At 59.4% G+C, this 455,182-nt stretch carries 404 protein-coding genes, 2 tRNA genes, 5 pseudogenes and 2 riboswitches (2 of these 413 only partly in view); of the genes and pseudogenes, 205 read left to right on the top strand and 206 right to left on the bottom strand.

Annotated elements, in window-relative coordinates:
* The 3 genes in view from AC3IUE_RS19055 to AC3IUE_RS19045 are tightly spaced (at most 11 nt apart) and all read left to right on the top strand, a layout consistent with a single transcriptional unit that may run on beyond the window.
* On the top strand, positions 1 to 239 hold the 3' portion of the coding sequence (locus AC3IUE_RS19055; protein ID WP_489263310.1) for a phage tail protein. 103 nt of this gene lie to the left of the window's left edge; only the last 239 of its 342 coding nucleotides appear in the window; its start codon lies off the left edge, out of view; its stop codon occupies positions 237 to 239.
* Positions 240 to 250: 11 nt separating this feature from the next.
* Entirely contained in the window at positions 251 to 1,003 is a 753-nt protein-coding gene (locus AC3IUE_RS19050; protein ID WP_489263309.1) for a phage minor tail protein L, read from the top strand.
* A gap of 2 nt (positions 1,004 to 1,005) precedes the next feature.
* Entirely contained in the window at positions 1,006 to 1,770 is a 765-nt protein-coding gene (locus AC3IUE_RS19045) for a C40 family peptidase (RefSeq protein WP_489263308.1), read from the top strand.
* Positions 1,771 to 1,947: 177 nt separating this feature from the next.
* Here AC3IUE_RS19045 and AC3IUE_RS19040 read toward each other — a convergent pair whose 3' ends face one another.
* Positions 1,948 to 2,202 (bottom strand): hypothetical protein, encoded by a 255-nt coding sequence (locus tag AC3IUE_RS19040; RefSeq protein ID WP_489263307.1) that lies wholly within the window; start codon positions 2,200 to 2,202, stop codon positions 1,948 to 1,950.
* Positions 2,203 to 2,395: 193 nt separating this feature from the next.
* Between AC3IUE_RS19040 and AC3IUE_RS19035 the strand changes: the two genes are divergently transcribed.
* Together AC3IUE_RS19035 and AC3IUE_RS19030 are read left to right on the top strand one after the other, a co-directional pair.
* Entirely contained in the window at positions 2,396 to 2,800 is a 405-nt protein-coding gene (locus AC3IUE_RS19035; protein WP_489263306.1) for a hypothetical protein, read from the top strand.
* Positions 2,801 to 2,964: 164 nt separating this feature from the next.
* A complete protein-coding gene (locus AC3IUE_RS19030) occupies positions 2,965 to 3,210 on the top strand; it encodes a hypothetical protein (RefSeq protein ID WP_489263305.1) in 246 nt (81 codons plus the stop codon).
* A gap of 403 nt (positions 3,211 to 3,613) precedes the next feature.
* On the opposite strand, the gene AC3IUE_RS19025 is transcribed toward AC3IUE_RS19030, so the two are convergent.
* Complete coding sequence (locus AC3IUE_RS19025) at positions 3,614 to 4,030, bottom strand: Arc family DNA-binding protein (protein ID WP_489263304.1); 417 nt, start codon at positions 4,028 to 4,030, stop codon at positions 3,614 to 3,616.
* A 124-nt stretch (positions 4,031 to 4,154) separates the two neighbouring features.
* Between AC3IUE_RS19025 and AC3IUE_RS19020 the strand changes: the two genes are divergently transcribed.
* From AC3IUE_RS19020 to AC3IUE_RS18960, 13 genes are all read left to right on the top strand, one after another.
* The gene (locus tag AC3IUE_RS19020; RefSeq protein WP_489263303.1) at positions 4,155 to 4,310 is read left to right on the top strand and encodes an Arc family DNA-binding protein; all 156 of its coding nucleotides are present in this window, start codon (positions 4,155 to 4,157) and stop codon (positions 4,308 to 4,310) included.
* A gap of 68 nt (positions 4,311 to 4,378) precedes the next feature.
* Positions 4,379 to 5,233: a BRO-N domain-containing protein gene (locus AC3IUE_RS19015; protein ID WP_489263302.1), complete on the top strand. Its 855-nt coding sequence runs from the start codon at positions 4,379 to 4,381 to the stop codon at positions 5,231 to 5,233.
* Positions 5,230 to 5,448 carry a hypothetical protein gene (locus tag AC3IUE_RS19010; protein WP_489263301.1) on the top strand — a complete coding sequence of 73 codons (219 nt, stop codon included), beginning with the start codon at positions 5,230 to 5,232 and terminating at the stop codon, positions 5,446 to 5,448. The genes AC3IUE_RS19015 and AC3IUE_RS19010 overlap by 4 nt, the downstream gene beginning before the upstream one ends.
* Positions 5,445 to 5,942, top strand: coding sequence for a KilA-N domain-containing protein (locus AC3IUE_RS19005; protein ID WP_489263300.1), 498 nt, complete (start codon positions 5,445 to 5,447; stop codon positions 5,940 to 5,942). The genes AC3IUE_RS19010 and AC3IUE_RS19005 overlap by 4 nt, the downstream gene beginning before the upstream one ends.
* A gap of 95 nt (positions 5,943 to 6,037) precedes the next feature.
* Positions 6,038 to 6,376, top strand: a complete 339-nt coding sequence (locus AC3IUE_RS19000) for a hypothetical protein (protein WP_489263299.1) — start codon at positions 6,038 to 6,040, stop codon at positions 6,374 to 6,376.
* A gap of 55 nt (positions 6,377 to 6,431) precedes the next feature.
* Positions 6,432 to 7,031: a tail assembly protein gene (locus AC3IUE_RS18995; protein ID WP_489263298.1), complete on the top strand. Its 600-nt coding sequence runs from the start codon at positions 6,432 to 6,434 to the stop codon at positions 7,029 to 7,031.
* Between the two features lie 58 nt (positions 7,032 to 7,089).
* Entirely contained in the window at positions 7,090 to 10,647 is a 3,558-nt protein-coding gene (locus AC3IUE_RS18990) for a TipJ family phage tail tip protein (protein WP_489263297.1), read from the top strand.
* A gap of 51 nt (positions 10,648 to 10,698) precedes the next feature.
* Complete coding sequence (locus tag AC3IUE_RS18985; RefSeq protein ID WP_489263296.1) at positions 10,699 to 11,007, top strand: hypothetical protein; 309 nt, start codon at positions 10,699 to 10,701, stop codon at positions 11,005 to 11,007.
* A gap of 152 nt (positions 11,008 to 11,159) precedes the next feature.
* Positions 11,160 to 11,663, top strand: a complete 504-nt coding sequence (locus tag AC3IUE_RS18980; protein ID WP_489263295.1) for a hypothetical protein — start codon at positions 11,160 to 11,162, stop codon at positions 11,661 to 11,663.
* A 39-nt stretch (positions 11,664 to 11,702) separates the two neighbouring features.
* Positions 11,703 to 12,722, top strand: coding sequence for a phage tail protein (locus AC3IUE_RS18975; protein ID WP_489263294.1), 1,020 nt, complete (start codon positions 11,703 to 11,705; stop codon positions 12,720 to 12,722).
* A complete protein-coding gene (locus AC3IUE_RS18970; RefSeq protein ID WP_489263293.1) occupies positions 12,722 to 13,057 on the top strand; it encodes a hypothetical protein in 336 nt (111 codons plus the stop codon). The genes AC3IUE_RS18975 and AC3IUE_RS18970 overlap by 1 nt, the downstream gene beginning before the upstream one ends.
* The gene (locus tag AC3IUE_RS18965) at positions 13,054 to 13,419 is read left to right on the top strand and encodes a phage tail protein (protein ID WP_489263292.1); all 366 of its coding nucleotides are present in this window, start codon (positions 13,054 to 13,056) and stop codon (positions 13,417 to 13,419) included. The genes AC3IUE_RS18970 and AC3IUE_RS18965 overlap by 4 nt, the downstream gene beginning before the upstream one ends.
* A 62-nt stretch (positions 13,420 to 13,481) precedes the next feature.
* Positions 13,482 to 14,021 (top strand): glycoside hydrolase family 19 protein, encoded by a 540-nt coding sequence (locus AC3IUE_RS18960; RefSeq protein WP_489263291.1) that lies wholly within the window; start codon positions 13,482 to 13,484, stop codon positions 14,019 to 14,021.
* An 18-nt stretch (positions 14,022 to 14,039) separates the two neighbouring features.
* Here AC3IUE_RS18960 and AC3IUE_RS18955 read toward each other — a convergent pair whose 3' ends face one another.
* The 6 genes from AC3IUE_RS18955 to AC3IUE_RS18930 all read right to left on the bottom strand — a co-directional run bounded on the left by AC3IUE_RS18955 (position 14,040) and on the right by AC3IUE_RS18930 (position 16,880).
* Positions 14,040 to 14,360, bottom strand: a complete 321-nt coding sequence (locus AC3IUE_RS18955) for a hypothetical protein (protein ID WP_489263290.1) — start codon at positions 14,358 to 14,360, stop codon at positions 14,040 to 14,042.
* A gap of 258 nt (positions 14,361 to 14,618) precedes the next feature.
* Positions 14,619 to 14,882 (bottom strand): hypothetical protein, encoded by a 264-nt coding sequence (locus AC3IUE_RS18950; RefSeq protein WP_489263289.1) that lies wholly within the window; start codon positions 14,880 to 14,882, stop codon positions 14,619 to 14,621.
* Positions 14,883 to 15,026: 144 nt separating this feature from the next.
* Entirely contained in the window at positions 15,027 to 15,719 is a 693-nt protein-coding gene (locus AC3IUE_RS18945; protein WP_489263288.1) for an SOS response-associated peptidase family protein, read from the bottom strand.
* A gap of 28 nt (positions 15,720 to 15,747) precedes the next feature.
* Entirely contained in the window at positions 15,748 to 16,098 is a 351-nt protein-coding gene (locus AC3IUE_RS18940) for a hypothetical protein (RefSeq protein ID WP_489263287.1), read from the bottom strand.
* A gap of 279 nt (positions 16,099 to 16,377) precedes the next feature.
* Positions 16,378 to 16,587, bottom strand: a complete 210-nt coding sequence (locus AC3IUE_RS18935) for a hypothetical protein (protein WP_046048531.1) — start codon at positions 16,585 to 16,587, stop codon at positions 16,378 to 16,380.
* A 205-nt stretch (positions 16,588 to 16,792) separates the two neighbouring features.
* Positions 16,793 to 16,880 (bottom strand) — tRNA-Ser (locus tag AC3IUE_RS18930).
* A gap of 122 nt (positions 16,881 to 17,002) precedes the next feature.
* Here AC3IUE_RS18930 and AC3IUE_RS18925 point away from each other — a divergent pair.
* Positions 17,003 to 17,674, top strand: a complete 672-nt coding sequence (locus tag AC3IUE_RS18925; RefSeq protein WP_046048530.1) for a Bax inhibitor-1/YccA family protein — start codon at positions 17,003 to 17,005, stop codon at positions 17,672 to 17,674.
* Positions 17,675 to 17,738: 64 nt separating this feature from the next.
* Here the strand turns inward: AC3IUE_RS18925 and AC3IUE_RS18920 are convergent, their stop codons facing one another.
* Positions 17,739 to 18,176, bottom strand: a complete 438-nt coding sequence (locus AC3IUE_RS18920) for an Lrp/AsnC family transcriptional regulator (protein ID WP_056740694.1) — start codon at positions 18,174 to 18,176, stop codon at positions 17,739 to 17,741.
* Between the two features lie 135 nt (positions 18,177 to 18,311).
* Here AC3IUE_RS18920 and AC3IUE_RS18915 point away from each other — a divergent pair, with 135 nt between their 5' ends.
* Entirely contained in the window at positions 18,312 to 19,208 is an 897-nt protein-coding gene (locus AC3IUE_RS18915) for a DMT family transporter (RefSeq protein ID WP_489263286.1), read from the top strand.
* Positions 19,209 to 19,222: 14 nt separating this feature from the next.
* On the opposite strand, the gene AC3IUE_RS18910 is transcribed toward AC3IUE_RS18915, so the two are convergent.
* Positions 19,223 to 20,263 (bottom strand): FUSC family protein, encoded by a 1,041-nt coding sequence (locus tag AC3IUE_RS18910; protein ID WP_489263285.1) that lies wholly within the window; start codon positions 20,261 to 20,263, stop codon positions 19,223 to 19,225.
* Positions 20,264 to 20,310: 47 nt separating this feature from the next.
* Positions 20,311 to 21,936 (bottom strand): NADP-dependent glyceraldehyde-3-phosphate dehydrogenase, encoded by a 1,626-nt coding sequence (locus tag AC3IUE_RS18905; RefSeq protein WP_489263284.1) that lies wholly within the window; start codon positions 21,934 to 21,936, stop codon positions 20,311 to 20,313.
* A 357-nt stretch (positions 21,937 to 22,293) separates the two neighbouring features.
* Between AC3IUE_RS18905 and AC3IUE_RS18900 the strand changes: the two genes are divergently transcribed.
* The 17 genes from AC3IUE_RS18900 (at position 22,294) to AC3IUE_RS18820 (ending at position 39,898) form a co-directional block, all read left to right on the top strand.
* Positions 22,294 to 23,181 carry a Dyp-type peroxidase gene (locus tag AC3IUE_RS18900; RefSeq protein WP_150655614.1) on the top strand — a complete coding sequence of 296 codons (888 nt, stop codon included), beginning with the start codon at positions 22,294 to 22,296 and terminating at the stop codon, positions 23,179 to 23,181.
* A 16-nt stretch (positions 23,182 to 23,197) separates the two neighbouring features.
* Positions 23,198 to 24,163, top strand: a complete 966-nt coding sequence (locus tag AC3IUE_RS18895) for a Gfo/Idh/MocA family protein (RefSeq protein ID WP_489263283.1) — start codon at positions 23,198 to 23,200, stop codon at positions 24,161 to 24,163.
* Positions 24,164 to 24,443: 280 nt separating this feature from the next.
* Positions 24,444 to 25,196, top strand: a complete 753-nt coding sequence (locus AC3IUE_RS18890) for a GntR family transcriptional regulator (RefSeq protein WP_033061603.1) — start codon at positions 24,444 to 24,446, stop codon at positions 25,194 to 25,196.
* Positions 25,197 to 25,207: 11 nt separating this feature from the next.
* Positions 25,208 to 26,938 (top strand): fumarate reductase/succinate dehydrogenase flavoprotein subunit, encoded by a 1,731-nt coding sequence (locus tag AC3IUE_RS18885; RefSeq protein WP_223432528.1) that lies wholly within the window; start codon positions 25,208 to 25,210, stop codon positions 26,936 to 26,938.
* A gap of 26 nt (positions 26,939 to 26,964) precedes the next feature.
* On the top strand, positions 26,965 to 27,210 hold the full coding sequence (locus AC3IUE_RS18880; protein WP_007946457.1) for a 4Fe-4S dicluster domain-containing protein: 246 nt from the start codon (positions 26,965 to 26,967) through the stop codon (positions 27,208 to 27,210).
* A gap of 249 nt (positions 27,211 to 27,459) precedes the next feature.
* Complete coding sequence (locus tag AC3IUE_RS18875) at positions 27,460 to 28,866, top strand: ABC transporter substrate-binding protein (protein WP_489263282.1); 1,407 nt, start codon at positions 27,460 to 27,462, stop codon at positions 28,864 to 28,866.
* A 226-nt stretch (positions 28,867 to 29,092) separates the two neighbouring features.
* Positions 29,093 to 29,875 carry an ABC transporter permease gene (locus AC3IUE_RS18870; RefSeq protein WP_489263281.1) on the top strand — a complete coding sequence of 261 codons (783 nt, stop codon included), beginning with the start codon at positions 29,093 to 29,095 and terminating at the stop codon, positions 29,873 to 29,875.
* A complete protein-coding gene (locus tag AC3IUE_RS18865) occupies positions 29,875 to 30,723 on the top strand; it encodes an ABC transporter ATP-binding protein (RefSeq protein ID WP_489263280.1) in 849 nt (282 codons plus the stop codon). Before AC3IUE_RS18870 ends, AC3IUE_RS18865 begins: the two co-directional genes overlap by 1 nt.
* Positions 30,720 to 31,682 carry a HEAT repeat domain-containing protein gene (locus tag AC3IUE_RS18860; protein ID WP_489263279.1) on the top strand — a complete coding sequence of 321 codons (963 nt, stop codon included), beginning with the start codon at positions 30,720 to 30,722 and terminating at the stop codon, positions 31,680 to 31,682. Before AC3IUE_RS18865 ends, AC3IUE_RS18860 begins: the two co-directional genes overlap by 4 nt.
* The gene (locus AC3IUE_RS18855; protein ID WP_489263278.1) at positions 31,679 to 31,966 is read left to right on the top strand and encodes a DUF971 domain-containing protein; all 288 of its coding nucleotides are present in this window, start codon (positions 31,679 to 31,681) and stop codon (positions 31,964 to 31,966) included. Before AC3IUE_RS18860 ends, AC3IUE_RS18855 begins: the two co-directional genes overlap by 4 nt.
* Positions 31,967 to 32,133: 167 nt before the next feature.
* Complete coding sequence (lexA, locus tag AC3IUE_RS18850) at positions 32,134 to 32,751, top strand: transcriptional repressor LexA (RefSeq protein WP_489263277.1); 618 nt, start codon at positions 32,134 to 32,136, stop codon at positions 32,749 to 32,751.
* On the top strand, positions 32,751 to 33,368 hold the full coding sequence (gene imuA / locus AC3IUE_RS18845; protein ID WP_008155007.1) for a translesion DNA synthesis-associated protein ImuA: 618 nt from the start codon (positions 32,751 to 32,753) through the stop codon (positions 33,366 to 33,368). Before lexA ends, imuA begins: the two co-directional genes overlap by 1 nt.
* A 7-nt stretch (positions 33,369 to 33,375) precedes the next feature.
* Complete coding sequence (locus tag AC3IUE_RS18840) at positions 33,376 to 34,791, top strand: Y-family DNA polymerase (protein WP_489263276.1); 1,416 nt, start codon at positions 33,376 to 33,378, stop codon at positions 34,789 to 34,791.
* Entirely contained in the window at positions 34,767 to 37,865 is a 3,099-nt protein-coding gene (locus AC3IUE_RS18835) for an error-prone DNA polymerase (RefSeq protein WP_489263275.1), read from the top strand. The genes AC3IUE_RS18840 and AC3IUE_RS18835 overlap by 25 nt, the downstream gene beginning before the upstream one ends.
* A 297-nt stretch (positions 37,866 to 38,162) precedes the next feature.
* Positions 38,163 to 38,837: a CsgG/HfaB family protein gene (locus tag AC3IUE_RS18830; protein WP_162247434.1), complete on the top strand. Its 675-nt coding sequence runs from the start codon at positions 38,163 to 38,165 to the stop codon at positions 38,835 to 38,837.
* Positions 38,838 to 38,897: 60 nt separating this feature from the next.
* The gene (locus tag AC3IUE_RS18825) at positions 38,898 to 39,242 is read left to right on the top strand and encodes a DUF4810 domain-containing protein (RefSeq protein ID WP_371925536.1); all 345 of its coding nucleotides are present in this window, start codon (positions 38,898 to 38,900) and stop codon (positions 39,240 to 39,242) included.
* Positions 39,239 to 39,898: a DUF799 domain-containing protein gene (locus tag AC3IUE_RS18820; protein WP_056740716.1), complete on the top strand. Its 660-nt coding sequence runs from the start codon at positions 39,239 to 39,241 to the stop codon at positions 39,896 to 39,898. The genes AC3IUE_RS18825 and AC3IUE_RS18820 overlap by 4 nt, the downstream gene beginning before the upstream one ends.
* A 42-nt stretch (positions 39,899 to 39,940) precedes the next feature.
* Here the strand turns inward: AC3IUE_RS18820 and AC3IUE_RS18815 are convergent, their stop codons facing one another.
* The 7 genes from AC3IUE_RS18815 to AC3IUE_RS18785 all read right to left on the bottom strand — a co-directional run bounded on the left by AC3IUE_RS18815 (position 39,941) and on the right by AC3IUE_RS18785 (position 47,305).
* Positions 39,941 to 40,603, bottom strand: coding sequence for a flavin reductase family protein (locus AC3IUE_RS18815; RefSeq protein ID WP_095129640.1), 663 nt, complete (start codon positions 40,601 to 40,603; stop codon positions 39,941 to 39,943).
* Positions 40,604 to 40,615: 12 nt separating this feature from the next.
* Complete coding sequence (locus AC3IUE_RS18810; RefSeq protein ID WP_489263274.1) at positions 40,616 to 42,103, bottom strand: amidohydrolase family protein; 1,488 nt, start codon at positions 42,101 to 42,103, stop codon at positions 40,616 to 40,618.
* The gene (locus AC3IUE_RS18805) at positions 42,100 to 43,296 is read right to left on the bottom strand and encodes an amidohydrolase family protein (RefSeq protein WP_489263273.1); all 1,197 of its coding nucleotides are present in this window, start codon (positions 43,294 to 43,296) and stop codon (positions 42,100 to 42,102) included. The genes AC3IUE_RS18810 and AC3IUE_RS18805 overlap by 4 nt, the downstream gene beginning before the upstream one ends.
* A gap of 130 nt (positions 43,297 to 43,426) precedes the next feature.
* Positions 43,427 to 44,479, bottom strand: coding sequence for an extracellular solute-binding protein (locus tag AC3IUE_RS18800; RefSeq protein ID WP_489263272.1), 1,053 nt, complete (start codon positions 44,477 to 44,479; stop codon positions 43,427 to 43,429).
* A gap of 36 nt (positions 44,480 to 44,515) precedes the next feature.
* On the bottom strand, positions 44,516 to 45,304 hold the full coding sequence (locus AC3IUE_RS18795; RefSeq protein WP_046048507.1) for an ABC transporter permease: 789 nt from the start codon (positions 45,302 to 45,304) through the stop codon (positions 44,516 to 44,518).
* Positions 45,301 to 46,218, bottom strand: a complete 918-nt coding sequence (locus AC3IUE_RS18790; protein WP_123368127.1) for an ABC transporter permease — start codon at positions 46,216 to 46,218, stop codon at positions 45,301 to 45,303. Before AC3IUE_RS18790 ends, AC3IUE_RS18795 begins: the two co-directional genes overlap by 4 nt.
* Position 46,219: 1 nt before the next feature.
* Positions 46,220 to 47,305: an ABC transporter ATP-binding protein gene (locus AC3IUE_RS18785; protein WP_489263271.1), complete on the bottom strand. Its 1,086-nt coding sequence runs from the start codon at positions 47,303 to 47,305 to the stop codon at positions 46,220 to 46,222.
* 140 nt (positions 47,306 to 47,445) lie between these two features.
* Between AC3IUE_RS18785 and AC3IUE_RS18780 the strand changes: the two genes are divergently transcribed.
* The 5 genes from AC3IUE_RS18780 to AC3IUE_RS18760 all read left to right on the top strand — a co-directional run bounded on the left by AC3IUE_RS18780 (position 47,446) and on the right by AC3IUE_RS18760 (position 54,231).
* Entirely contained in the window at positions 47,446 to 48,135 is a 690-nt protein-coding gene (locus AC3IUE_RS18780; protein WP_008154995.1) for a GntR family transcriptional regulator, read from the top strand.
* 347 nt (positions 48,136 to 48,482) lie between these two features.
* Entirely contained in the window at positions 48,483 to 50,594 is a 2,112-nt protein-coding gene (locus AC3IUE_RS18775) for a hybrid sensor histidine kinase/response regulator (RefSeq protein ID WP_489263270.1), read from the top strand.
* Positions 50,595 to 50,646: 52 nt separating this feature from the next.
* On the top strand, positions 50,647 to 53,283 hold the full coding sequence (gene uvrA / locus AC3IUE_RS18770; protein WP_489263269.1) for an excinuclease ABC subunit UvrA: 2,637 nt from the start codon (positions 50,647 to 50,649) through the stop codon (positions 53,281 to 53,283).
* Positions 53,284 to 53,638: 355 nt separating this feature from the next.
* Entirely contained in the window at positions 53,639 to 53,881 is a 243-nt protein-coding gene (locus AC3IUE_RS18765; RefSeq protein ID WP_056740730.1) for a DUF465 domain-containing protein, read from the top strand.
* Between the two features lie 110 nt (positions 53,882 to 53,991).
* Positions 53,992 to 54,231: a hypothetical protein gene (locus AC3IUE_RS18760; protein WP_056740731.1), complete on the top strand. Its 240-nt coding sequence runs from the start codon at positions 53,992 to 53,994 to the stop codon at positions 54,229 to 54,231.
* Positions 54,232 to 54,393: 162 nt separating this feature from the next.
* Here AC3IUE_RS18760 and AC3IUE_RS18755 read toward each other — a convergent pair whose 3' ends face one another.
* From AC3IUE_RS18755 to AC3IUE_RS18745, 3 genes are all read right to left on the bottom strand, one after another.
* On the bottom strand, positions 54,394 to 55,485 hold the full coding sequence (locus AC3IUE_RS18755; protein WP_489263268.1) for an SMP-30/gluconolactonase/LRE family protein: 1,092 nt from the start codon (positions 55,483 to 55,485) through the stop codon (positions 54,394 to 54,396).
* The gene (locus tag AC3IUE_RS18750; protein ID WP_489263267.1) at positions 55,482 to 56,627 is read right to left on the bottom strand and encodes an SRPBCC family protein; all 1,146 of its coding nucleotides are present in this window, start codon (positions 56,625 to 56,627) and stop codon (positions 55,482 to 55,484) included. Before AC3IUE_RS18750 ends, AC3IUE_RS18755 begins: the two co-directional genes overlap by 4 nt.
* 106 nt (positions 56,628 to 56,733) lie before the next feature.
* Complete coding sequence (locus AC3IUE_RS18745; protein ID WP_489263266.1) at positions 56,734 to 57,597, bottom strand: LysR family transcriptional regulator; 864 nt, start codon at positions 57,595 to 57,597, stop codon at positions 56,734 to 56,736.
* A 130-nt stretch (positions 57,598 to 57,727) separates the two neighbouring features.
* Between AC3IUE_RS18745 and AC3IUE_RS18740 the strand changes: the two genes are divergently transcribed.
* Entirely contained in the window at positions 57,728 to 60,358 is a 2,631-nt protein-coding gene (locus AC3IUE_RS18740) for an MGH1-like glycoside hydrolase domain-containing protein (RefSeq protein ID WP_489263265.1), read from the top strand.
* A 77-nt stretch (positions 60,359 to 60,435) separates the two neighbouring features.
* On the opposite strand, the gene AC3IUE_RS18735 is transcribed toward AC3IUE_RS18740, so the two are convergent.
* The 3 genes from AC3IUE_RS18735 to AC3IUE_RS18725 all read right to left on the bottom strand — a co-directional run bounded on the left by AC3IUE_RS18735 (position 60,436) and on the right by AC3IUE_RS18725 (position 63,680).
* On the bottom strand, positions 60,436 to 62,283 hold the full coding sequence (locus AC3IUE_RS18735) for an amidohydrolase (RefSeq protein ID WP_489268879.1): 1,848 nt from the start codon (positions 62,281 to 62,283) through the stop codon (positions 60,436 to 60,438).
* Between the two features lie 307 nt (positions 62,284 to 62,590).
* On the bottom strand, positions 62,591 to 62,905 hold the full coding sequence (locus tag AC3IUE_RS18730; protein WP_008154977.1) for an SCP2 sterol-binding domain-containing protein: 315 nt from the start codon (positions 62,903 to 62,905) through the stop codon (positions 62,591 to 62,593).
* A 64-nt stretch (positions 62,906 to 62,969) separates the two neighbouring features.
* Complete coding sequence (locus tag AC3IUE_RS18725) at positions 62,970 to 63,680, bottom strand: histidine phosphatase family protein (protein ID WP_056741495.1); 711 nt, start codon at positions 63,678 to 63,680, stop codon at positions 62,970 to 62,972.
* Positions 63,681 to 63,884: 204 nt separating this feature from the next.
* Here AC3IUE_RS18725 and sohB point away from each other — a divergent pair, with 204 nt between their 5' ends.
* Positions 63,885 to 64,907 carry a protease SohB gene (gene sohB, locus AC3IUE_RS18720; protein WP_489263264.1) on the top strand — a complete coding sequence of 341 codons (1,023 nt, stop codon included), beginning with the start codon at positions 63,885 to 63,887 and terminating at the stop codon, positions 64,905 to 64,907.
* Between the two features lie 199 nt (positions 64,908 to 65,106).
* Positions 65,107 to 68,907: a dermonecrotic toxin domain-containing protein gene (locus AC3IUE_RS18715; RefSeq protein WP_489268877.1), complete on the top strand. Its 3,801-nt coding sequence runs from the start codon at positions 65,107 to 65,109 to the stop codon at positions 68,905 to 68,907.
* Positions 68,908 to 68,959: 52 nt separating this feature from the next.
* Here the strand turns inward: AC3IUE_RS18715 and AC3IUE_RS18710 are convergent, their stop codons facing one another.
* Complete coding sequence (locus AC3IUE_RS18710; protein WP_038982933.1) at positions 68,960 to 69,454, bottom strand: DUF934 domain-containing protein; 495 nt, start codon at positions 69,452 to 69,454, stop codon at positions 68,960 to 68,962.
* The gene (locus AC3IUE_RS18705) at positions 69,438 to 71,096 is read right to left on the bottom strand and encodes a nitrite/sulfite reductase (RefSeq protein ID WP_489263263.1); all 1,659 of its coding nucleotides are present in this window, start codon (positions 71,094 to 71,096) and stop codon (positions 69,438 to 69,440) included. Before AC3IUE_RS18705 ends, AC3IUE_RS18710 begins: the two co-directional genes overlap by 17 nt.
* Before the next feature lie 525 nt (positions 71,097 to 71,621).
* Between AC3IUE_RS18705 and AC3IUE_RS18700 the strand changes: the two genes are divergently transcribed.
* On the top strand, positions 71,622 to 72,695 hold the full coding sequence (locus AC3IUE_RS18700; protein ID WP_489263262.1) for an ABC transporter substrate-binding protein: 1,074 nt from the start codon (positions 71,622 to 71,624) through the stop codon (positions 72,693 to 72,695).
* Here the strand turns inward: AC3IUE_RS18700 and AC3IUE_RS18695 are convergent.
* Positions 72,692 to 72,910, bottom strand: a complete 219-nt coding sequence (locus AC3IUE_RS18695) for a DUF2970 domain-containing protein (protein ID WP_056741500.1) — start codon at positions 72,908 to 72,910, stop codon at positions 72,692 to 72,694. The two genes, AC3IUE_RS18700 and AC3IUE_RS18695, sit on opposite strands and share 4 nt — an antisense overlap.
* 152 nt (positions 72,911 to 73,062) lie before the next feature.
* Here AC3IUE_RS18695 and AC3IUE_RS18690 point away from each other — a divergent pair, with 152 nt between their 5' ends.
* Entirely contained in the window at positions 73,063 to 80,139 is a 7,077-nt protein-coding gene (locus AC3IUE_RS18690; protein ID WP_489263261.1) for an NEL-type E3 ubiquitin ligase domain-containing protein, read from the top strand.
* Positions 80,140 to 80,202: 63 nt separating this feature from the next.
* Here the strand turns inward: AC3IUE_RS18690 and metH are convergent, their stop codons facing one another.
* Positions 80,203 to 83,913 carry a methionine synthase gene (metH, locus tag AC3IUE_RS18685; protein WP_489263260.1) on the bottom strand — a complete coding sequence of 1,237 codons (3,711 nt, stop codon included), beginning with the start codon at positions 83,911 to 83,913 and terminating at the stop codon, positions 80,203 to 80,205.
* Between the two features lie 155 nt (positions 83,914 to 84,068).
* Between metH and AC3IUE_RS18680 the strand changes: the two genes are divergently transcribed.
* The gene (locus AC3IUE_RS18680; protein ID WP_489263259.1) at positions 84,069 to 86,363 is read left to right on the top strand and encodes a fatty acid cis/trans isomerase; all 2,295 of its coding nucleotides are present in this window, start codon (positions 84,069 to 84,071) and stop codon (positions 86,361 to 86,363) included.
* A gap of 198 nt (positions 86,364 to 86,561) precedes the next feature.
* Complete coding sequence (gene nfuA / locus AC3IUE_RS18675) at positions 86,562 to 87,146, top strand: Fe-S biogenesis protein NfuA (RefSeq protein ID WP_008150988.1); 585 nt, start codon at positions 86,562 to 86,564, stop codon at positions 87,144 to 87,146.
* Between the two features lie 160 nt (positions 87,147 to 87,306).
* Here nfuA and cobM read toward each other — a convergent pair whose 3' ends face one another.
* The 4 genes from cobM to AC3IUE_RS18655 all read right to left on the bottom strand — a co-directional run bounded on the left by cobM (position 87,307) and on the right by AC3IUE_RS18655 (position 89,469).
* Positions 87,307 to 88,053: a precorrin-4 C(11)-methyltransferase gene (cobM, locus tag AC3IUE_RS18670; RefSeq protein WP_489263257.1), complete on the bottom strand. Its 747-nt coding sequence runs from the start codon at positions 88,051 to 88,053 to the stop codon at positions 87,307 to 87,309.
* An 83-nt stretch (positions 88,054 to 88,136) separates the two neighbouring features.
* Positions 88,137 to 88,550, bottom strand: coding sequence for a cobalamin biosynthesis protein (locus AC3IUE_RS18665; protein ID WP_489263256.1), 414 nt, complete (start codon positions 88,548 to 88,550; stop codon positions 88,137 to 88,139).
* A complete protein-coding gene (locus AC3IUE_RS18660; RefSeq protein ID WP_489263255.1) occupies positions 88,547 to 89,254 on the bottom strand; it encodes a CbtA family protein in 708 nt (235 codons plus the stop codon). The genes AC3IUE_RS18665 and AC3IUE_RS18660 overlap by 4 nt, the downstream gene beginning before the upstream one ends.
* Positions 89,255 to 89,265: 11 nt before the next feature.
* Positions 89,266 to 89,469, bottom strand: coding sequence for a CbtB domain-containing protein (locus AC3IUE_RS18655; RefSeq protein ID WP_008150980.1), 204 nt, complete (start codon positions 89,467 to 89,469; stop codon positions 89,266 to 89,268).
* Positions 89,470 to 89,590: 121 nt separating this feature from the next.
* Positions 89,591 to 89,819, bottom strand: a riboswitch (cobalamin riboswitch).
* Between the two features lie 176 nt (positions 89,820 to 89,995).
* A riboswitch (cobalamin riboswitch) is annotated at positions 89,996 to 90,208 on the top strand.
* 98 nt (positions 90,209 to 90,306) lie between these two features.
* On the opposite strand from AC3IUE_RS18655, the gene cobW reads away from it, so the two are divergent.
* The 5 genes from cobW (at position 90,307) to AC3IUE_RS18630 (ending at position 98,736) form a co-directional block, all read left to right on the top strand.
* Positions 90,307 to 91,368, top strand: coding sequence for a cobalamin biosynthesis protein CobW (cobW, locus tag AC3IUE_RS18650; RefSeq protein ID WP_046048481.1), 1,062 nt, complete (start codon positions 90,307 to 90,309; stop codon positions 91,366 to 91,368).
* Between the two features lie 3 nt (positions 91,369 to 91,371).
* Positions 91,372 to 95,235: a cobaltochelatase subunit CobN gene (gene cobN / locus AC3IUE_RS18645; protein WP_489263253.1), complete on the top strand. Its 3,864-nt coding sequence runs from the start codon at positions 91,372 to 91,374 to the stop codon at positions 95,233 to 95,235.
* Positions 95,236 to 95,403: 168 nt separating this feature from the next.
* Complete coding sequence (locus tag AC3IUE_RS18640) at positions 95,404 to 96,402, top strand: magnesium chelatase ATPase subunit I (RefSeq protein WP_056741509.1); 999 nt, start codon at positions 95,404 to 95,406, stop codon at positions 96,400 to 96,402.
* A gap of 119 nt (positions 96,403 to 96,521) precedes the next feature.
* A complete protein-coding gene (locus AC3IUE_RS18635; protein WP_489263252.1) occupies positions 96,522 to 97,061 on the top strand; it encodes a vWA domain-containing protein in 540 nt (179 codons plus the stop codon).
* Between the two features lie 28 nt (positions 97,062 to 97,089).
* Positions 97,090 to 98,736 (top strand): phospholipase D-like domain-containing protein, encoded by a 1,647-nt coding sequence (locus AC3IUE_RS18630; protein WP_489263251.1) that lies wholly within the window; start codon positions 97,090 to 97,092, stop codon positions 98,734 to 98,736.
* A 137-nt stretch (positions 98,737 to 98,873) separates the two neighbouring features.
* Here AC3IUE_RS18630 and AC3IUE_RS18625 read toward each other — a convergent pair whose 3' ends face one another.
* Complete coding sequence (locus AC3IUE_RS18625) at positions 98,874 to 100,100, bottom strand: NADH:flavin oxidoreductase/NADH oxidase family protein (RefSeq protein ID WP_489263250.1); 1,227 nt, start codon at positions 100,098 to 100,100, stop codon at positions 98,874 to 98,876.
* A 77-nt stretch (positions 100,101 to 100,177) separates the two neighbouring features.
* On the opposite strand from AC3IUE_RS18625, the gene AC3IUE_RS18620 reads away from it, so the two are divergent.
* Complete coding sequence (locus tag AC3IUE_RS18620; protein WP_150655653.1) at positions 100,178 to 100,591, top strand: MerR family transcriptional regulator; 414 nt, start codon at positions 100,178 to 100,180, stop codon at positions 100,589 to 100,591.
* On the opposite strand, the gene AC3IUE_RS18615 is transcribed toward AC3IUE_RS18620, so the two are convergent.
* A complete protein-coding gene (locus AC3IUE_RS18615) occupies positions 100,572 to 102,122 on the bottom strand; it encodes an MFS transporter (protein WP_489263249.1) in 1,551 nt (516 codons plus the stop codon). The two genes, AC3IUE_RS18620 and AC3IUE_RS18615, sit on opposite strands and share 20 nt — an antisense overlap.
* Before the next feature lie 103 nt (positions 102,123 to 102,225).
* Here AC3IUE_RS18615 and AC3IUE_RS18610 point away from each other — a divergent pair, with 103 nt between their 5' ends.
* Positions 102,226 to 103,092 carry a LysR family transcriptional regulator gene (locus AC3IUE_RS18610; protein ID WP_489263248.1) on the top strand — a complete coding sequence of 289 codons (867 nt, stop codon included), beginning with the start codon at positions 102,226 to 102,228 and terminating at the stop codon, positions 103,090 to 103,092.
* A gap of 97 nt (positions 103,093 to 103,189) precedes the next feature.
* Here the strand turns inward: AC3IUE_RS18610 and AC3IUE_RS18605 are convergent, their stop codons facing one another.
* Positions 103,190 to 103,633: a thioredoxin family protein gene (locus AC3IUE_RS18605; protein WP_489263247.1), complete on the bottom strand. Its 444-nt coding sequence runs from the start codon at positions 103,631 to 103,633 to the stop codon at positions 103,190 to 103,192.
* Between the two features lie 234 nt (positions 103,634 to 103,867).
* Here AC3IUE_RS18605 and AC3IUE_RS18600 point away from each other — a divergent pair, with 234 nt between their 5' ends.
* From AC3IUE_RS18600 to AC3IUE_RS18560, 9 genes are all read left to right on the top strand, one after another.
* Positions 103,868 to 104,704: a DUF6216 family protein gene (locus tag AC3IUE_RS18600; protein ID WP_489263246.1), complete on the top strand. Its 837-nt coding sequence runs from the start codon at positions 103,868 to 103,870 to the stop codon at positions 104,702 to 104,704.
* Between the two features lie 378 nt (positions 104,705 to 105,082).
* Positions 105,083 to 105,931, top strand: coding sequence for a transporter substrate-binding protein (locus AC3IUE_RS18595; RefSeq protein WP_033061661.1), 849 nt, complete (start codon positions 105,083 to 105,085; stop codon positions 105,929 to 105,931).
* A gap of 51 nt (positions 105,932 to 105,982) precedes the next feature.
* Complete coding sequence (locus AC3IUE_RS18590; RefSeq protein ID WP_008015908.1) at positions 105,983 to 106,645, top strand: amino acid ABC transporter permease; 663 nt, start codon at positions 105,983 to 105,985, stop codon at positions 106,643 to 106,645.
* 8 nt (positions 106,646 to 106,653) lie between these two features.
* Positions 106,654 to 107,316, top strand: a complete 663-nt coding sequence (locus tag AC3IUE_RS18585) for an amino acid ABC transporter permease (RefSeq protein ID WP_489263245.1) — start codon at positions 106,654 to 106,656, stop codon at positions 107,314 to 107,316.
* A complete protein-coding gene (locus tag AC3IUE_RS18580; RefSeq protein ID WP_461998118.1) occupies positions 107,313 to 108,119 on the top strand; it encodes an amino acid ABC transporter ATP-binding protein in 807 nt (268 codons plus the stop codon). Before AC3IUE_RS18585 ends, AC3IUE_RS18580 begins: the two co-directional genes overlap by 4 nt.
* A gap of 44 nt (positions 108,120 to 108,163) precedes the next feature.
* A complete protein-coding gene (locus AC3IUE_RS18575) occupies positions 108,164 to 108,553 on the top strand; it encodes a RidA family protein (protein WP_489263244.1) in 390 nt (129 codons plus the stop codon).
* A gap of 82 nt (positions 108,554 to 108,635) precedes the next feature.
* Positions 108,636 to 109,400, top strand: coding sequence for an IclR family transcriptional regulator (locus tag AC3IUE_RS18570; protein ID WP_033061664.1), 765 nt, complete (start codon positions 108,636 to 108,638; stop codon positions 109,398 to 109,400).
* Positions 109,401 to 109,439: 39 nt separating this feature from the next.
* Positions 109,440 to 110,657 (top strand): amino acid deaminase, encoded by a 1,218-nt coding sequence (locus AC3IUE_RS18565; protein ID WP_489263243.1) that lies wholly within the window; start codon positions 109,440 to 109,442, stop codon positions 110,655 to 110,657.
* Positions 110,658 to 110,787: 130 nt separating this feature from the next.
* Positions 110,788 to 111,720: a sugar kinase gene (locus tag AC3IUE_RS18560; RefSeq protein WP_489263242.1), complete on the top strand. Its 933-nt coding sequence runs from the start codon at positions 110,788 to 110,790 to the stop codon at positions 111,718 to 111,720.
* Between the two features lie 125 nt (positions 111,721 to 111,845).
* On the opposite strand, the gene AC3IUE_RS18555 is transcribed toward AC3IUE_RS18560, so the two are convergent.
* On the bottom strand, positions 111,846 to 112,121 hold the full coding sequence (locus AC3IUE_RS18555) for a peptidylprolyl isomerase (RefSeq protein WP_007898282.1): 276 nt from the start codon (positions 112,119 to 112,121) through the stop codon (positions 111,846 to 111,848).
* Positions 112,122 to 112,186: 65 nt separating this feature from the next.
* Positions 112,187 to 114,724: a hybrid sensor histidine kinase/response regulator gene (locus tag AC3IUE_RS18550; RefSeq protein ID WP_489263241.1), complete on the bottom strand. Its 2,538-nt coding sequence runs from the start codon at positions 114,722 to 114,724 to the stop codon at positions 112,187 to 112,189.
* 120 nt (positions 114,725 to 114,844) lie between these two features.
* Between AC3IUE_RS18550 and AC3IUE_RS18545 the strand changes: the two genes are divergently transcribed.
* Positions 114,845 to 115,954: a PilT/PilU family type 4a pilus ATPase gene (locus AC3IUE_RS18545; protein ID WP_489263240.1), complete on the top strand. Its 1,110-nt coding sequence runs from the start codon at positions 114,845 to 114,847 to the stop codon at positions 115,952 to 115,954.
* Between the two features lie 116 nt (positions 115,955 to 116,070).
* On the opposite strand, the gene AC3IUE_RS18540 is transcribed toward AC3IUE_RS18545, so the two are convergent.
* The 11 genes from AC3IUE_RS18540 to AC3IUE_RS18490 form a co-directional block, all read right to left on the bottom strand.
* Positions 116,071 to 118,026 (bottom strand): acetoacetate--CoA ligase, encoded by a 1,956-nt coding sequence (locus AC3IUE_RS18540; RefSeq protein WP_489263238.1) that lies wholly within the window; start codon positions 118,024 to 118,026, stop codon positions 116,071 to 116,073.
* A gap of 146 nt (positions 118,027 to 118,172) precedes the next feature.
* Entirely contained in the window at positions 118,173 to 118,946 is a 774-nt protein-coding gene (gene hbdH / locus AC3IUE_RS18535; RefSeq protein ID WP_489263237.1) for a 3-hydroxybutyrate dehydrogenase, read from the bottom strand.
* Between the two features lie 7 nt (positions 118,947 to 118,953).
* Positions 118,954 to 120,345: a GntP family permease gene (locus AC3IUE_RS18530; protein WP_046048463.1), complete on the bottom strand. Its 1,392-nt coding sequence runs from the start codon at positions 120,343 to 120,345 to the stop codon at positions 118,954 to 118,956.
* Positions 120,346 to 120,631: 286 nt separating this feature from the next.
* Positions 120,632 to 122,047: a sigma-54 interaction domain-containing protein gene (locus tag AC3IUE_RS18525; RefSeq protein ID WP_489263236.1), complete on the bottom strand. Its 1,416-nt coding sequence runs from the start codon at positions 122,045 to 122,047 to the stop codon at positions 120,632 to 120,634.
* A 128-nt stretch (positions 122,048 to 122,175) separates the two neighbouring features.
* On the bottom strand, positions 122,176 to 123,750 hold the full coding sequence (locus tag AC3IUE_RS18520) for an ABC transporter ATP-binding protein (protein ID WP_489263235.1): 1,575 nt from the start codon (positions 123,748 to 123,750) through the stop codon (positions 122,176 to 122,178).
* A gap of 14 nt (positions 123,751 to 123,764) precedes the next feature.
* The gene (locus AC3IUE_RS18515; RefSeq protein ID WP_046048461.1) at positions 123,765 to 124,787 is read right to left on the bottom strand and encodes an ABC transporter permease; all 1,023 of its coding nucleotides are present in this window, start codon (positions 124,785 to 124,787) and stop codon (positions 123,765 to 123,767) included.
* On the bottom strand, positions 124,787 to 125,848 hold the full coding sequence (locus tag AC3IUE_RS18510; protein WP_056741528.1) for a microcin C ABC transporter permease YejB: 1,062 nt from the start codon (positions 125,846 to 125,848) through the stop codon (positions 124,787 to 124,789). The genes AC3IUE_RS18515 and AC3IUE_RS18510 overlap by 1 nt, the downstream gene beginning before the upstream one ends.
* Positions 125,848 to 127,716 carry an extracellular solute-binding protein gene (locus AC3IUE_RS18505; protein WP_489263234.1) on the bottom strand — a complete coding sequence of 623 codons (1,869 nt, stop codon included), beginning with the start codon at positions 127,714 to 127,716 and terminating at the stop codon, positions 125,848 to 125,850. Before AC3IUE_RS18505 ends, AC3IUE_RS18510 begins: the two co-directional genes overlap by 1 nt.
* Before the next feature lie 135 nt (positions 127,717 to 127,851).
* The gene (locus AC3IUE_RS18500) at positions 127,852 to 128,133 is read right to left on the bottom strand and encodes a peptidylprolyl isomerase (RefSeq protein ID WP_056741530.1); all 282 of its coding nucleotides are present in this window, start codon (positions 128,131 to 128,133) and stop codon (positions 127,852 to 127,854) included.
* A 108-nt stretch (positions 128,134 to 128,241) separates the two neighbouring features.
* The gene (locus AC3IUE_RS18495; RefSeq protein ID WP_489263233.1) at positions 128,242 to 129,123 is read right to left on the bottom strand and encodes a lipase family alpha/beta hydrolase; all 882 of its coding nucleotides are present in this window, start codon (positions 129,121 to 129,123) and stop codon (positions 128,242 to 128,244) included.
* Between the two features lie 289 nt (positions 129,124 to 129,412).
* A complete protein-coding gene (locus tag AC3IUE_RS18490) occupies positions 129,413 to 130,501 on the bottom strand; it encodes a 3-deoxy-7-phosphoheptulonate synthase (protein WP_489263232.1) in 1,089 nt (362 codons plus the stop codon).
* A gap of 625 nt (positions 130,502 to 131,126) precedes the next feature.
* On the opposite strand from AC3IUE_RS18490, the gene AC3IUE_RS18485 reads away from it, so the two are divergent.
* The 6 genes from AC3IUE_RS18485 (at position 131,127) to AC3IUE_RS18460 (ending at position 135,653) form a co-directional block, all read left to right on the top strand.
* A complete protein-coding gene (locus AC3IUE_RS18485) occupies positions 131,127 to 131,885 on the top strand; it encodes a carbon-nitrogen hydrolase family protein (RefSeq protein WP_489263231.1) in 759 nt (252 codons plus the stop codon).
* On the top strand, positions 131,885 to 132,328 hold the full coding sequence (locus AC3IUE_RS18480; RefSeq protein WP_489263230.1) for a GNAT family N-acetyltransferase: 444 nt from the start codon (positions 131,885 to 131,887) through the stop codon (positions 132,326 to 132,328). Before AC3IUE_RS18485 ends, AC3IUE_RS18480 begins: the two co-directional genes overlap by 1 nt.
* A 126-nt stretch (positions 132,329 to 132,454) precedes the next feature.
* The gene (gene gacA, locus AC3IUE_RS18475) at positions 132,455 to 133,096 is read left to right on the top strand and encodes a response regulator transcription factor GacA (RefSeq protein ID WP_008015884.1); all 642 of its coding nucleotides are present in this window, start codon (positions 132,455 to 132,457) and stop codon (positions 133,094 to 133,096) included.
* A gap of 2 nt (positions 133,097 to 133,098) precedes the next feature.
* Positions 133,099 to 134,922 carry an excinuclease ABC subunit UvrC gene (uvrC, locus tag AC3IUE_RS18470; RefSeq protein ID WP_056741535.1) on the top strand — a complete coding sequence of 608 codons (1,824 nt, stop codon included), beginning with the start codon at positions 133,099 to 133,101 and terminating at the stop codon, positions 134,920 to 134,922.
* 32 nt (positions 134,923 to 134,954) lie between these two features.
* Positions 134,955 to 135,515 carry a CDP-diacylglycerol--glycerol-3-phosphate 3-phosphatidyltransferase gene (gene pgsA / locus AC3IUE_RS18465; protein ID WP_008150904.1) on the top strand — a complete coding sequence of 187 codons (561 nt, stop codon included), beginning with the start codon at positions 134,955 to 134,957 and terminating at the stop codon, positions 135,513 to 135,515.
* 62 nt (positions 135,516 to 135,577) lie between these two features.
* Positions 135,578 to 135,653 (top strand) — tRNA-Gly (locus AC3IUE_RS18460).
* Positions 135,654 to 135,870: 217 nt separating this feature from the next.
* Here AC3IUE_RS18460 and AC3IUE_RS18455 read toward each other — a convergent pair.
* The 3 genes from AC3IUE_RS18455 to AC3IUE_RS18445 are packed head-to-tail and all read right to left on the bottom strand — an operon-like array spanning position 135,871 to position 138,917.
* Positions 135,871 to 136,221 carry a RidA family protein gene (locus AC3IUE_RS18455; protein ID WP_489263229.1) on the bottom strand — a complete coding sequence of 117 codons (351 nt, stop codon included), beginning with the start codon at positions 136,219 to 136,221 and terminating at the stop codon, positions 135,871 to 135,873.
* 28 nt (positions 136,222 to 136,249) lie between these two features.
* Positions 136,250 to 137,494, bottom strand: coding sequence for an NAD(P)/FAD-dependent oxidoreductase (locus tag AC3IUE_RS18450; protein ID WP_489263228.1), 1,245 nt, complete (start codon positions 137,492 to 137,494; stop codon positions 136,250 to 136,252).
* 4 nt (positions 137,495 to 137,498) lie between these two features.
* The gene (locus AC3IUE_RS18445) at positions 137,499 to 138,917 is read right to left on the bottom strand and encodes an aminotransferase-like domain-containing protein (RefSeq protein WP_489263227.1); all 1,419 of its coding nucleotides are present in this window, start codon (positions 138,915 to 138,917) and stop codon (positions 137,499 to 137,501) included.
* Between the two features lie 348 nt (positions 138,918 to 139,265).
* Here AC3IUE_RS18445 and AC3IUE_RS18440 point away from each other — a divergent pair, with 348 nt between their 5' ends.
* From AC3IUE_RS18440 to AC3IUE_RS18420, 5 genes are all read left to right on the top strand, one after another.
* Complete coding sequence (locus tag AC3IUE_RS18440; protein WP_489263226.1) at positions 139,266 to 140,699, top strand: amino acid permease; 1,434 nt, start codon at positions 139,266 to 139,268, stop codon at positions 140,697 to 140,699.
* Positions 140,700 to 140,782: 83 nt separating this feature from the next.
* Positions 140,783 to 141,748 carry an ABC transporter substrate-binding protein gene (locus AC3IUE_RS18435; RefSeq protein ID WP_489263225.1) on the top strand — a complete coding sequence of 322 codons (966 nt, stop codon included), beginning with the start codon at positions 140,783 to 140,785 and terminating at the stop codon, positions 141,746 to 141,748.
* Between the two features lie 32 nt (positions 141,749 to 141,780).
* Complete coding sequence (locus tag AC3IUE_RS18430) at positions 141,781 to 142,557, top strand: amino acid ABC transporter ATP-binding protein (protein ID WP_489263224.1); 777 nt, start codon at positions 141,781 to 141,783, stop codon at positions 142,555 to 142,557.
* Positions 142,558 to 142,560: 3 nt separating this feature from the next.
* Positions 142,561 to 143,241 (top strand): amino acid ABC transporter permease, encoded by a 681-nt coding sequence (locus tag AC3IUE_RS18425; RefSeq protein ID WP_489263223.1) that lies wholly within the window; start codon positions 142,561 to 142,563, stop codon positions 143,239 to 143,241.
* A gap of 1 nt (position 143,242) precedes the next feature.
* The gene (locus tag AC3IUE_RS18420) at positions 143,243 to 143,890 is read left to right on the top strand and encodes an amino acid ABC transporter permease (RefSeq protein WP_458959981.1); all 648 of its coding nucleotides are present in this window, start codon (positions 143,243 to 143,245) and stop codon (positions 143,888 to 143,890) included.
* 5 nt (positions 143,891 to 143,895) lie between these two features.
* Here AC3IUE_RS18420 and AC3IUE_RS18415 read toward each other — a convergent pair whose 3' ends face one another.
* On the bottom strand, positions 143,896 to 144,810 hold the full coding sequence (locus AC3IUE_RS18415; protein ID WP_489263222.1) for a LysR substrate-binding domain-containing protein: 915 nt from the start codon (positions 144,808 to 144,810) through the stop codon (positions 143,896 to 143,898).
* A 109-nt stretch (positions 144,811 to 144,919) separates the two neighbouring features.
* Here AC3IUE_RS18415 and AC3IUE_RS18410 point away from each other — a divergent pair, with 109 nt between their 5' ends.
* The 4 genes from AC3IUE_RS18410 (at position 144,920) to AC3IUE_RS18395 (ending at position 148,481) form a co-directional block, all read left to right on the top strand.
* Positions 144,920 to 145,732, top strand: a complete 813-nt coding sequence (locus AC3IUE_RS18410) for a phytanoyl-CoA dioxygenase family protein (RefSeq protein ID WP_489263221.1) — start codon at positions 144,920 to 144,922, stop codon at positions 145,730 to 145,732.
* Between the two features lie 87 nt (positions 145,733 to 145,819).
* Positions 145,820 to 146,788 carry an ABC transporter substrate-binding protein gene (locus AC3IUE_RS18405; RefSeq protein ID WP_489263220.1) on the top strand — a complete coding sequence of 323 codons (969 nt, stop codon included), beginning with the start codon at positions 145,820 to 145,822 and terminating at the stop codon, positions 146,786 to 146,788.
* Between the two features lie 98 nt (positions 146,789 to 146,886).
* Positions 146,887 to 148,005 (top strand): S-(hydroxymethyl)glutathione dehydrogenase/class III alcohol dehydrogenase, encoded by a 1,119-nt coding sequence (locus AC3IUE_RS18400; protein ID WP_489263219.1) that lies wholly within the window; start codon positions 146,887 to 146,889, stop codon positions 148,003 to 148,005.
* A 92-nt stretch (positions 148,006 to 148,097) separates the two neighbouring features.
* Positions 148,098 to 148,481, top strand: a complete 384-nt coding sequence (locus tag AC3IUE_RS18395) for a VOC family protein (RefSeq protein WP_046046560.1) — start codon at positions 148,098 to 148,100, stop codon at positions 148,479 to 148,481.
* A gap of 191 nt (positions 148,482 to 148,672) precedes the next feature.
* On the opposite strand, the gene AC3IUE_RS18390 is transcribed toward AC3IUE_RS18395, so the two are convergent.
* Positions 148,673 to 149,542, bottom strand: a complete 870-nt coding sequence (locus tag AC3IUE_RS18390; RefSeq protein ID WP_489263218.1) for an AraC family transcriptional regulator — start codon at positions 149,540 to 149,542, stop codon at positions 148,673 to 148,675.
* Positions 149,543 to 149,892: 350 nt separating this feature from the next.
* On the opposite strand from AC3IUE_RS18390, the gene AC3IUE_RS18385 reads away from it, so the two are divergent.
* Positions 149,893 to 150,519 (top strand): LysE family translocator, encoded by a 627-nt coding sequence (locus AC3IUE_RS18385; RefSeq protein ID WP_489263217.1) that lies wholly within the window; start codon positions 149,893 to 149,895, stop codon positions 150,517 to 150,519.
* Between the two features lie 404 nt (positions 150,520 to 150,923).
* Here AC3IUE_RS18385 and AC3IUE_RS18380 read toward each other — a convergent pair whose 3' ends face one another.
* Entirely contained in the window at positions 150,924 to 151,052 is a 129-nt protein-coding gene (locus AC3IUE_RS18380; RefSeq protein ID WP_489263216.1) for a hypothetical protein, read from the bottom strand.
* Positions 151,053 to 151,520: 468 nt separating this feature from the next.
* On the opposite strand from AC3IUE_RS18380, the gene AC3IUE_RS18375 reads away from it, so the two are divergent.
* Positions 151,521 to 151,790, top strand: a complete 270-nt coding sequence (locus AC3IUE_RS18375; protein ID WP_461998135.1) for a hypothetical protein — start codon at positions 151,521 to 151,523, stop codon at positions 151,788 to 151,790.
* 134 nt (positions 151,791 to 151,924) lie between these two features.
* Here the strand turns inward: AC3IUE_RS18375 and AC3IUE_RS18370 are convergent.
* From AC3IUE_RS18370 to AC3IUE_RS18355, 4 genes and pseudogenes are all read right to left on the bottom strand, one after another.
* Positions 151,925 to 152,792: pseudogene (locus tag AC3IUE_RS18370) on the bottom strand (patatin-like phospholipase family protein).
* Between the two features lie 287 nt (positions 152,793 to 153,079).
* Positions 153,080 to 154,339: a cation:dicarboxylate symporter family transporter gene (locus AC3IUE_RS18365; RefSeq protein ID WP_489263215.1), complete on the bottom strand. Its 1,260-nt coding sequence runs from the start codon at positions 154,337 to 154,339 to the stop codon at positions 153,080 to 153,082.
* A 93-nt stretch (positions 154,340 to 154,432) separates the two neighbouring features.
* Positions 154,433 to 155,641 (bottom strand): pyridoxal phosphate-dependent aminotransferase, encoded by a 1,209-nt coding sequence (locus AC3IUE_RS18360; protein WP_489263214.1) that lies wholly within the window; start codon positions 155,639 to 155,641, stop codon positions 154,433 to 154,435.
* An 11-nt stretch (positions 155,642 to 155,652) separates the two neighbouring features.
* On the bottom strand, positions 155,653 to 156,318 hold the full coding sequence (locus AC3IUE_RS18355) for an RraA family protein (protein ID WP_489263213.1): 666 nt from the start codon (positions 156,316 to 156,318) through the stop codon (positions 155,653 to 155,655).
* Between the two features lie 127 nt (positions 156,319 to 156,445).
* Here AC3IUE_RS18355 and AC3IUE_RS18350 point away from each other — a divergent pair, with 127 nt between their 5' ends.
* Positions 156,446 to 157,342, top strand: a complete 897-nt coding sequence (locus AC3IUE_RS18350) for a LysR family transcriptional regulator (protein ID WP_489263212.1) — start codon at positions 156,446 to 156,448, stop codon at positions 157,340 to 157,342.
* 34 nt (positions 157,343 to 157,376) lie between these two features.
* Here the strand turns inward: AC3IUE_RS18350 and AC3IUE_RS18345 are convergent, their stop codons facing one another.
* The 7 genes from AC3IUE_RS18345 to AC3IUE_RS18315 form a co-directional block, all read right to left on the bottom strand.
* Positions 157,377 to 157,586, bottom strand: coding sequence for a hypothetical protein (locus AC3IUE_RS18345; protein WP_489263211.1), 210 nt, complete (start codon positions 157,584 to 157,586; stop codon positions 157,377 to 157,379).
* A 178-nt stretch (positions 157,587 to 157,764) separates the two neighbouring features.
* A complete protein-coding gene (locus tag AC3IUE_RS18340; protein ID WP_489263210.1) occupies positions 157,765 to 158,757 on the bottom strand; it encodes a LacI family DNA-binding transcriptional regulator in 993 nt (330 codons plus the stop codon).
* A 75-nt stretch (positions 158,758 to 158,832) separates the two neighbouring features.
* Entirely contained in the window at positions 158,833 to 160,335 is a 1,503-nt protein-coding gene (locus AC3IUE_RS18335) for a glycoside hydrolase family 32 protein (protein WP_489263209.1), read from the bottom strand.
* The gene (locus AC3IUE_RS18330) at positions 160,332 to 161,477 is read right to left on the bottom strand and encodes an ABC transporter ATP-binding protein (protein WP_489263208.1); all 1,146 of its coding nucleotides are present in this window, start codon (positions 161,475 to 161,477) and stop codon (positions 160,332 to 160,334) included. The genes AC3IUE_RS18335 and AC3IUE_RS18330 overlap by 4 nt, the downstream gene beginning before the upstream one ends.
* A gap of 27 nt (positions 161,478 to 161,504) precedes the next feature.
* Entirely contained in the window at positions 161,505 to 162,347 is an 843-nt protein-coding gene (locus AC3IUE_RS18325; RefSeq protein WP_415760421.1) for a carbohydrate ABC transporter permease, read from the bottom strand.
* Entirely contained in the window at positions 162,344 to 163,306 is a 963-nt protein-coding gene (locus tag AC3IUE_RS18320) for a carbohydrate ABC transporter permease (protein ID WP_489263206.1), read from the bottom strand. Before AC3IUE_RS18320 ends, AC3IUE_RS18325 begins: the two co-directional genes overlap by 4 nt.
* Before the next feature lie 21 nt (positions 163,307 to 163,327).
* A complete protein-coding gene (locus tag AC3IUE_RS18315) occupies positions 163,328 to 164,602 on the bottom strand; it encodes an ABC transporter substrate-binding protein (RefSeq protein ID WP_489263205.1) in 1,275 nt (424 codons plus the stop codon).
* A 167-nt stretch (positions 164,603 to 164,769) separates the two neighbouring features.
* Here AC3IUE_RS18315 and AC3IUE_RS18310 point away from each other — a divergent pair, with 167 nt between their 5' ends.
* From AC3IUE_RS18310 to AC3IUE_RS18300, 3 genes and pseudogenes are all read left to right on the top strand, one after another.
* Positions 164,770 to 166,335: a carbohydrate porin gene (locus tag AC3IUE_RS18310; RefSeq protein ID WP_056741546.1), complete on the top strand. Its 1,566-nt coding sequence runs from the start codon at positions 164,770 to 164,772 to the stop codon at positions 166,333 to 166,335.
* Between the two features lie 294 nt (positions 166,336 to 166,629).
* The gene (locus tag AC3IUE_RS18305) at positions 166,630 to 166,845 is read left to right on the top strand and encodes a hypothetical protein (RefSeq protein ID WP_056741547.1); all 216 of its coding nucleotides are present in this window, start codon (positions 166,630 to 166,632) and stop codon (positions 166,843 to 166,845) included.
* Between the two features lie 4 nt (positions 166,846 to 166,849).
* Positions 166,850 to 166,933, top strand: a pseudogene (locus AC3IUE_RS18300) (LysE family translocator); the annotation flags it as partial.
* A gap of 30 nt (positions 166,934 to 166,963) precedes the next feature.
* On the opposite strand, the gene AC3IUE_RS18295 reads toward AC3IUE_RS18300, so the two are convergent.
* Positions 166,964 to 167,275, bottom strand: a complete 312-nt coding sequence (locus AC3IUE_RS18295; protein ID WP_226299650.1) for a hypothetical protein — start codon at positions 167,273 to 167,275, stop codon at positions 166,964 to 166,966.
* 317 nt (positions 167,276 to 167,592) lie between these two features.
* Here AC3IUE_RS18295 and AC3IUE_RS18290 point away from each other — a divergent pair, with 317 nt between their 5' ends.
* The gene (locus tag AC3IUE_RS18290; protein WP_489263203.1) at positions 167,593 to 168,630 is read left to right on the top strand and encodes a GGDEF domain-containing protein; all 1,038 of its coding nucleotides are present in this window, start codon (positions 167,593 to 167,595) and stop codon (positions 168,628 to 168,630) included.
* A 55-nt stretch (positions 168,631 to 168,685) separates the two neighbouring features.
* Here the strand turns inward: AC3IUE_RS18290 and AC3IUE_RS18285 are convergent, their stop codons facing one another.
* Entirely contained in the window at positions 168,686 to 170,155 is a 1,470-nt protein-coding gene (locus tag AC3IUE_RS18285; protein WP_489263202.1) for an efflux transporter outer membrane subunit, read from the bottom strand.
* An 87-nt stretch (positions 170,156 to 170,242) separates the two neighbouring features.
* Here AC3IUE_RS18285 and AC3IUE_RS18280 point away from each other — a divergent pair, with 87 nt between their 5' ends.
* From AC3IUE_RS18280 to AC3IUE_RS18270, 3 genes are all read left to right on the top strand, one after another.
* Positions 170,243 to 170,863: a TetR/AcrR family transcriptional regulator gene (locus tag AC3IUE_RS18280; RefSeq protein WP_489263201.1), complete on the top strand. Its 621-nt coding sequence runs from the start codon at positions 170,243 to 170,245 to the stop codon at positions 170,861 to 170,863.
* Positions 170,864 to 171,041: 178 nt separating this feature from the next.
* Positions 171,042 to 172,163, top strand: coding sequence for an efflux RND transporter periplasmic adaptor subunit (locus AC3IUE_RS18275; protein ID WP_489263200.1), 1,122 nt, complete (start codon positions 171,042 to 171,044; stop codon positions 172,161 to 172,163).
* Entirely contained in the window at positions 172,160 to 175,246 is a 3,087-nt protein-coding gene (locus AC3IUE_RS18270) for an efflux RND transporter permease subunit (RefSeq protein ID WP_489263199.1), read from the top strand. The genes AC3IUE_RS18275 and AC3IUE_RS18270 overlap by 4 nt, the downstream gene beginning before the upstream one ends.
* Positions 175,247 to 175,277: 31 nt before the next feature.
* Here the strand turns inward: AC3IUE_RS18270 and AC3IUE_RS18265 are convergent.
* The 4 genes and pseudogenes from AC3IUE_RS18265 to AC3IUE_RS18250 form a co-directional block, all read right to left on the bottom strand.
* Positions 175,278 to 175,478 (bottom strand): annotated as a pseudogene (locus tag AC3IUE_RS18265) (beta-propeller fold lactonase family protein); the annotation flags it as partial.
* A gap of 398 nt (positions 175,479 to 175,876) precedes the next feature.
* On the bottom strand, positions 175,877 to 177,292 hold the full coding sequence (locus AC3IUE_RS18260; protein WP_489263198.1) for an amino acid permease: 1,416 nt from the start codon (positions 177,290 to 177,292) through the stop codon (positions 175,877 to 175,879).
* Positions 177,293 to 177,454: 162 nt separating this feature from the next.
* A complete protein-coding gene (gene ocd / locus AC3IUE_RS18255) occupies positions 177,455 to 178,507 on the bottom strand; it encodes an ornithine cyclodeaminase (protein WP_489263197.1) in 1,053 nt (350 codons plus the stop codon).
* Positions 178,508 to 178,557: 50 nt separating this feature from the next.
* Complete coding sequence (locus tag AC3IUE_RS18250; RefSeq protein ID WP_489263196.1) at positions 178,558 to 179,592, bottom strand: histone deacetylase family protein; 1,035 nt, start codon at positions 179,590 to 179,592, stop codon at positions 178,558 to 178,560.
* Positions 179,593 to 179,711: 119 nt separating this feature from the next.
* Between AC3IUE_RS18250 and AC3IUE_RS18245 the strand changes: the two genes are divergently transcribed.
* The 9 genes and pseudogenes from AC3IUE_RS18245 to AC3IUE_RS18205 form a co-directional block, all read left to right on the top strand.
* Entirely contained in the window at positions 179,712 to 180,212 is a 501-nt protein-coding gene (locus AC3IUE_RS18245; protein ID WP_046048637.1) for an Lrp/AsnC family transcriptional regulator, read from the top strand.
* Between the two features lie 249 nt (positions 180,213 to 180,461).
* Positions 180,462 to 181,739, top strand: coding sequence for a cystathionine gamma-synthase family protein (locus AC3IUE_RS18240; protein WP_489263195.1), 1,278 nt, complete (start codon positions 180,462 to 180,464; stop codon positions 181,737 to 181,739).
* Positions 181,740 to 181,889: 150 nt separating this feature from the next.
* Positions 181,890 to 183,320 (top strand): amino acid permease, encoded by a 1,431-nt coding sequence (locus AC3IUE_RS18235; RefSeq protein ID WP_056741599.1) that lies wholly within the window; start codon positions 181,890 to 181,892, stop codon positions 183,318 to 183,320.
* A gap of 60 nt (positions 183,321 to 183,380) precedes the next feature.
* The gene (locus tag AC3IUE_RS18230) at positions 183,381 to 184,271 is read left to right on the top strand and encodes a LysR substrate-binding domain-containing protein (RefSeq protein ID WP_056741600.1); all 891 of its coding nucleotides are present in this window, start codon (positions 183,381 to 183,383) and stop codon (positions 184,269 to 184,271) included.
* Positions 184,272 to 184,287: 16 nt separating this feature from the next.
* Complete coding sequence (gene thrC, locus AC3IUE_RS18225) at positions 184,288 to 185,667, top strand: threonine synthase (RefSeq protein WP_489263194.1); 1,380 nt, start codon at positions 184,288 to 184,290, stop codon at positions 185,665 to 185,667.
* 22 nt (positions 185,668 to 185,689) lie between these two features.
* A complete protein-coding gene (locus tag AC3IUE_RS18220) occupies positions 185,690 to 186,127 on the top strand; it encodes an Lrp/AsnC family transcriptional regulator (protein ID WP_489263193.1) in 438 nt (145 codons plus the stop codon).
* Between the two features lie 176 nt (positions 186,128 to 186,303).
* Positions 186,304 to 187,347, top strand: a complete 1,044-nt coding sequence (locus tag AC3IUE_RS18215) for a homoserine dehydrogenase (RefSeq protein WP_489263192.1) — start codon at positions 186,304 to 186,306, stop codon at positions 187,345 to 187,347.
* 10 nt (positions 187,348 to 187,357) lie between these two features.
* Positions 187,358 to 188,770: an aldehyde dehydrogenase family protein gene (locus AC3IUE_RS18210; protein WP_489263191.1), complete on the top strand. Its 1,413-nt coding sequence runs from the start codon at positions 187,358 to 187,360 to the stop codon at positions 188,768 to 188,770.
* 288 nt (positions 188,771 to 189,058) lie between these two features.
* Positions 189,059 to 189,277: pseudogene (locus AC3IUE_RS18205) on the top strand (acetoin dehydrogenase dihydrolipoyllysine-residue acetyltransferase subunit); the annotation flags it as partial.
* A gap of 1 nt (position 189,278) precedes the next feature.
* Here AC3IUE_RS18205 and AC3IUE_RS18200 read toward each other — a convergent pair.
* Positions 189,279 to 190,010, bottom strand: coding sequence for a hypothetical protein (locus AC3IUE_RS18200; RefSeq protein ID WP_489263190.1), 732 nt, complete (start codon positions 190,008 to 190,010; stop codon positions 189,279 to 189,281).
* A gap of 113 nt (positions 190,011 to 190,123) precedes the next feature.
* Positions 190,124 to 190,789, bottom strand: coding sequence for a type 1 glutamine amidotransferase (locus AC3IUE_RS18195; RefSeq protein WP_489263189.1), 666 nt, complete (start codon positions 190,787 to 190,789; stop codon positions 190,124 to 190,126).
* A 191-nt stretch (positions 190,790 to 190,980) separates the two neighbouring features.
* Here AC3IUE_RS18195 and AC3IUE_RS18190 point away from each other — a divergent pair, with 191 nt between their 5' ends.
* On the top strand, positions 190,981 to 191,889 hold the full coding sequence (locus AC3IUE_RS18190) for a LysR family transcriptional regulator (protein WP_489263188.1): 909 nt from the start codon (positions 190,981 to 190,983) through the stop codon (positions 191,887 to 191,889).
* Here the strand turns inward: AC3IUE_RS18190 and AC3IUE_RS18185 are convergent.
* Positions 191,886 to 193,241, bottom strand: coding sequence for an amidase (locus AC3IUE_RS18185; RefSeq protein WP_489263187.1), 1,356 nt, complete (start codon positions 193,239 to 193,241; stop codon positions 191,886 to 191,888). The genes AC3IUE_RS18190 and AC3IUE_RS18185 overlap by 4 nt on opposite strands.
* 13 nt (positions 193,242 to 193,254) lie before the next feature.
* Positions 193,255 to 194,586 (bottom strand): MFS transporter, encoded by a 1,332-nt coding sequence (locus AC3IUE_RS18180; protein WP_046047403.1) that lies wholly within the window; start codon positions 194,584 to 194,586, stop codon positions 193,255 to 193,257.
* A 211-nt stretch (positions 194,587 to 194,797) separates the two neighbouring features.
* On the opposite strand from AC3IUE_RS18180, the gene AC3IUE_RS18175 reads away from it, so the two are divergent.
* Positions 194,798 to 195,835, top strand: coding sequence for a LacI family DNA-binding transcriptional regulator (locus AC3IUE_RS18175; protein ID WP_489263186.1), 1,038 nt, complete (start codon positions 194,798 to 194,800; stop codon positions 195,833 to 195,835).
* 72 nt (positions 195,836 to 195,907) lie between these two features.
* On the opposite strand, the gene AC3IUE_RS18170 is transcribed toward AC3IUE_RS18175, so the two are convergent.
* Positions 195,908 to 196,822 (bottom strand): LysR family transcriptional regulator, encoded by a 915-nt coding sequence (locus AC3IUE_RS18170; protein WP_489263185.1) that lies wholly within the window; start codon positions 196,820 to 196,822, stop codon positions 195,908 to 195,910.
* A gap of 329 nt (positions 196,823 to 197,151) precedes the next feature.
* On the opposite strand from AC3IUE_RS18170, the gene AC3IUE_RS18165 reads away from it, so the two are divergent.
* The 3 genes and pseudogenes from AC3IUE_RS18165 to AC3IUE_RS18155 all read left to right on the top strand — a co-directional run.
* On the top strand, positions 197,152 to 198,645 hold the full coding sequence (locus tag AC3IUE_RS18165; RefSeq protein ID WP_489263184.1) for a purine-cytosine permease family protein: 1,494 nt from the start codon (positions 197,152 to 197,154) through the stop codon (positions 198,643 to 198,645).
* A gap of 50 nt (positions 198,646 to 198,695) precedes the next feature.
* The gene (locus AC3IUE_RS18160) at positions 198,696 to 199,532 is read left to right on the top strand and encodes a nitrilase family protein (protein ID WP_489263183.1); all 837 of its coding nucleotides are present in this window, start codon (positions 198,696 to 198,698) and stop codon (positions 199,530 to 199,532) included.
* Positions 199,533 to 199,579: 47 nt separating this feature from the next.
* Positions 199,580 to 200,103, top strand: a pseudogene (locus AC3IUE_RS18155) (transposase); the annotation flags it as partial.
* Positions 200,104 to 200,335: 232 nt separating this feature from the next.
* On the opposite strand, the gene AC3IUE_RS18150 reads toward AC3IUE_RS18155, so the two are convergent.
* The 4 genes from AC3IUE_RS18150 to AC3IUE_RS18135 form a co-directional block, all read right to left on the bottom strand.
* On the bottom strand, positions 200,336 to 201,994 hold the full coding sequence (locus AC3IUE_RS18150) for an arylsulfatase (RefSeq protein ID WP_489263181.1): 1,659 nt from the start codon (positions 201,992 to 201,994) through the stop codon (positions 200,336 to 200,338).
* Between the two features lie 864 nt (positions 201,995 to 202,858).
* The gene (locus AC3IUE_RS18145) at positions 202,859 to 203,479 is read right to left on the bottom strand and encodes a glutathione S-transferase family protein (RefSeq protein ID WP_489263180.1); all 621 of its coding nucleotides are present in this window, start codon (positions 203,477 to 203,479) and stop codon (positions 202,859 to 202,861) included.
* Between the two features lie 98 nt (positions 203,480 to 203,577).
* Entirely contained in the window at positions 203,578 to 204,459 is an 882-nt protein-coding gene (locus AC3IUE_RS18140) for an NmrA family NAD(P)-binding protein (RefSeq protein WP_489263179.1), read from the bottom strand.
* Between the two features lie 58 nt (positions 204,460 to 204,517).
* Entirely contained in the window at positions 204,518 to 205,159 is a 642-nt protein-coding gene (locus tag AC3IUE_RS18135) for an HD domain-containing protein (RefSeq protein WP_223512505.1), read from the bottom strand.
* Between the two features lie 105 nt (positions 205,160 to 205,264).
* Between AC3IUE_RS18135 and AC3IUE_RS18130 the strand changes: the two genes are divergently transcribed.
* Together AC3IUE_RS18130 and AC3IUE_RS18125 are read left to right on the top strand one after the other, a co-directional pair.
* Positions 205,265 to 206,308 (top strand): GlxA family transcriptional regulator, encoded by a 1,044-nt coding sequence (locus AC3IUE_RS18130; protein WP_489263178.1) that lies wholly within the window; start codon positions 205,265 to 205,267, stop codon positions 206,306 to 206,308.
* Positions 206,309 to 206,590: 282 nt separating this feature from the next.
* Positions 206,591 to 207,463, top strand: a complete 873-nt coding sequence (locus tag AC3IUE_RS18125) for a DNA/RNA non-specific endonuclease (protein ID WP_489263177.1) — start codon at positions 206,591 to 206,593, stop codon at positions 207,461 to 207,463.
* Positions 207,464 to 207,701: 238 nt separating this feature from the next.
* Here the strand turns inward: AC3IUE_RS18125 and AC3IUE_RS18120 are convergent, their stop codons facing one another.
* The 3 genes from AC3IUE_RS18120 to AC3IUE_RS18110 form a co-directional block, all read right to left on the bottom strand.
* Positions 207,702 to 209,282, bottom strand: a complete 1,581-nt coding sequence (locus AC3IUE_RS18120; protein ID WP_489263176.1) for an aldehyde dehydrogenase (NADP(+)) — start codon at positions 209,280 to 209,282, stop codon at positions 207,702 to 207,704.
* 72 nt (positions 209,283 to 209,354) lie between these two features.
* Positions 209,355 to 210,902 (bottom strand): UxaA family hydrolase, encoded by a 1,548-nt coding sequence (locus AC3IUE_RS18115; RefSeq protein ID WP_489263175.1) that lies wholly within the window; start codon positions 210,900 to 210,902, stop codon positions 209,355 to 209,357.
* 165 nt (positions 210,903 to 211,067) lie between these two features.
* Positions 211,068 to 212,027 carry a LysR family transcriptional regulator gene (locus AC3IUE_RS18110; protein WP_489263174.1) on the bottom strand — a complete coding sequence of 320 codons (960 nt, stop codon included), beginning with the start codon at positions 212,025 to 212,027 and terminating at the stop codon, positions 211,068 to 211,070.
* 120 nt (positions 212,028 to 212,147) lie between these two features.
* Between AC3IUE_RS18110 and AC3IUE_RS18105 the strand changes: the two genes are divergently transcribed.
* A complete protein-coding gene (locus AC3IUE_RS18105) occupies positions 212,148 to 213,344 on the top strand; it encodes a fumarylacetoacetate hydrolase family protein (protein ID WP_489263173.1) in 1,197 nt (398 codons plus the stop codon).
* A gap of 67 nt (positions 213,345 to 213,411) precedes the next feature.
* Positions 213,412 to 214,779, top strand: a complete 1,368-nt coding sequence (locus tag AC3IUE_RS18100; protein ID WP_489263172.1) for an MFS transporter — start codon at positions 213,412 to 213,414, stop codon at positions 214,777 to 214,779.
* Between the two features lie 121 nt (positions 214,780 to 214,900).
* Here the strand turns inward: AC3IUE_RS18100 and AC3IUE_RS18095 are convergent, their stop codons facing one another.
* The 18 genes from AC3IUE_RS18095 to AC3IUE_RS18010 form a co-directional block, all read right to left on the bottom strand.
* Positions 214,901 to 215,689, bottom strand: a complete 789-nt coding sequence (locus tag AC3IUE_RS18095) for an SDR family oxidoreductase (RefSeq protein WP_489263170.1) — start codon at positions 215,687 to 215,689, stop codon at positions 214,901 to 214,903.
* 59 nt (positions 215,690 to 215,748) lie between these two features.
* Complete coding sequence (locus AC3IUE_RS18090; RefSeq protein WP_489263169.1) at positions 215,749 to 217,296, bottom strand: amino acid ABC transporter permease/ATP-binding protein; 1,548 nt, start codon at positions 217,294 to 217,296, stop codon at positions 215,749 to 215,751.
* 64 nt (positions 217,297 to 217,360) lie between these two features.
* Positions 217,361 to 218,155: an ABC transporter substrate-binding protein gene (locus tag AC3IUE_RS18085; RefSeq protein ID WP_056741660.1), complete on the bottom strand. Its 795-nt coding sequence runs from the start codon at positions 218,153 to 218,155 to the stop codon at positions 217,361 to 217,363.
* A gap of 47 nt (positions 218,156 to 218,202) precedes the next feature.
* The gene (locus AC3IUE_RS18080; RefSeq protein WP_489263168.1) at positions 218,203 to 219,273 is read right to left on the bottom strand and encodes an isopenicillin N synthase family dioxygenase; all 1,071 of its coding nucleotides are present in this window, start codon (positions 219,271 to 219,273) and stop codon (positions 218,203 to 218,205) included.
* A gap of 14 nt (positions 219,274 to 219,287) precedes the next feature.
* Positions 219,288 to 220,139 (bottom strand): sugar phosphate isomerase/epimerase family protein, encoded by an 852-nt coding sequence (locus AC3IUE_RS18075; RefSeq protein ID WP_489263167.1) that lies wholly within the window; start codon positions 220,137 to 220,139, stop codon positions 219,288 to 219,290.
* A 510-nt stretch (positions 220,140 to 220,649) separates the two neighbouring features.
* A complete protein-coding gene (locus tag AC3IUE_RS18070) occupies positions 220,650 to 221,174 on the bottom strand; it encodes a hypothetical protein (protein WP_330219783.1) in 525 nt (174 codons plus the stop codon).
* A 173-nt stretch (positions 221,175 to 221,347) separates the two neighbouring features.
* On the bottom strand, positions 221,348 to 221,722 hold the full coding sequence (locus AC3IUE_RS18065; protein ID WP_489263166.1) for a hypothetical protein: 375 nt from the start codon (positions 221,720 to 221,722) through the stop codon (positions 221,348 to 221,350).
* Positions 221,723 to 222,153: 431 nt separating this feature from the next.
* Positions 222,154 to 222,822 carry a polysaccharide lyase family 7 protein gene (locus AC3IUE_RS18060; RefSeq protein WP_489263165.1) on the bottom strand — a complete coding sequence of 223 codons (669 nt, stop codon included), beginning with the start codon at positions 222,820 to 222,822 and terminating at the stop codon, positions 222,154 to 222,156.
* A 239-nt stretch (positions 222,823 to 223,061) separates the two neighbouring features.
* On the bottom strand, positions 223,062 to 223,217 hold the full coding sequence (locus AC3IUE_RS18055; protein WP_489263164.1) for a hypothetical protein: 156 nt from the start codon (positions 223,215 to 223,217) through the stop codon (positions 223,062 to 223,064).
* A 418-nt stretch (positions 223,218 to 223,635) separates the two neighbouring features.
* On the bottom strand, positions 223,636 to 225,060 hold the full coding sequence (locus tag AC3IUE_RS18050) for a GGDEF domain-containing protein (protein ID WP_489263163.1): 1,425 nt from the start codon (positions 225,058 to 225,060) through the stop codon (positions 223,636 to 223,638).
* 194 nt (positions 225,061 to 225,254) lie between these two features.
* Positions 225,255 to 225,545, bottom strand: a complete 291-nt coding sequence (locus tag AC3IUE_RS18045; RefSeq protein WP_489263162.1) for a hypothetical protein — start codon at positions 225,543 to 225,545, stop codon at positions 225,255 to 225,257.
* Between the two features lie 207 nt (positions 225,546 to 225,752).
* Positions 225,753 to 226,670 (bottom strand): bifunctional helix-turn-helix transcriptional regulator/GNAT family N-acetyltransferase, encoded by a 918-nt coding sequence (locus AC3IUE_RS18040; protein WP_489263161.1) that lies wholly within the window; start codon positions 226,668 to 226,670, stop codon positions 225,753 to 225,755.
* Between the two features lie 334 nt (positions 226,671 to 227,004).
* Positions 227,005 to 228,789: an IlvD/Edd family dehydratase gene (locus AC3IUE_RS18035; protein WP_056741668.1), complete on the bottom strand. Its 1,785-nt coding sequence runs from the start codon at positions 228,787 to 228,789 to the stop codon at positions 227,005 to 227,007.
* 16 nt (positions 228,790 to 228,805) lie between these two features.
* Entirely contained in the window at positions 228,806 to 229,690 is an 885-nt protein-coding gene (locus AC3IUE_RS18030) for an NAD(P)-dependent oxidoreductase (protein ID WP_489263160.1), read from the bottom strand.
* A complete protein-coding gene (locus AC3IUE_RS18025; protein ID WP_461998723.1) occupies positions 229,687 to 231,060 on the bottom strand; it encodes an MFS transporter in 1,374 nt (457 codons plus the stop codon). The genes AC3IUE_RS18030 and AC3IUE_RS18025 overlap by 4 nt, the downstream gene beginning before the upstream one ends.
* A 70-nt stretch (positions 231,061 to 231,130) precedes the next feature.
* Positions 231,131 to 232,105 carry a D-erythronate dehydrogenase gene (gene denD / locus AC3IUE_RS18020; RefSeq protein WP_461998722.1) on the bottom strand — a complete coding sequence of 325 codons (975 nt, stop codon included), beginning with the start codon at positions 232,103 to 232,105 and terminating at the stop codon, positions 231,131 to 231,133.
* Positions 232,106 to 232,150: 45 nt separating this feature from the next.
* Positions 232,151 to 232,999: an ureidoglycolate lyase gene (locus AC3IUE_RS18015; protein ID WP_489263159.1), complete on the bottom strand. Its 849-nt coding sequence runs from the start codon at positions 232,997 to 232,999 to the stop codon at positions 232,151 to 232,153.
* A 30-nt stretch (positions 233,000 to 233,029) separates the two neighbouring features.
* Positions 233,030 to 233,770 carry an SDR family oxidoreductase gene (locus AC3IUE_RS18010; RefSeq protein ID WP_489263158.1) on the bottom strand — a complete coding sequence of 247 codons (741 nt, stop codon included), beginning with the start codon at positions 233,768 to 233,770 and terminating at the stop codon, positions 233,030 to 233,032.
* Positions 233,771 to 234,038: 268 nt separating this feature from the next.
* Between AC3IUE_RS18010 and AC3IUE_RS18005 the strand changes: the two genes are divergently transcribed.
* Entirely contained in the window at positions 234,039 to 235,325 is a 1,287-nt protein-coding gene (locus AC3IUE_RS18005) for an MFS transporter (protein ID WP_056741674.1), read from the top strand.
* Positions 235,326 to 235,369: 44 nt separating this feature from the next.
* Here the strand turns inward: AC3IUE_RS18005 and AC3IUE_RS18000 are convergent, their stop codons facing one another.
* A complete protein-coding gene (locus AC3IUE_RS18000) occupies positions 235,370 to 236,293 on the bottom strand; it encodes a LysR family transcriptional regulator (RefSeq protein WP_056741675.1) in 924 nt (307 codons plus the stop codon).
* A 138-nt stretch (positions 236,294 to 236,431) separates the two neighbouring features.
* On the opposite strand from AC3IUE_RS18000, the gene AC3IUE_RS17995 reads away from it, so the two are divergent.
* Both AC3IUE_RS17995 and AC3IUE_RS17990 read left to right on the top strand, forming a co-directional pair.
* Positions 236,432 to 237,487 (top strand): tartrate dehydrogenase, encoded by a 1,056-nt coding sequence (locus tag AC3IUE_RS17995; protein WP_489263157.1) that lies wholly within the window; start codon positions 236,432 to 236,434, stop codon positions 237,485 to 237,487.
* A gap of 87 nt (positions 237,488 to 237,574) precedes the next feature.
* The gene (locus AC3IUE_RS17990; protein WP_461998716.1) at positions 237,575 to 238,888 is read left to right on the top strand and encodes a dicarboxylate/amino acid:cation symporter; all 1,314 of its coding nucleotides are present in this window, start codon (positions 237,575 to 237,577) and stop codon (positions 238,886 to 238,888) included.
* A gap of 10 nt (positions 238,889 to 238,898) precedes the next feature.
* Here the strand turns inward: AC3IUE_RS17990 and AC3IUE_RS17985 are convergent, their stop codons facing one another.
* A complete protein-coding gene (locus AC3IUE_RS17985) occupies positions 238,899 to 239,384 on the bottom strand; it encodes an adenosine-specific kinase (protein ID WP_489263156.1) in 486 nt (161 codons plus the stop codon).
* Between the two features lie 14 nt (positions 239,385 to 239,398).
* On the bottom strand, positions 239,399 to 242,887 hold the full coding sequence (locus AC3IUE_RS17980) for a hypothetical protein (protein ID WP_489263155.1): 3,489 nt from the start codon (positions 242,885 to 242,887) through the stop codon (positions 239,399 to 239,401).
* 126 nt (positions 242,888 to 243,013) lie between these two features.
* Between AC3IUE_RS17980 and AC3IUE_RS17975 the strand changes: the two genes are divergently transcribed.
* Both AC3IUE_RS17975 and AC3IUE_RS17970 read left to right on the top strand, forming a co-directional pair.
* Complete coding sequence (locus tag AC3IUE_RS17975; RefSeq protein ID WP_489263154.1) at positions 243,014 to 243,946, top strand: GlxA family transcriptional regulator; 933 nt, start codon at positions 243,014 to 243,016, stop codon at positions 243,944 to 243,946.
* Positions 243,947 to 244,050: 104 nt separating this feature from the next.
* Positions 244,051 to 245,025, top strand: coding sequence for a nitrilase-related carbon-nitrogen hydrolase (locus AC3IUE_RS17970; RefSeq protein WP_489263153.1), 975 nt, complete (start codon positions 244,051 to 244,053; stop codon positions 245,023 to 245,025).
* A 52-nt stretch (positions 245,026 to 245,077) separates the two neighbouring features.
* On the opposite strand, the gene AC3IUE_RS17965 is transcribed toward AC3IUE_RS17970, so the two are convergent.
* The 3 genes from AC3IUE_RS17965 to AC3IUE_RS17955 form a co-directional block, all read right to left on the bottom strand.
* Positions 245,078 to 245,776, bottom strand: a complete 699-nt coding sequence (locus AC3IUE_RS17965) for a dienelactone hydrolase family protein (protein ID WP_489263152.1) — start codon at positions 245,774 to 245,776, stop codon at positions 245,078 to 245,080.
* Positions 245,777 to 245,870: 94 nt separating this feature from the next.
* Positions 245,871 to 246,386 carry an HvfX family Cu-binding RiPP maturation protein gene (locus AC3IUE_RS17960; protein ID WP_008151486.1) on the bottom strand — a complete coding sequence of 172 codons (516 nt, stop codon included), beginning with the start codon at positions 246,384 to 246,386 and terminating at the stop codon, positions 245,871 to 245,873.
* Positions 246,387 to 246,443: 57 nt separating this feature from the next.
* Positions 246,444 to 246,647: an HvfA family oxazolone/thioamide-modified RiPP metallophore gene (locus AC3IUE_RS17955; protein ID WP_489263151.1), complete on the bottom strand. Its 204-nt coding sequence runs from the start codon at positions 246,645 to 246,647 to the stop codon at positions 246,444 to 246,446.
* Positions 246,648 to 247,035: 388 nt separating this feature from the next.
* Here AC3IUE_RS17955 and glsB point away from each other — a divergent pair, with 388 nt between their 5' ends.
* Positions 247,036 to 247,944 (top strand): glutaminase B, encoded by a 909-nt coding sequence (gene glsB, locus AC3IUE_RS17950; RefSeq protein ID WP_149630625.1) that lies wholly within the window; start codon positions 247,036 to 247,038, stop codon positions 247,942 to 247,944.
* Here glsB and AC3IUE_RS17945 read toward each other — a convergent pair whose 3' ends face one another.
* Positions 247,945 to 248,736, bottom strand: a complete 792-nt coding sequence (locus AC3IUE_RS17945) for an N-acetylmuramidase domain-containing protein (protein ID WP_489263150.1) — start codon at positions 248,734 to 248,736, stop codon at positions 247,945 to 247,947.
* 166 nt (positions 248,737 to 248,902) lie between these two features.
* On the opposite strand from AC3IUE_RS17945, the gene AC3IUE_RS17940 reads away from it, so the two are divergent.
* On the top strand, positions 248,903 to 250,405 hold the full coding sequence (locus AC3IUE_RS17940; protein ID WP_489263149.1) for an aldehyde dehydrogenase family protein: 1,503 nt from the start codon (positions 248,903 to 248,905) through the stop codon (positions 250,403 to 250,405).
* Between the two features lie 167 nt (positions 250,406 to 250,572).
* Positions 250,573 to 250,923 (top strand): BON domain-containing protein, encoded by a 351-nt coding sequence (locus tag AC3IUE_RS17935; protein ID WP_056741684.1) that lies wholly within the window; start codon positions 250,573 to 250,575, stop codon positions 250,921 to 250,923.
* Positions 250,924 to 251,001: 78 nt separating this feature from the next.
* On the opposite strand, the gene AC3IUE_RS17930 is transcribed toward AC3IUE_RS17935, so the two are convergent.
* On the bottom strand, positions 251,002 to 251,664 hold the full coding sequence (locus tag AC3IUE_RS17930; RefSeq protein ID WP_489263148.1) for a carbonic anhydrase: 663 nt from the start codon (positions 251,662 to 251,664) through the stop codon (positions 251,002 to 251,004).
* A 188-nt stretch (positions 251,665 to 251,852) separates the two neighbouring features.
* Entirely contained in the window at positions 251,853 to 252,320 is a 468-nt protein-coding gene (gene cynS / locus AC3IUE_RS17925; RefSeq protein WP_489263147.1) for a cyanase, read from the bottom strand.
* Between the two features lie 124 nt (positions 252,321 to 252,444).
* Here cynS and cynR point away from each other — a divergent pair, with 124 nt between their 5' ends.
* Positions 252,445 to 253,350: a transcriptional regulator CynR gene (gene cynR, locus AC3IUE_RS17920; RefSeq protein WP_489263146.1), complete on the top strand. Its 906-nt coding sequence runs from the start codon at positions 252,445 to 252,447 to the stop codon at positions 253,348 to 253,350.
* Here cynR and AC3IUE_RS17915 read toward each other — a convergent pair.
* The 6 genes from AC3IUE_RS17915 to AC3IUE_RS17890 form a co-directional block, all read right to left on the bottom strand.
* Positions 253,336 to 253,638: a hypothetical protein gene (locus tag AC3IUE_RS17915; RefSeq protein ID WP_489263145.1), complete on the bottom strand. Its 303-nt coding sequence runs from the start codon at positions 253,636 to 253,638 to the stop codon at positions 253,336 to 253,338. The two genes, cynR and AC3IUE_RS17915, sit on opposite strands and share 15 nt — an antisense overlap.
* A 124-nt stretch (positions 253,639 to 253,762) precedes the next feature.
* Entirely contained in the window at positions 253,763 to 254,092 is a 330-nt protein-coding gene (locus AC3IUE_RS17910) for a hypothetical protein (protein ID WP_056741809.1), read from the bottom strand.
* A gap of 520 nt (positions 254,093 to 254,612) precedes the next feature.
* Positions 254,613 to 255,116, bottom strand: a complete 504-nt coding sequence (locus AC3IUE_RS17905; RefSeq protein WP_489263144.1) for a GNAT family N-acetyltransferase — start codon at positions 255,114 to 255,116, stop codon at positions 254,613 to 254,615.
* 44 nt (positions 255,117 to 255,160) lie between these two features.
* Positions 255,161 to 255,793: a glutathione S-transferase family protein gene (locus AC3IUE_RS17900; protein ID WP_489263143.1), complete on the bottom strand. Its 633-nt coding sequence runs from the start codon at positions 255,791 to 255,793 to the stop codon at positions 255,161 to 255,163.
* 78 nt (positions 255,794 to 255,871) lie between these two features.
* Positions 255,872 to 257,821 carry a DNA topoisomerase III gene (locus tag AC3IUE_RS17895; RefSeq protein ID WP_489263142.1) on the bottom strand — a complete coding sequence of 650 codons (1,950 nt, stop codon included), beginning with the start codon at positions 257,819 to 257,821 and terminating at the stop codon, positions 255,872 to 255,874.
* 118 nt (positions 257,822 to 257,939) lie between these two features.
* The gene (locus AC3IUE_RS17890) at positions 257,940 to 260,171 is read right to left on the bottom strand and encodes a C1 family peptidase (RefSeq protein ID WP_489263141.1); all 2,232 of its coding nucleotides are present in this window, start codon (positions 260,169 to 260,171) and stop codon (positions 257,940 to 257,942) included.
* Between the two features lie 316 nt (positions 260,172 to 260,487).
* On the opposite strand from AC3IUE_RS17890, the gene AC3IUE_RS17885 reads away from it, so the two are divergent.
* Entirely contained in the window at positions 260,488 to 260,856 is a 369-nt protein-coding gene (locus AC3IUE_RS17885) for a DUF427 domain-containing protein (RefSeq protein ID WP_046048949.1), read from the top strand.
* Between the two features lie 68 nt (positions 260,857 to 260,924).
* Here AC3IUE_RS17885 and lldD read toward each other — a convergent pair whose 3' ends face one another.
* The 3 genes from lldD to AC3IUE_RS17870 form a co-directional block, all read right to left on the bottom strand.
* Positions 260,925 to 262,067, bottom strand: a complete 1,143-nt coding sequence (gene lldD, locus AC3IUE_RS17880) for an FMN-dependent L-lactate dehydrogenase LldD (protein ID WP_056741692.1) — start codon at positions 262,065 to 262,067, stop codon at positions 260,925 to 260,927.
* A 101-nt stretch (positions 262,068 to 262,168) separates the two neighbouring features.
* The gene (locus AC3IUE_RS17875) at positions 262,169 to 263,791 is read right to left on the bottom strand and encodes an MFS transporter (RefSeq protein ID WP_489263140.1); all 1,623 of its coding nucleotides are present in this window, start codon (positions 263,789 to 263,791) and stop codon (positions 262,169 to 262,171) included.
* A 166-nt stretch (positions 263,792 to 263,957) separates the two neighbouring features.
* Positions 263,958 to 265,607, bottom strand: a complete 1,650-nt coding sequence (locus tag AC3IUE_RS17870) for a GMC family oxidoreductase (protein WP_489263139.1) — start codon at positions 265,605 to 265,607, stop codon at positions 263,958 to 263,960.
* 121 nt (positions 265,608 to 265,728) lie between these two features.
* On the opposite strand from AC3IUE_RS17870, the gene AC3IUE_RS17865 reads away from it, so the two are divergent.
* Together AC3IUE_RS17865 and AC3IUE_RS17860 are read left to right on the top strand one after the other, a co-directional pair.
* Complete coding sequence (locus AC3IUE_RS17865) at positions 265,729 to 266,613, top strand: LysR family transcriptional regulator (RefSeq protein ID WP_489263138.1); 885 nt, start codon at positions 265,729 to 265,731, stop codon at positions 266,611 to 266,613.
* 76 nt (positions 266,614 to 266,689) lie between these two features.
* Positions 266,690 to 266,905, top strand: coding sequence for a DUF4287 domain-containing protein (locus AC3IUE_RS17860; RefSeq protein ID WP_489263137.1), 216 nt, complete (start codon positions 266,690 to 266,692; stop codon positions 266,903 to 266,905).
* A 34-nt stretch (positions 266,906 to 266,939) separates the two neighbouring features.
* On the opposite strand, the gene AC3IUE_RS17855 is transcribed toward AC3IUE_RS17860, so the two are convergent.
* Complete coding sequence (locus AC3IUE_RS17855) at positions 266,940 to 268,037, bottom strand: DNA alkylation repair protein (RefSeq protein WP_489263136.1); 1,098 nt, start codon at positions 268,035 to 268,037, stop codon at positions 266,940 to 266,942.
* 35 nt (positions 268,038 to 268,072) lie between these two features.
* Positions 268,073 to 269,881 (bottom strand): monovalent cation:proton antiporter-2 (CPA2) family protein, encoded by a 1,809-nt coding sequence (locus tag AC3IUE_RS17850; protein ID WP_056741698.1) that lies wholly within the window; start codon positions 269,879 to 269,881, stop codon positions 268,073 to 268,075.
* A gap of 277 nt (positions 269,882 to 270,158) precedes the next feature.
* Here AC3IUE_RS17850 and AC3IUE_RS17845 point away from each other — a divergent pair, with 277 nt between their 5' ends.
* Positions 270,159 to 271,064 (top strand): LysR family transcriptional regulator, encoded by a 906-nt coding sequence (locus tag AC3IUE_RS17845; protein ID WP_056741699.1) that lies wholly within the window; start codon positions 270,159 to 270,161, stop codon positions 271,062 to 271,064.
* Here AC3IUE_RS17845 and AC3IUE_RS17840 read toward each other — a convergent pair.
* From AC3IUE_RS17840 to AC3IUE_RS17830, 3 genes are all read right to left on the bottom strand, one after another.
* Positions 271,054 to 271,830, bottom strand: coding sequence for a substrate-binding domain-containing protein (locus tag AC3IUE_RS17840; RefSeq protein WP_489263135.1), 777 nt, complete (start codon positions 271,828 to 271,830; stop codon positions 271,054 to 271,056). The two genes, AC3IUE_RS17845 and AC3IUE_RS17840, sit on opposite strands and share 11 nt — an antisense overlap.
* A 21-nt stretch (positions 271,831 to 271,851) precedes the next feature.
* Positions 271,852 to 273,156 carry an MFS transporter gene (locus tag AC3IUE_RS17835; RefSeq protein ID WP_056741700.1) on the bottom strand — a complete coding sequence of 435 codons (1,305 nt, stop codon included), beginning with the start codon at positions 273,154 to 273,156 and terminating at the stop codon, positions 271,852 to 271,854.
* Between the two features lie 156 nt (positions 273,157 to 273,312).
* Positions 273,313 to 273,918 carry a DJ-1/PfpI family protein gene (locus AC3IUE_RS17830; RefSeq protein WP_489263134.1) on the bottom strand — a complete coding sequence of 202 codons (606 nt, stop codon included), beginning with the start codon at positions 273,916 to 273,918 and terminating at the stop codon, positions 273,313 to 273,315.
* A 151-nt stretch (positions 273,919 to 274,069) separates the two neighbouring features.
* Between AC3IUE_RS17830 and AC3IUE_RS17825 the strand changes: the two genes are divergently transcribed.
* On the top strand, positions 274,070 to 274,378 hold the full coding sequence (locus AC3IUE_RS17825; RefSeq protein ID WP_489263133.1) for an RcnB family protein: 309 nt from the start codon (positions 274,070 to 274,072) through the stop codon (positions 274,376 to 274,378).
* A 12-nt stretch (positions 274,379 to 274,390) separates the two neighbouring features.
* Here the strand turns inward: AC3IUE_RS17825 and AC3IUE_RS17820 are convergent, their stop codons facing one another.
* Positions 274,391 to 275,464, bottom strand: a complete 1,074-nt coding sequence (locus AC3IUE_RS17820) for a diguanylate cyclase domain-containing protein (RefSeq protein WP_489263132.1) — start codon at positions 275,462 to 275,464, stop codon at positions 274,391 to 274,393.
* Between the two features lie 164 nt (positions 275,465 to 275,628).
* Here AC3IUE_RS17820 and AC3IUE_RS17815 point away from each other — a divergent pair, with 164 nt between their 5' ends.
* A complete protein-coding gene (locus AC3IUE_RS17815) occupies positions 275,629 to 275,967 on the top strand; it encodes an FKBP-type peptidyl-prolyl cis-trans isomerase (RefSeq protein WP_046048935.1) in 339 nt (112 codons plus the stop codon).
* 104 nt (positions 275,968 to 276,071) lie between these two features.
* Here the strand turns inward: AC3IUE_RS17815 and AC3IUE_RS17810 are convergent, their stop codons facing one another.
* The 3 genes from AC3IUE_RS17810 to AC3IUE_RS17800 all read right to left on the bottom strand — a co-directional run bounded on the left by AC3IUE_RS17810 (position 276,072) and on the right by AC3IUE_RS17800 (position 278,796).
* Complete coding sequence (locus AC3IUE_RS17810) at positions 276,072 to 276,407, bottom strand: hypothetical protein (protein WP_489263131.1); 336 nt, start codon at positions 276,405 to 276,407, stop codon at positions 276,072 to 276,074.
* A complete protein-coding gene (locus tag AC3IUE_RS17805) occupies positions 276,404 to 277,642 on the bottom strand; it encodes an S-type pyocin domain-containing protein (RefSeq protein WP_489263130.1) in 1,239 nt (412 codons plus the stop codon). The genes AC3IUE_RS17810 and AC3IUE_RS17805 overlap by 4 nt, the downstream gene beginning before the upstream one ends.
* A 122-nt stretch (positions 277,643 to 277,764) precedes the next feature.
* Complete coding sequence (locus AC3IUE_RS17800; protein ID WP_489263129.1) at positions 277,765 to 278,796, bottom strand: D-cysteine desulfhydrase family protein; 1,032 nt, start codon at positions 278,794 to 278,796, stop codon at positions 277,765 to 277,767.
* Positions 278,797 to 278,935: 139 nt separating this feature from the next.
* On the opposite strand from AC3IUE_RS17800, the gene AC3IUE_RS17795 reads away from it, so the two are divergent.
* The 3 genes from AC3IUE_RS17795 to dmeF all read left to right on the top strand — a co-directional run bounded on the left by AC3IUE_RS17795 (position 278,936) and on the right by dmeF (position 281,142).
* Positions 278,936 to 279,817, top strand: coding sequence for a LysR substrate-binding domain-containing protein (locus tag AC3IUE_RS17795; RefSeq protein WP_489263128.1), 882 nt, complete (start codon positions 278,936 to 278,938; stop codon positions 279,815 to 279,817).
* A gap of 116 nt (positions 279,818 to 279,933) precedes the next feature.
* Positions 279,934 to 280,209, top strand: a complete 276-nt coding sequence (locus AC3IUE_RS17790; RefSeq protein ID WP_033054491.1) for a metal/formaldehyde-sensitive transcriptional repressor — start codon at positions 279,934 to 279,936, stop codon at positions 280,207 to 280,209.
* 12 nt (positions 280,210 to 280,221) lie between these two features.
* Positions 280,222 to 281,142 (top strand): CDF family Co(II)/Ni(II) efflux transporter DmeF, encoded by a 921-nt coding sequence (dmeF, locus tag AC3IUE_RS17785; RefSeq protein WP_461998675.1) that lies wholly within the window; start codon positions 280,222 to 280,224, stop codon positions 281,140 to 281,142.
* A 7-nt stretch (positions 281,143 to 281,149) separates the two neighbouring features.
* Here dmeF and AC3IUE_RS17780 read toward each other — a convergent pair whose 3' ends face one another.
* Positions 281,150 to 282,271, bottom strand: coding sequence for a cytochrome P450 (locus AC3IUE_RS17780; RefSeq protein ID WP_489263127.1), 1,122 nt, complete (start codon positions 282,269 to 282,271; stop codon positions 281,150 to 281,152).
* Positions 282,272 to 282,353: 82 nt separating this feature from the next.
* Between AC3IUE_RS17780 and AC3IUE_RS17775 the strand changes: the two genes are divergently transcribed.
* Positions 282,354 to 283,118 (top strand): ArsR/SmtB family transcription factor, encoded by a 765-nt coding sequence (locus tag AC3IUE_RS17775; RefSeq protein ID WP_489263125.1) that lies wholly within the window; start codon positions 282,354 to 282,356, stop codon positions 283,116 to 283,118.
* On the opposite strand, the gene AC3IUE_RS17770 is transcribed toward AC3IUE_RS17775, so the two are convergent.
* Positions 283,115 to 283,723, bottom strand: coding sequence for a LysE family translocator (locus AC3IUE_RS17770; RefSeq protein WP_489263124.1), 609 nt, complete (start codon positions 283,721 to 283,723; stop codon positions 283,115 to 283,117). The genes AC3IUE_RS17775 and AC3IUE_RS17770 overlap by 4 nt on opposite strands.
* Before the next feature lie 105 nt (positions 283,724 to 283,828).
* Here AC3IUE_RS17770 and AC3IUE_RS17765 point away from each other — a divergent pair, with 105 nt between their 5' ends.
* The gene (locus AC3IUE_RS17765) at positions 283,829 to 284,746 is read left to right on the top strand and encodes a LysR substrate-binding domain-containing protein (protein ID WP_489263123.1); all 918 of its coding nucleotides are present in this window, start codon (positions 283,829 to 283,831) and stop codon (positions 284,744 to 284,746) included.
* On the opposite strand, the gene AC3IUE_RS17760 is transcribed toward AC3IUE_RS17765, so the two are convergent.
* The 7 genes from AC3IUE_RS17760 to AC3IUE_RS17730 all read right to left on the bottom strand — a co-directional run bounded on the left by AC3IUE_RS17760 (position 284,731) and on the right by AC3IUE_RS17730 (position 291,694).
* Positions 284,731 to 285,258, bottom strand: a complete 528-nt coding sequence (locus tag AC3IUE_RS17760; RefSeq protein ID WP_489263122.1) for a serine acetyltransferase — start codon at positions 285,256 to 285,258, stop codon at positions 284,731 to 284,733. The two genes, AC3IUE_RS17765 and AC3IUE_RS17760, sit on opposite strands and share 16 nt — an antisense overlap.
* 162 nt (positions 285,259 to 285,420) lie before the next feature.
* Positions 285,421 to 286,440, bottom strand: coding sequence for a branched-chain amino acid aminotransferase (locus AC3IUE_RS17755; RefSeq protein WP_046048924.1), 1,020 nt, complete (start codon positions 286,438 to 286,440; stop codon positions 285,421 to 285,423).
* Positions 286,441 to 286,516: 76 nt separating this feature from the next.
* A complete protein-coding gene (locus AC3IUE_RS17750) occupies positions 286,517 to 286,651 on the bottom strand; it encodes a hypothetical protein (RefSeq protein WP_489263121.1) in 135 nt (44 codons plus the stop codon).
* Between the two features lie 89 nt (positions 286,652 to 286,740).
* Positions 286,741 to 288,123: a dihydrolipoyl dehydrogenase gene (gene lpdA, locus AC3IUE_RS17745; protein ID WP_489263120.1), complete on the bottom strand. Its 1,383-nt coding sequence runs from the start codon at positions 288,121 to 288,123 to the stop codon at positions 286,741 to 286,743.
* Positions 288,124 to 288,126: 3 nt separating this feature from the next.
* Entirely contained in the window at positions 288,127 to 289,398 is a 1,272-nt protein-coding gene (locus AC3IUE_RS17740; protein ID WP_489263119.1) for a dihydrolipoamide acetyltransferase family protein, read from the bottom strand.
* Positions 289,399 to 290,457: an alpha-ketoacid dehydrogenase subunit beta gene (locus tag AC3IUE_RS17735; protein ID WP_033054499.1), complete on the bottom strand. Its 1,059-nt coding sequence runs from the start codon at positions 290,455 to 290,457 to the stop codon at positions 289,399 to 289,401. It abuts the gene before it with no gap.
* A 1-nt stretch (position 290,458) separates the two neighbouring features.
* Positions 290,459 to 291,694, bottom strand: a complete 1,236-nt coding sequence (locus AC3IUE_RS17730) for a 3-methyl-2-oxobutanoate dehydrogenase (2-methylpropanoyl-transferring) subunit alpha (RefSeq protein ID WP_046048921.1) — start codon at positions 291,692 to 291,694, stop codon at positions 290,459 to 290,461.
* A gap of 185 nt (positions 291,695 to 291,879) precedes the next feature.
* Between AC3IUE_RS17730 and bkdR the strand changes: the two genes are divergently transcribed.
* Entirely contained in the window at positions 291,880 to 292,368 is a 489-nt protein-coding gene (bkdR, locus tag AC3IUE_RS17725) for a Bkd operon transcriptional regulator BkdR (protein WP_033054503.1), read from the top strand.
* 154 nt (positions 292,369 to 292,522) lie between these two features.
* Here the strand turns inward: bkdR and AC3IUE_RS17720 are convergent, their stop codons facing one another.
* Positions 292,523 to 293,386 (bottom strand): MBL fold metallo-hydrolase, encoded by an 864-nt coding sequence (locus AC3IUE_RS17720; protein ID WP_489263118.1) that lies wholly within the window; start codon positions 293,384 to 293,386, stop codon positions 292,523 to 292,525.
* 160 nt (positions 293,387 to 293,546) lie between these two features.
* Here AC3IUE_RS17720 and AC3IUE_RS17715 point away from each other — a divergent pair, with 160 nt between their 5' ends.
* The 4 genes from AC3IUE_RS17715 to nahK all read left to right on the top strand — a co-directional run bounded on the left by AC3IUE_RS17715 (position 293,547) and on the right by nahK (position 299,632).
* On the top strand, positions 293,547 to 294,353 hold the full coding sequence (locus tag AC3IUE_RS17715) for a sulfite exporter TauE/SafE family protein (RefSeq protein WP_489263117.1): 807 nt from the start codon (positions 293,547 to 293,549) through the stop codon (positions 294,351 to 294,353).
* 209 nt (positions 294,354 to 294,562) lie between these two features.
* On the top strand, positions 294,563 to 295,747 hold the full coding sequence (locus AC3IUE_RS17710; RefSeq protein WP_056741718.1) for a porin: 1,185 nt from the start codon (positions 294,563 to 294,565) through the stop codon (positions 295,745 to 295,747).
* 155 nt (positions 295,748 to 295,902) lie between these two features.
* A complete protein-coding gene (gene nosP, locus AC3IUE_RS17705) occupies positions 295,903 to 297,069 on the top strand; it encodes a nitric oxide-sensing protein NosP (RefSeq protein WP_461998662.1) in 1,167 nt (388 codons plus the stop codon).
* Positions 297,038 to 299,632: a hybrid sensor histidine kinase/response regulator NahK/ErcS' gene (gene nahK, locus AC3IUE_RS17700; protein WP_489268875.1), complete on the top strand. Its 2,595-nt coding sequence runs from the start codon at positions 297,038 to 297,040 to the stop codon at positions 299,630 to 299,632. Before nosP ends, nahK begins: the two co-directional genes overlap by 32 nt.
* 113 nt (positions 299,633 to 299,745) lie before the next feature.
* Here the strand turns inward: nahK and AC3IUE_RS17695 are convergent, their stop codons facing one another.
* The 6 genes from AC3IUE_RS17695 to AC3IUE_RS17670 all read right to left on the bottom strand — a co-directional run bounded on the left by AC3IUE_RS17695 (position 299,746) and on the right by AC3IUE_RS17670 (position 304,947).
* Complete coding sequence (locus AC3IUE_RS17695; RefSeq protein WP_008149733.1) at positions 299,746 to 300,408, bottom strand: response regulator transcription factor; 663 nt, start codon at positions 300,406 to 300,408, stop codon at positions 299,746 to 299,748.
* A 56-nt stretch (positions 300,409 to 300,464) separates the two neighbouring features.
* The gene (locus AC3IUE_RS17690; RefSeq protein ID WP_056741721.1) at positions 300,465 to 301,022 is read right to left on the bottom strand and encodes a PQQ-dependent catabolism-associated CXXCW motif protein; all 558 of its coding nucleotides are present in this window, start codon (positions 301,020 to 301,022) and stop codon (positions 300,465 to 300,467) included.
* Positions 301,023 to 301,249: 227 nt separating this feature from the next.
* Positions 301,250 to 302,041 (bottom strand): ABC transporter permease, encoded by a 792-nt coding sequence (locus tag AC3IUE_RS17685; RefSeq protein ID WP_046048912.1) that lies wholly within the window; start codon positions 302,039 to 302,041, stop codon positions 301,250 to 301,252.
* The gene (locus tag AC3IUE_RS17680; RefSeq protein ID WP_150657491.1) at positions 302,038 to 302,769 is read right to left on the bottom strand and encodes an ABC transporter ATP-binding protein; all 732 of its coding nucleotides are present in this window, start codon (positions 302,767 to 302,769) and stop codon (positions 302,038 to 302,040) included. The genes AC3IUE_RS17685 and AC3IUE_RS17680 overlap by 4 nt, the downstream gene beginning before the upstream one ends.
* Complete coding sequence (locus tag AC3IUE_RS17675; RefSeq protein WP_489263116.1) at positions 302,766 to 303,725, bottom strand: YVTN family beta-propeller repeat protein; 960 nt, start codon at positions 303,723 to 303,725, stop codon at positions 302,766 to 302,768. Before AC3IUE_RS17675 ends, AC3IUE_RS17680 begins: the two co-directional genes overlap by 4 nt.
* A gap of 37 nt (positions 303,726 to 303,762) precedes the next feature.
* Positions 303,763 to 304,947 carry an ABC transporter substrate-binding protein gene (locus tag AC3IUE_RS17670; protein WP_489263115.1) on the bottom strand — a complete coding sequence of 395 codons (1,185 nt, stop codon included), beginning with the start codon at positions 304,945 to 304,947 and terminating at the stop codon, positions 303,763 to 303,765.
* A gap of 158 nt (positions 304,948 to 305,105) precedes the next feature.
* Here AC3IUE_RS17670 and AC3IUE_RS17665 point away from each other — a divergent pair, with 158 nt between their 5' ends.
* The 14 genes from AC3IUE_RS17665 (at position 305,106) to AC3IUE_RS17600 (ending at position 318,912) form a co-directional block, all read left to right on the top strand.
* Positions 305,106 to 305,228 carry a hypothetical protein gene (locus tag AC3IUE_RS17665; protein ID WP_008149743.1) on the top strand — a complete coding sequence of 41 codons (123 nt, stop codon included), beginning with the start codon at positions 305,106 to 305,108 and terminating at the stop codon, positions 305,226 to 305,228.
* 149 nt (positions 305,229 to 305,377) lie between these two features.
* The gene (gene pedF, locus AC3IUE_RS17660; RefSeq protein ID WP_489263114.1) at positions 305,378 to 305,839 is read left to right on the top strand and encodes a cytochrome c-550 PedF; all 462 of its coding nucleotides are present in this window, start codon (positions 305,378 to 305,380) and stop codon (positions 305,837 to 305,839) included.
* Positions 305,840 to 305,842: 3 nt separating this feature from the next.
* Positions 305,843 to 306,718: a substrate-binding periplasmic protein gene (locus tag AC3IUE_RS17655; RefSeq protein WP_489263113.1), complete on the top strand. Its 876-nt coding sequence runs from the start codon at positions 305,843 to 305,845 to the stop codon at positions 306,716 to 306,718.
* Positions 306,718 to 307,479 carry a quinoprotein dehydrogenase-associated SoxYZ-like carrier gene (locus tag AC3IUE_RS17650; RefSeq protein ID WP_489263112.1) on the top strand — a complete coding sequence of 254 codons (762 nt, stop codon included), beginning with the start codon at positions 306,718 to 306,720 and terminating at the stop codon, positions 307,477 to 307,479. The genes AC3IUE_RS17655 and AC3IUE_RS17650 overlap by 1 nt, the downstream gene beginning before the upstream one ends.
* 16 nt (positions 307,480 to 307,495) lie before the next feature.
* Positions 307,496 to 308,431, top strand: coding sequence for a quinoprotein relay system zinc metallohydrolase 1 (locus AC3IUE_RS17645; protein ID WP_489263111.1), 936 nt, complete (start codon positions 307,496 to 307,498; stop codon positions 308,429 to 308,431).
* A 259-nt stretch (positions 308,432 to 308,690) separates the two neighbouring features.
* Complete coding sequence (locus tag AC3IUE_RS17640; protein ID WP_046048904.1) at positions 308,691 to 310,466, top strand: PQQ-dependent methanol/ethanol family dehydrogenase; 1,776 nt, start codon at positions 308,691 to 308,693, stop codon at positions 310,464 to 310,466.
* Positions 310,467 to 310,704: 238 nt separating this feature from the next.
* Positions 310,705 to 312,225, top strand: coding sequence for an acetaldehyde dehydrogenase ExaC (gene exaC / locus AC3IUE_RS17635; protein WP_046048903.1), 1,521 nt, complete (start codon positions 310,705 to 310,707; stop codon positions 312,223 to 312,225).
* Between the two features lie 257 nt (positions 312,226 to 312,482).
* Complete coding sequence (gene pqqA, locus AC3IUE_RS17630; protein ID WP_003253598.1) at positions 312,483 to 312,554, top strand: pyrroloquinoline quinone precursor peptide PqqA; 72 nt, start codon at positions 312,483 to 312,485, stop codon at positions 312,552 to 312,554.
* 55 nt (positions 312,555 to 312,609) lie between these two features.
* Positions 312,610 to 313,524 carry a pyrroloquinoline quinone biosynthesis protein PqqB gene (gene pqqB, locus AC3IUE_RS17625; RefSeq protein WP_489263110.1) on the top strand — a complete coding sequence of 305 codons (915 nt, stop codon included), beginning with the start codon at positions 312,610 to 312,612 and terminating at the stop codon, positions 313,522 to 313,524.
* A gap of 126 nt (positions 313,525 to 313,650) precedes the next feature.
* Entirely contained in the window at positions 313,651 to 314,403 is a 753-nt protein-coding gene (pqqC, locus tag AC3IUE_RS17620; protein ID WP_489263109.1) for a pyrroloquinoline-quinone synthase PqqC, read from the top strand.
* Entirely contained in the window at positions 314,400 to 314,672 is a 273-nt protein-coding gene (pqqD, locus tag AC3IUE_RS17615) for a pyrroloquinoline quinone biosynthesis peptide chaperone PqqD (RefSeq protein ID WP_095128187.1), read from the top strand. The genes pqqC and pqqD overlap by 4 nt, the downstream gene beginning before the upstream one ends.
* Entirely contained in the window at positions 314,650 to 315,792 is a 1,143-nt protein-coding gene (pqqE, locus tag AC3IUE_RS17610) for a pyrroloquinoline quinone biosynthesis protein PqqE (RefSeq protein WP_046048899.1), read from the top strand. Before pqqD ends, pqqE begins: the two co-directional genes overlap by 23 nt.
* Before the next feature lie 245 nt (positions 315,793 to 316,037).
* Positions 316,038 to 317,201 (top strand): alcohol dehydrogenase-like regulatory protein ErcA, encoded by a 1,164-nt coding sequence (gene ercA, locus AC3IUE_RS17605; RefSeq protein ID WP_008149766.1) that lies wholly within the window; start codon positions 316,038 to 316,040, stop codon positions 317,199 to 317,201.
* Positions 317,185 to 318,912 (top strand): hybrid sensor histidine kinase/response regulator, encoded by a 1,728-nt coding sequence (locus AC3IUE_RS17600; protein ID WP_489263108.1) that lies wholly within the window; start codon positions 317,185 to 317,187, stop codon positions 318,910 to 318,912. The genes ercA and AC3IUE_RS17600 overlap by 17 nt, the downstream gene beginning before the upstream one ends.
* On the opposite strand, the gene AC3IUE_RS17595 is transcribed toward AC3IUE_RS17600, so the two are convergent.
* The 6 genes from AC3IUE_RS17595 to copC form a co-directional block, all read right to left on the bottom strand.
* Complete coding sequence (locus AC3IUE_RS17595) at positions 318,897 to 319,772, bottom strand: aldose 1-epimerase (RefSeq protein ID WP_489263107.1); 876 nt, start codon at positions 319,770 to 319,772, stop codon at positions 318,897 to 318,899. The two genes, AC3IUE_RS17600 and AC3IUE_RS17595, sit on opposite strands and share 16 nt — an antisense overlap.
* A gap of 195 nt (positions 319,773 to 319,967) precedes the next feature.
* Positions 319,968 to 320,855, bottom strand: a complete 888-nt coding sequence (locus AC3IUE_RS17590; RefSeq protein ID WP_489263106.1) for an SMP-30/gluconolactonase/LRE family protein — start codon at positions 320,853 to 320,855, stop codon at positions 319,968 to 319,970.
* A gap of 53 nt (positions 320,856 to 320,908) precedes the next feature.
* Positions 320,909 to 321,733 (bottom strand): NAD-dependent epimerase/dehydratase family protein, encoded by an 825-nt coding sequence (locus AC3IUE_RS17585; RefSeq protein WP_489263105.1) that lies wholly within the window; start codon positions 321,731 to 321,733, stop codon positions 320,909 to 320,911.
* Positions 321,734 to 322,010: 277 nt separating this feature from the next.
* Complete coding sequence (locus AC3IUE_RS17580) at positions 322,011 to 323,309, bottom strand: OprD family porin (RefSeq protein WP_489263104.1); 1,299 nt, start codon at positions 323,307 to 323,309, stop codon at positions 322,011 to 322,013.
* A 250-nt stretch (positions 323,310 to 323,559) separates the two neighbouring features.
* Entirely contained in the window at positions 323,560 to 324,420 is an 861-nt protein-coding gene (copD, locus tag AC3IUE_RS17575; RefSeq protein ID WP_489263103.1) for a copper homeostasis membrane protein CopD, read from the bottom strand.
* A 3-nt stretch (positions 324,421 to 324,423) separates the two neighbouring features.
* Complete coding sequence (gene copC, locus AC3IUE_RS17570; RefSeq protein WP_489263102.1) at positions 324,424 to 324,789, bottom strand: copper homeostasis periplasmic binding protein CopC; 366 nt, start codon at positions 324,787 to 324,789, stop codon at positions 324,424 to 324,426.
* A gap of 140 nt (positions 324,790 to 324,929) precedes the next feature.
* Between copC and AC3IUE_RS17565 the strand changes: the two genes are divergently transcribed.
* Positions 324,930 to 325,550 carry a TetR/AcrR family transcriptional regulator gene (locus AC3IUE_RS17565; protein ID WP_008149783.1) on the top strand — a complete coding sequence of 207 codons (621 nt, stop codon included), beginning with the start codon at positions 324,930 to 324,932 and terminating at the stop codon, positions 325,548 to 325,550.
* A 116-nt stretch (positions 325,551 to 325,666) separates the two neighbouring features.
* Here the strand turns inward: AC3IUE_RS17565 and preA are convergent, their stop codons facing one another.
* From preA to hydA, 3 genes are all read right to left on the bottom strand, one after another.
* The gene (gene preA, locus AC3IUE_RS17560) at positions 325,667 to 326,941 is read right to left on the bottom strand and encodes an NAD-dependent dihydropyrimidine dehydrogenase subunit PreA (protein WP_489263101.1); all 1,275 of its coding nucleotides are present in this window, start codon (positions 326,939 to 326,941) and stop codon (positions 325,667 to 325,669) included.
* The gene (locus tag AC3IUE_RS17555; protein ID WP_489263100.1) at positions 326,942 to 328,309 is read right to left on the bottom strand and encodes an NAD(P)-dependent oxidoreductase; all 1,368 of its coding nucleotides are present in this window, start codon (positions 328,307 to 328,309) and stop codon (positions 326,942 to 326,944) included. It abuts the gene before it with no gap.
* 156 nt (positions 328,310 to 328,465) lie between these two features.
* Positions 328,466 to 329,905 (bottom strand): dihydropyrimidinase, encoded by a 1,440-nt coding sequence (gene hydA / locus AC3IUE_RS17550; RefSeq protein ID WP_489263099.1) that lies wholly within the window; start codon positions 329,903 to 329,905, stop codon positions 328,466 to 328,468.
* Between the two features lie 551 nt (positions 329,906 to 330,456).
* Between hydA and AC3IUE_RS17545 the strand changes: the two genes are divergently transcribed.
* The 6 genes from AC3IUE_RS17545 (at position 330,457) to AC3IUE_RS17520 (ending at position 336,780) form a co-directional block, all read left to right on the top strand.
* Positions 330,457 to 331,941, top strand: a complete 1,485-nt coding sequence (locus AC3IUE_RS17545) for an NCS1 family nucleobase:cation symporter-1 (protein ID WP_046048889.1) — start codon at positions 330,457 to 330,459, stop codon at positions 331,939 to 331,941.
* Positions 331,942 to 332,093: 152 nt separating this feature from the next.
* Positions 332,094 to 333,377: a Zn-dependent hydrolase gene (locus tag AC3IUE_RS17540; protein ID WP_489263098.1), complete on the top strand. Its 1,284-nt coding sequence runs from the start codon at positions 332,094 to 332,096 to the stop codon at positions 333,375 to 333,377.
* Positions 333,378 to 333,471: 94 nt separating this feature from the next.
* Entirely contained in the window at positions 333,472 to 333,906 is a 435-nt protein-coding gene (locus AC3IUE_RS17535) for a carboxymuconolactone decarboxylase family protein (RefSeq protein WP_489263097.1), read from the top strand.
* 3 nt (positions 333,907 to 333,909) lie between these two features.
* Positions 333,910 to 334,803, top strand: a complete 894-nt coding sequence (sigJ, locus tag AC3IUE_RS17530) for an RNA polymerase sigma factor SigJ (RefSeq protein WP_489263096.1) — start codon at positions 333,910 to 333,912, stop codon at positions 334,801 to 334,803.
* 102 nt (positions 334,804 to 334,905) lie between these two features.
* Positions 334,906 to 336,402 carry a helix-turn-helix transcriptional regulator gene (locus tag AC3IUE_RS17525; protein ID WP_489263095.1) on the top strand — a complete coding sequence of 499 codons (1,497 nt, stop codon included), beginning with the start codon at positions 334,906 to 334,908 and terminating at the stop codon, positions 336,400 to 336,402.
* A 129-nt stretch (positions 336,403 to 336,531) separates the two neighbouring features.
* Complete coding sequence (locus AC3IUE_RS17520; RefSeq protein WP_489263094.1) at positions 336,532 to 336,780, top strand: DUF1652 domain-containing protein; 249 nt, start codon at positions 336,532 to 336,534, stop codon at positions 336,778 to 336,780.
* A gap of 406 nt (positions 336,781 to 337,186) precedes the next feature.
* On the opposite strand, the gene AC3IUE_RS17515 is transcribed toward AC3IUE_RS17520, so the two are convergent.
* From AC3IUE_RS17515 to AC3IUE_RS17490, 6 genes are all read right to left on the bottom strand, one after another.
* On the bottom strand, positions 337,187 to 338,302 hold the full coding sequence (locus tag AC3IUE_RS17515; protein WP_489263093.1) for a Gfo/Idh/MocA family protein: 1,116 nt from the start codon (positions 338,300 to 338,302) through the stop codon (positions 337,187 to 337,189).
* Positions 338,303 to 338,620: 318 nt separating this feature from the next.
* Positions 338,621 to 339,388: an SDR family oxidoreductase gene (locus tag AC3IUE_RS17510; protein ID WP_489263092.1), complete on the bottom strand. Its 768-nt coding sequence runs from the start codon at positions 339,386 to 339,388 to the stop codon at positions 338,621 to 338,623.
* Between the two features lie 45 nt (positions 339,389 to 339,433).
* Positions 339,434 to 340,501 (bottom strand): phosphotransferase family protein, encoded by a 1,068-nt coding sequence (locus AC3IUE_RS17505; RefSeq protein ID WP_489263091.1) that lies wholly within the window; start codon positions 340,499 to 340,501, stop codon positions 339,434 to 339,436.
* A gap of 144 nt (positions 340,502 to 340,645) precedes the next feature.
* Positions 340,646 to 341,605: a 2-hydroxyacid dehydrogenase gene (locus AC3IUE_RS17500; protein WP_056741753.1), complete on the bottom strand. Its 960-nt coding sequence runs from the start codon at positions 341,603 to 341,605 to the stop codon at positions 340,646 to 340,648.
* 254 nt (positions 341,606 to 341,859) lie between these two features.
* Positions 341,860 to 342,477, bottom strand: coding sequence for a TetR/AcrR family transcriptional regulator (locus AC3IUE_RS17495; protein ID WP_461998632.1), 618 nt, complete (start codon positions 342,475 to 342,477; stop codon positions 341,860 to 341,862).
* A gap of 31 nt (positions 342,478 to 342,508) precedes the next feature.
* Positions 342,509 to 342,892, bottom strand: coding sequence for a tautomerase family protein (locus tag AC3IUE_RS17490; protein ID WP_046048875.1), 384 nt, complete (start codon positions 342,890 to 342,892; stop codon positions 342,509 to 342,511).
* Positions 342,893 to 343,161: 269 nt separating this feature from the next.
* On the opposite strand from AC3IUE_RS17490, the gene AC3IUE_RS17485 reads away from it, so the two are divergent.
* Together AC3IUE_RS17485 and AC3IUE_RS17480 are read left to right on the top strand one after the other, a co-directional pair.
* Positions 343,162 to 344,442: a serine/threonine transporter gene (locus AC3IUE_RS17485; protein ID WP_056741756.1), complete on the top strand. Its 1,281-nt coding sequence runs from the start codon at positions 343,162 to 343,164 to the stop codon at positions 344,440 to 344,442.
* Positions 344,443 to 344,787: 345 nt separating this feature from the next.
* Positions 344,788 to 346,449, top strand: coding sequence for a SulP family inorganic anion transporter (locus AC3IUE_RS17480; RefSeq protein ID WP_489263090.1), 1,662 nt, complete (start codon positions 344,788 to 344,790; stop codon positions 346,447 to 346,449).
* A gap of 171 nt (positions 346,450 to 346,620) precedes the next feature.
* Here the strand turns inward: AC3IUE_RS17480 and acnB are convergent, their stop codons facing one another.
* Positions 346,621 to 349,230: a bifunctional aconitate hydratase 2/2-methylisocitrate dehydratase gene (acnB, locus tag AC3IUE_RS17475; protein ID WP_056741758.1), complete on the bottom strand. Its 2,610-nt coding sequence runs from the start codon at positions 349,228 to 349,230 to the stop codon at positions 346,621 to 346,623.
* A gap of 408 nt (positions 349,231 to 349,638) precedes the next feature.
* Here acnB and AC3IUE_RS17470 point away from each other — a divergent pair, with 408 nt between their 5' ends.
* Positions 349,639 to 350,109 carry a DUF1289 domain-containing protein gene (locus tag AC3IUE_RS17470; RefSeq protein WP_046048871.1) on the top strand — a complete coding sequence of 157 codons (471 nt, stop codon included), beginning with the start codon at positions 349,639 to 349,641 and terminating at the stop codon, positions 350,107 to 350,109.
* A gap of 94 nt (positions 350,110 to 350,203) precedes the next feature.
* On the opposite strand, the gene AC3IUE_RS17465 is transcribed toward AC3IUE_RS17470, so the two are convergent.
* Positions 350,204 to 351,067, bottom strand: a complete 864-nt coding sequence (locus tag AC3IUE_RS17465; protein ID WP_056741759.1) for a universal stress protein — start codon at positions 351,065 to 351,067, stop codon at positions 350,204 to 350,206.
* A gap of 160 nt (positions 351,068 to 351,227) precedes the next feature.
* Between AC3IUE_RS17465 and AC3IUE_RS17460 the strand changes: the two genes are divergently transcribed.
* The 3 genes from AC3IUE_RS17460 to AC3IUE_RS17450 all read left to right on the top strand — a co-directional run bounded on the left by AC3IUE_RS17460 (position 351,228) and on the right by AC3IUE_RS17450 (position 353,986).
* Positions 351,228 to 351,836, top strand: a complete 609-nt coding sequence (locus AC3IUE_RS17460) for a MiaE family protein (RefSeq protein WP_095128217.1) — start codon at positions 351,228 to 351,230, stop codon at positions 351,834 to 351,836.
* Positions 351,837 to 351,991: 155 nt separating this feature from the next.
* Entirely contained in the window at positions 351,992 to 352,699 is a 708-nt protein-coding gene (locus tag AC3IUE_RS17455) for a winged helix-turn-helix domain-containing protein (RefSeq protein WP_489268872.1), read from the top strand.
* Positions 352,700 to 353,986, top strand: a complete 1,287-nt coding sequence (locus tag AC3IUE_RS17450) for an ATP-binding protein (RefSeq protein WP_489263089.1) — start codon at positions 352,700 to 352,702, stop codon at positions 353,984 to 353,986. It begins immediately after the preceding gene.
* Positions 353,987 to 354,099: 113 nt separating this feature from the next.
* Here the strand turns inward: AC3IUE_RS17450 and AC3IUE_RS17445 are convergent, their stop codons facing one another.
* The 3 genes from AC3IUE_RS17445 to AC3IUE_RS17435 all read right to left on the bottom strand — a co-directional run bounded on the left by AC3IUE_RS17445 (position 354,100) and on the right by AC3IUE_RS17435 (position 355,928).
* Positions 354,100 to 354,888 (bottom strand): MipA/OmpV family protein, encoded by a 789-nt coding sequence (locus AC3IUE_RS17445; protein ID WP_489263088.1) that lies wholly within the window; start codon positions 354,886 to 354,888, stop codon positions 354,100 to 354,102.
* 100 nt (positions 354,889 to 354,988) lie between these two features.
* On the bottom strand, positions 354,989 to 355,477 hold the full coding sequence (locus tag AC3IUE_RS17440) for a GFA family protein (protein WP_489263087.1): 489 nt from the start codon (positions 355,475 to 355,477) through the stop codon (positions 354,989 to 354,991).
* A 46-nt stretch (positions 355,478 to 355,523) separates the two neighbouring features.
* Complete coding sequence (locus AC3IUE_RS17435) at positions 355,524 to 355,928, bottom strand: PaaI family thioesterase (protein ID WP_489263086.1); 405 nt, start codon at positions 355,926 to 355,928, stop codon at positions 355,524 to 355,526.
* Positions 355,929 to 356,177: 249 nt separating this feature from the next.
* Between AC3IUE_RS17435 and AC3IUE_RS17430 the strand changes: the two genes are divergently transcribed.
* The 3 genes from AC3IUE_RS17430 to AC3IUE_RS17420 all read left to right on the top strand — a co-directional run bounded on the left by AC3IUE_RS17430 (position 356,178) and on the right by AC3IUE_RS17420 (position 359,387).
* Positions 356,178 to 357,062, top strand: coding sequence for a LysR substrate-binding domain-containing protein (locus AC3IUE_RS17430; protein ID WP_489263085.1), 885 nt, complete (start codon positions 356,178 to 356,180; stop codon positions 357,060 to 357,062).
* A gap of 100 nt (positions 357,063 to 357,162) precedes the next feature.
* Entirely contained in the window at positions 357,163 to 358,287 is a 1,125-nt protein-coding gene (gene aguA / locus AC3IUE_RS17425) for an agmatine deiminase (RefSeq protein ID WP_489263084.1), read from the top strand.
* A gap of 2 nt (positions 358,288 to 358,289) precedes the next feature.
* Positions 358,290 to 359,387: an extracellular solute-binding protein gene (locus tag AC3IUE_RS17420; RefSeq protein WP_489263083.1), complete on the top strand. Its 1,098-nt coding sequence runs from the start codon at positions 358,290 to 358,292 to the stop codon at positions 359,385 to 359,387.
* A 169-nt stretch (positions 359,388 to 359,556) separates the two neighbouring features.
* On the opposite strand, the gene AC3IUE_RS17415 is transcribed toward AC3IUE_RS17420, so the two are convergent.
* The 5 genes from AC3IUE_RS17415 to AC3IUE_RS17395 all read right to left on the bottom strand — a co-directional run bounded on the left by AC3IUE_RS17415 (position 359,557) and on the right by AC3IUE_RS17395 (position 364,062).
* On the bottom strand, positions 359,557 to 360,213 hold the full coding sequence (locus AC3IUE_RS17415) for a DNA-3-methyladenine glycosylase family protein (protein WP_489263082.1): 657 nt from the start codon (positions 360,211 to 360,213) through the stop codon (positions 359,557 to 359,559).
* A gap of 4 nt (positions 360,214 to 360,217) precedes the next feature.
* On the bottom strand, positions 360,218 to 361,021 hold the full coding sequence (locus AC3IUE_RS17410) for an isocitrate lyase/PEP mutase family protein (protein WP_489263081.1): 804 nt from the start codon (positions 361,019 to 361,021) through the stop codon (positions 360,218 to 360,220).
* A gap of 43 nt (positions 361,022 to 361,064) precedes the next feature.
* A complete protein-coding gene (locus AC3IUE_RS17405) occupies positions 361,065 to 362,147 on the bottom strand; it encodes a bifunctional transcriptional activator/DNA repair enzyme AdaA (RefSeq protein WP_489263080.1) in 1,083 nt (360 codons plus the stop codon).
* Positions 362,148 to 362,228: 81 nt separating this feature from the next.
* A complete protein-coding gene (locus tag AC3IUE_RS17400) occupies positions 362,229 to 363,269 on the bottom strand; it encodes a DMT family transporter (protein WP_489263079.1) in 1,041 nt (346 codons plus the stop codon).
* A gap of 172 nt (positions 363,270 to 363,441) precedes the next feature.
* A complete protein-coding gene (locus tag AC3IUE_RS17395; protein ID WP_489263078.1) occupies positions 363,442 to 364,062 on the bottom strand; it encodes a LysE family translocator in 621 nt (206 codons plus the stop codon).
* A gap of 170 nt (positions 364,063 to 364,232) precedes the next feature.
* On the opposite strand from AC3IUE_RS17395, the gene AC3IUE_RS17390 reads away from it, so the two are divergent.
* Positions 364,233 to 364,820 (top strand): LysE family translocator, encoded by a 588-nt coding sequence (locus AC3IUE_RS17390; RefSeq protein ID WP_489263077.1) that lies wholly within the window; start codon positions 364,233 to 364,235, stop codon positions 364,818 to 364,820.
* A gap of 10 nt (positions 364,821 to 364,830) precedes the next feature.
* On the opposite strand, the gene AC3IUE_RS17385 is transcribed toward AC3IUE_RS17390, so the two are convergent.
* From AC3IUE_RS17385 to AC3IUE_RS17375, 3 genes are all read right to left on the bottom strand, one after another.
* A complete protein-coding gene (locus AC3IUE_RS17385; RefSeq protein ID WP_489263075.1) occupies positions 364,831 to 368,514 on the bottom strand; it encodes a hypothetical protein in 3,684 nt (1,227 codons plus the stop codon).
* Positions 368,515 to 368,780: 266 nt separating this feature from the next.
* Positions 368,781 to 369,614 (bottom strand): AraC family ligand binding domain-containing protein, encoded by an 834-nt coding sequence (locus AC3IUE_RS17380; protein ID WP_489263074.1) that lies wholly within the window; start codon positions 369,612 to 369,614, stop codon positions 368,781 to 368,783.
* Positions 369,615 to 369,649: 35 nt separating this feature from the next.
* On the bottom strand, positions 369,650 to 370,153 hold the full coding sequence (locus AC3IUE_RS17375) for a VOC family protein (RefSeq protein ID WP_223430838.1): 504 nt from the start codon (positions 370,151 to 370,153) through the stop codon (positions 369,650 to 369,652).
* Positions 370,154 to 370,333: 180 nt separating this feature from the next.
* Between AC3IUE_RS17375 and AC3IUE_RS17370 the strand changes: the two genes are divergently transcribed.
* Positions 370,334 to 371,692 (top strand): XAC2610-related protein, encoded by a 1,359-nt coding sequence (locus AC3IUE_RS17370; protein ID WP_489263073.1) that lies wholly within the window; start codon positions 370,334 to 370,336, stop codon positions 371,690 to 371,692.
* A 72-nt stretch (positions 371,693 to 371,764) separates the two neighbouring features.
* Here the strand turns inward: AC3IUE_RS17370 and AC3IUE_RS17365 are convergent, their stop codons facing one another.
* Entirely contained in the window at positions 371,765 to 372,685 is a 921-nt protein-coding gene (locus AC3IUE_RS17365; protein WP_489263072.1) for a LysR family transcriptional regulator, read from the bottom strand.
* Between the two features lie 114 nt (positions 372,686 to 372,799).
* Here AC3IUE_RS17365 and AC3IUE_RS17360 point away from each other — a divergent pair, with 114 nt between their 5' ends.
* The 5 genes from AC3IUE_RS17360 to AC3IUE_RS17340 all read left to right on the top strand — a co-directional run bounded on the left by AC3IUE_RS17360 (position 372,800) and on the right by AC3IUE_RS17340 (position 377,851).
* The gene (locus AC3IUE_RS17360; protein WP_489263071.1) at positions 372,800 to 373,645 is read left to right on the top strand and encodes an oxidoreductase; all 846 of its coding nucleotides are present in this window, start codon (positions 372,800 to 372,802) and stop codon (positions 373,643 to 373,645) included.
* Between the two features lie 302 nt (positions 373,646 to 373,947).
* On the top strand, positions 373,948 to 374,403 hold the full coding sequence (locus AC3IUE_RS17355; protein WP_046048854.1) for a (2Fe-2S)-binding protein: 456 nt from the start codon (positions 373,948 to 373,950) through the stop codon (positions 374,401 to 374,403).
* A gap of 25 nt (positions 374,404 to 374,428) precedes the next feature.
* Positions 374,429 to 376,597 carry a xanthine dehydrogenase family protein molybdopterin-binding subunit gene (locus AC3IUE_RS17350; protein WP_489263070.1) on the top strand — a complete coding sequence of 723 codons (2,169 nt, stop codon included), beginning with the start codon at positions 374,429 to 374,431 and terminating at the stop codon, positions 376,595 to 376,597.
* A gap of 1 nt (position 376,598) precedes the next feature.
* Positions 376,599 to 377,177, top strand: coding sequence for a hypothetical protein (locus tag AC3IUE_RS17345; RefSeq protein ID WP_489263069.1), 579 nt, complete (start codon positions 376,599 to 376,601; stop codon positions 377,175 to 377,177).
* 74 nt (positions 377,178 to 377,251) lie between these two features.
* On the top strand, positions 377,252 to 377,851 hold the full coding sequence (locus AC3IUE_RS17340; protein WP_489263068.1) for a GGDEF domain-containing protein: 600 nt from the start codon (positions 377,252 to 377,254) through the stop codon (positions 377,849 to 377,851).
* Here the strand turns inward: AC3IUE_RS17340 and AC3IUE_RS17335 are convergent.
* Positions 377,820 to 378,245: a VOC family protein gene (locus AC3IUE_RS17335; RefSeq protein WP_489263067.1), complete on the bottom strand. Its 426-nt coding sequence runs from the start codon at positions 378,243 to 378,245 to the stop codon at positions 377,820 to 377,822. The two genes, AC3IUE_RS17340 and AC3IUE_RS17335, sit on opposite strands and share 32 nt — an antisense overlap.
* Positions 378,246 to 378,356: 111 nt before the next feature.
* On the opposite strand from AC3IUE_RS17335, the gene AC3IUE_RS17330 reads away from it, so the two are divergent.
* Entirely contained in the window at positions 378,357 to 379,223 is an 867-nt protein-coding gene (locus AC3IUE_RS17330) for a LysR family transcriptional regulator (protein ID WP_489263066.1), read from the top strand.
* Between the two features lie 181 nt (positions 379,224 to 379,404).
* Here the strand turns inward: AC3IUE_RS17330 and fabI are convergent, their stop codons facing one another.
* The 8 genes from fabI to gloB form a co-directional block, all read right to left on the bottom strand.
* Positions 379,405 to 380,199, bottom strand: a complete 795-nt coding sequence (gene fabI / locus AC3IUE_RS17325; protein WP_008152082.1) for an enoyl-ACP reductase FabI — start codon at positions 380,197 to 380,199, stop codon at positions 379,405 to 379,407.
* Between the two features lie 21 nt (positions 380,200 to 380,220).
* The gene (locus AC3IUE_RS17320) at positions 380,221 to 381,831 is read right to left on the bottom strand and encodes an ABC transporter ATP-binding protein (protein WP_489263064.1); all 1,611 of its coding nucleotides are present in this window, start codon (positions 381,829 to 381,831) and stop codon (positions 380,221 to 380,223) included.
* A gap of 1 nt (position 381,832) precedes the next feature.
* Complete coding sequence (locus tag AC3IUE_RS17315; protein ID WP_046048847.1) at positions 381,833 to 382,852, bottom strand: ABC transporter permease; 1,020 nt, start codon at positions 382,850 to 382,852, stop codon at positions 381,833 to 381,835.
* Between the two features lies 1 nt (position 382,853).
* Entirely contained in the window at positions 382,854 to 383,927 is a 1,074-nt protein-coding gene (locus AC3IUE_RS17310; RefSeq protein ID WP_056741785.1) for a microcin C ABC transporter permease YejB, read from the bottom strand.
* A 4-nt stretch (positions 383,928 to 383,931) separates the two neighbouring features.
* Positions 383,932 to 385,773 carry an extracellular solute-binding protein gene (locus AC3IUE_RS17305; protein ID WP_489263063.1) on the bottom strand — a complete coding sequence of 614 codons (1,842 nt, stop codon included), beginning with the start codon at positions 385,771 to 385,773 and terminating at the stop codon, positions 383,932 to 383,934.
* Positions 385,770 to 387,602 (bottom strand): extracellular solute-binding protein, encoded by a 1,833-nt coding sequence (locus tag AC3IUE_RS17300; RefSeq protein WP_489263062.1) that lies wholly within the window; start codon positions 387,600 to 387,602, stop codon positions 385,770 to 385,772. Before AC3IUE_RS17300 ends, AC3IUE_RS17305 begins: the two co-directional genes overlap by 4 nt.
* A gap of 299 nt (positions 387,603 to 387,901) precedes the next feature.
* Positions 387,902 to 389,356, bottom strand: a complete 1,455-nt coding sequence (locus tag AC3IUE_RS17295) for a transglycosylase SLT domain-containing protein (protein WP_056741788.1) — start codon at positions 389,354 to 389,356, stop codon at positions 387,902 to 387,904.
* 99 nt (positions 389,357 to 389,455) lie between these two features.
* Entirely contained in the window at positions 389,456 to 390,223 is a 768-nt protein-coding gene (gene gloB / locus AC3IUE_RS17290; protein WP_489263061.1) for a hydroxyacylglutathione hydrolase, read from the bottom strand.
* Between the two features lie 65 nt (positions 390,224 to 390,288).
* On the opposite strand from gloB, the gene AC3IUE_RS17285 reads away from it, so the two are divergent.
* The 5 genes from AC3IUE_RS17285 (at position 390,289) to AC3IUE_RS17265 (ending at position 395,576) form a co-directional block, all read left to right on the top strand.
* Positions 390,289 to 391,047 carry a methyltransferase domain-containing protein gene (locus tag AC3IUE_RS17285; protein ID WP_008152097.1) on the top strand — a complete coding sequence of 253 codons (759 nt, stop codon included), beginning with the start codon at positions 390,289 to 390,291 and terminating at the stop codon, positions 391,045 to 391,047.
* A 92-nt stretch (positions 391,048 to 391,139) separates the two neighbouring features.
* The gene (gene rnhA / locus AC3IUE_RS17280; RefSeq protein ID WP_008152099.1) at positions 391,140 to 391,592 is read left to right on the top strand and encodes a ribonuclease HI; all 453 of its coding nucleotides are present in this window, start codon (positions 391,140 to 391,142) and stop codon (positions 391,590 to 391,592) included.
* Positions 391,593 to 391,806: 214 nt separating this feature from the next.
* The gene (gene dnaQ, locus AC3IUE_RS17275; protein ID WP_489263060.1) at positions 391,807 to 392,565 is read left to right on the top strand and encodes a DNA polymerase III subunit epsilon; all 759 of its coding nucleotides are present in this window, start codon (positions 391,807 to 391,809) and stop codon (positions 392,563 to 392,565) included.
* Positions 392,566 to 392,691: 126 nt separating this feature from the next.
* Positions 392,692 to 394,947 (top strand): Orn/Lys/Arg family decarboxylase, encoded by a 2,256-nt coding sequence (locus AC3IUE_RS17270; RefSeq protein ID WP_489263059.1) that lies wholly within the window; start codon positions 392,692 to 392,694, stop codon positions 394,945 to 394,947.
* Between the two features lie 14 nt (positions 394,948 to 394,961).
* Positions 394,962 to 395,576: a GNAT family N-acetyltransferase gene (locus AC3IUE_RS17265; RefSeq protein WP_056741791.1), complete on the top strand. Its 615-nt coding sequence runs from the start codon at positions 394,962 to 394,964 to the stop codon at positions 395,574 to 395,576.
* Here the strand turns inward: AC3IUE_RS17265 and AC3IUE_RS17260 are convergent.
* Both AC3IUE_RS17260 and AC3IUE_RS17255 read right to left on the bottom strand, forming a co-directional pair.
* Complete coding sequence (locus AC3IUE_RS17260; protein ID WP_489263058.1) at positions 395,542 to 396,435, bottom strand: LysR family transcriptional regulator; 894 nt, start codon at positions 396,433 to 396,435, stop codon at positions 395,542 to 395,544. The two genes, AC3IUE_RS17265 and AC3IUE_RS17260, sit on opposite strands and share 35 nt — an antisense overlap.
* Positions 396,436 to 396,523: 88 nt before the next feature.
* Positions 396,524 to 396,784 (bottom strand): hypothetical protein, encoded by a 261-nt coding sequence (locus AC3IUE_RS17255; protein ID WP_046048837.1) that lies wholly within the window; start codon positions 396,782 to 396,784, stop codon positions 396,524 to 396,526.
* 176 nt (positions 396,785 to 396,960) lie between these two features.
* On the opposite strand from AC3IUE_RS17255, the gene AC3IUE_RS17250 reads away from it, so the two are divergent.
* Positions 396,961 to 397,521 (top strand): NADPH-dependent FMN reductase, encoded by a 561-nt coding sequence (locus AC3IUE_RS17250; RefSeq protein WP_489263057.1) that lies wholly within the window; start codon positions 396,961 to 396,963, stop codon positions 397,519 to 397,521.
* Between the two features lie 125 nt (positions 397,522 to 397,646).
* On the opposite strand, the gene AC3IUE_RS17245 is transcribed toward AC3IUE_RS17250, so the two are convergent.
* The gene (locus AC3IUE_RS17245; protein ID WP_489263056.1) at positions 397,647 to 398,300 is read right to left on the bottom strand and encodes a TetR/AcrR family transcriptional regulator; all 654 of its coding nucleotides are present in this window, start codon (positions 398,298 to 398,300) and stop codon (positions 397,647 to 397,649) included.
* Positions 398,301 to 398,355: 55 nt separating this feature from the next.
* On the opposite strand from AC3IUE_RS17245, the gene AC3IUE_RS17240 reads away from it, so the two are divergent.
* Together AC3IUE_RS17240 and AC3IUE_RS17235 are read left to right on the top strand one after the other, a co-directional pair.
* Positions 398,356 to 399,459, top strand: coding sequence for a DUF2855 family protein (locus AC3IUE_RS17240; protein ID WP_489263054.1), 1,104 nt, complete (start codon positions 398,356 to 398,358; stop codon positions 399,457 to 399,459).
* A 262-nt stretch (positions 399,460 to 399,721) separates the two neighbouring features.
* Positions 399,722 to 401,005, top strand: coding sequence for an arsenic transporter (locus tag AC3IUE_RS17235; RefSeq protein ID WP_489263053.1), 1,284 nt, complete (start codon positions 399,722 to 399,724; stop codon positions 401,003 to 401,005).
* Between the two features lie 113 nt (positions 401,006 to 401,118).
* Here the strand turns inward: AC3IUE_RS17235 and AC3IUE_RS17230 are convergent, their stop codons facing one another.
* Positions 401,119 to 402,069, bottom strand: coding sequence for a DUF1853 family protein (locus tag AC3IUE_RS17230; RefSeq protein WP_489263052.1), 951 nt, complete (start codon positions 402,067 to 402,069; stop codon positions 401,119 to 401,121).
* 107 nt (positions 402,070 to 402,176) lie between these two features.
* Between AC3IUE_RS17230 and AC3IUE_RS17225 the strand changes: the two genes are divergently transcribed.
* The 7 genes from AC3IUE_RS17225 to AC3IUE_RS17195 all read left to right on the top strand — a co-directional run bounded on the left by AC3IUE_RS17225 (position 402,177) and on the right by AC3IUE_RS17195 (position 410,254).
* Positions 402,177 to 403,067, top strand: a complete 891-nt coding sequence (locus AC3IUE_RS17225; protein WP_007906781.1) for an NAD(+) kinase — start codon at positions 402,177 to 402,179, stop codon at positions 403,065 to 403,067.
* Positions 403,064 to 404,038, top strand: coding sequence for a metallophosphoesterase (locus tag AC3IUE_RS17220; RefSeq protein WP_409201471.1), 975 nt, complete (start codon positions 403,064 to 403,066; stop codon positions 404,036 to 404,038). Before AC3IUE_RS17225 ends, AC3IUE_RS17220 begins: the two co-directional genes overlap by 4 nt.
* Positions 404,035 to 404,904 carry a rhomboid family intramembrane serine protease gene (locus AC3IUE_RS17215; protein ID WP_489263051.1) on the top strand — a complete coding sequence of 290 codons (870 nt, stop codon included), beginning with the start codon at positions 404,035 to 404,037 and terminating at the stop codon, positions 404,902 to 404,904. The genes AC3IUE_RS17220 and AC3IUE_RS17215 overlap by 4 nt, the downstream gene beginning before the upstream one ends.
* A 33-nt stretch (positions 404,905 to 404,937) precedes the next feature.
* Positions 404,938 to 405,198 (top strand): YeaC family protein, encoded by a 261-nt coding sequence (locus tag AC3IUE_RS17210; RefSeq protein ID WP_008152127.1) that lies wholly within the window; start codon positions 404,938 to 404,940, stop codon positions 405,196 to 405,198.
* Positions 405,195 to 406,025 (top strand): DUF2797 domain-containing protein, encoded by an 831-nt coding sequence (locus AC3IUE_RS17205; protein ID WP_046048829.1) that lies wholly within the window; start codon positions 405,195 to 405,197, stop codon positions 406,023 to 406,025. The genes AC3IUE_RS17210 and AC3IUE_RS17205 overlap by 4 nt, the downstream gene beginning before the upstream one ends.
* Positions 406,026 to 406,035: 10 nt before the next feature.
* Positions 406,036 to 408,693, top strand: a complete 2,658-nt coding sequence (gene pepN, locus AC3IUE_RS17200) for an aminopeptidase N (RefSeq protein ID WP_489263050.1) — start codon at positions 406,036 to 406,038, stop codon at positions 408,691 to 408,693.
* Between the two features lie 256 nt (positions 408,694 to 408,949).
* Positions 408,950 to 410,254, top strand: a complete 1,305-nt coding sequence (locus AC3IUE_RS17195) for an IS4 family transposase (protein ID WP_489268870.1) — start codon at positions 408,950 to 408,952, stop codon at positions 410,252 to 410,254.
* 645 nt (positions 410,255 to 410,899) lie between these two features.
* Here the strand turns inward: AC3IUE_RS17195 and AC3IUE_RS17190 are convergent.
* Positions 410,900 to 412,204: an IS4 family transposase gene (locus AC3IUE_RS17190; protein ID WP_489268870.1), complete on the bottom strand. Its 1,305-nt coding sequence runs from the start codon at positions 412,202 to 412,204 to the stop codon at positions 410,900 to 410,902.
* A 405-nt stretch (positions 412,205 to 412,609) separates the two neighbouring features.
* Here AC3IUE_RS17190 and AC3IUE_RS17185 point away from each other — a divergent pair, with 405 nt between their 5' ends.
* Positions 412,610 to 413,677: a WD40/YVTN/BNR-like repeat-containing protein gene (locus tag AC3IUE_RS17185; RefSeq protein WP_489263049.1), complete on the top strand. Its 1,068-nt coding sequence runs from the start codon at positions 412,610 to 412,612 to the stop codon at positions 413,675 to 413,677.
* A 28-nt stretch (positions 413,678 to 413,705) separates the two neighbouring features.
* Positions 413,706 to 416,090, top strand: coding sequence for an efflux RND transporter permease subunit (locus AC3IUE_RS17180; protein WP_046049562.1), 2,385 nt, complete (start codon positions 413,706 to 413,708; stop codon positions 416,088 to 416,090).
* Positions 416,091 to 416,299: 209 nt separating this feature from the next.
* Here AC3IUE_RS17180 and AC3IUE_RS17175 read toward each other — a convergent pair whose 3' ends face one another.
* Together AC3IUE_RS17175 and AC3IUE_RS17170 are read right to left on the bottom strand one after the other, a co-directional pair.
* Positions 416,300 to 417,019 carry a FadR/GntR family transcriptional regulator gene (locus AC3IUE_RS17175; RefSeq protein ID WP_489268868.1) on the bottom strand — a complete coding sequence of 240 codons (720 nt, stop codon included), beginning with the start codon at positions 417,017 to 417,019 and terminating at the stop codon, positions 416,300 to 416,302.
* A gap of 185 nt (positions 417,020 to 417,204) precedes the next feature.
* Complete coding sequence (locus AC3IUE_RS17170) at positions 417,205 to 418,941, bottom strand: IlvD/Edd family dehydratase (RefSeq protein WP_008157040.1); 1,737 nt, start codon at positions 418,939 to 418,941, stop codon at positions 417,205 to 417,207.
* A gap of 193 nt (positions 418,942 to 419,134) precedes the next feature.
* Between AC3IUE_RS17170 and AC3IUE_RS17165 the strand changes: the two genes are divergently transcribed.
* The 9 genes from AC3IUE_RS17165 (at position 419,135) to AC3IUE_RS17125 (ending at position 426,102) form a co-directional block, all read left to right on the top strand.
* Positions 419,135 to 420,457, top strand: a complete 1,323-nt coding sequence (locus tag AC3IUE_RS17165) for an MFS transporter (RefSeq protein ID WP_489263048.1) — start codon at positions 419,135 to 419,137, stop codon at positions 420,455 to 420,457.
* A gap of 150 nt (positions 420,458 to 420,607) precedes the next feature.
* The gene (araD1, locus tag AC3IUE_RS17160) at positions 420,608 to 421,600 is read left to right on the top strand and encodes an AraD1 family protein (RefSeq protein ID WP_056745812.1); all 993 of its coding nucleotides are present in this window, start codon (positions 420,608 to 420,610) and stop codon (positions 421,598 to 421,600) included.
* A 10-nt stretch (positions 421,601 to 421,610) separates the two neighbouring features.
* On the top strand, positions 421,611 to 423,191 hold the full coding sequence (locus AC3IUE_RS17155) for an aldehyde dehydrogenase (NADP(+)) (protein ID WP_489263047.1): 1,581 nt from the start codon (positions 421,611 to 421,613) through the stop codon (positions 423,189 to 423,191).
* 201 nt (positions 423,192 to 423,392) lie between these two features.
* Positions 423,393 to 423,689, top strand: coding sequence for a DUF5629 family protein (locus tag AC3IUE_RS17150; RefSeq protein WP_056745816.1), 297 nt, complete (start codon positions 423,393 to 423,395; stop codon positions 423,687 to 423,689).
* Positions 423,682 to 424,851 carry a lactonase family protein gene (locus AC3IUE_RS17145; protein ID WP_489268866.1) on the top strand — a complete coding sequence of 390 codons (1,170 nt, stop codon included), beginning with the start codon at positions 423,682 to 423,684 and terminating at the stop codon, positions 424,849 to 424,851. Before AC3IUE_RS17150 ends, AC3IUE_RS17145 begins: the two co-directional genes overlap by 8 nt.
* 155 nt (positions 424,852 to 425,006) lie before the next feature.
* Positions 425,007 to 425,186, top strand: coding sequence for a hypothetical protein (locus AC3IUE_RS17140; protein WP_008030101.1), 180 nt, complete (start codon positions 425,007 to 425,009; stop codon positions 425,184 to 425,186).
* Positions 425,187 to 425,394: 208 nt separating this feature from the next.
* Positions 425,395 to 425,520: a hypothetical protein gene (locus AC3IUE_RS17135; protein WP_489263046.1), complete on the top strand. Its 126-nt coding sequence runs from the start codon at positions 425,395 to 425,397 to the stop codon at positions 425,518 to 425,520.
* A gap of 115 nt (positions 425,521 to 425,635) precedes the next feature.
* Positions 425,636 to 425,848: a hypothetical protein gene (locus AC3IUE_RS17130; protein ID WP_489263045.1), complete on the top strand. Its 213-nt coding sequence runs from the start codon at positions 425,636 to 425,638 to the stop codon at positions 425,846 to 425,848.
* The gene (locus tag AC3IUE_RS17125; RefSeq protein WP_489263044.1) at positions 425,845 to 426,102 is read left to right on the top strand and encodes a hypothetical protein; all 258 of its coding nucleotides are present in this window, start codon (positions 425,845 to 425,847) and stop codon (positions 426,100 to 426,102) included. Before AC3IUE_RS17130 ends, AC3IUE_RS17125 begins: the two co-directional genes overlap by 4 nt.
* A gap of 165 nt (positions 426,103 to 426,267) precedes the next feature.
* Here the strand turns inward: AC3IUE_RS17125 and AC3IUE_RS17120 are convergent, their stop codons facing one another.
* The 10 genes from AC3IUE_RS17120 to AC3IUE_RS17075 all read right to left on the bottom strand — a co-directional run bounded on the left by AC3IUE_RS17120 (position 426,268) and on the right by AC3IUE_RS17075 (position 439,462).
* Positions 426,268 to 426,864, bottom strand: a complete 597-nt coding sequence (locus tag AC3IUE_RS17120) for a glutathione S-transferase (RefSeq protein ID WP_489263043.1) — start codon at positions 426,862 to 426,864, stop codon at positions 426,268 to 426,270.
* On the bottom strand, positions 426,861 to 430,502 hold the full coding sequence (locus AC3IUE_RS17115) for an AAA family ATPase (protein WP_489263042.1): 3,642 nt from the start codon (positions 430,500 to 430,502) through the stop codon (positions 426,861 to 426,863). The genes AC3IUE_RS17120 and AC3IUE_RS17115 overlap by 4 nt, the downstream gene beginning before the upstream one ends.
* Positions 430,499 to 431,743, bottom strand: a complete 1,245-nt coding sequence (locus AC3IUE_RS17110) for an exonuclease SbcCD subunit D C-terminal domain-containing protein (RefSeq protein ID WP_489263041.1) — start codon at positions 431,741 to 431,743, stop codon at positions 430,499 to 430,501. The genes AC3IUE_RS17115 and AC3IUE_RS17110 overlap by 4 nt, the downstream gene beginning before the upstream one ends.
* 254 nt (positions 431,744 to 431,997) lie before the next feature.
* Positions 431,998 to 433,638, bottom strand: a complete 1,641-nt coding sequence (locus tag AC3IUE_RS17105) for a BatD family protein (protein WP_489263040.1) — start codon at positions 433,636 to 433,638, stop codon at positions 431,998 to 432,000.
* Positions 433,635 to 435,374, bottom strand: a complete 1,740-nt coding sequence (locus tag AC3IUE_RS17100; protein ID WP_489263039.1) for a tetratricopeptide repeat protein — start codon at positions 435,372 to 435,374, stop codon at positions 433,635 to 433,637. The genes AC3IUE_RS17105 and AC3IUE_RS17100 overlap by 4 nt, the downstream gene beginning before the upstream one ends.
* Positions 435,371 to 436,447 carry a vWA domain-containing protein gene (locus AC3IUE_RS17095; protein WP_489263038.1) on the bottom strand — a complete coding sequence of 359 codons (1,077 nt, stop codon included), beginning with the start codon at positions 436,445 to 436,447 and terminating at the stop codon, positions 435,371 to 435,373. Before AC3IUE_RS17095 ends, AC3IUE_RS17100 begins: the two co-directional genes overlap by 4 nt.
* Positions 436,440 to 436,934 carry a DUF4381 domain-containing protein gene (locus AC3IUE_RS17090; RefSeq protein WP_461998577.1) on the bottom strand — a complete coding sequence of 165 codons (495 nt, stop codon included), beginning with the start codon at positions 436,932 to 436,934 and terminating at the stop codon, positions 436,440 to 436,442. The genes AC3IUE_RS17095 and AC3IUE_RS17090 overlap by 8 nt, the downstream gene beginning before the upstream one ends.
* Positions 436,931 to 437,875 (bottom strand): DUF58 domain-containing protein, encoded by a 945-nt coding sequence (locus AC3IUE_RS17085; RefSeq protein WP_046046923.1) that lies wholly within the window; start codon positions 437,873 to 437,875, stop codon positions 436,931 to 436,933. The genes AC3IUE_RS17090 and AC3IUE_RS17085 overlap by 4 nt, the downstream gene beginning before the upstream one ends.
* A 5-nt stretch (positions 437,876 to 437,880) precedes the next feature.
* Positions 437,881 to 438,840, bottom strand: coding sequence for an AAA family ATPase (locus tag AC3IUE_RS17080; protein ID WP_008150800.1), 960 nt, complete (start codon positions 438,838 to 438,840; stop codon positions 437,881 to 437,883).
* Between the two features lie 268 nt (positions 438,841 to 439,108).
* The gene (locus AC3IUE_RS17075; protein WP_489263037.1) at positions 439,109 to 439,462 is read right to left on the bottom strand and encodes a hypothetical protein; all 354 of its coding nucleotides are present in this window, start codon (positions 439,460 to 439,462) and stop codon (positions 439,109 to 439,111) included.
* Between the two features lie 503 nt (positions 439,463 to 439,965).
* Between AC3IUE_RS17075 and AC3IUE_RS17070 the strand changes: the two genes are divergently transcribed.
* On the top strand, positions 439,966 to 444,873 hold the full coding sequence (locus AC3IUE_RS17070) for an NAD-glutamate dehydrogenase (protein ID WP_489263036.1): 4,908 nt from the start codon (positions 439,966 to 439,968) through the stop codon (positions 444,871 to 444,873).
* 171 nt (positions 444,874 to 445,044) lie between these two features.
* Here the strand turns inward: AC3IUE_RS17070 and AC3IUE_RS17065 are convergent, their stop codons facing one another.
* The 4 genes from AC3IUE_RS17065 to pdxR all read right to left on the bottom strand — a co-directional run bounded on the left by AC3IUE_RS17065 (position 445,045) and on the right by pdxR (position 448,435).
* Positions 445,045 to 445,755, bottom strand: a complete 711-nt coding sequence (locus AC3IUE_RS17065) for an ATPase (RefSeq protein WP_489263035.1) — start codon at positions 445,753 to 445,755, stop codon at positions 445,045 to 445,047.
* A gap of 228 nt (positions 445,756 to 445,983) precedes the next feature.
* A complete protein-coding gene (locus tag AC3IUE_RS17060; RefSeq protein ID WP_489263034.1) occupies positions 445,984 to 446,394 on the bottom strand; it encodes a cupin domain-containing protein in 411 nt (136 codons plus the stop codon).
* Between the two features lie 190 nt (positions 446,395 to 446,584).
* Positions 446,585 to 446,878 carry a putative quinol monooxygenase gene (locus AC3IUE_RS17055; RefSeq protein WP_008150809.1) on the bottom strand — a complete coding sequence of 98 codons (294 nt, stop codon included), beginning with the start codon at positions 446,876 to 446,878 and terminating at the stop codon, positions 446,585 to 446,587.
* Between the two features lie 123 nt (positions 446,879 to 447,001).
* Positions 447,002 to 448,435 (bottom strand): MocR-like pyridoxine biosynthesis transcription factor PdxR, encoded by a 1,434-nt coding sequence (gene pdxR, locus AC3IUE_RS17050; protein ID WP_056745840.1) that lies wholly within the window; start codon positions 448,433 to 448,435, stop codon positions 447,002 to 447,004.
* A 207-nt stretch (positions 448,436 to 448,642) separates the two neighbouring features.
* Between pdxR and AC3IUE_RS17045 the strand changes: the two genes are divergently transcribed.
* From AC3IUE_RS17045 to AC3IUE_RS17035, 3 genes are all read left to right on the top strand, one after another.
* Complete coding sequence (locus AC3IUE_RS17045; protein WP_489263033.1) at positions 448,643 to 449,083, top strand: carboxymuconolactone decarboxylase family protein; 441 nt, start codon at positions 448,643 to 448,645, stop codon at positions 449,081 to 449,083.
* An 87-nt stretch (positions 449,084 to 449,170) separates the two neighbouring features.
* Positions 449,171 to 450,151, top strand: a complete 981-nt coding sequence (locus tag AC3IUE_RS17040) for a LysR family transcriptional regulator (protein ID WP_489263032.1) — start codon at positions 449,171 to 449,173, stop codon at positions 450,149 to 450,151.
* 174 nt (positions 450,152 to 450,325) lie between these two features.
* The gene (locus tag AC3IUE_RS17035) at positions 450,326 to 450,847 is read left to right on the top strand and encodes a GNAT family N-acetyltransferase (protein ID WP_489263031.1); all 522 of its coding nucleotides are present in this window, start codon (positions 450,326 to 450,328) and stop codon (positions 450,845 to 450,847) included.
* Position 450,848: 1 nt separating this feature from the next.
* On the opposite strand, the gene AC3IUE_RS17030 is transcribed toward AC3IUE_RS17035, so the two are convergent.
* Positions 450,849 to 451,541, bottom strand: a complete 693-nt coding sequence (locus tag AC3IUE_RS17030; protein WP_056745848.1) for an aspartate/glutamate racemase family protein — start codon at positions 451,539 to 451,541, stop codon at positions 450,849 to 450,851.
* 95 nt (positions 451,542 to 451,636) lie between these two features.
* On the opposite strand from AC3IUE_RS17030, the gene AC3IUE_RS17025 reads away from it, so the two are divergent.
* Together AC3IUE_RS17025 and AC3IUE_RS17020 are read left to right on the top strand one after the other, a co-directional pair.
* The gene (locus tag AC3IUE_RS17025; RefSeq protein ID WP_489263030.1) at positions 451,637 to 452,413 is read left to right on the top strand and encodes a helix-turn-helix domain-containing protein; all 777 of its coding nucleotides are present in this window, start codon (positions 451,637 to 451,639) and stop codon (positions 452,411 to 452,413) included.
* Between the two features lie 69 nt (positions 452,414 to 452,482).
* On the top strand, positions 452,483 to 452,977 hold the full coding sequence (locus AC3IUE_RS17020; protein WP_046046933.1) for a hypothetical protein: 495 nt from the start codon (positions 452,483 to 452,485) through the stop codon (positions 452,975 to 452,977).
* 129 nt (positions 452,978 to 453,106) lie between these two features.
* On the opposite strand, the gene AC3IUE_RS17015 is transcribed toward AC3IUE_RS17020, so the two are convergent.
* Both AC3IUE_RS17015 and ccoN read right to left on the bottom strand, forming a co-directional pair.
* Positions 453,107 to 453,328: a cbb3-type cytochrome c oxidase subunit 3 gene (locus AC3IUE_RS17015; protein WP_489263029.1), complete on the bottom strand. Its 222-nt coding sequence runs from the start codon at positions 453,326 to 453,328 to the stop codon at positions 453,107 to 453,109.
* A 15-nt stretch (positions 453,329 to 453,343) separates the two neighbouring features.
* Positions 453,344 to 454,771, bottom strand: a complete 1,428-nt coding sequence (gene ccoN, locus AC3IUE_RS17010; protein WP_489263028.1) for a cytochrome-c oxidase, cbb3-type subunit I — start codon at positions 454,769 to 454,771, stop codon at positions 453,344 to 453,346.
* Between the two features lie 301 nt (positions 454,772 to 455,072).
* On the opposite strand from ccoN, the gene AC3IUE_RS17005 reads away from it, so the two are divergent.
* A protein-coding gene (locus AC3IUE_RS17005) for a nitrite/sulfite reductase (protein ID WP_489263027.1) crosses the window boundary here: on the top strand, positions 455,073 to 455,182 show its start. It continues 1,564 nt past the right edge of the window; the window shows 110 of its 1,674 coding nt (coding positions 1–110); it begins with the start codon at positions 455,073 to 455,075; the stop codon falls past the right edge of the window.

Below are 455,182 nucleotides of genomic sequence, written 5' to 3'. Positions count from 1 at the left end.
TCTCTGACGGGATAAACAACAAGGTGCAGTCCTGGCCCATTAGCCATACCGGCAGTGCGGAGCGGATCAAGGAAATTATCACCTTCCTCGATCGTCACAAGGGCGCGAAAGCATTCCTGTGGACGCCGCCTCTCGGCGAGCTTGGTCTCTACAAGTGCCCGAATGGCTACCAGCCTTCACATAAGGGCGGTTCGGTTTACACGCTGACCGCCACCTTCGAACAAACCTTTCACCCCTAAGGGAAACCCTGATGGCTTTGATAACAGACATCCAGAAGCTGGAGCCCGGCGGCGAGATTCGTCTGTTTGAAATCGACGGCACGGAATATGGCGCGGATTTCTTGCGCTTCCATGCTCACGCGATCCCGCACACACCAGAGGAATTGCTGGCGTATGAAGGTTCGGTCGAAGAGCTTCCTGCGAAATCGATCTGGTGGCAGGGAAATGAGTACGCGGCCTGGCCGGTGCAGATCGAAGGCATCGGCGCCGACAGTAATGGCAGCGCGACTCGGCCCACTTTCATGGCCGGTAACGTGAACGGTCGCATCACCGCGCTGTGCCTGGCCTTCGACGACCTGCTGAAATTTCAGCTGACCGTGCGCGAGACCATGGCGCAGTACCTGGACGCCGTGAACTTTCCTGAAGGCAATCCGACCGCAGACCCGACACAAGAGGCACTGGAAATCTGGTTCATCGACCAGAAGACCGGTGAGGATGGCGAGGTCGTGCAGTGGGATCTGTCGTCACCCGGTGAGATCGATAACCACGGGTTGCCCGGGCGCCAAATGACGACCTTCTGCCACTGGGCAATGACAGGCGGTTACCGCGGCCCTAACTGCGGCTACACCGGCGGCGCGATGTTTGATGACGACGACAATCCTACTGACGACCCCAGCAAGGACGAGTGCAAAGGCGGGCTCAAATCCTGCAAATTGCGCTTCGGCGAGAACAACCAACTTCCCCACGGTGGGTTCCCCGCTGTTTCCCTGATCGCACGGAGCTGACCATGCGCAAGCACATCTTGAGCGCCATGGAGGCGCATGCGGCCGCCCAACACCCAAAGGAAGCATGCGGCCTTGTGGTGGTGATCGGGCGCAAGCAGAAGTACTTCCCGTGTCGGAACGTCGCGACCGAGCCGACCGAAGAATTTCGGATCGAACCGGAGGATTACGCTGCGGCGGAAGACATGGGCGAGGTGATTGGGATCTTTCATTCGCACCCAGACGCCACCAGCAGGCCTTCGCCGCGCGACCTCGCGATGTGTGAAGCGACAGCGATGCCGTGGCACATTCTGAGCTGGCCCGAAGGCGACCTGCGCACCGTGTTGCCTACCGGCGATGTCCCTTTGCTGAAGCGACCTTTCGTGCACGGTGCTTGGGACTGCTGGCAGGTCTGCGCCGATTGGTACAAACGCGAGTGGAATCTTGAGTTCGAAGCCTTCAAGCGCGCTGATGGTTGGTGGGAAAGCACCGACAACGCCAGTCTTTACGAGGCGAACTACGAGGCGGCCGGGTTCTATAAGGTCGACCAGCCGCAACGCGGCGACATGATCGTAATGGAAGTTGGGCGGACGGTTTACCCCAACCATGCCGGGATTTTCCTCGGAGCTGAGCCGGAGTTACCAGGTGAGGAGTCGGCCACCTTCGGGCCAGGTCCGTTCCTACTGCACCATCTATATGGGCGTCCGAGTGAAATAATCGTTTTTGGCGGCCCGTGGTTTGATCGCACACGCCTGATCCTCAGGCACCAAGACGCACAAACAGCCACATGATGCGGCCAGGCCGCGAGAGAGAAAATATGAAAAAGAAAATTGATCGAGCCCAGATTGGCAGTGTTATTTGTGCAAAAGAATCCAAAGATGGAAAGCCTGCGTGGATATTGATTGAGGATGGAAGCATCCTTATCTCCGAGCAGGCAGTAACGGACGCAACCATCCAATCGTTACGAATCAGAGCTTAGATTTGCTCGCCATGCTTTCCAGTTCCTCGCTCGAAACAATGGTGGGTAAAGGCTTACCCGGGAAACATGTCTCCCAGACCTGCATGGCAATCTCATCTCCGCTTCCGTCTCGGCGAGATGCATATACGGCCGCGCCCAAAAATGCTTGGGCCGCATCAGGTTGGGTGTATGCGAGTGCGCGCGCCAAGGCGAGCACCAGATTTGCCAGCTGAGGAACTGCTTTCTCTTCAGTGTTACCAGTCACATTGACCTCCTAGGTCCTATCCGCGCCGAAATTGGCGCAATCCCAGTCCTTGGGCTTGCAGGCAGAGGACGGGGAAATCCGTTGCGTGGAGGCAGGAGGCTACTACGGAGGGAGATGGGGTGTTACTGGCGTTACATCCACGCTGGATGGACTAACAGCAATGAGATAGATTGTGTGATTTTTTGGGGGAGGCATGGAAGAACAACGCATTCACTTGGATCTGACCCATGGTCATGAGAAAGCAGACAAGCTAAATGAATCCGATCCGAAAGATCGTTTCGATGATACGAAGTGGAGTGGATGCTACGAACTGCATATCATAAAGCGGGGTGCTGACCAGATAGGTTTTTGTGTGATCGCCCTCAATGGGCGCCCCGAAGTTGCCAAGTTTTTTATCTGCCCGCTTTTTCGCAAATCCGGTTTTGCTGTCGCTGCAGCGCACTCAGTGTTTTCGTATATTGAGAGAACGCACGGCACCATTTATTCTCTCCAGGTGCGACAAAACGATGATCGTGCGTGGAGCTTCTGGAGCAAAGCAGTGGTAGGGCGAAAGGCTACGCAGTCCGGTTCGAATATTTTGATTGGTGACTGGGAGTGAGTCTGGCGCTCCAGATGTCATTGTGCTGGCCCAGCCCCCCCCCCCCCCGCTGGGCTTTTAGCATCTGGCGTTATCAGCCTCAGTAGCCGCAATGAGTCAGGGGTTGTTGACTTGAGCATAATCCTTCACCCTCTGAGCCTGATGATTCCGCATAGGATATTGAGATGATCCAAACGTATTTGCAGGGGCGCTGGGGAGTATTCAAGAATAATTCAGACGAAGAGCCGATTGCGCTTCTTATAGACGGGACTGGCGTGCCTTTTAAGGCGGGAGGTCCAGTCTTTCAAGTGGTTGACAGTCGCTTGGTTGATTCAAAGGGTTTCGGCGGGCCCTTGGCCGCGTTCAATACTGGGTGGGTGGTAAACTACGGCGTTAATGATTTGGGGCATTTCCTGAAGATGCTGCCCTGATAGACAAGAAAGAAAAAAGAAGCCCGCTGATGCGGGCTTTTTCGTTTCTGACGGGCATGAAAAAATCGCGGCTGACCGGGCTATTCTTGGATTACTTCAGGCTGCTTATCGAGAAGTGCGAGAAGCATCTGGTCGTGTGACGCCCGTGTTGCCCTATAGAACATGCACCGATCTAGAAGTATCCGTTTCATGCTCCGAGCCGACGCAAGGTGCCTGGGCTCGACGGAGAACGTCGCGGTCTTGCCGCTGCTACTGTCGGTCACTTCCAGGTTGTATCGCCCAATCAAGCCGTCGTCTCGTTTGGTGTGGCCGAGGCATTTGAAGTTGAAAGGGGTGTCTGTCATGCCGTTCTCCCAATTCAGAGTGTGGATGTTCCTATCTTCGGCTCGTAAGGGGCTGGGCTCTAACTTTTCGTCGCGGGAAAACGCTTACGCGGCTTTGGCCCTTTAGGGGTAGCGGTTAAGCCCACCATCGTGTCGAGATCCTGAAGCGCTTTGAAGGCCCGGTGTAATGCTTCACTAACATTTTTGTCCAGGCCAGAAGCTGGCATCTGGTGCGCTTCATCGACAGCAATGAGCTTTTGCTTGTCGATCTTGAAGGTGACTCCAGGATCGCCAGCAGGCTGGGTATAAAAGACGCTTTCAGGGTCCATCCGGTCGAGATCACATACACCCATATCGTCCGGCTCAGTAAAGCTTCGCTCCAGTCGCGCAAGTATTTCTGCGGTAGCAGACCGTTTGTTCTGTTTTGCGGCTGTCATTACCCAATCGCGAAGTGACTCGGGTATGCGCAAATTGAATTGCGGGTCGGTTCGGCTCATGTCAACTCGGTCAATCAAATGTTTACTGGGTTTACCGAGAGAATGCATCACCGTGGTATTGACGGCAATGCATCACCGTTATACATTTGATTGTGCACAACGGTGATGCACACGGAGTTTTGATATGGCGAGAAAAGATCCGCAATTCAATTTACGGCTTCCAGAGGAGTTGAAGCAGTGGCTGGAAAACCAAGCGCAAGAAAACTGCCGCTCACAAACAGCGGAAATCGTTTTTCGATTGATGGAGGAGAAGAGGCGGCAGGAGCAGGCGGCAGCCTGAAACGAAGAAGCCCCGGCTTGCAGGCCAGGGCTTCAGGTAACGAGTTCAACTACCAGGAAGAAAACGTCATGTCGAATAATAGCACAGCAGTATCCAATGTCATCCCGTTCGATTTCCGCGGGCACAGCGTCCGCACCGTGACCATCGCCGGTGAGCCATGGTTCGTGGCATCAGATGTGTGTCGGGTGCTGGAAGTCGTCAACACCACCCAAGCTATGCAGGCACTGGATGATGACGAACGGTCTATGTTCAACATAGGCCGTCAAGGCGAAGCCAATATAGTCAATGAATCCGGTCTGTACACGCTGATCCTGCGCAGCCGTGATGCCGTAAAGAAAGGTAGTAAACCGCACGCTTTTCGCAAATGGGTTACCGCTGAGGTGCTGCCAGCGATCCGCAAACACGGCCGATATGAAGACTCAGAGGGCGTAATGACGCCGATGGTTGATGATCTTCTTGGTAAGCCTGGCGCTATGCGACTGAGCAACGTGATGCGCTGCCGTGTTGCCAAGCTGGATGCTGAGCATCAGCGTAGTGCGACCGCCAAGTTGGCATCAGCTGTACATGCTTGCTTCGGTGTTCCTCGAATTGAGTTGATACCGAACTCTCAATTCGACGCTGCCGCCAACTTCGTTGCCAGCTACGCCATTGAGGGCGAATACATCGCTCGGCAGTCGAGCGTGATCCCGGAGAAGCTTGGCGAATGCGAGCGCTATTTGATCAGCGCCGATCCTAGCGGCAATAAGCAAATCACCGCTGTGCCAATGGATGCGTTCGTTCTCTCGCGGCAGCAATTCATGAAATCGATGCTGGTGGACGGGGACATGCCAGTCTCGACGGCTGAGATGTTCGAGTTCGTAGCGCTTGCGACCGAGAACCTACGCCGCCGCTCACTTTTTCGTGCAGTGAAGGTGGCAGCGTGAATTTCACACTCAACGCTGGCGGCCGCGCCCTGATCCTAATGCCGGAGCGGCAAATTCTGGTCGGTCGCTCCGGCCAACTGATCCGCAAGATCGAAGAAAACTGGCTGATGTTCGTCGAGGGCAAGCGCTACTCGGTCAGCGAGAAAAGCTTGATGCCGCTGGACGGCTTCAATCCTGGCGCAGCAGTCTCGGTTGAGTGGAGGAAAACAGCATGAGCAACATTATTCCGTTCGACTTTCACGGTCATGCTGTCGCCTTTAACGGGGGAGGCTGGATTAATGCCACGCAGGCGGCCAAGCAATTCGGCAAGCTGCCAAATGAATGGCTTCGACTTCCAGAGACGATCGAGTATCTGAAAGCCATGGCGCGTACATGCGGGGAAATCCCGTATGTAAAAACCAGCCGGGCTCGCATGGATCGCGGTGGCGGGACTTGGATTCATCCAAAGCTGGCTGTTGCATTCGCGCGCTGGCTTTCCGCAGATTTTGCAGTTTGGTGTGACCTTCAGATTGACACGCTATTGCATGGTGATCTTGGGATTCGCCAAGAGTACGAGGGTGCATGTCGCGCCCTGGACGATCGGAAAAATCTCGCCAGCGCCCAAGGGAAGGGGCTCGCGGCGTGGCGCTGGCAGAGGCCTGTGCTTGAGCATCGCGTCGAGCATTTGCTGGAACAGCTTCAACTGACGCTGCAGCTCGACGCCGCATAATCTTTCGCGAACCCGAAGAACCCCGCCCATGCGGGGCTTTCGTGTTGCTCCCTTGTTGGTGATAAAGTCTCGCGAAATCACAACGAGGGAACGACATGAAACTGTTCGTAGGGGCTCTGGCCATTGCGTTGTTGGCGGGGTGCTCGTCGGTATCCTCACTAGAGGATGGGGCGCCACAGCTTTCAGCCAACTCAGCAAAAAGCCCAAGGGTTTATGCAAAATGCCTCAATCCAAAATGGCAAGAAATCAATGCTTCAACCACGTCTACAGAAACAGAGAACGGCTACCGTCTTCTCCTCAATCTTGATTTTGTAGGTGCGGCTGTACTGGCTGAAATTGTTCAGTCGAAGACCGGCTCCAATGTGAAAGTCTACAAATCAAGCGCGATACTGGGCTCAGGAAAGTGGGTAGAAGCTGCCCGATCTTGCCTCTAACGGAATTCGAAACGCCGCCGCCTACGGGCGGTTTTTTTATACCTGGAGAAAAGTAATGGCTGCACTCGCTATCGAATATCAACCGATGACTACGATTCTTCTTTACGGACAGCTTCGCCAGTTCGGTCGATCTTTCAGGCTGTCCGTAAGATCGCCTGCCGAAGCAATCAAGGCGCTTTGCGTCCAGATTCCAGGTTTCGAGCGCTTTATCTCGAATGCAAAGTCCAGAGGTATGGAGTTCGCAGTCTTCCGGGGATCGAAAAATCTGGAAGAGAAGGAACTGGGTTACGGGGGCTCTGGCGAGATTCGAATCGCGCCGATTGTTACCGGCAGCAAGCGGGCCGGCATTATCCAGACAGTGGTTGGCGCGGTTTTGATCGCTGCCGGCTATCTTTTAGCTGCACCTACTGGCGGGGCTAGCTTGGCGCTTGTTCCGGTTGGTATCGCGATGGTCGCCGGCGGCGTAATCCAAATGCTCAGCCCTCAACCGAAGGGGCTGAAGACAAGTGCTGCCCCCGAGAACACCCCCGGTTACGCCTTCGGATCTGCAAAAAACACCACTGCCAGCGGCAACCCTGTCCCACTGTGCTACGGCAAGCGTCGGGTGGGTGGGGCGATCATCAGCGCCGCGATTTACGCCGAAGACCAGATGTAGCCACATCACGCACAACATAGCCGCCCATGAGGCGGTTTTTTATTGCCTGGAGAAAAGCATGGGCGCAGCACAGCAGCTTGATATTTACGGTGCCAAAGGCGGATCAGACAAGCCCAAGACCCCGACCGAAGCACCAGACAGCCTGCGCTCGGTGGCCGTGGCCAAGATCCTTATCGCGATGGGTGAAGGGGAGTTTGCCGGCAATCCGACCGCGCAAGACATTTATCTCGACAACACGCCGCTGCAAGACCCTCAGGGCAACATGAACTTCCCGAACGTGAAGTTCGAGTATCGCAACGGCTCTGTTGAGCAGAACTATATCCAAGGCATCCCTTCGGTAGAGAACGAAGCCACCCTAGGCATTGAGCTGCGCAGCGGCACCCCCTGGGTACGGGCGATCAACAATACTGAGCTGTCTGCGGTGCGCCTGCGGTTCGCCTGGCCGGCGCTGCAATCGGTTGATGCCAGCGGCAACGTGAACGGTTACCGGATTGAGTACAAGGTTGAACTGGCCACCGATGGCGGCGCCTATCAGCAGGTGCTGAGCGAGGCCGTCGACGGTAAAACCACCAGCACCTATGAGCGAACCCGCCGCATTGATCTGCCCGCAGCTACCAGTGGCTGGCTGATCCGCGTCACCCGCATTACGCCGAACCAGAACAACAACAAAATCGCCGACACCATGCAGATCGCCGGCTTCACCGAAGTCATCGATGCCAAGCTGCGTTACCCGAATACCGCGCTGCTCTACATCGAATTCTCGGCCGAGCAGTTCCGCAGTATTCCCGCGGTGACTGTCGATACCAAACTGAAAATTATGCCGGTGCCGAGCAACTACAATCCGGAAACTCGGAGCTATACCGGGGTCTGGGACGGCACCTTCAAGCAGGCCTGGACGGACAACCCTGCGTGGATGACCCATGACATCACCGTCAGCGATCGATTCGGTCTTGGCCGGCGGATCAAGCAGTGGCAGGTCGATAAATGGGAGCTGTACCGGATCGCTCAATATTGCGATCAACTGGTACCCGATGGAAAGGGCGGCCAGGAGCCGCGCTTCATTTGCAGTCTGAACCTGCAAGCAAAGGCCGACGCCTGGTCACTGCTGCGCGATATTTCGGCGATCTATCGGGGCATGACCTACTGGGCCCAGGGCCAAGTCTTCACGCTGTCCGATATGCCGCGCGCCACCGACTTCGACTTCGCCTACACCCGGGCTAATGTCATCGACGGCAAGTTCACTTACTCGAGCGCATCGGAACGCACTCGCTACAGCCGAGCCCTGATCAGCTACGACAACCCAGCCAACAACTACGACACTGATGTCACTGCGGTGACGGATGCCAAGCTTCAGCGGCGCTACGGCGACAATCCGCTGGAGATCAGCGCGATAGGTTGCACCCGAGAGTCAGAAGCACAGCGCCGAGGCAAGTGGGCGTTGCTGACCAACTCTAAGGACCGCGCCGTTACGTTCCGGGTCGGTCTCGATGGTCGAATTCCATTGCCTGGCTACGTCATTCCTATTGCTGACGAGCTTCTGGCTGGCCGAGCGATCGGTGGGCGCATTTCGGCTGCGGCTGGCCGTGTCGTTACTTTGGATCGTGATACCCAGGCCAAGACAGGCGATCGGCTGATCCTGAACCTGCCCAATGGCAAGTGTGAGGGGCGCACCGTTCAGTCCGTTGCCGGCCGCGTAGTAACAGTCACTACTGCTTATTCGGTCACGCCCGAGGTGGAACTCGTCTGGGCGCTCGACGCGGACGACCTAGCCGTGCCTTTGTACCGCGTGACGGCCGTGTCTCGGCCTGAACCTGGCGTGTTCGAAATTTCGGCTGTTCAGTACGACCCGAGCAAATTCGCCTACATCGACACCGGCGCGCGCCTGGAAGAACGCCCTATTAGCGTGATCCCGATCACCGTTGTTCCGGCGCCCGCCAGCGTAACGGTCACGTCAAACTCGGTTGTGTCCCAAGGCATCGCCGTCGCCACCATGACCATCGCCTGGCCGGCGGTGAACGGCGCAGTTGGCTACGACGTGGAGTGGCGCAAGGACAGCGGCAATTGGATCAAGCTGCAGCGCAGTGGCATGACCAGTGTCGACGTGGTGGGCATTTACGCCGGGGCCTACGTGGCGCGCGTGCGGGCAGTCAGCGCCTTCGACATCTCATCGATCTGGCGCAACTCGATCCTGACTTACCTCAAGGGCAAAGAGGGCCTTCCACCGGCGCTCAGCTATCTGACGGCCGCGCCGCTGCTGTTCGGTATCTACCTGAAGTGGGGCTTCCCGGCTGGCGCAGAGGACACTCAGCGGACAGAGATTTGGCACGGCCCAACGACCAGTCTTGAGGCTGCGACCAAGCTGACAGACCTGTCGTACCCGCAAAGCGATTTCTCGATGCTGGGCTTGCGTGCGGGGGTGACGCTCTACTTCTGGGGGCGCCTGGTGGACCGAATCGGCAACATCGGCCCGTGGTACCCAATTGGTATGGGTGTGCAGGGCCAGTCGAGCGCCGACGCCTCGGCCATTCTGGAAATGATCTCGGGACAAATCACTGAAACAGAGTTGGGCCAGGACCTGCTGGACCAGATCGAGAAGATTCCTGGTCTTCAGGATCAGCTCGATGAGCTGGACGAAAGCTACGACCCCACAAAGACCTACGTGAAGAACGCGATCGTGCGCTCTGGTCAGCTGCTTTTTCAGGCCAAAGGTCCGGTTCCAATCAACACGCCACCGCCGAACGTCACCTATTGGCTGGACGTGGGGCAGTCGGTTGAAACTGCAAATGGGTTAGCTCAGCAGGTGGCCACCAACACGACTGACATCATCGAGATTGACGGCGCGGTCACTGCACAGGCGACAGCGTTTCAAGCTCTGCGCGCTTCTTTCCGTGATGACGACGGGGAGGGCGAACTGGCTGACGCCCTAAAGGGATGGACCAGCACCGCTGCAATCGCCATGGAAGAAAAGGTGAGGGCGTCGGAAAACGAGGCAACAGCAGGCCGTCTGACCACTTTCGACGCGAAGATCGGCCAGAACGCGGCCAACATCACTGAGCTGGAAGAGGTGGTGGCCACGAACGAGTCTGCGACGGCCACGAAGATCAATCAGCTGAACGTGTCGGTGGGACAAAACACCGCCGCGATTCAGCAGACGTCGACGGCCTACGCCGACACCGCCGGCAAGCTGTCCACGATGTGGTCGGTGAAGATGCAGATCACCGCAGGGGGGCAGTACGTTGCAGCAGGAATCGGCTTGGGCATCGAGAACACCGGTGCCGGCCTGCAAAGCCAGTTCCTGGTGAGTGCCGATCGCTTCGCCATCGTCAACACCATCGCCGGCGGCGCCATCTCGGTTCCGTTTGCGGTACAGGGTGGTCAGGTGTTCATGAACTCGGCGTTTATCGCGGACGGCACCATCACCAACGCCAAGATCGGCAGCTACATCAGCTCGACCAACTACATCGCCGGCCAGCAAGGCTGGATTCTCAATAAAGACGGAACGCTTGAGATCAACGGCATCGTCCCCGGTCAGGGACGGCTGGTGATCAACTCGCTGAACGTCTCGGTCTACGACGCCAACAACGTGTTGCGTGTCCGACTCGGCTATCTGGGGTGAACCATGGCTTCATTTGGCCTACGTGTTTTTGATGAAAGCGGTGGCCTATCCATGGACACCAACAGTTTCACTTACCAGGTGATCTGGCAGGGCGTGATCGACTTCAGTGGAGTCGCGCCCGACTACACGCTGAGTATTCCGGGCTTCAACCCGGCCAACTGCGTGTTCATGATCATTCCGACACGGGCACAGGATGTGCAGTCATCCGAAACCGACGGGAGCGGGAATCAAAAGTCCTATCCGTTTGTCACGACGGCGGTGGGCCAGGTGGTTGTCAGGAGAAAAAATCCATCCGCGAGCGCCGGCACTATCGGCTCAACGGTTGCCGCCAAGGCCTACGCGATAAGGTATTCGACATGACGTATGGGTTTCAGAGCATCAATGACAATTCATTTGTCCAGATCGACTCCGAGGCCCCCAGACTTTGCATGCTCACCAAGGGGGCGTATTCGGGGACTACCAATGCGTCAGGAGTGTTTGCCAGAGCGATCACAAGCCAGGACCCACCGATAGTGTTCATTCGCCCGGATCAGGGGGCGATTCAGGTTCCGATATCGGTGTGGTTCACCGGCGGTCCCGGAAACTGGACCGGGTTCACCATGAAGGCATCCAACGTCAACGCAACGTTAAGTGGTCAGTATTTCGCGGCCGCCTGGGCGTCCATGGGCACAGCAGCCTATGGGTTGCGGTTGTGGGATCAGAACGCGGCGCTTGTTTACGACAGTGGCGCGCCAGCGGTTGTCGTGACCTTCGCGGCAGGAAACTGGACGTACCTCGGAGAGGAGCAACTGACCGTTGGCCACCGGTATTTCTGGGGGATCAACAAGGTGCTCGGCTCAGGCGAGTATGTATCCCTGAACCCTTTCGCCATGAACTGCCACAACAATGCGTCGGGTGGCGGTTGCGCATTGGGCGTCGATTACGCCAACGGCCGGATCATGATGTACAGCCTCGCCACAACTGCCTGGACTGACCAAGGTCACCGCCCATTCCTCTGCGCCAAATTACTGGCCTGACCTCTTCCGCTTCGCACACATTCTTTCTGGAGATACTCAATGCCCTGGTACAAATCAGGAACGGTCTCTGTCGTCCTAAATTCGAACGCCGTTATCGGCGCGGGTACCGCATTCATTGCCAACAGCCGAGTCGGTGATGCCTTTCGCGGTCCGGACGGCGGCTGGTATGAAGTGACCAACATTGCCAGCGACACGGCCTTGTCGATCTCGCCGAACTACCAAGGTGCGAGCAATGCCGCCGGGGTCTACGCGCTGGCGCCCATGCAGGGCTATGTCAAGGATTCAGCTGATGCGCTGCGGGCGCTGGTTAATCAATTTGGCGGCGTTTTAGCGGTACTGGGGACTACCCCAACGGTGCCCGGGGTACGAAGCGCGCTCAGCCTTTCGAATACTGACGGTTTGTCCGAGGGGGTCACCAACAAGTACTTCACCAGTGCAGCAGTTCGCACGACTGCGCTGACAGGACTGGATCTTTCGACTGCTTCCGCGGTGGTCGCGACCGACACAGTTTTGGCTGCGCTCGGCAAACTTCAAGCCGCAAAGGCGGGAAAAGGTGCGAACAGCGACATCACGTCTCTGGCCGGGCTTACGACTGCATTGAGCTTAGTGCAAGGCGGTACTGGCGTTACTTCAATCGCCGCGCTGCTGTCTGCGTTGCAAGCGGCCGGTGCATATGCCAAAGGCAATATTCTCGGAACGGTTTCGCAAACTGGCGGGGTGCCTACTGGGGCTGTCATCGAAAGGGGCAGTAACGCCCAGGGGGAGTTCGTCAAGTTCGCTGACGGAACGATGATTTGCACCTACTCAGGGACGGTGAACTACAGCCTTACCAGCCAGTACGGCAACAACTACCTTGCGGCGGGATCGTGGAATTTCCCTGCTCAGTTTGTGGCCAGCCCCAACCCATGCGGGGCCGCATTCCTCAGTGGCAGGGTCACTTATTTAGCAGCGGCACTCACAAGTTCGAGCTCTTGGAGCTTCTCGGTTGTTGACCCGAACGGAACCCAGGCCTCGGGCTTGTATACGGTCAAACTTACCGCTATCGGGAGATGGTACTAATGAGAATCAAGCTATTGCCGCAGAGACGTGAGGATACCCTTATCGTCAAGAAGACAGGCCGTGTTCTAACGATCAATGGCGAGGACTTCGATTTCTCGTCAATGACGGAAGGTGCCACATTGCCACGCGCTGCGATCATTTCTGAATGGTTCTCGGGTGATGTTGAGATGATCAATTCAGAGCTGATCGTCTCGCTACTGCTTCCGCTGCCGGTTAATTACAGCCCCGAGCAGGCGTTCCCGGTGCCGTTGGAAAATGTGCCGGATGGCCCTGTGGAGTTTCCTGGTCCATTGCCGGGACCGGTAACCGAAACGGAAGCGGAGGGAGAGGTATGAACATCGACTGGTCGCTACTCATCACCAAAGCTATGAAGGACGCTGCTGCTCAAGCAGCTCAACTGGTTGCAGCCAAAGCGGAGTTGTCAGCCAGAAACATAAAAGCGCTGGCGCAGATTGCCCATATCCAGGAGCGCATAGACACGATCGGGTTTGGCATCGAAGTAGGCGAAGCGACCGAGGAAGATGAGGCAGAGCAGGCCGCGCTGCTGATCAATCTCAAAGCGTGGAAAACCTACAAGTTCGCACTGGGCAAAGTCACCGTGCAGCCGACCTGGTACGCCGCGCCGGTTTGGCCAGTTGAGCCCGTGGTACCGGTAATCGTGGCCGACCCCCAAACTGTGGCCGCCGACCTGATCTGACGCGCCACCGCAGCACAACGCAACCCGCCATCGAGCGGGATTTTTTTGTCTGGAGAAAAGTGATGCCTGTCAATCAGCTACAACTTTTACAGATTCTCCCGAACGCCGGCTATAGAGCCGGCGTCTTTGCACCGCTCCTCAATACGGCGATGGGGCGGTTCCAAATCATCGGGACGGAGCGCGTTGCTGCATTCATCGCGCAGATCGGTCACGAGTCCGGTCAACTTCGCTATGTTCGCGAAATCTGGGGGCCCACTCCGGCGCAGATCAGGTACGAGGGACGTACCGATTTAGGTAACACCTTAACCGGCGACGGCTTCAAGTACCGCGGGCGGGGGCTTATTCAAATCACGGGCCGTACCAACTATGCTGAATGCGGCGAAACGCTAGGCGTGGACCTAACTAGCCAGCCGGAGTTACTAGAGCAGCCGCAATACGCTTGCCTGTCAGCTGCATGGTTCTGGGCAAGTAAAGGGCTTAACACTTTGGCTGATGCAGGAAAGTTCGAAACGATCACCCGCCGGATAAATGGCGGGCTCAATGGGCAACAGGATCGGCTGAAGCTATGGGCGAAAGCTTCGGCCGTGCTAATGACGCGCTAATTGGAATACGTCGGCCGTCTAAGCGCTTTGTTTATATTTTACCTTCATCGTGATCGTTCCCTCAGCCCCCGCCTTCATCGAAATATTTACACCTTCTATCGGCGCTTTAAAGTTTAAGCCAGCTTCGTGACTCATGGTGATTTCCATCTCATCTACACCTGAGTCTTTCCCCTCCCGGATTACCTTGGCGGCTGCTTCTGCCTGATTTTCGGGAGTTGCCACGGCACCACCAAAAGCATCCAAACCTTTGCGCATCAGCCAACCTACAGGGTTGAACATTGCAACCTGTTTTAGTGTATTTCGTAGCGTCGCGGGGTCTGTCAGATCGTAATTTTTCATGTGCGGCCTCTGAGTTATGCCTAATGTATCTGCACGGTTGCAGGGAACATTAGCCCACAGTAAGGGTAAGCGAGTGTTCGCGGAGGACGCCAAACAGACGCTGAAGCTCGGGCACCACGTATTCTTCAAGGATGCACCGTGATGACGCCGGTGACCAAGGGTTGATTGCGCTGGCTGCTTGTCAGGCGTACGTCCGGGAGGTCACTGTTGGGAGGTTCATTGACAGTTCTGCTGTTGAGCAGCAGAAGTCGGATGGGGTCAATGAGTTGCCGAGGACCTGGGTACTGGGACGTGATCAAATTTTGAAATCTCTTTGATCCAGAAGCGACGATACTTAGTTTGGTCTGGCGATAGCGGTTTGTGATTTGACCAGGGATGCTCAGTTTTCAAGCTGGCGCGGTACACCTCCCACTCCTTCTCCTCGGCCACTTCCTTGGCCCTTTTCTCATCATCGAACCAGCCAAGTACGTAAACTTCGCCCTGATCCATACCGTGCTCGATCAGTAGATAGATATCTTTCATAAGCTTGAACTCGCTACTACACGTTCTAAAATCCCCTGATGTTGGGGCATTGTTTTGACTATCGGCAGGCACTATCGGGTATTGAGTATTGTCGATGAACGGCGCGACGTCGATCTTGAGTCTGATCGCCTAGCCCATTGCCGATCATCCTGCGTTATCGTTCAAAGGGGTGATGAGTTCCTGCCTCTGATTCCGCACGTTGCCCACCGCGTTGTCAACCTTGAACCACTCGAAGGCCTCAATAGGCTCTCCCTCGAGAAGCACCATTTGCTCGGCGCGTTCTTTCGGAGTGGCCGGGTCAAGCCATTCGCGAGCGAGTTCGGGCGACAGTGCCACCGGGCGGCGATCATGAATGTCCACCATACCTCCGGCGCTGTCGGCGGTGATGATGACAAAGCCGTCATGCTCGCCTGGCTCATGTTCGCCGATTGGATACTGGCCAATAGCAGCACAGAGGATCGGCGTCCGGTCGCGGTGGCGAATCAGGTAGGGTTGTTTCTTCGGACCGCCTTCATAAACCCACTCAAACCAGTTGTCGATCGCGATGATTGCTCGGTGCGGCCATATTGCTTTGAAGAATGGGCCATGGGCGACCTTTTCGACTCGAGCATTGATCGGCGCGGCGCGGTCTTTGGCCCAGTGCGGGCGCCAACCCCAACGAACCATGTCAGCGCGCAGGTATTCACCATCACGGTGAAATAGGGCGAGCTGAGTGGTCGGCGCGGCGTTATAGCGCTCGAAAGGCTCGTCACCGGCATAGTTGATCAGTGCGTTGGGGATGCTGAGCGCCGCGACGAAGTCATGAATGCCCCGGTACTGTGAAAGGCGTCCGCACATGGCTAAACCCTCAATCTGAATACTGAGCTTAGATGATCGTCTTTGAGTCAGGGATCAGGCCATCCAGTAACCCGCGCAGCCGGTCAGCTTCCTGCTTGTAGCCTCTCGCTGCTATGTCGAGGTCGTACAGCTCCTTGCGGACTTTTGCGAGCTGCCCGGATCGCTCCCGAAGATTGCTCATTGCTTCGTCACGCTGCGTGGAGGCCTCGTCGTACATTTTCACCAGGCCGAAGATGTTTTCCCGTGCGGTGCGCAGTTGCAGATTCAACTCCTGGACTTCGTTTTCCAGCATCTGTTTGTAGTGGGTGATGGTTTCCAGTTCGGTCGGGCATCCAAGCCAGTCGCTGGTATCTTCGATGTCGAGGGGGTCCACAGTCATGCCTTATCTGTACTGTTCGGATATACAGTAATCGAGGCGCAGGAGTCGGGCGAGGGTAAGGCGACGAGCTGCAGGATTTGGGGCGGTGTACGGTCGGCAGGACGCCGGGATGCAGGGACTTTCTTGACGAAAGCCTGTAGGGACTTTTGCGGGGATTCGTAAAGCACAGTTAGTCACGGTACGGCATCGATTGCAGTGGGCGCCGTTCCAAAGGACTGAGCTGTTTAGTGCCCCTGCAAGCAAGGGGTGCTAGGGGCTTAGCGTGGCGATCGATTGCTGTCACTCGGGAGTCATCAGCACCGCGAGCGTAAGCTTGATGAACTCCTCGTTCTTGTCGATGGTGTCCAAGGCGCCGCGCACGTTGTCTGCGACGTCAGCCGAGCCGCGGGCCTCGACCCAGTTTGAAAGCTCCAGGATGGCAGCCTCCAGGGCGAGTTGGTTTTCGTTGATCTTGTACAGCAGGGAAGGGAGCAGGTCTGAATGTGGCATCGTAAATCCTCAGTTTTGAGGACAGCGTAGCATCGCGTTACATGAAGGATGTTTAACGATCGGCAGGACGCCGGAGGAGGGTAAAAGCGGGTTAGTTCTGGAACGTTTCCAGAATAGTTATGGAACACATGCCGAGCGGCGCTGATTTCTTCAAACCCCAGAAACGACAAAGCCCTGAATAATCAGGGCTTTGTCGTTACAAATATGGCGGAGGCGATGGGATTCGAACTCATGGACCTGTTACAGTCGACGGTTTTCAAGACCGTTGCCTTAAACCACTCGGCCACACCTCCGTTGCGTTGCGGGCGCCATAATACCTGAATGAAACACACTGTCAAACTCTCTGCATAGCTTGTTACAGAGCGTCTGTTATGATCTTTGCGACTGAACGTTTCAAACCAACAGGAGTGTCGCCATGCGCGAACAGGATTACGCAGTTAATAACAGCGTGCAGGCTGAGCAGCTAGAGGTTAGCCGCGTCCTGCGCAACACTTACGGCTTACTCGCTCTCACTCTCGCATTCAGCGGCGTGATGGCGTTTGTCGCTCAGCAGATGCGTGTCGGCTACCCGAACGTTTTCGTGGTGCTGATCGGTTTCTATGGCCTTTTCTTCCTCACCAACAAACTCCGTGATTCGGCTTGGGGCCTGGTGTCGGCATTTGCCCTGACCGGTTTCATGGGTTTCCTGCTCGGCCCGATCCTCAACCGTTACCTGGGTATGCAGGGCGGCGCCGAGGTGGTCAGTTCGGCCTTCGCGATGACTGCGCTGGTGTTCGGCGGTCTGTCGGCTTATGTGCTGATTACCCGCAAGGACATGAGCTTCCTGGGTGGTTTCATCACCGCAGGCTTCTTCGTGCTGCTGGGTGCGACGCTGGCGAGCCTGTTCTTCCAGATCAGCGGTCTGCAACTGGCGATCAGCGCAGGTTTCGTGCTGTTCTCCTCGGTCTGCATTCTGTTCCAGACCAGCGCCATCATTCACGGCGGCGAGCGCAACTACATCATGGCGACCATTAGCCTGTATGTATCGATCTATAACCTGTTCATCAGCTTGTTGCAGATCTTCGGCATCATGAGCCGCGATGATTAATCGCCAGGCTTGAAATAAAAAACCCGCGAAAGCGGGTTTTTTTTGCCTGCGATTTGGAAAAAATTCACGCCATCGGTGGCAAGCGGCGCTTGACCGGGGTTTTCTTGACGATTGCGGTGTTGGTTTCGGCATGGGTATTCAGGCGGTCGAGCAGGGTGTCCAGTTGCTCCATCGAACGCACATGCAGGCGGGCAATGAAGCAGTCGTCGCCGGTGACCTTGTCGCACTCGGTGAATTCAGGGATGGCCTGAATCTGCCGCTCCACTTCCTGCAACTGGCCCGGCAGTGGGCGAATACGCACGATGGCCTGGAGTTGATAACCGAAGCTCTTGGGATCAATCTCGACGGTATAGCCCTTGAGCACGCCGCGTTCCTCAAGGCGCCGCAAGCGTTCGGCAACGCTGGGCGAGGACAGGCCGCTGATCTGCGCCAAGGCCTTGAGCGAGCGCCGTGAGTCTTCCATCAACGCCGTGATCAGTACTTGGTCGATATCGTCAGTCATGGCGAAACCTCAATTAGGCAATTATTCAAAACCACCTTGATAAAAAAGGCAGATTTCGAGTTTAGCCTGCTTTTTGCGCTGGAGAAGCCCCTCGGCGGATTGGCATACTTTGGGCTCAAACACAGGAGTCTGATGATGGACAAAACAATACGTCACGGGTCATTCGAAATGACCGCCGCCATGCTGATTTCCGGGACCATCGGCTGGTTCGTGCTGGTGTCCGGGCAACCGGTGCTGGACGTAGTGTTCTGGCGTTGCGTGTTCGGCGCCGGCACGTTGTTGCTGATCTGCGCGGCGTTCGGCTTCCTGCGCCCCGGCATTCTGACCCGCACCACGTTCTTGCTGGCCGTGCTCAGCGGCGTGGCGATTGTCGGCAACTGGGTGCTGTTGTTTGCTTCTTACTCCCGCGCCTCGATTGCCATCGGCACGGCGGTTTACAACGTTCAGCCGTTCATGCTGGTGGGGTTGGCCGCGTTGTTCCTCAATGAGAAAATCACCCTGCAAAAACTGTTCTGGCTGGGCATTTCGTTTCTCGGGATGCTGGCGATTGTCAGCGCACATGGTGGGCAGGGCGAGAGCGGCAATGATTACCTGATAGGCATCGCGCTGGCGCTGGGGGCGGCATTTCTTTACGCGATTGCCGCGCTGATCATCAAACGCCTGACCGGTACACCACCGCATCTGATCGCGTTGGTCCAGGTCACCACCGGCGTGCTGTTACTCGCGCCATTCGCGCACTTTTCGGCGCTGCCGCAAGCGCCGAGCGCGTGGGCCAGTCTGGTAACGCTGGGCATTGTCCACACTGGCGTGATGTATGTGCTGCTCTACGGCGCGATCCAAAAACTGCCGACGGCACTGACCGGTGCGCTGTCCTTCATCTACCCGATTGCGGCGATTTTCGTCGACTGGTTTGCCTTCGGCCATCGCCTGGAGCCACTGCAATGGATCGGTGTTGCCGCGATTCTGTTGGCCGCTGCTGGCATGCAACAGGGTTGGAGCCTTAAGTTTCGTCGGACGGTGACAACGCAGTAAGCCGCAAAGAAACGTCAGATGTTCCAGCGCGGTGCCGTCTTGGCCAAGCGCTGGCGCATCTCGCCGATGTTGGCGACTAATTGCCGGACCAATAACCGATAGCCGTCCAGCGGATTGTAAACCGGCGCGGTCAGGCTTGAATCCGATGGCAATTCGACGGGGCGACTAAGCCGCTGGGACGCACCGGATTTCAGCGCCCGGGCCATACCGATCAGTTGCACCCGAATCAGCCGATGCTCGGCTTTCAAGGACGATTGCAGATGGGCCATGGCGTCCGGGTCACTGGCATCAGGTCGGGTGTTTCCGAGGATTTCCAGGGTGCTGACGCACATCCGCAAGTGGCGCTGAATGGCATCGAGTTCGGTCATGGAGATCCGCACTTCCTTGGACACCGACGGCATCAACGAACGCAGTTGCACCATCACGGTGTTCAAGCGGCCCACCAGTTTATGGTGTTCGTCATCAGTGACCGATTGGCCATTGATGATGCGCCCGTAGATTGTCGCGCAGTCGCGCAAGGCATCGGCCAGGTTGTAGCGCCAGGAATAAACCGCGTAGAGCGGCAGGGCGAAAGAAAACGCCAAGGCCAGGGCGATGCCGATCAGGATGTCCACCCCGCGCCACAACCCGTCGGTGATCGGATTATCGCCATGCCCCGCGACGATAAACACGGTAATCGCCGAGAGCAGCGCGGTGTAACCGCCCTTGCCGATGGCGTGGTACGAGAAGAACCCGCAAACCACCGCCATCGCGAAATAGGTCAACCACGGCATCCCCAGCCACGCCTGTTGCGCCACCAGCAGCAAGCCGACGCCGGCACCGATCAAGGTGCCGATGGCGCGTTCGGCGGCTTTTTTGCCAATGTTGCCGTGGTGTTGCAAGCCGCCGATCACCACCAGCATCGTCACCGACGCCCACTCACCGTGGGGCAGATGGATGCCGGTGGTCAGCAGGATCGTTGCCAGCAACCCCAGCGACACGCGCACCGCGTGGATCACCCTGGCGTGGCGATAACGCCGGTACGGGTCCAGCAACGGACGCAGCAGTCGGCGCATTAGTGGTGGCAGTCGGCTGTCTCTGAATGTACTCAGGCTCGGTCTCCTCAGAAGATGTAATCGGTGGTCAGGAAGCTCGAACTGCGTCCGCTGATGATCTCGCTGATGAGTTCTTTGTTGGTTTCCTGGAACTTGGTCGCTACCAGTGTCCGGATCGAAAACACCCGTAACGCATCATGCACCGACAACGTGCCTTCGGCGGAGTTCTTGCGGCCGTTGAACGGGAAGGTGTCCGGGCCGCGCTGGCACTGCGCGTTGAGGTTGATCCGGCCGACCTGGTTGGCGAAGGTGTCCACCAGCCGGCCGACCGCCACCGGGTTGGTGCCGAAGATACTCAGCTGCTGGCCGAAGTCCGATTCCAGGACGTAATCAATCACCGTGTCCAGATGCCGGTAAGGCACGATCGGCACGACCGGGCCGAACTGTTCTTCCTGATAGACGCGCATCTGCGGCGTCACCGGGTACAGCACGGCGGGGTAGAAGAATGAAGCGCGGGCTTCACCGCCGTTGGGGTTGACCACGGTGGCGCCTTTACTGACAGCATCCGCCACCAGCGAGTGCAGGTAATCGACCTTGCTCGCTTCCGGCAACGGCGTCAGCGCCACGCCGCTGTCCCACGGCATGCCGGGTTTCAGGCTGGCGAGTTTGGCGTTGAATTTCTCGATGAACGAGTCGACCACGTCTTCATGGACGAAGAGGATTTTCAACGCGGTGCAGCGCTGACCATTGAACGACAACGAGCCGGTGAGCGCTTCGCTGACCGCGTTGTCCAGATCCACCTCAGGCAGCACGATGCCGGGGTTTTTCGCATCCAGGCCCAACGCCGCGCGCAAACGGTGCGGTTTTGGATGGAGTTTTTTCAGGTCGCTGGCGGCTTTGTTGGTGCCGATAAACGCAAAGATGTCGATCTTGCCGCTGGCCATCAGTGCGCTGACGGTCTCGCGGCCGCTGCCGTAGATCACGTTGATCACCCCGGCCGGGAAGCTGTCGCGGAACGCTTCCAACAGCGGACGAATCAGCAGCACACCCAGCTTGGCCGGTTTGAACACCACGGTGTTGCCCATGATCAGCGCCGGGATCAGCGTGGTGAAGGTTTCGTTCAACGGGTAGTTGTAAGGTCCCATGCACAACGCTACACCCAGCGGTACGCGGCGGATCTGGCCGAGGGTGTCCTGTTCCAGTTCGAAGCGACTGGAGCGGCGGTCGAGTTCCTTGAGCGCGTTGATGGTGTCGACGATGTAATCGCAGGTGCGGTCGAATTCTTTCTCCGAGTCCTTGAGGTTCTTGCCGATTTCCCACATCAGCAACTTGACCACGGCTTCGCGCTGTTCACGCATGCGTCCGAGGAAGGTTTCGACGTGCTGGATGCGTTCGGCCACGCGCATTGTCGGCCACAGACCCTGGCCCCGGTCATAGGCGCGGACGGCGGCGTCGAGGGCGGTTAAGGCGGTGTCGGCGTCGAGCAGTGGTGTACTGCCAAGGATCACTTGTTCGTCGCCATTTTCGCCGGTCAGGTACACCGGGCTGCGGACTTGGGCGAGGGGCCCGGACCAGGTTTTCAGCTCGCCGTCGACCAGGTATTCACGCTGCTCGGTCTGGCCGTCGAGGCGGTATTTTTCCGGGATGTCGGTGGCGTCGGGAAACAGGTTGCCAAGGATGTGTGCTGTGGTCATGTCGCTACCCCGTCTGGATTGGGTGATGCACTGATGAATCGTTTTAGCAGACCTCGGACTCGCTTGTCATGGCTCATCTTATGATTTTTTGGCTCGACGTTGCGGGTCGTCGTAGCAGCTGCCGAGCTTGCGAGGCTGCGTTCGGCGGCGAAGCCGTCGTGAATCGGATATTGCGGTGTGTCAGGAAAACCTTGCATACAGGGTTTGCGACGGCTTCGCCCGAACGCGGCCCGCACCGAACGCAGCCTCGCAGGCTCGGCAGCTGCTACAGGGTTACGAGGTTGCGACCTTTTGCCCTGAAAACACACAAGTAACGATCCTCCGGTTAAACTTCGCGCTCTTACTGAAGGAGTTCATATGAGTTACTACCAGCCGGGCATTCTCGCCACCCCAGTTCCGCCTCAAGCCCGTCATATGTTCTTCGCACTCGAATCCGCCGCTGCCTTGCCGGCCGCGCTGGAGAATCTGAAAGGGCTGATTGACGGTAAGTCGGCAGTGGTCGGTTTCGGTGAGTCCCTGGTCAAGGCCCTCATGGGGCAAATCGAAGGCCTGCGCACCTTTCCAGCGTTGACCGGTGTCGGCGTCGACAACCCGTCGACCCAGCACGCGCTCTGGTGCTGGTTGCACGGTGTCGACCGTGGCGAATTGCTCAACCGCAGCAACGCCATCGAAGCCGCACTGGCCCCGGCCCTGCGCCTGGTGCAGATGAACGAAACCTTCCGCCACCTTACCGGCCACGACCTGACCGGTTACGAAGACGGCACCGAAAACCCTCACGACGAAGCCGCCGTTGCCGCTGCGCTGGTGAGTGACGGCGCTGACGGAATGGTCGGCGGCAGTTTCGCTGCGATTCAACAGTGGCAGCACGACCTGAAGGGCTTCCATGCGATGCCGTCCCATGAGAAAGACAACATCATGGGGCGTCGTTTGAGCGACAACGAAGAGATCGACGACGCGCCGATCTCCGCTCACGTCAAACGCACCGCCCAGGAAAGCTTCGCCCCTGAGGCGTTCGTGGTGCGCCGTTCCATGCCCTGGATCGAAGGCGATCGCGCCGGCCTGATGTTCCTGGCCTTCGGTTTCTCCCTCGATGCCTTCGAAGCCCAACTGCGCCGCATGAGCGGTCTGGAAGACGGCATCACCGACGGTTTGTACCGCATCAGCCGGCCGATCACCGGCGGCTACTACTGGTGCCCGCCGCTCAAGGATGGTCATCTGGACCTGCGCGCTCTGCGCATCGGCTAAACATCAGGGAGTGAGTATGAACGTGGTGCGCTGGGGCATGATCGGGTGTGGCAGCGTCGCTGAACGCAAGAGCGGGCCGGCCTTCTACAAGGCGCCCGGCTCGGCGCTGGTGGCGGTGATGGGCCGGCGTCTGGAAGCCGTGACCGATTACGCCGCGCGCCACGGCATCGCTCGGGTCTACACCGATGTCGACGCGTTGATCAATGATCCCGAGGTCGACGCGGTATACATCGCCACGCCGCCTGACAGTCATCATGCTTACGCCTTGAGGGTGGCCACCGCTGGCAAACATTGCTGCGTCGAAAAGCCGATGTCGCTGAATGCCGGGCAAAGCCGTGAGATGCAAAAGGTCTTTGCCGATGCCGGGCTGCACCTGTTTGTTTCCTACTACCGGCGTTCGCTGCCACGCTTCCAGCAGGTGCGGCACTGGCTGGAGGAAGGGCAGATCGGCGAGGTCCGGCACCTGTCCTGGACCCTGACCAAAGCGCCATCTCCGACCGATCTTGGCGGTACAGATAACTGGCGCACCGACCCGGCCATTGCTGGCGGCGGTTATTTCGCCGACCTGGCCAGCCATGGCTTCGACCTGTTCCAGTACCTGCTCGGTGACATCGTCGAAGTCGCCGGGTTTACGGCTCGGCAAGCCGGTTTGTATGCCGCCGAGGATGCCGTCAGCGCCAGTTGGCGATTTGCCTCGGGCGCCCTGGGTATGGGCTGCTGGAATTTCGTTGCGGACCGCCGCGAAGATCGGGTCGAGCTGATCGGCAGCAAAGGCCGGATCAGTTTTTCCGTATTCGATGAGCATCCGGTTCAGCTTGAAGCCGATGAAAACCTCAGCCTGCACATCGACAATCATGAGCACATCCAGTGGCATCACGTACTGGGCATGAACGCGCACATTCGGGGCGAGGTGCAGCATCCGGCCGTGGCCGAACAGGCATTGAAAACCGATTGGGTGATGGACCAGATCCTCAAACGCTAACGTAGTTCTGTAGCAGCTGCCGAGCACCGCGAGGCTGCGTTCGGCTGCGGAGCAGTCGTAAACCCTGCATGCAAGATTACCCTGGCACACCGCGCTACCTGATTTCACGACGGCTTCGTCCGAACGCGGCCCGCACCGAACGCAGCCTCGCGCTGCTCGGCAGCTGCTACAAAGTCCGCGGTCGTTCGGCGAATCTAACCTTATGCTCAAACAGTATTTCTCAAGCCTGTCATTAGAACTTTAAGATCACGTCATAACTCGTTATAACAAGTGATCTTCCATGACCGATAACGTTCTCTCCCTCAGTAGCGTTCCGCTGCACACCCAACTGCGGGATGTGCTGCGCGCCCGCATCCTCGACGGCGAATACCCGCAAGACAGCCAGATGCCTTCCGAAAGCGAACTCGGCGCGCTGTTCAAAGTCAGCCGCATCACCGTGCGCCAAGCCTTGGGGGATCTGCAGAAAGAAGGGCTGATCTTCAAGATCCACGGCAAAGGCACCTTCGTCGCCAAGCCGAAAACCTTCCAGAACGTCAGTACCCTGCAAGGCCTCGCCGAGTCCATGACCGGTCGCGGCTACGAGGTGATTAACCGCCTGCGCAGTTTCAAATTCATACCGGCAGACAAGCTCGTCGCCGAGCGTTTACAGGTCGCCGAAGGCGAGACCGTGGCGCAGATCAAACGCGTGCGGCTGATCAACCGTGAGCCGATTTCGCTGGAAATCACTTACCTGCCCAAGGCCATCGGCGAGCGCCTGGAGAAGGCCGATCTGGTTACCCGTGACATTTTCCTGATCCTGGAAAACGACTGCGGCCTGGCCCTTGGTCACGCGGATTTGGCCATCGACGCGGTGCTGGCCGACAGCGACCTGACCCAGGCGCTGAACGTCGAGCCCGGCTCGCCGATCATGCGCATCGAGCGCCTGACCCACGACGCCAGCGGCCAACCCGTGGACTTCGAACACCTTTACTACCGCGGCGATGCCTTCCAGTACCGCCTGCGGATCGACCGGCAAAAAGGGGCGCAGGCATGACTCACGGCTCAATGACTAGAAAGACGCTCGAACAGGAATACGACATCGTCGTGATCGGCGGCGGCACCGCTGGACCGATGGCGGCGATCAAGGCCAAGGAACGCAATCGCGATTTGCGCGTGCTGCTGATCGACAAGGCCAACGTCAAACGCAGCGGCGCGATCAGCATGGGCATGGACGGCCTGAACAACGCGATCATTCCCGGTCACTCGACGCCGGAGCAATACACCAAGGAAATCACCATCGCCAATGACGGCATCGTCAATCAGGCGGCGGTGTATGCCTACGCGACCCACAGCTTCGAAACCATCGAGCAACTGGACCGCTGGGGCGTGAAGTTCGAGAAGGACGAGACCGGCGACTACGCGGTGAAAAAGGTCCACCACATGGGCGCCTACGTGCTGCCGATGCCGGAAGGGCATGACATCAAAAAAGTCCTGTATCGCCAGTTGAAACGGGCGCGGGTGAGCATCACCAATCGGCTGGTCTGCACGCGTTTGCTGACGGACGAAGAGGGCGCGGTCAACGGTGTGATGGGCTTCGATTGCCGCACCGCCGACTTCCACGTGATCAAGGCCAAAGCCGTGATCCTCTGCTGCGGCGCCGCCGGGCGTCTCGGTTTGCCGTCCTCGGGTTACCTGATGGGCACCTACGAAAACCCCACCAATGCTGGCGACGGTTACGCCATGGCTTATCACGCCGGGGCAGAGCTGGCGAACCTGGAATGCTTCCAGATCAACCCGCTGATCAAGGATTACAACGGCCCGGCCTGCGCCTACGTCACCGGTCCGTTGGGCGGCTACACCGCGAACAATAAGGGCGAACGCTTCATCGAATGCGATTACTGGAGCGGCCAGATGATGTGGGAGTTCCACCAGGAACTCGAAAGCGGCAACGGCCCGGTGTTCCTCAAACTCGATCACCTAGCCGAGGAAACCATCCAGAACATCGAAGAGATCCTGCACAGCAACGAACGCCCGAGTCGCGGTCAGTTTCACGCCAATCGCGGCACTGACTACCGCACGCAAATGGTCGAGATGCACATCTCTGAGATCGGCTTTTGCAGCGGTCACTCGGCCTCCGGAGTGTGGGTCAACGAGAAGGCCGAAACCTCGGTCAAGGGTTTGTACTCGGCGGGTGACATGGCCGCGGTGCCGCACAACTACATGCTCGGCGCGTTCACCTACGGCTGGTTTGCCGGCACCAACGCGGCGGACTTTGTCGCCGGTCGCGAGTTTTCAGCGGTCGATGCCCAGCAGATTGAAACGGAAAAGGCTCGGGTCTACGCGCCGCTGGACCGCGAACACGGTCTGCCGCCAGCGCAAGTGGAGTACAAGCTGCGACGTTTTGTGAACGACTACCTGCAACCGCCGAAAGTGACCAAGAAGATGCAAATCGGCCTGCAACGCTTCAGCGATATCCAGCGCGATCTCGATCAGATCAAGGCCCACAACGCCCACGAACTGATGCGCGCGATGGAAGTCAGCATGATTCGCGACTGCGCCGAAATGGCCGCCCGCGCTTCGCTGTTTCGCGCCGAAAGTCGCTGGGGGCTTTACCACTATCGGGTCGACCACCCGCAACGCAACGACAGCGACTGGTTCTGCCATTGCCACCTGAAGAAGGATGAAAACGGCGTGATGAGCAGTTTCAAGAAAGCCGTCGAGCCTTACATCATCCCGCTGGACGCCGATGAAATGCAGGCCTACGACCGGCTGCGGGTCGGTGCCTTTGCAGCCTGAGCATCACAAAAAAGAGAGACCGCGAAATGGCCTATCAACCCCAGGAAATCTTCTTCCGCTCCAACGCGCCCGTCACGGTCGATGAGGACCTTTGCATTGCCCACAAAGGCTGCACCGTGTGCGTCGACGTGTGCCCAATGGACCTGCTGGCGATCAACCCGGCCACACAAAAGGCCTACATGGCGTTCGACGAATGCTGGTATTGCATGCCGTGTGAAAAGGACTGCCCGACCGGGGCGGTGAAGGTCGAAATTCCCTATTTATTGCGCTGACTGACAGGACGCCATCGTCGGAACGCCGCCCGGAGCAAGCTCGCTCCCACAGGTTTCGTGGTGTTGGCAGGATTTGCGGCTGGCTTCGATCCAATGTGGGAGCGAGCTTGCTCGCGATGAGGCCGGCCCAGACAACAAAAAAGCTATCCGGCAACCACCGGACGCCTGATTCAAACACCCCTCGTTTCCCACCGCGCCCTGATCGTGGCGGAGACGAACATCCTAAAAATGATTCGAGGGGATACATCTATGTTATTGCGTGCAGCGTTCGCCGGTCTGGTACTGGTCTCATTCACCTTGTCTGCTCAAGCGGAAACCATCCGCATTGCCATCGGCACCCAGGACACCACGATCAACTGCGCCGCCGGCGGTCTGTTGATTCGCGAGCTGGGCCTGCTGGACAAATACCTGCCCCACGACGGCCCCTACAAAGACGCCAAGTACGAGGTGGAGTGGAAGAACTTCACCAGCGGCGCGCCCCTGACCAATGAGATGGTCGCCGGCAAACTCGACTTCGGCGCCATGGCCGACTTCCCCGGTTCGTTCAATGGTGTGGCGTTCGAAACCGCGGGCAAGCACAGCCTGTTCATCAGCGTGCTCTCGGGCAGCATCAAGGGCAGTGGCAACGGCATCGTGGTGCCGAGCGCCTCGAACGTGCAGTCGCTGGCCGAACTCAAGGGCAAAACCATTTCCGTGCCGTTTGCCTCGACGGCCCATGGCATGTTGCTGCGAGCGGTCGCGGCCCAAGGCTGGGATCCGCTCAAAGACGTGAACATCATCGCCCAGCCGCCGGAAGTTGCAGGCTCCGCGTTGCAGGCCGGGAAGATCGATGCCCACGCTGACTTCGTGCCGTTCGCCGAACTGTTCCCCAGCCGTGGTTTCGCTCGCAAGATTTATGACGGCGCCCAGGCCAATGCACCGACCTTCCACGGTGCGCTGGTGGATCAGGCCTACGCGAAGAAGTACCCGGAAATTGTGGTGGCTTACCTGCGGGCGAGCATCGAAGCCAACCAGTTGCTGGCGGCTGAGCCGGAGAAATACAGCGAGTTGATCGCCAAGGTCACTGGCGTCGATGCCGAGGTCAATTACCTGTTCCACGGTCCGCTCGGCGTGCAGACCCGCGACCTCAGCTGGAAGCCGGAATACCGTCAGGCTGTCGGGACTGCCATCGATACCCTGAAGCTGTTGAAGAAGGCGGATCGCGGGTTGGACCTCAATACCTTCATCGACGACCAATACATTCGCGCTGCGTTCAAGGCCTCGAAGCTGGATTACACCGCGCAACTGGCCAACTACGGGCAGACGCCGCTCAAGGCGGTGGATGCGTCGAGCGGCAAAGCGATTACCGATTTCAGCCATGTGGCGGAGATCTGGGTGCGGGGTGAGCCAAAGGTTCGGCAGTACGCCTCGGCAGAGTCGGCGTTCACCGCGTTGGCCGGCCTGAAGCAGGAAGGCAAAAACATCCGCGCGGTGTATGCCCAGGCGAGTGACAGCGGGATCAAGTTGCTGGCGGATCAGGCGTGGTTTGCCAGTGATGCGAAAGGGCGGCTGAGTGCGTTTCTGCTCAAAGACCAGGCCCAGCAATTTGCTGCGGCCCAAGGCGGAAAAGTCTTCGACTTCACCGATGCCACCACCCAGGCCGTCGCCAGCCGCTGAGTTGTGGGGTGGACTCAAGAACCACCCCTCACCCTAACCCTCTCCCCAGAGGGGCGAGGGGACTGACCGAGGTGTTTGGGCGATGTACTGCGACCTGCGACCTCGAGTCGAACTCAGGCTTTGAAAAGCATGGAGATCGGCTCCCTTTCCCCCTCTCCCCACTGGGGAGAGGGTTGGGGTGAGGGGTGGTTCCCCCGTCCTACACTATCTACAATTGGAACCCGACATGCCCAAATCGCTAACCCGCTGGATCCCCCGAGCCGCGTCACTGCTGCTCTGCCTCCTATTCTGGCAACTCGCCGCCAGCCACCACTGGAACCTCGGCCTGGTCACCTTCGCCAACGTCCCGACGCCACTGGCGGTCATCGAAGCCGCCCTCGGCCTCGGCGACTCCGGCAAGCTCGCGCAACACCTCGGCAGCAGCCTCAGCCGGGTCTTCGCCGGTTACCTCGTGGCGCTGATCATCGGCATCGCTTTGGGCCTGGCCATCGGTCGCTCGAAATGGGCGGAAGACCTGCTGCTACCACCGCTGGAAGTCCTGCGCCCGATCCCCGCCGTCGCCTGGATTCCGCTGGCGATCCTGATGTTCCCCTCGTCGGAGCTGTCGATGGTTTTCATCACCTTCACCGGCGCGCTGTTCCCGATTCTGCTCAACACCGTGCATGGCGTCGAAGGCGTCGACCCACGGCTGATTGCCTCGGCGAAAAGCCTCGGGGCAGGGCGCCGGGCGATTCTGCTGGAGGTGATCCTGCCAGGCGCTGCGCCGAGCATCATCACCGGCCTCGCTATCGGTATGGGCACCTCATGGTTCTGCCTGGTGACCGCCGAAATGATCTCCGGCCAATACGGCATCGGCTATTACACCTGGGAGTCCTACACCATCCAGAACTACGCCGACATCGTGGTCGGCATGTTGCTGATCGGCGTTCTGGGGATGGGCAGCAGTCTGCTGATCAAACGTCTGGGCGGGCTGTTCACGCCTTGGCACCGACCACGAGGAAAAGCCTGATGAGCGTGATGCAAACCCCTGAAGGGCGGATCGACATCCGCCAACTGTCCATTGTCCTCGGCGAACACAAGCAAGCCTTCGAAGCCGTGCAAGGTCTGGATTGCCAGATCGAGCCGGGGCAATTCGTGTGCATTCTCGGGCCGTCCGGTTGCGGCAAATCGACCCTGCTCGGTGCCCTGGCCGGTCACCTGCAACCGCGAACCGGCACCCTGAAAGTCGACGGTGCGCCAGTCTCGGGCCCGTCCCCGCAGCGGGGCATGGTGTTCCAGCACCACACGCTGTTCCCTTGGCGCACCGTGCGCGACAACGTGGCTTTCGGCCTGAAAATGCGTGGCATCGGCAAAGCCGAACGGCACCAGGCTGCCGACGAAATCCTTGCCCTGGTGGGCCTCGAAGGGTTTGCCGAGCGCTGGCCTGATCAACTCTCCGGTGGCATGCAGCAACGGGTAGAAATCGCCCGGGTGCTGATCAACCGCCCGCGCCTGTTGCTGATGGACGAACCCTTCGGCGCTCTCGACGCGCTGACCCGGCTGAACATGCAGGAGCTGCTGCTGGACATCTGGACGCGAATTCGCACCACCGTGGTGTTCGTCACCCATGACATCGATGAAGCGCTGTTCCTCGCCGATCGGCTGCTGGTCATGAGTTCGCGGCCGGGGCGGATCATCGAAGACCTGCGCCTCGATTTTCCACGGCCACGCACCACCGAACTGGTCACCAGCCACGAGTTCTCCCGCTTGAAGCGTCATTGCCTCGAGTTGCTGCGTCACGAAGACGGTCGGCAGTTACCGCGCCTGAACCCTCTCGGACTTCCCCTTGAAAACAAACTGCCGCGATTTGCCCTATGACCTCTCTATTCGATGTAACCGATAACGACGACATTCTCGCCCTGCAACCACGTCTGACGGATGAAGATCCCGGCGTGCGCAGAATTGCCCTGATCGAACTGGCCGACCTTGAAGAACCGGACGGTTTGCTGTGGCTGGTCAATCGCCTGGCGCAAGACCCGACCGCAGAAGTCCGCGCCGAGGCCGCTCGATTGCTCGAAGCCTGGGAGGACGAACCGGTGGTGGAAGCGCTGTGCCAGGCGCTGACCGATCCTTCCCAAGCCGTGCAAGCGGCCGCCGCGCAAAGCCTTAGCCTGCTCAAGACCGAGGCAGCGGGCAGGGTGATTCTGCCGTGGACCGGGCATGCCGACATCAACGTGCGCATCGCCGCGTTCAGAGCCTTGCGTGAGTTGCGCTTTCCCGATGCCGCCGCTGCCGCTTTAGGGGCATTGACCGATGAGGACGCCAGTGTTCGCCGCGAAGCCGTCGGCGTACTCGGCTGGCTCAAGCAGCTCGATGCCTTGCCGGCGCTTGCTCGATTGGCCAGTGACGACCCGGACACCGAAGTCCGCCGCGCCGCCACCGGTGCCCTGGGCCTGGCCTCCAACGCCGACGTGCTGCCGGCGCTGCGCCACGCCTTGCAGGACGAGGCCTGGCAAGTGCGCGAAGAAGCCGCCACCACGCTGGGTAAAGTCGGTCACGTCGACGCCGGCCCGGCCTTGGTTGAAGCCTTGAGCGACGATTACTGGCAAGTGCGCCTGCGCGCCACCCGTAGTCTCGGCCGTTTGCGTTACGTCCCGGCCCTTGAAGCGTTGATCGAAACCCTCGGCCACCGCATCAGCAACCTGCGCAAGGAAGCCGCCCTAGCGCTCGGAGAGTTGAACGACCGAGGCGCCATCGCGCCCTTACAGGCTGCGCAGGATGACGGCGACCCGGAAGTGCGCAAAGCCGTGCGCATCGCCTTGAGTCAGCTGCAATGAACCCGGTGGCGATTGGCAATTCCCAAGGTAAACAGCAGCTGCGGTTGAGCTGGCCGGATGGTCGCGAGCAGTTGCTTGATCACGCTGAGTTGCGCCGCCAATGCCCGTGCTCGCAGTGCCGGGCGTTTCGGTTGCAGGGGTTGAGGGTGAAAGTCGATGAGCGCATCCGCGTGATCGAACTCAATTCCCAGGGCTACGGCCTGCAACTGATCTTCAGCGACGGCCATGAGCGCGGGATCTACCCCTGGCCCTACCTGGCACAACTCACCCCTGAAAACGACTGAGGTCTCCTGTGGGAGCGAGCTTGCTCGCGATAGCGGACTGACATTCAACATTGATGTTGACTGTTATGACGCCATCGCGAGCAAGCTCGCTCCCACAGGGGAAACCACAAGGTCTGGGAAGTGAGGTGACTGGTGGTTCTTGCCAGAAAAAAGCCAAAAGAGTACAAATGTACTCCATGACGACTTTAACTCCCCGCCGTACCGCCATCCTGACCTTTATCCGCGATCGAATCGCCGAGCACGGTCAGTCCCCGAGCCTCGCTGAAATCAGCGAGGCGTTCGGTTTCGCCTCCCGTAGCGTGGCGCGCAAGCATGTGCTGGCGCTGACCGAGGCCGGTTTTATCGAGGTCAATGCGCATCAGGCCCGGGGCATTCGTTTGCTCGGGCAACCGGCGCGGCCCGAATTGCTGGACATTCCGGTACTCGGTCGGGTGGCGGCGGGTGCGCCGATCGGCGCCGATGCCGAGGTTCACAGCCGCTTGCTGCTTGACCCGTCGATCTTCTCGCGGGTGCCGGATTACATGCTGCGGGTCCAGGGCGACTCGATGATCGAGGACGGCATTCTCGACGGCGATCTGGTGGGCGTGCACCGCAATCCCGAGGCGGTCAACGGCCAGATCGTCGTCGCGCGACTCGACGGGGAAGTCACCATCAAACGTTTCGAGCGGATCGGCGAAGTCGTCCGATTGCTGCCACGCAATCCGGCCTACAAGCCGATCATCGTCGAAGCCAATCAGGACCTGGCCATCGAAGGGGTGTTCTGCGGTCTGGTGAGGCAAGGGTGATGGGCGCCGTCGTTGCGCTGGATACGCTGTTCAATGGCGGCCAGGTCTGGAAGGGCCGGCCTGCGCCACCGGCCGTCAGCCCGCAACCCACCGGGCATGCCGCGCTGGATGCGGCGTTGCCTACGGGTGGCTGGCCGGAAGCGGCGCTGACCGAAATCCTTTTGGCCGGGCAGGGCGTCGGTGAGCTGCAACTGGTGTGGCCGGCGCTGGCGCGGTTGTCCGCCGCGGGCGAGCGCATCGTGCTGGTGGCACCGCCTTACGTGCCCTATCCCCAGGCCTGGCAGAACGCCGGGGTCGATCTGCGTCAGTTGTCGATCATCCAGGCCAGCGAGCGCGATGCCTTGTGGGCTGCGGAACAATGCCTGCGTTCGGGCAGTTGCGGCGCAGTGCTGTGCTGGCCGCACAAGGCCGATGACCGGGCGTTGCGGCGCTTGCAGGTGGCGGCGGAAACCGGCTCGACCCTGGCGTTCGCCTACCGCTCGATCAATGAGGCGATCAACCCTTCGCCCGCGGCTTTGCGCATCGCCATCGATGCCAAACCTGCGCAATTGCGCGTGCTCAAGTGCCGGGGCGGGTTGGCGCGTTCGGCGCCGATTGCCTTCCCTGTGGGACATTGAGGTTGCCATGCGCTGGGTCTGCATTCTCTTCCCGCAATTGGCGCTGGACGCGGTACTGCGTCAACGCGTCGATCCCGATGAGCCGCTGGCGTTGCTGACCGGCCCGGCCCAGCGTCGGGTGTTGCAAGCGGTCAACGCTTCGGCGCGGGCGCTGGGCTTGCGTCCGGGCCAGTCGATGACCGCTGCCCAGGCCTTGAGCAAAGGGTTTGTCACGGCGGAATACGACGCTGCCGAGATCGAGCACTGGCAGCAGTTTCTGGCCGCCTGGGCTTATCGATTCAGTTCACAAGTCAGCGTGCATTACCCGCGTGCGGTGGTGTTTGAAATCGAATCCAGTCTGGGATTGTTCGGCGCCTGGCCGCAATTCGAGGCGCGGTTGCGGGCCGAGCTTGGTGAGCTGGGGTTTCGCCATCGGATTGTTGCCGCGCCCAACCCGGTGGCCGCACGGGTGCTGGCCAACGCGTATGACGGTCTGGTGGTGCCCGACGACCAAGCCTTGCAACATCATCTTGGGCAGTTGCCCATCGACCGGATCGGGCTGGAAACCAGCGTTGCCACCGCGCTGTCGCGCATGGGGTTGCGCACCTTGAGTCAGGTTCAGGCGTTGCCTCGCCATAGTTTGGCCCGGCGTTTCGAGGCACCGGTGCTCAAGCATCTGGACGCCTTGCTCGGGTTACGGCGGCTGGCGCTGGCGTTCTACTTGCCGCCGGACCGCTTCGATGTGCGCATCGAGCTCAACTTCGACGTGCAGTCCCATCAGGCGCTGCTGTTTCCGTTACGCCGGCTGACCGGTGACCTGTCGGCGTTTCTGTGCGGTCGGGACAGCGGCGTGCAGCGTTTCGACCTGCACCTGGAACACGCCGGGTTGCCGGACACCGTCATCAAGGTCGGCCTGCTCAGCGCCGAACGTAATCCGGCGATGCTCTTTGAACTGGCCCGGGGGCGGTTGGAGCACGTCCAGGTCGAGGCCCCGGTGCGCGGTTTTCGCCTGCGCGCCGAAGACTTGCCGGCCTTCGTTCCCCAGCGCCAGGAACTGTTCGACGACCGCCCGCAGCAGTCCTTGCCCTGGGAGCAACTGCGCGAACGCTTGCGCGCGCGGTTGGGGGATGACGCGGTGCAGGGCTTGCGGTTCCAGGCCGATCACCGGCCGGAATGCGCGTGGCAGGCCAGTGTCGACAGTCAGCGCTGTGCAGGGCTGCCTGCGGTGCAACGTCCGGGCTGGCTGCTGACTGAACCGCTGGCGGTGCATGAAGGTTCGACGCGCATCCTCATGGGCCCGGAACGCATCGAGTCCGGTTGGTGGGACGGTGACGATGTGCGCCGCGACTACTTCCTGATCGAAACCCGTTCCGGCCAGCAGGGCTGGGCCTATCGTGCGGTTGGTGAGGACGGCCCGTTGTGGCTGCAAGGCTGGTTCGCATGAGCATCGACTATGCCGAGCTGCACTGCCTGTCGAACTTCAGTTTTCAGCGCGGTGCTTCCAGCGCGCTTGAGCTCTTTCAACGAGCGAAAAAGCAGGGCTATCAGGCCTTGGCGATCACCGATGAATGCACCCTGGCCGGTATCGTCCGCGCCTGGCAAGCGGCCAAATCCGTGGAGCTGCCGCTGATTATCGGCAGCGAAGTGCGCATCGAGAACGGTCCGAAACTGGTGTTGCTGGTGGAAAACCTCGAGGGTTACCAGACCCTGTGCCGACTGATTACCCGAGCGCGGCGCCGCACGCAGAAAGGCCAGTATCAAGTGCTGCGGGAAGACTTCAGTGAACCCTTGCCGGGGCTGTTGGCGTTGTGGGTGCCGGACGCGGTCGATGACTTCGAACAGGGCCACTGGCTGAAACAGACCTTCGTCGATTGCCTGTGGCTGGCCGTCCAGCTGCATCGTGGCCAGGACGATACCCGGCGACTGGCTGCGCTGCTGACCCTGGCGGGCGAACTGCGAATCCCTGCGGTGGCCAGCGGCGATGTGCACATGCACGCTCGTGGGCGACGCGCCTTGCAGGACACCATGACCGCGATCCGTCATCACCTGCCGGTGGCGGAGGCCGGGCTGCGCCTTCATCCCAATGGCGAGCGGCATGTGCGCAGCCTCCATGCACTGCAATCGATCTACCCGCAAACACTGCTCGACGAAACGCTGAACATCGCCCGGCGCTGCACCTTCGACCTCGGTCAGTTGCGTTATCAATATCCCCGGGAGTTGGTGCCGGAAGGCCAGACAGCCACGTCCTGGCTGCGTCATCTGACCGAAGAGGGCATCGCGTGGCGCTGGCCAAAAGGCCCGCAGGCCCAGGTGCTGACGCAGATCGACAAGGAACTGGAGCTGATCGCCGAACTGGGCTACGAAAGCTATTTCCTGACGGTTCACGATATTGTGCGATTCGCCCGTGAGCAAAAAATCCTGTGTCAGGGCCGTGGTTCGGCGGCCAACTCGGCGGTGTGCTTTGCCTTGGGCATCACGGAAATCGACCCGGATCGCACCACGCTGTTGTTCGAGCGCTTTCTCTCCAAAGAGCGCAACGAACCGCCGGACATCGACGTCGATTTTGAACACGAACGCCGTGAAGAAGTCTTGCAGTACGTGTTCCAGCGTTATGGCCGGACCCGCGCGGCGCTGACGGCGGTGGTCAGCACGTATCACGCGGCCGGCGCGGTGCGTGATGTGGCCAAGGCCTTGGGTTTGCCGCCGGATCAAATCAACGCCCTGGCCGATTGCTGTGGCCACTGGAGTGACGAAACACCGCCCGTGGAACGCCTGCTTGAAGGCGGGTTCGATCCCGAGAGCCCGGTGCTGCGCCGGGTGCTGAGCCTGACGGAACAACTGATCGGTTTCCCCCGACACTTGTCCCAGCACCCCGGTGGTTTCGTGATTTCCGAGCAGCCTCTGGACAGCCTGGTCCCGGTGGAAAACGCCGCCATGGCCGAGCGCACCATCATCCAGTGGGACAAGGACGACCTCGATGCCGTCGGGCTGCTCAAGGTGGATATCCTGGCGTTGGGCATGCTCAGTGCGATCCGCCGCTGTTTCGATCTGTTGCGCCGTCATCGCCATCGGGACCTGAGCCTGGCGACGATCCCGTCCGAAGATGCGCCCACCTACGAAATGATTGGCCGTGCCGACACCATCGGTGTGTTCCAGATCGAGTCCCGGGCGCAGATGTCGATGCTGCCGAGGCTCAAACCGGTGAATTTCTACGATCTGGTGATTGAAGTGGCGATCGTCCGTCCGGGGCCGATTCAGGGCGGGATGGTGCATCCGTACCTGCGACGCCGAAACAAGGAAGAACCCGAGATCTATCCGTCCCCGGCACTGGAAACCGTGCTCAAGCGCACACTGGGCGTGCCGCTGTTCCAGGAACAAGTGATGCAGATTGCGATTGTCGCCGCCGACTACAGCCCCGGCGAGGCCGATCAGTTGCGCCGCTCCATGGCCGCCTGGAAACGCCACGGCGGGCTGGAGCCGCACAAGGATCGCCTGGCCGCCGGGATGAAGAAAAACGGCTACACGGCCGAGTTTGCCGCGCAGATCTTCGAGCAGATCAAAGGCTTCGGCAGTTATGGTTTTCCCGAGTCCCACGCCGCCAGTTTCGCCTTGCTGACCTACGCCAGTTGCTGGTTGAAATGCCACGAGCCAGCGGCCTTCGCCTGTGCGCTGATCAACAGCTGGCCCATGGGTTTCTATAGCCCGGACCAGATTCTGCAGGACGCGCGCCGGCATCATTTGCAAATTCGCCCGGTGGACGTGCGCGCCAGTGACTGGGATTGCAGCCTCGAGCCGATCACCGGAGCCCAGCCGGCGATTCGCATGGGGTTGCGGATGATCAAGGGCTTTCGCGAGGACGATGCCCGGCGCATCGAAACGGCGAGGTCGAAGGGGGCGTTTATCGACATTGCCGACCTCGGCGAACGGGCGCGACTCGATGCCCGCGCCCAGGAGCAACTGGCCGATGCCGGTGCACTGCGCGGCCTGGCCGGTGACCGTCATCGGGCGCGCTGGGAAGTGGCGGGGGTGCAGAAACAGCTCGGCTTGTTTGCCGGTCTGCCGAGTCAGGAGGAGGGCGCGGTGTCGTTGCCCAAACCCACCGTCGGCGAGGACCTGCTAGCCGATTACAACAGTGTCGGCACCACGCTCGGTCCGCATCCGCTGGCATTGTTGCGAGGTGAATTGAAAGCCCGGCGCTGCCGCAGTTCGAAGGAACTGCTGGAGGTCGAGCATGGACGACCGGTCAGCGTCGCCGGGCTAGTGACCGGTCGACAACGCCCGGGCACCGCCAGTGGCGTGACCTTTGTCACCCTTGAAGATGAGTTCGGCAACGTCAACGTCATCGTCTGGCGCGACCTGGCCGACCGGCAGCGCCAGGTGTTGGTTGGCTCGCAATTGCTCAAGGTCGATGGGCGTTGGGAAAAGGAAGGCGAGGTGCGGCATTTGATTGCCGGACGTTTGAGTGACCTGAGTCCATTGCTCGACGGCATCAGTGTGCGCAGCCGGGATTTCCGCTGAACCCGACCTGATCGTTCGCACGCTCTGCGTGGTAACGCCTCCCGTGACGCTCTGCGTCACAGCGGACGCGGAGCGTCCGTGGCTGCATTCCCACGCAGAGCGTGGGAACGATCAAAACCACCCCTCACATTTAATACTGTCTTCGATGATGGCACTTTGGCATAATGCCGGCCGCCGACGTCCCGCACGTCGATTGTCGATTTGATTCCCCCTCGCTTTTTCGGGCGCTGCAACCTGCAGTGGCTGGCTATTGCCGTGTCGGGATAAACCGTTTTTCAAAAGGAATGCGCAGTGAGAATGATCTCTCGAATGTTGGTATCGACGGCAGCGATTGCCCTCTTCGGCGCGATGGCCGGGTGTGCGACCGAAAGCTCGCGCACCTTGCCGGTAGAAAAGGTCGAAAGCGCCAGCCTCGCTTATGCCGGCGTTCGCGTACCCATGGCGGTCGGCAAGTTCGACAACCGCTCGAGCTACATGCGCGGGATCTTCTCCGACGGTGTGGATCGCCTCGGCGGTCAGGCCAAGACCATCCTGATCACTCACTTGCAGCAAACCAACCGCTTCAGCGTGCTGGATCGCGACAACATGGACGAGATCCAGCAAGAAGCCGCGATCAAGGGCCAGTCCCAGCGCCTCAAGGGGGCTGATTTTGTGGTCACCGGTGATGTCACCGAGTTCGGCCGCAAAGAGACTGGCGATCACCAGTTGTTCGGCATTCTCGGTCGTGGCAAGACTCAGGTGGCCTACGCCAAGGTCAACCTGAACATCGTCAATATCAGCACGTCCGAAGTGGTTTATTCGACTCAGGGCGCGGGCGAATACGCCTTGTCCAACCGTGAAATCATCGGCTTTGGCGGCACTGCTGCCTACGATTCGACCCTCAACGGCAAAGTGCTCGACCTGGCCATGCGCGAGGCGATCAATCGTCTGGTGGACGGCATGAATGCCGGTGCATGGAAACCGGGCAACTGATCAAGGTCGATGACAAGGAGCGGTACAAGCATGTTCAAGATTTATGCGAAATGGGCGCTGATGGCGTCGACCGTGCTGGTCAGTGGCCTGTTGGCCGGCTGCAACAGCGGCCCGAAAACCCTTTACCAGTGGGAAAGCTACCAGCCGGAAGTTTACGAGTACTTCAAGGGTGAAGAGCCCAAGGAAGCTCAGGCCGAAGCGCTGGAGCGCGACCTGCAGAAAATCAGGTCCACCGGCAAGACGCCGCCGCCTGGTTACCACGCTCATTTGGGGCTGTTGTACCTGAGCATGGGCAAGGACGATCAGATGGTGCAGCAATTCAGAACCGAGAAGACGTTGTTCCCCGAGTCGACGCCGTACATGGACTTTCTGCTTAAAAACGCCAAGACCGGAGACACCCAATGATCGCGCGCTCATTGAAACTGATGGCCGGGCTACTGGCTCTGGCGGTACTCGGCGGTTGCGTCAGCCCCAAGACCGTGGACTATTCGGCGTACAAGCAAAGTCGTCCGAAAACCATTCTGGTGCTGCCGCCGCTGAACAACTCGCCGGACGTCAAGGCGTCCTACAGCCTGTTGTCGCAGGTCACGTACCCGTTGGCTGAAGCCGGTTACTACGTGCTGCCGATCGCCCTGGTCGATGAGACGTTCCGCCAGAATGGCTTGACCACACCGGCGGATATCCATCAGGCACCGGCCAACAAACTGCAAGAAATCTTCGGTGCCGATGCTGCGCTGTACATCACCGTGACGGACTACGGCACTCGCTACATGATCATCAGCAGTGAAACCGTGGTGACGGCCAGCGCGAAACTGGTGGACCTCAAGAGCGGCACCACCCTGTGGACCGGCTCGGCTCGGGCTTCGAGCGAGGAGGGCGGTAACAACGGTGGCGGTGGTTTGGTTGGCATGCTGATTACGGCGGCGGTGAAGCAAGTGATCAACAACTCCACCGATGCCGGTCACCCGATTGCCGGGGTGACCAGTGCACGACTGCTGTCGGCCGGCCAACCGGCGGGGTTGCTGTACGGGCCGCGTTCGCCGAAATACGGCACTGACTGAACCCTCTGTGCAGGATCGTTCCCACGCAGAGCATGGGAACGATCATTTACCTGACGGCCAAAACCGTTCCCCACCCCCCGGCGTCTCCGTCCACGCCTGCAACGACCTTGTCGGTAGATCAAAATAATCCCGCGTGCGCGCATACCCATGCCCACCCATCCGGCCAATCGCATCGAGCCCGAGCTGATCGATATACAAGGTTTTCGGGTCGATCAATTCATCCCGCACATGCGCCATCAGCACTTCACCAAAGATAATCTCCCGGGACTGCCCGATGGACAGTGCCATCATCCGTCGACACTCCAACGCCACCGGCGCCTCCCCGATCCGTGGGCATTTGACCGTGGTCCCGGGAATGGCAGTGAGGCCCGCGGCAGTCAGTTCGTCAAAACCGGGGGCGAACGGCACGGCGCAGACGTTCATGGCTTCCACCAGGGCATCGCTGACGATGTTCACGGTGAATTCCTGATTGAGCTGGATATTGCGCGTGGTGTCCTTGGGGCTTTGGTCGCCGTAGTTTTCCACGCCCAACGCGAGGATGGGCGGGTCGGCCGAGAGGGCGTTGAAGAAGCTGAAGGGGGCGGCGTTGATCCGGCCTTCGCCGTCGATGGTGGTGACCAGGGCAATCGGCCGTGGCACCACGCTGCCGATCAGAATCTTGTATTTGTCTCGCGGGCTCAATTGGCTGAAGTCGAAGCTTTGCATGGGCAGAACTCTCTAAAGAAGGGGATCAATCGCGCTCAGCGGCGCGTGTGCGCTGTAGTCGTCAGCGAACGGGATGGCCGGTTTGAACAGGCCTTTCCAGTCCGGTTGACCGAAGGCCCGGTCGCTGTGGCTGCGCATCAGTTTTTCGAATTGTTGTTGGGCCTGGCGTTGCAGGGCGGGGTAGTCGACGCCTTGAACCTGACCGTCCTGCATCACGCAGCGGCCGTCGATGTAGCTGGCGATGCAGTCGTCACCGCGCCCGGCCAATACCAGGTTTTTCAGTGGGTCGAACAGCGGCCCCAAATGCAGGCCGCGAAGGTTGAACACCGTGATGTCGGCTTTGGCGCCCGGTGCCAAACGGCCCAGATCATTGCGGCCCAAGGCTTTGGCGCCGCCGAGAGTGGCGGCGTTGTACAAATCCAGGGTGCTGGTGAGCAAGTTCCCGCCCTCCATCAATCGCGCGATGTTCAGACCCTGGCGCATGTTTTCCAGCAAATCCGCCGGCCAGGTGTCGGTGCCCAAGGCGAAGTTGATGCCCTTGGCCCGATAGCGACCGAAAGAGTTCAGCGCCTCGCCGTCACGGGCAAACACCACCGGGCAATGCACCAGACTCGCGCCGCCATCCACCACGCGTTGCAGATCGTCATCGTCGGAGGTGTAGATGCCGTGGGGCAGCAGACTGCGCGGGGTCAGCAGATTCAATTGTTGCAACCAACCCAGCGGCGAAGTACCGCGCAGTTGCTCGACCATCGCCACCTCACCGAGCCCCTGGCAGCAATGCAAACGCATCGGAGCGTTCAGTTCCCGACTCAGCGCGGCAGTGCGTTGCAGCAGGGCCGGGGTGCAGGTCTGGATACGGTCCGGCAGCAACGCGCCACGAATCAAACCCTCGTGCGCGCCGTCGAAATCATGGAAAAACCGAGCAGCCGCGTCGAGCCCGGCCAGGCCTCGCGCTTCATCCCAGTGATGCCCGAGGCTTCCATCGGCGCGCCAGTAACTCATGCCGCTCATGTAGCAAGGGCCGAGGTAAGTCCGCAGCCCCAACTCGGCCGCCACACCGGCCACCGCAGAAAATTCGTCGTAGGTTTCGGCCCACTCGCGGTAATACATCGAGGTGATCGGCATGGCGGTGGTGATGCCGTTGCGGATCAGCTGAGTGAAGGCGTAGCGGTATTTGAAAACTTCTTCATCGGGGCTGTAACTCTCTCGCGGACCTGCCGTCAGGTAGTCCTCGGACCACATCCGGCCCATGTCGCGTTCATCGCCGTTGTCCAGCGTCAGCACCGTCGAATCAAGATCCCCGAGTGCATCCAGGTCGATGAAGCCCGGACCGATCAACGCGTTGCCGTAATCAATCCACTGATCCACCGGTCCCGGATAATCCCGCCCGACAAACACGATGCGCGAACCTTCAAACACCACTTCGCCGTCGCGCCACAGCACGTGCTGTGTGCCGTCGAAACCAACGACGCAGCCGCTCTTGAGGCCAATGCGCTTCACAAACGGCTTTCCAGCAGACGGCCACCGGAGGCGATCAACTCACCGCCGCGATAAACCTGCCGCACCGGTCGCGACACCACCGCCTCACCCAGCGTCTGCACCGGCATCAGCAAAAAGTCCGCCGGTTGGCCGATCTCCAGCCCATAACCTTCACAGCCCAACGCCCGAGCGCCATTCACCGTCGCGGCTTCGAACGCCGCCGTCAGTTCATCGTCCTTGTTCAAATCGAAACGAAACGCCAGCAGCATCGCCCGTTCCAGCATGTCGCCGTTGCCCATGGGCGACCAGGCATCACGAATGCCGTCCGAACCCAGGCAGACATTCACCCCGGCCTCACGCAAGGCGAGGAACGGCGGCACCGCGCAATCGGCCGGTGCCGAACTCATCAACGAAATGCCCAGCGCCGCCAAGCGTTCGGCCACCGGTTTGACCTGGCTCCACGGCAACATCCCAAGGCAGTACGCATGGCTGATCATCACCCGACCCTGACGCCCGAAACGTTCGGTGTAGTCGGCGATCAGTGCGATCTGCCACAGGCCCAGTTCGCCCTTGTCGTGCAGGTGAATGTCGACGCCACGCTCGAATTCACTGGCCAGCTCAAACACGAAGTCGAGCTGGGCGATGGGGTCGTTGTCGATACCGCACGGGTCGAGGCCGCCGACGTTTTCCACGCCCAGGGCCATGGCTTCGCGCATCAGTTCGGCGGTGCCGGGGCGGCTGATCAGGCCGGTTTGCGGGAACACCACCAGTTGCAGGTCGATCAGGTCGCGGTAGCCTTCGCGCAGCTGTTGCATGGCCTCGACATGGCGCAGGCCGAATTCCGGGTCGATGTCGACGTGACAACGCATCGTCAGCGAGCCGCGGGCGATGCAGTTTTCCAGCAGGGCGCCAGCGCGCAGGGCAATCGGTGCCTGCACTTCACGCAGCACGCGGCGCTCGTTGGCGATGTAGTCCTTGAGCGTCGGGCCGGCGCTGTTCGGGCGCCAGGGTTGGCCCCAGAGGGTTTTGTCGAGGTGGACGTGGCTTTCAACCAGGGCCGGGGTGAGGAGCTGGTTTTGGCCGTCGATGTCGGTGGTGGTCAGGGCAGCGGTCGATGCCGGGCGGCGTTGCTTGAACAGGCCGTTTTCGATCAGCAGGTCTTCGGCGGTTGAACCGTAGGGCCGCACATTGCGCAGCCAGCGGGGTTGATTCATTGCATACCTCGAATTTTGTAGTGTTCAGGCGGGCCTCATCGCGAGCAGGCTCGCTCCCACATTTGAAATGCATTCCCCTGTGGGAGTGAGCCTGCTCGCGATGGCCGCGCCTCGGTCTCAAGTCAGCCGATCAGCCCTTGAGCTTCGACCAGATCCGATCCTGCAGCTCGCGCGCCTTGTTGCTGCACTCTTTCTCCGGCCGCAGGCGCGAGGCGAACTCGTCGGGCATGTTGATCGCGTCCATCACCCGCCATTTGGCGTCGATCAGCTTGTCGCTCTGGATGCCGTTGGCGTAGGCGATGGCGTTGGACACGGCGGCGGCGTTTTCCGGCTTCATCATCCAGTCGATGAAGATCTTCGCGTTGCCAGGGTGCGGGGCGCTTTTCGGTACGGCGAAGTTGTCCTGGAACATCGCCAGGCCTTCGCGCGGGTACACGTACTTGATGGTGCTTTTTTGCAACGTGGCCCGGGCGGTGGAGCCGTTCCAGTTCTGCATCATGATCACTTCACCGGAGGCCATGCGGTCGACGGTGTTGTCCGAGCTGTACATCTTCAAGTGCGGTTTCTGTTTTTGCAGCAGCTCCAGAATGCGCTTGGCGTCCTGCGGGTTTTCGCTGCATTCGTCGACGTTCAGGTAATGGCTGGCGGCGTTGATCACACTGCTGGAGGTGTCGAGGGCGGCGAGTTGGCCTTCGAGTTCCTTGCGCGGTTCGAAGAACTCTTTCCATGAATCGTCCAGTTTGCCGCCGGGCACCCGCGCGCTGTCATAGGAAAATCCGGTGGTGCCCCACAGGTACGGGGCGGAGAACTTGCGGCCCGGGTCGAAACTCGGGTCGCGGAAGGCCGGTTTGACGTACTGGAAGTTGGGCAGGGTCGACGCGTCGATTTCCAGCAACAGGTCCTGTTTGATCAACGTGCGCATGATCGACTGCGACGGCACGATCACGTCATACGCCGCGCCACCGGCCTGCAACTTGGCCAGCAGGGTTTCGTTGCTGTCGTAGCCGTCCATGGTGACCTTGATCCCGGTCTCCTTTTCGAACTTGGCCAACAGATCGACCGGGTAGTAGTCGGTCCAGTTGTAGAAGAACAATTCCTTGGGTTCGGCGGCCTGCGCGGTGAAAACGCTGAAGCAACTGAGGGCCAGACCGGCGACGCCGTAACGCATGCTTTTCAATATCATTGTTTTACGCTCCGAAAGTACCGCGAAGGAAAGTGCTCATTGGTTTTTGCCGCGCTGTCCCAGCCAGAAGGCCAGCACCACCAGCACAATGGAAATCACCAGCATCAGGGTCGAAATCGCGTTGATCTCCGGAGTGACACCGGACTTGATCGCCGAGAAGATGTACACCGGCAACGTCGTCGAACCGGGTCCGGCAACGAAGAAGGTCATGATGAAATCGTCGAGGCTGACCACGAACGCCAACACCGAACCGGACAACACCGCCGGCCACAGCAGCGGCAGCGTCACCCGACGAAACACCTGCCACGGGTTGGCGTACAAATCGTTCGCCGCCTCCAGCAAGCTCTTGTCCAGGTCATTGAGTCGCGCGCGGATCGGCAGGTACGCGAAAGGAATGCAGAAGCCGATGTGCGCGACGATCACCGTCAGCAAACCGAGCTTGATCCCCAGCGCCATGAACAGCAGCAGCGTGGCGACGGCGGTGACGATCTCCGGCAGGATCAGCGGCAGGTTGATCCCGCCCTCGACCATCTTCTGTCCATAGAACGGCCGGTAAGTCGCCAATGCCGCGAGTAAGGCAATGGCCGTGGCGCAGACCGTGGCGATGCCGGCGACGATGATCGAGTTCAGCGCCGCCGTCTGAATCGACGGGTTGGCCAGAATCCTTCCGTACCAGGCAAAGGAAAACTCGGTCCACACCGTCGCCGAGCGGTTGGCGTTGAAGCTGTAGGCGATCAGCACGAAGATCGGCACGTACAGATACGCCAGGATCAGCAGGCTGACTTCGCGGGTCAGCGGTAGTTTTTTCAGGTGCAGGGCGATCATGCGGTGGCTCCCCGGCGTAGAGTTTTGGCGGCGCTGCGGCTGTAGAGGGCGTAAAGCACCAAGGACAGCAGCAGAATTCCCAGCAACAGGAACGACAGCGAACTGCCCAGCGGCCAGTTACGCGCGGTGCCGAACTGTTGCTGGATCAGGTTGCCGATCATCAGCGTCTTGCCGCCGCCGAGAATCGCCGGCGTGATGAAGGCACCGAGACTCGGCACAAACACCAGCAGCGCGCCGGCAATCACGCCGGGCATCGACAGCGGCAGGATGATTCGCCGCAACGCATGCCAGCGATTGGCGCCGAGGTCGTAAGCCGCTTCCACCAGTCGCCAGTCGAGTTTTTCCAGGGTCGAGTAGATCGGCAAAATCATGAACGGCAGGAAGCTGTAGACCAGCCCGACGCTGACCGCGAAGTCGTTGTAGAGCAGGGTGATGCCACCCGCCTGCGGGAACAGTGCGTTGAGGCTCTGAGCAACCCAGCCATGCTCGCGCAGGATGATCAGCCAGGCGTAGTTGCGGATCAGCAGGTTGGTCCAGAACGGAATGGTGATCAGCAAGACCATGAGGTTGCGTCGCTGCGGCGTCAGGCTCGACATCCACAACGCCACCGGGAAGCCGAACAGGAAACACAGCAACGTGGTGCCACCGGCCTGGAACACCGAGCGCAACAGTGCTTGGGCGTAGACCCAGTTCAGTTCCAGTTCACCGTCGAAACCTTCCTGGAAGAACAGCTGCACGTAGCTTTGCAATTGCCAGTTGGCCTGCCAGTCGACGCCGCCATACACGTTGCGCGGCAACAGGCTGATGTAGCCCATGATGCCGAGCGGAATGGCGATCAGCGCCAGCAAAGTCAGAACCACCGGGCTGAGCAACAGCGCGCGGTTGAGGGCGGGAGAAGTGCTGCTGACGCTCATCTCAGGCCTCCATCAACAGGCAGGCGTGGGGCGGCAGGTTGACCGCGACGCGATCGCCGACCACCCGGCCACGGTTCAGGCCTTCGTTGTTCTCGCGCAGCATGACCTTGATGTCGTTGTTCAACCGGCACTGGTAAAGGGTCGCGGTGCCGACATACAACACTGCTTCAATGACGCCGCGCAGGTGATGCGGTTGCGCCGGGTCGACCAATTGCGAGCGTTCCGGGCGGAACGCCAGTTGCACGCTGGCGCCATCGAAGCCTTGAGCCGGGCAAGGGATTTCCACCGGCATGCCGCTCGGCACGAACAGTTTTTCGTTCTGCTGGCCGCGCTTGAGGTGGCCGGGGAGGAAGTTGATGTCGCCGATGAATTGAGCGACGAAGCGGTGCTGCGGCCGTTCGTAGATATCGTTCGGTGTGCCGATTTGCAGGATCTTGCCGGCGGACATCACGGCGATGCGGTCGGACAGGGTAAGCGCTTCTTCCTGATCGTGGGTGACGAAAATGAAGGTGATCCCGGCTTCCTTCTGTACGCGCTTGAGTTCGACCTGCATTTCCTTGCGCAGCTTCAAGTCCAGCGCCGACAGCGGTTCGTCGAGCAACAACACTTTGGGCTTCGGCGCCAGGGCCCGGGCCAGCGCCACGCGCTGCTGCTGGCCACCGGACAACTCGGCCGGTTTGCGCTGGGCCAGGTGTTGCATTTGCACCAGCGCCAGCATCTCATCGACGCGCTGGGCAATTTGCTTGCGATCAAGACCCTGCATCTCGAGGCCGAAGGCGATATTCTGCGCGACACTCATGTGCGGAAACAGCGCGTAGCTCTGGAATACTGTGTTGACCCGGCGCTTGAACGGTGGCAAATCATTGACCGGTTCACCCGCCAGACGAATCTCGCCTTCGCTGACCTGTTCGAAGCCGGCGATGGTGCGTAACAAGGTAGTTTTGCCGCAGCCGGAAGGGCCGAGCAGGGTGAAGAATTCATTGTCGGCAATGTCGACTGAAACGTTGTCGAGGGCTGGAGCCAGCCCCGGATCGTCGGAATACCGCTTGGAGACGTTACGCACTTCGATTGCTGTTGGATGACCCATAATGGTGCATTCCTCTAATTATTGTATGCAATATCTGGATGCAATCTAGAAATAACCGGATTAATCTGCTCGTGCAACCCCCTTTTTCAAAGGCTGCTCATCGCCTGGGGCCGGTTGTTTAGCGCTAAAGGAGTGTTCAGATGACCGAGAAAAAACTCGAGACCACGGTCGACCGCGTCTACCAAGGGGTTTACGAGGCGATCAGCAAACGTTCATTGCGCCCCGGGATGAAGCTCGGCGAAGCGTCATTGGCCGAACTTTTTAATGTCAGCCGGACGTCGGTTCGTGCCGCGCTCAAACAGTTGGAGGCCGATGGCCTGGTCACCACCGAGCCCAACAAAGGGGCGTCGGTGTCGTTGCCCAGTGATGAGGAGATCCGCTCGCTGTTTGAAACGAGGCGCCTGATCGAGATTGGCATCGTCACTGAACTCTGCCGTCGTCGTGATACTGCAGTGACCCAAGACCTGCGCGATCACCTGTTGCTGGAAGATGAAGCGCACCGCAGTGGCGACCATGAACGGTTGATTCATTTGCTCGGCGAATTCCATATCAAGCTCGCGCAAAGCCTCAACAACCCGGTGTTGCTGGACTGGTTCCGCAAGCTGATTTCCCGCGCTTCGCTGTACGCCGCCGCGCTGGATGACGACAGTCACGAGGCGTGCCGCGACGACGAACACCTTCGGCTGATCGAGTACATCGAAGCCGGCAACCAGAGCGCCGCGATCGAACTGACCTGCATGCATTTGAATGGCATCGAGAAGGCCATTCTCGACGTCGCCGCCACGCTGAAAACCGGCTACCACCCGCTCAAGCACCTGATCGAGGTTTAGCCACGCTGAAACCTCGTAGCAGCTGTCGAGCAGCGCGAGGCTGCGTTCGGCTGCGAAGCAGTCGTGAAATCAAACACCTCGGTGTGTCAGGACAAATTCGGATGCAGGGTTTACGACTGCTTCGCAGCCGAACGCAGCCGAACGCAGCCTCGCGCTGCTCGACAGCTGCTACATCTATGGTTACCCCCCAGGGCACGCTTCATTGCCACAAAAGCCTGGATGATGTGAATCAGCTAACCTCTATGAAACCATTGGCGACGGCGATGCTCGAAACAAACGGGCACGCACCGTCCTCATGCCGTTGCGATCCCTTAAGCCAGTCATCTACAGGGATACAGAGTCAGTCGATGCAGTTTCTAGACGATAGCCATGGGTGTGCAGGCTGGAACGGTGAAATGGCCGGGCGCATTCGCGCGTTCGACTGGAGCCTGACTGAGCTTGGGAACATGGACTCCTGGCCCAGAAGCCTGTGCAGCGCGGTGCAGTTGATGCTCGCCTCGCCACTGCCGATGGTGATGCTGTGGGGCAGGCCGGGTTACATGGTCTATAACGACGCGTATTCGAAGTTTGCCGGTGGCCGCCATCCTTACCTGTTGGGTTCTCCGGTGGAGCTGGGCTGGCCGGAAGTCGCCGAATTCAATCGGCATGTGGTCGACACCTGCCTGGCCGGCGGCACCTTGTCCTATCGCAACAAAGTACTGGAGCTGCTGCGCGACGGGGTTCCCGAAGACGTCTGGCTGGACCTCTATTACAGCCCGGTGGCGGATGATGACGGGAAACCGGCCGGGGTTATGGCGATGGTGGTCGAGACCACCAAACATGTGATTTCCGAACGCCGCCGTCAAGCAGCCGAGGACGCCTATCACGCCGACAACGAACGGGTTCGCCTGGCACTCAATGCCGGGGCTTTGCTCGGCTCGTTCGTCTGGGACATCAAGGACAATGTGCTCTCCGGCGATGAGCGTTTCGCCCGCACCTTTTCCTATCCGCCCGAGCAGAACCTGGCCGACTTGCCGATGGACGTCGTCGAAGCACGGATCCATCCCGATGACCGCAGCTGGGTGCAGGAGCAGGTCAATCAATCAGTGAAAACCGGCGAACCGTTTAACGCCGAGTATCGGGTCCTGCGCCCGGATGGCAGTTATCTGTGGGTGCTGGCGAGTGGGGGCTGCGAGTTCAATGAGCAGGGCGAACCGTTTCGTTTTCCTGGGGTATTGATCGATATCCACGAACGCAAGATTGCCGAAGAATCCCTGCTCAAGTTCACCCGTAACCTGGAGCAACGCGTTGCCGACGAAGTCGAAGCGCGGCTGGCCGCTGAAGAGCAACTTCGTCAATCGCAGAAACTCGAAGCCATCGGCGGCCTCACCGGCGGCGTGGCCCATGACTTCAACAACCTGTTGCAGGTGATCGCCGGCAACCTGCACTTGCTGGCGCGGCATGAACCGGACAACGCCAACGTGCAGCGCCGGGTCAATGCTTCGATTGCCGCGGTCGAGCGCGGCGCCAAACTGTCTTCGCAATTGCTCGCGTTCGCCCGCCGTCAGCCCTTGTCGCCAGCGGTCTGCGACCTGCGCCAGGTCTTCGATGGGCTCGGGGAATTGTTGCAGCGGGCGCTGGGGGAAACCATCCAGATCAATGTCAGCGCGGCCGAAGCCCTTTGGCACATCTACGTGGACCACAATCAACTGGAAAACGCCATCCTCAATCTGGCGATCAATGCCCGGGACGCCATGAACGGCGAGGGGACCATTGATTTGAACGCCGAGAACATCGCCCTTGATAGCAAGTTTTGTGCAGGCAAGGGCATCGTCGCCGGCGACTATGTCTGCGTAGCAGTGGCTGACAAGGGGGTTGGCATGTCGCCGCAGGTACTCGCACAGGCTTTCGAACCGTTTTTTACCACCAAGGCCGATGGCCAGGGCACGGGGCTGGGCCTGAGCATGGTGTTCGGTTTCGTCAAGCAAAGTGGCGGACATATCGAGATTTCCAGCGCGGTCGGGCAGGGCACTCGGGTGCAGCTGTATTTCCCTCGCAGCCTGCGGCCGATGCTCAACGAAACGACACGTCATGACCCGCAACAGCGAGGCGGACACGAAACCATTCTGGTGGTCGAGGACAACGAGGCGGTGCGAAGCTCCGCGGTGGAGTTACTGCGCGAAGAAGGTTATCAAGTCCTGACGGCGGCCAACGGTGACGTCGCGATGCAGATGTTGCTGGATGGCGCGGTGGTGGACCTGATTTTCACCGACGTGGTCATGCCCGGCCTGATCAAAAGCGCGGACCTGGCTGCCTGGGCCAAGGTGCAGACTCCGCCGGTGGCCGTACTGTTCACCTCGGGCCACACCCGTGACATTATCTCGCGCAATCACCAACTCAGCCCTGATACCTATTTGCTGAGCAAACCTTATGGTCCCGAGGCGCTTACCCAAATGGTTCGCACCGTCCTCAACGGCTAACCCGATTCACATTGGTTTTGTGTTTTTTCTGCAATTTCATTAAGGCCACCTGATGACGTCCACACGCACCTCCAATCCTCCCTCCGGCATGGTCAGGGTGCGCGGCGCCCGGGAACACAATCTCAAAAACGTCGATGTCGACATCCCCCGGGATGCTCTGGTGGTGTTCACTGGCGTGTCCGGTTCGGGGAAGTCGTCTCTGGCGTTCTCGACCCTCTATGCCGAAGCGCAACGCCGCTATTTCGAATCCGTGGCGCCTTATGCGCGGCGCCTGATCGATCAGGTCGGGGTGCCGGACGTCGACTCGATCGAAGGCTTGCCGCCGGCGGTGGCGCTTCAGCAGCAACGAGGTACGCCGAGCACGCGCTCTTCGGTGGGCAGCGTGACGACGTTGTCGAGCCTGATCCGCATGCTGTACTCCCGGGCCGGCAGTTATCCGCCGGGGCAACCGATGCTCTATGCCGAAGATTTTTCGCCCAACACGCCTCAGGGCGCGTGCCCCGACTGTCATGGGTTGGGGCGGGTGTATGAAGTCACCGAAGCGTTGATGGTCCCGGACCCGAGCCTGACCATTCGCCAGCGCGCGGTCGCCTCCTGGCCCACCGCCTGGCAGGGACAGAACCTGCGCGACATCCTGGTGACGATGGGTTACGACGTCGACAAACCCTGGCGCGATCTGCCGAAAAAACTGCGTGACTGGATTCTCTTCACCGAAGAAACACCCACGGTGCCGGTGTATGCCGGGCTCACCCCCGAAGAAACCAGAGTCGCGCTCAAACGCAACATGGAACCGAGTTACCAGGGCACGTTCACCGGCGCCCGGCGCTACATTCTGCACACCTTCAGCCATTCCCAAAGCGCGTTGATGAAGAAGCGTGTCTCGCAATTCATGCTCGGCAGCCCGTGCCCGTTGTGCGACGGCAAACGGCTCAAACGCGAGGCGTTGTCGGTGACCTTTGCCGGTTACGACATCGGCGAGTTGTCGCAGATGCCGTTGCTGCAAGTGGCCGAAGTCTTGAAACCAGTGGCCGCTCACAGCTACCTCGAACAGACCGAGACGGCGGGCGAAGTATTGACGCACGACCAGACCCGCGAGGCCCGCGAGCAACGAGTGGCCCACGGCGCCAGTGGTCACGCCAACGCGCCGGATGTCCGCCACACACCGAACCTGTCAGTAGAGAAACGCCTGGCCGCGCAGCGGATCGCTCAGGACTTGCTGGAACGGGTCAGCACGTTGACCGATCTGGGGCTCGGTTACCTGGCGCTGGAACGCAGCACGCCGACGCTGTCGTCCGGTGAGTTGCAGCGTCTGCGCCTGGCGACGCAATTGGGTTCGCAGTTGTTCGGCGTGATCTACGTGCTGGATGAACCGTCGGCCGGTCTGCACCCGGCGGATGGCGAAGCGCTGTTCGAAGCCCTGCAACGCTTGAAAGCCGCGGGCAACACCTTGTTCGTGGTCGAACATGACCTGGAAACCATGCGCCGCGCCGACTGGCTGATCGACGTGGGCCCAGCGGCCGGCGAGCATGGCGGCCAAGTCCTGTACAGCGGACCGCCGCCTGGGTTGGCGCAGGTGACGAACTCGCAGACGCGCGCTTACCTGTTCGCCGAGCAGGTCGCTCAGCCCCAAGCCAGCCGTAAGGCGAACGATTGGCTACGGCTGGAAGGCATCACTCGCAATAACCTGAACAACCTCAGCGTCGAGTTTCCGCTGGGCTGTTTTACCGCGGTGACGGGCGTCTCGGGTTCCGGTAAATCAAGCCTGGTCAGTCAGGCGCTGCTGGAACTGGTGGGCGCGCATCTCGGGCGCGCGGCAAGTGACAGCGAGACGCAAGAGTTGAGCCTTGAGGACGACGCACCGCAAGTCAGCGGCGGTCAGGTCATGGCGGGGCTGGAATCGATCAAGCGCCTGGTGCAAGTCGATCAGAAACCTATCGGCCGTACGCCGCGTTCGAACCTGGCGACTTACACCGGGCTGTTCGACAACGTGCGCAAACTGTATGCCGCCACACCCGAGGCGCAGGCCGAGGGTTACGACGCCGGTCAGTTCTCCTTCAACGTCGCCAAGGGGCGGTGCTCGACGTGCGAAGGCGAAGGCTTTGTCAGCGTCGAGTTGCTGTTCATGCCCAGCGTCTATGCACCGTGCTCGACCTGCCACGGCGCACGCTACAACCCCGAGACGCTGGCAATCATCTGGCAAGGGTTGAACATCGCCCAGGTGTTGCAGCTGACGGTAGACGAAGCGGTCACGGTATTCGCCGAACAACCGGGCATTCGCCGCTCGCTGGAGGTGCTGCGCGATATCGGCCTGGGTTACCTGCGCCTCGGCCAACCGGCGACCGAGCTGTCGGGCGGCGAAGCCCAGCGGATCAAACTGGCCACCGAACTGCAACGCAACCAGCGTGGGGCCACGTTGTATGTGCTCGACGAGCCCACCACCGGTTTGCACCCAAGGGATGTCGATCGCTTGCTCGAACAGTTGAATACGCTGGTGACGGCGGGGCATACGGTGATCGTCGTCGAACATGAAATGCGCGTGGTGGCGCAGAGTGACTGGGTGATCGACATCGGCCCGGGGGCGGGGGATCAGGGCGGGAAGATTGTTATTGCAGGCACACCGCAGAAAGTCGCCAAGAGCAAAAAGAGCCGGACGGCACCGTTTTTGGCCAGAACCCTTGGTACGGCTTGATTTTGCCGATGCCTGTGCTGGCCTCTTCGCGAGCAGGCTCGCTCCCACAGGGGATTTGTGAACGCCACAGATCCAATGTGGGAGCGGCGGTGCGACGATTCGACTTGCTCGCGAAGGCGATCTAACAGGCGCTGTCGATCGTGCGCCGCACCTTGTCCAGCAGTTCATTGATCTGGAACGGCTTGACGGAAAGCGCAGACAAAGCGGACAAAGGTTTTATTGCGTTTGCGGAAGGCGACGAACGGGCACCGCTGGTCTGATAGGCGGTCGACAGAACCGGCTAACCGAGGCCATTCTGATAGTTGGTGAACGCAATTGATCGCGTTTGCCTCCGATCAACAAACGGAGGTGTTCCATGCCGGTGCCACACGACCTTTATCAGGATCTCAAGCTTTCAAAGGAAGATATCCAGCAAAAACGCACCAAGGATCCGTTACTGGATTCACTGATCAACAAGTATTCACAGGCGGATGCCGAGGTGGTAAAGGCTGAATCCGCAAAATCGGATGCGCCCACTGATGACGCATTGAAGAAACTCAAGGCGAAGCGCGTGGAGGTTAAGCAAAAGATCGTTGATCGACTCCAGACGCCGTCCTGACGCGCCCTGTCTGGTCACCGACGACCGGTGACTGAAAAATTGGAACGGCGATAAATACCGGCACCTCGAATGTTCAGAGTCCGACTTTACGGCTCCATGCGAGGTGCCCCATGAATCCAAAATTCCCCAGCGAAGAGCAGGGTGGCTACGACCCCATCCCGACACATCCCGAACCCCTGAGTCCAGGACGCACCACCAGCAATCCCGAAGATGAGCCGGGCATCGACGAACTGCCCGACAATGAAGGAGCGCGCCCGATGGACGAGAATGACTCCACCGCCATGGACCCGGAAAGGGTGCTTGAGGAAACGGATAATGCGGTGCGCGATGGTGAGGTGGATCCCCGCTAAATCGAGACCGCCGACGCTTCTGTAGCAGCTGGCGAAGCCTGCGTTCGGCTGCAAAGCAGTCGTAAACCTGAGTACGCGACCTTCCTGACACACCGAGTGAACTGATTTCACGACTGCTTCGCAGCCGAACGCAGGCTTCGCCAGCTGCTACATTATTGAGCTTTACTTATGTAACGCCGTACTGAGTGGCAATCGCGCCATGTTTTTCGCCTTCAACGACCCGAAATACAACCAATCCCCATACTCGCGAACGGTCGTGATCGGCGAGTAGTTGTCGCGGCTACCGTCCTGCAGGTTGGCGATCACTTTACCGTCCAGATCCAGGCCCAGGGCGAAGGCGCGTTTCTCCACCGGTTTAGGCAGAACAGTCATCGCTCGCACGATCATCTTGCGCACGAATGGATGCGGCGCGGTGGCATCGAGCAATGCGTTGCGCGGTGCATAGAGCGCCACCCAGAAGCGGTCGCGACCATTGAACGCGAGGTTGTCCGGCAACCCTGGCAAATTGTCGATGAATAGATCGTGGGTGCCCGCTTTGGGGCCGCTCAGCCAGTAACGACTGATGCGATAGGCGCCCGTTTCGTTGACCAACACAAAGGCATCGTCCGGGCCCAGGGTCACGCCGTTGGCGAATTCCAGCTTATCCAGCAGGACCGCGGTCTTTCCGGTCTGGAAGTCATAACGCAGCAAGCGGCCATCGCCGCCGTGCTCGATGATCGCTTCGCCGTCACTGCCGTAGCCAAAGCGGCTGGAGGCATCACTGAAATAGGCGTAGTGCCCGGGTCTGTCGATCGCCACGTCGTCGGTGAAACCGAAGGGCACGCCATTGGCCGCCGTGGTCAATGCAATCAACCGGCCCTGGGCATCCAGTGACAGCAAGCCCTTGACCCCGTCGGCAATCACCAGCAGACCGTTGGGATGACGGGCCAGGCCCAAGGGTCTGCCGCCCGTATCGGCCAGGACTTTGGTGACCTTGCCGTCGAGGCTGGTACGGATCAATCGGCCGTCATGCAGACCCGTGATGAGGACGTTTTCCTCCAGCAGCAACGCTTCCGGCCCGTCGATATCAGCGGCGCCAACGCGCTCCACGCCTTTTAGGCGCTGATTGTCGGCGTAGATGCCGCTGGTGAGGGAGGGCGCCGGTGGCGGTGTCCAGGCCACGGGTTGAACCTTGGTCGGCATCAGCAGCAGAAAGGCGCCGATGACGACGATTACCAGCAACACCACATGGCGAAACTTGACGGTTCGACTCACGCGCTGACTCCTGCCGGGGCCAACTGTTTTTGCGCCATCTCACGCAACGCCAGCATCGACGCTGCCGACTCACGATCGATGCGACGCTTGAGCAGCAGTCGATTGGCAATGCGCATCGCCAGACCGCTGAACCGATACTCCAGGGTGCGGACAAAGTGTGTGCCATCGCCCCGGGCCTCGCACTCGTAAGTCACCACTAAAGACAACCCGTGATCGTCATGGGCCCAGGCACTCCAGCGGCGTCCTGGCAGGTATTCGTTAACCTCCCAGTGCAAGTGTCCCTCACGCCCGCCCGCCTTGATGTCTTCCTCGAACCGCCCCCCGGCATGCACCGGCCCGCTCTGGCCATCGACCTTGAGGGACGAGGGATGCCACTCCGGCCAACGGGTCACGGTGCTGGCATAGGCGAGCACGTCAATCGGGTCTCCAGCAATGTCGATCTGATGCTGCATGCGGGTCATGGTCGCTCTCGTCGGGTGCAGGTCAGTCGGCTCCGGTTCCCAATAGAGGGTGCCGAACAGGTAGTCCATCAGCGGAAAAACGATATTGAAATTGCGTTCCTGCATCAGCTCACGACGGTGATGCAGTTCATGCAGGCGGCGCATCTGGCGGATCCACGGCAACCGTGTGACGGGGTTCTCCGGTGGCAGGTGCTCGCAGGCATGGAACACTTCATAGGTCAGGTAACCGAGGACCAGACAGCCACCGAACAACCCGGCGACGTTGTTATCGAACTGCTCAAGCAGCCACCAGACGGGCAGGGTGATGACGACCGTGTGCAACACGATCAACCAGGCTGGAAACAGAATCACCCGCCAGTCCCGGGCACTGTTGTAGGTCATGTGGCCAGGGGCGAAAAAGCTGTGATGGTCGCCGGCATGGCGTGCGTAGAACATTCGCGCGAAGCTCTTTTTGTGATGCCCCAGGTGTCGATGGACCATGTACACGCCGAAGTTGAAGAACAACAACGTCAACGGCGTCGCCAGCCATTCCAGTGGCTGAACCTGGTGCACGGTGCTCCAGAATCCGCCAATGGCCAACACCCCGAACAGCAGCACAAAAGCGCCGTGCAGCCATGGGTTGTAGAGCGGATGAATGTCGGCGCGGTAGCGGGCGCGGAATGCTTCGGTGGTCTGCCTCACTGCAATCACCTGTAGTTATTGTTATCTCCAGCAGATTAGACGATCCCGGCGTTTTGGCTGGCCCAACCTTGAGGACGCAACCGCCATGCTTCGGTGCAAACCGGGCTCAGGTCAGCGGATTCCAGCGTTGCGACCAGTCATCGTCGGATTTGATCACTTCGCGCAGCAGGTCGAAGGCTCGTTGCAAGGTCGCGGAGTCGCGGTCGCGGGAGTAAACCAGATAGGTCGGGTAGCTGAATTCCGGGGCTTTTGGCACTTGCTCCAGCACACCGCTTTCCAGATAACTCTGGACCACCCGGGTGCGGAAGTAGCCGCTGCCGCCGTTTTCCAGAATGTATTGCAAGCCCAGTGGGCCGAGGTTGAAGCTCAATGCGGCTTTGGCTTTTTCCGGCAGGGCCGCGTCGTGCTGGCGGCGGAAGTCCGGGCCCCAGTCGATGTACACGTAGGGATCGGGTCTTGCGGCCTGGCGGATGAGGACCAGTTTTTCTTCCAGCACCTGTTCGACTTGCAGGCGCGGCCAATACTCGGGCTGGTAAACCAGCGCCGCATCCAGAACCCCCAGTTCCAGTTGGCGCAGCAGGTTTTCACCGTCACGGATTTCCATGCGCAGGGCGTGGCTGGGGATCTTCTCGCGCAGCGCGCCGGCCCAGCTGAGCATCAGCGGGTTGCACAGACTGACCTCGCCACCGATGTGCAACACGTCGCGGTAACCCTCGGGCAACGGCAAGTCCCGTCGCGCCGCTTCCCAGGTTTCGACCAGTTGATTGGCGTAGACCACGAAGGCTTCACCGTTCGGCGTCAGGCGCGCACCGGCGCGGTTGCGCACGAACAACGTACTTCCCAGCTGGCTTTCGAGTTTCTGTACCCGCGCTGTGATCGCGGTCTGGGTAACGTGGAGTTTTTCGGCGGCTGCGGCAAGGCTGCCGTGGCGGACGATTTCCAGAAAGGTGCGGGCGAGATCGATGTCCATGGGGCAGCCGGTGTCGGGAGTGGACGCATTGTAAGAGCACTCCCCACCTGTGGCGAGGTGTCACAGGTTTCACGTTGCTGGCGGGGCGTGCGCACTACACTGCAACCGTCTCTCGCCCAACGGACTCACCATGACAGCCAAACCCGCTGCGAACATCCAAGGCACTGTCGAAGGCCAGCGCCTGGCCGGCAGCGAGGCCGATGCCTGGCGCGAATGGGGGCCTTATCTGAGCGAGCGCCAATGGGGCACGGTGCGCGAGGACTACAGCGCCGATGGCGATGCCTGGCGCTATTTTCCCCACGACCATGCCCGCAGTCGGGCCTATCGCTGGGGCGAGGACGGGTTGGCGGGGTTTTCCGACAAGGCTCAGCACTGGTGTCTGGGATTGGGGCTATGGAACGAGCGCGATCCGATTCTCAAGGAACGTCTTTTCGGCCTGAACAATGCCGAGGGCAATCACGGCGAAGACGTCAAGGAACTGTATTTCTACGTCGACGGCGTGCCGAGCCATGCCTACATGCGCATGCTCTACAAATACCCTCAGGCCGAATTTCCCTACGCTGACCTGATCGCCGAAAACGCCCGTCGTGGTCTGGCGGACACCGAGTACGAAATCCTCGATACCGGTGTATTTGATGACGACCGATACTTCGACGTGACGGTGGAATACGCCAAACACGCGACGGACGACATCTTGATGCGCGTCACGGTGCACAATCGCGCCGATCAGCCAGCGCGTTTGCACGTAGTGCCTCAGCTATGGGCGCGTAACACCTGGAGCTGGGTGGCCGATGGGCAGAAACCGAGCCTGACGCTGGACGGCGATCAGGTTCTGGCCCGGCACCCGCAACTGGCTGACCGGCAGGCCAGTGTCTGGGGTGAGGAGGACTGCGAATGGCTGTTCTGCGAAAACCAGAGCAACTTCCCCAAGCTCGATGGTGTGGCGGCGAACGGGCCGTTCAAGGACGGGATCAACGATTTCCTGGTCGATGGCGTCAACGACGCGATCCGCCGTGACACGGGAACGCGGGTGGCGGCGCATTTCGTATTGGCATTCGAGGGTGGCCAGCGTCGCAGCGTTTATCTGCGCTTCGCCCCCTCGGGTGCCACTCGGGTGAATGCCAAGGCGCTGTTCGACCGTCGGCGCGCCGAGGCCGACGCGTTCTACGCAGCGCTGCAAATCGGGATCAACGACCCGGATGCGCGCAACGTTCAACGCCAGGCCCTGGCCGGATTGCTGTGGTCCAAGCAACTGTATTACTTCGACGTCAATCAGTGGCTCGACGGTGATCCGGCGCAACCTGCACCTCCACCCGGGCGCTCGCACATTCGCAACACCCATTGGCGGCACCTGTCGAATTTCGACATCGTCTCCATGCCGGACACCTGGGAATATCCGTGGTACGCCTCCTGGGACCTGGGCTTTCAGGCCGTTGCCTTCGCGCTGATCGATCCGGGATTCGCCAAGCATCAGCTGTTGTTGCTGGTCAAAGACCGCTTCATGCACCCCAACGGTCAGTTGCCGGCCTATGAATGGCGCTTCGACGACGCCAACCCACCGGTCCACGCGTGGGCCTGCTGGCGGGTCTATCAGCAGGACAAAACGCTGACCGGGACAGGGGACATGGATTTCCTCGAACGGATTTTCCATAAGCTGCTGCTGAATTTTTCCTGGTGGGTGAACCGCAAGGATGCCGAGGGGCGCAACCTGTTTCAGGGTGGCTTCCTTGGGCTGGACAACATCGCACTGTTCGACCGTTCGGCGATGTTGCCGCCCGGCTACCAACTCGATCAGGCCGATGGCACGGCGTGGGTCGCCGCTTATGCGCTGGATCTGATGCGCATCGCCCTGGAACTGGCCAAACGCAACAGTGTGTACGTCGACATCGCGGTGAAGTTCTTCGAGCATTTTCTCTACATTGCCGGGGCCATTAATCGTGTCGATTCTGAAGCCGAAGGTCTGTGGGACGAGCAGGATCAGTTTTTCTACGACGTGCTGCACCGCCCGGACGGCGTCAACGAACCGCTGCGCCTGCGCTCTATTGTCGGTCTGATGCCGCTGTTCGCCGTGCAGGTGCTGGAGCAGCACGAGCACGAGGGTTTGCCTGGGTTGCGGGAGCGCCTGCTGGGTTTTATGCGCCATCGACCGGATCTGGCCAGCCTGGTCTCGCGCTGGACCGAACCGGGTGAAGGCAACCGGATGCTGCTGGCATTGTTGCGCGGCGAACGCACCAAGAACTTGCTCAAACGCATGCTCGACGAGGGCGAGTTTCTCTCTGAATTTGGCATTCGTTCGCTGTCCAAAGCCTTCGCTGAACGGCCCTTTGGCGCGCAGATCAATGGTGATCGGCTCTGCGCCCGTTACGAACCGGCGGAATCGGGTTCACGGCTGTACGGCGGCAACTCCAACTGGCGTGGGCCGGTGTGGATGCCGATCAACTACATGCTGATCGAATCCTTGCGCGAGTTTCACCGTTACTACGATCAGAACTTCTCGGTGGAATACCCCACAGGGTCAGGTTTCCTGGCCACGCTGGAGGAGGTTGCCGATAGCCTGAGCCAGCGCCTGACCCGATTGTTTTTGCGCGATGAAGAGGGCAGTCGACCGTCGATGGCGGCGTATCCGCAATTGCAGGCTGACCCCGCCAGCCGCGACCTGGTGTTGTTTCATGAGTATTTTCACGCAGAGACCGGGCGCGGTCTGGGGGCCAGTCATCAGACCGGGTGGAGCGCGTTGGTGGCGCTGTTATTACAACCTTGATTTTCCACCCGATGCAAAACCCCTGTGGGAGCGAGCTTGCTCCCACATTTGATTATCGCCGTCTGGGAGCGCTTCGTTCAAAACGCAAAGCACGAACAGCCAAACGCTCCCCAGAATCCCTGAAAGTCGCTGACCGGCGCCGACGACAATCGCGCCCGTTCATGGCTATGGGCATGCACCGCGCAAGCCCCGACACATTGATGAACCTGCGCCGTCAGCGGCGCCAGGGGTTTCCAATGGCCTGGTACTTTGGCGACTGGCGACCATTCAGGCACCACGGGGATGGGAGGCGGCCCGAGTTTTTCAAATTCGACGCTGCCATAGACGATCTTGCCGTCGACGATGGTCAGGACCGATTCGATCCATTTGACCGCTTCATCCTCGATGTGGAAATAGTCCGCCGACAGCGCAATCAGGTCCGCCAGTTGCCCGACCTTGATCTGGCCTTTTTTGCCTTGCTCGGAGGAAAACCAGGCGCTGCCGTGGGTAAAGAGTTCCAGCGCGGTATCGCGGCTCAAGCCTTGCGGGTACAGCGCCAGGCCACCGACGGTGCGGCCGCTGATCAGCCAGTACAGTGAGGTCCAGGGGTTGTAGCTGGACACGCGCGTGGCATCGGTGCCGGCGCCGACCGGAATGCCTTCGGCCAGCATACGAGCGATGGGCGGCGTGGCTTCGGCAGCCTTGGCGCCGTAACGGTCGACGAAGTATTCGCCCTGGAATGCCATGCGGTCCTGGATCGCGATGCCACCGCCGAGGGCTTTGACCCGTTCGATGTTCTGCGGGGTGATGGTTTCCGCGTGGTCGAAGAACCACGGCAAACCGTCGAACGGAATGTCGCGATTAACCTTCTCGAACACGTCGAGCATGCGGCTGATGGATTCGTTGTACGTGGCGTGCAGACGGAACGGCCAGCGCTGTTCCACCAAATGGCGGACCACCGGCTCCAGCTCCTGCTCCATGGTTTGCGGCAAGTCTGGGCGGGGCTCGAGGAAGTCCTCGAAGTCGGCCGCCGAGAACACCAACATTTCGCCGGCACCGTTGTGCCGTAGAAAATCGTCGCCCTGACCGTAGTGGGAGGTGCTGGTCCAGTTTTTGAAGTCGGTCAGCTCTTCCTTGGGTTTCTGCGTGAACAGGTTGTAGGCGATACGCACGGTGAGCTGTTGGTCTTTGGCCAGTTGCTGGATGACTTGATAGTCGTCCGGATAATTCTGGTAACCGCCGCCGGCGTCGATGGCGCTGGTGACACCCAGGCGATTGAGTTCGCGCATGAATTGGCGGGTGGAGTTGACCTGGTATTCCAGCGGCAGTTTCGGCCCCTTGGCCAGGGTTGAGTAGAGAATCATCGCGTTGGGGCGGGCGATCAGCATGCCTGTCGGGTCGCCATTGGCATCGCGCTGGATTTCGCCACCCGGCGGATTCGGCGTGTCACGGGTATAGCCGACCACCTTCAACGCGGCGCGGTTGAGCAGGGCACGGTCGTAGAGGTGCAGGACGAACACCGGGGTATCCGGTGCGGCCTTGTTCAATTCATCAATCGTCGGCAGGCGTTTTTCGGCGAACTGGAACTCGTTCCAGCCACCGACCACCCGCACCCATTGCGGCGTGGGCGTACGGTCCGCCTGATCCTTGAGCATACGCAGCGCGTCGACCAGTGAAGGGACGCCTTCCCAGCGCAATTCGAGGTTGTAGTTGAGGCCACCACGGATCAGGTGCAGGTGCGAGTCGTTAAGGCCCGGAATCACCGTGCGGCCGTGCAGGTCGATAATTTGTGTGCCGGGGCCTTGCAGGGCCATGGCCTGGGCATCGCTGCCGACCACCACGAAGTGTCCGTCCTTGATCGCGACGGCGCTGGCTTGGGGTTTTTTGCGGTCGACGGTGTGCAGGCGTCCGTTGTACAGAATGAGGTCGGCGGGGGCGTCGGGCATGGTTTTACTCCCTGCGATTAACGGGCTGATCCAGGCACCGACGGCGCCTGCCGAAAGGCCTTGCAGTACACGTCGGCGGTTAAATCCGTCGTGGTCGTCAGGTGGGCTCATGGGCAGTGCTCCACGCAAAGGCTCTTGATAAAAAAGCGAGGGCAAACAGCCGATGTCTGACGCATGCGGCCAGAAGGAATATAGACGGCAAATCCACAGGTAGCCGTTTTCCAATGGCGAAAAACGACGAATCCCGCCTCGAGGGGCGGGATTCGTTTGCAGCCAGACGTGCTCCCGAAGATCGGGAGCGGCGCGCTTAGGCCGGGAACAGCTCGGACAGTTTCATGGCCAGCATCATGTCGCCTTCAGCGCGCAGTTTGCCGCCCATGAAGGCTTGCATGCCGTCGGTTTCGCCGCTGACGATGCCTTCCAGGGTTTCGCCGTCCATGACCAGAGTCACCTGGGCGTCCGGGTTTTCGCCTTCCTGGAGCTCGCAGGTGCTGTCCTTGACGATCAGCGAGAAGTTCTTGGTGTCGTCGATGCGGAAACCGAATACCAGGTCCAGACCGGCAGCAGCGGCTGGGTTGAACTTGGCTTTCATTGCTTGTACGGCATCAGCTACGGAGGTCATGGTTCGATCCTTTCTTGGGTAATTAGAGCTGGGTGAATACAGCCAGGGTCACAATAGTCCGGACTCAGCGAAACGTGATGAGTTCCGGGGTCTTCAACAGTTGCAGGTGCGCATGACTGTTGAAAGAAGACAGAGCCACCTCGCGACCGCGAAACTTCAGCAGGTTGAGCGAGGTGTTGACGATTTGCCAGTTCAGTTCAAACGCCTGCTTTGCCGGCATTTGCGTAATGAGGTGGAGCAGGGCCGTGATAGTGCCGCCGGAGGTGAACACGGCGATTTTCTGGGTGTTGTCGGCGCTTTCGAGGATTCGCTGCAGACCGGCCTGCACCCGTTCGACAAACCCCAGCCAGCTTTCCAGGCCCGGTGTGTCATAGGTGCCGGCGAGCCAGCGTTCAATGATCAGGGCGAAGATTCGCTGGAACTCGCCGCGGTTTTGCGCGGCATTGCGCAGGATGTGCAGCGCTTCGGGTTCGTCCGGTAACATGGCCGGCAGCAGCGCGCGGATCACCGCGTCGGCGTCGAACTCATTGAAAGCGCAATCGATCTCCAGGACGGGAACCGGCAGGCCTGCCGCAGCGAACTGTTCCAGTGCGCTGTTGGCCGTGTGCTGCTGGCGGCGCAGATCGCCCGAGAGGCAGCGATCGAAGCTGATACCCAGCTCGGCGAGGTGCTGGCCGAGGACTTCTGCCTGGCGAATACCGGTCGGCGACAGGACGTCATAGTCGTCTGCACCAAAGGAGGCCTGGCCATGTCGAATCAAATAGATACTGCCCACGTCCGCTTCATCCCGCTACGTTGAAGGTTCGGCGAGGTTATGAGGATGAAGGTGGGCTGTCAATGAAAAAACATACGCTTGTTTGAAATGCCCGTTACAGGCGTGTTGCCAGAGGTTTCACGGCTGGCCGCCGAGGCGGCGCATGGGTATGCTGGAGGTATCCCGCGCGCGTTTTTTGCAGCGCATCGTATTAAAGGAGTCCCTGTGGAGTTTTTTGCCGAGTACGCAGTTTTTCTGGCTAAGACCGTGACACTGGTGATCGCCATTCTGGTGGTCCTGGCCAGTTTCGCGGCATTGCGCAGCAAAGGTCGGCGCAAGTCGGTCGGCCAGTTGCAAGTCAGCAAACTCAATGATTTCTACAAAGGGCTGCGCGAACGCCTGGAGCAAACCTTGCTCGACAAGGACCAGCTCAAGGCCTTGCGAAAGGTCGAAGCTAAAACCGAGAAAAAGCAAAAGAAGAAAACCGAGGCCAAGCCACGGGTGTTTGTGCTCGATTTCGACGGCGACATCAAGGCGTCGGCCACTGAAAGCCTGCGCCATGAAATCACCGCGCTGCTGACCCTCGCCACGCCCAAGGATGAAGTGGTGCTGCGTCTGGAAAGCGGCGGCGGCATGGTTCACAGCTATGGCCTGGCGTCCTCGCAACTGGCGCGTATCCGTGATGCCGGAGTGCCGTTGACCGTGTGCATCGACAAGGTCGCGGCCAGCGGCGGCTACATGATGGCGTGCATCGGCGAGAAGATCATCAGCGCGCCGTTCGCGATCCTCGGCTCGATCGGCGTCGTGGCCCAGTTGCCTAACGTCAATCGTCTGCTGAAAAAACACGACATCGACTTCGAAGTGCTGACCGCCGGCGAGTACAAGCGCACCCTGACGGTGTTTGGCGAAAACACCGAGAAGGGCCGCGAGAAGTTCCAGGAAGACCTGGACATCACTCACCAGTTGTTCAAGAACTTCGTTTCCCGCTATCGCCCGCAATTGGCCATCGACGAAGTGGCCACCGGTGAAATCTGGCTCGGTGTCGCGGCGCTGGACAAGCAACTGGTGGACGAACTCAAGACCAGCGATGAATACCTCGCCGAACGTGCGAAGAAGTCCGAGCTGTACCACTTGCACTACGCCGAACGTAAAAGCCTGCAGGAACGCATCGGCATGGCGGCCAGCGGCTCAGTCGATCGTGTGCTGTTGAGCTGGTGGAGCCGATTGACCCAGCAACGCTTCTGGTAATACTCAAAAAGCATCATCGTCAAAAAAATGAAACCGTGGATTCTTCCCCGGTTTCATTTTTTTTTGCGGGTTTTAAGTCCATCCATTTTCCTTACGGCGTTTGCGAATTTTCCTGAGGTCATTGTCGATCGCTCCCGCTTCCGGTTGATCCAGGGTCAGTTAGGGTGGTGTTCCTGAAACGCTTGCAATGGAATGCACCATGACCGACTACCCTCACAAAGACGACGATGCACCGCCCTTTCCCGGCATGCGCGAAGAGCTGAAGTCCGCTGTGGATGCCGCGCTGCCGCAGACTCCCGGCCAGTTTGGCGAACACCTGATCAAGCAAAAGTGGGGTCAAGACATTGACCCGACGACAGCGCAGCTGGTGACGCTCGATTACGACTACGCCGGGCGTTCTGCGCCGAACGGCGTCCATCAGGGGCGGGTGGCGAGTTCCATGTCCCTGGTGCAGGTGCTGATTGGCAACCATCAAACCGTGGGTGACGGACGCTTCGGCGAAACAGTGTTTGGCTTGTACACGCCACCCGATGTCGGGCCGCCCATCGTTGTTACGGAACAGGTCGATGAGTTGGCCGAGCCCGGTAACGACTTTCACTATTCCTACGAAGGCATTTATCGCCAAACCGTTCCGCAGCGCTACGGACCGCAGACCCAGATCGCCGTGAGGCCCGCCGATTTCAAGAAATGGGTCTGGGAACTGGACCTCCAGGACCGATATCAGGCTTACCTCGATCAAGCCTGGCCATCGGATGAAGTGATCGTCGCCCCCAGCCCCCATGCGCTGAAAACCTCGGCCAAAGCGGCCTTCGTCATGGCCGCTTTGCTGCAGCGGCATGAGAACAGTCTGACCCCAAAGGGGAGCGAGCTGGCCATGCAGGCGGCAGGGCTGCCGTCGGATCAGGCATGGGCAACGCTGACGATCGAACAACTGCAGGCGCCCACCAGGATGCCCGCGATGCTCAAGACGGGACGCCTGAAGCTTTATCGCTACACCTCGAAAGACATCTGGGGCTACCGTGACCCCGACGGCAGGATTCTGTTGTACATCCCCGGCAACTCTTCGCCCTTGCACCTGTTTGACGATTCCGGGCAATTGCACAAATGGGTTGTGAAGCAGGGCAGGCGTGACGATACAAAACAGGCCTTGGCCGCCCACTTCGCCGAGGACGATCGCAAGGACGGCACTTTCCATGCCGGTGTGTTGACGGCGCTGGATGGCATGGCGGTCTACCCAAAGGTACACCGGCTGAGGAAAGAGGCGGGGTTCTTCAACGATGACGGCCGTTGGGAGCCGGCCGGATACATCGGTTTCGATGACTCGCCATCAGGCATCGATCCGTTTGCCCAGCTGGTTCTGACCATGAAGGAGGCCTCCCGGGCCAGTGTCAAAACCATTCGTGACGATGCGCAGGTCAACCGGGACAACTTGAGTACCGTCGTCGAACCGGTCGTGCAGTGGATCAACCGTTTCGGTCCGTTGGCGTTGTTCGTGCCCGGTGGTGAAGGATTACTGGTGCTGGCCGGTATCATCGACGCCGGGTATGGCCTTGATCAGGCCGTCAACGGCGCAACATCGAGTGATCGAGCGTCGGGCGTGACCCGCACGGTGTTTGGCTTGCTCAATGCGCTGCCGCTGGCAGGCGCAGGCGTGGCGCTCAAGGGTGAAGCTACCGAGGCCGGTGCCATTGCCGAGAGAGTGCACGAACCTGGTGTAGCACCGAGGGAGGAGGTTGCCAGGCCGACGCCGGATCAGGCTGTTGCCCCGACTCCCGGACTATCGAACCTGACACTGGCGACCCGCGTGGAACTTCTGCGCGGAATCGGCCCGTCGGTGGCGTCTTTCAGCGATGAAATGCTGGTGCAGATCGGCAAGGTCAGTACAGTCGATGACGACATGCTGCGACTGATGCAGGCCGGGCGCCCGCCGACGCCTTTGCTGGCCGATACGATCAGCCGTTTCAGGATTGATCAGGAACTCGGGGAAACTACCGTGGCACAGGGCGAGCGAGTCGAACGGTTCAACAGCCGTTACGAAGCGCTTCAGCACTCGGAACATGAATGGGTCCGGTTGTTTCAGCGCCAATACCCCGGCCTGCCCAAAAGCGCTATTGAGCAGATGCTCGACCGCTATGGCGTGGACATCCAGAGTCCACCCGACGCGGTTCAGGTCCGGCAAGCGTTCAACCGTCTCGACAGCAAGGCCCGCCAGTATCAACAACATGTGCGGCTCAATCGTGCCTATGAAGGCTTGTACCTTCGGTCGGTGGTTAGCCCGGAGTCGGACACACTGGCCCTGCATTCCCTCAAAAATCTCCCCGGATGGCCAAAAAGCCTTCGAATTGAAGTGCACGACAGTTCCCTCGCAGGCCGGGTTCTGGACCGTAGCGGCACGTTTGACGCCATCGATGTTCGACGGTTGATCAAGGTGGGAAACCGTTACCAGAGTCGCGATGTGCCAGCGGGCTTTTATGAGGCAGTGCTTGAAGTCTTGACCGAAGACGAGCGCTCGGCGCTGCAACTTTCATCGCTCGATCCGGCCCGCGAGTTGCGGCTGAAAGTCGGCGAGCAGGCAATGCCTCGATCCGAACTCATGCTCGGTCTGGGCAGGATGGATTCCGGTCTGCACTTTGAGGCGCAAGGGCTACGCGGCGGCGGCTTCCCCGGTACGCCACAGGGCGAAGGGTTGACGCACGAGATGATGAGGTTGCAGCTCAAGGAGATCTATCCGGATTTCTCGAACGCTGAAGCCGATGAACTGTTACAGCGTGCTGGTGGCAATGCTCAGGTACACATCGATCAGATGAAGCAACAGTTTCAGCAACTCAATACTGATTTGAGCAGTTGGATAGATCAGAGCGCCAATGACGTCAACGCTATGGACCTTCCCTTTATTGCCTTGGGGGATGCCGCGGCGCAGGGGTTGAGTCCTGGACAAATCGCGGCCTATAACGTCCAGCTAATCATGGAGGAGATGCAGGACGAACGGGCGCTCAGGACCGAACTGGCCGACGAGCTGGTTCGCATTTGGCAAAAGCGCGGAGGGGCTCCACGTACTACGTTGGATATGACCTTTGAAAACTATCACCGATTACCGGTGTTGAATGTCAGGTTGGACGATGTAACCGAACTATTGATGCGAGGCTTCCACCTCACCGAGGAGGACAGTCTGAACGGGTTTCTCGAGAACTTTCCAAACCTCGAGGTCTTGAATCTGGACAGTGTGGACTTGCGTCATTTCTTCGTGGGCGGCGACGCGGGTCGCTCTTTACCGCCGGCAATCAGCCAATTGAAACACCTTTCCTCACTAAACCTGCGAGCCACACAGCTGGTTTTCAGTGAAAGCGCCGCGTCCCAACTGCGTGACCTGACCCGTTTACAATCGCTGGACTTGAGTGACAACCCGCTGGGCGTACCGCCGCTGGTGTTGGGCATGAACGATTTGCGTCAGCTCAACCTGAGGAATACGCAGATCAGCCGGTGCCCGATCGGTATCAAGGATGAGCCCTATCTGACTATTCTGGATTTACGTGATAACCGTATAAGCCGGGTTCCACCAGCGGTCATGAATCAGGCTGTCGCTGACGACCGCGTGCTTTTATGGGGGAATCCGCTGACGGACGAAGACACGCTTCGCCGGCTTGTCAGTCATCGCGAGGAAACGGGAATCAATGTATGGCTTGACGCCCCCGGAGCCGACTACGGTTCGCCGATGGTGTGGCTGCGAGATTGCGAGGAAGCGTTGCAACAATCCCGGCAAGCGCTTTGGCAGCGATTGGCAGGCAAACCTTCCGGTACGCGATTTTTAGACGTAATAAACAGGCTGAGCCTGACGGCCGATTTTAAGGTGAGTTATCTGTCGCTACAGGCGCGAGTCTGGCGACTGTTGCACGAGGCCGATACTTCGGAGGAAGTGTGGGCTCGATTGAGTCGCAGCAGCGGGCGGTATGATCATCCGATGGCAGCTTTTGGGGCGTTGGAGGATCGTGCCAATCTGTAATTCAGCGAGGAAGGAGCCTTGAGCCCGGAAAACCGGGCTCAAGGCTGGACGATCAACGACGACGGAACAGCGGCAGCGGTTCGTCGGTGGCGGCCTGATAGGTCACCGAGAAGTCCTTGAGACCTTCAAGGGCTTCATACGGGTCTTTATCGGCACGGATCGCAAAGGCGTCGAAACCGCAGCGGTGCAGGTAGAACAGCTGGTCGCGCAGCACATCGCCAATTGCCCGCAATTCGCCTTTGAAACCGTAACGGTCACGCAGCAGGCGGGCGTTGGAGTAGTTGCGGCCATCAGTGAAGGCGGGGAAATTCAGGGCGATGACCTGGAAATTTTCCACGTCGTCACCGATTTCTTCGGCTTCTTCATCGGCATCCAGCCATACGCCCAAGCCGCCATCGCGGGCCTTGAGCATGCGGCTGTGTTCGCGCCACAGCTGCAACGGGACGATCAGGTCGTCACAGTTGCTGATCTCGTCGATGTTGAAGTCCTTGGGCAGCAAGTGCCAGGTTTCGTCGACGACTTCGTTGTTCTTAATTATTCGCTGCATAGACGCGCTCCTTGAAGAGGTCGATGCCAATACGCTGATAGGTGTCGATGAAACGCTCGTCTTCGGTACGTTGTTCGATGTACACGTCGATCAGCTTTTCGATCACGTCAGGCATGGCTTCCTGGGCGAAAGACGGGCCGAGGATCTTGCCCAGGCTGGCGTCACGGCTGGCGCTGCCACCCAGGGACACCTGGTAGAACTCTTCGCCTTTCTTGTCCACCCCGAGGATGCCGATGTGGCCGACGTGGTGGTGACCACAGGCGTTCATGCAGCCGGAGATGTTCAGGTCCAGTTCGCCGATATCGAACAGGTAATCCAGGTCTTCGAAGCGACGCTGGATCGACTCGGCGATCGGGATCGACTTGGCGTTGGCCAGGGAGCAGAAGTCGCCGCCCGGGCAGCAGATGATGTCGGTCAGCAAGCCGATGTTCGGCGTGGCGAAACCCTGCTCGCGCAACTCGCCCCACATCGCGAACAGTTGGGTCTGCTCAACGTCGGCCAGAATGATGTTCTGCTCGTGAGAGGTGCGCAGCTGGCCGAAGCTGTAACGATCGGCCAGGTCGGCAACGGCATCGAGTTGCTTGTCGGTGATGTCGCCCGGTGCAACACCGGTCGGCTTCAGGGACAGGGTCACGGCCACATAGCCCGGCTTTTTGTGAGCCAGGGTATTGCGGGTGCGCCAGCGCGCGAAGCCCGGGTGTTCTTTATCGAGTTCGGCCAACGCCAGGGTCTGGTTGTCCAGAGCCTTGTACTCCGGATCAACGAAGTGTTTGGCGACGCGATGCACTTCGGCGTCGGTCAGCGTGGTCTGGCCACCGCGAAGGTGCTCCATTTCCGCATCGACTTTTTGCGCGAAGACTTCAGGTGTCAGGGCCTTGACCAGAATCTTGATCCGCGCCTTGTACTTGTTGTCACGACGGCCGTAGCGGTTGTAGACCCGCAGGATGGCGTCGAGGTAGCTCAACAGGTCTTGCCACGGCAGGAATTCATTGATGAACGCGCCCACCACCGGGGTACGGCCGAGACCGCCACCCACCAGCACGCGGAAGCCCAGCTCGCCTGCGGCGTTGTGCACCGGCTCAAGGCCGATGTCATGGACTTCGATGGCCGCACGGTCGGACGTCGAACCGTTGATGGCGATCTTGAACTTGCGCGGCAAGTAAGCGAATTCAGGGTGGAACGTGGTCCATTGGCGGACGATCTCGCACCACGGGCGCGGATCGATCAGCTCGTCGGCAGCGACACCGGCGAACTGGTCGGTGGTGACGTTGCGCAAGCAGTTGCCGCTGGTCTGGATCGCGTGCATCTGCACGGTCGCCAGTTCGGCAAGGATGTCCGGGATGTCTTCCAGCGCCGGCCAGTTGAACTGTACGTTCTGCCGGGTGCTGATGTGGGCATAGCCCTTGTCGAAATCACGGGCAATCCTGGCCATCATTCGCGTCTGGCGCGAAGTCAGTTGGCCGTAAGGCACCGCCACCCGCAACATCGGCGCGAAGCGCTGGATATAAAGGCCATTTTGCAGGCGCAGGGGGCGGAATTCTTCTTCGCTCAGCTCGCCTGCCAGATAGCGTCGGGTCTGATCACGGAACTGCTTGACGCGGTCCTCGATGATCCGCTGATCGTACTCGTCGTATACGTACATATAAGTCCTGTTCTCAGGCTTGGGCCGGTCGGATCCAGTTGCGTTTTTCGCTTGCTGAAGTCTCCGATACTGCCTCGGCAATTCTGCGCGCACGGCCGCGCACTCCCAACGGAGCCGGGGCAAGATACCAGTTTGCAGTTATGCGCAAAAGTGATGTTTGAGTATATGTAAAGAACCAAAACGACTAATGAGATCCAATGAGGTAAAACCCACATTTGTGGTGCGGGCAATCATCGTCTTAACTGTGCTCGAGTCTTTATGCAATCACCGATAAAACCGACAAGAGGCGATGCAATGAGCAACCCTACCAAAACGTCAAAACCCGATAGCACGGTCGATGCTTGGGCCATTCTGTTCCTGATCATCCTGGTCGTGAGCACTGCGGTATTTTGGGTCAGTCATCAATAACCGACCCCGTCCGGGCCCCATTCCGACGATTGTCGGACAATAACCGGAATAAACGCCGTTTTCCGGGACTTCGCTGGCTATAATGCGCGGCGAATTGCCGGGGGGCTCGGACGATCCATGTTGAAGTTTTTCTACTCATTCCTGCTGATGTGCGGCGCGGTTTATGGACCCGGTGCGCGCGCGGAATCAGTGCTGTTCCTGAATCCCGGAGCCACTCAGGAAGCCTTCTGGGTCAGTTACTCGCAATTCATGCAGGCGGCAGCCACGGATCTGGGCATTGATCTGCGAATTCTCTATTCCCGACGCATGCCAGAGCTCACGCTGGCGCAAGCCCGCCTGGCGCTGCAAGGCCCTGATCGTCCGGACTATCTGGTTTTCGTCAACGAACAGTACGTCGCTCCGCAGATCATTCGCCTGGCCCAGGGCAGCGGGGTGAAGCTGTTCATGGTCAACGCGTCCCTGACAGCCAACCAAATGAGCCTGCTGGGCGAGCGCCCTGAGCGCTTGGGCAGCCTGGTGCCCAACGACGAGGAGGGTGGCTACCTGATGCTCAAGGAACTGATTCGCCAGCATCCCCCCGCGGTACCCGGTCAGGTCATCGAGTTGCTGGCGTTTTCCGGCCTGAAGATCACCCCTTCGGCGCAATTGCGCGAGCAAGGCATGATGCGGGCCTTGGCCGAACACCCGGAAGTGCGCTTGCGACAGCTGGTTTACAGCGGCTGGACCCGGGAGCGGGCCTATGAACAGGCCAAACTGCTGTTCAAGCGTTACCCGAAAGTCTCGCTGGTGTGGTCAGCCAATGACGAAATGGCGTTTGGCGCCATGCAGGCGTATTCGGAGACGGGTGGGATACCCGGCAAGGATGCGTTGTTCAGTGCGGTCAACACCTCGCCGGCAGCGTTACAGGCGACGGTCGACGGACGTATCAGCGTGCTGCTGGGCGGGCACTTCACATTGGGCGGCTGGGCGCTGGTGGAGTTGCATGATCTTGAGCAGGGCGTGGATCTCACCCATTACGGCGGCCGAGACCGGCGAATCCCGTTGTTGCAACTGATCGACAAGGCACAGGCCAGGCGATTGCTGGCCATGGGGGAATCACCGGATTACGGTGTGAACTTCCGCCGTCTTTCAGCCAAGGGCCGGCCGACGTCGTATCGCTATCCGTTCAGTCTGCAAACCTTGATGCGCTAAACCCCGGCCAGGTGCACCACCAGTTGCACGATGCCATACAGCGTCAACGCGAACACCGCGGTGAACAAAATCCCCAGAATCACGAAATGACTGGGCTTGCCGTGAGTGAAGTCCCGGGCCCGGTTCTTCCCGCTCTGCACCCCGAACGCCGCCGCCATGACGCTTTGCAGCATCTGCCAGAAAGTGGGCGGCTTGTTGTTGGCTGGATCGTCCATAAACCCCTCGTCTCCTGTTTGAGTAAGACAAGCATAGACAACCCACGGAAAGAAGATCGCCCCCGGCGCTACCCGGTATAAATATGTACCACCATGGACGACAAACCTGCTGATTGACTGGTGCTTCATTTGACAGCATCAGGTATTGCCACATGAGTGGAATCCCATCGGCCCAGGAAAAGGGCCTTCACAACCATTTCATCAAAAAAAAGCTGCACGATCGGATACGCCACCTGACCCCGGCAAACATCCGGGCTCTGGATCGGGCGAGAACACCGGGAGGCCTGGCCGAAAATGCCATGCCGGACTGGTTTCAGAAGGCCTCCGGCGACCAACGACACACTGTACGGGACGACCAGAAACGCAGTCGAACCGCCAACGAAACCCTGGCAAAAACACTCACCGGGCTCAAAGGGGTCACCGAATTCGCCCAACCGTTGCTCGAAGCGGCGTTGCAAAAAAAGTTCGGGTTGAAAGTTGATGTTGCGCAGACCTGGCTCTACGAGCCCTTTGCAGGCTCGCTGATCACTCACCAGACACTGCTGCAGTTGGCACTGCGCAATTTTGAAGAAGACCAGGCGTTTAATGAAGGTGACGTCATTGCTGAACGAGGTATACGGGCTGCCTATCTGGAAACTCAAGGAGGACCTTACGGTTGGGACTATCCGCAAAAGGGCCCTTCAACGCGCTACAGGATCAAGAAGCTACCGATAAAGCCCGCCGATTTCGCCTCGCTATGCCGTGAACTGGATATCGGCAAGCAGTATCAGGAACACCTGACGGCGATGTTTGACGCCGCGGACAGGGTGGCCACCGTGCGCACCCAAACGGTCGGCGCGTGGACGGACAGTCTGCGGGTGCATGCCCATATCGCTCACCTCAAATCGCTGATCACGCCATCGGCCTACAGCACATTGCTGGCCGTGCTCAACGGCGACAAGTCGGCAACACTGGACGGTGAGCGCGTCACTTGCAGTCAGTTGCATGTGCTGGGGTCGCCTGTCAGTGAGCTGTTTGTCATTGGCGCAAGCCGGCGCAAAGGTAAAAAGGTCAACTTCAGCTGGACCAATCCGGGTGTAAACCTGTTTGACGTACTGGGTTACCAGGACTCGCGGATCATCGTCTGTATTCCGGGGGACCCGGTGGCGCCGGTCATGGAATATGCCTCGCTCAAGTCCTTTGAAAATGACCTGAGCTACAGGCTGCGCGATGTGAACTACCAGCGCTCTTTCCTCAGGCTCATCCCTCACGGTGATGCGGGCAAGTTCCTCGGCAAGATCAAGACTGCTCTGCAAACACTCAAATGGAACCCGGATTTCCCTTACCGTAAACAGACCCTCTTGGGCCACATAGACGGAATCTACGAACATGTTTACCGGGACGAGCCGGTTCTGGATATCAGTGAAGAATTTTTTGACACGGAGCTGTTCGGCGAGCTCTACATGCGGCACCAGACGCGCCTCAAGGAGACTGCCGAGCAACTGGCGGTGCCGACGGCCAAGGTCGATCATGACGCCTGGTATGAACGACTCGCCCGCTATGCCGAGTGGGGGCTGAACATACTCAACGTGGCGGCATTTTTCGTGCCCGGCCTGGGCGAGGTAATGATGGCCGTGATGGCTGTGCAACTGACCACGGACATTTATCACGGGGTCGAAGCCTGGAGCATCGGGGACACGGATCAGGCCTGGAGTTATTTGAAGTCGGTGGCCGTGAACGTGGCATTCATGGCGGCGGTAGGCGCGGTTGCCAGTAAAGCGCCGAAAGTGCTGTCCACACCCATCGTCGATGGCCTGGTGAAGGTCAAATTGCCGTTTGGCAGCGAACAGTTGTGGCGGCCTGGCTTGACGCCTTACCTGAGCGACCGGGTCTTGCCGGCGGGGCTCAAGCCCGACAAGCTTGGGCAGTATGAAGTGGGCGGCAAGACCTATATCAGGCTCGACAGTAACGTCTACGAAAAAACCTTTGACCCCACGCTGAACAAATGGCGTCTCAAACACCCGACGGCCCCGGACGCTTACTCCCCCGTTCTTGAACACAACGGTGAGGGCGCGTGGCGCCATCGTTTCGAGCGCCCGCTGGGGTGGGATCGTGCCACCTTGTTACGACGTCTTGGCCCGGTCACCGACGGTATTGACGCGGCGACGCTGGAGAAAATCGCCGATATCAGCGGCGTTAACGACGACGCGTTGCGCAAGATCCATACGGATAACCTGCGCTTGCCATCAGCGTTATCCGACACGTTGCGGCAGTTTCAAATCGACCGTCAGCTCAATGAAATGATTGAACGGATTCGTCTCGATCAGCCGGTGCCGGACAGCCGCTACAACGCGATCTTGCCACACGTGATCAATATGCCGCGTTGGCCGCAGGGGCGGGTGATCGACGTGTTCGACAATGCACGCTTGAACGGTGCTTCGTCCCGCTACGGTGAGGCGTCGACATCCGTGAAGCCGAGCATCAGGATTTCCCGTGAGGATGTGTCTGCCGGGAAATTGCCCGAGCGAGTGCTTGCGGCACTGGACGAGGAAGAAATCATTCGCTTGCTGGGGGGTGAAGGTGCGCGGGTCGAGGCAGAGCGTGAAACGGTTTTTCGACAACAGCTCGGCGACCACCTTTCGGGCAACAAAACTTCATTGTTCGACACACTCAGCCAGGATTCCAAGGCAACAACGCGTGAAATTCAGGCGCTGCAACGTACTTTCCCCAGTCTATCGACGGACGCGGCACAAGAAGTCCTGGCCAATGCCACAACCAAGGAGCGGCTGCAGATCAAACAAACCGGCCGACTTCCCACCAGTCTGTTGCTCAAGGGACGTGCGCGCGCCCGGGTGACTCGGCTGAACAAGGCCCTGGCCGGATTGCAGCTGGAGAGCATGGCGTCATCCGACAGCCAGCGCCTGGCGCTGCACAGCCTGGAAAAACTCCCCGGCTGGTCGAAAAACCTGCGCCTGGAAGTTCGTCAGGGCGATTGCGGCGGAAAACTGCTCGACAGCATCGGTAGCGAGACGGCCGAGCAAGTCAAATACCTGGTCAAGGACGGCTATCACCATCATCAAGCCAACCAGTTCCAGGCCTTCGATCAGCAAGAAAACTCGTTGAACAGCGTGCCGAAAGAAGGCGACAACTTTTTCTCTTCGGTCATGCATGCGTTGCCGGACGACGTCCGCACTCAGTTGGGCATGCCCAATGTGACGCAGGGTGCCAAATTACAAAAGACATTGGCCACTTATGCCATGGGCCACCGTGATCAGATGATGGAAACCCTCGTGCCCAACGCCGCCACGCCACGATTCCGTTCGCCGGTGCGACTGGCCGACGGCAGGGTCGGCTACCCATTGAGCGGGCGAGGTGCCGGAGCAACGGTGAATTCCTCATTGGTCTCCAGGTTGCGGGATGTCTATCCGATCTTCTCCGATGAGGTGGCGGAATTGATGGTCATCAAGCTTGCGCTTGATGGCATGACCGAAACGCAGATCGCCCATTTTCTGAACATGCGGGGCCGGGAATACGAGGCACTGACGGCGCAGCTCGAACAATGGATAACCAGCGGCGGCCAGAATACTGGCCGCCATCAAGTCGCACGAAACATTCAATATGTCTGGCAGCAGAGGGGTCTTTACGATGGCGATGCCAGGGTTTCTCTGGACGTGCGCGCTGCAGACAGCCTGCCGGAACTGGTCGGCAACTTTCCTCACGTCAGTGATCTGAATATGAGCGTTGGTGGAGTATTGAGTCAGACACCCGAAGCCTTTCTGCGCCAGTTCCCCAACGCCCGGTCGCTGACGTTGGGAGTTCAGGATGGCGTCGATAGGGTTCAACTGGCCGAGAGGCTGAAGGCACTGCCGGGTATTCGTGAGCTGGAGATGGCAGGGCCGCTGGGTCCGGAATTCACCGAAGTTGCCCAATCGGTGATAGACGCCATGCCACAACTGCAACGATTGGACGTGATCGGCATGGCGGGCGAGCTGGATGTCAGTCGCCTGACTCAACTGCATTCGTTGAGTGTGTACGGTACGACAGAGGCCTGGCCGAAGGGCGCTCTGCAATTGCCGCAGCTCAGGTCGCTGGATCTCACTCACTCAAGCGTCAAGACACTTCCCCCTGAATGGCTATCCGGTCATGAATCACTGTGGCCAGGCATGAAACTCAACTGGGCCAGGCTGAGCACTGAGGACTTCGTGAAGGCATACGAGTATGTGCACGACAATCCTGCGCATTTGCTGGATAGCGGACAAATGCTGGATCGTTATTGCCAAGGCACGCTACACAACGCCCTGGAGACAAGCGACGAGCTTTCGAAGATTGCCCTTGGGCGCATGAAGGCTGAGGGGCTGGCAGGGCAGGCGTTGCTGGCACGGATCAATGCACTGCGCCAGGATGGACAGGCATTGCGACAGCAACTGGAGGCGTGGCAGCAGCGAACAGCAAGAGCCAATGGCCGGCAAGTCAACACTCGGGAACGAGAATCCGTTGCCCGGCGAATTCGTGAGTGCTGGCGTGATGGTCTGTGTAAACGCTATGGCGGTACGCAGGAGGCACAGTCTTCGCAACCTCAGGCCGGACCTTCAACGGTGTGGCCATGGCGTGTCATGCCGCGACAAATCATTTCATCGAATCTTGATTTGTCCGGCTGGGCGCTGGGCGATCTGCCTGAACTGCCAGCGCTGTCAGCAACGAATTTTTCCCATGTGCAAACCCTGCAAATGTCGGGTGTGATGGCCTCATCCGAGGATTTCAGTCGTTTTTTGAGCGGCTTCACCGACATTCGCGGGTTGGATCTGAGTGGTAATCAACTGCAGGATCTTCCGTCGGCATTGGGCAACTTCGGAAAACTCAGTTATCTGGAGCTGAGCCGAAATCACCTGACAATGACCCCGAGTATGCAGCAACGCTTGAACCGGTTGTCTGCCCTTGAAAGCCTGGACTTGCGCTATAACCGGCTCGATTCGCTGGATGTCAGCGCCATGACCCGCTTGAAGACCCTGCGGGTGGGTCATACCGCCATTAAAGACTGGCCAAATGGTGCGTTGGACTTGTCCGGCCTCGGCAGGCTCGAGTTGAACAACAGCGCGATCACGACGATTCCCGAGACTGCCCTGACCGGCCATGACGCTCTAAGGATCGATATGACTGGCTGTCGGTTGACGGCCAAGGCCCGCACCGATTTGCTGGCGAGTACGTCTTCCGAAACACCCATGGGTATCCCCAGAGCCAGCTTGCAGGCGGGCATTACCATGGGTGAGCCAGAGTACTTTCCGGTTCTGGTCGCGCAAAATCCGGACTTGTTATTGCCGCTGCCCGTTGTACCTGGCAATGACCCGACACGCTTGACCCCGCAAGCCCGCTTGCGAAGACTTGACCCGGATCTGCCAGGCACCGAGGCGATACGGATGATTGATGAGCTGACGTTACGCCATGGCGGCGCTGGCCCCCTGTATGAGCAATTGGCCAAATGGGACAGCCAACATCAGGCATTGACGAAGACCCTGAACACATGGATCGAAACCCCACCACAGCGGATGGGTGAATCCTCTCCTCCTGTGTGGATTGCAGCCACCGAGCGTCGTCAGGCGGCTGACCGGATAATGGCGTGCTGGAGGCAGAACCTTCGTGGGGTGCAGGCCGTGGAGAGCGCATCGGGAGGTTATGTCCTTGATCTGTCCGGTAACCCCTTGGGCAATCTCCCGGCTCTACCCGCCGGCTTCGCTCATGTCGGTGCATTGAACCTGAACAACGTGTATCTGAGAGGGGAGGGGCTAAGCGATTTCCTCGGTGCGTTTACTCATGTTCATACCCTGGCGCTGAATGCCAACGCGTTGTATACCTTGCCAGAGTCCGTGACCTCATTGAACCGCCTCAAGCGACTTTCGGCAGTCATGAACCGTTTTTCCAATGCGCCTCAGCTCCAGCGTCAGTTTGCAGGATTGAGCAACCTGGAGTCATTGAACCTGGCGCAAAACTGGCTTGAGTCGCTGGATGTCAGCCCTCTTACCCATTTGCAGGCCCTCGATCTGAGTGGCAATCGCCTGGTCATCTGGCCGCAGGGAGCGCTTCAGCTTCCCTCGCTCAGCGCACTGAATTTGCACGACAACATGATCGAGTCCATTCCGCCGGCCCTGATGGCCGACGAGCACAGGGTATTGCGTGCGGGCACGGATCTGGCCATCAACGATCTGGATGGCGCGAGCCTGCTAATGCTGCGTAATCAGGTGCTGGAGGGCGAGGAGATTGTGGGATGGAGGCCAGAAGAGATTGACGAGGCGCTGGAGCGGTTGAACCGCAGTAGCGACAGCGGCAGCTTTAACGACAGCGATAGAGATGACTCGATCGCAAGTGACGTAGAAGTGGATATGGATGAGGTCACAGGTACCGACGCCCGTGAGCGATGGATCGCTCCGTCAACAGCCGACTCAGAGGAATTGATACGGATATGGAATGACTTCGAGCAAGCGCAAAACAATCAGTTCTTCTTCAATCTGCTGACCAAAATGGAAGGTACGACAGACTTCCTGACGGGACGTTCTGATCTTGTGCGGCGGGTCCATACCGTACTGAGGGTGGCCGATAGCGACGCAGGCCTGAGGGATACGATATTCGAAATGGCGAGGTCTGGCGCAACTTGCGTTGATGGTCAAATCCTGTTGTTCAGCGATATAGAAGTCAAGGCTTTCGAATTTGAGACCACGAAGTCAATTTCCCCGGGCCAACAAGGCAACGTCTTGTTCAGACTTGGCAGGAGCCTGTTTCGCCTTGGGAAAGTCGAGGAAATCGCTAACCGCGACATTGTCCAGCGCCAGGCAAAGCGCCGTTCAACTGATCCGGCGGAGGTGCGGTTAGCCTATCGTATCGGCCTTGCAGAGCGACTTGAGTTGCCGGGGCAACCAAGAGGCATGCGCTACAGCGGCAACGTTACGCCTGTCATGCTGGATGCGGCCCATGCTGAAGTGATCGCGGCAGAACAATCATCGGCATTTATTGATGATTTGGTCAGCCGCAAGTACTGGAGCGACTATTTGAAGGACAAATACCCTGAACGATTCGCTCAGGTGCGAGAGGGTTTTTCAGGCAGAGAGCATGATGTAGACGAGGCGTATCCAAATTACGGCGAAGGCGACGAAGAGCAGTACAAAACCGCCATGCAGGCGATAGAGGCAGACCTTCTCTTCGAGCAAGGAAAGTTGGTGCGCGAATTGTCTGAAAAAGAACGGACGCTGGTAGGGCTGTAACGTCAACCCTGCAGCTTTCACAAGTACCCCGGGAGTCGCGCCAGTCGACTCCCGGGACCACCATCAGTTGTCGTAACCCAGGTTCGGCGCCAGCCAGCGCTCGGTCACGCTCAACTCCTGACCCTTGCGCGATGTGTAGCTCTGCACCTGATCCTTGTCAATCTTGCCCACGGCAAAATACTGCGCTTGCGGGTGAGCGAAGTACCAGCCGCTGACCGCTGCCGCCGGGAACATGGCGTAGTGCTCGGTGAGGAACACGCCGCTGCGGCCGGCTTTCATTTCCGAGGCCTCAGGGTCCAGCAACTTGAACAATGTGGATTTCTCGGTGTGATCCGGGCAGGCCGGATAGCCCGGGGCAGGGCGGATACCGGTGTATTGCTCTTTGATCAGCGCCTCGTTGTCGAGTGTCTCGTCCTTGGCATAACCCCAGTAGTCTTTACGGACCTGCTGGTGCAGCCACTCGGCGCACGCCTCGGCCAGGCGATCGGCCAGTGCCTTGACCATGATCGAGTTGTAGTCGTCGCCGGCATCTTGATAAGCCTTGGCCACTTCTTCGGCGCCGATCCCGGCGGTGGTGATGAAACCACCCACGTAGTCGGTCACTTCGCTGTCCTTCGGTGCAACGAAGTCGGCCAGGGAGAAGTTCGGTTTGCCGTCGGTCTTGATGATCTGCTGACGCAAGTGATGCAGCTTGGCAATCGGCTTGCCGTCATCGCCATAGACTTCAATGTCATCCTCACGCACCTGATTGGCCGGCCAGAAGCCGAACACTGCACGGGCGCTGATGAGTTTCTCGTCGATCAGCTTGGCGAGCATTTCCTGGGCGTCGGCGTACAACGCCGTGGCGGCTTCACCGACCACTTCATCCGTGAGGATGCGCGGGAATTTGCCCGCCAGGTCCCAGGAGATAAAGAACGGCGTCCAGTCGATGTATTCGGCCAGGACTTTCAAGTCGATGTTGTCCAGCACCTTGGCACCGGTAAACGTCGGTTTGATCGGCTCGTATGTGCTCCAGTCGAACTGTGGCTTCTTGGCGATGGCTGCCGGGTAGCTCAGGCGTTCGGTGCGGGCGCTGCGGTTGGCGGTGCGCTCGCGGACTTCGATGTATTCCAGACGGGTCTTCTCGACGAACGCCGGTTTCAACTCCTTGGACAGCAACTGCGTCGCCACGCCCACGGCGCGGGAGGCGTCGGTGACGTAGATCACCGCATCATTGCTGTACTTCGGCTCGATCTTCACCGCTGTGTGGGCCTTGGAGGTGGTCGCGCCGCCGATCATCAGTGGCAGATGGAAGTCCTGACGCTGCATCTCGCGGGCCACGTGGACCATTTCATCCAGCGACGGCGTGATCAGGCCGGACAGGCCGATGATGTCGCACTTCTGCTCCTTGGCTACCTGCAGGATTTTCTCCGCCGGTACCATCACGCCGAGGTCGACGATGTCGTAGCCGTTACAGCCCAACACCACGCCGACGATGTTCTTGCCGATGTCGTGCACGTCGCCTTTTACCGTCGCCATGAGGATCTTGCCCTTGGCTTCCGGTTTGTCGCCTTTTTCCAGTTCGATGAACGGGATCAAATGAGCCACGGCCTGCTTCATCACGCGGGCGGATTTCACCACCTGCGGCAGGAACATTTTGCCGGCGCCGAACAGGTCGCCGACGATGTTCATGCCCGACATCAGCGGGCCTTCGATCACTTCGATCGGGCGAGCGAAGGACTGACGGGATTCTTCGGTGTCTTCAACGATATGCGTGGTGATGCCTTTGACCAGTGCATGCTCCAGACGCTTGTTGACGTCCCAGCCGCGCCACTCTTCGGTTTCGGCTTCCTTGACGCTGCCGTCGCCCTTGTACTTGTCGGCAATGGCGAGGAGGGCGTCGGTGCCTTCCGGGGTGCGGTTGAGCACTACGTCTTCCACGGCGTCACGCAGTTCGGCCGGGATCTGGTCGTAGATCTCCAGCTGACCGGCGTTGACGATACCCATGGTCAGGCCGTTGCGGATCGCATACAGCAGGAACACCGAGTGAATCGCCTCGCGCACCGGGTTGTTGCCGCGGAACGAGAACGACACGTTGGACACGCCGCCCGAAGTCAGCGCGTACGGCAGTTCGTCACGGATGTAGGCACAGGCGTTGATGAAGTCCACAGCGTAGTTGTTGTGTTCTTCGATGCCGGTGGCGATGGCGAAGATGTTCGGGTCGAAGATGATGTCTTCCGGCGGGAAGCCGACTTCGTTGACCAGAATGTCGTAGGAACGTTTGCAGATCTCTTTCTTGCGCTTTTCGGTGTCGGCCTGGCCGGCTTCGTCGAAGGCCATCACCACCACCGCGGCGCCGTAGCGCTTACACAGTTTTGCGTGATGAATGAACTGCTCGACGCCTTCTTTCATGCTGATCGAGTTGACGATGCCCTTGCCCTGGATGCATTTGAGGCCGGCTTCGATCACTTCCCACTTGGAGGAGTCGATCATGATCGGGACGCGGGAGATGTCCGGTTCACCGGCAATCAGATTGAGGAAGGTCACCATGGCCTTCTTCGAATCGAGCATCCCTTCGTCCATGTTGATGTCGATCACCTGGGCGCCGGCTTCGACCTGTTGCAGGGCGACTTCCAGGGCTTCGGTGTAGTTGTCTTCACGGATCAGGCGGGCGAACTTGGCGGAACCGGTGATGTTGGTCCGCTCGCCGACGTTGATGAACAACGAGTTGCGATCGATGGTGAACGGTTCCAGGCCCGACAGGCGGCAGGCCTTTGGAATGTCCGGAATTTCACGCGGCGCATAACCGGCCACGGCGTTGGCGATGGCTTCGATGTGGCCCGGCGTGGTGCCGCAGCAGCCGCCGACGATGTTCAGGAAGCCGCTTTGGGCGAACTCTTCGATGACCTTGGCAGTTTCCGATGGAAGTTCGTCGTACTCGCCGAATTCGTTCGGCAGGCCGGCGTTCGGGTGCGCGGAAACGTAGGTGCTGGCCTTGTTCGACAGCTCTTCCAGGTACGGACGCAATTCGCTGGCGCCGAGGGCGCAGTTCAGGCCGACCGAAATCGGCTTGGCGTGGGCCACGGAGTTCCAGAACGCTTCGGTGGTCTGGCCGGAGAGCGTACGGCCGGAGGCATCGGTAATGGTGCCGGAGATCATGATCGGCAACTCGACGCCGAGCTCTTCGTACACACCTTGCACCGCGAAGATCGCCGCTTTGGCGTTCAGGGTGTCGAAAATGGTTTCGATCAGGATCAGGTCGGCGCCGCCTTCGATCAGGCCTTTGGTGGCCTCGGTGTAGTTTTCCACCAGTTCATCGAAGGTTACGTTGCGGTAGCCGGGGTTGTTCACATCAGGCGAAAGTGAGCAGGTGCGACTGGTAGGGCCGAGCACGCCCGCGACGAAGCGCGGCTTGTTCGGGGTTTCCAGGGTCTTGGCGTCTGCGACCTTGCGCGCCAGACGTGCGCCTTCTACGTTTAGCTCGTACGCCAGGCCTTGCATGCCGTAGTCGGCCTGGGACACCTGGGTGGCGTTGAAGGTGTTGGTTTCCAGAATGTCGGCGCCGGCATCCAGGTAGGCTTTCTCAATGGCGCCAATCACGTCCGGGCGCGTCAGGATCAACAGGTCGTTGTTGCCCTTGACGTCACTTGGCCAGTCGGCGAAGCGTTTGCCGCGGTAATCCTGCTCTTCGAGTTTATAGCTCTGGATCATCGTGCCCATGCCGCCATCGAGAATCAGGATGCGCTCTTTGAGGGCGTGCTTGAGAGCTTGAAGGCGAACACTGCGATCGGACATTTGGACTACTCGGAAAGACCATGACGAAGGGGCGGGATAATAGCAAACCTGTGCGGTTTTAGAGCATGTCCCGGTTTTGCATGAATATCGCTCATGTTGGGGCGGCGGGCAGACCGGTAGAATCGCGGCGTTTTTTCATGATCGGGACCAGGGACATGTCTTATCGCGTCATCAGCATTGTTTTGCTGTTTTTAAGCTGGGGCGCTGCCGCGCAGGATCCGGCCATTTCCTCTGCCATTTCCTACAGCCGCGACATCCAACCGATCTTCACCGAAAAGTGTGTGGCCTGCCATGCCTGCTATGACGCCGCCTGTCAGCTCAATCTGGGCAGTGGCGAAGGGGCTGCCCGTGGCGCAACCAAGATCCCGGTCTACGTTGGCGATCGCCGCCAGGCTGTCGCGCCGACCCGGCTGTTTTATGACGCCTTCGGCAAACGCGCCTGGCAGCAAAAGGACTTCTATTCGGTGCTCGACGCTCAGGGCAGTCAGGCCGCGTTGATGGCGCGGATGCTTGAGTTGGGCCACAAAACCCCCTTGCAACCCAACGCCAGGTTGCCGGAGGACATCGTCCTTGGTCTGAACCGGGAAAACATGTGCGCCCTGCCGGCCGAGTTTGACGGCTACGCCAAATCACATCCCCAAGAGGGCATGCCGCTGGCGGTCACTGGCCTGACCGACCAGCAATACCAGACGCTGCAACGCTGGCTGGCGTCCGGCGCGCCGATTGACGAGCAAGGTCTTGTGCCGAGCGCCAAAGAAGTCTTGCAGGTGGTGCAGTGGGAAAACCTGCTCAATGCACCGGGCGCACGGCAAAGCCTGGTGGGGCGCTGGTTGTTCGAGCATTGGTTTCTCGCTCATCTCTACTTCAAGGACGGCGAGCCGGGGCATTTCTTTCAGTGGGTGCGTTCGCGCACGCCGCCCGGCCAGCCGATCGATCTGATCAATACACGCCGCCCGAATGACGATCCGGGCACTCAGGTGTATTACCGCTTGTGGCCGGTGCAAGGCGTGATTGTGCAAAAGACCCACATCACCTACCCGTTGAGCGCGGCGAAGATGGCACGGATTAAAAGCCTCTTCTATAACGGCAACTGGCAGGTCCACGCCTTGCCGGGCTACGGGCCGGAGCGTCGGGCCAATCCGTTCACCACGTTCGAGGCGATCCCGGCCCAGGCGCGCTATCAATTCATGCTCGATAACGCCGAATACTTCGTCCGTACGTTTATTCGCGGCCCGGTGTGCCGCGGCCAGATCGCCACCGACGTGATCCGCGATAACTTCTGGGCAATGTTCCAGGCGCCTGAGCACGACCTCTACATCATCGATCCGAAGTATCGCGGCCAGGCCACGCCGTTGCTGGCGATGCCGGGGCAGAATGACGATGTCGGCAGCGTCCTGAGCCTGTGGCATGACTACCGCGACAAGCGTAACGAGTACGAGGCGCTGCGCCGTGACAGTTATGCCGATGCGCCGGCGCCGAGCTGGTCGACCTTATGGGCCGGTAACGATAACGCCTTGCTGACGATCTTCCGGCATTTCGACAGTGCCTCGGTGAACAAAGGCCTGATCGGTGACGTGCCGCAAACGATGTGGCTGTTCGACTTCCCGCTGCTGGAGCGCACGTATTACCAGTTGGCGGTCAACTTCGACGTGTTCGGCAATGTTTCCCATCAGGCGCAAACGCGCCTGTACTTCGACCTGATCCGCAACGGCGCCGAGCAGAATTTTCTGCGCCTGATGCCGGCCAATTCGCGCGACGACTACCTCGACGACTGGTACCAGAGCGGCGGCAAATTCAAGATGTGGCTGGACTACGAGGCCATCGACAACGACAAAGAGACGGCGCTGGTACTGGACGAAAAAGACCCGAAACGCGATTTCGCCCTACAGTTGCTCACCCGTTACGGCGACCTCAACGCCAAACCGGATCCGATCAACCGTTGTGACGGCGCTTATTGCTCACGGCCGAACATCGATCTGGCCTTGCAGAGCGCCGAACAGGCGTTGAGTCGCCTGACTTCGCGTCCGGCGGCCGGGCTGAAGGTTATCGATCAGTTGCCGGAAGCGACCCTGCTGCGCATCGAAACGGCGAGCGGCAAGCGCGAGGTCTACAGCCTGCTGCGCAACCGCACGCACAGTAACGTCGCGTTTCTGCTCGGTGAATCCCTGCGTTATCAACCGGGGCTCGACACGATCACCATTTTTCCGGGCGTGCTCAGCAGCTATCCGAACTTCATGTTCAACATCCCGGCCGAGCAAGTGCCTGAGTTCGTGGACGAGATGGAAAACGCCAAGGACGCTGATCGATTCGAAAAAATCGTCGAGCGCTGGGGCATTCGCCGCAGCCATCCGCAGTTCTGGTTCTACTTCCATGACCTGAGCCGGTACGTCCACGAGACCGAACCGGTGGAAGAGGGCGTGCTGGACATGAATAGGTACGAGAATCTTTGAGTCCGACCGCTTCCTCCTGTAGGAGTGAGCCTGCTCGCGATAGCATCCTTACAGTCAGCATCGATTTTGCTGAACTGACGCCATCGCGAGCAGGCTCACTCCTACAGGGGATCTCCGTTTCTTTCCCGACAAAAATACTAGGACTTTGTACGGCGCGATGATTGGCGTAAACTGCGCCCAAGCCTGCGAGGAGTTTCCATGACCGCTATTACCATTACCGACGCCGCCCACGATTATCTGGCTGATCTGCTCTCCAAGCAGAACACCCCAGGCATCGGCATCCGCGTCTTTATCACCCAGCCTGGCACTCAGTACGCCGAAACCTGCATTGCTTATTGCAAGCCGGGCGAAGAAAAACCTGAAGACACGGCGCTGGGGCTCAAAAGCTTCACCGCTTACATCGACTCGTTCAGCGAAGCGTTCCTGGACGATGCGGTAGTCGACTACGCCACCGACCGTATGGGCGGCCAGCTCACCATCAAGGCGCCAAACGCCAAAGTACCGATGGTCAGCGCCGACAGCCCGGTCAATGAGCGTATCAACTATTACCTGCAAACCGAGATCAACCCGGGGCTGGCCAGCCACGGCGGTCAGGTCAGCCTGATCGATGTGGTCGAAGACGGCATCGCCGTGCTGAAGTTCGGCGGCGGTTGCCAGGGCTGCGGCCAGGCAGACGTTACCTTGCGCGAAGGCATCGAGCGCACCTTGCTCGAGCGCATTCCCGAGCTCAAGGGCGTTCGTGACGTCACCGACCACACGCAGAAAGAAAACGCCTACTACTAAGTAAGGTGTTCGCTGCAGACATAAAAAAACGGCACCCGTGAGTGCCGTTTTTTTAAGCGTGAAATTCACTGACGCCTTCGCGAGCAGGCTCGCTCCCACATTGGAATGCGGTCAACTGTGGGAGCGAGCTTGCTCCGGGCGGCGTTCCGACGATGAGGCCCTATGGCCGATACAAATGCGCATGCCCGGCACGGTACAGCGACGACTCACTGAAGTGATCACTGCCCAAAACCCGGCCCACCAAAATCAACGCCGTGCGCCGAAACCCCTTGGCTTCAACCTTCGCGGCAATGTCTTCAAGCGTCCCCACCACCCAGTCCTGATCCGGCCAGGTCGCCCGGTGAATCACCGCAATCGGGCAATCCGCGCCGTAATGCGGCAGCAATTCGGCCAGGATCTTCTCCAGATGATTGACCCCCAGATGGATCGCCATGGTCGCCCCGTGCTGCGCCAGGCTGCCGAGCTCTTCGCCGGCGGGCATCGCGGTCTTGTCGGCGTAGCGGGTCAGGATCACGCTTTGTGACACGTCCGGTAACGTCAGTTCCGCGCCCAGAAGCGCCGCGCAGGCCGCCGTGGCCGTGACGCCGGGAATGATTTCAAACGGGATGTCGAGTTCGCGCAGGTAGCGAATCTGCTCGCCAATGGCGCCATAAAGACTCGGATCGCCAGAATGCACCCGAGCCACGTCCTGACCCTTGGCATGGGCGGATTTGATCAGCTCGATGATCTGTTCCAGGTGCAGTTCGGCGCTGTTGACCACCTGTTCGGCGCGATGGCCTTCCAGCACGGCGGCGGGCACCAGGGAGCCAGCATAGATGATCACCGGGCAGTTGCGAATCAGCCGTTGGCCTTTGACGGTGATCAGTTCCGGGTCGCCGGGACCTGCGCCAATGAAGTAGACGGTCATCGTCGGTTCCTGTGAGAAAAAGGGGCTGAGCAAGGCTTCAGATGAAGATTGCTCATGATCGAAGGCGAGGATTATCGAGGATTTTAGGCGGCGCAGGCCAATGCCAAGGTGGCCTGGGCATATTTTTGTCGTGAAATCAGCAATTTTGCCGGTGCCTGGGCCAGGTGTTCGGCCAGGGCCAGGGCGGCACTTTCCGCGACGCCGTAGCAGCCGGTGCGTTCGAACGCGATGTCCGAATGATGGGTGAGTTGCGGTTGATAGCCGGCCAATTGTTCGCTGCTGAAGTACATCAGTGGCAGTGCTAGTTGTTCGGCCAATTCGATCAAGCCAGGCTCTTCGCGCTTCAGGTCGATGCTGGCCAGCGCCTTGATCTGGTGAAGTCCGATTTTATGAGCCTGTAACGCCTGATCGAGCAGCGCCCGCAGCGTGCTGACGGGGCAGCCGCGCTGGCAGCCCAGGCCGACCACTAAAGTCGGCGCTGCGCTGATCTCAGTCATGCGTGGTATTGACCATCGTTTTTGCGGCGGAACAACCAGGCACTGATCAGGCCCAAGGCCAGCCAGAATCCCATGTTGGTCAGCTGCGAAGCGATTTTGAACTGAGCTTCCAGGGCTTCTGGAGCCAGCATCGAGTGGACTTCCGGTTGTGGTGCGCCGATCACATGAGGAACAGCCAGAATGGCCACGCCGAGCACTTTCATCAGCCAGTGACGGCTGAACACGATTAATGCGATGCCGACCGCGGTGGAGGCAGCCGTGCCGATCCACCAGATCTGCCGTTGCGCCAAATCAGCTGCGGCAGTGCCCGGCAGCTCAGGCGGCAGACCGAGAGTCGGTGCCAGCACGAACGTCGCGTAACCGGCCAGGCCCCAAAGCAGGCCTTGGGAGGTTTTGGTCGGCGCGCGCAAGGTGTAAAGACCGGCCAGCATCAGGGCGAAACCGACCGCTACCACCAGGTTGCCGCCGGTGGTGGACAGCACGCGCTGCCAGCCGTCTTCCGGTTCCCAGGCTTCAGCATCGTGGGTGTGAGCGGCGACAGCACCTGCGGCGTGTTCGTGAACCTCAACAGCAGCGGGCTCGGATTTTTCGTAAGTCTCGGCCTGCAGAATCAGCGGAGCCACCCAGAAGCTTTGCAGCAGAGTCAGCAGCAGGGCGGCCAGCAGCCCGGTGAACCCTGCGGTTTGCGCAATACGCTTGATCATGTCAGCAGGTCTCAATGGCACGGGAATGCAGAGCTGTGGCGGGTATCGTGAGCGGCGTTGTGCACCGCTTCGATGTGCGAGAAACCGGCGAAATACACAAGGCACGCACCCAGGATCGACGCGCACACGGCGGCGGTCAGGCGTTGAGTCAGGGTATTGGTGGTGCTGGCGGTGCTTTTATCGGTGTTGCTGCCGGTGCTGCTGATGATCGACATGGCGCTTCCCTCTGGTCTGTCAGCGGGTGATTTAGAGCGCATGGAAGACCCCTGCGAGTCGGGCACGCAGAGGTTCAAACAGCGCCCGCCCACCGCGGGTTTGTTATTCAGTGATCGTAATGGTCACTTTGTGTTGCGGGCCGGTCTCCGGGCTCACGAGGGGCACTGGCTTTCGCCTTGACCTGCAAGCATCACCTTCCCATGCCGAACTGCTGGCACAGTGGATCTGACGCTTCGCTCGCTTACCGTTGCGGGGGCAGCACCGGACTGACATGACTTTAGAGTAAAGCACATGATTCACCGGTTTCCCGTTTCACCCTGTGAAGGGCACCCGTAACAAGGCGTGTAGGAGAGCATGGGCGGGGGCGGAGAGTCAATTGGCATGGGTTCTCAACTTGGGGCCGAGGCGACTTCATCGCGAGCAGGCTCGCTCCCACAGGGGAATGCGATCAACTGTGGGAGCGAGCCTGCTCGCGATGGGGCCAGTGAGGGCGCCACAAGACATTGACCCGCCCCCACACGATGCGTAGCCTTGCGCTTTCGAGGTTCTTCGGCGTCTGCCGAAGCTAAGAAGGGAACGCGGTCGATGCCGCGGCTGCCCCCGCAACTGTGAACGGTGATGTTCGCTGCCACGCCACTGCAAACCCTGTGCAAAGGGTTCGCGGGAAGGCGCAGCCAACGCCAGTCGAACGATTGGCACACCGTCAGCCAGGAGACCTGCCTCGAAACGAATTCTCACTACAACCGGGCGGGGTGATCCGGTGGCGAAATCTTCCGCGCGCCTATGCAGCAGCGGTCGTCGTCCCGTATGCCCGCCACCTTGCCAAAGGGCATCCGATGAAAACACTGGCCAAACTCCCCGTCACCATCGTTACCGGCTTCCTCGGCTCGGGCAAAACCACCTTGCTGCGGCACATGCTCGACAACGCTCAGGGCCGCCGCATTGCGGTGATCGTCAACGAGTTCGGCGAGCTGGGCATCGACGGCGAAATCCTCAAGCAGTGCTCCATCGGTTGCACTGAAGAAGAAGCCAACGGCCGCGTCTACGAACTGGCCAACGGCTGCCTGTGCTGCACCGTTCAAGAAGAATTCTTCCCGGTGATGCGCGAATTGGTCGCCCGTCGCGGCGATCTCGATCACATCCTGATCGAAACTTCTGGTCTGGCCCTGCCAAAACCGCTGGTGCAAGCCTTCCAGTGGCCGGAAATCCGCAGCGCCTGCACCGTTGACGCGGTCATCACCGTAGTCGACAGCCCAGCGGTCGCCGCCGGCACCTTCGCGGCTTTCCCGGACCAGGTCGATGCCCAGCGCAAACTCGACCCGAACCTGGACCACGAATCGCCGCTGCACGAGCTGTTCGCCGACCAACTGGCCAGCGCCGACCTGGTGATCCTCAACAAGGCCGACCTGATCAGCCCTGAAGACCTGGCCCGTGTGCGCCTGGAAGTGGCTGAAGAACTGCCGCCAGCGGTGAAAGTCATCGAAGCCAGCAGCGGTCGCGTGCCACTGGACGTGCTGATCGGCCTCGGCGCCGGCTCCGAAGAACACATCGACAGCCGTCACAGCCATCACGATCACCACCATGAAGGCGAAGATGATCACGACCACGATGCCTTCGACTCCATCTCCATCGAATTGCCGCAAGCCGACGAAAGCCTGCTGCTGGACGCGTTGACTCAACTGGTGGTCCAACACGGCATCCTGCGCGTCAAAGGTTTCGCGGCGATCCCGAACAAACCAATGCGCCTGCTGATCCAGGGCGTGGGCACACGTTTCGACAAGCACTTCGACCGTCAGTGGGGCGCCGACGAAGCGCGCACCACGCGTCTGGTGTTGATCGGTCAGGAGCTGGACGCCACTCTGCTTGAAGCGCAATTGCGCGCTGCGCTCAGCGTTTAAGCCATGCACCTGCTCAGGACCCAGCCCGGCGGTTTCGTGTCGGATGACAACATTGCCGACCTTGGACAAACCCCCGCCGAGCTGGTGATCCTGTGCAGCGGCGACTCCAGCCTCGCGCTGCTCGCCGAAGCCGCGCAGCAACTGCCCGACGACTACCCGAGCGTGCGCCTGGCCAACCCGATGCAGGTGCAGAACCACGCGTCGGTCGATCTCTACTTCGACGAAGTGCTGCGCCACGCCAAGGTGATTCTGATTTCGCTGCACGGCGGCATCGCCTATTGGCGGTACGGCGTCGAGCAACTGGTGCAACTGTCGGAACGCGGCGTGCAGCTGATTCTGGTGCCCGGCGATGATCGCCCGGACCCGGAACTCAGCGAGCTAAGCACGGTGGGCGCGGAAGACCGCGACCGGCTCTGGCAGTTTCTGCGTCAGGGCGGCATGAGCAATGCCCTGGATTTTTTCCGCTGCCTCGCCAATCGCTGGCTGGATCGCGACTACGCCTGGGCCGAGCCGCAAACCCTGCCGCGCACAGCGATTTACCACCCGCAAAAAAGCCCCGCTGAACTGAAGGATTGGCAAGCCGACTGGCAGGCCGATCAACCGGTCGCGGCGGTGCTGTTCTACCGCTCGCATTTGCAGGCGGCCAATACTGGATTCATCGATATTTTCTGCCAGCGCTTGCAGGCGGCGGGGTTGAACCCTTTGCCGATTGCCGTGGCCAGTTTGAAAGAACCCGGCTGCCTGACGGTGGTCGAGGACCTGTTGGATGAAGTCGAGGCCGGCGTAATTCTCAACACCACCGGTTTCGCTCAATCCAGTCCTGAAGCACCGCACTTGCGACCGTTTCGCCGCAACATCCCGGTGATCCAGGCGATTTGCGCCCAGGACAACGAACCCGGTTGGCGCGCCAGCGAACAAGGCCTAGGTCCGCGTGATCTGGCGATGCACATCGCGCTGCCGGAACTGGACGGGCGGATCATCAGCCGACCGATCAGCTTCAAAGACCTGGCCTGGCGCAGCGAGCGCAGCCAATCGGACGTAGTCTGCTATCGGCCACAACCGGAGCGCATGGATTTTGTCGCCGAACTGGCGCGACGCTGGATCGATCTGGCGCGGGTGCCCAACGCTGAAAAACGTATCGCCCTGATCCTCGCCAACTACCCGACCCGTGACGGTCGCATCGGCAATGGTGTCGGCCTCGATACCCCGGCCGCTGCGCTGAATATCCTCCGTGCGCTGCATAAAGAAGGTTATCCGCTGCCGGCCGAGTTGCCTGATAGCGGCACCGCGTTGATCCAGCAGTTACTCGGCGGCGTCAGCAACGACCTCGACACCCTCGACCAGCGTCCGTGTCAGCAAAGCCTTGCGATGGACGACTACCTGCTGATGTTCAACGCCTTGCCCGAATCCAATCGGCAGGCCGTGCTGGAACGTTGGGGCTCGCCCGAAAACGATCCGATGTGCCGTGGCGGGCGAATGATGATCGCCGGGCTACGCTTTGGCCTGACCTTCGTCGGCATACAACCGGCGCGGGGTTATCAGGTGGACCCGAGTGCGGTGTATCACGACCCGGACCTGGTGCCGCCTCACGGTTACTTGGCGTTCTACTTCTGGTTGCGCAACACTTACGGCGCCCACGGCGTGATCCACGTCGGCAAACACGGCAACCTCGAATGGCTGCCGGGCAAAGGCGTCGGGCTGTCCGAGAATTGCTGGCCGGATGCGCTGCTTGGGCCGTTGCCGAACATCTATCCGTTTATCGTCAACGATCCGGGGGAGGGCGCCCAGGCCAAGCGCCGTACGCAGGCGGTGATCATCGATCACCTGATGCCGCCGCTGACCCGCGCCGAAACTTACGGCCCGTTGCGCAACCTCGAATTACTCGCCGACGAGTATTACGAAGCGCAATTGCTCGATCCGCGCCGTGCTCGGGAATTGCAGCGCGACATCCTGCAACTGGTGCGCGAGACGCACATCGACCGTGAACTGCAACTGGACGAAAAACTCGACAGTGATGCCGATGCGGCGATCTGGTTGCCGCGTCTGGACACCTATTTGTGCGACTTGAAAGAGTCGCAGATCCGCGACGGTCTGCACATTTTCGGCGAATCACCGACCGGGCGTTTGCGCATCGACACCTTGCTGGCGTTGTTGCGCATTCCACGTGGCGATGGGCGGGGGGCGCAATCGAGTCTGCTGCGGGCCTTGGCCAAGGCGTTCACGTTGGGCTTCGATCCACTGGATTGCGCACTCGCCGAACCTTGGATCGGGCCGCGTCCGATTGAACTGCAAACCCTCACCGATGAAGCCTGGCGCACGGCAGGTGATACCCGCGAACGTCTGGAACTGTTTGCCGCTCAACTGATCTCGCAAACGTTGAGTATCGAGGTTGAGCCCGGCCCCTGTGGGAGCGAGCCTGCTCGCGAAAGCGGAGTGTCAGTCGACATTGATTTGCCTGACCCACCGCTTTCGCGAGCAGGCTCGCTCCCACAGGAGGCCACTTGGTCGGACGTCCGCGCCATCATCGACAGCCTGCGCGAAGTCGTCGCTCCGCGTCTGGACGCCTGCGGCCCGGCGGAAATGCGCGGTCTGCTCGACGCTCTCAGTGGTCGCTTCGTGCCCGCCGGCCCCAGCGGTGCGCCGAGTCGCGGTCGGCTCGACGTGCTGCCGACCGGTCGCAACTTCTACTCGGTGGACGTGCGTAACCTGCCGACCACCACCGCGTGGCGCATCGGTTTCCAGTCGGCCAACCTGATTCTTGAGCGACACCTGCAAGACCACGGCGATCACCTGCGCCAGCTCGGCCTGTCGGTGTGGGGCACGGCGACCATGCGCACCGGTGGCGACGACATCGCCCAGGCCATGGCGCTGATGGGCGTGCGCCCGGTCTGGGCCACCGGCAGTCAGCGAGTCGACGACTTCGAGATTCTGCCGCTGAGTCTGCTGGACCGTCCGCGCGTGGACGTGACGTTGCGCGTGTCCGGATTCTTCCGCGATGCCTTTGCCAATCTGATCCGTCTGTTCGACGCCGCCGTGCAAGCGGTCGCCGCCCTCGACGAGCCGGACGACCTCAACCCCTTGGCGGCCAAAGTGCGTGCCGAGCGCGAAGCATTGATGCAATCGGGGCTGGATGAAGACGCGGCCAAACGTCAGGCCGGTTGGCGCATCTTTGGCGCCAAACCCGGTGCCTATGGCGCGGGCGTGCAGGGCGCCATCGATGGTCGTCTGTGGCAAAGCCGCGACGACCTGGCCGAGGTTTATCTGAACTGGGGTGGCTACGCTTACGGCGGTTCTGACGAAGGCACCGCGGCGCGAGCGCAGTTCGCTCAGCGCCTGAGCCAGGTTCAGGCTGTGCTGCAAAACCAGGACAACCGTGAACACGACTTGCTCGACTCCAACGATTATTACCAGTTCCAGGGCGGCATGCTCGCGGCCGTGGAAAGCCTCAGTGGCGAAGCGGCGGCCAGTTACCATGGCGATCACAGTCAGCCGGACTTGCCGAAGATCCGTACGTTGAAGGAAGAGCTGAACCGGGTGATTCGCTCGCGGGCAGCCAATCCGAAGTGGATCGACGGCGTGAAGCGCCACGGCTATAAAGGCGCATTTGAACTGGCGGCGACGGTTGATAATCTGTTTGCCTTCGACGCTACAACGCAGCTGATCGACGATCACCAGTATGCATTGCTGGCGGATGCGTACTTGCTGGATCCGGCGACCCGGGATTTTGTCCGTGAGCATAATCCGCATGCGTTGCGCGACATGACCGAGCGGATGCTTGAGGCGCAGCAGCGTGGGATGTGGAAGGAGCCGGGCGACTACCGTGAAGCGCTGGAGAATTTGTTGCTGGACATAGAAGAAGACAGCTAATGCGCCGCAGAACCCTGTGGGAGCGAGCTTGCTCGCGATAGCGGTGGATCATTCAATATTAATTTTAGCTGACACGCCGCCATCGTCGGAACGCCGCCCGGAGCAAGCTCGCTCCCACAGGGATTAAGGTGCTGCTGATGGATCACCGACCATGACCGAGTATTTAAGATGACCGACACCCCCCATTTCCCTCTCTCCGCCGTGGTCGGCGCCGACGATCTGAAACTCGCCCTGTACCTGACCGCCATCGACCCGAAAATCGGCGGCGTTCTCATCGAAGGCCCCCGCGGCATGGCCAAGTCGACCCTGGCCCGTGGCTTGGCGGACTTGCTCGCCAGCGGCCAATTCGTCACCTTGCCGCTTGGCGCCACCGAAGAACGACTGGTCGGCACCCTCGACCTGGACGCCGCCCTGAGCGAGGGTCGCGCGCAGTTCTCCCCCGGTGTGCTGGCCAAGGCCGACGGCGGCGTGCTCTACGTCGATGAAGTCAACCTGCTGCCCGATCACCTGGTGGACCTGCTGCTGGATGTGGCCGCCAGCGGCACCAACCTGATCGAACGCGACGGCATTTCCCATCGGCATTCGGCGAAGTTCGTGCTGATCGGCACCATGAACCCGGAAGAGGGTGAACTGCGTCCGCAATTGCTCGACCGCTTTGGCCTGAACGTCGCCCTCAGTGGCCACACAGCGCCGACCGAGCGCGGCCAGATCATTCGTCGGCGGCTGGATTTCGACAGCGATCCTCACAGCTTTTGCGTCGAATGGGAAAGCCAGCAGCAATCGCTGCGCGAACGTTGCCAGAAAGCGCGCAGCGCACTGGCAAGCATTCCGCTCGACGATCATGCGCTCGCGCAGATTACCGAGCGTTGCTTTGCCGCCGGGGTCGATGGCTTGCGGGCCGACCTGGTCTGGTTGCGCGCGGCGCGTGCCCATGCAGCGTGGCGTGGGGCAAGCACCATCGCCGAGGAAGATATCGACGCCGTCGCCGAATTTGCCTTGCGCCATCGCCGCCGCGAGCCATCGCCACCGGCGCCGCAACACAGTCAGCCGCCCTCTACGCAAAATGCCAATCCGAGCGAAGGCCAGGGCCAATGGGGTGAAATGCCCGCTCAGGCGCTCCCGGTCGGCGCCCGACGTGACGTGCCGAGCTGGCCAAAAAAGCCCTAGGCATTCGCCCTCGATCTGACGCGGGGGCGAATGCCAGACCCCGCGCCGGACGGCTGGATAACGGCAAACAGGGTAAACGTCACGCGGCGCGCAGCGGCTCGATCAATTGGCCCGGCACCTTGCTGAACGGCCGCCCGCGTCAGCGCGCCGATGTCCTGTTTCACCTGCGCACCCGTTCGCCCCACGAACTGTGGCTGGTGATCGTCGACGCCTCGGCTTCTACTCGTCGCCATCAGGCGTTGAGCGATGCCAAGGGCTTGCTGGCGCAACTGTTCGACGATGCCTATCGTCAGCGTGCACGCCTGGCGTTGCTCACGGCCAGTGGTCATGTGCCGAAGTGGCAAGTGCAAGGGTTGAAAGCCTCCGCGGGTTTGCGCGACTGGCTTGATGGGCTGGGAGCGGGCGGTGGTACGCCGTTGCTGGCGGCACTGGGTGAAGCGGGGCGCTGGCTGACGGCACGGCAAAAACGCTTTCCGGCTGAACATCAGCGTTTGTTGCTGGTAACCGATGGCCGGTTGAAGGACTGGTCGATGTTGCCGGCGCTTGATTGTCCGGGACTGCTGATCGACATCGAACGCGGGCCGATTCGTCTTGGACGGTCTAAAGTATTGGCAACTCAATTGCAGGCGCAGTACCGGCATATCGATGATATGGAGTGAACCGAAAAGATCTTCACAGGAGTGAGTCATGCGCGTTCTAGCCGCCAACATTCAGGATGATTTCCGCGTCAAAGCCTACGCCGGCACCAATGGCGTGCTGTTGGCCATGGACCTGGCCGAACCCCGCCGCAAAGGCCTATTGGGTTTCGCCATCGAAAAACAGCAAGGCCCCAAGCCCTGGCTGTTTCTGTTCAACAGCCTGACCTTCCCCGGCAAGGTGCATACGTTTCCCCAGTTTCACGCGACCCCCAGCGATATCGCGCCGTTGCAGAAATTCCGCTGGGCCGATTACGCGGTCAATCCGGGGATGACGATCCATTACCGAATCCACCTGGCCTACGGCTCCGTTGATGCGCCGCAACTGGGTGAATCCCTGGAAGTGACGGTCACCTCCGACAATGGTCAGCCGGGTAACCAAAGCGTGATCTTCAACCGTGCGGTCGCCGCCAGCCAGGCGTTCCAGCGCAAGTTTCCCGAGCTCGACGCGCTGATCAGCGCCAACAAGAACCTGCCCATCGAAGCGTGGCCGGATGCCCCGCGGCAATGGCTGGAAAACGGTTTGCTCGGACGCTTGCTGGGGTTTATCGAGCGTGCGGTGGATGGCCAGTGGGCGCTGGACATTGCCATCTACGAGTATGAATTGCAGGCCATAGTCGATGCGGTCAATGCCGCGTTCGAACGTGGGGTAAACGTTCGCGTGCTCTATCACGCCCAACTGGGCGATGAGGACACCATCATGAACGAGGCCAGCCTGGAAAAAATCCCGGCAGAGAACAAGCGCGGGCGGGTCACCCACAACATCTTCCATAACAAATTCATCGTCCTGAGCCGGCTCGACACAGCGGGACAGCGTCAACCGGAAGCGGTGCTTTGCGGCAGCACCAACTTCACGCCCAACGGCGTTTACCGACAGGCCAACGTGGTGCATGTGCTGGACGAGACACGCGTCAGCACCAGCTATCTGCATACCTTCGAGGAGGTCTGGGCCAACCCTGCGGATGTCGGCGTCACCCGAAACTGGCTCACGCAAAATAACCCGATGGATCCGCTGCAGCCGATGTTCGCCGGTTTCTCACCGCGCTTGGGCAAAGGGGATCTGGATGAGTTTGTCGAGATCATCAACGCCGCAAAAAAGGACGTGCTGTTCGTCACCGCGTTCGCTTTGCCCGACGACATCCTGAGCGCCTTGCTCGGCCTGCCCCACGATGACATTTTGCGTTACGGCCTGCAAAACACCGCCAGCAGCATCACCGGTTTCCACGCCGACCGCACCGCCGAATTCGCCGCCACCGCGCTGCTCAACACCGGGCTGGAAGGCTGGCTCCGCGAGAACATGAAAGGCCAGAAGGGCAACCTGCTGGTGCACACCAAAGCCGTGGTGACGGACTTCACCAGCGATGCGCCGACGATCATCAGCGGCAGCCATAACCTCAGTGCCGCGGCCAGCAATGGCAATGACGAGAACTACCTGATCATTCGCGGCGATACCGATCTGGCAGACCGTTATGGCCTGGAACTGCTGCGGTTCTACGAGCATTACCGCTTTCGCTATTTCGCCAAGAAACTCGCGCTCAAGCAGGTCCAGCCGTTGGCGGCGGATGACAGCTGGACCGATGACTATTACCTCGACGGGGATTTGCGTCAGCTATCCAGATTGCGTTTTTCCGGACGGTAAATACGCTTGCAGCGCAGACGTACCCCTTGTGGGAGTGAGCCTGCTCGCGATAGCGGAGTGTCAGACAACATCATGGTTGACTGGAAGGCCGCCTTCGCGAGCAGGCTCGCTCCCACATTGGAGCTTTGACAACTTGATTACTTCATTCCCATCGCCTGCCGATACTGGCGGGTACGTTTGGCGATGTACAGCCGGTCGAGAATCAACGCCCATAGCGCCGACACGTCGGGACGGGTCTTGCGCCCACGGCTCAGGCGATTGAGCTGGAATTTCACGACGGCCATGCTCGCCAGTGCCGCCAGGGGTTTGCGTTTCCAGCGAATCGGCGGCAGTTGCGGGTGACTGTTCTGACCTTCGCGCCAGCGTTTGACCAGTTGCGGTTCGAGCGCCAGCGCCGTGCCGATCCCGGCCATAGCGATGCCGCTGTCGAGCACCTGTTCGACGATCGCCAGACGTCGAATCCCGCCCGTCACCATCACCGGCATGTTCGCCACGCTGGCCAGCTCACCGGCCATCTCCAGAAAGTACGCTTCACGCGCCAGGGTCCGGCCATCCCGGGCCTCACCTTGCATGGCCGGGGCTTCGTAGCTGCCGCCGGAGAGTTCCAGCAGATCGATCGGTTGATCGTTGAGCCACTGGATGACTTGCCGGGCATCGTCGGCATCAAAACCGCCGCGCTGGAAATCCGCCGAGTTGAGCTTTACCGCCACGCAAAATTGCGGCGACACAGAGTTGCGCACGGCGCTGACCACTGCCAACAACAAGCGCGCGCGATTTTCCAGGGAACCACCCCAGCGGTCGGTCCGGCGGTTGGTCAAGGGCGAGAGGAACTGGCTGATCAGATAACCGTGCGCGGCATGAATCTGCACCCCGGTGAAACCGGCCTTTTCCGCCAGGGCAGCGCTGGTGGCGAAGCGTTGGATGACGTCTTCGATGTCGCGCTCGCTCATGGGTTTGGGCTCGGCAAACATCTTCGAGAACCCACCCAGGTCCAGCGCCACGGCGGATGGCGCCAACGCTTGCTGGCCGAGGTTGGCCATGGTCTGACGGCCAGGATGATTGAGCTGCATCCAGAACTGCGCGCCACCGGCCCGACCGATGCTGGCCCACTGGCGAAAGCGTTCCAGGTGGCGCTCATCCTCCAGCACCACGCCACCGGGGCCGGTCATGGCGCGGCGGTCGATCATCACGTTGCCCGTCAGCAACAGTCCGGTTTCGCCTTCGGCCCACGCCTGATACAGCCGAAACAAGGCCTCTGCGGGTGCCTGTCCGCTGTCAGCGAGGTTCTCTTCCATCGCGGCTTTGGCGATGCGGTTGCCGATGGTCTGGCCGTTGGGCAAATTCAATACTTGGAAGGGCGACATGCTTGACTCCTCATCAGTGATGAGTAGAGGCTAAGCTTAAAGTTAGCTTTAATGTCAAGCAGGCAAATGAGGCTGAGATGAAGATTGGTGAATTGGCGGAGTTAAGTGGCTTCAACCCGTCGCGTATTCGGTTTTACGAGGCCCAGGGCCTGATCCAGAAAGTGGAACGTCGGGCCAATGGCTACCGGCATTACCCCGAGCAGGTATTGCAGACGCTGTACCTGATCCAATGCGCCCAGCAGGCCGGGTTCAGCCTGGAAGAGTTGAAACAGTTGATGCCGGACACCATCACCGGTGAATTCAAGCACGACGAACTGCTGGCGGGGCTTAAGCGCAAAGTCGATCAGATCGAAGAAATGCAGCTACACCTGGCGCAGAGCAAGGCGAAGCTGCTGGCGGTGATCGACGACATACAGGCGAAACCCGAAGGCATGGGCTGCGATGCGAATGCCGAGCGGGTGCTGGCGTCATTCAAGCATTCGCGCCGATAGCGGCGGTCGACGGAGCGGGGATCGGATTGCGCATCAGCGTGCCCACCACCAGCGCACCCAGTAGCGCCAACAACCCCGCGACCCACAACAGCAGACTGAAGCCGCCGACGAAGGCTTGCCGGGCCAACGGTTCGACCACGGTTCGTGCGGTTTCCGGCAACAGGCCCATCGCTGCCGTCATGTCACCGGCCACCACCCGCGAGGCGATGCCCTGGGTTTGGCCGAGCCATTGCGCACCTTGTGCCGTCAGGCTCGTACGCAACAACAGCTCGGTATGACTGGACAGCAACGCACCGAACACGCCGATGGCCAGTACGATTGCGCTGAAACGCATGGTGGTGCTCATGCCTGAGGCCATGCCGGTGCGCTCCCGTGGCACGCAGGCCATGATGTTCTTTTGCGTATCGCCGTTGAGCAGCCCGGCACCGGCGCCGGTCACGGCAATCGCCAAGGCGAAAGGCAGGTAACCACCGCTGCTGACCGCCCAGGCGCTGAGCAGATTGCCGCTGCCGATCAGGGTCAAACCGGCGGCCATCAATGTGGCGGGGGCAAACCGACTCGCCAGACGTACGCCGATGCGCGGGCAAATCAGCATGGTCAGGGCAAACGGCAACATCCCCAGACCCGAAGCGATGGCCGAGAAACCCAGGCCGTTTTGCAGGTAGAAGGGCAGCAGGGTCATCATCACCTGAGCGCAACCGGCGTAGGCAAACATGCCCAACAGCGCACCGATGAAACGCGGATGCTTGAACAGTTGCAGGTCGACCATCGGCCGCCGCTGCATCCGTTCAATCACCACGAACAGCCCCAGCAACAAAGCACCGCCAATCAGTCGAGCGTAGGTCAGCGGGTTGCTCCAGCCGATCCGGTTCGCCTCGATCAGGCCCCAGATCAGGCACAGCAAACTCGCACTGAACGCCAGGCTGCCCCAGGGATCGAGGCGTGCGGACTGAGTGTCGCGGGACTCCGGCACGGCGCGCCAGACCATCACCATCAGGAACAATCCGACGGGCAGGTTAAGGTAGAAAATCCAGCGCCAGCCCATGTATTCGGTGATCAGCCCGCCGACCGTCGGCGCGGCGGTCATCGCTACCCCCATGCACGCGCCCCAGAACGCCCAGGCCTTGGCCCGTTCCACTTCATCGTGAAAGGTGTGGCCGATGGAGGCGAGGGCCGAGGTCAACAGCAAGGCCGCGCCGACACCCTTGATCGCCCGGGCGATGTCGAGGAACAGTGCGTTGGGCGCGGCACCGCAACCGATGGACGCGAGGATGAAAATGGCCAATCCGCAGAGCAGGGTTTTCTGCCGGCCGAAGCGGTCGGCGATGCTGCCAGCCGGCAACAAAAGGGCCGCGAAGGCCAGCATGTAAGCGCTGACGACCCATTCGATGTCGGCAAAGTTTGCGCCCAGGTCCCGGGCGATCGTGGGCAGCGTCACGGCGACGATGTTGGTGTCGAGAACGATCAGCGAGCAAACGCCTGAGGCTGTGAGTAATGTCAGGCGTGGGCTCACCTTGGGTTTGACGGGCATGGCAGCATTTCTCTACTGTGAAAGTCAGTGCAGCTTATCGTCTGTTGACGCTTCCCTTGTTAGGCGTGCCTTGTCACTTCATTACCTTTGAGCTAACGCACCAATGGACATACGGCATTTCCGCTATTTTCTGGCCGTTGCCCGGCAAGGCAACTTCACCCGCGCCGCCGAACAACTCGGTATCGCACCGCCGACCTTGACTCGACAGATCCAGGACATGGAGAACGAACTCGGCACGCGATTGTTCGTGCGCCAAACACGTGAAGTCAGCTTGACCGAGGCCGGCGCCGCGCTGTTGATCGAGGCCGAGGCGACGGTGCGGCAATTCGAATACGCTCAGTACAACGCCCAGCGTGCCGGGCGCGGGGATATTGGCCATATCGAACTGGGTTACGTGGCTTCGGCGGTGTATTCGGGCTTGCTGCAGAAACAAGTGCAAGCCTTCAGCCGAGAGTGTCCTGACGTCAGCCTGAACGTACGGGAAAGTCCCATGGCGTCATTGCCGATGATGGTGGTCGAGGGGCGTTTCGATATTGGCTATGTCCGCTCACCCATGACCTTGCCCGAAGGCCTGGATGCCATTCGCCTGGACGCAGAAGGCTTTGTGCTGGCGGTGTCGGCCGAGTCCTGGCTGTGCCGATTGCCAGAGATTGGCCCGGAACATTTGCAGAACGAGACGTTCATCCTGCCGGAGCAAATCAGTGGCACCTTGCAAGTCGCCGCCGAGGGTGGGTTTGCGCCGAAACTGGGCGCGCAACCGGGTGGATTGGTGGCGGTCATTGCGTTGGTGTCGTTGGGGCAGGGCGTGGCGGTGGTGCCGGAATCGGTGGTCGGCCATGTCAGTCTGCCCGGTGTCTTGTACCGGCCGATCAATGGGTGTGAGGCGAGCTCCTGGTTGTCGTTGATCCATCGGCGATTCGAAAAATCACCGGCGGTGGCGAGGTATATCGAGCGGGTCAAAAATCGCTAAGCGTAAAAGCTTCGCGAGCAGGCTCGCTCCCACAATTGATCGAGTTACCCAAACAGACACGGTCATCTGTGGGAGCGAGCCTGCTCGCGAAAGCGATCTAACAGCAAACCCGCCGACTCAACTGCCCAGTTGCGCGAGGCACAGTGCGCAACCTTCGCAGGGTCTGGCGCAACCACGCCAGATCGTGAACCGGTTTGCGCTTCCCCATTGCCGGTTTCACCTTGCCGATGTGCCTGGCGAAGTCTTCCTGCAGGGTTTGCTCAGTGCCAATTCCCTTGAGCTTCTTCAGCAACTTCCCATCCTTGTAAAACAGCACGGTCGGAGTGCCGGTGACGTCCGGGTGGCGGGGGGATTCGCTGGTGTTCAGCATGTAGATCTGCGCGTGATGGCGATATCGTTCGCCAATCTGACGAAAAATCGGCCCGGCCGTTTCGCAGGCGGGGCAGTGTTGATTGCCGAAGTACAGGATCACCGGGCGCCAGGTTTTCAGGGCCTTGCGGTAGACCGGGGCCAGCGCTGCAGGGGTGGTTGTCGAGCTCATTGAAGTCTCCTTTTTCGCAGCGGCATTCGACGACGGACAGATGAGTGACAGTAAACAAGTCGCAAGGGACGCGTCTACTGTCAGAAATTACAGGTGTTGGACGGTTTCGAGAGTCAACGGCAGCCCCTCGACTATGAACAAAATGCTATTTTGCGCCGCTGCGTAACGGGCGCGGCGTGGTTTTTATTGTCTGGTTTCATCCAGAGTGCAGGATTGAATTCATAAGGAAATGTGATGGATGTGAACAACTTAGAACCTTTTCTTCCGCAGTTGACCGCGATTCTTGAAGCCTTGAAGTATTGGCTTCCCCTTTTGCTTGTGTTGGTTTTCACCTGGTATGGCTATGTCCGAGCGGCTTCCGGGTTTTTCTTGATCGAACGCATCTGGAGGTTGATTGGCGGTAGCAAGGAGTTTTCCAGCGAGTTCCTGAATCAGCAATGGTCTGCCGTTAAAGATCTGGAAAGTTTCCGGTTCAAGACAGGTATTCGGCTGGACAACTATCAGCAGATGCTGGAGTTGCTTGAGCTGATCAATAGAGAGGGAATCAACATTGCCCAATTGATACGAGGTAGGCAGTACTTTGATGTGGATCGCCTGGTCATGAGAAATCCGGATTTGAATCTCTGGAAATGTCGTCATTTGGTAGGCGTGATGCTGGCGGTCTTGTTCATGGTGCTGTGCACGCTGCCAATGATGCCTGACTACGCCATTCTGACCATGAAAAAAAGCGACATCACATTTTTGGTGCGGGAGGATTCGGCCAGATCCTTCATGTCGTCTGACTGGACGTTAACGCCTGAGAGCTGTATCAGACCGACATCTCTACCAAACAATGAGATCAAACAGCTTGTCTGCGGGGTATTCGCAAGCAAGGCAGATGGGCGATACGTAAGGAATATTATTGTCGAGCAAAGGGCCTTCTCCGGCATATTTATGGCCTTGGGGTTTTACGGATTCATATGCGCCTTGATTGCTGGCAGTAAAGCGCACGCTGCACGTCGTGTGTTCGAACAAACGAACCGCAAGAAGGATCTGCCAGGGGACCAACTCAACCTGTGGATGCGCAACTGAGCACAAGTCAGTCTGTGCACCCGCTCTTTGGCAGGTGCTGATCTATCTGTTGATGGTTGTTAGTACGGTAGATCCCGCAAGGATTTTAAGCCTGCTGCACTTGAGCAAGAGGCGTGGTGCACGGGCATGCCTCATGACGGGGCATTTCGTCCCGGCTTGTGTGGCGGTGTTACCCGTTTTTGTGAAGTTTTGTAGCCCCACCGTACCCGGCTTTTACCGACCAGTACCGCTGCACTATTCCTATCTATCTGATTCCAGACACCTTTCGCTTTGCTACAGATTTCGGCGTAAGTCTGTGGCACACTTTCTGCTGTCTATTCCGCTGTTACATACCAATATCCGGTATAGCGGAATAAACATCACCCTGGAGTGCTTGCCATGCATCGCCGACCTTCCTTGTTTAAAGCGTGTGTTTTTGTTCTCGCGGCTTCGGCTGCTGTTATGGGTGTGGCCCAGGCGGCGGACAGCAAGCTCGATAGCGTGCTGGCCCGCGGGAAACTGATTGTGGGCACGGGCAGTACCAACGCGCCGTGGCACTTCCAGGGAGCGGACGGCAAGTTGCAGGGTTTTGATATCGATATCGCGCGGATGGTGGCGAAAGGGTTGTTCAACGATCCGAGCAAAGTCGAGTTCGTGGTGCAGTCGTCCGATGCGCGGATTCCCAACCTGCTGACCGACAAGGTCGACATGAGTTGCCAGTTCATCACCGTGACCGCCAGTCGTGCGCAGCAAGTGGCGTTCACGCTGCCGTACTACCGCGAAGGTGTCGGCCTGCTGTTGCCGGCCAACAGCAAGTACAAGGAAATCGAAGACCTCAAAGCCGCCGGTGACGGCGTGACCGTGGCGGTGCTGCAGAACGTGTACGCCGAAGAGTTGGTGCATCAGGCGTTGCCCAAGGCCAAGGTCGATCAGTACGACAGCGTGGACCTGATGTATCAGGCGGTGAACTCCGGTCGCGCCGACGCCGCGGCCACCGATCAGTCCTCGGTGAAATACCTGATGGTGCAGAACCCTGGCCGCTATCGCAGCCCGACCTACGCCTGGAGTCCGCAAACCTATGCCTGTGCGGTCAAACGCGGCGATCAGGACTGGCTGAACTTCGTCAACACCGTTTTGCATGAAGGCATGACTGGCGTGGAGTTCCCGACCTACGCAGCGTCGTTCAAGCAATGGTTCGGTGTCGATCTGCCGTCGCCAGCCATCGGTTTCCCCGTTGAATTCAAATGATCCCGTGAGAGCGGGGCGGTTCCGATCGCCCCGTTCAAGGTACTGCTGACCATGAACTATCAGTTGAACTTTGCCGCCGTGTGGCGCGATTTCGACACCTTGCTGGCGGGGCTCGGTCTGGGTCTTGAGCTGGCGCTGGTATCGATCGCCATCGGTTGCGTGATCGGCCTGATGATGGCGTTTGCTTTGCTGTCAAAGCACCGCGCGTTGCGGGTGCTGGCGTCGGTGTATGTGACGGTGATCCGTAACACGCCGATTCTGGTGTTGATTCTGTTGATCTACTTCGCCTTGCCAAGCCTGGGGATCCGTCTGGACAAGATCCCGTCGTTCATCATCACGCTGTCGCTGTATGCCGGGGCCTATCTGACCGAAGTGTTCCGCGGCGGGCTGTTGAGCATTCCCAAAGGCCAGCGCGAAGCGGGGTTGGCAATCGGTTTGGGCGAGTGGCAGGTCAAGGCGTACGTCACCGTGCCGGTGATGCTGCGCAATGTGCTGCCGGCGTTGTCGAACAACTTCATTTCGCTGTTCAAGGACACCTCGCTGGCCGCGGCGATTGCCGTGCCGGAGCTGACCTATTACGCGCGCAAGATCAATGTCGAGAGCTACCGGGTGATTGAAACCTGGCTGGTGACCACAGCGCTCTATGTGGCGGCCTGTTACCTCATTGCCATGATGCTGCGTTACCTCGAGCAGCGTCTGGCGATTCGCCGATAGGAGGCCACATGTACGAATCCCCCAGTTGGTTACATGAGTTATGGGTGGCACGGGAAGTCCTGTGGCAAGGCTTTATGACCAGTGTGCAGGTCTCGGCGCTGGCAATTTTGCTGGGCACGATGGTCGGCATCGTCGCCGGTCTGGTACTGACCTACGGCAAGTTCTGGATGCGCGCGCCGTTTCGGTTTTACGTCGACATCATTCGCGGCACGCCGGTGTTTGTATTGGTGCTGGCCTGCTTCTACATGGCGCCGGCGCTGGGCTGGCAGATCAGTGCCTTTCAGGCCGGTGCATTGGGGCTGACGCTGTTTTGCGGCTCCCACGTCGCCGAGATCGTGCGCGGTGCGTTGCAAGCACTGCCCAGTGGTCAGATGGAGGCGAGCAAGGCCATCGGCCTGACGTTTTATCAAGCGCTCGGTTACGTGTTGTTGCCTCAGGCGCTGCGGCAGATCTTGCCGACCTGGGTCAACTCGTCCACCGAGATCGTCAAGGCTTCGACGCTGCTGTCAGTAATCGGTGTCGCCGAGTTGCTGCTCAGTACGCAGCAGATCATCGCTCGGACCTTCATGACCCTCGAGTTTTACCTGTTCGCCGGATTTCTGTTTTTCGTCATCAACTACGCCATCGAATTACTCGGCCGGCACATTGAAAAGCGGGTGGCCTTGCCATGACTCAACCTTCGCTCTCTAACGTAAAAGCAGCTCAAAACGGTCAGCCCCTGCTGGACATTCGCGGGTTGCACAAAAAGTACGGCCAGCTCGAAGTGCTCAAGGGCGTCGACCTGACGATGCAGCGCGGCAACGTCGTGACGCTGATCGGTTCCAGCGGTTCGGGCAAGACCACGTTGCTGCGTTGCGTGAACATGCTCGAGGAGTTCCAGGGCGGGCAGATCATGCTCGATGGCGAGTCCATCGGTTATGACGAGGTCAACGGCAAGCGCGTGCGTCACCCGGAAAAAGTCATCGCCCGGCATCGGGCCATGACCGGCATGGCGTTCCAGCAGTTCAACCTGTTTCCGCACCTCACGGCGCTGCAGAACGTCACCCTCGGTTTGCTCAAGGTCAAAAAGCTGCACAAGGATGAAGCGGTGGCCCTGGCGGAGAAATGGCTGGAGCGGGTCGGCTTGCTGGAACGCCGCGATCACTTCCCCGGTCAGTTGTCCGGTGGTCAGCAGCAGCGCGTGGCGATTGCCCGGGCGATTGCGATGAACCCGAGCCTGATGCTGTTCGACGAAGTGACCTCGGCCCTCGATCCGGAACTGGTGGGTGAAGTGCTGAGCGTGATCAAAGGCCTGGCCGAGGACGGCATGACCATGCTGCTGGTGACCCACGAAATGCGCTTCGCTTTCGAGGTCTCGGACAAGATCGTCTTCATGAATCAGGGGCGGATCGAAGAGCAGGGGCCACCCAAGGAACTGTTCGAACGCCCGCAATCGCCACGACTGGCGGAATTTCTCAAGAACACGCGCTTCTGATTTTTTTCAGAAGCATATTCACTTTTCAATCAGGAGAATTATTCATGAGCATTACTCGTTACGGCACCGGCAGCACCGCCGGTGGCGGCCAGCCCCGTCCTTTCGCCCGCGCCGTTGAGGCCGATGGCTGGCTGCATGTGTCCGGGCAAGTACCGGCGCTGGATGGCGAAATCATTGTGGGTGGCATCGTCGAACAGACTCACCAGACCATGAAGAACCTGATCGCGATTCTCGAAGAGGCCGGTTACGGTCTTGAGGACGTGGTGCGCACCGGTGTGTGGCTGGAAGACCCGCGGGATTTCTGGAGTTTCAACAAGGTGTTCTCCGAATACTTCAAAAGCGAACACGCCCCGGCCCGGGCCTGTGTGCAGGCGAACATGATGGTCGATTGCAAGGTCGAGATTGACTGCATCGCGTACAAGGAAAAGGCCTGAAGCTAATGATCATTCCCACGCTCCGCGTGGGAATGATCATTAGCGGTAAACTCCCGGCCACTTTGAATGGGAACCTGAAGCAATGACCGAAGACACCATCAAGCGCCGGGCTCGCGGTCTGGACCGGGCGTTCGATATCCTCGATTTCCTCAAGGAAGTCGGCAAGCCCCTGCGCCCGAACGAAATCGCCAGCGGCATCGGCAGCCCGAAATCCACGGTCTACGAATTGGTTGCCTCCCTGCTGGAGCGACGGATTCTGGAGGCCGTGGGCAAGGACGGTCACGTCTACCTCGGCCGTCAGCTGTACTTCCTGGGGCAAGCGCATTTACGCCATTTCGACCTGACCCGCGAGGCCGATCATGCCTTGCAGGAGATCGTCAGCCAGACCCGCGAAACCGCGCAGATGTGCCTGCTCAACGGGCGAAAATACACCGTGGCCTTGATGAAAGAGGGCGAGCGGCATTTCCGCATTTCCTCGGACATCGGCGAGAACGCGCCGATTCCCTGGACCGCTTCCGGACGCCTGCTGCTGGCGCACTTGAGCGACCAGGAAATCGTCGACCTGATTGATCACGACGACTTCATCCTGCCCAACGGTGAACGCCTGCCGCTTGAACAGTTTCTCGGTGAAATCCGTCAGGCCGCTATCGATGGCTTCTTCTCTTTCGATAGCGTTGCCGACACCTTTACCCATTGCTTCGCCGCCCCGGTGAAAGACCCGAACGGCGTGGCCATTGCGACCCTGTGCATCGTCGCCCCACGGGCCGATGCCAAGAACAATTACAACGACTATCGCCGGGTGCTGATTGACAGCGCCAACAGCCTGGCCCGTCGCATCAACGAATAACAGCGGCTGCCTGCGGCCGCGAATGTGAGGAGTTCGACCATGTTTTCTGCCAAAAATACTGCCACCGTGGAAAAGGGCTTTGCCCACACAGGCGCCAATCTGGTGCGCGACGTCAGCCTGCCTGCGCTGGTGCTGCACCGCGAAGCGCTGGAACACAACATTCGCTGGATGCAGGCGTTTGTCAGCAATAGCGGTGCCGAACTCGCCCCCCACGGCAAAACCAGCATGACCCCGGCGCTGTTTCGCCGCCAACTGGACGCCGGGGCCTGGGGCATCACCCTGGCCAGCGCCACGCAAACCCGCGCGGCTTACGCCCATGGCGTGCATCGGGTGCTGATGGCCAACCAACTGGTCGGTACGCCGAACATGGCGTTGATCGCCGATCTGCTCGCGGACCCGACTTTCGACTTCCATTGCATGGTCGATCACCCGGACAACGTCGCTGACCTCGGCGCGTATTTCGCCTCGCGCGGTGTGCGCTTGAACGTGATGATCGAGTACGGCGTGGTCGGCGGTCGTTGCGGTTGCCGCACCGAAGACGAAGTGGTCGCGCTGGCCAAAGCCATTGCCGCACAACCGGCCTTGGCGCTGACCGGGATCGAAGGTTACGAAGGGGTGATCCACGGCGATCACGCGGTGAGCGGCATCCGTGCGTTCGCTGATTCTTTGGTGCGCCTGGCCGTGCAATTGCAGGACAGCGGCGCGTTCGCCATTCCCAAGCCGATCATCACGGCGTCGGGTTCAGCCTGGTACGACCTGATCGCTGAATCCTTCGAAGCGCAGAACGCCGGCGGGCGTTTCCTCAGCGTGCTGCGTCCCGGCAGTTACGTGGCTCACGACCATGGCATCTACAAAGAAGCGCAATGCTGCGTGCTCGACCGCCGCAGCGACCTGCACGAAGGCCTGCGCCCGGCGCTGGAAGTCTGGGCTCACGTGCAGTCGTTGCCGGAACCGGGCTTTGCGGTGATCGCCCTGGGTAAACGCGACGTGGCCTACGATGCTGGGTTGCCGGTGCCGTTGCTGCGTTACAAGGCGGGCGTGGTGCCGGCGACGGGCGACGACGTCAGCGCCTGCAAGGTGACGGCGGTGATGGACCAGCATGCGTTCATGACCGTGGCGCCGGGGGTTGAGTTACGGGTGGGGGACATTATTTCCTTTGGTACTTCGCACCCGTGCCTGACGTTCGACAAGTGGCGTATCGGGTGTCTGGTGGATGAGCAGCTGAATGTCATCGAAACCATGGAAACCTGTTTCTAAGGTTTAGACCGAGGCGCGGCTATCGCGAGCAGGCTCACTCCCACAGGGAAACGCATTCGATTGTGGGAGCGAGCCTGCTCGCGAAAGGGCCCTACCAGACAACACAGAAACACCAGAGAGCCCAAGAACAATGAACACCATCAGCACCCTCGGCCCCAACACCCCGCGCATCGCCCTGATCGGCGAATGCATGATCGAGTTGCAGCAACACGCCGACGGCAGCCTGCAACAGAGTTTCGGCGGCGATACCTTGAACACGGCGGTCTACCTGTCCCGGGAATTGGGCGAGGGCGGCACGGTGGATTACGTCACCGCCCTGGGCGACGACAGTTTCAGCGATGCCATGTGCCAGAGCTGGGCCGACGAAAACATCGGGCTCGGTATGGTCCAGCGCTTGCCCGGCCGGTTGCCCGGCTTGTATTGCATCCAGACTGACGCCGCCGGCGAGCGGCGTTTTCTCTACTGGCGCAATGAAGCGGCCGTCCGCGATTGTTTCACCACCCCGGCCGCCGCGCCGATCCTGGCGGCACTGCCGGATTACGATGTGCTGTATTTCAGTGGCATCACCCTGGCGGTGCTCGGCGCGCAAGGTCGGGAGAAGTTACTGGAAACCCTGGTCGAGGCACGGCAGCGGGATGCACGGGTCGTGTTCGACAACAACTACCGGCCACGTTTGTGGGCGTCGATCGCGGACGCACGGGCGGCCTATCGCAGCGTTCTGCCCTATGTCGACCTGGCGTTGCTGACCGTCGATGACGAACAGGCGCTGTTTAATTTTTCCGATTGCGAGGCAGTATTTGCCGCTTACGAGCAGATTGGCACGCCTGAAGTGGTACTCAAGCGTGGCGCCGAGGCGTGTCTGATTCGTTGCGATGGAGAGTCGTTTGAAGTGCCGGCGCAGGTGGTCGAGCGGGTGGTGGACACCACGGCGGCGGGGGATTCATTTAGCGCGGCGTATTTGGCCAGTCGCCTGAAAGGAGGCAGCCCGGTTGAGGCTGCCGAAGCGGGGCATCGGTTGGCGAGTCGGGTGATTCAGGTGCCGGGAGCACTTACTCCGAGATAAGTGGTGAATGGCCGCCTGCTGCGCAATCGGATCGCGAGCAAGCTCGCTCCCACAGTGGGCTTGTGCACACTGCAGATCCAATGTGGGAGCGAGCTTGCTCGCGATGAGGCCCTCAAACCAACCCATTAATCCCGGTAAAACACCTGCACCAGGTGATAGCCAAACTTGCTCTTGATCGGCCCATGCACCACGCGCAACGGTTTTTTGAAAATCACGGCATCGATGACCCCGACCATTTGCCCGGGCCGCACCTCACCCAGGTCGCCGCCGCGCTTGCCGGACGGGCAGGTGGAATACTTCTTGGCCAGCACATCGAAGGCTTCGCCCTTGGCGATGCGTTGTTTGAGCTGTTCGGCTTCTTCCGAGGTTTTCACCAGAATATGGCGGGCTTGAGCTTTCATGGGCAGTACCTTGCAACGGTGGTGGCTATGTTGGTGCCAGCGGGGCGCGCGATTATGCCTTAACTTCAGTCCGGTGGACCGATCATCGCGCGAATCTTGTTGGCCAACAGGTCAATGGAAAAGGGCTTGGCCACCATGTCCATGCCTTCCTCCAGGAAGCCCTGGCGCTCGGCGGCTTTTTCCGCGTAACCGGTCATGAACAGCACTTTGAGCTCGGGACGGTGCTGGCGCGCAATCTCCGCCAGTTGCCGACCGTTCATCCCCGGCAGCCCGACATCGGTGACCAGCAAATCGATCCGCAGGTCGGATTCCAGCAGGGGCAGGGCGGTCTTCGCATCTTCGGCTTCATGGGCGTGGTAACCCAGCTCTTTGAGCAGGTCGAGCACCAGCATGCGCACCGCCGGGTCATCCTCCACCAACACCACGGTTTCACCGGCAATCGCGGCCGGCGTCTCGCTGGTGACAGGCTTCAGGATGTTTTCGGGCTCTGCGGCGTGCAGCCGCGGCAGGTACAGACGAACGCTGGTGCCCTGGCCCGGCAAGCTGAACAGGCTGACATGCCCACCCGACTGCTGGGCAAAACCATAAATCATCGACAGTCCAAGACCGGTACCCTGGCCGATGGGTTTGGTGGTGAAAAACGGATCGAAAGCCTTGGCCAGCACCGACGGTGTCATGCCGGTACCGTTGTCGCTGACGGCAATCATCAGGTAATCCCCGGCCTTGACCGGTTCCAGGGTATTGATGTCACTGCTGTCGAGGTAAACGTTGGCAGTTTCGATCCGCAACTCGCCGCCATCGGGCATGGCGTCCCGGGCGTTGATCACCAGATTAAGCAGGGCGTTTTCCAGCTGGCTGACGTCGGTGCTGACCGGCCAGACGTCTTCGGCCAGTTGCAGTTTGAGCTCGATGTGGTCGCCCTTGGTCCGGCTGAGCAGATCTTCCAGGGAATGGATCAGATCATTGGCGTTCAACGGTTTTCGGTCCAGTGACTGGCGCCGGGAAAACGCCAGCAGGCGATGGGTCAGGGCGGCGGCGCGGTTGGCCGAGGACACGGCCGCCTCGGTGAAACGGCCCACCTCGGCGGCGCGCCCGTCGGCGATGTAGCGCTGCATCAAGTCGAGGCTGCCGATGATCCCGGTGAGCATATTGTTGAAGTCATGGGCGATGCCGCCGGTGAGCTGGCCGAGCGCTTCCATTTTCTGCGCATGCCGCAACGCCTCTTCGGCGCGCTCGCGTTCGAACATCTCGTTCTGCAGTCGCTGGTTGGCTTCAGCCAATTGCTGGGTGCGGGCGGCGACTCGTTCCTCAAGTGTTTCGTTGAGATTGCGCAGGGCTTCTTCGGTCTGTTTGCGCTCGGTTTCGTCAATCACAAAGATATAGAAACCATTCACCGCACCATCCGCGCCATGGCGCGGCAAGTAGTTCATCAGGGCATGGCGGATGCTGCCGTCACGGTGCGGGGTGCGGATGCTGAAACAACAAGGCTTGCCGGACAGTGCCTGGGCGATGTATTCGGCGCGCAAGGCATAGGCTTCTTCACCCAGTACTTCACGGATGGTTTTGCCAAAGAGCTCCTGAGGCGTCAGCCCGTACCAATCGAGGTAGGCCGCATTGTTCAGGCGAAAGCGTTCTTCGCTGTCCACGTAGCTGATCAGGATCGGCATGGCGTTGATGATCAGTTGCAGCTCGGTCTGACTTTGCCGTAAGGCCTGCTCGGTGTGTTTACGTTCGGTCAGGTCCAGGGCGGCGCCGAGGAAGCGGATCGGCCGGCCATGGTGGTCCTTGTAGCAACGACCCCGGGCAAACACCCAGCGCAGCTGACCGTCGGGTTGCAGCAGGCGATATTCCTCGGCGTACTCGGTGCCGTGGGTGATGGAGTGCTTGATGCTGCGGGCGACCATGGCGCGGTCTTGCGGGTGCACCCCCTGAAGGTAGGCGCTGATGGGCAACTGATTGGCGAGCAGCGGGTCGATACCGTGTAACTGGGCGAAGTGGGTGTCGGCAATGAAGCGGTCTTCGTTTATGTCCCAGTCCCAGGTGCCAACGGCGTCGGTGGCGGCGAGGGCCAGTTGCAGGCGCTCCTCGGTTTCGTGCTGGGCCTTGAGGCTGGCAGCCGAACGCTGTTCGAGTTCGAGGGCGATGCGTCGGCGTTCGTTGGTTTCGATGGCCGTGACCAGAATCCCGGCGACCTGGGCGCTTTCATCGCGGATGGGGCTATAGGTCAGGTCCAGCCAGAAGTCGGAATCATGGCCATTACGCTGCAAGGTGAAGCGCTGTTCGCTGTAGGTCCGTACCTGTCCTTGTAGGACGGCGCTGTAAATGGGGTCGGTAAAGTCTTTTAACTCTGGCCAGATCAGGTGTGTCGGCTGTCCGAATGCGTGTGGATGCTTGCTGCCGGCCAGCAGGGCGAAGCCGTCGTTGTAGATCTGCGTGAGCTGCGGCCCCCACAGCAACAGCATGGGCATCGGCGAATGAATCACGATATCCACGGCGGTTCGCAGGCTTTGCGGCCAGGTACTGGCAGCGCCCAGCGGGCTGCGTCTCCAGTCCAGTCGGGCAATCAAGGCCTGGGCATCGCTGCCGGTCGGTGATGCGTTCATCAAGATGTCCTGCATTTAAGTCGGTGTAGCGGTGTCAACTATCCTTGTACCGCAGTAGACGCTGTATGACCCTTTTTGGGTCATTTTTATTCATTGAATGCTTCGCGGGTGCTTTTTGCCATGGAAATCGATGCACTGTTAAGGCTCCTGGCCAGCCAGAATGGCTCCGATCTTTATCTGTCTACCGGTGCGCCACCCAGCGCACGGTTCGAGGGTGTGCTTAGACCCTTGGCCGATCAGCCGTTAAAACCGGGTGAAATCGCGACCGTTGCCGCGTCCATCATGGACGCCGAACAGCGTCTGGAGTTCGATCGGGAACTGGAGATGAACCTGGCCATCTCTTTGCCAGGTGTCGGGCGCTTTCGGGTCAATATCTTCAAACAACGCAACGATGTGTCAATCGTGGCGCGCAACATCAAGCTCGACATTCCGCGTTTCGAAGACCTCAAACTGCCACCGGTGCTCCTCGAAACGGTGATGCTCAAACAAGGACTGATGCTGTTCGTCGGCGCTACCGACTCGGGCAAGTCAACCTCGCTGGCGGCATTGATCGACTACCGCAATCGCCACAGCAGTGGCCACATCATCACCATCGAGGACCCGGTCGAGTACATCCATCGGCACAAGAAGTCGATCATCAACCAGCGTGAGGTCGGCGTCGATACCCGCAGTTTTCACGCCGCCTTGAAAAATACCCTGCGCCAGGCACCGGACGTGGTGCTGATCGGCGAAATCCGTGACCGCGAGACGATGGAGCACGCGCTGGCGTTTGCCGATACCGGCCATCTGGTTATCTCCACCCTGCATGCCCACAACGCTCATCAGGCGCTGGACCGCATCATCAATTTCTTCCCCGAAGAGCGCCGGACGCAACTCCTGCATGACCTGAGCAACAACCTCAAGGCCTTCGTTTCCCAGCGATTAGTGCGTACCCGCGACGGTCAGCGACGGGCGGCAGTGGAAGTGATGCTCGGGACGCCGACCATTGGCGACCTGATTCGGCGCAATGAGTTATCCGAACTCAAGGGGATTATGGAGAAGTCTGTGGAACTGGGGATGCAGACGTTTGACGGTGCGCTATTCGAGTTGGTCGCAGAAGGGGCTATTGATGAGGAGGAAGCGTTGACGCATGCGGATTCGGTGAACAATTTGCGCTTGCGGCTGAAGCTGCATGCCGAAGCATCATCGAGCCCCCATGCGCCGCCGGGCGAATGGGGACTCATGGACTGACAAAGATCGAATGTGGGAGCGAGCTTGCTCGCGATGGCGCCGGGTCAGTCAATATTGATGTCTACTGACACACCGCTTTCGCGAGCAGGCTCGCTCCCACAGTAGATCCCCGGCGTTCAGTCGTTGAGTTCGGGGCGGTTTCGGAATTGCTCAAGCGCTTCGGGATTGGCCAGTGCATCGGTGTTCTTGACCTTCTGCCCATGCACCACATTCCTCACCGCCAGTTCAACGACCTTGCCGCTGATGGTGCGCGGTATATCGGTCACCGCGACAATCTTCGCCGGCACATGCCGCGGTGTGGTGTTGGCGCGGATGACCTGGCGAATCTGTTGTTGCAGCGCTTCGTCCAGTTCGACGCCCTCGCGCAATCGCACGAACAGCACCACCCGCACGTCATCCTGCCACTGCTGACCGATGGCCACGCTGTCCAGCACTTGCGGGACTTTCTCCACCTGACGGTAGATTTCCGCGGTGCCGATGCGCACGCCGCCGGGGTTGAGCACGGCGTCGGAGCGTCCGTGGATCATCATCCCGCCATGGGGCAATTGCTCCGCGTAATCGCCTTGGGCCCAGACCCCGGGGAACTGACTGAAATACGAGGCGCGGAGCTTTTCCTGCTGAGGATCATTCCAGAACCCGATGGGGATTGCCGGGAAGTGCCGGGTGCACACCAGCTCACCTTTTTCGCCGATCACCGGCTGGCCGTCGTCGTTCCAGACTTCCACCGCCATGCCCAGGCTCTTGCCTTGTATCTCGCCGCGGCGTACCGGTTGCAGCGGATTGCTGTTCACAAAACACGAAACGATGTCGGTGCCGCCAGACATCGAGGCCAGGCAAAGGTCAGGCTTGAGATCGCGGTAGACATAGTCGTAACTCTGCGGCGACAACGCGGAACCGGTGCAGAGCACGGTTTTGAGGCTGCTCAGGTCATGGCTTTCGCGAGGTTTGATGCCGCTGCTTTCGAGGGTCGCGAGGTACTTGGGGCTGGTGCCGAAGACACTGATGCATTCGTCGTCGATCAGGTCGATCAGACGCTCGGGGGCGGGATGAAACGGCGAGCCGTCGTACAGCACCACCGTGCTGTCCACGGCCAGCGCCGAGACCAGCCAGTTCCACATCATCCAGCCGCACGTGGTGTAGTAGAACAACCGGTCGCCGGGGCCGAGGTCGCAATGCAATCCGTGTTCCTTGACGTGTTGCAGCAACACACCGCCGGTGCTGTGAATGATGCATTTCGGCACGCCGGTGGTGCCGCTGGAATAGAGGATGTACAGCGGATGCGCGAAGGGCACCGGGACGAAATCCGGCTCGCCGCCCACGTCGTAGAAATCATCCCAGAGTGTCACGTTGGCCCGGGTATGGAAGTGTTCGATGTGCGCTTGCGGTCGGGCGTAAGGCACGACAATCAACTGCTGCAAGGACGGCAAGCGTTCAAGGATTTCATTGACCTTGGAGGTCTGGTCGATGTCCTTGCCGGCATAGCGGTAACCGGCGCAGGTGATCAGCACTTTGGGCTCGATCTGGCCGAAACGGTCGATTACGCCCTGGGTACCGAAGTCCGGTGAGGAGCAGGACCAGATCGCTCCCAAACTAGTGGTGCCGAGCATCGCCACGAGGGTTTGCCAGGTATTGGGCATGCACGCCGCGACGCGGTCACCGAGGCCGACACCGGCGGCTTTCAAGCTGTTCTGAAACCCGGCGACATGCTCGGCCAGTTCTGCCCAGGTCAGGTGTTCACGCTGGCCGTTCTCGCCGATGGCAATGACCGCTACGGCATCGTCGCGACGGCGCATCAGGTGTTCGGCGAAGTTCAAGGTAGCGCCGGGAAACCATTGGGCGCTGGGCATTTGCGCGCCCTCCACCAGTACAGCGTCCGGTTGGTCGTGGAAACGGATGTCGAAGAAATCGACGATGGCCTGCCAGAATGCGTCACGCTGATCGATGGACCATTGGTGCAGGGCAGGGTAGTCGTCGACATGGAGGTTGTGTCGCTGATTGATGAAGCGCCGAAAGGCCTCCATGCGGGTCTTGCCGATGCGCTTGGCGCTGGGTTGCCAGAGGATGTCGGACATGGCTTGCCTCTTCTTGTTGTTCTCTCGTTCAGATCGTTCCCACGCTCTGCGTGGGAATGCCTCAATGGACGCTCTGCGTCCGCTTTGGGACGCGGAGCGTCCCTGGCTGCATTCCCACGCGGAGCGTGGGAACGATCATCTGTGGGTTACTGCGCCAACCATCCACCATCGATATTCCACGCTGCGCCACGCACTTGGCTACCGGCCTCACTGCACAAAAACAGCACCAGCTCGCCCAATTGCGGCGGTGTCACAAACTCCAGCGAAGGCTGCTTCTCAGCCAGCAAATCATGCTGCGCCTGTTGCGGGTCGATCCCTTTGGCGATGCGGTCATCAATCTGCTTCTGCACCAATGGCGTCAGCACCCAGCCCGGGCAGATGGCGTTGCAGGTGACGTTGGTGGTCGCCGTTTCCAGGCCCACCACCTTGGTCAAGCCGATGACGCCATGCTTGGCCGCCACGTATGCAGCTTTGCCCACGGAGCCGACCTGGCCGTGCACCGAAGCAATGTTGATGATCCGTCCCCAGCCCTTGGCGCGCATGCCAGGCAGGCTTAGACGGGTGCTGTGGAATACCGACGACAGGTTGATCGCAATGATCGAATCCCAGCGCTCCACCGGGAACTCTTCCACCGGCGCCACATGCTGGATACCGGCGTTGTTGACCAGAATGTCCACGCCGCCGAACTCACGCTCGGCGTAGGCAATCATGTCGGCGATCTGCTCAGGGTTGCTCACGTCAGCCGGGTGATGGCCAACCTTGCCACCGAATTGCTCCACCTCGGCAATCACCTTGGACGCATCACCGAAACCGTTGAGGATCAGGTTGGCGCCAGCCTTGGCCAGGCTGAGGGCGATGCCCAGGCCGATACCGCTGGTGGACCCGGTGACCAGTGCAGTCTTGCCCGAAAGAGTCGTCATGAATACCTCACACAATGCCAGTGGCGTAGAAAGTACCGATCACCACAAAAACCGCCAGGGTCTTGATCAGCGTAATACAGAAAATGTCTTTGTAGGCTTCGCGGTGGGTCAGGCCGGTGACCGCCAGCAAGGTGATCACCGCGCCGTTGTGCGGCAGGGTGTCCATGCCGCCACTGGCCATCGCGGCCACCCGGTGCAGCACTTCCAGCGGAATGTTTGCCGCATGGGCCGCTGCGATGAAGTCATTGGCCATGGCCGCCAGCGCAATGCTCATACCGCCCGACGCAGAACCGGTGATGCCGGCCAGCAGGGTTACGGTAATCGCTTCGTTGACCAGCGGATTGGGAATGCTCTTGAGCCAGTCGGCCAATACCAGGAAGCCCGGCAAGGAGGCGATCACTGCGCCAAATCCATACTCCGACGCGGTATTCATCGCCGCCAGCAACGAACCGCTGACCGCACTTCTACTGCCTTCGGCCAACTTGCCGCGGATCGCCTGGAAGCCGAACACCAGCACCATGATGATGCCGACCAGCAAGGCTGCCTGAACGGCCCAGATCGCCGTGAGTTTGGCGATGTCGGTGGTCACCGGCGCGGCCATGCCCGGTAGCGCGAGGCTGTGGGTCTTGCCGTACCACTGCGGAATCCACTGGGTAAACAGCAGGTTCATGATGCCGACGGCCAGCAGCGGCGACACTGCAATCCACGGATTCGGCAGTTTGATGTCGGCAGCGGTTTCAGGCTCGTTGCGCAGGTCGGTGCCATACCCTTCACCGGCGTGCTGCGCCTTGTTGCGCTGGCGCTGCAGAAACAGCATGCCGGCGCAGACCACGAAGATCGCGCCGATCAAGCCCAGCCAGGGAGCGGCCCAGGCGGTGGTGTTGAAGAAGGTGCTGGGGATGATGTTCTGGATTTGCGGGGTGCCGGGCAGGGCGTCCATGGTGAACGAGAATGCACCGAGGGCGATGGTCGCCGGGATGAGTCGTTTGGGAATATTGCTCTGGCGGAACATTTCAGCGGCAAACGGGTAGACCGCGAATACCACCACGAACAGCGACACGCCGCCGTAAGTCAGCAGGGCGCAGACCAGTACGATCACCAGCATCGCCTGACTCGTGCCTAGGAGGCGAATCGCCGCGGCGACGATGGAGCGCGAAAAGCCCGACAGCTCGATCAGCTTGCCGAACACTGCACCGAGCAGGAACACCGGGAAATACAGTTTGATGAAGCCGACCATTTTCTCCATGAACACCCCGGTGAAAGCGGGGGCGACGGCGGAAGGGTCGGTGAGCAGCACGGCGCCGAGGGCGGCAATCGGGGCAAAGAGGATAACGCTGTAGCCACGGTAAGCCGCGAGCATTAGCAGCGTGAGAGCTGCCAAGGCAATGATCACACTCATGGTGTGTCTCCTGGATTGTTATTTTTTTAGGGTGGATCTTGGTGGGAGAGGGCTTTAGCGAGTTTCGTGCCACGTGTTCAACATATTGAAATATAAGGATATTTTTTATGTTTGTAGATTGGGGGTCGCTTGCTTGTCTCTAATGGGAGACTTTAATTGACGGTGCTGGCCTCTTCGCGAGCAGGCTCGCTCCCACAGGTTGAGTGTCCGACCTGTAGAAGTGCGATCAAGAGTGGGAGCGAGCCTGCTCGCGAAGGCCTGTCTATAGATAGAGATTATTGTCTTGTTACAGAGACTCAGCTATCCCCAACGCCACCATCTTCTTGTACAACGTCGACCGCCCCAGCCCCAACCGCGCCGCCGCTTCAACAACCTTCCCGCCGCATTGCACGAGGGTGGCCTCAATCAGCTGCCGATCAAACCGCTCTCGAGCCTCACTGAAAGTCTCATGCGCAACCGGCTCAATCGTTACAGGCGCCACGCGCTCTACCGGTGTGAACGTACCAATCGCCGCGCGGATATCTGCGGCATTCAGCATCAGGTCATCACTCAGCAGTGCGGCGCGTTCGAGTACGTTGCGCAGTTCACGGATATTCCCCGGCCAGGCATGTTGTCCCAGCAGTTCCAGCGCTTCGCGGTTCAATTCGTGCTGACTGCGCAGTTCTTCCAAAATGGCTTCACTGAGAGCCGGAAGATCGTCGAGTCGATCACGCAGCGGTGGGACCTGGATCGGCAGCACGTTGAGGCGGTAATACAGATCGGCGCGAAATTCACCGCGTTTGATCGCGGCTTCCAAATCCGTGGAGGTCGCGGCAATCACCCGCACATCGCTCTGGATCACTTCGTTGGAGCCGACTGGTTCGAATTCCTTTTCCTGTAATACCCGCAGCAATTTGCTTTGCAGTGGCAACGGCATGTCGCCGATTTCATCGAGAAACAGGGTGCCGCCCTGGGCTATCTGCAACTTGCCGGCACGGCCCTTGCGATCGGCGCCGGTAAACGCGCCGGGCGCGGTGCCGAAGAATTCCGCTTCCAGCAACGATTCGGGAATCGCCGCGCTGTTGATGCTGACGAAGGCTTTGTGCGCGCGCGGCGAAGCGCCATGGATCGCCTGGGCCAGCAACTCTTTGCCGGTGCCGGTTTCACCGAGCAGCAACACTGGGGACTCGGCGCTGGCACTGCGTCGGGCACGGCGCTTGACTTCGAGGCTGGCGGCACTGGTGCCGATGAAGTGCGCGAAGTTGTACTTGGTCTGCCGCGCTCGCAGCAGCGAGCGGGTGGAAGCCAATTCTTCCTGCATGCTCATGTAGCGCTTGAGCATCGGCGAGAGGCTGCGCAATTCGTCGAACAGCGCAAACCCGATGGCGCCGATCACCACGCCGGCGTCGTCGTGAATCGGCAGGCGCATCACCACCAGTGGTTCTTTGGGGGTGTCCTGCATGTCGAGCAAAATCGGCCGACCGGTGCGCACCACCTCGCGCAACAGACTGCCGGGGATCACACTTTCGCAGGCCTTGCCGATTGCCACTTCCGCCGATTCCAGGCCAAAGCGCCGGGCATAACGCTCGTTCATCCAGACGATGTTCGCATCGCGGTCGACAATCACCGTTCCTTCACTCGACTGCTCGATGATCTCGAACAATGAACGGATCGCCAGCAAACGAACGCGCTGGTAGTCCTTGAGGCTTTCGGTGGTGTTCATGGGCGTCATGTCCAAAATGTGTAGTGTTTGTGCGGGCCTAATCGCGAGCAGGCTCGCTCCCACAGTTTGAAATGCATTCCAATGTGGGAGTGAGCCTGCTCGCGAAGGCCGCGCCGCGGTTTTAAGTCTTAACCCGGATGCGCCGCCGCCAACAGCTCTTTGGTATACGGATGCTGCGGTGAATCGAACACTTCGTGGCTGGCACCGCTTTCCACGACTTTGCCGTCCTTGATCACGATCATGTCGTGAGCCAGGGCACGGACCACCGCCAGGTCGTGGCTGATGAACAGGTAGGTCAGGCCGTGTTTTTCCTGTAGCTGGCGGAGCAGGGCGACCACTTGTTTTTGCACCGTGCGATCCAGTGCCGAGGTCGGTTCGTCCAGCAGGATCAGCGCCGGTTTCAGCACAAGCGCCCGGGCGATGGCGATGCGTTGGCGTTGGCCGCCGGAAAACTCGTGCGGGTAGCGATGACGGCTTTGCGGATCAAGTCCGACTTCCACCAATGCCCGAATCACTTCGGCTTTGCATTCTTCAGCCGTCAACTGGCTATGCACCTCAAGGCCTTCACTGATGATCTGCGCCACGGACATCCTTGGACTGAGGCTGCCGAACGGGTCCTGGAACACCACCTGCATTTTCTTGCGCCACGGCCGCAGCTGTTTTTGCGTCAGACCGTCCAGCGCTTCACCCTGAAAGCGAATGCTGCCTTCGGAATCGAGCAAGCGCAGGATCGCCTGACCCAGCGTCGACTTGCCGGAGCCGGATTCGCCCACAATACCCAGCGTTTTGCCGCGCTGAATGTTGAGGCTGATGCCGTCCACGGCCTTCAGGTAGGTCTTGCGCTGAAACAGCCCGCCACCGAGGACGAACTGCACCCGCAAGTCATCTACCTCAAGCACGTTCTCGCGCTCGTCCCGGGGCAGTGCTTCACCTTCCGGTTCGGCATTCAGCAAGACGCAGCTGTAAGGATGTTTCGGTTCGGTAAACAGCGTTTCGCAAGGTGCCTGCTCGACGATTTCTCCGGCCTTCATGACGCAGACTCGTTGGGCAATGCTGCGCACCAGATTGAGGTCATGGCTGATCAGCAGCAGCGACATGCCGAGACGCTGTTGCAGGGATTTGAGCAGCAGCAGGATCTTGCGCTGCACCGTCACGTCCAGCGCGGTGGTCGGCTCGTCGGCGATCAGCAGCTCCGGTTCGCAGGCCAGGGCCATGGCGATCATCACCCGTTGCCGCTGGCCACCAGACAATTGATGGGGATAGGCCTTGAGCCGCTCTTTGGGCTTCTGAATACCGACCAGATGCAGCAACTCGAGTATCCGTGCTTGCGCCGCTTTACCGGCCAGGCCCTTGTGCAGCAACAGGGTTTCGCCGATCTGCTTTTCGATACTGTGCAGCGGATTGAGCGAGGTCATCGGCTCCTGGAAGATCATCGCGATGCGGTTACCCCGCAGCTCTCGCAGCACCTTGGACGAAGCGCCGACCAGCTCCTGGCCACGGTAGCGAATACTGCCCGTGGTTTCGGTGCCGGTCTCGGGCAGCAGTTGCAGGATCGAGTGAGCGGTCACCGACTTGCCGCAGCCCGACTCACCCACCAGTGCCAGGCATTCACCGGGGCGGATGTCCAGGCACAGATTGCGCACCACGGTCTGGCCGCTGAAGGCCACGTGGAGGTCACGGATTTCGATCAGGTTGTTACTCATGTCAGCCGTCCGCATCATGATCTCGGGTCGAAGGCGTCACGTAACGCCTCCCCGATAAACACCAGTAAAGAAAGAATCAGCGCCAGGGTGAAAAACGCCGTCAGCCCCAGCCACGGCGCTTGCAGGTTCTGCTTGCCTTGACCGATCAACTCGCCCAGCGATGCACTGCCGGCAGGCATGCCGAAACCGAGGAAGTCCAGCGCCGTGAGGGTCGAGATTGCCCCGGTCAGAATGAACGGCAGGTAGCTCAGCGTCGCGTTCATCGCGTTGGGCAGGATGTGCCGGACGATGACTTTACGGTCGGTCAGGCCCAGCGCCCGGGCGGCTTTGACGTATTCCAGGTTGCGTCCGCGCAGAAACTCGGCGCGCACCACGTCCACCAGGGCCAGCCAGGAAAACAGCGCCATGATCCCCAGCAGCCACCAGAAATTTGGCTCGACGAAACCCGACAGGATGATCAGCAGGTACAGCACCGGCAGCCCCGACCAAACCTCCAGCAACCGCTGACCGATCAGGTCGACCCAGCCGCCGTAGTAGCCTTGCAGGGCGCCGGCAGCGATGCCGATCAGTGCGCTGACAAACGTCAGCATCAAGGCAAACAGGATCGACACCCGAGCACCGAAAATCACTCGGGCCAACACGTCCCGCGCCTGATCGTCGGTGCCCAGCCAGTTGACCTTGGTCGGCGGGCTGGGTGCCGGTTGGTTGAGGTCATAGTTCGGCGTGTCGTCGCTGAAGGGGATTGGCGGGAACAGCATCCAGCCACCGTCCTGGTGAATGAGCTTTTGCACATAATCGCTGCGGTAGTCCGCCTGGAACGGCAACTGCCCGCCAAATTCCTGCTCGGTATGACGCTTCAGGGCCGGGAAGTAGAGGGAGCCCTGGTAGCTGACGATCAGCGGTTTGTCGTTGGCGATCAGCTCACCACCGAGGGTCAACAGGAACAGGCCGACAAACAACCACAGCGACCACCAGCCGCGACGGTTTTTCTTGAACCGCTCGAAACGACGACGACCTAGCGGCGAGAGCTTGAACATCAGGCGTTCCTCGAGGCGAAGTCGATACGCGGGTCGACGAGGGTGTAGCAGAGGTCGCCGACAATTTTTATCAAGAGACCGAACAGGGTGAAGATGAACAGCGAACCGAATACCACCGGATAGTCCCTGGAAACCGCGGCTTCGTAACTCATGCGACCCAGGCCGTCGAGAGAGAAAATCACTTCAATCAACAGTGAGCCGGCGAAAAATACGCTGATAAACGCCTGGGGAATCCCCGAGACCACCAGCAACATGGCATTGCGAAACACGTGACCGTAGAGCACTCGGCGTTCGCTCAGACCCTTGGCGCGGGCAGTGACCACGTACTGGCGCGTGATTTCATTGAGGAAGGAGTTCTTGGTCAGAATGGTCAGCGTGGCGAACCCGCCGATCACCAGCGCCGTCACGGGCAATACCAGGTGCCAGAAGTAATCGGCGATTTTGCCCACGGTCGACAGCGACTCGAAGTTGTCCGAGACCAGCCCGCGCACCGGGAACCAGTTCAGCGAGGTGCCACCGGCGAAGACCACGATCAGGAACATCGCGAACAGAAACGCCGGCATGGCGTAGCCGATGACGATCGCGGTGCTGCTCCAGATATCGAAGTGGCTGCCGTGGTGCACGGCCTTGCGGATGCCCAAAGGAATCGACACCAGGTAGGTGATCAGCGTCGCCCAGAGCCCAAGGGAAATGGTCACCGGCATTTTTTCCAGGATCAGGTCGGTGACGGTCGCGCCGCGGAAAAAGCTCTTGCCGAAGTCCAGGCGCGCGTAGCTGGTGAGCATCAACCACAGGCGTTCGTGCGCTGGTTTATCGAAGCCGTATTGCTTTTCGATGTCCTTGATCAGTTGCGGGTCGAGGCCGCGACTGGATCGGGAGGTGCCGGACATGCGTTCGCCGGAACCGCCGCCGACACTCGCGCCGCCGATGCCTTGCAAGTGCGCGATGGCCTGTTCCACCGGGCCGCCCGGCGCGGCCTGGACGATGATGAAGTTGACCAGAAGAATGATCACCAGCGTCGGAATGATCAGCAGCAGACGTCGCAGTATGTAAGCCCACATCAGTGCGGCCCTCCGGGTTTGCCACGGCTGATTTGCTCAGCGGTCATCTGTTGGTTGGTCAGCGGCGTGGAGCTGATTTCCCACCAGCTCTCGATGGCTTCGTCATTGCTCGCTTGCTCGTTGGGCCTGCCGAAACGATTCCACCACACGGTGGAGCTGCCCGGCGGGTAATAGTTGGGAATCCAGTAGTAGTTCCATTGCAGCACCCGGTCCAGCGCGTGGGCGTAGTGCAGCATTTCAGGTTGGGTGGTGGCGCGAACCAGCCCGGTGATCAGTGTGTCGACCGCCGGATTTTTCAACACCATGTAGTTATTGGCACCAGGGTCGTTGGCCGAGATCGAGCCGAAGTAATTGAGCAGTTCACCCCCGGGCGATGTCGTGACCGGGTAGCCGGTGACGATCATGTCGTAGTCGCGGCTCATCAGGCGATTCACGTATTGGGACGAGTCGATACGGCGGATGTTCATGTCGATGCCGATCTGTTTCAGGGTGCGCTTATAAGGCAGCAGCAAGCGGTCCATGCCGTTCTGGCTGACCAGGAAAGTGAAACTCAGCGACTGGCCTTCGGCATTGACCAGTTGATCGCCATCGGGTTTCCAGCCGGCCTGTTCGAGCAAATCGAGTGCCTGCAACTGTTTGTCGCGTATCAGGCCACTGCCATCAGTTTTCGGTGCCTGGAAAACCTGGGTGAACACCTCGTCGGGGATCTGCCCGCGCAGCGGTTCGAGAATCGCCAGTTCGCCGGCGTCCGGCAGTGTCCGGGCAGCGAGGTCGGTGTTGGAAAAGTAACTCTGCTGGCGGATGTACATGTCGCGCATCATCTGCCGGTTGCTCCACTCGAAATCCCAGAGCATGGCCAGTGCCTGGCGCACTCGACGGTCCTGGAACAGCGGGTTTTGCAGGTTGAACACGAAGCCCTGAGCCGTTTGGGGCGCTTGCGTTGCCAGGTGCGCCTTTTGCAATCGCCCGTCACTCAGGGCCGGGCTGTCGTAGCCAATGGAGTAAGCGGTGGCGGAGAATTCTCGGTTGTAGTCGTAGGCTCCGCCGCGCAGGACCTGACGGGCGACGTCGGTATCGCCGAAGTACTCGATGCTGAAACGATCGAAGTTGTAGAGGCCGCGGCTGACCGGTAAATCCTTGCCCCACCAATCGGCATTGCGCTCGAAGGTGATGCTGCGACCGGAGTCGACCTTGCTCACCCTGTAGGGACCGCTGCCCAGCGGTGGCTCGTAACCGCCACCATTGGCGAAGTCGCGAGTCTTCCACCAATGCTCGGGAAACACCGGCAAGGTCGCGATATCAAGGGGCAGGGTACGGTTTTCATTACTTTTCAAGTCGAACCGAACCGTTAGAGGTGATTCCACTTCGACGCCTTTGACGTCGGCAAATTGGGTGCGATAACGCAGGCTGCCCTGAGTCATCAACAGGTCGAAAGTGTAACGAACGTCTTCGGCCGTGATCGGTTTGCCGTCCGCGAAACGGGCCTTGGGGTTCAGATAGAAGCGCAGAAACAAACCGTCGTCCGAGCGCTCCATCCTCGAAGCCACCAGGCCGTACACGGTGTACGGCTCGTCCAGCGAACGCTGGGCGAGGGGCGAGTAAAGCAGGCCGTCGATCTGTGTGACGCCAATGCCTTTATCGATGTAGGGCAACATATGATCGAAATGACCGATTTCGACGGCCGAGCGGCGCATTGTGCCGCCCTTGGGGGCTTGCGGGTTTGTGTAGGCAAAATGACTAAAGCCGGCAGGATACTTCGCCGGTTCACCGTACACGGTCAACGCATGTTGCGGTGCTGCAGTCACACCGGTGACGCTCAATAACAGGGCCACGGCCGTGAGCAATAAAGTAGGGAACGCCAGTCGCATTGTCAGCCTTAGAGCCGGGTGGTCAATAACCACAATTTGTACGCTAGCGGCGCGTCCCTCGCCACCCGTATCACGTAACTGAAACACAACGGCCCACCAAAAGGCGGGCCGTTGTGCAGAAAACTCAAGGGTTGATCAGTCCTGACGGCTGGTCACTTCCAGCAGGTGGTAACCAAACTGGGTCTTGACCGGGCCTTGCACCACGTTGATCGGTGCGCTGAAGACCACGGCGTCGAATTCCTTGACCATCTGGCCTGGACCGAACGAACCCAGATCACCGCCCTGGCGGCTGGACGGGCAAGTGGAGTTGGCTTTGGCGACTTCGGCGAAATCAGCGCCGCCTTCGATCTGGGTTTTCAATTCGTTGCACTTGGCTTCGCTGGCAACGAGGATGTGACGGGCAGTGGCTTTAGCCATGGTGAAATACTCCTTTCAATGTTCAGTAAAGTGCGGAGCCTACCGGATTCAGTGGTCTATTTCTTCTCAAAGTTCCGTACAGACTATGCAGGACGGTACGGTATTCCTTTATAGGCCGGCATTTCTCAGGCGTTCCGCATGCTGCACATACAGGGCAATCGGGTCGATGCCCTTGCGCAGCGGACCGGCGGTCTGGCTGAGGCTGTCCAGATGATCCAGCGGGTAGTCGGACCGGATGACTTTGCCCAAATGGGAGCTGTAGCGGCCAACCAGGCCATCGTTCTGCTCGGGTTCGGTGGTGAAGTATCGGGAAAAGGCGCGGAGGAACCCGTGCAGCGGACTCAGAGCATCAAGCCCTTTGTCGAGGAGGTCGCCCTGCAGGGTGCCACTCCAGGAGTAATAACGTACGCCGTCGACCCGTTCGCGACCCTTGCCACCCCAGGTTTTCGGCAACCCCTGGGGGTACTTGTCATTGAACGCGCCTACGCCTTCGGTGGTCAGGGCATTCAGCGCGGCGATGGCGTTCTGCGGTAGGTGGCGGTGGCCGCTGAGCAACGATAGAAAGTCTGCAAACAACGTTGCAACCGTCTCGGCGACGTGTTCCGGCAGGCGCCCGGGCGTCAGCGCCTTACGCAAGAAGTCAGCCAGTTCCGAGCCGTGATTCGGTCCGCTGACGGACGTCACCGAAGCGATTGCTTCCGGCGCTGTCGCTGCCGCATAACGTGCAGCGAGTGCGCCTTGGCTGTGGCCGATCAGGTTGACTTTGTTTGCACCGGTTCCTTCCAGTACCCGTTCGATCTGCGCCAGAAGTTGGTCGCCTCGAACTTCATTGCTATGGGTAGCCGACAAGTACGGGATAAGCACTCTTGCGCCTGCACTCCTGAGAGCCTGCTTGACGTCATGAAAGAGTTCGATCTTGCCGATGCGATCGAAGCCGAAGAGCCCGTGGACCAACAGGATCGGATACTGAGTAGTTGCATTCCGTAGCATGTTCTTTCCTTTTTCACAGTCGTTCATAGGGGTGTTGATGGGCTCACTCTAAAGCACACCCGCTGTTCGGCGTTGTATGAAAAAGCCGCTGTAACCTGATGAAAATGGAATAGAAAATGTACGAAAGCTCGAAAGTAGATGAGGTCTTGTTCGGAATATTTGGACATCTTTTTATCTGTAACAGAGCGTTTTCCTGCGATGGCCTACTCAGGGAACACCCTTTGCCTGTTAATCGTGTCTCGATTCCGACGTCCAGTCCTCAATGGGAGGACTGGACGATGGGTGTGGCTCACGCCGATTGTTGATCCTTGCTCTGCGATCTGAGCCGATCGGCGGCCTGGCGCAACAACAATTCCGTCCCGCTCCAGCCAAGGCAGCCGTCCGTGACTGACACGCCGTAACGCATTGACGGGCTCAGCGGTTGGCAGCCTTCGAACAGGTGACTCTCGATCATCATGCCGATCAGTGATCGATCACCTTGCAGGCGCTGTTCAAGCACATCGTTAAACACCGCTGGCTGACGCAACGGGTCTTTGCCGCTGTTGGCATGGCTGCAGTCGACCATGATCCGGGCCGGGATCTTCAGTTTGGTCAAATCGTTGTTCACCCGGGCGACGCTGTCGCGGTCGTAGTTCGGCCCGCGGTGTCCGCCACGCAGCACCAGGTGGGTATCGGGATTGCCCGGCGTTTGAATGATTGCTGGATGCCCCTGGCTGTCGACACCGAAATGGCGATGCGGATGGGCGGCCGAGCGCATGGCGTCGCTGGCCACACCGACACCACCATCGGTGCCGTTCTTGAAGCCGACCGGCATGCTCAGGCCGCTGGCCATTTCACGGTGGATCTGCGATTCGGTGGTGCGAGCGCCAATGGCGACCCAGCTCAGCAGATCGTCGAAGTAGCCGGCAGCCATCGGTTGCAGCAGTTCGGTGGCAATCGGCAGTCCCAGGCGGAGCATTTCGCGCATCAACTCGCGGGACAACGTCAAACCGCCCGCCATGTCATCGCTGCCATCGAGCTGCGGGTCGTAGGCCAGGCCTTTCCAGCCGATGGTGGTGCGGGGTTTTTCGACGTAGGCGCGCATCACCAGCAGCATTTCATCGCTGACGTCGGCGGCGAGGCGGGCGAGGTTGCCGGCGTATTCGAGGGCGGACTGAGGATCGTGAATCGAGCAGGGGCCGACGATGACCAGCAGACGGGAGTCTTCACCGTTGAGGATCGCGCGAACCGCTTGGCGGTGGGCGGCGACTTGCTGGCTCAGGACGTTGCTGAGTGGCAGTTGCTGTTTGAGTTGCAATGAGCTGGGCAGACGCAGGGTCAGCGCTTCATTGGCAGGGCTCAAGGTGGACAGCGGCAGAGCAGAGACGGACGAGTTCATATTCGGGCTTCCTGGGCTGGCGGCGGGTTCGTTCCCGCGCGCTCGGCCCTACTGGGGTGTTCGACAATTGGCCGGATTGGCTGCGTGTGTGTGCTTGCCACCTGTGGGTGACCGATCGGAGGCGGCAGGCTGTCCCGAGCGGAGGCTGCTAAATCGCCAGGCGGTAAAACTGTCGTAACGGTAATAAGTGGCGTAGTTCATTGTTGAATCCTCTGGTTGTCTGGTGTGTCGCTAAAAATGTGCGGGGCTGAAAAAACAAAACCCCCGGTCGGGAAGCCGACCGGGGGTTGAGAATTCTCTGGTGGCGACCCGTTTAAAGTGGGCGCCGTGTGGGTATCAGGCGCGCCAGTGGCTAAACCAATACCCAAAATAAAAGCTGACCGGAGCACAAACGTCATTCACCCGGGCAGCCGCCACCGAGCGCAGGGCGCTGACGGTACGAAGCTGTGAGAGGGGGCTGGACATGGTCTTTCTCCGATGAATGCGCCGAGCTTACTAGAGGCCGGTACACGGATTCAATCAGAAAATGCTATCGATCACCGACGGCATTTTCTATCGCTTGAGTGCGTCGCCGGTTGTGACACACTTTGTGTTTCGCTTACGTACAACGTCACAAGGACGAACCATGACGCCACTGATCATTGCCGCTGCCCAATCGATCTCCATCGCCGGTGACCTTGCCGCAAACATGGTGTGGCATCAGCGCTTCATGCAACTTGCCGCGGAGCAGGGCGTGCAATTGCTGGTGTTCCCGGAGTTATCGCTGACCGGGTACGAGCGTGGACTTGCGGCTGAATTGGCCATTGCGCCAGACGCCGAGGTGCTGCAACCGCTACGGGATTTCGCGCGGGAAGTCGGTGTGACGACTGTCGTCGGGATGCCGATTCGCCTGTCGGAGGATTCACCGGTATTGATTGGGGCGTTGGTGTTGGGCGCTGATGGATCGCTCGGGATCTACAGCAAGCAACATCTACATCCAGGCGAGGAGGTTGCATTTGCACCGGGAACCGGCGGTTCGACCCTGACCATAGGTGCCGATACGGTCGCGTTGGCGGTGTGCGCGGATTTCTCTCACGCCAGTCATGCCGCCGCAGCGGCGCAGCAGGGCGCCGATCTCTATGCGGCGGGCGTGCTGATCACGGAAAACGGCTACGCCCCGGATACCGCGTTGTTGCAAGGCTACGCCAGCACTCATTCGATGGCGGTCCTGATGGCCAACCATGGCGGTGCAACGGGTGGCTGGGAATCGGCAGGACGCAGCGCGATCTGGGCGGCGGACGGCTCGCTGATTGCGTCTGCACCCGGAACCGGTAACCTGATGGTCGTTGCTCGACGCAACGCTGACGGCTGGAAAGGGCAATTAGTGGAGGTTGCATTGGGGTGATGGTATTTGAATTACGTCCGGCGACATCCCGGGACCTCGACTTCGCTCGTGAACTGACCCGCAACAACATGCTCCGCTATTACATTCAGCACGATCTGCTGTGGCAGGACGAAGGGTTCGATGTTGGCTGGGCCGGGCGCAAGAACTGGTTGATTGTAAGTGGCAGTACTGTGTTGGGCTTTTTCAGTCTGAGTCGTGACGCCCAAGCCCTGTACATCCGCGAACTGCACGTCCTCGAAGCGTTTCGAGGGCAGGGCGCCGGTTCCTGGGCGATTGATCAGGTATTCGCCATTGCGTGCCAGGAACGGCGTCCGGCATTGCGTTTGACGGTTTTTGAAAACAATCCCGCGCAAGCGTTGTATGAAAGAAAGGGCCTGAAGGTGGTCGGCACGGACGAGTGTTTCCTGAGAATGCAGCGTGATATCAATGCCTCGCCCGGCTGAAACACGCTTACGACAAGCCTTTCAAGATGTATTGAAACTTTTTATATGACGCTTGCCGCTAGGTCTGCCAGTTGCTTTTTGCTAAGGTGTCGGCAACCCAATAAGACCATTTCGCGAGGTGTCTGCTTGATTAGGGTGCTAGTAGTCGATGATCATGATCTCGTTCGTACAGGCATTACACGAATGCTGGCTGACATCGATGGCCTGCAAGTAGTCGGCCAGGCTGAGTCAGGCGAAGAATCCCTGCTCAAGGCGCGTGAGTTGAAACCCGATGTGGTACTGATGGACGTCAAGATGCCCGGCATCGGCGGTCTTGAAGCCACGCGCAAATTATTGCGCAGTCATCCGGATATCAAAGTCGTCGCGGTCACCGTGTGCGAAGAAGATCCGTTTCCGACTCGGTTGTTGCAGGCAGGGGCCGCGGGCTATCTGACCAAGGGCGCCGGATTGCCGGAAATGGTCCAGGCCATCCGCCTGGTGTTTGCCGGGCAGCGCTATATCAGTCCGCAAATTGCACAGCAACTGGCGATCAAATCCTTCCAGCCGACCAATGATTCGCCTTTCGACGCCTTGTCGGAGCGGGAAATCCAGATCGCGCTGATGATTGTCGGCTGCCAGAAGGTCCAGATCATTTCCGACAAACTGTGTCTGTCGCCAAAAACCGTGAACACTTACCGTTACCGCATTTTCGAAAAGCTTTCGATCAGCAGCGATGTCGAGTTGACGCTGTTGGCGGTTCGTCACGGCATGGTCGATGCCAGTCTCTGAAAATGACTGAAGTCTTCGATCCAAGCGCCTTTCTGTCGACGGTCAGTGGGCGTCCCGGTGTGTATCGCATGTTCGACAGCGAGGCACGCCTGCTCTACGTCGGCAAGGCCAAGAACCTCAAGAATCGCCTGTCGAGTTACTTCCGCAAATCCGGTCTTGCGCCCAAGACCGCGGCGCTGGTCGCGCGTATCGCTCAGGTCGAAACGACGATTACGGCCAATGAAACCGAAGCCTTGTTGCTTGAGCAGACGCTGATCAAGGAGTGGCGTCCGCCCTACAACATCCTGCTGCGCGACGATAAATCCTACCCCTACGTCTTTCTCTCGGATGGTCAGTTTCCACGCTTGAGCATCCATCGCGGTGCAAAAAAGGCCAAGGGCAAATATTTCGGCCCTTATCCCAGCGCCGGTGCGATTCGCGAAAGCCTGAGCTTGCTGCAGAAGACGTTTTTTGTTCGTCAGTGCGAAGACAGCTATTACAAGAACCGCACACGCCCTTGTCTGCAATACCAGATCAAGCGCTGCAAGGCGCCCTGTGTCGGGCTGGTGGAACCTGAGGTATACGCTGAAGACGTACGGCACTCGGTGATGTTCCTTGAGGGGCGCAGCAATGCGCTGACGGATGAATTGTCCGCAGGAATGGAAGAGGCGGCGATCAACCTCGAGTTCGAGCGTGCGGCCGAGTTGCGCGATCAGATTTCATTACTGCGCCGGGTCCAGGACCAGCAAAGCATGGAAGGCGGGACGGGCGATGTCGACGTGATCGCAGCGTTTGTCAATCCGGGTGGTGCCTGCGTTCATTTGATCAGTGTGCGTGGCGGGCGGGTGCTGGGGAGCAAGAACTTCTTTCCGCAGGTGGGTATTGAAGAGGACGTTTCTGAAGTCATGGCGGCGTTTCTCGGCCAGTACTTCATCAGCAGTCCCGAGCGCGACTTGCCGAGCGAACTGATCGTCAACGTGGTTCACGAAGACTTCCCGACCCTGATTGCGGCCATCGATGAGCTGCGCGGTCGCGAATTGACCATCAGTCATAGGGTTCGTGGTACGCGAGCACGTTGGCAACAGTTGGCGGTCACCAATGCCGAGCAGGCGCTGGGAGCGCGACTGGCCAACCGTCAACACGTTGCTGCACGTTTCGATGCCCTGGCGGAGGTGTTGAACCTGGATGAGCCACCGCAGCGCCTGGAGTGTTACGACATCAGTCACTCCAGTGGCGAAGCGACCGTGGCCTCCTGCGTGGTGTTCGGCCCCGAAGGTCCGATCAAGTCCGACTACCGTCGCTACAACATTGAAGGCGTCACCCCGGGTGATGACTACGCCGCGATGCACCAGGCCCTGACCCGACGCTTCAGCAAACTGAAGGACGGGGAGGGCAAGCTACCGGACATTTTGCTGGTGGACGGTGGCAAGGGGCAGCTGTCCATGGCCCGCGACGTGCTCAATGAATTGGCCGTGCCTGATCTGATTTTGCTGGGCGTAGCCAAGGGCGCCACGCGCAAGGCCGGTTTCGAAACTCTGTATCTGAATGATGCTGCCCACGAATTCACCTTGCGCGGTGATTCCCCCGCGCTGCATTTGATCCAGCAGATACGCGACGAAGCTCACCGTTTCGCGATTACCGGGCACCGCGCCCGTCGTGGCAAAACTCGCCGCACGTCTACACTGGAGGGCGTTGCCGGTGTCGGACCGACCCGTCGCCGCGATTTGTTGAAACATTTTGGTGGATTGCAGGAGCTGTCTCGTGCCAGCATCGAAGAGATCGCCAAAGCACCCGGGATCAGTAAAAAGCTCGCAGAGTTGATTTATGCCAATCTGCACAGCGAGTAGAATGCCCCCTCACCTCGTAGCCAGTTGTGCCGATGAATATCCCTAATCTGATTACCGTACTACGCGTCCTGCTCATTCCGATCTTCATTTTACTGTTCTACCTGCCGTATCAATGGAGCTACCTCGCGTCCGCCTCGGTGTTCGCATTTGCCGCTGCCACAGACTGGCTGGATGGGTATCTGGCCCGCCGACTGGAACAGAGCACACCGTTCGGGGCTTTCCTTGATCCCGTGGCTGACAAGCTGATGGTCGCCGTTGCGTTGGTATTGCTGGTGCAAGAACATGGCAACCTGTGGCTCACGCTGCCGGCCGCCGTGATCATCGGTCGCGAGATTGTCGTCTCGGCACTTCGCGAATGGATGGCCGAACTCGGCGCCCGCGCTCACGTCGCGGTGTCGAACCTGGGCAAATGGAAGACCGCCGCGCAAATGCTGGCGCTGGTGATCCTGCTGGCCAATCCGTCGGATTTCACGTTCTGGGTGCTGCTGGGTTACGCCTTGCTGCTGATATCTGCGGGCCTGACGTTGTGGTCCATGGTCCAGTATTTGCGGGCTGCCTGGCCGCATCTGAAGACCGATGTGGAAAAGAAATAAACTTTTTTGAATCAAGGGGTTGACGGGGCATCTGGATTCTATAGAATGCGCCACACCAAGACGCGGGAATAGCTCAGTTGGTAGAGCACGACCTTGCCAAGGTCGGGGTCGCGAGTTCGAGTCTCGTTTCCCGCTCCAAGATTCACAAAAAACGCCACTCAATGAGTGGCGTTTTTTTGTGCGCGATATTTACGTTCAGCGTTGAAAAGAGGGGTTTCGACCTCTATTTTCGTTCCGGTGAGTTCTGCTGAAAACCATACCAGACACGTTTTCGATCATGAACATAGCTGCCCGTCACCAAAGGCAGCTATCGGCTGTACTGGACATTTGAAACCTACGAGAACGCCGTAAGAATTCACCCCCTCGCCGCGCAGACAATGACTTCCACCAACAACCGAGGATCTGCCAGTTTCGCCTCGCCACAGGCGCGTGCCGGTGCATGCCCCGTCGGTACCCAGGCATCCCATACGGCGTTCATCGCCTCAAAGTCTGCCATGTCGGCCAGCCAGATGGTTGTTTGCAGCAAGTGTTCCCGGGCCGAGCCGGCTTCTTTGAGCAAGGCATCGACTTTTGCCAGAGCATCGCGAGTCTGATCGGCGACAGTGTTATGGACCGCGCCGACCTGGCCGGCGAGGAACACGGTGTTGCCGTGAATGACGATTTGACTCATGCGCTGATTGGTGTGTTTGCGCTCGATGGTTGGCATCAATTGCTCTCCTGTGGAATGGCGTGGCTTAAAAACGTTGCACGGAAAAACTGTCGAGCCAGCCTGGGGCCTTGCCGGCGATGCAGTCGGCGACCAACTGACCGGTTGCCCCGGCCAGGGTCAGGCCCAGGTGCTGGTGGCCAAAGGCGTAGATCATCCTCGGTTCGTTCGGCGACGGGCCAATGACCGGTAACGAGTCGGGTAAGGAAGGACGGAACCCGAGCCATTTGCGGGCGACAGGTTCTGTCAGGCCCATAACGTGGCGCACATGTCGCTCCAGATAGTCGAAGCGCTTTGGATTGGCCGGGTCGTCGATCGAGCCGAGCTCCACCGTGCCCGCCACCCTCAGTCGCCCGGCCATGGGCGTCATATAGAACGCGCTTTCCACCGGGCAGCAGGGGCGGTTGAGCAAGGTGTCTTGCAGGTCGAATTCGATGTGATAACCGCGCTCGGTATCCAGCGGAATGTGATCCCCGACCTGACGTGCCAGCGCAGCCGACCAGGCGCCGCCGCACAGCACAACCCTATCGGCGCGGTAGGTCTGACCTTCGGCGCTGCGCAGGTGCAGGCCATCGGTCTGGCGTTGCACACCGGTGATCGTCGCCTGACGCAACGCGCCTTCGGCAATCAGTGGCGCGGCCAGCGCTTCAATGAAGGCTCGCGGGTCATCCATGTGTGACGACTCTGGAAACAGAATGCCCGCCACCGTTTTACCCGCGAGGGCCGGTTCCAATTGGTCCACTTCGGCTGGCTTCAATACCTGTTGCGCAATGCCCAGGGATCGGCGCAACTCGATGGCCGCTTGCGCACCGGCGAAACCTTGTTCGGTTCCGTAGGCGTAGAGGCAGCCGTTGTGACGCAAATGTTGATCAGCCTGCGGGCAGTCGACCAGTAACGGCGCGTAACCGCTGTAGGTGTGCTCGAGTATTTTGGTCAGGGCCAGGGTGTTGGCTTCGCAGCGCGAAGCGCGACATTCGTTGAGAAACCGCAGTAGCCAGGGCATCAAACGGGGCAGGCGCGCCCAGTTGATGACGAAGGGCGACTCCTGCGAAAACAGCAGCGACGGAATCGCCTTCAACAGCGATGGCTGGGCAATCGGCATTACGCCGTAAGGCGCCAGCGTGCCGGCATTGCCGTAGGACGCGCCGCTGGCAATCGCATCGCGCTCGAGCAACAACACCTGGTAACCCTGGCGACGAAGCCAGAGTGCGGTGGCAACGCCGACAACGCCTGCGCCGATTACGGCAATTTCACAATGAACTGGCTGTGTCATGTCCTCAGATCCGGTTGTGCATATAGAGATGACCTTGGCGTGCCAGTTGGCTGATAACGCCCAGGGCTTTGATCAGCTGCTCCCGTGACAGGGCCGCCGAGATGTTGATTCGCACCGCTTGCGGTGAGAGCTCCGGACGCAAGGTGAAGGCGCCTCCGGCGAGCAGCACTACGCCTCGGTCCTGACACAGACGGGCGAAACGCGAGCCGGTCCAGGGTTCCGGCAGGACCAGCCAGGCGTGGGTGCCGGTGGCGCTGTGCTGGAACTCCAGGCCTTCAAGGTGAGTGGCGAGCAGCGCCTGGCGGATATGCAGTTCTTCGCGTTGTTCCGAGACCAGCTGGTCGGCATGACCGTCCTCGATCAACCGGGTGGCGATCAGCGCCGTCAGCGGCGAAGTGCTCCAGCAGTCGATGCGCTGCATGGCGGCGATGTCTTGCACCAGCGGCTGAGGCGCCATGACAAACCCCATGCGCAACCCCGGCGCGATGCATTTGGACAGAGCGGAAATGTAAATCGTGCGCTCCGGCATCAGGGACGCGAAGGAGGGAGGCGACTGATCCAGCAGCGGTCGATACACGTCGTCTTCAATGACCAGCAAGTTGGTTTGCCGAATCACTGCGGCCAGTTCTTCGCGGCGCTCGGCGTCCAGCGTGATGGCAGTCGGGTTATGGATCGACGGCACCAGAAACAACAGCCGTGGCTGATGTTCGGCACACGCCAGGCGCAACGCTTCGGGCGACATGCCGCGTGCATCGGCGTCGACCCCGATCAGGATCAGACCCAGCGAGCGGCACAAAGCATTGATGCCTTGATAGGTCACGCTGTCGGCCAGCACGGTATCGCCGCTGTTGGTCAGGCTGCGCAAGGTATTGGCGATGCCATGCTGGGCGCCTTCGACGATCAGCATCTGCGAGGCCTGAGCCTCGACGCCGGTATGACGCAACCATTGTGCGGCGGCTTCACGGGCCCAAAGCGGGCCTTCGGACGGGTGATAGTCCTTCATGTCGCCAAAGCGCGGGTCGCTGGAAAGACGTGGCAGCAACTGCGCCAGCACCCGATTGAAACCGTCGGTGGCCGGACGGTTGACGCTCAGGTCGACGGTCCCCGGGTCATTGCTCGGTGCCGACTGGAATTGGGCGGCCGGATGCCGTGGCTGCGCGACTTGCGTGCCACGCCCCGGACGGCTTTCGACCAAGCCTTTTTGTTGCAGGACGGCCATGGCTTTGGTCACCGTAGTGATGTTCACCCCCAGCGCACTGGCGAACTCGCGATGAGGCGGCAGGCGCTCGCCCGGCTTGAGTTTGCCGTTGCCGATCGCTTCGGCCAGTGAATCGGCCAATTGGGCGTAAAGGGTTCCCGCTTTGTCGCGCTGCAAAGCCGCATTGGCTTTCAGTTCGTCCAGCAGTTGTTCGAATTGACTCATGGTGCTTTATCCCTGCTTGTCATGCTTGTAGCAAGACAATAAGCAAATTTGTATTGCTTTTTATCCGATACAAAGCCCATTGACAAGCTAAAAAACCGTGATTAGTGTGTTAGTTGTAATGCTTGTCATGCAACACAATAAGAAAATGGCTGCCATGCTCAGCCCAACGGGTACGCACATGACTATCGAAACGTTCCAGCCGGGCTCGCCCTCGGCGCCCCGGCACCACCGACTGTTCAGCCTGTCCGCGGGCGGCACAGAGTATCCGGTGTGTTGTCCCCCTCGTGCAAAGTCTTCGATGAAATTATCCGGTCGATCGACCCCACCCAATAAAGCGGAGGTCATCCTATGAACCACGCCCACCCAACCGATACAAACCCCGGTCAACAACGCCTCAGCGGGGCCTTGCGCCAGCGCCATATCACGATGATCTCCCTCGGCGGGATCATTGGCGCAGGCTTGTTTGTCGGCAGTAGCGCGACGATTCAGGCGATTGGGCCGGCGGCCTTCCTGAGTTATCTCGCTGCCGGCATCGTGGTGATGTTGGTTATGCGCATGCTCGGAGAAATGGCCGTGGCCTTGCCCGGCGTCGGCTCCTTTACCGAATACGCCCGAATTGGCCTGGGAAATTGGGTCGGGTTCACCAGTGGCTGGTTGTACTGGTACTTCTGGGTGATTGTGGTGGCGGTGGAAGCGGTGGTCGGCGCCAACATTCTCCAGCAATGGATACCGTTGCCGGCGTGGATGATCGGTTTGAGCCTGTTGGCGATCATGACCGCCATCAATTGCCTGTCGGTGAAGTCCTACGGCGAATTCGAGTACTGGTTCGCTTCATTGAAAGTGTTCGCGATCATTGTCTTCATCTTCGTGGTCGGCGCCTACCTCTTCGGTTTCGCGCCGAGCACCAGCGACCTGTTGGGCAACCTGGTGAATGACCGCGGCTTCATGCCTTACGGCGTGAGTGCGATTCTGGCCGGTGTACCGACGGTGATCTTCGCCGTGGGTGGCGCCGAGATCGCGACCATCGCCGCCGCTGAATCCGACGACCCCTCGAAGAACGTGGCGAACATGACCCGTTCGGTGATCTTCCGCGTCATCACGTTCTATGTCGGCTCGATCTTCCTGATCGTCTGCGTGGTGCCCTGGGGGCAAATCGTTGCCGGTCACTCGCCGTTCGTGGCGGCGCTTGAAGTCATGCGTATTCCCGGCGCGGCGATGATCATGCAAGCGGTGGTGCTGGTGGCCGTGCTCTCGGCGCTGAACTCCGGGTTGTACGTGTCTTCGCGGATTCTGTTCGGCCTCAGCCAGCGCGGTGATGCACCGGCGAAACTGTCGACGCTCACCGGCCGCAAAGTACCAAGGGCGGCGGTGCTGCTCAGCAGTGTGATCGGCTACATCGCCATCATGGCGGCGATCATTTCTCCGGAAGGTGTGTTCCTGTTTCTGGTCAACGCGTCGGGTGCGGTGATGTTGTTCGTGTACCTCGCAGTAGCGCTCGCGCAAATCAAGGTTCGCCGTCAGGTAGAAGCCACGGCGCCGGCCCGACTGACCCTCAAGATGTGGCTGTTCCCGTGGCTGTCCTATGCTGTGGTGGCAGTCATTGCGAGTGTTTTGGTCGCCATGGCGTTCCAGGAATCCTTGCGTACGCAGTTCCTCGCCAGCCTGGTCAGTCTCGGCGTGGTTTCTGTCGCCTATCTGATACTCAAGCGCCGTCGCCAGCAGCTCAGCAAGCCCCACGTCAACGCCATCGACATCCTGGCGGGCTTGTCGACACGGTCATAGAACACAGGGACATCCAGCCAGGGACGGCGATTGAGTGGTAAGGCTTGTACCGGTCAAAACAACAATTTCTCCATAGGTGATCTATGTCCGACTTCAAGTTTGATACCCAAGGTTTCTCCCGACGCGGTCTCCTCAAGGCCACTGGCTACGGTTCGTTAGCGGCATTGGCGGCAAGCGCGATGGGCCCGATGTCCTTCGCTTTCGCGGCCGGAAAACCGATCAAGACCGTGCGCGAGGGCTACCTGACCGCGGCTTGCCTGGGCGACATGCCCCTGGGCGCGCTGCGCGAAGGCACACCCGTCGGCACCGATCTGGAATTGCTGAAGATCATCGCCGATCGCCTCGAGCTCAAGCTCGACGTGCTGACCATGGGGTTCCCGGCGGTGGTGGAAGCGGTGAGGTCGGGGCGCGCCGACTGGTTCGGTGGCAACTTCGCCTGGAACCCGATGCGCTCCAAGATCCTGCTGTTGACCGACCCGGTGTTCTACACCGGTGCCTACGTGATCATGCGCGACAACGAGCCATTCGATACCGCCATCACCGTGAACGACGTGAAGGGCCGCACCATCGGCGCCATCACAGGCTATTTCACTATCCCGGACATGAAGAAAATCGACGGCGTGAAGGAGGTGAAACTCTACGACAACACCGATTCCTGCCTGCGTGACGTGCGTGCCGGGCGCCTGGATTTTGCCGTGCTGGATGCCCCAACCATCGACTACATGATCCTTCAGGACCCCAGCCTCAAGCTCAAACAAATCCCCATGTCCTACGATGAAAAATTCCCCAGCCTGACCGCCAAGTTCGAGGCGATCTGGGGTGTTCATCCGCAGAACCAGGACTTGTTCGATGGTGTGAACCAGGGGCTGCGCTGGTTGAAAGCCACGGATCAGATCAAACCGATCCTCGCCAAATACGGGATCAAGAACCCCGACTACCTTGTGCCTCCGACCAAGGACCCGCGCATCGGCGTGGACCGGGATGAGAAGGGCAACCTCATCGGCCCGTTCGAACACCCGGCGCGAGATTTCAGTCAGGCCTTTGCCTGAGTCATTACGTCATCTACTTACGGACATTGCTCATGGCTGAATCAACTCCACTGGTGCGGATCGAGGGGCTCTACAAGTCCTTCGGCAACCTGGACGTGCTCAAAGGCATCGACCTCAACGTACAGCAGGGCCAGAAGATCTCGCTCATCGGCCCCAGCGGCTCGGGCAAGACCACCTTGCTGCGCTGCGTCAATTACCTGGAAGAGCCGACCAAAGGCGACATTTACATCGATAACGAACTGATCGGTCAGCGGCTGGTGGGCACCCGAAAAGTGCCCATGAGCGACAAGGAGCTGGCGCGGATGCGCACCGAGATCGGCATGGTGTTCCAGCGTTTCAACCTGTTTCCGCACCTCTCGGTGCTGGACAACATCATCCTCGGCCCACTCAAGGTGCAACAACGCAGCCGCGCGGAAGCGGTGGAACTGGCTGAGGATCTGCTGAACAAGGTCGGTATGTTCGCCAAGCGTGACGTGTACCCGGAACAGCTCTCGGGTGGGCAACAGCAACGCATCGCCATCGCCCGGGCGCTGGCGATGCAACCCAAGTTGATGCTGTTCGACGAGGCCACCTCGGCGCTGGACCCGGAGCTGGTGGGTGAAGTGCTGACCGTCATGCGCAAGCTGGCGGAGGAGGGCATGACGATGATTATCGTGACCCACGAAATGCACTTCGCCGAAAGCGTCTCCGATCAGGTGATCTTCATGGCCGACGGCAACATTGTCGAACAGGGCCCGCCCCGGCAGATCTTCCGCGAGAGCCAGATCGAACGCACCCGGAACTTCATCCGCGCCGTGCAGGAGCACTGATCGATGTTCGATTACACTGCACTGCACAAAGCCGTCGAAATGCTCCCGTACTTTTTGAATGTGCTGGGCATCGGTGCACTGACGACTGTCGGTCTGACGGCTGCCGCGTTTGTGGTCGCGACGTTGCTGGGGTTTTGCCTGGCGTTGATGCGGCTCTCGCGCAGCCGCGTGCTGAGCCTGATTGCCAGCGTGTACCTGGAGGTGTTTCGCAACATACCGATCCTGACCCAGCTGTTCATCCTGTACTTCGGGTTGACCTACATCGGCATCACCTTGCCGGCCATCGGTGCAGCGATTATCGGTTTCGGTCTGAACGGTGCCGCGATTCTTTCGGAGGTGTTTCGGTCGAGCATCCGCACCATCGATCGTGGGCAAAGCGAAGCGGCATTTTCCATTGGCATGACCCGTTCCCTGGCGATGCGCATCATCGTGCTGCCCCAGGCGTTCAAGGTCGCGATTCCGGGGATGGCCAACTTCGCCATCGGCTTGCTCAAGGACACGTCCCTGGCGTCGGCGGCAGCCGTACCGGAATTGACGTTCAAGGCAAAAATGCTGGTTAGCGAAACCTACCAGACCAACCTGATCTACTTCCTGTTGGCAATGATCTACCTGGTGTTGAGTCTTGTGCTTTCCCATTGGGCGGCGCGCACCGAACGCCGTCTCAAAGTCGTCAAGGAGAACTGATATGGGCTATGGCGAGTTGTGGGAAGCAACCCATGTCGAATTGCTGGCCGCGGCCTGGGCCACGCTCCAGTTGGCGTTCGGGGCGTTGGTTATCGGCTTGATCGTCGGTTTACTGGTGGCGCTGGCGCGATTGTCTCGCAGCCGGCCATTGCGCCGTGCGGCGCTGATCTACATCGAGGTGTTTCGTGGCACCCCGGCACTGGTGCAACTGTTCATTGTCTACTTCAGCCTGACCGAAATCGGCGTTCAGTTCAGCTCGTTCCAGGCAGCGATGATTGGTTTGGGGCTGAATGCGGCGGCGTATCTGTCGGAGATTTACCGCTCGGGTCTGGAGGCGGTGCCCAAGGGGCAAGTGGAGGCGGCGAAGGCGATTGGCATGCCGCATCTCAAGGTGTTGCGCTGGGTCGTGTTGCCCCAGGCCATTCGCATCGTGCTCGCGCCGATCGGCAACGTTGCGATCTCGCTGTTGAAGGACACCTCTGTGGCCTCGCTGATCGCGGCGCCGGACCTGATGTTGCGGGCTCAGGACTTGAGTTCCGTGTACTTCATGCCGCTGGAAATCTACATCCTTGTGGGCGCGATCTACTTTGCGCTGTGTTATCCGCTGTCACTCGGCGTGCGATTGCTGGAGCGTAGGACGAGGCATTGAACCATTCAATTTGAGGCAAACGGCAGCCGTTCCTTGAACCAGGTCACGGCTTGCTTTTTGAACGCTTCGGCGGGTGGCGTTAACGGGTAGCGCTGGTCATAAGCCAATACGATGCGCTGCGCGGGCAGTTCTTCGCATATGGGACGACAGACCAGCGGCTGACCATCGTAGCTGTGGTCACCGAACGGCCTGGTATAGGTCAGCGCCACGCCGAACCCATTGGCCACGAGACTGCGCTGAAACTCGAAACTGTGGGTGCGCTGGACGCTGGCGGGCGACAGCCCATGGAAGTTGAACAGGTCCAGCACGTGCTGCCAGCTGTGGATTTGGTCAGTCACCACCAGATTGCATTTGCTGAGTGCTTGCAGGCTGACATGGGTCTCGTTTGCCAACGGGTGATCAGCCGCCAACAGGGCATGGGCCGTCAGCTGGCGCAGCTCGATGCATTCCATGTTTGCCGGCAATCCCAGGTCGTACGTCAGCGCCAACTCCAGGGTGCCTTCAGCGAGACGCTTACCGAGATATTCGAACCCGCCTTCACGCATATCGACAGTGACCTGAGGATGGTCCTGCTGCAGTCGTCTGAGGATCTGCGGCAGGCAATAAGGCGCCAGGTCCTCGTAGCAACCCAGCACCAGCTCCCCGGAAAAGTCGCTGCTATCAGTCCCGATATCCGAAAAGGTTCGAGCCTCGGCCAAGACCCGTTTTGCCTGCGCCATCACCGTGCGGCCGAAGGGCGTCAGGGACACGCCGAGCCCGCGTTGGCGAACAAACAGTGGCTGGCCGAAAAGCTGTTCCAACTCGGTAATGGCCGTGGAGATCGAGGGTTGGGAAACGTGCAACTCCTCGGCCGCCAGCGTGAGGTTGCTGTGTTTGGCCGCAGCGAGTGCGTAACGGAGTTGTCGCAGGCTGAACTTCATAAGATTTTCTTCGGTGATAAATCAATACATATTATTTTATCTTCGTTGAGTGTCATGAAATATTTGTCCTGCGGCCACCTTTATTTCTTGCTTGAGGGAGTTTCAGGTCATGACACACAGCTCTTACACCATTAGTGAAAAAGACATCGAGGCCTTTCAGCGCGATGGGGCGGTTTGCCTGCGCGGGATCTTCAGTGACTGGATCGAAACCATCGCCGCCGGTATCGAGCGCAACCTCGCCGAGCCGGGTGTTTACGCCAGTCGATACGTCGAGAAGGAGGACAAACCGGGCGGCTTTTTCGATGACTATTGCAACTGGCAGCGGATTCCAGAGTTTCGCGCCATGGTGGAGCAGTCACCTGCGGCCTCCGTCGCTGCCGCCGTCATGCGTTCGAAATCGGCACAGTTCTTCCATGATCATGTGCTGGTCAAGGAACCAGGTGCGCAAAAAGCCACGCCCTGGCATCAGGACATTCCCTACTACTTTGTCGAAGGCAGCCAGAACGTCAGTTTCTGGATACCTGTGGACCCGGTGCGCGAGTCAACGCTGCGGCTTCTTGCAGGCTCACATCGTTGGGAGAAAGGGATAAAACCCGTTCACTGGGCCGATCAAAGCGATTTTTACAGGGACGCTGATGGATACCGCGACGCTCCCGATCCGGATTCGGAAGAGGGCATGCAAGTCCTTGAGTGGGAGATGCAACCTGGCGATGCGGTGCTATTCGATTTTCGGACGGTGCATGGCGCCAGAGGCAATGCGTCGGCGCAGCGGCGACGTGTGTTGTCGCTTCGCTGGGTCGGCGACGACATGCGTTACATCGAGCGTCCAGGACGGACCTCTCCACCGTATCCAGGGCATGCGATGCAGACCGGTCAGAGACTGCGCGAAGATTGGTTCCCGACGATACATCAAGAAGCTTGAGTTCTACGTTGATGAAAATTGTTCGCCACTGACGTGGCGAATGCTTGCACTGCCATAACCCTGTTCACTGTGTTGGAGCGTGCGATTGTGAAAATCAAAAAAAACCTTACCGCCACACTGATTTCCCTCGGCCTGTTGGCCGGTAGTGCAACGAGCCAGGCTGCCGGTTGGTGCGAGTCGGGTAAACCGGTGAAGTTCGCCGGGCTCAATTGGGAAAGTGGCATGTTGCTCACCGACGTGTTGCAGGTTCTGCTCAAGGACGGTTACGGCTGTGCTATCGATACGCTGCCGGGCAATTCCATCACCATGGAGAGCGCATTGGGTAGCAACGACATTCAAGTGCTGGCTGAAGAGTGGGTCGGTCGAAGTGAAGTCTGGAACAAGGCTGCGGACAGCGGGAAGGTCGTCGGTGTGGGCGCGCCAATCATTGGGGCAACCGAAGGCTGGTATGTGCCGCGTTATGTGGTCGAGGGTGATGTAAAACGTAACCTCAAGCCCAAGGCGCCCGACTTGAAAAAAATCGCTGATCTGCCCCAGTACGCCGGACTTTTCAAGGATCAGGAAGAGCCGAACAAGGGCCGTTTTTACAACTGCCCGGCCGGCTGGACCTGCGAACTGGAAAACAGCGAAATGCTTAAAAGTTACGGCCTCGAAGCGAGCTACACCAACTTCCGCCCAGGTACTGGCCCGGCCCTGGATGCCGCCGTTCTGTCGAGCTACAAGCGTGGCGAGCCGATACTGTTTTACTACTGGTCACCGACGCCGCTAATGGGGCAGGTCGACCTGGTCAAGCTGGAAGAGAAGCCGGGCATCGACAAAAAGATCAGCATCAAAGTAGGGCTCTCCAGCGTTTTCCATGAGCAGGCGCCAGAACTGGTTGGCGTGCTCGAGAAGGTCAATCTGCCGATCGATCTGTTAAACCGGAACTTGGCCCGGATGACCAAAGAGCACATTGACTCTCCCAAGCTGGCCAGGATTTTCTTCAAGGAACACCCGGAAATCTGGCACACCTGGGTCAGTGAAGCGGCTGCGAAAAAAATCGACGCGACGCTCTAGCGCAACATAGGGCATGGATGCCCTTTCTCTGACACCTATCCCTCGATTTTTCTTCGCCCCGTTGGCGAAGTGCCCCATTGCACCCAGGAAAAAAGACAATGATCAAATCACGAGCTGCCGTCGCCTTCGCGGCGAACCAACCCCTGCAAATTGTTGAAGTCGATGTGGCTGCACCGCAAGCCGGGGAAGTGCTGGTGCGCATCATTGCAACCGGCGTCTGCCATACCGATGCTTTTACCCTTTCCGGTGCTGACCCTGAAGGCCTCTTTCCAGTCATTCTTGGTCACGAAGGCGGCGGCATCGTCGAGGCGGTTGGCGAGGGTGTCACCTCAGTGGCGGTGGGCGATCATGTGATCCCGCTGTACACCCCGGAATGTGGCGAGTGCAAATTCTGCACGTCCGGCAAGACCAACCTCTGCCAGAAAATTCGCGCCACTCAGGGTAAAGGCCTGATGCCAGATGGCACCAGCCGTTTTTCCTACAAGGGCCAACCCATCTTCCACTACATGGGTACCTCGACCTTCTCCGAGTACACCGTGCTGCCGGAAATCTCTCTGGCCAGGATTCCCAAGGAGGCTCCGCTAGAGAAGGTCTGCTTGCTCGGTTGCGGTGTGACGACCGGAATTGGCGCAGTGCTCAACACGGCCAAGGTGGAAGAGGGCGCCAGCGTGGCGATCTTCGGTCTTGGCGGTATCGGCCTGGCAGCCATCATCGGCGCCACCATGGCCAAGGCTGGTCGAATAATCGCGATCGATATCAATCCGGCCAAGTTCGAGATCGCCAGGCAATTGGGCGCCACCGACTTCATCAATCCGAAGGATTACGACAAGCCGATCCAGGACGTGATAGTCGAGATGACCGAGGGTGGTGTGGATTACTCCTTCGAATGCATTGGCAACGTCAATCTCATGCGCGCGGCCCTGGAGTGCTGTCACAAGGGGTGGGGCGAGTCGGTGATTATTGGCGTCGCCGGAGCCGGTCAGGAAATCAGTACTCGTCCTTTCCAGCTGGTGACCGGGCGCGTCTGGCGCGGCTCGGCATTTGGTGGTGTGAAAGGACGCAGCGAACTGCCCAGCTATGTCGAGAAGTCTCAACAGGGTGAGATTCCGCTGGATACCTTCATCACTCACACCATGGGGTTGGAGGCGATCAACAAGGCCTTCGACCTGATGCATAACGGTGAAAGCATCCGCACCGTCATCCATTTTGATCGCTGACTCAACAGGTTTGACGAAGGCCGCCAGGGCGAGTCTCACCTGGGGAAAACTGCAATATCAACCACCGCATTTCTACCAAAGAGAGCACTAAGATGACCATTTTCACTCATGTGACCGTCGGTACTAACAACCTGCAACAAGCGCGCAGCTTCTACGACAGCGTCCTGGGTACACTGGGCCAAAAACGCATCGCCGATCTGGACGACAATGGCTCGATTTGGGGTGAGAGCGCTCCCTCGTTCTTCGTACTGAAACCTGCCAACGGTGCGCCTGCCACCGTCGGCAACGGCGTAACCGTCAGCTTCGAGGCTCCTAGTCGGGCCGCTGTTCAGGCTTTCCATGAAGCCGCGCTGGCCAACGGCGGCACTTGTGAAGGACAACCTGGGCCACGCAGCTGGGCTCCAGACGCCTATGCGGCTTACGCAAGGGACCTCGATGGTAACAAGCTGGCCGCGTACTGCTTCAAGCCAGCCTGAGCTTTATGAAGAGGCATCATTAGATGCCTCGTCATTCATCCTGACCGGCCAGGTTAAGCAAACGAGTGATTACAATGGGTGGCTTGAACACGCCCGTTGAACCGTGGCGTTTGAATGACTGTTATTGGCTGTGACCGACCCTGAGCGGCCACTCGTCAACGTCAGCCCAGGGTCGAAAGCTGCTTGCTCCACTATTGCAGCGGAACATACACATCAGTTTGCCATTGATCCTGCGGTGTCTCGGGATAGACGCTCAGGTAATTGAAAAACAGCGGCTGGTCACGAAGTTCCTCTCCACTGGCAGGAAGCCAATCGCGGTAAATCGGATAGATCGTTTCGCCGATGTGATCCGGTGACCCCGCGTGTCGCACCACGACGCAGCGACCGCCAGGAATAACGATCTCGTGCACGCCGAACTCATTCGGCGCCACGGCCTTGTGAATCTCGCCGCAGATTGCGAAGCGGAATGCTTGTGGAGGTGTCGTATCGGGGTTGCCATAGGGAATGCCAAAGGTGCGACTCGATGCCACCGGCGACTGTCCGCTCTGCATACGCCACTCGATGAACTTGCGCACGCTCTCATTGACGAGCCCGGTTGGTCCGCAGTGTTCAAGCGCTGCTACCCTGACTTCAGGGAATTCCACGATTCGTACTTGCATGATGATAGTCCTGGAAAAGTGAGGGATTGCGAATACCGTGTTCCAGACCCGCCAGTTCGGTTCCTTCCTGAACGCACTCGGCGTCATATCGAACGCCCGCCTGAACGCCCTGCAAAATGCCTCGGGACTTTCAAAGCCAGCACCGAGTGCGGCGTCCAGTACCGAGTGATCGGCGAGGGCGGCCAGGCGATGTGCCGCGCGTCGTAGCCGCATCAGTTGCACATAGCGTGAGACAGGCACTCCTACGAACGCGGTGAATTGTCGATGGAAGTGAAACGCCGAAAAGTTCGCCACATGGCTCAACGTTTTCACCGACAAGTCACCTTCGAGATTGCCATCAATGTAGGCGAGTACGGTGTTGAAGCGTTGTGTGTAAGCGAAGTGGGTCGGCATGTCAGACACTGGGAAAAGCTCCTGGAAGTACGGTCGGCAATAGTGTCGACGATAGCGGCGTGAACGCGCCTAGCCGCGTTTGCTCAAGGCACGTTTTGGGTTAGCCAATTCGATCTCTTCCAAGGCGATGTAAAGGTCGAGGGCATTCCAGGTGTCACTTCTGGCCGATTGCTGCCAGTCGCGAAGGGCTGCAATCGGACTGTGGGTGCCCCCAGGAGTCGCTGCATCTCTACGCCGTAGCTGCGGGTGTTGCTCTGCAATCGCTGCGCCGCGCACAGAGTTGCCTCTGCAAGAGAGGAAGGGCTACAGTTTACGTTACGTGAGGTTGGATGCCTCGATCACGCTCAGGGATAAACGCCGTGTTTCCAATCGATATCTGGCTTGCCTACACCGCAGCGTGTTTGCTTCTGGTACTCGCGCCAGGTCCGGACAATCTGTTGGCCGTGGGCCGCGGGCTCAGCCAAGGGAAAACAGCCGCGATATTATCGGGACTGGCATCCGGCACAGGAATTTTCTTTCATGTGACGGCCGCTTCGTTAGGACTGACGCTACTTATGCAGACCTCCACAGCAGCGTTCTGGATCGTCAAGCTTATCGGTACCGGCTACTTGCTCTGGCTAGGTATCAAGGTGTTGCGCTCTCGTAGCCTGCTCAGCTTTCATCCAGCAACTCGACAATCCCTGCCGAGTATTTTCCTGACAGGCTTCTTCTCCGCAGCACTGAACCCCAAGCCGGGCTTTTTCGTGTTGGCATTCATCCCGCAGTTTGTCGACCCGCACCGTGGCTCAGTGAGTATCCAGATGCTGGTGTACGGCGTGTGGTTTGCCGTACTTACGGCAGTTGGATTCGCACTCATGGGGGTTTTCGCCACGGCACTCTCCGGTTTTTTACGTCAGCGGCCACGACTCGTGAATGGTCTGAACGTGGGAGCAGGGCTGACGTTTGTGGCGTCGGGGGTATCAATCGCGGCGCTCAGCCAAAAGTAGAACATGCTGCTCGGGGGGGGCAAGGGACTCGCCCCGCGAGCAGCACGGTAAACGTCCAACTTGTGAAATCAAGCTGATGAAACGTGGGGCCACTTGGGGCCGGTAACTGCCGGTCATCAAGGGCTGCTATTGGCCGGTTGCGTTCTTTCACGATGCGTTGCCGCCTCCTCATGGGAAACCCGAAGCGTGAACTCTAAGATGGCGGCATTTAGGGCGGGTAGGGCGAGCTGATTTGGGTTGATCTTGAAAAGCAGGCATCGTTCTGGGTGCTCCGGCCCCCAAATGTTGCTGTCGTTGAACCGCTCGGGGCCGAGATATCCAGGGTGCAGGGGCTCGCCGGTGCAGATGTAATCCCGGAGTTTCTTGACCAGATCCTTCTGCGTGCCTCCGTGACTGAACCCCCGCTACTTTCCTCCCCAAACCGTTTCATGGATGAAGATCCGCTTGCCGCTGTAGTCGTCGATGATATGGATCGCCTGATTGACCTGCTCGGTGCGCTGCTGCTTCAGGGCGAGTTTGTTTTTTGTGGGCATGGAGGGAGCCTTGGCCGGTGTTCGGCTACAGTAGGTAGGTCATCGAAAAGGAGATCGAACATGCAATGCTTAATTTGCCAGGCTGCTTCTAAAATTGTTCACATGGCAGGGTGCTGGTCCGAGGTCAAATGCTCGGCCGGGTGTGGGCACTTTAGGGTCTCAGCGAACCTTGTTGCGAAGATGAAGTTCAAGAACGAATTCTTTGACGTTGAACGAACAAGGCAATGGCTCGGGATGGCTCGGAACGAGGGGCCAATGCCGTTGATATCGACCTACGATTACAATGTTTCTTTGTTGCATCGTGCCACTAAAGAGCGATCTGACAGCTTGCCCAGTCGTCCTAGGAAATCGATGGCTTTGGAATAAATGGACTTCTGACTTCGATCCGCCTGGTCATGCCCGGGCGGTGGGTGGGCTGACGGAGGCAGGATCAGCTACAGTTGATAGGTCATTCACAAAGAGGTGCGTATGAGCATCACTGTCTGTGTCATATGTCGCGAGAGCGCCGAGAAAGCTTTTCCGGTGACCAGTTTTGATGAGTTTAAATGTCCGAACTGCGGCTACTACTCAGTCAATCGTCAGTTGATTGAGGAGATGACGGCAGCAAGGCAGGTCTTTGACACCGAGCGCACCCAGCAATACGTGTTGACCCATTCTCAGTCGGGCCAGGTGCCTGCGATTACGCGAATCGAGACTACGAAGCATCGATTGATTGTGGAGAGCACGGGAAAAGGGTGAGGGCGGGTCATGCTGCCAACTGCGGTTGTTCCTGCGATGCACGCAACTACTAGCATCGTCTATCACCATGGTGTTGGATTCTCGCAATATTGCACGGAGTGTTGAAGGCCTCTTTTATAGGTAATTCACATCACTCAATGCTCATGGGCATGTGAATGGATGGTCAGGGCACCCGGTACTTTGGTGCGTTCGAGCCCCCCCACGTTCCAGCCACCGGAGGGTCTGCTCATAGGCACGCTGCAGCAAAGACTCGGTCTGGTCAAAGTTGAACACCGAGACATCCACAGGGCACAAGGGCGGGACGATGTGCAGGCTGGTGAGAGTGCGGAAGTGTTCGATGTCGCTCACCAGTTGGCGCATGCTCATCAGATTGACGGTGTGCAGGGCTAGGGCGACCAGGCCTCGGGGCGGTTGTGTCAGGGCGCAACTTACGCCGGTGGGGATTACCACGACGTTGGTGGCTCCCAAGGCTACGGCAGTCGAAATAGGTGTATTGCTTGCCACGCCGCCGTCAACCAGGAACTGATCGGCGATTTGTACGCAGGGGAACACCAGCGGAATGGCAGCGCTGGCCAGTAACGCCTGCTCGAGTTCGCCACTGGACAGAACCGTCTCGGCACCACTGAGCAGGTCGGTGGTGACGATGTGCAGGGGTAGCGCCGCATCCTCAATGCGATGAATGGGCAGTGCCTGACCCAGCAATCGGTTCAAGGCCGCCGGCTGCAACAGAAAGCCACGCCGTTTGATCAGTCCTCTACAGGTATCGAGCCAAGAGAGGGGGAAGATGTCAGTTTTAGTCAGCCCGAGCCAGAATCCGGCGAGCGCCTCGACGCCATCGGAATCGGGTCTTGCGGCAAAGTAGGCGCCGTTGATAGCGCCTACCGAAGCGCCAACCACCATGTCGAATCGAACATTGGCCTCGACCAAGGCCCGTAACATACCCACCTGCACCGCACCCAAACTGCCGCCGCCAGCGAATACGATTGCGGTTTTGGTCGCCATGGTCGAAGTCTCGGTGCAGAAATGTATCGAATGAGTGTAGCTGGCGGGTCGGCGTTACTTCCGGGTGCTCGCCACATGATCGAGACATCGCAAGCTTGGAGTTCCGGACGATGCCGAATCCCAATGGAAACGGGATCAATGCGTAACGGATCGTGCTTCTACTGTCAGGCTGCACTTATAGGCTTCAACCTCTATGACAATGAGGAGAAGCTTCGTCGAACTTGGTATCTGAAAGAGCTGCCTTAGGCACTTCATGTTAACAGTGCCTAGGGCAGGATTTCTTAAGCTCAGGCTGGCGTAGCCTTCAGACAATGCGCAGCCCGGCCCTCCCATTTGGCGATTACCAACGGAGCCAACGCATTGCCAAGTACGTTCAGGGCAGTCGTCGGCATTTCCATTAGTCGGTAGACCCCAGCAATGAATGCAATGCCCTCCAGTGGTAGCCCAGCACTGGCCAGCGTGGCTGAAAGAATCACAAACATGAACCCCGGTACACCAGCAGCCCCCTTGGATGTCAGAACCATGGTGACCACCAGCAAAGCCTGATCACCAAAGCTCAGATCGATGCCATATAGCTGTGCTACGAACAAGGTGCCGATGCCGAGGAACAGCGAAGCGCCGTCAAGGTTAAAGGAGTAACCCACCGGCACCACGAAGCTGACCAGTGAAGGTGGCACGCCGTAGGTTTCGAGCTTTTTCATCAGCTGCGGCATTACCGCTGCCGAACTCGCACTGGAGAAAGCCAGAATCAGTTCGTCCTTGATATGCCGCATCAGTGCGAACAGGTTGATTCCGCACAGCCGTGCTACCAGGTTGAGCACTATCAGGACGAAGAAAGCAATCGCCACGTAACTGACCATGATCAGCTTGGCCAATGGCAACAAAGAGCTGAAACCAAAGTTGGCCACGGTCACGGAAATCATGCCGAATACGCCAATGGGCGAGTAGGCCATGATCATCGACGTCACCTTGAACATCGCTTCAGATACGCCACGCAGTAGCGCAATCAACGGCTCTTTGCGTTCATTGCTCAGCTTGGAAACGCCCAGGCCGAACATCACGGCAAAGAACAACACCGAGAGCAAACTGCCCTGGGCCATCGCATTGATCACATTGTCCGGGATGATCCCAACGATGATCTGACCCAGACTATGACCGGCGCCATTACTGGTTGGCAGGGTAATGGCGGCGGCTTTGAGACTCGCCAGATCGGTACCGGAACCCGGCTTGAGCAGGTTGCCGATTACTAGACCGACGATGATCGCCAGGGTGGTGATGCTGAAGAAATACGTCAGCGACTTCACCCCGATGCGGCCAAGGGATTTACCGTCACCGTGACCGGCAATGCCGACCACCATGCAGGAAAACACAATAGGCACGACGATCATCTTCATCAGCTTGATGAAAATGTCGCCGGCCGGTTGCAGTAGGTTGTCGATCAGCCAGGGACGGGACTCAGGGAAACGGTGCAGCAGGGCGCCGATGGCGATGCCGGCGAGCAGGCCAATCATGATTTGCCATACCAGCGCGATACGGGGCTTGTGCATGGGGATGCCTCATTTGATGACAATGATTATGAGTGTTGTTCTAGGCAGTCAATGAGCAGCCGTCCGGTGGCTGTCGGGTGTCGCGAATTTCCATCAGCGCAATCGTTGGCACGCTTCTTTGAGGCGACGGCAGCCTTCTTCGATTACATCCAGAGAGCTGGCAAATGAAAGGCGGATATAGGGCGACATGCCGTACGCCGCGCCGCTGACAGTGGCCAGTCCGTACTCCTTGAGCAGATAGGCAACCAGCTGTGAATCACTATGAAGGGGTTCGCCGTTTTCGGTGGTTTTGCCCATCAGGCCACTGACGTTGGCGAACACATAAAACGCCCCGTCTGGTGGGGTAAAACTCACGCCGTTGATTGTTCGCAACAACTCCAACATTCGGTCGCGGCGTTGCTGATACACCTCGCGCATACCGGCAATCGGCGCTTGATCTCCTGCGAACGCGGCCACCGCAGCGGCCTGACTCACCGAGCTCGGACAGGTCGTGGTCTGAGACAATAATTTTCCGATAGCTCCAATCAACCATGCAGGGCCTGCACCAAACCCGAGTCGCCAACCGGTCATGGCATAACCCTTGGACGCGCCGTTAACGATCAGCGTGCGATGCTTGAGATCGGGGGCAAGTCGGGTTAGCGACACATGCACGGCGTCGCTGTATACGAACTGTTCGTAGATTTCGTCGGCCATGATCAGCAGGTGAGGGTGCCTACGCAGCACTGCAGCAAGAGCTAGCAGTTCGGATTCGTTGTATACCGCGCCGCTCGGGTTGTTTGGTGTGTTGAGAATCACCCATTTACTGCATGGTGTGATGGCCTGCTCCAAAGCCTCGGGTGAGAGCTTAAAACCGTTGGTTTCGTCACCAGGGATGATCACCGGTGTGGCGTCGTTCAGTCGGGCGATGTCCGGGTAAGAAACCCAGTACGGCGTATGCACGATGACTTCATCACCCAAGTTTAAGGTCGCGGCCAGGGCGTGATAAATGATGTGCTTGCCACCGCAACCGGCGATCACTTCGTCCAGGGCATAGTGCAAACCATTGTCGCGCTCAAGCTTCAGGCAGATCGCCTGACGCAAAGCCAGTGTTCCGTTGGTGGCTGTGTAATGTGTGTCACCGCTGTGCATCGCGGTACTGGCGGCTCGGAGAATATGCTCCGGGGTGTCGAAGTCCGGCTCACCTAAAGTGAAATTAACGATGTCCCGGCCTTGAGCCCGTAACTCAGTCACCAATGCGTTGGCAGCAATGCTCGGCGAAGGCTCGATGCTCAGCACCCGATTAGACAAAAATGCAGTGCTCATGATTTTCCCCCTCAATCGGCCAGGCCAGCCTGTTGCAAGACCTTGTCCATCCAGCTTTGGCGAACAGCACCGGTAGCGATTTCGGCCTTTACTTCTTCTTCGTGGGCTGCGTGTTGTGCGGCGCGTCGAAGTACCTCAGCGGCATCCGCCTGGGAGAACGCCACAAGTCCGTCTTCATCGCCGACCAGCAGATCACCCGGCTCGATCAACATGCCGCCAATTGAAACCGGAACGTTTATCTCGCCGGGGCCGCTTTTGTACGGGCCACAGTGCACAACGCTACGGGCGTAGCAGGGGGTGTCGTCGAAACTGGCGACATCGCGAATCGCACCGTCGATAACGAAACCAACGCATCCACGCTGCAGGGCGTAAAGCTTGACCAACTCGCCGATCACCGCATTGTTGGTGTCGCCCTGAGCATCAACCACCAGCACGTGACCGGGTTGCAACATGCTCATGGCTTTGTAGATCAGCAGGTTGTCGCCGGGGCGGGTTTTAACGGTGAGGGCAGTACCGACTAATTTTCCTCTGCGGTTGTAGCGGGTGAGTCCGCGAGCGCCGATGTGCCGGCCGAGGTTGTCGCTTATGTGCGGGGTGACCACGTGGGCAAAGGCTTCGAGCACCTCGGCAGCGGCTAGCGGCGGATTGGGAAGAATGCGTGAACCGGGCAAGGACATGGCTGATCTCCGAAAGTTTGAGGTAGCAGCCGGTCAGGGCTGTGTCTCGATCTTAGGAGCGACGAATAAAGAGTTTTAGCGATATTTTATTATGCGTTAACATCGCTTTTTTTCATGTGGTGTTGTCATGATCACCTTCAAGCAGATTGACGCGCTTTACTGGATAGCCGAACTCGGTAGCTTCGAAGCTGCGGCTAATAAGCTCAACATGTCTCAGTCGGCTATTTCCAAGCGCATCCAGGAGCTGGAAGAAACCTTCGATGTGGAGATTTTCGACCGCAGCAAGCGCAACGCTCGGTTGACCGAAAAGGGCGGGGAACTGCTGGATTACGCCAAGGACTTGCTGGAGCGTCGCGACTATTTGCTGGAACGCGTAAGTGCCCGTGAAGTCTTGGTGCGAAGGTTTCGACTCGGTGTCACCGAACTGACTGCGCTGACCTGGTTGCCAGCGCTGGTAGAGTCGCTGCGACAAGCTTATCCCAAGGTGCAAATCGAGCCTTCGGTGGAACTGAGCAGTGAGCTGTTTCGAAAACTGGAAAATGATCAGCTTGATCTGGTCATCGTTCCGGACGTTTACAACGATGCTCGATTCGTAAGTACGCCACTGAAAAGTGTTGAGAATGCCTGGATGTGTGCTCCGCGCCTGATCTCCGATCCGGATCCTGTGAGTCTCGAAGTCTTGGCCGGGTGCACGGTGTTGACCCAAGGTTCACAATCAGGCACTGGCTTGATCTACGAACGATGGTTGGCCTCTCATAACGTGCAGATGCCCAAGACCCTAACCAGCCACAACTTACTGGTGCAGGTAGGGCTCACTTTGTCGGGGGTGGGGGTCAGTTACCTCCCTAAGGCCTGTCTATCTCACTTGATCGACCAAGGTGCGTTGCGAGCATTGGTCACAACACCTGGACTGCCAAGAATTCGCTACACAGCGCTTCACCGCACTGATCGCCAATTTGGATTGAATCAAAACGTGGCGCAGTTAGCGGTCGAATGCTGTGATTTTTCAAAACTATTACTGTGAGCATTTGAAGTGGGAGGAGCTCAGGCTAATCAGCTCACTCAGGCGTCATGAGCACCGCAAGCGTCATGTTGAAGAACTCTTCGTTCTTGCTGATCGTTTCTAGCGCTCCGCGTACGTTGCCGCCAACCTCATCCGCGCCACGCTGTTCGACCCAAGGCGTCGGCTCCATGATCGCGGCCTCGAGAGCCAGTTGATTCTGATTGATTTTGAGGAGTAGGGAAGGGAGTAGGTCTGCGTTCGACATTGTGATTCCTCCGTGGAAGAGGTCAGCGTAGTAAAGGCCTGAATCAGTCGGGAACGGTTTCGACGCTGCGAGTCAGCGCACCAAGCCATCGAAGCTGCCCGCCTAACAACTCTGGTGCGTGACAAACTGGTGGCAAATCGAAAGCCAGTGGGTGTGCTATCACCAAATTAACTAATTCTTATAGTGATGCCCTGACCACCAATGGACAATCAACTGGCTGGGTTCCCGATACTTCAATGGTCTCGATCAGGTGCTGGGCAGCCTTACGACCGATCTCGTAGTACGGCAGTTGCACTGTCGTCAACGGCGGGATGAACAGCTCAGCGATACCGATCATATTGTCGTAGCCGAGCACGGCGACATCGTCGGGGATTTTCAGACCTCGGCCCAACAACAGCTGATAAGCACAAAACGCAATACGGTCATTGCCACAGATCAGAATGTCGAATTGGGGGCGACCTTCGATGATATGTCGGTCGAGGATGGCCGCGGTTTCACCGTAGGCGTCATGATCGGAAAGGTCGTATTGCAGGAGTGCGTCAGGCGCCAGGCCGAATGCCTGACAGGCACGTTGCAGGCCTTTTTGTCGCAAGCCCCAAGCCAGACTCTGTTTTGGCAGATTGATGCACAGAGGGCGCCGATAGCCCTGGCTCAACGCATGATGTACCGCTCGATACTGCCCCGTTTCGTCGTCTGGCACATAACTCACCAGGCGACTGTCATCTGCCAGACAATTGGCGAGTACCAGGGGTTTGCTCTTCAAACGCTCGGGAATGTTCACCTGGCGAAACCCCATGGCGCTGAAGATCAATCCGTCGGGACGGTGCGACAACATCAGGTCGATGTTCTGGTCGGTGGGCGGGTTGCTTAGCAGGTTAAGGATAAATACATTCCAGCCTGCTTGCTGTGCGGTCTGTTCGATGGACAGCAGCAGTTCGACGGCGAACGGTGTTGTCGCGGTGTCCAGCGCGAACACACCGATGGTTCGCGACTGGAGGTTGTCACCGCGCATCCTGCGCGCCGACAGGCTCGGTACGAATTGCAGTTCATCAATGGCGCGACGCACCCGCAGAAGGGTTTCGGGGCTCAGTTTTTCCGGGTTGTTGAGCGCTCGAGAAACCGTCATCAGGGACACGCCGGCCAGCTGTGCAACGTCTTTCACTGAAGTCATGCGAGGCAAGGCCGGTCAGGTTGACGCAGAATCATGACACATCGCCAGCGCTTCTCGCGACTCGAATGAGGCTGCTCATAGCCATCCCGAGGCGAGAGGCCATGCCCTGGGAATCGAGACACGCCCACCACTCCCGCTTGCAAGAAGCTTCACACCCAGACTGTCGGTCTGCGGATAGAGGCGACTGCTGAGGGTGAAGTGTCCGTTTTCGTCGAACACCTCGATGGACGAGCGATCGAGAAACACGCGTAGTTCCAGTCGCTCTTGTGTCGGGTCTATCGACACGCTGCGTTGACCTGTGACTTGCGCACCCGAGCTGCTGCGGTCAAGCACCAGGCGCTGCAGTGACGCATCGTAGTAGAGCAGCGTTTCTTCCTGGCCATCGACGCTGCAGCGCAAGGCGATTCCCAAGTGGCCGTCGGTGCAGCCGAGCAAATCCAGATGCACGTGGATTTCGAGCATAGCTCCATTCACTTCCGACACCCACCGGGTTCCCGCTTCATCCCACCAGGACGTACCCGGTAATGGGGTCTGGCGTAGAGCCGTGAGCTCCCGTGCCGGAAACACGCAAAGGCGATCGGCGCACAGTTCAAGTTCGCGCGGCAAACCGAGCATCCCGCACCAGTGATGGGCCTGGCTCGGCATAGGGCTTTCCCACATGTCGAGCCACGCCCACACAAGGCGCCGACCATCGGCGGCCAGGAGCGTTTGCGCGGCATAGAAATCGTGGCCGTTATCCAACTCGATAAAAGGCCCGCCCGTGAAGTGCCATTCGCTGTCGAGTCGGCCCACTCGATAACCGGTCTGGTACTTGTTGAGCCGTTCGTAACCCTCGGGTTGCATGCCCTGGGGGGAGTACAGCAGCACATCGCGCCCGTTCAGTCGGAACAGATCCGGGCACTCCCACATATAGCCATCGCCCTCGCTGCCGCTGGACACATAATCAAGGAACTCCCAGGCGTGCAGATCCGTGGAACGGTATAGCGGCAGTAGCGGTTTATCACCCAGACGTGCGCCGGCAATGAGGTACCAATAGTCATCCTCCTGCCATACCTTGGGGTCACGAAAGTGCATGATCGTGTCTTGCGGCGCGGTCTCGATGACGGCGCCATGTTTGACGAACCGGATGCCGTCGATGCTGGTGGCCAGGCACTGGACTTGACGGATCAAGCGTTCGTCACCCACGTCCCCCAGCCAGGTGTGCCCGGTGTAGATCAGTGCCAGGGTATCGCCACACACCACCGCGCTACCGGAAAAACATCCGTCACGGTCGAAGTCATCGCCGGGTGCCAGCGCAATGGGCAGGTGCTGCCAATGGACCAGATCGGCACTCTTGGCGTGCCCCCAATACATCGGGCCCCATTTCGCTTCGAAGGGGTAATGTTGATAGAAAACGTGATATTCGCCACGAAAGTACACGACCCCGTTAGGGTCGTTCATCCAGCCTGTCGGGGGGGCGATATGATATCCGGGGCGATAATCCTCGATGACGCGAGACAGGCCGTCACTCAGTGCACGCTGCGCAAGGTCAAGGGAAGAAGACATTGGATCGCTCATGTTATTCGAAGACAAGGTCATAGGGCCGATGCTCGGACTGAGCGCAGAGAAACATCATTCGGCAGGTTTCCAATGGCTTGTGGGTGGCGCTTCAAGGCCGTGCCGGCGGCGTCGAACAGGTGCAGGTTGTCGATGTCCAGTTGCAGCTCGACCCGATCGCCTGCCAGCCAGCCGGCGCTGACCTCGCAACGACAGATCAGTGGCTCGTCCTGACCTGTTTCGAGGTGCACATAGGTCTCGCTGCCCAGGTATTCGACCGCAGTCACGAGGACGCCGGCGGCTCCCTCCGCCGCCTTGAGCGACACATGCTCCGGGCGAATCCCCAGGCTCAGCGCCGTGCCTGCCGCCAGGTTCGAGCTGTCGAAGGGTAGGGACGTGATACCCCATACGAGGGTATCGACCAGGCTGGTTTCGCCTGGCGTCTGCAGGCGCGCCGGCAGAAAATTCATTCTGGGCGAACCGAGAAAACCGGCGACAAAGCGGCTGGCCGGGCGCTCATAGAGTTCGCGCGGTGAGCCGACCTGTTCTACGCGACCGCCATTGAGCACGACAATTTTGTCGGCCAGGGTCATCGCCTCAACCTGATCGTGGGTGACGTAGATCATGGTCGAGCCCAGTCGATCATGCAGTCGGGCGATTTCGTTGCGCATCTGCACCCGCAAGGATGCATCCAGGTTGGAGAGCGGTTCATCGAACAACAAAATGTCCGGCTCCCGCGCCATGGCTCTGCCCATGGCCACACGCTGACGCTGCCCTCCAGACAGTTCCTTTGGCTTGCGTTGCAGCAGTTTGTCCAATTGAAGGATTTGCGCTGTTTTCAGCACGCGCTCGCGCAGGCTGCTCTTTTCAGTCTTGGCCAGTTTGAGACCAAAGCTGATGTTGTCGTAGACGCTCATGTGCGGGTACAGCGCATAAGACTGAAACACCATGCCGACGCCACGCTCGCGCGGCTCCAGGTCGTTGACCCGACGCCCGTCGATCAGCAGGTCGCCGCCGCAGATCGAATCCAGTCCGGCGATCAGGCGCAGCAGGGTCGACTTGCCGCAGCCCGAAGGGCCGACGAACACCACGAATTCACCCGCAGCAATCTCCAGGCTAACGTCGCGAAGAACCCGCACGCCGCCCAATTGTTTGTTCACGTTGTCCAGTTTCAATTTGATCACGATGCTGTTCCTTGTACGTGTTGGGCATCAACCCTTTAACGCGCCGGTAGTGAGACCGGAAACGATTCGGCGCTGGAAGATCAGCACCAGAATCACCAGTGGGACGGTGACCAGCACCGAGGCGGCCATCAACAGCCCCCAAGGCAACTCATGGGGGCTACCGCCGGAAATCAAGGCGATGGCGACCGGTACTGTGCGTTGCGTGTCTGTGAGGGTGAAGGTCAAGGCAAACAGGAACTCGTTCCACGCTGCGATAAAGGCCAACAGGCCAGTGGTGACCAGTGCGGGCCATAGCAGCGGCAACAGCACTCGGGTAAGCGTGACCCAGGGCGAAGCACCATCCATGATTGCCGCTTCTTCCAGTTCATGGGGCAGTTGGCCCATGAACGTGGTCAGCACCCAGACGGTGAAGGGCAGGGTGAAAATCGTGTAGCTCAGGATCAATGCCCAAGACGTGTTGTACAGACCCAGGGCGCGGATCACTTCGAACAGCCCCGACAGTACAGCGACCTGGGGAAACATCGACACGCCGAGAACCATCATCAATACCGTGCCACGCCCCCGGAATTTCACCCGTCCCAAGGCATAGGCGGCGGTCACGCTGAGGAACAGCGCCAGCGTCACCACGCTAAGCGCAACCACCAGGGAGTTACCGATAGCCCGCAGGAATGAGGCTTGATGGAGTACCGCCGCGTAATTGGAGAAGTCGGGGTTTTCGATCCAGTAGCTCACCTGGAACAGGGCACTGGACGGCTTTAGCGAAGTCACGATGGCGTAGTAGAAAGGGAAGACCGCATACAGCAGCAAAACCCCGATCAGGCACCAGAATCCGAGGCGCAACAGCGCTTTTTTCAGTAGGCGCGGGCTCATGATCGAACCTCCATTTGACGGCGTCCGAGGTAGAGATAAAGCATGGCGATTACCGCAACGACCAGAAACAGCAGAGTCGAGGCCGCGCTGCCATAGCCAACATCCTGGAACTCCACCAGGTGTTGGCGGGCATAGACCGACATGCTCATGGTGCTCGAAGAATTCGAGGTCAGCACATAGATGACGTCGAATACCCGCAGGGAATCGAGGATGCGGAAGATCGCCGCCACCAACAATGCAGGCATCAACAGTGGAAGCGTGACGCGCCAGAACACTTTCAGCGGATGAATACCGTCGACCCTGGCGGCTTCGTAACAATCGCTCGGCAACATCTGCAAGGCCGCCAGCATCAGTAGCGTGACAAAAGGTACGGTCTTCCAGACGTCGACGATGATGACCGCCCACATCGACAGATCCGCATCTGCTGTCCAGGCCAGGGGGGCATCAATCAGGCCGACACTCAGCATCATGTGATTGATGATGCCGAACTGGTCGTTGAGCATCCATGACCAGATCTTCGCCGAGACAATGGTAGGAATCGCCCACGGAATCAGAATCAACGCACGCACCAAAGAACGGCCGGTGAACTTGATGTTCAACAGCAACGCCACCAGTAGCCCCAGGACGACTTCCAGTCCCACCGACACCACGGTGAAATGCAACGTGTTGCGCACAGCGTTCCACCATTGTGGATCGACCAGGATGCCCGACCAGCTGGAACCGTTGTGGAACAGATAATTGCTCAAGCCGACGAAGGTTCCGCCACCGGTGTCCGCCAGGGTGGCGTCAGTCAGGCTGAACCAGAATGTACGCAGTAGCGGCCAGGCGGCCACGAGGGCCAGACACATCAACATCGGTGTCAGAAACAGCCAGGCGGCGCGTACTCGGCGGCGCTGTACAGGCGTTTCCCTGGTGAGCAGGAGCTCGTCACAGGGGGCATGGGTAGTAGAGACAGACATGGTGATTTCCTTCCTTGTGGCTTACCAGTTCCGGCGTTTGATGCGCGTGAGTTCGCTTTCCAGTTCGGCCAGCGCCTGATCGACAGGCAATTCGCCCGCCAGCACGCCATGCACTCGATCGAAGAACGCATTGGAGACCCGTGGATAGCGCTCGGCTGTTATTGAGGCGGGGCGCATGACCCCTTCGTTGAGAATACTGAGGAGTTGACTGTAATAAGGCATGGCCGCGAGCAGCTCGGGGTCTTGATAAAGCGACTCGATAACCGGGTTATAGCCGCCTACTAAAGCTCGATGTTTTTGCTGCTGGGCACTGGTCAGGTAGGTCACCAGTTCTGCGGCAAGTTTTGGATGGGCGCTGTAACGCGATACCGCCAGGCCCCAGCCACCGAGGGTGGAGGCATGGGTGCCGGTCATGCCGCCTCGGGGCAGGGGAGCGACGCCGACTTTATCTTTTACGGCACTGTCCTGGCTTTGTACCAAGGCCCAGACATAAGGCCAGTTACGCATGAACAACGCATTTCCCGACTGGAATACGCCACGTCCTTCTTCCTCGGTGTAGTTGAGTACGCCACGCGGGGAGATGTCTCCTACCCAGCTTTTCGCCAGGGTCAAAGCAGTTATCGAGGCCTGACTGTTGACCACGATATCTCCTGCTGGATTGACCAGTCCGCCTTCCGGTTGGCTGCTGATCCACTCCAGCGCATTACACGTCAGCCCCTCGTAAGCGCGTCCCTGAAAGATGTAACCCCATGCATTGGGGTTACCGGCAGTGCGCTCTGCCTGTTGAACATCCCGGGCGGTAGCAGTCATTTCCTCCCATGTCTGGGGAACCTGCTTGGCGTACTTATCGAGCAAGTCCTTGCGGTAATACAGCAGGCCCGAGTCGGTGAACCACGGCATCGTCACCAGCCGTCCATTCACCGTGGCGTTATCCACCTGTGCCTGGAAGTAACCTTGAGTCGCGTTGGCGGGCAGCACCTCGCGCAGATCCATCAGATGTTTGGCCAGCATCCCCGGCCACACCATATCGATTTGAATGATGTCGATGTCGGTGGACTGAGCACTGAGGATCTGTTGGTAGAACGACAACCTCTCGGTCGCCGAGTTAGGCGTGGAAACCACCTCGACGTTGTTGCCGGTCTGTTTCGACCACGCCTCGACAGCCTCCTTGCACAGTTGTAATTCCGCACCCACTGCACCGCACGAAATCGTCAAATCGGCTGCGCTCGAGACGGATGGAAGTCCGGCACAGAGGGTGATTAGTGCTGCTGGAAGGAGAGATTTCAGATGTTTCATTGAGCACCCTTTATTTTTGTTTTTAGAAAAGTTAACGTTAACATCGCCAAATGTAGCAGCGTATTTGCGATGAGGCATCCATTTTTTCGTCGATTGCCACAATTTACAACTCACGAAAAAAGGCTGGTCGCGGGAATTACACAATAAAAACAAAACAGGGAATCCACATGCAGAAAGCATCAAGCTGGCTACTCGCAGGTGTGCTCGGCACCTCGGCGGCGACCTCTCAGGCCGCGACTCTGGAAGAACGCATGGCCGCGTTTGAAGTCCGTGCCAGCGCAGCGGAAAAGCGCGCAGCCGCAGCTGAACAACAAACCCAGGCACTCGCCAGGGAATTGCAGCAGATCAAACTCGCCACTCCCGCCGCGCAGCCTGTTGCGTCCACTGCGACAGCCATTGAGGCGCCTGGGTTGGACACCCGGCTGGCAAAACTGGAAGCCCGTCAGCAAAGCATGGAAAAGCAGGGCAGCAGCGGCCACCTCACGGACGGCTTCAGCTTTAAGGGTTATGCCCGTTCCGGATTGCTGATCAACGATGGGCTAGGTGGTGGTCGTGGCGGCCCTTATACAACCCCGGCCGGTTCAGTCGGTGGCGCCGTCGGGCGACTCGGCAATGAAGACGACACCTACATGCGCATCGACCTGTCGAAAGAGGCCTATGCGCAGAACGGCACCCATTCAAAATTCACGGTGTCCATTGCCGACGGTGTGGAAAGCTCCAATGACTGGACGGCCGACGAAAGCAACCTGAACGTGCGTCAGGTCTTTACAGAACTCGATCATCTCGCCGCCTTCAAGGGCAACTCAGTGTTCGAGAACTCCACCTTGTGGGCAGGCAAACGATTCGACAGAGATAACTTCGATATCCATTGGCTGGACTCTGACGTGGTCTATCTGGCTGGCACCGGAGGTGGTATCTACGATGTGCAGATGAACAAGAACTGGCGCTCGAATTATTCTTTGATCGGGCGTAATTACGGGGATTTCAGTGAAGGCGGCATCAACGCCGATGTGGAAAGCTACATCCTGACCTCAAACCAGTTCTTCGACAGTGGTCAGTGGCAGTGGATGTTCAACGCCATTGGCTCAAAGAAAAACGACATTGGCACTCGCAGCAATGAAGCAGGGCTGACGCCTGCGGATTCCGGCTTGCACAGCATGTTGGCCAATCACCAGAAAAACTTCTTCGGCCGGGAAGGCTTCTTCAAGACAGCGCTGCTCTATGGGCAAGGTCTGGGGGCAGAGGTCAAGAACGTCGGCTCGGATGGTGAGCTGATTGACGATGCCCGCGCTCTGCGTCTGGCACTTTACGGCGAGACTCCCATTGCGCCTGGTTGGCGCATCGGCCCCAGCTTGTTGGCCGAACAAAGCAAGGATAGATACGTCAAGGGTGACAATTACCGCTGGATGACCCTGAACATGCGTTTGGCCAATGCAATCAACAGCAATTTCGAGATGGCCTACGAAATGAGCTGGCAAACCATGAACCTCGACCCGAAGGGCTATCTACAACGTAATGCGGTCGACGGTAACTTCTGGAAATTCACTGTCGCCCCAACATTCAAGCCTGACGTTGGAGACCTGCTCACACGTCCCGAATTGCGAGTGTTCGCAAGCTTCATGAATTGGTCTTCGGATCTGGACAGATACAGTACCTCAGACTCCTTCGGCAAGACGGATTTCAACGCCGGAGGTGTGTGGCAATACGGGATACAAATGGAAACCTGGTTTTAATACTTGAACGCGTCCGGCCAACCCGCCTTCAGCATACCTGCCGGCGGCTGTTGCTCCATTTCGCCCCTCGGCATTAGCTTTCTCGGGAGTTTTTTGGTTTGCTGGATGCTCTGGAGCGAGCCGCTTAGCTTCATCAATGACGGGTTGCTACAAGCGTAATCGACCCCTCAGGTTGTCCCGCCAGCTAGCGTTAAATGAGCCGGAGCCAGTGATTCAAGCCAGTTCGTGCAACTGAAATACTGACGAAACATTCTGGCCATATGATTCGCGTCACTGAAATCCAGGGAGTTGGAGATGAATCGACCATCAAGAAGCATGCGCAAACTGCTCGACTCCGTCGCCACTAACAATGAGGTAGCGGCGCTCGATATGATGCGCGCAGCAGAGCAGCTCCAAGACGAAGTGCTACGCCAACGGTTGCTCAACATGATTCACCGGCTCAACCAGGACGCTATTGACTTACGAGCGGCGCGTGACGATATCCAGGGCGGAGCCATAAAGCTCGCGTGATCGGTCTCGGTGGGTCAGCCGGGTAGTTGGGTCGACGTTCATCTGCTTTGGAGCAGTCATCCTGACCATGCGTCGACAGGTTGCATAAGAGGAGGAGCGCAGAACAGGCGCCAAAACATCACCACTGATTTGATGCAGAGCCTGCCTCTTTCAAGCCAGGGTAATCATTGAGCGCAAGGCTAGACTCACCATCGTCCATTGGCTCGCGCACTGATTTATGTATCACTCCGGCTTCAGCATCCGCACGCATCTGATCGAGCTCCCTGTGAAATGCCTTGTCCTGAACCGTGGGCTTACTGGTGTATGGCTTTCTTTCGGGTTCAGGCTGTGCTGCATAAGTCGTTACTGCATCAGGGTCGTGCTGCAGCTTTTCTTGAACTTGCGATTCCAGCATCGCACGTAGCGCATCTTTGTCGGGGCGAGTCAGCAATTTGTCAATCCTATCAGGAAACCAGGCACCCAGTAATCGACTGGGCCAGTGGTCGGTTGGGGAACATCCAATCGATCGTGTTGAAAATTTGGGCTGCAGATACAGCCACAGGATTTCAGGTCGAAGAGAAGAGGCGGATCATCAATTTCTTCCAACACGGCGATCGTGTCAAATTTGGAACATGCCTGGGATGATTTCGTAATCGACAGGAACGCTGGACGTCTTACTCATGGACTTATGTATGGCTGCTTGGTGTACGTAAGGATATGCTGCCCCCGACTTCATATATGCCAATAAAAACCAACCACAGTGACGTTATGAGCCAATCAGAGACGCGAGCGACTGCCCTAGCGCTGTATCCAGAGGACTCCCGCGAGGCGGCGGCTCTGCTTAAGCAGGCCGTACCACTGATGGTGCGTCACAACATTCCACCCAATCCTGTGCACTATGCTCTCTGGTACACCTACAGCAAAGGTCAGGAGCCAGAGCTTAATCGCCATCTGGACAGGGTGGTCAAAGACTTCGACTGTTTCCCTCCAGAATCCGCCACGAAGCTTTTTCGCGACTACATCATTCGTGACGAATTGGAGGAGGCGCGCGCAGGGCAACAACAAGCGATCGATCTGGTTGACGACATGGAGCGTAATGTCTCGCGTAGCGTGAATGGCAGTTCCAACTTTCAAACCAGTCTTGGCCATTGCATGGAAATGCTCGCGGAGCCGGTCGACCAGAGGTTGCCCGCCATTCTGAGCGAGCTGCAACAGAGCACCCAGGTCATGCAGGATCAGCAAGAGCTTTTCCTCTCCCAGCTGCACTCAGCGCAAAATGAAATCAAGAGTCTGAGAGACAAGCTCGAGCGAGCCCAACTGGCTGCATCTTTGGATGGGCTGACTAAGGTGTTGAACCGAGCTACCTTCACTCGCTTGCTGGAGCATGCATTGATCAACGCTCCTCATGGGGTGGCATTGGTCATGTTGGATATCGATCATTTCAAGCAGTTCAATGACCGGTATGGCCATCCTTTGGGCGACCGCGTCCTTGAGCATGTTGGTCAGGTGTTACGGAACTCAATCCCGCCTCAGGCCCTGGCGGCACGCTATGGTGGTGAAGAGTTCTGTGTAGTCCTGCAGGAGTGTTTTGATCTCACCAGTGCTCATACTTTTGCGGAGCAGCTGCGCCTAAAAATTCAGGCGCTACGGATCAAGGTTCGTGGCACGGATGAGGTGCTAGACACTGTAACTGCATCTTTTGGTGTCGCCCTCGCCAAAGCCGGTGACGATGTGGAAAGCCTTCTGACTCGTGCCGATGATGCCCTCTATCAAGCCAAGCGCAGCGGGCGCAACCGAGTGAACTGAAACTGGCGTTCGGAAGTCACGTTTACACGATGCAAAGCGGGTCGAAACCAAGGCCTTATAGTGCCTTTGAGGCAACATGCGCCCCTGAGTCATCTCGCTGCCAACCGCCGCCCAATGCTTTGAACGTGGCCACTGCAGCGCGAGCCGATTCAGTTTGTGCCTGGGCTCTGCCATCAGATGCCGCTAGGAGATGTTCATCGGCATCCAGCACTTCGATCAAGCTGACCACGCCTTTTTCATAGGCGGCAAACGACGTCGCTCTGGCTTTCGCATACGCCGACTCGCCCTGGGCGAGCTGGGTCGATTGTTGCTCGCGGTTGATCCGTGCCGAAACAGCGCTTTCCACATCTTCGCAGGCCCGCAGAACGGACTGGCGGTAAGCGGCCAAGGCTTCGGCTTCCTGGCCCTTTGCCAAATCAATCTGGGCGTTGATGCGGCCAAAATCGAACAGCCGCCAGCGTAATCCCAGTGCCGCCGAAGCCTGACTGGCGCCGTTGCTGAACAGGTTTGCGCTGGATATCGATGTAGCACTGCCGAGCAGCGCAGCCACAGACAGTTTGGGGTAGTACTCGGACACGGCTTCGCCGATGCGCGCGCTGGAAGCCGCAAGACGGCGCTCCGCGACGATCAAGTCTGGACGCCGACGCAGCAGGTCGGCCGGAGCGCCCATGTCCGAGAGGCCTGGCACCTCAGGGATGGGCGCCAGCTTAGTCAACTGCGCGCTGTAAGTGCCGGGCGCCTTGCCCAACATGACATCCAGCGCATTCATTGCCGCGTCAATGCCTGATTGCAGTACCGGAACGGTGGCCTGCGCTTGGTTCAGCGCGCCTTGGGTCTGGTTCAACTGCAGTTCAGCCGCCAGGCCTTTTGCGTAGAGATGTTCGATGGTGGCGAGCAGTTGTTGTCGTGTGTCTACTTGCTGCCGGGCAATTTCCAGGCGTGCTTGCAGGCCACGGATGCTGATGTAAAGGTCGGCTGTCTGCGCGACCACTGCCAGGCGTGTGGCAATCGCTCCGGCTTGCGAGGCCTGATAATCGGCGAAGGCCGCTTCTTTACCTCGGCGCAGCCCGCCAAACACATCCAGCTCCCAGCCGGCATTCAAGTTCGCCTCATAGGCACTGCCGTAGCGATTATAGGAAGGGTCTGAATTCAACACTTGGCCCAACGGCGTCTCCAATGACTGACGGGCTCGGGCCGCTTGACCATTGACGGTAGCCGACGGCAGGAGGGCTGCGTTAGCTGCGCCCAAACCGGCGCGAGCCTGCTCGATCCTTGCGTTTGCCTGGGCTAAATCGAGGTTCTGTTCAAGTGCTCGATTTATCATCTGACTGAGTATCGGGTCATTAAATGCGTTCCACCAAGCGGCGAGATCGTCATTTGCGGCGCCCAGTTGTCGTGCCTTGGACGTTTGCGCGGAGAAATGCTCGGGCAATTCCACACGGGGTTTTGAGTAGTCGGGGCCCACTGCGCAACCTGCAACCATACCCAAACACAGTAAAACGGCGAAACGAGGAGGAGGGTGCATGCGATACCTGCGAAAGGGTCGGTTTGTGACGATATTACAATTTGGTCACAAGTTGTCAACCACCTTTGGGATGAGTAAGCTGCTCGCATGAATCAGCCATCAGTTTCTTCGCCCAGCGCCCGTGGCCCAGCCGATCACGACATTCGAGACCAGATTGTCGCGGCGGCCAACGAACATTTCCGTCAATACGGTTACGGCAAAACAACGGTTTCTGACCTAGCCAAGGCCATCGGCTTTTCCAAGGCTTACATCTACAAATTCTTTGAATCCAAGCAGGCGATTGGTGAAGCAATCTGTACAAATTGCCTGACTGAAATCGCTGCGGCAGTGGAGCAAGCCATCAATGTAGACGGCATCTCGCCGACTGAACGTTTTCGGCGCCTGGTTAAAACCTTAATCGCTACAGGTGTGAGCCTGTTCTTTAACGACCGTAAACTCTACGACATCGCAGCGTTCGCCGCGTCGGAGCGATGGCCCAGCTCACAAGTCTATGACGCTCAGATCAAGAGCTTCGTGTTGCAAATCGTGCGTGAGGGGCGAGAGCTCGGTGAGTTTGAACGCAAGACTCCGCTGGACGAGACGGTAGAGGCGATTCATCTCGCTCTGCGGCCCTTCATCAATCCTCTGCTATTGCAGTACAACCTCGATTTTGTTGAAGAAGCTCCTTCTCTCATCTCCAATCTTGTTCTGCGCAGCCTGATGCCTTAAACCTCTGCTGACGGATGCGCTGCGCATCCGTATCAGCGTGTGCGCCTGAAAAACTGGATATCAAACCTCTCTCTGCTTTGCTCTGATCAAGTGGGTGATGTTCATTCGTCTCGACAGTGACTATTGACATATTTGGTCACTTGAATAAGCATGGCGCATCCGCTACCGAGAGGTCTCTATGATCCAGCGCCCCCACCTGTCATTCATTTTCATTGGCTTGTTGCCGTTTGCCCTCGCGGCCTGCAACGAGGCCGCGCCTGCAGATCCTCGCCTTCAAGTGCCCTTGGTGCGCATCGGCGTGGTTCAACCCTCCGCGCCTGCGGCACGGGTATTCACCGGTATCGTCGCGGCCCGAGTTCAGAGCGATCTCGGTTTTCGGGTACCTGGGAAGGTCTTGGAGCGTTTGGTGGATGCTGGACAGAGTGTCAAGCGCGGGCAGCCCCTTATGCGAATCGATGCCAACGACCTGACGCTGACCGCGCGGGCACAGCAGGAAGCGGTACTGGCCGCCATGGCCCGAGCTCGGCAGGCCTCCGATGACGAGCTTCGCTACCGTGATCTGGTGTCCGTCGGAGCGGTATCTGCTTCAGCTTACGCAGGGTTCAAAGCAGCTGCCGACTCGGCGAAAGCCCAACTCAACGCAGCCCAGGCCCAGGCTGATGTGGCGAAAAACGCGACCGGTTATTCGACGTTGCTGGCGGATGCTGACGGGGTGGTAGTGGATACCTTGGCGGAGCCGGGGCAGGTAGTTGGCGCAGGGCAGGTGGTGGTACGCGTTGCCCATTCAGGGCAGCGCGAGGCCGTGATCCAGTTACCCGAGACGTTACGTCCTGCGCTGGGCTCGGCGGCGACGGTTGAGCTATACGGCCAGCACCAGACTGCAGGTAAAGCGCGTTTACGCCAATTGTCCGACTCTGCCGACCGACAGACCCGAACGTTTGAAGCGCGTTATGTGCTGGAGGGGGCACTCTCCAACGCCACCCTGGGTTCGACGATCTCGGTGGTTATCGCTGACACGGATGTTGCTGATGCCAAGGAATTACAGGTGCCCATCGGGGCCCTTTACGACGCCGGTAAAGGCCCGGGGGTCTGGGTGGTGGGCGGGGAAGCTGAGCAGGTGGCATGGCGCCCGATCAAGGTTCGCGGCCTGAATAATGAGGCCAGCATGCGCGTGACGGGGGATCTGCAGGTGGGTGATCGAGTTGTCGCATTGGGTGCTCACTTGCTAAGCGAGGGAGAGAAGGTCAGGACTGAACTCGCCGATGCTCCGCAAAATTCAGTGGTTGAGGTAAGTCGATGAGCGGCTTCAATCTTTCGGCGCTGGCCGTACGCGAGCGCTCAATCACGCTGTTTTTGATCCTGCTGATTTCTGTGGGTGGGTTGTACGCTTTCTTCAAACTGGGGCGTGCGGAAGATCCCGCATTCACCATTAAACAAATGACGGTGGTCACTGCCTGGCCTGGGGCGACGGCCCAGGAGATGCAAGACCAGGTGGTAGAAAAGCTGGAAAAACGCATGCAGGAGCTGCGTTGGTACGATCGGACCGAGACCTTTACCCGGCCCGGCTTGGCATTCACTACGGTGTACCTGCTCGACAGTACGCCGCCCTCAGCCGTCCAGGAGGAATTTTACCAGGCGCGCAAGAAAATCCTGGATGAGCAGAAGGGGTTGCCGTCTGGGGTGATCGGCCCGATGGTCAATGATGAGTATTCCGATGTCACCTTCGCGCTCTATGCGCTCAAGGCCAAGGGCGAGCCGCAACGTCTGTTGGTGCGCGAAGCCGAGAGCTTGCGCCAGCGTCTGCTGCATGTGGCGGGTGTGAAGAAGGTCAACATCATCGGTGAACAGGCCGAGCGCATTTTTGTCGAGCTGTCCTACGAGCGTTTGGCGACACTGGGCATTTCCGCACGAGACATCTTCAGTGCGTTGAACACGCAAAACATGATAACTCCGGCAGGTTCGGTAGAAGCGAAGGGCCCACAGGTTTTCATCCGCCTGGATGGCGCGTTTGATGACCTGCAGAAGATTCGTAATACCCCACTGACGGTGCAAGGCAGAACCCTCAAGTTGTCCGATGTGGCTGAGGTCAAGCGTGGTTATGAGGACCCCGCGACGTTCCTGGTACGCAACAACGGCGAGCCGGCACTGGTGCTCGGCGTGGTCATGCGCGATGGCTGGAACGGTCTGGATCTTGGGAAGTCGCTGGAGGCGGAGGCGACAGCGATCAACGAGCAGATGCCTTTGGGCATGAGCCTGACCAAGGTCACGGATCAGGCGGTGAATATTGACGCATCCGTCAATGAGTTCATGGTGAAGTTTTTTGCTGCCTTGGGCGTGGTGCTGCTGGTGTGTTTTCTCAGCATGGGCTGGCGTGTCGGCGTTGTGGTTGCCGCGGCGGTGCCGCTGACCCTGGCGGCCGTGTTCATTGTCATGGCGGCCACGGGCAAGGACTTTGATCGAATTACCCTGGGCTCGTTGATTCTGGCGCTGGGACTGCTGGTGGACGATGCAATCATTGCCATTGAAATGATGGTGGTGAAGATGGAGGAGGGCTACGACCGAATCAAGGCCTCCGCTTATGCCTGGAGCCACACGGCCGCGCCGATGTTGTCGGGAACGTTGGTGACGGCGATCGGCTTTATGCCCAACGGTTTTGCCAAGTCGACCGCTGGTGAGTACACCGCGAACATGTTCTGGATCGTTGGCATCGCGCTGATCACTTCCTGGGTGGTGGCCGTGGTGTTTACACCTTACCTGGGCGTCAAACTGCTGCCGCAGATCAAGGTGCCTGAAGGCGGGCATACGGCGATTTACGGTACACCGAACTACCAGCGTTTCAGGCGCCTGCTGGGCAGTGTGATCCGCCGCAAAGGCCTGGTGGCGACATCCGTCGTGGGCTTGTTCGTTGTTGCGATTTTGGGCATGGGCGTGGTCAACAAGCAGTTCTTCCCCACGTCCGACCGACCTGAGGTGCTGGTTGAGGTGCAGATGCCTTACGGCACCTCTATCGAACAGACTGATGTGGCGGCGGCCAAGGTCGAGGCATGGTTGGCTCAGCAGCCGGAGGCCAAGATCGTCACTGCTTACATTGGCCAGGGCGCGCCGCGCTTCTACTTGGCGATGGCCCCTGAACTACCCGATCCATCCTTCGCAAAAATCGTCGTCCTGACCGCGAATCAGCAAGAGCGTGAGGCGCTCAAGCTCCGCCTCAGACAAGCCGCGGCCGATGGTTTGGCGCCTGAAGCTCGGGTGCGGGTGACGCAGTTGGTATTTGGTCCTTATTCACCGTATCCGGTGGCCTTTCGGGTGATGGGCGCCGACTCCGCGGTGTTACGAGATATCGCCGCGCAGGTGCGTGCGGTCATGACCGCCAGCCCCATGATGAGGACCGTCAACACCGACTTGGGCGAGCGCACACCGGCACTTCATCTCACGCTGGATCAGGATCGCCTGCAAGCATTCGGCTTGACCTCGACCGATGTCGCGCAACAGCTGCAATTCCTGCTTACAGGGGTGCCTGTCACCGAGGTGCGTGAGGACATTCGTTCGGTTCAGGTGGTGGCTCGCTCGGCGGGTGAAACGCGTCTGGATCCGTCGAAAATTGCCGCCTTCACGCTGACCGGCGTCCAAGGCCAGCGCGTGTCGCTGTCCCAGGTAGGGGCGGTGGATGTGCGCATGGAGGAGCCCATCCTGCGGCGTCGTGATCGGACGCCGACCATCACCGTGCGCGGTGACGTGGCTGAAGGTCTTCAGCCTCCCGATGTCTCCAACGCCTTGATAACGCAGTTGCAACCCATCATCGAAAAGCTGCCGGCGGGCTACCGAATTGAGTTTGCCGGCGCGATCGAGGAGTCGGGTAAAGCAAACAAGGCATTGCTGCCGTTGTTCCCGATCATGATCGCGCTGATGTTGCTGACCATCATCATTCAGGTGCGCTCGATGTCGGCAATGATGATGGTGTTCGCCACCGCGCCTTTGGGCCTGATTGGTGTGGTGCCCATTCTGCTGCTGTTCCAGCAGCCGTTCGGGATCAACGCCTTGGTGGGATTGATTGCCTTGTCAGGGATTCTGATGCGCAACACGCTGATCCTCATTGGCCAGATTCACTCTAATAAGCAAGCCGGTCTGTCGCCTTATGACGCAGTGGTCGAAGCCACTGTGCAGCGCGCGAGGCCCGTGATTCTCACGGCGTTGGCGGCGATGCTGGCGTTCATTCCGCTGACCCATTCGGTGTTCTGGGGAACGCTGGCGTACACCCTGATTGGCGGTACGTTTGCCGGCACGGTGCTGACTTTGGTGTTCCTGCCAGCGATGTACGCCCTCTGGTTCAAGATCAAGTCTGAAGCCCCACAGGAACTCTCGACACATGTACGTCCTGCCTGATTGAGCGGGTAAACGTTCGCTTGGGCGAGCGTTACGCCTTCTCAAGGCTGGTCGAAGAACCCGACGCCGCTTCACCGACACGTTTCAAGGCGCCGGTGTTGCTGACCGCGTAAGTGCCGACTTTTTCGCTTTTCTCGCCCGTTACCAGCAACCAGCGCCCGTTGGGTGAAAAAGCGATATTGCGTGGCTGCTTTTCTTCCACCGGATAGTTCTCGAGAAAGCTCAAGCCGCCTGCTCGAAGTTGCACACAGCGACCGTTGCTGCCGGCGAACTTGGCCAATACCACCGCACCACGGCGAGGGATGACTTGCTGCGTGGCATTTTCGATGTCGATGTCGATGTCGATGTCGCCGCCCAAGTCACGCGTATCGAGGTTGATTCGCCTCGGAAAACACCGACCAGATTTCTGCTTCTTTCTACACCACCAAGCCCACTGGATTGAGGATGGGGTGATCGGCAGTGGGGCGCAACGCAGCGCGCAGCACTGAGCGAGTCGTTCATTCGCAGAGTTGGCCGTCAGTAAAATTTGACGGCCTTCGCTTGCCGCTCTTCAACCTCCAGGCGCCCCGCAAATGCCACGTTGCTCAAGCACGTTTCACTGCATCGGCACCTAGAGGCGGCAGGTGAACATCAGCTGTACTGATTTGCCGAACCAGCAGCGGATTTTAGCTTCCTGGAATGGGTCAGCTGATAAGCAATTGCCAACCAAATGAACCACCCTGGCATGACCAGCAAGGCAATACGAGTGTCAGGTCTTAATGCCAGCAGGCAGAGAACAAACCCCAGGAACGCCAGGGAGAACCAGGCCATCGGCACGCCACCAGGCATCTTGTAGGTCGATTGCGCATGCAGGTCGGGTCGGCTTTTGCGATAGGCAATGTACGACGCGAGGATGGTCGACCAAGTGAAAATCACCAGGATCGCCGACACGGTAGAGACGATGGTGAACGCTGTCATGACTTCCGGAACGATGAACAGCAGCAGTACGCCCACCAACATCAACAGTGTCGTGAACGCCAGGCTTAGCAAGGGCACGCTACTGCTCGACAGGCGCCGAAAAAACCCCGGAGCGTTGTCGTGATTAGCCAATCCAAACAGCATACGACTGGATGAAAATACGCCACTGTTAGCCGATGAGGCGGCAGACGTCAGCACCACAAAGTTAACGATACCTGCTGCTGCGGGAAACCCTGCAACCAGAAACAGTTCGACGAAGGGGCTCTTGCTGGGCGAAACCTGCTGCCAGGAAGTCACTGCAATAATGCAGGCCAGTGCCAACACATAAAACAGGATGATTCTCAGCGGTATCGAGTTGATGGCTTTAGGCAGGGTCTTCTCGGGGGAACGGGTTTCGGCGGCAGCGATGCCGATCAGCTCGGTGCCGGCAAATGAGAAGATGGCCATCTGGAAACCGGCGAAGAAACCGAATAAGCCGTTAGGAAAGGTTGCCTGTTTATCCAGCAGGTGGCTCAGGGATGCCGTGACGCCATTGGGTGAGACAAAGGAGCTGGCAATCAGCACCATGCTGACCCCAATCAGGGTGACGACAGCAATGATCTTGATGATTGCGAACCAGAACTCCACTTCACCGAAAAGCCTCACGGTCAGCACGTTCAAGGCAAACAACGTCATTAGCATACCGATGGCCGGTATCCAGGCGGGTACATCGGGGAACCAGTACTGAAAGAATCCGCCGACCACCACGGCATCGCCCACCACCGCGACGCTCCAACTCAGCCAGTACGACCAACCGAGGAAAAATGCCGCTCGCGGGCCGAGGTAAGCACCGGCAAAATCCGCGAAGCTTTTGAAGTTCAAGTTTGACAGCAACAGTTCGCCCATGGCGCGCATGACGAAGTAGACGAACATCCCGATGATCATGTAAATGAGGATGATCGACGTGCCCGAGAGGGCAATGATCTTCCCGGAACCCATGAACAGACCTGTACCGATGGCACCTCCCATGGCCATTAATTGAATGTGACGATTGCTGAGCGTGCGCTGCAGCGCGGGCTGTTCAACCCGCTCGGATGGAGTCGATTTCATTACAAAACCTCTTGATTTTATGTTTTTGAGTTTTGGCAGAAAGTGGGTGTCTAGCGTTCTTGTTAGAGATGCAACGGATACTGACGGTGGTGGTTTGGGGGTGGCAGGGTTTCTCCTCCGCTAACAAGGTGCACGGCCCATTGGCACTTGCTCAGGGGGCTATCAGCTGACTGTGCGCAGGCGCGAGAGAACTGCTGGTTGCTGCCCAAGCAGTTGGTAGAGATTTTTTATGTTGGCAGGCGTCGGCACCAGATGGATGCGCTCACCGATGGCATGCTTGCGCGCCAGGTCGTGCAGGTAGCGCAGTGACGAAAAGTCTTCCAGGGCAAACCCCACCGAATCGAAAACGGTGACCTGTGCGGCGTTCTCGCGGCCAGGGACTTCGCCCTGAACAATCCGGAAGAATTCGACGACGGGAAAGTCGGCCTCCAGTTGTTGAATATCGCCTTCAATCCGGGTTTGAGGTTCAAACTCAACGATGACCCGGGCATTGCGCAGAATGTCGGCGTGCAGTTCGGTTTTTCCCGGGCAGTCACCGCCGACGGCATTGATATGCATGCCGGGCTCGATCATCTCGGGCGTCAGAATCGTCGCATAGGCTTTGTCTGCGGTAACTGTGGTAACGATGTGCGCGCCCTTGACCGCTTCCTGTACCGAGTTGGCCAGAATCACCTCAATATCCGGGAATGCGGACAGGTTGTGCTTCAACTTGAGTGAAGCGTCGCGATCGATATCGAAAATGCGTAGTTCCTTGATGGACAGCATTTCGTGGAAGGCGAGGGCTTGAAATTCGCTCTGAGCGCCATTGCCGATGATTGCCATGATGCTTGCACCGGGGCGCGCCAGAGACTGCGCGACCAAGGCAGAGGTCGCGGCAGTGCGCACGGCTGTGGTCAGCGTCAGTTCACTGAGCAGGGTTGGATAGCCACTGTGGACATCGGCCAGGACACCGAAGGCCATGACCGTCAGCAAGTCCCTTTGACCATTGTCCGGGTGGCCATTCACGTATTTGAACGAGTACTGTTGGCCATCGTCGGTCGGCATCAACTCGATCACACCGACGGCCGAATGATTGGCGGTGCGAGGCGACTTATCAAACTGTGCCCAGCGTGAATAGTCAGCTTCGATGTAAGCCGCCATTTCGCGGATAGCCCGGCGGATTCCCACCTTGGCGAACAGGCGTGCGGCATGATCGACGTCTATAAAAAGAGTCATGTTTTTATTCTCCGATTCAATAGTTGAAGCGCTGCTATTCAGTGGATGACTCAGGCGCGTTTGCTCTCGTAGCCATGCAGCACGTTGACCGCATTGATCCCGATTTCATCGACCATGTAGCCGCCTTCCATCACAAACAGGGTGGGGCAGCCCACGCCGGCTATCAGCTCGCCGATGCCGATGAAGTCTTCGCTTTCCAGCAGGAAGTGGCTGATGGGGTCGTCCTTGAACGTGTCGACGCCCAGTGAAATAACCAGCACTTCAGGGGCAAATTGCTGGAGTTTCTTGCAGGCGTGGAGCAAGGCGTTGCGGTAGCTTTCCCAAGTGGTGTTCTTCGGCAGCGGATAGTTCAGGTTGTAACCTTCGCCGTGGCCAGCGCCGACTTCGTGGCGGTAGCCTGAGTAGTACGGATAGGACACCGTCGGTTCGCCGTGCAGCGAGACAAACATGACGTCACTGCGCCCGTAGAAAATATTCTGGGTACCGTTGCCATGATGAAAGTCGACATCCAGTACCGCGACACGTTTGGCACCTTGGGTAATGGCCTGCTGTGCGGCAATGGCTGCGTTGTTCAGATAGCAATAGCCGCCCATGTATTCACGTGCGGCGTGATGGCCGGGCGGACGGCATAGGGCAAAGGCACTGTCGTGGCCTTCATCGATCAGCGCCAGTCCGGTCAGCGCGATATCGGCACTGGTTTTTACCGCTTGCCATGTGGTGGCGGTAATGGGCGAGCCGGCGTCCATGGCGTAGAAACCCAGTTTGCCGTCGATGAAAGTCGGCACTTGCTCGTTGGCCAGATCACGCACTGGCCATACCAGCGGCAAGGCATCGTGGGTGCGCCCGGTTGCGCACCATTCAGACCAGGCAGATTCCAGAAAAGTTACGTAGCGCTCGCTGTGCGCGTTGACATAGCACGACCGATCAAATGCTTGCGGTTCGATGATCTGGCCAAGCCCTACCTGTTTGACCCGATGATGGACGGTATCGGCCCGACTGGGCTGTTCGAAGGACGGCTTGAGCACGCCGTCTTTCAATTCGGTGCCATGGTGCAAACGGTGGGAATCACTGAAAACTGTAAACATTGTGCGCATCCGTTGATGTGAGCCAGTGCAAATATTCTGTTCCGGCTGGGATGCGCTTTCTTTGCTTTGTTTTCGTGGTTTACTAGATTATTCGGGAATTTTTACTCAGGAATGGCGTAATGCAGAAAAAATCATCCAAACGCATCAGTCTCGACGACACCGACCTGGCGATTCTCGCGTTGCTGCAGGAGGACGCGAGTATTTCCAACGCCGAGCTCAGTGAGCGGCTGTCGTTAAGCCTTACGCCTTGCTGGCGGCGGCGTAAGAGAATGGAGGAAGCGGGCGTGATAAAGGGCTATCAAGCCATCCTTGATCGACGAATGCTGGGGCTGGATATCATGGCGTTCGTGCACATCCGTTTTTCCACCCACGCCGATCACGCTCCGGACGCCTTCGAGGCGGTGATTGCGCAATTGCCCGAAGTGTTGTCCTGTCACAAGATCACCGGGGATGCCGATTACGTGCTGCAAGTGCTGGCAGAGGATCTTGATAGCTACAGTGACTTTATCGAGCAGGTTCTCAGGCGTCAGGTGGGTATTGCATCCATCCAGTCCAGTTTGTCGTTACGCGAAGTCAAGACCAGTAGCCGTATCGCGATACCCCAATCGAGCAGGGGGTAAAACGATTGAGGTAGTCCGGAGCCCCGACGATGGCCCAGGCGACATTGGGCGACAGCCGCCGAACAATCATGTCCTCCTGAAAAACAGATCAGAAGGTGTAAAGCTATTTCAGGACTACACACAGCCATTAAAAAAAGCAGCCCTTTGGCACCGATAACATCGTTTCTCGGGCGCACCGCTTTTCAATATCTTGGCCGCCAGATCTGGTGAATGACTCAACACTCACCACCCTCAGTGCGAGTAGTCTTAATGAACAATAAACCTGACAACGCAGGGCTTGATAACGCCGGAGCGGGGACCCGAGCGGTCTGGGGCGGGGAGCAAGTCAGGCACCCCTACAACGCCACTCAAACACCGATCGTGGTCAGCGCCGCTTACGGTTACGACGACATCGACGTCTGGTACGACGTTGCGTTGGGCAAGACGCCGGGCTTTATCTACAGCCGCATGAGCAACCCGACGGTCGAGATCCTCGAAGCAAAAATTCGTGAGTTGGAAATGGCCGAGTCCGCCGTGGCCTTCAGCAGCGGCATGGCGGCGATCAGCAGTGTGCTTTTCACCTTCCTGGCCAATGGCGATCGTGTGGTGTCAACCAAGGACAGCTACGGTGGCACCAATAAGATTTTCGAAGAATTCCTGCCGCGCACGGGCGTTAAGGTGACCTTGTGCGAGACGTTTGATCACGAGGAGATCGAGCGTGAAATCGCCAAAGGCTGCCAGTTGGTGTACCTGGAGACGCCGACTAACCCGACCCTGAAAATACTCGATATCCAGCGTCTGGTAGCTGCAGCCAAGCGCGTCGGTGCCGTGGTGGTGGCGGACAACACCTTTGCCACGCCATTGAATCAAAACCCTCTGGCGTTAGGTGTGGACGTGGTCATCCACAGCGCGACCAAGTTCCTCAGTGGCCATGGCGATGTGCTCGGCGGTCTGGTGTGCGGTAACGAATCCTTGATGGCCAAGGTTCGTCATTACCGGGAAATCAACGGTGCGACGCTCGACCCGTTCTCGGCCTACATGATCATCCGGGGCATGAAAACGCTGGTGCTGCGCATGCGTCAACAGCAACGCAGTGCCCGTGCCCTGGCGGAGTTCCTCTGCACCGAACCGTTGGTGGAATCGGTCAATTATCCCGGCTTGCCCGGTCATCCGAACCACGCTGTGGCGTGCACGCAAATGTCCGGCTTCGGCGCCATCGTCAGTTTTGTTCTGGTCGGTGGGATGGACACGGTCAAGGTGCTCTTGCCACGTCTGCGATTCGCCCACTGCGCGGGCAATCTCGGTGCAGTGGAAACCATTTACGGCCCGGCCCGGACCACCAGCCATGTCGAGAACACGCTGGAGGAACGACTGGCTCTGGGTATCTCCGAAGGACTGGTGCGGGTCTCGGTCGGCATTGAAGACACTGACGATCTGCTCGACGATTTGAAGCAGGCGTTCGCTTTTGTCAGGTGTTCGCGCGATGAGCCGGCACAGGCAAACACACAGCACTCAAACAACAAAACGTGCATCGAGGCAGCAAGCTGAAGTTTTAACGTTAGTACCTCACGACAAGGCCGTTAGTGAGGCGTTCATGAAGTGGAATAATAATAAAACTAGTGGCGACCTGTTTTTACTCTGCCCCGTAACTCATCGCAGACGTTAATGCGCGCCCTAACAACTTTCATGAGAACAACCATGTCCATAAAAGAAGAACAACTCAACACACGTACCGGTTTTAAACAGGAAATGCAGACGCGCCATATTGTCATGTTGGCATTGGGTGGTGTCATTGGTACCGGGCTGTTTCTCACGTCCGGGTACACCGTGAACCAGGCCGGTCCGTTGGGTGCGGTTATCGCTTACATCATCGGCGCACTCATGGTTTACATGGTCATGATGTGCTTGGGCGAATTGGCGGTACAGATGCCGGAAACCGGTTCGTTCAGCACTTATGCCACGCGTTTTCTCGGACCCGGCACCGGCTATACCGTGGCGTGGCTGTATTGGCTGACCTGGACTGTGGCAATCGGCTCTGAATTTACTGCCGCTGGGATTCTGATGGCGCGTTGGTATCCGGATACACCGGTATGGATTTGGAGTGCGCTGTTCGCAGGCTTGGTGTTTCTGACCAACGTGATATCGGTGCGCTTGTTCGCTGAGACCGAATTCTGGTTGTCACTGGTCAAAGTGGTGACCGTGGTGGTGTTTCTGCTAATCGGTGGTGGCGCGATTCTCGGCCTGCTGCATATCGATCAGGCTCACAGTATCGGGCTGAGCAACTTCACTCGCGAGGGGCTTTTTCCTACCGGTTTCATGCCGATTGCCATGACGTTACTGGCGGTTTCCTTTGCGTTCTCCGGCACTGAACTGATCGGCATCGCCGCGGGTGAAACCAAGGACCCCCAGCGCAATGTGCCGCGTGCCATTCGCACTACCGTGCTACGCCTGGCAATCTTTTTCGTGGGGACCATTTTCGTCCTGGCGACCTTGTTACCCCGTGAACAGGCCGGGCTCGTAGAGAGTCCATTCGTCACCGTGTTCACCTACATCGGGATTCCGTACTCCGCAGACATCATGAACTTCGTGATCATCAGTGCCTTGTTGTCGGCCGCCAACTCCGGTTTGTACGCTGCCTCACGGATGCTCTGGACCCTGAGTGACCAAGGTCACCTGCCCAAGCAGTTCTCGGCCTTGACCCGCATGGGCACACCACTCAACGCCATTATTGTCAGCATGGCCGGTGGTGCTGCCTCGTTGCTCAGCAGCGTGTTTGCCGCCGACACCATCTATCTGGCACTGGTGTCGATCTCCGGTTTGGCAGTGGTGGTGGTGTGGATGAGCATCGCCGCGAGCCAGATTGCTTTCCGCCGTCACTATGTGGCCAATGGAGGCGATGTCCGCGACCTTAAGTTCCGCGTCCGGGGTTATCCGTGGGTGCCGTTGGGAGCGCTGGTCTGCTGCAGCCTGGCGTGTGTCGGGATTGCTTTCGACCCTGAACAGCGGGTGGCTCTGTACTTCGGTTTGCCATTCATCGCCTGGTGCTATTTCGTGTATTACATTACCCGCAAAAGCCGCGAGCGACGCTTGTCGGTTACCCCCTTGGCACAACCGTCCGATGCGTTCTAGGCACTGTCGACGGGGTGGGCAAGCGTGCTCGGTGGAGGGGGCGTCATTGAGGTTCAGACCATGAAGCAAAAGACGTTACCCCCATTGAACTGGTTGCGGGCATTCGAGGTGTCCGCCCGTTGCCTGAACTTCACTCACGCTGCTGAAGAACTGTTTTTGACCCAGGGTGCGGTAAGCCAGCAGATCCGCCAATTGGAAAGCCATCTGGGGGTGGCGCTGTTCAAGCGTTTGCCCCGTGGCCTGGGGCTGACCGAGGAAGGTCAGGCCTATCTGCCGGTCGTGCAGGATGCAATCACTCGACTGTCGGTGGGGACCAACGAGATTTTTGGCCAGCACAAACGCCGGCCGATCAAGGTGCGCGGCAGCCTGGCGTTTTTCGTGCACTGGCTGGCACCCAAGCTGGTGGATTTTCGCCAGGCCCATCCACAGGTCGACATCCGCTACATCAGCAACATCTGGGTTAAAGAACTGGATGGTGAGGACGACATGGAAATTCGCTGGGGCCATGGTCAATGGCCCGGCCTGGTGTCGCAGCGCCTGACTTGGGACACCTTGTTTCCGGTCTGCTCGCCAGCCCTGATGGCGAGCTCGCCGCTGACGGTGCCGGCGGACGTGGCGAACCATCCGTTGTTGCATGTCCTGGGTTACGAAGAGGGTTGGGGTTACTGGTTGAACATGGTTGGTGCGGACACCGTCGATTCGTCGACCGGCATGCAGTTCGACACACTGATTTCCACCTTGCGCATGGCCGAGTTGGGACAGGGGATTGCCCTGGCCCGGTCCTCGATGGTTGAAGAGATGCTTCAGGACGGACGACTGGTCGAGCCTTTCGACCAGCGCATCGAGGCCAGCGAGTCTTTTTACCTCGTACGCGGTTCCGGGGCCGACCAGCACCCTGACGCGGTCATGTTTTCCACCTGGCTGGTCGAGCAGGCACATCGTTTCAAATGAATGGCCGGAGCCAACCATGCGCTATGTAAGTACCCGAAATTCGGCCGTTCAGGTCGATTTCGAAAGGGTCGTGTTGTCTGGGATTGCCGAGGACGGTGGGTTGTTCGTGCCGCTCGAACTGCCACTGTTCGAACCGCAGGACATCGCCAACTGGTCGACGTTGCCCTATGACGAACTGGCCTATCGAGTGATGAGTCCGTTTGTTGGCGAAGCAATCCCCGAGGCAGACCTCAGATGCATGCTCAAGGAGGCTGGCAGCCAATTCAGCCATCGATCCCTGGCACCTTTGCATCAGGTGGATCGCAACGAATGGGTGCTGGAGCTGTTCCATGGACCGACCCGCTCCTCGAAGGATTTTGCCGCCCAGTTGCAGGCACGGCTGGTGCAATACTTTCTGCGCAAACGCGGGCGTCGCGCGGTGGTGCTCGGTGCCACCAACGGCGATACCGGACTCGCCGCCATCGAGGCATTCAAGCACTGCGACGAAACGGACGTGGTGGTGTTTTACCCGGAGGCAGGTGTACCGCAAGACCAACTCCAGCATCTGCAAGCGGTGGCGCATCCCAAGGTTCATCAGTTCGCAGTGAATGGCAGCTTCGACGAGTGCCAGGCCATCGTCACCCGGCTTTTCCTTCAGTGGCCGTACACGCAGCACGAGGCGATCAGTTTCAACTCCAGCAACTGGGTCAGTGTGTTGGCGCAACTGGTGTTTTATTTCCACGCCGTGCTGCAACTGGGGGGCGGTCAGCGTCCGATTGGTTTCAGCGTGCCAGCCGCGAGTTTTGCCGAGGTCTATGCCGGTTACATCGCGCAGAAAATGGGCTTGCCGATCATCCAGATAATCGTTGCGACCAACCAGAATGACGCGTTGCATCAGTTGTTTCTGAAGAACCACTACTCCAGGTTGCGAGCCAACAAGACCTTGTCGCCGGCCATGGACCTGTCGATCTTTTCTAACCTGGAACGTTTTCTCTGGGAGCTCTACGGGCATGACGATCAGGCCGTGAGCGCGCTGATGGCAACGTTCGAATCCAGCGGTGAGATGACCATCGCCAACGAGTTCTGGTTGCAGGCACGGATGTTCATCGACTCTTACGCGGTCAGTGATGAGGAGACGCTGAAGGAAATCACCTCGCTGTATCGCGACACCGGTTACGTCATCGACCCGCATACCGCCACCGGTGTCCTCGCGGCCAGGTTGTATCGCCGAAGCCTGGTGGCGCCGATGGTTACCCTGGGGGAAATCTCGCCGGCCAAATCGGCGGTGCTGCTCGGCGAGCTGGGGATCAGCACGCCGGCGCAACACAGCCCGGTCGCGACGCAAGGGCCGGCGCAGCTTTACCGGATTCAACCGGACGACCTCGACACCATCCATCAGCTGCTCGGCGCGCTGTGAAGGCGCAGCAACAGGAGGCCAAGTGAAGCGAATTCTGGACCCTCTCGATGAACACATCATCGCGGAACTGCGGCTCAATGCCCGGGCTGCCCACGCCGAGCTGGCGGCGAAGGTCAACCTGTCGCGCAATGCCGTGCGCCAGCGCATTGAACGGCTTGAGCGCGACGGGGCGATACAGGGTTATACGATACGCACGGGGGAGGGGCGACAAGCTTCTTCGAACATCAATGCGGTGATTTTCGTCTACCGCTATGACCGCATGCGCGGCGCGGAAGTGCTGCTGGCCCTGCGGGCAATACCGGAAGTCATTCAGTGCGATGTGATGAGTGGCGAGTTCGATCTGATGCTGCGGGTCGGCGCTGCCAGTCCGGAGCGGGTGCATAAGGTCTGGAATGAAATCTCCGCGTTGCCCGGGGTGGAAAACACCGTGACCTCATTCGTGCTGTCGTCCGTCGTTTAACCCCTTTGTCGTTCTGAAAAAAGCCAACCTGTGTTGGCTTTTTTTATGCTTGGCGTTTTGCCCGGGTGCTGGTCAAAACGCCCAAAAAATAGAGCAAATTGGCCTATCTCACTGCCCTGGTCGCGCCCCTAACCTAGAGCCCAACAACCCATCACCCGGATCAAGGGCATAAAAAAATGACTGAATACAAACTGGCGCTGGTCGGCTTCGGCGGTGTGAACCGGGCATTGGCTCAGATGATTGCCGAACGTAACGAAAACTGGAAAACCGAACTGGGTTTTACCCTGAAAATCGTTGGCGTGACCGACCTGTTTCTCGGCTCGGTGATTGGCCGCGAAGGGCTGGACGCCGCGTTGCTGGCCAAGCTGCCGGCAGTCAAAGGTGCATTGGCGCAGTTGCCGGGTGGCGCAGCTGAGGCCCTGAACGAAGCGGTGATCAAGGATTGCGGTGCAGACATCATTGCCGAGGCCACCTTCACCAATCCGGTGGACGGCGAGCCGGCCACCTCGTTCTGCCGTTGGGCGCTGGAACGCGGCAAACATGTAGTCACCACTAACAAGGGACCCATTGCCTTGCACGGCGCCGAGCTGAAAGCACTGGCCCGACGCAATAACGTCGCCTTTGAATACGAAGGTTCGGTGATGAGTGGCACGCCGGTTATTCGCGTAGCCAAGCAGTCGCTGGCAGGCAGTTCGATTGTCGGTTTCGAGGGGATTCTCAACGGCACGTCCAACTTCGTTCTTACCTGTATGGAAGGTGGGTTGGGGTTTGCCGAAGCGGTCAGTAAAGCTCAGGAGTTGGGGTACGCCGAAGCCGATCCGACGGCGGATGTCGAGGGGCATGACGTGCGCCTCAAAGTGGTGATCCTGGCCAATGAACTGCTGGATGCCAAGCTGAACGTCAGCGATGTCAGGTGCAGCGGTATTTCCTCACTCGACCTTGGCGACATCGAAAAAGCCCGGCAGGACGGGGCTCGCTGGAAGCTTATTGGCGCGGCCACGCGGCATGCCGATGGTTCGATCAGCGCCAGTGTCGAACCGCGTCTGTTGAAACACGATCATCCGCTGGCCGGTATTTCCGGCGCGACCAATGCCGTGTCGTTTACCACCCATCTGCTCGGCGCGGTGACGGTTTCGGGGCCGGGGGCAGGGCGCATGGAAACAGCGTTTGCGCTGCTGTCTGACATCATCAGCATCCATCAGTCTGTTGCACACAACTAGGAGAATGCCTGTGAACCTATCGCGTCTGGCCCCGGCTGTTGTGGAGCCACAAATCGAAGTCTTTAACCCCTTTGACGGCACCGTCATCGGGACCGTCGCGGATGTCTGTGCGTCGCAAGTGCCGCAGTTGCTGGAGACCGGGCGCAGCGGTGCGCGAGTGTGTGCCGGGTTACCGCGTCATCGTCGGGCACGCATTCTCGAACAAGCTGCATTGAACATCGAGCGTGATGCCCAAGCGTTTGCCCGGCTGATCGTCGCCGAAGCCGGCAAGACCTTCAAGCAGGCTGAAAAAGAAGTCAAACGCTGCGTCAACACCCTCAAGCTTTCTGCCGAAGAGGCCAAGCGTAATGCCGGGGAAGTGGTGCCTTTCGACGCCTATGAGGGCTCCGAGTCGCGCCAAGGCTGGTTTTCCCGCGAACCCTTGGGCCTGATAGTTGCGATCACCCCGTACAACGATCCGTTGAATCTGGTGGCGCACAAGCTCGGTCCCGCCATTGCCGGCGGCAACGCGGTGATTCTCAAACCGTCTGAGCTGGCGCCGTTGTCGGCCATCAAACTGGTGTCGTATCTGGTCATGGCAGGGCTACCCGAATCGGTGGTCACGGTCGCCACCGGGGGGGCGGAACTGGGCAAGGCCTTAGTGGCCTCACGTGAGGTGCGGATGATTTCCTTTACTGGCGGCTTCGTCACCGGGGAGCAGATTGCGCGCACGGCCGGCCTGAAGAAGCTCGCCATGGACTTGGGCGGCAATGCGCCGGTGATCGTCATGGGCGACTGCGACCTTGAGGCCGCCGTCGAGAGTTGCTTGTCAGGGGCCTTCTGGGCAGCGGGGCAGAACTGCATAGGCACTCAGCGTTTGCTGATTCAGGCGTCGATTTATGAAGCGTTCCGTGAGCGTTTTGTCAGCCAGGCCAAGGCGCTTGTGAACGGCGACCCTATGCGTGCCGACACTGATATCGGCCCGATGATTACCCCGCAAGCTGCGCAGAATGCCGAGCAAGTGGTGAACGACGCGTTGCAAGAGGGCGCCACATTGCTCTGCGGCCATCGGCGCCAAGGCTCGTGCTACGCCGCTACGGTATTGGAAAACGTCGATCATTGCAGTCGGCTGTGGCGCACCGAAGTCTTCGCGCCGGTGGTGGTTTTGCAGCTTTTCGAAACCTTCGATGAGGCCATCGCATTGGCCAACGAGCCCGAATACAGCCTGCATGCGGGGATCTTCACCAATGATCTGGCAACGGCCATGAGCGCCGCACGAAGAATCGAAGCCGGTGGCGTGATGATCAACGACTCCTCCGACTACCGCTTCGATGCGATGCCGTTTGGCGGCTCCAAATACGGCAGCCTGGGCCGGGAAGGGGTGCGCTTCGCCTATGAGGAAATGACCCAACCCAAGGTGGTGTGCCTGAACACGCTGGGTTAATCGATTCGAGGAACATCTAATCAGGTCGTTTTGCATTGGGAAGGTCTGGTCACCCGCCCAATGCATTTTTTTTCTGGCGATAGCTGCATTTATTACCACGAGAACTGGCCGAGTTGTTCCAATTGCTCGCCTGTCTTGTCGCGCAATGCCTGAGCCAGGGCGATCAGCAACTGCGAGCGTTGATCAGCGGGTTTGCTGCGCCAAGTGCAGAAGCCGGCAGCGGCACGGGAAAGAGCGGCGTCCAGTACCGATGCGGATTCGAACGGGTAGCGGCGGATCTACTCACCGTTGGGTGCGTTGCTCGGCATCGTGGTCGACGGCGAGGCTAGCGAGGCGGAGATCGATGCGGTGGTCGAGCAGTTTCAAGCCGCGTTCGTGCCCGGTGACGGTGCCGAGGAAGACAGCGGGCCGAAACCGCAAAAGGTCGAGCTGGACGGACGGTTGATCCGTTACTTCGAGCGCTACGAAGGCAGGGTGCCGTTGGTGCTGATTTACGACGGTGGAGGTGTCACGGATCAGGCGCACAGCGCCAACCGCCAGCTGGAATGAATGTGCCGAGTGAAGACATGACGGCTTCATTGGCGAAAATATCCGGGGCAAACGGGTCCGCCGATGATGGCAGCAGGCATTGGCCAGTTTTGGCGGGGAGCGTTGAGCACTCGATTTTCCATGGGGTTTCTCCGGCGTGATGCCGGCCAAAAGACAGTTCGCAGGCGAACAGGGAAACAGGGTTTATTGAGCTTTCGAGTTGGCTGAACGTTTCGCGCAAATGAGGGCCCGGTGTCAGCGGTGTGGGGCGGCTGGCGGCGAACAGAAAATAGTCCCCGACCAATAGCAGGCAGCCCTGACGCGATGGCTCATTCATCGCTTGCAACCATTGGCCACGACAAACGCCGAGGGAGTCGGGCAAGCGATCCCATATTTCGTAGTAGCTTTCGTCCAGAGCGGTTTCGATCAGGCACTCACTGGTTTCAAAGTGCATGCGACCAATGTCTTCAGCGCCACTGACCGGCTGATAGTCCATTTTGCGATGCCATTGGCAAATGTCGGCGTCTATCTGGGTCACCCCGGCGAAACCTTTCTGTTCGCACAACGCCAGATGTTGAGTGTGGCTGAATTCTTCGAGCGCCAGACTTGGGAGCGGAGTGGAGGGGATTCGCAGGTCGGCAAACAGTCGCGGTGTCTGTAGCCAATACACGGCCGTTTCGCTGTCTGAACGCCCTGAGCGGTGCTGGATCAAACGCCGCTTCCATACGCCTAGATAACATTGCGCAACCTGATGCATTGATATTCCCTGTTTTACGCGTCGCGTTTGGTTCTCCACCTGTCTTCATCGACTCAGTGGTGTCCCTCTCACTTCGACCATGACGCCGACCAACGATCGAGTAATCCGAAGAACCACTGATGCATACGGGCGTAACAGGCTTCATCCGAAGGTGAGGGCATAGGTAGTGGCGACTCGGCAGCAAAACGGCGGTTGAGTGCATTCACAATCTGCGGCGTCCATTCCGGGTGAAACTGCAGCCCAATCATCTCATCGCCGACAGAGTAAGCCTGGTTCTCCCAGTCTGATCCCCTGGCCAGATGCCTGGCCCCAACCGGCAGCGCAAAACCGCGTTCGTGCCACTGCAGCACCTGCATGTTATGCCTGTCATCCTCACCATCCTCAATGAACTCCACCTCGCACCATCCACCCTCAGGGTGGTCGATGGGGGCAACCTGCGCCCCGAGCCGATCAGCGAGCAGTTGCCCGCCCAGGCAGATACCGAGCACCGGCTTAGCCTTGCGCAGCAAGTTGCCAAGCCAGACCTTCTCCTGCTCCAGCCAAGGTGGGCAATCCGCCCCTACCACATTGAATGGTCCTCCCAACAACACGTAGGCATCGTAGTCTTCGTGCGTCGGCAACTGCCCTAGATCACCGCGAAACAGTTCGATGGCGACATCACGACCCAAAGCCCAATCGGCCAGGGCGCCAGGGCCTTCTTCTGCCAGATGCTGAATGCAAGCGATCTTCTTCATGTGGCGTCCCCAAAAATAGCCAATACGAACTCCAAAGCGTGCATAGCAAACTCCTTACCGCAGGTCGGGACAAAGTGGATTGTGCGTATCAGACCCAGCATCGCCTCTCCTTGCCGAGGCAAAAAACGTTCGCTATTCTCCGCCATCAAACTTGCTTTTCAATCCACGAATATTCAACAACTATTGAACAAATGGAAACATTCGATCTAGCGACCCTGCGCCAATTCCTGGCCCTTGCGCGCCACCAAAACCTGTCCGATGCCGCTTCGGAATTGCACCTGAGCCCGAGTGCTCTGTCCAAGGGGCTGAAGAGACTGGAACTAGCCTTGCAGACCACGCTGTTCGACCGCCAAGGGCGCAATCTGCGCTTGAATGCCGACGGAGCGCGCTTGCTTGATCGGGCTGCGGCGCTGATGGCCAATGCCGATCAGATGCGCAGTGAGTTTCTGGGGACTCGCGGTAGTTTCCACTGCCGGATCTCCGGGCCGGCGCTGTTGCAGTTGAATTGGGGACGGCGCATAGCCAGTTTGATCGGCGAACGCTTTCCCGGCGCTCAAGTGGCTTTTGGCAACGAGAAGGAAGACGAAGCGCTCAGTGCCCTGGCCCGCGGTGAGGCGGATCTGGCACTGGTGACCACGGCAGCGCTTGGGGCTCTCGACCCGCGCCATATCGCACTGAACATCGGACTGACCCGCTTTGAAGTGGCCGTCGGCGCAAACCACCCGCTCACCCTCGCAGGCAACGGACCACGCGCCACGGTGACCGAGGTTCTGAAATACCCCTTCGTGGTACCTACACAGCCGCCGTTTCGCGGGCTGCAAGGTGGGCCGGCCACCGACGGCTGGCGTGACGATCAGCAACCGCGCATCATCCGTTACCGCAGCGATGACCTTCTTTTGGTTGATGGCCTTGTACGCGCGGGGTTGGCTCTGGCCTACCTACCGGACTATGCGCTGGCCGAACTTCAGCTGTTACGGCTCGATCTGACTGACAACCCGTTCTCTTGCACCCAACAGGTGGTGCTGGTTTATCGCCCCAGCACCGCCAGCGGTTGGCTCAATTATGTGGTTGAAGCGATGAAGTCCGAGGCGGTTACCTAGTCCCGCACGAATCGCTGCGCCATCACCCGCAACAAACGATCATCCTCTCCCGCAGCGCCAATCACCTGCAGTCCCACCGGTAATCCCCTCAACAGTCCCACCGGCAGGCTGATCGCAGGCAGCCCGGTGAGATTCCAGGCACTGGTATGGCTGAGCAACGCGGCGCGCACATCGATGTCCTGCTCACCCACCCGGACCTCGCGCGAATCGACTGCTGTCGCGGTAATCGGCACGCTGGGCGAGACAAGAAAGTCATAGCGCTCGAACAAGCGCGCCATCGCCCCCTTGAGCCGTGCTTGGCTGGCTTGTGCGCGGATGTATTGCCAGCCCCTGACTTCACGCGACAATTCGAGGCGCTCGCGCACCTCCTGCTCGAACGTGTGCGGTGCATCCTGCATGCGCTCGGCATGCACATCGAAAGCCTCGGCGCGTTGCAGCACCAGCAAAGTGTCTTTCATTTCGGCCGCCAGCGGCACCAGTTCAGCAGTATCTTGCAGCGCCTCGCCAAACAGCTGCTGCGCCGCCTGGTAGACCTGCCGATCCAGCTCGGCGTCGACCGGGCCGAAGCTACCGGTGGTGATCCAGCCAACCCGCAATGGTCGAGAGTTGGCCGCCGGTGCACAAACTCGCCCAGCCACCACTTCGAACAGTAGTCGCGCATCCTCGACGTGGTTGGCGATCGGGCCCACGTGGTCGAGGCTCGACGACAGCGGGAACACCCCCTCCAGCGGCACACTGGCAAACGATGGCTTGAAGCCGACCACTCCGCACAACGCCGCCGGAATACGGATCGATCCGCCGGTGTCGGTGCCCAGCGCCAACGGCACCATGCCGCTGGCCACCGCAGCGGCGCTGCCGGCGCTGGAGCCGCCAGTGATGCAGCTGGCATCCCAGGGGTTACGTGCCGCGCCCTGCAGCGAGCGATCGCCTGTCGGACCGTAGGCGAATTCGTGGGTCAAGGTCTTGCCGACAATGACCGCACCCGCCTCGCGCAGGCGCTGCACGCACAGCGCGTCGCGGCTCGGCTTGAAGCCTGCGAAATGCGCCGAACCGTAAGTGGTGACGTGGTCGAACGTGTCGATATTGTCTTTGACCGCCACCGGTATGCCGTGCAGCGGGCCCAGGTCCAGGCCCTGGGCAAACAGCTCGTCGGCCTTGCGCGCCTGGGCCAGTGCCACGGGTGCATCGACATGAACGAAGGCGTTTAAGGTCGGATTCAGGCGCTCGATGCTGTCCAGGGCTGCTTGGGTCAGCTCGACGCTCGTCAGGCTGCCCGCGCGCAGGCGCTCGGCCAGCGCGATGACCGATTGACCAAAAAAAGATCCAACGTGAGGGGGCTTCGCCAGGCTCATACAAACAACTCCATCAAACTGCTGCGGGTAAAGGGGAAGGGCTGGTTTGCCGACTGCCGGGACGCACCATCAGCATCGCGCTCATGCCCAGTGCAGTGGCCACTGCCGCTGCCACGAACATCGACGAGTAGCCATAGCGCACGGTCAGGTAGCCGGTCAGCATTGGCGCGATGAACGAAGCGGTGTTGGCGATGAAATGGGTCATGCCGCTGTAGGCACCGACCCGGTTGGACGGCGCGGTGTCGATCACCACGGCCCAGTAAACCGAGTTGGGCAGCGCGTTGAGGGCGTTGGCCAGGGTCATCAGGGCAATCACGCCCCACACGGTCTGGGCCTGCGATACCAGTATGAAACAGAGCGTGGTCAACAGCAGGCAGGTCGCGGCCAGCCAGCTGCGTGCCACCTTCAGGTTGCCGGTGCGGCGCAACAGCAGGTCAGAGAGCTTGCCGCCCAGTAGCACGGTGAAGCAGGCGCCGGTCCACGGAATCATGCCCATGTACCACAGCGACGACAGGTTGTAGTGGAACTCGTCCTGCAGGTATTTGGGGGTCCAGGTCAGCAGCAGAAACGTTACGTACACGAACGAGAAGTAACCGACCGCATTGAGTATCAGGTCTTTGTTCTTGAAGAAATGCCATACCGGCGCAACGCTGGTGGTCGGGGTTGAAGCATTGGCTGCCGCGGCGCGTTCCCGTCGCAGGAAGTCGAGCTCGGCCTTGGATACCCGCGGGTTCTCATCGGGGGTGTTGGTGAAGCGCGTCATGAAGAAAATCAGCAGCGCCAGGCTGACCACGCCCAGCACCACGAACATGCTGCGCCAGCCGCCAGTCAGGGTTTGCAGACCTACCGCTACCGGGGCGGTGAGCAGCGCGCCCAGTGGTGTGCTGAGCAGTCCGACCGAGACCACGAAGCCGCGCTCTTTGGGCGTGGCCCAGTTGGCCACGCTTTTGTTGATCACCGAGTAGGCCGGGCCTTCGGCAAAGCCGAACAGCACGCGGATAGTGGCGAAACCGGCCATGGCCGAGCCTCCCATGAATGCCAGCCCGAGGTCACCGGCAAACGCGGTGGCGATCTCGAAAATCGACCAGGTGGCCCCCGCAATCAGCCAGATGCGCTTGGCACCAAAGTGGTCGGCCAGGATGCCGCCGATCAACGCCCCGAGGATGTAGCCGTAACCGAAGTAACCCAGGACTTTGCCCCAGTCGGCCTTGTCGAAACCGTACTCCGGGAGAATGCTCGCCGAGGCATAGGCAATCGCGCCGCGGTCAATGTAGTTGAGCAGTGCCATCAGCATGATCAGGAAGAAAATCTGGTAGCGGAAAGACGGAATAGCTGCGCTCTTCATAGGGATCTGACTCTTCAAAATGATGGCAGAAGTCAAAAAGTCGGCCGCGTCCGGCGTATTTTTATTGTGTTACCCAAACGTTTGGGTTGCCGAAATGTAGATACAGGAAAAGCTTTAGTCAATCGTTTGGGTAAAGGTTTTTTTTCCGGGAAGAGGTCCCGGTTGAGGTAGAATCGCGCGCTGAATAATGCACGGTGGAAGACTCTCAAACATGCCGAATCAATCTCGTCCCGCCACCCTGAAGTCCATGGCGACTGCACTCGGGTTGCACGTCTCCACGGTGTCGCGGGTGCTCAATGGCGACCCGACCGGAGTCGAGCGAGCGGCGTCGGCTGAGGTGGTGGAGCGTATCCGTGCGCTGGCCAAGGAGCTGGATTATCGGCCGAACACGCAGGCATCCAACCTGAAATTGCGCAAAAGTCAGGAGATCTGCGTACTTATGCCACGCCTCACCGACCTGGTGATGGCGACCATTTATGACAGCATCGACAGCGCGGCGGAGGAGGCCGGCTACCTCACGTTCGTCTCCAATACCGACGACCTGCAGCCGCGCCAACTGGCACGTGCCGAGCACGCCTTGCGCCGCTCAGTGGCCGGGCTGATCGTGGGTGACTCGCACGTGGGTGAAAGCCAGCCCCTACTCGATCTGCTCGCACGCAAACACATTCCCTACGTGCTGGTCAGCCGGCAGATTGCAGGACACCTCTCGGCGGCCAGCGACGACGAATTGGGCGGCTGGTTGGCGGCCGAACATTTGTATCAGCTGGGTTGTCGCGATGTGGCGATCCTGGCGGGTGAACGGCATGCGTCCACCGGGGCTGATCGTACCCGCGGATTCATCCGCTACTACCGTGAGCACGGCGTCGCCCTGCGCCCGGAGTGGATCCTCAATGGTCCTTTTGACAGCCACACCGGACACCAACAAGGCGAGTATCTGCTGGGGCTCAACCCACGCCCTCAGGCGTTTTTCGCGGTCAACGACTTCCTTGCCATTGGCCTGATGGGCGCCGCCCGTGACAAAGGGTTGCAGCCGGGCAGGGACATTGCCGTCGTCGGCTTCAACGACATCCCGCTAGCCAATGAACTCATCGTTCCACTGACCAGCGTGCGCCTGCAGATGGCACAGATGGGGCGGCATGCGGTTGAGTTGCTGCTCAAGCGCATCAAGGGCGAGGCCGCAGAGTCGATCATCCTTGCGCCGCAGTTGCAGGTGCGGGCGAGTTCCTCGCTGTTGCGCCGTGATAACTGAGGAAACTGGCGACTGATCGAAGTACAGGTTTCCTTCGGGTAAAACTGAGTCGGAGTTAGTCAGATCAAGTTGTCAGGCGCTTACCGATTTCGCCCCAAAAATGTCGATCAACTCTGTTAAGAAGCTGCTCACCACCTCGCTCTGGCGAGTCGAGTGTCGAACCGCTGCATGAAAGACGACCTCATAGCGCAACTGCTCAGGGTTAAGTGAGTGCAACTGCCCTAACGCTTCATGCTTGGCGCCGTAAAACTGCGGCAGAAAACCCAAGTGTTGGCCCGACAGGATGAGCAAAGCGGCCCCGTCCATACTGTCGGTAAGCGCCGTCAAACGTTCAAGGGACGTGGGTGCCGGCATTTCTGGTAACGGGTGGCTGGGCCAAACCCAGTCGTACTCCCGAACATCCTCGCTATTGATCGCCCCAACCTTTTCAAAAAGAGGATGCGTGGGGCCGCAATAGGCCATTTGTGCTTCGTTAAACAGTGGGAAGTAATCGATGTTAGGTAGTCGGCGCCAGAAATAGCCTATCGCCAGATCGAGATGACCATTGATCAGTTTCTCTTCCAGGAACGATGACGACAGTTCCGTAAAGTGAAAGTAAAGCCCTTCGTGGTCGGATCGTAATCGGGCGATGGCCAAGGCAATTTTTTTATTGACCGCAGGATCGATCTGGCCCAGTAACCCGATATTGATGTTGCCGGTGATCTTGCGATTGATGTGCTGGACTTCAATGCGAAATCCTTCCGTTGCGGCCATCAATCGGCGGGCTGCATCGAGGAACTGGCTCCCCTTGGGCGTGACAGAAAAACCTGCACGCCCTCGCTCGCAAAGGCGAAATCCGAGCCTGGCTTCCAGCGTGGCCAATTGCGCGCTGATGGTCGGTTGCGTGGTATTGAGCGCCGTTTGTGCTGCCGAAATCCCCCCCGCCTCAACGACGGCGAGAAACACCCGGATCAAGCGTAGATCCAGTTCCGATACAGATCCCAGCATACATGCTCCCGATAGATCAGCTACATAGACGAACATCTATGTAAACAGTTGGCCTGCGATATTTAACAGTTTCGATCAAATCCATACATTTCAAAGGCCCGGTACTCAGCCTGAATGCTAGAGAGTGTTAGCGGGTGCGTCGTGGTACTGGCGGGCAATGATAGGTCGTGATTGGGGGCGGTTACCACAACGTTTCATTGACCACATCGCGAGTTTTTTGGAGCGCAATCTGATCTGGAAGTCGAGCAAGGGTAGCCGTCGACACGCACTGACAGCTCTACCCATATAAAAACAATTTCACTATCGATTCCAAGCAAAAGGAGAGTCGTATGTCCGAGACCAAGAGTTCAGCGCGCGCCATCGAGACGGGCGGGGGAATGGCCATCGAAGGCCACTCGATCGATTACATTCCGGAAAACGAACGGCACGCCAAACTCAGCAACCAGGGCCCATTCTGGTTTTTGGGGAACTTCCACTTTTTCACCATTTCCATTGGTTTTGTTGGCCCAAGCCTGGGACTGTCCGCACTGTGGGCTACCTTGGCGGGTACGCTCGGTATCATGTTCGGCACCATTTTTATGGCTTTTCACGGCTCTCAGGGGCCTGAGATGGGCCTTCCGCAAATGATCCAGTCGCGCGCCCAATTCGGCTATCGCGGCGTGATCCTCGCATTGATGGCGACGATGTTTGTGTTCGTCGGCTTCAACGTGGTGAACGTTACGCTCATCATGGGTGGCCTCAAGCATGTCTTCGGACTCGATCCAACCATTGTGGCCGTCACGGTGGTGGTGATCGGTGCGTTGCTGGCGATCTACGGCCACGACATGATGCACAAGGCATTCAAATGGGCGCTGCTGGCCACCTTGCCGGTTTATACGCTCGTCACCATCGCCTTGATGTTTGGCGCAGGCCAAAGTGACGTCGCTCCTGCAACTACCCTCGGCTTCAACTGGGTCGCGTTTGCCAGCATGTTTGCTATTGGTGCCAGCTACAACATCTCTTATGCGCCGTACGTGTCCGATTACTCACGTTATCTGCCTAAAAACACCAGTCGTACCAAACTGATTACCGCCTTGTTTCTGGGGGCATCCTTGTCGGGCGGCTGGATGATCGGTCTTGGTGCCTGGCTTGCGCAGCAGTTGCAGGCGACTGATGCACTGGTTGCGCTGAATCAGGTCGGCTCCTCAATGTTCCCTGGCTTGGGCAACTCACTGGTGCTGTTGTCGGTTGTGGGCTTCCTGCCGATCATCGCGCTCAACACCTACAGCGCTATGCTGACGCTGCTGACCGGTGTCGACTCCATCAAAAAAATCACCCCGACGCCTCGCGCTCGTGTGATGTCGATCTTTGCCATTAGCGTCATCCTGCTGGTTTGCGTGCTGTCGATCAAAGGTGATGGTGTCGCGCTGTTGAATACCTTCCTGGTCGTGCTGTTGTATTTCCTGGTGCCATGGACTGCTGTCAACCTGGTGGATTACTTCTTTGTTCGTAAAGGCCGCTACGCCATCCCCCATTTTTTTACTCCCAAGGGCATTTACGGCGCTTGGCAATTTCGCGGGATTGTTTCGTACCTGATCGGATTCGCCGCCATGGTGCCGTTTTTCTACATCTTTGACGCCACCGCCGGCAAGGAAGTGTTCGTCGGCCCTATGGCGCGCCAGCTCGAAGGCGTCGACATTGCCTGGCTGGTGGGTCTGCTGGTCTCTGGCCTGACCTATTTCATACTCAGTCGTTCGATCGATCTTGAGTCCGAACGCCGGATCATCGATTCAATCACCGAAAGCGATATCGTCTCGATGGCTCAAACGTCGACGGAAAAATGAGCGTTGATAACCGCCAGCGAACGCATGTTCTAACAATGGAAGTCTGCACAATGAACACACCCAAAAGTATCACCGTCGCGTGCTGCCAACTGGCGCCGAAGATCGGCGATCTTGTCTACAACCGGACACTCACCGAACGGGCGATCCGTTCGGCAGCTTCCCTCGGCGCCCAGGTGGTGGTGCTGCCCGAATTGGTGCAGAGCGGTTACCTCCTTGCTGACCGTAACGAAGCGCTGTTCTCGTCTGAATCGACAGATGGGCCGACCATACGCTTGTGGGAAGCACTGGCCCGCGAATTGGAGATCGTTATCGTCGCGGGATTCTGCGAGCGGCTGGAGGGCTATGAGGTGGCCAACAGTGCGGCAATGATCGATGCTCAAGGATTGCGCGCGGTATACCGAAAGGCTCATCTCTGGGGCGCGGAAAACTCGATTTTCAGCGCCGGAAGCGAGCAGCCGCCGGTGGTGGACACTGCTTTTGGGCGAATCGGCATGATGATCTGTTACGACCTGGAGTTTCCTGAGTGGGTACGGCTACCGGCATTGGCGGGTGCGGAGCTGCTCTGCGCGCCCGTCAATTGGCCCGATGGCCCACGACCGGAAACCGAACGTCCAACTGAAGTCATACGCGTTCAGGCCAATGCGGCGGTCAACCGCATGTTCCTCGCCGCGTGTGATCGCCATGGCCACGAGCGCGGGGTCGACTGGGTTCAGGGATCGGTCATCGTCGACGCCGACGGTTATCCTCTGACGGGGCCGATGGAGCTGGCAGGCGAGCAGATTTTGCTGGCGACGATGAACCTCGCCGAAGCGCGTAACAAGCGCATTGGTGACCAGAACGACGTGCATCGCGATCGTCGTCCTCAACTCTATAGCAACCCGCTCTAATAACAGGCAATAGGGGGCGCACGGGCAACTTAGCGTGTGCGCCGCGCCGGCTTAAAGCAAAGATAGAAGCACTGAAAAAGCAGATGCAGAAACTCAAGGAAATCGAGGCGCAGCTCCACGAAAGTCCAGACCAGCAGATCTCCCTCACAGACCCAGATGCACGCTCAATGGCCACGAGCGGCCGAGGCACCGGAACGGTTGGCTACAACGTACAAACAGCTGTCGATGAGCAAGCCGGCATCACTACTTTCGTACCGAAACCCCTGACATCTGGCAGCAAAGCCGAAGGCAGATTCGGCAAGCAGGATTTCATCTATCTTATTGCGTCGGACGAGTATCGATGCCCTGCGGGGCAGTTACCAGGCGGCATTCGTCGACGGAAGACGGCATGTTAATGCATTGTTACTACTTCTCGGGCTGCCAGTCCTGCTCAATGCAAAAGCAATGTACGACGGGTAAGGAACGCCGTGTGAAGCGCTGGGAACATGAGGCGGTAGTCGACGCGATGCAGGTTCGGCTGGAGCATGATCCGGGGAAGATCAAGGTTCGCCGCCAGACTGTTGAGCATCCTTAATGAGATGGTCAGCCCGGCGAGAACCTCGCGACTCTCAGTTTCCGACATTTCTAGCGCGTTTTCACACAGCCTGGACCCATTGCAGACATTCAGAAAACGCCAAGTCATGTTTTAAGTTCTGAGTTTCTAGAAAGTGCACTGGTCAGCCGTTACGTTGAAAAGCTAACCAGATGACATCAGTTCGTAAAGTGGCGACCTCTGATAAGGCCGCCGCTCATTGCCTGGTTAACTAATTACCGGCTGGCATCGGCAGGTGAATCCCCTCCTTCTGCAATTCTTCTCGAACCGACTGGAATTTCTGGTATTTGGACAGTTCGATCGGCCCGTCATAGGTCATGCTTTGCATCTTGCGTGGAGGGTATTTGATATAGGTCTGCATGAGCTTGTTGATTGCCTGACTGATGGGCACCATCGTCCAGGTGCGCTCGGTGACGTTGCTCATGAAGATGTCGTAACGTTCCTGAGGATCTTGTAGCAAATCGAAGACCTGCGGCACCGTTGCCACGTATTTTGTGGCACCTTTCCAGCCCAAGTTGGTGTCCACGGCCAAGCCACCAGTTTGGGCACCATCGTCGCCGCGCAGGTTGAAGACGGCTTTGAAGTTGCCAACACGGGCAGCGCCGGGCGACAGCTCGTTCTCGGTAAAGTAGAACCACTCTTTACGCGGATCAGGGCCGGTTCCGAGTATTACGGGGGTCATGTCGTAACTGTCGAAATAAATGGGCTGACCCTCGCGATCTTTCTCAGGCATCTTTATTCCGGCAACCGAGGCGAATGTGGCCATCAGATCGAGGCCGCCGAGGATGTCGTGGTTTTTCGCATTGGGTTTGATTTTGCCTGGCCAGGCCATGATCGCCGGAACCCGGTTACCACCTTCACGTACTGTGCCTTTGGTGCCACGGAATGGCGTGTAACCGGCATCCGGGTAAACGTCCTGCCAGGCGCCGTTGTCCGTGGTGTAAACCACCAAGGTGTTTTTATCCATCCCCAGTGCCTTGAGCTTGGCCATGATGCGGCCAATGCGGGCATCGAGTTCAACCACCGAGTCGGCGTACTTGGATTTGGAGATCGACTTATGGACGAACTCCGGTGCCGGCATGTTCGGCTGGTGCACTTTCATGAAGTTGATATTAATAAAGAATGGCTTGTCCGATTTGGAGGCCGTGTCGAGGAACTCGAGTGCAGCTTTCTCGACATAACTGTCAAAGAAAGGAATCCCGACCACGCCTGGCTTGCCATCGACCACCGGCGTATCAACATACTGACCATTGATCTTGAACTCTTCGACAGGCTTTTCGCCGGCCTTACCCGAAAGCGCGCCTTTGGTTACCTGGGCGAACATTGCACGGGTGTCCGGATCCATGTCGGGGAACCACTCCGGATCGGCGTAGGTGTAGGCATTGAGGTGATAGAGGCCGACGTATTTCATGACGTCGTAACCTTGGGCATTGGGCATTGCATAGTCGGCTTCGCCCAAGTGCCACTTGCCGGTGAAATAGGTTTCATAGCCACCGGTCTTGAGCACCGAGGCCAGCGTCCACTCCGCCGCTGGCAAACCACCGCCTTGGCCCTGGAAAGCCACGGTTGTCATGCCGCTGCGGTTGGGGATGCGCCCGGTTTGCATGGCAGCCCGGCCCGGTGTGCAGCTGGGTTGGGCATAGAATGAGTAAAAGGTTGTACCTTCTGCGGCCAGTTCATCAATGCTGGGTGTCGGCATGCCTCGACCGACACCTCCACCGTAAGGCCCCAGGTCACCGTAGCCAGTGTCATCGGAGACGATAAACAGGATGTTGGGCTTTTCTGTTTGTGCGGCTTGGGCAAGACTATTGAGCGCTATCAGTAATGAGCAAGCAATGTAAAACCTGGTGCGATGCGGGAGCTGTTTCATAGCGTCGTTCCTTATCGAGAGACGATCCTTGTTGCTGCTACTCAAACATCAAGTACGCAACGACCAGGATCCCGGTGAGTACCACCCCCCAAACCATGCCAATGGACAGTTCAAGGGGGTCAACTAACCCAGCGATAGGACTGTTACTACTCAAGGCGCCCGCAAAAGCCTAGTACGGTTATTTTCATTGCGCGCGTTTCTGGTGAGGAATTTCAACATCGTTGGTTGATAACATCGCTCACTGAAACGTTATTGTCTGGCTTGATATGGATTTGAAGTGTCCAAGCAAAAAAATAGAAAAGCTGCGAATGTCACCTGACAGTGACTGCTTTTGGCTGTGGATTCAACCGGTCGGCACAGGCAGCTTCGCGTCGACACAGTCGATTGTGAATTAACCGGTGAGTGGGATAGGGGGGCTTGTCGGCGGGGACGGATCTCGACCTGAACGTGAGCAATTGATGCGTTCGGGTTAATGACATACTCCCGATGGACTATGAACAGAACCCAATAGCTTGCGTTCGAATTTCTTCTTTTTTTTTGCTCTTGAAACACCCCAAAAACAAGTCCATTCCTGCTTCAGGAACAAAAGAAACCCCTAGATTTCAATGGCTCGGACGCTGGATGCGAGTCTCGTTTCCCGCTCCAAGCATTAAAAAATGGATCTCTGAAAAGAGGTCCATTTTTTTTCGTCCAAAGAAAAGTCTTTCTTTGACTTTTGCCGCGCCCACCTTGGGAAAACTCAGATCCAGTCGCCGATGGGGGCGCGGATCAATGCCCCTGGCGACCAGCGCCCTGGCAACATCACGTAAGGCGCGTGCATCCCGCAAACCTTTAGCGCACACAATAAGGTCTGCCGGGTAGCGCTTAGTGATTTTGAAACGCTTTCAGTCCTCGCTGTACTGCGGGCCTGGCTTCGATCGCGTCGAACCAGCGTGATAAGCGTGAAAGCACTGCCCAATCCAGCCGGTCACGCATTGATGCCGCAATGGTGAAAGCAGAGATGTCCGCCATGGAAAACTGATCTCCGGCCATAAAGTCTCCGGTAAGAAACCGTTCTGCATAGACAAGTTGTTCAATGACGCGCAGATCGATGACTGTGGCCGCATCAATCAATCCCGCTTGGCGCAGGAAAAATGCCGCATGGCTGGGCCCGATTACGTCCGTTACGAAAAAGAAGTAACGATCGAACACCCTGTCGCGCTCTGGTCCAGGATGCGCGGGTACGAGTCGACCGGGAGCTTTGGCATCAGCGAACTGAATGATTGCGTTTGATTGGTTGATGACCAGTGCCGGTGTCGACGTATGGTCGACCAGGGTGGGGACTTTTCCTGCCGGATTAAGCGCCAGGTACGCCAAGTCGCGCTGCTCATTCGCTTGCAGATTCAGTCTCCGTGCCGTGTAGGGGATACCTGCTTCTTCCAAGGCTATCGCAGCCCTCAGACTGTTGCCGGTATGAGCGCCATACAGCTCGATTTTTGGGTTCATCAGGCACTCCATTGGAAATGAATGGGCAATCATTGGATGCTAAGTGAAAAGCGGCGTATGCGTATGTCTTCAAGACCAAGTGCATACGCCCATAGCGATCACACCTCGAACGCTTGCCGGTTTGCGCGTACGAAGTCAGCCACCGTTTGTGGCGCTTGTCCGGTGATTTCGCCGATAACTCTGTCCTCACCGCTAAAGATTCCATTCTGGTAGTCGACCGCGACTGCAAGGAAGTGCTGGATCACAAACTCCGGCAGATCGTAGGTCTGCAGATGCTGGCGATACTCTTCCAGGGTCGAAGGGCTGTAGGTGATGGTGCGACCTGTGATGCCGCTGATTTCGTCGGCAATCTGTTGATGGTTCAGCTCGACAGGGCCGTACAGCGGATAGGTTTTCCCGATATGGCCAGACGGCTGTGTGAGAACGGCGGCGATTAGCCGCGCCTGGTCTTCAGCGGCGATGGGTGCATGTCGGCCGGTGCCGTATGGCAGCGTGATCTTGTTCTCCTTCACGATTTGATCCAGCACCCACGGAAAGATCAGCCACTCGGAAAAGAACGTCGGGCGGATGTGCACGGTGGGTACGCCCGACCAGTCGAGTACGCGCTCTGCAATCCAGTGGTCGCGCGCGGCGTGACTCAGAGAGTCTTCCCGAGCAGAAATCTGCGACATTTCCACAACGACCTCGACGCCGGCTCGCCGGGCGGCATCGGCAAAATAGGCAGTCGCCTGAATGTAGCCAGGACGCACGGGATAGCACAGGTAGGCGCCTGTGACCCCCTCCATCGCACGAATGATGTCGTCATGTTCAAGGAGATCGCCCACAAATATTTCGGCGCCCTCGCTTTGGAGCGCTGCGCTGCGCTCGTCCTCCTGGTGCACAAAAGCCCGAACCGCATGACCTCCGTCGAGAAGGTGGCGAATGGTGTAGACGCCGGTTTTTCCTGTAGCGCCGGTGACGAGGTATTTACGTTGCTGCATGGTGAATACTCCACAGTAAAGGAACACACATTGCTTGCGCCGATATCACGTATCGCCGTCAGCTATCGAAAGGAGCGTGATCAATCAGGTCGCACACATTCGGGCAATCGAACCCGTGCACGTGACGACGTCCGACATCCGCAAGCCCAGTGCCAATCGCCGTGTGAGGTTTCTTCCGGGCCACTTCAGCGACCGCTTGGGTAAACGCGGCTTTCATTCCAATGCGGGGGTAGAGGGCGAGGGTATCCTCGACCAGCGATGGCGTGATTTCTTCCAGCCGTAATCCCATCACGTCGACATGGGCGCCCATGTAGATCAGGGCGATCTCTGGCTGTTTGCGGTCGGCGATGCCGGCGCTGGAGTGAAGTGCGATCGCATCCCAAACCAGCTCGGCTTTCGATTCCGGGTAACCGTTTTCCAGCAGGAAGCGGCTGGCAGCGTCGGCGCCGTCGACCTCAAAACGTTGGTCGGCTGCAAATTCGTACGTCAGACCCAGGTCGTGCAGCAGTGCGGCGAGATAGACGGCCTCGCGGTCGTATTTCAGGCCTCGCTGCTGGCCGAGGAATTCGGCAAACCACCACGTGCGATGCACATGGTGCAGGAGCGCTGTCGAGTGAACGCGTTCGACGAGGAAGGAGGCCTTACGGGCGAGTTCAGAGTCTGGAGCGCTGAAGCCGCCGATAATCACAGGGGTACTCATGTTTGCTCCCGGGGGATGAAGTGGGTTCGCAGTTCATTCTAAATAGTTGCAATTGGCAAAATTGACTATATTAAGATGATTTGTGCCAATATCCGTGCCAGGCCAATGCGGGAGATCGCTGTGAGAACAACGACGAAATCAAAACATTCCTTCCTCGGCGTGACGCAAAAACGAGTGGTGATTTTGGGTTTGCCGCCCGTGGATTCGCTTGATGTGATCGGACCGGCAGAGGTGTTCGCCTATGCAAACAACCTGCACCGCGGCGACTCTGCTCCCTACGTACTTGAGCTCGTTTGCGCGGGTGCCAATGAACACCTGGAGAGCAGCACTGGCATCGCACTCATGGCGCACAAGACGCTTGAACAGGAGCGTCTTGAAAACAAGGCCATCGACACCTTGATCGTGACGTCGGGCTGGAAAGCCATGGATCAGCTGGATCAGACGGCCATCGAGTGGATCCGCACGCGAGCCAAGAGCATCAGGCGTGTGTGCTCGATCTGTGTCGGCGCGTTCGCCTTGGCCGAAACAGGGCTTTTGGACGGTCGAAAGGCAACCACTCACTGGCGGATGGCGCGCAGCCTGGCTGATCGCTATCCCAACGTGCAGGTGGATCCCAACCCGATTTGGGTCAAGGACGGCAACCTGTACACCTCGGCAGGCATCTCGGCGGGAATCGATCTTGCGCTCGCATTGGTCAGCGAAGACCTGGGTGACGACATCGCTTTGGAGGTCGCGAAAAATCTGGTTCTGTTTCTGCGACGTCCAGGCGGCCAGGCACAGTTCAGCGTCGCGCTCCAGTCGCAGCATGCGGCAGGTTCGAACCTGGATGAGTTATGCGTATGGATCAGTGAGCATCTACATTCGGAGCTGACGGTCGAGATACTTGCAGACAGGCTCGCCACCAGTGTGAGGACCTTGATTCGCATGTTTCAGAGGGAGTTCAAGACAACGCCTGCGAAGTACGTCGAGGACGTCCGGGTCGAAGCGGCCTGTCGGCAAATAGAGCTGGGAAGGCGCTCGATGGAAGAGGTTGCGCGCCGATGCGGCTACCACAGCGTCGACGTGCTCAGAAAAGCCTTCGTGCGACGCATGGGGGTAAGTCCGAAGGAATACGCACAACGTTTCGCGCCAGTTAACGAGCCCGCTTAGGCATGCCCAATGCTCATGAGCTTGGTCGAGCGGGCGGCTGATTCATTTGAGTCAGTAGAATGTAAACGCTGCTCAGCACTTATGTGACTTGTCATGGTCAATAAATCCCGCACGACCGTCAGCGGTCGTACTGCTCGGAGCCGACCGGATCCGCATCGGCATTTTGATCAAGGACAGTGAAAGCATGCTCGCCGCAAGATAATCAGCAACCGCCTCCACCCGGTTCCGTGAATCGGGACTCGCCGTACGTTTACCCCTCAATCCAATTCGAAGATTAAAAGCATGCACCTACGCAAAATTGCAGTTGGGCTGTCAGCCCTTGTTTTGCTCTCGACCGGGGCAGAAGCCCGTAGTCTGCTGGATCTCCTCAAGCCACCCACCCAGCATCAGGAACAAGCGTCCCACTCGGGTTCGATCAGCCAGAACGCGGCCCTGGACCTCTATTCAAACAAACAGAAGCAGGCATCGTTTGACGGTTGCGCAGAGCTGTTCCCGGCTGCGAAACCGATCAACATGGCCACAGTGCCTGCAACCATGAAGCCCTTGGCCCTGTGCTCTGACAACTTCGCGGTGCTGTACTCGCAAACCAGCAGGACGCCGCTGGTAGTGGTCGAACGCCTTAATGCCGCCCAGCTGCAGGATGCCAAAGGGGAGGAACGCACCAACCAGTTCTACCCGGACCCACGCATCCCCAAGAGTGGACGGGCAGAGTTGAGCGACTACCGTAGCCAACATCCGGCCGTGGACCGTGGCCATCAATCCCCGGCAGCCGATGCACCGAACCCCAATGCAATGGCCCAATCCTTTGCGCTATCGAACATGGTGCCGCAAGACCCAACCAACAACCGGAAGATCTGGAGCAAGGTCGAGGCGGATGTCAGAAAATTTGCCAAGCGAGCCGATGGCAATGTGTTTGTCTTTACCGGCCCGCTCTTTGACTCAGGCCACACCACCATCGGCGACAACAAGGTCTGGGTGCCGACCCGTTTGTTCAAGCTGGTTTACGACGCATCGTCCAAGCGTGCCTGGGCCTACGTATTACCCAACGCTGAAACCCGTATCGAGAGACCGATGGACTATGACGCTTTCGTGAAGAGTACCGGGCTCCACTTGCTGGGGAATCTACCGGTCACAGGTTCCGTAGGGCGCTCTTGATGGCTTGATGAATTGCACCTCAAAGGCTGGATGCATTTTTATCCATGCAGTCAGGTAAGAGCTCGCGCACACCATGAAAATCAGTTTGCTGTGCGCCGGGCACAAAACCCGAGAGCGCCACACGGCACATGTGGGAGCGGGCTTGCTCGCGAAGGCGGTAGGTCAGCTTGCATCCATGTTGGATGTGCCGCCGTCTTCGCGAGCAAGCCCGCTCCCACAAGGGGAAGGTGCTGGGCTGTTAAAGGGCGTCGCGGGACGGTTGGCCGTCCACTAATCGCTGAATACGCAGCGGATTGGCATTCTTCAACGCATCCGGCAGCAGGCTGTCGGGGTAGTTCTGGAAGCACACCGGGCGCAGAAAGCGGTCGATGGCCAAGGTGCCCACCGACGTACCGCGCGCATCGGAAGTTGCCGGATACGGCCCGCCGTGGACCATTGAATCGCAGACTTCCACGCCGGTCGGATAGCCGTTGAGCAGGATCCGTCCGACCTTCTGCTCCAGCAACGGCGTCAGCTCAGCGAACTGCTCAAAGTCCGCCGGCTCGCCAATGATCGTCGCCGTCAGCTGCCCATGCAGACCGTTCAACGCGGCACTCAGTTGCGCCTGATCGGCGACTTCGACAAACACCGTGGTCGGGCCGAACACTTCTTCCTGCAGCACTTCATCGCCATTGATCAACAGGCTGACATCGGCCTTGAACAGCTGCGGCTGGGCTTGATTCCCTGCCTGCGGGCTGCCGGCCAAGTGCTCGATGCCCGGATGGGCGAGCAACTTTTGCAGACCTTGGCCATAGCTGCTCAAGGTCCCGGCATTGAGCATGGTTTGCGCCGGCTGATCGCCGATCAGGCCCGCCACCTGTTGCATGAAGGCGCTGAACTGCGGTGAACGAATACCGATCACCAGCCCGGGATTGGTGCAGAACTGACCGCAGCCCTGAACCACCGAAGCGGTCAGGTCACGGGCGACCGATTCGGCGCGGGCTTGCAGTGCCTGCGGCAACACGATCACCGGGTTGATGCTCGACATTTCGGCGAACACCGGGATCGGTTGTGGACGCGCGGCGGCCATGTCACACAACGCACGACCGCCCTTGAGCGAACCGGTAAAGCCAACCGCCTGAATCGCCGGATGCTTGACCAGTGCTTCGCCAACCCCACCGCCGTAGATCATGTTGAACACGCCGGCCGGCATGCCGGTTTTTTCTGCGGCGCGGATGATCGCGTCGGCCACCCGTTCGGCTGTGGCCATGTGACCGCTGTGAGCCTTGAACACCACCGGGCAACCGGCGGCCAACGCCGACGCGGTGTCGCCGCCCGCCGTGGAAAACGCCAATGGAAAGTTGCTCGCACCAAACACCGCGACAGGTCCAAGGCCGATGCGGTACTGACGCAAATCCGGACGCGGCAACGGCTTGCGCTCGGGCAACGCCTGATCAATCCGCGCACCGTAGAAATCACCGCGACGCAGTACTTTGGCGAACAGACGCATCTGGCCGCTGGTGCGACCGCGCTCGCCTTGAATGCGTGCCGCTGGCAGCGCGGTTTCGCGGCAGACCAGCGCTACAAAGTCATCGCCCAACAGATCCAGCTCATCGGCAATGGCGTCGAGAAATTGCGCCCGGCGTTCGGCACTCAGGCTGCGATAGGCCGGGTAGGCCGCCGCGGCAGCCTTGGCGGCGGCATCGACTTCTTCGAGGGTGGCCTGGTAAAAATCGTGAGGCAACGCTTCGCCGGTGCTGGCATCAACGCTGTTGACGATGATAGTGCCGGCAGCGCTGCGCTGACCGGCGATGTAGTTGTGGCCGATGATCGTGGGCATTTCTGGCTCCAGAAAAGAATGTTCGAAACCCCCTTTCGGGGATTTCAGGGCAATAGGGGAGGAGAGAGGGGTTCAGGTGACTGCGCCGATCTGCCAGGGCACGAATTCGTTCTGCCCGTAACCGTGCTGCTCGCTCATGCTGCGTTCGCCCGAAGCGATGCGCAGCATGAGTTTGAAGATGGCTTCACCGCATTCTTCGATGGTCATGGTGTCTTCGGCGATCTCGCCGCAGTTGATGTCCATGTCTTCGCGCTGGCGGTTCCACAAGGCAGTATTGGTCGCCAGTTTGATCGATGGCGTGGGGGCGCAACCGTAGGCCGAGCCACGTCCGGTGGTGAAGGCGATCAGGTTGGCGCCGCCGGCCACCTGGCCTGTGGCCGATACCGGGTCGTAGCCGGGGGTGTCCATGAACACCAGACCTTTGGCGCTGACCACTTGGGCGTACTCATAGACATCGACCAGATTGCTGGAGCCTGCCTTGGCCACGGCACCCAGGGATTTCTCCAGGATGGTGGTCAAGCCTCCGACCTTGTTACCGGCCGAAGGGTTGTTGTTCAGTTCTGCGCCCATGCGCGCGCAATACGCCTCCCACCAATGGATCCGGGCGATGAGCTTTTCGCCCACGGCGCGGTTGACGGCCCTACGGGTCAGCAGGTGTTCGGCACCGTAGATTTCCGGGGTTTCGGAAAGGATGGCCGTACCGCCACAGGCGACCAGGCGGTCCACTGCATTTCCCAGCGCAGGGTTGGCGGTGATACCGGAATAACCGTCCGAGCCGCCACATTGCAAGCCAATCACCAGATGCCTGGCACTCACGGGTTCGCGCTTGACCTGGTTGGCCTCCTCAAGCAACGCCTTGACCTGGGCGATGCCGCTGGCGACCGCTTTGGAGGTTCCGCCGCTGTCCTGGATGCTGAATGTACGCAGCGTATCGCTGCGGCTCAGGCCTTGGGTGCTGAGCAGCCCTTCGATCTGGTTGGTTTCGCAGCCCAGTCCGATGACCAGCACCGCGGCGAAGTTGGCATGGGTGGCGTAGCCGGCCAATGTTCGGCGCAGCAAGGTCAGGCCTTCGCCGGCGGGGTCCACGGCGCAACCGGCGGAATGAGTGAGGGCGACCACGCCATCGACGTTGGGGTACGCCAGTAACGCGGCAGGATTGATGTCCCGGCGGAAGTGGTCGGCAACGGCGCGGGCCACGGTGGCCGAGCAATTGACCGAGGTCAGGATGCCGATGTAGTTGCGCGTCGCCACTCGACCATCCTGGCGCACGATTCCCATGAAATGCGGCTCGTCGTTCAAGGGTTTGTCGGGTTTCACATCGACGCTGAAGGCATAGTCACGGGCGAAATCGCCCATGGTCAGGTTGTGTACATGCACGTGATCGCCGGCTTCGATAACCCCGGTGGAAAAACCGATGATCTGTCCGTAACGACGCAAGGGCTGGCCGGCTTCGACACAGCGTGCGGCGATCTTGTGGCCGGCGGGTACCGGCTGGCGTACGGTCACGCCTTCCTGCTCGAGTACTTCACCCGCCACCAAAGGCCGACGGGCGATCAATACATCGTCCAGAGGATTGAGGCGCAGGACGGCAGCTGCACCGGTTTTCATGATCAATTCCATCGCAAACTCTCTGGCTATGAAGCGTGGGAGGTCGCTGGCGAACGAGCCGCGCCTTACCTTTGTCGCTGAACTATAAGAGCCGCCGCCCGTGGCTGCCTAATGAGACCTTTGGATTGATCGATAACCTTTTCTCATTGGTTCAGGGTTTTCTGAGTGAAACATCGCTCAACGGTCGCCAGCTTCCCGTCGCAGCCTGGCGAATTCCAGCAACGTATCGGCGAACTCCCGGGCGGCTTCGCTCAGCGGTTCGTCCTTGCGCGTGATGATGCCGTAGTCCTGGGGCTCGACCTTGAACGGCGTGTTGAGCACCTTGAGCAAGCCGCTCTGAACCTGCGACTGGACCATGGATTCGGGCAACATCGCGAGCATCGGTCCCGATTGCAGCAGTTGCAGGAAGGTTGGCATCGAGATGGTCTCGACCGTGTTGGTGGGCGTGCGCACATTGAACTCGGCGAAGGCACTTTCCATTCGCCGCCGTATGGGGGCATTGAAGGGGTACATGACCCAGGGCCAATCGCCGAGCTGATCGGTCGCCACTTCATCGAACTCCGCCAGGGGATGGCGACTGTTGACCACCAGGCAAAAGGGCTCGGGCCCGAGCGCACGAAACTCGAAGGGCTGCTGATAACGCTCATCGGTGAAGCGGGCAATGATCAAGTCGAGTTTTTTATGCTCGAGCATTTCCAGCAGTTGATTGCTGGTTTGCTCGATCACTTCGATGGACAGCATCGGGCGGTCCAGCTTGATCCGGGTGATGGCCTCGGGCAGCACGACCGAGGTCGCGGCGAAAATCGCGCCGACTTTCAAATGACCATGTCCACCTTTGCGCAGCTTATTGAGCTGATCGACGAAAGATTGCGTGTCGTCCAGGGTCATCCGCGCATAGCGGACCACGAACTCGCCGAGCTCGGTCAGGACCATGCTGCGGGTTTGCCGTTCGAACAAGGCAAAGCCGAGCAACAGTTCGATGTCGCGCAACATTTTGCTGATGGCGGGCTGGGTCAGGTTCATCAGCTCGGCGGTGGTATGCATGTTGCGGGTCCGAGCCAGGGTATCGACCAGCATCAGGTGCTTGATCTTGAGCCATTTGCTGACGCTGGCGTATGAAATCTCGTCGTTTTCCATAAGTCGCTCACATCTGATTGATAACGAAACGATATCAAATGCTGAAAATATGTCATTGGGATTTATCGATCCAGTCCACTAGTTTTGCCCGGTCGTTATCGAACTGACCTGGATCTGCATATGCCCAAGCTGAATTTGACTGGTAAAAACACCCTCCCTATCGATGGCCTGGAAGGCACGCTGATCGGTCGCGCCTGGGTGCCGGGGGAGGCCGCAGGCCCGTCGCCGGTGGTACTGCGCGTCGATGGCGTGTTTGATCTGTCGCAGGAGTTTGCGACATTGAGCGATCTGCTTGAGAGCCCGTCACCGCTCGAAGCTGTTCGCGGCGCCCGGGGTCGATACATTGGCAGTGTTGACGAATTGCTGGCCAATACGGGAGTCGGCTCCGACCCCGCCAAAGCTTTCTTTTTGCCCCCGGCTGACCTGCAAGTGATCAAGGCCGCCGGCGTGACATTCGCTTCCAGTATGATCGAGCGCGTGATTGAAGAGCAGGCTGGTGGTGATGCGGTCAAGGCCGAGAGCGTGCGCAACGTGGTCAAGGCAGCTATCGGCGATAACCTGCGTTCGATCAAACCGGGTTCGAGCGAAGCAGCGCGGCTAAAGGCGGTGTTGATCGGGCAGGGGTTGTGGTCGCAATACCTGGAAGTGGGGATCGGCCCTGATGCCGAGATATTCACCAAGGCGCCGGTTCTCGCTTCCGTCGGCAGCGGCAACGAGGTCGGTATTCATCCCGAGTCCAGATGGAACAACCCAGAGCCGGAAATCGTCCTGGCGGTGAACAGCCATGGCCGGATACTGGGCGCAACCCTGGGCAACGACGTCAACTTGCGCGACTTCGAAGGCCGCAGCGCATTGCTGTTGAGCAAGGCCAAGGACAACAATGCGTCTTGTGCGATCGGCCCGTTTATTCGCCTGTTCGACGAAGGCTTTTCTCTGGATGATGTGCGCCGCTGCGTGGTCGACCTAGTGGTCGAAGGTGATGACGGTTTCATCCTGCGCGGCAGCAGTTCGATGGAGCAGATCAGTCGCGATCCGCTGGAGCTGGTAGCCCAGACCGTGGGCAGCAATCACCAGTACCCGGATGGTTTCATGCTGTTCCTTGGCACCCTGTTTGCTCCGACGCAGGATCGTGAAGAGCAGGGCAGCGGTTTCACCCACAAGCAGGGCGATAGCGTCAGCATCGGCAGCCCGTTGCTGGGCACGCTGCACAATCGCGTCACCTACAGCAATCAAGCCACACACTGGACGTTTGGCCTGCGTGCATTGATGGGCAACCTGGCTGCTCGCGGTCTGGTGGCAGGTAAATCACACCACTGATTTGCCTGCCAGAGGTTCCTGGCAGATGAAAACAGTGGTCGCTGGACAATAATAATAAGGCACACAAATGATGACCAAAAACACAACGAGAGCGGATCACGCGGCAGCCATCGAGAGCGCCATCGCCAAATGCCGGTGGAAGCTGTTGCCGTTCCTGGCATTGATGTTTGCCCTGGCGATGATCGATCGCTCCAACGTCGGGTTCGCCAAGGCGGCACTGCAAACCGATATCGGCTTGAGCAATGCAGCCTTCGCTCTGGGCGCGGGTATTTTCTTTATCGGTTATGCGATCTTCGAAGTCCCCAGCAACCTGATGTTGCACCGGGTCGGCGCACGGCTCTGGCTCAGCCGGATCATGATCACCTGGGGGCTGGTGTCCGCCGCCATGATGTTCACCCGGGATGAAACAACGTTTTACGTCCTGCGATTTCTGCTCGGTGTGGCCGAAGCGGGCTTTTCCCCGGGTGTCATCCTGTACCTGACCTACTGGTTTCCGGCCCAGCGTCGCGGTCAGGCCATCGGGATCTACTATTTCGGCTTGCCAATGGCCCTGATGCTGGGCAGTCCGCTGTCGGGCTGGTTGCTGGAAATGCATGGCATGTTCAACCTGACCAACTGGCAGTGGATGTTCCTGGTGGAAGGCCTGGCGGCTGTCGTCGTGGGGATCATTGCGTTGTTCTATCTCAAGAGTAAGCCAAAGGATGCCCCTTGGCTGACCCGCGAGGAGAAGGCCGCCCTGAGCCAGGAGCTCGAAGCCGAAGACAAGCTCAAACTGGCCCATGGCCCGAACAACCTGTTGGGCCTGATTCGCAACAAGCGAGTACTGAAGTTCATCCTGATCTACTTCAGCGTTCAGGTCAGTGTGTACGGGGTGATCTTTTATCTGCCAACCCGAATTGCGGAGCTGCTGGGGACCAAGGTCGGTTTAGAGGTGGGCATGTTCATTTCACTGCCATGGCTGTGTGCCGCCATTGCCATGTACTTTGTGACGCGTTATGCCGACCGGCATGGGGCGCACCTGAAGATGGCGATGTGCATGCTCGGTATGGCAGCCCTTGGCATTGCCGCTTCGGCCTTGCTCAACAGCTTTGCCCCGGTACTGCTGGCTTTCTGTTTCGCAGCCGCTGGTTTCGTGACTGTTCAACCGCTGTTCTGGACGCTGCCGACCGGCTACCTCGGAGGGGTCGCCGCGGCAGGCGGTATTGCCCTGATCGGTTCCATGGGCAACATCGGCGGCTTTGTCGCGCCAATGCTCAAGGCCAATATGGAGGTCTGGTTCACCGATCCACGGGCAGGGATGTTGTCGCTGTCGGCCGCGGGGTTGGTAGGGGTTTACCTGCTATGGACGTTGCGTGTGCCGAAGGGGCAACTGCAGGTCCATCAAGGTCCGCTGGACGGGGTGGCAAATAACGCCCGGGCACCTTCGAATCCTTGAAACCACAATAGACCGAAAAAAATAGCCGAAGCCTTTTAAGGGCTTCGGCTTTTTTTTGTCCATAAATCCTGCCGGTGTGAGTGCGGTCAGTGCCTTCTCCCGGGTTCAACGCCTGCCGTCTTTATTGGCTGGAGCGAATAGCCCCTCCATCAATCAACAAGTTCTGCCCGGTCAGGTAGCCCGCATGACTGCTGCAAACGAAAGCGCACAGAGCACCGAACTCCTCGGGTGAGCCGAAGCGTTTAGCAGGAATTTCGCGACGGCATTCGCCGAGGAATGCCTCACTGTCTTGCCCCAACTCTTCGGCGGCAGCGACCAGGTTGTCACGCAGTCGATCGGTGTCGAATGAGCCCGGTTGCAGGTTGTTGATCGTCACATTCCGACTGGCAATGTTTTCTTGTCGGGCAAGCCCTGCAATAAATCCCGTCAGACCACTGCGCGCGCCATTGGACAGACCCAGGCTTTCGATAGGGGACTTCACGGCACTCGACGTGATGTTGATGATTCGGCCAAATCCGCGTGCCGCCATACCGTCTACCGTTGCCTTGATCAACTCGATAGGGGTGAGCATGTTGGTATCCAGCGCCTTGAGCCAGGCGTCGCGGTTCCATTCGCGGAAATCCCCGGGAGGAGGGCCTCCAGCGTTATTGATCAAAATATCGAAATGCTCATGGGCCATGAGGGCTGCCGCGCGACCCGCAGGCGTTGAAATGTCTCCGGCTACGGCGATGACAGTCACTTCAGGATTTATCGCCCTGAGCTGACGGGCTGTTTCATTCAGCGTCTGTTCGCCTCGGGCGGTGATCACCACGTTCACGCCTTCGCTGACGAGTGCCTGTGCGCAGGCTTTACCCAGGCCTTTGCTGGCCGCGCACACCAGCGCCCAACGTCCTGCTATTCCAAGATTCATGCGTGTTTTCCTGAAGGAAGGAAGCTCATAGAAAGTGGTTGCCTACTGCCGAACCCTGCTCACGCATGATTCGCAGTGATAGGCAGGTTTGGCGATCGAACACTGATTCCCATAAAGCGCCGCACTCGCTCTCCTTCGGCATCGCAGCGTATGGTTTCAGGTGCGGCATCCAGTTGGATATTGCCGTTCTCCATGAAGACGACCCTGTCGGATATCGACATGGCAAAGTCCATTTCGTGGGTGACGATAATCATGGTCATGCCTTCACTGGCAAGGTCGCGTATGACGTTCAGCACATCGCCCACCAACTCTGGATCGAGCGCTGACGTAGGCTCGTCGAACAGCATGATGTCCGGCTCCATGGCCAAAGCACGAGCGATCGCCACGCGCTGTTGCTGTCCGCCGGAGAGCTGGTGCGGGTACTTGTGGGCGTGGGCGAGCAGGCCGACCTTGTCCAGCAGCGCATAAGCACGGTGTTCGCTCAGCTCGCCCGGGATGCCGTGGTAACGCGGCGCCAGCGTGACGTTGTCGAGAATGGTGCGGTGCGGGAACAGATTGAAGTTCTGGAACACCATGCCAATGTGCCGCACGCCTTTGCGCAGACGGGCGCTGTTGGGTTTGTCCGACGCTTCGATGAATTTTTCACCGAACAACAGAATGTCGCCGGTATCGATGCTTTCCAGACCGTTGACCGTGCGGATCAGCGACGTTTTGCCGGAACCGGATGGGCCAATGATCGAGATCACCTGGCCGTATTCGACCTTCAGATCGATACCCATCAGCACTTGGTGCGTGCCATAGCTCTTCTGGATGTTCTTCAGTTGCAGGATGGGCGTCGCGTTGCTGCCCGCGGCTTTACGCGCATTGTCGGGCAAGGCTTCGGCGCAAGCCTTGAGCTTGACCACGGCGGCGGCATCGAGTGTATGCGGCTTGCGGAAGTTCAGGTCCAGGTAGCGCTCCAGACGCTGCAGGAAATAGCCGAACACGGTGACGATCAGCACGTAGTACACGCCCACCGCAGCCAGGGTTTCCATGACCAGGAAGTTGGTGGCATAGAGGCGTTGGCCGACCGTGAGGATTTCGGTCAGGGAGATGACCGAAACCAGCGACGTCAGCTTGACCACTGTGATGTATTCATTGATCAACGTAGGCAGCGAGATACGGAAAGCCTGAGGGATCACGATCAAGCGCTGCATGCCGAACAGGCCGACACCCAGCGCGCGGCCTGCTTCCTTCTGGCCCTTGGCCACGGAGATCAGACCACCACGGTGGATCTCCGCCATGTAAGCCGCTTCGGTGACCACCAGGGCAAGCAAGCCCGAGTAGAAGGGGTTTGACAGAATCGGTCCGCTACCGGGAAACAATTGCGGCAAGTTGTAGACGAAGACCACCAGCACCAGCAACGGGATGCTGCGGAAGAACCAGATATAGACCGCCGCGGGAATGCGCAGTAAGGGCGACTGGGACAACTTGGCCGTGGCCAGGCCAAAGCCCAGCAGCATGCCGAGGAACCAGGCCAGGGCACTGAGCTGGACCACCGTGACGCAGGCCTTCCAGAAGTCCGGCAGGGAGAACAGGGAGAGGAAATACGACCAATCGAATTGCATAGGGCACCTCGATCTGCCGCCCCGGTGCAGGGGCGGCAGATGACCAGACTACAAGGACACGTTCTTAGTGGGCAGTCGGTTCTTCCAAGCCATATTTCTTGAGAATAGCGGCGTACTCACCGCTCTTTTTGGTCTCCTCGAAGGCTTTTTGCACGGCCTGGAATGTTTCGTCGTTACCTTTCTTGACGAAGATGCCCAGGGTTTGCTGATAGATCGGGTGTTCGGTGGTGATCACTACCCGGCCGTTGGTTTTTTCCGCGATCAATTTTGCGGCGCCAGCGATTTCAACCTGGGCCTGAATGTTCTTGGACAACAGGGCCTGGGTCACTTCGGGTGCCGAGGGGTACTCGCTGACGGTGATGGCGCCTTTGTTGTTCGGCACGCAGTACTCATCGGAGAGCTTCCTGAATTCCTTGACCCAGGTGGTGCCCTGTTCCAGGCCCAGTTTCAAGCCGCACAGGTCTTCAGGTTTTTTCGCATTGATCTCGCTGCCCTTGGGCACCATGACCGCGGCACCGGTGTTGGCATAGGCGATGGTCTGGGCCTGAGTCTGGCGCTCCGGTGTGATGTACATGCCGGAAATGACCGCGTCGTATTTGGCGGAGTTCAGGCCCAGGATCAGGCTCGGGAACTTGGTGTCGACGAACTCCACCTTGGCGTTCATGTGCTTGGCCAGTGCCGCTGCTATCTCGGGGTCCGAACCCACCACGTTTTTGTCCTTGTCATAGGACTCGAAAGGAGGGTAGGTGATTTCCATGCCGACCTTGAACGTGTCTGTCGCGGCCATGCTCACCGAGGCACCGAGCATGCCGGCTGCCAATACAGCCAGGCTCAACAGGTTTTTTTTATTGTTTTTCATTATTTACAGACTCCGGCGTAGGTAAGGGGTGTAGTTGAAAACTTCAATCAGGACGGTTGAACCTGATTTTTCAAATGTCCGAAACTGGCGGGCTTGCGTGCCTTGCCTGGCAGTTGAACGTCCCCATTGGCCACCCTCTGGCGCAGATACTGATAGGTCTGCAGTGCCTGGCCATACATGTGTTCGCCGATCGTGATTTCTTCGTAGTCGTTACCTCCCTGGGCGAACCCGGGCAGTGGTTTGATCTGGGTGTGATAGTCGCAGGCATAAAACAGTGGAAAGGAATAACGCTCCTCCTTCACGCTCCGCACCCGGTGCGCAGTGGCAACGAATGCGCCTGCCGTCATCACTTCCAGCATGTCGCCGATGTTCACCACAAAGGCATCGGCAATCGGTGGTGCATCGATCCATTGTCCAAGGTTGTTCATCACCTCAAGGCCTGGTTTGTCGGCCAGGAGGATGGTGAAGCACTCATAATCAGTATGGGCGCCAAGGCCCGGTGCGTCATGGGCGGCACCGTCGAAGGGGTAGTGGATCAGGCGCAGCTTGGACGGCGGGCGGGTGACCAGGCTGTCGAAATAGTTTTCTTCCAGGCCCAGGGTCAGGGCAAAGCCGCCGAACAGACGCCGGCCCAAGGCGAAGATCGCTTCATAGTAGGCCTGCACCGACGCCTTGAAACCCTGCAGCTGCGGCCAGTCGTTGGGCCCCAGCAGCGGGGTGTTGGCCAACACCAGCGGGTCATCGGCCGGGACTTCGAAGCCAACGTCGAAGGCTTCCTTGTGGTCCGGCTTGCCTTTGGAATAGACCTCTTCGCCTTCGGGTACAAAGCCCTTGTGGGTTTGCGAGGTGCCGATGTAGTGCCGCATTTTGGTGTCGAAGGGCTGGTCGAAAAAGTCCTTGGCAGCCTTGCGCAGGTTGGCGATCAGTTGCGGGTCGATACCGTGATTGGTGATATAGAGGAACCCGACTTCGCTGGCGGCGCGCCCCAAATGTTCGGCCACGGCCAGGCGGTGTTCCAGTTCGACGCTGAACAGACCGGCGATGTTGACCACCGGGATGCTATTGAAGTTGGCTTTGTGTGTGTCAGTGCTGGCGCTGTTGTTTTTATTGTCAGGCATGACGCATCGGCTCCCTAAGGATTGCTTGAGTGGTGGAAACGCTCGAAGTGTTCGCGCTCGGTCTGGCCCATCCACACGTTCAATGACCACAGGTCGGCGACCGGGACATTGGTGAAGGGCAAATGATGCAGGTAGCCGTCGGCGCCGAATTCCGGGGTCAGGGTGCTGACCTGATAACCGCGGGCTTGCTGCGAGCGCCAGATGCTTTCCCAGTGCTGCTGATGGAAAGCCAGTTCCTTTGCATATTCAGGAGCCGCCGGGTGCGGAACCTGCGGGCCCTGGTCGTAACCGACCCGGGCCTGGATATGGTGAACCCGCTCGATGAAAGCGCTCAGATCATCGGCCGGGTCATTCAACAGACGCTCGCAGGTCACGACCCAATGGCTGATGTCACTGGTGAACAACAGATCGGGCAGTTGCCGGATCAACTCCAGGGTCACCCAAGGGTTGAACAGCGACCGCGAGCGGTGGGTTTCGAAACTGCAGACCTGACCGTGCTTGCGCGCCAGTTCCAGTGCCTGACCGAAGAACTCCACTTGTTGTGGCAAGGACCAGCGATCGTTGCCCGCCAGCACGTTGACGAAACGTGGGCCGAGCTCGGCGGCCCCGGCGAGTTTCTGATCGAGGTCATTGAGGTGAACGGCAGGGGTCGCCGACTGGTCTGGCAGCACATCGTACGCCGTGAAGACTGTGCTGATATAACCCAGGCGATTGGCCTGGAGAAAGGCGGCGAACTCAGCCCGTTCACGGGCGTCCAGTGGCAGACGTGCTTCCATTCCATCAAAGCCCACCTGCAGCAGCTCTTCAAGCGCCTGGGCCTTGCTGGCGGTGTAACCCCACAGCGTGCGGAAAATTTCCAGCTTCATCGGTGATCCTCAAAATCTTCAGGCCTACTGCAAAAGCACTTCGACAAAGCCAGTCGGCGATCAAGGGCCAGCAACGGCAGAGGATTGTTGAGCTGTGTCTCTGCCTGATGGGTCCCACTAAGCGCTGCCGTGGCGAGTTCGCTGTGGAGCCGATGTTAGGCATAGGCGGCGGGGTGGAAGAATCCGAAAATTCAAATGAATACTTCAGACTTTCGTCAACAAATAGCTAGCTATTTATCGCGTTTTTCAAGGGGGATTTTATGGGCGAGTAGGTGTCTACGCTGGCTATTAGCGATGGATGCCATTGTTACGGCATCATTTTGAAGAGTCCCAAGCGACACCGGGGCGTTGATGGCTCGCTTCTGGCTGTGGATTCAACCGGTCGATGCAACAGATTGGCTAAATCGTTCTGCGGGCGTTTCGTGGTTTAGTGTTTTTCGAGGGCGGCTATTTAGCTGCCTTGCCACTTCATTGAGCGTGGCGTGCGAAACAGGCCAAAACAGCCTGGGCTCAATGTCCATATTCAACGTAGGGATCCAAGTAGAAACCTTGCGTATCCCAGTTGATTCGATAAATCACTTCTTTCCCAGGCTTGATGTTGGCCGCGAAAGTTTTGATCGCGACACCAGCACATAATCCAGACTCGGCTAGCCCGGTGCCGAGGTTCACTTCACCGCCAGGCAAAACGAAAGATGCCTTCTGGCCGGGACCTATCTTGGCTGCGCGCTGACCGTCAATGTAGAACACGACGTCACATCCCGCACCGACAAGCCCGTCATCACGGAGAATGGTCAGGCGTCCCGGATCTTTCGAACCCTGGCTTTTGAACGCGTACATCTCATAGGCCGGCACTGGCCGCGCTTCAGAAACCCGCATAGGTGATGTTGCGCAACCGCCCAAGGCCAGCAAGAGCGCCCCCGTTGCGATAATCCTTCGCATAATTTTCCCTCCTGAAAAGGGCGAATGTATCAGAGCGTCATACTGCTTTGCTTCATAAAGCCATTCGCCAAAAACACCATCGCCAAGTACTACCAAGAGTGTCTGCTTTTGGCTGGTTTCTGCCCGTCGCGACCTGTTGAATCCACAACCCATTGCGGACATTGACTAACGATTAAACCATTTGTGTGGATGCCCATGGTTTAGTAAGAACCCCAGCGTGTGCTGGATGTTGGCGGTGAGCGTTAGGCAAATGAAGATAAGCCGAATATTCATTCGGCCTGCTCCATCTCGTAGCACTCCCATTTGCTACCCAAGGCTTCACGGTAGGCACCCCAACCAGGCGGAAGGTTTGCAATGTCGATCAATGTTGGATCGTGCTCGACGATGCATTCCATGCTGACTACAAGGGCATCAGATGGGACATTAGTTGTGCCACAGGTGAATGACCAAGAATGATCATCACAGTAATGGACTACGCGCAGGATAGGGAGTCCTTCCCGCAGTGCCTGTCGTGTCGTTACGGCTGCAACATTCTTCGCTTGATCGAACGTCCAATCGTTTCGCATGTGTTTGAGAAGCCTAACTAGAGATATAAGTGACGTAGCGCTTTTTGCCGTTTGGGTCTGATAACGCATCATACCCATGCGTAACTCCTCGTCTACTTGTGAGCGGCTGCTTCTGGCCCAGGCTGTGTGAAAACGTTTTGGAGCAGATTTTACAGTCAGGTCTGGAGCGAAAATCGCGTTCCTACGCAAATTTCCGGTCTACTGATAAACCAAACGCTGGCAGATTTTACGTAGCAACGCAGAGTTCAAAACGGCGCATACGTTTTCACACAGCCTGGGCCGATAGCTGCCCATCGCGAAATCGTGCCGCCACCTTCGACACCCGCCTGCAATAGCAGCGAATCCCACTGTATGCGCACGCAATGGTTTTGAAAGGCTTCGAGGGTACCTGCCGCCCGCGCGGTTGAGTTCACTGATAGCTAGCCACTTGGTAGCCGATCGACGAGGAAATCCACTAAAGACTTCACCCTTCGGATCGGCGTGCCAATGGTAGTGACCTAAAGAAGCAACTAAATGTTGTGTTGGATCTCCAGCATCCTGAACGTCACTTTTCCGCCCTCGGTGGGATAGCCGGTGTTGTCCTGCACATACGCACCCGCTTTGAAATACAGTGGTTTGGTCTTCCAGCTCGGGTCGATGGTGGTTCTCCAGTTGTTTCCTGCTGCGCTGATGCCCAGCGCGCCCTTCGGGCTGAGGTGGATCTGGTAGGAAAAGTTGCAGTCGAGCGGCACACCCGTCGCAATGGTAATGACCTGGCCCTCTTCATCGTCGGGGCGCATGCGCACCTTGACGACAATGTTTCCCGTCGAAGTCGACGTTTTGTATTGGTATTCCAGCTTCACCATGGGGCTGCTGCTGTCCTTGTTGTGAATCTGACCAATCACGATCTTGCCGGTGCTGGGCACCTGATTGACGGTCAGACTCGCCCGCAGAATGTTATCCGCCGCTGAATACTGCCAGTTGCGCAGCGTTCCATCGCTATAGGTTTCCCGCAACTCGCTGCGCGGGTAAATAGCGTTGGCCGTCCTGGAACCGGTCACAGGTGCCCAGAAGGAAAGGGTAGCGGCTTCAGAACTGAAATACTGGTCCTTGAAGCCTTGCGACAGTCGAGGCGTTTCTATGGTGGCCGGTGGGCTGCCTTCAGGGATGCTTAAATTCCAGGTGGCGAGGTCGATCATGTCAATAATCCTGTATGCGGGGAATGTTGCGGCCACAGTTGCGCTCGAACCGACGCTATTGAGCTGTGTCAATGGGGTCTGCTGATTAGGAAATCCGTATGGCGGTAGATTGACGTCAAATGTTCGTCGAGGCGGTCGTTGCAGGCTTTGTGCCTACGGGGGCACCGTTAGTCGGCTATTTTGGGAGTTGATGGAACTAATCCGGGTTCCTGAAACGCACTCAGTGCGAGGCAGGTCACTCAGACCAGCCGAGCGCCACCGTCGATGTTTAGCGTGGCGCCGTTCATAAAGGTGTTGGTCATCAGGAAAACGGTAGCGGCGCCTGCTTCAGCGGCGGTACCGATGCGAAGCCCATATACGCTCTTCGAACGCCCGACGCAGGTAGTTGATTTCAACGTCCAGCACCTTGCCTGCCACAAATGTGCCGGCGAGCAGAACCAGATGATCCACGTGAGGGATGTCCGCCAAGGCGGCGTAGACGGCATCGCCGTTGGTGACATCAGCGGCGCGATCTTTACGAACGGGCGCTACGAATTCTGCGCGAGGTAGAGGACATCGAGCAGGCAGCAGTGGCCTCGCGCGCTGAGCCCTCCGGCACCTTGAAAGTGACCGCGCCGCCGCCTATCGGGCTGAACGAATGTGAAGGCGTTTGTGAGTTTCCTGAACGAGCTGTTTCCCAGCCCTACCGCGTGGGACGAGATCGTAGCGAAGGCGTAGCGCCAGGTTTATTTCTGAACCAATGCTGGACGTCCGCTTTTTCGGCCGATTGCTGCCTGTTGCGATGCGCAAAGCCGGGTATCGGTGCCGACGCTTTCACATAGATTGGAGGCTGGTTTTGATGGTCGTGACCACACGGTTACGGCCTTCGTGTTTAGCGTGATACAGGCGTTGATCGGCTGTACGCAGAATGGCCTCGATGGTGTCGCCGTCGCGGCCGGATTGCGATACGCCGATGCTCACTGTGACCACGGTTAACCGCTGCAGGCCATGAAAAGAATTATTTGCGACGGTGTTTCGCAGTCGCTCAGCGATGACGTGCGCGCCTTCAAGTGAAGTCTGAGGTAGCAGAATCATGAATTCTTCCCCGCCCACTCGGGCTACGCCGTCATACGGCCGGATCGAATCGAGGCATTTCTCCACGAAATCTTTCAGGATGTCGTCGCCAACCTGATGCCCGAAGCGATCGTTGATGGACTTGAAATTATCCAGATCGAGTGCCAACACGGAGAATGGCTCACCGCCACGCTTGGTCCGGCCCATTTCGACTTCGAGCCGCTCCATGAACCGACGCCGATTATCAGCACCCGTCAGTGGATCGGTGGCCGCAAGGTGCCCGAGTTCTTGATTGGTGCGCTGGAGTTCCTGCAGGGCGCTCTCGGTATACGCCATCGCTTCGGCAAGACGCACCATCAGTTCTTCTTGGCTGTAAATCTTCGAGAACGACCGCGTGGTGAGGAACGCTTGCACGACCCCATAGCTCAACATGAAGAATCCACCGGCGAAGATCGCATGAGCGAGCCACCACATGTGGTTCCACGGACGTGCAAGGATGAAGGCAAGCGATGACAGCGCGAACGCGGTGACCGAGACGACAAAAATCATCATCAGCGGCGAACGGATACGGCGCAGCAGGAGTATTGCCACGGTCAATGTGGAAAGAACGAGGGCACCACCTTCCATCGAGAGGCGCACCGCGAGATTGCCGGCGATCGGTGAATTCGCGACGTACGCCACTGCCACATCAACCAGCAGGAACAGTCCTATCCAGGTCAACCACGGGCGGGCCTTCATTCGTTGGTCCGCGGCATCAGGTGGGCGGTGGTACGACAGCATTCCGACTAACAGCAGAATCGACATGACCAGTCGAGAGGCCGGTCCATACAGCAGGAAGAGCCAGATATTGTGGTGTGCAAGCCCGGTGAACGCACCATGCAACGCGTAGATCAGTACAAAACCGAGAAAACCAAGCGTCATCCATCGCAGCAGCGGATCTCCCGATGACTGATAGCAGCGCCACGTGACGTAAGTCACAAACAGGCCCGCCAAGGTGGCTGCCGTGATCGCAATGATATGGAACAGGTGGTTTTCGAAAATAAGGGTGGGGTCTTGAAAGACGTATAAGTAGCCAATCAGATAGGCCGGAACAAACGCGAATCCTGCGAGTAGCAGGTAGGCATAAACCTTGACCATGAGGCGGACGGCTTCAGGTGGCTCGCCGGTGGCGATGAGATTGCTCATGGTTCCCTCCAAGTTGAAATCTATTTAGCCATCACCGGTCCGGTGTTGGCTCCAAAGCCGCCTGCATGCCACCGGTCCCACACATCATTACGCAGATAGGGGATGGACCGACCTATGGCATTTCAATATTAGACTCCTTGCCGATTTCTGCTGCACAAGCAGGTAAAAATGTTCACGCGAACGCAAGGGGCGCGCTAATTGATCTGCACAATGACCGGGCCTTCCGTGACGACCGGCGGGTTCGTGTGGATGTGCGAGGCGTTTTTCTGAATCCAGTCGCGAGCGACTTTCATGCTCTCATCGGTGCCGGCCTTGTCCGTGCAAACAGTCACCGACATACCGCCATCACCGAGCGGTAGCAGTGTGTAGCTTGCCAGGCCAGCCACTTTCCGGAGGGCAGCTTCGACGTCGGCCTTTTGCTTTTCTAAAACATCGAAAAGCTGCTTTGCACCAGGACCTGAGTAGGTTCTTATGACCGCATACATAGTCGTCTCCTTTGTGATTTACCGTCTTGATACCCATCCAGATCCGCTGATGGCCGCTGATTTGTTCAGCTTAGTCAAACGCCGGTGACAAGCGAAATGCAACGACCACCGGCAGCTCCTGGCCGATAGCTGCATAGCAAAGTCGATAGGTCAGATATTGACCCATGCAGAGGGTGGGCAACCCCGCACTTAGTGCCGTCAACGCCACTACAGATCCCGAGCCCAGGTCTGGCTGACGAGGTCTTTTCCGAAACTGCGTACCTGTTCCTCTTCGACCAATTGAAAACCTGCCTTTTGATAGAGCTTTCGTGCATCGGAAAGCACGCTGGTTGTCCAGAGCATCATGCTCCTGTAACCAGCGCCCCGAGCAAATCGCAGACTTTCTTCAAGCAACCGATTGCCGATTCCAATGCCTCGGGCACTTGCATCCACGTAGAGCATTCGCAGTCTGGCGGTCGTCTCGTCATGTCTGACGACAAAGACCGAACCGATGACCTTGCCATCTTTTTCCGCGATCCAGCATCGCTCGCAGGACTGATCGAATTCACGAAGGTATTTGGCGACTATTTCTGCCACCAGCGCTTCGAATTCTGAATTCCATCCGTATTCGCGGGCATATAGTTGAGCTTGCTGCTGAACGACAATCCCCATATCACCCGCTTCAGGATCGCGCAGGAGGTAGGAGGGATCTCTGTCGCCTAATAGCGCCTGTATCCGTTTCATGGCTTGGGTCAATTGCTCTTGCTGTGGCTCAGGCAAGCCTTGCAGCATCAACACAACTTCCTCGCGAGCGGCTTGCTCCAGCGAGGCCAGCACGGTGCGACCAGGATCGGTGAGCTGGATTTGAGATGCTCGGGCATCGCTTGCCGAGCGAGTCCTGCCAATCAAGCCTTTTTTCTCGAATCCACCGATGACTCGGCTGACGTAGCCGGCGTCCAGGCCGAGCTTCTGACAGAGGTCCGAACTCTTCAGGCCAGCACTGGCGCCTAATTCATAAAGAATGCGAGCCTCGGTCAACGAAAATTCGGCCTTAAGCAGGTGCTCTTGCAGCGCGCCGATCTGGTGGGTGTAGAACCGGTTAAAGCGGCGTACCGTTTCGGCGCGCTCAGTAATGGTTGCGGACATGGAAATCCCCATATAGTTGCTTTTGGCAATTATATGGTTGACTTAGGCAAATATGTCAATCCTGCGATGGTCAGTTGCAACGATCGCTTCTGACCCAGGCTGTGTAAAAACGCAGGTCCTGTTTTGAAGTCCGCATCTCTACGTAAAATCTCACAGTGATTGGCAGATCAGAGGTGCTGAAATTTGCGTAGGAGCTCGGTTTTCGTTCTGATTCGGACCTTCAAACCCGCTCTAAAACGTTTTTACACAGCCGGACCCATTGCAGCCATTGAGTCCCTCACCCATGACTGCCGAAGGCTGCTACGGGTCTTGGCTAGCCGAGCAATCCTTGGGCTCAATGGGAATGGCGAGGAGGCCCGTTTTCCGGGATGACGCGCCAGTACAGGGTCGCCGGTTCCAGGCAACCGCCCGTGGACAGCTGGCCGACCAGTTGCCGGTAGAGTTCCTGCCACGGCGTTTGCGAGGGGGCGAGGGCGGGTAGCGGTTCCTGGCGACGTGCGTCCAGTTCGGCTTCGTCCACCAGCAGGTTGACGCTGCGCGCATTGAGGTCGACGCGCAGGCGGTCGCCGGTACGCAGCAACGAGAGGCCGCCGCCCACGGCGGATTCTGGCGACATGTTGAGAATCGACGGGCTGGCTGAGGTGCCGCTTTGGCGGCCGTCACCCAGGCACGGCAGCGCGTCGATGCCGGCTTTGATCAGCGCTGATGGCGGCGCCATATTCACGACCTCGGCGCTGCCGGGGTAGCCGACGGTGCCACAGCCGCGAATCACCAGGATACAGCGCTCATCGATGTCCAGGGCCGGGTCGTTGATCCGTGCCTGATAGTCTTCGGGGCCCTCGAAAACGATGGCGCGCGCCTCGAAACAGTTGGGTTGTAGCGGGTCGCTGAGGTAGGTGCTGCGAAAGGCTTCGCCCACCACCGACATCTTCATGATTGCACTGTCGAAGAAATTGCCGCTGAGCACGATGAACCCGGCGCGATGCTTGAGTGGGTCTTCGCACGAGCGGATCACGTCGCGGTCGCCGGTCACTGCGCTTTCGACGATCTCGCCCATGCTGCGCCCACTGACCGAACGGCAGTCGCGGTGCAGACGGCCAACCTTGTCCAGCTCATGCATCACTGCCGGCACACCGCCGGCACGGTGAAAGCTTTCTCCCAGGTATTCACCTGCCGGCATGCAATTGACCAGCAGCGGCACGTCTTCGCCGACGCGCTGCCAGTCCTCCAGCGACAGGTCGATACCGCTATGGCGGGCAATCGCAATCAGGTGCGGCGGGCAGTTGGTGGAGGCGCCCAGCGCGGAGGCGACGGCGATGGCGTTTTCAAACGCGGCGAGGGTCATGATGTGTGAAGGACGCACGTCTTCGCGCACCAGGTCGACAATCCGCAGGCCGGTGGCATAGGCCATCTGCCCGCGCTCGCGGTAAGGCGCCGGGATGCTCGCGCAGCCGGGCAGCGACATGCCCAGTGCTTCGGCCAAGGCGTTCATCGACAGGGCCGTGCCCATGGTGTTGCAGTGGCCCACCGACGGTGATGAGGCGGTGGTCAGGGTCATGAATCCCTCGTAATCGATCTCGCCGGCGCTGAGCAGATTGCGTGCATGCCACAGCACGGTGCCAGAGCCGATCCGCTGGCCCTTGTGCCAGCCGTCGAGCATAGGCCCGCCGGACAGGACGATTGACGGCAAATCGGTGGTGGCCGCCGCCATCAGGCAGGCCGGGGTGGTTTTGTCGCAGCCGGTGGTGAGTACAACGCCATCGAGCGGGTAGCCGTGCAGCACTTCCACCAGGCCCAGGTAGGCGAGGTTGCGGTCCAGCGCCGCCGTTGGCCGGCGCGATTGCTCGGCGATCGGGTGCACGGGGAATTCCATCGGGATGCCGCCCGCGTCGCGGATGCCGTCCTTGACCCGCTTGGCCAGTTCGATGTGATGGCGGTTGCAGGGGGTCAGGTCACTGCCTGTTTGGGCGATACCAATGATCGGCCGACCCGATTGCAGTTCAGCGCGGGTCAGGCCCTGGTTCATGTAGCGTTCCACGTACAGCGCGGTGAGGTCGGCGTGGCTGGGGTCGTCGAACCACAGCTGACTGCGCAGACGGCGTGGGGTTGAATCGGTCATGACAGGCTCCATCAGGTTATTCAGGCAAATGGTTTTGGCGGCGCAACTGGCGGATCAGTCCGGCGTGGTCGAGTTCGCCGTCGCCGGCGTCGACCATGGCCTGGAACAGTCCGTCGACCAGGCTGGCCACGGGCAACGTCAGGCCCAGTGTCCGCGCTTGCGCGAGGGCAGTGCGGGTGTCCTTGAGTTGCCAAATGGCGGGGCCGCCGGGGGCGAAATCGTTGTCGAGCATGCGCTGACCATGCTGACGCCAGATCGGCGAGTCGACGAAACCGCCCAGCAGCGCCTCGTGGACCTTGGCTGGGTCAGCGCCGCCGCGCTCGGCCAGCAGCAGGCCTTCGGCGACGGTGGCGATGGTGCTGGCGACGATCAACTGGTTGACCAGCTTGGACAGCTCGCCGGTGCCGGCCGGGCCGACGTGCACGGGGCGGCCCATGGCGGCCAGCACGTCGCGGCCCTGTTCGAAGGCCGCCGCTTCGCCGCCGACCATGATCGCCAGGCTGCCTTCGCGAGCGCCTCGTTCGCCGCCGGAAACCGGGGCGTCGAGGTAGCGCAGCCCTCGCGCTGCACACAGGTGCGCCTGCTCGACCGCGGTTTCGACGGGAATCGAACTCATCACGATCACCAGTGCCCCCGCCGCCAATGCCAGCGCGGCGCCGCCTTCGCCGAACAACAGCTGATCACAGGTCGGGCCATCGCTGAGCATGCAGATCAGCACCTGTGCGCCGTCTGCTGCCTGGGCAGCCGTCTCGACGATCTCGGCGCCGTGTGCGGACAGTTCCGTCGTCTTGGCCGCCGACCGGTTCCAGGCCCGCACCGGGTAACCGGCCTGCAGCAGGTTGCGGACCATGGGCTTGCCCATGATGCCTGTACCGATAAACGCTACGGTTTGAAGGGTCATGCCTTGCCTCCCAGTGCTTGAGCCGGAGTGATAGACGCGCCGACCTGCGACACCTTATTGCGTGGCATCAACACCATGCCCAGCCCGCCGGCGCCGACCAGTGCGGCAATGACCAGGAAGCCCGGCGTGTAGCTGCCGGTCATGTTGAACAGGAGCCCTGTCAGGTAAGGACCGACGAAGCCGCTGAGGTTGCCGATGGAATTTATCAGGCCAATCCCTGCCGCAGCCCCGACTCCGGTCAGCACCTGTCCCGGCACGGCCCAGAACACGTTGATTGCGCTGTACACGCCCATGGCCAGCAACACGAAACCGATGACGATGATCCACGGCTGGTTGAGCAGCAGCGCCACGGCGATGGAGACGGCAGCCAGCATCGCCGCGCCGCCCGCATGCCAGTGACGCTCCTGCAGACGGTCTGAGCGGCGGCTCCACCAGATCATCGCGACTGCGGCGACGGCGTAGGGGATGGCAGTGATCAGCCCGTTTTGCATCAGGCCGATCTCCAGCCCAAACGAGGCACGGAACGACGCCAGCACGGTGGGCATGAAGAAATTCATGGCGTTGGAACCCGAGGTGATGCCGAAGTACACCAGCGCCAGCATCCACACCTGACGGCTGCACAGGGCCTTGCGGATCATCTGGCCCTTGGTCGGTTGCACGCCCACCACCAGCGGTTTGCTGCGCTCTTCCTGCTCGAGGGTGTTGATCAACCATTGCCGCTGTTCGGGGGTCAGCCAATGGGCATCGGCCGGGCGGTCGGTGAGATAGAAGTAGCAGACCACTCCCAGGATGATTGCAGGGACGGCTTCGACGATGTACATCAAGCGCCAGCCGACGAAGCCCCAGGCGTCGCCCAGTTGCATCAGCCCCACCGACAGCGGCGCGCCCAGCACCTGGGCGATGGGCACGCCGAGGTAGAAGGTGGCGATCATGCGGGCGCGGTAACGGCTGGGGAACCACAGCGACAGCAGATAAATTACGCCGGGGAAGAACCCGGCTTCGGCAATGCCCAGCAGCACGCGCAGGGTGATGAAGTGCCCGGCCGTCTGCAGAAACCCCATGGCGCCAGCGATGATGCCCCAGGTCACCATGATCCGCGCCAGCCAGACCCTGGCGCCGAAGCGGTGCAGCAGGATATTGCTCGGCACTTCGAACATGAAGTAGCCGAGAAAGAAAATCCCCGCGCCCAGGCCATAGATGGTCTGGCTGATGCCGATATCGTCGTTCATCCGCAACGCCGCGAAGCCGACATTGTTGCGGTCCAGGAAGGCCACCACGAACAGCGTGATGAGAAAGGGAATCAGGCGCTGGGTCACGCGCTTGATAGTCTGTTTTTCAATCTCCGAGACATCGGGGTGTGGAGTCATCATGTCGCACCGCCTCGCATTATTTTTGTTGTTGTTTTCATGGTTGCAAGCGTGAATCGGGCCTTGCCTGCCGCTAGCCTGCGGTGGAGTCCTCAACATGGGCGCGCACGATGGCGTCGAAGTCGGCGTCGGCAGTAAAGCCCAGGGCGCGTGCACGTGGCGCCTCGACCTGGCTCGGCCAGCTTTCGACGATGCGCTGTATGGTGGTGTCCGGCTCCCAGCGAATCAGCTTGACCACCTCAGCGCCTGCCACCCGTTGCAGGGCGCTGACCATGTCGGCGACGGTGGTGGTCACGCCGGGCAGGGGAATGATCCGCTGATTGCCCAGGGTCTGTGGTGACAGGGTCATGCCGAGCAACATCGATTCGACAACGCGGCGTGGCGAGGTGAGGTACACCTGCGTGTCCGGGCGCACCGGGCAGACCGCAGGCTGACCCACCAGCGGTTCGCGGATGATCGAACTGAAGAAGGTCGAGGCTGCCTTGTTTGGCTTGCCGGGACGTACGGCCACCGTGGGCAGGCGCAATACACGCCCGTCGACAAAGCCCTTGCGTGCATAGTCGGCCACCAGCAGTTCGCCGACCGCTTTTTGCATGCCATAGGACGATTGCGGGGTGAGCACGGTGTCGTCGTCGACAACCTCGGGCAACTTGCCGCCAAACACCGCGAAGCCACTGGCGTAGACGAAGCGCGGCGTATTGCCTTGCTTGCGCAGGGTTTCCAGCAGCGTCATCAGACCGTGCAGATTGACCTGCATGCCCAGGTCGAAATCCGCCTCGGCGGCCGAACTGACCACCGCCGCCAGGTGCCACACAAGGTCAACGCCATCGGTGACCCGCGCCATTACCTCGGGGTCGGCAATATCGCCGGTGACGAGTTCGATGCGTGGGTCGCTGGGCAGGTCTTCGCCGGCAAAGGCGTCGAACAGCACAATGCGCTCAATGGGGCGGGGCGCCTGGCCTTCGAGGGTCAGGCTGTTCAGATCCAGCAGGCGCCGGGCCAGTTGCTTACCGATAAAGCCGGTGCCGCCGGTGATGAGAATCCGCATGTCTTGCTCCTGTTTCTTATGATTGTTCGCAAGGCTTGCCCGGAGTCAGTCCGCTTGAACCGTGCGCTGGAGTTGCTCGCCAAGGCCCGCGATGCCCAAGCGCATTTCCTGGCCAGCGCGCAGAAATACCGGGGACGGTTTGACACCCAGACCTACGCCTGGTGGCGTGCCCGTGGAGATGATGTCGCCCGGCTGCAGCGACATGCAGCGGCTCAGGTAGGCGATCAACGCGGGGATCTGGAACACCAGCGTGCGCGTGTTGCCGTTCTGGTAGCGATGCCCGTCGACTTCCAGCCAGAGATCGAGCTGATGGGGATCGGCGATTTCGTCGCGGGTCACCAGCCAAGGGCCGATGGGGCCGAAGGTGTCGAAGCCTTTGCCCTTGTCCCAGGTGCCGCCACGCTCCAGCTGCCATTCGCGCTCGGATACGTCGTTGATCACGCAGTAGCCGGCAACGTGCTCCATGGCGTTGCTTTCGTCGATGTAGCGACCGCCCTTGCCAATCACCACACCCAGCTCGACTTCCCAGTCGGTCTTGGTCGAACCGCGCGGGATCTCGACGTCATCAAAGGGACCGCAGATGGCGCTGGTCCATTTGTTAAACACCACGGGTTCAGTGGGTACCGGCATGTTCGATTCTGCCGCATGGTCGGCGTAATTGAGGCCGATGCAGATGAACTTGCCCACTTGGCCGACGCAGGCGCCGATGCGCGGCGAGCCGCTGACCAGTGGCAGGCTGTTGGGGTCGAGTTTGCCCAGGGCAGTCAGGCTAGAGAGGTCCAGGGCCTTGCCGGCCACATCGGAAATATGGGCAGACAAATCGCGAATATTTCCTTGAGCGTCCAGCAGGCCGGGTTTTTCCTGGCCCTTGTCGCCATAGCGCAGTAGTTTCATACGAGGAATCCTGAATGGGAGAAAAAAGGGTCAGACGCTCATCCCGCCATCGATGATGTGTACGCCACCGGTGGTATAGGCACTGGCGTCGCTGGCCAGGTACAACGCCAGGCGGGCGATTTCTTCGGGCGTGCCGATGCGGCCCATGGGCTGGCGGTCGACAAAGGCCTGATACACCTGCGACTCCGAACGGCCCTGTTCACGCGCCTGTTCGGCAATGCGTTGGCGCAGGGAAGGCGAATCGACAGTGCCGGGGCAAATGGCGTTACACCGAATGCCTTGGCGGACGTAGTCGGTGGCCACTGATTTGGTCAGGCCGATGACGGCGGCCTTGCTGGCCGTGTAGGCAAAGCGGTTGGGCACGCCTTTCACACTGGAGGCCACCGAGGCCATGTTGACAATACTGCCACCGCCCGCCGCCAGCATGCCCGGCAGGAACGCGCGGATCATGTGGTACATGGCGCTGACATTGAGGTCGAAGGAGCGCTGCCAGGCCTGTTCGTCGCAGTCGAGCAATGCTCCGCTGTGCACGTAGCCGGCACAGTTGAACAGCACGTCCAGTGTGCCCACCTGTTGGCAGATCGCATCGATGGCCGAAGGCTGGGTCACGTCCAGTTGCAAGGCCCGGATGCCGGGGATGTCCTTCAGCGCTTCGATGTTCAGGTCGGTGGCGATGACCTGGGCGCCGGCTTCCTGGAAGGCCAGCACCGATGCGCGACCTATGCCTTGAGCCGCGGCGGTGATCAGAACGCGTTTGTTGGCGAGGTTCATGGTGGTTTTCCATTGTTATTGTTTGGCGCAATGGCCAAAACCCTAGTGCTGCTCGCCGATAAGCGCCAATGAGATATTCTCAACCACCAATAACCGGAAGTTATCAAATGGCCGGCGTCGCCTTTAGTTAAACTTCCAGCCGCCGGAGTCGCTGTGATAACCCGTGGTTATCGTTTGATCGAATCATGTCATTGGGCAGCTGGCGATCGGCCTACTAGAGTGCACGACGCCCTACCGTAAGGGCGGCAACCGCTCAGCAGAGGCGCGCATGAGAACAATAAAAAGCTACAAGACGCTGACCATCCTTTTTCTGTTCCTGATTGGCGTGGTCAACTACCTGGACCGCAGTGCGCTGTCCATCGCCAACACCTCCATCCAGAAAGACCTGGCCATCAGCCCGATGCAAATGGGCATCATGCTTTCGGCCTTTTCCATCGCCTACGCCTTCTCGCAGTTACCGCTTGGCGCCTTGATTGACCGACTGGGCAGCAAGCTGGCGCTAGGCGGCTCGCTTATTGTCTGGTCGGTGGCACAAGCGGCCTTCGGCCTGTTCAGCAGCTACGGCCAGCTGGTTGGCTTGCGGGTGCTGCTGGGCATTGGTGAGGCACCGGTCTTTCCCTCGGCAGCCAAGGCGCTGTCGGAGTGGTTCGACACTCAGGAGCGCGGCACGGCAACCGGCTGGGTCTGGTCGTCGACCTGCATCGGCCCATGCCTGGCACCGCCATTGCTGACGGTGTTCATGGTGAACCTGGGTTGGCGTGGCATGTTCGTACTCACCGGTATCATTGGCCTGGTGCTGGCCGCGTGCTGGTTCACCTTCTACAAGAGCAAGGCGCAGTACATGGCCGAGACGGGCCGCGCCGAACCACTGCCAACGCCGGCCCAGCGAAGCGCGGCGCCGCGGGTGCGCTGGACGGCGCTGTTCAAGGAGCGCAATACGTGGGGCGCCTTTCTCGGTTTCATGGGCGTGATCTACATGATCTGGCTCAACCTCACCTGGTTGCCCGGCTATTTTGAACGTGAGCACGGCCTGGACCTGTACCGTACCGCCTGGGTGGTGTCGCTGGCCTATTTGTTCGGCGCGGTGGGCACCATCGTCGCCGGCAAGGCCTGCGACCGGCTGGTAGCGCGCGGGTTGAAGGTACTCGCCAGCCGCAAGCTGATGGTGATAATGGGTTTGCTTGGCGGGGCGCTGTTTACCCTGATCGTGGCATTCACCACCAACGTGGTGGCCTGCGTGGTACTGCTGTGCCTGACGATGTTTTTCATCAATATTTCCAGCGCCACGGCGTGGATGATCGTCAACACCATCGTGCCGTCGGAGCGGGTGGCGTCTTTCGGCTCGATCCAGAATTTTGGCGGGTACCTGGCGGGCTCCATTGCGCCGATTCTCACCGGGTTCAGCGTGCAGCAGAGCGGTTCGTTCAGCGCGGCGTTCGTGATCAGCGCGGTAGTGGCGGCGTGCTCGGCCCTGGCGTATTTCGTACTGCTCAAGGAGCCGACGGCGAAAGCACCACCGTTGGCGACGGTCGACGGCGCTCACGCTGCGGTATGAAACGTTCGTAGCAAGCTGCCCGTCAGGTGATGTCTGAGTCCTGTTCAGTCCCGCGTAGATTCCGGTTCCTCCAGGTGATCGATGTGCTTGAAGCGCTCAACCAAAAAATCGATCAGGCTGCGTACCCGCGCCGACAGGTGCAACTGTTGCGGGTACACGGCGTAGACATCGGCGCGGGTGGGGGTCTGATCCTCCAGCACCAGGCGCAAGCGGCCACTGCGCACGTAACGGGCAATGTCCCATTCGGCCCGCAGCAGAATGCCGTAACCTTCCAGCGCCCAGTTCAGGGCCACTTCACCGTCGTTGCAGCCCAAGGCTCCGCGCACTTTGATGTTTTGCGTGCGACCACCGTTGGTGAAACTCCACACGCCGTAGGGCGTTTCGTTTTGCCGCAGGAAGATGCAGTTGTGTTGCTGTAAATCCGCCAAGCGTTGGGGCACGCCGTGCTTTTCCAGGTACAGCGGCGAGGCGCATAACAGACGGCGGTTGGACGCGATCTTTCGGGCATGGAAGGCGGCGTCCGGCAGCGTGCCGAAACGAATACCCAGGTCAAACCCGTGAGTCGTCAGGTCGAGCGGGTGGTCGCTGATTTCCAGCTGTATTTCCACCTCCGGGTACTGCGCGAAGAACGCGCCCAGGGCCGGGCCGATGTAGCGCCGACCGAATCCCAGCGAAGCGTTGACGCGAATCAGGCCTTTAGGCGTCGCCCGACTGCTGCTGATTAGCTGCTCGACCTCATCGATCTGCGTCAGGATGCGCGCGGCATGGGAAAAATACAGTTCACCTTCCGAGGTCAGGCTCATCGAGCGCGTGGTGCGGTTGACCAGGCGTATGCCCAGCCGTGCTTCCAGCGCGGTCAGGCGTTTGCTCACCGCAGGCGGTGTGACGCCGAGCTCGCGAGCCGTCGCCGCCAGGCTGCCTTTGTTGGCCAGCAGGTAGAAAAAAGACAAATCCAGGGTTTGGCTCATTGGTAACTCAAATTCATCTATGTAGTGATTTGGAGTAATTCACGCTCATTTGTTCACTACATATACTCCGCTCACACCCTGATTGAACACCCCCGTTCGACAGGCACAACAAGAACGTGACGAGAGTGGAGTTAATTGATGAGCACCTACAAAATTGCTGCGGTTCCAGGTGATGGTATCGGTGTAGAAGTGATCGCCGCGGGCGTCGAGGTGCTGCAAGCCTTGTCGACAAAGTCCGGCTTCGAACTGGATTTCAAACACTTCGACTGGAACTCGGACAACTACCTTAAAAACGGCTACTACATCCCGGAAGGTGGCCTGGAAGAGCTGAAAACCTTCGACGCCATTTTCTTCGGCGCTGTCGGTGCGCTCAACGTACCGGATCACATTTCGCTGTGGGGCCTGCGTCTGCCGATCTGCCAGGGCTTCGACCAATACGCCAACGTGCGCCCGGCTCGCGTACTGCCAGGGGTCAAAAGCCCGCTGCTCAATGGTGATCAAATCGACTGGGTCGTGGTGCGTGAAAACTCCGAGGGCGAGTACTCCGGCAACGGCGGTCGCGTCCACCGGGGGCTGCCTGAAGAAGTCGCCACCGAAGTGTCGGTGTTCACCCGTGCCGGGGTCGAGCGCATTCACCGTTTCGCCTTCGAACTGGCGCAAAGCCGTCCGCGCAAGCACCTGACCATGGTCACCAAATCCAACGCCCAGCGTCATGGCATGGTGCTGTGGGACGAGATCTTCTACGAAGTCGCCAAGGACTTTCCGGACGTCAGGATCGACAAGGAACTGGTCGACGCCGTGACCACGCGCATGGTGCTCAAACCGTCGACGCTGGACGTGATCGTCGCCACCAACCTGCACGCCGACATCCTGTCCGATCTGGCTGCGGCGTTGTCCGGCAGCCTGGGCATTGCGCCGACCGCCAACCTCAACCCGTCACGCAAATTCCCCTCGATGTTCGAACCGATCCACGGCTCGGCCTTCGACATCACCGGCAAAGGCGTGGCCAACCCGATCGCCACATTCTGGACAGCGGCAATGATGCTCGAACACCTGGGCGAAGCGGCCGCGGCGAAGCACCTGATGTCGGCCATCGAGGCGGTCACCGAGAGCGGTTTGCATACCCCGGATCTGGGCGGCACGGCCACCACCCGCCAGATCACTGATGCGGTCATCGAATTGATCAAACGCTGATTCAAGCTGCGGCACAACGCCAAGGGGCTGATCACCGATCAGACCCCTTGGCATTTCCTGACAACAATAAAAAATCAGGGCCCTGTCATGAAAAGAATATTCGGCAAACTTTACGTTCAAGTGCTCATCGCCGTGATCCTCGGCGCCATCGTCGGGGTGTTCGTGCCCGAAACCGGAACAGCGCTCAAACCCTTGGGCGACGCGTTCATCAAACTGATCAAAATGCTCCTCGCCCCGGTGATCTTCCTGACGGTGGTCACGGGCATTGCACGCATGGAGAACATGAAGGAGTTGGGGCGCGTCGGCTTTCGTGCGCTGATCTATTTCGAAGTGGTGTCCACCCTGGCGCTGGTCGTCGGTCTGGTGGTGGTCGACGTGTTCAAACCCGGCGCCGGCATGAACATCGATGTCGCCACACTGGATACGTCCAGCCTGGCCACCTACACCAGCGCCGTGAAGCATGCGTCGTTCATGGACTTTGTGATGAACATCATCCCCGACACCATCGTGGATGCCTTCGCCAAGGGCAACGTGCTGCAAATATTGCTGTTCTCCATTCTGTTGGGTATTGCTCTGGCGCATGTCGGGCCTCGTGCCAAGGTGTTCGTCGACACGCTGGACAGCCTGATGCAGGGCATGTTTCGCATCGTCAACATGGTCATGCGTCTGGCACCCATCGGCGCCTTCGGGGCGATAGCCTTCACCATCGGCAAATACGGCTTTGGCTCGCTGTTCTCACTCGGCAAGCTGATGGCCTGTGTCTACCTGACCTGTGCTGTGTTCGTGATTTTTGTACTGGGCCCGATCTGCCGCTACAGCGGATTCAGCCTGTGGAAGTTTCTGAAATTCATCAAGGAAGAACTGTTTACTGTCCTCGGCACCAGCTCTTCGGAATCGGTGCTGCCTCAGATGATTTCCAAGATGGAAAAGGCCGGTGTTTCCAAACCCGTCGCCGGCCTGATCATCCCCTCGGGCTTGACCTTCAACCCGGATGGTCAGGCGATCTACTACACCATCGCCGCCATCTTCATCGCGCAGGCCACGAACACACCGCTGACCCTGACGGATCAGTTGATCGTACTGGCCGTGCTGATGTTTACCTCCAAGGGCTCTGCCGGTGTCACTGGCTCGGGATTCATCATTCTGGCAGCGACGTTATCGTCCCTTGGCACCATTCCGGTGGCAGGCATGGTGCTGCTGTTGGGCGTCGACCGGTTCATGTCGGAAGCGCGTGCGATCACCAACACCATCGGCAATGGCGTCGGGACAATGGCCATTGCCAAATGGGTCGGGGCGCTGGACACCGTGAAAATGCACAAGGCGTTGAATGGTGAGGTCGAAGGGGAGAAGCCCGCGACGGCTCAGGCAGAGGTTATTTCTGCTCATTCAGCGCCTGGTTAACTGAGCGTGTTCAAAGTTTGTAGCCGATCTGCCGCAACAGGTTCTTGCGCCACAGGATGTCTTCCTCGCCTTCAATGCCACGGGCACAGTAGCCATCCACCACGCCCAGAATCGCTCGTCCTTGGTCCGTCTCGGCAAGAATCACTTCAGTCGGGTTGGCCGTTGCACAAAAAATGCGGCACACCTCCGGGACCATTTTGACGGCGTTCAACACGTTTACGGGATAGAAGCCATCGTCGAGGAAAATGATGAAGCTATGGCCTGCGCCGATGGCTTGGGCATTGCTCCGGGCCAGTTCGATCATGGCGGTGTCGGTGCCAGACCAGCGCACCAGGCATTTACCGGAGGCTTCGCAAAAGGCCACGCCAAAGCGGATACCTGGTACGGCATTGACCAACGCTTCGTGGATGTCCTCGACGGATTTGATGAAGTGGGTCTGACCGAAAATGAAGTTCGTCGCTTCCGGTTTGTCGATTTTCAACGTGATGAGTTGCATTTTGAACGCCTCCTCTAGAACTTCGCATAGTTCAATGCATCGACAATGGCCGAGCCGCCGATACCGGTCAGCGACAGCAGCAGCGCCCTGATCAGCGGGTCTTCCGCGTAGCGTGAGAACGAGCCCGTACTGAGCGTCGCGATCCGCTCGCGGATCATCTTGAACTTGGTGTAGCAAGGTGTTGTTTCGGGTGTTTGCAGCAGATAGGCGTCGAGTCGTTGCAAGGCAACGGTGCGGGCCTTTTCCGCTGCGCGTCGTAGTGATAGCGCGGAGATGAGCAGCACCAACGCCGTCAGCAGGTAGGAAATGATCAGGCTGGGCGGTGTCGGCCAGTTATCGAACAGACTGCTGCGCGACGCCAACAGGATCAACAAGACCACGGTCGGCGCATAGATCAGACGGTTAACGGCCGAGGTGCGCTTGGCGATCAGCTGCAAATCCACCCATTCGTCGATGCACGGGTGCCTGAGCATGCCAAAGGTTTTCTTGTGCTCCATCTGCAAGGTGCCAGGCCAGATTGCATGATGTTCGCTGAGGTGGCGGATGAACCGCGTCAGCAGCAGGTTGGCATCCACGACCCAGAACACCAGCACCTGGAAAGTCAGGGAAGGGATCAGCCAACTCAGCATCCACCACATCGATGCGCCGCGAACGGGCATGCCCTCCATGGGCCAGATCACAAACAGCACGCTGGTGACCACGACGTAAACCCACGTGGCGAGCATGGCCCGCAGCATTCGGGCGCCGAAGGAGCCGCAGACGCAGTGCTCACCCCAGAAGCGTGCAATGACGATCATCTTGCGTCCGTCCATGCAAGCGGCCTGTGCCGGTGCGCAGGACTTTGACCATTCGTCGCTGGCGGTCAGTAGCGGGAAGAAAATCTTCAGCAGGCAGTGCCCCAGTTCGTTGCACCAACGACGCAATGGCCAGCCTTTGCCCCGGCGAATCAAGCGTCGAACCTGTCCCCACAAGGTCGTCTCATATTTGCGCATGTGCAGGCGCAAATGGTACGTGGCTTCGATCTCGGCCCGGTTGATGCGCAGGTTGCGCCAGCCCCATGCCAACGCCGAGAGCGATATCAGCACGGCCAGCAGCCGCAAAGCCACGGTCGGCCAGGCACTGATGCCTTCAAACAGGAACATCGGCTCACCCAGTCCGTTGTCCGTCAACGTGCTGCGCATCTGGTACGCCAGCATCAGCGCGAGGATGAACATGACAAGAGGGACCACGATGTACCACGCCCGGGAGTCGTATAAACCCGTGCTCATGCTGGCAGTCGAGTCCTTGGCCATCGCCAATTGCCTGGCGGAGCGTCGGGTCAGGTTCGACGAGATGATACCCAGCAATATCAGCACGAACGTGAACCAGAGAAACTCCACATGCCAGAACCGCGTGGCGATGAATGCGCAGGCCGCCGCCACCATAAACAGCGTCATCGGCACGCCGCGCACCCAGGCCAGCCGTGCGTCATGGTCATCTTTCGGGCCCTCGATGCGCCACCAGACGATGAACCCGGCGAGTATCAGCAGGGTGATCGTCAGTGGCCCGGCCCAGTAGAAGGATTGGGCTTGCTTGAAACGGTCGCGGATGGATTTGGAGGGTTCAGGGTAGGGCGGTGGCGAGGGGTCTTGGAGGCAACGCAGCGCCATCAGGTCGTGCGGACGTACGCCTCGATCGGACTGCGATTGGGTCGGTGCCTCGCAGCTTGCCGGGCGTGAAGCGGTCAGCCGGCTCGCCAGGGGAATGAAGCCACTGATCCCCACTTCGTAGATGCCCGGCGAGAGCAGCTCCGATTTGGAATAGTCGAATTTTGCGCGCTTGGCGTCGAAGGATTGCGGCGCCAGTGCCGCCAGCACCGAGATGAACACCGCACTTTGCAGGCTGTCGCGAAACGGCGGCACGTCCTGTTGCAGGGCGCGGGTCAGGGTGAGTCCGTAGGGGGCGGCGAGTATCAGGTTGCGGGTGGTTTGCGCCTGGCCCCGTTGCAACATGCGGGCATCGAGGTCAGTGGAAAAGTACAGTTTGTATGGCATCCGACTCTTCAGCGCTTGCAGCACCAGAAGCTTGTCGTAGGCATCGACGCCCAGTACACCAATCGCGCCGATGCCGCTTTCGCCGTTGCGTCGATAGGCCGCGTCCTCGTTGGCGATATGGTCGGCGAGACGCCGCAGGTAGTCGAGCTGGGAGTTGCCGTCGGATTTCTCCAGTGGACTGAGATCGAGTTGGGTGGGGTCTTTGTTTTTACCGGGATCGGTACTGGCGCTCTTGTCGTTGCTCGCGGATTCTTCCGGGAGGCGTCCGTCCAGGCCGCGCAGATAGCTGAAGCGCAAAATCCACTGATCGACCACATCCCTATGGTTTTTTTCATCGCTGCCCAGGCGGGCATCCTTGGCCACCTGTGTCTTGAAGCTTTCGATCAGCGCGCGGCTGTAGAAACTGTCCCACTCGGAAATCAAGGCGATGCGGTTGCCGCTGCGACGAAGATCGCGGGTGCACGGTGAGCCGATCCGTTGCAGTTTGCCTTCGCTGCAACGCACGCCCGTGGCCGGGTCCACGCGGCGCAACTTCAGCTCTTCCAGCATCAGTTGCGTCATGGTGCCGTCGTCGCTGACGGTGCGCAGCAACTTCATGGGTTGCCTGATCGCAAGCGGCGGCGACAGCTTCGGGTACCCGCGATCCAGCGTCTCGTTATCGGCCGTGGCCAGCGGTGAGTAGATTTCGACCTTCGGCGTGGCCTGGCCGATGTCCTGGTCCTGGAACATGTCGCGCAGGACAGTTGAGGTAGAAGGGCCGATGACCTTCAGGACAGCCGTGTCGGGTGGCTCGGAACACGGTTTCGGAGCGCACGCCAAAGCAATTTTATTTTTCAGGGTATCGCGTAACGTTTCGAGCAACTGCAGCGGCGTTGAGCCGAGCGCGTCCTGTTTGAACCAGAACACGATCGTTCGATCAGGCGGCGGTGGCGCGCCTTCAAGGGCTGTCGGTGGATCGAAGGGGTTGGAGACGAACACTTCATAGGGCGCGTCGACGAAACCGCTTTTCTGCGGGGGATCCTGCGACAGGTTGGCGGCGAGTCTCAAGCAATGGATGTACTGTTCCTGATCCGGCACCCGGTGGGAATTCTTGAACCCTGCCAGCAGCGCATAACGAATGCGCCGACGCCGTTCGACTTCGTCGGCGTAAGGGCCGCCTTCGGCCAGCGCCACCATGATGTCGGGCGCCGGTTTGTCTCCGGACAGGGGAGAAATATCCGGGCTGCAGACATTTTCGGCATCCGGGTTCTTGCTGTCCGTGAGCTTCTTGCGATAACGCTCGACCGCATCGAAAGGGTCTTGCCATAACCGGGCTTCGATGGGCAGTTGCGCCTGGAACTGTGCACCGATCGGCCGCGGTTCAAGGAACGGTTCGCGGTTGAGGGCGAACATCGATACCACCAGACTCAGGATGACCGCACTGCCTGGCAGCCAGAAGGCCAGGTTAGTGCCAGAACCCTTGTTGTCCATGGCCTGTGCCTCTTGTTCTCGGCCAACTGATTACAGTTATGTATAGACCCAATAAGAGGCTTTAGTGCAAAGTCAGTGGCGGTAAAATCCGTCATGCCACCTTTAAGGTCAAAAGAAGCCGCCACCATGCACACCATCGGACTCATCGTTTACCCCGGGTTTCAGGTGTTGGGCCTGGCCATGTGCGCCACGTTCGAGTTGGCCAACATGGCCACTGACGAACCGGCGTACAACATTGCCTTGCTGTCCGAGCGCGGCGGTACGGTGCAGACCTCCGCCGGGTTTGGCGTGGAAACCTCGGCGTTCGACCAGCGCTCGTTCGACACGCTACTGGTGCTGGGCGACAACCTGATCCGTCCGGTATCACCGGGCATGGTGGCGTTCTTGCGCAACGCCAGCCGGACCACCCGGCGTCTGGGCTCGATCTGCACCGGCGCCATTGCGCTGGCCGAGGCCGGTTTGCTGGACGGTCGACGGGCGACCACGCACTGGTGTCATGCACCGGCGTTGCAGAAGGCGTACCCGAAAGTGAAGGTCGAAGAAGACCGGATCTTCATCAACGACGGCAATATCTGGACGGCTGCGGGCATGAGCGCTTGCGTCGATCTGGCCCTGGCGCTGGTGGAAAAGGATCTGGGCGCGGAGGTGGCGCGGCGGGTGGCCCGGCAATTGGTGGTGTACCACCGGCGCGCGGGAGGGCAGTCGCAGTTTTCGGTGATGCTCGAACTGGAGCCCAAGACCGATCGCATCCAGGCCGCGCTGGCCTATGCCAAGCAGAACCTGAAGTCCGCGCTGTCGGTCGAGGAACTGGCCAGTGCCGCCAACCTCAGCCCTCGGCAGTTCAGTCGCGTGTTCCATGCCGAAACCGGCCAATCACCGGCCAAGGCCATCGAAAACCTGCGGGTGGAAGCGGCGCGCCTGATGATGGAAACCGGTCGGCACCCCATCGACGTGGTGGCGACCGATACCGGTTTTGGCGATAGGGAGCGGATGCGTCGGGCGTTTATCCGTGCATTTGGCCAGCCACCGCAGGTCATTCAGCGAGCCAATCGAGGGTGATGCTCAGGATGTCCTAAAAGGTGGCGTATTCGACATTTCGGCCTAAATATTATTGGCGTAATTTTGATCTCGTTGAAGTCCACTCCCTCAATGAGATCACCGTCATGACCCTCGTAAAAGCCGCCGCCGTACAAATCAGCCCAGTGCTCTATAGCCGTGAAGGCACCGTCGACAAAGTGGTGCAGAAGATTCTCGAACTCGGTGAGCAGGGCGTGCAGTTCGCCGTGTTCCCGGAAACCATCGTGCCTTACTACCCGTACTTCTCGTTCGTTCAGTCGCCTTTCGAAATGGCGGCTGAACACCTCAAACTGCTGGATCAGGCCGTCACTGTCCCTTCGGCTGCCACCGAGGCAATTGGTGCCGCCGCCAGACAGGCCGGCATGGTGGTTTCCATCGGCGTCAATGAACGTGACGGCGGCACGCTGTACAACACGCAGTTGTTGTTCGATGCCGACGGCACCCTGATTCAGCATCGCCGCAAGATTTCCCCGACCTATCACGAACGCATGATCTGGGGCATGGGCGATGGTTCAGGCCTGCGCGCCACCGACAGCGCAGTAGGGCGCATTGGCCAACTGGCCTGCTGGGAACATTACAACCCGCTGGCCCGTTACGCCTTGATGGCTGACGGCGAACAGATCCATGCGGCGATGTACCCGGGGTCGTTTGCAGGGCCGTTGTTTGCTTCACAAATGGAAGTCAGCATCCGCCAGCATGCATTGGAGGCGGCCTGCTTCGTGGTCAACTCCACGGCCTGGCTGAACCCTGAGCAACAGGCACAAATCATGGCCGACACGGGTTGCCCCATCGGCCCGATTTCCGGTGGTTGCTTCACCGCAATCATCAGCCCGGATGGTGTGGTGCAGGGTTCGCTGACTGAAGGCGAAGGCGAGGTGATCCTCGACCTCGACATGAGCCTGATCGACAAACGCAAACGCATGATGGATTCGCGCGGTCACTACAGCCGCCCGGAACTGCTGAGCCTGCTGATCGACCGTACACCGACGAGCCATGTGCATGAACGCAGCGCACATCCGAAATTGGCGGTGACCGATACCGTGGAAGAACTCAGTCGTTAAACGGCAGACACAAAAAAGGGGACTCTGGAAGTCCCCTTTTGCTCGCCAGGCCTTACAGTTCCATACCCAAAAAGATCAGCGTGTTGCCATGTGCCTCAACCGCTGCGCGCTGGTTGTAGCTGTCGCGGTGCGAGCAGTTGAAGCCATGTTCGGCTTCCGGATACACGACAATTTCGACGTTATCGTTGGTATCGAAACGCTCGGCGATTTTCTCCACGGCTTCCAGTGGAATGTGGCTGTCCTGTTCACCGAAGTGCATCAGCAGCGGCACTTCGATTTCATCGGCCCGGTCCAGATGATTCTGGATTCCGCCGCCGTAATAGGCGATGGCCACGTCCACCAGCCCATTGGCGGCGGTGTGGTACGAGAGCAAACCACCGAAGCAGTAACCAATCGAAGCGATTCCGCCGTCCAGGCCGGGCTGGGCTTTCAAGGCGTCGATGGCCAGTTCGATGTCGGTCTGTGCCTTGCCGACGTCGGTGGCGTTCATCAACTCGACGGCGCGTTTCCAGCCGGCCTCGTCGTAACCCAGTTCGATCCGCGCGCCGCTGCGCCAGAACAGGTCCGGTGCAATCACCAGGTAACCGTCGGCGGCGTATTGTTCGGCGACCGAGCGAATGTGTTCGTTCACGCCAAAAATTTCCTGGATCAACACGATCCCCGGGCCTTTGCGGGTGTGCGGAATGGCCAGGTAAGCGCCGAATTTACCGTCGGCGCTGTCGATTTCGATCCATTGGGTGGTCACGCTCATGGTGGCTCCTGTCTTCGCATGTGAGTTGGATGAAGCTGGTTGGGGCTGTCAGTCGTCGATGCTGGGTTCTTGACGTTATCGAGCCCCTGGCGCTTCAGCGGTTATCGCGACGCCAGAAGACTCGAGCCAGCAGCGCATCAAGGCTAAGCTTGCCGGCACCCGAGAGCAACAGCGGCATAAAGGCCGCGAGGTAGATCAGCGGCAGTTTGAAGTTGCCATGACCCTTGTTGCTGATGGCGTAACCCTGAGCAAGCTCACTCAATGTAGACCAATCGGCCGGCCAGTGAACGGCAGCGGTCGCGACAACCGTGACCACGATCAAAATGATCGCCGAGATTCGCGTTCCCAGGCCGACCAGTATGGCCAGGGCGCAGATCAGTTCGGCCCACATCGACAGTTCCCAGTTCAGCGTGGCCGGCACGTGATTGAAGGGGAACGGGAAGCTGTCCTGAATATCGGCGAACCAGTTTTCGCCATTGAATTTTTCCAGGCCTGATTCGAAGAACTCCCAGGCGAGGAACACCCGCAGGGTCAGCGGCGCAATCCAGCTACCGGCACGGTCGAGGTTCAGGTGCAGGCCTTTCACGGCCGATGAGAGTGAGGTGGTCATGGGCTTGATCTCCGTTCAGTCAGGGAGGTGGGGCAACGCGGTGCCCCATGCAAAGGGTTACTCGCTGGCGCCGCACTTGCCTTCGCCGCATTTACCTTCCGCCGGTTTTTCTGCCGTGTCGGCCTGGACCTGGCTGTAGCCGTGGGCCAGTTGTTTCATGGTGAATGCTTCGGACTCGGAGGCGGAAGCCGCGTTGGACAGGGCCAGGCCGCCAGCGATGATCAGGCCGAGGGTCAAAGAAGAAGTCGAGAGCTTGAACATGGTGATACTCCGTAGCATTGAGTGAGTTGGGCGCTTTGATCGGCGTGGCCAATCGACAGGCACAGTTCATCAAGCAGGTGTATCTGCGATGTGTCTTTGGCGTGGGGTTTTAGAGGCGGGGTGTGTCGGGGACGGGGCTGTACACACTGTGATACGTAAACCACTGATCTCTTGTGGGAGTGAGCCTGCTCGCGATAGCGGTGTGTCATTTAACAATGATGTTGACTGACACACCGCTATCGCGAGCAGGCTCACTCCCACAGGGGATCAGTGGGGTATTGGAGATTGGGTTTATCCAATGCCACGGAAAACTGTGATCCGGCCTCGACCGCTGGCGTCTAGCGTCTGTGTCCCCGCAATCCCATGGGGCGTGACTTCGGAACCCGGCATGCAAGCGCTGTTGAACGAGATCCTTGACGCAGTACGTCCCCTGATCGGCCAGGGCAAGGTGGCTGATTACATTCCCGCCCTCGGTACGGTGCCGGCCGATCAGCTGGGCATTGCGGTGTATGGCAATGACGGCGAGCTGTATTGCGCCGGCGATGCCCATACGCTGTTCTCGGTGCAGAGTATTTCCAAGGTGTTCAGCCTGGTGCAGGCCATCGGACACTCCGGCGAAGCCATTTGGGAACGCCTGGGTCACGAGCCTTCCGGCCAACCGTTCAATTCGCTGGTGCAACTGGAATTCGAGCGCGGGCGCCCGCGCAATCCCTTCATCAACGCCGGTGCACTGGTGATCTGCGACATCAACCAGTCACGCTTTGCCGCGCCGGCACTGTCCATGCGCGATTTTGTCCGTCGGCTGTCCGGCAACCCGCAAGTCATGGTGGACGGCAAGGTCGCCGAGTCCGAATACCAGCATCGCGCGCGCAACGCGGCGATGGCTTATCTGATGCAGTCTTTCGGCAATTTCCACAACGACGTCGAAGCAGTACTGCGCAGTTACTTCAGCCATTGCGCGCTGCGCATGAGCTGCGTGGATCTGGCGCGGGCGTTCTGTTTTCTGGCCAATGACGGTTTCTGCAAACACAGCGGCGAACAGATCCTCACCGCCCGCCAGACCCAGCAAGTCAACTCGATCATGGCCACCAGCGGCCTTTACGATGAAGCCGGAAACTTCGCCTATCGCGTCGGTTTGCCCGGCAAGAGCGGCGTGGGCGGGGGGATTGTCGCGGTGGTGCCGGGGCAATTCACGGTGTGCGTCTGGTCACCGGAGTTGAACACCGCCGGCAACTCCCTCGCGGGCATGGCCGCGCTGGAGTTGCTGAGTCAGCGGATCGGCTGGTCGGTGTTCTAGTCAGAGCGGCAACGCTTCGACCCGGCTGCGCAAACACGCCAGTGTTTCATCGTCCAGCACCGTGGTGATGTCCAGGTGCTCTTTTGCCTGAAAGAGGTTCATCGCATCCCGGGTCTGTTTGCCGACAATGCCGTCGACGGAGCCGGGATGCCAGCCCAGGTACGTCAAGTAGGTTTGCGCCATACGAATTCTCAGGTCCGGCGTCCCGCCATAGGAGAACTTCTGATACGCCGCGCTGAGCCGCGCGTCGTAGTTGTTGATCGCGTAGTTGGGGCCGTTGTAGCGGCGTGCAAAGTTGGCCCAGTCCTTGGCCCGTAATGCCGCGACTGACCCGCCTTCGATCAGCGTGCCAACGGTGCACAGCAGTTGTTGGTTTTCGGACACGACCATCCGCTTGATCATCGTCTCGACATCCGCCGAATTTGTCTGCGCAAAATTGAATCCCATGATCTGCCCCAGGCCCCACGATGTACTTTGCAAGGCTGCGTTCCTGTTCAGGCCGACGGCCAGGTTCAGACGGTCATATTGATGCGGCCCCGTTGCACCATAGTTGCCGGGGGTTTTGCTGCTGATATCCGAGTGTTGCGCATCAAACTTCTGCTGGGTCAAACGACTGAATACGTGGCGCTCGTAAAGGATTTTCGGACGGCGATCGGGATAGAACCCGTTGCCGGAGGTTTCTACTGCCAAAACAGCCCAGAGTTGCGCGGCACTGACTTTGGCAAGGTCCAGCGCAGCCGCCAGACCTTCATCGTCAAGGGCCGCTCCATGGCTTGTGAATTCATCGCTCATGACGGCCTCCTGGGAAAACAGGAAACGCTGATGTACCTCTTTTAGCGTAGGAGGGCCGGGTGCAGGGCCGTCGGGTTTTCGATCACCGGTCAGGCGTGCGGTTAATGACGCTCCAGGGATTTTGCTATACATTTTCCGGCCGCCCACTGCATGGTGAAACCGCTTCATGTCTCTTGCGCTCGAACGTCTAGTCGCTGGCACGCCTATCCCTTTCGCCGGGAATCGTGTCTCTGTGGTCAGCCCCGAATTGGCCGCGCGCTTTCAGCCCGGTGACCATTTGCTGGTGGAGCAGGTCAGCGGCGAATTGTTGCTGATTCCGGTGGCCGACCAGCAAGCGGCGGCCATTGCAATCGAGCGTGCCGAAGCGGCGTTCAGCGCAATGTCCGCGGTCTCCGATCAAGCCATCAGCGAGTTCTTTGATCGCTTCGCCCAACGCCTGGAAGACCCTGACTGCTGGGCCTTGATCGAAGCCGCCAACCTGGCCGACATCGAGCGGGCCAAGGCCCGTGGACGCTCCATCACGCGGCTTCTGGCGGATGAACGCATGCGCCGCGACATGATCGCCGGCCTCAGGGCCTGGCGCGATGCGTCGGCCACACGTGGCAAAGTGGTCAGTTGCATCGAGCATGACGGCTGGAAAGTCGAGCAAGTGGTCTCGCCCCTGGGCATCGTCGCGTTCGTCTTCGAAGGTCGACCGAACGTCTTCGCCGACGCCGCCGGTGTGTTGCGCACGGGTAACACGGCGGTGCTGCGCATTGGCAGCGATGCGTTGGGCACAGCGCAAGCCATCGTCACCCACGCGCTGAATCCGGCACTGAGCGACGCCGGGTTGCCGACCGGCGCGGTGTCGCTGGTGGAAAGCGTCAATCACGCCGCCGGCTGGGCGATGTTCGCCGACCGGCGACTGTCGCTGGCGGTGGCCCGTGGTTCGGGTCGCGCCGTCAGTCAATTGGGCAGCATCGCCCAACAGGCCGGCACCGCGGTCAGCCTGCACGGCACTGGTGGCGCCTGGCTGATTGCCGACAAGGACGCCGATGCCCAGCGCTTTGCCGCGGTGGTGCGCAACTCGCTGGATCGCAAAGTCTGCAACACGATGAACGTCTGCCTGATTCACCGTGACCGCGTCGCCGATTTGCTGCCGCTGTTCCTCGATGCGCTGCAACAGGCCGGCACCGCACGCGGGCAGGGCTGCAAATTGCACATCGTCGAGGGTAGCGATCAGTACTTGCCGACCGATTGGCAGACCGCCAGCGTTGAGGTGTACCGCGCCGAAGGCTATCAAACCGAAGCGTTGGCCGAACCGCTGCCCGAGGATCAGTTGGGCCGCGAGTGGGAATGGGAAGAAACCCCGGAAGTCAGCCTGAAAATCGTTGATGACCTGGACCGCGCCATTGCGTTGTTCAATCGCTATAGCCCGCAGTTCACCGTGTCATTGATCAGTGAAGATGCCGCGGCTCAGGAACGCTTCTACAACGCGGTCAACGCACCTTTTGTCGGCAACGGGATTACCCGCTGGGTCGACGGCCAGTACGCGCTGAACAAGCCGGAACTGGGGCTTTCGAACTGGGAGAGCGGTCGCCTGTTTGCTCGCAGCGCGATTCTCTCGGGAGATGGGGTGTTCACGATCCGCAGTCGCATGACCCAGACGGATCTGTCGGTCAAACGCTGATCCAGCGCCACGACCCCAGTCAACGACCGCACTATACTTAATGTGCGTCCGTATGGGCGTGGCGAGCACTCCAAAACGAATCAGATGTCCATAACGCTCGCCTGAGCGTCAAGGCTGCACAGCCAATGGACGGGCAGTGCATCTGATGACGGAGAGAGGGTTACACCATGAAACTTCATTCCTTTCAACAATACTCTCATGATCTGGAAAGGGGCGTTCACGACACGTGGATTACCGCCAGGGTGAAGTCAGCCTTGGCAATGGATGAACCCAGCCTTGGCCTGCAAATCCATGTCAAAACCCACGGAGGCACGGTGGCATTGAGCGGCCGCGTCAACACCCATAAACAGTGTGAGCAGGCTGTAGCTCTGGCCCGTTCGGTTCAGGGGGTCGTCGAGGTCGATGCCAGAGACTTGCTGACTCACGTGTTCACACCAGGCAGTATTCCAGAACCCCCCAACGCCGAAGAGAGCGCTGAAATTCGGCCACAATCTTCAGCAAAGATGGACGATAAATAACCCGGTCGATCGTGTCAGTGCAGCGCGCCCGTGAGTCGGGAGCGCTGCGTCGATCGTCTCTGCCAGTGGATACCCACTTCAGGCGGCTGCTTCTATGGATCGGGCCTGAAGGGCGCAGGTGTCCGGATACTCGGCGAGCGCCACAAAACGGTGGCTGTTGGCATCCAGGGCGTCAATCGAACCGGTCTCGATATCGTAAACCCAACCATGCAAATTCAGCAGGCCTTTCTCCTGAGCCAGGCGCACGCTCGGATGCGTCTGGATATTGGCCAGTTGCGCGATGACATTCTCCCGAACCATTGAACTCACCTTCGCCGCTTCATTGGCGTGAGGGCGGGATTCGTTGATGACTTTCGCTGACTCGGCGTGTTGCAACCAGCCGCTGACGGCGGGCAGGTGGTCCATGCATTTGCACTTGGCGACGGCGGTCATGGCGCCGCAGTCCGAGTGCCCACAGATCACAATGTCGGTGACGCCGAGTACAGCGACCGCATACTCGACCGTGGCCGACACACCACCGGGGTGAGGGCTGTAGGAGGGCACGATGTTGCCGGCATTGCGGATCACAAACAGTTCACCGGGTTCTTGTTGGGTCAGCAGTTCCGGCACCACACGGCTGTCGGAACAGGTGATGAACAACGTGCCCGGATGCTGGGTGGTCGCCAGGTGCTTGAACAGGTCGGTCCGTTGCGGAAAGACGTCTTTCTGGAACTTTAAAAAACCTTCGATGAGCGCTTTCATGGCGATGTCCTCATACGTGAATCGAATGATTATTTTGTAGCAGCTGCCGAGCCCGCGAGGCTGCGTTCGGCTGCGCAGCAGTCGCCTGGGCTGCGAGGACTACGTCCTCGAACGCAGCCTCGCGAGCTCGACAGCTGCTACAGGGGATCGCGTGTCACAGGTGGAAATTCGACTCGCCTGTCATCCACTTAGAAAGGACGCAGTGGCAGGAACTTGCCGTCGAGGGTGATTACTGCGCGGGAGCCGCCTTCCGGGTCTTCGACTTTCTTGATGTCGAGCTTGAAGTTGATCGCACTGATGATGCCGTCGCCGAATTGCTCATGAACCAGGGCTTTCAGGGTGGTGCCGTATATCTGGATCATTTCGTAGAAGCGGTAGATGGTCGGGTCGGTCGGGACACCCGAGAGGCTGCCGCGCAACGGGATGATCTGCAGGCGGGCCACGGTGTCGGCGTCCAGGTCGAGTTTTTCGCCAATCACTTTGGCGGCGCTTTCCGGCAGCGGGTGCTGACCGAGCAGGGCGGCAGTGACGTAGGCCAGACCGAGGCCGGTGCCGTCGGTCAGGTCCTGCCAGGACAGGTTTTTGCGCGCTTTTGCATCGAGGAGCGACGTGGTCAGGGCCAGGCTTGGGTCGTTGTAAGCGTGGGACTGTTGCATGGTATTTCTCCTGTCGGGAGTGATGTTGCTTGGGTGTGGAGCCATCTTCTGCCGATCGATCCATAGCGTCCAAGATCGATATACAATGCTGCGCATAAGCACAGCCTATAGATGGTGATTCCCCATGCTGCTCCGACATTTGCGCTATTTGCTGGCGGTCGCCGACCACGGCGGTTTCACCCGCGCCGCCGAGGCGCTTCACGTTTCGCAGCCGACCCTGTCCCAACAGATCCGGCAACTGGAAGAAACCCTGGGCGTCAGCCTGTTCGACCGAACCTCGCGCACGGTGAAACCCACCGATGTGGGCGAGGCTTACATCGAATGTGCTCGTCGGGTGCTGGTGGAACTGGAGGCAGGCAAACGTGCGCTGCATGACGTAAAGGACTTGTCCCGCGGCACCTTGCGGCTGGCCATGACCCCAACGTTCATGGCGTACCTGGTGGGGCCGCTGGTGCGCGATTACGTGGCGCGGTATCCGAACATCCATCTGCAGATTTTCGAGCTGTCGATGGACGACATCGAGGCCGGGCTGGTGGATGACTCACTGGACATCGCTATCGCGTTTACCCAGGTCAGAAATGCCGATATCGAGTCGATCCCGGCGTTTACCGAGACGTTGGGCGTCATGGTGGGGCGCGATCACCCGTTATACGAAAGCCAGGTCGCGTTGTCCGCGCAAGAGGTCGCGCAACTGGAATTTGCGCTGCTGGCCCCGGACTTCGTTACCCGCACCCGCATTGATGAGTACTTTGCTCAGGAGCAGATCACGCCGAAGGTGGTGATCGAGGTCAACTCGGTGAGCACCTTGCTGGAAGTCATTCGGCACACGGCCATCGCCACCATCCTTCCGGAGCCCATTGCCACCGAGGACCGGGCATTGCGCAAAATCCCGTTGTTGGGGGAGGCGCCCAAACGAGGGGCCGCGCTGCTTCGACGCAAAAACAACTATCACAGTGCAGCGTCGGTGGCTTTTATGGAGCTGGTGTTGGGTGCGGCTGCAGGTGAGTCGACGACATCAGTCTTCTATTAATTGGCACACACCATTGGGCGCCTTTCCCGTGGAGGACACCGTGACCGAGTCGTCATCGGAGAGGAGGATCGAGATGACGACGCCCGAACCCTTGGCTTCGAATCGGCGATCGTCAATGGCTTTGGTCTCGGCTTCCTTGCTGTTGATCAACACCGGTCCGTCCTGATCCGCGTGGACGATGATTTTGCCGGGGCAGTCCGCATCGAACAACGGAACGCCGGTGATGCTGTTTGCATGGGCAGCACTGGCGATTACGAGTAACAGCAAGCCTGTCAGTTGTATATTCATCACAAACCTCCAATGATCCAGTGCACACGGTTAACCATAGCGTTGTTTGGTGCGCACGAGACAAACAAAAAGGCCCCGCTCGATATGACGAGCGGGGCCTTTTTATGGATGGGGTGTGGAGGTATCAGTAGAACCGATCAATCACCCGAACTTCGTTCTGGTTCTGCATCGAGGCCCAGGCCTGTTTCAGCGTTTGCAGAACATTACCGATGAAGTCCTTGTCAGCCGCGGCTTTCTTGCCGACATAGCCTTGGCCGCGACGGTACATCTTCAGTCGGGCGAGCAGGTTCTGGTTGTTCTTGTCGAACTCCGCTTCATCAGCGTGCGTCGACAGGCAGTCGATATGCACCTGGCCCGACTTGCTGATCCACAGAATATGGCTGTCATGGCTGTCTTTTTGTACAGCGAACAGATGAGCCAGTTCATCGATAGTGGGTTGATTGTTCAGATTCATAGTAAGCCCCTTGACCATTTGGTGATCTTTCAAAGTTGATTCGCTAATACAGGTAGCCCATCGGTTAGTTGATCCCTGGCACCGAAACCAGGACGTCAGCGGTCGGCCGCCAAAATGACGGGGTCCCGCGTCTGTTGCATGTAGTCGTGTTGAATAACTGCTACGCAATAGCGTCACAACGAGGAGAAGCGGCGAAAACCTTCTGGCCACTGCCGACGCTTTCAGGGTCGACCACAAGCTTCATGAGGATTGATCGCCAGCGCTTCTCGTCCTTGTACTGGACGTTCAGGCCAGGTCAGCTTCTTCAATCTGCCTTGTGGGCAGCGTGTATCCGGGAAAAACAGCTCGGCGGTCAGACGAGCTTGCTCAAACGTGTTGCCTGTTCTCCCGATCGGGGAGACGTCTGCATCATGCAAGGGCAAATCGGAGGCGTCAACGGTTTTGTAGTGATTATTTTTGGTCACTACATATTGTCGGACAAAGTCGTTTGGAATTAAAAAGCGGAAGGGGAAAGCGCCAGTCAGGACGCTGGCAGCGATGTCTGGAATCGGTAAACGGTGCAGGGATAACCGTCTACCGGCAGCTGATGCAGGGTGAACTCGCCATGGGTGAGATCGGTCAAGACCCGGGCCCAGAACCGCCGCGCAGGCTGATTCGCGTCGAGGTGGAAAATTTGCCATTGACCGGGGAACCGGCTCAAGAGGGTGGAAACGACAAACTTCGCGACGCCTTGGCCACGAAAGCGTCGACTGACAAAGAAGTAGCCGATGTTGTACTCGGCGCCGTGAGTATGGGTTTCATCATCCACCGTCACGAAGCCGGCCAATTCTCCGTCGACCTTGATCAGAAACGGCCGGGTTGCGGGTTTTCGCCAGTAACCCGATTTGGGCTGGGCGTTGAAGAAACCGTGCTCACCGAGCTTCAGCGGCAGCCACTCGCTGAAGTCATACATGTAGAACTGCATCAGGTTTTCAATCGTTTCCAGTTCGTCGCGCTGGGCGGCGTGCAGTTCGATCAAGGGCATGTTGATTGCTCCTGAGGTGCAGGCCATCCGTGGCCCAGGCGTGATCACTCAGTGGGGGCGAAATCGTATTTCCCACCTTTTTTCAGTGCAGCTTGATAGGCCGGGCGAGCCTGAAAGCGTTCAATCCAGGCCGCTATATGAGGATAGTTGCCAAGCTTGCCCTGGGCTCTGGCGATCTCACCGATAAAACTCATCTGGATGTCAGCGGCGCTGAACTCATCGCCCAGCAGGTAATTGGAGTGGCTCAGAGCTGCGTCGAGGTAGCCCAGGTAGTTGACCACCTCCGAATTGATCCGTGGATGCAACGGCGCGCCGGCTTCACCGAGACGCCCCACGTACAGGTTCAACATCAGCGGCAACATCGCCGAGCCTTCGGCGAAATGCAGCCACTGCACGTATTCGTCATAGGCAGGGGTGGATGGATCGGGTTGCAGGCGACCGTCGCCATGACGGCGAATCAGGTAGTCGATGATCGCCGAGGACTCAATCAGCTTCTGCGCGCCGTCTTCGATGACCGGTGATTTACCCAGGGCATTGATCGCTTTCAATTCGGGCGGTGCCAGGTTGGTCTTCGGGTCGCGCTGATAGCATTTCAGCTCGTAAGGGATGGCCAGTTCTTCCAGCAACCAGAGAATCCGCTGGGAGCGGGAGTTGTTCAGGTGATGCACGATAATCATGGTCGAAGCCTTATCAGAAAATGGGGTTGTCGCTGGACTTGAAGAACACTAGACCCTTTTGGCTCGCCCGAAGTGCCCTCAAGCCTTGCTCGCCGGTTTTGCCGCGCGCTTGGTGCCGGTCGAGGGCTTGCGTTTGGCGGGCTTGCGTTTGTTTTTCCACGGTGTGGCACCGCGCCCGGCGGGGCTTGCCGGTCCGCTGATGGTCAGGCTCAGGCCGGCGCAACGGGCGACCTGTTTGCTCATCCACGCGGCTTGCTTGGTAACGAATTCTTCCAGGCTCATCTCGCCGCTCTGCACCATGTCCAGGGCCTGTTCCCAAATCGCCGTGGTCCCGGGGTCGGCGATGGCACGCGGCACCGCGTCGATCAGGCTGAACGCGGCCGGGGTGGCGGCCAGGGCCTTGCCGTTCTTGATCAGATAACCACGGTCGAGCAGGCCCTGGATGATCGAGGCGCGGGTCGCTTCAGTGCCGATGCCGGTGGTGTCCTTGAGTTTCTGCTTGAGCAGCGGATCTTCAACCAGTTTGGCGACGTTCTTCATCGCCTTGATCAGATCGCCTTCGGTGAACGGTTTGGGCGGTTGCGTCCAGAGGTCCTTGAGCTTGACGTCGGCCACTGCGCAGTCACGTCCTTCGGCCAATGCCGGCAGGGTTTGCGGCGCCGGTGCTTCGCGGCCTTTGGCCGGGGCGAGGGCCTCGGGCAGGGCGCGTTTCCAGCCGGGCTCGACAATCTGCTTGCCGACGGCACGCAAGGCTTCACCGGCGCAGTCGAAGTCGGCCTGGGTCCGGTCGTATTCGTGGTTGGGCAGAAACTGCGCCAGGTAACGCGCGCGGATCAGGGTGTAGACCGCCCGCTGTTTGCCCGCCAGCCGCTCGAGGTTTTTCGCCGCAGCGGTGGGGATGATGCCGTGGTGAGCGCTGACCTTGGCATCGTTCCAGGCCCGTGAGCGGCGCTGAGGCTCCAGGAAGTCGTTCAAGGTGTTCAGTGCCGGATCAGCCTGCCTCAGCGCGGCCAGAATGCCCGGTGCTTCGCTGTGCTGACTCACGGGCAGATAACCGCAGTCGCTGCGTGGATAGGTGATGACCTTGTGGGTTTCGTACAGGGCCTGGGCGATGTCAAGGGTTTCCTGGGCGCCGAGCCCGAGCTTCCTCGAGCAGACTTCCTGCAAGGTGCCCAGATCGAAGGGCAGGGGGGCCACTTCGCGCATTCGCTCGGTACGCAGTTTGATCACCCGGGCACTCGCCGCGCTGCCAATCGCCGCTGCTGCTTGCTGTGCCAACGCTTGATTCAGGCAGCGATCCTGATCGTCGCAAACCTCGGAGGCCGCACGCCACTGGGCGGTGAACGCGGTGCCGTCGTGCAGCAGTTGCACGTCGATGGCCCAATAGGCGACCGGCACGAAATCGGCGATGCTGCGGTCGCGATCCACCACCAGGCGCAGGGTCGGCGTTTGCACCCGACCGACCGGCAAAACGCCCTGATAACCGGACTGACGCCCCAGCAGTGTGAACAGCCGACTCATGTTCATCCCGATCAACCAGTCGGCCCGGGAGCGCCCGAGTGCCGAATGGTAAAGGCTAAAGGTCTCGGCCCCCGGCTTCAGGGCTGCCAGCGCCTTGCGGATCGACGCATCGTCCAGCGCCGACAGCCATAGTCGCTGGATCGGCCCGCGATAACGGCAATGCTCCACCAGTTCCCGGGCGATCATCTCGCCCTCACGGTCGGCGTCGGTGGCGATCACCAGTTCAGTGGCCTCGCCGAGCAGCCGTTTGACCGCTTTGTACTGGCTGGCCGTGCGCGGTTTGACGGTCATTTTCCACTTCTCTGGAATGATCGGCAGATCCGCCAGCACCCAGCGCTTGTAACGCGCGTCATAGGCGTCCGGCGGTGCGGTTTCCAGCAGATGGCCGATGCACCAGGTCACCGTGACGTCCGTTCCCAGCCAGCAGCCGTCGCCACGACGCCTGGCGCCGAGGACGGCCGCAATGTCTTTGGCCTGGGAAGGTTTTTCACAGAGGTACAGCCGCATAACCACCATCGCTCATCAACTGTCGAGAGGCGGATAGAATGGCGGCTGATGAGCGATGGAGCAATCTTTATCTGTATGGATGTACAGTTGGTGCGTTGCGATTCATTGCACAGGCTCCTCAGTAGTTCAGGTTAACCACCGGTTGGTCCAGCTTCGCGCCGGGCTCTCGCCTGAGAATGGTCAGCAAGGCAGCGGTAATGACGTTCACATCATTGTCGAACCCGCCGTGGGAGGTGTCCGCTTTGGTGCCCGAGCCGTAGTTCATTTGCGAATCGTTGAAGATATGCAGGGTTTTCGCGAACGCCTCGGGAAGCCCACGGCCTGTGGCGGCGAAACCGGCCGGAATGGTTTTTCCCCAGTAAAACTGGTTCCACTGTTCGGTCATGCTCCTGGCGGCAATGTTCCACTCCGCCACATCGGGATTGCTGAAGTCCTGGAAGTTCTTGTCCAGGCTCTTGGCCATGCCCAGCAGCGGCATGCGTTGCAGTTCTTCGTAGGCACGGGAAACGAGGTACAGCAGTGACTTGTGGTACACGCCGATGACGTTGTCATCCTGTTCGCGGTTGTCGGACATCATGTAGATGTGGAAGTCCTTGCGCTTGAGTCCTCCACCTTCGATGACTTTGCGGTAGGTCTGGTTGGCGAAATCGAGGGTGCAGGCCGGGGCCATCAGCGTCGACGTTTCGATGGCCAAACCTCTGGCTGAGAGCAGTTGAATCAAGTGGCCATTGATCAGGGACCCCGCGGAATGGCCGATCAAATGCAGCTCGACGTTCTTCTTGCCCATGTCGGCGACCAGGTTTTTCAGGTTCTCCGCCATTTCCACCAGCCCGCGCGGGGTAAAACCTGCGACTGAGGCCGCTTCGGCGTTCTGCTTCATCTGGCTCCACTGATCGCCACCGAGTTTTTTGGTGGCCAGTTCCACCGTTCGATCAAAGCCTTCCAGGGCCTTGTCCTTGAGGGTCTTCAACACATCGCTGATGCCGCCAGCCTCGGGAAACAGCCCCGGGAGGGCGTCCTTGACGATGTCGGCAAACGTCTCCAGTGCCCCGGTTCGCCAGGTGACAAACAATGGATAGATGCCGTTTTCAAGAAAGTAGGGCGCCATCGCACAGATTCGATTGATGGAGTCCTGCTCGGAATTGAGCCCGCCGTGGGCGATGACGGCGATGCGCAGCACGGCGGGTTTGTTGGCCGCCGGGAGCTTGTCGTACCAGGCGCGCGGTGACTCGTAGACGATTCGCTTGACGCCCGCGCGGACGTTTTCGACGTCGGTGAGGCGGGGGCCGATACTGCCGTTGTTTTCCATCACGATGGTCAGGCCATACGCCTGATCCATGGTCAACAGGGGAGGTCCTTTGCGAGCGGTATCGCGGGCACCGGCGGTGAACAGCGAGAAACCTTCGCGCTTGGCGCTGGAGCTCGACAGCGCGCTGCGAAACGCTGATTGAACATCGGTCCGGGAACGTGAAGGCCGCGCGTTGTGCGATAACGCGCCGTGTTCAATCGGCACACCGAGGGCCACGGTCCAGGCGTCGGTGCCATTGGCCAGCCAGTCCTCGAACGTCAGGATGGCGAAGCCCGAGAATCCCCAGTCGGTTGACCAGGAATTCTGCACGATGAAGCCCTGACGGGTGTAGCCGATCAAGGCAAAGGCGTGACCGCCCTGGCTGGTTGTCGGCCATTTGATGACGGGCAGCTGAGACATGCTCTGGAACACCGCCGGCGGACGTTTTTTGCCTTTGGGCTGCATCAGTGCCCAGCCCTGATGCACATTGGCGGAAACGTAAAGCGCACCCGCTTCGTACAGCGCCGCCATCATGGCGGTGATGTCGTCTTTCTCGACGCGGTAGTAAACCCCCAGCGGCCGGGTCACGGCGTCTGTTGCCCAGTTTTCGGCGGGCGCTTCAAACGCCGGAACCGATCCGTCGGGCTTGACGGTATAGGGCCACAGTTCCTCCGCGCAGACGCCGTGCTTATGCCATCCCTTCAACGCGCCGCGACAACTGGAACCGGTGTAGTCCTCTCCCGGCCATTCGTCATAAAGTTTGGCCAGATGATAAAGCTGACGCGGGCTCGTCTTGATGGACGCCCGGTCCCGCAGCCACAACAGATAGTTGACCACCGCCGCCAGCCCGAACCCTGTGCACGCACCTTCGTTGCCTTGGTAGAGCACCAGGCCTTTACCCAGGTATGCGGAGAGTTCGGTGGCAATGTCTTTGTCGGCGGGCCAGGAGGGCGGCAGTGACTGGACCCGCGGGGTGAAGATCCGATCACGCAGGTCGAGGCGATCGGGACGGGCATCGAGGGTGATGATTTTCTGGTCGAGGGAAAACTGTGTGGCGGGCATGGTGAGACCCTCAGGTTTCTGAGACTCAAATCCCCACGCCATGCCACGACTGCCTGCCTGGGCAGCAGGGACGTCAACGGTTCTATTGATCGTAGACGATGTTTCACCGGCTCTGAGCGTTTGCCCGCTTATATCGGCATTTCGTTTTTGGCCTCGTCGGAGCGCCGCATCGTCCCGTTCGGCTGCGAAGCCGTCGTGAGTGCAGAATCTGGGTTATACCTGAAAGTCGTGGTCTCAGGTTTTGGGGCTGCTGTGCCGCCCACCGCGGGCAAGCCTCGTTCTCACAGGTTCATCACCGTCATGAGGAACGTATTTCATGAAAAGCACCGGTCCTAGTCCTGTCATCACCATTGCAGAGCAGCCAGGCTGCCTGCTTGTAAAGTTTCACGGTATTCAGGTGGCCGCGTCCGCACGGGCGCTGGTGTTGCTCGAGGCCAACTATCCTCCGGTGTATTACGTACCGCGGGAGGACATCGATGAAAAATACTTTGCCCGCACCGATCACACGAGTTATTGCCCCTACAAGGGCGATGCCAGCTATTTCAGTCTGCAAGTCCCGGGGCATGAGGGCGCTAACGCGGTGTGGAGCTATGAAGACCCCAAAGTGTCGGTCGATCAGATTCGCGGCTACATGGCGTTCTATCCCGATCAAGTCACGTTTGAGGTGCTCAAAGACGTCGAGTGAGGGTCGCTTTCCAGGCATCAACGAAAACGCCGCGCATGGGCGCGGCGTTTTATGGTCAGGTGTTCAGCTCATCGAACAGCATCCACCAGCGTGGATTCATCAATCTGACTAATCGAGGTCACCCCGGTCAAGGTCATGGCGACGCGCATTTCCTTGGCGAAGATATCCAGCATGTTCTCCACCCCGCGTTGACCATCGGCGGCCAGTGCATAGGCCATTGAACGCCCCAGCAATACGCCTTTTGCGCCCAGCGCCAACATCCGCACGACATCAAGTCCCGAGCGGATGCCCGAGTCGACCAGCACCGTCAGATCATTGCCGATGGCTTGCATGATCGGCGGCAAGGCCTTGGTGGTGGAGAGCACGCCGTCCAGCTGTCGCCCACCGTGGTTCGACACGACAATGCCGTCCGCGCCAAAGCTGACCGCGTCTCTGGCATCCTGAGGATCGAGAATGCCTTTGATGATCATCGGGCCTTTCCAGAACTCACGAATCCACTCCAGATCACTCCAGCTGATCGAAGGATCGAAGTTGTTGGCCAACCAGCCCATGTAGTCTTCGAGCGTGACGGCTTTGCCAAGGTACTTCGAGATATTGCCCAGGTCGTGTGGACGTCCCATGACGCCGACGTTGAATGCCCAGTCGGGTTTGGTCATGGCCTGAAGCATTCGCCGCGATGATGCAAAAGGGCCTGACATGCCAGAGTGCGCGTCCCGGTATCGGGCACCGGGCGTGGGCATGTCCACGGTAAACACCAGGTTTTTCACACCGGCGGCCTTCGCCCGCTCCAGTGCATTTTTCATGAAGCCTCTGTCCTTCAACACATACAGCTGAAACCAGATGGACTGTTGGCTTTGTGCCGAGACTTCCTCGATCGAACACACCGAAACCGTTGATAGGCAAAGCGGGATGCCTTTGTTCTCCGCCGCTTTAACCGCCTGCACTTCACCACGGCGGGCGAACATGCCCGTCAGTCCTACCGGCGCCAATATGATCGGCATTGAAAGTGGTTGATCGAAGAGGGTGGTTTCAAGGCTCAGGGTTTCGACGTTTTTCAGAATGCGCTGACGCAGGCTGATGCCGGTCAGATCAGCACTGTTGGCCCTCAGCGTGTGCTCTGCATAAGCCCCACCATCAATGTAATCAAACAAAAAACGTGGGAGTTTGCGACGTGCTGCCTCGCGATAGTCGGATGCCGATGAAATGATCATGGTGCCTCGGTCTGGTGAGTGGCGGGGCGATGGTTGCGTCGAGCGTAGAGTCAGATTAACGAAAACGCCCCGCATTGCGGGGCGTTTTTTTGCCTGTGCTGTCAGTTGGTATCCAGGTCTACGTTCTTGGTCTCACGCAAACAGATCATGCCCACCACCAGACTCACCCCGGTAATCAGCACCGGGTACCACAGCCCGTAGAAGATGTCCCCGGTGTACACCACCAAGGCAAACGACACCGTTGGCAGGAAACCGCCGAACCAGCCATTACCGATGTGGTACGGCAGGGACATCGAGGTGTAGCGAATGCGGGTCGGGAACAGTTCGACCATCAGCGCTGCCAGCGGGCCGTAGCACATGGCGGAGATGATGATCAGCGCGACGATCAGCGCCACGATCATCGGTTTGTTGACCAGCTGGGTGTCGGCTTTTGACGGATACCCTGCCAGGGTCACGGCGCCACGCAGGGCCGCTTCATCGTAACCTTCGAGTTTCACTTCACCGACGCTGACCTGCACGGCGCTGCCGGCCGGTGCGGCTTCGCTGTTGTAAGGAAGGCCCTGTTTCACCAGGAAGGTTTTGACCTTGTCGCACGGGCTGTCAAATTTCGCCTTGCCCACCGGGTCGAACTGGAAGGTGCAGGTGGCCGGGTCTGCCAGCACGGTGATCGGTGCCTGACGGCTGGCCTGGTCGATGGCCGGGTTGGCGTAGTGGGCGATGGACTTGAAGATCGGGAAGTACAGCGCAGTCGCCAGCAACAGGCCGATCATCAGCACCGGTTTGCGCCCGACTTTATCCGACAGCCAGCCGAAGAAAATAAAGAACGGTGCGCCGATGATCACGCTGACGATCAACAGACTATTGGCCAGCGCCGGGTCCATTTTCAGGAACTGGGTGAGGAAGAACAGCACGTAGAACTGCGCCGCGTAGAAGGTCACGGCTTGCCCGGCGTTGATGCTGAACAGGGCGATCAGGACGACTTTCAGGTTTTCCCATTTGCCGAAGGAATCGCGCAGCGGCGACTTGCAGAGCTTGCCTTCTTCTTTCATTTTCACGAACGCCGGCGACTCGTGCAGGCTCATGCGAATCCAGGTCGAGATGCCCAGCAGAATGATCGAGAACAGGAACGGAATCCGCCAGCCCCAGACTTCGAACTGGTCACCGGTGAAGTAGCGGCAACCGAGCACCACCAACAGCGACAGCAGCAAGCCGAGGGTCGCGGTGGACTGAATCCAGCTGGTGTGGAAGCCGCGTTTACCCATCGGCGCGTGTTCCGCGACATAGGTCGCAGCGCCGCCGTATTCACCGCCCAGGGCCAGGCCCTGAAGCATGCGCAGCACCACAAGGATGATCGGCGCAGCAATGCCGATACTCGAGTAGGTCGGTAGCAGCCCGACGCAGAAGGTCGCCAGGCCCATGAGGATGATGGTCGCAAGGAACGTGTATTTACGCCCGATCATGTCCCCCAACCGGCCAAACACCAAGGCGCCGAACGGCCGCACGATGAAGCCGGCAGCGAAGGCCATCAGCGCAAAGATGAACGCCGTGGTGTCATTGACCCCGGCGAAAAACTGTTTGCTGATCACCGCCGCGAGGGCGCCATAGAGGAAAAAGTCATACCACTCGAAGACCGTCCCGAGCGACGAGGCGAAGATGACTTTCTGGGTTTCCTTGCTGGTGCCCGCGCTGCGCACGGCTTCCAGGGGCTGAACATGTTCTGACATATCGGTATCCCTCACAGTGATTGTTTTTTTTGTTCCACTGGTGTTGCGTGTTCCTTAAAGGGGGTTGCCCAACGTCCGCGAATCAAGTGCAACCCCTGTGGGAGCGAGCTTGCTCCGGGCGGCGTTCCGACGATAGCGGTGTATCAGTCAACATTGATGCTGGAAGTCATACCGTCATCGCGAGCAAGCTCGCTCCCACAGGGGGACTGTCGGCAGTAGCGGCAAGGATCAGTTGTGCCGCTTTTTCGGCAATCATCAGCGTAGGCGAACAGGTGTTGCCCGAGGTGATGCGCGGCATGATCGAGGCGTCGGCGATGCGCAGGCCCGGGATGCCGTGGACTTTGAGTTGCGCATCGACCACGGCGTCCGCGTCATTGCCCATGCGGCAAGTGCCGACCGGATGGAAGATGGTGGTGCCGATGCGGGCGGCGGCTTCGTGCAATTGCTCTTCGCTCTGCAAGCTGTCGCCGGGCAAGTACTCGACCGGATTGAATGCTTGCAGGGCCGGTGCCGCGACGATGCGGCGGGTCAGGCGAATGGCATCCGCTGCCACCCGCAAGTCTTCCGGATGGCTCAAGTAATTGGGCTGAATCAGTGGTGCTTCCTGCGGATCGGTGGAGCGAATCTCGACGCGGCCACGGCTTTGCGGGCGTAGATCGCACACTGACGCCGTGAAGGCAGGGAAGGCATGCAGTGGCTCACCGAAGCGCTCCAGCGACAGCGGCTGAACGTGGTACTCGAGATTCGCCGACGTCTGCTCCGGTCCCGAGCGGGCGAAGGCCCCGAGTTGGCTCGGCGCCATGGATAACGGGCCGCTGCGGTCATACAGGTAACGCAGGCCCATGCCCATCTTGCCCCACAGGCTGCCGGCGATCTGGTTAAGGGTGCGGGCGTTTTCCAGCTTGTAGATCAGGCGCAGTTGCAGGTGATCCTGCAGATTGCCACCCACGCCGGGCAGTTCATGGGCAACGCCGATTCCCAAGCGTTGCAGCAGCGGGCGAGGGCCGATGCCGGAACGTTGCAGGATGCTCGGTGAGCCGACGGAACCGGCGCACAGCACGATTTCCTTGCGCGCCTTGAAGGTTTTCGCCTGACCCTGCCAACGCGCACTGACCGCTGATGCACGGCCGTTATCCAGCAGCACGCGGTCGACTTCGACATCGGTCAGCACGGTGAGATTGGGCCGGTTGCGGATCGGTTTGAGAAATGCCTTGGCCGCGTTCCAGCGAATCCCGGCCTTCTGATTGACCTGGAAGTAGCCGCAGCCTTCGTTGTCACCCTGGTTGAAGTCATCGATGCTGGCTATGCCGCTTTGCTCGGCGGCGCTGCGGAAGGCATCGAGAATCGGCCATGACAGCCGCTGACGTTCGATCCGCCATTCCCCGGCGGCACCGTGGAATTCCGAGTCGCCGGCAAAATGGTTTTCGCTTTTTTTGAACAACGGCAGCACGTCGTTCCAGCTCCAGCCGGGATTGCCCTGGGCCGCCCAGCCGTCATAGTCGCCGGCCTGGCCGCGCATGTAGATCATGCCGTTGATCGAGGAGCAGCCGCCGAGCACCTTGCCACGCGGATAACTCAGGGCGCGACCTTGCAGGCCGGGTTGCGCTTCGGTCTTGAAGCACCAGTCGGTGCGCGGGTTGCCGATGCAGAACAGGTAACCCACGGGGATGTGAATCCACGCATAGTTATCGCGGCCGCCGGCTTCGAGCAGCAACACCCGATTCTGCGGGTCGGCCGACAACCGATTGGCCAGCAAACAACCGGCCGGGCCGGCACCGACCACGATGTAGTCGTATTCATCCAGGGAAGTCTGCATCCGTGACCTCATGTTGTTGTTCTTGTTGTCGGTCATCCTAGTTGTTAGCTTTCGTCAAAAGAATGTTAGTTTTTGCGCAGCCGCTGTGCGTTTTTAAACAGCCCCACCTCAAGGACGGTTCATGTTCGACTGGAATGACCTGCGGTTTTTTCTCGAGTTGCAGCGCAGCGGGCGTTTGCTCACCGCTGCCCGCCGTTTGAACACCACCCACGCCACCGTGGCCCGGCACATAGAGGCCATCGAAAAGAGCCTCGGTACTGCGCTGTTTGTTCAACACGCCCAGGGTTATGAGCTGACCCCGGCCGGCGAAGCGCTGCTCAAGCACGCCGAAGCGATGGAAAACGTCGCGTTGCTGGCGCAGGAAGAAATCACTCAGTCGAGTGCACCGTTAGGCAAGATCCGCGTTGGCGTAACCGAAGGGTTGGGCATCATGTTCCTCGCCAGCCGCATGAACGGCCTGTTCGAACGTTATCCGGGGCTAGAAGTGGAACTGGTGGCGGTGCCGCGCTTTGTCAGCATTCTCAATCGCGAGGCCGAGATCAGCATCCACCTCGAACGCCCGGCGGCCGACATGCTGGTCACGCGCAAACTGACTGACTATCGATTGGCGCTGTACGCCAGCCAGGAGTATCTCGACCGCTCGCCACCATTGCGCAGCCGCGAAGACCTCGGTCGCCACGCCTGGATCGGCTATGTCGATGACTTGCTGTTCAGCCAGGAACTGATGTTCCTCAACAGCTTCTGCCGCAATCCGCAGGTGGTCTTTCACAGCACCAGCGTCATCGCCCAGCAACAGGCCGCGCGCTCAGGCCTGGGGATCGCCGTGCTGCCGTGCTACATGGCCAGCGCCGATCCCGGCCTGGTGCCGTTGCTGCCGGATGAGAGTATTCAGCGCAGCTACTGGATCAGCACGCGGCGTGAGCTGCACAAATCCGTGCGGTTGCGGGTGTTGTGGGATTACGTGGTGGGGTTGTGTGAGGCCGAGCAGGCGTTGTTGCTGGGATAAGGTTTGTCGTCCAGTCTATTGAATGACGACAAGGAGCGTTATCCGACACTCCGTCGCGATAAAGGGAGCTTGCAGCATGACCGAAGATACAAAAGTGAAAGGCCCGGCGTCGTACTTCCCGTCAATCGAGAAAAAGTACGGGCAGCCAATCAGTCACTGGCTGGATCTGCTGGGAACAGTGAGCGCAAAGAAGCATATGGAAATGGTGGCGTGGCTGAAGACTGAACACGGTATGGGGCATGGGCATGCGAATGCTTTGGTTGCGCATTATTTAGCGAGCGTTAAAACGTGAGCCACCTGTAAGTGCTCCTACAGGGGTTCGTGTTTCAGGCGAGGATTTCGAATGAGGTGCTGGCCAGGCGCTCCCCATTCACCAGCACGTGCACGGCGTGTTTGCCCACGTAGTGTTTGCGAGTGGTGAGTTCCTTGATCTGCTGGCTATGGGCAATGGCCTCGGTCGCCTTGCCGGGAAGCGTCAGCGCCTTGAGCTTGAACACCTTCGCCGATGTGCTGCCGTTGGCTTTGACGTAATCGATCGCGTAGTCGATCACCAGTCGCTGACTGTCCTGGACCGTGGATTTCACGGCGAAGGACAGGGTGATTTTTTCACCCAGACGAATCACCGCCGGTTCGACCTTCACATCGATGATCTCGACCTCAGGCTTGCCGCCTGCGCCAATGATCGCCAACGCGCGTTGGTTGCCCTGTTTGATCAGGCTGCGCAGCGCGTGTTTGGCGATCCATGCGGTGTGTTTGTTGTCCAGCGACCAGCCTTCGATCAGGTCCAGCACCCATTCGGGATGATCCTTGGTGATGTCGTTGAGGTGGTTGGCCACGGACTTGCGCACGTAAAGGCTGTTGTCGGCCTTGAGGTTGTCGAGGATCGCCGCCGCCAATGTTGGGTCAGCCTGGATCTGTTCCAGTCGGAACGACCATGGCAGGCGCGGTCGGCTGCCTTCGCTGGCCAGGCGGCGGACGTGTTCGTTTTCGTCCAGGGACCAATCGTGCAAGACCGCCAGTGAGCGTTCGATGTCGCTGCGCAAGAAATAGCGGATCGCGAACTCCGAGGAGCCGAACGCAGTGAAGTACTTGAGGGCGTCCATGGACTGTTCGAAGGCATGTCCGCCGTAGGTCGCGACGTAATGCGGCAGTGAGATGCTGACGAAACCGCTGTTCAGCCGCGGAGCGAGGGCGCGCAGCACCTCGAGCGTCTCTTCGTAACTCAACGGCAGCACCGCGTGCAGGCATTCGCTGACCCGGGCCATGCGCTGCATGATCGATAACTCGGCAAGCCCGTCGTTGGCCAGTTTCAGGAAGGCCTTGGCGTTGAACGCGGGGTAGACCGCGGTCATCTCGGTGGCGATGTGCTTGAGGCGGTTGGCGTTGAAGATTTCCTTGAGGGCGGGAGCGGGTTGGTCAGCCATAGTAGGTTCCTATTCCTAAATCGATCGTTAGAGGCTCAAACCTTGTCCGATTGCTCTGCCAGCTGATCCGACTCAAACAACCTCGCCAGTTCCACCCGGGCTTCCTGCGCCGTCTGCAATACCTTCGCCGCATCGTCATAAATCGCATGCTGGGCTTCCAGCACCTGCTCGTCGTGATGCTTGAAGCGCTTGATTCGCGCATCGGCCTGGGCTTGGGTCAAACCCAGGCCAACCAGCGTGCGCCGGCTCATTTCCAGGCTCGAATAATAGGTTTCCCGAATGGCCTCGGCGCCAAGGTCCACCAACCGGTGCACATGCTGACGGTTACGCGCCCGGGCGATGATTTTGATGTGCGGGTAGAGTTTGTGCACCAACTCGGCGGTCTTGATGTTGGTGTCCGGGTCGTCGGTGGCGATGACAAAGTATTCCGCCTGCTCGACCTTGGCCGCACTGAGGATCTCCGGGCGCATCGGGTCGCCGTAGAACACCGGCACACCGCCGAAGCTGCGCGACAGTTCGATGGTTTCCACCGAGGTGTCGAGGGCGACGAACTTGATGTTCTGCGCGCGCAAAATCCGCGCAACGATCTGCCCCATACGGCCCATGCCGGCGATCACCACGCGTGGCGTGTCGGTATCGATCTCGCGGAATTTCTCTGGCACCACCACCGGTTGAACCCTGGGGCTGACCAGTCGCGCGCACAACAGCAACAGCAGCGGCGTCACCGCCATGGACAACGTGATGGTCAGCACCAGCAAGTCGTACAGGCGCGGCTCGAACAGTCCCTGGTCGCGGCCGATCTTGAACACCACAAACGCAAATTCACCACCGGCCGCCAGCACGATGCCGAGGCGAATCGCACTGACCTTGCCCAAGCCACCGGCCAACCGACCGACGACAAACAGCAGCGGCAATTTGATTGCGATCAGCAACAAGGTCAGGCCCAGTACCGTGATCGGCGCGCTCAGGAGCAGGCTCAGATTGGCGCCCATGCCGACACTGATGAAAAACAGCCCCAGCAGCAATCCCTTGAACGGCTCGATTTGCGCTTCCAGTTCGTGACGGTATTCGGAGTCCGCCAGCAGCAACCCGGCGAGGAACGCTCCCAGTGCCATGGACACGCCGACCAGGTCCATCAGCCACGCCGTGCCGATCACCACCAGCAACGCAGTGGCGGTCGAGACTTCCGGCAAACCGGTCTTGGCCACCACCCGGAACACTGGGCGCAGCAGGTACCGCCCACCGATCACCACCACCGCGATGCTGCCCAGCACGCGCAAGCCGTGATTGAGGCCTTCGCCAGCGCTGCTGGTGTGATCGCCACCCGCCAGCAACGGCACCATGGCGATCAACGGGATAGCGGCGATGTCCTGGAACAGCAGAATCGCGAATGCCAAGCGCCCGTGGGGGCTGGTCAGTTCCTTGCGCTCGGCCAGGCTTTGCAAACCGAACGCCGTGGACGACAGCGCCAGGCCCAAGCCCAGCACGATCGCGCTGTTCAACGGTTGGCCGAACACGAACAACGCCAGCACACCAATCACCGAGCCCGTCAGCAGCACTTGCGCCAGGCCAACGCCGAACACCGATCTGCGCATCACCCACAAACGTCGCGGCGACAGTTCAAGACCAATGATGAACAGCAGCAACACCACCCCGAGTTCGGAAATGTGGCTGACGCTTTGCGGATTGCCAATCAAGCCCAGCACCGATGGCCCGATGATCACGCCGGCAAACAGATAACCCAGCACCGCCCCCAGTTGCAGGCGCTTGGCCAAGGGAACGGTGAGCACCGCCGCGAACAGAAACACGACAGCGGCTTGCAACAGGTTGCCTTCATGGGGCATGACAAAAACTCCATTAACTCGGTACGGCGGGGGTGACAAGGATAAAGGCTGGCGCTTGATGCGTCAGCCACGAACATACAGTCCTGTTGACTGACACACCGCCATCGCGAGCAGGCTCGCTCCCACAGTGGATTGATGTACGCCACAGATCCCCTGTGGGAGCGAGCTTGCTCGCGATGGCGGCCTGAAGGGCGACGAAAATGTAGTTATATGTTGCATTAATTAGTTACATTTATGCGATAGGCTGATCAATCTGTCCCATTTCCGAGCGCGCACCATGGCCATCAACTTCGACCTTAACGACTTGCAAGCCTTTCGCGCGGTGGTGGAGCAGGGCAGCTTTCGCAAGGCGGCCGACGCGGTGCGGATCTCCCAGCCAGCGCTGAGCCGGCGCATCGAAAAGCTCGAAGACGCCCTCGGTGTGAGGTTGTTCGAGCGCACCACACGCAAGGTCAGCCTGACCCAGGCCGGACGCGGTTTTATGCCGAGCGTCGAGCGTCTGTTGGACGACCTGGACGTGGCGCTATTGGGCATCAGCGAAGTCGCCTCGACCCGCCTCGGTCATGTCACCGTCGCCTGCGTGCCTTCAGCGGCGTACTACTTCATGCCGCGAGTGATTGCGCACTACCACCGGCAGTTTCCACGGATCAAGGTCAAGGTCCTCGATTCCAGCGCCCATGAGGTGCTGAGCGCGGTGGTCAACGGCGAGGCGGATTTCGGCCTGAGTTTCATGGGCACCCTGGAGGCGGAAGTAGAGTTCGAGCCGCTGGTACAGGAAGGTTATGTGGTGGCGTGCCGGCGCGATCATCCGTTGGCCGGGCGCAGCAGCGTGACGTGGGATGAGTTTTATCAGCAGGACTATATCTCGCTGGACAAGACGTCCGGCAATCGCTTTCTGCTGGATCAGGCGCTCACGGGCATCGTGCCGCAGCGATCGAGCATCTGCGAAACCCGGCATGTGACGACGATGATTGGTTTGGTCGAAGCGGGGTTGGGCGTGGCAGCGGTGCCGTTGATGGCGATGCCGGCGGCGGATCACCCGATCCTGACGCGGGTGCCGCTGACCGATCCGCAGGTGATGCGCAGTGTCGGTTTGATCAAGCGCCGGGGTCGTACCTTGACCCCGGCAGCACTGGAACTGGAACGGCTGGTGGTGGAAATGAAAGTCCAGGTCAGTGACTGACCGAGTCCAGCCCGGTGGCGTTCACATCCGGCTGAACGGCGGAGGAGGCCAGGTAATCCAGCAATGCCTTGGCTTGCGCCGGGTGTTGCGCCCCCACCGGAATGCCGGCGGCGAAACGCGTCACCGACTGCACTGACTCTGGAATCTTCGCCACAAAACTCACGCCCGGCACCGGCAGCAACTCGCTGACCTGCTGGAAGCCCAGTTGATAGTCACCGGTGGCAACCACTGAGCCCACCGGGATTTTCGCAACCATCGTCGACTTGGGTTTGAGCTGGTCTTCGATGCCCAGTCGTTTGAACAGTTGTTCCTCGATGTACACGCCACTGGCGCTGTCGGAATAGGCCACGGACTTCGCGTCGAGCAAGGTCTTTTTCAGGCCGTCGACAGAGCTGATGTCCGGCTTCGGCGCGCCTTCGCGCACCACCAGACCGATCCGCGAGTCAGCCAGCTCGACCCGTGAGGCGGGATCGACTTTGCCTTGCTTGATCAGGTCATCGAGGGCGTAGCCGACCATGATCACCACATCGGCCTTTTCACCGCGAGCCAGACGATTGGGAATCGCTTCCGGCGCCTTGCCCATCGAAGGGCCGAGGGCGGTGTCCAGTGTGTTGCCCGTGGAGGCGGCGAATTTCGGGCCGAGGATTTTGTAGGCGGCGGTGAAACCGCCGGAGGTCATCACGCGAATCTCTTCGGCCTGGGCGACGGAGCTCAGAGCCAGGCTGGCCAGCAACGTCAGGGCAGCAAAATTGAATAACTTCTTCATGGTCATGTGCTCTCAAAGGGTTCAGGACATCGACGGCTGCAAGCGACCGGTCGAACGGCGATAGAGATACAGCGTCGCGCACAGGGCACAGAGCGCGGCAAAACTCATCCAGTAACCGGGCGCAGCCTTGTCGCCGGTGTACTGGATCAGGAAGGTCGATATCGCCGGTGTGAAACCACCGAACACCGCCGTGGCAAGGCTATAAGCCAGGGAGAAACCGGCAACCCGAACTTCCACCGGCATGATTTCCGTCAGCGCGGCAATCATCGCGCCGTTGTACAACCCGTAAATGAACGACAACCACAGCAGCACCAACAGCATGTTGATGAAACTCGGCGCCTGCACCAGATACGTCAGCGCCGGATATGCCGTGGCCAATGTCAGCAGGGCCATGGCGATCAGCACCGGGCGACGGCCGATGCGGTCCGACAGTGCACCGCCAATCGGCAGCCAGAAGAAGTTCGAAACGCCCACCAGCAAGGTCACCAGCAGCGCATCAGATGTACTCAGGTGCAGCACGGTTTTGCCGAAGGTCGGTGCGTACACGGTGATCAGGTAAAACGCAGTGGTGGTCAGGGCGACCATCATCATCCCGGCGAACACGATCACCCAGTTCTGCGCCAACGTGCGGAACACATCGCCCATGCTCGGGCGGTGTTTGCGGGCGGCGAACGCTTCGGTTTCCTCAAGGTTGCGGCGCAGGAAAAAAATGAACGGCACGATCATGCAGCCGACGAAAAACGGAATCCGCCAGCCCCAGTCGGCAATCATCGCCGGCGCCATCCATTGGTTCAGGCCATAGCCCAACGCCGCCGCGACAATGATCGCCACTTGCTGGCTGGCCGACTGCCAACTGGTGAAGAAGCCTTTGTTGCCGGGCGTGGCGATCTCCGAGAGGTACACCGAGACGCCACCCATTTCTGCGCCGGCCGAGAAGCCTTGCAGCAAACGGCCGATCAACACGATGGCCGGGGCGAACAGCCCGATGGTTTCATAGCCGGGCACCAGCACAATCAAAATCGTGCCGCTGGCCATGATCGACAGGGTGACGATCAACCCTTTGCGCCGGCCCACATCATCGATGTAGGCACCCAGCACCACGGCGCCCAACGGTCGCATCAGAAAGCCTGCACCGAACACCGCGAAGGTCATCATCAGTGAGGCGAACTCGCTGCTGGCCGGGAAGAACACGGCAGCGATCTGCGTGGCGTAAAAGCCGAAAAGGAAGAAGTCGAATTGTTCGAGGAAGTTGCCCGAGGTGACCCGGAAAATCGCACTGGCCCGGGAGCGACCGGAAGTCGCGGGCCGTTGGGTTGATGCTGTCATAGACGTGTACTCCACCGCTTTTATGACGTGCACCGTCTGGACGCGGCGCACGGTTCTTATTGGGGCGGATAGTGGAGCAGGGTGATCGATATGTTAATTGCATTGTTGGCATGCATTAATGCGTGAAGCGGATCAATGCATTCGCGGGCTGCGTCGTTACAGACTGGCCTGGATATGAGCAAACGCCCGCGCCACATAGTCTTCTTTCTCGCCGACCGGGGCGAAATAATGCAGCACTTCCCGCGCCGTCTCGGTGCCTTTGAAGCGGGCCAGCAACCACGCCGAAAGGTACTGCGCCGACAAGCAGCCGCCGGCGGTGGCGATGTTGCCATCGGCGTAGAATGCCTGATTAACGATGTTGACCCCCGCTGCCTGCACCCACGGTTTGCTGGTGGTGTCGGTGCAGGCGGGGGCCTGGCCGAGCAAGCCGAGTTTGGCCAACAGGAAGGTGCCGGAACATTGGGCCGCCAGCAGTTGCCGCGCTGGATCAAGGCGTAACTGCGTCATGATCGCCGGATCGCTGGCCACTTCGCGTGTCTTCCTGCCGCTGCCTACCAGCACTGCATCCGCCTGACAGGCCTCGACCAGGTCGACGTGGGCATCGATGGTCAAACCATTCATGGACGTGACCCGCGGCGTTGGCGAAGCAATGCTCACGCGCCAGTCCTTGTCGCCGAGCAGGGAAACCCGGCTGAGCATGCCGAAGGCGATCAGGGAATCCAGTTCGTTGAAACCGTCAAAGGTCAGAATGGCGATGTGCATGGCGAATTCCGATGGTTTTTTTCGCAGCCTACGCTGACGCTGCGCCAAGTCCCCCGTACAGTTCGGCACAGAATCATCGCAACAGTAAGGAATGATTTATCGCGAGCGCAGTCGGAGTTCGGGTACCACGACATCACTGGAGGATCACCCCATGAACAGCAAAACCCTCATCGCCGCCCTGGCCCTGGCCGCAGGCGTTGCCAGTATCAGCCCGATCGTTCAGGCGGATGACCCAGCGCAAAAAACCGTTCAGCCTGGGGTCAACAACTCCCGCCAACTGGTGATGGGTGATCGTGCCCCCGACGTTTACCAGCGCAGCGAAAAAGCCCTGCTCAACTGGAAGCAGAAAGGCCTGAAAGCGCCGAAGGCTCAGGCGCAGTGGGTGCAGATCAATGACAAGTACATGATGGTGATGATCACCAACGGGACGATTATTGATATCACGCCAGTGGAGCGTTAAACCGTCGAAGGGCTATTCGCTGTGAGCGCGCACTGCGCTTTCAGTGCCCAACCGATACTGATTATTCCCACTGCGCTTCGCCTCATACATCGCCAGATCCGCAATGTGAATCAACCGGTCCATGCTCGGCGCATGGTCCGGGAACACCGCGACCCCCAGGCTGGTGCCGATGTGGCGTTGATCATTGCCGATGGTCACCGGTGGCGACAGTTCGACGAATATTTTCTGGCAGATGCTGCGCGCTTCGTCTTGCAGGCTGTTGCCTTGGGGCAGGCCTTGAAGGATGACCACAAATTCGTCGCCACCGATCCGGGCGACGGTATCGGTTGAACGCAGGATTTTTTTCAGTCGGGTGGCGGTGGTGATCAGTACCCGGTCGCCGGCGGCATGGCCGTAATGGTCGTTGATTGCCTTGAAACCGTTGAGGTCGACAAACACCAGTGCAACCCTCGTGGCGCTGATGCGCGCCTGTTCCAGCGCTTCGGACAGACGCTCCTCGAGCACCAGACGATTGGGCAGACCAGTCAGCGGGTCGAAGTGAGCCAGGTGTTGCAGGTAGCTGGCCGAGGCTTTTTCCTCGGTGATATCGCGTACCACGCCCATCATCTTGATCGTTGCATCGTGGACATTCTTGACCACATTGCCGGTTTCCCGAAGCCAGCGGATCGTGCCGTCGGGCCAGACCACCCGGTATTCCTCGTCATGGTTGTCGCCGGTTTCCAGGCAGCGCAATTCCCCGGCCCGGACCTTGGCCCGATCGTCGGGGTGAACACATGAGCAAAACAGGGCGTAGGAGGGCGTTACTTCGTCGATCTTGAAGCCAAACATGCCGTAGATCGCGTCCGACCAGTAGAGCTTGTCGGTGTCGACATCCCAGTCCCACGTACCGATGCGGGCGAAGTACTGGCTGCGCTTGAAGCGTTCGACGTCGCCGTCCTGGCGGATGTTTTGTCCGTCAGTCAGGCTGGTGATCAGCGCGCGATACTCGGCCAGCTGCTTTTGCAGCGAGCGCTCGCGACAGATCAACGTGATGATCAGGGCAAGCATCACTGAGCCGATGGTTGCGCTGGTCCAGACCAGATTCATTCAGGGGTTGCCATCATGGCGTGTTGATCCGTGGGGTTAAGTGTTGCTTATCTTAGTTCACGGTTAATGCCAGAAACAGATCGAATCGGTTGCCAATTGGGCGCATTTCTGGGAAAACGGCGCCCATAACGCCTTTCGGGCAAACGAACTCACGAGTGCATGCAATGAATGACGAGCTTCAGGTAATCGATCTTCAGGTGGGCGACGGCAAAGCCGCCGTCAAAGGCGCGCTGATCACCACGCAGTACCGTGGCTGGCTGGAAGACGGCACAGAGTTCGATTCTTCCTACAGTCGTGGCAAGCCTTTTCAGTGCGTGATCGGCACTGGTCGGGTGATCAAGGGTTGGGATCAGGGGATTATGGGGATGCAGGTTGGTGGCAAGCGCAAGCTGTTGGTGCCGGCGCATCTGGCCTATGGCGAGCGGACGATGGGTGCGATCACGCCGAATTCGAACCTGATTTTCGAGATTGAGTTGCTGGAAGTACTGACGCGGGATGATTGAATTGTTGGGTGTGGGCTGAAATGGCGAACCCCGCCATCTCTGTTAGAAGAAATGGTGGGGTTTTTATGTGTTGGGAGGGTGATTTCTGGTTTTGATTTAGCGAGTCAGGTGAACATTTCAATATCGTCGAGCGTGTCAGCAACTGTGGCTTCAAGTGCAGGGAATTTTCCTTTTACGGAATCAAGGGCGGGCATCACGGCTTGCATTTCAAGTTCACCGAATCTGCGGGCTACATGGCCGAGTGCAGTAATTGCTGCCGCAGCCACTGACTGAGTGCCACTCTCGAGATGATTCAGGCAAATGGTCTGAGCCCAGGCACTGTCTTGCTCATTTAATCCGATGGAAATCAGCGCGGTGACAATGTTTTTTTCTAAGCCGCTATCAAAGAGACTGACTGCTTCGTCATGGCTAATCGACGGATCGTGGTAGATAAGACTCACTGTTTAGCTCCCAGGATGTTTCCCTTGGTGTCGGCTTTTTTTGCCTTGATCAATACATTTTTCATATCTTGATGGAGTTTATTCCATGCTCTGACATGTCCGTGGTAGTCGTCCCCTCCCGTATGATCAAAGACGACAAACTCGTTGGTTTTGGGATCAATACCAATCCTGCGTTCCGATGTAGGTTTTATCTGTACCGAATTATCCAAAGCTTCCTGGCCATTCTCGGGACCCTTACTTTTAACTGGTGTATCCGTCTTTCCATGGTATCTGGCAGCATGAAATCGCAGGGAAAAGACAATGTAAAGAGGCTTGATGCCGGAATCAGCCGGAAAAACAAGGATGAAGTCCTTGTACTCAGGCGGGTAGATTGGGTTAACAATGATGCTGTCAGCCGCTGGTGTAGGCGGATAAATCCAGATTTGCGGAGCTTGTGGAGCTCCTTCTAGCGGCGGGACTCCCGAAGTGCTCGACGGATCTACGGCTGGTGTCCATATCAGCGTTACCCCGTTACCAAAGTCAGCTACTTGCTGAGAGCCTTGAGCTACAAACTGCACGACAGGAATCATTTCCCAGTCGCTGCGCTTTTGAGTGTTGTATCCGTATGCCTTCAAGGTGCCATTGGCCTGGTGTTCAATATGCAGGCGAACTCGGGTCCGACCTTCTTTGATTGATTTGAGCTGTTCTTCCGAATACAGGGAACTGTCCCCGAGCGTCGATGGCCAGAGCAACGCAACGACTCCCGCCAAAGCGCCAGCAACAACACCAGCCGTCACTACCCCCGCACCGCTTGCAGCCGCCCCAGAGCCAGCAGCTCCTACGCCACCCAAAATTAGTGTTCCGAATGAGCGAGGTAATGCGCTACCACTGATTTTTTTGAGAGGTATGTTTCCTGCTTCATCCCTTTCACGGCCACCTAAAAGCGAGAACTTTCCGTAGTCGGCCAATTTCTCGACCGGGACAAACCCGGCTGGGTTGTCGTGATTGATTACGCCGTCCGGGAGGTTGCAGCTTTTGGCGAACACGCATCCGCTGGAGCCCGGAGGGTCATTTTGTTGAGGTTGTCTGACGAAACGGTCTTCATATGCCTGTTGTCGGGCCAACATGTCGTCATATGTTTTTTGTCTGGCGTCCCGCTCAGCCAGTTCGGTGGCGTTCATGTAGCGGCTGGTGACGTGGTGCCCGTCGCCTGACGGTGGGTTTTGAATCCTGGGTATACCTGTTTTGCGAGCCATGAGCGTCCTTGTTTCATCTTTTGAAAACGATGCGGACGCTATATCAACGGACATTTGATAGATGTAGGACGGGTCTGAAACTCTATGAATTTCTGGAAGTGCTGACCAGCGATGATTAACCGTTAGGACTGAAAGGTCTCCCTGTAGGCATAGAGACCCGGCGTTCCACCGGTCATCACGAACAGCACATTGTCCCCAGAACGGTAGCGTCCTTGCCTGAGATCGGCCAACAGGCCAGCGAACGCTTTGCCGGAGTACACCGGGTCGATCAACAAGCCTTCGGCCCGAGCCATCAGGCGCACGGCTTCCTGCATGGCGGACGTCGGCAGACCGTAACCGTCGCCCAACTGACTGCCATCAATGGCGATCTCTTCAGCCTGCACAATGGCGCTACTGCCCAACAGCGACAGTGCGTCCTGGGTCAATTGCCGGGTTCTGGCCGCTGACGTGTCTCGATCGGACAAAACCGAGTACGACTTGACGATCGAGGTACCTCGGCCCAGCAACTGGAAGCCCGCCGCGAGCCCGGCGTGGGTGCCTGCGCTGCCGTTGGGCACCACGACTTGATTGAAGGCGAGGCCGAGTTCCGTCTCCTGCTGCGCGATCTCTGCCGCGCAGCGTGCATAACCGAGACTGCCAAGGGGCGTTGAGCCACCGGTGGGAATCACCAGCACGTTGTGTCCCGAATCCCGAAGTTGTGTGGCCCGTGTTTCGGCCACGGCGAGTGAGTCGCTGCCCCCGGCAAGCACCTGTAGGTTTGCGCCAAACAATTGGTCGAGCAGAACGTTGCCGTTGAGTTCGTAATCCACATCGGTTTTGGGTACCGCGCGGGTCAGGATCAGTTCGCAGGCAAGGCCCAGGCGCGCACACACCGCGGCGGTCAGGCGCGCATGGTTGGACTGAATGCCGCCCACGGTGATCACCGTGTCGACTCCGGCCGACAGCGCTGCGCCGATGTGGAATTCGAGTTTGCGCAGTTTGTTACCGCCACCGCCAATCAGCATATGATCGTCGCGCTTGAAAAACAGACCGATTCCCTGCGGCTTCAAGCCCAGCAGTTGTTCGAGGCGTTCGGCGCGCTGAATGGGCGTGGGGCCTTGCAGAAGGTCTGCCCGCGCAAAAGAGCTCAGTGACGTGTCCAGTAGGGTTTGCATCGGTGGAGCCTCGTTGTTCACTTTATTAACGTGACTCTATGGAGAAAGCCCTTCGTGATAAACGCATTGCCGGTTATTACTCCTTTAACCTGATGTACTTAATCAAGCGTTCCGTTTCCTCCCTTCACAAGGCATGGTCATGAGTAAACTCAGGCAAATGGAAGTTTTCGTCGCCGTGGTCGAAGCGGGCAGCTTTGCCGATGCGGCCAGTGACATCGGGATGTCGGCGGTCATGGTTGGACGGCATATCCAGAGCCTGGAGAAAACCCTCAACACCCAGCTCATTCAACGCACCACCCGACGGCAATCCATCACCGGGGAAGGGCGGTTGTTTTATGAAGAAGCCAAGCGGGCACTGGAGCAGGTGAAGTACGCGTTCAGCCGGGTGGAGGCGTCGAGCCCGGAGCCCAGCGGACTGTTGCGAATCACCGCGCCGATGACCCTCGGCGTGGCATTGGTCGGTCCTCTGGTGTCGGCGTTCATGCAGTGTTATCCGCAGATCCAGGTCGAGCTGATTCTGAGCAACGAAGTGGTGGACCTGTACGAGACGTCATTCGATCTGGCGTTCAGGATCTCCGAACTGATCGGCGTGAACCTGCTGGCCAAGCCATTGCCACCGTATCGAATGGTGATCTGCGCATCGCCCCGGTACCTGGAAAAATGGCAGGAGCCCCAATCCCCCGAAGACCTGCACCGACACAGAATTCTCACCCACACGTCCTGGAACAATCGGTTTGCCTGGCCTTTGAAAAACGGCGCCAGCGAGGTTCCCTGGCCTGAAGGGGCGGTGCTGAAAAGCAATGACGGTCAAGTGCTGTTGCAGGCGGCGGTGGCCGGAGAAGGGATTTTGATGCAGCCCGATTTCCTGGTGTCGGCCGCGCTGGCCAAAGGCGAACTCGTGCGGATCCTCGACGCCTATGCTCCGCCGCCCAAGCCGGTGCAGATGGTTTATCCACGCTCGCGCAAATCACTGCCCAAGCTGAAAGCCTTTATCGATTTTGTTGCGGCGCGTCTGGCGTGACCGTTGCGGATTCGGATTTTTAAGCAGGGTTTCGATAGGCCCTCGCTGATTGTCGCCTTGCCAGTTCTATCGGGATCGGTGATTATGCGCGCCATATAGGGGTAGGGGGTATAGGTATGGCGCACATCCACGAACACAAAGATGACTTGCTCAACCGGGTTCGGCGCATTTCAGGTCAGGTCCAGGCCATAGAGCGGGCGCTTGAGTCCGACGCCGATTGCGCCAAGACCTTGCATTTGGTCGCGGCTGTCCGCGGTGCGGTTAACGGTTTGATGGATCAGTTCATCGACGCCCACGCTCGTGAACACGTCGCACGACCTGGCCTCAGCGACGAAGAGCGCGCCGAAGGCCTGGAAGAGTTGTTGCAAGCCATCCGTCGTTACTCGAAATAGAGATCCGAACACATGACACAAACGCCGCAAGCTTCGAGTTTTTCTCACGACCACATGTTTCTCGCCGCCTCCCATGATGAAAACGCCCGCCGCACGTTGTGGGTGGTGGCGCTGACCTTTGTCATGATGATTGGCGAGATTACTGCCGGTTACATCACTGGTTCCATGGCACTGCTGGCCGATGGTTTTCACATGGCGACCCATGCCGGTGCCTTGGGCATTGCGGCAGCGGCGTACGGTTTTGCCCGACGCAATGCCAACAATGCCCGTTACAGTTTCGGTACCGGCAAGGTCGGTGATCTGGCCGGTTTTGCCTCGGCCATGGTGCTGGGGCTGGTGTCGCTCGGTATCGCCGGTGAATCCATCTTGCGACTGTTTCAGCCGACCACCGTGGCTTTTACGGAGGCGACGATAATTGCGGTGGTGGGGCTTGCGGTAAACATCGTCAGTGCGTTTTTGCTGGCGGGTAATCATGGGCATCACGGCCATGATCACGGCCACAGTCATCACCACCATCACGACAACAACCTGCGCTCAGCTTATGTCCATGTGCTCGCCGACGCCTTGACTTCGGTGCTGGCCATTGCCGCCTTGCTGGCCGGCCGTTACCTTGGTTGGGTCTGGCTGGACCCGGTGATGGGCATCGTCGGCGCCATAGTCATCGCCAAGTGGGCCTATGGTCTGATGCGCACCAGTGCTGCGGTGCTGCTCGACACCACCGATGAGCACGTGGCCGCTGAAATTCGTGAACTGCTGGAGTCATCAGGTGACGTGCACATCAGCGACCTTCACGTCTGGCAGGTCGGGCCTGAGGCGCGGGCAGCGATTGTCAGCGTAGTGGCGGCAGCGGGAGTGAGTGCCGACAACGTTCGCGAGCGTCTGGCGCCGGTTCATGAGTTGTCTCACCTGACCGTCGAGTATCGCAATGCTTGATGCCTCCTCAGGGGCAGTCGCTGAAGAGCGGAATGCGGCCGTTGAGGGAAGGGCGGTAATGCCAGGCCAATCGGTCCAGTGAGGGTTTCATTGCCAGAATCTGACGCAGTGTTGCACTGGCGATCCCCAGCGCCAATCTCTGCCCCGGACATTGATGCCGCCCCGCACCAAAGGTGAAGCTGCGCCGCTCTGGACGATCCAGAAGAAAGACGTCGGGATGGTCATTGAACTGTGGATCACGATTAGCCGAGGCCAGCAGCACCAGAATCACGTCGCCGGGGTTCAGGCTTACCCCGTCGATTTCACAAGGTGCAGCGACAAACCGGCGGGTGTTCTGCACCGATGGATCGAAGCGCTGAACTTCAGCGATCAAGTCGTCAACGGGTGTCGATTCGCTGTGCAGCGACGGGGTTCGAATCAACGCCAACAGCGCATTGCCGATCAGCCCGGCGGTGGCTTCATAGGTCTGGGAGAACAACCCGATCAGGTTGGCGATCAACGTTTCAGAGTCGCCAGAGGTTGCCGCGAAGCGCTGGCGGATCCCAGCGAGCAGGGCGCTCTGATTGTTCGGGTCATCCAGCAACTCAACGAAATAGCCGCTCAAGTGTTCCGCCGCAACGTGCGCTGCATCCCGTTGCGCCTGATCGCCAAGGGGCGACAGGCACGCGACGAAGTCCCCGGTCAGCTCGCTGATAGTCCGGCCCTGAGCCGGAGAGAACCCCAACAATGCAGCCACCACACACACCGGCCCGCGGAACATCGCCTTGTACAGCCCGTCGGCGCCCGGAGTGATCAGGCGAGCGCCGACCAGCGCATTGACTTCATCGACATCGATCAACGCCAACCCTGGCTGAATTGCCGACCTTGGGCAACGCTGCCGTTCGCCCTCATTCATCCGCATCAACTGACCAAAGACTTTGCCGGCCATCCCGCCAACAATCGCCTTGGGCACCGGCTCGTTTGACGGTCGGACATGGCAGTCAGGGTGCGCCAGCACGGCCGCAACGGCTCGGGCGCTACTCGCCACCCACACGTTCAGTCCTTGGTGAAAAACCAGCCCGCCCTCCGCGCGCAGTTGTGCGTAATAGGGATAAGGATCGGCATGAGTCGCAGCGATGATCGGGTCCATGGGTCGCAGCCTTGTTCGTGGTTGGAAAAGTGTTGCTACTATCTCCAGTCCGAAAGGGCCTTGATTCGTCCGGGAGCGAAATATGAACGTAGAACAGCACGACATCGGCGTCTCTCAGGTGGCCGCCGCGATCGCGGAACCGGCCCGGACGAAAATCCTCTGTTCGCTGATGGACGGCCACGCCCGCACCAGCACCGAGCTGGCGGCGATTGCCGAGGTCAGCGCCTCCACCGCCAGCGCGCACCTGGCCAAACTCAAGGATTTGGCGCTGGTGCGGCTGCACGTGCAGGGCCGACATCGCTATTACAGCCTGACGGACAAGCGCGTCGCCCAAGCACTGGAAGCGCTGATGGTGATCGGCCAGAACGCCGCGCCGACCTTCAATTCGCGCACTCCGGATCGCCTGCAATTTGCCCGCACTTGCTACGACCACATGGCCGGCACGTTGGCGGTGCTGCTGCATGACCGGATGATCGAAGCGGGGTGGCTGCTGGAAACCGATGAAACGGTCTATCAGCTGAGCGACAGCGGTGAGGCGTTGTTTGAAGGGTTGGGTATCAAGGTCAAGGACTTGAGCACGCTGCGTCGCCGCTTCGCCTGCCCATGCCTGGACTGGAGCATGCGCCGTCCGCATCTGGGCGGCTCGTTGGGGGCGGCGTTGTTGCAAACGGCGATCAAGCGCAAATGGGTAACTCAGGACCTGGACAGCCGCGCGCTGGCGTTGACGGCGACGGGGCGAAAGGAACTCAGCAGCCGGTTTGCCGTTGAACTGCCGGTTCAGGTAACGACAGCACAACCCGCTTCCACCGAGACCAGACGCCGAGCGATCGCCAGTTCTGCGCCTTAGCGACTGGCCGAGGCCATCAGCACGCCGAAACCGGCGAAGGTCACGCCAGAGACTTTCGCCGCCAGCCAGGACCCCTTCGGGCTGGATAACCAGCCTTTGGCAGCATTGGCGAGCAAGGCATAGCTGCCATGCACCAGGATCACCAGTAAGCCGTAGGAGGCGACCAGCTTGAAAAACTGGCTGGAGAAGTGCGCCGAGGTGTCGATGAATTGCGGGAACACCGCCAGAAAGAAAAACACTGCCTTGGGGTTCAAAAACTGGATCGAAGCCGCTTCAAGGAAACGGTAGCCCGGGCTTGATGGGCGCGTTTCAAGCAGCGTGTTGAAACCAGCCGAGCGCCAGCTTTTGTAACCCAGGTACAACAAATAGGCGGCCCCTGCGTATTTCAATGCGGTAAAGGCGTTCGCGGAGGTGCTGAGGATCAGGCCGACACTGGTGGCGCTGATGGCGGCGACGATAAACGCACCCGATGCGATCCCCAGAATGCCCGGCACGGCCCCGGTCCAGCCGTGGCGCACCGCGTTGGACAGGGTCAGGACCACGCCAGGCCCTGGACTCAAAATGGTCAGGGTGGCAAACAGTAGAAAAAGTCCGTAGCTGTTCATGTCTTGCTCCGTCAGGTGGCGCTGGCTGCGTGCGGGCAGATTGGCGTGGCGACGTGGGCGTGACAAACGCTTTAATTGCGGCGCATATGTGACTAAATTAGACACATGATGAATCCACTACCGCCGCTTAATGCTGTTCGCGCCTTCGCCGTTGCTGCTCGCCATCAGAGTTTCAGCCTGGCGGCCGAAGAGCTGCATGTCAGTCACAGTGCCGTCAGTCGGCACATCAAATTGCTTGAGGAGCACCTGGGTGTGCTGCTGTTCGAGCGGCGTATCCGTCAATCGGTGCTGACGCCGGCCGGTCAGCGCTTTTATGAGCAGGTCAGTGCGGGGCTGGCGCAGATCGCCAACGCCGCGGCTGAACTCAAGCAGCACGCCTCGCTGCCGACCGTGAAGATCAATGTTCGTCCATCCTTTGCGATGCTTTGGCTAGCGCCCAGGCTGGTGGATTTCATTGCGCAGCACCCGGACATCAAGCCGCAGGTGATCACCCAAACCCAGGCTCCCGATCATGCGCGCGACGGGTTCGACATTGTCATTCGCCGTGGTCGTGACGATTGGGCCCCGGCGATTGAGGCGCGAGCACTTTTCGAAGACGAACTGTTGCTGGTCGCGGCACCCTCGCTGATCCACCGCGAGGCCCTTGAAGACCTCGCGTCCCTGAGCCGACACACGTTACTGACCGCCAAGGCGCGTCGCGAAGATTGGCACAACTGGGCCCTGCATTTTGGTCAAGGCAAGTCAGCCACTCAGGTCACCCGGCAGTTTGACAACATGCACCTCGTGCTTGAGGCTGCCGTGGATGGACAGGGCATTGCCTTGTGCCCGACCTCTTTGCTGGCCACCCATCTTTCGAGCGGTCGCCTGATTTGCCCGTTGCCCGAGTTGCGGATGCCATTGCCGCGTTATTACTACGGTGTCGCGCCGGACGTGACGGTGCAGACACGGGTGTTTGTGGAGTGGCTGTTTGCTCAGATAGACCGGGATACCCTCCAGGGACCTCACGATTATCGGGCGTTATAAAAAGTAGCGCCTGCAGGAATGTTTTTATTGACGAAGGACATGGCCCCGATAGTAACGTCATCACCAATTGAGAGAGTGTCCGCGATGATGCAACTATTTGCCCCAACACTTACGTTATCGCCGATCTTGAGGTCATATTCAGCTAACCCCATGGTTTTTATGCCAATGGTGGTATTTTGACGGATAAAGAAATTTCGGCCGATCTGAACATGGCCAGTGATGACGATCCCAGGCAAATGGCCGATACGAAAGCCGGGGCCTATTTTGGCATCAATACTTATGTCAACCCCGTACTTTAGATTGTTCTTTCTTTCCAGTCGTTTCGCATAAACTCGGAACAAACCATTTCGAGCATTTAAATACTGCGCAAGTCTAAATATAAACAAGTACCTGAGCGTGTTGCTCTTTCTGGTTCGTTTAAGAATGTTGGTGATCAGGCCGATGCGACTCCCCGGTTTTTTCTTGTTTGAAACTTCCGATTTCCAATGCATCGTCAAAGTTTCTAAATTCACGGCGCAGTCCCTAGCCTTCGGCTCTGAAAAATGGGTTAGTTTAACAAGTGAGCTATGGAATGGGTACGGACCCCTAATAGCCATTCTTTGTGCAATAAAAAACCCACCCATCGCCAAAGCGATGGGTGGGCTATGTGCCGCTTGGAGTCAGGCCCCGTCAAATCAAACCTTGACGATCCAGCCCGCTGGCGCTTCGATGTCGCCGGTCTGTACGCCCGTCAGCTCTTTGTAGAGCTTCTGGGTGACCGGGCCGACGTCGGTTTCGCTGTGGAACACGTGCAGTTTGTCGTTGTAGCTGATGCCGCCGATCGGGGTGATCACCGCAGCAGTACCGCAAGCGCCGGCTTCCTTGAAGTCGGACAGCTTGTCGATGAACACGTCGCCTTCGACCACTTCCAGACCCAAACGCGATTTTGCCAGCTCGATCAACGACAGACGGGTGATGCCCGGCAGGACCGACGGCGAGTTCGGGGTCACGAACTTGTTGTCGTGGGTGATCCCGAAGAAGTTGGCCGAGCCGACTTCTTCGATTTTCGTGTGGGTCATCGGGTCCAGGTAGATGCAGTCGGCGAAGTGGGCTTTCTTGGCCTGGGAACCTGGCATCAGGCTGGCCGCGTAGTTACCACCGACCTTGGCTGCACCGGTGCCTTGTGGGGCGGCGCGGTCATAGCTGGAGATCAGGAAGTTGTGCGGGGTCAGGCCGCCCTTGAAGTAGGCACCGACCGGGATGGCGAAGATCGAGAAGATGAACTCGGGGGCGGTACGCACACCGATGTTGTCACCCACGCCGATCACGAACGGACGCAGGTACAGCGCGCCGCCGGTGCCGTAAGGCGGGATGAAACGCTCGTTGGCGCGGACCACTTCCTTGCACGCTTCGACGAACTGCTCGGTGGACACATGAGGCATCAGCAGGCGCGCGCAGCTGCGTTGCATGCGTGCGGCGTTCTGATCCGGGCGGAACAGATTGATCGAACCGTCCTTGCAACGATAGGCCTTCAGCCCTTCGAAGCATTGCTGGCCATAGTGAAGGGCAGTAGAGCCTTCGCTGATGTGCAGCACATTGTCTTCGGTCAGGGTGCCTTTGTCCCACTCGCCATTACGCCAGTGCGACAGATAGCGCTTGTCTGTCTTGATGTAGTCAAAACCCAACTTGTCCCAATTGATGCTTTCGTTACCCATGACACCCTCTATCACTTAACAACCGCCGAAACGGTTCAAGGCTTCTGACGTTTTTCTGGATGGGGACAACAATACTTCATTCCGGGCCCAATTCGCAGCCCGCAATTCGATCTCTGCGACCATCGATGCACCCGATGTAGCAGCTGTCGAGCAACGCGAGGCAGCGTTCGGCGACGAAGTCGTCGCAAAACCGGCCATCGCGTTCTTTCATGTAGACCGCGTGGGGCGAATTACGACGACTTCGTCGCCGAACGCTGCCTCGCGGTGCTCGACAGCTGCTACAGGGTTTTGTGTGCGTCTTTACAGGTGCAACGCGTGGCCAAGGGCACGCAACGCCGCTTCCTGCACAGCCTCGCCCAACGTCGGATGCGCGTGGATGGTGCCGGCGATGTCTTCCAGTCGGGCGCCCATTTCCAGGCTCTGACCGAACGCCGTCGACAATTCAGACACGCCCACACCGACCGCCTGCCAGCCGACAATCAGATGATTGTCACGCCGCGCCACGACCCGTACGAAGCCGCTTTTCGATTCCAGAGTCATCGCCCGGCCATTGGCCGCAAACGGGAAGCTGGAAACGATGCAGTCCAGACCCGCCGCCTTGACGTCGTCCGGGGTCTTGCCGACCACCACCAGTTCCGGGTCGGTAAAGCACACGGCGGCGATGGCAGTCGGGTTGAACTCGCGGGATTTACCGCTGATCAGTTCGGCAACCATCTCGCCCTGAGCCATGGCCCGATGCGCGAGCATCGGTTCGCCGCTCACGTCGCCAATGGCATACACGTTGCGCATGCTGGTCTGGCAGCGGTTGTCGATCTTGATCGCCGAGCCGTTCATGTCCAGGTTCAAACCTTCGAGGTTCCAGCCTTGAGTGTTCGGTTTGCGGCCAACGGCCACCAGCACCTGATCGGTTTCCAGGTTCAGGGTGTCGCCATTCGGGTCAAGAACTTGCAGTGTATTGCTAACAGAATCAAAGCCTTGGACGCTGTGCTTCAAGTAAAGCTTTATGCCGAGCTTTTTCAGTTCGTCATGCACAGGCTGCGTCAGTTCGGCGTCGTAGGCCGGCAGGATACGATCCTGAGCCTCGACCACGCTGACCTCGGCGCCGAGTTTGCGATAGGCAATCCCCAGCTCCAGACCGATGTAACCGCCACCGACCACGATCAGCCGTTTCGGCACGGACGTCGGCGCCAGGGCTTCGGTGGAGGAAATGATCGGCCCGCCAATCGGCAGCATCGGCAGGTTCACGCTTTTCGAACCGGTGGCCAGCACCAGGTGCTCGCACTGAATGCGCGTGTCGCCGACTTCTACGGTTTTACCATCGATAACTTTCGCAAAACCTTGAATAACCTGGATTTTGTTCTTTTTCAGCAGCGCTGAAACGCCAGTGGTCAGGCGATCGACGATGCCGTCCTTCCACTCGACACTTTTGCTGATATCGAGCGTCGGCGCCGACACGCTGATACCCAGCGCCGAGTGCTGGCTGTGATGTTGGGTCTGGTGAAACTGTTCCGCGACGTGGATCAGCGCTTTCGACGGAATGCAGCCGATGTTCAGGCAGGTGCCGCCCAACGATTCGCCTTCAACCAGAATGGTCGAGATGCCCAGCTGACCGGCACGAATCGCCGTCACATATCCGCCAGGGCCGCCGCCGATGATCAGCAGTGTGGTGTTCAGAGTTTGCATGCCTTACTCCACAAACAGGGTGGCGGGTTGTTCGAGCAAGCCACGAATGGCCTGGATGAATTGCGCCGCGTCCATGCCATCGACCACGCGGTGATCGAAGGAGCTGGAGAGGTTCATCATCTTGCGAATCACGATCTGGCCTTTGACGACCATCGGGCGTTCGACGATTTTGTTGACGCCGACGATCGCTACTTCCGGCAGGTTCAGCACCGGGGTGCTGACGATACCGCCCAAGGCGCCGAGGCTGGTCAGGGTAATGGTCGAGCCGGACAGTTCATCGCGGCTGGCTTTGCCATTACGGGCAGCGGTAGCGAGGCGAGAAATTTCCTGAGCGCTGTCCCACAAGCTGCGGGTTTCGGCGTGACGGACCACCGGCACCATCAAACCGATATCGGCTTGCGTGGCGACGCCGACATGCACCGCGCCGAGGCGGGTGATGACCTGGGCTTCGTCGTCGTAACGGGCGTTGATCTGCGGGAAGTCGCGCAGGGCGACGACCAATGCGCGGACCAGGAACGGCAGCAAGGTCAGCTTGCCGCGGGTCGCGCCGTGTTTTTCGTTCAGGTGCGCGCGCAGTTCTTCCACGGCGGTGACGTCGATTTCTTCGACGTAACTGAAGTGAGCGGCGCGCTGAGTAGCGTCCTGCATGCGCTGGGCAATCTTGCGGCGCATGCCGATGACCGGGATTTGTTCTTCGTCGTTACGCTGAGCGTAAGCGGCGGCAGCGCTGGATTGCGGCTGTTGACCCTGGGCCAGATAGGCGTCGAGGTCTTCGTGCAGCACCCGACCGGCAGGGCCGGTGCCACGCACCAGACGCAACTGGATACCGAGGTCCAGCGCATGTTTGCGTACAGCCGGGGAGGCCAGCGGACGCTCATCAGCTTCGCGAGCGACCATTGGGCCTTGGCATACGGCAGCTCGCGGCGCTGCAGCAGCGACCGGTTTGCTTTCAACAGCGGCGGCAACTTTTGGTGCCGCAACCGGCGCTTCTTTAACAGGTGCAGGCTGAGCCGACTCTTTAACGTTGCCCGCGCCTTCGACTTCAATGCTGATCAGGATGCTGCCAACTGCCATGACTTCGCCGGGCACACCGCCCAGCGCAATCACTTTGCCGTTCACCGGCGACGGGATGTCGACCATCGCCTTGTCGGTCATGACATCGGCGAGTACCTGATCTTCGACGACCATGTCGCCGACTTTGACGTGCCAAACCGACAATTCAACTTCTGCAATGCCTTCGCCAATGTCCGGCATTTTAATAACGTGCGTGCCCATTCAGACCTCCATAACCCGATGCAAAGCCGCGCCCACTCGGGACGGACCAGGGAAATACGCCCACTCTTGTGCGTGCGGGTAGGGAGTGTCCCAACCGGTGACGCGCTCGATAGGCGCTTCCAGGTAGTGGAAGCAGTGCTCTTGCACCAGGGCGACCAGTTCGGCGCCGAAACCGCAGGTGCGGGTCGCTTCGTGAACGATCACGCAGCGGCCGGTTTTCTTCACCGACTTGACGATGGTGTCCAGGTCCAGTGGCCACAGGCTACGCAGGTCGATGACTTCAGCATCGATACCGGTTTCTTCAGCCGCCACTTGCGACACGTAAACGGTGGTGCCGTAAGTCAGGATGGTCACGTCCTTGCCTGGACGGGTGATGGCGGCGACGTCCAGCGGCACGGTGTAGTAACCGTCCGGTACTTGTGCGGCCGGGTGTTTCGACCATGGGGTTACCGGACGTTCGTGGTGACCGTCGAACGGGCCGTTGTACAGGCGTTTTGGCTCGAGGAAGATCACCGGGTCATCGTTTTCGATGGAGGCGATCAACAAGCCTTTGGCGTCATAAGGGTTGGACGGCATGACCGTGCGCAAACCGCAGACCTGGGTGAACATCGCTTCGATGCTCTGGCTGTGCGTCTGGCCGCCGTAGATGCCGCCGCCGCAAGGCATGCGCAGGGTCATCGGTGCAGTGAACTCGCCGGCCGAGCGATAACGCAGGCGGGCGGCTTCGGAAATGATCTGGTCCGACGCCGGGTAGACGTAATCGGCGAACTGGATCTCGGCAACCGGCCGCAGACCATAAGCGCCCATACCGACGGCGACGCCGACGATGCCGCTTTCGGAGATCGGCGCATCGAACACCCGGGAGGTGCCGTACTTGTTCTGCAGGCCTTCGGTGCAACGGAACACGCCGCCGAAGTAGCCGACGTCCTGGCCGAACACCACGACGTTGTCGTCACGCTCAAGCATCACATCCATGGCCGAGCGCAGGGCCTGGATCATGGTCATGGTGGTCGTGGTCATGGCGGTTTCCAACTCGATTTTGTTGTTGTGATCGTTCATGTCAGATCCCCAACTCTTGACGCTGGCGCTTCAAGTGCTCCGGCATCTCTTTATAAACGTCTTCGAACATGGTCGCGGCGCTTGGAATCTGGCCGCCGGCGAGGGTGCCGTACTGTTCGGCTTCTTTTTGCGCGGCGATCACTTCGGCTTCGAGTTCGGCGCTGACGGCGACGTGTTCCTCTTCGGACCACTGACCGATTTTCACCAGGTGCTGCTTCAGGCGCGCAATCGGGTCGCCCAGCGGGAAGTAGCTCCAGTCGTCGGCAGGACGGTATTTGGACGGGTCATCGGAAGTCGAGTGCGGGCCGGCGCGGTAGGTGACCCATTCGATCATGGTCGGGCCGAGGTTGCGGCGGGCGCGTTCAGCAGCCCAGGCAGAGGCGGCGTAGACCGCGACAAAATCGTTGCCATCGACCCGCAGGGAGGCAATGCCGCAACCGACGCCACGACCGGCGAACGTGGTGGCTTCACCACCGGCAATCGCCTGGAAGGTGGAGATCGCCCACTGGTTGTTGACCACGTTGAGGATCACTGGCGCACGGTAAACGTGAGCGAAGGTGAGGGCGGTGTGGAAGTCGGATTCAGCGGTAGCGCCGTCGCCGATCCAGGCCGAGGCGATTTTGGTATCGCCCTTGATCGCCGAGGCCATGCCCCAGCCCACGCCTTGTACAAATTGGGTGGCGAGGTTGCCGGAAATGGTGAAGAAACCGAAGTCTTTGACCGAATACATGATCGGCAGCTGACGTCCCTTGAGCGGATCACGCTCGTTGGACAGCAGTTGGCAGATCAGGTCCACCAGCGGCACGTCTCGCGCCATCAGAATGCTTTGCTGGCGGTACGTCGGGAAGCACATGTCATCGACGTTCAGCGCCAAGGCCTGGCCGCTGCCGATGGCTTCTTCGCCAAGGCTCTGCATGTAGAACGACATTTTTTTCTGGCGCTGAGCGACGACCATGCGGTTGTCATAGATCCGCGTCTTGAGCATGGCACGCATGCCTTTACGCAGGATCTCGGCCGGTACGCCTTCAGCCCATGGACCGAGGGCATTGCCCTCGTCATCGAGCACGCGAATCAGGCCCTTGGCCAGATCAGCGGTGTCGGCCGGTTCAACGTCGATTGGGGGTTTGCGCACCGTGCCGGCGTCGGTCAGACGCAGGTAGGAGAAGTCGGTTTTGCAGCCAGGACGGCCCGATGGTTCGGGAACGTGCAGTTGCAGCGGTTCGTACGCTTGGTTCATGGCTTCTACGCTCGATCTTGTGAATTTCTTGTAGTGAGCTGACCGTCATTCTTCGATGAAAGAAATCTTGTCCTACAACAATCATAGGCCGGGCCAAGAAGAATATTTCTCTCTGTTTCGTTGCGTTGGCGATCATTTGAGGATAAAAAATCTGCATAAACATAAAAAACAGGTGGTTTTGTCTCATGCGTAAACTGGACCGTACCGATATCGGCATTTTGAACAGCCTTCAGGAGAACGCGCGCATCACCAACGCCGACCTCGCACGCTCGGTTAACCTGTCGCCAACCCCGTGCTTCAACCGGGTCAAGGCGATGGAAGAATTGGGCCTGATTCGTGAGCAAGTGACGCTGCTGGATGCCGAGCTGCTGGGGCTGCACGTGAATGTGTTCATTCACGTCAGCCTGGAAAAACAGGTGGAGGAGGCGTTGCAGCATTTCGAGGAGGCGATCTCGGATCGCCCGGAAGTGATGGAGTGCTATTTGATGGCCGGCGACCCGGACTATTTGATTCGCGTACTGGTGCCTACTATTCAGTCGCTGGAGCGTTTCATGATGGACTTCCTCACCAAAGTCCCCGGCGTTGCCAACATCCGTTCGAGCTTTGCACTCAAGCAGGTGCGCTATAAAACCGCGCTGCCGTTGCCGGCCAATGGCTTGACCCTCAACAACTAAACGCAAATCCCCTGTAGCAGCTGTCGAGCACCGCGAGGCTGCGTCTGCGGTCTGTCAGAAAGAACGCGATTACAGGTTCTACGACTGCTTCGTCCGAATGCGGCCCAAACCGAACGCAGCCTCGCGGTGCTCGACAGCTGCTACGAGGGGAAACTCAGAGTCTGTTGATCGGGATTTTGAGGTAGGTCACGCCGTTGCCCTCGGCCGGCGGTAAATTCCCCGCCCGCACATTCACCTGAATCGCCGGCAGCAACAGCGTCGGCATGCCCAACCCCGCATCGCGCCCGGTGCGCATGGCGACGAACGCGGCTTCGTCGATACTGTCATGAATGTGAATGTTGCTTTTACGCTGCTCGCCCACCGTGCTCATGCACTGAGGTTCACGGCCCGCAGGCGGGTAATCGTGACAGACATAAAGTCGAACGCCGGCAGGGAAGGCCAGCAGTTTGCGAATCGAGGCAAACATCTGGTTGGCGTTGCCGCCGGGAAAGTCGCAGCGCGCGGTGCCCACATCCGGCATGAACAGCGTATCGCCCACTAGAATCACATCGCTGTCGATCAGATAAGCCATGTCCGCTGGCGTGTGGCCAGGAACATGCAGCGCCGTGGCCTTGAGGTTGCCGATCCTGAACGATTCATCCGGCGCGAACAGATGATCAAACTGCGAACCATCGATACAGAATTCCGGTTCAAGATTGAACAGGGTCTTGAACACGCCCTGAACCTTGCTGATGGATTCGCCGATAGCAATCTTGCCCCCCAGTTCCCGACGCAAATACGGTGCGGCGGACAGGTGATCGGCATGGGCATGGGTCTCCAGCAGCCATTGCACCTGCAGCTGATGTTGGCGAACGAAAGCGATGATCTTGTCGGCCTGGACGGTGGCGGTTCGCCCGGCGGCGGGGTCGTAGTCGAGCACCGGGTCGACGATGGCGCAGTGCCCGCCATCGTGCTCGTAGATCACGTAGCTGTAGGTCGATGAGGCAGGGTCTAAAAAAGCTTCAATCAAGGCGGACATGGTGGCCGTTTCTTTCTGGTTAAGCCTTGAGGGTAGTTTCATTTTCCCTGCGCTGACCAGCCCGCATCAATTCAATTAATGAAAAAAACTGTGCGGGCTCTATCCTGTCAGTCATCGATACCGGGCGCTCCCGGCTTTTTTTGCAGATCACGAGTGTTTTATGTTGCTGGCAAGTTTCTTTGGCGTGGTGATGGGGTTGGTACTGGGTTTGACCGGCGCCGGTGGCGGCATTCTTGCGGTGCCGGCCTTGGTGCTGGGGCTGGGTTTGACCATGACCCAGGCTGCACCGGTCGCACTTTTTGCGGTGGGCAGTGCGGCGGCTGTCGGCGCCATTGACGGGTTGCGCCATGGCCTGGTGCGCTACCGCGCAGCCTTGCTGATCGCCCTGTTGGGGGCGGTTTTTTCGCCGGTCGGCATCTACTTCGCCCATCAGTTGCCGGAAAAAATCCTGATGATCCTGTTCAGCCTGCTAATGGTCATGGTGGCCTGGCGGATGCTGCGTCGTGAGCGCCAGGACGAAGGTCCAAGCGACCACGGCCACGCCAACTGGGGCCAGAAGAACTGCATGCTCGATCAGCAGACCGGACGCTTTTCCTGGACCGCCAAGTGCACCGCGACCCTCGCGGCACTGGGCGCGGTGACCGGTGTCGTTTCCGGGTTGCTCGGGGTGGGCGGCGGCTTCCTGATCGTCCCGGCGTTCAAGCAGCTGACCGATGTGCAGATGCGCGGAATCGTCGCCACTTCCTTGATGGTCATCAGCCTGATTTCCGCCATCGGCGTGATCGGCGCGTTTCAGGCCGGGGTGCGAATCGACGGTTTGGGCGTGGCGTTTATCGTCGCGAGCATCGTCGGCATGATCATTGGTCGAAGACTTTGCGCGCGAGTACCGGCCCGGGGATTGCAGATCGGCTTCGCCAGCATCTGTGTCGTGGTCGCCGCTTACATGCTGTTTAGAGCGGGCGTCTAGCAAGTACCGGTTCCTGTGGATGCCAGTCCGTTCCACAGGCGTACACCCTAAGTTCCGGGCCTCGTCGACGGACGGTCTTACACCGAACTTGCCGCGCATCACCTGCCACTCCAAAGCACTTCAAAACCGCCTCCAAGGCAGCGTATGACGCCGCCGGTCAGCTTTCGATAATCGCCTCCGACATCCAGTCCCCCGCTGCGGAGCGCGTCATGCACAACAATAAGAACATCAAGCATCGTTTCTTGCCTGCCTTCATCGCCAGCCTGTCGACCCTCGGATTGAGCTCGATGGCCCAAGCCGAGATCGTGCTGTACGACAAGGACCAGACCACGTTTTCCACCGACGGCTACATCAACGCCTTCTATGTGAACAGCAAAGTGGACCGTGCCGGCGACCAGTTCGACCGGCGGCAGGCGCGTGTGAAGATGGGTTTTCTGCCCAACTATCTGGGCTTCAACATGAGCAAGCAGATCGACGACCTCAAGCTTGGCGCACGGTCTTCCTTCTGGGTGACCATCAACGACAGCGAAACCAACGGCACCGACACCGCTATCGATGTGCGGCAGTTCTACGGCACCGTGGCCAACCCGGAGTGGGGCGAAGTGCTGATCGGCAAGGACTTCGGCCTGTTCGCCCGTTCCAACATCCTGCTGGATGAAATGCTCGCCGGTTACGGTCAGGTCAGCGATTCCCTGGGCCTGGTGGACGGTGGCGGGGTGTCGTTCGGCAACATCGGCACGGGTTATCCGTACCCGTTCCCGACGTCGCAGATTACCTACCGCACGCCGGTGATGGAGGGTTTGCGGGTGGCCGTGGGGATCATGGACCCGGTGGACACCAACGACAGCAGCCCGACAGGCAAGGCTTACCAAGAAAACCCGCGTACCGAAAGCGAGATCACCTATCAGTTCGACCTCGCCGGGGCGAAGATCTACAGCTGGGTCAACGGCAGCTACCAGACGTCGGACAACACCGATTCCACCGTCCAGTCCGTCACCTCCAAAGGCGTCGGCTATGGCGTGCAGGCGAAAATGGGCGGCTTGTCCCTCACCGGTTCCGGCTTCCAGGCCAAGGGCATCAACCCGTTCTTCACCAACAACGCCGGCGAACCGACCCTGCGTAACGTCGACAGCGACGGTTACCTGTTGCAGGGCTCCTACAAACTGGGCAAGAACCGGTTGGCCTTGTCTTACGGCAAGACCAACGACGACGGCAATGGCGTGGTCGGCAGCGGCGCGGACTACGAAACGCGCGGCATCGCGCTGTTCCATGACGTCAACGACAACCTCAAGCTGGTGGCCGAGTACAACCAGTTCGCAATCAACGGCCACGACACCAATGCCCAAGACGAAGACACCGACACCTTTGCGGTGGGGGCGGTGCTGACCTGGTAAGCCTTTGGTGGCGACCTTCGCTGCGCGCATCGCGGCGAGGGTCGACACCGTTCTCATCCCATCGAAGCGGCTACCCGCTACCCAAGTAGCATACGTAGCAGCTCACAGGCTTCGTACACTCGAGCCTCATACATGCGCACCTGCGGGAGGCGACGATGCAGCAGGTCCAGAGTGATGAAGGTGTGGTCAGTGCAATGTCCCAGGCCACCGATGCCCAACAGGTGGCCCAGGAGCTGGCACGACAACTGTTGCACCCGCACTTGGGCTTCGTGCTGTTTTTCTGTTCCGCCGAGTACGACTTGCAGGCGCTAGGCCAGGCCTTGCAACAAAGCTTCGGCGGCATTCGCCTGGTGGGTTGCACCAGCGCCGGGGAAATCACGCCCTTGGGCTACGGCCGCAATTGCGTGACCGCGGTGGGCTTCGACCATCGCCATTTTTCCATCGACGCCGAACTGATCTCCGAGATGGAGCGCTTCAGCCTGATCGACGCCCAGCAAATGGTCGAGCGACTGGTCGGTGGCTGTCGCAGCAACACCCTCGCGCCGATCAAGGGCAACAGCTTTGCGTTGACCTTGCTCGATGGCTTGTCCAGTCGTGAAGAAATGGTCCTTGCCGCCCTGAGTGCGGCGTTGGGCGACATTCCACATTTCGGCGGTTCGGCCGGCGATGACAATTACCTGACCCACACCCACGTCTATTTTAATGGCGAGTTTCACAGCGGCGCGGCGGTGGTGGTGCTGGTCAATACCTGGTTGGATTTCGAGGTGTTCACCACTCACCACATCTTGCCGAGGGCGGAAAAACTGGTGGTCACCGGGGCCGACAGCGCCTCGCGCCGGGTCTTTGAACTGAATGCCGAGCCGGCCGCCGAGGAGTACGCCCGGCACATCGGCGTGCCAGTGGCGGAGCTCGATCATCGGATCTTCGCCGCGCACCCCTTGGCCGTGCGGATCAACGATCAGTATTACGTGCGGGCGATCCAGCAGGTTCACCCGGACCTGAGCCTGAGTTTCTACTGTGCGGTGGAAAACGGCATCGTTCTCACGGTCATGACGCCAGGCCCGATGCTGCCGAACCTGCAAACCCTGTTCGAAGGGTTGCAGGAGCGTCTCGGCGACCTGTTGCTGACCATCGGCTGCGACTGCTTTCTCAGGCGTCTGGAACTCGAAGACGGCGGCAGTCTGGAGCAGATCGGAACGTTTTTGCGTGACCAGCGGGTGATGGGTTTTAACACCTACGGAGAACAGTTCAATGGCATGCACATCAACCAGACCTTCACCGGGGTTGCCATTGCCCGAGGCCGGTCCCCTGGACACCGTTGAGCTCCAGGCGCAGATCGCCAGCCTGCAGCGCGACAACCACAAACTGCAGCGCATCAATGGCGCGCTGATCGAGCGGATCGAGTCTGGCATCACCCGCGGCAATGACCCCTACGCGGCGTTCCAGCATTCGGTGGTGCTGGCCGAGCAGGTGCGTGAACGCACCGACGCATTGAATCAGGCCATGGCCGAACTCAAGTCGGGCAATCACTTGCTCAGCGAGGCACGGCTGCGGGCGGAAACCGCGCATCAGCATTTGATCGATGCGATCGAGAGCATTTCCGACGCGTTTGTGCTGTTCGATGCGGACCAGCGGATCGTCTTGTTCAATAGCCGCTTCAAGGCGTTCTGGGGCAACAGCCGGGTGCGGATCAACGCCGGCATGCGCCTGGCCGAGGTCAAGCGGTTGATGTCCGCCACCGGGCTGTTCACTGAAGAACCGCGTGGGCATGCCGACGAAAATCTGCTCTATCGTCTGCAGGACGGTCGCTGGTTGCAAGTCAGCGAACGACCTACCCAAGAAGGCGGGCGGGTGATCCTGTTCACCGACATTACCGACGTCAAACTCAGCGAAACCGTGCGCCGCGAGCAGGCGGTGGCGCAAAAATCCCATTTGTTGCAACGGGCGGTCGACAACCTCTCCCAAGGCGTGGCCATGGTCAACGCCGAGGGCATTCTGGAGTTGTGGAACCGGCGTTTCCTCGAACTCAGCGGCCTGGCCCCGGTGGCGGCTCATCGTCCGTTTGCCGAAGTGATCGGCGACAGCGAGTTGAACCTGCTGACCCCGGCCAGTCGGGATTTAAACGGGCGGCACGTGCAGGAATGCGAGCAGCGTCTCTACGATGGCCGAGTGCTGGAAATCCGCACCCATCCGTTGCCCACCGGCGGTTTCGTCAACACCTTCACCGACATCACCGAACGCTACCAGCACGCCGAAGCGCTGAGCGAAAGCGAGCGCTGGATTCGCCTGATCACCGACCATGTGCCGGCACTGATTGCCTACCTGAATGCCGATCTGGTCTACGAGTTCACCAACAAGGTGTATGAAGAATGGTACTGCTGGCCTCGGGGCGTGATGCTTGGGCAGAGCCTGCGCGAAGTCCACAGCGAGCAGCATTACCAGCGCCTGGAAGCCTACGTGGCCCGGGCCCTGGCCGGTGAGAGCGTGACGTTCGAGTTCGCCGAAACCAACATCAACAATCAGGAGCGCTACATGCTGCGCTCCTACGTACCCAATCGCCTCGCCACCGGGGAAGTGGTGGGGATTTTTGTGTTGATCCGCGACATCACCGAACGCCGTCGCACCGCTGAAGCGCTGCACCAGGCCTATCAGAATCTTGAGTTGCGGGTGCGCGAACGCACGGCGGAACTGACCACGCTCAATGACCAGTTGCTGCGCGAGATCGACGAGCGTCGGCGGGCGGAATCTCGCCTGCGTGAAGCCAAACTCGAAGCCGAACAGGCCAACCTGTCGAAGACCAAGTTTCTCGCCGCCGTCAGTCACGACCTGCTGCAACCGCTGAACGCCGCGCGGCTGTTTACCAGCGCGTTGCTCGAACGGCGGGAGCCGGTGGCCAATGCCATTTTGGTGCGCAACGTCAGCAACTCGCTGGAGGATGTGGAGAACCTGCTGGGTACGCTGGTGGACATTTCCAAACTGGATGCCGGGGTGATCAACGCCGACATTGCGCCGTTCGCCCTGAGCGAATTGCTGGAGAACCTTGCGGCCGAGTACACCCAAGTGGCTCGCAGTGAAGGCCTGGAACTGCATTTCATCCCGTGTTCGGCACTGGTGCGCAGCGACATTCAGTTGCTGGCGCGGATTCTTCGAAATCTGTTGAGCAACGCCATTCGCTACACCTACAGCGGTCGTGTGGTGCTCGGTTGCCGGCGTCATCACCAGCGCCTGTCGATTGAGGTCTGGGACAGCGGCATGGGCATTGCCGAAAACCGCCTCGAGGAGATTTTTCAGGAGTTCAAACGCGGTGATGTGCAGCGTCCTGATCAGGATCGCGGTTTGGGCTTGGGGCTGGCGATCGTGGAAAAGATCGCCGGGATTCTCGGTCACCGCATTCATGTGCGTTCGTGGCCGGGAAAGGGTTCGATGTTCTCGGTCGAAGTACCGCTCAGCGCCACGGCACCCAAGGCGCTACCGAGTCTGCTGATGAGTGAACCGATGCTTGAACGCCTGCGTGGGGCGCGGGTGTGGGTGCTGGACAACGACGCGGCCATTTGCGCCGGCATGCGCACGTTGCTCGAAGGGTGGGGGTGCCTGGTGGTCACGGCGCTGTCCGAGGAGGACCTGGCGCGGCAAGTGGACAACTATCACGAAGAAGCTGACTTGTTGATCGCCGACTATCACCTGAATGACGATCAGAACGGCGTCGATGCCGTGGCCCGGATCAACGCCCGTCGCGGCTCGGCGATTCCGGCGATGATGATTACTGCTAATTACAGCAACGAGCTGAAGCAGCAGATCCGCGAACTGGGCCACACCCTGATGCACAAACCGGTGCGGCCGATGAAGCTCAAGACGGCGATGAGTCATTTGCTCGGCAGGCCCTGAATCTTCTGGTGTGTTCACTGGCCCCATCGCGAGCAAGCTCGCTCCCACAATTGACCGAGTTCACTCAGATCCAATGTGGGAGCGAGCCTGCTCGCGAAAGGGGCGACTCGGTCTCAACGCCGTAAGTAAGACCCGAAATCTATGTCGCCGGCACTCAAAATCGCCTGCACCCGGTTGTGCACATTGAGTTTGCGCAGGATTGCCGAGACATGCGCCTTAACCGTGGTTTCAGCGATTTCCAGGGTGTAGGCGATCTGTTTGTTCGACTCGCCCTTGGTCATGCGTTCGAGCACCAGCAACTGCTTGCGGGTCAAGGCCTGGAGCAGTTCCGGCGGGAAGCTCGGGGCATCGTTCATGCGCCTTGTACCGCATTTTTGCGTGCGGATGATGTCTGGCGGCAAGTAGACATTGCCATTGAGGATTTGCTGGATGGCTTCGGTCATCTGCACCCGTGGCGAGGATTTGGTGATGAAACCCACCGCGCCGTAAGTGATGGCTTGCAGCACGACTTGTTTGTCCTGTTCGGCCGAGACGATCACCACCGGAATGGTCGGCGCCTCGTTGCGCAGGTTGATCAGGCCATTGAGGCCGTGCATGCCGGGCATGTTCAGGTCGAGCAGGATCAGGTCCAGGTCGTCGTGTTCCTGCGTCAGCACCAGGGCGCTGTCCAGGTCGGCGGTTTCCATCACCTCGCTGCCCGGAAAACCATCGCTGATGACGTTATGAATGGCTTCGCGAAACAGCGGGTGATCGTCGGCAATCAGAATTTTGTACATAGCCTTTCACCTCATTATTTTGATTAGGGTGTGGCAACAACTCGCACGCGTAAAGGTCAGGGGAAGGGCTCGGGCTGGGCCGGCGATACGGGCAGGTTGGCGGCCTGCCAGGCGTCCAGGCCGTCGCGATACCAATACAGAGTCTTATAGCCTATGGCGGCGGCGCGCTTCACGGCGTTCCAGCTCAGCCAGCAATCGGAGCGGCAGTAGAAGACCAGCGGTTGCGTGAGATCGCCTGCGGTCAATGTGTTCAGCTTACGCGCAAAATAGTCCTGCCAGTCGGGCGTCAGGTCACCGTCGCCGGTATTGGCCAGCCAATGGCTGCCGGGCAGGTTTTCGTGGGGCTGGTCCTCGATGAAACGTCCTTGCAACCACTGGCGGCGGTAGACGTCGATCAGCACTGGACGCGGCGTCTGGGTCAGCAGGGTTTGCAGGGCGGCGGTATCGATGATGCCGGCGCCCTGGACTTGATTCGGGGTCGGGCTGCGGTACAGACCGATGCGATAGCCGTCAGCGGAGAACAGCGGTGTTTCGGCCTGCGCGACGCCCAGCAACAGGCTCAGCGAAAGCGCGGCGAGAGAAGGGCGTAGCAGACGACGTCGGGCACGCGGCATGGGGGTTCAATCCTTATAGTTATGAACCTATTACATGCCAGTCTCGGTGCGATTGGAATGCGACGATAGACAGGAAAACCAGTACTAAAGTAGTAATTTCACCCTGTTCAATGGAGATCAACTGTGGGAGCGGGCTTGCTCGCGAAGGCGGCTTCGCATTCAACATTTACGTTGGCTGATACACCGCCTTCGCGAGCAAGCCCGCTCCCACAGGGGGATTTGTGTTGTTAGTTGGTTTTACGCAGGGCGGCGTGTTGCGGGTTGAAGGTGAACACGGCGAGCAGCGCGAATATCAGCGTCAGCCCCACGCACACCGCCAGTGCCAACGGATTGAAGCGTTCATACAAGGCAAACCGCACCAGTTCCACCGCATGGGTGAACGGGTTCAATGCGCACAACCAGTACAGCCACTCGCTGGACTCGCGCATTTTCCACAGCGGATACAGCGCCGACGACAGGAAAAACAGCGGGAAGATCACGAAATTCATCACCCCGGCAAAGTTCTCCAACTGACGGATCGCGTTGGACAGCAACAAGCCCAACGCGCTGAGCATCAACGCCACCAGCAGCAACGCCGGCAAGGCGATCAACAGCCCCATGGCCGGTGGTTGCACGCCGTATACCCAGGCAATCGCCAGAAAGGCGTACACCTGCAACAACGAGATCAGCGAGGTGGCCAACAGTTTGCTGCACAGCAGGAAAGTCCGGGGCAGGGGACTGGTCAGCAACACACGCATGCTGCCCATTTCCCGGTCGTAGACCATCGAAAGCGAACCTTGCATGCCGTTGAACAGCAAGATCATGCAGGCCAGCCCGGGGATGATGTACACCTCATACGGAATGTAGGTGTCATAGGGCTCGATGATCGCGATCCCGAGTGCGGCGCGAAAACCGGCGGCGAACACCAGCAGCCACAACAACGGCCGAACCAAAGCGCTGAGAAACCGCGTGCGTTGCAACACAAAGCGCAGCCATTCACGCAGCACGATGCCGCTGAAACATTGCCAGTAGGCATTCATTGGGCGGCTCCTGAAGTCGTCAGTCGAGTGAAGGCCGAGCCGAGGTCGCCGCCGTGTTCCAGGCTCAGGGCGTCCGCCTGCCCGCTGGCGACCAGCCGACCCTGATGCAGGATCAACAAGTCGTCGCTCGGCTGTACTTCATCGAGTAAGTGAGTGGTCCAGAGCACGCTGATGCCTTGCTCGAGGCACAGGCTGCGGATGTGTTGATTGAGTGCCAGCCGACTGGCCGGATCGAGGCCGACACTGGCCTCATCGAGCAGCAGCAGGCGTGGCTCGTGCAGCAACGCGCGGGCGATTTCCACCCGGCGACGGTGGCCGCCATTGAGTTCGCGGACCCGTTCGCGACGGCGTTCGGTCAAGGCCTGACGAGCCAGTTCGGCGTCGACCCGCAGGCCGGTCTGGCGCCGGGACATTCCATGCAGTGCGGCGTGATAACGCAGGTTTTGCTCGACGCTGAGGTCCAGGTCCAGCGTGCTTTGCTGAAACACCACACCCAATTGCTTGAGCGCCGGACGCGCCGCGTTGCGTAATGAACAGCCACCGACGCGGATGTCACCGCGCTGCACATCGTAGAGTCGAGTGAGCAGGGCAATCAGCGTCGATTTGCCCGCGCCGTTTGGCCCCAGCAACGCAGCGAAACGGCCGGGTGCCAGGCTGAAACTCACCTGACGCAACGCCTCTTTCGCACCATAAGCGAAACTCAGCTCGCTGACTTCGAGTGCGTTCATGGCGTCACCACCACGCCCCACGGATAGCGCCCGACCTTGATCGACTGGGTGACTTTGAGGCTGTCGACATCGATCACCGACACGTCGCCGCTGACGCCGTTGGTGGCCAGCAATTGCTTTTGATCCGGGGTAAACGACATCTGCCAGACACGCCGGCCAACCAGCAGGTAATCAAGGATTTCGAAGGTTTTGGCGTCGATCACCGCCACATGATTGGCAGGGCCGAGGGCGACGAAACCGTACTTGCCGTCGGCGCTGAGCTTGATCCCTACCGGTTGGACTTTGTCCGGGTGTACGCCCTTGATCTGGAAGGTCAGGGTCTTGAGGATCTTGCGGGTGGCGACGTCGAGAATGGTCACCGTGCCGCCAATTTCCGCCGAGGCCCAAAGCTTGGAACCATCGGGCGTGAACTCGACGAAGCGCGGCCGCTGATCCACCAGGGTGCTGTCGGCCAGGGTCTGGGTGCTGGTGTCGATCCAGTGCAGCATGTTGGTGGTTTCGCTGGTGTTCACCGCCCACTTGCCGTCGGGGCTGACGGCCATGCCCTCGGGTTCGACGCCGACGTTGATCTGACTCAGCACCTTGGAGGTTTCGGTGTCGATCACCGTCACCAGCGCATCGTCTTCGTTGGAAACGTACAGCCAACGATTATTCGGGTGCAGGGCAAATTGTTCAGGATCCTTGCCCGACGGCAGCTCCTTGATGATCTTGCGCGTGGCGACGTCCATCACCTGGACCCGGTCCGAGTCGCTGGCGCAGATGTACAGCAGCTTATTGTCGTGGGACAGCAGCAGACCGCGCGGGCGCTGGCCGACGGGCAGGGTGTCGGTGACTTGCAGGGTCTGCAGGTCGATCAGGCTCAGGCTGTTGTCCTTTTCGTTGGAGACCCAGGCGGTGCTGGCCGCGGCCTGCCCGGCGGCAAGTAGCAGGGCGCAAGAGAGCAGGGTGCGGCGCATGGCGGATTCCTTTTTTGTAATTGTTGTGGAGGGAGGATCAGGGAAAGCGGCAGCTGACCTCAGGCTTGTCGTAACCGAGGCTGTCCATTTCGTTGAAGGGGTGCAGGAAGCCGTCTTGCGGTGACGTGCTGACCAGCGCCCGGGGCTGCACGATGGGAATGGGTTGGCGCAACTGGCCGTTCCACGGCCGATAACTGAGCTTGCGACCCTTGAAGCCGTCCAGCGGCAATTGATCGCTGATTTCAAGCGTACGGATCGCCATCGCATCGACCTGACGCAGTTTGCTCACGGCACTGGCGATGCTGCGCACGGCGATCCAGGCGGCGAAATCGCGGTCATTCATCCAGCGTCCGGTCAGGGCTTCGAAGCGTTTCTGCAACTGGGCGGCGCCGTAGGTTTCCACGGTTTTGTGCCAGCCCACCGGGGTCAGCCCCTGAGTGCCGGCGACCGGCCGTGGGTACCAGGTCTGGTAGGGCACGTATTCGCCGAAATCACCGCGTTCATCCGCCACCAGCACCACGTCGTACTCAGCAGTTTGGGTGAACAGCGGCATGTCGGCCTGGGCGCTGCGACGCTGATCGTTGTCGAAACTCCAGGCTTTTTCCGCGACCAGTTTCAGGCCGAAGCGTTTGGCCGCGCGGCGCAGGGCGGCGGCATAGGCTTGATCGTCCGGGGTCGGGCCGACGATCAGCAGCGCCCGCTGCCATTTGCGCACCACCAGAAATTGCGCCAGCGCATCGGCGAGCATCGCCCGACTCGGCAGGCTGTGCAGCACGTTCGGCAGGCAGTCGGTGGTGCGCAGGCTGTCGTCGGGGCTGCCGGCGTTGAACAGCAAACTGTCGGGCAGCACGGCGCTGAGCCGGCGCAGGCTGGCGGCCGGTGCGTTGACGACAAACAGGCGCAGACCTTGTTCATGCTGAGCCTTGGCCGCTTCGACCAAGGCATCTGGATTGTCGACGTTGGTGCTCACCAGGTTGTAACTCTGGTTGAGGAAACGCCCGGTGCTGTTGCTGTCGGTGATTGCCAGTTCGGCGCCACGCAGCCCTGCATCGACCGGCTCGGGAATGACGTTCGACAGCAACGGGCCCGGGTCGGGGCGATAGCCCAGGTAGCCGATCTGCACCTGCAACGGCGCGTCCGCGGCCTGGCTCTGGGTCGCCAGCCCGGCGGCGCAGGCAATCGCCAACAGGTAGATCAGGGCGTAAGGGGCAAGCTGGCGCATAAGGCACTCCATTACAGGTAGCGCCAGCATAGGAACGCTGTGAGGCAGAAGGAAATATGCAGAAAGTACCAATGAGCCAATACCAAGGTAGTAACTCGCCCGGGGCGGCGCGGTTTTAGCATGGGCAATAACGGCCATCACATTGGAGGCGATCGATCATGCGTATTCTCAAAGCGCTGCTCCTGCCGTTGCTGCTGATCCTGACCTTGATCGGCGTCGACAAGCTCCACGGCCCGCGTCCCGCGCCGTTGCTGGTTTTGCCCATGACACCGGGGCGCTAGCCGTGTCGGCGCTGTGGCGCCACAAGCCCTACTACCAAGGAACTAGACGGCGGCCACCAAAGCAGCATGGGGCTTGTGCGAAGCCCTTCCTAAGATGGGTGCCATAGCCTCTTCACAGAGGTTTTGCGTGCAATCAAGAGGGCATAACAATGAAAACAAAACGCAACGCCTTACTCGTTGCCGGACTGCTGGCCGGTTTTATCAGCGCAGGTTCCGTCTGGGCCCACGGCAATGTGGTGCCGCAAGCGGTGGAAACCCCGGGCCTGACCCCGATCAAGGACGCAGGCGTCAAGGTCGATGCCGATGGTTGGGCATCGGTGAACCCTTACCGCACTTCGCCGGAACATGATAAGGCCCTGGAAATCGGCTCCTCGGCGTACAACCAGAATTGTGCAGCCTGCCATGGCCTGGAAGCCAAATCCGGCGGTATCGCCCCCGATTTGCGCCTGCTCGATGTCGCTGATGCCGGTGATGAGTGGTTCGTCGAACGCGTGCGCCATGGCGCCGTGCGTGACGGCCGGGTCTACATGCCGAAGATGGCCGACTACCTGAGCCAGGAAGCTTTGTGGGCGGTGCGCACTTATCTGGACAGCGTTCACGTCGAGGAATAACCCATGCGCCTGCTCGCTGTGTTGATCAGTGCTGTGTTGCTGTGCTGCCAGGCAGCGCAGGCGCAGGTCCGTACCTATGACGAAATGATCGCCGCCAGGGAACTGAAAGTGGCGGTCTACAAGGACTTCGCCCCCTACAGTTTCGAAGACGCCGGCCAGGCCCGTGGCGTTGATGTCGAACTCGCCGAAGCCTTGGCCAAGGCCCTCGGCGTGCGGCTCACTTTGATTTGGGCGCCGGCCGGCGAGAAACTCGACGATGACCTGCGCGATTACATCTGGCGTGCCAGTCAGTTGCACGATCTGCAACTGGCTGACCTGATGATGCGCGTGCCGTACGACCGCGATTACGCGCAGAAGCGCAATGAACTGGGTGAGCTGGAAAACGGCCATGTGGTGATGTTCGGGCCGTACCAGAACGAACAATGGCAGGTTGCCTATGACCGCCGCCGGCTGGACAAAGTCGGTAGCGTCGCCGTGTTCGAGCATCACCCGATCGGCGTCGAAGTCGACAGCGTGCCGTCGTTCTACCTGACCTCGGTGTTCAGCGGGATGCTCGCCGCCAAAACGCATCACTATCCCGGTGTGCCTCAAGCGTTCGCGGCCATGAAGGCCGGTGAAGTCGACGCGGTCATGGCCATGCGCGGCGAGATCGACTGGCAAGTGCATGAAGCGGCGGACCCGCAAGTGGCGCTGGCGGAAAACGCCTACCCGAACATGGGCAAGCAGCTGTGGGAGATCGGCATGGCGGTGCACGAAAGCAACCGTCAACTGGCCTATGCCGTGGAAGAGGCGCTGGAAGCCTTGATCCGTGATGGTTCGGTCAAAACCATTTATGGGCATTACGGCCTGCGCTATGACGTGCCCGAGATGTATCAATAGTGAACTGGCGAGCGGGTTGTCTATTGGCCTGTTGGTTACCCATCGCCGCGCACGCCGTGGACATCGACCCGGGCAAAGACCCGGTGCCCTCGGTGATGTGGGCCTTCTATCACAAGCAGATGCTCGGCGATGCGCCGTTCGTGTTCGACGATCGGGTCAAGCTGTTGGCGCCGCCCTTCGCCGAAGACGCCCGGCAGGTGCCGCTGGAAATCGACGCGCGAGCGTTCAAGGGCGAGGTGGTGAAAATCCTCGCCTGGGCTGAACTCAACCCGCTGCCGAAAATTGTCGATTTTCAGCCGCTGGACCGGGTGCTGCCGTGGCTGTCGATTCGCATCCGTATCGAACAGGCCACGCCGTTGCGCGCGGCAGTGCTGACCCGTGATGGGTTGTGGCATGTCGGCTCGACCCTGATCGATGCGGCCGGCGGCGGTTGCACGGCGCCGAGTGTGGTGCGCACTCAGCCGGGCTGGGAAGAGCGCATCGGCGAAGTGCTGGGCGGTCGTTATCCCCGGGGCGAGTTCAGTCGCGTGCGCTTGCAGGTGGCGCACCCGATGGACAACGGCATGGTCAGCGGAATCCCGGAATTCTTCATCAACCATGCCGAACTGCGGGATCAGAACGATCAGTTGCTGGCCCGTCTTGAGTTGTTTCCCGCTGTCAGTGAAAACCCCAATCTGACCTTCGACATCGAAGGGGCAGGGCAGACGCGCCTGATGCTGCGCGACAACAGCGGCAATCAATTCGATGCGGCCATACCCTGACCCAAAGGAGCGCGTGATGCGCTGGATGCTGCTGTTGTTCCTCGGTTTGAGCCTGCCGGCCTTGGCGGATCTTGAATACACACTCGAGCCCCGGCAGATCGCCGAAGACACCTGGCTGCTGGAAGGCAGCACCGATAATTTCGCCAAGGCCAACGGCGGCAACATCGTCAACACCGCGTTCATCGTCACCGAACGCGGCGTGGTGGTGATCGACACCGGACCGTCGAAACGCTACGGCGAAGCGATGCGCAAGGCGATTGCCTCGGTCACCGACAAACCGGTGATCGAGGTGCTGCTGACCCATCATCATCCTGATCATGTACTCGGTAACCAGGCCTTCAGTGACGTGCCGATTGGCGCGCTGGCCGGCACCACTGAGCTGTTGCAACAGCAAGGCGATGCCATGGCCGAGAACATGTACCGACTGGTGGGCGACTGGATGCGCGGCACCGAAGTGGTGTTGCCGACCCGGACGCTGACGCCTGGCGTGCAAAGTTTTGGGAATCACGATCTGCGTCTACTGGGCCTGGGTGGGCACACGGGCGCGGATCTGGCTATTCTCGACCAGAAAACCGGTGTGCTGTTTGCCGGGGATCTGGTGTTTTACCAACGGGCGCTGACCACGCCCAACAGTCCGGGGCTGGCGGTGTGGCTGGCGGACATCGCCACCTTGCAAGGCTTGCCGTGGACGCTGATCGTTCCCGGCCATGGGCCGGTGGCCAGCGATCAACAGCCGTTCGAGCAAATGCGCGACTACCTCAGCTGGCTCGACCAGTTGATGCGCGATGGCGCCGCCAATGGCAGTGATATGGCCGAGATGATCCGCAGCCCCATTCCCGAACGGTTTGCCGGGATCAGTCTGAGCCGCTACGAGCTGATCCGCAGCGTCAGCCATTTGTACCCGCGTTACGAGCGCGGGCAGATGACCCGTGTCGATTCCGCCGCGAACTAATAACCAACACAAATCCAATGTGGGAGTGAGCCTGCTCGCGATGGCGGTGTTTCAGCCGACATCAATGCTGAGTGTGAGGGCCTCATCGCGAGCAGGCTCGCTCCCACAGGGGACTTGTGTTGATCTCCTCCGACCCGGTACTAAGGAACTAGCAATCTCAGCACTGCGGGCAATTGTTCCAAGGGCGGCGGCGCCCAAGAATCTGCACCAGACCGGGAAAATTTCCCGGGTATAACAAAAAACTGCAGAGGTAGCCGTCATGACCCAACCCGCACGTCGCCAACCCTTCGTCTTGAGCGTGCTGCTCAGTGCCATGCTGTTGTCTGGCTCGGCATTGGCCGGCGTCACTGATCAAGACATCCTCCAGGACCCCAAGAACCCGGGGCAGATCGTCACCAACGGTTTGGGCGTCCAGGGTCAACGCTACAGCCCTCTGGACACCCTCAACGTCAACAACGTGAAGGACTTGCGGCCGGTCTGGGCGTTCTCCTTCGGCGGTGAAAAACAACGCGGTCAGCAAGCACAGCCGATGATCAAGGACGGCGTGATGTACATGACCGGTTCCTACTCGCGGGTGTTTGCGGTGGATGCGCGCACCGGCAAGAAACTCTGGCAATACGATGCGCGCCTGCCCGATGACATCCGCCCTTGCTGCGACGTGATCAACCGTGGTGTCGCGCTGTACGGCGACCTGGTGATTTTCGGCACCCTCGACGCCAAGCTCGTGGCCCTGAACAAAGACACCGGCAAGGTCGTCTGGAGCAAGAAAGTCGCCGACCACAAGGAAGGCTATTCCATCAGCGCCGCGCCGTTGGTGATCAACGGCAAACTGATTACCGGCGTCGCCGGTGGCGAGTTCGGGGTGGTCGGCAAAATCGAAGCCTACGACCCGAAAAACGGCGACCTGCTGTGGACCCGTCCAACCGTCGAAGGCCACATGGGCTACACCTACAAGGATGGCAAAGCGATAGAGAACGGCATCTCCGGCGGTGAAGCCGGCAAGACCTGGCCCGGCGATCTCTGGAAAACCGGTGGCGCCGCCCCTTGGCTCGGCGGTTACTACGACCCGGAAACCAATCTGCTGCTGTTCGGCACAGGCAACCCGGCGCCGTGGAACTCGCACCTGCGTCCTGGCGACAACCTCTACTCGTCGTCGCGTCTGGCGCTCAATCCGGATGACGGCACCATCAAGTGGCACTTCCAGAGCACGCCTCACGACGGCTGGGACTATGACGGCGTAAACGAGCTGGTCTCGTTCAACTACACCGAAGGCGGCAAAGAGATCAAAGCCGCCGCGACCGCTGACCGTAACGGTTTCTTCTACGTGCTGGACCGCACCAACGGCAAATTCATTCGCGGCTTCCCGTTCGTGGACAAAATCACCTGGGCTACCGGCCTGGATAAAGACGGTCGGCCGATCTACAACGAAGCCAGCCGCCCAGGCGCGCCCGGCACCGAAGCCAAAGGCAGTTCGGTATTCGTAGCCCCGGCGTTCCTCGGCGCGAAAAACTGGATGCCGATGGCCTACAACAAGGACACCGGATTGTTCTATGTGCCGTCCAACGAGTGGGGCATGGACATCTGGAACGAAGGCATCGCCTACAAAAAAGGCGCGGCGTTCCTCGGTGCCGGTTTCACCATCAAGCCATTGAATGAAGACTACATCGGCGTGCTGCGCGCCATCGACCCGAAAACCGGCAAGGAAGTCTGGCGCCACAAGAACTACGCGCCGCTGTGGGGCGGCGTGCTGACCACCAAGGGCAATCTGGTGTTCACCGGTACGCCGGAAGGTTTCCTGCAGGCATTCAATGCCAAGACCGGCGAGAAAGTCTGGGAATTCCAGACCGGCTCCGGCGTACTCGGCTCGCCCATCACCTGGGAAATGGACGGCGAACAGTACGTCTCGGTTCTCTCGGGTTGGGGTGGTGCTGTTCCGCTGTGGGGCGGCGAAGTGGCCAAGCGCATCAAGGACTTCAACCAGGGCGGCATGCTCTGGACCTTCAAGCTGCCGAAAGACCTGGTCGCCAAACACTGATTACTGCCACTGATCGTTCCCACGCTCTGCGTGGGAATGCCTCAACGGACGCTCTGCGTCCGCTCTGGGACGCAGAGCGTCCCTGGCTGCATTCCCACGCGGAGCGTGGGAACGATCATCTACTACCAAATAACGAGAGTCCTCCTGCCAACGGCGCATTCGTCTGACGCGCAGGGCTCTCTACTATCGGTTCATCGCCTGTTTGCCCGACAGGCATCGACCCAGACAGAGGCCCACCATGATCTACGCACAACCTGGTACACCTGGCGCCGTCGTTACGTTTAAACCGCGCTACGGCAATTTCATCGGCGGCGAGTTCGTCGCCCCGGTCAATGGTGAGTACTTCACCAACTCTTCGCCGGTCAACGGTGAAGTGATCGCCGAATTCCCTCGCTCCAGCGCCGCGGACATCGAAAAAGCCCTCGATGCCGCCCATGCCGCGGCTGACGCCTGGGGCAAAACCTCGGCGCAGGACCGCTCCTTGGTGCTGCTGAAAATCGCCGATCGCATCGAACAGAATCTGGAAATCCTCGCCGTCACCGAAACCTGGGACAACGGCAAAGCCGTGCGCGAAACCCTGAATGCCGACGTGCCACTGGCTGCCGACCATTTCCGTTACTTCGCTGGGTGCATCCGCGCTCAAGAGGGCGGTGCCGCCGAGATCAATGAGCTGACCACCGCCTATCACTTCCACGAGCCATTGGGCGTGGTCGGGCAGATCATTCCGTGGAACTTCCCGCTGCTGATGGCCGCCTGGAAACTTGCCCCGGCCCTGGCCGCCGGTAACTGCGTGGTACTCAAACCCGCCGAACAGACGCCGCTGTCGATCATGGTCTTCGCTGAGCTGATCGCCGACTTGCTGCCGGCCGGTGTGCTGAACATCGTTCAGGGTTTCGGTCGCGAAGCCGGTGAGGCGCTGGCCACCAGCAAGCGCATCGCCAAGATTGCCTTCACCGGTTCCACCCCGATTGGCGCGCACATCATGAAATGCGCGGCCGAGAACATCATTCCAAGCACCGTTGAACTGGGCGGCAAGTCGCCGAACATTTTCTTCGAAGACATCATGCAAGCCGAGCCGCAGTTCATCGAGAAGGCCGCCGAAGGTTTGGTGCTGGCGTTCTTCAACCAGGGCGAAGTCTGCACCTGTCCATCGCGAGCGCTGGTGCAGGAGTCGATCTACGACGACTTCATGAAAGTGGTGATGCAGAAGATCGTCAAGATCAAGCGCGGCAACCCGCTGGACACCGAAACCATGGTCGGCGCCCAGGCGTCCGAGCAGCAATACGACAAGATCCTCTCGTACCTGAAAATTGCCCAGGAAGAGGGCGCCGAGCTGCTCACCGGCGGCGCGGCCGAGCGTCTTGAGGGCGACTTGTCGACGGGTTATTACATCCAGCCGACCCTGCTCAAGGGCCACAACAAAATGCGCGTGTTCCAGGAAGAAATCTTCGGCCCGGTGGTGGGTATCACCACCTTCAAGGACGAAGCCGAAGCCCTGGCAATTGCCAACGACAGCGAGTTCGGCCTCGGTGCCGGTCTGTGGACCCGCGACATCAACCGTGCCTACCGCATGGGCCGGGCGATCAAGGCCGGGCGTGTCTGGACCAACTGCTACCACCTGTACCCGGCCCACGCCGCGTTCGGTGGCTACAAGAAGTCCGGTGTCGGCCGTGAAAACCACAAGATGATGCTCGACCATTATCAGCAGACCAAAAACCTGCTGGTGAGCTACGACATCAACCCGATGGGGTTCTTCTAACCTCCGCAAGAACACTGAAGAACCTGTGGGAGCGAGCTTGCTCGCGATGAGGCCAGTACATTCAACATTGATGTTGACAGTCACGCCGCCATCGCGAGCAAGCTCGCTCCCACATTGGTTTTGGGTGTGCTGAAAATCTGCCGACACCCCCTACCAATGCACGCCGCCACCTCGTTCGAAAGTAGCATTCGGGTGCCTGGCGTCCCGTGCATTAATGGCTTTACCGGAATCGTCCGGCATAAGAAGAGGATTGACCCATGTGGACTAAACCCGCGTTTACCGATCTGCGTATTGGCTTCGAAGTGACGATGTATTTCGCCAACCGCTGATTGTTCACCCGGCCAGCTGTTGCGTTGGCCGGGCCTGCCTTCTGGAGCATTGCCCATGCACATTCGCGTTCTCGGATCCGCCGCTGGCGGTGGTTTTCCGCAATGGAATTGCAACTGCCGCCAGTGCGCCGCGATGCGCAATGGCAGCCTGCGGGCCCAACGGCGCACCCAGTCCTCGATTGCCCTGAGCGACAACGGTGTGGATTGGGTGCTGTGCAATGCTTCACCGGACATTCGCGCGCAACTCGAGAGTTTCGCGCCGCTGCAACCGGCACGCCGGGTGCGTGACACGGCGATTGCCGGCGTCGTCCTGCTGGACAGCCAGATCGATCATTGCACCGGCCTGTTGAGCCTTCGCGAAGGTTGCCCGCATTCGGTCTGGTGCACCGAACGGGTCCATGAAGACCTCAGCAGCGGCTTCCCGTTGTTCACCATGCTCAAGCACTGGAACGGCGGGTTGCAGTGGCAACCGGTCGGGCTCGACCGCGAGCCGTTCAGCATCCCGGCGTGCGCGCACCTGCGATTTCGCGCGATCCCCTTGGTCAGCAACGCACCGCCATACTCGCCCAATCGCGGCAATCCGCAGCCGGGCGACACCATCGGCTTGTTTATCGAAGACCGACGCAGCGGTGCTTCGCTGTTCTATGCGCCGGGCCTGGGACAGGTCGACGACGAGGTGCTGAGCTGGATGCAACGCGCCGATTGCCTGTTGCTGGACGGCACCTTGTGGCGCGACGACGAGATGCGAGTCTGCGAAGTCGGCCAGAACCTGGGCAGTGAAATGGGTCACCTGTCCCAAAGCGGCCCTGGCGGCATGATCGACATCCTTGAAGGCTTCCCCCGCCAGCGCAAGGTGCTGATCCACATCAACAACACCAACCCGATCCTCGATGAAGACTCGGCCGAGCGGGCGTTGCTGGAGCGGCGCGGGATCGAAGTGGCGTTTGACGGCATGAGTATTGAGCTGTAGCGGATGGCCTCATCGCGAGCAAGCTCGCTCCCACAGGGGATTCAAGTTCGCAACAGATCCACTGTGGGAGCGAGCTTGCTCGCGATGAGGCCAGACCAGACACCGCAGATTCCCCGGAGAACCGCAATGACTGACACCCCAATGTCCCCCGCCGAATTCGAAGCGGCCCTGCGCGCCAAAGGCGCCTACTACCACATCCACCATCCATTCCACCAAGCCATGTACGCCGGCCGATCAACCCGCGAGCAGATTCAAGGCTGGGTCGCCAATCGCTTCTACTACCAGGTGAACATCCCCCTGAAGGACGCGGCGATTCTCGCCAACTGCCCGGACCGCGACGTGCGCCGGGAATGGTTGCAACGAATTCTCGATCACGACGGTGCACCCGGCAGCGAAGGCGGGATCGAAGCCTGGCTGCGGCTGGGCGAAGCAGTGGGGCTGGATCGCGAGCAAATCCTCTCGCAGGAATTGGTGCTGCCCGGTGTCCGTTTCGCCGTGGACGCCTACGTCAATTTCGCCCGTCGCGCCTGTTGGCAGGAAGCCGCCAGCAGTTCGCTGACCGAGCTGTTTGCACCACAGATCCACCAATCCCGGCTCGATGCCTGGCCGGCCCATTACCCGTGGATCGACGTCGGCGGTTACGACTATTTCCGTAATCGCCTGAGTCAGGCACGACGGGATGTCGAGCATGGCTTGCGCATCACCCTGGCGCACTACGTCACGGTCGAAGGCCAACAACGCATGCTGGAAATCCTGCAATTCAAGCTCGACGTGCTGTGGAGCATGCTCGACGCCATGAGCATGGCCTACGAGCTGGAACGCCCGCCGTATCACAGCGTCACCACGGAGCAGGTCTGGCACCGGGGGATTGCCCTGTGAGCCTGATCAACCGCGAGCAATCACCGTCGCTGCGCCAGGGTTTTCGCCTGCAATGGGAACCTCGTCAGGACTGTCACGTGCTGCTGTACCCCGAAGGCATGATCAAACTTAACGACAGTGCCGGGCAGATCCTCGATCTGGTGGACGGCCAGCGCAGCGTTGCGGCGATCATTGATCGACTGTCTGAGAGTTTCCCCGGCGTACCGGGGATCGACGAAGATGTGCTGGCATTTCTGGAGGTGGCCCATGCTCAATTCTGGATCGAGTGACTCGCGTCCGGGTCCGCCGCTGTGGCTGTTGGCGGAGCTGACCTATCGTTGCCCGCTGCAATGCCCGTATTGCTCCAACCCGCTGGACTTTGCCCAATCAGGCGAAGAGTTGAGCACCGAGGAATGGATTCGGGTGTTCCGCGAGGCCCGGGAGATGGGTGCCGCGCAACTGGGTTTTTCCGGCGGCGAACCGTTGGTGCGTCAGGATCTGGTCGAACTGATCAAGGCCGCCCGGGACATGGGTTACTACACCAACCTGATCACTTCGGGCATCGGCCTGACCGAGCAAAAAGTGCGCGATTTCAAGGTCGCGGGGCTGGACCACATCCAGATCAGCTTCCAGGCCGCCGACGAAGCGGTGAACAACATGCTCGCCGGCTCGCGCAAGGCCTTCGCGCAGAAACTGGCGATGGCCCGGGCGGTAAAGGCCCAGGGCTACCCGATGGTGCTGAACTTCGTCACCCATCGGCACAACATCGACCAGATCGCGCAGATCATCGACTTGTGCCTGGAACTGGAAGCGGATTTCGTCGAGTTGGCGACCTGCCAGTTCTACGGCTGGGCCGAACTCAACCGGGTTGGCCTGTTGCCCACTCGTGAGCAATTGCAGCGTGCCGAGCGCATCACCAATGAGTATCGGGAGCGTCTTGAGGCGCAGGGCCACCCGTGCAAGCTGATCTTCGTCACCCCGGATTACTACGAAGAACGCCCCAAGACCTGCATGAACGGCTGGGCCAATCTGTTTCTCGACATCACCCCCGACGGCACGGCGTTGCCTTGCCACAGCGCCCGACAGTTGCCGGTGCAGTTTCCCAATGTGCGCGAGCACAGCATCGAGCACATCTGGACTGATTCTTTCGGTTTCAATCGCTTTCGTGGCGATGACTGGATGAAGGAGCCGTGCCGCTCCTGCGATGAAAAGCACAAGGACCTGGGTGGCTGCCGCTGCCAGGCATTCATGCTGACCGGCGACGCCGCCAACGCGGACCCGGTGTGCAGCAAGTCACCGCACCACGGTGTGATTCTCAAGGCCCGCGAGGAAGCCGAGGCACCGGGGCTAGGCATGGAACACCTGACGTTGCGTAACGAGAAGGCTTCGCGACTGATCTATCGCGGATGAATCCAGACGTTGCGTCCAACGCAAATCCCCTGTGGGAGCGAGCTTGCTCGCGATAGCGGTGGGTCAGTCGACATCAATGTTGAATGTAATGCCGTCATCGCGAGCAAGCTCGCTCCCACAGGGGTATTCCGGTGAATTCAAGATTTGAGTACACCCCAGCCTGCTACCCATTGGTCTGATTGCATTCACAGCCGGATGCTTTAGTGTGGACGTTACCTTCCAAAACAATAAAAACAGGCTTTCCAATGAGCCAGAGTCTCAGCCAGCTGCGTAAATTCGTTTCGCCTGAAATCATCTTTGGTGCCGGCTGCCGGCACAACGTCGGCAATTGCGCCAAAACCTTTGGTGCCCGCAAGGTGCTGCTGGTCAGCGATCCCGGTGTGATTGCGGCCGGTTGGGTTGCCGATGTCGAGGCCAGCCTGCAAGCCCAGGGTATCGAGTACGTCCTGTACAGCGCGGTCTCGCCCAACCCGCGGGTCGAAGAAGTGATGCTCGGCGCCGATCTGTACCGGGAAAACCATTGCGATGTGATCGTGGCCGTCGGTGGCGGCAGCCCGATGGATTGCGGTAAAGGCATCGGCATTGTCGTTGCCCATGGACGCAGCATCCTTGAATTCGAAGGCGTGGACACCATCCGTGTCCCCAGCCCACCGCTGATCCTGATTCCGACCACCGCCGGGACCTCGGCCGATGTCTCGCAATTCGTGATCATCTCCAACCAGCAAGAACGCATGAAGTTTTCCATCGTCAGTAAGGCGGTGGTCCCGGACGTGTCGTTGATCGACCCGGAAACCACGTTGAGCATGGACCCGTTCCTGTCGGCCTGTACCGGCATCGATGCGTTGGTGCATGCCATCGAAGCGTTTGTTTCCACCGGTCACGGGCCATTGACCGATCCCCATGCGCTGGAGGCGATGCGCCTGATCAACGGCAACCTGGTGCAGATGATCGCTAACCCCAACGACATTGCCCTGCGCGAGAAAATCATGCTCGGCAGCATGCAGGCCGGGCTGGCGTTCTCCAACGCGATCCTCGGCGCGGTGCATGCCATGTCCCACAGCCTCGGTGGCTTTCTCGACTTGCCTCATGGGCTGTGCAACGCGGTGCTGGTGGAACACGTGGTGGCGTTCAACTACAGCTCCGCACCCGAGCGCTTCAAGGTGATCGCCGAGACCTTTGGCATCGATTGCCGTGGCTTGAATCACCGGCAGATTTGCGGGCGTCTGGTCGAACACCTGATCGCTCTGAAACACGCGATCGGCTTCCACGAAACCCTCGGACTGCACGGGGTCAGCACTGCGGACATTCCGTTCCTGTCGCAACATGCCATGCACGACCCGTGCATCCTGACCAACCCGCGTGAGTCCAGTCAGCGTGATGTCGAGGTCGTCTATGGCGAAGCCCTCTGACGAACAGCAACGGGCGCTGGCAGGGTTACTGGGATTAGGCAGCCACTCGGCGCGCAAGAGTCATTACCCGGAACTGGCCGCGCGCCTCGACGAGCTGGAAACCGAGCGCAATCGCTATAAATGGCTGTTTGAGAACGCGGTCCACGGCATCTTTCAGGCCAGCCTCCTGGAAGGCATGCGCGCCGCCAATCCGGGACTGGCGCGGATGCTCGGCTACGACAATCCCCAGGAAGTGCTGTTTTCCCTGGCCGATCTGGCGAGCAACCTGTTTGTCGGTGGTGCACAGGAACTGGAAAATATCGGCGAAATCCTCAGGCACCAGGGCAGCCTGCATGGCTATGAAACTCAATTGCGACGCAAGGATGGCAGCAGCCTCGACGTGCTGATGAACCTGTTGCTCAAGCCCGATCAGGAAGGGCTGGTGGAGGGGTTTGTCGCCGACATCACCGAACGCAAACTCGCCCAGCAACGCCTGCAGCAACTCAACGACGAACTGGAGCAGCGCGTCACCGCGCGCACCGACGAGTTGCTGGAAGCCAACCGCAACCTGCAACAGCAGATCACCCAGCGTAAACAGATTGCCGAAGCCTTGCGCGATGCCCGGGACGCCGCTGAGGCCGCCAATCGCAGCAAGGACAAGTACCTCGCCGCCGCCAGTCATGACCTGTTGCAACCGCTCAACGCCGCGCGTTTGCTGATCTCCACCTTGCGCGAGCGCAAGCTGCCTGACGTCGAGCAAGTGCTGGTGGAGCGTACGCACCAGGCGCTGGAAGGGGCGGAAGATTTGCTCACCGATTTGCTGGATATTTCCCGGCTCGATCAGGCGGCGGTCAAACCGGACATTGCGCTGTACCGCCTCGATGAATTGCTCGCGCCGCTGGTGTCGGAGTTCCAGTCAGTGGCCCAAGCTGAAGGGTTGAACCTGCGGGTGCACATGGGCGATTACGCCATCAGCACCGACTTGCGCCTGATGACGCGGATCCTGCGCAACTTCCTCAGCAACGCCTGCCGCTACACCGACGAGGGCAGCATCCTGCTGGGTGCCAGACGCCGGGGCGAAATGCTGCGCCTGGAAGTCTGGGACACCGGGCGCGGGATCGCGGCGGACCGACTGGATTCGATCTTTCTCGAGTTCAACCAACTGGATGTCGGACGCGCCGCCGACCGCAAGGGTGTGGGCCTGGGGCTGGCCATCGTTGAACGGATCGCCAAGATCCTCGGCTATAAAGTCGGGGTTCATTCGTTGCCGGGGCGCGGTTCGATGTTCAGCATCGATGTGCCAATTTCCCATGAGATTCCGCTGCCGATCAGCCTGGCGGCACCACAGCCAGGAGCGGGCAATCCGTTGCCGGGCCGGCGTTTGCTGGTGCTGGACAACGAAGTGAGCATCCTCGAAAGCATGAGCGCGCTGCTCGGGCAGTGGGGCTGCGAAGTGGTGACGGCCACTGATGAGTTTTCCGCACTGGCCGCCTTGCAGGGGCGACCGCCAGAACTGATTCTGGCGGATTACCACCTCGATCACGGGGTGGTGGGCTGTGATGTGGTCAGGCATTTGCGCGAGCATTACCACCAGGCGATTCCGGCGGTCATCATCACTGCCGACCGCACGGATCAATGTCGGCGCTCATTGCAGAGACTCGACGCACCGCTGCTGAACAAACCAGTGAAACCTGGCAAGTTGCGCGCGGTGCTCAGTCAGTTGCTGGGGTAGCGATAGTGCAGGCTGAAACCGAGCTCGGCTGACTCGCCTTGCGCCAGCAATCGCAACCCCGGACGACCGGGCAGGTGATGCGCGTTGACCGGGTGGCTCACCGGTTCGATACAGAAAAAATCCAGGCCCACCGGGCAGTAGAGCAGGAAGTAATCGCTGCCGGTGGCGCGGCATTCCAGCTCATAGCCCAACGCTGGCTGGCGGATCAGGCAGTGGCCGTCCCATTCGCAGAAACCGTTGTCGACCAATGTCTCGGGCAACCCCTTGAGTGACCGGAAATCCCATTCGGCTGGCAACGCACTGAGGTGCGTCGGCAGTTTGGTCCCGTCACACAACCAGACGTGCCGGGATTGCGCCTGCAACTGGGTGCCCGTGGTACGCGGGAAGTAAGGATGCAAACCGAGCCCATGCCAGGCAGGGCTTTCGGCCAGATGGGTGACCTTGAGATCAAGGCTCAGCTTGCCGTCGCTCAAATGGAATCGTTGCCGGGCGCGATAGGCGAAGGGCGTGGTGCTGTCGAGTTGCAGGACGATTTCATCGCGCGTCTGCGAAACCACCTGCCACGGTTGCTGCCAGGCGCTGCCGTGAATCGGCATTGGATCGGTGAGGCTGTTGGGTGTCAGTGCCAGCCAGCCCTCGGGGCATTCAAAGCCGCCTTCGGAAATTCGGTTCGACCACGGCGCCAAGGGAAAGCAGCCGAGCTTGCCGGGCAGGCCGGTATTCAGCGCGTGAGCATCGCTGTGGCGCAACAGCGGCAGACCCGTGCCGCGCACGCTCCAGTTGACGATGCTGCCACCGAGTTGCGGGGCGAGGGTGAGATGGGTGAATTCGTCTTCGAGGTTAAGCAACGCTGGCGTCATTTCAATTGAGCTCTGATGTGAGAACACCGCTGAGCCTTGTAGCAGCTGGCGAAGCCTGCGTTCGGCTGCGAAGCAGTCGTAAAACCTTACTGCGCGGTGTATCAGGAAACCGCATTCACCGGATTGACGACTGCTGCGTCCGAACGCGGCCCGAACCGAACGCAGCCTTCGGCAGCTGCTACATGGGGACCTGGTTCATCCCTGGAACAACGGCTCCGGCAAACCTTTCACCCCGGGATTGAGGGCGAACACACCGCCGGCCAGTGACTGTTCGTCATGGTCGTCACCGGGGCGGATCGAGGTCACGAACAGGGTGTCCAGGCGACTGCCGCCGAAGGCGCACATGCTCGGTTTTTTCACCGGCACGGCGAGGGAACGGTCCAGTCGGCCGTCGGGCGTGAAACGGTGAATCAGCCCGGCGTCATTGGCGCAAATCCAGTAGCAGCCTTCGGCATCGACCGCTGCGCCATCGGGACGACCAGGGAATTGATGCATGTCGACAAACAGCCGGCGGTTGGACGGCGTGCCGCTGTCGATGTCGTAATCAAAGGCCCAGATTTGCTGGACCAGAGGATGAGAGTCAGACAGGTACATCGTTCGCCCGTCCGGGCTGAAACCCAGGCCGTTGGGCACGATAAACCCGCTGAGTTGCGCTTCGAGCGGCCCGCGTTGCCCGGCGCTGTAGCGGTAAAGCGTGCCGTCGGCAGCGTTGGCGCCCATGTTCAGCACCATGCTGCCGGCCCAGAAGCGCCCCTGACGATCGCAGCGACCATCGTTCAGGCGCATATCTGTGCGGGCGTGTTCGACCGGAGCCAGGAGGTTGCTGTCGAGGCTGCCATCGTTATGCGGGTGCAGATGAAAGAACCCGCTTTCCATCCCGGCAACCCAGCCGCCGTTGCTGTGACGTGCAATGCAGGCGAGCATCTCCGGCGCTTTCCAGGCATGGACATGGCCGGTTTCGGCGCTCCAGCGCTGAAGTCCGCCGGCAGGAATATCCACCCAATACAGGGCGTTTTCCTCGGGGACCCAGACCGGGCATTCACCGACTGCGTTACGGGCATCGACAATCAATTCGGCATGCATGACAACTCATCCCCTCGGGTTTTTGTTGTTGGGATCAAGTGATGTGCGCGGGTTCAGTCGCCGAACGGGCCGGACGCGACAAACGCTCCCCCCTGGTAGACCCGTGCCGGGTCATCAGCGGCCGGCATCGGTTGGGCTTCGACTTTTTCGCGGAACACTTCGGAGCTGTCCTGAGGTTCATAACCCAGGCAGGTGGCAAAACGGTTGTCCCACCAGACGTTCTTGTTGTCGGACATGCCGTAGACCACGGTGTGACCGACATTGGGGGCGTACAGCGCGCACTCGAGCAATTGAGTCAGGTCGCCGAAGCTCAACCAGGTGCTCATCATTCGGCGGTTCAGCGGTTCCGCGAAGGAGGAGCCGATGCGCACGCTGACGGTCTCGATGCCGTAGCGGTCGAAGTAGAAACTGGCCATGTCTTCGCCGTAGGACTTGGACAAGCCGTAGTAGCTGTCCGGGCGGCGAGGGGAGTGGGCGTCGATGACTTCATCCTGCTTATAGAAGCCGATCACGTGGTTGGAACTGGCGAAAATAACCCGCTTCACGCCATGGCGGCGAGCGGCTTCATAGATGTGGAACACGCCGCAGATGTTGGCGCCGAGGATGTCTTCGAACGAGTGCTCCGTCGATACGCCACCAAAGTGCAGGATCGCGTCTACGCCTTCAACCAGCTGATGGACTGCTTGCTTGTCTGCCAGGTCGCAGGGCACGACTTCTTCACGGTCATCGATGGCCGGGGCGATGTCGGCGATGTCCGACAGACGAATCACATTGGCGTAGGGCCGCAGGCGTTCGCGCAGGACTTTGCCGAGGCCACCGGCGGCACCGGTCAGGAGGAGACGATTGAAAGGAGCGCGGGCGTTAGTTGTGATGGTCATGGAAGTCCCTGAACAAGCAGTCATTGTTATTGAATTTGTTGTAGGTTGTCGTACGACTGGGTCGAAGTATCGTTAGGGTCTCAGGTCGTTGTCAACGCGTCATCGGTTGAAATTGACGGAGGGTCATCCCCGCATCCGCTGACAACACGAAGCACTTTGTGGGAGCGAGCTTGCTCGCGATGGCTTTATGTCAAATACCTTGATGTTGAATGTAACGCCACCATCGCGAGCAAGCTCGCTCCCACAGGGCTCGTGTTGATCCCCCCGGCCCCTCGGCTTACAGCAACGAAAGCGGGTAGTTGATGATAAGGCGGTTTTCGTCGAATTCATTGGTGCTGAAGTCCTTGCGGATCGACGCGTTACGCCATTTGACGTTGAGGTTCTTCAGCGCGCCGCTCTGTACGGTGTAAGCCAGTTCTGATTCGCGGCCCCATTCCTTGCCGTCGGTGATGGTGCCTGTGTGCACGTTATCGCCGCTGATGTAGCGGTTCATCATCGTCAGGCCGGGAATGCCGAGCGCCACAAAATTGTAGTCGTGGCGCAGCTGCCAGGATCTTTCCTTGGCGTTGTCGTAGCTGGAGTTGTAGCTGTCGTTGGCCAGGGTGCCGCCGCTGGTGCCGTTGACCCGCATCCAGACATCGTCGCCGGTCAGTTTTTGCAGGCCGACAAAGAAGGTGTTGCCGCCGTATTTGGCCGAGAGCATGGCGAACGCGGTTTTGTTGTCGAGGTCGCCCGCCAGGGCGCTGCCGTCTTCCTTGCCGATGAAGTAGCCAAGGTTGGCGCCGAGGGTCCAGTCGCCGATGGGCTGGCTGTGGCTCAGGTTGAAATACTGCTGCTGATAAATGTCGCTGAGCTGTGCGTACCAGACGCCGACCTGGGTGCGCTTTTCGTTGAACGCATATTCACCGCCGCCAAAATTGAAACGGTCCGAGGTGAAGGCCGCTGATTTGCCGTTCATGAACATGTCTTCCATGCTCGCATCGTTGCGCGGACTGTTGGCGCGGAACTGGCCGCCGTAGAGCGTCAGGCCACTGATCTCGGTGGACGTCACCTGACCACCGCGGAAGGTTTGCGGCAGGGAGCGGCCGTCGTCGGAGCGCAGGATCGGCAACACCGGCATCCATTCGCCGACCTTCAATTCGGTTTTCGAGACTTTACCTTTCAGCGCCACACCCAGGCGCCCGAAATTGTCGGCCGGGCGGCCGTCGTCATGAATCGGCAGCAACGAGGTGCCGCCCGTGCCTTTGCCGCCGTCGAGTTTTTCCGAGTACAGGCCCAGCACATCCATGCCGAAACCGACGGGGCCCTGGGTGAATCCGGATTTGGCATCGAGGATGAAGCTTTGGGTCCACTCTTCAGCCTTGCCCTGCGGGTAGGCCGGATTCGTGAAGTTGCGGTTGATGTAGAAGTTGCGCAGGTTCAGCGTGGCTTTGGCGTCATCGACGAAACCTTCGGCATGACTGGTCATGGGCAAGGCGAGGGCCAGGCTGCTGCAACCGATCAGGCTCAGGGTGTGACGGCGTGCGAAAGATGGGCGAGGGGTGCAGACGGAGGAATTGCGGACGAGCTTGCTCACAGTGACGCTCCCGTGTTTCTTGTTGTTTTTATTTTTTGTTATACGTCGTCGTACAACATCGGGGCGGATTATTTGCAAGTGTTACGGGGAATGTCAATCAGAAGTTGTACGATGACTTGGTGCGGTTTTATGGTATGTCGAAGAACCTCTGTGGGAGTGAGCCTGCTCGCGATAGCGGTCTGACATTCACTACAGTGGTGTCTGTTCTACCGTCATCGCGAGCAGGCTCACTCCCACAGGGATTTGTGTTTTAGCTTACGATCATCGGCGGCATCGTGCCGAGTAAAGAAACGGCAGCCACCGCTCCCATCCCCAGCAACCATTCGAAGATGACGCTGCTTTTCAGAGCAGTCGGATGCTGCTCGCAATCGTTGATCCGCAGCCGATTGAACAACGCCAATCCCAGCATCGCGGCGACCAGCACAACCTTGATCAACAGAATCAGCGCAAACCCGGACAGCAACGGCGTCGGCCAGAATTGCCCGGTCAGTACGCGAACGTTGATCAAACCGGTCATCACCAACCCGGCCACCAATACGTAACCAATGCCGCTGAAGCGTTGCAAGGTCGCTTTGATTGAATGCTCTGCCGGCTGCCGCAGGATCATCACCAACAACATCAAGCCGCCGAGCCAGGCGCCGACGCAGGTCAGGTGAATGATTTGATTGAGGATCAGCAATTGGCCGTTGAGGCCGTCGAGCATGGCACCGTGGCCGACCGGGGCGAGGGTGGCCAGCAGCAGGCTGGCGAGGCCGATTCGCAGGGGTAGGTTTGCACGCAAGGGCGTCATCAGCAGCGCGACCAACAACGCATTGAGCAGCAAGTGCCAGCGCCAGACCTGGCCGAAAAATGTATTGCCCAGCACCAGTCGCAGGGTCGACGGATCGAATGCCGCGTCCCACGAACCGGCCATGCTGGCGGTGATCAGCAGCAACCAGCTAACGCCAGTGACCAACGCCACCGCCGCCAGCCAGCGGCTTGTCTTAATCAGTCGCTGATCCAGATTTCCAGCGTCGCCATTGACCAGCAGAGGCCTGAAGACCCAGCCCCCGAATAGCATCAGCACGACAGTGAAATGCAGAAAGCGGCACAGCACCATCGCGCTCGTCATGAATTACTGGCCAACCTTGAAGCTATAGGCGCCTTCGCTTTTGTGGGTATCGACCGACACCGCGTGCCATTCGACTTTGTACGCACCCGCTGCCAACGGTGCGGCCGGGGTGACGATCAGGGTTTTCTTGTCACTGCCTTCGGTGGCGAGGCTTTTCACCGGAACGTCGCTGCCATCTTTGCTGATCGTGACTTTGGAAAAGGTCGCTTCAACGCCTTCGGAAAACACCAGGCGCAGTTCCGACGGCGCGCTCACCGTGCTGTCGGCGGCCGGGGTCTGGCTTTTCAGATGGGCGTGGGCAAACACTGATGAAGCGGCGAACAACGAGCCGAGAAGGGCGACGGTGGTCAGGGTTTTCTTGAGCAGCATCGTGGAATACCTCTGAGGCGGATTCGAAGAGGCGGTTAGTTTACCTGCGAGACGCTGGCTGTACGAAGTTTCGTTTTCCCTTGTCGCCGCGAGATAGAGCGGATGCTAGTCTTGATCAACGCTGTTGTCAGGGAGCCCTCATGGGCAATCACAAGATCGAGATTCGTCGCAGTAACGTCGAGAAAATTCTGTTGGGGGCCGAAAAGGTTTTCGCCGAAAAAGGTTTCGGCGGCACCGCCATGGCCGACATCGCCGCCGAAGTGCAACTGCCGCGCTCCAACCTGCATTACTACTTCAGCACCAAGAGTGAGCTGTACAGCGCGGTGCTGTTGGGTTTGCTGGAAGTGTGGAAACAGGACGCCCTGTGCTTCGAGATGTTCGACGACCCGCGCGTGGTGCTCAGCAGCTACATCCGCGCCAAGATGAACCACTCCCGCAGCCGGCCGTACGGCTCCAAAGTCTGGGCCAACGAAATCATCCACGGCGCACCGACCCTGGGTGAGAAGCTGGACGTGAGCCTGTACGACTGGGCCAAGATGAAAGAAGCGAAAATTCGCCAGTGGGTGGACGACAAACGCATCCTGCCGGTGGAACCTTCGAGCCTGCTGTACATGATCTGGGCGTCGACCCAGCATTACGCCGACTTTGATCATCAGGTGAATATTCTGAATGACCATCAGCCGTTGTCGGACATGCAGTTCGAGCGGGCGGTGCAGACGGTGACGAGTGTGATCTTGCGGGGGATCGGGTTGGAGCCTTGAGGCTTAAGATTTGCGGTGTTGCTGCTGGCCTCATCGCGAGCAAGCTCGCTCCCACAGGGATCTATTGAACACTGAAGATCCAATGTGGGAGCGAGCTTGCTCGCGATGGCGTCCGTTCAGCCTGCCACGTGATACGGGTTGCGCGGATCATGATTCCAATCCAGAAACGGTTTGCCCGTATCCATCGGCACCATCTCGATACAATCCTGCACCGGGCACGTGATCTGACACAGATTGCACCCCACGCACTCATCATCAATCACTTCATATTTGTGCGTCCCGTCCGCCTGCTTAAGGCTGGCAATCGCCTGGTGCGAAGTGTCTTCGCAAGCAATGTGGCAACGACCGCAACCAATGCAGGCCTCCTGATCAATCTTGGCAATCACCTGATAGTTGATGTCCAGGTACTTCCAGTCCGTGGTGTTGCTCACCGCACGCCCGGAAAACTCTGACACGCTGGCGTAGCCCTGACTGTCCATCCAGCGCGATAAACCGTCTTTCATCTCCTCGACAATCCGGAAGCCATGCAGCATCGCTGCCGTACACACCTGCACCGAGCCGCTGCCCAGCGCAATAAACTCTGCCGCGTCGCGCCAGCTGCTAATGCCGCCAATGCCCGAGATCGGCAGGCCTTGCGTCTGTGGATCACGGGCGATTTCGGCGACCATGTTCAGTGCAATCGGCTTCACCGCCGAACCGCAATAACCACCATGAGTGCTTTGGCTACCCACGGCGGGATTGGCGACCATGCGCTCCAGGTTGACGCTGGTGATCGAGTTGATCGTGTTGATCAGCGACACCGCATCCGCACCGCCGCGATGGGCCGCGCGGGCGGCGACGCGAATGTCGGTGATGTTCGGTGTGAGCTTGACGATCACCGGCAGCGAGCAGTACGTCTTGCACCAACGGGTGACCTGTTCGACGTATTCCGGCACCTGGCCGACCGCCGCGCCCATGCCGCGCTCCGGCATCCCGTGCGGGCAACCGAAGTTCAGCTCGATGCCGTCGGCGCCGGTGGCTTCCACCAGCGGCAGGATGAATTTCCAGGATTCTTCGACGCAGGGCACCATCAGCGACACGATCAACGCGCGGTCCGGCCAGTCTTTTTTGACCTGAGTGATTTCCCGCAGGTTGATCTCCAGCGAACGATCGGTGATCAGTTCGATGTTGTTGAAGCCCACCACTTCACGGTTGGCCCCGAAGTGCGCCGAGTAGCGCGATGACACGTTGACCGCCGCCGGGTCCTCGCCCAGGGTTTTCCAGACCACGCCACCCCAGCCGGCCTCGAAGGCACGGACCACGTTGTAGGCCTTGTCGGTCGGTGGCGCGGAGGCCAGCCAGAACGGGTTAGGGGCTTTGATACCGGCGAAGACAATCGAGAGATCGGCCATTTACGCAGCCTCCACGTTGAGCATGAGTTGGGCGTTGATGGCCTCGGCGGCCCGTTTGCCGTGCTGCACGGCCTGCACGGTGAGGTCCTGATCGAGACTGGTGCAGTCGCCGCCGGCGTACACGCCGGGGATGCTGGTGCGCAGGTTTTCGTCCACTTGAATCCGCTCGCCCTGGCGCTTGAGTTCACGGGCCAGCGGATCGGCGAGGGCGCTGCCATCAAAGGCCTGGCCGATGGCTTTGAAGATCGCGTCAGCGGCCAGTTCGAAGGTTTCGCCAGTGGTTTGCAGGCGACCTTCGACTAACCAGGTCCGCGCGAAGCGCATGCCGCGTACTTGGCCTTGAGCATCCAACAGGACTTCTTCGGGTTGTGCCCACGTCAGCAAACGCACTTGATTGGCTTTGGCGATGTCCTGTTCGTGGTCGGTGGCGCCCATTTCCTCGACACCGCGGCGGTACACCAGGTTGACGTCGCGTGCCCCGAGGCGAGCCATTTGCACGGCCATGTCGATGGCGGTGTTGCCGGCGCCCAAAACGATACAACGGTCAGCGAGGGGGAGTTGGGTCAGGTCATCGGCCTGACGCAGTTCGCGGATGTAATCGGTGGCGGCCAGCAGACCGGGCGCATCTTCATGAGCAAGCCCCAGCTGTTTGCTGGCGGCCAGTCCGAGCCCAAGGAACACCGCGTCGAACTGCTGATGCAGCTCGCTTAAGGTCAGGTTTTCGCCGAGTTTCTGCCCGTGGCGGATTTCGATCCCGCCGATTTCCAATAGGAATTCAAGCTCCTTCTGCGCGTAGTCGTCCACCAGTTTGTACTTGGCGATCCCGTATTCGTTGAGGCCGCCAGCCTTTTCCCGAGCCTCGAAAATCACCACGTCATGACCGTGCATGGCACTGCGGTGAGCGCAGGACAAACCGGCTGGACCGGCGCCGACCACGGCGATGCGCTTGCCGGTTGATGCAGCACGCGTGAAGGGGTGTTCGCTGAAGTGTGCGTTGTCGACGGCGTAACGCTGCAACAGGCCGATCAGCACCGGTGCGCATTCATGGTCGTTGTTGCGCACGCAGGCTTGCTGGCAAAGCACTTCCGTCGGACACACCCGAGCGCAACTGCCACCGAGGATGTTCGCCGAGAGGATTTTCTGCGCGGCACCCTGAACGTTTTCCTGATGGATATTGCGGATGAACGACGGAATGTCGATCTCGCTCGGACAGGCATTCACGCAGGGCGCGTCGTAGCAGTACAGGCAACGCGAGGCTTCCAGATGGGCCTGACGGTCGTTGAGTGGCGGCGCCAGATCGGTGAAATGGCCGGCGAGGGCGGCCGCATTCTCGTGCGGATGCGGGAGGTGGTTCAGAGTCTTGATCACGGTGTTGGCCTCACGGTTATTTGAGGTGATGCCTCTATCGGGCATTGGATTTTTTTGTTGTCTGGACTGGCCCTATCGCGAGCAAGCTCGCTCCCACATTTGGAATGCATTCCCCTGTGGGAGCGAGCCTGCTCGCGATGGCCGAAGGCCTCGATCTCAGCGTTTCACAGCTGTCGGCCTGTTCAACTCAGCCCGCTTACTCAGCAAATCAAACACCGCCGGATACGCCGGCCGTTCGACATACCGCCCGGCACCACGCTCGGCCCGCAAATCACCATCGGCCCACACCACCCGGCCCTGGCTGACGGTATGACTCGGAACACCGCGTACGGTCTTGCCTTCGAAGATGTTGAAGTCCACTTGCTGATGGTGAGTCTTCGCCGAAATCGTCCGCGTACCTTCCGGATCCCACAGCACCAGATCCGCGTCCGCACCGACGCGAATCGCGCCTTTGCGCGGGTAGAGGTTGAAAATCTTCGCGGTGTTGGTGGAGGTGAGCGCCACGAAGTGCTGCATCGACAAACGCCCGGTGTTCACCCCTTCATCCCAGAGCACCGCCATGCGGTCTTCGATACCGGCCGTGCCATTGGGGATTTTGCTGAAATCGTCACGGCCGGCGGCTTTTTGCTCGGCGCAGAAGCAGCAGTGGTCGGTGGCGGTGGTGTGCAGGTTGCCCGATTGCAGGCCGTGCCAAAGCGCCTCTTGATGGCCGCGCGGACGGAAGGGCGGGCTCATCACGTAACCGGCGGCGGTCTGCCAGTCCGGGTGTTGATAAACGCTGTCGTCCAGCAGCAAATGCCCGGCCAGGACTTCGCCGTAGACTTGTTGGCCCTTGCTGCGGGCGTAGGTGATTTCGTCGAGGGCTTCCTTGGTCGAGACGTGCACCAGGTACAGCGGCGTGCCCAGGGTTTCGGCGATGCGGATCGCCCGACTGGCCGCTTCACCTTCCACCTGCGAAGGGCGCGACAACGGATGCGCTTCAGGGCCGGTCATGCCTTGGGCCATCAACTTGCGTTGCAGGTGATAGACCAGCTCACCGTTCTCCGCATGCACGGTCGGCACCGCGCCCAATTCCAGGCAGCGCTCGAAACTCGCCACCAGCGTGTCGTCGGCGGCCATGATCGCGTTCTTGTAGGCCATGAAGTGCTTGAAGCTGTTGACCCCGTGCTGGCTGACCAGCTCGGCCATTTCCTCGCGCACCTGTTCGCTCCACCAGGTGATCGCGACATGGAAACCGTAATCCGACGCCGATTTCTCGGCCCAGCCGCGCCACTGATGAAAGGCTTCCATCAAGGATTGCTGCGGATTGGGAATCACAAAGTCGATGATCGACGTCGTGCCACCGGCAAGTCCCGCCGCAGTACCGCTGAAGAAGTCTTCACTGGCCACCGTGCCCATGAAGGGCAGTTGCATGTGCGTGTGCGGATCGATGCCGCCGGGCATCAGGTACTGGCCGCTGCCGTCGAGCACTTCGGCACCCGCCGGAACATCAAGATTTTCGCCGATGGCTTTGATCACGCCGTCGGCGCAATAGACGTCGGTGCGATAACTTTCATCATGGGTAATAACGGTGGCGCCACGGATCAACAGAGACATTCCGAGTTCCTCGCAGGCAATGACCGACTTGTGCCGGTTCTAAATGTTTTATATGAAGCCGACGCAAACAGGTGTATTCCTGTCAGCGCTGTCAGGAATAAACGCTAGTCTGAGTTTGAGGATTGAGCAAGAATATTTTTTATAAGCTTATATCTGTTTTAACGTGTTGATAAATAACGATTAAATACGTAAATCACCAAAATGGTGAGGCCTCTCACCATTTTGACGCACTTGACAGGTTCTAAAAATAGACGAGATTTCTTATGTGAAATCAGCCGGTTGAGGATGGTCTATGGTTGATGCGCGACGTTGAAAAAAAGTGATATGCACCAGATTGAGTCCTGACGGTTCGGACAACTTGCCTGGCATTTGGCCTGAGTGAACAAGCAAGTAACCGGTGACTCATCGGCTATGTAAATAAAACTGATAAACATCAGTTGGTTACAAAGTTTTTATGGAACTGCCCGATGCGCAAACGGGGTAATCGGCACGTTAATTGAAGCCACCAGCCCCTGATGAGCAACAATAATCAAAAGAACAGTGGAGCGGCCATGCAACAGATCAGATCGCAAGTGACCGAACGCGACGGCTTGTTTGAGCTCGAAGCCGGCAGTGACGTCCTCGACAGCCCCCGTTACAACCACGACATGGCACCGACCAAGGTGCGCGAACGAACCTGGAACAAATGGCACATCACCGCATTGTGGATCGGCATGGCGGTCTGTGTGCCGACCTACACCCTCGGCGGCGTGCTCACCGCGTATTTCGGCCTGAGCGTCGGCGAAGCGCTGCTGGCGATTCTGTTCGCCAACATCATCGTACTGATCCCGTTGACCCTGAACGCCTTCCCCGGCACCAAGTACGGCATTCCGTTTCCGGTGTTGTTGCGTTCGTCCTTTGGCGTCCTCGGCTCCAACATTCCGTGCCTGATCCGGGCGCTGGTGGCGTGTGGCTGGTTCGGCATTCAAACGATGTTCGGCGGGCTGGCCATTCACCTGTTTCTCGGCTCGGTGTTCGACGGTTGGAAATCCCTCGGCGGTACCGGTGAAGTGATCGGGTTCATGGTGTTCTGGGCCTTGAACCTGTGGGTGGTGATTCGCGGCGCGGACTCGATCAAATGGCTCGAAACCCTCTCTGCACCGTTGTTGGTGCTGGTGGGCGTGGGGTTGCTGGTATGGGCGATGCCGAACGTGTCGATGACCGAGTTGCTGGCGATCCCGGCCAAACGTCCAGAAGGCGCGAGCGTGGTCAGTTACTTTGCCGCCGGGCTGACCGCCATGGTCGGGTTCTGGGCCACGTTGTCCCTGAACATTCCGGATTTCAGCCGCTATGCGAAAAGCCAGAAGGATCAGATCGTCGGGCAGATTATCGGCTTGCCCCTGACCATGTTTCTGTTCGCCTCGCTCGGCGTGGTGATGACCGCCGCCTCGGTAAAACTGGTGGGCGTCACCGTCTCTGATCCGGTCACCTTGATCGGCCATATCCAGAGCCCGGTCTGGGTCGCACTGGCCATGGCGCTGATCATCATCGCCACGCTGTCGACCAACACCGCGGCCAACATCGTGTCGCCGACCAACGATTTCCAGAACGTCGCGCCCAAGTTCATCAACCGCACCAAAGCGGTAATGCTCACCGGCCTGGTCGGCTTGGCGCTGATGGCCCATGAGCTGTTGAAGAAGCTTGGGTTGATCGTCTCGGATTTGAGCCTGGAGACGGTGTATTCCAACTGGTTGCTGGGCTATTCGAGCCTGTTGGGCCCGATCGCCGGGATCATGGTGGTGGACTATTTCCTGATCAAGAAACAGCAACTGGACCTGGCCGGCCTCTATCGCGATGACGTTTACCCGGCGTGGAACTGGTTCGGGTTTATCGCGTTCGGTGTGCCGGTGGCGCTGACGCTGCTGTCGCTCGGTAGCAATGCATTCAGCTGGTTCTACGACTATGGCTGGTTCACCGGCTCGGCACTGGGCGGGCTGATTTATTACGGGTTGTGTTCGATGCGTCCCAGCCCATCAATCGCGAAATCTGCGGTGTGATTGATGGCCTCATCGCGAGCAAGCTCGGCTCCCACAGGGTTTTGTGAACGCTGAAGATCCCTTGTGGGAGCCGAGCTTGCTCGCGATGGCGGCCTCAAATTCACCGATTCATAGCCTGAAGAAACCTATAACAACTGCCTGAGGAGATCATCATGAACGCTGCCGTAGACGTTCTGCAGTCCAGCCATCAGCACATCAACCGCGACCGCTTGTGGCAGTCGCTCATGGACCTGGCCAAGCTCGGCGCCACGGTCAAGGGCGGCGTCTGTCGGCTGGCCCTGACCGACCTCGACCGCCAGGCCCGGGACATTTTCGTCAACTGGTGCGAGGAGGCCGGTTGCACCGTCAGCATTGACGCCGTCGGCAACATCTTCGCCCGCCGCCCCGGCCGCAACCCGAACCTGCCACCGGTGATGACCGGCAGCCACATCGACACCCAACCCACCGGCGGCAAGTTCGACGGTTGCTTCGGCGTACTGGCCGGCGTCGAAGTGCTGCGCACCCTCAATGACCTGGGCGTGGAAACCGAAGCGCCGCTGGAAGTGGTGGTCTGGACCAACGAGGAAGGCTCACGCTTCGCTCCGTGCATGATGGGCTCCGGCGTATTCGCGGAAAAATTCACCCTTGAAGAAACCCTGGCCAAGGTCGATGCCGAGGGCGTCACGGTCGGTGAAGCGTTGAACGCCATTGGCTATGCTGGCGAGCGCAAGGTCAGCGGCCATGCTGTCGGCGCCTATTTCGAGGCCCATATCGAGCAAGGCCCAATCCTTGAAGACGAACGCAAAACCATCGGCGTGGTGATGGGCGCCCTCGGCCAGAAATGGTTCGACCTGAAACTGCGCGGCGTCGAAGCCCACGCCGGCCCGACGCCGATGCACCTGCGCAAGGATGCTCTGGTTGGCGCTTCGGTGATCGTCGGCGCGGTCAACCGCGCTGCCCTCGGTCATCAACCTCACGCCTGCGGCACCGTCGGCTGCCTGCAAGCCTATCCCGGCTCACGCAACGTCATCCCCGGCGAAGTGCGCATGACCCTGGACTTCCGTCATCTGGAACCGGCGCGCCTGGACTCAATGATTGCCGAAGTCCGTGAAGTCATCGAAACCACCTGCGAGGAACACGGCCTGACCTTCGAACTGACACCCACTGCGGATTTCCCACCGCTGTACTTCGACAAAGGCTGTGTGGAAGCGGTACGCGGCGCTGCTCAAGGGCTGGGTCTGTCGCACATGGACATCGTCAGCGGAGCAGGGCACGACGCAATCTTCCTCGCCGAACTCGGCCCGGCCGGGATGATCTTCGTACCGTGCGAAGGCGGCATCAGCCACAACGAAATCGAAAACGCCGCGCCGGATGATCTGGCGGCCGGGTGTGCGGTGTTGTTGCGGGCGATGCTGGCGGCGTCGGCGGCGATTGCCAACGGTCAATTGGCCGCTTGAAATGCATGACGTGCGCTGAAAAAAACAGCGCACGTCACAAACCCGAATCCTCAATCGTCATCCTGTTGAATCCCCCAAACAGTGGAGCAACACGATGTCGTCCAACACCCAACCGGTCAACCTGCTGCAATCGATTCCTCAGGTGTTCGAGAGCCTGACCCAGGTCCATGTCACCCTCGACAGCCACGACCTGTCCCCGACCCTCAAACACCTGCTGCACCTGCGTGCCTCGCAGATCAACCAGTGCGGCTTCTGCGTGAAGATGCACACCCGCGAGGCCCGTGAAGCCAATGAAACCAACGAGCGGCTGGACCGCCTGATCGTCTGGCGTCACGTCAGCGATTTCAGCGCCTCCGAACGCGCCGCCCTGGCCTGGGCCGAAGCCCTCACCGTACTCGATGAAAAGACCGACTACGCCAGCCTGCGCGGTGACTTGCGTGAGCACTTCAATGACGCGCAAATCGGTGCCTTGACGGCCGAGATCGGCATGATCAACCTGTGGAACCGTTTGCAGGTGTCGAGGCACTGATTGATGAACTCCGCTGAAAACGCCGCCGCTGTGTTCGAGCAGCGCCGGCCCTTTTTGCTTGGTCTGGCGTATCGCATCCTCGGCTCCCGCGCCGAAGCCGAGGATGTCGTGCAAGAGCTGGTCATCAAATGGCTGGAGGCCGACCGCGCCGCCATTGCCACGCCGGCCGCCTGGCTGACCACAGCGTGCACCCGGCACTGCATCGATCTGCTGCGCTCGGCTCACAAGTCGCGGGTTGATTACGTCGGCACCTGGCTGCCGGAACCGATTCACACCACCCACCAGGATTCACCCGAACATAGGCATGAACTGGCCTCGTCGCTGTCCACCGCGTTCCTGTTGTTGCTGGAACGGCTAACCCCCAAGGAGCGTGCGGCGTACTTGCTCTACGAAATATTCGACATGGATTACGCGCAAGTCGCGGATGCGGTCGGGGTTCAAGAGGCTGCGTGCCGCAAACTGGTGTCCCGGGCCAAGGCCAGCCTCGACAGCGGACAAACGCGCTTTCAACCGGAACCGGCGCGTCAGGACCAGTTGCTCAGCGCTTTCCATAGCGCCATCGCCAGCGGCTCGACCGCTTCCTTGACCGCGATGCTGAGCGAAGACGTCGAACTCTGCGCCGACAGCGGCGGCAAGGCCTCGGCCATCCGCGAAACCTTGTCCGGCATTACCCGCGTGCTGGATTTCATTGGTCAGTCGTTGCACGTCTATTGGCAGACTTGCGAATGGCTGCCCAGCGAAATCAATGGCGCCCAAGGCGTGATCATCAAGGCAGATGGGGTCATCACTGCTTCGATGACTTTTGGGTTTGATGAAGCGGGGCGGGTGAGGCGGATTTTTATCATGCGTAACCCGGAGAAGTTGGCGGGGTTGCAGGGTTCGTTGGATGTGCAGTGACTCAGTGCCCGGCGGATGAGTCCTCTGCACTATCCCAACCCCCCGCGGTCGTAATCTTCACAGGCCGGCGCATGTATGCGCCGCCGCACGCGTGGAGATCCAATGAGCCAGGACGTCCTGACCACCGAAACCAATCGCCGTCAGTTGCAGCAGATTATCGCCGGCCTGTCCGATGGGGTGATTCTGCTGGAGCTCGACCAGACCCTCCTCTGGGCCAATGACGCGGCGCTGGCCATGCACGGCGTCGAGCAGCTCAGCGAGCTGGGGGCGAATGCCAAGGAGTACGCCAAGCGCTTCGCCTTGCGTTATCGCAATAATCACCCGGTTCAGGCCGACAATTATCCGATCAGCCGCGTCGCTCGAGGCGAGTCCTTCAGCGATGTGTTGGTTGAGGTGACACCGGCGGACGACGAAGAGCGCACCTGGGTCCACAGCGTGCGCAGCATGGTGCTGGCCGACAGCGCTGGCAAGCCGGAGTCGCTGGTGCTGATCATGAACGACGTCACGGAGTGGGCCAGCGCCGAGCAGCGTTTCGAGAAAACCTTCAATGCCAACCCGGCCCCGGCGGTGATCTGTCGCCTCAGCGATTTGCGCTACATCAAAGTCAACCCGGGCTTCCTGGAGATGACCGGCTATACCCGTGATCAGGTGATCGGCCGTTCGACCTATGAACTGGACGTGCTGGAGGGCGCCGAAAACAAAGACCTGGCCAAGCAGCGGTTGCGTGAAGGGGCGACCATTCCGCAAATGCAGGCGCAGTTGCAGTTATCCGAAGGTGGCAGCAAACAGGTGATCGTCGCCGGCCAGCCCCTTGAACTGAATGACGAAGCCTGCATGCTCTTTTCCTTCGTCGACATCGAGCCTCGGCATAAGGCCGAAGTCGCCCTGCGCCAAAGCGAGGAACGCTTCGCCAAGGCTTTTCGACTGACCCCGGTGCCGATCCTGGTGTGCAACGCCGGCGATCAGGTGGTGATGGACGTCAATGAAGCGTTCCTCGATACGCTCGCGTATGCCAGTGAAGAAGTGCTTGGCAAATCGGTAACGCAGATCGATTTTATCGATGACACTGGCGCGCGCTCGCGACTGTTTGCGGCGCTGGAAAAAACCGGAAGCGTGGATCGTGTCGATGTTCGAGTACGCAAGAAAGGCGCCGGGCTGATCGATTGCGCGGTCTCGGCCGACACCGTGAACATTCAGGACAGTCCCTGCTACCTGCTGGTGTTTATGGACATCACCGAACGTAAACGCACGGAGCTGGAGCTGGTGTCAGCGATCGAAGAGGTGATGAAAGACGCCTCTTGGTTCAGCCGCACGCTCATCGAGAAGCTCGCTAACGTGAAAAACGTCAACTCGCCGCAGTTGCCTAGCGTGTCTTTCACCGACCTGACCGCCCGCGAGCGCGATGTGCTCGGCCTGATCTGTGAAGGCCTGGCCGACAAGGAAATCGCCGCGCGGCTCAAACTCGCACCCAACACGGTGCGCAACCATGTGTCGACGGTGTATTCCAAGCTCGACGTTCACAGTCGTAGCGAGGCGATTGTCTGGGCTCGCGAGCGAGGTTTGTTCTCCAGCGAGTGGCGGCCCAAGGCCCAGCGTTAGGTGCAAATGCACTACTCGAGGGGGTGCAAATTAATGTTCTGAACGGGTGCGGCAGTTCTTAGGCTGTAAGGGTGCGGTACAGGTCTTCGGGTATCGCGTCCCTTTCGAAACAGCTACAGGAACCGCGGGATGATTTATGTGGCGCAATTGCGTTTGCAACTGGAGCGGAGCTTTTCGCCGTTGGCCTGTGACTGCACTGTTACGGGTGATCATTCACTGACGGTGAAGCTCTATCATCCGGTGTCGGGGCAGGTGGATCTGGTGGTCACCGGGCTGAGCGTAACAAACCTCAGAACGCCGGAGTCGGTGGCAGCGTTGATCGAAGAGCTGCGTTATGAACTCGAGAGCAACACGTTGCATCGTCGCGAGACGTCCTAGGAACTGTCGGGTTTTGCCGGCGGTCGTATAAAGAATACGAGAGTATTTTTTCTGTGACCGGTCCGCGGGTACGCGGTGAAGTAGTTGGGTCGCGGAAATATGTCGATCACATACCGCGGGTCAACCTATGAAAAGTCTTGGGAAACGCACTTTTACAACACTGTCGTTCGCACTCTGGATAGCGATTCTGGGTGGTTGCGCCAGTCCTCCACCGCCACCTCCCGCTGCACCGCCTCCACCCCCTGTGCGCACCTGCCAAACCACTGAAAACACCGATGTGCAAGGTGATATGAGGGCTGAGGGGCAGGTGACCCGGGAAACCACGCTCACTCGTTGCGTCACTCAGTAAGCGTCCATCTGCTCACGTTTAACCGCCAGCAGCGCTGTGCTGCTGGCGGGGCTTCGTTCAGACTTCCTCGATCCTGACCCAACGCGACTCCCGCGCTGCCAACCGAATCGCCGTCGCCAGACGTTCGACTTCCCACGCCTGTTCGAAATCTGTTCCACCCTGAGATAAACCTGCCAGCGCCATCACCAGATCATGGACTTCCAATGTCTTGAGTTCGTTGTAGCCGAGCTGATGCCCTGCCGCCGGGCTGAACGCCGCATAACCCGGCAGATTCGGCCCTGCCAGCAAGCGCTGGAAACCGTCCTGACCGGCACGAAACAGACGCAGTTCATTCAGGCGTTCCTGATCGAACACCAACGTCCCTCGGGTGCCGCTGATTTCAAAGCTCAGGTGATTCTTGTAGCCGTGCTTGAGCCAACTGCTGCTGAACGTGCCCCGGGCGCCATTCGCAAACCGCAACAAGGCGTGGACCTGATCGTCGACCGCGATACTGCGTTGTTCCAGGCTGCCAGCCGTGGCGGGGCGTTGCCGGTGCACGGTCTGGGTGTCGGCGCTCACTGCCTCGACATCGCCCACCAGATAACGGGCCATGGCCAACAAGTGGCTGCCCAGATCGGCCAGTGCGCCACCGGCATGATCGGCATCGCAACGCCACGACCAGGGTGACGCGGGATCGGCCATGAAGTCTTCGCTGAATTCACCCTGGAAACTGATGATCTGACCCAAGTCGCCGTTTTCAATCAGCTGCCGGGCGAGCCCGATCATCGGGTTGTGCTGATAGTTGTAACCCACCCGCGTCACCACGCCCGCCGTTTTTGCCGCCAGACGCATGGCATCGGCCTGTTGCAGATTCACCGCCAACGGCTTCTCGCAATACACCGGTTTGCCGGCGGCGAGGGCGGCCATGGCCATGGGGTAATGCAGGTGATTGGGCGTGGTGATGGCGATCAGATTGACCTTGGGGTCATCGATCAATTGCTGCCAGTCGCTATGGGCGGTGTCGAAACCCCAGGCATCGGCGCAGTGGCGGGCACGTTGCGGATCGGCGTCGGCCAAGGCGGCGAGTTTGAGCTTGAGGGGCAGTTCGAAAACCGCACTGACGTTGCGAAACGCCAAGGCATGGGCGCGGCCCATGAAACCTGTGCCGATGAGTCCGATACCGAGTTCGCGCATAGCCGGGGTCCTTTTGGGATTTTGTTTTCAGGAGGGCTATTTATGGAATAAAAATTCCTTATTTGCAAATATTGGAATTAAAATTCCTCTGCGTGATGCCAGAAACAAAAAGGCAGCCCGAAGGCTAATGCCGATCAGATGAGGATTTGAACACCGCAACCTCTGTGGGAGCGAGCTTGCTCGCGATAGCGGCAGGTCAGTCAGCATTGATGTTGAATGTTGCGCCGCCATCGCGAGCAAGCTCGCTCCCACAGGTTTTGCACCTTAACTGATCGGCATTAGCCCGAAGGCTGCCTTTTGCTCATCCGGTAAATCGGATCAGGACAAGAACCCACCATCCACATTCAACGAAACCCCAGTGGTGTAACTCGACGCATCACTGGCCAGATACAACACCGCTCCCGCCATTTCACTCGGATCCGCCACACGCTTGAGCGGAATCTGCTGCAACGCGGTATTCAAAATAGCCTCGTTCTTCACCAGCGCCGAAGCGAATTTGGTGTCGGTCAGGCCCGGTAGCAAGGCGTTGCAGCGGATGCCGAACTGCGCGCATTCCTTGGCGAACACTTTGGTCATGTTGATGACCGCCGCTTTGGTCACCGAGTAGATACCCTGGAAGATCCCTGGCGAGATGCCGTTGATCGAGGCGACGTTGATGATGCTGCCGCCGCCGTTTTCGCGCATCAGCTTGCCGGCTTCCACCGACATGAAGAAGTAGCCGCGGATGTTCACATCGACGGTTTTCTGGAAAGCGCTGAGGTCGGTGTCCAGTACGTTGCAGAACTGCGGGTTGGTCGCCGCGTTGTTGACCAGGATGTCCAGGCGCCCGAACTGTTCGCGGATGCCGGCGAAGACCTGGCTGATCTGTTCCATTTCACCGATGTGGCATGCCACGGCATTGGCTTTGCCGCCGGCGGCGATGATCGCGTCGGCCACGTGCTGGCAGCCGTCGAGCTTGCGGCTCGAGACGATCACATGGGCACCTTGCTGGGCCAGCAGTTTGGCGATGGCTTCACCGATGCCGCGGCTGGCGCCAGATACGAATGCGATTTTGCCGTCGAGGTCGAACAACTGAGTCTTGGACATGGGATTCTCTTATAAAAAGTCTTGTTATTGGGGCCAGTGGCACAATCAGAGGCTGGATTTCTGGATGACTTGCAGGCTCATCTGCTCCAGCAGTTTGTTCATGTGAATGAACTGCGCGAAGCGTTTGTCCTGGGTCTGACCATGGAAGAAGCGGTAGTAGATCTGCTGCACGATGCCGGCCAGACGGAACAGGCCGTAGGTGTAGTAGAAGTCGAAATTGTCGATCTGGATGCCTGAACGCTCGGCGTAGTAATCGACGAACTCGCGGCGGGTCAGCATGCCCGGCGCGTGGCTCGGTTGACGGCGCATCAGTTGCACCGGTGCCGGGTCGTCGGCTTCGATCCAGTAGGCGAGGGTGTTGCCCAGGTCCATCAGCGGGTCGCCGAGGGTGGTCAGTTCCCAGTCGAGCACGCCGATGATGTCCATCGGGTTGTTTGGGTCGAGGATCACGTTGTCGAAGCGGTAGTCGTTGTGGACGATGCTGGAGGTCGGGTGATCGGCCGGCATCTTGTCGTTGAGCCAGGCTTTGACCGCTTCCCACTTCGGCGCGTCCGGCGTCAGGGCTTTCTCGTAGCGATCGCTCCAGCCTTTGATTTGCCGCGCGACATAACCTTCGGGTTTGCCGAGGTCGCCCAAGCCATAGGCGTTGTAGTCGACCCGGTGCAGTTCAACGAACTTGTCGATGAAGCTCTTGCACAGCGTTTCGGTTTTCGTCGAATCCAGACCCAGTTCCGGCGGCAGTTCGGAGCGCAGGATGATCCCCTTGACCCGTTCCATCACATAGAACTCGGCGCCGATCACCGATTCGTCAGTGCAGTGCACGTAGGCTTTGGGGCAGTACGGAAAACCATCACGGAGCTGATTGAGTATGCGAAATTCGCGGCCCATGTCGTGGGCGGACTTGGCCTTGTGGCCAAAGGGCGGGCGACGCAGGACGAACTCCTGCTCGGGGTATTCCAGCAAGTAGGTGAGGTTCGACGCACCGCCTGGAAACTGGCTGATCTGCGGCAAACCACTCAGGCCCGGAATGTGGGCCTTGAGGTACGGATCGATAAGGCTGGCATCGAGTTCTTCGCCGGTGCGGATACGTGTGGACTGGTCAGTAAGCGCCATGCTTATCCCTTCTGCTTATTCTGGAGGCCTGAGACTATTGGCTAATCTAATGCGCACACCCGACACCCACAACCACGAAACGCCCTTATAGGTGAGCGTGTTGCCGGGCAATCATTGTTTTTGATACACCTGTTTGAATGGTGGTCAGATCATGCTTGTCGACGATGGCAGGGCAATCGGGGTCAATACCGGATTGCCGGTGAAGAATGCCACCAGATTGCGACCTACCAGCTCCACGGTGCCTTGAGTGGCTTCCGGGGACAAACCGGCGACATGCGGGGTGAGGATCACATTGGCCAACGCCTTGAAGGCATTGGGTACTTGGGGTTCTGTGTCGAAGACATCCAGTGCAGCGCCGGCAATCCTGCGCTGCTCAAGCGAGCTGATCAGGTCTGCGGTGACGATCACGCTGGCTCGGGCGATATTGACGATGAACCCCTGGGGGCCCAAGGCGTCGAGTACTTGTCGGTTGATCAGGTGTTTGGTGCCCAGCCCGCCGGGGGTGGCGACGACCAAAAAGTCCGATTCCCGTGCCAATTCGGTGGGCGTCGAGCGGAAGCTGTACGGCACATCGCTGCGATGCTGGCGGTTGTGGTAACTGACCGTCATGTCGAAACCGTGGGCGGCGCGTTTGGCGATAGCCATGCCGACCGCACCGAGCCCCAGGATGCCCAGGTGCTTGCCGGCCAGGGACGGGCGCATGATTTTCGGCCACTCACCCCGGCGCACGGCGGCGTCGCAACGGGGAATGTCACGCACCAGCGACAGCAGCATTGCCATGGCATGGTCGGCAACTGAAGAGGCATTGACTCCGGCGCCATTGGTGACCGTAATGCCCCGGTTGGCGGCGGCTTGCAGGTCGACGTGTTCGTAGCCGGCGCCGATCACGCAGATGATCTTGAGATTGGGCAGGGCGGCGATTTCGTCGGCATACAGGCCCAATGGGCCGCGGGTCAGCACCGCATCGATCTGGGCGCCATGGCGTGTGATGGCATCGGCGCGCTCGGCTGGTGTCGGAGCCAGAATCAGGTGAAACCCCTGATGTTCGAGAATCGGCAGGTAATCATTGATGGTTTCAACCAGTACCAGAACGGTTGCGGGCATGCTGGGCTCCTGTGGACATCGGAAAGTCGGGGCTCGAAAGTGGCTTCAAAACGTTGCTTCAAATTGCTGATTGCGCAAAGGTTTGGCATTTACCAAAGATAGCAGGCTTGTGGCGTTCGACCTCAGTGTAGGAGCGTTCCGTAGCGCTTACATATCCACTGTGTTCAACACCTTTGCGAATGCACCGTTCGGGAGAAACAACAAGGCCCCGTCCATTGCTGGTGGGGCCTTGGGCTCGCTGCGCTGTGTTTATCTCAGCCAGACGGCGTCGCGGCCTTTTCAACGACCGTGTCCGAGGTGAGAAACGTCCGGGCGGCGTCGAGAATTTCATCGGACAAGGCGTCACCACGGGTGGCGCGGGCCAGGGTCAGGGCGCCGACCATCAGCGAATAGTCCACCAACGCTTTTTGCCGATTGGTTTCGGACTGATCCGCGCCCATCAGCGGTGCCAGCATCTGCAGCAATGCCTCCAGTCCTTGGGTGTAGGTCTGGTGCAATCCGCTTTCAGCGGTTTCATGGCACATGTCGCCGGCAAACGCGGTCACCGGGCAGCTTTCGCCCGGATTATCGCGATTGGCCGCGGACAGGTAGGGCGCGATGATGCTCTCGCGAGCCGAGAGGCTGTCGTCGTTATCCTCTATTTTCTGCTTCCAGCGTTCCATCGACTGGGTGAACGCCCGGCTGCACGCTTCTTTTGCCAGCGCTTCCTTGGATTCGAAGTGACCATAGAACCCGCCATGAGTGAGGCCGGCCGCACCCATCACATCGACGACACTGATCCCGTGCAGGCCGCGTTCGCGAAACAGACGCGTGGCGGCCTCGACGATGATCTCGCGGTTGAGTTCGGCTTGTTTGCGGGAGACTCGGGGCATTGGCGGCTCACAGGTATATAAAAGGCAGAAATCAGCTGGCGTACTGGGCTATGCCATTGCCAAACGACCAGTTCTCTTTCTTTACCTCCACCAGATTGATGAAGACATCTTCCAGGCGCACCGCCAGTTCCGCGTTAAGGCTCTCGGCGATGGTTTTGTAGAGGAGTTTTTTCTGTTCGATGGTGCGGCCTTCGCTCAGGGTGATCTGAATCACCACCAGATTGTCGGTGCGATTGATGCCCAGGTAGCCGGGATCAAAAATGAAATGCTGTTCGTCGTGCTCGGCAAGAATCTGGAAGTTATCGTTCTCCGGCACGCCAATGGCGCTGTGCATGGCGGCGTAGATCAATTGCCCGACACGTTTGGCGTGAGTCGGGTCTTGATGCTTTTTGATGTCGACGCGAACGAGTGGCATGAGAGGCTCCGTTGGTAAGGGCTGCCGGTCAGCAGTGAGTATCGAAATTACATGACGGCAATCCTTTATTAAATAGATTTTTTAAAACATCTATTTAATAAAGGGTGCCAATGGATCTGATCCGCACAACCACTCCTCAGCTAAGTCTTTGCTTCTGCTCATTAATCCCGGACAATCGCGCCCCTGTTTCGGCCAGGGCGCTGCCTGTCGGATTTTTCCGACTCGTCCTGACCGGGTAGCAACTGACCGGAATGCGGAGATCCCACCGGATGAATGATCAGGCCAATAGCGTCGACGAACGCTATGTATCGACGGCACCAGCGACGCTTGAGAGCTGGAATCGCCATGACACCACCTGGATGCTGGGCCTGTTTGGCACGGCCATCGGGGCTGGCACGCTGTTTTTGCCGATCAACGCGGGTCTGGGCGGCTTCTGGCCGTTGCTGGTCCTGGCGGTGTTGGCGTTCCCCATGACGTTTTACGCACACCGTGGCCTGACACGCTTTGTGTTGTCCGGACGCGAAGGCGCGGACATCACTGAAGTGGTGGAAGAGCACTTCGGGATCAAGGCTGGCGCGCTGATCACCTTGCTGTACTTCTTCGCGATCTTCCCGATCCTGCTGATTTATAGCGTGGCCCTGACCAACACCGTGGGCAGTTTCCTCGAGCATCAACTGCACATCATGCCGCCACCGCGCGCCGTGCTGTCGCTCGTGCTGATCCTTGGCCTGTTGGCGGTGGTACGTTGCGGCGAGCAGGCGATCGTCAAGGCCATGAGCCTGATGGTTTATCCGTTCATTGTTGCGCTGCTGTTCCTCGCGGTGTTCCTGATTCCCCACTGGAACGGCGGCATTCTCGCCACCGCGTCGACGCTACCAGAACCATCGGCACTGCTGCACACGCTGTGGCTGGCGATTCCGGTGATGGTGTTCTCGTTCAACCATTCGCCGATCATCTCGGCGTTCGCGGTGGACCAGAAGCGTCGTTATGGCGATCACGCCGAAGAGCGCAGCTCGCAGATCCTGTCCCGCGCCCACGCCTTGATGGTGGTGATGGTGCTGTTCTTCGTGTTCAGTTGCGTGCTGACCCTGTCGCCCGCACAACTGGCAGAAGCCAAGGCGCAGAACCTGTCGATCCTGTCGTACCTGGCCAACCACTTCAGCAACCCGACCATCGCCTTCGCGGCGCCGTTGATTGCGTTTGTGGCCATTTCCAAGTCGTTCCTGGGCCACTACATCGGCGCCAGTGAAGGTCTTAAAGGTCTGATCGTGAAGAGTGGCAAGCGCCCAGCACCGAAGACTATGGATCGCATGACTGCCGCCTTCATGCTGGTGGTCTGCTGGATCGTTGCCACGCTGAACCCGAGCATTCTGGGGATGATCGAAACCCTCGGTGGCCCGATCATCGCCGCGATCCTGTTCCTGATGCCGATGTACGCAATCCGCAAGGTTCCAGCCATGGCGCGTTATCGCGGTCAGGCTTCCAACGTCTTCGTGACGGCGGTGGGCCTGGTGGCAATTACGGCGTTGATCTATTCGCTGACTGCCTGAGTTTGAATCACCACTGATGTTTCTGTGGGGGCTGTGAGTCCGCTATCGCGAGCAAGCTCGCTCCCACAGGTTCTGCGCGGTCCGTGTGGGAGCGAGCTTGCTCGCGATTGGGGCCACTCGGTCCTCGGGTAAGCAAAGCAGTGAGTCCCACATTTGCTCAGGCATAAAAAAACGCCGCTCATCTCACGATGGGCGGCGTTTTTTATTGCGTTGAAAATGCTCAACACCTGACCCAGAGCCGACATTCCTTGCGCTTAGCGATTAAGCTTGAGGTTGCATAAACGCGTCATAGAGCGTTTGCCGAGGACTTTTCCCGGCCAGTCTATCTTTCTCTGGAGACGCTTCATGGCTCGTGCCCACGGCGCATCGGCGCAACCCCATGCCGACAGCCCCAACCGCTGGCTGGACGTATTGGCCGGATTGTCGATTGCCGGTTTGTTGTTGCCCGAGGCGGTCGCCTATTCAAGCATTGCCGCGTTGCCCCCACAGGCGGGTGTCATTGCGTTATTTGCCGGTCTGCTGTGCTACGGGCTGTTCGGCACCAGTCGTTTTGCCATCGTTTCTGCTACGTCGTCTTCGGCGGCGGTACTGGCCGCCGCCACAGCCACGTTGGCCAATGGTGACTCGGGCCTGCGCATGACCCTGGCGATCGGTCTGGTGCTGGTGACGGGTGGGTTTTTTCTGCTGGCAGGATTGTTCAAACTCGGCAGCGTGACGTCGTTTATTGCCAAGCCGGTGCTGCGAGGCTTTGCCTTCGGCCTCGCAGTGACGATCATCCTCAAGCAAGTAGCGAGCATCGTCGATGTGCACTTGAGCAATGGCAACCTGATCCGTTTCGTACCGCAACTGCTTGAGCAATTACCGCAGTGGAACCGGGTCGGCGCGCTTGTGGCGGCGGTGTCCTTGCTGGTGCTGTGGCTGTGCGCGCGGGTCAGGCGTTTGCCGGGAGGTTTGCTGGTAGTGGCGCTCGGCATCGCGGCCGGCCAATGGCTGAACTTGCCAGCTTATGGGGTGAAACTGATCGGCGTGATCGATCTGAGCCTGGAAGTGCCTCGTCTTCCCGTGTTGCCGTTTGCCGACTGGCTGCGCCTGGGCGAATTGGCGTTTGCCATGGTGATGATTCTGTATGCCGAGTCTTACGGATCGATCACTTCGTTTGCGCTCAAGCACGGCGACCGGGTGTCCTCGAACCGCGATCTGCTGGCACTCGGTGCAGCCAATTTGCTGTCGGGCCTGTTCCATGGCATGCCGGCGGGCGCCGGTTACTCTGCGACGTCGGCCAATGAGGCGGCGGGTGCCGGCTCGCGTCTGGCGGGCGCGGTAGCGGCGGGGGTGGTGTTGCTCATCGTCTTGACGGTGTTGCCCTGGATTGCCCTGACCCCCGAGCCGGTGCTGGCGGCCATTGTCATTCACGCATTGGCGCGTGGCTTGAGCCTGCAGCCCTTGGGCCGGTATTTCGTTTGGCGTCGCGATCGCCTGCTGGTGATTTGCGCGGTGGCGGCGGTGCTGGTGCTGGGGGTACTGGACGGTTTGTTGGTGGCGGTGGTGATCAGTGTGGTGCTGATGCTCAAGCAAATGTCTTCGGCAGATATTCAAGTGCTGGGCCAGATAGGCAGCGGTCATGATTTTGTCGATCTGCAGCGCCACCCTCAGGCCCGCGAGATCCCCGGTGTGCTGATTGTAAGACCGAGCGAAGCGTTATTTTTCGCGAACGTGGAGCGCATTCTCGGTGGTGCATTGCATCTGGCCCGCCACGCGTTAACGCCGGTTCATACGATTATTCTCAGCCTGGAGGAGACGCCCGACCTGGATGGCACGAGTATCGAAGCGCTGGAAACCTTCTTTTTGCAGGTGCGTGCCGAAGACAAATTGCTGATTCTGGCGCGGCTCAAGCATCAGGCTCAGGCCGTTCTCTCGAAGTTGCCGGTGCAGGAGCGAGCACAGATAATTTTCAGTGACTTGAGCGTCGACGGCGCTGTGCAACAAGCCCGCAAGTCGAACGCATAACCTGTGGGAGCGAGCTTGCTCGCGATGGCGGTGTGTCAGTCAATATTGATATTGAATGTACTACCGCCATCGCGAGCAAGCTCGCTCCCACAGGGGTTAGTGCAAACCTTGCAGGCATAAAAAAACGCCGCTCATCTCACGATGGGCGGCGTTTTTTATTGCGTTGCAGCGTTAGGCTTGAACGACCGGGATGTTGGCGTTCGCAGCAGCTTCACGGAACTCGGCGATCTGGTCGAAGGACAGGTAGCGGTAAACATCGGCCGCCATGCTGTCGATCTTGCCAGCGTATTCCATGTACTCCTCGACGGTCGGCAGGCGACCCAGGATGGAAGCAACAGACGCCAGCTCGGCCGAAGCCAGGTAGACGTTCGCGCCGTCACCCAGACGGTTCGGGAAGTTACGGGTCGACGTCGACACAACAGTCGAGTTCGGTTCTACACGTGCCTGGTTACCCATGCACAGCGAGCAGCCTGGCATTTCCATGCGTGCGCCGGCCTTGCCGTAGATGCCGTAGTAGCCTTCTTCGGTCAGCTGGTGAGCGTCCATTTTGGTCGGTGGCGACAGCCACAGACGGGTTGGAAGCTGACCTTTGACCTGTTCCAGCAACTTGCCGGCAGCGCGGAAGTGACCGATGTTGGTCATGCACGAACCGATGAACACTTCGTCGATCTTCTCGCCAGCAACGCTGGACAGCAGACGGGCGTCGTCCGGATCGTTTGGCGCGCAGAGCACAGGCTCTTTGATGTCGGCCAGGTCGATTTCGATGATTTCAGCGTATTCGGCGTCAGCATCGGCAACCATCAACTCAGGGTTGGCGATCCAGGCTTCCATCGCTTGAGCACGACGTTCCAGGGTACGCGCATCGCCGTAGCCTTCGCCGATCATCCAGCGCAGCAGGGTGACGTTGGAGCTCAGGTACTCGGTGATCGACTCTTTCGACAGCTTGATGGTGCAACCGGCAGCCGAACGTTCGGCCGAGGCGTCGGACAGCTCGAAAGCTTGCTCGATGCTCAGGTTGTCCAGGCCTTCGATTTCCAGGATGCGGCCGGAGAAGGCGTTCTTCTTGCCTTTCTTCTCGACGGTCAGCAGGCCAGCCTGAATCGCGAAGTAAGGAATGGCGTGAACCAGGTCGCGCAGGGTGACGCCCGGTTGCATTTTGCCTTTGAAGCGCACCAGGATCGATTCCGGCATGTCCAGCGGCATAACGCCAGTGGCTGCGGCAAACGCTACCAGACCGGAACCGGCCGGGAACGAAATGCCCATCGGGAAACGGGTGTGCGAGTCACCACCGGTACCGACGGTGTCCGGCAGCAGCATACGGTTCAGCCAGCTGTGGATGATGCCGTCGCCCGGACGCAGGGAAACGCCGCCGCGGGTCATGATGAAATCTGGCAGGGTGTGGTGGGTGGTCACGTCGATCGGCTTAGGGTAAGCCGCGGTGTGGCAGAAGGACTGCATTACCAGATCGGTCGAGAAGCCCAGGCACGCCAGGTCTTTCAGTTCGTCACGGGTCATAGGACCGGTGGTGTCCTGAGAACCGACGGTGGTCATTTTCGGTTCGCAGTAAGTACCTGGACGAACGCCTTTGCCTTCTGGCAGACCGCAAGCCTTGCCGACCATTTTCTGTGCCAGGGTGAAGCCCTTGCCGGTGTCGACAGGTGCTTCAGGCAGTTTGAACAGGTCGGTAGGGCCCAGGCCCAATTCGGCACGGGCCTTGTCGGTCAAGCCACGGCCGATGATCAGCGGGATACGGCCGCCAGCACGAACTTCGTCCAACAGCACCGGGGTCTTCATTTCGAAGGTGGTCAGGACTTCGTCAGTGCCGTGTTTGCAGACTTTGCCAGCATGCGGGTACAGGTCGATCACGTCGCCCATGTTCATGTTGGTGACGTCGAATTCGATTGGCAGTGCGCCGGCATCTTCCATGGTGTTGTAGAAGATCGGAGCGATTTTGCTGCCGAAGCAGAAACCACCGGCACGCTTGTTCGGCACGAAAGGAACGTCGTCGCCGAAGAACCACAGCACCGAGTTGGTCGCCGATTTACGCGAAGAACCGGTACCGACCACGTCGCCGACGTAAGCGATCGGGAAGCCGGCGTTGCGCATTTCTTCGATCTGCTTCATCGGACCGGTGACGCCCTGGGCGTCAGGCACGATGCCTTCACGGGCCATTTTCAGCATGGCGAGGGCGTGCAGCGGGATGTCCGGACGGGACCAGGCATCAGGAGCAGGGGACAGGTCGTCGGTGTTGGTTTCGCCGGTGACCTTGAACACGCGCAGGCTGATCTTGTCGGCCAGGACAGGGCGGTTTTTGAACCACTCGCCGTCAGCCCAGGATTGCAGCACGCCTTTAGCGTGAACGTTACCGTTCTTGGCTTTTTCAGCGACGTCGTGGAAAGCGTCGAACATCAGCAGGGTGTGCTTGAGTTCTTTGGCAGCGACTGGCGCCAGCTCGGCGTCTTCCAGCAGATTGACCAGCGTCACGATGTTGTAGCCGCCCTGCATGGTGCCGAGCAGTTCAACAGCGCGTTTCTTGTCGATCAGAGGGGATTTTGCTTCGCCTTTAGCGAGGGCAGACAGGAAACCGGCCTTTACATAGGCTGCTTCGTCCACACCTGGCGGAATGCGATTGGTGATCAGGTCAACGAGGAAAGCTTCTTCGCCAGCCGGGGGATTCTTCAGCAGCTCGACCAGGCCTGCAGTTTGTTCGGCGTTTAGCGGCTGGGGAACGATACCCAGTGCTGCACGCTCTTCGATATGTTTGCGGTAGGCTTCAAGCACAGTTATTACCCTCATCAGTGGTCCCAAATGGGTGTCCGGGACGCTCATCCCGAAATTGCCGTACTCATGCGCTGCGTGGCGTTGTGGGCCACTTAGCCAGAATTACCGACAATTCCTTACAGAAGCTGCTTTCAAAGTTTTACGCCTGCAGAACGGGGAGCTGATGAGGGTTGGCGTTGGGCTTTTCCCCGCTGGAAAAACCCTTCGCCAACACCGCTCTGAAGGAACGACTGTGCTCGTGACGCTTTGAAAACAGCTTCTAACGGACATTGGCGCCTTAAAAGGCTGGCTGATTCTACGGCAAAAAAAAATTAAAGGTAAGTTAGGCCCTGAACTTTGAGGGGTGATGAATGTTAGACAAAGGGCTAACATGCCGACCTGTTCTGCTTTCCCGTGCTCTCCCAACCTATGCCCAATCAGACCATCAAGACCCCCTGCGTCGGCCTCTGCTCCACTGTTTACGGTGATTTGGTGTGCCGTGGCTGCAAGCGTTTCCACCATGAAGTGATCAACTGGAATGGTTACAACGAGGAGGAAAAACGCGCGGTGTGGCTGCGTCTTGAGTTGCTGCTGTCCCAGGTGATGGCCAGCAAGCTTGAAGTTTTCGATCCCCAGCGCCTGCGTCTGCAGCTGGAGCAGCGCAAGATCCGCTTTGTGCCGCATCAGTCGGAATATTGCTGGGCCTATCAGTTGATCGCCCGGGGGGCGCGAGTGATCAACAACCTGGAAGCCTACGGAATGGTGCTGATGCCGGAGTTTCGCGACTGGAACCTGCCGGAACTGCGGGATGCCATTGATCGGGAGTTCTTTTTGCTCTCCGAGGCGCATTACCAGCGCTACATTGCACCGGGCTTCCTAAAAGACGCCTTCGGCGCCTAAAAGCTTCGCGAGCAGGCTCGCTCTCACAGTTGGAATGCAATCCCATGTGGGAGCGAGCCTGCTCGCGAAGTCAATCTGACTGGCGCCGCAACCATCAATGCTGAGTCACGATCTCCTCCAGATGATCCATGATCGTATCCGGCTTCAACACCAGCACATCGCTCTCCACCGCATCCAGCACCACCTCCGCCGTATTCCCGATCAACGCCCCTGACAATCCGGACCGCGCCACGGTACCGATGACCGTCACCGCCGCCTGCAGCTTGTGGACCATGAACGGAATCAACACATCCGCCGGACCTTCCTCGATGTGCAGGTGCTCGTCATCAATGTCGAACTCGGCCTGAAACGATTTGCACTGTTCGCGATAGCGCGCCTCGATGGTTTCGCTGAGCTGCAACGTCGGGTCGGCCGCCGACAGCATCGGCGACGGATGGGCACTGACCACGTGCAAATGGGCCTTGGCCAGGCTGGCGATGTCGTAACCGTGATCGACAATACAAGAGTGCAAAGTGCGGTGTTCACCATCGGTATTACCGACATCGATCGCCGCCAGAATGACGCCGCCGGTCCAGGGTTTCGAGGTTTTGACCAGCAGCACCGGCGTCGGGCAGTAACGCAGCAGTTTCCAGTCCGCCGGGGTCAGCAGGGCTTTTTTCAGCGGACTGTCGGGGTAATGCTGTTTGACCACCAGGCCGCAGCCTTCAGCCTGCTGCACATCGACGATGGTTTCGTGCAGGCTTTCGTTCCAGGCCTGCTCGGTGGTGACGCTGTAGCCGTCCTCGATCAGCGCGGCCTTGAGCACACCCAACATGCCGCTGTGGTCATGCTTGCGGTCGCAAACCAGCAGATGCAGATGAGCCTGGGTCACGCCGGCAATCAGCTTGGCCCGTTTGAGCGCCAGGCTTTCCGAGTGTTCAGGTTCGAGGACCACCAGAATGCTGCGAATGGCTTGCATGATCGGGATCTCCATGAAGTAAAAAATACTGCGTTGGACAACTATAGTTGCTGGCTGGCCGTTCGGGACTTGATGTATATCAACGGTCGCGGCTGGTGGTCTGCCGGCAGGCCGGTATAATCGGCGCCCTTCGATTTTGAACCTCTTATCCGTGAGCCCCATGATCCTTCCCGAAATTCACGAGTTCCTTGGCTGCCGCACCCCCGATGGCTGGGTTCAAGCCGCGCTGGCCGATCAGGAAACCCTGCTGATCGATCACAAGAACTGCGAATTCAAGGCCGCCAGTACCGCGTTGAGCCTGATCGCCAAGTACCACTCCCACGTCGATCTGATCAACCTGATGTCGCGTCTGGCCCGGGAAGAGCTGGTGCACCACGAACAGGTCATGCGCCTGATGAAAAAGCGCAAGATCGCGCTGCGTCAGCTGTCCGCTGGGCGCTACGCCTCGGGCCTGCGCAAAGTGGTGCGCAGCCACGAGCCGGTCAAACTGGTGGACACCCTGGTGGTCGGCGCCTTTATCGAAGCCCGCAGCTGCGAGCGTTTCGAGGCGCTGGTCCCGCATCTGGACGAAGAACTGGGCAAGTTCTACTTCGGCCTGCTGAAAAGCGAGGCCCGGCATTTCCAGGGTTACCTGAAACTGGCCTACCAGTACGGTGACGCCAAGGACATCGCCCAGGTGATCGACAAGGTCCGCGCCGCCGAGCAGGAGCTGATCGAGTCGCCAGACGTGGAATTCCGTTTCCACAGCGGTGTGCCAGCCGCGGCCTGACGCGTTCGACCGAAAATGTAAAAAACTCTTAAAAGAATGAAACATCTCCGAAAACCGGCCCCCGAGGCCGGTTTTTGCTGCCTGCGATAACCGTCCGGTCACCGATTGGCGCCATAATGCCGGCCACTTCACGCAAGGGCTGGCAGACGGTCGTTATGGATAACCTGGGTTTTGGCAAAGTACTGCTGGTGGAAGACGACGAAAAGCTCTCCGGGCTGATCGCGCATTTCCTGTCCCAACACGGTTTTGAGGTGCGGCAGGTGCATCGCGGCGACCTCGCATTGGCCGCGTTCCTCGAATTCAAACCGAAAGTCGTCGTGCTCGACCTGATGCTGCCGGGCCAGAGCGGTCTGTACGTGTGCCGCGAGATCCGCAGCGTGTCCGACACGCCGATCGTCATTCTTACCGCCAAAGAAGACGACCTTGATCACATCCTCGGGCTGGAGTCCGGCGCCGATGACTACGTGATCAAACCGATCAAACCGCCGGTTCTGCTGGCCCGGTTACGCGCCTTGCAACGCCGCCAGACGCCGGACAGCGGCGTGTGCAGCGCTTTGGAATTCGGCCATCTGAGCATCGACCGCAGCTGCCGGGAAGTGCGGCTGGCGGGTGAGGGCATTGAACTCACCACCATGGAGTTCGAACTGCTGTGGTTGCTGGCCAGCGCCGCCGGCAAGACTCTGTCCCGCGACGACATCCTCAACCGCATGCGTGGCATCGCTTTCGATGGTCTCAACCGCAGCGTTGACGTCTACATCAGCAAACTACGGGGCAAGCTCAAGGACAACCCGCGCGAACCGGTGTGCATCAAGACCGTCTGGGGCAAGGGTTACCTGTTCAATCCGTTTGCGTGGGAGCTGTAAATGCTGCGGTTATTTTTAGGGTTGTTTCTGGTGATGACGGTGGGCCTGGTTCTGGGGCTGCAAACCGTCGAGCGCACGTTCGATGCGCTGCTCGACGGTCAGATGCAGAGCTACAACCGAGAGGCGGTGCGTGGCCAGGCCTGGTCGCTGGCCGAGCAGTTGCGCGGTCTGGACGGTTCGGCCCGGGAGCGACAACTGGAAGCGGTGCGCCCCCACTACGGCTTGGGCCTGACCCTGGTCGAGACCGATAAATTGTCGCTGACCGAGCAGGAGAAAGCCGAGTTGGCCCAGGGCCTGCTGGTGATTCGCGACAAATACACGCAGTTCATCTCGCGCATTGACGACGGTTCGCAACTGCTCAGCATCAAGCTGCCGGCCGAACCGAGCCTGATGCCGTTCTACATTGCCGCGGCCTATCTGATGATCGCGGTGATGATCGGTTTCGTGTTGCTTTTCTGGGTACGGCCGCATTGGCGTGATCTGGAAAAGCTGCGTCTGGCGGCCGAGCGTTTTGGCGATAACGATCTGTCGTCGCGGATCCAGCTGTCCAAACGCTCGAACATCCGCGACCTGTCCGAACACTTCAACCTGATGGCGGCGCGCATCGAAGGCCTGATCGCCAATCAGCGCGAGCTGACCAACGCCGTGTCCCATGAGCTGCGCACGCCGATTGCCCGGTTGTCGTTTGAGCTCGACCAGCTCAAGCAACAACCCGATCCGACCCAGAACCGTGAACTGATTGCCGACATGTACGCCGACCTCGGCGAGCTGGAAGAGATGGTGTCCGAACTGCTCACCTATGCCAGCCTCGAGCGCGGCGCCACGGTGATCACTCGGGAAAACATTCAGGCCAGCAGTTGGCTCGACAGTGTGGTCGGCAGCGTCGCGTTGGAAGCCGAAGCCGCCGGTGTGCAATTGCTGATTGTCGAGTGTCAGGTCGAGGAGGTCCGTATCGAGCCGCGTTTCATGGCCCGGGCGGTGATCAACCTGCTGCGCAATGCCATTCGTTATGCCGATGAGCGGGTGGAAGTGTCGTTGGTCCGCGCCGGTGATCACTACGAAGTGCGGGTCAACGACGACGGGCCGGGCGTGCCGATGGACGGGCGGGAGAAAATCTTCGAACCGTTCTCGCGCCTGGACGCCAGCCGCGACCGCCGCACCGGCGGCTTCGGCCTGGGCCTGGCGCTGGTGCGGCGGGTGTCGCAATCCCATGGCGGGCAAGTGGAAGTGGCGGACTCGCCGTGGGGCGGGGCGTCGTTTCGCATGACCTGGGCGCATCAGGATTAAGTTTGTATTGTTCTTACTGGCCCCTTCGCGAGCAAGCTCGCTCCCACATTTGAAATGCATTCCCCTGTGGGAGCGAGCTTGCTCGCGATAGGGCCATCCGCAACACCGCATCATCAAAAGGTGTACACCACCTGTCCAGCCAACGATGTCTGCATCCGTCGTTCGACAATAGGACTGTCCGCCGCATCGTTGGCCAGATATTGCACGGCCAGTACCGTCGAAACACTCCACTGATCATTGACGGGCAGTGACCAGGTCAAATCCGCCCCGCGACTCACCAACCCGCCATGCGTGTCATAAACCCTGAACCGACTGCGCGACGCTTGGGCATCGCTGACGCCGTACCAGGTGCGCACGTAATTACTGTCACCAAACTGGCTATTGAGGCTGCCTACGACCTTGCCATGATCACCCTCATAAAACGGCGCGCTGATGCTCAGTTTCAAGCGGTTCCACGCCGAGCCGGTGTCGTGATCGTCATCGTCTTTTTCCAGCGCATGCTCAAAGCTCGCACCGAGGATAATCGGCCCCATGTGGTAAGTTCCGTCGAGCCCCAGCGCCGGGCGCGATTTGATCGAGCCCATGCCGTTCAGCTCATCCGAACCTTTGAATCCGGTCTTGCGATCCTTGCGCACATCACTGGCGCCGATGTACACGCTGAGGCCGAAGTCGTCCTCGTCAAACGCCCAGCCCAGCCCCTTTTCAGTGTCCAGAAAGAATCCGTAAGGGCTGACGATTTCACCGCCCAATAGCGGCGCCACCACGCGTTCATCGCTGCCGCTGTAACGGGGCACGCTGGCTGCGCCGGCCCGCAAGGTGTAGCGCCAGTCTTCAGCACGCAAAGAGTCAGTGGGAATGAGCAGGCAAAGGGAAGTCAACGACAGACATAGCGAGCGAAACATGGGAGCACCCGAGGGAGTTTGGATGCGCCCATGCTAGGCGGCTGTCGGGCAGCAATCTTTGACAGCTTTGTCGGGAAACTGTCAAAGACTGTGAACGGGCTTAGCGGCTCAAACCCAAACGCTCATGCCACTCGGCGATGGATTCTTCGGGATAGACGTCGAACTGCTGATCCCCAGGATGCACCTCGACTTCCACCCACGGCGCCTTGGAACCGAGCATCAAATGCGTGTGTTCCGGCGGTTCCGGCAGCGGGGTGTCGATGGCCGACGCAAACGGGTGAATCAGCTCCGGCCATTCCGGGCTGAACAGCCACAAACCTGAGCCACAGAGCGAGCAGAAATGCCGCTCGGCGGTGCTGCTGTGGGCGCGTTTATCGCCTTCGTTCTTGAGTCGTGCGTGATAAATCGCGATGTGCTTGCGACCGCGCACCTTCAGGCTGACGGCATCGCCGCCCAGGTTGATCGCATAACCGCCACCACCCTGAGTCTTGCGGCAGATCGAGCAGTAGCAACGTTGATACGGGTAGGGGTGGGCGCTGGTCAAACTGAACGACACCGCGCCGCAATGGCAGGAACCTTCGAGCTGCATGGGAACCTCCGACGGGTCTGGAACTTACCCAAGACAGCCTAGACCTTCAGCGCCCCTCGACCGGTACGAGAATCGCATCGCCGGTCGCCACCAGTTTCAGTTGATCGCCGGTTTGCGCGAACAACTCGGCGCGGGCGAACACCTGCTTCTTGCCAGCCTTCACCACCTGACCCCGAGCGATGAACACTTCGCCGATGGCGGGTGCCAGGCAGTTCACTGAAAAATGCGATGCCAGCACGTTGCCGGCGACCGTTCCGGCTGCGAATCCGCAGGCTGTATCGAGTAGCGCACCGATCAGTCCGGCGTGCAGGAAGCCTGCGTACTGCGTCATATCGCTCTCGCGAAAAGCCATCGTGAGCTCGGCTTCGCCGCGCTCGGCGCGAGTGACTTCGAAACCGGCCCAGCGGTTAAAGGCTGAGGTTGAATTGATCTGTTTGAGTGCGTTGAGCATGGCGAATCCCTCCGATTGAGGGGTCAACATGCGCCGGGTTTGGGGGGATGTCATGGTGGATAAGGGAGGGTGATGGGGCGTTGGATTTGTGGTGAATGTGCTGGCCTCTTCGCGAGCAAGCCCGCTCCCACATTTGAAATGCATTTCCCTGTGGGAGCGGGCTTGCTCGCGAAGAACGATAACGCGGTCCCGCTGGACGCCCACCCATGGCCGGGGCAGCATGGGCGCCTTCCTATTGGAGCCTTTGCCATGCGACGACTGCCTTCTCTGGCCGCACTCAGAACCTTCGAATGCGCCGCCCGCCACGCCCATTTCGGTCGGGCGGCGGCGGAGTTGTGCGTCACCGACAGCGCGGTCAGCCATCAGATTCGCCAGCTCGAAGAGCAATTGGGCGTGACGTTGTTTATCCGCGAAGGCCGGCAGATTCGCCCGACGATGGCCGCCGGGCGCCTGATGCAAAGCTTGCAGCAGGCCTTCGAACTGATCGGCGATGCCTGCGATGAGCTGCGTGACCCGTCATCGCTGGCGGTGTTGCGCCTGGCGGTGACTGCCGAGCTGGCGCAAAAGTGGTTGATGAGTCGCCTGACGGATTTCTACGCACGCTATCCGCACATCACCTTGCACCTCTATGAACAACCGATCGACGCCACAGCGCCAGGGGAAGACATCGACCTGGCGATCACTTACGGCACCGGCCCGGTGGACAGCAGCGCCTACTTCGTCAGGCCCTTGCCGGCGTTGCAGTTCTTCCCGGTGTGCAGTCCCGGTCTGTTCAACCAGGGTACCTTGAACACTCCGAAGGATCTGGCGCGTCACTGCCTGCTGCACGACGATCAGGACGGCAAGACCTGGACCGCTTGGCTCACCAGCCATGCCGGCGATCAGCGTCCGGAACGGCAGTTGTATTTCGCCCACGCCGGTTTGGCGCTGGAAGCGGCGGCTCAAGGCCAGGGTGTGGCCATGGGCGACAATTTGACCGCGCAGGAGGATTTGCTCAGCGGTCGTCTGGTCCGGCCGTTCACTTCAAGCATGACTGCACTCGGCCAATATGCGCTGGTGTGTGAGCGGGTGCGGCTGGAACGCCCGGCAGTGGCGCAGATGCTGGAATGGTTCAACGATCAGCTGATCGATTGATGAGTTGAATTCAAGTGTTCCGAAATAATCATCGTTGGCGAGGAGGGCGCTGGCGACCTTAGCCTGTGGTCATTCCACTCCCCGCTGATGAGGTTTGACCATGGCACGTTTGCTCGACTCCACCCCCAAACTCGATGGTTTCCGTCTGCCCGGCGAATTCGAAACCAAGTCCGGTTGCTGGCTAGGCTGGCCGGAGCGCACCGACGTCTGGCGCAATGGCGCCAAGCCTGCGCAGAAAGTCTGGGTGCAGATCGTCACCGCCATCTCCCGCAGCGAACCGGTCACCGTGTGCGCCTCCGCCGCACAGTTCGCCACCGCTCGCCGCCAATTGCCGCCGCAAGTGCGGGTGGTGGAAATGACCTGCAACGACACCTGGTTCCGTGACAGCGGCCCGTGCTTTGTGGTCAACGACGACAGCGGTGAGGTGCGCGGCGTGGACTTTGAGTTCAACGCATACGGCGGCCTCGATGGCGGCTTGTACTACCCGTGGGACAAGGACGATCAGATCGCCAGCAAAATCCTCGAAATCGAACGGTTCGACCGCTACCGCGCGCCGCTGATTGCCGAACTGGGCGGTATCCAGAGCGACGGCCAGGGCAGCATTCTCACCACCGAGCAATGCCTGCTCAACCGCAATCGCAACCAGCATTTGGGCAAGGAAGAAGTCACCCGCCGACTGACTGATTACCTCGGCGCCGAGCAAATCATCTGGCTGCCACGTGGCTGCAAGTTCGACGAAACCGACGGCCATGTCGATGATCTCGCTTGCTTCGTGCGCCCCGGTGAAGTGGTGCTGCAATGGACCGACAATCGCGATGATCCGCAATGGGAAATCTACCAGGAGGCCTACGACATTCTGCGCAGCACCCGCGACAGCCGTGGCCGCGAGCTGAAAGTGCATAAGCTGCCGCAACCGGACGTGCTGGAATGGACCGCCGAGGAAGCCGAAGGCCTGGATCAGCAAGACAGCACGCACACCCGTCAGGCCGGGACGAAAATCTGCGCGTCGTATATCAACTACTACGCCGGCAACACCTCGATCGTGGTGCCTTTGTTTGGTGATCGCAATGATCAGGCAGCAATGGCGACCCTCGCCGAACTGTTCCCGAAACACAAAATCGTCGGTATCGAAAACTCGCGGGAAATCCTCCTCGGCGGCGGAAACGTCGCGTGCATCACCATGCCGCAGTACGCAGGCAATGCCTGCAACAAAAAGGGAGTTTGAAAATGGGCCTGCACAAACTGACTCAAGCGTTATTGCTGGTGCTTGCACCCCTGTGTGTGCAGGCCGCCGACACCACCAGGCCGGTGGTCAATCTGTACATCTGGGGCGAGTACCTGGCCCCGGACACCCTGACCAATTTCGAGAAGAAAACCGGCATCCACGTGGTGGCTGACCACTTCGACTCCCTGGAAACCGTCGAGACCAAACTGCTCACCGGCCGCAGCGGCTATGACCTGGTGCTGACCGCCGGCCAGCATCTGTCCCGGGCGATCCAGAGCGGTGCGATTCAAACCCTGAACCCGCAACAGCTGCCGCATTTTGCCGGCGTGGGTGACGAGTTCCGCCAGCACATGGCGGTGTTCGATCCGGGCAATCGGTACGCCGGGATCTACGCCTGGGGCACCACTGGCGTCGGCTATCAGGAAGAGGCGATCAAGCAGCGCCTGCCCGACGCACCACGGGACAGTTGGGCGATGCTGTTCGACCCGGCGGTGGTGTCGAAATTTGCCGATTGTGGGGTGAGTTTGCTCAACGATCCCAACGAAGTGTTCGCCGCGGTCATGAAGTACATGGGGCTGGACATAAACCGCCAGAACCTCGATGACCTGAAACGGGCCGAACAGCAACTGGCGAAGATCCGGCCCTACATTCGCTATTTCGACAATGACCTGAACATCAGCGACCTCGCCAATGGCAACACCTGCGTCGCGATGTCGTGGAACGGCAACGTGGCCATCGCCGCCGGACAGGCCGAGGCTGCGAACAAGCCGTTCAAGCTGAGTTACCGGATTCCGAAGGAGGGCACGTTGATCTGGTTCGACGCGATGGTCATTCCCAAGGATGCGCCTCATCCTCAGGCGGGACTGGCGTTGATGGATTATCTGATGACGCCGGAGGTGATCGCGCCGATTACTGACACCATCCACTACGCCAATGCGATTACGGCAGCGGACGGGCTGATTGATCCGGCGATTCGCAATGATCCAGGGACGTATCCGTCGGCCGAGGTGAGGGCTTCGTTGTATAGCAAGAATGACAATGGCAAGGCGTTTAACCGGGCTTTGATTCGGGCGTTCAGTCGGTTGAAGTCGGGGCTGTGATTTGGGGGCGGTGTTTGGCATGACATCGCCCCCTCACCCCAACCCTCTCCCCAAGGGGGCGAGGGAGCTGACCGAGGTGTTCTACGTGATCCGTCGACCTGTGAAACCGAGTCGATTATGGATTCAATACAATACTTTCAGGTCGCAGTAATTCGTCAGATCTTTACGGTCAGCCCCCTCTACCCCTTGGGGAGAGGGTTGGGGTGAGGGGTGGTTTCGGCACACGCCACAAATACCACGCCGCCACCGTCCGAAACGGACTCCACCCCAGCCCGATCTCAATCATCTGCTTGCGATTGGGCTGCACCTCCAACCCCTTCATCCGCCGATACCCCTCACGCACACCGAAATCATCGGCAGGCAAGATATCCGACCGTTCCAGGCTGTAAATCAGCAACATCTCAACCGTCCAGCGCCCAACCCCACGCAAGGTAATCAATCGCTCGATCAGGGCTTCATCCTCCATGGCCAGTGCCGTGGCGTAATCCGGCACCACACCGTCCAGTGCCGCTTGGGCAATGCCCTGAATGGTCGCGATCTTGCCAGCGGAAAACCCGCAACTGCGCATTTGATCAAAGCCTGTCGCCAGAATCTGTTCCGGCCTCGGGAACGCGCCCGATCCAAACAACGCCAGTAGCCGACCGACAATCGCATCCCCGGCCTTCGCATGCAGTTGCTGGTAGGCAATCGCCCGCACCAGCGACTCATAAGGATCGCGAGCCGCATGGGGCTGATGCAGGCAAGGGCCGACGGCGGCGATGTGGCGGCGCCAGTCCTCATCGATGGACGATAGAAACTCGGTGGCGGGCAGATAGGCGTCGGGCATGGGGTCACGCTTTCCCGGACGGCGCCAACAGGGCGTTCACTTCGCCATAGGTGAAGGCCTTCAGATCACGGCTGTCGAGTGTTCCTGTTTCCAGAAAGCTCTTGGCCAGTGCGCTCATGGCGCCATACAGAAACTCGGCGATGCGTGAACCCGCGCTCAAACGGCGTACGCCGAGGGCTTGCAGCTCTTCAGGCGATGGCAAGCCGGGGAGCCCGAGGACGTTCAACGGCAACGGAGTGCCCTGGCACAGCGCAGCGATTTCGTACTCAGCCGTGACGCCAGCCGCGAACAAACCATCGGCACCGGCGGCCTGATACAACGCGGCGCGCTTGAGCGTCTCGGCCACGCGATCTTCGGCGGGCACCAGGCTCTTGAGGTACACATCGCTGCGGGCGTTGATGAACAGCTGTACATTTCGGCGACTGGCAACCTGCCGAGCGATTTCGATCTTGCGCACCAGCAGTTCGGGCGGGGACGCACCGTCCTCGATGTTGATCCCGACGGCCCCGGCGGCAATCACCGCATCGATGAGGTCGGCCACCCGCGTCAGGTCATCGGAATAACCGGCCTCTATATCCACGGTCAACGGCACCGAAATCACCCGGGCGATGGACTCGACCGTTGAAATCAGGCGCTCAAGGGGCAGGGCATTGCCATCCGGATAACCGTGAGCCCAGGCGACTGCCGCGCTGCTGGTGGCGACGGCTTTACAGCCCAGCTGTTCCACGATGCGCGCCCCGGCGGCATCGGCGACGTTGGTGAGGATCAGCAAGCCGTCGTGGTGCAACTGGTGAAATAGGTTGTCCATCGAATGTCCTTCCTTATGACTGATTGAGAGAGCCGGAAAGTAATCAGAATGCGAGTTGTTGCGTGATCTGCACCGCGGCTTTTTCCAGCCTGAGCAAGAACGCCTTGCGCGGTTGTCCTCCACCATAGCCGGTCAGCGAGCCGTCGGCGCCGATTACCCGGTGACAGGGCACAACAATCGAGAGACGGTTATGCCCGTTGGCCAGGCCCACGGCGCGACTGGCGCCGGGTTTGCCCAATAGCGCCGCGATGGCGCCGTAGGTGCTGGTCTGGCCGTACGGGATCTTCGCCAGTTCGGCCCAGACCTGTCGGGCGAAATCGCTGCCAGGCAAGTGTAGTGGAACGTTGAAGTCAGTGAGTTTGCCGGCGAAATACTGCGCCAGCTCGGCTTCAATCTGCTGCAAATGCGCGTTATGTCCTGGCGCGACCGCATAGCCGTATCGATTCTGCAATTCTTCGACTTCCCTGGTCAGCGCTGGCCGATCAAGAAACTCCAGCAGCACCAGGCCGCGTCGTTCGGCCATGGCGATCATCGGCCCCAGCGGTGTGGTCAGGCGAGTGAACAGCAGCGGCTCGCTGTTGGCGGCGCGGCCGGGCGTAATGTTGAAGGACTTTTGAAACGCATCGCGAAACCCGCTCAGGGATTCGTAGCCCGAGTCGAATGCGGCGTTGTCGATGGAATCGCCCTGTTTGATCCCGCCCAACGCCATGCCGAGGCGTCGGGTGCGCAGCCAGGCGTGGAAAGTCATGCCGAAATGCTGCTTGAACCAGCGGCGCAGTTTCAGCGGTTCGATGCCTTCGGCCAACAGCTGGGCATCGGTCCAGCGCTGGTCGGGATTGGCGTCTACCGATTTGAGCAGCCGCTGCACCCAGTCCGGCGCGATGGCCGCCGCGTCCAGTGGTTTGCAGCGCAGGCAAGCGCGGTAGCCGGCCGACATGCACTCATCGGCATGGGCGAAGAACTCGACGTTCTCCGGTTTCGGCTTGCGCGCCGTGCAACTGGGGCGACAGAAGATGCCGGTGGTTTTGACCGCGGTAAAGAACACCCCCTCGTAGGCGGTGTCTCGTTCGAGCATGGCGCGAACCATCTCGGCGTGGGGCGGAAGCACAGCGTTTTGTAGGTTCATGAAGTGAGCATAAGACGCGTCGCCCAACGCCTCCACCGGAAAATCGACAGAGAATTCCAGTCATTCGTCATGAGGAACTGCCTAGTGCCTATGTCGGTGATGGATATCCGGAAAATGTGGATGACTGTGGCGCAGCGGTGTGTGTTCATGCTCGTGGCTGTGGGGTTCCGTCCCGTCCCACTGGAACGAATGTTCATGTTGATGATGCTCGTCATGCACGTGGCGATGAGCATGTTTGAGCGCCTCATGTTGATGCTCATGGGCATGACGTTCCTTGAGGTGAATCCATACCCCAAGGCCCATCAACAGCGAAGCGGCCCAGAACGTCAGCGTGACGGGTTCATTCAGCAGCAAGATGGCAATCGCCGCGCCGAGGAAAGGTGCCGTGGAAAAGTAGGCGCCGGTACGCGCAGTGCCCAGGCCTCGAAGCGCCAGAACGAACAACACCAGGCTGATGCCATACCCCAGGAAACCAACGATCAACGTAGGCCCCAACACCGTCATGTGCGGCAGTGTTGCGCCGAGCAACAGCGCCAGAGAACAGTTCACCGCCCCGGCGACCAACCCCTTGATGCCGGCAATAAACAGCGCATCCGAGGCCGACACCTTGCGCGTCAGGTTGTTATCGATCGCCCAGCAGACGCAGGCCAGCGCTACCGCCAACGGTCCGATCCAGCCCTGTGATTGCGCCGGGTTCTGGGGCCAGGCCAGCAGCAAGCCACCGGCGACGATTGCCAGCATTCCGGCGACGATGCGCCGGTCAGCGTTTTCCTTGAATACCACCCAGGCCAGCACGGCGGTCAATACCGATTCGAGGTTGAGCATCAGCGAGGCCGTGGCGCCGGAGGTCAGGGTCAAACCGAACATCAGCGCCACCGGCCCGAGCACGCCGCCAAAAGCGATGGCACCGATCAGCCATGGCCACTCCGACGATTTCAGGCCGCTGGGCTGCCAGCCTCGGTCGCGCAACAGTCTGACCAGCGTCAGTCCCAGACCGCTGCCGAGGTACAACAACCCGGCCAAAAGGATCGGCGAAAGGTTCAGGCCCAGCAACTTGGCCAATGGCGTACTCGCGCCAAAAAGAGCGGCAGCACCAAGGGCGTAGACGATGTTCAGGTTCATTGAGGGCCTATGGTGAGTTGGGCGCGTGGCCAAGTAGTACACAAATTCGTGTTCAACAACCATCTACTGTGGGAGCGAGCTTGCTCGCGATAGCGGTCTGTCAGTCAACATCATTATCTAATGCTAAACCGCCATCGCGAGCAAGCTCGCTCCCACATTGGACCTCAGCTGTTCAGGCGCGGCGCGCCATCAGCAACACCGAAGCCGCTGCCGACAACAATCCTGCGCAGCAACGATTGAATATCCGCTTGCCCCGGGGTTCGGCGAACCAGCGGCGCATGTGCAGGCCCATGTAGGCGTAGGCGCCGATGGCGATCCATTCCAGCACCAGGAACAGCGCGCCCAACACGGCGAATTGCGGCGATACGGCTTGGGTCGAGTCGACGAACTGCGGCAGGAACGCGGTGAAGATCAGGATCGCTTTCGGATTGCCGGCCGCCACCAGGAACTCTCGCCGCGCCAACGCCAGCGTCCCCACCGGCGCGCCCGCCACCACGTTTTCCGCCCCGGGATCCGCGCGCCACAATTGCCAGGCGAGGTAGAGCAGATACGCCGCCCCCAGAATCTTGATCGCGTAGAACAACAACTCCGACGTTTGCAGCACCACCGCCAGCCCCGCCGACGCGAGGGCGATCATGCCGGCGAACGCGAGCAGCCGACCGATCCCGGCGACACAGGCGATGCGATAGCCGTAGCGGGTCGAGTTGCTGACCGACAGCAGGTTGTTCGGCCCGGGCGCCATGTTCAAGGCAAAGCAGGCCGGCAGAAACAGGGTGAGGGTGGCGAGGTCCATGACAGGGCTCCAAAAGCAGGAACGGTATTTTTATCACAGGCGCGGGGTGGCTTGACCCATACAGTGGCGGACGTCGGCCGCGGTACAGCTGAGGGGTGTTTTGTTCAATACAGCCATCAGGTCGCTCTTTACCTTGAGGCCTCGTTCAACTGAATTGAAGAAGGTCTGTGATGAGTCTGATTATCTCGATGGCGGCGTTTGCACTGGTGGCCTCGATAACCCCAGGGCCGGTGAACATCGTGGCGTTGAGTTCCGGCGCCCGGTACGGCTTTCGGGCGACGTTGCGCCATGTCTTGGGTGCAACGCTGGGGTTTGTGTTGCTGCTGGTATTGATGGGCTTGGGTCTGCATGAACTGTTGGTGATCTGGCCGTTTTTGACGCGTGGTGTGCAGTTGGCCGGGGTCGCGTTTCTGCTGTTCATGGCCTGGAAACTGGCAGCGGATAATGGCCAGCTCGGGGCGGGCAAAGAGGACAAGGCGCCCTCGATGTTCTATGGCGCATTGATGCAGTGGCTCAACCCCAAGGCCTGGCTGGCCTGTGTCGCAGGGATGGGGGCGTTTGTCGCAGACGGCGATGCGCGGCTGGTCTGGCAGTTCGCGGCGATCTATCTGGTGGTGTGTTATTTGTCGGTGGCCTGCTGGGCCTATGCCGGGACGTTTCTGCGCGGGTATTTGAGCAACGCCAGGGGCATGCGGTTGTTCAACCGGAGCATGGCGTTGCTGTTGGTGGTGTGTGCGGGATATCTGATCCGGTCCTAGATTTCCTGCGTCAGGCCAGACCGCTCAGCGCGTTTTCTACCGAGACCGGCAGGGCGTTGAATCGATTGGCTCGCAGTTCCGTAATTGCATAGATCGCACGTGCGGTACGGCCATTTCCGTCGATAAAGCTGTGGTAACCCAGGAATGAGCCGAGCAACTGTTTGCCGAAGTATTCATGGGCCGGGTCCAGGGTCGCCAAGTGCTTCTCCAGCATCGCCGCGCCCGAAACGTTGGAAGGGTAGCGGGCCTGAGCGGTAGGGCTGCGCAAGGCGTCTGTCGCCTCGGGCACCAGGCGTCGATGCAGTTCTTTGTACACCGCAGGGTCGGTCAGGGACTTGCTGTTTCGGCTGTATTCGTGAAGCAGCGACGTGATGGTGTCTGCCTCGTTACGAGAATTAGACGCTTTGAGAATCCAGGCGGTGGCTCGATCAGTATTGTCGGTCAACCGGTTCGGGTTGAATGACAGATCATCGAGAATGCCGCTGTAAGGCGGCCTGCCGAGGTCCGAGGCGAGCAAAGTGGTTTGGTGCTGATTCATGGCCATCAGGTTTTTGTATTCCACCTTCAGCGTGTCGTTGAAGAGCTCTGGCAACACTGTGGGGTCCTTGAATTGGTGAAGGTTGGCCAGAGAATACTTTTGCGCTTGCTGGCGAATCAGCGAGTCGACTACGTCAGAACCCAGAGTTTTCGTCAGCGATGGCGTGGTGTCAGACGTGCGCGCGATATCGGCCAACGCATTTTCCAACAGGTGCTGAAGTTCTTGTTCAGGCACTGGCTTGAGCAGCTTCGCGTCATTGGCGTGCAGGTTTTTCAGCACCTCCCCGGCCGTTTCGATACCGTCGATTTTAAATAACGCCCGTGCGTGGGCCACGGTGTCCAGGCTCATGCGGACCTCCGATGCCACTCCGGTGTGGTTGATGGCCTTGATCAGATCATAGGAATTGGCCCCGGTCAGATGCCGTAACTGGTTACGGGCGATATGCGCGCCGGAGGCGGCGTAATGGCCGACTTTTAATGCGCCTTTGCCAATCAGCTTCGCACCGCCCTTGAGCAATTGCGGGATGCCGTCCAAGGGGTTGAATAGCCCGACCACGGCACCGGCACCGATCCGCGACGCAGAAAGCAGTTTCGTTACCACGGTCGTGGCTTTGGTGCTAGTGACGGCAATTTTCCCGGGCACGACGGCAAAAGCAAATACAAGCGCCGCTGCATCCATGACGCACCCCAGCAGAGCGTTTCTCTGCCGGTCGGGATCGCCCGTGGACATCTCTTCGACGCACTCCTTGAACGGAATGATCAAATTGATAATGGTATTGAAAATAGCATCGTCCTTCGCGATTGCCCGTTCCCGTTCGGTTTGGTCGAGACCAATCCGCTTCAACTCTTCGAAGGTGAAATAAGGGTTTTTTTCAGCAACAAGTCTGCTGAGTTGTTCTTTGCGCGTCGAGCGGAAGAACGGGTTTGCAGAGGTGGGAGCTGCAGTGTCCAGTGATGCCTGGAACTCTCCGATCTTTCGGATGAACATCCTGGATTGGGCATTACTGCGTGGTGGCTGGTTTTGTAAGTAAGCCTGTACGTCAAGAGGGACGTTATCGAACTTTTCACGGTCGACAAATTCTACCTTGCGGCCATTTCCCTCCTGCGTCACGAGTGGACGGAACACGGACTCAAGTTTCGGGTTGAATCGGCATTCCAGTCGTAACGGAAACAGCTCATAGCAACGAACCTGCGAATCCATATGCGTACAGAGGATCACACCATAACGGCCGGTTTCTCCTGGTAAGGCAGTCAAGGGGCGGACTATCCCCCCCGGTGTCGGCAAAGTTGGAAAGCGGGTCGTTGTGTATTCCTCAATGCAGTAAATACCTACAGCGCCGTATTCAATGAAGGCGGCTTCATTGAGGGGCAATTGCGAAAGAATCACTTCAATGTTGCTGGCCAGTGCTTCTGTTATAGCGCTGTGGTGCCGGTTGATGGCCCCTTCATACAGGTGGCTGGCGGGATATAACCTGGCCAAGCCGGGGAATGATTGGTAGATACTGGTTCCTCTGGCGCGATCCCAATCCTGGCTATGAAGTTCATCGCCCATATAAAGATCGAGAACCGATACCTTACGCCCGGCGCCGCCACCGGTACCGCGGATTTTAACCAACAGTTCGTCAGGGTCGCAGCCTTTTGCCCAGGACTTCAGCTCTTTGAGCGCGAGTGGTTTGCGGTGGGGCAGTGCTTTACCGAGAGCTGTGGCGGCGTTCAGTATTTTGTCGAGGTACTTTTCGTATTCCTCAGCGGCCAGGGTTATCGCTTTCTGGCTCAGGTTGCCATCGGCGTCCCGGGCAATGATTTGGTTCATCAATGCCCAGGTGACCATCGGATCCACCGAATGGGTGGCATGCAACGAAGCCAGTTGCGGGGTTGTCTGGGATGACTTGCTCAGGCCGAGCAGGTGTTGATAGGTCATTTTGCGCGAAACCCCCGGGATAAGTGCTTCGGCAAAATGTACGGCTTGAGCGCCTACCACCCAGGCTGGCGTTCCGAGGCACAGTTCGGACGGCCAGCCAGTAAACAGGTATTGCGGCGCCATACCGCCAAGCACCAGCTGCGCAACGAGCGGTGCGAACATTTGATCAAGCTTGAGACTGTCGACCAGATGCTTTTCCAGCCCCCTGAGCACACTGGACGGATGACGCATGAAGTCATCGGCTGAGTAGAGGTCGAAATCGGCAAACAGTGTATTGGCGCTGTCGACGGCGGGATCGAGGTCGAGCAGCATGGCGGCGATCAGCAATTGCTCGACAAACTCTTGTGATGGTTTTGGCTTGGTCTCGTCGGTGAACCAGCCCAGGGCATCGATATACGCTTGTCCTTGTTCCGAGACCCAAACGGCATTTTCGATCAGTCTTTGTAAGCGATAATCAAGACTGGTGGGTAGTTGATCTGCCGAGGTGCTTTCTAACAGCAGATGATCGCCAAAAACTGCCACCAGGGTGGTCTCGCCGCCGGTTAAACCCTTGGTCACCTGACGAATGATGGCGCGATTGTTCTCGGTGAGTTTGAAGGGCGAGTCTTCGGGGGTATCCAGAAGTTGCCAATAGTTACCAAACCGAGGGCCCTCGGGTAGTGTCGCGAAGTTGAGCAGATCAATCAGCTCTTTGGCATCCTGTTCGTTGGAGGGTAATGGCAAACCCTGGAAGTCGAGCCATTGGCCTACCGAAATCCACTCGCTTGAACTGATGAATCCGCCAGTCACTGTGGCCATGTTTGCCAGCAGTTTCAGGTCTTCTTCAAGTGCCGGAATACCGGCCACGTGAGCGGTGATGTCCGTGCGCGAGAAGAAGTTGCTAGTCGTGATGAGGGGAGCGCTATCCGGATGTACGGTGGAATTCAGGTTTTCCCAAACATGATAGAAACGGCCACTTTTATCGACTTGATAAGCCGCGTGGTCGGGTAGGGCGCGGTTGCGCTGCATTTTCAGAAACTCTGGATGCCGGACCAGTCTCCTAAGGCAAATGCTCCCCGGACGGTGAACCAGATCAAAGCTGGAACCCGTCACGCTCTTGGTGGCCAGGAGATCCCAGGACCCTTGAAGGGTCTCTTGAACATAATCATTACGGAGAAAGTCTTGCAGTGCTTTGGTGATCGCCTGCTTTTGACGTTCATTGCTGGACATGACTGCACTGTTGTCAAAGTTGTGCATTGCTGAAGTTCCTTCTTCGGATATTGTTACTGTGGATTTTAATGTTTGTTGAAGTGTATTCCAGCAGTCGTTGCCTCAAACCGTATTCGGGTTTGCAGGTTAGTGGTGTATATAGGGTTTTGTCATCTGCGCTGTATGTCGGCATGTTGTTTTTTATATTGAAGTACTGCCGTGCAATGCGCGATAGCGCTGATGTGCTGCTGTTGTTAGGGGGAACGTTAACTAAGAGTGTGTGTTGCTGATTGTATAAGGCTGCGTTATTGCTTTTAGCCGCGATACTGCCCCGGTGTCGCCGCCAGATGTTGTTTGAACGCACGCTGAAAATGCGCCTGATCGGCAAACCCGGCTTCGAGTGCCACATCGGCGATCAGCTTGCCGCTGCGCAACTGATCGCGGGCGAACTGGATGCGTCGGTTGACCAGAAAGGCGTGGGGCGTCATGCCGTAATGCTGCTTGAACGCGCGGATCAGGTAGGACGGCGATAGCTGGGCCGCCTCGCAAATGTCTTCGAGCTTGAGCATTTGCGTGCAGTTGTCGCGAATGTAATCGGCCGCCCGCTCCAGTTTGAAATTGGGCTCGCGCAGCGGTTGGTCGATCGGATTGAGCCGCTGCTGTACGTTGGTGAAAAACTCCACGGCCGCGCTTTGCTTGCGCAGCACGTCTTGCTGCGCATCGACCAGCACGTCGTACAAACCTTTCAGGCCGGCAAACAGCTCGCTGTCGTGAGTGTGGGTGATGGAAAACCGGCGAAACGCCAAGTCCTGGCTGAAGCCGAGCTGATGCTGCAAATCGGTCAGCCAAGGTGTCTCGACGTACAGCATCAGGTACGACCACGGTTGGTCATCGATGGGGTTGCAGGCGTGGACATCACCGGGATTCATCAGCACCACGGTGCCGGCACTGACCTGAAACTCCGATTGCTCGTGGAGGTAGGTACTGCGCCCGGCCGTGATCGCACCGATGGAAAAGTGCTCGTGGGAATGCCGGGTGTAGCAGACCTCGCGGCCGTCGGCGATGGAGCGGGCTTCGATGAAGGGCAGGGCGTCGTCGCGCCAGAAGCGCGGGGCTTTGTCAGCGTCTTTGGCAACGGTGTGCTTCATTGTCAGCGTCCTCGACAGGTCAGCGTCGAAGTGTATTAGCTCTCACCGGCAAAGGCTCGTTGCAGCGCCGCGATGTCGAGTTTTTTCATCTGCAACATCGCCGTCATGGCGCGTTGGGATTTCGCCGTGTCAGGGTCTTTCATCATGTCCATCAGGGCCACCGGCACGATCTGCCAGGACACGCCGAATTTATCCTTGAGCCAGCCGCATTGCTGGGCCTCAACGGGTCCTCCCGCGGACAGGCGCCCCCAGAAGTGGTCGACTTCTTCCTGAGTATGGCAATTGACCTGAAATGAAACCGCTTCATTGAACTTGAAAATGGGACCGCCGTTGAGGCCGGTAAAACTCTGCCCGTCCAGTTCGAAACTGACCGTCATCACCGAGCCATCGGGCCTGCCGTGGATCTCCTGACCGGCCTTGCCGTAGTGGGTGGTGGCGCTGATTTTCGAATGATCGAAGATCGCACAATAGAACTTCGCGGCCTCCTCGGCCTGATTGTCGAACCACAGGCAGGGCGTGAGTTTTTGAACGCGGTGCATGGTGTAGCTCCTCTACGAATGACTCAGGCTGGACTTTCAGCGTAGTCAGCCTCGGGTCGTCTGGCCGTACCGTAGATCGACAAGTTGAAAGAGTTTCCTTTCGATGGAATCAACGATGTCGGCATGACCCGATAGCCGCTAGACTTGCCGACCTGATTTGCCGCAAGGACGCTCTGCATCATGGTCGCCCCTCGTTTGTTGGCTGTTTCCTGTCTGCTGGCTGCCGCTGCTGTAAGCGCCGGGCCGGTGACGTATCACCTCACGGACCCCGCGAAGAAGTACGTCATCGACGTGCTGTTTACACAGCCGCCCACCCAGACTTTCGACGGCGCTCCTGCGCTGATTACGTTGCGCGAAAGGGCCGGCGGGCAGGTGCTGCAGCGCATCGAGTCAGCCGAAGCGTTCGCCCTGTTCAAACCAGGCCGCAAAGCTTCGGAGTTCGACCGCAACCTGGCGTATGCCGATCAAAGTCTGCTGTTGTTCGGCGATTTCAATTTCGACGGGCAACAAGATCTTGCCGTACGCAACGGCAATGATGCGGGCTATGGCGGTCCTTCCTACGACATCTACCTGTTCGATCCCGAGAGTTCGACGCTCGTGTTGAGCACGTCCTTTTCCGCTCTGACCCGTGACGAAAATCTGGGCATGTTCGAGATCGACCCGGTCACCAAGCGCCTGCACACCCAGTCCAAAAGCGGTTGCTGTTGGCGCCAGGGCGCGACCTGGCAAATACAGGGCAACCGTCCTGTGAAGGTGGCCGAGAAAACAGAGGTGGTGCAAAAACCGTCGGAAGCCAACCCGTTCATGCCTTCTGGCTATGTGGACGTGACCGATCGTGAACTGAAATCCGGCCAGTGGACGGAGCGTCGTCGTCTCGAGGGGCCTGTTGGTGAAGCGCCCGTCATGTTGCGTGGCACCCTCGATGACAAGATCCCCGTTGAGCTGTGGTGGCAACGTCAGGGTGATGTCTATGTTGGCGAAGTTCGCTACAGCAAGACCGGCAGCGGCAAACCGATCCGGCTGGTGGGCAATACCTACGAAGATGGCGGAATCGTTCTGCGTGAACTGGACGACGACGGTCAGATGATTGGCAACTGGTTCGTCGAAGGCACGCCGAACGAACAGGGCAGCCAGACCGGCACGTGGATCAACGGTTCCCGTCAATTAAGCATCAATGTGAGGCCGACCGCGTTCAAAGTCGCCGCGCCAAAGCTTGAGCGGGTTGCTGACAGTCAGCGAGAAGGGCGCTACCTCGTGAGCAATGTCCAGGATCAGCGTGTCGGCGAGTTGACCCTCAAAGTAGTGCCGGCGATCGACAGCGGCCCGGAGATGGCGGACATCAACCTCAGCGTCTTTCAGCTCAAGGAGCCGCCCGTCGAAGTGCATCATCAATATCCGCTGCTCGCCGGCAACCTTGTCATCGCACTGGACCCGGAGGGCGATCCGCTGTTTCGCCTGCAGTTGCTCAATGGCGCCGCTGAAGTGACCGGTTTTGGTGAATATCAGAAGTACAGCGCGGCTTACGTGAAACAACCTTGATGTAGTCGTAATGACGTTTTGTAGGGTCGATATGACTGTTTTTGAATGTAGTCATACTGTGAAGGCAACGGTTCAGCGACGGCCCAGGCCTCCTTTTTCAGCAATCCACCGGGTGGCCAAATCAATAAAGGCCCGCAGCTTCGGCTGTGTCTGGGTGCGGCTGGGGAAGTACAGGTACAACGCCGAGCTGAGTGGCACGAAGGGTTGCAGCACCCGCTCCAGGCGTCCATCCGCCAACTCGTCGGCAATCTCCAGATCACAGGCATAGGCCAGGCCCGAACCGCTGCGAGCGGCCGCCGCCAACAACCGGCGGTCATTGACGATCACGCCGCCCTCGACGCCCACGGTGAAGTCCCGACCCTCGCGGCGAAACTCCCAGCGATGCGCGCTGCCGGAGGTCGAGAAGCGAAAGCCGATGCATTCGTGTCGGGTCAGGTCTTCCGGGATGGCAGGTTTGCCAGCCTTGGCGAAGTACGCCGGGGAGCCCACCACCGACCATTGCAGGTCAGGTGTCAGGCGCACCGCGATCATGTCTTTTTCAATCGACTCTCCCAGGCGAATCCCGGCATCGAAGCCGCCGGCCATCAGGTCGACCGTGGCGTCGTCCAGGGATATATCGAGGGTCACTTGCGGGTAGGCCTCGCGGAACAGCGGAATCAGCGGCTCCATCAACAGGGTGCCGGACAATCGCGGTACGGTCAGTCGCAACGTGCCCATGGGCTGATCACGGAAACCGCTGAGCACCGCCAGTGCTTCATCGATTTCACTGGCCGCCGGACGCAAGCGGGCAAACAGACTGGCGCCGGCTTCGGTCAGCGCCACTCGGCGCGTGGTGCGCTGAAACAGCAGCACGCCGGTGCGCCGTTCCAGCAGTTTGATCGCATGACTGACGGCGGTGGGCGTAACGGCTAGCCGAGTCGCGGCCAGGGTGAAACTTTTGTGCTCGGCGACGGCGAGAAACTCGGTCAAACCATCAAACGGGTCGTGATTCATATCGGCGCCATTATGAAAGAGCGTTTCATAGTGCTTGTAACACGAGGGCATTTTTCCGACCAATGTTCCTGCGTACCTTGTGCTTACCCCAACGGCCTACAAGGATTCGCGATCATGACCACTTCCCAAAACTTCAAACGTGTCTGGCTCATCACTGGCGCGTCTCGCGGTATCGGCGCCAAGATCGCTGCCGCCGCGCTGGCCAATGGCGACGCCGTGGTCGCCACCGCCCGTGACGCCAGCAGCATCACCCAGCGTTTTGGCGAGCAGGCAGGTTTGCTGGCAGCCACCCTTGATGTGACCAATGAAGCCCAGGGCGTCGCGGTCGCCAAGGCGGCCATCGACCACTTCGGGCGCATCGACGTGCTGGTCAACAACGCCGGTTTCGGCTTGCTTGGCGCGGTGGAAGAAGCCAGCGCCGATGAAGTGAGGCGCGTGTACGAAACCAACGTCTTCGGCTTGCTGAATGTCACTCGCGCCGTGCTGCCGCACATGCGCGCCGCTCGCCGTGGTCATGTGATCAACATCTCTTCGGTGGGCGGTTATCAGTCGGCACCGGGTTACGGTGTGTACTGCTCGACCAAGTTTGCCGTCGAAGCATTGAGCGAAGCCTTGCACGGCGAGCTGGCGCCGCTGGGCGTCAATGTCACCGTGGTAGAGCCGGGTTACTTCCGTACCGACTTCCTCGACAGCAACTCTCTGGTCGAGTCCCCTGAAACAATTGCCGACTACGCGTCGACTTCCGGTGAAATGCGCAAAGTGGCGAAAGCCGTCAATCAGCAACAGCCAGGCGACCCGGAAAAACTCGCTCAGGCGATGATCATCCTGGTCGAGGCCGAGCAACCACCGCTGCGCCTGCCGCTGGGCACGGACTCGGTGACTTACATCGAGGCCAAGAACGCCTTCGTCACCGGCGAGCTGAACGCATGGCGTGAGCTGTCGGTGTCCACCGACTTCTAAGCCCCCACCCGCTCCGTGTAGCAGCTGCCGAGCCTGCGAGGCTGCGTTCGGCGACGAAGTCGTCGCAAACCCTGCGAACGCAGTTTTCCTGGCACACCGCAGCGCCCGACCTCACGACGACTTCGTCGCCGAACGCAGCCTCGCAGGCTCGACAGCTGCTACTCAGAGCGATCCTGTTCGCCTTTATCGTGTGACCGGTGGTCGATGAACTGGTCTCGTCCGGCAATTTGCGCTTAGCTGTAGGGATAACCCGAGGTTCCCGAGAGCCCCTTCAGAACACCGTGAGTCTGAGGACATTCGCAATGCTGACGCTCAACATCAATGGCAAGGACCAGGCGCTGGATGTCCCCGCAGACATGCCGCTGCTGTGGGTCCTGCGCGATGTCGCGCACCTGACCGGCACCAAATTCGGTTGCGGCATCGCCCAGTGCGGGGCTTGCACCGTACACGTCGATGGCGCGCCACTGCGTTCCTGCATCACGCCCGCCACAGCGGTGGCCCACGGGCAGAAAATCCTCACCATCGAAGGCCTGTCTACCGACGGTTCGCACCCGGTGCAGCAAGCCTGGGCCGAACTCGATGTGGTCCAGTGCGGTTACTGCCAGTCCGGGCAGATCATGTCGGCCGCCGCGTTGCTGGCGAAAATTCCCAAGCCCACCGACAGCGACATCGATCAGGCGCTTTCCGGCAACATCTGCCGCTGCGGCACCTACCCACGGATCCGCGCAGCGGTCAAACGCGCCGCCGAGATCGGTTGATGCCACGTTGACGGGAGTCTGAACAATGAACAGCCTCAATCCTCTGTCACGCCGCGGTTTCCTCAAGGGCAGCGCGGTGCTGGGCGGTGGTCTGGTGGTGGCGTTTGTCATCCCCGGTGGTCATCGCTTTGCCAGGGGCGCCGAGAATCAAGGCAATGTTTTTGCGCCCAATGCGTTTTTACGGATCGGCAATGACAACAGCGTCACCATGCTGCTCGGCCATTCGGAGATGGGCCAGGGCATCTGGACCGGCCTGACCATGTTGATCGCCGAAGAACTGGACGCCGACTGGTCGAAGATCCGCGTCGAGCATGCACCGGCTTCGGCCGCCGAGTATGGCCTGGCCGGGTTTGGCGGGATGCAAATTACCGGTGGTTCGACCTCGACCTGGATGGAGTTCGACCGTTACCGGCAGGCCGGTGCAGCGGCGCGATTGATGTTGATCGACGCGGCGGCCAAACGCTTCAACGTTGCGCCCTCCGAAATTCGCACCGAATCGGGTGTAGTGATTGCCGGCGACCAACGCGCCACCTACGGCGAACTGGCCGATGACGCCGGCAAGCTGCCGGTGCCGGATCCGGCGTCGATCAAGCTCAAGGAGTCCAAGGATTGGAAAATCATCGGCAAACCGACCAAGCGCCTGGACACGCCGGAGAAAATCACCGGCCGCGCCAAGTTCGGCATGGACGTGCAGTTCGACGGCCTGATGACTGCCATGGTCGCGCGTTCACCGGTGTTCGGTGGCAGCGTCAAATCCTTCGAAGGCGCTGAAGCGCTGGCGATACCGGGCGTGCACAAAGTGGTGCAGGTGCCCACCGGGGTGGCGGTGATTGCCGATCATTACTGGGCGGCGAAGCTGGGGCGCGATGCGTTAAAGATCGATTGGGACCTGGGGCCAAACACCGGGCTCGACAGTCGGAATCTGCTGGAAAGCTTCCGCAAACTCGCCGCCACCCCTGGCGCTTCGGCCAGTCAAGCCGGTGATGTCGCGGCGGGTCTGGGTAAAGCGGCGAAAACCATCGATGTCGAGTACAGCGTGCCATACCTGGCCCATGCCCCGATGGAGCCGCTCAACTGCACAGTGAAAATCACCCAGGACAAATGCGAAATCTGGACCGGCACCCAGTTCCAGACGCTGGATCAAATGGTCGCCGGGAAAATCACCGGGCTCAAACCTGAGCAGGTGGAGATTCATACCGAGTTTCTCGGCGGTGGTTTCGGCCGCCGCGCCAATCCGACCTCGGACTTTGTTGCTGAAGCCGTGGAAGTTGCCAAGGCAGCGGGCGCGCCGGTAAAAACCGTCTGGTCCCGGGAGGATGACATTCGCGGTGGTTACTACCGCTCCGCGTTCCTCCATCAGGCGCGCATCGGCCTCGATGCCGGCGGCCTGCCGATCGCCTGGAAGCATGTGATGGTCGGGCAGTCGATCATGGCGGGCACGTCATTCGAGGCGACCATGGTCAAGAATGGCATCGACAAGACCTCGGTCGAAGGGGTCGCCGACAGTCCGTACCTTGAGGGGTTGGCGAATCATCAGGTGGATCTGCATTCGCCGCAAACCGGCATCCGCGTGCTCTGGCTGCGTTCGGTAGGGCACACCCACACCGCGTTCGTGATGGAGTCGCTGATTGACGAACTGGCCGAGGCGGCCGGCAAGGATCCGGTCGAGTACCGACGAACCTTGCTCAAGGACCATCCGCGGCATCTTGGTGTGCTGAACCTGGCCGTCGAGAAAGCCAACTGGAAGGCGCCACTGCCGGACGGCCATGCGTTGGGTGTCGCGGTGCATGAGTCTTTCGGCAGCTACGTCGCCCAGGTGGCCGAGGTGTCCCAGGACAACCTGGCGATCCGCGTCCATCGGGTGGTGTGTGCGGTGGATTGCGGCATTGCGGTCAACCCGATGAGCATCGCGGCGCAAATGGAATCGGCCATCACCTTCGGCCTCGGATTTACCTTGCACAGCAAGCTGACCTTCAAGAACGGGCAGGTGGTGCAGTCCAATTACCACGACTATCAAGTGCTGCGGCTCAACGAAATGCCGGTGGTGGAAGTGCATATCGTGCCCAGCAGCGACAAACCCGGCGGTATCGGCGAGGCCGGTGTGCCGCCCACGGCGCCGGCAGTGGCCAACGCGGTGTTCGCCCTGACCGGCCAACGCTTGCGGGAACTGCCGCTGCAGCTGTCGGGGGTGTGAGATGAGACGACATCTGATTCTTGGCGCGGTGGTGTTGATCGGCCTGATCGGCTATGCCGAAGACCTGTTCGCTGACGATAAGGAAGCGATCAAGGCGTTCGATACCGTGCAAAAGGTCTTCCAGAGCCCGCGCTGCCAGAACTGCCATATTCCCGGCGATTCGCCGTTGCAATTCGACGCCGGGATTCCTCACGTCATGAACGTCGTGCGGGGCATGGACGGCAAAGGTGCGGCGGGTTTGCCCTGCGCTACCTGCCACGCCGAGAGCAATCCGCCGGCCAGTTACGGCGCTCACGCACCGCCGGGGGCGCCGCACTGGAGCCTGCCGCCCGCCGCGCACAAAATGGCCTGGATCGGTCTGCCGGCCGACCAGTTGTGCGCCATGATCAAGGACCGTTCCAGCAACGGTGACCGCGATTTCGCCGCGCTGATCAAGCATGTCAGCGACGACAAATTGGTGCTTTGGGGCTGGAATCCGGGTCAGGGAAGGGCGCCGGTACCGGTGCCGCACGATATTTTCGTCACCCAGTTCAAACGCTGGGCAGACGCGGGAGGGCCATGTCCGGTCGTGGGTAGTTGACCGGCGGTCCGTTAACAGGGAGTCAAACCGGGTATGGACGACTCTAAGAAATATACCCGCCAATGGAGTGAGTAATGCTGATCCCAGGCAAACCGGTAAAACCAGGCGCGTGCGCCGACCCGTTGCGCACGCCACTGCAGGAGCGCGAGCTGCTGCGTGACTTGGCCCGTAAGGCCGAGGAGGAGTTGATGGGCGTGCAGATGGCGAGCATGGACGAGTTGACGCTGCTCTCCAACCGACACGGTTTTACAGCGCTGGCCCAACAAGGGCTGGATGTCTGCCACCAGCTGAAAAAGCCAGCGACGCTGCTGCTCTTCAATATTGATGACTTCAAGCACATCAACTATCTCTATGGTCGTTCCGAGGGCGACAATGCCCTGAAAACCTTCGCTGATGTGCTGCGTATTGCCTTTCGCGAGAGTGATGTGATCGGCCGGTTGGGCAGCGACAAATTCGTCGCGTTGCTGACCGGCTCAAGTGTTGTGGAGATTCCCGCGATCAGGGCGCGACTCGAAGAAATACTCGAAGAGCTCAATGCCACGGTGCATCGTGGTTATGACATCCGCTTCAGCATCGGACAACTCGAGTGCAATCCACAGCTTCCCGGCTCGATCGAGGAGCTGATGGCACAGGCCGATGCGTTCACTTGGCAAACAACTGAGCCACATCCTTGAATGCCTTGAACTCAAGCGCGTTGCCGCACGGATCGAAGAGAAACATCGTCGCTTGCTCACCTACCAAGCCCTGAAAGCGTATGCCCGGTTCGATCACGAATCGGGTGCCGAGGGCTTTCAATCGCTCGGCCAGCGCCTCCCATTCCGCCATCCCCAACACCACACCGAAATGCGGCACCGGCACGTCATGTCCGTCGACAGCATTGGTGTGCGCGGCTTCTTGAGAGGCGTTTTTCGGCGCGAGGTGAATGACCAGCTGATGGCCGAAAAAGTTGAAATCAACCCAGTGATCGCTTGAACGACCTTCTTCCAGGCCGAACACTTGGCCATAAAAATTGCGCGCAGCCGTCAGGTCGTAGACCGGGATGGCCAGGTGAAAAGGGGAGAGTTGCATCGGAGGTGCCTCGGCTGTGTGGATTCAGATTGAGTTTAGCCCTGTGCTTTTTGATTAAAAGACGATAATTTTTGCATCGAGCTCAAATTATTTCGATTAATCGAGAACGCCATGCTGCGGGAACTGAAAACCTTCATTGCGGTGACGCGCTACGGCACGTTTGCCGCGGCCGGTATGCACATTGGCCTGACCCAGTCGGCCGTCAGCGCGCAGATTCGCAATCTGGAACAGGCCCTGGGCATTCGTTTGTTCGACCGCACCGGACGTCAGGCGCTGCTCAATGCGGCAGGCCAGCGTGCATTGCCGATGGCCAGGGACATGCTGGAGACCTTCAGCCGCATGGCGGTCAGCGATGATGTCAGTGAATATCGCGGCGAGTTGAAAATAGGTGCGGTGGCCACGGCCCAGACCGGACTGCTGCCCCAGGCGTTGCTTCGACTGAGGCAACAGGCGCCGTTGCTCGAGCCGAAACTGGTGCCCGGCGTGTCGCTGAACCTGTTGAGTCAGGTGGACACCGGTGAGGTGGATCTGGCGATCCTGATCAAACCGCCGTTCGAGTTACCCAAGGAACTGTCAGCGCAGGTCATCCGCAAGGAACCGTTTGTATTGATCGTGCCGGCGGACCTTGAAGGCGATGAGCCGTTGCAGATCCTCGCGAACCATCCGCATGTGCGTTACGACCGCAACTCGTTCGGTGGAAGACTGGTAACGCGGTTTTTGCGTGAGCAGCAGATTGATGTGCAGGTGGCTTTGGAGCTGGATGAGCTGGAAGCCATCGTGAAGATGGTTGAATGCGGGTTAGGGGTGTCACTGCTGCCCGAGGCGGGGTTATGGCTTGAGCATGGGGCGAAGGTTCGGATCATTCCGTTGGGGGAGTTGACGTTCTACCGCGAGATCGTCCTGTTGCAGCGCTATAGCCAGCGTACACAGCCGATCCAGCAGCTATTTTCCAGCTGCCTGACACATATTTCCGGCTAAACACCAAACCCTGTGGGAGCGAGCCTGCTCGCGATAGCGGACTAACCGTCAAAATTGATGTCGACTGACTCTCCGCCATCGCGAGCAGGCTCGCTCCCACAGGGGATCTGCGCCAGGCCTGAAATTACAGGCACAAAAAACCCGCCTCAAGAGGCGGGTTTTTTAGTTGGCTACCCGAAGATTACTCTTCCAGGCTACCCATGGCCGTGGTGTTGAAACCACCGTCCACGTACATGATTTCGCCGCTGATGCCGGACGCCAGGTCCGAGCACAGGAAGGCGCCGGCGTTGCCGACTTCGTCGATGGTGACGTTACGACGCAGCGGGGTTTGCGCTTCGTTGGCGGCCAGCATCTTGCGGAAGTTCTTGATGCCGGAAGCGGCGAGGGTGCGGATCGGGCCAGCCGATACGCAGTTGACGCGGGTGCCGTCCGGGCCCAGGGAGCCGGCCAGGTAACGAACGCCAGCTTCCAGGGAAGCCTTGGCCATGCCCATCACGTTGTAGTTCGGCATGGTGCGCTCTGCACCCAGGTACGACAGGGTCAGCAGGCTGCCGTTGCGGCCTTTCATCATTTCGCGGCCGGCTTTGGCCAGGGCCACGAAGCTGTAGGCGCTGATGTCGTGAGCGATGCGGAAACCTTCACGGGTGGTGGCTTCGGTGAAGTCGCCATCCAGTTGGTCGCCCGGGGCGAAGCCGACGGAGTGCACGATGCAGTCCAGGCCGTCCCATTTTTTGCCCAGCTCAACGAAAACCTTGGCGATTTCTTCATCGCTGGCCACGTCGCACGGGAAGCACAGGTCAGGGTTGGAACCCCAGCTTTGTGCGAACTCTTCGACACGACCCTTGAGTTTGTCGTTCTGATAAGTGAAGGCAAGCTCAGCGCCCTCGCGATGCATGGCGGCAGCGATGCCGGATGCGATGGACAGCTTGCTGGCGACACCGACGATCAGTACGCGCTTACCGGCGAGAAAACCCATGTGTTGCTCCTCTCTTTCAGGTTATTGCGCAGTGGCTGGGGCCAGAAAAGCGGCTTCCAGCAACTGCTGTGTATACGGATGTTTGGGGGCCGCAAAAATACTTTGCGCGTCTCCCTGTTCGACCACTTGGCCTTGCTTGACCACCATCAGCTGGTGGCTCAGCGCTTTGACGACAGCCAGGTCATGGCTGATAAACAGATACGTCAGGTTGTACTTGGTTTGCAGTGAACGCAAAAGCTCCACCACTTGGCGTTGCACTGTCCGGTCGAGGGCCGAAGTCGGCTCGTCCAGCAGAATCAACGCCGGTTTTAGCACCAATGCCCGGGCAATGGCGATTCTCTGCCGTTGCCCGCCGGAAAATTCGTGGGGGTAGCGGTGCCGGGTTTCCGGGTCCAGACCTACCTCCTTGAGTGCCGCAATAATCGCTTGTTCCTGTTCCGCCTCGGTGCCCATCTTGTGGATCCGCAGGCCTTCGCCGACGATCTGGCTCACGCACATCCGTGGGCTCAGGCTGCCGAACGGGTCCTGAAACACCACCTGCATCTCCCGCCGCAGCGGTCGAACCTGTTGCTGCGTCAGGCAGTCTAGCTGCTTGCCTTCAAAACGGATGGCGCCTTTGCTGCCGATCAGCCGCAAAATCGCCAAACCCAGTGTCGACTTGCCCGAACCGCTTTCTCCCACAATCCCCAGGGTCTGGCCCTGAGGCAGGCTGAAATTGATTCCGTCCACCGCTTTGATGTGGTCGACGGTCTTTTTCAGAAAGCCTTTCTTGATCGGGAACCAGACTTTCAGGTCCTCGACTTGCAGCAATGGCGGGCCAATCACATTGGTCGCCGGCTTGCCGCTGGGCTCCGCTGCCAGCAGTTCCCGAGTGTACGGATGCTGCGGTGCGCGGAACAACTCTTCGCACGATGCCTGTTCGACGATGCAACCGCGCTGCATGACACATACGCGATGCGCAATTCTTCGCACAAGGTTCAAATCGTGACTGATCAGTAGCAGCGCCATGCCCAACCGGGCCTGTAATTCCTTGAGCAATTCGAGGATTTTCAGCTGGACGGTCACATCCAACGCGGTGGTCGGCTCGTCGGCGATCAGCAGTTCCGGCTCGTTGGCCAGGGCCATCGCAATCATCACCCGCTGCCGTTGGCCACCGGACAATTCATGGGGCAGGGCCTTGAGGCGCTTCTCGGGCTCCGGGATGCCGACCATTTCCAGCAACTCCAGGGTGCGCCTGGTCGCGACTTTGCCGATCAGGCCCTTGTGGATGCTCAACACCTCATTGATCTGTTTCTCGATCGAGTGCAGCGGATTGAGCGAGGTCATCGGCTCCTGGAAGATCATCGCGATCCGGTTGCCGCGGATGTGGCGAATGGTTTTCTCTTTCAGGCTCAGCAGGTTCTGCCCGGAATACTCGATGGTCCCGGACGGATGCCGGGCGAGCGGGTAGGGCAACAGCCGCAGGATCGAGTGGGCCGTCACCGATTTGCCGGAGCCACTTTCGCCCACCAGCGCCAGGGTTTCGCCGCGCTTGATGTCGAAGCTCACGCCTTCGACCACCCGTTGAACGCGCTCGCCAACGACAAATTCGACGGCCAGGTCGCGCACTTCGATCAGATTGTCCTGATTCATTTCACTTCCTCGGGTCGAAGGCATCGCGAGCGGACTCGCCGATGAACACCAGCAAACTCAACATCAACGCCAGCACGGCAAACGCGCTCATGCCGAGCCACGGCGCTTGCAGGTTGGATTTGCCCTGGGCCACCAGCTCACCGAGGGACGGGCTGCCTGCCGGCAAACCGAAGCCGAGGAAATCCAGGGCGGTCAGGGTGCCGATGGCGCCGGTCAGGATGAACGGCATGAAGGTCATGGTCGAGACCATGGCGTTGGGCAGGATGTGGCGGAACATGATCGCTCCGTTTTGCATCCCCAACGCCCGCGCGGCGCGCACGTATTCCAGATTACGCCCTCGCAGGAATTCGGCACGGACCACGTCCACCAGGCTCATCCACGAGAACAGCAGCATGATCCCCAGCAGCCACCAGAAATTCGGCTGGACGAAACTGGCGAGAATGATCAGTAGATACAGCACCGGCAGCCCGGACCAGATCTCCAGAAAACGCTGTCCGGCCAGGTCGACCCAGCCTCCGTAGAAACCCTGCAAGGCCCCGGCAATCACGCCGATGATCGAGCTGAAAATGGTCAGGGTCAGGGCAAACAACACCGAAATCCGGAAGCCGTAGATCACCCGCGCCAACACGTCGCGGCCCTGATCGTCAGTGCCCAGCAGGTTGTCAGTTGAAGGTGGCGCAGGGGCCGGGACTTTCAGGTCGTAGTTGATGCTTTGATAGCTGTAGGGAATCGGCGCCCACAGCACCCAGGCGTCTTTTTCCTTGAGCAGTTCACGGATGTACGGGCTCTTGTAGTTGGCTTCCAGCGGGAATTCGCCGCCGAAGGTGGTTTCCGGGTAACGCTTGAGCGCCGGGAAGTACCAGCCGTTGTCGTAGTGCACCACCAGCGGTTTGTCGTTGGCGATCAGCTCGGCGCCGAGGCTCAGCCCAAACAACAGCAGAAACAGCCACAGCGACCACCAGCCACGCTTGTTGGCCTTGAACAGTTCGAAACGTCGGCGATTGAGAGGGGACAGGTTCATCTCAATGCTCCCGGCTTTCGAAGTCGATGCGCGGATCGACGAAGGTGTAGGTGAGGTCGCCGATGAGTTTTACCACCAATCCCAACAGGGTGAAGATGAACAGCGTGCCAAAGACCACCGGGTAATCGCGGTTGATCGCCGCCTCAAAACTCATCAGCCCGAGGCCGTCGAGGGAGAAGATCACCTCCACCAGCAACGAGCCAGTGAAGAAGATGCCGATAAACGCCGACGGGAACCCGGCGATCACCAGCAGCATGGCGTTGCGGAACACATGGCCGTAGAGCACGCGGTGGTTGGTCAGGCCCTTGGCCTTGGCGGTGACCACGTACTGCTTGTTGATTTCGTCGAGGAAGCTGTTTTTAGTCAGCAGCGTCATGGTCGCGAAGTTGCCGATCACCAGCGCCGTCACCGGCAATGCCAGGTGCCAGAAGTAATCGAGCACCTTGCCGCCCATGCTCAACTCATCGAAGTTGTTGGAGGTCAGTCCTCTGAGCGGGAACCAGTCGAAATAGCTGCCCCCGGCGAACACCACGATCAGCAGGATGGCGAACAGGAACGCCGGGATCGCATAGCCGACGATGATCGCCGAACTGGTCCAGACGTCGAAGTGGCTGCCGTGTCGCGTCGCCTTGGCGATCCCCAGCGGGATCGACACCAGGTACATGATCAGCGTGCTCCACAGCCCGAGGGAGATGGACACTGGCATCTTTTCCTTGATCAGGTCGATGACCTTGGCGTCGCGGAAGAAGCTGTCGCCGAAATCCAGCGTGGCGTAGTTCTTGATCATGATCCACAAGCGTTCCGGCGCCGATTTATCGAAGCCGTACATGTGCTCGATTTCCTTGACCAGCGCCGGGTCCAGGCCCTGGGCGCCGCGATAAGCGGAGCCGGCCACCGAGACTTCGGCACCGCCGCCGGCGATGCGGCTGGTGGCGCCTTCGAAACCTTCGAGCTTGGCGATCATCTGCTCCACCGGCCCGCCGGGGGCGGCCTGGATGATCACGAAGTTGATCAGCAAAATGCCGAGCAAGGTCGGGATGATCAGCAGCAGTCGCCGAAAAATATACGCCAGCATCTGATTACTCCGTGCCCGCAGGGTCGGCTTGCAGTTTGGTTTCGACTTCTATGGCCGGTGTAGCGTCTGGCTTGACCCACCAGGTGTTAATGCCGATGTCGTACTTGGGTGAAACTTTCGGATGACCGATGTGGTTCCAGTAAGCCACGCGCCAGGTCTTGATGTGCCAGTTGGGGATCACGTAATAACCCCATTGCAGCACGCGGTCCAGTGCGCGGGCGTGGGCCACCAGGCTTTTGCGCGAATCGGCGTTGATCAGTTGCTCGACCAACTGGTCCACCACCGGGTCTTTCAGGCCCATGGAGTTACGGCTGCCGGGTTTGTCGGCGGCGTCAGACATCCAGAATTCACGCTGTTCATTGCCCGGCGAGTTGGACTGCGGGAAGCTGCCGACAATCATGTCGAAGTCCCGTGAACGTACGCGGTTGATGTACTGCGAGACGTCGACCCGGCGGATCACCAGGTCAATCCCCAGGTCGCTCATGTTGCGCTTGAACGGCAGCAGCACCCGCTCGAATTCGGTCTGGGCCAACAGGAACTCGATGGTCACCGGTTTGCCGTTGGCGTCGACCATCTTGTCATCGACGATCCGCCAGCCCGCCTCTTGCAGCAATTGATAGGCTTTGCGCTGCTGGGTGCGGATCATGCCGCTGGCGTCAGTCACCGGGTTCTGGAACGCCTCGCTGAACACCTGCTCGGGAATCTTGCTGCGGAACGGGTCGAGGATCGCCAGTTGATCGGCGTCCGGCAGGCCGCTGGCAGCCATTTCCGAATTTTCGAAAAAACTGCGAGTGCGCGCGTAGGCGCCGTTGAACAGTTGCTTGTTGGTCCATTCAAAGTCCAGCAACAGGGTCAGGGCCTGGCGCACGCGCACGTCCTGGAACACCGGGCGGCGCAGGTTGAATACAAAGCCTTGCATGCCGGTGGGGTTGCCGTTGGGGATCTGTTCCTTGATCAACCGGCCCTCGGTGACGGCCGGAATGTTATAGGCGTTGGCCCAGTTCTTGGCTGCCATTTCGAGCCAGTAATCGAACTGCCCGGCCTTGAGTGCTTCCAGGGCCACGGTGTTGTCGCGGTAGTAGTCGGTGGTCATCACATCGAAGTTGTAGAACCCGCGGTTCGCCGGCAGGTCCTTGGCCCAGTAATCCTTGACCCGCTCATAACGCACCGAACGTCCGGCCTTGACTTCGCTGACCTTGTACGGGCCGCTGCCCAGCGGTATTTCCAGGTTGCCCTTGGTGAAATCGCGCGTCGCCCACCAATGCTTGGGCAACACCGGCAACTGGCCGAGGATCAGCGGCAGCTCACGGTTGTTGTTGTGTTTGAACTTGAACAGCACCGTCAGCGGATCTTCAGCGACCACTTCCTCGACATCGCTGTAGTAACCGCGGTACAGCGGCGCGCCGTCCTTGATCAGGGTCTGGAAACTGAACACCACGTCCTCGGCGCGCATCGGATGCCCGTCGTGGAAGCGCGCTTCGGGGCGCAGGTAGAAACGCACCCAGCTGTTGTCCGGGGCTTTTTCGATCTTGCCGGCGACCAGGCCGTACTCGGTGAACGGTTCATCCAGGCCCTGTTTGGCCAGGGTGTCGTAGATCATGCTGATGTCGTCGGCCGCGACACCTTTGTTGATGAAGGGGTTGAGGCTGTCAAAGCCTCCGAAACCGGCCTGACGGAAAATCCCGCCTTTGGGCGCGTCGGGGTTCACGTAATCGAAGTGTTTGAAATCGGCCGGGTATTTCGGCGGCTCGTTGTACAGGGTCAGGGCATGTTGCGGGGCGGCGCAGGCCAGCCCGGCGAACAACAGACCGCTGGCCTGCAAGAGCAGGGTGCGTACGGGTTTCATCGATCTTTCTCCGAAGATTTCAGCCACCACGCGCTCAGGCCCAACGTGTAGGGCGGCGTGGTGACGAAGGCGAACCGGTTGCGGTAGGCCAGGCGGTGATAATTGAGGTACCAGTTGGGAATGATGTAGTGCTGCCACAGCAACACCCGGTCCAGGGCCTTGCCGGCGGCGACCTGTTCATCGCGGGTCTGGGCGGCGAGCAATTGTTCGAGTAAATGGTCGACCACCGGATTGGCAATACCGGCGTAGTTTTTGCTGCCCTTGACCCCGACCTGGCTGGAGTGGAAGTACTGCCACTGCTCCAGGCCCGGACTGAGCGTCTGGTTGAGGGTCATCAGGATCATGTCGAAATCGAATTGATCAAGGCGTTGCTTGTACTGGGCGCGATCGACTGTGCGCAGCCGCGCATCGATGCCGATGCTGGCGAGGTTCTCGACGTAAGGCTGAAGGATGCGCTCCAGGTTCGGGTTGACCAGCAGGATCTCCAGGCGCAACGGTTGGCCAGCGGCGTTCTGAACATGCTGGCCACTGAGCTTCCAGCCGGCCTCGGCAAGCAGGCTCAGGGCCTTGCGCATGGTTTCCCGGGGGATGCCGCGCCCTTGGGTCTGCGGCAGGCTGAACGGCTCGGTGAACAGCTTGGCGGGCAACTGCTCGCGATACGGCGTCAGCATCAGCCATTCATGGCCGACCGGAAGGCCCGTCGCGGAGAACTCGCTGTTGGGGTAGTAGCTCATGGCGCGCTTGTAAGCGCCGCTGAACAGCGTGCGGTTGGTCCACTCGAAGTCGAACATCAGGCCCAGCGCTTCACGGATCTTGGTCTCGGAGAAGGCCGGCCGCCGGGAGTTCATGAACAGACCCTGGCTCTGGGTTGGGATCTGATGCGGGATCTGCGCCTTGATGACGTCGCCGCGTCGCACCGCCGGGAAGTTGTAGCCGTTTTCCCAGTTCTTCGCCTGGTGCTCGATATAGATATCGAACTCGCCGGCCTTGAAGGCTTCGAACGCGACGTCGCTGTCGCGGTAGAACTCGACTTCCATACGATCGAAGTTGTATTTGCCGCGATTGACCGGCAGGTCCTTGCCCCAGTAGTCCTTGACCCGTTCGAAAATGATCTGACGCCCAGGCTCTACCGACGTAATGCGATACGGTCCGCTGCCCAGTGGCGGTTCGAAGGTGGTGGCCTTGAAGTCACGACCTTTCCAGTAATGCTGGGGCAGCACCGGCAATTCGCCCAGGCGCAGGATCAGCAATGGATTGCCGGCGCGTTTGAAGACAAAACGAATGCGTTGCGGATTGAGGATGTCGACCCGCAACACTTCCTGAAGGTTGGTGCGGTATTGCGGATGGCCTTCCTTGAGCAGCAAGCGGTAGGAAAACGCCACGTCATAGGCGGTAATCGGCGTGCCATCGTGGAAACGCGCTTCCGGGCGCAGATTGAACACCACCCAGCTGCGGTCCTCGCTGTATTCCACCGATTGGGCGATCAGACCATAGCTTGAGGTTGGTTCATCGCCGGACGGCGCGTACTGGCCGGTGCCGACCATCAGCGGTTCATTAAGCTCGTTGATGCCGTATTGCAGGAAATTCGGCGTGGAAACCGGGCTTGAACCCTTGAACGTGTAGGGGTTGAGCGTATCGAAGGTGCCAAACGCCATCACCCGCAACGTACCGCCCTTGGGCGCTTGCGGGTTGACCCAGTCGAAGTGGGTAAATCTGGCCGGGTACTTGAGCGTGCCGAACTGCGCATAACCATGGCTTTCGCTGATCGTCGCGCTTGCGGGGGCGCTCAAGGCCAGGCTGATCAGGAGCAGAAGGAGGGGACGCTTCAAGTCAGGAATCCGATCCAGGCGGCTTGGGCTTTGTGGCCCGTACAGTAACAGCTTGTATCGACAGGAAAAAGACAGGGGTTTAACGCGCCGTTAATTGTGCCAATGGAGTCCCTGTAGCAGCTGGCGAAGCCTGCGTTCGGCTGCGCAGCAGTCGCAAAACCTGCGCTCGCATACTTCCTGAAACACCATACCGTCTGAACTCACGACTGCTGCGCAGCCGAACGCAGGCTTCGCCAGCTGCTACAAGGGTTTGGGTAAATCCTTGGGCGAAAAAAAGCCCCTGAAATCAGGGGCTCATTTTAGCGTGGCGAAGCCACCGTCAGCATCTGGCCAGGCTTCAGCGCCTGGCCAACACGCGGGTTCCAGCGCTTGAGGTGTTGCATTTCAACGTTGAAACGCTTGGCCACCATGTACAGCGAGTCGCCTTGCTGGACCTTGTACTGGGTCTGCGGTTTCTGTTGGTCAGCTTTACTGTTTGCTTTGCTGTTCGCCGCCACGACGGTGTTGACCCGACCGCTGCTGCGCTTCGTGGTGTCCTGCATGACCAGCGCCTGACCGGCCTTGAGATTCTTGCCGGTCAGCTTGTTCCAGCGTTGCAGGTCCTTGACGTCGACCTTGTTGGCCTTGGCGATGGCGGCCAGGTTGTCCCCGCGTTTAACGCGGTAAACGCGTTTGAGACTGGCGAGTTCGGAGTCGTCCGAGCCTTCGAATACCGGCTTGAGCGGCTTCTTGCTGATCAACTCTTCAGGACGCATGGTCGACAGGCTGGCGGTCAGCAACTGCGCCTTGGACGTTGGCACCAGCAAATGCTGGGGGCCATCGATGGTGGTGCGCTGCTTGAAGGCCGGGTTGAGCTGGAACAGTTCGTCTTCGTCGATGTTAGCCACCGCGGCGACCTTGGACAGGTCCATGCGCTGGTTGATTTCGACGACCTGGAAGTACGGTTCGTTGGCGATCGGGTTCAGGTTCACGCCGTAGGCTTCAGGTGCCAGCACCACTTGTGACAGGGCCAGCAGCTTTGGCACGTAGGCCTGGGTTTCGGCCGGCAGCGGCAGGTTCCAGTAATCGGTCGGCAAGCCGAGCTTTTCGTTGCGCTCGATGGCCCGGCTGACCGTGCCTTCGCCGGCGTTATAGGCCGCCAGGGCCAGCAGCCAGTCGCCGTTGAACATGTCGTGCAGGCGGGTCAGGTAATCCATGGCCGCAGTGGTCGAGGCGGTGATATCGCGACGGCCATCATAGAAACGGGTTTGACGCAGGTTGAAGTAACGCCCGGTGGAAGGGATGAATTGCCACAAGCCAACCGCGTCGGCCCGGGAATAGGCCATCGGGTTGTAGGCGCTTTCAATCACTGGCAGCAGCGCCAGTTCCAGCGGCATGTTGCGTTCTTCAAGGCGTTCGACGATGTAGTGAATGTAGAGGCTGCCGCGTTCGCCGGCGTTTTCGAGGAAGGACGGGTTGCTGGCGAACCACAGGCGCTGTTGCTCGATGCGCGGGTTGACGCCCAGGTTGTCCTGCAACTGGAAGCCCTGGCGCATGCGCTCCCAGACATCTTGTGGAATTTGTGGAGTCGGTTTTTCGCTGAGCCAGATAGGTTTCTGCTTGGCCCGGGCGGCGATGTTCGGAGTGTGTGCCGCGTCGGTCTGCGGCACATGGCTTGAGCAGCCCGCCAGAGTGGCGGACACAGCCACCGCGATGGCTTGAGCCAAGCGGGTCAATGCGTCTGAATTGATGGCTTTACGAATAGATGACGACATTGGCTGGAAGTAAGTTCCGGGCAAAAATGTCGGGCGATTCTAGAAAGCGCACCCCCTGCGGTCAACCATTCAGAATTTTTGTACCAGCGTGATGGCTACTTAGAACTTATCTTTCCAAGCACGCAGAGCAGCAAAGACCGCACTCGGAGCCCGGTTTTGGGTTCCATTCCGTTCGTCCACTTTTTCTTTAACGGATGTTTCGTCGACACGCAAAAACGGGTTGGTAAGCTTTTCAAGCGCCAGAGTAGAGGGCAGCGTCATGATTCCGGCTTCACGTTGTGCGGTGACTTTTTCCAGACGTGCGGCAGTGTCCGGATTGCCCGGTTCGACCGCTGCGGCAAACTTCAGGTTGCTCAAAGTGTATTCGTGAGTGCAGTAGATCAGCGTATCTTCAGGCAGCGAGGCGAGGCGGGTCAGTGAGGTATGCATCTGCTCCGGCGTGCCTTCGAACAAGCGCCCGCAACCGGCAGCAAACAGGGTGTCACCGCAGAACAGCAGACCGTGATGGTAATAGGCGATATGCCCCAAGGTGTGGCCGGGGACGGCAAAGACATCGAAGTCCCAGCCCAGCACGCTGACGCGGTCGTTGTCCTTGAGGGCCACGTCCCGGAGCGGGATGGTTTCGCTGGCTGGACCGTAGACTGTCGCGTCTGTCGCTTTTTTGAGCTGCTCGACGCCGCCGACGTGGTCATGATGATGGTGAGTGATCAAAATATCACTCAACACCCAACCCGGATGCGCGGCGAGCCAGGCCTGCACTGGCGCGGCATCGCCCGGATCGACCACGGCGCAGCGCTGGGTGCTGTGGTCTTGTAACAACCAGATGTAGTTGTCGGTGAAGGCGGGCAGGGCACTGATCTGTATCATCGTCGGATTCGCCAAGCGGAAAACAATGGCGCATCTTAGAACTTCCTGGCGCGTTGGAGAATGCAATGACCGATAAAGCGTTCGCTCAGGCTGATCCTGAATGGCTGACATTGATCAGCGCGGCCCGTGAATGGCTGTCCGGCCCCATCGGGCAATTTCTGCTGGACGAAGAACGTCGCATGCTCGAAGACGAGTTGGGACGGTTCTTCGGTGGCTACCTGGTGCATTACGGCCCGTCGGCCCAAACACCGCCGTCGGCGCCGCAAGTCCAGCGCAATGTGCGGCTCGGCGCGCCGTTGCCGGGTGTCGAGATCGTCTGCGAAGAGCAGGCGTGGCCGTTGAGCGAGCATGCCGCCGATGTGGTGGTGTTGCAGCATGGGCTGGATTTCTGCCTGTCGCCCCACGGTTTGCTGCGCGAGGCGGCGAGCAGCGTGCGGCCCGGCGGGCATCTGCTGATCGTCGGGATCAACCCCTGGAGCACCTGGGGCTTGCGTCACGTTTTCGCTCACGACGCCTTGCGTAAAGCTCGCTGCATCTCCCCGTCGCGGGTCGGTGACTGGCTGAACCTGCTGGGTTTCGCGCTGGAGAAACGCCGCTTCGGGTGCTATCGTCCGCCGCTTGCGTCACCCGCCTGGCAGGCTCGTCTGGCCGGTTGGGAGCGTAAGGCCGGTGACTGGCAACTGTCGGGTGGCGGCTTCTATTTATTGGTGGCGCGCAAGATCGTGGTGGGCCTACGGCCCGTCCGTCAGGAGCGGCGCGAACCGATGGGCAAGCTGATTCCATTGCCGATGGCCAAGGTCAATCGTCGCCGCATCGATCCGTAATACACTTTTTATTTTCCCGGCCGGGTTTGCCCCGGCCTCGGGCATCGTCGATCACCGATCGGCGAGCCACCGCATTTTCTGGATAGATTGGCATGAGCGATAGCGTAGAACTCTTCACTGACGGCGCCTGCAAAGGCAACCCTGGCCCAGGCGGCTGGGGCGCTTTGCTGGTGTGCAAGGGCATTGAAAAAGAACTGTGGGGCGGCGAAGCCAACACCACCAACAACCGCATGGAGCTGATGGGCGCGATCCGCGGCCTTGAAGAACTCAAACGCTCCTGCGACGTGCTGCTGGTCACCGACTCGCAGTATGTGATGAAAGGCATCAACGAGTGGATGGACAACTGGAAGAAGCGCGGCTGGAAAACCGCCGCGAAAGAACCGGTAAAAAACGCTGATCTGTGGAAGTTGCTGGATGAGCAGGTCAATCGCCACAACGTCACCTGGAAATGGGTGCGCGGGCACATTGGCCATCACGGCAACGAACGCGCCGACCAATTGGCCAACCGTGGCGTGGATGAAGTGCGCGGGTACAAGCAGGCTTGATTCCGGTTCTACCGATGCACCGCGTCGTGGCCAATCGCGAGCAGGCTCGCTCCCACATTTGATCTTCGTTGAGCACAAATTCTGTGAACCCCCGAATTCAATGTGGGAGCGAGCCTGCTCGCGAATGGGTGCAACACGGTGTATCTGAAAGACCCCGGCGAGCGTGTTAAGATCGCCGCTTTTGCACGAATGACCCGTTGAGAGCTGAGCACTGATGGCCACCAGATCCGTTGTACTCGATACCGAAACCACCGGCATGCCGGTGACCGACGGCCACCGGATTATCGAAATCGGTTGTGTCGAGTTGATCGGTCGGCGCCTGACGGGCCGGCATTTCCACGTTTACCTGCAACCGGACCGCGAGAGTGACGAAGGCGCCATCGGCGTCCACGGCATCACCAACGAATTTTTGGTCGGCAAGCCGCGCTTCACTGAAGTGGCCGATGAGTTCTTTGAATTCATCAAGGGTGCGCAGCTGATCATCCATAACGCGGCGTTCGACGTTGGCTTCATCAACAACGAATTCGCCCTGATGGGCCAGAACGATCGTGCGGACATCACGCAGCACTGCTCGATCCTCGACACCCTGATGATGGCCCGGGAACGTCACCCGGGGCAGCGCAACAGCCTCGACGCCTTGTGCAAACGCTATGGCGTCGACAACTCCGGTCGTGAACTGCACGGCGCCTTGCTCGACTCCGAGATCCTCGCCGACGTTTACCTGACCATGACGGGCGGCCAGACCAGCCTGTCCCTGGCTGGTAATGCTTCCGACGGCAACGGTTCCGGGGAAGGTGCGGACAATTCCGCCACCGAGATACGTCGTCTGCCGGCTGACCGTCAACCGACGCGGATTATCCGTGCCAGCGAAGATGACCTGGCCCAACACGTGGCACGCCTGGAAACCATCGCCAAATCCGCCGGCGCCCCATCGCTCTGGCAACAACTGGCCGAGGCAAAGGCTCAAGCCTGATTTTTCGCCACACAATGGTGCGCCCGACGACCTGCTTCGGGGCGCCGCACTCGCCACATGCGCTCGAACCCTCTACCCTGAGGTGATTGGCGGACCACGGTCTGCCGCCTCAGGACACTGAGCCTCATGTATAAAGATTTGAAATTCCCGGTCCTGATCGTCCATCGCGACATCAAGGCCGACACCGTCGCCGGTGATCGCGTGCGTGGCATCGCCCGGGAGCTGGAGCAGGAAGGCTTCAGCATTGTCTCGGCGGTGGATTACACCGAAGGACGTCTGGTCGCCTCGACCCATCACGGTCTTTCCTGCATGTTGATTGCGGCCGAAGACGCCAGTACTCACTCTCATCTATTGCACAACATGGCCGAGCTGATCGGCCTGGCGCGGGTGCGTGCGCCCGACTTACCGATCTTCGCGCTGGGTGAGCAGGTGACCCTGGAGAATGCACCCGCCGACGCCATGGCCGAACTCAATCAGCTGCGCGGGATTCTTTATCTGTTCGAAGACACCGTGCCTTTTCTGGCCAGGCAGGTCGCCCGAGCGGCACGCAAATATCTGGATGGTCTGCTGCCGCCGTTTTTCAAAGCGCTGGTGCAGCACACGGCCGACTCCAATTATTCCTGGCACACACCCGGCCATGGCGGCGGCGTGGCGTACCACAAGAGCCCGGTGGGTCAGGCGTTTCACCAGTTCTTCGGGGAAAATACCCTGCGTTCCGATTTGTCGGTGTCGGTGCCGGAACTCGGTTCTTTGCTCGATCACACCGGTCCGCTGGCAGAAGCCGAGGCCCGTGCTGCCCGCAATTTCGGCGCCGATCACACCTTCTTCGTGATCAATGGCACCTCGACCGCCAACAAAATCGTCTGGCATTCGATGGTCGCTCGCGATGACTTGGTGTTAGTGGATCGCAACTGCCACAAGTCGATTTTGCACTCGATCATCATGACCGGCGCCATTCCGCTGTACCTGTGCCCGGAGCGCAATGAGCTGGGGATCATCGGCCCGATTCCATTGAGCGAATTCAGCCGCGAATCGATTCAGGCCAAGATCGACGCCAGCCCGCTGACCAAGGGCCGGGCGCCCAAGGTCAAGTTGGCGGTGGTGACCAATTCGACGTACGACGGCCTCTGCTACAACGCTGAGCTGATCAAGCAGCAGTTGGGCAACAGCGTCGAGGTCTTGCACTTCGATGAGGCCTGGTACGCCTACGCGGCGTTTCACGAGTTCTTCGCCGGACGTTACGGCATGGGCACGTCCCGCAGTGACGACGGCCCGCTGGTGTTCACCACCCATTCCACCCACAAACTGCTGGCGGCGTTCAGCCAGGCGTCGATGATTCACGTCCAGGACGGCGGCGCGCGGCAACTGGATCGGGATCGCTTCAATGAAGCGTTCATGATGCACATCTCTACCTCGCCGCAGTACAGCATCATCGCTTCGCTGGATGTGGCGTCGGCCATGATGGAAGGCCCGGCCGGGCGTTCGCTGTTGCAGGAAATGTTTGACGAAGCGCTGAGCTTTCGCCGGGCGCTGGCCAATTTGCGCCAGCACATCGCCGCTGACGATTGGTGGTTTTCCATCTGGCAGCCGCCGTCGGTGGAGGGCATCAACCGTGTGGTTACCGATGACTGGCTGCTGCAACCCGACGCCGACTGGCACGGCTTTGGCGGCGTGACCGACGACTACGTGCTGCTTGATCCGATCAAGGTCACGTTGGTGATGCCGGGCCTGACGGCAGGCGGCGCCCTCAGCGAGCGCGGGATTCCGGCGGCGGTGGTCAGCAAATTCCTTTGGGAACGGGGGCTGGTCGTTGAAAAGACCGGGCTGTATTCATTCCTGGTGTTGTTCTCCATGGGCATCACCAAGGGTAAATGGAGCACGTTGCTGACTGAGTTGCTGGAGTTCAAGCGCAGCTACGATGCCAATGTCAGCCTCGCGACTTGTCTGCCGTGCGTGGCACAAGAGAATGTCGCGCGCTATCAGGGCATGGGTTTGCGCGATCTGTGCGATCAACTGCACGCCTGCTATCGCAGCAATGCCACGGCCAAACACCTCAAGCGCATGTACACAGTGCTGCCGGAAATCGCCATCAAGCCGTCTGACGCCTATGATCAATTAGTGCGTGGCGACGTTGAAGCGGTGTCGATCGATGCTCTGGATGGGCGGATCGCCGCGGTGATGCTGGTGCCGTACCCGCCGGGGATTCCGTTGATCATGCCCGGCGAGCGCTTTACCGAGTCGACACGCTCGATCATCGATTACCTGGCATTTGCGCGCACGTTCGATAGCAGCTTCCCGGGGTTTGTCGCTGATGTGCACGGATTGCAACACGAAGACGAGGGCAATGGACGGCATTACACCGTTGATTGCATCAAGGAATGAGGACCTTTCCCAGTATGCAACCGATCATGAATCCGAAATACCCAGGGCTGTCGGTGCGCGTTGCCGACGAAGGTTTTGCGGCCTATATCTGGGGCAGCGATTTCAGTTTTGAAGTCGCGGCCTACGGCGCAGCCGAAATCGGCAAACCGGTGGAGCAATGGCCGGTGACGCCGATCACGCCTTATCGAAAGTGCTACGGCATCGATCCCGAAGAGTTCAGCAGTTTCCGCGATGCCGCCGACAGCGCGATTTTCATGGCTTATCTCGATGATGAGCCGGTGGGTCACCTGGTGGTCAGCACCAACTGGAACGGCTTTGCCCACATCGACGAGTTGGCGGTGCATGCGCCGGCGCGCCGTCATGGCGTGGCCAAGGCGTTGCTAGATGTGGCGCAGTTCTGGAGCCGCAAAAAGAAACTGCCGGGCATCATGCTTGAAACCCAGAACAACAACCTGGGGGCCTGTCGGCTCTATGAGCGCCGCGGTTACGTCTTGGGCGGAATCGATCATCTGCGCTATCGCGGGATCGATCCGAACACCGCCGAAGTGGCGCTGTTCTGGTATCGATTGTTCGATAACCCGTTGGAAACCCCGCTTAGTTCGCCAACATCGCCACGGCTTGTTCCGTGATGATGCCCAGCAATGCCTGAACCGCTGGCGATGGCTCGCCGTTCTTGAGGGTCAAGGCATAAAGGCTGATCGGCACGGCCGGCGCCAGCGGGCAGGCATCCAGCCCGGCCGATTTGGCCCCGAGGGCGGTGAAAGGGTCGACGATGGCCAGACCTTCGCCGGCCTCGACCATGCTGCGCATCATCTGGTGAGTCTGTACCCGGGTTTGAATGACCGGGGCAGGGCGCAGGGCATGCAGTTTGTTTTCCAGCGCCGGGCTCAGCGGATCATGACCTTCCAGGCCCACCATCGATTGGCCGGCCAGGTCCTGCAGCGAGATGTACTTTTGTTTGGGTTGCAACCAGCCGTGGGGTGCCAGCAGCTGAAGTTTGCCTTGGGCGATCACCTGACAATGAATGTCGGCGTGATCGGGGTCATGCAGGCTCAGGCCCAGATCGCTTTCGCGCAGCAGCAGGTTTCTGACGATCTCGCGGGTAGGTTGGCTCAGAAGGGTGCAAGGCGCGTCGGGAAGGCGTCGGCGCAGGGCGGCAATGCTCTGTGGCAATAGCTGCTGTGACAGGGGCGGCGTGCAGACGATCCGCAAGGGCGGAGCCTGATATTGCTTGAGGCTGTTGGCCAGCCGCTGAACCGGCTCGAGCGCTTCATAGACGTGGGCGATCTGAACCTGCAGCTCCCGCGCCTCGCGCGTGGCCTGCAAGCGTCCACGCACGCTGGAAAACAGCATGAAACCCAACTGATCCTCGGCGTCGCGCAGAATCCCTTCGACTTCGGCCACAGGCAACTGCAGCCATTCGGCGGCGGTGCCCAGGTGACCGGTCTGCAGGAGCGCCTGGATCACTTCGATATGACGTAAACGCATGCGTGAAGTCCATGTTCAGCAGGTGAGGGAGTCAGTGGCTGAATCCTAACTCAAGTGCGCGCATATGACTTCTGCTCATAACACGGGGTTATGAAGCGACGTTGGTTTCCGGCCGGCTGCCGACATAGGTGTCGGGTTCGCGCACGATAGTGACGTCCGATTGCACCAGCAAAAACTGGTTGTCATCGAGCTTTTTTACGCGATCGCCAATGGCCAGCTTATAAGTGGTGACAGGCACCGAGCCAGTGAGACCGTCTGCCGACGGGGTGGATTCCTGGAACTCATGCACGGAATAAACGCGGCCTTCCGCGTCTCTTGCATGGAACTGACCGACGAGTACTGCTGCCATCTGCTTAGAACCTCTGGGGATAAATCACTCAATTTGCGGCTCTGTAGACCGTGGTTGGGCGAGGTAAGTTTTCCTACAGGAAAAAAATAGTCAGGGGCGGCGTTTTTCAGTCGCCCACTGCTTGAATCGTCATCTATAACTACTAACTCTTTCCATCGGACAGTCGAGAATCTTCCATGAGCAACGTCTATACGATCGCTGTACTGGTCGGCAGCTTGAGAAAGGAATCGATCAATCGCAAGGTGGCGCTGGCCCTGGCCGACCTGGCGCCTGCCAATCTCAAACTGGTTATCGTCGAAATCGGCGATCTGCCGCTCTACAACGAGGACATCGATGGTGCTTCACCGCCGGCAGCCTACAGCACTTTCCGGCAACAAGTGAGCTCATCCGACGCGGTGCTGTTCGTGACCCCCGAATACAACCGTTCGGTGCCTGCGCCGATGAAGAACGCGATCGATGTGGGTTCGCGTCCCTATGGCAAGAGTGCCTGGAGCGGAAAACCTGGAGCGGTGATCAGTGCTTCGCCGGGCGCTATCGGCGGTTTTGGCGCCAACCATCACCTGCGCCAGTCCATGGTGTTTCTGGATGTGCCGTGCATGCAGCAACCGGAAGCCTACTTGAGCGGCGCTGGTTCAGCGTTCGACGAGGCGGGTAACCTGTCCGAGTCGCTCAAACCGTTTTTGCAAAAATTCATCAATGCCTATGGTCTTTGGGTCGAACAACACAAGAAAGCGTAACCCCAAATGCCGGTGGTCCAGGTGCGTACCCTGTGGGAGCGAGCTTGCTCGCGATAGCGGTCTTGCATTCAACAATGATGTTGACTGACATGGCCTCATCGCGAGCAAGCTCGCTCCCACATGGATTACCTGGCCAGTCGGCCACAGATCATCGATTCGATCTCCAACAGCCATGCGGCGGTTTGCGCCGCCGCAGGTTGTGCGGTGACGCAATAACGGCGACCGCCCCAAGCCGTGATTAGCCAGGCATCAATGGTTGTTTCTGAAGGGCATACGGGCAAATCGGTACAGGCTGCGAAGGCTTCGCGCCACTTCTGCGACAGCTCCTGGAACACTCGCCGATGGTGTTTGGGTTCGGCGATCTGGTGTTCGAGGGTCATCAGTTCATAGTCGAACAACGGTTGCCTGGCCTCGACCGGGTCACAGGTCAGGCGTATCAGACGGTTGGTCCGGGTCTGCCAATCCAGATCCGTGGGCTGTACGACTTGTTCATCCACCTGCTGCAACAGCTGCTCCAGGCAATGTCGGACGTAACCTGACAACAAGGCTTCCTTGCTCGGGAAGTAGTCGTACAGCGTGCCGATGGCAACGCCTGCTTCCAATGCGACCGCGCGCGTGGTCAACCCCGACCAGCCGTCACGTTGCCAAATCCGAACAAACGCTTCGTAAATTGCCTCTACGGTGAAAATCGCCCGGGCCTGACTCGGCCGTTTCAGCGGCTTTGCGCGGGGATTGAGGGTGGGCGCGATGCCCTTGGTGTTTCCGAACCCGCTCTTCATCGGCTGCCATTACTCTGGTGCTACCCGCCATTCACTCGCAGCAGGAATCTGAAAGATGCAAAGTCCGAGCACGGTAACACGCCTGATCACCCGCAAAAACGCCCTCGACCAGAGTCGAATCGAGCAGGAGCAACGTAGCCTGATTCCGGCTGCCGGAGAGGTGATATTGAAGATCGACCGGTGCGCGTTGACCACCAACAACATTACCTATGCCGCGTATGGCGATTCGATGAATTACTGGGGGTTCTTCCCGACAGGGCTGGCGGAATGGGGTCACATCCCGGCTTGGGGTTTTGCCGATGTCGTGGCGTCTGATGTGGCGGGCATCAAGGTCGGGGAGCGCTTCTACGGGTATTTTCCGATTGCCAGCCATCTGTGGATGCGCCCGGAACGGGTCACTGAGCGTGGTTTCTATGATGGCGCCGAGCATCGGCAGGCACTGACGTCGGCTTACAACCAATACACCCGTTGCAGCTGGGATTCGTACTACAGCCCAGAAACCGAAAACCTGCAGATTTTACTCAAGCCGTTGTTCCTGACGTCGTCGATGCTCGCGGACTTCCTCCAGGACAACCAGTTTTTCGGCGCAACCCGGCTGGTGTTCTCCAGTGCTTCGAGCAAAACCGCCTATGGCACGGCGGTCTGCCTGGAAAATCACCCTGACCTGGAGAGGGTGGCGCTGACCTCGCCCGGCAACAAGGCGTTTGTCGAGAAACTCGGTTGTTACGAGCGAACGGTGACCTACGCAGAACTGGCGAGCCTGGCCAATGACCGCCCTACGTTGTATGTGGATTTTTCCGGCGACCTGGATTTGCGAGATCAGGTGCACCAGCATTTTGCCGGGCAGTTGATTTACAGCTGCTTCGCCGGTTCTGCGCAAAGCACCGATGAGGCTAGATTGACGGCCATTGAAGGGCCGCAACCGGTGTTCTTTTTTGCGCCGATCCAGATCCGCAAGCGCAATACCGAGTGGGGCCCAGAAGGGGTCAGTCAGCATATTGGTGAGGGCTTGCAGCGTTTTTACCGACAGTTGACCGCGGCTGATAAACCTTTGCTGGAAGTGGTCGAGGACAAAGGCTATGAAGCCGCGCAGAGCGTGATTGCCCGGCTGTTCCACGGCCAGATCGCACCGATCGAGGGGCATGTGATTCGGCTATAGCACATTGATCTGTGGTAGCAGCTGCCGAGCCCGCGAGGCTGCGTTCGGCGACGCAGTCGTCGTGAAGTCAGGCACTGCGGTGTCCCAGGAACACCGCGTTCGCAGGGTTTACGACGACTTCGTCGCCGAACGCAGCCTCGCGGGCTCGGCAGCTGCTACATCGAGTCCGGTGCGTTTAGGAGTAGGGGAGCAAGTTTGGGCTTTACTCCGCTCGTGTGTTGCGGCTGAATCGCGGTTTGTTTTTCCGACAAGGCTGCACTGCATGTTGACCGCATCGTTGATTTTCCTGCTGACCATCACCTTGGTGATCTGGCAGCCAAAAGGCCTTGGCGTTGGCTGGAGTGCGGTATTCGGCGCGGTGCTTGCGCTGATTTTCGGAGTCGTACACCTCAGCGACATCCCGCTGGTGTGGCAGATTATCTGGAACGCCACCGGGACTTTTGTCGCGCTGATTGTCATCAGTCTGCTGCTGGACGAGGCGGGGTTCTTCGCCTGGGCGGCGTTGCATGTGGCCCGTTGGGGACGGGGCAGCGGACGCAAGCTGTTTGCTTACATGGTGCTGCTCGGTGCGTTGGTGTCGGCGTTGTTCGCCAACGACGGGGCGGCGCTGATTCTCACGCCCATCGTGATTTCCATGCTGCTGGCGTTGCGCTTTTCCCCGGCGGCGACACTGGCGTTCGTCATGGGCGCCGGTTTCATCGCTGACACGGCAAGCCTGCCGTTGGTGGTGTCGAACCTGGTGAATATCGTTTCCGCGGACTTCTTCCACATCAGTTTCAATCGTTACGCGGCGGTGATGATCCCGGTCAACCTGGTAAGTGTTGCGGCGACGCTGGCGATGCTGATGTGGTTTTTCCGTCGTGACATTCCCAAGGATTACGACCCCGAGCAACTGGCGCATCCGGCTTCAGCGATCCACGACCAAGCCACGTTTTATGCCGGTTGGGCCGTGTTGGTGATTCTGCTGCTTGGCTGCTTCGCACTGGAACCACTTGGGATTCCGATCAGTGCCATTTCTGCGGTGTGCGCGGCGTTGCTGCTGGCCATTGCCGCCCGTGGTCACAAAATTTCCACCCGAAAAGTCATCAAAGAAGCGCCGTGGCATATCGTGATTTTTTCGTTGGGCATGTACCTGGTGGTGTATGGCCTGCGCAACGCCGGGCTCACGGGGTATCTGGCCGGATGGCTGGATGGTTTTGCCGGTTACGGCGTGTGGGGCGCGGCCATGGGCACGGGCGTGCTGACGGCGCTGCTGTCGTCGGTGATGAACAACCTGCCGACGGTGCTGATCGGTTTGCTGTCAATCGATGCCAGCCAGGCGACCGGGGTGGTGAAGGAGGCGATGATCTACGCCAACGTCATCGGCAGCGACCTGGGGCCGAAGATTACGCCGATCGGTAGCCTGGCGACGTTGCTGTGGTTGCATGTGCTGGAGCGCAAGAGCATTCGGATTGGCTGGGGGTATTACTTCAAGGTCGGGATTGTGCTGACGGTGCCTGTTTTGTTGGTGACGTTGGCGGCGTTGGCTGTGCGGTTGTCCATCTAGACCGCGTCGGCTCCTTCGCGAGCAGGCTCGCTCCCACAGGGATCTTCGTCATAAGGAGATTGAATGTGGGAGCGAGCCTGCTCGCGAAGGGGTCATTGCAGTCACCACAAAACTCAGCCACTGCCAGGTACATTCGGCCAAAGATCCGCCACCAGAAACAGCCGCTCGGCTTCTTCCCAGTCACCCTGGGCATTTTCTGTGAGTCGCACCAGCAACTGCGCCGGGGCCAGTGGCTCCAGATCGCTGAGCCAGGCATTCAGCTGTTCAGTGCTCCAGGTTTGTTCCACCGGATAGTGCGCCGGTGCCAGCCAGGCATGGCGGGGCAGGGGTTGCCAGCGACCGAACGGTCGTTGCACGACAAAGTCTGCCCAGTCCTTCTGGTGCAGCCAGCTACCGCGTAAATGCTGGGGATGTGCGCCAATCGGTGGCTCGGCCGGTCCCGGCCACGGATACAACAAATAGCCGCCCAGCCACAAATGCGCACTGAACTGCTGGATATCCAGCGCCGCCAATACTTCACGGCTCTCCGGGCGCGCCGAAATCGGCAATTGATGCTGAGTCAGATGGGCCAGTTTGCGGTCCAGCCGATCATGGCAACCGGGGCCGAGCCACTGCGCCGTGTCGTGTCCGTCGCCATTTTGCGGGCCAAGGTAAAGTTTGATCGCCAGTTCCAGATGATGCACGCCGTCACGATCGCGCAGCAACATGTCCAGCTCGCCCAGCGTGTGGCCTTCGCGGCGGATCGGCATGTTCGCGGCAATCAAGTCGATGCCCGGCGCGTGCCGCACGGCGTATTGCCAGAGGCGTTCGTAGTACAAGCCCAATCGCCGGGTTCGGGCCTGCGCCAGCCAGTGCAGCAAGTCATAACTGTCGTGATCGAGTTGCCGTAGCCACCGTTCCAGCCGCTCCGGTGCTTGTACCCAGTCACTGCCGGTCAGCGGGTGACGCTGCGGCCACGTCGTGACGCCAAGCATCGGCGGCGCGAGGATGACCCAGGCCAGGTCGCGCACTTCGGGGTGGCGCAACTGGTGGGGTAACTGCAGCAAATCGGGAAATAGGATCATCTTGCGAGCATAGCCTCAATCGTGAGTACACCGTTGTGGCTGAAAGGATTTTGTCTATCCCGCGCTTTCGCCCATAATCGTGTTTTTCGCCGCCGCGCAGGAACCTCATGGAGCAATTTCGTAATATCGGCATCATCGGTCGCCTGGGCAGTTCTCAGGTGCTGGATACCGTTCGCCGACTGAAACGGTTTCTGCTCGATCGTCACCTGCACGTGATCCTCGAAGACACCATTGCCGAAGTCTTGCCGGGTCATGGCTTGCAAACCTCGTCGCGCAAGATGCTCGGCGAAGTATGTGACATGGTGATTGTGGTCGGTGGTGACGGCAGCCTGCTCGGCGCCGCCCGCGCACTGGCCCGACACAATATTCCGGTGCTCGGCATCAACCGTGGCAGCCTCGGCTTTCTGACCGATATTCGCCCTGATGAGCTGGAAGTCAAAGTCGCCGAAGTGCTCGACGGCCACTATCTGGTGGAAAACCGCTTCCTGCTGCAAGCCGAAGTTCGTCGTCACGCCGAGGCCATTGGTCAGGGCGACGCGCTGAACGATGTGGTGCTGCACCCCGGCAAATCGACGCGGATGATCGAGTTCGAGTTGTACATCGACGGCCAGTTCGTCTGCAGCCAGAAGGCCGACGGCCTGATCGTCGCCACGCCGACCGGTTCGACTGCCTACGCGCTGTCGGCGGGCGGGCCGATCATGCATCCCAAGCTCGACGCTATTGTGATTGTGCCGATGTACCCCCATACCTTGTCGGGCAGGCCGATTGTGGTCGATGGCAACAGTGAGCTGAAAATCGTCGTGTCCAAAGATATGCAGATTTACCCGCAAGTCTCCTGTGACGGGCAGAATCATTTCACCTGCGCGCCGGGTGACACCATCACCATCAGCAAGAAGGCCCAGAAGCTGCGGCTGATTCACCCGCTCGACCACAACTATTATGAAGTCTGCCGGACCAAACTCGGCTGGGGCAGCAAGTTGGGTGGTGGAGGCGACTGATGCTCGATCCCGCGCGTAGCTACGACCTGATCGGTGACGTGCACGGTTGCGCTCTGACCCTTGAGCACTTGCTCGACCGGCTCGGCTATCAAAAACAACGTGGCGTCTGGCGGCATCCGTCGCGCATGGCGGTGTTCGTCGGCGACATCATCGACCGCGGCCCGCGGATTCGCGAAGCGCTGCACATCGTTCACGACATGGTCGAAGCGGGTCAGGCGCTGTGCATCATGGGTAACCATGAATTCAACGCCCTCGGCTGGAGCACGCCGGCGCCTCCGGGCAGCGGCAAGCAGTTCGTGCGTGAACACACCCCGCGCCATGCCCGTTTGCTGAACGAAACCCTGACCCAGTTCGAAGACCATCCGGCTGACTGGCATGACTTCCTGCAATGGTTCTATGAGATGCCATTGTTCGTCGATGCCGGGCGTTTCCGCGTGGTGCATGCCTGCTGGGACGCGGGGCTGATCGAACCATTGCGCGCGCTATTCCCCAACGGTTGCGTCGACGAGCACTTCCTCCAGGCCTCGGCCGTGCCGGGCAGTTTCGCCTGCACCGTGTTCGACCGCCTGTTGCGTGGCACCGACATGCGCTTGCCTCATGGGCTGACCATGACCAGCGGCGATGGCCTGACGCGTTCGTTCTTCCGCACCAAATTCTGGGAAGACGACCCGCAAACCTACGGAGACATTGTGTTCCAGCCCGACGCCTTGCCCGAACCCGTGGCCCGGACGCCGCTGTCGTCCACTGAAAAAAACACCTTGCTGCGCTATGGCGTCGATGAGCCATTGTTGTTCGTGGGCCATTACTGGCGCAGCGGCAAACCGGTGCCGATCCGGCCGAACCTGGCCTGCCTGGATTACAGCGCCGTGCTCTACGGCAAACTGGTCGCCTACCGTCTGGACCAGGAAACCCGCCTCGACCCGCATAAATTTGTCTGGGTCGATGTCGAGCGGCCGGAGGTGCTGCGATGAGTGCCGTTGCTGTTTTACGGCTGCCGCTGGCGGTGGACTTGAGCGGGTTCGTCAAACTGCTGCAACGCATGCAGGTGCCGCATCGGGTCAGCGAAGAGGCGGGAGAGCAGGTGCTATGGGTGCCGGCCAACATCAGCGAAGACGTGCGCTCGTTGTACGAACGCTTCCCGGCCGGTGATCCCGATCAACAGCTGGATATTCCGGTGGCGCAAACCATAAAGCGCCCAAGTTTCGTCGAGCAACTGCGCCACGCCAAGGCGACAGCGTTCGTGTTGCTGCTGAGCCTGCTTGTCGGCGCGGTGACGCTGCTGGGCGAAAACCTCGACACGATGCGCTGGCTGACCTTCCTCGATTTTCGCGTTGTCGGCGAGTACATCCACTTCGTGCCATTGGCCGACAGTCTGGCGGCGGGGCAATGGTGGCGTCTGGTGACACCGATGCTGATCCACTTCGGCATCCTGCACCTGGCCATGAACGGCATGTGGTATTGGGAACTGGGACGACGCATCGAGTCGCGCCAGGGCAGTATCAACCTGATTGGTCTGACCTTGCTCTTCAGTCTGGTGTCTAACTACGCCCAGTATTATTTCAGTGGCCCGACCCTGTTCGGCGGGTTGTCCGGCGTGCTCTACGGTCTACTTGGGCATTGCTGGATTTTCCAGCTGATTTCGCCGAACCGTGCTTATAGCCTGCCGCGCGGCGTGCTGGTGATGATGCTGGTGTGGCTGCTGCTGTGTCTGTCCGGGCTGGTCTCGATGATCGGCTTCGGTGAAATTGCCAATGCGGCGCACGTCGGCGGGTTGCTCGTCGGATGCTTGACCGGCTTGTTGGGTGGTTTGTACAACCGCCGTAAACTGGCCGCCTAAAACAGTTATGTATTAAAGAGCGCGGAGCCCTTGATGTCCTCTTTTAACGAAATGATCAACAACATCACCCCTGATATCTACCAGAGCCTGAAACTGGCGGTGGAAATCGGTAAATGGTCCGACGGTGGCAAACTCACCGCCGAACAACGCGAACTGTCGCTGCAAGCGATGATCGCCTGGGAAATCCAGAACCTGCCCGAAGACCAGCGCACTGGTTACATGGGCGTGCAGGAGTGCGGCTCCAAGTCGATCGAAGTGCCAAACATCCTGTTCAAATCGGATGCCGTCCATTGATCGAGCTTGGCCGTGGTGCAATCAGCAAAATGTCGGCGCGCCTTGACGGGCCGAACGTGCAGTACGCGTTTCGTCTGGACGACGTCGAGGTGCCGGTCAATCCATTGATCGGGACCACGGTGCGCCTGGAATACCTGGGAGCGATTCACTGCACCCATTGCGGACGCAAGACCAAAACCAGTTTCAGCCAGGGTTACTGCTACCCATGCATGACCAAACTGGCCCAGTGCGACATCTGCATCATGAGCCCGGAGCGTTGCCACTACGACGCTGGCACCTGCCGTGAGCCGGAGTGGGGCGAGAAGTTCTGCATGACCGATCACATTGTGTATCTGTCCAATTCGTCGGGGGTGAAGGTCGGGATTACCCGCGCCACTCAGCTGCCGACCCGCTGGATCGATCAGGGCGCCCGTCAGGCCTTGCCAATCATGCGGGTTTCGACCCGTCAGCAGTCGGGCTTCGTCGAAGACCTGTTCCGCAGTCAGGTGGCGGACAAGACCAACTGGCGTGCATTACTTAAGGGCGACGCGGTGTCGGTCGACCTGGCGCAGGTTCGTGATCAGCTGTTCGACAGTTGCGCCGAAGGATTGCAAAGTTTGCAGGAACGATTCGGCCTACAGGCGATCCAGACTATTGCCGATGTAGAAACGCTCGAAATCCGCTATCCGGTCGAGCAATACCCGGCCAAAATCGTCAGCTTCAACCTGGACAAGAATCCGATCGCCGAAGGCACGCTGTTGGGAATCAAGGGCCAGTACCTGATTTTCGACACCGGCGTAATCAATATTCGTAAATACACGGCCTACCAGCTCGCCGTGCATCAGTAAGGACTCCAGCATGCGCACCGAACAACCGAAGATGATCTACCTGAAGGACTATCAGGCGCCCGAGTACCTGATCGACGAGACGCACCTGACCTTCGAGTTGTTCGAGGACCACAGCCTGGTCCATGCGCAACTGGTGATGCGCCGCAATCCTGAACGTGGCCCGGGCCTGCCGCCGCTGGTGCTGGATGGCCAGCAGCTTGAATTGCTGTCGGTCAACCTGGCTGATCGCGAGCTGAGCGACGCGGACTACCAACTGACCGAAAATCACTTGACCCTGCACCCGACCAGCACCACCTTCACGGTCGACACCAGCGTCAAGATCCATCCGGAAAGCAACACTGCGCTGGAAGGCCTGTACAAATCCGGCACGATGTTCTGCACCCAGTGCGAGGCCGAAGGCTTCCGCAAGATCACCTATTACCTCGACCGTCCGGACGTGATGAGCACGTTCACGACAACGGTGGTCGCCGAACAGCACAGCTATCCGGTGTTGCTGTCCAACGGCAACCCGATTGCCAGCGGTCCGGGTGAAGACGGCCGGCACTGGGCGACCTGGGAAGATCCGTTCAAGAAACCGGCCTACCTGTTCGCGCTGGTGGCCGGTGATTTGTGGTGCGTCGAAGACACCTTCACCACCATGACCGATCGCTCCGTGGCACTGCGCATTTATGTCGAGCCGGAAAACATCGACAAGTGCCAGCACGCCATGAACAGCCTGAAGAAGTCCATGCGCTGGGACGAAGAGGTCTACGGTCGCGAGTACGACCTGGACATCTTCATGATCGTCGCGGTCAACGACTTCAACATGGGCGCCATGGAGAACAAGGGGCTCAACATCTTCAACTCGAGCGCCGTGCTGGCCCGCGCCGAAACCGCGACCGATGCCGCGCACCAGCGGGTCGAGGCGATCGTTGCCCACGAGTACTTTCACAACTGGTCGGGCAACCGCGTGACCTGCCGCGACTGGTTTCAGTTGTCGCTCAAGGAAGGCTTCACCGTGTTCCGCGATTCGGGCTTCTCCGCCGACATGAACTCGGCCACGGTCAAGCGCATCCAGGACGTGGCGTACCTGCGCACCCACCAGTTCGCCGAAGATGCTGGTCCCATGGCTCACGCCGTGCGCCCGGACAGCTTCATCGAGATTTCCAACTTCTACACCCTGACCGTGTACGAAAAAGGTTCGGAAGTGGTCGGCATGATCCATACCTTGCTCGGCGCCGAAGGCTTCCGCAAAGGCAGCGACCTGTACTTCGAACGCCATGACGGCCAGGCCGTGACTTGCGACGACTTCATTAAAGCCATGGAAGACGCCAACGGTGTCGACCTGACCCAGTTCAAACGCTGGTACAGCCAGGCTGGCACACCGCGCCTGGCGGTCAGCGAGTCCTACGACGCGGCGGCGAAAACCTACAGCCTGACGTTCCGTCAAAGCTGCCCGGCAACCCCGGACAAGGTTGAGAAGCTGCCGTTCGTGATCCCGGTCGAGTTGGGCCTGCTGGACGCCAAAGGTGCGGCCATTGCGTTGCGTCTTTCCGGTGAAGCCAGCGCTCAGGGCACCTCACGGGTCATTTCGGTGACCGAAGCCGAGCAGACATTCACCTTCATCGACATTGCGGAACAGCCATTGCCTTCGTTGCTGCGCGGCTTCTCAGCGCCGGTGAAACTGAGCTTTCCGTACAACCGCGATCAGCTGATGTTCCTGATGCAGCACGACAGCGACGGGTTCAACCGCTGGGATGCGGGTCAGCAATTGTCGGTTCAGGTGCTGCAAGAGCTGATTGCTCAGCAGCAAAAGGGCGAGAAACTGGTGCTGGATCAGCGTTTGATTTCTGCCTTGCGCACCGTGTTGTCCGACGAGACGCTGGATCAGGCGATGGTTGCGGAAATGCTTTCGCTGCCGGGCGAGGCGTATCTCACCGAAATCAGCGAAGTGGCGGACGTTGACGCCATTCACATCGCTCGCGAGTTTGCTCGTAAACAATTGGCAGAAGGTTTGTTCGAAGCGTTGTGGCTGCGTTATCAGGCCAATCGCGATCTGTCGAAGAAAACCCCGTATGTGGCTGAGGCCGAGCACTTCGCTCGTCGCGCATTGCAGAACATTGCGCTGTCCTACCTGATGCTCAGCGGTAAACCGCAAGTGGTGGCGGCGACGCTTGAGCAGTTCGAGACCAGCGACAACATGACCGAGCGCTTGACGGCGTTGGCAGTGTTGGTGAATTCGTCGTTCGAAGAAGAGAAGGTCACGGCATTGGCGAGTTTTGCCGAGCACTTCAAGGACAATCCGCTGGTCATGGATCAGTGGTTCAGCGTCCAGGCGGGCAGCGTGTTGCCCGGTGGTCTGGAGCGGGTCAAGGCGTTGATGCAGCATCCGGCTTTCAACATCAAGAACCCGAACAAAGTGCGGGCATTGGTCGGTGCGTTTGCCGGGCAGAACCTGATCAACTTCCATGCGGCTGACGGGTCCGGGTATCGGTTCCTCGCGGATCTGGTGATTGAGTTGAACGGGTTTAATCCGCAGATCGCTTCTCGGCAGTTGGCGCCACTGACTCGCTGGCGCAAGTATGACGATGCGCGTCAGGCGTTGATGAAAGGTGAGCTGGAGCGGATTCGTGCTTCGGGTCAGTTGTCGAGCGATGTGTTTGAGGTGGTCAGCAAAAGTCTGGCCTGACTCTGGGCTCGCTCCTGCAGTGGTTCACCTGAACCCTGTAGGAGCTGAGCTTGCTCGCGAAGGCGGCCTGACAGCCGACCATTTTCTTTGATGTGTACATATCCATTCCTGCGGTAACGGCCGCTAATGGTTTCGCTCTTACAGCCAGCCCTTTCAAGGTCTTCGTTTAAAATCCCCCAAAACTCCAGTCAGGGTGACGAAAACGATGTGGGCAGAAGTTCTAGCGCGGTTTGAAAAAAAGGCACCGGCCAGTGTCATGGTCAAGTTGGCACTGGAGCATGCCATTCCTGCTGAGTGGGTTGATCAGGTGTTTGAAGAGCATCGTCAACGCCAGTACCCGCGTGAGCTTTTGTTTTCGACCATCGTTGAGCTGATGTCCCTTGTTTCATTGGGCCTACGGCCTTCCTTACATGCCGCTGCGCGCCAGATGGATGCTCTACCGGTTACCTTGGCGGCGCTCTATGACAAGGTCAGCCGCACAGAACCGGCATTGCTGCGAGCCTTGGTCACCGGCAGCGCAGAGCGCTTGGCTCCGACGATAAAAGAGTTGGGCTGTTCAGCCATTTTGCCCGGCTGGCAGCTGCGCATCGTTGACGGCAATCACCTGCCGTCTACCGAAAAACGCTTGGGGGCTTTGCGGCGTGAACGAGGCGCGGCTCGGCCGGGGTTTTCGGTAGTGGTTTACGATCCTGACCTGGATCAGATCGTTGACTTGCAGCCTTGCGAGGATGCCTACGCCAGTGAGCGCGTCAGCGTGCTGCCGTTGTTAGCCTGCGCCAGTGCAGGACAGCTGTGGATGGCCGATCGGCTTTATTGCACGCTGCCCGTCATGCAGGCCTGCGAGGAAGCGAGCGCTTCATTCATTATTCGCCAGCCAAGTAAACATCCAAGGCTGATTCAGGAAAGCGACTGGCAAGAAGCGATGCCTGTCGACGCCGGAACAGTGCGTGAACAAATTATCGAACTCAAAGGCGGCTACCGCTGGCGCCGAGTTGAACTGAGCCTGCAAACACCTACCGAATCAGGCGACTGCGTGATGTGGTTCTGGAGCAACTTGCCCGACACCATCAGCGCTGAGCAAATCGCCGACTTATACCGTCGTCGCTGGAGTATCGAAGGGATGTTCCAGCGCCTTGAATCGGTGCTGGACAGTGAAATCGAAAGCCTCGGCTCTCCCCGGGCGGCCTTGTTGGGTTTTGCCTCAGCGATCTTGGCCTACAACGTTCTGGCGGTTCTCAAACGTAGTGTGGAGCAGGCTCACTGCGAGACGCAGCCTGAAGGTTGGGAAGCCTCGACCTTCCATCTGGCGGTGCAAGTGCGTAGCGGTTATGAGGGCATGCAGATCGCGTTGCCCTCAGACTACCTGTCACTTCAATCGACCTCAGAAACGCTGGCAAAGCGGCTGTTAGCGCTGGCCAGGAATATCAAGCCTAAGCAGGTCGCCAAAAGCATACGTGGTCCAAAAATCGCCAAGCCCAAGGAATGGCTGGAGGGAAAGGCTGCCAATGCTCATGTGTCGACCGATCGGGTGCTTAAGGCCCATAAAGGGAAAACACCTTGAAAGGGCTGGCTCTTACAGCGAGTCACTTTTTCAAACGACAAAAAGTAACCAAAAGTCTTCGCCCCAAGCGTCCGGCCCCTCGCTGAGGCTCGGCGTTCCTTCGCTCCGGCATTCATCTGGGGGCATCGCCTACGGTCTGCTTCGCGACGACCTCCTCTCGATGCGTTCGACTTCGTCGAACGGCGCTGCGCGCCTACCCCCCAGATGAACACCTCCACTCAGCCTCCCGAAGGGGCGGGCAAAGCAAGAGCAAAATCAAAAGCTGCTGGCGAGCTAACGCTCGGCCTGTTGAGTGGTGAAGAGCGGGTGTACGCCCATCCCCTGTAGGAGCTGTCGAGTGAAACGAGGCTGCGATCTTTTGATCTTGCTGTGGCTGTGGCTTTAGATCTTGATTCTGCTTTTGATCTTTCGCCCCTTCGGCAGGCCGAGTGGAGGTGTTCATCAGGGGGTTAGGCGCGCAGCGCCGTGCGGCGCAGCCGCACACATCGAGAGGAGGTCGTCGCGAAGCAGACCGTAGGCGATGCCCCCTGATGGACACCGTAGCGAGGGAACGCGGAGCTTTAGCGAGGCGCCGTACGCCGGGGCGAAGCCTTTTGCTTACTTTTCGGCGTCTGGAAAAGTGAGTCGCTGTAAGAGCCAGCCCTTTCAAGGTGTTTTCCCTTTATGGGCCTTAAGCACCCGATCGGTCGACACATGAGCATTGGCAGCCTTTCCCTCCAGCCATTCCTTGGGCTTGGCGATTTTTGGACCACGTATGCTTTTGGCGACCTGCTTAGGCTTGATATTCCTGGCCAGCGCTAACAGCCGCTTTGCCAGCGTTTCTGAGGTCGATTGAAGTGACAGGTAGTCTGAGGGCAACGCGATCTGCATGCCCTCATAACCGCTACGCACTTGCACCGCCAGATGGAAGGTCGAGGCTTCCCAACCTTCAGGCTGCGTCTCGCAGTGAGCCTGCTCCACACTACGTTTGAGAACCGCCAGAACGTTGTAGGCCAAGATCGCTGAGGCAAAACCCAACAAGGCCGCCCGGGGAGAGCCGAGGCTTTCGATTTCACTGTCCAGCACCGATTCAAGGCGCTGGAACATCCCTTCGATACTCCAGCGACGACGGTATAAGTCGGCGATTTGCTCAGCGCTGATGGTGTCGGGCAAGTTGCTCCAGAACCACATCACGCAGTCGCCTGATTCGGTAGGTGTTTGCAGGCTCAGTTCAACTCGGCGCCAGCGGTAGCCGCCTTTGAGTTCGATAATTTGTTCACGCACTGTTCCGGCGTCGACAGGCATCGCTTCTTGCCAGTCGCTTTCCTGAATCAGCCTTGGATGTTTACTTGGCTGGCGAATAATGAATGAAGCGCTCGCTTCCTCGCAGGCCTGCATGACGGGCAGCGTGCAATAAAGCCGATCGGCCATCCACAGCTGTCCTGCACTGGCGCAGGCTAACAACGGCAGCACGCTGACGCGCTCACTGGCGTAGGCATCCTCGCAAGGCTGCAAGTCAACGATCTGATCCAGGTCAGGATCGTAAACCACTACCGAAAACCCCGGCCGAGCCGCGCCTCGTTCACGCCGCAAAGCCCCCAAGCGTTTTTCGGTAGACGGCAGGTGATTGCCGTCAACGATGCGCAGCTGCCAGCCGGGCAAAATGGCTGAACAGCCCAACTCTTTTATCGTCGGAGCCAAGCGCTCTGCGCTGCCGGTGACCAAGGCTCGCAGCAATGCCGGTTCTGTGCGGCTGACCTTGTCATAGAGCGCCGCCAAGGTAACCGGTAGAGCATCCATCTGGCGCGCAGCGGCATGTAAGGAAGGCCGTAGGCCCAATGAAACAAGGGACATCAGCTCAACGATGGTCGAAAACAAAAGCTCACGCGGGTACTGGCGTTGACGATGCTCTTCAAACACCTGATCAACCCACTCAGCAGGAATGGCATGCTCCAGTGCCAACTTGACCATGACACTGGCCGGTGCCTTTTTTTCAAACCGCGCTAGAACTTCTGCCCACATCGTTTTCGTCACCCTGACTGGAGTTTTGGGGGATTTTAAACGAAGACCTTGAAAGGGCTGGCTGTAAGAGCGAAACCATAAGTAGCCGTTACCGCAGCAACGGATATACACACCAACCAATCACCGCATCTGATACCCAAACATTCACCCAACCCCCATACCCCCCAGGTTAACAAAACATAACGTGGCGTCGATTGTCAGACCTTTCCAAACCCCGATAGGATAAGCCAGCTTCCGAAGGGGCTCTAGATTGCGTATTTCAGGACTATGCTCCAGAAAAGGCAATCGCAAAGAGCACCCCTTATGGCGCCCAGAAAGGTTGAACGACCTAACAATAATAATGGGGGAAGGTCTATGAGTGAGCCTGTCATGGGTGTGGGTATCTGCCGCCCGCCGGCATTACGCAAATTCGCGTTGCTGGCTACAGCGCTCTCGCTGTTGGGCTGTGCCGTGCTGTCGGCACCTGCGCTGGCCGCTGCTGCGCCAGCATCCGACATTGTTTATTCCGTTGAATCTGCCAAAGCCAGCAAGAGCCTGATGCTCGACGTCGTGCACGCCGGCAAGCGCCTGGTGGCGGTCGGGGATCGCGGGCACATTTTGTATTCCGATGACCAGGGCGCGACCTGGACCCAAGCCAAGGTGCCGACGCGGCAACTGCTGACCTCGGTGTATTTCGTCGACGACAAACACGGTTGGGCCGTCGGCCATGATGCGCAGATCCTCGCGAGCGAGGACGGTGGCGTCACCTGGACCAAGCAATTCGAAGATCTGAAACGCGAATCGCCGCTACTCGACGTCTGGTTCCAGGACGTCAACAGCGGCTTTGCCGTGGGCGCTTACGGCGCGTTGCTGGCAACCACCGACGGTGGCAAGAACTGGGAAGATGTCAGCGATCGCCTCGACAACGAAGACCAGTACCACCTCAACGCCATCGCTGCGGTCAAGGATTCCGGTCTGTTCATCGTCGGTGAGCAGGGCAGCATGTTCCGCTCCGCCGACTGGGGCCAGACCTGGGAGAAGCTTGAAGGACCATACGAAGGCTCGCTGTTTGGCGTGATCGGCACAGCTCAAGCCAATACGCTGCTGGCCTACGGGCTGCGCGGCAATCTGTTTCGCTCCACCGATTTCGGCACGACCTGGGAGCCGGTTGAGCTCAAGGCCGCTCGCGGCGCACTGGAATTCGGTCTGTCCGGCGCGACGCTGCTCGACGACGGTTCCATCGTGATCGTCGGCAATGGTGGCTCGGTGATCCGCAGCGACGACAACGGCGAAACCTTCAGCGTGTTCAACCGTCCGGATCGCATTTCCGTTTCGGCAGTCACCGCAGCGGGCAACGGCAATCTGATTCTGGCAGGACAGGGTGGCGTTCGCGTCACTTCGCCAACCGGCGCAGAGAATGGAAAAAATGGGTCGTCCAAATGAGCCGGGCAAATAATAAGAAGGCGGGTCTATGACATCCTTGAGCACTCATCATCATGACAAGGCGACGTTTCTCGAACGCCTGATTTTCAACAACCGCCCGGCAGTGATCGTGATCTGCCTGCTGGTCAGTATTTTCCTGTTCTGGCAGGCGACGCTGATCCGGCCTTCCACCAGTTTCGAAAAAATGATCCCGCTCGAGCATCCGTTCATTCAAAAGATGATGGAGCATCGCAACGATCTGGCGAACCTGGGCAACACGGTGCGCATCTCGGTGGAAGCCACTGATGGCGACATCTTCTCCAAGGAGTACATGGAGACCCTGCGTCAGATCAACGACGAGGTGTTCTACATCTCCGGAGTTGACCGTTCCGGCCTCAAGTCGCTGTGGAGCCCGAGCGTACGCTGGACCGAAGTGACGGAGGAGGGTTTCGCCGGTGGTGAAGTGATTCCGCAGAGCTATAACGGCTCCCAGCAAAGCCTCGACCTGTTGCGCAACAACGTGCTCAAGTCCGGTCAAGTCGGGCGTTTGGTGGCCAACGACTTCAAGTCGAGCATTGTCGATATCCCGCTACTGGAGTCCTACCCGGACCCGCAGGACCAAGGCAAGTTGCTGGCGCTGGACTATCGCAAGTTCTCTCACGAACTCGAAGACAAGATCCGCAACAAGTTCGAAGCCCAGAACCCCAACGTGCAGATCCACATCGTCGGTTTCGCCAAGAAAGTCGGCGACTTGATCGATGGCCTGGTCATGGTGGTGATGTTCTTCGGCGTCGCCTTCATCATCACGTTGATCCTGCTCTACTGGTTCACCAACTGCATGCGCAGCACCGTGGCGGTGTTGAGTACGACGCTGGTGGCGGTGGTCTGGCAGCTCGGCTTGATGCACTTCTTTGGCTTCGGGCTCGATCCCTACTCGATGCTGGTGCCGTTCCTGATTTTCGCCATTGGTATTTCCCATGGTGTGCAGAAGATCAACGGTATTGCCTTGCAGTCCAGCGAGGCGGACAACGCACTGACTGCCGCTCGGCGCACGTTCCGTCAGCTGTTCCTGCCGGGGATGATTGCGATCCTCGCGGATGCGGTGGGTTTCATCACGCTGCTGATCATCGACATCGGCGTGATTCGTGAACTGGCCATCGGCGCGTCCATCGGCGTGGCGGTGATCGTGTTCACCAACCTGATTCTGCTGCCAGTCGCGATTTCCTACGTTGGCATCAGCAAACGCGCCGTCGAACGCAGCAAGAAAGACGCGCACCGCGAACACCCGTTCTGGCGTCTGCTGTCGAATTTTGCCAGTCCGAAAGTGGCGCCAGTGTCGATTGTTTTGGCCTTGTTGGCCTTCAGCGGTGGCCTCTGGTACAGCCAGAACCTGAAAATCGGCGACCTCGATCAAGGCGCTCCGGAACTGCGTCCGGACTCGCGCTACAACAAGGACAACAACTTCATCATCAGCAATTACTCCACCAGTTCCGACGTGTTGGTGGTGATGGTCAAGACCAAGTCCGAAGGCTGCTCGCGCTACGAAGCCATGGCGCCGATCGACGAGCTGATGTGGAAGATGCAGAACACCGAGGGCGTGCAGTCGGCGATCTCGCTGGTGACCGTGTCCAAGCAGATGATCAAGGGCATGAACGAGGGCAACCTGAAATGGGAAACCCTGTCGCGTAACCCGGACGTGCTGAACAACTCGATCGCCCGGGCTGATGGCCTGTACAACAACAGTTGCTCCCTGGCGCCGGTGCTGGTGTTCCTCAACGATCACAAGGCCGCCACGCTGGATCGTGCCGTGCATGCGGTGCAGGACTTCGCCAAGGAGAACAACAAGGAAGGCCTGGAATTCATCCTCGCCGCCGGTAACGCCGGGATCGAGGCCGCCACCAACGAGGTGATCAAGGAATCCGAGCTGACCATCCTGATCCTGGTGTACATCTGCGTGGCGACCATGTGCATGATCACCTTCCGTTCATGGGCGGCGACGCTGTGCATCGTGCTGCCGTTGGTACTGACTTCGGTACTCGGCAACGCCCTGATGGCCTTCATGGGCATCGGCGTGAAAGTCGCGACCCTGCCGGTTGTGGCACTCGGGGTGGGGATTGGCGTGGATTACGGGATCTACATCTACAGCCGTCTGGAAAGCTTCCTGCGTGCTGGTCTGCCGCTACAAGAGGCGTACTACCAGACGCTGAAGTCCACTGGTAAAGCAGTGTTGTTCACCGGCCTGTGCCTGGCGATTGGCGTGTGCACCTGGATTTTCTCGGCCATCAAGTTCCAGGCCGACATGGGCCTGATGCTGACCTTCATGCTGCTCTGGAACATGTTTGGCGCACTGTGGTTGTTGCCGGCATTGGCGCGGTTCCTGATCAAACCGGAGAAACTGGCGGGGCAGAAGGGCAACTCGCTGTTCGCTCACTGATCCCAGGCTGAAATAGAAAAGCCGCAACCATGGTTGCGGCTTTTTTACATCCCGAAATTCACACTGGCCCCCCTGTAGGAGTGAGCCTGCTCCGGGCGGCGTTCCGACGATAGCGGTCTAACATTCAACATCTATGTTGAATGACACTCCGTCATCGCGAGCAGGCTCGCTCCCACAGGGAATTTTTGTAGCTGTTGGATCGTGTTGTGTCAGGAAGGATCAGCGCCGAGCACCGCATTCAACGCACTACGCGCATCATCCAGCTGCACCAACGTCGCATGCCGCGCACCCAGCGCATCACGATTCTCGATCGCCGTCAGAATTGCCTTGTGCCGGGGCAATGCCAGTTCATGCAGATTCGGCCGCTGGTTGGAATGCTTCAAGGCTTCGGCAATCGCCACCGACAGCATGTTGCACAGGTTGGCCAGCAAGTCGTTATGGGTCGCATCGGCAATCCGGCTATGGAAATCCAGGTCCGGCTGCAAGAGCGCTTCGGGGGTCGGTGCGGCTTCCATGCGTTGATAGGCTTCACCAATGGAGGCGATGTCAGCGTCCGTGGCGAACTGCGCAGCGAGGGCGGCCGCTGCGGGTTCGATGATGCTGCGCACGCTGGTCAGCAAATCGAAGAATTCATTTTGCGGGCTGCTTTGCATCAGCCAATGCAGCACATCGGGATCGAGCATGTGCCATTCCTTGCGCTGCTTGACCACCGTGCCCACTCGCGGACGGGAATACACCAGACCCTTGGCGACCAATACCCGGGTGGCTTCGCGCAGGACTGGACGGCTGACCGCGTACTCCTCGCACAGCAGGGCTTCGGCGGGCAGTTTGTCACACGGCTTGAAGCGTCCGGAAACGATCTGCATGCCCAGTTCCTGGACGATGCGCGAGTGCATGCTTTTGCGGTCGGAGGGTTTGCGGTAATCCATGGGGAACGGCGCGATCCTGGGCGATGGGGTGCTGCGCATGATAACAGGCGCGAGCGCAATCTTGAGGCAGGCGTAGACCAAATGTGGGAGCGAGCTTGCTCGCGATGACGGAGTGTCAGTCAACCTATATGTTGAATGTTAGACCGCTATCGCGAGCAAGCTCGCTCCCACAGGGGATTGGGGGGTTAGTGAGAGTGGCGCGGTACTTCAGAGCCTCGGCAACCCACCAGGAAGTCGAAATCGCAACCCTGATCCGCCTGCAGCACATGGTCGATGTACAGCTGACGATAACCACCCACGATCAATTGCTGCGGCGGTTGCAGATCAGCCATGCGCGCCGCCAGTTCGGCGTCGGGAATGTCCAGGTGCAGACGACCGTTGGCGCAGTCGAGTTCGATCCAGTCGCCTTCCTTCACGGTCGCCAAAGGTCCGCCAGCGGCCGCTTCCGGGGCCACGTGCAGAACGACAGTGCCGTACGCCGTGCCGCTCATGCGCGCATCGGAAATGCGCACCATGTCCGTCACACCCTGGGCAAGCAACTTGGCCGGCAAGCCCATGTTGCCGACTTCGGCCATGCCCGGATAACCCTTCGGACCGCAGTTTTTCATCACCAGAATCGAGTTGGCATCCACCTCCAACTCCGGATCGTTGATCCGCGCCTTATACATGTCGAAGTTCTCGAACACCACCGCACGCCCGCGGTGTTGCATCAGTTCGGCGCTGGCGGCGGAGGGCTTGAGCACCGCGCCGAGTGGCGCCAGATTCCCGCGCAACACACAGATGCCGCCGTCGGCGCGGATCGGGTTGTCGAGGGTGCGGATCACTTCGTCCTGACCGTAGATCGGTGCGTCCTTGGTGTTCTCGCCGAGGGTTTTGCCGTTGACGGTCAGGGCATTCGGATGCGGAATCAGGTTGGCTTCACCCAGGCGACGCAGCACCGCTGGCAGGCCACCGGCGTAGTAGAACTCTTCCATCAGGAAGCGCCCGGACGGTTGCAGGTCGACGATGGTCGGCATGCCGCGACCGATGCGGGTCCAGTCATCCAGATCCAGCTCGACACCGATGCGCCCGGCAATGGCTTTCAAGTGGATCACGGCGTTGGTCGAACCACCAATGGCCGCGTTCACCCGAATGGCGTTTTCGAAGGCCTCTTTGGTGAGGATTTTCGACAGCTTCAAATCTTCGCGAACCATCTCCACCGCGCGCATGCCGGACATGTGCGCCAGCACATAACGACGCGCGTCGACCGCTGGAATCGCCGCGTTGTGGGGCAGGGAAGTGCCCAGTGCTTCAGCCATGCAGGCCATGGTCGACGCGGTGCCCATGGTGTTGCACGTACCGGCCGAGCGGGACATGCCACCCTCGGCGGCAAGGAAATCGTCGATGGTAATCGTACCGGCTTTCACCTGTTCACTGAGCTGCCAGACCACGGTGCCCGAGCCGATGTCCTGACCTTTGTGCTTACCGTTGAGCATCGGCCCGCCGGTGACGACGATCGCCGGCACGTCGCAACTGGCCGCGCCCATCAACAACGCCGGGGTGGTTTTGTCGCAACCGGTCAGCAGCACAACACCGTCAATCGGGTTGCCGCGAATCGCTTCTTCGACGTCCATGCTCGCCAGGTTGCGAGTGAGCATGGCGGTCGGACGCAGGTTCGACTCGCCGTTGGAGAACACCGGGAATTCCACGGGAAAGCCCCCAGCCTCGATCACCCCACGTTTGACGTGCTCCGCAATCTGGCGGAAATGCGCGTTGCACGGGGTCAGTTCCGACCAGGTGTTGCAGATGCCGATGATCGGCTTGCCGTGGAACTGGTGGTCGGCGATGCCCTGATTCTTCATCCAGCTGCGGTACATGAAGCCGTTCTTGTCGGCAGTGCCAAACCATTGGGCGGAGCGCAGGGTGGGTTTCTTATCAGACATGATCGGTTCTCTTATTGTATGACTATATTGTTCGAGCTGAGGCGTAACATAGGCGTAAATTCGGCGCTTTGGAAGTGTTGTTGCATAAATAGTATTACTATATAGTCCGTTTCAACGGAGGGATTGCCCTGACGGTTTTCCGCGAGAGGCGTCCCCCGAGGTTCTATAACAACAACAATCGGAGACCGATCTCATGAGCCAGGAACTGCGGCTTATTCGTCGCATTACGCTGAAACTGATTCCCTTCCTGATCCTGCTGTACCTGATCGCCTATGTGGATCGCTCCGCCGTAGGCTTCGCCAAATTGCACATGGGCGCCGACCTCGGCATCGGTGACGCGGCTTACGGCTTGGGTGCCGGGCTGTTTTTCATTGGCTATTTCCTGCTGGAAATCCCCAGCAACCTGATGCTCGAACGCTTTGGCGCGCGGCGCTGGTTCGCGCGGATCATGGTCACCTGGGGCGCCATCACCATCGGTATGGCCTTCGTTCAGGGGCCGCACAGTTTCTATGTGATGCGCTTTCTGCTCGGTGCCGCGGAAGCCGGGTTCTTCCCGGGCGTTCTCTACTACATCACCCAGTGGTTTCCGGTGCGCCATCGCGGCAAGATCCTCGGGTTGTTCATCCTGTCCCAACCCATCGCCATGTTGATCACCGGCCCGGTGTCCGGCGGTCTGCTCGGCATGGACGGCATTCTTGGCCTGCATGGCTGGCAGTGGCTGTTCATCGTCATCGGTACCCCGGCGATCCTGTTGACCTGGCCGGTGCTGCGTTACCTGCCGGACGGCCCGAAACAGGTGAAGTGGATGGACCAGGCCGAAAAGGACTGGCTGACCGGCGAACTGAAAAAGGATCTCGAAGAATACGGCCAGACCCGCCACGGCAATCCGTTGCACGCCCTCAAGGACAAACGTGTCTTGCTGCTGGCGCTGTTCTATCTTCCGGTGACCCTGAGCATCTACGGTCTGGGCCTGTGGCTGCCGACCCTGATCAAGCAGTTCGGTGGCACGGATCTGGTGACCGGTTTCGTGTCGTCGGTGCCGTACATCTTCGGGATCATCGGGTTGCTGATCATTCCGCGCAGTTCCGATCGCTTGAATGATCGCTACGGCCACTTGGCGGTGCTTTACGTGTTGGGTGCCATCGGCCTGTTCCTCAGCGCCTGGCTGACCGTACCGGTGCTGCAACTGGCGGCGTTGTGCCTGGTGGCCTTTGCGCTGTTTTCCTGCACCGCGGTGTTCTGGACCTTGCCGGGCCGCTTCTTTGCCGGTGCCAGTGCGGCGGCCGGAATCGCCTTGATCAACTCGGTGGGCAACCTCGGCGGCTACATCGGTCCGTTCGTGATCGGCGCGCTCAAGGAATACACCGGCAACCTGGCTTCGGGCCTGTATTTCCTTTCGGGTGTGATGGTGTTCGGGTTGGTGTTGACCGGTGTGGTTTATCGGTTGCTGGAGCGCAAGCACGTACTGCCGGCCGACCAGTTCGCTGCCAGCGCCCGAGGCGCTACCCGCACCTGAGCCATCACCAAAATCCCCTGTGGGAGCGAGCTTGCTCGCGATGGCGGAGTGTCTGCCCGCATCAATGTTGAATGTTGGGCCGCTATCGCGAGCAAGCTCGCTCCCACAGGGGGCCAGCGTTGGATTTGAGATTTGTTACAGGAGAAAATCATGCGTTTAGTTCAGTTCGAATTGAGTAACGGCGAGCGCCGGGTGGGCGTGGTCGAAGACAGTCTGGTGCGCGAAGTGCAGGGCGCGCGCACCGTTCGCGACCTGGCGTTGGCCGCGATCGAGGCGGGCGTCAATCTTGAGCAACAGGTGAAAACCCTGGGCCTGAGCATCAGCCATGACTATGCAGAGCTGTTGGCCACGCTGCGCATCCTGCCACCGCTGGATCACCCGGACCCGGCGCACATGCTGGTCAGCGGCACGGGCCTGACCCACCTGGGCAGCGCGTCGGCACGAGACAAGATGCATCAGCAAGTCGGCGACGAAGCCGCGATGACCGACACCATGCGCATCTTCAAATGGGGCGTGGAAGGCGGCAAACCGGTAGCGGGGCAGGCCGGCGTACAACCGGAATGGTTCTACAAGGGCGACGGCAGCATCGTCGTGCGTCCGGGCCAACCGTTTCCGCTGCCGCCGTTCGCCGAAGACGCGGGGGAGGAGCCGGAACTCAGTGGACTCTACGTCATCGGCCACGACGGCAAACCGTATCGACTCGGTTTTGCCGTGGGCAATGAATTCTCCGATCACGTGATGGAGCGCAAGAATTACCTCTACCTGGCCCACTCGAAATTGCGCAGTTGCAGTTATGGCCCGGAACTTCGGGTCGGTGAACTGCCGGAGCATCTGGCAGGCACCAGCCGCATCCTGCGTGACGGTGAAGTGCTGTGGCAGAACGAGTTTCTCAGTGGCGAGGCCAACATGTGCCACAGCCTGGAAAACCTCGAGTACCACCATTTCAAATACAGCCAGTTCCTGCGCCCGGGCGATGTGCACATTCACTTCTTCGGCACTGCGACCCTGTCCTTTGCCGACGGCATTCGCACCCGGCCGGGTGATGTGTTCGAGATCAGTCAGACCGAGTTCGGTGCACCGTTGATCAACGGGATTGCACCGGTTGAAGCGGCGTTCGAGCCCGGCACCGTTGGCACCCTTTAAGGAGATAGGCATGACCCAGATTCTTGGTCACAACTACATCGGCGGTCAGCGCAGCGCTGCCGGCGAAATCATCGTCAAAAGCGTTGATGCCAATACGGGCGAAAACCTGCCTTACAGTTTTCACCAGGCCACCCTCGAAGAAGTCGATGCCGCCGCCAAGGCTGCCGCTGCCGCCTACCCGGCCTATCGCAGCCTGAGTGCCGAACGTCGGGCGCAATTTCTCGATGCGATTGCCGATGAACTGGACCTGTTGGGTGATGACTTTGTAGCGCTGGTCTGCCGCGAAACCGCGCTGCCAGCGGCACGGATTCAAGGCGAGCGCGGTCGCACCAGCGGTCAGATGCGTCTGTTCGCCAAAGTGCTGCGTCGCGGTGATTTCTACGGTGCGCGGATCGATCGGGCATTGCCCGAGCGCCAACCGTTGCCGCGTCCGGACCTGCGTCAGTACCGCATCGGTCTCGGGCCGGTCGCCGTGTTTGGCGCCAGTAACTTTCCGTTGGCGTTTTCCACGGCGGGCGGCGACACCGCGTCGGCGTTGGCCGCCGGTTGCCCGGTGGTGTTCAAGGCTCACAGCGGTCACATGGCCACAGCCGAACGGGTGGCCGACGCGATCATCCGCGCCGCAGAAAAAACCGGCATGCCGGCCGGCGTGTTCAACATGATCTACGGCGGTGGGGTTGGCGAAGCACTGGTCAAGCATCCGGCGATTCAGGCGGTTGGCTTTACCGGTTCGCTCAAGGGCGGCCGTGCGTTGTGTGACATGGCCGCAGCACGTACGCAGCCGATTCCGGTGTTCGCCGAGATGTCGAGCATCAACCCGGTGATCGTTTTGCCCCAGGCGCTGCAAGTTCGCGCCGAATCGGTCGCCCGTGACCTGACCGCTTCGGTGGTTCAGGGCTGCGGTCAGTTCTGCACCAATCCCGGGCTGGTGATCGGTATTCGTTCACCGCAGTTCAGCGCCTTCATGCAACAGGTGGCGGGCCTGATCGGCGATCAGCCGGCGCAAACCATGCTCAATGCCGGGACCTTGAGCAGCTATGGCCAAGGTCTGCAAAAGTTGCTCGCCCATCCGGGCATCGAGCACTTGGCCGGCAGCCCGCAGGCAGGGAATCAAGCCCAGCCGCAGCTGTTCAAGGCCGATGTCAGCCTGTTGATCAAGGGCGATGAAGTGCTGCAGGAAGAAGTGTTCGGCCCGACCACGGTGTTCGTCGAAGTCGCCGATCAGACGCAACTCAGCGCCGCGTTGAACGGTCTGCACGGCCAGCTGACCGCGACGATCATTGGCGAGCCGGCAGACTTCGAACAGTTCGCTGAGCTGACACCGTTGCTGGAACAGAAGGTCGGACGGATCCTGCTCAACGGTTATCCGACCGGGGTGGAAGTCTGCGATTCGATGGTCCACGGCGGGCCGTATCCGGCAACTTCCGATGCGCGCGGCACGTCGGTCGGCACCTTGGCCATCGACCGCTTTCTGCGCCCGGTATGCTTCCAGAACTACCCCGACAGCCTGCTGCCGGAGGCGTTGAAGAATGGCAATCCGCTGCGTATTCAGCGAATAGTGGACGGCCAACCGTCCCGCGAGGCCCTCTAACGGTCAAACACAGTCCCTGTGGGAGCGAGCCTGCTCGCGAAAGCGGTGTATCAGTTAGAGATGATGTCGACTGACACTCCGCATTCGCGAGCAGGCTCGCTCCCACATTTGTTCGATGTCGTCTTTGAGTTTTGTGACCGGCACTGGGGCGCGCTCACATTGAGCTATCATTGCGTCTTTCCCATTCAAAGATTGACTGCCATGACCGCCCCAACCGACACCTTGCTCGCCACCCTCGAACACTGCGATATGGTGGAAATCGACGGGCTGCACGCCTTCGAATTCTCCCTCGATGAAGACGATAACCTGCACATCGAATGCCTGGACGGTCGTGTGTCCAAGCACTGGGAGTTCACCCCGGCCGAAGTCGAGGCCGCGACCTTCGATCCAACCCTGCAAAGCTGGCTGATCACTGGCAGTTCCGGCGAGCACCGGTTGGTGTGCATGACCGCGTTCCGCGGTGATGACGACGAGGAAGAAGCGAATGAGGATGCGTAAGCTCTGGCCACTGTTGATGGCCGGCAGCGTCGGCGCGATGGGTTTTCAGGTTGCGTCGGCCGATGACTATCAGTTGCTGGTCGGCTCCTACACCGCCGGTCAGAGCCAAGGGATTTATCGCCTGAACTTCGACAGCGCCACCGGGCAGATCGATGCCAAGCCGCTGCAAGTGGTCAAGAGCGAAAACCCATCCTGGCTGACCCTGTCCAAGGATCAGCGTCACCTGTTCGTGGTCAACGAAAACGGCCCGGGACAGACCGATCCGGTAGGGCGCGTCAGCAGTTATGCAGTTGATCCGAAAACCCATGCACTGAGCCTGATCAATCAGGTGCAAAGCCTGGGCAACGAGCCGACTCATTCGGGCCTCAGCGTTGAAGCCAGTCACCTGTTTGTCAGCAACTATTCGGTGGCTGAAGATCCGGGCGGCACGCTGGCAGTATTGCCGGTGGACGCCGACGGCAAGCTGAAACCCGTGGTGCAGATGAGTAGCCATCCATCGAGCCGGGTCAATCCCGAGCGGCAGATGTCGGCGCACGTGCATTCCACGGTTTCGTCGCCGGACGGCCAGTATGTGTTCTCCAATGACCTGGGCGCCGACAAGATCTTTGCCTACCGCTTCGACCCCAAGGCCAACCCGGAATTGCCCTTGACCGCCGCCACACCGGCGTCCGTGCAGTTGCCACCCGGTAGCGGTCCGCGTCATCTGCTGTTCAGCGCCGATGGCAAGCACGCGTGGCTGACCATGGAAATGAGCGCGCAGGTTGCGGTGTTCGATTACAAGGACGGCCAACTCAAGCAAACGCAGATGGTCGAGTTGGCGACGGGTCAACCCGTTTCGGACAAGGCAGCCGCTGCGCTTCACGCGTCGGGCGATGGCAAGTTCCTCTACGTCAGCAACCGTGGCACCGCCAATCAGCTGCTGGTGTTCGCCATCGATCCTGCGACCGGGCACCTCAAGGAGCTGCAGCGCCGTTCCGTAGAAGGTGACCACCCGCGTGAGTTCAGCCTCGATCCGAGTGGCAAGTTCTTGTTGATCGCCAATCAGAAAAGCAACCAGATTGTCGTCGTCGAGCGCGATTCAAAGACCGGCCTGCTGGGTAAAACCGTGCAAAAACTGCCGATGGATGCCCCGAGCGACCTCAAGTTCCTGGTGCGTCAATAGGCCGCAGGCCCCGGTTGATGGGGCCTGCATCCTTCTATTAATGACGCTGATATCTGCTAATGCTACAAAAGATTTCAAGGCGCCAACCTCGAAGGTTAAGTTTGCTTCACGGCCCCACCGGGCAAGCAAGCCAACTGAATACGAGGAATACCGCCATGAACTTCAATCTCTTCTCTGTAATCGCCGCTTCCGCTATCTCGGCCACCGTTGCTCTGCCAGCCAGTGCCAACGTTGAAATCAGCGACAAAAAATCCCACGCCCAAAGCTACACCCAGAAATACCTGCAACAGAGCGCCAACTTTTACGCGGCTCTGGATCACAAGACCCAAGCCTGAAATTTGAACCCTGCACCTTTTATGCAGGAGCGAAATCACTTGCGCCGATCGAGCTGAAAAGCTTCGAGAAACCTGAGTGATGTCGCTCCTGCATAACGCGTTTACGACAGCATCATATTGCTATCAACGTATTGCTTGATATCACATGGCCATAGGTTTAAATTTGACGCTGATTTTTTGACTCCTTCTTGTGATAAGGATCGACAGCATGGCAATGCGTCTGGCCGTGGTTCTTCTGTTTCTCTATTCCACCCCCATTCTTTCGGCTGCCCAGCCCATTCCAGACGAGCCGGATGCGGCCCGCGAGCGCTTGATGAGTTTTATTGAAGACTGAAATAGTCTGGCTTAATGATCAACGAAGCTGATGGTCACTATGGATAACCCTGAGTGGTTATCGCCGCTTTTTTGATCGATTCTGTGGGCATCGAAACATGCCTGCGGAGAACATCATGGCCAGCTCAATCATCACTTCTGCCAAATATGGCGCCTACCTGGCTATCGCTCTTTACGTAGCCATGGTGCTGGTTTTCAGCCTCTCGCCTCAATCGCAACAGACCCTCAATGCGCCGATCCAAGTCGCTCATCCCGGCATCCAGTTTGAACACCGTTCGCAAAACGCGATGGTTGATCAGACTGAACTCTCAGGAGTCGCCGGAGCATGAAAGGGCACAGACTTTGGGTCATCGCCTTCCTGGCGTTCATGACCAATGGATCTTCCTTGCTGGGGATCGGACAGGGCTCGGCGGGGTCGGTGGCACGGACTATCGAAGCCAACCACAACCTTGCTCGCAACATTGAAACCGCGAAGGCCCTGGGGCTGCTGGCCGGCAATCCGCCAATCGAACGCCAGGACGATTTCTTCGGGCCGTTCCAAGTGGATTGCTCGGCGTTGCAGATGTGTGAAGTGTTCGCCTGAGTCGCCTAGACGACTCACTTGTAGCAGCTGGCGAAGCCTGCGTTCGGCTGCGCAGCAGTCGTGAAACCAGAGCACGCGGTCTTCCAAGTAGATCTGACATACAGGATTTACGACTGCTTCGCAGCCGAACGCAGGCTTCGCCAGCTGCTACAGGGATCGGCGCGGCTACTTGCCCATCACGCCAATAAATAGCTCCGACTCCAGAAACCGCTGCAACCAGGCCTGCAAACGGCGATAGGGCGTCTGCCCGAACCACTCGCGATCGACATGGGCGAACTGCCGCACGAACGGCATCAGCGCCACATCCGCCAGACTCGGATGCTCGGCCAGCAAGTAGTCGCGTCCCTCCAGCAACTCATCGAGCCTGCGCAAAAACACCTCGCCTTCGGCGCGATAAAACGTCATTGGCTGCTCAGGGTATCGCTCGGCGTACTTGTAGCGATTCAGGTGCACCTTGAACACCTGATCGTTTTCTTCGATCAGCTCGGCGATGAGTTGCTGCCCGACAGGGTCATCCTTGAGCAACCAATCCTGGGGATCGTTCTGCGCCAGGGCCCAGTGCATGATCGCCAGGCTTTCATCGATCACCTGACCGTCGACGCTGAGCACCGGCACCGTGCCTTTGCTCGACAGCGCGAGCATTTCGGCAGGTTTGGCCTTCAGGCTGACCTCGACAATGTTCACCGCCACGCCGGAGTAGCGCAGGGCCATGCGCGCCCGCATCGCGTAGGGGCAGCGGCGGAAGGAATACAGCGTATTCATTTCACCTCCAGCGTACTCAGGCCGTTGCCCTGACGGCGGACCTGAATCTGCACCGGAATCCGTTCATGCATTTCCTGCACGTGTGAAATCACCGCGACTTTTCGTCCCTGCGCTTGCAAGCCGTCGAGAGCATCCATGGCCAGTTGCAGGGATTCCGGATCAAGGCTGCCGAAGCCTTCATCGATGAACAGCGATTCGATTTTCAGCGTGCTCGATGCCATCGATGCCAGGCCCAAGGCCAGGGCCAGCGACACCAGGAACGTCTCGCCGCCGGACAACGAATGCACCGAACGCAGTTCATCGCCCATCTCGGTGTCCATCACCAACAAACCGAGCATGCTGCCGCCACGTTTGAGGCGATAGCGCCGCACCAATTGCCGTAACTGAACGTTGGCGTGATGCACCAACAGGTCGAGGTTGTAGGCTTGGGCGATCTTGCGGAAGGTGTCGCCCGTAGCCGAACCGATCAGCGCATTCAAACGGGCCCAGCGCTGGTATTCGGTGTAGGCGTCGGCAATCTGCTGCGCAAGGGCCTGATTGGCGTTTTGCCGGCGCTGATCCTCGGCCTGTTCGGCGCGCAGTTCGGCGCAACGGTGTTCGCTGGCGATGAACAGGTTTTGCAGCTCGGCAAGCGCTGTCGCCAGCTGTTCGGCGTCGAGATTGCCATTGTGCTGTGCTTGATGATTGAGCAGACGCTGATCGCGTTCCTGCAACAGAACCTTGGTCTGTTCGATGGCTTTTTCGCTTTGCTGCAATTGCCGGCGCAGTTCGCTGACCTGCTGGTCGTCGACACTCAGCAGAGCTTCCAGGCCACCGTCATCCAGTTCCGGATGCAATGCGCGCCAGTCGGCAATCTTGCCGCTCAGCTCGCGATCTTCGGTGTCCAGTGCCTGCGAGCGTTCCTGCTGGGCCTTGAGTTCGGCGCCCAGCTGCACCAGCCGCGTACGCACGGTTTGCAGTTCCTGATTGGCCGTCGCTTCAGCATTGCGCGCCTGTTCGACGGCTTGATCCAGTTGCTGCTGCCACTGCTCGGCGCTGCTGTGTTCGCCGAGCAATTGCGTGAGTTTTTGCTGGCAGGCCTGTTGCTGGTCGGCGAGGGCGGTGAACTGCTGTCGGGCCGTTTCCAACTGCTGGAGGCGAGTGAGTTGGCGGTCCTGTTCTTTCTCCAGCGTTTGCTGCCGTTGTTGCTGTTCGCTGAGTTCATCGCGTTGCTGATCGAGTTGTTCTAGCCGCTGGGTGATCTGCCGGTCCAGTTGCATGAAGGTCGCGGCCGGTTCGTTGCGCAGCGCTTGCAGTGTATCGGCCGGGAGCAGGGTGCTGAACGCTGTCAACTCCTCGTCCAGACGCTGGCGATCACTGCTCAACTCACGTTGCTGGTTGGCCAGGTGCTGGGCAGCTTGCTGGCTCGCCGTTTCAGCGCTACGCAGTTGCTGTTGAAGGCGCGCGGCGTCCTGTTGCAGGGTGAGCAGTGCGGTTTGCCGTTGTTCGTCCTGAGTGATGCTTTGGTTTAGCTGACTGCTTTGCTGCGTCAGCCAGGCATCGCGTTTGAGCGCATCCTGCGTGAGCAGCTGCGCAGACAACGGATGTGCTTCAAGGCTCGGTGCCAAGCTCTGCTGCTGGGTCGCGAGGTGTTCTTGCTGTTGCAGCAACTCCTTTTGCTGCGCAATCACGCCGCCCACTTCAGCGCGCAGTTCAGTGAGTTTTTCTTTCAACAGGTCGACGGCTTTCTGGGCGTTGGCCTGTTCGCTTTCATCATGCCGGCCAAGGCTCTGCAGCAGGGCTTCGGGCTGATGATAGGGATGGTCGGGGCTGCCACAGACCGGGCACGGCTGATCGTCCTGCAACTGCTCGCGCAGTTCTTCGACGCTGGCGCTGCGGGCCAGGCGCTGGCGTTCCAGCAGCTCGCGGGTGACGGTCAGTGTCTGTTCGGCAACGACCAGCTCGCTCTTGGCTTTCACGCCGTCCTGGGTCAGACGTTCTCGTTCTTGCTGAGCGCTCAGCTGGCGCTGCTGGAGTTCGGACGCGCGCTTGTCCAGTTCCTGCTGACTGGCCCACAGTCGCGTCAGCTCTTCAAAGGCTCGCTGCTGCTTGCGGTTGTCGTGCAACAGACTCCCGAGAATCTGAATCTGCTCGGCCACCGCTTCCGGTTCGGCGCCGGCCTCCTTGTACAGTACTTCAAGGCTCTGGCGCTGAGTGGACAGGTCCTCGGCAGCGCGAGCGGCGCTTTGTTCCAGGGCGGCCAGTTCGGCCTGGCCCTTGTTCAGGCGATTGCCGATCAGCATCAGCTGTTGCAGGCGATCACGGTAGGCGTTCCAGGCATCGCTCAACGGCGCCAGAGGGGTGCTTTGCTCAAGCTCTGTGGCGATTCGTTCCAGGCGCGACGCGACCTGTTTCTGTTGGTCTAGCAAACCTTGGATCGTGTTTTGGCCCTGAGTGCAGGCCAGTTCCGCCTGCTGCTTGAGGTCGGCACTGAGACTGGCGTCTTTGACCAGACGGGCGAGGGTGCTTTGCGCTTCGAAGGCTTGACGCAGCAGTGGAGCGCTTGAGGTGTGTTGGCTTTGGGCCTCGACCAGCGCGGTCTGCGCGGCGCTCAGGCTGTGTTCGAGTTGCGCCTGACGCTCATTCAGTTCGGTTTGCTGTCGGGTGTGCTGCTGAATCTGCGCGGCCAGCGGTGTGAGTTGGGCAGTGAGTTCTGTCTTGCGGGCGAACTGGTGCCGTTGCGGGGCCAGTTGCTCCAGGCGAGTCAGCTTCAAACGTTCGCCGGCCAGAACTTCCCAACGCTGCTGGGCCGATTGCAACTGCTCGGTGGCGCTCTGCTGCTCGTCCTGCAACTGACGCAGGTCCTTGAGCCAGCTGTGTTGCAATTCCAATTGCTTGAGCTGCGCTTGCTGGGTCTTGAGTTGCTGCTGAGCCTCGCTGAAGCGTTCATCGAGTTCTGCCCGAGCTTCTGGCGACAACGGCGTCACGCCGGTGGCCTGGTCCTGCAGCAGCTTGTGGGTTTCGCGAGCCTCTTTGGTTTTGTCGAACGCCCGGCGACCGAGGCGCGTATAGAGCGCGGTGTCGGTGAGTTTTTCCAGCAGTTCGCTACGTTCGTTGTCGTTAGCCTTGAGGAACGCACTGAATTCGCTCTGGGCCAGCAGCACCGCGCGGGTGAATTGCTCAAAGTTCAGGCCCAGTACGGATTCGAGCTGAGTTTTGAATTCAACTTTCTGACTGGCCAGCAGTTGATCCAGATCGATGTCGCGCAAACTCTGACGGCTGGCTTGCAGCTTGCCGCCGGCCTTCTCCCGGGCGCGATTAGCCTCCCAGCGAGCGCGGTAACGACGGCCATCGATGCCAACGAAATCGACTTCGGCATAACCTTCACCGGTGCCGCGACGCAGCAGCGTGCGAGGGTCGCCAGTGCTGATCTCGCCGTCGGCGTCTGGCGCTTTGGCAGACACCTGAGCATTACTCAGCCGAGGCACAGCACCGAACAGCGCCAGGCACAAGGCGTCAAGCAAGGTGCTTTTACCGGCGCCGGTCGGCCCGGTGATCGCGAACAGACCGGCGCTGGCCAACGGCTCAGCGGTAAAGTCGATTTCAAAAGGCCCGGCCAGTGAGGCGAGGTTTTTCAGGCGGATCGCGAGGATCTTCATGGTTGTTCGCTCTCCATCTGCACGTCTTGCAACAGCTCGGCGAAGTCCTTGAGGGTTTGCTCGTCGACCTCGCTGCCGTAGTTGTCCTGCCAGGCGCGGCTGAACAATTCCTGAGGCGTGAGCTGGTCGAGTTCGATCAAGGTCGTGCCGTCTTCCACGCCATCGCGGCTGCCATTACCGGCATATTCAGCGGCGATCCGCACCAGACGCACGGCTTTGCCTTGCAGGGCGGTTTCCACTTGATAACGCAAGTCGGGTTGCGGCTCATCGAGGCGCACCCGAACTTCCAGCCACGGCTGGCGCTGGATATCGGCCAGCAGGTCAATGTTCGGCAAGTCGGCCAGTTGCAGCAGGATTTCCGCCAATGGCGCGGGACCGATGCGTTGCAGATTCACCGCCCGGGGGATCAGTTTGGGTTCGACGCTGACCAGGGTTTCGCCTTTCAGTTGGATGTCGAGAATCTGGTGCTGATAGCCAATCTCTGAGAACGACAGCGGAATCGGCGAGCCGCTGTAGCGGATACGCTCTTCACCATTGACCTTCTGCGGCTTGTGCAAGTGGCCGAGGGCGACGTAACTGATGCTCGGCCCGAACAGGCTGGCGGGCAGCGCTTCGGCGTTGCCGATGATCAGGCTGCGCTCGGAGTCTTCCGAGACCGAACCACCGGCCATGTGCGCGTGGCTGATAGCGATCAGCGCCTGACCTGGTTTGCGCTTGGCATTGGCCGCTTCGATCAGCCATTCGTGAACCTGACCGATACCGCGCAGGTAGTTGTCACCCAAATGCGCACCGGTCACTTCGGCGGGTCGCAGGAACGGCAGCGCCAGGCACCAGGCGACGGTTTTGCCCTTGGCATCCGGCAATGGCAGCAACAGGCGCTCGGCGTCGAGTTGACCGTCATCCAGCCACAGCACACGACCCAGCGCATGCGTACGCAAACGCCGCATCAACGGCGCGGGCAGTTCAATGCGCGAGCCGGAATCGTGGTTGCCGGCGATCATCACGATGGTCAGCTTCGGCTGCTGTTCATGGGCGCTGACGATGAAATCGTAGAGACGTTCCTGGGCTTTGACCGGCGGATTGACCGTGTCGAAGATATCGCCGGCGATCAGCAGCACGTCTGGCTGGTCCAGCTTCAGCTGGCGCAACAGCCATTCGAGAAAGCAGGCGTGTTCGAAATCGCGTTCCTGGCCGTGCAGGTTCTGCCCGAGGTGCCAGTCGGAGGTGTGAAACAGACGCAAGGTGAACTCCGTAGGAAATAAGGTGATGGCCGCGAGGAAAAATAATGGCGGCTAAAGGGGAGGGAGTTTACTGGCAAACACGATAGATGTGGCCACGGACTCCTTGTAGCAGCTGGCGAAGCCTGCGTTCGGCTGCGCAGCAGTCGCAAAATCAGCACATGCGGTGTATCAGACAAGCCATGCAAGCAGGATTTACGACTGCTGCGCAGCCGGACGCAGGCTTCGCCAGCTGCTACAGGGACGGCGGTGGGTGGTTATTTGGGGTAGAGCGGCGGCAGTCCACTGTCGCCGACCGGGTCTTGAACCCGCTCGGCAATCGGAATCGCCTTGATCGCCCGCCACAAGTCTTCACCTTGCCAATGCTGGCCGGTTTCGCTGTAGAGCGCGCCGTTCAAGCCGTCGAGGGCGTCGGACAACGGCACAAAACGCGCCGCCATATCGGCCAGGGTTTCCGGTTGTTGTCGGGCCCAGGCGTCGAGGGCCTGGCGGGTGGCGTGGGAGTCGTTGGCCTGACAGGCGCGCTTGAGATCGTCGAGCACGGTGCGCGGGCTCGGGCCGGTCTGCGCCGCTCGCAGGATCGCCGGTTGCCAGCGGGCGCGCCACCAGAGACCGAAGCCCAGCAGGGTGGTGCAGGCCAGGATCAAGGTGCTGAGTTTCCACCACCAGAGGGCTTCGTTGTCAGCCGCGGAAAAGACTTGTGGCATGCCGGCCGGGGTGTCGACCATCAGGCTCGGATTGTTCGCCACCGGCAGGGTTCGGGCCGGCAGGCTGCTGTGATCCAGGTGGTCCTCGAAGGTGTTCCACCAGATCACTTCAACCGCTGGCAACTCGATTGCGCCGCTGCGCGTCGGCACCAGGGCTTCACGGTCTTCGCGACTGCCGATCAGCCCGCGCTCGCTGTTCTGGTTGCCCAGCACCGGTTGATCCGGGTAGCGCCGCAAACCGTTGACGTCGGTGGCGGGCAGCGGCGGCAATTGCGAACTGTCCAGCCCCTCAGCCTTTACCGTCAGGCTGCGGGTCAACGAATCACCTACCTGCGCATGATCCGGTTCCGGGTTCCAGCTTTCGCTCAGGCTCAGGCTACGGGCCGGCAGCCATGGCACGTCGGCCGGGTAGGTGATGGGTTTGGCTTTGACCGTCAGCAGAATCTCGGCCGAGCTGACCCGCATCAATTTGCCGGATTTCGGTGCCTGGGCGGCGGCGTCCTTGGCGGGCTGTGCGTCCACGAGTGCGGCATTGAATATCTGCGGCGCAATGACCAACTCACCGCTGTGTTGCGGGTAGATCGCGTAGCGCATCTCGATCACGCCGTGGCGCAGGCCATTGATGTCTTTCTCGTAGGTGCGCGCCTCGCCCAGTTGCTCGATGCGCACATCGGGGATTTGCAAAGGAGGCAGGCTGCTGTCGTCGTACAGCGACACCGAATGGTAGATGCGCAAGGTCAGGATCGCCTGGGCTTGTACGTACACGCTGTTTTGATCGAGGCTGGCGTCGATGAACACCGGGGCCCGTTGGTTCGGGCTGTCCTGGGTTTCGGTCTCGACCACTTGCACGGTAATCGGCTGGCTCTGCACGTCACCCAGTTGCAGTGACGGAATCACCACGCTGCCGTTCTGCCGAGGCAGCAGGGTGATGATCCAGCGGGTGGTCGCACGGTTGTCACCGTTCAGGGTGGTCAGCTGGTTGACCTGACGGGTGCCGCGCACTTCGAACAGCGGCTCCAGCGGTGTCAGATCAGGCTTGCCGAACTGCGTCACGTCGCTGGATTCCAGGGTCAGTTCAATCGTTTCGCCGCTGTTCAGGCGACTGCGATCGACACTGGCGACCAGCCCGGCAGCCTGGGCCTGAGCAGTCCAGAGCAGCAGTGCGAGCAAGAAAGTGGTGAAGCGGGTCATCGAGTTTTTCCCTGATCCTGATGTTGTTGCTGTTCGTACCAGAATTTGCGTCTGAGCAATTCACCCGGGTCATCCGGGATTTTACGCAGCCATTGCTCCAGCGCCTGGCGCTGTTCACCGTCGATGCTGTCGCTGGCCGGACGCATCGGTGGTCGGGTGCTGTCTTCATTCCCCAGCTCGCTGCCAGGGACTTCATTGGTGCCGGGTTTCGACGGCGTTTTGCTCTGTTGGTCGGAGTCCGTCGTGGTTTGTTGGCCGTCGGTTTTCGGTTCGCCATTCTCCGACGGTTGCGTGGCCGCGCCCGGCGGCGGTTCTTGCGTGTGGGGCTCGGTCTGGTTTTCGGCGTTTTTGTCTGGAGCAACGGGCGGCGGAGTGTTTTTCTGCTTGAGCAGACTTTCCACCAGCGCCTTGTTGGTCAGGGCCGGGCGCAAATCCGGTTGACGTTCCAGCGCCTGTTCGTAGGCATCCAGCGCGGCTTCCAGCTCACCGCTTTTGGCCAGGGCGTTGCCACGATTGTAGTGGGCGTGGGCGTCGCTGCCTTCGGCGAACCGCTGGGCGGCACCGCTGTAGTCGCCTGCCTCGTAGAGCGCCACACCTTGCCATTGTCGATCTTCGAAATGTTGCGCAGCCTCGGCCGCGCGCTTTTGCTTCAGCAAGATCAGACCCTGTTGGTCGGGTCGCAGCCACAAATCGTTGAAGTCGAAGGCATAACTCGGTTGTGGCAGCAAAAACAGCAGAGGCAAGCAGAACAGCCAGCCGCGACGACCGGCGCACGCCGCCAGCAACAACAACGGTAACAACAGCCAATAACCCTGATCGGCCCACGTATCGAGGCGCAGGGTATGGCCATTGTTGCGCAGCGCACGTGGTCCCTCGAGCAAGCCGAGTGCGCGCAAGTCGGCATCGTCCAGGCGAGCGTGGCGATAGCTTCCGTTCAGGTCGTTGGCAAAGGCTTTCAGGCTTGGCTCGTCCAGATGTGGCACCAGAATCGCGCCCTGGTCGTCCTTCAGAAAACTGCCGTCCTCCTGGGTGATCGGCGCGCCTTCGGCAGTGCCGATACCGAGCATCAGAAATTGTGTCGACTTGCCGTCCAGCGCCTGTTGAATCCCTTGGCGTTCCTGTTCGGTCAAGGTTGAACCGATCAGCAGGATCCGCCCGTCACCGAGGGCACCCTGATCCAGCAATGCAAGGGCCTTGGTCACCGCCAGATCGGCGCGATGCCCTACTTGGGGCATCAGCGAAGGTTTGAGGGCATCCAATAGATTGCGGCTGGTCGACAGGTCATCCGACAGCGGCACCAACGTGTGAGCGCTGCCGGCGTAGACGACGATCGCGGTCTGGGCATCGCTGCGGTTCTCCAGCAGGTCGAACAGCTTGCGCCGGGCCTGCTCCAGCCGGTTGGGGGGTACGTCGGTGGCGAGCATTTCCGGGGTCAGCTCAAGGACCACGACCAGCGGGTCGGCGGGTTTCTGACTGGCTTGCTCGACACGTTCCCAGCTCGGCCCGAGCAGCGCCAGAACGGTCAGCACCCAGGCACATCCAAGGATGACCCACGGCAATTTGCTGTCGCGACCGTTGCCACCACTGAGCAACGCCGCATGGAAGGCCGGTGGCAGAATCATCTGCCAGCGCCCGGCGCGTTTCTGCCGATGCCAGAGTTGCCAGAGCAACCAGCCGAGCAATGGCAACAACAGCAACCACCAGGGGCGGAACAAGTACGGCCAGAGTGCACTCATCGGCGCCTCCGCAGGCGCAGGCGTTTAAGCCGTTGGCGCCAGTCGGGCAGCTGATTTTGCAGAAGATCCTTGGTGAACAGTCGCCGCAACGGGTTGTCCGGCCAGCGTTCGCGAACCACCAACAGCATGCTCAACAGCAACGCCAGCGCCAAAGGCCAGTGGTACAACGCCTGAGCCGGGCGGGCCTGAGTCGGTTGCTGGGTCACCGGTTCCAGTGTGTCGAGGGTGTCCTTGATCGCTTGCAGCTCCTTGTCATCATGGGCGCGAAAATACTGGCCGCCCGTGGCTTCGGCGATCGCCATCAAGGAGGGTTCATCGAGGTCGAGGCTCGGGTTGACCCCAAGGAAACCCAACGTGCCGCTTTGCTCCGGATCGGCGCCGATACCGATCGGGTAGATTTTCACGCCCTCGCTGGCTGCCAGCCGCGCAGCCGTGAGTGGGTCGATTTGGCCGCCGTTGTTGGCGCCATCAGTGACCAGAATCAGTACGCGACTTTGTGCCGGGCGTTGGCGCAGGCGTTTGAGGGCCAGGCCGATGGCATCGCCGATGGCGGTGTTCTTGCCGGCGATGCCGATCCGCGCTTCGTCGAGCCACACGCGCACCGTGTGCCGGTCGAACGTCAGCGGTGCTTGCAGATACGCCTGGCTGCCGAACAGGATCAGGCCGACGCGATCGCCGTCGCGACTTTCAAGGAAGTCACCGAGCAAGTGCTGAACCAGTGTGAGTCGACTGACGTCTTCGTCCTGCCACTGCATGTCGGGGAAATCCATCGAGCCGGACACGTCGACCGCTACCAGCAAATCGCGACCGCTGGCGGCGATGGGTAGCGGTTCGCCAAGCCATTGCGGGCGCGCTGCGGCGATCAGTAACAACAGCCACAGCAGAATGAACGGTGCCTGTTGGCGCCAGGCCGGCAGGTTGGCCCGGGCACGGCGACGGACCAGACCTTCGAGGTCGCCGAGGAAGCTGACTTTGAGCGCCGGCTCGCCACTGTCGGCGACAGGCAGCACGACACGCATCAGCCAGGGCAGCGGCAGCAGGGCAAAGATCCACGGCCAGGCGAACTCAAACATGTTTACGAATCCAGGTGTCGACGGCTTGGGTCAGGCCGGCGATGGCCTTGTCGTCGAGTTTGCATTCGGGTTTGTAGGCGCCTTCGACCAGCACCATCCAGCGGGTCAGGCCGGCGGCCGGGCAACGATTGTCGAGGAATGCCAGCCATTTGCGCCCATTGAGGGTATGGCTCTGGCTGTAGGGGTAGTGGTTGCGGCACAGGCGTTTGAGCAAACCGTTGAGTTGCTGCAACCAGGCACCGGCCGGAGCGCCGTCGTAGGGTTTGGGCATCCGCGCCAGTTCGGCCAACGCGGCAAGGCGCACCGGGTCCAGCGGTTGTTCGGCGCGCACGATCGGGCGCTTGTCTGGAAGAAAGCGCCTTGCCTTCCACAGACCGAAACCGATGAGCGGCAGTAACAACAGCAACAGCCACCAGCCCGGTGCCGGTGGCCAGAATTCGATTGGTGGCGGGGAGATCAGCGGTTGCAGTTGATCGAGGCTGCTCATCGGCCTTTCCCCGGTTTTTGTGGGTTCAGGTACTCGCGCAGCTGCTCGACCATCTCACTCTGGGTGCTCAGGGGCATCAGCAATATCCGCAGCTTCTGCGCCAGCAATTCCCAGCGAGCGATACGTGCTTCGGCCTGGGCGCGATAGGTCTGGCGCAGCTCAAAATTCAGGGTGTCGAGTTCCAGTTGCGCACCGCGTTCGGCGAAGCGTAAAAGCCCGGCGGCGGGCAGGGCGTGATCGAGAGGGTCAGATACCGGCAGCAGCAATAGATCGCAATGCCGCGACAACAGGCTCAGCTGTTGTTCGGCGCCCTCGGTCAGGGTGCGTTCGTCGCAGATTATGATCACCAGGCTGCCGGGGCGCAGGACTTCCCGGGCACGGCGCAGGGCAATGTTGAAGGCGTCCCGGTCCGGCTCGTTTTCCGTGTGCAGCGACTGATTGACCCGCACCAGACGGTTGAGCAACTGCAGCAGGCTCTGTTTGCTGCGTCGTGGCTTGATTTCATAGTGTTCGTTGTTGCCGAACACCAGTCCGCCAACCCGATCGTTATGACCCAGTGCGGCCCAGCCGATCAGGCTCGCGGCCTGGGCGGCGAGCACCGATTTGAACATCAGCCCAGAGCCGAAAAACAGCCGGCGACTTTGCTCGACCATGATGAAAATCGGCCGCTCGCGCTCTTCATGGAACAGCTTGGTGTGGGGTTCCTGGGTGCGGGCGGTGACGCGCCAGTCGATGCTTCGCACGTCATCGCCGGCCTGATAGACCCGCACCTGATCGAAGTCCACCCCACGCCCGCGCAGTTTGGAGTGGTGCAGGCCGATCAGCGGGCTGCGCTGGCTCGGTGTGGAAAACAGTTGCACTTCACGCACACGATGGCGCATCTCGATCAGTTCGGCGAGGCTGACACGGATGCCCGGCTCGGGCGGCAGGATGACGTTCATCGGGGTCAAGCGACGGCTACGACGTCGAGAATCCGCTGGACCACCCGGTCCTGGTCGATGCCCGCGGCTTCGGCTTCAAAGGAAAGAATGATGCGATGACGCAGCACATCGAACAGCACGGCTTGAATATCTTCCGGGCTGACGAAGTCGCGACCGGCCAGCCAGGCGTGGGCCCGGGCGCAGCGGTCGAGGGCGATCGAGCCGCGTGGGCTGGCGCCATAGGCGATCCACTCGGCCATCTCCGGGTCGAACTTGGCCGGGGTGCGCGTGGCCATGACCAGTTGCACCAGGTATTCCTCCACGGCGTCAGCCATGTACAAGCCGAGTATTTCCTTGCGCGCGGCGAAGATCGCCTGCTGGCTGACCCGGCGCTCGGGCTTGGTTTCGCCGTTCAGCGCTTCGCCACGGGCCTGTTGCAGGATCCGACGTTCGACGGCGGCGTCCGGGAAGCCGATTTTCACGTGCATCAGGAAGCGGTCGAGCTGCGCTTCGGGCAGTGGATAGGTGCCTTCCTGCTCGATCGGGTTTTGCGTGGCCATCACCAAAAACAGTGGCGACAGCTCGTATGTGCTGCGCCCGACGCTGACCTGGCGCTCGCCCATGGCTTCGAGCAGGGCCGACTGAACCTTGGCCGGGGCGCGGTTGATTTCGTCCGCCAGCACCAGGTTGTGGAAGATCGGACCTTGCTGGAACACGAAGCTGCCGGTTTCCGGGCGATAGATTTCCGTGCCGGTGATGTCGGCGGGCAACAGGTCGGGGGTGAACTGGATGCGATGGAACTGTGCTTCGATGCCTTCGGCAAGTTCTTTGATGGCCTTGGTCTTGGCCAGGCCCGGAGCGCCCTCGACCAGCATGTGGCCGTCGGCAAGCAAGGCGATGAGCAAGCGCTCGATGAGTTTTTCCTGGCCGAGAATCTGCGTTGAAAGAAAGGTTCGCAGCGCTAGCAGCGCTTCACGATGTTCCATCGATGACTGTTCCTGGAAAGGGTGACCGAAGACGTCCGAATAACGCCAGGGCTGGGGGCGTTACTTTAATCTATCGCGGGGGGCGGCGACTAACGGCATTTTGTGCAAAGTGCGCGAAATGGCTGGGGAAATTGTTGGATTTTTGTAGCAGGGGAGTGATGGGGTGGCTGTGCCGGCCCCATCGCGAGCAGGCTCACTCCTACAATTGATCGTCGTACACCGTCAATGTAGGAGTGAGCCTGCTCGCGATGAGGTCAGATCAAACACCTCAAATCTGGCTGATATAGGTGCCAGTGCCCTTGAGGATGTTTTGCAGTGTTTCTTCCACTTCCGGCAGATCGCTCGCATCAGTGCTGTGAATGATTTCCAGCGAATCATCACCATTCAGCGCATCGGCGTCAGCGGCAGCGATTTCGATCAGCAGGCGGGTAGGGCTGAGGGTGACTTTTACGCCGTCCAGGGTCGAAGGCTCGTCGCCGAGGCTGATGTCCAGCGCGTCCTCGTCCGGGTAGCGGGTCATCAGGAACATATCGCCCTGATCGCTGTGGCAGCAGAGCATGGCCATGTTGTCTTCTTCGTCATCGCACGGGTTGACGATCAAGAGGGCGGTGGTCATTTGCATGGGGAATTCCTGGCTCGACGAGCATTGTGAAGACGAACAAAGGGCGATTCTGCCAGCAGACGGGAATTTCTGCTCGCTTGGTTGTCAGAGGATGTGTCGTGAACATCTGGGGTGTTGCTGGTCATTTCTGGTACGGATGTGCCGCAAAACCGGGCTTAAACCCCCCGTTTTGCCGTGCGGCTGCTAGTGTTGTTCGATGCGCAAGGCGCAAGCTGCGTACCGATGACCGAATATGTCGCAGCGCTGCAAGCACGGGGCTTGCCGCACTGGTTAAGCTGCGCAACGGATGAGCACCTGTAAAGGCATTGCGCTGTACCTTGCCCAGTCGTTTTTGCAGATGCCCATTCATGGAAGGTGAATGTGACCTGAGTGTCTCGTCCAGCTTCACCCACCTGTCATCCTGTTTCCTCTGCCCGAGAATCAGGAACAGGGTGACGGATTACCCCGAAAGGGGTTTGCACGCGACGCTTCCATCAATAACAAGCCCAAGCGGAGTACCACAGATGGCGTTCTTCACCGCAGCCAGCAAAGCCGACTTCCAGCACCAACTGCAAGCGGCACTGGCCCAGCACATCAGTGAACAGGCACTGCCACAAGTGGCGCTGTTCGCGGAACAATTTTTCGGCATCATTTCCCTGGACGAGCTGACCCAGCGTCGGTTGTCCGACCTCGCCGGCTGCACCCTTTCTGCGTGGCGCCTGCTTGAGCGCTTCGATCACGCGCAACCGCAAGTGCGCGTCTACAACCCCGATTACGAACGCCACGGCTGGCAGTCGACCCACACCGCGGTCGAAGTGCTGCACCACGACCTGCCATTTCTGGTGGACTCGGTACGCACCGAGCTGAACCGTCGCGGCTACAGCATCCACACCCTGCAAACCACTGTGCTGAGCGTACGTCGCGGCAGCAAGGGCGAGCTGCTGGAAATCCTGCCGAAAGGCACCCAGGGCGACGACGTGCTGCAAGAGTCGTTGATGTACCTGGAAATCGACCGTTGCGCCAACTCGGCCGAACTGAATGTCCTGAGCAAGGAACTGGAACAGGTTCTCGGTGAAGTCCGCGTCGCGGTCGCCGATTTCGAACCGATGAAAGCCAAGGTCCAGGAGATCCTTACCGGCCTGGACAATAGCCAGTTCGCTGTCGATTCTGAAGAAAAAGCCGAAATCAAAAGCTTCCTGGAATGGCTGGTGGGCAACCACTTCACCTTCCTCGGCTATGAAGAGTTCGTGGTTCGCGATGAAGCCGATGGCGGCCACATCGTCTACGACCAGGACTCCTTCCTCGGCCTGACCAAATTGCTGCGCACCGGCCTGACCTACGACGACCTGCGCATCGAAGACTACGCCGTGAACTATCTGCGCGAACCGACCCTGCTGTCGTTCGCCAAGGCTGCGCACCCAAGCCGTGTACACCGTCCGGCTTACCCGGATTACGTGTCGATCCGTGAAATCGACGCCGACGGCAACGTCATCAAGGAATGCCGTTTCATGGGCCTGTACACCTCCTCGGTGTATGGCGAGAGCGTGCGGGTCATTCCGTACATCCGTCGCAAGGTCGAAGAAATCGAACGCCGTTCCGGCTTCCAGGCCAAGGCTCACTTGGGCAAGGAACTGGCGCAGGTGGTTGAAGTGCTGCCGCGCGACGACCTGTTCCAGACCCCGGTCGACGAACTGTTCGCCACCGTGATGTCGATCGTGCAGATCCAGGAACGCAACAAGATTCGCGTATTCCTGCGCAAAGACCCGTACGGCCGTTTCTGCTACTGCCTGGCCTACGTGCCGCGCGACATCTACTCCACCGAAGTGCGCCAGAAGATCCAGCAAGTGCTGATGGATCGCCTGAAAGCCTCGGACTGCGAGTTCTGGACTTTCTTCTCCGAGTCCGTGCTGGCCCGCGTGCAGCTGATTCTGCGTGTCGATCCGAAGAACCGTCTGGACATCGACCCGGTTCTGCTGGAAAAAGAAGTGGTACAGGCCTGCCGCAGCTGGCAGGACGACTACGCGAGTCTGGTCGTCGAAAGCTTCGGCGAAGCCCACGGCACCAACGTGCTGGCTGACTTCCCGAAAGGCTTCCCGGCCGGTTACCGCGAGCGTTTCGCCGCGCATTCGGCTGTGGTCGACATGCAGCACCTGCTGAGCCTGAAAGAATCAAATCCGCTGGTAATGAGCTTCTATCAGCCACTGGGTCAGGTCTCCGGTCAGCGCGAGCTGCACTGCAAGCTGTATCACGCCGATACGCCGCTGGCGCTGTCCGACGTGCTGCCAATCCTGGAAAACCTTGGCCTGCGCGTGCTGGGTGAATTCCCGTATCGCCTGCGTCACAACAGTGGCCGCGAGTTCTGGATTCACGATTTCGCGTTCACCGCCGCTGAAGGCCTGGAACTCGACATCCAGCAACTCAACGACACCTTGCAGGACGCTTTCGTCCACATCGTGCGTGGCGATGCCGAGAACGATGCGTTCAACCGTCTGGTGCTGACCGCCGGCCTGCCATGGCGCGATGTCGCGTTGCTGCGTGCCTACGCTCGTTACATGAAGCAGATTCGCCTGGGCTTCGACCTGGGTTACATCGCCAGCACCCTGAACAACCACACCGACATCGCTCGCGAGTTGACCCGGTTGTTCAAAACCCGTTTCTACCTGGCCCGCAAGCTCGGCACTGACGATCTGGAAGACAAGCAGCAACGTCTGGAACACGCGATTCTGAGCGCACTGGACGACGTCCAGGTGTTGAACGAAGACCGTATCCTGCGTCGCTACCTGGACCTGATCAAAGCCACCCTGCGAACCAACTTCTACCAGACCGACGCGCACGGTCAGAACAAGTCCTACTTCAGCTTCAAGTTCAACCCGCACCAGATTCCAGAGCTGCCGAAGCCAGTACCGAAGTTCGAAATCTTCGTGTATTCGCCTCGCGTCGAAGGCGTGCACCTGCGCTTCGGCAACGTTGCTCGCGGTGGTCTGCGCTGGTCTGATCGTGAAGAAGACTACCGCACCGAAGTCCTGGGCCTGGTAAAAGCCCAGCAAGTGAAGAACTCGGTCATCGTGCCGGTGGGCGCCAAGGGCGGCTTCCTGCCGCGTCGCTTGCCACTGGGCGGCAGCCGTGACGAGATCGCGGCCGAGGGCATCGCCTGCTACCGCATCTTCATCTCGGGCCTGTTGGACATCACCGACAACCTGAAAGACGGCGCGCTGGTACCGCCGGCCAACGTCGTGCGTCATGACGACGATGACCCGTACCTGGTGGTGGCTGCGGACAAGGGTACTGCAACCTTCTCCGACATCGCCAACGGCATTGCCATCGACTACGGCTTCTGGCTCGGCGATGCGTTCGCATCGGGCGGCTCGGCCGGTTACGACCACAAGAAAATGGGCATCACCGCCAAGGGCGCGTGGGTTGGCGTTCAACGTCACTTCCGCGAACGCGGCATCAATGTTCAGGAAGACAACATTACTGTGGTCGGCGTCGGCGACATGGCCGGTGACGTGTTTGGTAACGGCTTGTTGATGTCCGACAAGCTGCAACTGGTCGCAGCGTTCAACCACTTGCACATCTTCATCGACCCGAATCCGGAGCCGGCCAACAGCTTCGCCGAGCGTCAGCGCCTGTTCGACCTGCCGCGTTCGGCCTGGTCGGACTACGACACCAGCATCATGTCCGAAGGCGGCGGGATCTTCTCCCGTAGCGCGAAAAGCATCGCGATTTCCCCGCAGATGAAAGAACGCTTCGACATTCAGGCTGACAAGTTGACCCCGACCGAACTGCTGAACGCCTTGCTCAAGGCGCCGGTAGACCTGTTGTGGAACGGCGGTATCGGTACTTACGTCAAAGCCAGCAGCGAAAGCCACGCCGATGTCGGCGACAAGGCCAACGATGCACTGCGCGTGAACGGCAACGAACTGCGCTGCAAAGTCGTGGGCGAGGGCGGTAACCTCGGTATGACCCAGTTGGGTCGTGTCGAATTCGGCCTCAATGGCGGCGGTTCCAACACCGACTTCATCGACAACGCCGGTGGTGTGGACTGCTCCGACCACGAAGTAAACATCAAGATCCTGCTGAACGAAGTGGTTCATGCCGGTGACATGACCGACAAGCAACGTAACCAGTTGCTGGCGAGCATGACCGACGAAGTCGGCAACCTGGTTCTGGGCAACAACTACAAGCAGACTCAGGCACTGTCCCTGGCAGCACGCCGTGCCTTCGTGCGGATTGCCGAATACAAGCGTCTGATGAACGATCTGGAAGGCCGCGGCAAGCTGGATCGCGCCATCGAGTTCCTGCCGGCTGAAGAAGCGATCAACGAGCGACTCGCGGAAGGCCATGGCCTGACCCGTGCCGAGCTGTCGGTGCTGATCTCTTACAGCAAGATCGACCTCAAGGAAGCGCTGCTCAATTCCCAGGTGCCGGACGACGATTACCTGACCCGCGACATGGAAACCGCTTTCCCGCCGACCCTGGTGAGCAAGTTCTCCGATGCCATGCGCCGTCACCGTCTGAAGCGCGAAATCGTCAGCACCCAGATCGCCAACGATCTGGTCAACCACATGGGCATCACCTTCGTTCAACGACTGAAAGAGTCGACCGGCATGAGCCCGGCGAACGTGGCCGGTGCTTACGTGATCGTGCGTGACATCTTCCATCTCCCGCACTGGTTCCGTCAGATCGAAGCCCTGGACTACCAGGTTTCCGCTGACGTGCAACTGGAGCTGATGGATGAGCTGATGCGTCTGGGCCGTCGCGCTACGCGCTGGTTCCTGCGCAGCCGTCGCAACGAGCAGAATGCTGCCCGTGACGTCGCGCACTTCGGTCCACATCTGGCAGCGCTGGGCCTCAAGCTCGACGAACTGCTGGAAGGCCCGACCCGCGAAGGCTGGCAGACCCGTTATCAGGCGTACGTTGCGGCTGGCGTTCCTGAGTTGCTGGCGCGCATGGTTGCAGGCACTACTCACCTGTACACTTTGCTGCCGATCATCGAAGCGTCCGACGTGACCGGTCAGAACGCAGCCGACGTGGCGAAGGCTTACTTCGCTGTGGGCAGCGCGCTGGACATCACCTGGTACCTGCAACAGATCAGCGCTCTGCCGGTTGAAAACAACTGGCAGGCCCTGGCCCGTGAAGCGTTCCGCGATGACGTCGACTGGCAACAACGTGCGATCACCATCTCGGTCCTGCAACAGGGCGACGGCACTCAAGACGTGGAAACCCGTCTGGAGCTGTGGATGGAAGAGCACGAAGGCATGATCGAACGCTGGCGCGCCATGCTGGTAGAAATCCGTGCCGCCAGCGGCACTGATTACGCCATGTATGCGGTGGCCAACCGTGAGTTGCTGGACCTGGCGTTGAGCGGTCAAGCGGTAGTGCCAGTCATTGCCACTAGCACTGCCAGCGCTGAGTTGGAACCGGCGGCCTGATCAGGCGCTGAATGAAGAAGCCCCGTCTCGAGAGAGGCGGGGCTTTTTTTTGCCTGAAGGGTTTGTACCGTCTGGTCGGGCCTCATCGCGAGCAGGCTCACTCCCACATTGGTTTGCGTCGTACACAGAACTAATGTGGGAGTGAGCCTGCTCGCGATGGGGCCATTTGCCTCAATACAACTTCTGACCTGTTGTGTTATCGATCATCGACACTTTATCTGTCGGCCTGGTCAATAAATTACTGAGCGACTGGTCAAACTTCTGCAAGGCCCGAACTTGCACATTTTGTTGTTCGTTAATGTCGGCAACTATCTCTTCGCTGCGTTTATAGTCCGCCCATACCGGACTCAGCTCTTTAGCGTCATGCCCTTGCGCAGTACCGATGTAATTGAAGTTCGAATCGTAGAACGCTGCGCTGACATTCGCGCTGATGTCCGAACTGCGCGACGTCATCAATTGACTGCGGGTATCGACAATGGCGACCACGTCCGGTTTAGCGGCCCTGAGACTTTGCATGTCCGGGTACACCGTCACCGAGCCAAACTGACGTTGCAAGGACCCCTTGACCCAGTCCACGGCCAGGTCGGGTTTGGAGGTGGCAACGTAGGCATCGTGAATCGACTGCACCAGCAGGCTCTGGCCGAAACCGGTGCCGGCGTTGGCCTGGTAATCCTGAAGGTAGGCGCGGTTGGTCTGAGTGTTGCGGCTGTAGACGATGCCCAGGGACACGTTGTTGCCATTGGTGACATGTGTGGCACTGCTGCGACCTACCGGCTCGGTGAAGACGCCGTCGAGCGAAGAAACAGCCTTCGGTGCAGTGGGTATTGAGCAACCCGTTAAAAGAATCGTCATCGTCATGGTGCTGACAAGTGCAAGTTTCATGGTGTTTCTCCCGTGAAACAACTTGAGTCGGAAAGTTAATAGGCCGGACACAGTCGGCGGAGATTCCAGACTAAACCTGTCGACACTGAATGAAATGGCCAATCACCGCACTTGTCAGGTGACTACTAGTTTTGTTTGGTTTAAAAGGCCCCGGTTAATTGCGCCGGGAAATAAAAAGGCCTGAATTGTTAATTCGGGCCTGTTTATTTATGGCTGGCGCAACAGCTATCAGTTTTCCAAAGGGATCAATACTTTTTCGTCGGGCGCTAACACCATGAACACCAGCAGTTTGGCGGGTTTGGTGGTACTGGCATTTTTCGAGACCAGATGCTCCGATCCGGCCGGTTCATACCAATACTCGCCGGCCTTGTAGGTTTTCGGTTGCTCGCCTTTCACTTGAGAAACGATCGATCCAGAAATAACGTAAGCCATAGCCGTGCCCTCGTGCTTGTGGGCGATGGACGATTGGCCGGGTTTGTAGTCGACTTCGATCATCAACGCTTTTTTGCCCGGCACGTTTTGCAGCATTTCGTCCTGCAGAATGGTGACTTTTTCCGAAGGGTCGTGAGCGAATGCCGCGACGGAAAAGCTCAGGGCCAGGGCGGCGAGGGGCGCAGCACAGTAGCGGAAGGCGTTCATGGGTTATCACCTGCTGTGGTTAGTTATCAGTGACCACAGTAAGTCTCGGCAAAGGCCAATCAAACAGCCAATTTTCGTGAAGGCGAGGGGACCAATCATGCGCGTTTTAAAAACAAGATCACCGCCTCCAGCCACTCCTGCAGGGGTACCCAAAGCCCTGTAGGAGTGGCCGAAGGCGGCGACCTAATTTTTAAACGATAGGAAAACTGTTGAAGTCGACGCTGTTGGCCAGGCGGCTGTCGATCAGGCCGATAAAGCCTTGTACTTCAGGGCAGTTGAAATGCATTTGCATGGCCGCTTCCGATTGCCAGCGGGCGCTGACCGTCCAGCGGTTGTCGTCCTCGGGGCAGCGGTCGACCATATAGGAATCACAGCCCGGTAGTTCGCGCAGGGTGTCGACAATCTTTTGCAGTTGCTTGCCCAGTTCGTCCGAGCGGCCGGCGGCGGCCTGCACCTTAACGGTATTGATCACTTCGTTGGACATTGCTCACACTCCTGAATCAGGCCGGACGAATCCTGCTCATTGAGGGATAACGCTTATGCAGGATAGGCCTGCATACCCGGACCACCAATAGCCAATCGCGGAATAAAAACGCAGACCAATCCGTCAGGCAACCTGCTGCAAAATGTCCCGCAGGCGATCCAGGGCGATGTCGATGTCCAGGGTTTCAATGGCGCCAAAACCGAGGAAAAGCCCTGCCTGCGGCGCTTGCTGATAGAAAAAGCTGTCGATGGGATACACCCCGACTTCGACCTTTTTCGCCAGTTCGATCACCAATGGAATATCGATAGACACTTTGCACATAACCACCATGTGGAACCCGGCGGTGGTCGGGACCGCCTCGAGCCACGGTGAAAGATCGCCGGCCATGCGCTCGAGGATCCGCTCACGACGCCCGGCATAGATCGTATGGCAGCGCCGGATGTGCTTGAGCAGACAGCCTTCGGCGATGAACTTGGCCAGCGCCCATTGGGGCAGGGTGGACGTGTGCAAGTCGGTGAGCTGCTTGGCGCGAATGACCGCTTCGAGTATTGCCGGCGGCAGGATCGCATAACCCAGGCGCAGCTCCGGTAGCAGGGTTTTCGAAAAGGTCCCGACGTAGGCGACGATGCCGCGCTCGTCCATGCTTTGCAGCGAGTCGGTGGGCCGGCCTTCGTAGCGGAATTCGCTGTCGTAATCGTCCTCGATGATGATCGCGCCCAACTCATGAGCCCGCTCCAGCAGCGCCACCCGGCGCGCCTGGCTCATCGGCATGCCGAGCGGGAACTGGTGCGACGGCGTGACGTAAATCAGCCGGGTACCAAGGGGGATCTTGTCCACCTGAATGCCTTCCGCATCCACCGGGACGCCGATCACCGTGGCGCCGTGGGTACCGAACAACAGGCGTGCGGGCGGATAGCCAGGGTCTTCCATGGCGACAAGGCTGCCGGGACGCGTGAGCACCCGAGAGATCAAGTCCAGCGCCTGTTGCGCGCCGTTGCACACCACCACGTCTTCATCCTGACAATTGACCCCGCGAGAAAACGCGATGTGCCGGGCGATCGCATTACGCAGCGCCGGCAAGCCTTCGGGCAGGCTGTAGAAGCCCTTGGACGCGGCGATCTGACGTAAGGCGTGAGCGGTGCAGCGCCGCCAGTCATCCTGGGGAAACTGGCCCTTGCTGGTGGCGCCGCCGATGAAGTCGTAGCGCAACGAGCCTTCCAGCGTCGGATGGCGCAGGAACACCGGTAGGTTGCGCCAGGACTCGATGACCTCGGCACTGGCCAACTCCGAATGGCTCTGTTTACGGGTGATTTTCGCCGGTCGGGCGTTGACGTAGGTGCCTTTGCCGATGACCCCGGTGAGGAAGTTTTCGTAGGTCAGTTGCGTGTAGGTGTCGGAAATGGTCTTGCGTGAAATCCCCAATTGTTCTGCCAGCAAACGACTGGGCGGCAGTTGCGTCCCGGCTGCCAGGCGACCGGATTCGATGGCGCTGCGCAGTTGGTTGTACAACTGGCCTGCCAGGTCCTTGCGGCCGTTGATGACAACGTGAAGTTCCATACCGGCGAGGCTCCTGGGGCAATTGAGGCGCGTGTGCGTCGGGCCAGATTACCCGCATGAGCGCCTGCGCAAAAGTTGCGTGGGCGAAAAACCTCCGATTGGTCTGGTGCCTGAGTGGTCCACGGGTATTTCGCAGAATTGGATCTGTAACGCCTGCGTATCAACGCCTACCTTGAGGGGCACACATTCGATCCACGAGGTCACTCCATGAACCCCCGTCTGGATTACTACAGCGCGTCGCCCAAAGCGATGAAAGCGATGATTGCCATGGAGGCATTGACCAGCAACCTCAGCATCGAGCCGGCCTTGCTGCACTTGATCAAAATCCGTGCGTCGCAACTCAATGGCTGCGCCTTCTGCACCGACATGCACTCGGTGGATGCCCGGCGACTCGGCGAGACCGACCGTCGTTTGTATTCGATCGTGGTCTGGCGCGACAGCGGCTTTTTCAACCCTCGAGAACGTGCGGCGCTGGCTTGGACCGAAGCCGTCACCTTGCTCTCTGAAAGCCATGTGCCGGACGAGGTCTACGCGCAGGCCCGGGAGCAGTTCAACGAAGGTGAGATGGTCGACCTGACCATCGCCGTCACCACCATCAACAGCTGGAATCGACTGGCGGTGAGTTTTCGGCAAACCCCCGGCGGCTGAATCGATTTTCCGCCCTGAGTGTCACATCAGGTTCATAAACGCTGCGCAGGATGAGGCTTTCAAGGACAGATCGACAGGGAGTCAGCGATGCCATTCATGGAAACCACAGGTCGTCAGCAAGTTGCCGAGTACCGCTCGCCCGTAGAAAAAACCTCATCCTGGCGCACTCTGGCGGCAGGGATCGATCCGGTGCTGGCGCAGTCTTTTCGGGTCAGTGCCCGTTGCGGCTGTTTCATGCAAGCGGCCCGCAGTCTCAACATCAAGACCACCCAGTTGCGCAAACAATTGGCGCAGCTTGAAGCGCACCTGCAGTGTTCGCTATTCAGTCACTCAGAGAATGGCGTTGCCCTCAGTCGTGACGGGTTGCAGCTGCAATCGCAGTTGATTGCCCTGGCCCACGAGCGCGATTTGCCGGTGACCGAACAGCCGTTGATTCGCCTGGCCGTCGCCGAATCGATCCTGCATGACATTCTCGGTCGCGATCTGGTTGCCTTGTTGCGGCGCAACGCCAGCGTGCGCCTGGACATCATCACCCTGGACAGCGAACTGTCCCTGCAAGCGGTCAGTGCCGATGTGGTGCTGTGGCTGGCCGGCACCGATTCACCGCTGCCTGGCCCGAGTTTTGCTGTCAGCGAGCCCCGGCGTCTGGCGCGGCTCGACTACTTGCCCCACATCGCCAAACGTTACTCACGGGTCGCGTCGCGGCCAGAAAGCCTCGACGACCTGACGGATTTCCTGCTGGTGCAATGGCAGCATAACCGTCAGGTCGACAGCTTTCGGCCGTGGAATACCCTCGTGGATCAACGCTTGGCCGGGGTAGTGCAGTTGCATTCCTATCAGCTGATGCTGGAGATGATCCGTTGCAGCGCCTGCATTGGCCTGCTGCCCGGATACATCAGCCGCTTCGACCGCGGCCTGATTGAATTGCCGGGGCTGTTCAGTCAACCGATGCAGCGTCAGGTGTGGATGGCGGTCAATACCGAGTCTGAGGGGCAAGCGCAGGTGCAGATGATCGTTGAGCTGATCCAGAACACTTTCACTGAGCGCCGAGAGTGGTTCGAAGGCTGACCGCCGTCCAAAATGTGGGAGCGGGCTTGCTCGCGAAGGGGGACTGACAGTCAACATCATCGTTGAATGTGAAATCGCCTTCGCGAGCAAGCCCGCTCCCACACTGACTCTCGCCACACCGGAAGATTGCGGTATAGAGTGGGCGGCCATGTCTGTATCAAGGATGAATCACCCATGCCCGCCACTGACGCTGTCATTTCCCTCGAACGTTTCAACGAATCCCACATCGACGGCATTACCGCGCTCTACAACGACCCGGCCATTACCCGGCAGGTGCTGCAAATGCCGTTTCAGTCCACCGAAGTCTGGCGCAAGCGCCTGGCGCCGGACAACGAGCGTGTGGTGCAGCTGGTGGCGCTGCATCAAGGGACGGTCATCGGCAATATTGGCCTGGAGCAGTTTTCGCGGATCCGCCGCAGCCATGCCGGCAATCTCGGCATGGGCGTCGCGGTGGCCTGGCAGGGCAAGGGCGTCGGCTCGAAGCTGTTGGCGGCGGCGCTGGACATCGCCGACAACTGGATGAACCTGCAACGGCTCGAACTTTCGGTGTACGCCGACAATGAAGCCGCCATCGGGCTGTATCGCAAGTTCGGCTTCGACACCGAAGGGCTGTTTCGCGACTACGCCGTGCGTGACGGCGTGCTGGTCGATGCCTTGAGCATGGCGCGTCTGCGTCGCACACCCAAGGCCGCTTAAGTCACTCGCCCAAGGCGAACGCCACCGCCGCCTGCGCATGCAGTTCGGTGGTGTCGAGCAAGGGCAGGGCGCTGTGCTCGGGTTTGATCAGCAGGCCGATTTCCGTGCAACCGAGGATGATTGCCTGGGCGCCACGTCGGGTCAGTGATTCGATGACCTGCTGATAGACCTTGCGTGACGCCTCGCTGATCACCCCGACGCACAACTCGTCATAGATGATCCGGTGGACGGCCTGACGTTCATCAGCCTCCGGCACCAGTACGGTCAGCCCCATCGAAGTCAGGCGTTCCTTGAGGAAGTCCTGCTCCATGGTGAACGCTGTGCCGAGCAATCCAATCTTCAGCGCACCCGCCTCGACGGCAGCCTGACCCGCCGGGTCGGCGATGTGCAGAAACGGAATGCTGATCGCGGCCTGAATCTGCCCGGCCACTTTGTGCATGGTGTTGGTGCACAGCACCACACAATCGGCGCCACCCGCCTGCAACCGCTGCGCCGCATCCACCAGAATCGCCGCGGCATCGTCCCAGCGCCCGGCATGCTGGGCCTGTTCGACAGGGCCGAAGTCGACGCTGTACATTAGCAGTTTCGCCGAACGCAACGGCCCGAGCCGGTCGCGTACCTGTTGGTTGATGAGGCGGTAATATTCGGCGCTGGACTCCCAGCTCATGCCGCCGATAAGGCCGATGGTGCGCATGTCGTGCTCCTGTTGATGGCAACCCTTTGTTTTTGAGCATGCCTTTATTTGAGAGTACCCGTGGCTTTTCATAGCGATCTATCAGGAAATTTCACATGCCAGCGGCGCTGAGCCACGACCTGCTGGACGGCAGACTCTGCCTGCAGCTTTTGCCCCGTGCAGCTTACAGCGCGCGTGACCCAGTGCAGTGGCGAACCCTTGGGGTGACGCTGGAACGTCAACACGGCGTGCACGCCATCGATTCGGATCATCGGGTGGATTTCGATACCTTGCCTGGCGTGCTGGCTTACACCCCGGTCGGCGTGGAAGTGTTTTCCGAATCGGCCAGCGGTGGCGAATACCTGCTGATGCGTCTGGACAAGCCGTTGGCCCATCAGCATTTACCCTCGGTTGACCACCGTTTGCAGTCTTCAGGCAATCGCCGTGCGCTGATGCTGGGCCGGGAACTGCGGCGCCTGTTGCTTGCTCCGCAACTGGACAGGCTGGCGCTTGAGCAAAGGGCGGTAGAATTCGTTGGTTTGGTGAGTTCAAAGGCCGATACCGCGCAACGTGCCACGCCCAGGGTTTTCACCCGAGTACTGGACCAGATCGCCGAGCAGTTCCACGAGCCCCTGACCCTTGAACAATTGGCCGTCACCTACGGGCAAAACGAGCTGCGCTTTCTGCGCGACTTCACCCGGGCCATCGGCCTGACACCCCACGCTTACCTTGTTGAAGTGCGGCTTCAGGCGGCACGCCGGATGATCGAACACACCGACCTGTCCCTGGCCGACATCGCCCTGGACGCCGGCTTCGCCCATCAGTCCCACATGGGCAGTGCCTTTCGCAAATACCTGGCCATGACGCCCAGCCAATACCGTTCACGCTTTTAGTCGTACGCCGGCAGCGCGCATCTGCCATGCTCAAAGTCCGCAGCACCGTTTCAACAAAGGAACACCGCAATGGACGATGTACAGCAACTGGGTGAGATGCTTCGCCATTACGCAGAAAGCGAAGCACACAAGAAGCAACTGTTCGAGTCGCAATCGGCCGTGTGGGCGACGCGCATTGGTGAACTGTTCGATCAGATCCAGCAATGGCTGGAACCGGTCCAGGCGCCGAATCTGCTGGAGGTGAGCCGCGAGGCGTATGTTGCGTCCGGGCCGAGCGTGCCGGTCGAAACGTCGACCTTCAAGACCGAGAAGTTGTCCATTGTGATCGCCGGTAAACCGGTTGAATTTGTGCCGGATGTGATGGGTGCCGGTGGTCAGATTTCACTGGCCGTGATGGGCCTGACGGCCGCGCGCTACGGCAGCATTTCGCTGGTGTGCCTGCCGCCGTCCAGCAGCTGGCAATGGCGCAAGACCAATGGCTTGAAAGACCCGGATACCTTTGCCTTTGATGCGAACTTTTTGGCGCAGCAGTTGCAGAGCCTGATCCCGCGCGAGCGCAGCTGAACCCTCTGACCTGACACATACCCCTGTGGGAGCGAGCTTGCTCGCGATGGCGGTGTAACAGTCAACATAGATGTTGGATGTTATGGCCTCATCGCGAGCAAGCTCGCTCCCACATTGATCAGTGTGGCTTCAGATATCGAGGTTGCCCCAGCCCGGTTTCGCCTCTTCAGGCGCAACGGCCTTCACGGTCTTGCCCGTCGCCAATTCCACCCGCCGCGCCACCTCCGGGTCATCGGCAAACGGAATCAGACTGGCTTCATCCAGACTCTCTGCCGTCTGGTGTTTCAGGCAGTATTCAACCGCCAGCCAAAGCCCCACCACGCCCAGCACATTCAGCACGACCTCAATCATCTCAAGCCCCTTGCCTCAGGCAATCTGCGCGTCGCGTTCGGCCATTTCGACGTCCGAAACCCGCACCGTGCGCCAGACGTTGTAAGCCATCAGCAACATCCCGCTGAGGAAAAACACGCCGCCAGCGAAGCGCACCACGAACCCTGGATGGCTGGCTTGCAAGGCTTCGACGAAGGAGTAGGTCAGCGTGCCGTCATCGTTGATCGCGCGCCACATCAGGCCCTGGGTGATGCCGTTGACCCACATCGAGGCGATGTACAGCACGGTGCCGATGGTCGCCAGCCAGAAGTGCAGGTTGATCAGTGGTGTGCTGTACATCTGCTCGCGACCGAAGACTTTCGGGATCATGTGGTACAGCGAGCCGAAGGTAATCATCGCCACCCAACCCAAAGCGCCGGCGTGGACGTGGCCGATGGTCCAGTCGGTGTAGTGGGAGAGGGCGTTGACCGTCTTGATCGCCATCATCGGCCCTTCGAAGGTCGACATCCCGTAGAAGGCCAGGGACAACACCAAAAAGCGCAGGATCGGGTCGGTGCGCAACTTATGCCAGGCACCCGACAGCGTCATCATGCCGTTGATCATCCCGCCCCAGCTCGGTGCCAGCAGGATCAGCGACATCGCCATGCCGAGCGACTGCGCCCAATCCGGTAGCGCGGTGTAATGCAAGTGGTGCGGGCCGGCCCAGATGTACAGGGTGATCAGCGCCCAAAAGTGCACGATCGACAGCCGATAGGAATACACCGGCCGCCCAACCTGTTTCGGCACGAAGTAATACATCATCCCCAGGAACCCGGTGGTCAGGAAGAAACCCACTGCGTTGTGCCCGTACCACCACTGCACCATGGCGTCGGTCGCCCCGGAATACACCGGATAGGACTTGAACCAGTCCACCGGGATCGCCAGGTGATTGACCACATGCAGCATGGCGATCACCACAATGAACGCGCCGAAGAACCAGTTGCCGACGTAGATGTGCTTGGTCTTGCGCTGTACCACGGTGGTGAAGAACACGATGGCGTAAGCGACCCAGACCACGGTCATCCAGACCGCGCCGGAGAACTCGATCTCGGCGTATTCCTTGGTGGTGGTGTAGCCCAGCGGCAGGGTGATCAGCATCACCACGATCACTGACTGCCAGCCCCAAAACGTGAATGCGGCGAGCTTGTCCGAAAACAGCCGCACCTGGCAGGTGCGCTGCACCGCGTAGTAACTGGCGGCGAATTGCGCGCTGCCGGCAAAGCCGAAAATCACCAGGCTGGTGTGCAGCGGGCGCAAGCGGCCGAAGGTGGTCCATGGCAGGTCGAGGTTCATCTGCGGCCACACCAGTTGCGAGGCGATCCACACCCCCATCACCATCCCCACGACACCCCAAACCACGGTTGCCACGACGAATTGGCGGACGACCTTGTAGTTATAGGCCTGTCCGATTGTTGCTGTGCTCATGGTCAATGCTTCCACGGTTGCAAAGTCTTGCCAGGCCACCCGGACTGGCATGTCGCCCACTGTAGAAACCCTGCCAGAAACAAAACAGACTCAGAAAAACCGAGTTTATGCGGATCAGATAAAGCGAACGCCTGCGGTGATCAGCCGCAGTCTGATACGGTTTTTTAGTATTTAGCTGAATCTGTAACGCGCTGCGCCACAGGTCCATAGTCGCCTCAAGAAAACGGGCCATAGAGTTTCAAGCTCAATGAAATCCCACAGGGGTTGCGCAGAGCCCGATCAATCCTGATGAGGTAGCCACATGTATCAGTACGATGACTATGACCGGGCCCTGGTCTTTGAGCGGGTCGCGCAGTTTCGCGATCAGGTCGAACGCTTCATGGCGGATGAGTTGAGCGAAGAAGAATTCCT

This window comes from Pseudomonas sp. GL_093 (assembly GCF_057837605.1).
The sequence above is the reverse complement of the archived record's forward strand: the minus strand, read 5'-3'. Positions and strand labels throughout refer to the sequence as shown.

Excerpts from the sequence above, each read along its gene's own strand:
- AC3IUE_RS19050 (WP_489263309.1), top strand. The coding sequence starts at position 251 with ATGGCTTTGATAACAGACATCCAGAAGCTGGAGCCCGGCGGCGAGATT.
- AC3IUE_RS19045 (WP_489263308.1), top strand. The coding sequence starts at position 1,006 with ATGCGCAAGCACATCTTGAGCGCCATGGAGGCGCATGCGGCCGCCCAA.
- AC3IUE_RS19035 (WP_489263306.1), top strand. The coding sequence starts at position 2,396 with ATGGAAGAACAACGCATTCACTTGGATCTGACCCATGGTCATGAGAAA.
- AC3IUE_RS19030 (WP_489263305.1), top strand. The coding sequence starts at position 2,965 with ATGATCCAAACGTATTTGCAGGGGCGCTGGGGAGTATTCAAGAATAAT.
- AC3IUE_RS19025 (WP_489263304.1), bottom strand. The coding sequence starts at position 4,030 with ATGAGCCGAACCGACCCGCAATTCAATTTGCGCATACCCGAGTCACTT.
- AC3IUE_RS19020 (WP_489263303.1), top strand. The coding sequence starts at position 4,155 with ATGGCGAGAAAAGATCCGCAATTCAATTTACGGCTTCCAGAGGAGTTG.
- AC3IUE_RS19015 (WP_489263302.1), top strand. The coding sequence starts at position 4,379 with ATGTCGAATAATAGCACAGCAGTATCCAATGTCATCCCGTTCGATTTC.
- AC3IUE_RS19005 (WP_489263300.1), top strand. The coding sequence starts at position 5,445 with ATGAGCAACATTATTCCGTTCGACTTTCACGGTCATGCTGTCGCCTTT.
- AC3IUE_RS19000 (WP_489263299.1), top strand. The coding sequence starts at position 6,038 with ATGAAACTGTTCGTAGGGGCTCTGGCCATTGCGTTGTTGGCGGGGTGC.
- AC3IUE_RS18995 (WP_489263298.1), top strand. The coding sequence starts at position 6,432 with ATGGCTGCACTCGCTATCGAATATCAACCGATGACTACGATTCTTCTT.
- AC3IUE_RS18990 (WP_489263297.1), top strand. The coding sequence starts at position 7,090 with ATGGGCGCAGCACAGCAGCTTGATATTTACGGTGCCAAAGGCGGATCA.
- AC3IUE_RS18985 (WP_489263296.1), top strand. The coding sequence starts at position 10,699 with ATGGACACCAACAGTTTCACTTACCAGGTGATCTGGCAGGGCGTGATC.
- AC3IUE_RS18975 (WP_489263294.1), top strand. The coding sequence starts at position 11,703 with ATGCCCTGGTACAAATCAGGAACGGTCTCTGTCGTCCTAAATTCGAAC.
- AC3IUE_RS18970 (WP_489263293.1), top strand. The coding sequence starts at position 12,722 with ATGAGAATCAAGCTATTGCCGCAGAGACGTGAGGATACCCTTATCGTC.
- AC3IUE_RS18965 (WP_489263292.1), top strand. The coding sequence starts at position 13,054 with ATGAACATCGACTGGTCGCTACTCATCACCAAAGCTATGAAGGACGCT.
- AC3IUE_RS18960 (WP_489263291.1), top strand. The coding sequence starts at position 13,482 with ATGCCTGTCAATCAGCTACAACTTTTACAGATTCTCCCGAACGCCGGC.
- AC3IUE_RS18955 (WP_489263290.1), bottom strand. The coding sequence starts at position 14,360 with ATGAAAAATTACGATCTGACAGACCCCGCGACGCTACGAAATACACTA.
- AC3IUE_RS18950 (WP_489263289.1), bottom strand. The coding sequence starts at position 14,882 with ATGAAAGATATCTATCTACTGATCGAGCACGGTATGGATCAGGGCGAA.
- AC3IUE_RS18945 (WP_489263288.1), bottom strand. The coding sequence starts at position 15,719 with ATGTGCGGACGCCTTTCACAGTACCGGGGCATTCATGACTTCGTCGCG.
- AC3IUE_RS18940 (WP_489263287.1), bottom strand. The coding sequence starts at position 16,098 with ATGACTGTGGACCCCCTCGACATCGAAGATACCAGCGACTGGCTTGGA.
- AC3IUE_RS18935 (WP_046048531.1), bottom strand. The coding sequence starts at position 16,587 with ATGCCACATTCAGACCTGCTCCCTTCCCTGCTGTACAAGATCAACGAA.
- AC3IUE_RS18925 (WP_046048530.1), top strand. The coding sequence starts at position 17,003 with ATGCGCGAACAGGATTACGCAGTTAATAACAGCGTGCAGGCTGAGCAG.
- AC3IUE_RS18920 (WP_056740694.1), bottom strand. The coding sequence starts at position 18,176 with ATGACTGACGATATCGACCAAGTACTGATCACGGCGTTGATGGAAGAC.
- AC3IUE_RS18915 (WP_489263286.1), top strand. The coding sequence starts at position 18,312 with ATGGACAAAACAATACGTCACGGGTCATTCGAAATGACCGCCGCCATG.
- AC3IUE_RS18910 (WP_489263285.1), bottom strand. The coding sequence starts at position 20,263 with ATGCGCCGACTGCTGCGTCCGTTGCTGGACCCGTACCGGCGTTATCGC.
- AC3IUE_RS18905 (WP_489263284.1), bottom strand. The coding sequence starts at position 21,936 with ATGACCACAGCACACATCCTTGGCAACCTGTTTCCCGACGCCACCGAC.
- AC3IUE_RS18900 (WP_150655614.1), top strand. The coding sequence starts at position 22,294 with ATGAGTTACTACCAGCCGGGCATTCTCGCCACCCCAGTTCCGCCTCAA.
- AC3IUE_RS18895 (WP_489263283.1), top strand. The coding sequence starts at position 23,198 with ATGAACGTGGTGCGCTGGGGCATGATCGGGTGTGGCAGCGTCGCTGAA.
- AC3IUE_RS18890 (WP_033061603.1), top strand. The coding sequence starts at position 24,444 with ATGACCGATAACGTTCTCTCCCTCAGTAGCGTTCCGCTGCACACCCAA.
- AC3IUE_RS18885 (WP_223432528.1), top strand. The coding sequence starts at position 25,208 with ATGACTAGAAAGACGCTCGAACAGGAATACGACATCGTCGTGATCGGC.
- AC3IUE_RS18880 (WP_007946457.1), top strand. The coding sequence starts at position 26,965 with ATGGCCTATCAACCCCAGGAAATCTTCTTCCGCTCCAACGCGCCCGTC.
- AC3IUE_RS18875 (WP_489263282.1), top strand. The coding sequence starts at position 27,460 with ATGTTATTGCGTGCAGCGTTCGCCGGTCTGGTACTGGTCTCATTCACC.
- AC3IUE_RS18870 (WP_489263281.1), top strand. The coding sequence starts at position 29,093 with ATGCCCAAATCGCTAACCCGCTGGATCCCCCGAGCCGCGTCACTGCTG.
- AC3IUE_RS18865 (WP_489263280.1), top strand. The coding sequence starts at position 29,875 with ATGAGCGTGATGCAAACCCCTGAAGGGCGGATCGACATCCGCCAACTG.
- AC3IUE_RS18860 (WP_489263279.1), top strand. The coding sequence starts at position 30,720 with ATGACCTCTCTATTCGATGTAACCGATAACGACGACATTCTCGCCCTG.
- AC3IUE_RS18855 (WP_489263278.1), top strand. The coding sequence starts at position 31,679 with ATGAACCCGGTGGCGATTGGCAATTCCCAAGGTAAACAGCAGCTGCGG.
- lexA (WP_489263277.1), top strand. The coding sequence starts at position 32,134 with ATGTACTCCATGACGACTTTAACTCCCCGCCGTACCGCCATCCTGACC.
- imuA (WP_008155007.1), top strand. The coding sequence starts at position 32,751 with ATGGGCGCCGTCGTTGCGCTGGATACGCTGTTCAATGGCGGCCAGGTC.
- AC3IUE_RS18840 (WP_489263276.1), top strand. The coding sequence starts at position 33,376 with ATGCGCTGGGTCTGCATTCTCTTCCCGCAATTGGCGCTGGACGCGGTA.
- AC3IUE_RS18830 (WP_162247434.1), top strand. The coding sequence starts at position 38,163 with ATGATCTCTCGAATGTTGGTATCGACGGCAGCGATTGCCCTCTTCGGC.
- AC3IUE_RS18825 (WP_371925536.1), top strand. The coding sequence starts at position 38,898 with ATGGCGTCGACCGTGCTGGTCAGTGGCCTGTTGGCCGGCTGCAACAGC.
- AC3IUE_RS18820 (WP_056740716.1), top strand. The coding sequence starts at position 39,239 with ATGATCGCGCGCTCATTGAAACTGATGGCCGGGCTACTGGCTCTGGCG.
- AC3IUE_RS18815 (WP_095129640.1), bottom strand. The coding sequence starts at position 40,603 with ATGCAAAGCTTCGACTTCAGCCAATTGAGCCCGCGAGACAAATACAAG.
- AC3IUE_RS18805 (WP_489263273.1), bottom strand. The coding sequence starts at position 43,296 with ATGAATCAACCCCGCTGGCTGCGCAATGTGCGGCCCTACGGTTCAACC.
- AC3IUE_RS18800 (WP_489263272.1), bottom strand. The coding sequence starts at position 44,479 with ATGATATTGAAAAGCATGCGTTACGGCGTCGCCGGTCTGGCCCTCAGT.
- AC3IUE_RS18795 (WP_046048507.1), bottom strand. The coding sequence starts at position 45,304 with ATGATCGCCCTGCACCTGAAAAAACTACCGCTGACCCGCGAAGTCAGC.
- AC3IUE_RS18790 (WP_123368127.1), bottom strand. The coding sequence starts at position 46,218 with ATGAGCGTCAGCAGCACTTCTCCCGCCCTCAACCGCGCGCTGTTGCTC.
- AC3IUE_RS18785 (WP_489263271.1), bottom strand. The coding sequence starts at position 47,305 with ATGGGTCATCCAACAGCAATCGAAGTGCGTAACGTCTCCAAGCGGTAT.
- AC3IUE_RS18780 (WP_008154995.1), top strand. The coding sequence starts at position 47,446 with ATGACCGAGAAAAAACTCGAGACCACGGTCGACCGCGTCTACCAAGGG.
- AC3IUE_RS18775 (WP_489263270.1), top strand. The coding sequence starts at position 48,483 with ATGCAGTTTCTAGACGATAGCCATGGGTGTGCAGGCTGGAACGGTGAA.
- uvrA (WP_489263269.1), top strand. The coding sequence starts at position 50,647 with ATGACGTCCACACGCACCTCCAATCCTCCCTCCGGCATGGTCAGGGTG.
- AC3IUE_RS18765 (WP_056740730.1), top strand. The coding sequence starts at position 53,639 with ATGCCGGTGCCACACGACCTTTATCAGGATCTCAAGCTTTCAAAGGAA.
- AC3IUE_RS18760 (WP_056740731.1), top strand. The coding sequence starts at position 53,992 with ATGAATCCAAAATTCCCCAGCGAAGAGCAGGGTGGCTACGACCCCATC.
- AC3IUE_RS18745 (WP_489263266.1), bottom strand. The coding sequence starts at position 57,597 with ATGGACATCGATCTCGCCCGCACCTTTCTGGAAATCGTCCGCCACGGC.
- AC3IUE_RS18740 (WP_489263265.1), top strand. The coding sequence starts at position 57,728 with ATGACAGCCAAACCCGCTGCGAACATCCAAGGCACTGTCGAAGGCCAG.
- AC3IUE_RS18735 (WP_489268879.1), bottom strand. The coding sequence starts at position 62,283 with ATGCCCGACGCCCCCGCCGACCTCATTCTGTACAACGGACGCCTGCAC.
- AC3IUE_RS18730 (WP_008154977.1), bottom strand. The coding sequence starts at position 62,905 with ATGACCTCCGTAGCTGATGCCGTACAAGCAATGAAAGCCAAGTTCAAC.
- AC3IUE_RS18715 (WP_489268877.1), top strand. The coding sequence starts at position 65,107 with ATGACCGACTACCCTCACAAAGACGACGATGCACCGCCCTTTCCCGGC.
- AC3IUE_RS18710 (WP_038982933.1), bottom strand. The coding sequence starts at position 69,454 with ATGCAGCGAATAATTAAGAACAACGAAGTCGTCGACGAAACCTGGCAC.
- AC3IUE_RS18705 (WP_489263263.1), bottom strand. The coding sequence starts at position 71,096 with ATGTACGTATACGACGAGTACGATCAGCGGATCATCGAGGACCGCGTC.
- AC3IUE_RS18700 (WP_489263262.1), top strand. The coding sequence starts at position 71,622 with ATGTTGAAGTTTTTCTACTCATTCCTGCTGATGTGCGGCGCGGTTTAT.
- AC3IUE_RS18695 (WP_056741500.1), bottom strand. The coding sequence starts at position 72,910 with ATGGACGATCCAGCCAACAACAAGCCGCCCACTTTCTGGCAGATGCTG.
- AC3IUE_RS18690 (WP_489263261.1), top strand. The coding sequence starts at position 73,063 with ATGAGTGGAATCCCATCGGCCCAGGAAAAGGGCCTTCACAACCATTTC.
- metH (WP_489263260.1), bottom strand. The coding sequence starts at position 83,913 with ATGTCCGATCGCAGTGTTCGCCTTCAAGCTCTCAAGCACGCCCTCAAA.
- AC3IUE_RS18680 (WP_489263259.1), top strand. The coding sequence starts at position 84,069 with ATGTCTTATCGCGTCATCAGCATTGTTTTGCTGTTTTTAAGCTGGGGC.
- nfuA (WP_008150988.1), top strand. The coding sequence starts at position 86,562 with ATGACCGCTATTACCATTACCGACGCCGCCCACGATTATCTGGCTGAT.
- cobM (WP_489263257.1), bottom strand. The coding sequence starts at position 88,053 with ATGACCGTCTACTTCATTGGCGCAGGTCCCGGCGACCCGGAACTGATC.
- AC3IUE_RS18665 (WP_489263256.1), bottom strand. The coding sequence starts at position 88,550 with ATGACTGAGATCAGCGCAGCGCCGACTTTAGTGGTCGGCCTGGGCTGC.
- AC3IUE_RS18660 (WP_489263255.1), bottom strand. The coding sequence starts at position 89,254 with ATGATCAAGCGTATTGCGCAAACCGCAGGGTTCACCGGGCTGCTGGCC.
- AC3IUE_RS18655 (WP_008150980.1), bottom strand. The coding sequence starts at position 89,469 with ATGTCGATCATCAGCAGCACCGGCAGCAACACCGATAAAAGCACCGCC.
- cobW (WP_046048481.1), top strand. The coding sequence starts at position 90,307 with ATGAAAACACTGGCCAAACTCCCCGTCACCATCGTTACCGGCTTCCTC.
- cobN (WP_489263253.1), top strand. The coding sequence starts at position 91,372 with ATGCACCTGCTCAGGACCCAGCCCGGCGGTTTCGTGTCGGATGACAAC.
- AC3IUE_RS18640 (WP_056741509.1), top strand. The coding sequence starts at position 95,404 with ATGACCGACACCCCCCATTTCCCTCTCTCCGCCGTGGTCGGCGCCGAC.
- AC3IUE_RS18630 (WP_489263251.1), top strand. The coding sequence starts at position 97,090 with ATGCGCGTTCTAGCCGCCAACATTCAGGATGATTTCCGCGTCAAAGCC.
- AC3IUE_RS18625 (WP_489263250.1), bottom strand. The coding sequence starts at position 100,100 with ATGTCGCCCTTCCAAGTATTGAATTTGCCCAACGGCCAGACCATCGGC.
- AC3IUE_RS18620 (WP_150655653.1), top strand. The coding sequence starts at position 100,178 with ATGAAGATTGGTGAATTGGCGGAGTTAAGTGGCTTCAACCCGTCGCGT.
- AC3IUE_RS18615 (WP_489263249.1), bottom strand. The coding sequence starts at position 102,122 with ATGCCCGTCAAACCCAAGGTGAGCCCACGCCTGACATTACTCACAGCC.
- AC3IUE_RS18610 (WP_489263248.1), top strand. The coding sequence starts at position 102,226 with ATGGACATACGGCATTTCCGCTATTTTCTGGCCGTTGCCCGGCAAGGC.
- AC3IUE_RS18605 (WP_489263247.1), bottom strand. The coding sequence starts at position 103,633 with ATGAGCTCGACAACCACCCCTGCAGCGCTGGCCCCGGTCTACCGCAAG.
- AC3IUE_RS18600 (WP_489263246.1), top strand. The coding sequence starts at position 103,868 with ATGGATGTGAACAACTTAGAACCTTTTCTTCCGCAGTTGACCGCGATT.
- AC3IUE_RS18595 (WP_033061661.1), top strand. The coding sequence starts at position 105,083 with ATGCATCGCCGACCTTCCTTGTTTAAAGCGTGTGTTTTTGTTCTCGCG.
- AC3IUE_RS18590 (WP_008015908.1), top strand. The coding sequence starts at position 105,983 with ATGAACTATCAGTTGAACTTTGCCGCCGTGTGGCGCGATTTCGACACC.
- AC3IUE_RS18585 (WP_489263245.1), top strand. The coding sequence starts at position 106,654 with ATGTACGAATCCCCCAGTTGGTTACATGAGTTATGGGTGGCACGGGAA.
- AC3IUE_RS18580 (WP_461998118.1), top strand. The coding sequence starts at position 107,313 with ATGACTCAACCTTCGCTCTCTAACGTAAAAGCAGCTCAAAACGGTCAG.
- AC3IUE_RS18575 (WP_489263244.1), top strand. The coding sequence starts at position 108,164 with ATGAGCATTACTCGTTACGGCACCGGCAGCACCGCCGGTGGCGGCCAG.
- AC3IUE_RS18570 (WP_033061664.1), top strand. The coding sequence starts at position 108,636 with ATGACCGAAGACACCATCAAGCGCCGGGCTCGCGGTCTGGACCGGGCG.
- AC3IUE_RS18565 (WP_489263243.1), top strand. The coding sequence starts at position 109,440 with ATGTTTTCTGCCAAAAATACTGCCACCGTGGAAAAGGGCTTTGCCCAC.
- AC3IUE_RS18560 (WP_489263242.1), top strand. The coding sequence starts at position 110,788 with ATGAACACCATCAGCACCCTCGGCCCCAACACCCCGCGCATCGCCCTG.
- AC3IUE_RS18555 (WP_007898282.1), bottom strand. The coding sequence starts at position 112,121 with ATGAAAGCTCAAGCCCGCCATATTCTGGTGAAAACCTCGGAAGAAGCC.
- AC3IUE_RS18550 (WP_489263241.1), bottom strand. The coding sequence starts at position 114,724 with ATGAACGCATCACCGACCGGCAGCGATGCCCAGGCCTTGATTGCCCGA.
- AC3IUE_RS18545 (WP_489263240.1), top strand. The coding sequence starts at position 114,845 with ATGGAAATCGATGCACTGTTAAGGCTCCTGGCCAGCCAGAATGGCTCC.
- AC3IUE_RS18540 (WP_489263238.1), bottom strand. The coding sequence starts at position 118,026 with ATGTCCGACATCCTCTGGCAACCCAGCGCCAAGCGCATCGGCAAGACC.
- hbdH (WP_489263237.1), bottom strand. The coding sequence starts at position 118,946 with ATGACGACTCTTTCGGGCAAGACTGCACTGGTCACCGGGTCCACCAGC.
- AC3IUE_RS18530 (WP_046048463.1), bottom strand. The coding sequence starts at position 120,345 with ATGAGTGTGATCATTGCCTTGGCAGCTCTCACGCTGCTAATGCTCGCG.
- AC3IUE_RS18525 (WP_489263236.1), bottom strand. The coding sequence starts at position 122,047 with ATGAACACCACCGAAAGCCTCAAGGACTACCAGCGCGTTCGTTTGCTG.
- AC3IUE_RS18520 (WP_489263235.1), bottom strand. The coding sequence starts at position 123,750 with ATGAGTAACAACCTGATCGAAATCCGTGACCTCCACGTGGCCTTCAGC.
- AC3IUE_RS18515 (WP_046048461.1), bottom strand. The coding sequence starts at position 124,787 with ATGTTCAAGCTCTCGCCGCTAGGTCGTCGTCGTTTCGAGCGGTTCAAG.
- AC3IUE_RS18510 (WP_056741528.1), bottom strand. The coding sequence starts at position 125,848 with ATGTGGGCTTACATACTGCGACGTCTGCTGCTGATCATTCCGACGCTG.
- AC3IUE_RS18505 (WP_489263234.1), bottom strand. The coding sequence starts at position 127,716 with ATGCGACTGGCGTTCCCTACTTTATTGCTCACGGCCGTGGCCCTGTTA.
- AC3IUE_RS18500 (WP_056741530.1), bottom strand. The coding sequence starts at position 128,133 with ATGGCTAAAGCCACTGCCCGTCACATCCTCGTTGCCAGCGAAGCCAAG.
- AC3IUE_RS18495 (WP_489263233.1), bottom strand. The coding sequence starts at position 129,123 with ATGCTACGGAATGCAACTACTCAGTATCCGATCCTGTTGGTCCACGGG.
- AC3IUE_RS18490 (WP_489263232.1), bottom strand. The coding sequence starts at position 130,501 with ATGAACTCGTCCGTCTCTGCTCTGCCGCTGTCCACCTTGAGCCCTGCC.
- AC3IUE_RS18485 (WP_489263231.1), top strand. The coding sequence starts at position 131,127 with ATGACGCCACTGATCATTGCCGCTGCCCAATCGATCTCCATCGCCGGT.
- AC3IUE_RS18480 (WP_489263230.1), top strand. The coding sequence starts at position 131,885 with ATGGTATTTGAATTACGTCCGGCGACATCCCGGGACCTCGACTTCGCT.
- uvrC (WP_056741535.1), top strand. The coding sequence starts at position 133,099 with ATGACTGAAGTCTTCGATCCAAGCGCCTTTCTGTCGACGGTCAGTGGG.
- pgsA (WP_008150904.1), top strand. The coding sequence starts at position 134,955 with ATGAATATCCCTAATCTGATTACCGTACTACGCGTCCTGCTCATTCCG.
- AC3IUE_RS18455 (WP_489263229.1), bottom strand. The coding sequence starts at position 136,221 with ATGCCAACCATCGAGCGCAAACACACCAATCAGCGCATGAGTCAAATC.
- AC3IUE_RS18450 (WP_489263228.1), bottom strand. The coding sequence starts at position 137,494 with ATGACACAGCCAGTTCATTGTGAAATTGCCGTAATCGGCGCAGGCGTT.
- AC3IUE_RS18445 (WP_489263227.1), bottom strand. The coding sequence starts at position 138,917 with ATGAGTCAATTCGAACAACTGCTGGACGAACTGAAAGCCAATGCGGCT.
- AC3IUE_RS18440 (WP_489263226.1), top strand. The coding sequence starts at position 139,266 with ATGAACCACGCCCACCCAACCGATACAAACCCCGGTCAACAACGCCTC.
- AC3IUE_RS18435 (WP_489263225.1), top strand. The coding sequence starts at position 140,783 with ATGTCCGACTTCAAGTTTGATACCCAAGGTTTCTCCCGACGCGGTCTC.
- AC3IUE_RS18430 (WP_489263224.1), top strand. The coding sequence starts at position 141,781 with ATGGCTGAATCAACTCCACTGGTGCGGATCGAGGGGCTCTACAAGTCC.
- AC3IUE_RS18425 (WP_489263223.1), top strand. The coding sequence starts at position 142,561 with ATGTTCGATTACACTGCACTGCACAAAGCCGTCGAAATGCTCCCGTAC.
- AC3IUE_RS18420 (WP_458959981.1), top strand. The coding sequence starts at position 143,243 with ATGGGCTATGGCGAGTTGTGGGAAGCAACCCATGTCGAATTGCTGGCC.
- AC3IUE_RS18415 (WP_489263222.1), bottom strand. The coding sequence starts at position 144,810 with ATGAAGTTCAGCCTGCGACAACTCCGTTACGCACTCGCTGCGGCCAAA.
- AC3IUE_RS18410 (WP_489263221.1), top strand. The coding sequence starts at position 144,920 with ATGACACACAGCTCTTACACCATTAGTGAAAAAGACATCGAGGCCTTT.
- AC3IUE_RS18400 (WP_489263219.1), top strand. The coding sequence starts at position 146,887 with ATGATCAAATCACGAGCTGCCGTCGCCTTCGCGGCGAACCAACCCCTG.
- AC3IUE_RS18395 (WP_046046560.1), top strand. The coding sequence starts at position 148,098 with ATGACCATTTTCACTCATGTGACCGTCGGTACTAACAACCTGCAACAA.
- AC3IUE_RS18380 (WP_489263216.1), bottom strand. The coding sequence starts at position 151,052 with ATGCCCACAAAAAACAAACTCGCCCTGAAGCAGCAGCGCACCGAGCAG.
- AC3IUE_RS18375 (WP_461998135.1), top strand. The coding sequence starts at position 151,521 with ATGAGCATCACTGTCTGTGTCATATGTCGCGAGAGCGCCGAGAAAGCT.
- AC3IUE_RS18365 (WP_489263215.1), bottom strand. The coding sequence starts at position 154,339 with ATGCACAAGCCCCGTATCGCGCTGGTATGGCAAATCATGATTGGCCTG.
- AC3IUE_RS18360 (WP_489263214.1), bottom strand. The coding sequence starts at position 155,641 with ATGAGCACTGCATTTTTGTCTAATCGGGTGCTGAGCATCGAGCCTTCG.
- AC3IUE_RS18355 (WP_489263213.1), bottom strand. The coding sequence starts at position 156,318 with ATGTCCTTGCCCGGTTCACGCATTCTTCCCAATCCGCCGCTAGCCGCT.
- AC3IUE_RS18350 (WP_489263212.1), top strand. The coding sequence starts at position 156,446 with ATGATCACCTTCAAGCAGATTGACGCGCTTTACTGGATAGCCGAACTC.
- AC3IUE_RS18345 (WP_489263211.1), bottom strand. The coding sequence starts at position 157,586 with ATGTCGAACGCAGACCTACTCCCTTCCCTACTCCTCAAAATCAATCAG.
- AC3IUE_RS18340 (WP_489263210.1), bottom strand. The coding sequence starts at position 158,757 with ATGACTTCAGTGAAAGACGTTGCACAGCTGGCCGGCGTGTCCCTGATG.
- AC3IUE_RS18335 (WP_489263209.1), bottom strand. The coding sequence starts at position 160,335 with ATGACCTTGTCTTCGAATAACATGAGCGATCCAATGTCTTCTTCCCTT.
- AC3IUE_RS18325 (WP_415760421.1), bottom strand. The coding sequence starts at position 162,347 with ATGAGCCCGCGCCTACTGAAAAAAGCGCTGTTGCGCCTCGGATTCTGG.
- AC3IUE_RS18320 (WP_489263206.1), bottom strand. The coding sequence starts at position 163,306 with ATGTCTGTCTCTACTACCCATGCCCCCTGTGACGAGCTCCTGCTCACC.
- AC3IUE_RS18315 (WP_489263205.1), bottom strand. The coding sequence starts at position 164,602 with ATGAAACATCTGAAATCTCTCCTTCCAGCAGCACTAATCACCCTCTGT.
- AC3IUE_RS18310 (WP_056741546.1), top strand. The coding sequence starts at position 164,770 with ATGCAGAAAGCATCAAGCTGGCTACTCGCAGGTGTGCTCGGCACCTCG.
- AC3IUE_RS18305 (WP_056741547.1), top strand. The coding sequence starts at position 166,630 with ATGAATCGACCATCAAGAAGCATGCGCAAACTGCTCGACTCCGTCGCC.
- AC3IUE_RS18290 (WP_489263203.1), top strand. The coding sequence starts at position 167,593 with ATGAGCCAATCAGAGACGCGAGCGACTGCCCTAGCGCTGTATCCAGAG.
- AC3IUE_RS18285 (WP_489263202.1), bottom strand. The coding sequence starts at position 170,155 with ATGCACCCTCCTCCTCGTTTCGCCGTTTTACTGTGTTTGGGTATGGTT.
- AC3IUE_RS18280 (WP_489263201.1), top strand. The coding sequence starts at position 170,243 with ATGAATCAGCCATCAGTTTCTTCGCCCAGCGCCCGTGGCCCAGCCGAT.
- AC3IUE_RS18275 (WP_489263200.1), top strand. The coding sequence starts at position 171,042 with ATGATCCAGCGCCCCCACCTGTCATTCATTTTCATTGGCTTGTTGCCG.
- AC3IUE_RS18270 (WP_489263199.1), top strand. The coding sequence starts at position 172,160 with ATGAGCGGCTTCAATCTTTCGGCGCTGGCCGTACGCGAGCGCTCAATC.
- AC3IUE_RS18260 (WP_489263198.1), bottom strand. The coding sequence starts at position 177,292 with ATGAAATCGACTCCATCCGAGCGGGTTGAACAGCCCGCGCTGCAGCGC.
- ocd (WP_489263197.1), bottom strand. The coding sequence starts at position 178,507 with ATGACTCTTTTTATAGACGTCGATCATGCCGCACGCCTGTTCGCCAAG.
- AC3IUE_RS18250 (WP_489263196.1), bottom strand. The coding sequence starts at position 179,592 with ATGTTTACAGTTTTCAGTGATTCCCACCGTTTGCACCATGGCACCGAA.
- AC3IUE_RS18245 (WP_046048637.1), top strand. The coding sequence starts at position 179,712 with ATGCAGAAAAAATCATCCAAACGCATCAGTCTCGACGACACCGACCTG.
- AC3IUE_RS18240 (WP_489263195.1), top strand. The coding sequence starts at position 180,462 with ATGAACAATAAACCTGACAACGCAGGGCTTGATAACGCCGGAGCGGGG.
- AC3IUE_RS18235 (WP_056741599.1), top strand. The coding sequence starts at position 181,890 with ATGTCCATAAAAGAAGAACAACTCAACACACGTACCGGTTTTAAACAG.
- AC3IUE_RS18230 (WP_056741600.1), top strand. The coding sequence starts at position 183,381 with ATGAAGCAAAAGACGTTACCCCCATTGAACTGGTTGCGGGCATTCGAG.
- thrC (WP_489263194.1), top strand. The coding sequence starts at position 184,288 with ATGCGCTATGTAAGTACCCGAAATTCGGCCGTTCAGGTCGATTTCGAA.
- AC3IUE_RS18215 (WP_489263192.1), top strand. The coding sequence starts at position 186,304 with ATGACTGAATACAAACTGGCGCTGGTCGGCTTCGGCGGTGTGAACCGG.
- AC3IUE_RS18195 (WP_489263189.1), bottom strand. The coding sequence starts at position 190,789 with ATGAAGAAGATCGCTTGCATTCAGCATCTGGCAGAAGAAGGCCCTGGC.
- AC3IUE_RS18190 (WP_489263188.1), top strand. The coding sequence starts at position 190,981 with ATGGAAACATTCGATCTAGCGACCCTGCGCCAATTCCTGGCCCTTGCG.
- AC3IUE_RS18185 (WP_489263187.1), bottom strand. The coding sequence starts at position 193,241 with ATGAGCCTGGCGAAGCCCCCTCACGTTGGATCTTTTTTTGGTCAATCG.
- AC3IUE_RS18180 (WP_046047403.1), bottom strand. The coding sequence starts at position 194,586 with ATGAAGAGCGCAGCTATTCCGTCTTTCCGCTACCAGATTTTCTTCCTG.
- AC3IUE_RS18175 (WP_489263186.1), top strand. The coding sequence starts at position 194,798 with ATGCCGAATCAATCTCGTCCCGCCACCCTGAAGTCCATGGCGACTGCA.
- AC3IUE_RS18170 (WP_489263185.1), bottom strand. The coding sequence starts at position 196,822 with ATGCTGGGATCTGTATCGGAACTGGATCTACGCTTGATCCGGGTGTTT.
- AC3IUE_RS18165 (WP_489263184.1), top strand. The coding sequence starts at position 197,152 with ATGTCCGAGACCAAGAGTTCAGCGCGCGCCATCGAGACGGGCGGGGGA.
- AC3IUE_RS18160 (WP_489263183.1), top strand. The coding sequence starts at position 198,696 with ATGAACACACCCAAAAGTATCACCGTCGCGTGCTGCCAACTGGCGCCG.
- AC3IUE_RS18150 (WP_489263181.1), bottom strand. The coding sequence starts at position 201,994 with ATGAAACAGCTCCCGCATCGCACCAGGTTTTACATTGCTTGCTCATTA.
- AC3IUE_RS18145 (WP_489263180.1), bottom strand. The coding sequence starts at position 203,479 with ATGAACCCAAAAATCGAGCTGTATGGCGCTCATACCGGCAACAGTCTG.
- AC3IUE_RS18140 (WP_489263179.1), bottom strand. The coding sequence starts at position 204,459 with ATGCAGCAACGTAAATACCTCGTCACCGGCGCTACAGGAAAAACCGGC.
- AC3IUE_RS18135 (WP_223512505.1), bottom strand. The coding sequence starts at position 205,159 with ATGAGTACCCCTGTGATTATCGGCGGCTTCAGCGCTCCAGACTCTGAA.
- AC3IUE_RS18130 (WP_489263178.1), top strand. The coding sequence starts at position 205,265 with ATGCGGGAGATCGCTGTGAGAACAACGACGAAATCAAAACATTCCTTC.
- AC3IUE_RS18125 (WP_489263177.1), top strand. The coding sequence starts at position 206,591 with ATGCACCTACGCAAAATTGCAGTTGGGCTGTCAGCCCTTGTTTTGCTC.
- AC3IUE_RS18120 (WP_489263176.1), bottom strand. The coding sequence starts at position 209,282 with ATGCCCACGATCATCGGCCACAACTACATCGCCGGTCAGCGCAGCGCT.
- AC3IUE_RS18115 (WP_489263175.1), bottom strand. The coding sequence starts at position 210,902 with ATGGAATTGATCATGAAAACCGGTGCAGCTGCCGTCCTGCGCCTCAAT.
- AC3IUE_RS18110 (WP_489263174.1), bottom strand. The coding sequence starts at position 212,027 with ATGGAAAACGACGAGATTTCATACGCCAGCGTCAGCAAATGGCTCAAG.
- AC3IUE_RS18105 (WP_489263173.1), top strand. The coding sequence starts at position 212,148 with ATGCCCAAGCTGAATTTGACTGGTAAAAACACCCTCCCTATCGATGGC.
- AC3IUE_RS18100 (WP_489263172.1), top strand. The coding sequence starts at position 213,412 with ATGATGACCAAAAACACAACGAGAGCGGATCACGCGGCAGCCATCGAG.
- AC3IUE_RS18095 (WP_489263170.1), bottom strand. The coding sequence starts at position 215,689 with ATGAATCTTGGAATAGCAGGACGTTGGGCGCTGGTGTGCGCGGCCAGC.
- AC3IUE_RS18090 (WP_489263169.1), bottom strand. The coding sequence starts at position 217,296 with ATGCAATTCGATTGGTCGTATTTCCTCTCCCTGTTCTCCCTGCCGGAC.
- AC3IUE_RS18085 (WP_056741660.1), bottom strand. The coding sequence starts at position 218,155 with ATGAAAAACAATAAAAAAAACCTGTTGAGCCTGGCTGTATTGGCAGCC.
- AC3IUE_RS18080 (WP_489263168.1), bottom strand. The coding sequence starts at position 219,273 with ATGCCTGACAATAAAAACAACAGCGCCAGCACTGACACACACAAAGCC.
- AC3IUE_RS18075 (WP_489263167.1), bottom strand. The coding sequence starts at position 220,139 with ATGAAGCTGGAAATTTTCCGCACGCTGTGGGGTTACACCGCCAGCAAG.
- AC3IUE_RS18065 (WP_489263166.1), bottom strand. The coding sequence starts at position 221,722 with ATGGGTATGATGCGTTATCAGACCCAAACGGCAAAAAGCGCTACGTCA.
- AC3IUE_RS18060 (WP_489263165.1), bottom strand. The coding sequence starts at position 222,822 with ATGATCGACCTCGCCACCTGGAATTTAAGCATCCCTGAAGGCAGCCCA.
- AC3IUE_RS18050 (WP_489263163.1), bottom strand. The coding sequence starts at position 225,060 with ATGAGCAATCTCATCGCCACCGGCGAGCCACCTGAAGCCGTCCGCCTC.
- AC3IUE_RS18045 (WP_489263162.1), bottom strand. The coding sequence starts at position 225,545 with ATGTATGCGGTCATAAGAACCTACTCAGGTCCTGGTGCAAAGCAGCTT.
- AC3IUE_RS18040 (WP_489263161.1), bottom strand. The coding sequence starts at position 226,670 with ATGTCCGCAACCATTACTGAGCGCGCCGAAACGGTACGCCGCTTTAAC.
- AC3IUE_RS18035 (WP_056741668.1), bottom strand. The coding sequence starts at position 228,789 with ATGACCGATTCAACCCCACGCCGTCTGCGCAGTCAGCTGTGGTTCGAC.
- AC3IUE_RS18030 (WP_489263160.1), bottom strand. The coding sequence starts at position 229,690 with ATGACCCTTCAAACCGTAGCGTTTATCGGTACAGGCATCATGGGCAAG.
- AC3IUE_RS18025 (WP_461998723.1), bottom strand. The coding sequence starts at position 231,060 with ATGATGACTCCACACCCCGATGTCTCGGAGATTGAAAAACAGACTATC.
- denD (WP_461998722.1), bottom strand. The coding sequence starts at position 232,105 with ATGCGGATTCTCATCACCGGCGGCACCGGCTTTATCGGTAAGCAACTG.
- AC3IUE_RS18015 (WP_489263159.1), bottom strand. The coding sequence starts at position 232,999 with ATGAAACTACTGCGCTATGGCGACAAGGGCCAGGAAAAACCCGGCCTG.
- AC3IUE_RS18010 (WP_489263158.1), bottom strand. The coding sequence starts at position 233,770 with ATGAACCTCGCCAACAAACGCGTTCTGATCACCGCCGCGGCTCAAGGC.
- AC3IUE_RS18005 (WP_056741674.1), top strand. The coding sequence starts at position 234,039 with ATGAGAACAATAAAAAGCTACAAGACGCTGACCATCCTTTTTCTGTTC.
- AC3IUE_RS18000 (WP_056741675.1), bottom strand. The coding sequence starts at position 236,293 with ATGAGCCAAACCCTGGATTTGTCTTTTTTCTACCTGCTGGCCAACAAA.
- AC3IUE_RS17995 (WP_489263157.1), top strand. The coding sequence starts at position 236,432 with ATGAGCACCTACAAAATTGCTGCGGTTCCAGGTGATGGTATCGGTGTA.
- AC3IUE_RS17990 (WP_461998716.1), top strand. The coding sequence starts at position 237,575 with ATGAAAAGAATATTCGGCAAACTTTACGTTCAAGTGCTCATCGCCGTG.
- AC3IUE_RS17985 (WP_489263156.1), bottom strand. The coding sequence starts at position 239,384 with ATGCAACTCATCACGTTGAAAATCGACAAACCGGAAGCGACGAACTTC.
- AC3IUE_RS17980 (WP_489263155.1), bottom strand. The coding sequence starts at position 242,887 with ATGGACAACAAGGGTTCTGGCACTAACCTGGCCTTCTGGCTGCCAGGC.
- AC3IUE_RS17975 (WP_489263154.1), top strand. The coding sequence starts at position 243,014 with ATGCACACCATCGGACTCATCGTTTACCCCGGGTTTCAGGTGTTGGGC.
- AC3IUE_RS17970 (WP_489263153.1), top strand. The coding sequence starts at position 244,051 with ATGACCCTCGTAAAAGCCGCCGCCGTACAAATCAGCCCAGTGCTCTAT.
- AC3IUE_RS17965 (WP_489263152.1), bottom strand. The coding sequence starts at position 245,776 with ATGAGCGTGACCACCCAATGGATCGAAATCGACAGCGCCGACGGTAAA.
- AC3IUE_RS17960 (WP_008151486.1), bottom strand. The coding sequence starts at position 246,386 with ATGACCACCTCACTCTCATCGGCCGTGAAAGGCCTGCACCTGAACCTC.
- AC3IUE_RS17955 (WP_489263151.1), bottom strand. The coding sequence starts at position 246,647 with ATGTTCAAGCTCTCGACTTCTTCTTTGACCCTCGGCCTGATCATCGCT.
- glsB (WP_149630625.1), top strand. The coding sequence starts at position 247,036 with ATGCAAGCGCTGTTGAACGAGATCCTTGACGCAGTACGTCCCCTGATC.
- AC3IUE_RS17945 (WP_489263150.1), bottom strand. The coding sequence starts at position 248,736 with ATGAGCGATGAATTCACAAGCCATGGAGCGGCCCTTGACGATGAAGGT.
- AC3IUE_RS17940 (WP_489263149.1), top strand. The coding sequence starts at position 248,903 with ATGTCTCTTGCGCTCGAACGTCTAGTCGCTGGCACGCCTATCCCTTTC.
- AC3IUE_RS17935 (WP_056741684.1), top strand. The coding sequence starts at position 250,573 with ATGAAACTTCATTCCTTTCAACAATACTCTCATGATCTGGAAAGGGGC.
- AC3IUE_RS17930 (WP_489263148.1), bottom strand. The coding sequence starts at position 251,664 with ATGAAAGCGCTCATCGAAGGTTTTTTAAAGTTCCAGAAAGACGTCTTT.
- cynS (WP_489263147.1), bottom strand. The coding sequence starts at position 252,320 with ATGCAACAGTCCCACGCTTACAACGACCCAAGCCTGGCCCTGACCACG.
- cynR (WP_489263146.1), top strand. The coding sequence starts at position 252,445 with ATGCTGCTCCGACATTTGCGCTATTTGCTGGCGGTCGCCGACCACGGC.
- AC3IUE_RS17915 (WP_489263145.1), bottom strand. The coding sequence starts at position 253,638 with ATGAATATACAACTGACAGGCTTGCTGTTACTCGTAATCGCCAGTGCT.
- AC3IUE_RS17910 (WP_056741809.1), bottom strand. The coding sequence starts at position 254,092 with ATGAATCTGAACAATCAACCCACTATCGATGAACTGGCTCATCTGTTC.
- AC3IUE_RS17905 (WP_489263144.1), bottom strand. The coding sequence starts at position 255,116 with ATGCCCTTGATCGAACTGCACGCCGCCCAGCGCGACGAACTGGAAACG.
- AC3IUE_RS17900 (WP_489263143.1), bottom strand. The coding sequence starts at position 255,793 with ATGATTATCGTGCATCACCTGAACAACTCCCGCTCCCAGCGGATTCTC.
- AC3IUE_RS17895 (WP_489263142.1), bottom strand. The coding sequence starts at position 257,821 with ATGCGGCTGTACCTCTGTGAAAAACCTTCCCAGGCCAAAGACATTGCG.
- AC3IUE_RS17890 (WP_489263141.1), bottom strand. The coding sequence starts at position 260,171 with ATGCCCGCCACACAGTTTTCCCTCGACCAGAAAATCATCACCCTCGAT.
- AC3IUE_RS17885 (WP_046048949.1), top strand. The coding sequence starts at position 260,488 with ATGAAAAGCACCGGTCCTAGTCCTGTCATCACCATTGCAGAGCAGCCA.
- lldD (WP_056741692.1), bottom strand. The coding sequence starts at position 262,067 with ATGATCATTTCATCGGCATCCGACTATCGCGAGGCAGCACGTCGCAAA.
- AC3IUE_RS17875 (WP_489263140.1), bottom strand. The coding sequence starts at position 263,791 with ATGTCAGAACATGTTCAGCCCCTGGAAGCCGTGCGCAGCGCGGGCACC.
- AC3IUE_RS17870 (WP_489263139.1), bottom strand. The coding sequence starts at position 265,607 with ATGCAGACTTCCCTGGATGAATACGACTACATCGTGGTCGGTGCCGGC.
- AC3IUE_RS17865 (WP_489263138.1), top strand. The coding sequence starts at position 265,729 with ATGTTCGACTGGAATGACCTGCGGTTTTTTCTCGAGTTGCAGCGCAGC.
- AC3IUE_RS17860 (WP_489263137.1), top strand. The coding sequence starts at position 266,690 with ATGACCGAAGATACAAAAGTGAAAGGCCCGGCGTCGTACTTCCCGTCA.
- AC3IUE_RS17855 (WP_489263136.1), bottom strand. The coding sequence starts at position 268,037 with ATGGCTGACCAACCCGCTCCCGCCCTCAAGGAAATCTTCAACGCCAAC.
- AC3IUE_RS17850 (WP_056741698.1), bottom strand. The coding sequence starts at position 269,881 with ATGCCCCATGAAGGCAACCTGTTGCAAGCCGCTGTCGTGTTTCTGTTC.
- AC3IUE_RS17845 (WP_056741699.1), top strand. The coding sequence starts at position 270,159 with ATGGCCATCAACTTCGACCTTAACGACTTGCAAGCCTTTCGCGCGGTG.
- AC3IUE_RS17840 (WP_489263135.1), bottom strand. The coding sequence starts at position 271,830 with ATGAAGAAGTTATTCAATTTTGCTGCCCTGACGTTGCTGGCCAGCCTG.
- AC3IUE_RS17835 (WP_056741700.1), bottom strand. The coding sequence starts at position 273,156 with ATGACAGCATCAACCCAACGGCCCGCGACTTCCGGTCGCTCCCGGGCC.
- AC3IUE_RS17830 (WP_489263134.1), bottom strand. The coding sequence starts at position 273,918 with ATGCACATCGCCATTCTGACCTTTGACGGTTTCAACGAACTGGATTCC.
- AC3IUE_RS17825 (WP_489263133.1), top strand. The coding sequence starts at position 274,070 with ATGAACAGCAAAACCCTCATCGCCGCCCTGGCCCTGGCCGCAGGCGTT.
- AC3IUE_RS17820 (WP_489263132.1), bottom strand. The coding sequence starts at position 275,464 with ATGAATCTGGTCTGGACCAGCGCAACCATCGGCTCAGTGATGCTTGCC.
- AC3IUE_RS17815 (WP_046048935.1), top strand. The coding sequence starts at position 275,629 with ATGAATGACGAGCTTCAGGTAATCGATCTTCAGGTGGGCGACGGCAAA.
- AC3IUE_RS17805 (WP_489263130.1), bottom strand. The coding sequence starts at position 277,642 with ATGGCTCGCAAAACAGGTATACCCAGGATTCAAAACCCACCGTCAGGC.
- AC3IUE_RS17800 (WP_489263129.1), bottom strand. The coding sequence starts at position 278,796 with ATGCAAACCCTACTGGACACGTCACTGAGCTCTTTTGCGCGGGCAGAC.
- AC3IUE_RS17795 (WP_489263128.1), top strand. The coding sequence starts at position 278,936 with ATGAGTAAACTCAGGCAAATGGAAGTTTTCGTCGCCGTGGTCGAAGCG.
- AC3IUE_RS17790 (WP_033054491.1), top strand. The coding sequence starts at position 279,934 with ATGGCGCACATCCACGAACACAAAGATGACTTGCTCAACCGGGTTCGG.
- dmeF (WP_461998675.1), top strand. The coding sequence starts at position 280,222 with ATGACACAAACGCCGCAAGCTTCGAGTTTTTCTCACGACCACATGTTT.
- AC3IUE_RS17780 (WP_489263127.1), bottom strand. The coding sequence starts at position 282,271 with ATGGACCCGATCATCGCTGCGACTCATGCCGATCCTTATCCCTATTAC.
- AC3IUE_RS17775 (WP_489263125.1), top strand. The coding sequence starts at position 282,354 with ATGAACGTAGAACAGCACGACATCGGCGTCTCTCAGGTGGCCGCCGCG.
- AC3IUE_RS17770 (WP_489263124.1), bottom strand. The coding sequence starts at position 283,723 with ATGAACAGCTACGGACTTTTTCTACTGTTTGCCACCCTGACCATTTTG.
- AC3IUE_RS17765 (WP_489263123.1), top strand. The coding sequence starts at position 283,829 with ATGATGAATCCACTACCGCCGCTTAATGCTGTTCGCGCCTTCGCCGTT.
- AC3IUE_RS17755 (WP_046048924.1), bottom strand. The coding sequence starts at position 286,440 with ATGGGTAACGAAAGCATCAATTGGGACAAGTTGGGTTTTGACTACATC.
- AC3IUE_RS17750 (WP_489263121.1), bottom strand. The coding sequence starts at position 286,651 with ATGAAAGAACGCGATGGCCGGTTTTGCGACGACTTCGTCGCCGAACGC.
- lpdA (WP_489263120.1), bottom strand. The coding sequence starts at position 288,123 with ATGCAAACTCTGAACACCACACTGCTGATCATCGGCGGCGGCCCTGGC.
- AC3IUE_RS17740 (WP_489263119.1), bottom strand. The coding sequence starts at position 289,398 with ATGGGCACGCACGTTATTAAAATGCCGGACATTGGCGAAGGCATTGCA.
- AC3IUE_RS17735 (WP_033054499.1), bottom strand. The coding sequence starts at position 290,457 with ATGAACGATCACAACAACAAAATCGAGTTGGAAACCGCCATGACCACG.
- AC3IUE_RS17730 (WP_046048921.1), bottom strand. The coding sequence starts at position 291,694 with ATGAACCAAGCGTACGAACCGCTGCAACTGCACGTTCCCGAACCATCG.
- bkdR (WP_033054503.1), top strand. The coding sequence starts at position 291,880 with ATGCGTAAACTGGACCGTACCGATATCGGCATTTTGAACAGCCTTCAG.
- AC3IUE_RS17720 (WP_489263118.1), bottom strand. The coding sequence starts at position 293,386 with ATGTCCGCCTTGATTGAAGCTTTTTTAGACCCTGCCTCATCGACCTAC.
- AC3IUE_RS17715 (WP_489263117.1), top strand. The coding sequence starts at position 293,547 with ATGTTGCTGGCAAGTTTCTTTGGCGTGGTGATGGGGTTGGTACTGGGT.
- AC3IUE_RS17710 (WP_056741718.1), top strand. The coding sequence starts at position 294,563 with ATGCACAACAATAAGAACATCAAGCATCGTTTCTTGCCTGCCTTCATC.
- nosP (WP_461998662.1), top strand. The coding sequence starts at position 295,903 with ATGCAGCAGGTCCAGAGTGATGAAGGTGTGGTCAGTGCAATGTCCCAG.
- AC3IUE_RS17695 (WP_008149733.1), bottom strand. The coding sequence starts at position 300,408 with ATGTACAAAATTCTGATTGCCGACGATCACCCGCTGTTTCGCGAAGCC.
- AC3IUE_RS17690 (WP_056741721.1), bottom strand. The coding sequence starts at position 301,022 with ATGCCGCGTGCCCGACGTCGTCTGCTACGCCCTTCTCTCGCCGCGCTT.
- AC3IUE_RS17685 (WP_046048912.1), bottom strand. The coding sequence starts at position 302,041 with ATGAATGCCTACTGGCAATGTTTCAGCGGCATCGTGCTGCGTGAATGG.
- AC3IUE_RS17680 (WP_150657491.1), bottom strand. The coding sequence starts at position 302,769 with ATGAACGCACTCGAAGTCAGCGAGCTGAGTTTCGCTTATGGTGCGAAA.
- AC3IUE_RS17675 (WP_489263116.1), bottom strand. The coding sequence starts at position 303,725 with ATGCGCCGCACCCTGCTCTCTTGCGCCCTGCTACTTGCCGCCGGGCAG.
- AC3IUE_RS17670 (WP_489263115.1), bottom strand. The coding sequence starts at position 304,947 with ATGCGCCAGCTTGCCCCTTACGCCCTGATCTACCTGTTGGCGATTGCC.
- AC3IUE_RS17665 (WP_008149743.1), top strand. The coding sequence starts at position 305,106 with ATGCGTATTCTCAAAGCGCTGCTCCTGCCGTTGCTGCTGATCCTGACC.
- pedF (WP_489263114.1), top strand. The coding sequence starts at position 305,378 with ATGAAAACAAAACGCAACGCCTTACTCGTTGCCGGACTGCTGGCCGGT.
- AC3IUE_RS17655 (WP_489263113.1), top strand. The coding sequence starts at position 305,843 with ATGCGCCTGCTCGCTGTGTTGATCAGTGCTGTGTTGCTGTGCTGCCAG.
- AC3IUE_RS17645 (WP_489263111.1), top strand. The coding sequence starts at position 307,496 with ATGCGCTGGATGCTGCTGTTGTTCCTCGGTTTGAGCCTGCCGGCCTTG.
- AC3IUE_RS17640 (WP_046048904.1), top strand. The coding sequence starts at position 308,691 with ATGACCCAACCCGCACGTCGCCAACCCTTCGTCTTGAGCGTGCTGCTC.
- exaC (WP_046048903.1), top strand. The coding sequence starts at position 310,705 with ATGATCTACGCACAACCTGGTACACCTGGCGCCGTCGTTACGTTTAAA.
- pqqB (WP_489263110.1), top strand. The coding sequence starts at position 312,610 with ATGCACATTCGCGTTCTCGGATCCGCCGCTGGCGGTGGTTTTCCGCAA.
- pqqC (WP_489263109.1), top strand. The coding sequence starts at position 313,651 with ATGACTGACACCCCAATGTCCCCCGCCGAATTCGAAGCGGCCCTGCGC.
- pqqE (WP_046048899.1), top strand. The coding sequence starts at position 314,650 with ATGCTCAATTCTGGATCGAGTGACTCGCGTCCGGGTCCGCCGCTGTGG.
- ercA (WP_008149766.1), top strand. The coding sequence starts at position 316,038 with ATGAGCCAGAGTCTCAGCCAGCTGCGTAAATTCGTTTCGCCTGAAATC.
- AC3IUE_RS17600 (WP_489263108.1), top strand. The coding sequence starts at position 317,185 with ATGGCGAAGCCCTCTGACGAACAGCAACGGGCGCTGGCAGGGTTACTG.
- AC3IUE_RS17595 (WP_489263107.1), bottom strand. The coding sequence starts at position 319,772 with ATGACGCCAGCGTTGCTTAACCTCGAAGACGAATTCACCCATCTCACC.
- AC3IUE_RS17590 (WP_489263106.1), bottom strand. The coding sequence starts at position 320,855 with ATGCATGCCGAATTGATTGTCGATGCCCGTAACGCAGTCGGTGAATGC.
- AC3IUE_RS17585 (WP_489263105.1), bottom strand. The coding sequence starts at position 321,733 with ATGACCATCACAACTAACGCCCGCGCTCCTTTCAATCGTCTCCTCCTG.
- copD (WP_489263103.1), bottom strand. The coding sequence starts at position 324,420 with ATGACGAGCGCGATGGTGCTGTGCCGCTTTCTGCATTTCACTGTCGTG.
- copC (WP_489263102.1), bottom strand. The coding sequence starts at position 324,789 with ATGCTGCTCAAGAAAACCCTGACCACCGTCGCCCTTCTCGGCTCGTTG.
- AC3IUE_RS17565 (WP_008149783.1), top strand. The coding sequence starts at position 324,930 with ATGGGCAATCACAAGATCGAGATTCGTCGCAGTAACGTCGAGAAAATT.
- preA (WP_489263101.1), bottom strand. The coding sequence starts at position 326,941 with ATGGCCGATCTCTCGATTGTCTTCGCCGGTATCAAAGCCCCTAACCCG.
- hydA (WP_489263099.1), bottom strand. The coding sequence starts at position 329,905 with ATGTCTCTGTTGATCCGTGGCGCCACCGTTATTACCCATGATGAAAGT.
- AC3IUE_RS17545 (WP_046048889.1), top strand. The coding sequence starts at position 330,457 with ATGCAACAGATCAGATCGCAAGTGACCGAACGCGACGGCTTGTTTGAG.
- AC3IUE_RS17540 (WP_489263098.1), top strand. The coding sequence starts at position 332,094 with ATGAACGCTGCCGTAGACGTTCTGCAGTCCAGCCATCAGCACATCAAC.
- AC3IUE_RS17535 (WP_489263097.1), top strand. The coding sequence starts at position 333,472 with ATGTCGTCCAACACCCAACCGGTCAACCTGCTGCAATCGATTCCTCAG.
- sigJ (WP_489263096.1), top strand. The coding sequence starts at position 333,910 with ATGAACTCCGCTGAAAACGCCGCCGCTGTGTTCGAGCAGCGCCGGCCC.
- AC3IUE_RS17525 (WP_489263095.1), top strand. The coding sequence starts at position 334,906 with ATGAGCCAGGACGTCCTGACCACCGAAACCAATCGCCGTCAGTTGCAG.
- AC3IUE_RS17520 (WP_489263094.1), top strand. The coding sequence starts at position 336,532 with ATGATTTATGTGGCGCAATTGCGTTTGCAACTGGAGCGGAGCTTTTCG.
- AC3IUE_RS17515 (WP_489263093.1), bottom strand. The coding sequence starts at position 338,302 with ATGCGCGAACTCGGTATCGGACTCATCGGCACAGGTTTCATGGGCCGC.
- AC3IUE_RS17510 (WP_489263092.1), bottom strand. The coding sequence starts at position 339,388 with ATGTCCAAGACTCAGTTGTTCGACCTCGACGGCAAAATCGCATTCGTA.
- AC3IUE_RS17505 (WP_489263091.1), bottom strand. The coding sequence starts at position 340,501 with ATGGCGCTTACTGACCAGTCCACACGTATCCGCACCGGCGAAGAACTC.
- AC3IUE_RS17500 (WP_056741753.1), bottom strand. The coding sequence starts at position 341,605 with ATGCCCGCAACCGTTCTGGTACTGGTTGAAACCATCAATGATTACCTG.
- AC3IUE_RS17495 (WP_461998632.1), bottom strand. The coding sequence starts at position 342,477 with ATGCCCCGAGTCTCCCGCAAACAAGCCGAACTCAACCGCGAGATCATC.
- AC3IUE_RS17490 (WP_046048875.1), bottom strand. The coding sequence starts at position 342,892 with ATGCCACTCGTTCGCGTCGACATCAAAAAGCATCAAGACCCGACTCAC.
- AC3IUE_RS17485 (WP_056741756.1), top strand. The coding sequence starts at position 343,162 with ATGAATGATCAGGCCAATAGCGTCGACGAACGCTATGTATCGACGGCA.
- AC3IUE_RS17480 (WP_489263090.1), top strand. The coding sequence starts at position 344,788 with ATGGCTCGTGCCCACGGCGCATCGGCGCAACCCCATGCCGACAGCCCC.
- AC3IUE_RS17470 (WP_046048871.1), top strand. The coding sequence starts at position 349,639 with ATGCCCAATCAGACCATCAAGACCCCCTGCGTCGGCCTCTGCTCCACT.
- AC3IUE_RS17465 (WP_056741759.1), bottom strand. The coding sequence starts at position 351,067 with ATGCAAGCCATTCGCAGCATTCTGGTGGTCCTCGAACCTGAACACTCG.
- AC3IUE_RS17460 (WP_095128217.1), top strand. The coding sequence starts at position 351,228 with ATGATCCTTCCCGAAATTCACGAGTTCCTTGGCTGCCGCACCCCCGAT.
- AC3IUE_RS17455 (WP_489268872.1), top strand. The coding sequence starts at position 351,992 with ATGGATAACCTGGGTTTTGGCAAAGTACTGCTGGTGGAAGACGACGAA.
- AC3IUE_RS17450 (WP_489263089.1), top strand. The coding sequence starts at position 352,700 with ATGCTGCGGTTATTTTTAGGGTTGTTTCTGGTGATGACGGTGGGCCTG.
- AC3IUE_RS17445 (WP_489263088.1), bottom strand. The coding sequence starts at position 354,888 with ATGTTTCGCTCGCTATGTCTGTCGTTGACTTCCCTTTGCCTGCTCATT.
- AC3IUE_RS17440 (WP_489263087.1), bottom strand. The coding sequence starts at position 355,477 with ATGCAGCTCGAAGGTTCCTGCCATTGCGGCGCGGTGTCGTTCAGTTTG.
- AC3IUE_RS17435 (WP_489263086.1), bottom strand. The coding sequence starts at position 355,928 with ATGCTCAACGCACTCAAACAGATCAATTCAACCTCAGCCTTTAACCGC.
- AC3IUE_RS17430 (WP_489263085.1), top strand. The coding sequence starts at position 356,178 with ATGCGACGACTGCCTTCTCTGGCCGCACTCAGAACCTTCGAATGCGCC.
- aguA (WP_489263084.1), top strand. The coding sequence starts at position 357,163 with ATGGCACGTTTGCTCGACTCCACCCCCAAACTCGATGGTTTCCGTCTG.
- AC3IUE_RS17420 (WP_489263083.1), top strand. The coding sequence starts at position 358,290 with ATGGGCCTGCACAAACTGACTCAAGCGTTATTGCTGGTGCTTGCACCC.
- AC3IUE_RS17415 (WP_489263082.1), bottom strand. The coding sequence starts at position 360,213 with ATGCCCGACGCCTATCTGCCCGCCACCGAGTTTCTATCGTCCATCGAT.
- AC3IUE_RS17410 (WP_489263081.1), bottom strand. The coding sequence starts at position 361,021 with ATGGACAACCTATTTCACCAGTTGCACCACGACGGCTTGCTGATCCTC.
- AC3IUE_RS17405 (WP_489263080.1), bottom strand. The coding sequence starts at position 362,147 with ATGAACCTACAAAACGCTGTGCTTCCGCCCCACGCCGAGATGGTTCGC.
- AC3IUE_RS17400 (WP_489263079.1), bottom strand. The coding sequence starts at position 363,269 with ATGAACCTGAACATCGTCTACGCCCTTGGTGCTGCCGCTCTTTTTGGC.
- AC3IUE_RS17395 (WP_489263078.1), bottom strand. The coding sequence starts at position 364,062 with ATGGACCTCGCCACCCTCACCCTGTTTCTGCCGGCCTGCTTTGCCTTG.
- AC3IUE_RS17390 (WP_489263077.1), top strand. The coding sequence starts at position 364,233 with ATGAGTCTGATTATCTCGATGGCGGCGTTTGCACTGGTGGCCTCGATA.
- AC3IUE_RS17385 (WP_489263075.1), bottom strand. The coding sequence starts at position 368,514 with ATGCACAACTTTGACAACAGTGCAGTCATGTCCAGCAATGAACGTCAA.
- AC3IUE_RS17380 (WP_489263074.1), bottom strand. The coding sequence starts at position 369,614 with ATGAAGCACACCGTTGCCAAAGACGCTGACAAAGCCCCGCGCTTCTGG.
- AC3IUE_RS17375 (WP_223430838.1), bottom strand. The coding sequence starts at position 370,153 with ATGCACCGCGTTCAAAAACTCACGCCCTGCCTGTGGTTCGACAATCAG.
- AC3IUE_RS17370 (WP_489263073.1), top strand. The coding sequence starts at position 370,334 with ATGGTCGCCCCTCGTTTGTTGGCTGTTTCCTGTCTGCTGGCTGCCGCT.
- AC3IUE_RS17365 (WP_489263072.1), bottom strand. The coding sequence starts at position 372,685 with ATGAATCACGACCCGTTTGATGGTTTGACCGAGTTTCTCGCCGTCGCC.
- AC3IUE_RS17360 (WP_489263071.1), top strand. The coding sequence starts at position 372,800 with ATGACCACTTCCCAAAACTTCAAACGTGTCTGGCTCATCACTGGCGCG.
- AC3IUE_RS17355 (WP_046048854.1), top strand. The coding sequence starts at position 373,948 with ATGCTGACGCTCAACATCAATGGCAAGGACCAGGCGCTGGATGTCCCC.
- AC3IUE_RS17350 (WP_489263070.1), top strand. The coding sequence starts at position 374,429 with ATGAACAGCCTCAATCCTCTGTCACGCCGCGGTTTCCTCAAGGGCAGC.
- AC3IUE_RS17345 (WP_489263069.1), top strand. The coding sequence starts at position 376,599 with ATGAGACGACATCTGATTCTTGGCGCGGTGGTGTTGATCGGCCTGATC.
- AC3IUE_RS17340 (WP_489263068.1), top strand. The coding sequence starts at position 377,252 with ATGCTGATCCCAGGCAAACCGGTAAAACCAGGCGCGTGCGCCGACCCG.
- AC3IUE_RS17335 (WP_489263067.1), bottom strand. The coding sequence starts at position 378,245 with ATGCAACTCTCCCCTTTTCACCTGGCCATCCCGGTCTACGACCTGACG.
- AC3IUE_RS17330 (WP_489263066.1), top strand. The coding sequence starts at position 378,357 with ATGCTGCGGGAACTGAAAACCTTCATTGCGGTGACGCGCTACGGCACG.
- fabI (WP_008152082.1), bottom strand. The coding sequence starts at position 380,199 with ATGGGTTTTCTCGCCGGTAAGCGCGTACTGATCGTCGGTGTCGCCAGC.
- AC3IUE_RS17320 (WP_489263064.1), bottom strand. The coding sequence starts at position 381,831 with ATGAATCAGGACAATCTGATCGAAGTGCGCGACCTGGCCGTCGAATTT.
- AC3IUE_RS17315 (WP_046048847.1), bottom strand. The coding sequence starts at position 382,852 with ATGAACCTGTCCCCTCTCAATCGCCGACGTTTCGAACTGTTCAAGGCC.
- AC3IUE_RS17310 (WP_056741785.1), bottom strand. The coding sequence starts at position 383,927 with ATGCTGGCGTATATTTTTCGGCGACTGCTGCTGATCATCCCGACCTTG.
- AC3IUE_RS17305 (WP_489263063.1), bottom strand. The coding sequence starts at position 385,773 with ATGAAACCCGTACGCACCCTGCTCTTGCAGGCCAGCGGTCTGTTGTTC.
- AC3IUE_RS17295 (WP_056741788.1), bottom strand. The coding sequence starts at position 389,356 with ATGTCGTCATCTATTCGTAAAGCCATCAATTCAGACGCATTGACCCGC.
- gloB (WP_489263061.1), bottom strand. The coding sequence starts at position 390,223 with ATGATACAGATCAGTGCCCTGCCCGCCTTCACCGACAACTACATCTGG.
- AC3IUE_RS17285 (WP_008152097.1), top strand. The coding sequence starts at position 390,289 with ATGACCGATAAAGCGTTCGCTCAGGCTGATCCTGAATGGCTGACATTG.
- rnhA (WP_008152099.1), top strand. The coding sequence starts at position 391,140 with ATGAGCGATAGCGTAGAACTCTTCACTGACGGCGCCTGCAAAGGCAAC.
- dnaQ (WP_489263060.1), top strand. The coding sequence starts at position 391,807 with ATGGCCACCAGATCCGTTGTACTCGATACCGAAACCACCGGCATGCCG.
- AC3IUE_RS17270 (WP_489263059.1), top strand. The coding sequence starts at position 392,692 with ATGTATAAAGATTTGAAATTCCCGGTCCTGATCGTCCATCGCGACATC.
- AC3IUE_RS17265 (WP_056741791.1), top strand. The coding sequence starts at position 394,962 with ATGCAACCGATCATGAATCCGAAATACCCAGGGCTGTCGGTGCGCGTT.
- AC3IUE_RS17260 (WP_489263058.1), bottom strand. The coding sequence starts at position 396,435 with ATGCGTTTACGTCATATCGAAGTGATCCAGGCGCTCCTGCAGACCGGT.
- AC3IUE_RS17255 (WP_046048837.1), bottom strand. The coding sequence starts at position 396,784 with ATGGCAGCAGTACTCGTCGGTCAGTTCCATGCAAGAGACGCGGAAGGC.
- AC3IUE_RS17250 (WP_489263057.1), top strand. The coding sequence starts at position 396,961 with ATGAGCAACGTCTATACGATCGCTGTACTGGTCGGCAGCTTGAGAAAG.
- AC3IUE_RS17245 (WP_489263056.1), bottom strand. The coding sequence starts at position 398,300 with ATGAAGAGCGGGTTCGGAAACACCAAGGGCATCGCGCCCACCCTCAAT.
- AC3IUE_RS17240 (WP_489263054.1), top strand. The coding sequence starts at position 398,356 with ATGCAAAGTCCGAGCACGGTAACACGCCTGATCACCCGCAAAAACGCC.
- AC3IUE_RS17235 (WP_489263053.1), top strand. The coding sequence starts at position 399,722 with ATGTTGACCGCATCGTTGATTTTCCTGCTGACCATCACCTTGGTGATC.
- AC3IUE_RS17230 (WP_489263052.1), bottom strand. The coding sequence starts at position 402,069 with ATGATCCTATTTCCCGATTTGCTGCAGTTACCCCACCAGTTGCGCCAC.
- AC3IUE_RS17225 (WP_007906781.1), top strand. The coding sequence starts at position 402,177 with ATGGAGCAATTTCGTAATATCGGCATCATCGGTCGCCTGGGCAGTTCT.
- AC3IUE_RS17215 (WP_489263051.1), top strand. The coding sequence starts at position 404,035 with ATGAGTGCCGTTGCTGTTTTACGGCTGCCGCTGGCGGTGGACTTGAGC.
- AC3IUE_RS17210 (WP_008152127.1), top strand. The coding sequence starts at position 404,938 with ATGTCCTCTTTTAACGAAATGATCAACAACATCACCCCTGATATCTAC.
- pepN (WP_489263050.1), top strand. The coding sequence starts at position 406,036 with ATGCGCACCGAACAACCGAAGATGATCTACCTGAAGGACTATCAGGCG.
- AC3IUE_RS17195 (WP_489268870.1), top strand. The coding sequence starts at position 408,950 with ATGGTCAAGTTGGCACTGGAGCATGCCATTCCTGCTGAGTGGGTTGAT.
- AC3IUE_RS17190 (WP_489268870.1), bottom strand. The coding sequence starts at position 412,204 with ATGGTCAAGTTGGCACTGGAGCATGCCATTCCTGCTGAGTGGGTTGAT.
- AC3IUE_RS17185 (WP_489263049.1), top strand. The coding sequence starts at position 412,610 with ATGAGTGAGCCTGTCATGGGTGTGGGTATCTGCCGCCCGCCGGCATTA.
- AC3IUE_RS17180 (WP_046049562.1), top strand. The coding sequence starts at position 413,706 with ATGACATCCTTGAGCACTCATCATCATGACAAGGCGACGTTTCTCGAA.
- AC3IUE_RS17175 (WP_489268868.1), bottom strand. The coding sequence starts at position 417,019 with ATGGATTACCGCAAACCCTCCGACCGCAAAAGCATGCACTCGCGCATC.
- AC3IUE_RS17170 (WP_008157040.1), bottom strand. The coding sequence starts at position 418,941 with ATGTCTGATAAGAAACCCACCCTGCGCTCCGCCCAATGGTTTGGCACT.
- AC3IUE_RS17165 (WP_489263048.1), top strand. The coding sequence starts at position 419,135 with ATGAGCCAGGAACTGCGGCTTATTCGTCGCATTACGCTGAAACTGATT.
- araD1 (WP_056745812.1), top strand. The coding sequence starts at position 420,608 with ATGCGTTTAGTTCAGTTCGAATTGAGTAACGGCGAGCGCCGGGTGGGC.
- AC3IUE_RS17155 (WP_489263047.1), top strand. The coding sequence starts at position 421,611 with ATGACCCAGATTCTTGGTCACAACTACATCGGCGGTCAGCGCAGCGCT.
- AC3IUE_RS17150 (WP_056745816.1), top strand. The coding sequence starts at position 423,393 with ATGACCGCCCCAACCGACACCTTGCTCGCCACCCTCGAACACTGCGAT.
- AC3IUE_RS17145 (WP_489268866.1), top strand. The coding sequence starts at position 423,682 with ATGCGTAAGCTCTGGCCACTGTTGATGGCCGGCAGCGTCGGCGCGATG.
- AC3IUE_RS17140 (WP_008030101.1), top strand. The coding sequence starts at position 425,007 with ATGAACTTCAATCTCTTCTCTGTAATCGCCGCTTCCGCTATCTCGGCC.
- AC3IUE_RS17135 (WP_489263046.1), top strand. The coding sequence starts at position 425,395 with ATGGCAATGCGTCTGGCCGTGGTTCTTCTGTTTCTCTATTCCACCCCC.
- AC3IUE_RS17130 (WP_489263045.1), top strand. The coding sequence starts at position 425,636 with ATGGCCAGCTCAATCATCACTTCTGCCAAATATGGCGCCTACCTGGCT.
- AC3IUE_RS17125 (WP_489263044.1), top strand. The coding sequence starts at position 425,845 with ATGAAAGGGCACAGACTTTGGGTCATCGCCTTCCTGGCGTTCATGACC.
- AC3IUE_RS17120 (WP_489263043.1), bottom strand. The coding sequence starts at position 426,864 with ATGAATACGCTGTATTCCTTCCGCCGCTGCCCCTACGCGATGCGGGCG.
- AC3IUE_RS17115 (WP_489263042.1), bottom strand. The coding sequence starts at position 430,502 with ATGAAGATCCTCGCGATCCGCCTGAAAAACCTCGCCTCACTGGCCGGG.
- AC3IUE_RS17105 (WP_489263040.1), bottom strand. The coding sequence starts at position 433,638 with ATGACCCGCTTCACCACTTTCTTGCTCGCACTGCTGCTCTGGACTGCT.
- AC3IUE_RS17100 (WP_489263039.1), bottom strand. The coding sequence starts at position 435,374 with ATGAGTGCACTCTGGCCGTACTTGTTCCGCCCCTGGTGGTTGCTGTTG.
- AC3IUE_RS17095 (WP_489263038.1), bottom strand. The coding sequence starts at position 436,447 with ATGTTTGAGTTCGCCTGGCCGTGGATCTTTGCCCTGCTGCCGCTGCCC.
- AC3IUE_RS17090 (WP_461998577.1), bottom strand. The coding sequence starts at position 436,934 with ATGAGCAGCCTCGATCAACTGCAACCGCTGATCTCCCCGCCACCAATC.
- AC3IUE_RS17085 (WP_046046923.1), bottom strand. The coding sequence starts at position 437,875 with ATGAACGTCATCCTGCCGCCCGAGCCGGGCATCCGTGTCAGCCTCGCC.
- AC3IUE_RS17080 (WP_008150800.1), bottom strand. The coding sequence starts at position 438,840 with ATGGAACATCGTGAAGCGCTGCTAGCGCTGCGAACCTTTCTTTCAACG.
- AC3IUE_RS17075 (WP_489263037.1), bottom strand. The coding sequence starts at position 439,462 with ATGCAAATGACCACCGCCCTCTTGATCGTCAACCCGTGCGATGACGAA.
- AC3IUE_RS17070 (WP_489263036.1), top strand. The coding sequence starts at position 439,966 with ATGGCGTTCTTCACCGCAGCCAGCAAAGCCGACTTCCAGCACCAACTG.
- AC3IUE_RS17065 (WP_489263035.1), bottom strand. The coding sequence starts at position 445,755 with ATGAAACTTGCACTTGTCAGCACCATGACGATGACGATTCTTTTAACG.
- AC3IUE_RS17060 (WP_489263034.1), bottom strand. The coding sequence starts at position 446,394 with ATGAACGCCTTCCGCTACTGTGCTGCGCCCCTCGCCGCCCTGGCCCTG.
- AC3IUE_RS17055 (WP_008150809.1), bottom strand. The coding sequence starts at position 446,878 with ATGTCCAACGAAGTGATCAATACCGTTAAGGTGCAGGCCGCCGCCGGC.
- pdxR (WP_056745840.1), bottom strand. The coding sequence starts at position 448,435 with ATGGAACTTCACGTTGTCATCAACGGCCGCAAGGACCTGGCAGGCCAG.
- AC3IUE_RS17045 (WP_489263033.1), top strand. The coding sequence starts at position 448,643 with ATGAACCCCCGTCTGGATTACTACAGCGCGTCGCCCAAAGCGATGAAA.
- AC3IUE_RS17040 (WP_489263032.1), top strand. The coding sequence starts at position 449,171 with ATGCCATTCATGGAAACCACAGGTCGTCAGCAAGTTGCCGAGTACCGC.
- AC3IUE_RS17035 (WP_489263031.1), top strand. The coding sequence starts at position 450,326 with ATGCCCGCCACTGACGCTGTCATTTCCCTCGAACGTTTCAACGAATCC.
- AC3IUE_RS17030 (WP_056745848.1), bottom strand. The coding sequence starts at position 451,541 with ATGCGCACCATCGGCCTTATCGGCGGCATGAGCTGGGAGTCCAGCGCC.
- AC3IUE_RS17025 (WP_489263030.1), top strand. The coding sequence starts at position 451,637 with ATGCCAGCGGCGCTGAGCCACGACCTGCTGGACGGCAGACTCTGCCTG.
- AC3IUE_RS17020 (WP_046046933.1), top strand. The coding sequence starts at position 452,483 with ATGGACGATGTACAGCAACTGGGTGAGATGCTTCGCCATTACGCAGAA.
- AC3IUE_RS17015 (WP_489263029.1), bottom strand. The coding sequence starts at position 453,328 with ATGATTGAGGTCGTGCTGAATGTGCTGGGCGTGGTGGGGCTTTGGCTG.
- ccoN (WP_489263028.1), bottom strand. The coding sequence starts at position 454,771 with ATGAGCACAGCAACAATCGGACAGGCCTATAACTACAAGGTCGTCCGC.